General features: G+C 65.3%; 395 protein-coding genes, 3 pseudogenes and 1 riboswitch (1 of these 399 only partly in view). Of the genes and pseudogenes, 240 read left to right on the top strand and 158 right to left on the bottom strand.

Annotated elements, in window-relative coordinates; translation table 11 throughout:
• Both FOS14_RS01950 and FOS14_RS01945 read left to right on the top strand, forming a co-directional pair.
• Positions 1–21,326: the 3' portion of a non-ribosomal peptide synthase/polyketide synthase gene (locus FOS14_RS01950; RefSeq protein WP_143768554.1), read on the top strand. 9,574 nt of this gene lie to the left of the window's left edge; 21,326 of the gene's 30,900 nt are visible here — the last part of the coding sequence; its start codon lies off the left edge, out of view; it ends in the stop codon at positions 21,324–21,326.
• A 102-nt stretch (positions 21,327–21,428) separates the two neighbouring features.
• Positions 21,429–21,620, top strand: coding sequence for a hypothetical protein (locus FOS14_RS01945; protein WP_143768553.1), 192 nt, complete (start codon positions 21,429–21,431; stop codon positions 21,618–21,620).
• Positions 21,621–21,638: 18 nt separating this feature from the next.
• Here the strand turns inward: FOS14_RS01945 and FOS14_RS01940 are convergent, their stop codons facing one another.
• Positions 21,639–40,205, bottom strand: a complete 18,567-nt coding sequence (locus tag FOS14_RS01940; RefSeq protein ID WP_143768552.1) for a non-ribosomal peptide synthase/polyketide synthase — start codon at positions 40,203–40,205, stop codon at positions 21,639–21,641.
• 302 nt (positions 40,206–40,507) lie between these two features.
• On the opposite strand from FOS14_RS01940, the gene FOS14_RS01935 reads away from it, so the two are divergent.
• Positions 40,508–41,587 (top strand): alpha/beta hydrolase family protein, encoded by a 1,080-nt coding sequence (locus tag FOS14_RS01935; protein ID WP_143768551.1) that lies wholly within the window; start codon positions 40,508–40,510, stop codon positions 41,585–41,587.
• Positions 41,588–41,609: 22 nt separating this feature from the next.
• The gene (locus FOS14_RS01930; RefSeq protein ID WP_143768550.1) at positions 41,610–42,689 is read left to right on the top strand and encodes an alpha/beta hydrolase family protein; all 1,080 of its coding nucleotides are present in this window, start codon (positions 41,610–41,612) and stop codon (positions 42,687–42,689) included.
• Positions 42,690–42,698: 9 nt separating this feature from the next.
• Here the strand turns inward: FOS14_RS01930 and FOS14_RS01925 are convergent, their stop codons facing one another.
• From FOS14_RS01925 to FOS14_RS01915, 3 genes are read right to left on the bottom strand one after another with little or no spacing between them, the layout of a single operon-like run.
• Entirely contained in the window at positions 42,699–43,547 is an 849-nt protein-coding gene (locus FOS14_RS01925) for an ABC transporter permease (protein ID WP_143768549.1), read from the bottom strand.
• Positions 43,544–44,386, bottom strand: coding sequence for an ABC transporter permease (locus FOS14_RS01920; protein ID WP_143768548.1), 843 nt, complete (start codon positions 44,384–44,386; stop codon positions 43,544–43,546). Before FOS14_RS01920 ends, FOS14_RS01925 begins: the two co-directional genes overlap by 4 nt.
• Positions 44,383–45,351 carry an ATP-binding cassette domain-containing protein gene (locus tag FOS14_RS01915; RefSeq protein WP_143768547.1) on the bottom strand — a complete coding sequence of 323 codons (969 nt, stop codon included), beginning with the start codon at positions 45,349–45,351 and terminating at the stop codon, positions 44,383–44,385. The genes FOS14_RS01920 and FOS14_RS01915 overlap by 4 nt, the downstream gene beginning before the upstream one ends.
• A gap of 334 nt (positions 45,352–45,685) precedes the next feature.
• Here FOS14_RS01915 and FOS14_RS01910 point away from each other — a divergent pair, with 334 nt between their 5' ends.
• The gene (locus FOS14_RS01910; RefSeq protein ID WP_143768546.1) at positions 45,686–47,224 is read left to right on the top strand and encodes an aldehyde dehydrogenase family protein; all 1,539 of its coding nucleotides are present in this window, start codon (positions 45,686–45,688) and stop codon (positions 47,222–47,224) included.
• On the opposite strand, the gene FOS14_RS01905 is transcribed toward FOS14_RS01910, so the two are convergent.
• Complete coding sequence (locus tag FOS14_RS01905) at positions 47,221–48,438, bottom strand: TetR/AcrR family transcriptional regulator (RefSeq protein WP_143768545.1); 1,218 nt, start codon at positions 48,436–48,438, stop codon at positions 47,221–47,223. The two genes, FOS14_RS01910 and FOS14_RS01905, sit on opposite strands and share 4 nt — an antisense overlap.
• Before the next feature lie 180 nt (positions 48,439–48,618).
• On the opposite strand from FOS14_RS01905, the gene FOS14_RS01900 reads away from it, so the two are divergent.
• The 4 genes from FOS14_RS01900 to FOS14_RS01885 all read left to right on the top strand — a co-directional run bounded on the left by FOS14_RS01900 (position 48,619) and on the right by FOS14_RS01885 (position 53,057).
• Positions 48,619–49,611: a nitronate monooxygenase family protein gene (locus tag FOS14_RS01900; protein ID WP_185981565.1), complete on the top strand. Its 993-nt coding sequence runs from the start codon at positions 48,619–48,621 to the stop codon at positions 49,609–49,611.
• 2 nt (positions 49,612–49,613) lie between these two features.
• Positions 49,614–50,393: an enoyl-CoA hydratase gene (locus FOS14_RS01895; RefSeq protein ID WP_143768544.1), complete on the top strand. Its 780-nt coding sequence runs from the start codon at positions 49,614–49,616 to the stop codon at positions 50,391–50,393.
• Between the two features lie 74 nt (positions 50,394–50,467).
• Entirely contained in the window at positions 50,468–51,979 is a 1,512-nt protein-coding gene (gene fadD5, locus FOS14_RS01890) for a fatty-acid--CoA ligase FadD5 (protein ID WP_370512148.1), read from the top strand.
• A 25-nt stretch (positions 51,980–52,004) separates the two neighbouring features.
• Positions 52,005–53,057 carry an SDR family oxidoreductase gene (locus FOS14_RS01885; protein WP_143768543.1) on the top strand — a complete coding sequence of 351 codons (1,053 nt, stop codon included), beginning with the start codon at positions 52,005–52,007 and terminating at the stop codon, positions 53,055–53,057.
• On the opposite strand, the gene FOS14_RS01880 is transcribed toward FOS14_RS01885, so the two are convergent.
• On the bottom strand, positions 53,039–54,199 hold the full coding sequence (locus tag FOS14_RS01880; RefSeq protein WP_143768542.1) for a lycopene cyclase family protein: 1,161 nt from the start codon (positions 54,197–54,199) through the stop codon (positions 53,039–53,041). The two genes, FOS14_RS01885 and FOS14_RS01880, sit on opposite strands and share 19 nt — an antisense overlap.
• Positions 54,200–54,693: 494 nt before the next feature.
• Between FOS14_RS01880 and rpsJ the strand changes: the two genes are divergently transcribed.
• The 11 genes from rpsJ to rpsQ are packed head-to-tail and all read left to right on the top strand — an operon-like array spanning position 54,694 to position 59,950.
• Positions 54,694–54,999, top strand: coding sequence for a 30S ribosomal protein S10 (gene rpsJ / locus FOS14_RS01875; RefSeq protein WP_003938093.1), 306 nt, complete (start codon positions 54,694–54,696; stop codon positions 54,997–54,999).
• Positions 55,000–55,013: 14 nt separating this feature from the next.
• Positions 55,014–55,685 (top strand): 50S ribosomal protein L3, encoded by a 672-nt coding sequence (rplC, locus tag FOS14_RS01870; RefSeq protein WP_143768541.1) that lies wholly within the window; start codon positions 55,014–55,016, stop codon positions 55,683–55,685.
• Positions 55,682–56,350, top strand: a complete 669-nt coding sequence (rplD, locus tag FOS14_RS01865) for a 50S ribosomal protein L4 (RefSeq protein WP_143768540.1) — start codon at positions 55,682–55,684, stop codon at positions 56,348–56,350. The genes rplC and rplD overlap by 4 nt, the downstream gene beginning before the upstream one ends.
• A 5-nt stretch (positions 56,351–56,355) precedes the next feature.
• Entirely contained in the window at positions 56,356–56,661 is a 306-nt protein-coding gene (gene rplW, locus FOS14_RS01860; protein WP_143768539.1) for a 50S ribosomal protein L23, read from the top strand.
• Positions 56,661–57,497: a 50S ribosomal protein L2 gene (gene rplB, locus FOS14_RS01855; protein ID WP_143768538.1), complete on the top strand. Its 837-nt coding sequence runs from the start codon at positions 56,661–56,663 to the stop codon at positions 57,495–57,497. Before rplW ends, rplB begins: the two co-directional genes overlap by 1 nt.
• 15 nt (positions 57,498–57,512) lie before the next feature.
• Positions 57,513–57,794, top strand: coding sequence for a 30S ribosomal protein S19 (gene rpsS / locus FOS14_RS01850; RefSeq protein WP_143768537.1), 282 nt, complete (start codon positions 57,513–57,515; stop codon positions 57,792–57,794).
• A 6-nt stretch (positions 57,795–57,800) separates the two neighbouring features.
• The gene (gene rplV, locus FOS14_RS01845) at positions 57,801–58,214 is read left to right on the top strand and encodes a 50S ribosomal protein L22 (RefSeq protein WP_143768536.1); all 414 of its coding nucleotides are present in this window, start codon (positions 57,801–57,803) and stop codon (positions 58,212–58,214) included.
• Positions 58,215–59,012 (top strand): 30S ribosomal protein S3, encoded by a 798-nt coding sequence (rpsC, locus tag FOS14_RS01840; protein ID WP_143768535.1) that lies wholly within the window; start codon positions 58,215–58,217, stop codon positions 59,010–59,012.
• Between the two features lie 4 nt (positions 59,013–59,016).
• A complete protein-coding gene (rplP, locus tag FOS14_RS01835) occupies positions 59,017–59,433 on the top strand; it encodes a 50S ribosomal protein L16 (RefSeq protein WP_143768534.1) in 417 nt (138 codons plus the stop codon).
• The gene (rpmC, locus tag FOS14_RS01830) at positions 59,433–59,666 is read left to right on the top strand and encodes a 50S ribosomal protein L29 (RefSeq protein WP_143768533.1); all 234 of its coding nucleotides are present in this window, start codon (positions 59,433–59,435) and stop codon (positions 59,664–59,666) included. Before rplP ends, rpmC begins: the two co-directional genes overlap by 1 nt.
• Positions 59,663–59,950 (top strand): 30S ribosomal protein S17, encoded by a 288-nt coding sequence (gene rpsQ / locus FOS14_RS01825; RefSeq protein WP_143768532.1) that lies wholly within the window; start codon positions 59,663–59,665, stop codon positions 59,948–59,950. Before rpmC ends, rpsQ begins: the two co-directional genes overlap by 4 nt.
• 57 nt (positions 59,951–60,007) lie before the next feature.
• Here the strand turns inward: rpsQ and FOS14_RS01820 are convergent, their stop codons facing one another.
• A complete protein-coding gene (locus tag FOS14_RS01820) occupies positions 60,008–60,433 on the bottom strand; it encodes a hypothetical protein (protein ID WP_143768531.1) in 426 nt (141 codons plus the stop codon).
• A gap of 281 nt (positions 60,434–60,714) precedes the next feature.
• Between FOS14_RS01820 and rplN the strand changes: the two genes are divergently transcribed.
• The 13 genes from rplN to map all read left to right on the top strand — a co-directional run bounded on the left by rplN (position 60,715) and on the right by map (position 67,936).
• Positions 60,715–61,083 carry a 50S ribosomal protein L14 gene (gene rplN, locus FOS14_RS01815; protein WP_143768628.1) on the top strand — a complete coding sequence of 123 codons (369 nt, stop codon included), beginning with the start codon at positions 60,715–60,717 and terminating at the stop codon, positions 61,081–61,083.
• A gap of 1 nt (position 61,084) precedes the next feature.
• Positions 61,085–61,399, top strand: coding sequence for a 50S ribosomal protein L24 (rplX, locus tag FOS14_RS01810; protein ID WP_143768530.1), 315 nt, complete (start codon positions 61,085–61,087; stop codon positions 61,397–61,399).
• A gap of 2 nt (positions 61,400–61,401) precedes the next feature.
• On the top strand, positions 61,402–61,965 hold the full coding sequence (gene rplE, locus FOS14_RS01805; RefSeq protein ID WP_143768529.1) for a 50S ribosomal protein L5: 564 nt from the start codon (positions 61,402–61,404) through the stop codon (positions 61,963–61,965).
• Positions 61,965–62,150, top strand: coding sequence for a type Z 30S ribosomal protein S14 (locus FOS14_RS01800; RefSeq protein WP_143768528.1), 186 nt, complete (start codon positions 61,965–61,967; stop codon positions 62,148–62,150). The genes rplE and FOS14_RS01800 overlap by 1 nt, the downstream gene beginning before the upstream one ends.
• Before the next feature lie 267 nt (positions 62,151–62,417).
• Positions 62,418–62,816 carry a 30S ribosomal protein S8 gene (gene rpsH / locus FOS14_RS01795; RefSeq protein WP_143768527.1) on the top strand — a complete coding sequence of 133 codons (399 nt, stop codon included), beginning with the start codon at positions 62,418–62,420 and terminating at the stop codon, positions 62,814–62,816.
• Between the two features lie 15 nt (positions 62,817–62,831).
• The gene (gene rplF / locus FOS14_RS01790) at positions 62,832–63,371 is read left to right on the top strand and encodes a 50S ribosomal protein L6 (protein WP_143768526.1); all 540 of its coding nucleotides are present in this window, start codon (positions 62,832–62,834) and stop codon (positions 63,369–63,371) included.
• A gap of 1 nt (position 63,372) precedes the next feature.
• Positions 63,373–63,780, top strand: a complete 408-nt coding sequence (gene rplR, locus FOS14_RS01785) for a 50S ribosomal protein L18 (RefSeq protein ID WP_143768525.1) — start codon at positions 63,373–63,375, stop codon at positions 63,778–63,780.
• A 49-nt stretch (positions 63,781–63,829) separates the two neighbouring features.
• Entirely contained in the window at positions 63,830–64,480 is a 651-nt protein-coding gene (gene rpsE / locus FOS14_RS01780; RefSeq protein WP_143768524.1) for a 30S ribosomal protein S5, read from the top strand.
• A gap of 2 nt (positions 64,481–64,482) precedes the next feature.
• Positions 64,483–64,665, top strand: a complete 183-nt coding sequence (rpmD, locus tag FOS14_RS01775) for a 50S ribosomal protein L30 (protein WP_143768523.1) — start codon at positions 64,483–64,485, stop codon at positions 64,663–64,665.
• Positions 64,662–65,105: a 50S ribosomal protein L15 gene (gene rplO, locus FOS14_RS01770; RefSeq protein WP_143768522.1), complete on the top strand. Its 444-nt coding sequence runs from the start codon at positions 64,662–64,664 to the stop codon at positions 65,103–65,105. Before rpmD ends, rplO begins: the two co-directional genes overlap by 4 nt.
• 154 nt (positions 65,106–65,259) lie before the next feature.
• Positions 65,260–66,582, top strand: a complete 1,323-nt coding sequence (secY, locus tag FOS14_RS01765) for a preprotein translocase subunit SecY (RefSeq protein WP_143768521.1) — start codon at positions 65,260–65,262, stop codon at positions 66,580–66,582.
• Complete coding sequence (locus tag FOS14_RS01760) at positions 66,579–67,124, top strand: adenylate kinase (RefSeq protein ID WP_143768520.1); 546 nt, start codon at positions 66,579–66,581, stop codon at positions 67,122–67,124. The genes secY and FOS14_RS01760 overlap by 4 nt, the downstream gene beginning before the upstream one ends.
• Positions 67,125–67,138: 14 nt before the next feature.
• Positions 67,139–67,936, top strand: a complete 798-nt coding sequence (gene map / locus FOS14_RS01755; RefSeq protein WP_143768519.1) for a type I methionyl aminopeptidase — start codon at positions 67,139–67,141, stop codon at positions 67,934–67,936.
• Between the two features lies 1 nt (position 67,937).
• On the opposite strand, the gene dtd is transcribed toward map, so the two are convergent.
• Entirely contained in the window at positions 67,938–68,369 is a 432-nt protein-coding gene (gene dtd / locus FOS14_RS01750) for a D-aminoacyl-tRNA deacylase (RefSeq protein ID WP_143768518.1), read from the bottom strand.
• Positions 68,370–68,513: 144 nt separating this feature from the next.
• On the opposite strand from dtd, the gene infA reads away from it, so the two are divergent.
• From infA to FOS14_RS01700, 10 genes are all read left to right on the top strand, one after another.
• The gene (infA, locus tag FOS14_RS01745) at positions 68,514–68,735 is read left to right on the top strand and encodes a translation initiation factor IF-1 (RefSeq protein WP_003418601.1); all 222 of its coding nucleotides are present in this window, start codon (positions 68,514–68,516) and stop codon (positions 68,733–68,735) included.
• Positions 68,736–68,829: 94 nt separating this feature from the next.
• A complete protein-coding gene (rpmJ, locus tag FOS14_RS01740) occupies positions 68,830–68,943 on the top strand; it encodes a 50S ribosomal protein L36 (RefSeq protein WP_018163500.1) in 114 nt (37 codons plus the stop codon).
• A gap of 198 nt (positions 68,944–69,141) precedes the next feature.
• Positions 69,142–69,519 (top strand): 30S ribosomal protein S13, encoded by a 378-nt coding sequence (gene rpsM, locus FOS14_RS01735; RefSeq protein WP_143768517.1) that lies wholly within the window; start codon positions 69,142–69,144, stop codon positions 69,517–69,519.
• A gap of 3 nt (positions 69,520–69,522) precedes the next feature.
• Entirely contained in the window at positions 69,523–69,936 is a 414-nt protein-coding gene (gene rpsK / locus FOS14_RS01730) for a 30S ribosomal protein S11 (RefSeq protein WP_143768516.1), read from the top strand.
• A 21-nt stretch (positions 69,937–69,957) separates the two neighbouring features.
• On the top strand, positions 69,958–70,563 hold the full coding sequence (gene rpsD, locus FOS14_RS01725; protein WP_143768515.1) for a 30S ribosomal protein S4: 606 nt from the start codon (positions 69,958–69,960) through the stop codon (positions 70,561–70,563).
• Between the two features lie 104 nt (positions 70,564–70,667).
• Positions 70,668–71,720, top strand: a complete 1,053-nt coding sequence (locus FOS14_RS01720) for a DNA-directed RNA polymerase subunit alpha (protein ID WP_143768514.1) — start codon at positions 70,668–70,670, stop codon at positions 71,718–71,720.
• Positions 71,721–71,732: 12 nt separating this feature from the next.
• Complete coding sequence (gene rplQ / locus FOS14_RS01715) at positions 71,733–72,560, top strand: 50S ribosomal protein L17 (RefSeq protein ID WP_143768513.1); 828 nt, start codon at positions 71,733–71,735, stop codon at positions 72,558–72,560.
• On the top strand, positions 72,560–73,423 hold the full coding sequence (truA, locus tag FOS14_RS01710) for a tRNA pseudouridine(38-40) synthase TruA (protein WP_143768512.1): 864 nt from the start codon (positions 72,560–72,562) through the stop codon (positions 73,421–73,423). Before rplQ ends, truA begins: the two co-directional genes overlap by 1 nt.
• 65 nt (positions 73,424–73,488) lie before the next feature.
• Positions 73,489–74,265 carry an S-methyl-5'-thioadenosine phosphorylase gene (locus FOS14_RS01705; RefSeq protein WP_143768627.1) on the top strand — a complete coding sequence of 259 codons (777 nt, stop codon included), beginning with the start codon at positions 73,489–73,491 and terminating at the stop codon, positions 74,263–74,265.
• A complete protein-coding gene (locus tag FOS14_RS01700) occupies positions 74,265–75,317 on the top strand; it encodes an NAD(P)-dependent oxidoreductase (protein ID WP_143768511.1) in 1,053 nt (350 codons plus the stop codon). Before FOS14_RS01705 ends, FOS14_RS01700 begins: the two co-directional genes overlap by 1 nt.
• On the opposite strand, the gene FOS14_RS01695 is transcribed toward FOS14_RS01700, so the two are convergent.
• On the bottom strand, positions 75,318–76,646 hold the full coding sequence (locus FOS14_RS01695; protein WP_143768510.1) for a hypothetical protein: 1,329 nt from the start codon (positions 76,644–76,646) through the stop codon (positions 75,318–75,320).
• 49 nt (positions 76,647–76,695) lie between these two features.
• Between FOS14_RS01695 and FOS14_RS01690 the strand changes: the two genes are divergently transcribed.
• The 3 genes from FOS14_RS01690 to FOS14_RS01680 are packed head-to-tail and all read left to right on the top strand — an operon-like array spanning position 76,696 to position 78,557.
• Entirely contained in the window at positions 76,696–77,346 is a 651-nt protein-coding gene (locus FOS14_RS01690; protein WP_185981563.1) for a glycosyltransferase family 2 protein, read from the top strand.
• The gene (locus FOS14_RS01685) at positions 77,343–78,005 is read left to right on the top strand and encodes a DUF2064 domain-containing protein (RefSeq protein ID WP_143768509.1); all 663 of its coding nucleotides are present in this window, start codon (positions 77,343–77,345) and stop codon (positions 78,003–78,005) included. The genes FOS14_RS01690 and FOS14_RS01685 overlap by 4 nt, the downstream gene beginning before the upstream one ends.
• Positions 78,006–78,065: 60 nt before the next feature.
• On the top strand, positions 78,066–78,557 hold the full coding sequence (locus tag FOS14_RS01680; RefSeq protein ID WP_143768508.1) for a DUF2231 domain-containing protein: 492 nt from the start codon (positions 78,066–78,068) through the stop codon (positions 78,555–78,557).
• On the opposite strand, the gene FOS14_RS01675 is transcribed toward FOS14_RS01680, so the two are convergent.
• Positions 78,532–79,671, bottom strand: coding sequence for an acyl-CoA dehydrogenase family protein (locus FOS14_RS01675; RefSeq protein ID WP_143768507.1), 1,140 nt, complete (start codon positions 79,669–79,671; stop codon positions 78,532–78,534). The two genes, FOS14_RS01680 and FOS14_RS01675, sit on opposite strands and share 26 nt — an antisense overlap.
• A gap of 163 nt (positions 79,672–79,834) precedes the next feature.
• Here FOS14_RS01675 and FOS14_RS25395 point away from each other — a divergent pair, with 163 nt between their 5' ends.
• Entirely contained in the window at positions 79,835–81,622 is a 1,788-nt protein-coding gene (locus FOS14_RS25395) for a serine/threonine-protein kinase (RefSeq protein ID WP_143768506.1), read from the top strand.
• Here the strand turns inward: FOS14_RS25395 and FOS14_RS01665 are convergent.
• Complete coding sequence (locus FOS14_RS01665) at positions 81,615–82,736, bottom strand: BTAD domain-containing putative transcriptional regulator (RefSeq protein ID WP_143768505.1); 1,122 nt, start codon at positions 82,734–82,736, stop codon at positions 81,615–81,617. The genes FOS14_RS25395 and FOS14_RS01665 overlap by 8 nt on opposite strands.
• 108 nt (positions 82,737–82,844) lie before the next feature.
• Here FOS14_RS01665 and FOS14_RS01660 point away from each other — a divergent pair, with 108 nt between their 5' ends.
• From FOS14_RS01660 to FOS14_RS01650, 3 genes are all read left to right on the top strand, one after another.
• The gene (locus FOS14_RS01660; RefSeq protein ID WP_143768504.1) at positions 82,845–83,528 is read left to right on the top strand and encodes a C39 family peptidase; all 684 of its coding nucleotides are present in this window, start codon (positions 82,845–82,847) and stop codon (positions 83,526–83,528) included.
• 114 nt (positions 83,529–83,642) lie between these two features.
• The gene (locus FOS14_RS01655) at positions 83,643–83,996 is read left to right on the top strand and encodes a YciI family protein (RefSeq protein ID WP_143768503.1); all 354 of its coding nucleotides are present in this window, start codon (positions 83,643–83,645) and stop codon (positions 83,994–83,996) included.
• Positions 83,997–84,002: 6 nt separating this feature from the next.
• Positions 84,003–85,220 carry an RNA polymerase sigma factor gene (locus FOS14_RS01650; RefSeq protein ID WP_143768502.1) on the top strand — a complete coding sequence of 406 codons (1,218 nt, stop codon included), beginning with the start codon at positions 84,003–84,005 and terminating at the stop codon, positions 85,218–85,220.
• Here the strand turns inward: FOS14_RS01650 and eccE are convergent.
• Positions 85,191–86,786, bottom strand: a complete 1,596-nt coding sequence (eccE, locus tag FOS14_RS01645) for a type VII secretion protein EccE (RefSeq protein ID WP_185981562.1) — start codon at positions 86,784–86,786, stop codon at positions 85,191–85,193. The genes FOS14_RS01650 and eccE overlap by 30 nt on opposite strands.
• Before the next feature lie 160 nt (positions 86,787–86,946).
• Here eccE and eccB point away from each other — a divergent pair, with 160 nt between their 5' ends.
• Positions 86,947–88,407 (top strand): type VII secretion protein EccB, encoded by a 1,461-nt coding sequence (gene eccB / locus FOS14_RS01640; protein WP_143768500.1) that lies wholly within the window; start codon positions 86,947–86,949, stop codon positions 88,405–88,407.
• On the opposite strand, the gene mycP is transcribed toward eccB, so the two are convergent.
• Positions 88,396–89,751 (bottom strand): type VII secretion-associated serine protease mycosin, encoded by a 1,356-nt coding sequence (mycP, locus tag FOS14_RS01635; protein WP_255450002.1) that lies wholly within the window; start codon positions 89,749–89,751, stop codon positions 88,396–88,398. The genes eccB and mycP overlap by 12 nt on opposite strands.
• Positions 89,748–91,148 carry a type VII secretion integral membrane protein EccD gene (gene eccD, locus FOS14_RS01630; RefSeq protein WP_143768499.1) on the bottom strand — a complete coding sequence of 467 codons (1,401 nt, stop codon included), beginning with the start codon at positions 91,146–91,148 and terminating at the stop codon, positions 89,748–89,750. The genes mycP and eccD overlap by 4 nt, the downstream gene beginning before the upstream one ends.
• A gap of 193 nt (positions 91,149–91,341) precedes the next feature.
• Here eccD and eccCa point away from each other — a divergent pair, with 193 nt between their 5' ends.
• The 4 genes from eccCa to FOS14_RS01610 all read left to right on the top strand — a co-directional run bounded on the left by eccCa (position 91,342) and on the right by FOS14_RS01610 (position 97,511).
• Positions 91,342–95,307 (top strand): type VII secretion protein EccCa, encoded by a 3,966-nt coding sequence (gene eccCa / locus FOS14_RS01625; protein WP_143768498.1) that lies wholly within the window; start codon positions 91,342–91,344, stop codon positions 95,305–95,307.
• Positions 95,304–96,755 (top strand): type VII secretion-associated protein, encoded by a 1,452-nt coding sequence (locus tag FOS14_RS01620; protein ID WP_143768497.1) that lies wholly within the window; start codon positions 95,304–95,306, stop codon positions 96,753–96,755. Before eccCa ends, FOS14_RS01620 begins: the two co-directional genes overlap by 4 nt.
• Positions 96,756–96,848: 93 nt before the next feature.
• Positions 96,849–97,163 carry a WXG100 family type VII secretion target gene (locus tag FOS14_RS01615; RefSeq protein WP_143768496.1) on the top strand — a complete coding sequence of 105 codons (315 nt, stop codon included), beginning with the start codon at positions 96,849–96,851 and terminating at the stop codon, positions 97,161–97,163.
• A gap of 48 nt (positions 97,164–97,211) precedes the next feature.
• Positions 97,212–97,511: a WXG100 family type VII secretion target gene (locus FOS14_RS01610; protein WP_143768495.1), complete on the top strand. Its 300-nt coding sequence runs from the start codon at positions 97,212–97,214 to the stop codon at positions 97,509–97,511.
• 7 nt (positions 97,512–97,518) lie between these two features.
• On the opposite strand, the gene FOS14_RS01605 is transcribed toward FOS14_RS01610, so the two are convergent.
• Entirely contained in the window at positions 97,519–98,976 is a 1,458-nt protein-coding gene (locus FOS14_RS01605) for a metallopeptidase (protein ID WP_143768494.1), read from the bottom strand.
• Positions 98,977–99,098: 122 nt separating this feature from the next.
• On the opposite strand from FOS14_RS01605, the gene FOS14_RS01600 reads away from it, so the two are divergent.
• The 10 genes from FOS14_RS01600 to FOS14_RS01550 all read left to right on the top strand — a co-directional run bounded on the left by FOS14_RS01600 (position 99,099) and on the right by FOS14_RS01550 (position 107,042).
• Positions 99,099–99,350 (top strand): hypothetical protein, encoded by a 252-nt coding sequence (locus FOS14_RS01600; RefSeq protein WP_221936637.1) that lies wholly within the window; start codon positions 99,099–99,101, stop codon positions 99,348–99,350.
• Between the two features lie 159 nt (positions 99,351–99,509).
• Positions 99,510–99,953, top strand: a complete 444-nt coding sequence (rplM, locus tag FOS14_RS01595) for a 50S ribosomal protein L13 (RefSeq protein WP_143768492.1) — start codon at positions 99,510–99,512, stop codon at positions 99,951–99,953.
• A 53-nt stretch (positions 99,954–100,006) separates the two neighbouring features.
• Positions 100,007–100,456, top strand: a complete 450-nt coding sequence (gene rpsI, locus FOS14_RS01590) for a 30S ribosomal protein S9 (protein WP_370512147.1) — start codon at positions 100,007–100,009, stop codon at positions 100,454–100,456.
• A 123-nt stretch (positions 100,457–100,579) separates the two neighbouring features.
• A complete protein-coding gene (glmM, locus tag FOS14_RS01585; protein ID WP_143768490.1) occupies positions 100,580–101,914 on the top strand; it encodes a phosphoglucosamine mutase in 1,335 nt (444 codons plus the stop codon).
• Between the two features lie 82 nt (positions 101,915–101,996).
• Positions 101,997–102,212 (top strand): hypothetical protein, encoded by a 216-nt coding sequence (locus tag FOS14_RS01580; RefSeq protein WP_143768489.1) that lies wholly within the window; start codon positions 101,997–101,999, stop codon positions 102,210–102,212.
• Positions 102,209–103,441 (top strand): hypothetical protein, encoded by a 1,233-nt coding sequence (locus FOS14_RS01575; RefSeq protein ID WP_143768488.1) that lies wholly within the window; start codon positions 102,209–102,211, stop codon positions 103,439–103,441. The genes FOS14_RS01580 and FOS14_RS01575 overlap by 4 nt, the downstream gene beginning before the upstream one ends.
• A 154-nt stretch (positions 103,442–103,595) precedes the next feature.
• A complete protein-coding gene (locus tag FOS14_RS25390) occupies positions 103,596–105,050 on the top strand; it encodes a hypothetical protein (RefSeq protein WP_185981561.1) in 1,455 nt (484 codons plus the stop codon).
• Positions 105,051–105,142: 92 nt separating this feature from the next.
• Positions 105,143–105,439 (top strand): hypothetical protein, encoded by a 297-nt coding sequence (locus FOS14_RS01560; protein WP_143768486.1) that lies wholly within the window; start codon positions 105,143–105,145, stop codon positions 105,437–105,439.
• On the top strand, positions 105,436–106,848 hold the full coding sequence (locus FOS14_RS01555) for a hypothetical protein (protein WP_143768485.1): 1,413 nt from the start codon (positions 105,436–105,438) through the stop codon (positions 106,846–106,848). The genes FOS14_RS01560 and FOS14_RS01555 overlap by 4 nt, the downstream gene beginning before the upstream one ends.
• On the top strand, positions 106,845–107,042 hold the full coding sequence (locus FOS14_RS01550) for a hypothetical protein (protein ID WP_143768484.1): 198 nt from the start codon (positions 106,845–106,847) through the stop codon (positions 107,040–107,042). The genes FOS14_RS01555 and FOS14_RS01550 overlap by 4 nt, the downstream gene beginning before the upstream one ends.
• On the opposite strand, the gene FOS14_RS01545 is transcribed toward FOS14_RS01550, so the two are convergent.
• Positions 107,015–107,869 carry a dienelactone hydrolase family protein gene (locus FOS14_RS01545; protein WP_185981560.1) on the bottom strand — a complete coding sequence of 285 codons (855 nt, stop codon included), beginning with the start codon at positions 107,867–107,869 and terminating at the stop codon, positions 107,015–107,017. The two genes, FOS14_RS01550 and FOS14_RS01545, sit on opposite strands and share 28 nt — an antisense overlap.
• A gap of 83 nt (positions 107,870–107,952) precedes the next feature.
• Here FOS14_RS01545 and glmS point away from each other — a divergent pair, with 83 nt between their 5' ends.
• Positions 107,953–109,821, top strand: a complete 1,869-nt coding sequence (gene glmS, locus FOS14_RS01540; RefSeq protein WP_143768483.1) for a glutamine--fructose-6-phosphate transaminase (isomerizing) — start codon at positions 107,953–107,955, stop codon at positions 109,819–109,821.
• 5 nt (positions 109,822–109,826) lie between these two features.
• Here the strand turns inward: glmS and FOS14_RS01535 are convergent, their stop codons facing one another.
• Positions 109,827–110,258, bottom strand: a complete 432-nt coding sequence (locus FOS14_RS01535) for a cupredoxin family copper-binding protein (RefSeq protein WP_143768482.1) — start codon at positions 110,256–110,258, stop codon at positions 109,827–109,829.
• A 37-nt stretch (positions 110,259–110,295) separates the two neighbouring features.
• Here FOS14_RS01535 and FOS14_RS01530 point away from each other — a divergent pair, with 37 nt between their 5' ends.
• The 6 genes from FOS14_RS01530 to tsaD are packed head-to-tail and all read left to right on the top strand — an operon-like array spanning position 110,296 to position 115,539.
• The gene (locus tag FOS14_RS01530) at positions 110,296–111,777 is read left to right on the top strand and encodes an NAD(P)H-hydrate dehydratase (protein ID WP_143768481.1); all 1,482 of its coding nucleotides are present in this window, start codon (positions 110,296–110,298) and stop codon (positions 111,775–111,777) included.
• Positions 111,756–112,952: an alanine racemase gene (gene alr, locus FOS14_RS01525; protein ID WP_143768480.1), complete on the top strand. Its 1,197-nt coding sequence runs from the start codon at positions 111,756–111,758 to the stop codon at positions 112,950–112,952. Before FOS14_RS01530 ends, alr begins: the two co-directional genes overlap by 22 nt.
• Positions 112,945–113,406 (top strand): tRNA (adenosine(37)-N6)-threonylcarbamoyltransferase complex ATPase subunit type 1 TsaE, encoded by a 462-nt coding sequence (gene tsaE / locus FOS14_RS01520; RefSeq protein WP_143768479.1) that lies wholly within the window; start codon positions 112,945–112,947, stop codon positions 113,404–113,406. The genes alr and tsaE overlap by 8 nt, the downstream gene beginning before the upstream one ends.
• Positions 113,403–114,041, top strand: coding sequence for a tRNA (adenosine(37)-N6)-threonylcarbamoyltransferase complex dimerization subunit type 1 TsaB (gene tsaB, locus FOS14_RS01515; RefSeq protein ID WP_143768623.1), 639 nt, complete (start codon positions 113,403–113,405; stop codon positions 114,039–114,041). The genes tsaE and tsaB overlap by 4 nt, the downstream gene beginning before the upstream one ends.
• On the top strand, positions 114,038–114,511 hold the full coding sequence (rimI, locus tag FOS14_RS01510) for a ribosomal protein S18-alanine N-acetyltransferase (RefSeq protein WP_143768478.1): 474 nt from the start codon (positions 114,038–114,040) through the stop codon (positions 114,509–114,511). Before tsaB ends, rimI begins: the two co-directional genes overlap by 4 nt.
• Positions 114,508–115,539, top strand: coding sequence for a tRNA (adenosine(37)-N6)-threonylcarbamoyltransferase complex transferase subunit TsaD (gene tsaD / locus FOS14_RS01505; RefSeq protein ID WP_143768477.1), 1,032 nt, complete (start codon positions 114,508–114,510; stop codon positions 115,537–115,539). The genes rimI and tsaD overlap by 4 nt, the downstream gene beginning before the upstream one ends.
• Here tsaD and FOS14_RS01500 read toward each other — a convergent pair.
• Positions 115,536–117,068, bottom strand: coding sequence for an Hsp70 family protein (locus FOS14_RS01500; RefSeq protein ID WP_185981559.1), 1,533 nt, complete (start codon positions 117,066–117,068; stop codon positions 115,536–115,538). The two genes, tsaD and FOS14_RS01500, sit on opposite strands and share 4 nt — an antisense overlap.
• Positions 117,069–117,413: 345 nt before the next feature.
• Between FOS14_RS01500 and groES the strand changes: the two genes are divergently transcribed.
• Both groES and groL read left to right on the top strand, forming a co-directional pair.
• Positions 117,414–117,716 carry a co-chaperone GroES gene (gene groES, locus FOS14_RS01495; RefSeq protein WP_143768475.1) on the top strand — a complete coding sequence of 101 codons (303 nt, stop codon included), beginning with the start codon at positions 117,414–117,416 and terminating at the stop codon, positions 117,714–117,716.
• Between the two features lie 116 nt (positions 117,717–117,832).
• On the top strand, positions 117,833–119,452 hold the full coding sequence (gene groL, locus FOS14_RS01490) for a chaperonin GroEL (protein ID WP_143768474.1): 1,620 nt from the start codon (positions 117,833–117,835) through the stop codon (positions 119,450–119,452).
• Between the two features lie 53 nt (positions 119,453–119,505).
• Here groL and FOS14_RS01485 read toward each other — a convergent pair whose 3' ends face one another.
• The 3 genes from FOS14_RS01485 to FOS14_RS01475 form a co-directional block, all read right to left on the bottom strand.
• On the bottom strand, positions 119,506–120,210 hold the full coding sequence (locus FOS14_RS01485) for an anti-sigma factor (protein WP_185981558.1): 705 nt from the start codon (positions 120,208–120,210) through the stop codon (positions 119,506–119,508).
• Positions 120,210–120,833 carry an ECF RNA polymerase sigma factor SigK gene (sigK, locus tag FOS14_RS01480; protein ID WP_143768472.1) on the bottom strand — a complete coding sequence of 208 codons (624 nt, stop codon included), beginning with the start codon at positions 120,831–120,833 and terminating at the stop codon, positions 120,210–120,212. Before sigK ends, FOS14_RS01485 begins: the two co-directional genes overlap by 1 nt.
• Before the next feature lie 176 nt (positions 120,834–121,009).
• A complete protein-coding gene (locus tag FOS14_RS01475) occupies positions 121,010–121,303 on the bottom strand; it encodes a WhiB family transcriptional regulator (RefSeq protein WP_143768471.1) in 294 nt (97 codons plus the stop codon).
• A 426-nt stretch (positions 121,304–121,729) separates the two neighbouring features.
• Between FOS14_RS01475 and FOS14_RS01470 the strand changes: the two genes are divergently transcribed.
• The 3 genes from FOS14_RS01470 (at position 121,730) to FOS14_RS01460 (ending at position 124,411) form a co-directional block, all read left to right on the top strand.
• Complete coding sequence (locus FOS14_RS01470; RefSeq protein ID WP_143768470.1) at positions 121,730–122,560, top strand: hypothetical protein; 831 nt, start codon at positions 121,730–121,732, stop codon at positions 122,558–122,560.
• Between the two features lie 188 nt (positions 122,561–122,748).
• Positions 122,749–123,327 (top strand): sigma-70 family RNA polymerase sigma factor, encoded by a 579-nt coding sequence (locus tag FOS14_RS01465; protein WP_143768469.1) that lies wholly within the window; start codon positions 122,749–122,751, stop codon positions 123,325–123,327.
• A complete protein-coding gene (locus tag FOS14_RS01460) occupies positions 123,320–124,411 on the top strand; it encodes an anti-sigma-D factor RsdA (RefSeq protein ID WP_143768468.1) in 1,092 nt (363 codons plus the stop codon). Before FOS14_RS01465 ends, FOS14_RS01460 begins: the two co-directional genes overlap by 8 nt.
• Positions 124,412–124,484: 73 nt before the next feature.
• Here the strand turns inward: FOS14_RS01460 and FOS14_RS01455 are convergent, their stop codons facing one another.
• The gene (locus FOS14_RS01455; protein WP_143768467.1) at positions 124,485–124,892 is read right to left on the bottom strand and encodes a DUF5319 domain-containing protein; all 408 of its coding nucleotides are present in this window, start codon (positions 124,890–124,892) and stop codon (positions 124,485–124,487) included.
• Between the two features lie 218 nt (positions 124,893–125,110).
• Here FOS14_RS01455 and guaB point away from each other — a divergent pair, with 218 nt between their 5' ends.
• From guaB to guaA, 4 genes are all read left to right on the top strand, one after another.
• Complete coding sequence (gene guaB / locus FOS14_RS01450) at positions 125,111–126,682, top strand: IMP dehydrogenase (RefSeq protein WP_185981557.1); 1,572 nt, start codon at positions 125,111–125,113, stop codon at positions 126,680–126,682.
• Positions 126,683–126,769: 87 nt separating this feature from the next.
• Positions 126,770–127,903, top strand: a complete 1,134-nt coding sequence (locus tag FOS14_RS01445; protein WP_143768466.1) for a GuaB3 family IMP dehydrogenase-related protein — start codon at positions 126,770–126,772, stop codon at positions 127,901–127,903.
• A gap of 84 nt (positions 127,904–127,987) precedes the next feature.
• Complete coding sequence (locus FOS14_RS01440; RefSeq protein ID WP_143768465.1) at positions 127,988–129,721, top strand: GMC oxidoreductase; 1,734 nt, start codon at positions 127,988–127,990, stop codon at positions 129,719–129,721.
• Positions 129,722–129,755: 34 nt separating this feature from the next.
• Positions 129,756–131,321 carry a glutamine-hydrolyzing GMP synthase gene (gene guaA, locus FOS14_RS01435; protein ID WP_143768464.1) on the top strand — a complete coding sequence of 522 codons (1,566 nt, stop codon included), beginning with the start codon at positions 129,756–129,758 and terminating at the stop codon, positions 131,319–131,321.
• 11 nt (positions 131,322–131,332) lie between these two features.
• On the opposite strand, the gene FOS14_RS01430 is transcribed toward guaA, so the two are convergent.
• On the bottom strand, positions 131,333–131,545 hold the full coding sequence (locus tag FOS14_RS01430; RefSeq protein WP_143768463.1) for a hypothetical protein: 213 nt from the start codon (positions 131,543–131,545) through the stop codon (positions 131,333–131,335).
• Positions 131,538–132,752: a PspC domain-containing protein gene (locus FOS14_RS01425; protein WP_143768462.1), complete on the bottom strand. Its 1,215-nt coding sequence runs from the start codon at positions 132,750–132,752 to the stop codon at positions 131,538–131,540. The genes FOS14_RS01430 and FOS14_RS01425 overlap by 8 nt, the downstream gene beginning before the upstream one ends.
• A gap of 176 nt (positions 132,753–132,928) precedes the next feature.
• Here FOS14_RS01425 and FOS14_RS01420 point away from each other — a divergent pair, with 176 nt between their 5' ends.
• Both FOS14_RS01420 and FOS14_RS01415 read left to right on the top strand, forming a co-directional pair.
• On the top strand, positions 132,929–134,110 hold the full coding sequence (locus FOS14_RS01420; protein ID WP_143768621.1) for a PspC domain-containing protein: 1,182 nt from the start codon (positions 132,929–132,931) through the stop codon (positions 134,108–134,110).
• On the top strand, positions 134,107–134,769 hold the full coding sequence (locus tag FOS14_RS01415) for a response regulator transcription factor (protein ID WP_304944893.1): 663 nt from the start codon (positions 134,107–134,109) through the stop codon (positions 134,767–134,769). The genes FOS14_RS01420 and FOS14_RS01415 overlap by 4 nt, the downstream gene beginning before the upstream one ends.
• Here the strand turns inward: FOS14_RS01415 and FOS14_RS01410 are convergent.
• Complete coding sequence (locus tag FOS14_RS01410) at positions 134,766–135,938, bottom strand: serine/threonine-protein kinase (protein ID WP_143768461.1); 1,173 nt, start codon at positions 135,936–135,938, stop codon at positions 134,766–134,768. The genes FOS14_RS01415 and FOS14_RS01410 overlap by 4 nt on opposite strands.
• Before the next feature lie 123 nt (positions 135,939–136,061).
• Between FOS14_RS01410 and FOS14_RS01405 the strand changes: the two genes are divergently transcribed.
• From FOS14_RS01405 to FOS14_RS01395, 3 genes are read left to right on the top strand one after another with little or no spacing between them, the layout of a single operon-like run.
• Entirely contained in the window at positions 136,062–136,808 is a 747-nt protein-coding gene (locus tag FOS14_RS01405; RefSeq protein ID WP_143768460.1) for a hypothetical protein, read from the top strand.
• Positions 136,805–138,379 carry a DNA polymerase Y family protein gene (locus tag FOS14_RS01400; protein ID WP_143768619.1) on the top strand — a complete coding sequence of 525 codons (1,575 nt, stop codon included), beginning with the start codon at positions 136,805–136,807 and terminating at the stop codon, positions 138,377–138,379. Before FOS14_RS01405 ends, FOS14_RS01400 begins: the two co-directional genes overlap by 4 nt.
• Before the next feature lie 27 nt (positions 138,380–138,406).
• Complete coding sequence (locus tag FOS14_RS01395; protein WP_185981556.1) at positions 138,407–139,159, top strand: alpha/beta fold hydrolase; 753 nt, start codon at positions 138,407–138,409, stop codon at positions 139,157–139,159.
• Between the two features lie 65 nt (positions 139,160–139,224).
• Here the strand turns inward: FOS14_RS01395 and FOS14_RS01390 are convergent, their stop codons facing one another.
• Positions 139,225–140,049, bottom strand: coding sequence for an AraC family transcriptional regulator (locus FOS14_RS01390; RefSeq protein WP_143768459.1), 825 nt, complete (start codon positions 140,047–140,049; stop codon positions 139,225–139,227).
• A 24-nt stretch (positions 140,050–140,073) separates the two neighbouring features.
• Here FOS14_RS01390 and FOS14_RS01385 point away from each other — a divergent pair, with 24 nt between their 5' ends.
• On the top strand, positions 140,074–140,652 hold the full coding sequence (locus FOS14_RS01385) for a YdeI family protein (RefSeq protein WP_143768458.1): 579 nt from the start codon (positions 140,074–140,076) through the stop codon (positions 140,650–140,652).
• Positions 140,649–141,533 carry a sucrase ferredoxin gene (locus FOS14_RS01380; protein ID WP_143768457.1) on the top strand — a complete coding sequence of 295 codons (885 nt, stop codon included), beginning with the start codon at positions 140,649–140,651 and terminating at the stop codon, positions 141,531–141,533. Before FOS14_RS01385 ends, FOS14_RS01380 begins: the two co-directional genes overlap by 4 nt.
• Here FOS14_RS01380 and FOS14_RS01375 read toward each other — a convergent pair.
• Positions 141,524–142,456 (bottom strand): SDR family NAD(P)-dependent oxidoreductase, encoded by a 933-nt coding sequence (locus FOS14_RS01375; RefSeq protein WP_143768456.1) that lies wholly within the window; start codon positions 142,454–142,456, stop codon positions 141,524–141,526. The two genes, FOS14_RS01380 and FOS14_RS01375, sit on opposite strands and share 10 nt — an antisense overlap.
• Positions 142,457–142,588: 132 nt before the next feature.
• Between FOS14_RS01375 and FOS14_RS01370 the strand changes: the two genes are divergently transcribed.
• Positions 142,589–145,882 carry an error-prone DNA polymerase gene (locus FOS14_RS01370; protein WP_143768455.1) on the top strand — a complete coding sequence of 1,098 codons (3,294 nt, stop codon included), beginning with the start codon at positions 142,589–142,591 and terminating at the stop codon, positions 145,880–145,882.
• A gap of 83 nt (positions 145,883–145,965) precedes the next feature.
• Here the strand turns inward: FOS14_RS01370 and FOS14_RS01365 are convergent, their stop codons facing one another.
• On the bottom strand, positions 145,966–146,430 hold the full coding sequence (locus FOS14_RS01365; RefSeq protein WP_143768454.1) for a tRNA (cytidine(34)-2'-O)-methyltransferase: 465 nt from the start codon (positions 146,428–146,430) through the stop codon (positions 145,966–145,968).
• A 921-nt stretch (positions 146,431–147,351) separates the two neighbouring features.
• On the opposite strand from FOS14_RS01365, the gene FOS14_RS01360 reads away from it, so the two are divergent.
• From FOS14_RS01360 to FOS14_RS01350, 3 genes are read left to right on the top strand one after another with little or no spacing between them, the layout of a single operon-like run.
• Positions 147,352–147,960, top strand: a complete 609-nt coding sequence (locus FOS14_RS01360; protein WP_143768453.1) for a pentapeptide repeat-containing protein — start codon at positions 147,352–147,354, stop codon at positions 147,958–147,960.
• A 28-nt stretch (positions 147,961–147,988) separates the two neighbouring features.
• Positions 147,989–148,870, top strand: a complete 882-nt coding sequence (locus FOS14_RS01355) for a bifunctional methylenetetrahydrofolate dehydrogenase/methenyltetrahydrofolate cyclohydrolase (protein WP_143768617.1) — start codon at positions 147,989–147,991, stop codon at positions 148,868–148,870.
• 52 nt (positions 148,871–148,922) lie between these two features.
• The gene (locus FOS14_RS01350) at positions 148,923–149,168 is read left to right on the top strand and encodes a DUF3017 domain-containing protein (RefSeq protein WP_255449989.1); all 246 of its coding nucleotides are present in this window, start codon (positions 148,923–148,925) and stop codon (positions 149,166–149,168) included.
• A 9-nt stretch (positions 149,169–149,177) separates the two neighbouring features.
• Here FOS14_RS01350 and FOS14_RS01345 read toward each other — a convergent pair whose 3' ends face one another.
• From FOS14_RS01345 to FOS14_RS01335, 3 genes are all read right to left on the bottom strand, one after another.
• Positions 149,178–149,351, bottom strand: a complete 174-nt coding sequence (locus tag FOS14_RS01345; RefSeq protein WP_255449988.1) for a sigma factor-like helix-turn-helix DNA-binding protein — start codon at positions 149,349–149,351, stop codon at positions 149,178–149,180.
• An 88-nt stretch (positions 149,352–149,439) separates the two neighbouring features.
• Positions 149,440–150,516 (bottom strand): homoserine O-acetyltransferase, encoded by a 1,077-nt coding sequence (locus tag FOS14_RS01340; RefSeq protein ID WP_370512146.1) that lies wholly within the window; start codon positions 150,514–150,516, stop codon positions 149,440–149,442.
• A gap of 95 nt (positions 150,517–150,611) precedes the next feature.
• Positions 150,612–151,964, bottom strand: a complete 1,353-nt coding sequence (locus tag FOS14_RS01335) for a bifunctional o-acetylhomoserine/o-acetylserine sulfhydrylase (RefSeq protein ID WP_143768450.1) — start codon at positions 151,962–151,964, stop codon at positions 150,612–150,614.
• A 96-nt stretch (positions 151,965–152,060) separates the two neighbouring features.
• Positions 152,061–152,177: riboswitch (SAM riboswitch) on the bottom strand.
• A gap of 234 nt (positions 152,178–152,411) precedes the next feature.
• Between FOS14_RS01335 and FOS14_RS01330 the strand changes: the two genes are divergently transcribed.
• Complete coding sequence (locus FOS14_RS01330) at positions 152,412–153,629, top strand: NADP-dependent isocitrate dehydrogenase (protein WP_143768449.1); 1,218 nt, start codon at positions 152,412–152,414, stop codon at positions 153,627–153,629.
• Positions 153,630–153,632: 3 nt separating this feature from the next.
• On the opposite strand, the gene FOS14_RS01325 is transcribed toward FOS14_RS01330, so the two are convergent.
• Positions 153,633–154,493, bottom strand: a complete 861-nt coding sequence (locus tag FOS14_RS01325) for an alpha/beta fold hydrolase (protein ID WP_143768448.1) — start codon at positions 154,491–154,493, stop codon at positions 153,633–153,635.
• A 160-nt stretch (positions 154,494–154,653) separates the two neighbouring features.
• Between FOS14_RS01325 and FOS14_RS01320 the strand changes: the two genes are divergently transcribed.
• The 6 genes from FOS14_RS01320 (at position 154,654) to yhjD (ending at position 159,516) form a co-directional block, all read left to right on the top strand.
• The gene (locus FOS14_RS01320) at positions 154,654–155,082 is read left to right on the top strand and encodes a ribonuclease domain-containing protein (protein WP_143768447.1); all 429 of its coding nucleotides are present in this window, start codon (positions 154,654–154,656) and stop codon (positions 155,080–155,082) included.
• A gap of 1 nt (position 155,083) precedes the next feature.
• Positions 155,084–155,548 (top strand): barstar family protein, encoded by a 465-nt coding sequence (locus FOS14_RS01315; RefSeq protein WP_255449987.1) that lies wholly within the window; start codon positions 155,084–155,086, stop codon positions 155,546–155,548.
• A gap of 63 nt (positions 155,549–155,611) precedes the next feature.
• The gene (locus FOS14_RS01310; RefSeq protein ID WP_143768446.1) at positions 155,612–156,472 is read left to right on the top strand and encodes an oxygenase MpaB family protein; all 861 of its coding nucleotides are present in this window, start codon (positions 155,612–155,614) and stop codon (positions 156,470–156,472) included.
• 12 nt (positions 156,473–156,484) lie between these two features.
• Positions 156,485–157,405 carry an oxygenase MpaB family protein gene (locus tag FOS14_RS01305; protein WP_255449986.1) on the top strand — a complete coding sequence of 307 codons (921 nt, stop codon included), beginning with the start codon at positions 156,485–156,487 and terminating at the stop codon, positions 157,403–157,405.
• Between the two features lie 53 nt (positions 157,406–157,458).
• Complete coding sequence (trpS, locus tag FOS14_RS01300) at positions 157,459–158,496, top strand: tryptophan--tRNA ligase (protein ID WP_143768444.1); 1,038 nt, start codon at positions 157,459–157,461, stop codon at positions 158,494–158,496.
• Positions 158,497–158,502: 6 nt separating this feature from the next.
• A complete protein-coding gene (gene yhjD, locus FOS14_RS01295; protein ID WP_143768443.1) occupies positions 158,503–159,516 on the top strand; it encodes an inner membrane protein YhjD in 1,014 nt (337 codons plus the stop codon).
• Here the strand turns inward: yhjD and FOS14_RS01290 are convergent.
• Positions 159,513–160,832, bottom strand: a complete 1,320-nt coding sequence (locus FOS14_RS01290) for a D-alanyl-D-alanine carboxypeptidase family protein (protein ID WP_143768442.1) — start codon at positions 160,830–160,832, stop codon at positions 159,513–159,515. The two genes, yhjD and FOS14_RS01290, sit on opposite strands and share 4 nt — an antisense overlap.
• 185 nt (positions 160,833–161,017) lie before the next feature.
• On the opposite strand from FOS14_RS01290, the gene FOS14_RS01285 reads away from it, so the two are divergent.
• A complete protein-coding gene (locus FOS14_RS01285; RefSeq protein WP_143768441.1) occupies positions 161,018–162,532 on the top strand; it encodes an MFS transporter in 1,515 nt (504 codons plus the stop codon).
• The gene (locus tag FOS14_RS01280) at positions 162,522–163,166 is read left to right on the top strand and encodes a TetR family transcriptional regulator (RefSeq protein WP_143768440.1); all 645 of its coding nucleotides are present in this window, start codon (positions 162,522–162,524) and stop codon (positions 163,164–163,166) included. The genes FOS14_RS01285 and FOS14_RS01280 overlap by 11 nt, the downstream gene beginning before the upstream one ends.
• Here FOS14_RS01280 and FOS14_RS01275 read toward each other — a convergent pair.
• The 4 genes from FOS14_RS01275 to sdhC all read right to left on the bottom strand — a co-directional run bounded on the left by FOS14_RS01275 (position 163,130) and on the right by sdhC (position 166,593).
• Positions 163,130–163,840: a succinate dehydrogenase iron-sulfur subunit gene (locus FOS14_RS01275; RefSeq protein WP_255450010.1), complete on the bottom strand. Its 711-nt coding sequence runs from the start codon at positions 163,838–163,840 to the stop codon at positions 163,130–163,132. The two genes, FOS14_RS01280 and FOS14_RS01275, sit on opposite strands and share 37 nt — an antisense overlap.
• Positions 163,841–163,929: 89 nt before the next feature.
• On the bottom strand, positions 163,930–165,681 hold the full coding sequence (sdhA, locus tag FOS14_RS01270) for a succinate dehydrogenase flavoprotein subunit (RefSeq protein WP_185981572.1): 1,752 nt from the start codon (positions 165,679–165,681) through the stop codon (positions 163,930–163,932).
• A 44-nt stretch (positions 165,682–165,725) separates the two neighbouring features.
• Complete coding sequence (locus FOS14_RS01265; RefSeq protein WP_143768437.1) at positions 165,726–166,175, bottom strand: succinate dehydrogenase hydrophobic membrane anchor subunit; 450 nt, start codon at positions 166,173–166,175, stop codon at positions 165,726–165,728.
• A 1-nt stretch (position 166,176) separates the two neighbouring features.
• Positions 166,177–166,593, bottom strand: coding sequence for a succinate dehydrogenase, cytochrome b556 subunit (gene sdhC / locus FOS14_RS01260; protein WP_143768436.1), 417 nt, complete (start codon positions 166,591–166,593; stop codon positions 166,177–166,179).
• Positions 166,594–166,887: 294 nt separating this feature from the next.
• Between sdhC and FOS14_RS01255 the strand changes: the two genes are divergently transcribed.
• Genes FOS14_RS01255 through FOS14_RS01245 form a run of 3 tightly spaced genes read left to right on the top strand, consistent with a single transcriptional unit; the run spans position 166,888 to position 169,698 of the window.
• Positions 166,888–167,286 carry a cytidine deaminase gene (locus FOS14_RS01255; RefSeq protein WP_143768435.1) on the top strand — a complete coding sequence of 133 codons (399 nt, stop codon included), beginning with the start codon at positions 166,888–166,890 and terminating at the stop codon, positions 167,284–167,286.
• Positions 167,283–168,578 (top strand): thymidine phosphorylase, encoded by a 1,296-nt coding sequence (locus tag FOS14_RS01250; protein WP_143768434.1) that lies wholly within the window; start codon positions 167,283–167,285, stop codon positions 168,576–168,578. Before FOS14_RS01255 ends, FOS14_RS01250 begins: the two co-directional genes overlap by 4 nt.
• Positions 168,579–168,597: 19 nt before the next feature.
• Positions 168,598–169,698 carry an adenosine deaminase gene (locus FOS14_RS01245; protein WP_143768433.1) on the top strand — a complete coding sequence of 367 codons (1,101 nt, stop codon included), beginning with the start codon at positions 168,598–168,600 and terminating at the stop codon, positions 169,696–169,698.
• Here FOS14_RS01245 and FOS14_RS01240 read toward each other — a convergent pair.
• From FOS14_RS01240 to FOS14_RS01220, 5 genes are read right to left on the bottom strand one after another with little or no spacing between them, the layout of a single operon-like run.
• Positions 169,695–170,966, bottom strand: a complete 1,272-nt coding sequence (locus FOS14_RS01240; protein ID WP_143768432.1) for a primosomal protein — start codon at positions 170,964–170,966, stop codon at positions 169,695–169,697. The genes FOS14_RS01245 and FOS14_RS01240 overlap by 4 nt on opposite strands.
• An 11-nt stretch (positions 170,967–170,977) precedes the next feature.
• Positions 170,978–171,361: a YbaB/EbfC family nucleoid-associated protein gene (locus FOS14_RS01235; protein WP_143768431.1), complete on the bottom strand. Its 384-nt coding sequence runs from the start codon at positions 171,359–171,361 to the stop codon at positions 170,978–170,980.
• Complete coding sequence (locus FOS14_RS01230) at positions 171,358–171,648, bottom strand: hypothetical protein (RefSeq protein ID WP_143768430.1); 291 nt, start codon at positions 171,646–171,648, stop codon at positions 171,358–171,360. The genes FOS14_RS01235 and FOS14_RS01230 overlap by 4 nt, the downstream gene beginning before the upstream one ends.
• A 3-nt stretch (positions 171,649–171,651) precedes the next feature.
• The gene (locus FOS14_RS01225) at positions 171,652–172,803 is read right to left on the bottom strand and encodes a C40 family peptidase (protein ID WP_370512145.1); all 1,152 of its coding nucleotides are present in this window, start codon (positions 172,801–172,803) and stop codon (positions 171,652–171,654) included.
• A complete protein-coding gene (locus tag FOS14_RS01220) occupies positions 172,803–173,114 on the bottom strand; it encodes a type VII secretion target (protein WP_143768428.1) in 312 nt (103 codons plus the stop codon). The genes FOS14_RS01225 and FOS14_RS01220 overlap by 1 nt, the downstream gene beginning before the upstream one ends.
• 93 nt (positions 173,115–173,207) lie before the next feature.
• On the opposite strand from FOS14_RS01220, the gene upp reads away from it, so the two are divergent.
• The 3 genes from upp (at position 173,208) to FOS14_RS01205 (ending at position 175,578) form a co-directional block, all read left to right on the top strand.
• A complete protein-coding gene (upp, locus tag FOS14_RS01215) occupies positions 173,208–173,831 on the top strand; it encodes a uracil phosphoribosyltransferase (RefSeq protein WP_143768427.1) in 624 nt (207 codons plus the stop codon).
• Between the two features lie 13 nt (positions 173,832–173,844).
• Positions 173,845–174,246 carry a VOC family protein gene (locus tag FOS14_RS01210; protein WP_143768426.1) on the top strand — a complete coding sequence of 134 codons (402 nt, stop codon included), beginning with the start codon at positions 173,845–173,847 and terminating at the stop codon, positions 174,244–174,246.
• Positions 174,247–174,312: 66 nt separating this feature from the next.
• The gene (locus FOS14_RS01205; protein ID WP_143768425.1) at positions 174,313–175,578 is read left to right on the top strand and encodes an HNH endonuclease signature motif containing protein; all 1,266 of its coding nucleotides are present in this window, start codon (positions 174,313–174,315) and stop codon (positions 175,576–175,578) included.
• Between the two features lie 5 nt (positions 175,579–175,583).
• Here FOS14_RS01205 and FOS14_RS01200 read toward each other — a convergent pair whose 3' ends face one another.
• Together FOS14_RS01200 and FOS14_RS01195 are read right to left on the bottom strand one after the other, a co-directional pair.
• Positions 175,584–177,173 (bottom strand): phospho-sugar mutase, encoded by a 1,590-nt coding sequence (locus FOS14_RS01200; protein WP_143768424.1) that lies wholly within the window; start codon positions 177,171–177,173, stop codon positions 175,584–175,586.
• Entirely contained in the window at positions 177,170–177,958 is a 789-nt protein-coding gene (locus FOS14_RS01195) for a purine-nucleoside phosphorylase (RefSeq protein ID WP_255449979.1), read from the bottom strand. Before FOS14_RS01195 ends, FOS14_RS01200 begins: the two co-directional genes overlap by 4 nt.
• A gap of 19 nt (positions 177,959–177,977) precedes the next feature.
• On the opposite strand from FOS14_RS01195, the gene FOS14_RS01190 reads away from it, so the two are divergent.
• From FOS14_RS01190 to FOS14_RS01180, 3 genes are read left to right on the top strand one after another with little or no spacing between them, the layout of a single operon-like run.
• Positions 177,978–178,679 carry an enoyl-CoA hydratase/isomerase family protein gene (locus FOS14_RS01190; RefSeq protein WP_143768422.1) on the top strand — a complete coding sequence of 234 codons (702 nt, stop codon included), beginning with the start codon at positions 177,978–177,980 and terminating at the stop codon, positions 178,677–178,679.
• Between the two features lie 27 nt (positions 178,680–178,706).
• Positions 178,707–179,888, top strand: a complete 1,182-nt coding sequence (locus tag FOS14_RS01185; protein WP_143768421.1) for a M20 family metallopeptidase — start codon at positions 178,707–178,709, stop codon at positions 179,886–179,888.
• Positions 179,885–181,069, top strand: a complete 1,185-nt coding sequence (locus FOS14_RS01180; RefSeq protein WP_143768420.1) for a M20 family metallopeptidase — start codon at positions 179,885–179,887, stop codon at positions 181,067–181,069. The genes FOS14_RS01185 and FOS14_RS01180 overlap by 4 nt, the downstream gene beginning before the upstream one ends.
• Here FOS14_RS01180 and FOS14_RS01175 read toward each other — a convergent pair.
• The 3 genes from FOS14_RS01175 to FOS14_RS01165 are packed head-to-tail and all read right to left on the bottom strand — an operon-like array spanning position 181,038 to position 182,451.
• Positions 181,038–181,718, bottom strand: a complete 681-nt coding sequence (locus FOS14_RS01175; protein WP_143768419.1) for an HAD family hydrolase — start codon at positions 181,716–181,718, stop codon at positions 181,038–181,040. The two genes, FOS14_RS01180 and FOS14_RS01175, sit on opposite strands and share 32 nt — an antisense overlap.
• The gene (locus tag FOS14_RS01170; protein ID WP_143768418.1) at positions 181,715–181,921 is read right to left on the bottom strand and encodes a hypothetical protein; all 207 of its coding nucleotides are present in this window, start codon (positions 181,919–181,921) and stop codon (positions 181,715–181,717) included. Before FOS14_RS01170 ends, FOS14_RS01175 begins: the two co-directional genes overlap by 4 nt.
• A gap of 29 nt (positions 181,922–181,950) precedes the next feature.
• Entirely contained in the window at positions 181,951–182,451 is a 501-nt protein-coding gene (locus FOS14_RS01165) for a gamma-glutamylcyclotransferase (RefSeq protein WP_143768417.1), read from the bottom strand.
• A 192-nt stretch (positions 182,452–182,643) separates the two neighbouring features.
• Here FOS14_RS01165 and FOS14_RS01160 point away from each other — a divergent pair, with 192 nt between their 5' ends.
• The gene (locus tag FOS14_RS01160; protein ID WP_143768416.1) at positions 182,644–184,047 is read left to right on the top strand and encodes an NAD(P)H-quinone dehydrogenase; all 1,404 of its coding nucleotides are present in this window, start codon (positions 182,644–182,646) and stop codon (positions 184,045–184,047) included.
• Here the strand turns inward: FOS14_RS01160 and FOS14_RS01155 are convergent.
• Positions 184,001–184,612, bottom strand: coding sequence for a TetR/AcrR family transcriptional regulator (locus tag FOS14_RS01155; RefSeq protein ID WP_143768415.1), 612 nt, complete (start codon positions 184,610–184,612; stop codon positions 184,001–184,003). The two genes, FOS14_RS01160 and FOS14_RS01155, sit on opposite strands and share 47 nt — an antisense overlap.
• A gap of 73 nt (positions 184,613–184,685) precedes the next feature.
• Between FOS14_RS01155 and FOS14_RS01150 the strand changes: the two genes are divergently transcribed.
• The 4 genes from FOS14_RS01150 to FOS14_RS01135 all read left to right on the top strand — a co-directional run bounded on the left by FOS14_RS01150 (position 184,686) and on the right by FOS14_RS01135 (position 188,942).
• The gene (locus tag FOS14_RS01150; protein WP_143768414.1) at positions 184,686–185,534 is read left to right on the top strand and encodes an SDR family oxidoreductase; all 849 of its coding nucleotides are present in this window, start codon (positions 184,686–184,688) and stop codon (positions 185,532–185,534) included.
• Positions 185,531–186,976, top strand: a complete 1,446-nt coding sequence (locus tag FOS14_RS01145) for an NAD(P)/FAD-dependent oxidoreductase (RefSeq protein ID WP_143768413.1) — start codon at positions 185,531–185,533, stop codon at positions 186,974–186,976. Before FOS14_RS01150 ends, FOS14_RS01145 begins: the two co-directional genes overlap by 4 nt.
• A gap of 130 nt (positions 186,977–187,106) precedes the next feature.
• Positions 187,107–188,294 carry a PLP-dependent aminotransferase family protein gene (locus tag FOS14_RS01140; RefSeq protein WP_143768412.1) on the top strand — a complete coding sequence of 396 codons (1,188 nt, stop codon included), beginning with the start codon at positions 187,107–187,109 and terminating at the stop codon, positions 188,292–188,294.
• 39 nt (positions 188,295–188,333) lie between these two features.
• Complete coding sequence (locus tag FOS14_RS01135) at positions 188,334–188,942, top strand: hypothetical protein (RefSeq protein ID WP_143768411.1); 609 nt, start codon at positions 188,334–188,336, stop codon at positions 188,940–188,942.
• On the opposite strand, the gene glpK is transcribed toward FOS14_RS01135, so the two are convergent.
• Positions 188,943–190,442 carry a glycerol kinase GlpK gene (gene glpK / locus FOS14_RS01130; RefSeq protein WP_255449975.1) on the bottom strand — a complete coding sequence of 500 codons (1,500 nt, stop codon included), beginning with the start codon at positions 190,440–190,442 and terminating at the stop codon, positions 188,943–188,945. It lies immediately after the preceding gene.
• A 99-nt stretch (positions 190,443–190,541) separates the two neighbouring features.
• On the opposite strand from glpK, the gene FOS14_RS01125 reads away from it, so the two are divergent.
• Positions 190,542–192,263, top strand: a complete 1,722-nt coding sequence (locus FOS14_RS01125; protein ID WP_143768409.1) for a glycerol-3-phosphate dehydrogenase/oxidase — start codon at positions 190,542–190,544, stop codon at positions 192,261–192,263.
• Here the strand turns inward: FOS14_RS01125 and FOS14_RS01120 are convergent.
• From FOS14_RS01120 to FOS14_RS01110, 3 genes are read right to left on the bottom strand one after another with little or no spacing between them, the layout of a single operon-like run.
• Positions 192,260–193,012, bottom strand: a complete 753-nt coding sequence (locus FOS14_RS01120) for an Fpg/Nei family DNA glycosylase (RefSeq protein ID WP_143768408.1) — start codon at positions 193,010–193,012, stop codon at positions 192,260–192,262. The genes FOS14_RS01125 and FOS14_RS01120 overlap by 4 nt on opposite strands.
• Before the next feature lie 4 nt (positions 193,013–193,016).
• On the bottom strand, positions 193,017–197,459 hold the full coding sequence (locus FOS14_RS01115; RefSeq protein WP_143768407.1) for an ATP-dependent helicase: 4,443 nt from the start codon (positions 197,457–197,459) through the stop codon (positions 193,017–193,019).
• A 12-nt stretch (positions 197,460–197,471) separates the two neighbouring features.
• Entirely contained in the window at positions 197,472–198,230 is a 759-nt protein-coding gene (locus tag FOS14_RS01110) for an ABC transporter permease (protein ID WP_255449974.1), read from the bottom strand.
• 24 nt (positions 198,231–198,254) lie between these two features.
• Here FOS14_RS01110 and FOS14_RS01105 point away from each other — a divergent pair, with 24 nt between their 5' ends.
• Together FOS14_RS01105 and FOS14_RS01100 are read left to right on the top strand one after the other, a co-directional pair.
• Complete coding sequence (locus tag FOS14_RS01105; RefSeq protein ID WP_143768406.1) at positions 198,255–199,181, top strand: LLM class flavin-dependent oxidoreductase; 927 nt, start codon at positions 198,255–198,257, stop codon at positions 199,179–199,181.
• A 49-nt stretch (positions 199,182–199,230) separates the two neighbouring features.
• Positions 199,231–200,118: an NAD(P)-dependent oxidoreductase gene (locus FOS14_RS01100; RefSeq protein ID WP_255449973.1), complete on the top strand. Its 888-nt coding sequence runs from the start codon at positions 199,231–199,233 to the stop codon at positions 200,116–200,118.
• Positions 200,119–200,120: 2 nt separating this feature from the next.
• Here FOS14_RS01100 and rpiA read toward each other — a convergent pair whose 3' ends face one another.
• Complete coding sequence (gene rpiA / locus FOS14_RS01095) at positions 200,121–200,762, bottom strand: ribose-5-phosphate isomerase RpiA (RefSeq protein WP_143768404.1); 642 nt, start codon at positions 200,760–200,762, stop codon at positions 200,121–200,123.
• A 78-nt stretch (positions 200,763–200,840) separates the two neighbouring features.
• Here rpiA and FOS14_RS01090 point away from each other — a divergent pair, with 78 nt between their 5' ends.
• Together FOS14_RS01090 and FOS14_RS01085 are read left to right on the top strand one after the other, a co-directional pair.
• Positions 200,841–201,026: a DUF1918 domain-containing protein gene (locus FOS14_RS01090; RefSeq protein WP_143768403.1), complete on the top strand. Its 186-nt coding sequence runs from the start codon at positions 200,841–200,843 to the stop codon at positions 201,024–201,026.
• Between the two features lie 100 nt (positions 201,027–201,126).
• Positions 201,127–202,260 (top strand): DUF4185 domain-containing protein, encoded by a 1,134-nt coding sequence (locus tag FOS14_RS01085; RefSeq protein ID WP_255449969.1) that lies wholly within the window; start codon positions 201,127–201,129, stop codon positions 202,258–202,260.
• A 3-nt stretch (positions 202,261–202,263) separates the two neighbouring features.
• On the opposite strand, the gene FOS14_RS01080 is transcribed toward FOS14_RS01085, so the two are convergent.
• The 6 genes from FOS14_RS01080 to FOS14_RS01055 all read right to left on the bottom strand — a co-directional run bounded on the left by FOS14_RS01080 (position 202,264) and on the right by FOS14_RS01055 (position 206,934).
• Positions 202,264–202,704 (bottom strand): response regulator, encoded by a 441-nt coding sequence (locus FOS14_RS01080; RefSeq protein ID WP_143768402.1) that lies wholly within the window; start codon positions 202,702–202,704, stop codon positions 202,264–202,266.
• Positions 202,701–204,332, bottom strand: coding sequence for a CHASE3 domain-containing protein (locus FOS14_RS01075; RefSeq protein ID WP_143768401.1), 1,632 nt, complete (start codon positions 204,330–204,332; stop codon positions 202,701–202,703). The genes FOS14_RS01080 and FOS14_RS01075 overlap by 4 nt, the downstream gene beginning before the upstream one ends.
• Positions 204,333–204,344: 12 nt before the next feature.
• The gene (locus FOS14_RS01070) at positions 204,345–205,523 is read right to left on the bottom strand and encodes a PP2C family protein-serine/threonine phosphatase (RefSeq protein WP_143768612.1); all 1,179 of its coding nucleotides are present in this window, start codon (positions 205,521–205,523) and stop codon (positions 204,345–204,347) included.
• A 47-nt stretch (positions 205,524–205,570) separates the two neighbouring features.
• Complete coding sequence (locus FOS14_RS01065; protein ID WP_255449967.1) at positions 205,571–205,954, bottom strand: STAS domain-containing protein; 384 nt, start codon at positions 205,952–205,954, stop codon at positions 205,571–205,573.
• A gap of 174 nt (positions 205,955–206,128) precedes the next feature.
• Complete coding sequence (locus tag FOS14_RS01060) at positions 206,129–206,557, bottom strand: ATP-binding protein (RefSeq protein ID WP_221936636.1); 429 nt, start codon at positions 206,555–206,557, stop codon at positions 206,129–206,131.
• Positions 206,554–206,934 carry an STAS domain-containing protein gene (locus FOS14_RS01055; protein WP_143768398.1) on the bottom strand — a complete coding sequence of 127 codons (381 nt, stop codon included), beginning with the start codon at positions 206,932–206,934 and terminating at the stop codon, positions 206,554–206,556. The genes FOS14_RS01060 and FOS14_RS01055 overlap by 4 nt, the downstream gene beginning before the upstream one ends.
• 793 nt (positions 206,935–207,727) lie before the next feature.
• On the opposite strand from FOS14_RS01055, the gene FOS14_RS01050 reads away from it, so the two are divergent.
• Complete coding sequence (locus FOS14_RS01050) at positions 207,728–208,309, top strand: transglycosylase SLT domain-containing protein (protein WP_143768397.1); 582 nt, start codon at positions 207,728–207,730, stop codon at positions 208,307–208,309.
• Between the two features lie 114 nt (positions 208,310–208,423).
• Here FOS14_RS01050 and FOS14_RS01045 read toward each other — a convergent pair whose 3' ends face one another.
• On the bottom strand, positions 208,424–209,128 hold the full coding sequence (locus tag FOS14_RS01045) for a dienelactone hydrolase family protein (RefSeq protein WP_143768396.1): 705 nt from the start codon (positions 209,126–209,128) through the stop codon (positions 208,424–208,426).
• 109 nt (positions 209,129–209,237) lie between these two features.
• Here FOS14_RS01045 and FOS14_RS25090 point away from each other — a divergent pair, with 109 nt between their 5' ends.
• Complete coding sequence (locus FOS14_RS25090; protein ID WP_255449966.1) at positions 209,238–209,366, top strand: hypothetical protein; 129 nt, start codon at positions 209,238–209,240, stop codon at positions 209,364–209,366.
• 26 nt (positions 209,367–209,392) lie between these two features.
• A complete protein-coding gene (locus tag FOS14_RS01040; protein WP_143768395.1) occupies positions 209,393–210,514 on the top strand; it encodes a class I SAM-dependent methyltransferase in 1,122 nt (373 codons plus the stop codon).
• Here the strand turns inward: FOS14_RS01040 and FOS14_RS01035 are convergent.
• Positions 210,513–210,728 (bottom strand): annotated as a pseudogene (locus FOS14_RS01035) (hypothetical protein); the annotation flags it as partial. The gene FOS14_RS01040 and the pseudogene FOS14_RS01035 overlap by 2 nt on opposite strands.
• Before the next feature lie 167 nt (positions 210,729–210,895).
• Between FOS14_RS01035 and FOS14_RS01030 the strand changes: the two are divergent.
• Positions 210,896–211,747, top strand: a complete 852-nt coding sequence (locus tag FOS14_RS01030; protein ID WP_185981555.1) for a Bax inhibitor-1/YccA family protein — start codon at positions 210,896–210,898, stop codon at positions 211,745–211,747.
• A gap of 126 nt (positions 211,748–211,873) precedes the next feature.
• On the opposite strand, the gene FOS14_RS01025 is transcribed toward FOS14_RS01030, so the two are convergent.
• Positions 211,874–213,091, bottom strand: a complete 1,218-nt coding sequence (locus FOS14_RS01025) for an acetyl-CoA C-acetyltransferase (protein WP_143768393.1) — start codon at positions 213,089–213,091, stop codon at positions 211,874–211,876.
• A 136-nt stretch (positions 213,092–213,227) separates the two neighbouring features.
• Here FOS14_RS01025 and FOS14_RS01020 point away from each other — a divergent pair, with 136 nt between their 5' ends.
• On the top strand, positions 213,228–214,613 hold the full coding sequence (locus FOS14_RS01020; RefSeq protein ID WP_143768392.1) for a cystathionine beta-synthase: 1,386 nt from the start codon (positions 213,228–213,230) through the stop codon (positions 214,611–214,613).
• Between the two features lie 10 nt (positions 214,614–214,623).
• Here the strand turns inward: FOS14_RS01020 and FOS14_RS01015 are convergent, their stop codons facing one another.
• Together FOS14_RS01015 and FOS14_RS01010 are read right to left on the bottom strand one after the other, a co-directional pair.
• Entirely contained in the window at positions 214,624–215,082 is a 459-nt protein-coding gene (locus FOS14_RS01015) for a hypothetical protein (RefSeq protein WP_255449965.1), read from the bottom strand.
• A gap of 121 nt (positions 215,083–215,203) precedes the next feature.
• The gene (locus tag FOS14_RS01010; protein WP_143768391.1) at positions 215,204–216,376 is read right to left on the bottom strand and encodes an acyl-CoA dehydrogenase family protein; all 1,173 of its coding nucleotides are present in this window, start codon (positions 216,374–216,376) and stop codon (positions 215,204–215,206) included.
• A gap of 39 nt (positions 216,377–216,415) precedes the next feature.
• Between FOS14_RS01010 and FOS14_RS01005 the strand changes: the two genes are divergently transcribed.
• Together FOS14_RS01005 and FOS14_RS01000 are read left to right on the top strand one after the other, a co-directional pair.
• The gene (locus FOS14_RS01005; protein WP_143768390.1) at positions 216,416–217,588 is read left to right on the top strand and encodes a cystathionine gamma-synthase; all 1,173 of its coding nucleotides are present in this window, start codon (positions 216,416–216,418) and stop codon (positions 217,586–217,588) included.
• Positions 217,589–217,633: 45 nt separating this feature from the next.
• Positions 217,634–219,094: a carboxylesterase/lipase family protein gene (locus FOS14_RS01000; protein ID WP_143768389.1), complete on the top strand. Its 1,461-nt coding sequence runs from the start codon at positions 217,634–217,636 to the stop codon at positions 219,092–219,094.
• Between the two features lie 11 nt (positions 219,095–219,105).
• Here FOS14_RS01000 and greA read toward each other — a convergent pair whose 3' ends face one another.
• Both greA and FOS14_RS00990 read right to left on the bottom strand, forming a co-directional pair.
• Positions 219,106–219,600 (bottom strand): transcription elongation factor GreA, encoded by a 495-nt coding sequence (greA, locus tag FOS14_RS00995; protein WP_143768388.1) that lies wholly within the window; start codon positions 219,598–219,600, stop codon positions 219,106–219,108.
• Between the two features lie 242 nt (positions 219,601–219,842).
• Positions 219,843–220,277, bottom strand: a complete 435-nt coding sequence (locus FOS14_RS00990; RefSeq protein WP_143768387.1) for a DUF4307 domain-containing protein — start codon at positions 220,275–220,277, stop codon at positions 219,843–219,845.
• A gap of 136 nt (positions 220,278–220,413) precedes the next feature.
• Here FOS14_RS00990 and mca point away from each other — a divergent pair, with 136 nt between their 5' ends.
• Genes mca through FOS14_RS25085 form a run of 3 tightly spaced genes read left to right on the top strand, consistent with a single transcriptional unit; the run spans position 220,414 to position 223,564 of the window.
• Complete coding sequence (gene mca / locus FOS14_RS00985; RefSeq protein WP_143768386.1) at positions 220,414–221,292, top strand: mycothiol conjugate amidase Mca; 879 nt, start codon at positions 220,414–220,416, stop codon at positions 221,290–221,292.
• The gene (locus tag FOS14_RS00980) at positions 221,289–221,540 is read left to right on the top strand and encodes a hypothetical protein (protein WP_143768385.1); all 252 of its coding nucleotides are present in this window, start codon (positions 221,289–221,291) and stop codon (positions 221,538–221,540) included. The genes mca and FOS14_RS00980 overlap by 4 nt, the downstream gene beginning before the upstream one ends.
• The gene (locus tag FOS14_RS25085; protein ID WP_143768384.1) at positions 221,537–223,564 is read left to right on the top strand and encodes a thioredoxin domain-containing protein; all 2,028 of its coding nucleotides are present in this window, start codon (positions 221,537–221,539) and stop codon (positions 223,562–223,564) included. Before FOS14_RS00980 ends, FOS14_RS25085 begins: the two co-directional genes overlap by 4 nt.
• 26 nt (positions 223,565–223,590) lie before the next feature.
• On the opposite strand, the pseudogene FOS14_RS25080 reads toward FOS14_RS25085, so the two are convergent.
• The 3 genes and pseudogenes from FOS14_RS25080 to FOS14_RS00960 all read right to left on the bottom strand — a co-directional run.
• Positions 223,591–224,388, bottom strand: a pseudogene (locus FOS14_RS25080) (adenylate/guanylate cyclase domain-containing protein); the annotation flags it as partial.
• 665 nt (positions 224,389–225,053) lie between these two features.
• Positions 225,054–227,357, bottom strand: a complete 2,304-nt coding sequence (locus FOS14_RS00965) for an MMPL family transporter (protein WP_255449961.1) — start codon at positions 227,355–227,357, stop codon at positions 225,054–225,056.
• Positions 227,358–227,362: 5 nt separating this feature from the next.
• Positions 227,363–228,040, bottom strand: a complete 678-nt coding sequence (locus tag FOS14_RS00960; RefSeq protein WP_143768382.1) for a hemolysin III family protein — start codon at positions 228,038–228,040, stop codon at positions 227,363–227,365.
• A 169-nt stretch (positions 228,041–228,209) separates the two neighbouring features.
• Here FOS14_RS00960 and FOS14_RS00955 point away from each other — a divergent pair, with 169 nt between their 5' ends.
• The 3 genes from FOS14_RS00955 to FOS14_RS00945 are packed head-to-tail and all read left to right on the top strand — an operon-like array spanning position 228,210 to position 231,303.
• Entirely contained in the window at positions 228,210–228,977 is a 768-nt protein-coding gene (locus FOS14_RS00955; protein ID WP_143768381.1) for an isoprenyl transferase, read from the top strand.
• 31 nt (positions 228,978–229,008) lie between these two features.
• Positions 229,009–229,596, top strand: a complete 588-nt coding sequence (locus FOS14_RS00950) for a hypothetical protein (protein ID WP_143768380.1) — start codon at positions 229,009–229,011, stop codon at positions 229,594–229,596.
• A 57-nt stretch (positions 229,597–229,653) separates the two neighbouring features.
• Complete coding sequence (locus FOS14_RS00945) at positions 229,654–231,303, top strand: VWA domain-containing protein (protein WP_143768379.1); 1,650 nt, start codon at positions 229,654–229,656, stop codon at positions 231,301–231,303.
• A 4-nt stretch (positions 231,304–231,307) separates the two neighbouring features.
• Here FOS14_RS00945 and coaA read toward each other — a convergent pair whose 3' ends face one another.
• Positions 231,308–232,240, bottom strand: a complete 933-nt coding sequence (coaA, locus tag FOS14_RS00940; RefSeq protein ID WP_143768378.1) for a type I pantothenate kinase — start codon at positions 232,238–232,240, stop codon at positions 231,308–231,310.
• Between the two features lie 73 nt (positions 232,241–232,313).
• Here coaA and FOS14_RS00935 point away from each other — a divergent pair, with 73 nt between their 5' ends.
• The 5 genes from FOS14_RS00935 to FOS14_RS00915 all read left to right on the top strand — a co-directional run bounded on the left by FOS14_RS00935 (position 232,314) and on the right by FOS14_RS00915 (position 238,353).
• The gene (locus FOS14_RS00935) at positions 232,314–233,534 is read left to right on the top strand and encodes a DUF885 domain-containing protein (RefSeq protein ID WP_143768377.1); all 1,221 of its coding nucleotides are present in this window, start codon (positions 232,314–232,316) and stop codon (positions 233,532–233,534) included.
• Between the two features lie 34 nt (positions 233,535–233,568).
• Entirely contained in the window at positions 233,569–234,603 is a 1,035-nt protein-coding gene (locus FOS14_RS00930) for a hypothetical protein (RefSeq protein WP_143768376.1), read from the top strand.
• A gap of 43 nt (positions 234,604–234,646) precedes the next feature.
• Positions 234,647–235,972, top strand: a complete 1,326-nt coding sequence (gene glyA, locus FOS14_RS00925) for a serine hydroxymethyltransferase (protein WP_370512138.1) — start codon at positions 234,647–234,649, stop codon at positions 235,970–235,972.
• Positions 235,973–236,228: 256 nt separating this feature from the next.
• The gene (locus FOS14_RS00920; protein WP_185981553.1) at positions 236,229–237,584 is read left to right on the top strand and encodes a PhoH family protein; all 1,356 of its coding nucleotides are present in this window, start codon (positions 236,229–236,231) and stop codon (positions 237,582–237,584) included.
• Between the two features lie 127 nt (positions 237,585–237,711).
• Entirely contained in the window at positions 237,712–238,353 is a 642-nt protein-coding gene (locus FOS14_RS00915) for an LGFP repeat-containing protein (RefSeq protein WP_143768607.1), read from the top strand.
• Here FOS14_RS00915 and FOS14_RS00910 read toward each other — a convergent pair.
• The gene (locus tag FOS14_RS00910) at positions 238,350–238,793 is read right to left on the bottom strand and encodes a limonene-1,2-epoxide hydrolase family protein (RefSeq protein ID WP_143768375.1); all 444 of its coding nucleotides are present in this window, start codon (positions 238,791–238,793) and stop codon (positions 238,350–238,352) included. The two genes, FOS14_RS00915 and FOS14_RS00910, sit on opposite strands and share 4 nt — an antisense overlap.
• Positions 238,790–240,397 carry a serine hydrolase gene (locus tag FOS14_RS00905; RefSeq protein WP_143768374.1) on the bottom strand — a complete coding sequence of 536 codons (1,608 nt, stop codon included), beginning with the start codon at positions 240,395–240,397 and terminating at the stop codon, positions 238,790–238,792. The genes FOS14_RS00910 and FOS14_RS00905 overlap by 4 nt, the downstream gene beginning before the upstream one ends.
• Before the next feature lie 201 nt (positions 240,398–240,598).
• Here FOS14_RS00905 and FOS14_RS00900 point away from each other — a divergent pair, with 201 nt between their 5' ends.
• On the top strand, positions 240,599–240,961 hold the full coding sequence (locus FOS14_RS00900) for a hypothetical protein (RefSeq protein ID WP_143768373.1): 363 nt from the start codon (positions 240,599–240,601) through the stop codon (positions 240,959–240,961).
• On the top strand, positions 240,948–241,376 hold the full coding sequence (locus FOS14_RS00895; protein WP_143768372.1) for a hypothetical protein: 429 nt from the start codon (positions 240,948–240,950) through the stop codon (positions 241,374–241,376). The genes FOS14_RS00900 and FOS14_RS00895 overlap by 14 nt, the downstream gene beginning before the upstream one ends.
• Here the strand turns inward: FOS14_RS00895 and FOS14_RS00890 are convergent, their stop codons facing one another.
• Complete coding sequence (locus FOS14_RS00890) at positions 241,377–242,015, bottom strand: TetR/AcrR family transcriptional regulator (protein WP_143768371.1); 639 nt, start codon at positions 242,013–242,015, stop codon at positions 241,377–241,379.
• Between the two features lie 54 nt (positions 242,016–242,069).
• Between FOS14_RS00890 and FOS14_RS00885 the strand changes: the two genes are divergently transcribed.
• Positions 242,070–242,606 (top strand): ester cyclase, encoded by a 537-nt coding sequence (locus tag FOS14_RS00885; protein WP_143768370.1) that lies wholly within the window; start codon positions 242,070–242,072, stop codon positions 242,604–242,606.
• On the opposite strand, the gene FOS14_RS00880 is transcribed toward FOS14_RS00885, so the two are convergent.
• From FOS14_RS00880 to glpX, 3 genes are all read right to left on the bottom strand, one after another.
• Positions 242,596–244,035: a class II fumarate hydratase gene (locus tag FOS14_RS00880; RefSeq protein ID WP_143768369.1), complete on the bottom strand. Its 1,440-nt coding sequence runs from the start codon at positions 244,033–244,035 to the stop codon at positions 242,596–242,598. The two genes, FOS14_RS00885 and FOS14_RS00880, sit on opposite strands and share 11 nt — an antisense overlap.
• Positions 244,036–244,054: 19 nt before the next feature.
• Complete coding sequence (locus tag FOS14_RS00875) at positions 244,055–245,704, bottom strand: fumarate hydratase (protein WP_143768368.1); 1,650 nt, start codon at positions 245,702–245,704, stop codon at positions 244,055–244,057.
• Between the two features lie 63 nt (positions 245,705–245,767).
• Positions 245,768–246,808, bottom strand: coding sequence for a class II fructose-bisphosphatase (gene glpX, locus FOS14_RS00870; RefSeq protein WP_143768367.1), 1,041 nt, complete (start codon positions 246,806–246,808; stop codon positions 245,768–245,770).
• Between the two features lie 97 nt (positions 246,809–246,905).
• Between glpX and FOS14_RS00865 the strand changes: the two genes are divergently transcribed.
• Positions 246,906–247,481 carry a DUF4245 domain-containing protein gene (locus tag FOS14_RS00865; protein ID WP_143768606.1) on the top strand — a complete coding sequence of 192 codons (576 nt, stop codon included), beginning with the start codon at positions 246,906–246,908 and terminating at the stop codon, positions 247,479–247,481.
• Between the two features lie 8 nt (positions 247,482–247,489).
• On the opposite strand, the gene FOS14_RS00860 is transcribed toward FOS14_RS00865, so the two are convergent.
• The 3 genes from FOS14_RS00860 to FOS14_RS00850 are packed head-to-tail and all read right to left on the bottom strand — an operon-like array spanning position 247,490 to position 249,584.
• On the bottom strand, positions 247,490–247,735 hold the full coding sequence (locus FOS14_RS00860; RefSeq protein WP_143768366.1) for an exodeoxyribonuclease VII small subunit: 246 nt from the start codon (positions 247,733–247,735) through the stop codon (positions 247,490–247,492).
• A 2-nt stretch (positions 247,736–247,737) separates the two neighbouring features.
• Entirely contained in the window at positions 247,738–249,018 is a 1,281-nt protein-coding gene (gene xseA / locus FOS14_RS00855; RefSeq protein ID WP_143768365.1) for an exodeoxyribonuclease VII large subunit, read from the bottom strand.
• Positions 249,015–249,584 carry a lipid droplet-associated protein gene (locus tag FOS14_RS00850; protein WP_143768364.1) on the bottom strand — a complete coding sequence of 190 codons (570 nt, stop codon included), beginning with the start codon at positions 249,582–249,584 and terminating at the stop codon, positions 249,015–249,017. Before FOS14_RS00850 ends, xseA begins: the two co-directional genes overlap by 4 nt.
• A gap of 109 nt (positions 249,585–249,693) precedes the next feature.
• Between FOS14_RS00850 and FOS14_RS00845 the strand changes: the two genes are divergently transcribed.
• Positions 249,694–250,725 carry a 4-hydroxy-3-methylbut-2-enyl diphosphate reductase gene (locus tag FOS14_RS00845; RefSeq protein WP_143768363.1) on the top strand — a complete coding sequence of 344 codons (1,032 nt, stop codon included), beginning with the start codon at positions 249,694–249,696 and terminating at the stop codon, positions 250,723–250,725.
• Positions 250,726–250,831: 106 nt separating this feature from the next.
• On the opposite strand, the gene FOS14_RS00840 is transcribed toward FOS14_RS00845, so the two are convergent.
• Both FOS14_RS00840 and FOS14_RS00835 read right to left on the bottom strand, forming a co-directional pair.
• Complete coding sequence (locus tag FOS14_RS00840) at positions 250,832–251,764, bottom strand: DUF6542 domain-containing protein (protein WP_143768362.1); 933 nt, start codon at positions 251,762–251,764, stop codon at positions 250,832–250,834.
• A gap of 105 nt (positions 251,765–251,869) precedes the next feature.
• Positions 251,870–253,012, bottom strand: a complete 1,143-nt coding sequence (locus tag FOS14_RS00835) for a DNA recombination protein RmuC (RefSeq protein ID WP_143768605.1) — start codon at positions 253,010–253,012, stop codon at positions 251,870–251,872.
• Between the two features lie 123 nt (positions 253,013–253,135).
• Between FOS14_RS00835 and FOS14_RS00830 the strand changes: the two genes are divergently transcribed.
• Both FOS14_RS00830 and FOS14_RS00825 read left to right on the top strand, forming a co-directional pair.
• Positions 253,136–254,302: an exonuclease SbcCD subunit D gene (locus FOS14_RS00830; protein ID WP_143768361.1), complete on the top strand. Its 1,167-nt coding sequence runs from the start codon at positions 253,136–253,138 to the stop codon at positions 254,300–254,302.
• Entirely contained in the window at positions 254,299–257,292 is a 2,994-nt protein-coding gene (locus FOS14_RS00825) for an AAA family ATPase (protein ID WP_143768360.1), read from the top strand. The genes FOS14_RS00830 and FOS14_RS00825 overlap by 4 nt, the downstream gene beginning before the upstream one ends.
• Positions 257,293–257,305: 13 nt before the next feature.
• Here FOS14_RS00825 and FOS14_RS00820 read toward each other — a convergent pair whose 3' ends face one another.
• Positions 257,306–258,595, bottom strand: a complete 1,290-nt coding sequence (locus FOS14_RS00820; RefSeq protein ID WP_143768359.1) for an acetyl-CoA C-acyltransferase — start codon at positions 258,593–258,595, stop codon at positions 257,306–257,308.
• A 73-nt stretch (positions 258,596–258,668) separates the two neighbouring features.
• The gene (locus tag FOS14_RS00815; protein ID WP_370512137.1) at positions 258,669–259,448 is read right to left on the bottom strand and encodes a trans-aconitate 2-methyltransferase; all 780 of its coding nucleotides are present in this window, start codon (positions 259,446–259,448) and stop codon (positions 258,669–258,671) included.
• 44 nt (positions 259,449–259,492) lie between these two features.
• On the opposite strand from FOS14_RS00815, the gene ychF reads away from it, so the two are divergent.
• The gene (ychF, locus tag FOS14_RS00810; protein WP_143768357.1) at positions 259,493–260,590 is read left to right on the top strand and encodes a redox-regulated ATPase YchF; all 1,098 of its coding nucleotides are present in this window, start codon (positions 259,493–259,495) and stop codon (positions 260,588–260,590) included.
• A gap of 27 nt (positions 260,591–260,617) precedes the next feature.
• Here the strand turns inward: ychF and FOS14_RS00805 are convergent, their stop codons facing one another.
• From FOS14_RS00805 to FOS14_RS25075, 3 genes are all read right to left on the bottom strand, one after another.
• Positions 260,618–261,325 (bottom strand): recombinase family protein, encoded by a 708-nt coding sequence (locus FOS14_RS00805; protein ID WP_143768356.1) that lies wholly within the window; start codon positions 261,323–261,325, stop codon positions 260,618–260,620.
• Positions 261,326–261,405: 80 nt separating this feature from the next.
• Entirely contained in the window at positions 261,406–261,582 is a 177-nt protein-coding gene (locus FOS14_RS24565) for a hypothetical protein (RefSeq protein WP_185981552.1), read from the bottom strand.
• 637 nt (positions 261,583–262,219) lie between these two features.
• Positions 262,220–262,354, bottom strand: a complete 135-nt coding sequence (locus tag FOS14_RS25075; protein ID WP_255449952.1) for a hypothetical protein — start codon at positions 262,352–262,354, stop codon at positions 262,220–262,222.
• A gap of 143 nt (positions 262,355–262,497) precedes the next feature.
• Here FOS14_RS25075 and FOS14_RS00800 point away from each other — a divergent pair, with 143 nt between their 5' ends.
• The 5 genes from FOS14_RS00800 to FOS14_RS00785 all read left to right on the top strand — a co-directional run bounded on the left by FOS14_RS00800 (position 262,498) and on the right by FOS14_RS00785 (position 265,098).
• A complete protein-coding gene (locus FOS14_RS00800) occupies positions 262,498–262,791 on the top strand; it encodes a hypothetical protein (RefSeq protein ID WP_143768355.1) in 294 nt (97 codons plus the stop codon).
• A gap of 66 nt (positions 262,792–262,857) precedes the next feature.
• A complete protein-coding gene (locus FOS14_RS00795; RefSeq protein ID WP_143768354.1) occupies positions 262,858–264,030 on the top strand; it encodes a helix-turn-helix domain-containing protein in 1,173 nt (390 codons plus the stop codon).
• Positions 264,027–264,203: a hypothetical protein gene (locus FOS14_RS24560; RefSeq protein WP_185981551.1), complete on the top strand. Its 177-nt coding sequence runs from the start codon at positions 264,027–264,029 to the stop codon at positions 264,201–264,203. The genes FOS14_RS00795 and FOS14_RS24560 overlap by 4 nt, the downstream gene beginning before the upstream one ends.
• Positions 264,196–264,609, top strand: a complete 414-nt coding sequence (locus tag FOS14_RS00790) for an endonuclease VII domain-containing protein (RefSeq protein ID WP_143768353.1) — start codon at positions 264,196–264,198, stop codon at positions 264,607–264,609. The genes FOS14_RS24560 and FOS14_RS00790 overlap by 8 nt, the downstream gene beginning before the upstream one ends.
• Positions 264,610–264,624: 15 nt before the next feature.
• Positions 264,625–265,098 (top strand): hypothetical protein, encoded by a 474-nt coding sequence (locus FOS14_RS00785; RefSeq protein ID WP_143768352.1) that lies wholly within the window; start codon positions 264,625–264,627, stop codon positions 265,096–265,098.
• A gap of 487 nt (positions 265,099–265,585) precedes the next feature.
• On the opposite strand, the gene FOS14_RS00780 is transcribed toward FOS14_RS00785, so the two are convergent.
• Positions 265,586–267,046, bottom strand: coding sequence for a recombinase family protein (locus tag FOS14_RS00780; protein ID WP_143768351.1), 1,461 nt, complete (start codon positions 267,044–267,046; stop codon positions 265,586–265,588).
• Between the two features lie 121 nt (positions 267,047–267,167).
• Here FOS14_RS00780 and FOS14_RS00775 point away from each other — a divergent pair, with 121 nt between their 5' ends.
• Positions 267,168–267,512 (top strand): hypothetical protein, encoded by a 345-nt coding sequence (locus tag FOS14_RS00775; RefSeq protein ID WP_143768350.1) that lies wholly within the window; start codon positions 267,168–267,170, stop codon positions 267,510–267,512.
• A 30-nt stretch (positions 267,513–267,542) separates the two neighbouring features.
• On the opposite strand, the gene FOS14_RS00770 is transcribed toward FOS14_RS00775, so the two are convergent.
• The 3 genes from FOS14_RS00770 to FOS14_RS00760 all read right to left on the bottom strand — a co-directional run bounded on the left by FOS14_RS00770 (position 267,543) and on the right by FOS14_RS00760 (position 270,606).
• Positions 267,543–268,271, bottom strand: a complete 729-nt coding sequence (locus FOS14_RS00770) for a neutral zinc metallopeptidase (RefSeq protein ID WP_143768349.1) — start codon at positions 268,269–268,271, stop codon at positions 267,543–267,545.
• 63 nt (positions 268,272–268,334) lie between these two features.
• Entirely contained in the window at positions 268,335–269,018 is a 684-nt protein-coding gene (locus FOS14_RS00765; RefSeq protein WP_143768348.1) for a GAP family protein, read from the bottom strand.
• A complete protein-coding gene (locus FOS14_RS00760; RefSeq protein WP_255449950.1) occupies positions 269,011–270,606 on the bottom strand; it encodes an MFS transporter in 1,596 nt (531 codons plus the stop codon). The genes FOS14_RS00765 and FOS14_RS00760 overlap by 8 nt, the downstream gene beginning before the upstream one ends.
• Before the next feature lie 289 nt (positions 270,607–270,895).
• Between FOS14_RS00760 and FOS14_RS00755 the strand changes: the two genes are divergently transcribed.
• Positions 270,896–271,852, top strand: coding sequence for an alpha/beta hydrolase family protein (locus tag FOS14_RS00755; protein ID WP_143768347.1), 957 nt, complete (start codon positions 270,896–270,898; stop codon positions 271,850–271,852).
• 173 nt (positions 271,853–272,025) lie between these two features.
• On the opposite strand, the gene FOS14_RS00750 is transcribed toward FOS14_RS00755, so the two are convergent.
• Complete coding sequence (locus FOS14_RS00750) at positions 272,026–272,709, bottom strand: enoyl-CoA hydratase/isomerase family protein (RefSeq protein WP_143768346.1); 684 nt, start codon at positions 272,707–272,709, stop codon at positions 272,026–272,028.
• A 127-nt stretch (positions 272,710–272,836) separates the two neighbouring features.
• On the opposite strand from FOS14_RS00750, the gene FOS14_RS24555 reads away from it, so the two are divergent.
• The 4 genes and pseudogenes from FOS14_RS24555 to FOS14_RS25070 all read left to right on the top strand — a co-directional run bounded on the left by FOS14_RS24555 (position 272,837) and on the right by FOS14_RS25070 (position 275,838).
• Positions 272,837–272,983, top strand: coding sequence for a hypothetical protein (locus tag FOS14_RS24555; protein ID WP_185981573.1), 147 nt, complete (start codon positions 272,837–272,839; stop codon positions 272,981–272,983).
• Between the two features lie 25 nt (positions 272,984–273,008).
• A complete protein-coding gene (locus FOS14_RS00745) occupies positions 273,009–273,746 on the top strand; it encodes a sulfite exporter TauE/SafE family protein (protein WP_143768345.1) in 738 nt (245 codons plus the stop codon).
• Between the two features lie 40 nt (positions 273,747–273,786).
• Positions 273,787–275,169 (top strand): annotated as a pseudogene (locus FOS14_RS00740) (chloride channel protein); the annotation flags it as partial.
• Positions 275,170–275,178: 9 nt separating this feature from the next.
• The gene (locus FOS14_RS25070) at positions 275,179–275,838 is read left to right on the top strand and encodes a TrkA C-terminal domain-containing protein (protein WP_370512144.1); all 660 of its coding nucleotides are present in this window, start codon (positions 275,179–275,181) and stop codon (positions 275,836–275,838) included.
• An 8-nt stretch (positions 275,839–275,846) separates the two neighbouring features.
• Here the strand turns inward: FOS14_RS25070 and FOS14_RS00735 are convergent, their stop codons facing one another.
• Positions 275,847–277,091 carry a S9 family peptidase gene (locus FOS14_RS00735; RefSeq protein WP_143768343.1) on the bottom strand — a complete coding sequence of 415 codons (1,245 nt, stop codon included), beginning with the start codon at positions 277,089–277,091 and terminating at the stop codon, positions 275,847–275,849.
• 192 nt (positions 277,092–277,283) lie between these two features.
• Between FOS14_RS00735 and FOS14_RS00730 the strand changes: the two genes are divergently transcribed.
• From FOS14_RS00730 to FOS14_RS00720, 3 genes are all read left to right on the top strand, one after another.
• Positions 277,284–277,505 carry a hypothetical protein gene (locus tag FOS14_RS00730; RefSeq protein ID WP_143768342.1) on the top strand — a complete coding sequence of 74 codons (222 nt, stop codon included), beginning with the start codon at positions 277,284–277,286 and terminating at the stop codon, positions 277,503–277,505.
• A gap of 134 nt (positions 277,506–277,639) precedes the next feature.
• A complete protein-coding gene (locus FOS14_RS00725) occupies positions 277,640–278,779 on the top strand; it encodes a hypothetical protein (RefSeq protein WP_143768341.1) in 1,140 nt (379 codons plus the stop codon).
• A 205-nt stretch (positions 278,780–278,984) separates the two neighbouring features.
• Positions 278,985–279,695: a DUF1906 domain-containing protein gene (locus FOS14_RS00720; protein ID WP_143768340.1), complete on the top strand. Its 711-nt coding sequence runs from the start codon at positions 278,985–278,987 to the stop codon at positions 279,693–279,695.
• A gap of 136 nt (positions 279,696–279,831) precedes the next feature.
• Here the strand turns inward: FOS14_RS00720 and FOS14_RS00715 are convergent, their stop codons facing one another.
• The gene (locus FOS14_RS00715) at positions 279,832–280,167 is read right to left on the bottom strand and encodes a hypothetical protein (protein ID WP_143768339.1); all 336 of its coding nucleotides are present in this window, start codon (positions 280,165–280,167) and stop codon (positions 279,832–279,834) included.
• Between the two features lie 54 nt (positions 280,168–280,221).
• A complete protein-coding gene (locus tag FOS14_RS00710; protein WP_143768338.1) occupies positions 280,222–280,986 on the bottom strand; it encodes a hypothetical protein in 765 nt (254 codons plus the stop codon).
• A 334-nt stretch (positions 280,987–281,320) separates the two neighbouring features.
• On the opposite strand from FOS14_RS00710, the gene FOS14_RS00705 reads away from it, so the two are divergent.
• A complete protein-coding gene (locus tag FOS14_RS00705; RefSeq protein ID WP_143768337.1) occupies positions 281,321–282,559 on the top strand; it encodes a mannosyltransferase in 1,239 nt (412 codons plus the stop codon).
• Here FOS14_RS00705 and FOS14_RS00700 read toward each other — a convergent pair.
• Positions 282,504–282,803, bottom strand: a complete 300-nt coding sequence (locus FOS14_RS00700; RefSeq protein WP_143768336.1) for a 4a-hydroxytetrahydrobiopterin dehydratase — start codon at positions 282,801–282,803, stop codon at positions 282,504–282,506. The genes FOS14_RS00705 and FOS14_RS00700 overlap by 56 nt on opposite strands.
• Positions 282,804–282,825: 22 nt before the next feature.
• On the opposite strand from FOS14_RS00700, the gene FOS14_RS00695 reads away from it, so the two are divergent.
• Positions 282,826–283,245, top strand: a complete 420-nt coding sequence (locus tag FOS14_RS00695) for an NUDIX domain-containing protein (RefSeq protein ID WP_304944892.1) — start codon at positions 282,826–282,828, stop codon at positions 283,243–283,245.
• A 1-nt stretch (position 283,246) separates the two neighbouring features.
• Here the strand turns inward: FOS14_RS00695 and FOS14_RS24550 are convergent, their stop codons facing one another.
• Positions 283,247–283,423 carry a hypothetical protein gene (locus FOS14_RS24550; protein WP_185981550.1) on the bottom strand — a complete coding sequence of 59 codons (177 nt, stop codon included), beginning with the start codon at positions 283,421–283,423 and terminating at the stop codon, positions 283,247–283,249.
• A gap of 293 nt (positions 283,424–283,716) precedes the next feature.
• On the opposite strand from FOS14_RS24550, the gene typA reads away from it, so the two are divergent.
• From typA to FOS14_RS00675, 5 genes are all read left to right on the top strand, one after another.
• On the top strand, positions 283,717–285,612 hold the full coding sequence (typA, locus tag FOS14_RS00690; RefSeq protein WP_185981549.1) for a translational GTPase TypA: 1,896 nt from the start codon (positions 283,717–283,719) through the stop codon (positions 285,610–285,612).
• A gap of 62 nt (positions 285,613–285,674) precedes the next feature.
• Positions 285,675–287,480 (top strand): ABC transporter family substrate-binding protein, encoded by a 1,806-nt coding sequence (locus FOS14_RS00685; protein ID WP_143768334.1) that lies wholly within the window; start codon positions 285,675–285,677, stop codon positions 287,478–287,480.
• Positions 287,477–288,310, top strand: coding sequence for an N-acetyl-1-D-myo-inositol-2-amino-2-deoxy-alpha-D-glucopyranoside deacetylase (gene mshB / locus FOS14_RS00680; protein WP_143768333.1), 834 nt, complete (start codon positions 287,477–287,479; stop codon positions 288,308–288,310). The genes FOS14_RS00685 and mshB overlap by 4 nt, the downstream gene beginning before the upstream one ends.
• Positions 288,311–288,341: 31 nt before the next feature.
• On the top strand, positions 288,342–288,506 hold the full coding sequence (locus tag FOS14_RS24545) for a hypothetical protein (RefSeq protein WP_185981548.1): 165 nt from the start codon (positions 288,342–288,344) through the stop codon (positions 288,504–288,506).
• A 35-nt stretch (positions 288,507–288,541) separates the two neighbouring features.
• The gene (locus FOS14_RS00675; protein ID WP_143768332.1) at positions 288,542–288,871 is read left to right on the top strand and encodes a hypothetical protein; all 330 of its coding nucleotides are present in this window, start codon (positions 288,542–288,544) and stop codon (positions 288,869–288,871) included.
• Here FOS14_RS00675 and FOS14_RS00670 read toward each other — a convergent pair.
• Together FOS14_RS00670 and FOS14_RS00665 are read right to left on the bottom strand one after the other, a co-directional pair.
• Positions 288,868–289,566 (bottom strand): uracil-DNA glycosylase, encoded by a 699-nt coding sequence (locus FOS14_RS00670; protein ID WP_143768331.1) that lies wholly within the window; start codon positions 289,564–289,566, stop codon positions 288,868–288,870. The genes FOS14_RS00675 and FOS14_RS00670 overlap by 4 nt on opposite strands.
• Positions 289,563–290,828, bottom strand: coding sequence for a hypothetical protein (locus FOS14_RS00665; RefSeq protein WP_143768330.1), 1,266 nt, complete (start codon positions 290,826–290,828; stop codon positions 289,563–289,565). Before FOS14_RS00665 ends, FOS14_RS00670 begins: the two co-directional genes overlap by 4 nt.
• Before the next feature lie 188 nt (positions 290,829–291,016).
• On the opposite strand from FOS14_RS00665, the gene FOS14_RS00660 reads away from it, so the two are divergent.
• Both FOS14_RS00660 and FOS14_RS00655 read left to right on the top strand, forming a co-directional pair.
• Entirely contained in the window at positions 291,017–292,795 is a 1,779-nt protein-coding gene (locus FOS14_RS00660) for an acyl-CoA dehydrogenase (RefSeq protein WP_143768329.1), read from the top strand.
• A gap of 3 nt (positions 292,796–292,798) precedes the next feature.
• Complete coding sequence (locus tag FOS14_RS00655; protein ID WP_255449947.1) at positions 292,799–293,488, top strand: vancomycin high temperature exclusion protein; 690 nt, start codon at positions 292,799–292,801, stop codon at positions 293,486–293,488.
• Here the strand turns inward: FOS14_RS00655 and FOS14_RS00650 are convergent.
• Entirely contained in the window at positions 293,475–293,837 is a 363-nt protein-coding gene (locus FOS14_RS00650; RefSeq protein WP_143768328.1) for a WS/DGAT domain-containing protein, read from the bottom strand. The two genes, FOS14_RS00655 and FOS14_RS00650, sit on opposite strands and share 14 nt — an antisense overlap.
• Positions 293,837–294,886, bottom strand: a complete 1,050-nt coding sequence (locus FOS14_RS00645) for a wax ester/triacylglycerol synthase domain-containing protein (protein ID WP_143768327.1) — start codon at positions 294,884–294,886, stop codon at positions 293,837–293,839. The genes FOS14_RS00650 and FOS14_RS00645 overlap by 1 nt, the downstream gene beginning before the upstream one ends.
• Before the next feature lie 135 nt (positions 294,887–295,021).
• Here FOS14_RS00645 and FOS14_RS00640 point away from each other — a divergent pair, with 135 nt between their 5' ends.
• The 5 genes from FOS14_RS00640 to FOS14_RS00620 all read left to right on the top strand — a co-directional run bounded on the left by FOS14_RS00640 (position 295,022) and on the right by FOS14_RS00620 (position 300,652).
• The gene (locus FOS14_RS00640) at positions 295,022–297,595 is read left to right on the top strand and encodes a bifunctional FO biosynthesis protein CofGH (protein ID WP_143768326.1); all 2,574 of its coding nucleotides are present in this window, start codon (positions 295,022–295,024) and stop codon (positions 297,593–297,595) included.
• Positions 297,592–298,335, top strand: coding sequence for a hypothetical protein (locus FOS14_RS00635; protein WP_255449946.1), 744 nt, complete (start codon positions 297,592–297,594; stop codon positions 298,333–298,335). The genes FOS14_RS00640 and FOS14_RS00635 overlap by 4 nt, the downstream gene beginning before the upstream one ends.
• A 116-nt stretch (positions 298,336–298,451) precedes the next feature.
• Positions 298,452–298,775, top strand: coding sequence for a ferredoxin (gene fdxA, locus FOS14_RS00630; RefSeq protein WP_143768325.1), 324 nt, complete (start codon positions 298,452–298,454; stop codon positions 298,773–298,775).
• Positions 298,776–298,814: 39 nt separating this feature from the next.
• On the top strand, positions 298,815–299,921 hold the full coding sequence (gene dapC, locus FOS14_RS00625; RefSeq protein ID WP_185981547.1) for a succinyldiaminopimelate transaminase: 1,107 nt from the start codon (positions 298,815–298,817) through the stop codon (positions 299,919–299,921).
• Positions 299,918–300,652, top strand: a complete 735-nt coding sequence (locus FOS14_RS00620) for an acyl-[acyl-carrier-protein] thioesterase (RefSeq protein ID WP_255449945.1) — start codon at positions 299,918–299,920, stop codon at positions 300,650–300,652. The genes dapC and FOS14_RS00620 overlap by 4 nt, the downstream gene beginning before the upstream one ends.
• Before the next feature lie 5 nt (positions 300,653–300,657).
• Here the strand turns inward: FOS14_RS00620 and FOS14_RS00615 are convergent, their stop codons facing one another.
• Both FOS14_RS00615 and FOS14_RS00610 read right to left on the bottom strand, forming a co-directional pair.
• On the bottom strand, positions 300,658–301,311 hold the full coding sequence (locus tag FOS14_RS00615; protein WP_143768324.1) for a response regulator transcription factor: 654 nt from the start codon (positions 301,309–301,311) through the stop codon (positions 300,658–300,660).
• Complete coding sequence (locus FOS14_RS00610; RefSeq protein WP_143768323.1) at positions 301,308–302,282, bottom strand: histidine kinase; 975 nt, start codon at positions 302,280–302,282, stop codon at positions 301,308–301,310. Before FOS14_RS00610 ends, FOS14_RS00615 begins: the two co-directional genes overlap by 4 nt.
• Before the next feature lie 139 nt (positions 302,283–302,421).
• Here FOS14_RS00610 and FOS14_RS00605 point away from each other — a divergent pair, with 139 nt between their 5' ends.
• The 8 genes from FOS14_RS00605 to FOS14_RS00570 all read left to right on the top strand — a co-directional run bounded on the left by FOS14_RS00605 (position 302,422) and on the right by FOS14_RS00570 (position 309,779).
• Positions 302,422–302,688 carry a hypothetical protein gene (locus FOS14_RS00605; protein WP_143768322.1) on the top strand — a complete coding sequence of 89 codons (267 nt, stop codon included), beginning with the start codon at positions 302,422–302,424 and terminating at the stop codon, positions 302,686–302,688.
• On the top strand, positions 302,685–303,179 hold the full coding sequence (locus FOS14_RS00600; RefSeq protein WP_255449944.1) for a CBS domain-containing protein: 495 nt from the start codon (positions 302,685–302,687) through the stop codon (positions 303,177–303,179). Before FOS14_RS00605 ends, FOS14_RS00600 begins: the two co-directional genes overlap by 4 nt.
• A gap of 28 nt (positions 303,180–303,207) precedes the next feature.
• On the top strand, positions 303,208–304,494 hold the full coding sequence (locus FOS14_RS00595; protein WP_143768321.1) for an SLC13 family permease: 1,287 nt from the start codon (positions 303,208–303,210) through the stop codon (positions 304,492–304,494).
• 182 nt (positions 304,495–304,676) lie between these two features.
• Positions 304,677–306,311 (top strand): L-glutamate gamma-semialdehyde dehydrogenase, encoded by a 1,635-nt coding sequence (gene pruA, locus FOS14_RS00590; RefSeq protein WP_143768320.1) that lies wholly within the window; start codon positions 304,677–304,679, stop codon positions 306,309–306,311.
• A 5-nt stretch (positions 306,312–306,316) separates the two neighbouring features.
• Complete coding sequence (locus FOS14_RS00585; protein ID WP_143768319.1) at positions 306,317–307,285, top strand: proline dehydrogenase family protein; 969 nt, start codon at positions 306,317–306,319, stop codon at positions 307,283–307,285.
• On the top strand, positions 307,282–307,920 hold the full coding sequence (locus FOS14_RS00580; RefSeq protein WP_143768318.1) for a rhomboid family intramembrane serine protease: 639 nt from the start codon (positions 307,282–307,284) through the stop codon (positions 307,918–307,920). Before FOS14_RS00585 ends, FOS14_RS00580 begins: the two co-directional genes overlap by 4 nt.
• A gap of 4 nt (positions 307,921–307,924) precedes the next feature.
• On the top strand, positions 307,925–309,325 hold the full coding sequence (locus FOS14_RS00575) for an acyl-CoA synthetase (RefSeq protein WP_143768317.1): 1,401 nt from the start codon (positions 307,925–307,927) through the stop codon (positions 309,323–309,325).
• A gap of 13 nt (positions 309,326–309,338) precedes the next feature.
• The gene (locus FOS14_RS00570) at positions 309,339–309,779 is read left to right on the top strand and encodes a PPOX class F420-dependent oxidoreductase (RefSeq protein ID WP_370512134.1); all 441 of its coding nucleotides are present in this window, start codon (positions 309,339–309,341) and stop codon (positions 309,777–309,779) included.
• Here the strand turns inward: FOS14_RS00570 and FOS14_RS00565 are convergent.
• Entirely contained in the window at positions 309,776–310,594 is an 819-nt protein-coding gene (locus FOS14_RS00565) for an enoyl-CoA hydratase (RefSeq protein ID WP_143768315.1), read from the bottom strand. The two genes, FOS14_RS00570 and FOS14_RS00565, sit on opposite strands and share 4 nt — an antisense overlap.
• A 40-nt stretch (positions 310,595–310,634) precedes the next feature.
• Between FOS14_RS00565 and FOS14_RS00560 the strand changes: the two genes are divergently transcribed.
• Complete coding sequence (locus FOS14_RS00560) at positions 310,635–311,108, top strand: nuclear transport factor 2 family protein (RefSeq protein ID WP_143768314.1); 474 nt, start codon at positions 310,635–310,637, stop codon at positions 311,106–311,108.
• A 62-nt stretch (positions 311,109–311,170) separates the two neighbouring features.
• On the opposite strand, the gene dapD is transcribed toward FOS14_RS00560, so the two are convergent.
• Positions 311,171–312,115, bottom strand: coding sequence for a 2,3,4,5-tetrahydropyridine-2,6-dicarboxylate N-succinyltransferase (gene dapD, locus FOS14_RS00555; RefSeq protein ID WP_143768313.1), 945 nt, complete (start codon positions 312,113–312,115; stop codon positions 311,171–311,173).
• 108 nt (positions 312,116–312,223) lie between these two features.
• Between dapD and dapE the strand changes: the two genes are divergently transcribed.
• The 10 genes from dapE (at position 312,224) to FOS14_RS00505 (ending at position 320,612) form a co-directional block, all read left to right on the top strand.
• Entirely contained in the window at positions 312,224–313,318 is a 1,095-nt protein-coding gene (gene dapE / locus FOS14_RS00550) for a succinyl-diaminopimelate desuccinylase (protein WP_143768312.1), read from the top strand.
• Positions 313,319–313,458: 140 nt separating this feature from the next.
• A complete protein-coding gene (locus FOS14_RS00545) occupies positions 313,459–314,121 on the top strand; it encodes a TIGR00730 family Rossman fold protein (protein WP_255450007.1) in 663 nt (220 codons plus the stop codon).
• A complete protein-coding gene (locus FOS14_RS00540) occupies positions 314,118–314,681 on the top strand; it encodes a TIGR00730 family Rossman fold protein (protein WP_143768310.1) in 564 nt (187 codons plus the stop codon). The genes FOS14_RS00545 and FOS14_RS00540 overlap by 4 nt, the downstream gene beginning before the upstream one ends.
• A gap of 2 nt (positions 314,682–314,683) precedes the next feature.
• On the top strand, positions 314,684–316,459 hold the full coding sequence (locus FOS14_RS00535; RefSeq protein WP_143768309.1) for a long-chain-acyl-CoA synthetase: 1,776 nt from the start codon (positions 314,684–314,686) through the stop codon (positions 316,457–316,459).
• Positions 316,460–316,487: 28 nt separating this feature from the next.
• Complete coding sequence (gene folP, locus FOS14_RS00530; RefSeq protein WP_143768308.1) at positions 316,488–317,366, top strand: dihydropteroate synthase; 879 nt, start codon at positions 316,488–316,490, stop codon at positions 317,364–317,366.
• The gene (locus tag FOS14_RS00525; RefSeq protein ID WP_143768307.1) at positions 317,363–318,301 is read left to right on the top strand and encodes a glucosyl-3-phosphoglycerate synthase; all 939 of its coding nucleotides are present in this window, start codon (positions 317,363–317,365) and stop codon (positions 318,299–318,301) included. The genes folP and FOS14_RS00525 overlap by 4 nt, the downstream gene beginning before the upstream one ends.
• 187 nt (positions 318,302–318,488) lie before the next feature.
• Positions 318,489–318,797, top strand: a complete 309-nt coding sequence (locus FOS14_RS00520) for a DivIVA domain-containing protein (protein ID WP_143768306.1) — start codon at positions 318,489–318,491, stop codon at positions 318,795–318,797.
• On the top strand, positions 318,794–319,363 hold the full coding sequence (locus tag FOS14_RS00515; RefSeq protein WP_143768305.1) for a DNA-3-methyladenine glycosylase I: 570 nt from the start codon (positions 318,794–318,796) through the stop codon (positions 319,361–319,363). Before FOS14_RS00520 ends, FOS14_RS00515 begins: the two co-directional genes overlap by 4 nt.
• A 168-nt stretch (positions 319,364–319,531) precedes the next feature.
• Entirely contained in the window at positions 319,532–319,699 is a 168-nt protein-coding gene (locus tag FOS14_RS00510) for a DUF3117 domain-containing protein (protein ID WP_143768304.1), read from the top strand.
• A gap of 61 nt (positions 319,700–319,760) precedes the next feature.
• The gene (locus tag FOS14_RS00505; RefSeq protein WP_143768303.1) at positions 319,761–320,612 is read left to right on the top strand and encodes a putative RNA methyltransferase; all 852 of its coding nucleotides are present in this window, start codon (positions 319,761–319,763) and stop codon (positions 320,610–320,612) included.
• Here the strand turns inward: FOS14_RS00505 and glgA are convergent.
• Positions 320,579–321,757, bottom strand: coding sequence for a glycogen synthase (gene glgA / locus FOS14_RS00500; RefSeq protein WP_143768302.1), 1,179 nt, complete (start codon positions 321,755–321,757; stop codon positions 320,579–320,581). The genes FOS14_RS00505 and glgA overlap by 34 nt on opposite strands.
• 128 nt (positions 321,758–321,885) lie before the next feature.
• Here glgA and glgC point away from each other — a divergent pair, with 128 nt between their 5' ends.
• Entirely contained in the window at positions 321,886–323,100 is a 1,215-nt protein-coding gene (glgC, locus tag FOS14_RS00495; RefSeq protein ID WP_143768301.1) for a glucose-1-phosphate adenylyltransferase, read from the top strand.
• Positions 323,101–323,307: 207 nt separating this feature from the next.
• On the opposite strand, the gene FOS14_RS00490 is transcribed toward glgC, so the two are convergent.
• From FOS14_RS00490 to FOS14_RS00475, 4 genes are all read right to left on the bottom strand, one after another.
• A complete protein-coding gene (locus tag FOS14_RS00490; protein ID WP_143768597.1) occupies positions 323,308–324,921 on the bottom strand; it encodes an ABC transporter permease in 1,614 nt (537 codons plus the stop codon).
• 83 nt (positions 324,922–325,004) lie between these two features.
• Positions 325,005–325,913 carry an ABC transporter ATP-binding protein gene (locus tag FOS14_RS00485; RefSeq protein ID WP_143768300.1) on the bottom strand — a complete coding sequence of 303 codons (909 nt, stop codon included), beginning with the start codon at positions 325,911–325,913 and terminating at the stop codon, positions 325,005–325,007.
• A 1-nt stretch (position 325,914) separates the two neighbouring features.
• Positions 325,915–326,586, bottom strand: coding sequence for a TetR/AcrR family transcriptional regulator (locus FOS14_RS00480; protein ID WP_143768299.1), 672 nt, complete (start codon positions 326,584–326,586; stop codon positions 325,915–325,917).
• Positions 326,587–326,715: 129 nt separating this feature from the next.
• The gene (locus tag FOS14_RS00475; RefSeq protein WP_143768298.1) at positions 326,716–327,348 is read right to left on the bottom strand and encodes an O-methyltransferase; all 633 of its coding nucleotides are present in this window, start codon (positions 327,346–327,348) and stop codon (positions 326,716–326,718) included.
• 330 nt (positions 327,349–327,678) lie between these two features.
• Here FOS14_RS00475 and sigE point away from each other — a divergent pair, with 330 nt between their 5' ends.
• The 5 genes from sigE to FOS14_RS00450 all read left to right on the top strand — a co-directional run bounded on the left by sigE (position 327,679) and on the right by FOS14_RS00450 (position 332,184).
• Entirely contained in the window at positions 327,679–328,296 is a 618-nt protein-coding gene (sigE, locus tag FOS14_RS00470) for an RNA polymerase sigma factor SigE (RefSeq protein WP_143768297.1), read from the top strand.
• Positions 328,296–328,664: an anti-sigma factor gene (locus FOS14_RS25385; RefSeq protein ID WP_143768296.1), complete on the top strand. Its 369-nt coding sequence runs from the start codon at positions 328,296–328,298 to the stop codon at positions 328,662–328,664. Before sigE ends, FOS14_RS25385 begins: the two co-directional genes overlap by 1 nt.
• Before the next feature lie 85 nt (positions 328,665–328,749).
• A complete protein-coding gene (locus FOS14_RS00460) occupies positions 328,750–330,231 on the top strand; it encodes a S1C family serine protease (protein WP_143768596.1) in 1,482 nt (493 codons plus the stop codon).
• A gap of 22 nt (positions 330,232–330,253) precedes the next feature.
• Entirely contained in the window at positions 330,254–330,688 is a 435-nt protein-coding gene (gene tatB / locus FOS14_RS00455) for a Sec-independent protein translocase protein TatB (protein ID WP_143768295.1), read from the top strand.
• Between the two features lie 134 nt (positions 330,689–330,822).
• Positions 330,823–332,184 carry a bifunctional lysylphosphatidylglycerol flippase/synthetase MprF gene (locus FOS14_RS00450; RefSeq protein WP_143768294.1) on the top strand — a complete coding sequence of 454 codons (1,362 nt, stop codon included), beginning with the start codon at positions 330,823–330,825 and terminating at the stop codon, positions 332,182–332,184.
• Between the two features lie 125 nt (positions 332,185–332,309).
• On the opposite strand, the gene FOS14_RS00445 is transcribed toward FOS14_RS00450, so the two are convergent.
• The 5 genes from FOS14_RS00445 to FOS14_RS00425 all read right to left on the bottom strand — a co-directional run bounded on the left by FOS14_RS00445 (position 332,310) and on the right by FOS14_RS00425 (position 337,744).
• Entirely contained in the window at positions 332,310–333,446 is a 1,137-nt protein-coding gene (locus tag FOS14_RS00445; RefSeq protein WP_143768293.1) for an Mrp/NBP35 family ATP-binding protein, read from the bottom strand.
• Between the two features lie 31 nt (positions 333,447–333,477).
• On the bottom strand, positions 333,478–334,317 hold the full coding sequence (locus tag FOS14_RS00440; RefSeq protein ID WP_185981546.1) for a lytic transglycosylase domain-containing protein: 840 nt from the start codon (positions 334,315–334,317) through the stop codon (positions 333,478–333,480).
• Positions 334,318–334,441: 124 nt separating this feature from the next.
• Complete coding sequence (locus FOS14_RS00435; protein WP_143768292.1) at positions 334,442–335,680, bottom strand: lytic transglycosylase domain-containing protein; 1,239 nt, start codon at positions 335,678–335,680, stop codon at positions 334,442–334,444.
• 211 nt (positions 335,681–335,891) lie between these two features.
• Positions 335,892–336,458 carry a DUF1003 domain-containing protein gene (locus tag FOS14_RS00430; RefSeq protein ID WP_143768291.1) on the bottom strand — a complete coding sequence of 189 codons (567 nt, stop codon included), beginning with the start codon at positions 336,456–336,458 and terminating at the stop codon, positions 335,892–335,894.
• An 8-nt stretch (positions 336,459–336,466) separates the two neighbouring features.
• Positions 336,467–337,744, bottom strand: a complete 1,278-nt coding sequence (locus FOS14_RS00425) for a magnesium transporter MgtE N-terminal domain-containing protein (protein ID WP_143768290.1) — start codon at positions 337,742–337,744, stop codon at positions 336,467–336,469.
• Positions 337,745–337,799: 55 nt separating this feature from the next.
• On the opposite strand from FOS14_RS00425, the gene FOS14_RS00420 reads away from it, so the two are divergent.
• Both FOS14_RS00420 and FOS14_RS00415 read left to right on the top strand, forming a co-directional pair.
• Entirely contained in the window at positions 337,800–338,783 is a 984-nt protein-coding gene (locus FOS14_RS00420) for a CoA ester lyase (protein WP_255449938.1), read from the top strand.
• A gap of 52 nt (positions 338,784–338,835) precedes the next feature.
• The gene (locus tag FOS14_RS00415; protein ID WP_143768288.1) at positions 338,836–339,321 is read left to right on the top strand and encodes a general stress protein; all 486 of its coding nucleotides are present in this window, start codon (positions 338,836–338,838) and stop codon (positions 339,319–339,321) included.
• On the opposite strand, the gene FOS14_RS00410 is transcribed toward FOS14_RS00415, so the two are convergent.
• Entirely contained in the window at positions 339,318–339,944 is a 627-nt protein-coding gene (locus FOS14_RS00410; protein ID WP_143768287.1) for a phosphatase PAP2 family protein, read from the bottom strand. The genes FOS14_RS00415 and FOS14_RS00410 overlap by 4 nt on opposite strands.
• Before the next feature lie 33 nt (positions 339,945–339,977).
• On the opposite strand from FOS14_RS00410, the gene FOS14_RS00405 reads away from it, so the two are divergent.
• Positions 339,978–340,553, top strand: coding sequence for a suppressor of fused domain protein (locus FOS14_RS00405; RefSeq protein WP_143768286.1), 576 nt, complete (start codon positions 339,978–339,980; stop codon positions 340,551–340,553).
• A gap of 10 nt (positions 340,554–340,563) precedes the next feature.
• Here FOS14_RS00405 and FOS14_RS00400 read toward each other — a convergent pair whose 3' ends face one another.
• Positions 340,564–341,850 carry an acyl-CoA thioester hydrolase/BAAT C-terminal domain-containing protein gene (locus tag FOS14_RS00400; protein ID WP_143768285.1) on the bottom strand — a complete coding sequence of 429 codons (1,287 nt, stop codon included), beginning with the start codon at positions 341,848–341,850 and terminating at the stop codon, positions 340,564–340,566.
• The gene (locus FOS14_RS00395; protein ID WP_143768284.1) at positions 341,847–342,929 is read right to left on the bottom strand and encodes a magnesium and cobalt transport protein CorA; all 1,083 of its coding nucleotides are present in this window, start codon (positions 342,927–342,929) and stop codon (positions 341,847–341,849) included. Before FOS14_RS00395 ends, FOS14_RS00400 begins: the two co-directional genes overlap by 4 nt.
• Positions 342,930–343,000: 71 nt before the next feature.
• On the opposite strand from FOS14_RS00395, the gene FOS14_RS00390 reads away from it, so the two are divergent.
• The 3 genes from FOS14_RS00390 to FOS14_RS00380 all read left to right on the top strand — a co-directional run bounded on the left by FOS14_RS00390 (position 343,001) and on the right by FOS14_RS00380 (position 345,731).
• A complete protein-coding gene (locus tag FOS14_RS00390; RefSeq protein WP_143768283.1) occupies positions 343,001–343,855 on the top strand; it encodes a PHP domain-containing protein in 855 nt (284 codons plus the stop codon).
• Between the two features lie 29 nt (positions 343,856–343,884).
• Entirely contained in the window at positions 343,885–344,151 is a 267-nt protein-coding gene (locus FOS14_RS00385; RefSeq protein ID WP_143768282.1) for a hypothetical protein, read from the top strand.
• Positions 344,152–344,534: 383 nt separating this feature from the next.
• Positions 344,535–345,731: an NADP-dependent malic enzyme gene (locus FOS14_RS00380; RefSeq protein WP_143768281.1), complete on the top strand. Its 1,197-nt coding sequence runs from the start codon at positions 344,535–344,537 to the stop codon at positions 345,729–345,731.
• Here the strand turns inward: FOS14_RS00380 and FOS14_RS00375 are convergent.
• The 4 genes from FOS14_RS00375 to FOS14_RS00360 form a co-directional block, all read right to left on the bottom strand.
• Positions 345,652–346,365, bottom strand: coding sequence for an ABC transporter permease (locus tag FOS14_RS00375; protein ID WP_143768280.1), 714 nt, complete (start codon positions 346,363–346,365; stop codon positions 345,652–345,654). The two genes, FOS14_RS00380 and FOS14_RS00375, sit on opposite strands and share 80 nt — an antisense overlap.
• 199 nt (positions 346,366–346,564) lie before the next feature.
• Positions 346,565–347,197, bottom strand: coding sequence for an ABC transporter permease (locus tag FOS14_RS00370; protein ID WP_143768279.1), 633 nt, complete (start codon positions 347,195–347,197; stop codon positions 346,565–346,567).
• Positions 347,194–348,264, bottom strand: coding sequence for an ABC transporter ATP-binding protein (locus tag FOS14_RS00365; RefSeq protein WP_143768278.1), 1,071 nt, complete (start codon positions 348,262–348,264; stop codon positions 347,194–347,196). Before FOS14_RS00365 ends, FOS14_RS00370 begins: the two co-directional genes overlap by 4 nt.
• Positions 348,261–349,196, bottom strand: coding sequence for an ABC transporter substrate-binding protein (locus tag FOS14_RS00360; RefSeq protein ID WP_143768277.1), 936 nt, complete (start codon positions 349,194–349,196; stop codon positions 348,261–348,263). The genes FOS14_RS00365 and FOS14_RS00360 overlap by 4 nt, the downstream gene beginning before the upstream one ends.
• An 84-nt stretch (positions 349,197–349,280) precedes the next feature.
• Here FOS14_RS00360 and FOS14_RS00355 point away from each other — a divergent pair, with 84 nt between their 5' ends.
• Positions 349,281–350,156 (top strand): glycine betaine ABC transporter substrate-binding protein, encoded by an 876-nt coding sequence (locus FOS14_RS00355; protein WP_143768276.1) that lies wholly within the window; start codon positions 349,281–349,283, stop codon positions 350,154–350,156.
• Here the strand turns inward: FOS14_RS00355 and FOS14_RS00350 are convergent.
• From FOS14_RS00350 to FOS14_RS00340, 3 genes are read right to left on the bottom strand one after another with little or no spacing between them, the layout of a single operon-like run.
• Entirely contained in the window at positions 350,112–351,035 is a 924-nt protein-coding gene (locus FOS14_RS00350; protein WP_143768275.1) for an alpha/beta hydrolase, read from the bottom strand. The two genes, FOS14_RS00355 and FOS14_RS00350, sit on opposite strands and share 45 nt — an antisense overlap.
• 3 nt (positions 351,036–351,038) lie before the next feature.
• Positions 351,039–351,866: an SDR family oxidoreductase gene (locus FOS14_RS00345; protein ID WP_143768274.1), complete on the bottom strand. Its 828-nt coding sequence runs from the start codon at positions 351,864–351,866 to the stop codon at positions 351,039–351,041.
• Positions 351,863–353,404, bottom strand: coding sequence for an NAD(P)/FAD-dependent oxidoreductase (locus FOS14_RS00340; protein WP_143768273.1), 1,542 nt, complete (start codon positions 353,402–353,404; stop codon positions 351,863–351,865). Before FOS14_RS00340 ends, FOS14_RS00345 begins: the two co-directional genes overlap by 4 nt.
• 78 nt (positions 353,405–353,482) lie before the next feature.
• On the opposite strand from FOS14_RS00340, the gene FOS14_RS00335 reads away from it, so the two are divergent.
• Positions 353,483–354,085 (top strand): TetR/AcrR family transcriptional regulator, encoded by a 603-nt coding sequence (locus FOS14_RS00335; protein WP_143768272.1) that lies wholly within the window; start codon positions 353,483–353,485, stop codon positions 354,083–354,085.
• Positions 354,086–354,172: 87 nt separating this feature from the next.
• On the opposite strand, the gene FOS14_RS00330 is transcribed toward FOS14_RS00335, so the two are convergent.
• The 7 genes from FOS14_RS00330 to FOS14_RS00300 form a co-directional block, all read right to left on the bottom strand.
• Positions 354,173–354,886, bottom strand: a complete 714-nt coding sequence (locus tag FOS14_RS00330; RefSeq protein WP_143768594.1) for an AAA family ATPase — start codon at positions 354,884–354,886, stop codon at positions 354,173–354,175.
• Between the two features lie 6 nt (positions 354,887–354,892).
• Positions 354,893–358,636, bottom strand: a complete 3,744-nt coding sequence (locus FOS14_RS00325; protein ID WP_370512142.1) for a multifunctional oxoglutarate decarboxylase/oxoglutarate dehydrogenase thiamine pyrophosphate-binding subunit/dihydrolipoyllysine-residue succinyltransferase subunit — start codon at positions 358,634–358,636, stop codon at positions 354,893–354,895.
• A gap of 281 nt (positions 358,637–358,917) precedes the next feature.
• Entirely contained in the window at positions 358,918–362,697 is a 3,780-nt protein-coding gene (locus FOS14_RS00320) for an ABC transporter ATP-binding protein (protein ID WP_143768270.1), read from the bottom strand.
• A 54-nt stretch (positions 362,698–362,751) separates the two neighbouring features.
• Entirely contained in the window at positions 362,752–363,525 is a 774-nt protein-coding gene (locus FOS14_RS00315) for an ABC transporter permease (RefSeq protein WP_143768269.1), read from the bottom strand.
• On the bottom strand, positions 363,522–364,463 hold the full coding sequence (locus FOS14_RS00310) for an ABC transporter ATP-binding protein (RefSeq protein ID WP_143768268.1): 942 nt from the start codon (positions 364,461–364,463) through the stop codon (positions 363,522–363,524). The genes FOS14_RS00315 and FOS14_RS00310 overlap by 4 nt, the downstream gene beginning before the upstream one ends.
• 36 nt (positions 364,464–364,499) lie before the next feature.
• Positions 364,500–365,207 carry a hypothetical protein gene (locus tag FOS14_RS00305; protein WP_143768267.1) on the bottom strand — a complete coding sequence of 236 codons (708 nt, stop codon included), beginning with the start codon at positions 365,205–365,207 and terminating at the stop codon, positions 364,500–364,502.
• Positions 365,208–365,284: 77 nt separating this feature from the next.
• Positions 365,285–366,310: a glutathione S-transferase family protein gene (locus FOS14_RS00300; RefSeq protein WP_255449936.1), complete on the bottom strand. Its 1,026-nt coding sequence runs from the start codon at positions 366,308–366,310 to the stop codon at positions 365,285–365,287.
• A gap of 137 nt (positions 366,311–366,447) precedes the next feature.
• Between FOS14_RS00300 and FOS14_RS00295 the strand changes: the two genes are divergently transcribed.
• From FOS14_RS00295 to FOS14_RS00280, 4 genes are all read left to right on the top strand, one after another.
• Positions 366,448–367,083 carry a PadR family transcriptional regulator gene (locus FOS14_RS00295; protein WP_143768265.1) on the top strand — a complete coding sequence of 212 codons (636 nt, stop codon included), beginning with the start codon at positions 366,448–366,450 and terminating at the stop codon, positions 367,081–367,083.
• 66 nt (positions 367,084–367,149) lie between these two features.
• Positions 367,150–368,613: a DHA2 family efflux MFS transporter permease subunit gene (locus FOS14_RS00290; RefSeq protein WP_143768264.1), complete on the top strand. Its 1,464-nt coding sequence runs from the start codon at positions 367,150–367,152 to the stop codon at positions 368,611–368,613.
• A gap of 21 nt (positions 368,614–368,634) precedes the next feature.
• Positions 368,635–369,423 (top strand): enoyl-CoA hydratase/isomerase family protein, encoded by a 789-nt coding sequence (locus tag FOS14_RS00285; protein ID WP_143768263.1) that lies wholly within the window; start codon positions 368,635–368,637, stop codon positions 369,421–369,423.
• Positions 369,424–369,512: 89 nt separating this feature from the next.
• Positions 369,513–370,718: a class I adenylate-forming enzyme family protein gene (locus FOS14_RS00280; RefSeq protein ID WP_143768262.1), complete on the top strand. Its 1,206-nt coding sequence runs from the start codon at positions 369,513–369,515 to the stop codon at positions 370,716–370,718.
• A 3-nt stretch (positions 370,719–370,721) separates the two neighbouring features.
• On the opposite strand, the gene FOS14_RS00275 is transcribed toward FOS14_RS00280, so the two are convergent.
• Entirely contained in the window at positions 370,722–371,480 is a 759-nt protein-coding gene (locus FOS14_RS00275; RefSeq protein ID WP_143768261.1) for a tyrosine-protein phosphatase, read from the bottom strand.
• A 157-nt stretch (positions 371,481–371,637) separates the two neighbouring features.
• Here FOS14_RS00275 and FOS14_RS00270 point away from each other — a divergent pair, with 157 nt between their 5' ends.
• The 4 genes from FOS14_RS00270 to FOS14_RS00255 all read left to right on the top strand — a co-directional run bounded on the left by FOS14_RS00270 (position 371,638) and on the right by FOS14_RS00255 (position 375,866).
• Complete coding sequence (locus tag FOS14_RS00270; protein ID WP_143768260.1) at positions 371,638–372,276, top strand: TetR/AcrR family transcriptional regulator; 639 nt, start codon at positions 371,638–371,640, stop codon at positions 372,274–372,276.
• 20 nt (positions 372,277–372,296) lie between these two features.
• Positions 372,297–373,472 carry an amino acid deaminase/aldolase gene (locus FOS14_RS00265; protein ID WP_143768593.1) on the top strand — a complete coding sequence of 392 codons (1,176 nt, stop codon included), beginning with the start codon at positions 372,297–372,299 and terminating at the stop codon, positions 373,470–373,472.
• Positions 373,473–373,932: 460 nt separating this feature from the next.
• On the top strand, positions 373,933–374,544 hold the full coding sequence (locus FOS14_RS00260; protein WP_143768258.1) for a DUF3558 domain-containing protein: 612 nt from the start codon (positions 373,933–373,935) through the stop codon (positions 374,542–374,544).
• 2 nt (positions 374,545–374,546) lie between these two features.
• On the top strand, positions 374,547–375,866 hold the full coding sequence (locus FOS14_RS00255; protein WP_143768257.1) for a hypothetical protein: 1,320 nt from the start codon (positions 374,547–374,549) through the stop codon (positions 375,864–375,866).
• Between the two features lie 146 nt (positions 375,867–376,012).
• Here the strand turns inward: FOS14_RS00255 and FOS14_RS00250 are convergent, their stop codons facing one another.
• The 3 genes from FOS14_RS00250 to FOS14_RS00240 are packed head-to-tail and all read right to left on the bottom strand — an operon-like array spanning position 376,013 to position 379,388.
• Positions 376,013–377,824: a long-chain fatty acid--CoA ligase gene (locus FOS14_RS00250; protein WP_143768255.1), complete on the bottom strand. Its 1,812-nt coding sequence runs from the start codon at positions 377,822–377,824 to the stop codon at positions 376,013–376,015.
• 47 nt (positions 377,825–377,871) lie between these two features.
• On the bottom strand, positions 377,872–378,513 hold the full coding sequence (locus tag FOS14_RS00245) for a phosphoribosyltransferase (protein WP_143768253.1): 642 nt from the start codon (positions 378,511–378,513) through the stop codon (positions 377,872–377,874).
• Between the two features lie 11 nt (positions 378,514–378,524).
• A complete protein-coding gene (locus FOS14_RS00240; protein ID WP_143768592.1) occupies positions 378,525–379,388 on the bottom strand; it encodes a carbon-nitrogen hydrolase family protein in 864 nt (287 codons plus the stop codon).
• Between the two features lie 51 nt (positions 379,389–379,439).
• On the opposite strand from FOS14_RS00240, the gene FOS14_RS00235 reads away from it, so the two are divergent.
• A complete protein-coding gene (locus FOS14_RS00235; RefSeq protein WP_143768251.1) occupies positions 379,440–381,257 on the top strand; it encodes a DEAD/DEAH box helicase in 1,818 nt (605 codons plus the stop codon).
• Positions 381,258–381,444: 187 nt separating this feature from the next.
• Here FOS14_RS00235 and FOS14_RS00230 read toward each other — a convergent pair whose 3' ends face one another.
• Positions 381,445–381,945 (bottom strand): RidA family protein, encoded by a 501-nt coding sequence (locus FOS14_RS00230; RefSeq protein WP_143768249.1) that lies wholly within the window; start codon positions 381,943–381,945, stop codon positions 381,445–381,447.
• Positions 381,945–382,571, bottom strand: a complete 627-nt coding sequence (locus FOS14_RS00225) for a histidine phosphatase family protein (protein ID WP_255449935.1) — start codon at positions 382,569–382,571, stop codon at positions 381,945–381,947. The genes FOS14_RS00230 and FOS14_RS00225 overlap by 1 nt, the downstream gene beginning before the upstream one ends.
• Here FOS14_RS00225 and FOS14_RS00220 point away from each other — a divergent pair.
• Both FOS14_RS00220 and FOS14_RS00215 read left to right on the top strand, forming a co-directional pair.
• Entirely contained in the window at positions 382,570–383,742 is a 1,173-nt protein-coding gene (locus tag FOS14_RS00220; protein ID WP_143768247.1) for an acyl-CoA dehydrogenase family protein, read from the top strand. The genes FOS14_RS00225 and FOS14_RS00220 overlap by 2 nt on opposite strands.
• Positions 383,743–383,758: 16 nt before the next feature.
• A complete protein-coding gene (locus FOS14_RS00215; protein ID WP_143768245.1) occupies positions 383,759–384,883 on the top strand; it encodes an acyl-CoA dehydrogenase family protein in 1,125 nt (374 codons plus the stop codon).
• On the opposite strand, the gene FOS14_RS00210 is transcribed toward FOS14_RS00215, so the two are convergent.
• Positions 384,880–385,236 carry a hypothetical protein gene (locus FOS14_RS00210; RefSeq protein ID WP_143768243.1) on the bottom strand — a complete coding sequence of 119 codons (357 nt, stop codon included), beginning with the start codon at positions 385,234–385,236 and terminating at the stop codon, positions 384,880–384,882. The genes FOS14_RS00215 and FOS14_RS00210 overlap by 4 nt on opposite strands.
• A gap of 214 nt (positions 385,237–385,450) precedes the next feature.
• Between FOS14_RS00210 and FOS14_RS00205 the strand changes: the two genes are divergently transcribed.
• Complete coding sequence (locus FOS14_RS00205) at positions 385,451–385,696, top strand: hypothetical protein (RefSeq protein ID WP_143768242.1); 246 nt, start codon at positions 385,451–385,453, stop codon at positions 385,694–385,696.
• Between the two features lie 84 nt (positions 385,697–385,780).
• Here the strand turns inward: FOS14_RS00205 and FOS14_RS00200 are convergent, their stop codons facing one another.
• The 3 genes from FOS14_RS00200 to FOS14_RS00190 are packed head-to-tail and all read right to left on the bottom strand — an operon-like array spanning position 385,781 to position 388,684.
• Positions 385,781–386,692 (bottom strand): hydroxymethylglutaryl-CoA lyase, encoded by a 912-nt coding sequence (locus FOS14_RS00200; RefSeq protein ID WP_143768240.1) that lies wholly within the window; start codon positions 386,690–386,692, stop codon positions 385,781–385,783.
• The gene (locus FOS14_RS00195; RefSeq protein WP_143768238.1) at positions 386,689–387,900 is read right to left on the bottom strand and encodes a CaiB/BaiF CoA-transferase family protein; all 1,212 of its coding nucleotides are present in this window, start codon (positions 387,898–387,900) and stop codon (positions 386,689–386,691) included. Before FOS14_RS00195 ends, FOS14_RS00200 begins: the two co-directional genes overlap by 4 nt.
• A 13-nt stretch (positions 387,901–387,913) precedes the next feature.
• Positions 387,914–388,684, bottom strand: a complete 771-nt coding sequence (locus FOS14_RS00190) for a deoxyribonuclease IV (RefSeq protein ID WP_143768236.1) — start codon at positions 388,682–388,684, stop codon at positions 387,914–387,916.
• Between the two features lie 476 nt (positions 388,685–389,160).
• Here FOS14_RS00190 and FOS14_RS00185 point away from each other — a divergent pair, with 476 nt between their 5' ends.
• The 3 genes from FOS14_RS00185 (at position 389,161) to FOS14_RS00175 (ending at position 393,380) form a co-directional block, all read left to right on the top strand.
• On the top strand, positions 389,161–389,943 hold the full coding sequence (locus FOS14_RS00185) for an ABC transporter ATP-binding protein (protein WP_143768234.1): 783 nt from the start codon (positions 389,161–389,163) through the stop codon (positions 389,941–389,943).
• Positions 389,940–392,462 carry an ABC transporter permease gene (locus FOS14_RS00180; protein WP_255449934.1) on the top strand — a complete coding sequence of 841 codons (2,523 nt, stop codon included), beginning with the start codon at positions 389,940–389,942 and terminating at the stop codon, positions 392,460–392,462. Before FOS14_RS00185 ends, FOS14_RS00180 begins: the two co-directional genes overlap by 4 nt.
• A 72-nt stretch (positions 392,463–392,534) precedes the next feature.
• Positions 392,535–393,380: a patatin-like phospholipase family protein gene (locus FOS14_RS00175; RefSeq protein WP_143768232.1), complete on the top strand. Its 846-nt coding sequence runs from the start codon at positions 392,535–392,537 to the stop codon at positions 393,378–393,380.
• Between the two features lie 2 nt (positions 393,381–393,382).
• Here the strand turns inward: FOS14_RS00175 and FOS14_RS00170 are convergent, their stop codons facing one another.
• A complete protein-coding gene (locus FOS14_RS00170; RefSeq protein ID WP_143768230.1) occupies positions 393,383–398,857 on the bottom strand; it encodes a carboxyl transferase domain-containing protein in 5,475 nt (1,824 codons plus the stop codon).
• A 458-nt stretch (positions 398,858–399,315) separates the two neighbouring features.
• On the bottom strand, positions 399,316–400,455 hold the full coding sequence (locus tag FOS14_RS00165) for a hypothetical protein (protein WP_143768228.1): 1,140 nt from the start codon (positions 400,453–400,455) through the stop codon (positions 399,316–399,318).
• 125 nt (positions 400,456–400,580) lie between these two features.
• Here FOS14_RS00165 and FOS14_RS00160 point away from each other — a divergent pair, with 125 nt between their 5' ends.
• Positions 400,581–400,862: a hypothetical protein gene (locus FOS14_RS00160; RefSeq protein ID WP_143768225.1), complete on the top strand. Its 282-nt coding sequence runs from the start codon at positions 400,581–400,583 to the stop codon at positions 400,860–400,862.
• Positions 400,863–400,869: 7 nt separating this feature from the next.
• Here the strand turns inward: FOS14_RS00160 and FOS14_RS00155 are convergent, their stop codons facing one another.
• Positions 400,870–402,258: a wax ester/triacylglycerol synthase family O-acyltransferase gene (locus FOS14_RS00155; protein ID WP_143768223.1), complete on the bottom strand. Its 1,389-nt coding sequence runs from the start codon at positions 402,256–402,258 to the stop codon at positions 400,870–400,872.
• A 242-nt stretch (positions 402,259–402,500) separates the two neighbouring features.
• Positions 402,501–403,130, bottom strand: a complete 630-nt coding sequence (locus FOS14_RS00150; protein WP_143768221.1) for a TetR/AcrR family transcriptional regulator — start codon at positions 403,128–403,130, stop codon at positions 402,501–402,503.
• 98 nt (positions 403,131–403,228) lie between these two features.
• Between FOS14_RS00150 and FOS14_RS00145 the strand changes: the two genes are divergently transcribed.
• Genes FOS14_RS00145 through FOS14_RS00135 form a run of 3 tightly spaced genes read left to right on the top strand, consistent with a single transcriptional unit; the run spans position 403,229 to position 406,264 of the window.
• Positions 403,229–404,332, top strand: a complete 1,104-nt coding sequence (locus FOS14_RS00145) for a ferredoxin--NADP reductase (RefSeq protein WP_185981545.1) — start codon at positions 403,229–403,231, stop codon at positions 404,330–404,332.
• 16 nt (positions 404,333–404,348) lie between these two features.
• Positions 404,349–405,584: a ferritin-like domain-containing protein gene (locus FOS14_RS00140; RefSeq protein WP_143768218.1), complete on the top strand. Its 1,236-nt coding sequence runs from the start codon at positions 404,349–404,351 to the stop codon at positions 405,582–405,584.
• Between the two features lie 38 nt (positions 405,585–405,622).
• Complete coding sequence (locus tag FOS14_RS00135) at positions 405,623–406,264, top strand: dihydrofolate reductase family protein (RefSeq protein ID WP_143768216.1); 642 nt, start codon at positions 405,623–405,625, stop codon at positions 406,262–406,264.
• Between the two features lie 4 nt (positions 406,265–406,268).
• On the opposite strand, the gene FOS14_RS00130 is transcribed toward FOS14_RS00135, so the two are convergent.
• Positions 406,269–406,661: a nuclear transport factor 2 family protein gene (locus FOS14_RS00130; protein WP_143768214.1), complete on the bottom strand. Its 393-nt coding sequence runs from the start codon at positions 406,659–406,661 to the stop codon at positions 406,269–406,271.
• Positions 406,662–406,718: 57 nt separating this feature from the next.
• Positions 406,719–412,724, bottom strand: a complete 6,006-nt coding sequence (locus FOS14_RS00125) for a DUF4011 domain-containing protein (protein WP_143768213.1) — start codon at positions 412,722–412,724, stop codon at positions 406,719–406,721.
• 519 nt (positions 412,725–413,243) lie between these two features.
• On the opposite strand from FOS14_RS00125, the gene FOS14_RS00120 reads away from it, so the two are divergent.
• Both FOS14_RS00120 and FOS14_RS24540 read left to right on the top strand, forming a co-directional pair.
• Positions 413,244–414,902, top strand: coding sequence for a hypothetical protein (locus tag FOS14_RS00120; protein WP_143768211.1), 1,659 nt, complete (start codon positions 413,244–413,246; stop codon positions 414,900–414,902).
• 86 nt (positions 414,903–414,988) lie between these two features.
• Positions 414,989–415,276, top strand: coding sequence for a hypothetical protein (locus FOS14_RS24540; protein WP_185981544.1), 288 nt, complete (start codon positions 414,989–414,991; stop codon positions 415,274–415,276).
• 253 nt (positions 415,277–415,529) lie between these two features.
• On the opposite strand, the gene FOS14_RS00115 is transcribed toward FOS14_RS24540, so the two are convergent.
• The 3 genes from FOS14_RS00115 to FOS14_RS24535 all read right to left on the bottom strand — a co-directional run bounded on the left by FOS14_RS00115 (position 415,530) and on the right by FOS14_RS24535 (position 424,716).
• Positions 415,530–417,755, bottom strand: coding sequence for a 3'-5' exonuclease (locus FOS14_RS00115; RefSeq protein ID WP_143768209.1), 2,226 nt, complete (start codon positions 417,753–417,755; stop codon positions 415,530–415,532).
• Positions 417,755–424,087 carry a DEAD/DEAH box helicase gene (locus FOS14_RS00110; RefSeq protein WP_143768207.1) on the bottom strand — a complete coding sequence of 2,111 codons (6,333 nt, stop codon included), beginning with the start codon at positions 424,085–424,087 and terminating at the stop codon, positions 417,755–417,757. The genes FOS14_RS00115 and FOS14_RS00110 overlap by 1 nt, the downstream gene beginning before the upstream one ends.
• 155 nt (positions 424,088–424,242) lie before the next feature.
• Positions 424,243–424,716: a tyrosine-type recombinase/integrase gene (locus FOS14_RS24535; RefSeq protein ID WP_185981543.1), complete on the bottom strand. Its 474-nt coding sequence runs from the start codon at positions 424,714–424,716 to the stop codon at positions 424,243–424,245.
• A 362-nt stretch (positions 424,717–425,078) separates the two neighbouring features.
• Here FOS14_RS24535 and FOS14_RS00100 point away from each other — a divergent pair, with 362 nt between their 5' ends.
• Positions 425,079–426,470: a restriction endonuclease gene (locus FOS14_RS00100; protein ID WP_185981542.1), complete on the top strand. Its 1,392-nt coding sequence runs from the start codon at positions 425,079–425,081 to the stop codon at positions 426,468–426,470.
• 26 nt (positions 426,471–426,496) lie between these two features.
• Here the strand turns inward: FOS14_RS00100 and FOS14_RS00095 are convergent, their stop codons facing one another.
• The 3 genes from FOS14_RS00095 to FOS14_RS00085 all read right to left on the bottom strand — a co-directional run bounded on the left by FOS14_RS00095 (position 426,497) and on the right by FOS14_RS00085 (position 434,730).
• On the bottom strand, positions 426,497–427,141 hold the full coding sequence (locus tag FOS14_RS00095) for a nucleotidyl transferase AbiEii/AbiGii toxin family protein (RefSeq protein ID WP_143768203.1): 645 nt from the start codon (positions 427,139–427,141) through the stop codon (positions 426,497–426,499).
• Between the two features lie 271 nt (positions 427,142–427,412).
• Entirely contained in the window at positions 427,413–431,834 is a 4,422-nt protein-coding gene (locus FOS14_RS00090; RefSeq protein ID WP_143768202.1) for a DNA methyltransferase, read from the bottom strand.
• Position 431,835: 1 nt separating this feature from the next.
• Positions 431,836–434,730 carry a helicase-related protein gene (locus FOS14_RS00085; RefSeq protein WP_143768200.1) on the bottom strand — a complete coding sequence of 965 codons (2,895 nt, stop codon included), beginning with the start codon at positions 434,728–434,730 and terminating at the stop codon, positions 431,836–431,838.
• A gap of 125 nt (positions 434,731–434,855) precedes the next feature.
• Between FOS14_RS00085 and FOS14_RS00080 the strand changes: the two genes are divergently transcribed.
• Together FOS14_RS00080 and FOS14_RS00075 are read left to right on the top strand one after the other, a co-directional pair.
• Positions 434,856–438,269, top strand: a complete 3,414-nt coding sequence (locus FOS14_RS00080; RefSeq protein ID WP_255449933.1) for a hypothetical protein — start codon at positions 434,856–434,858, stop codon at positions 438,267–438,269.
• Positions 438,266–443,182 (top strand): DEAD/DEAH box helicase, encoded by a 4,917-nt coding sequence (locus FOS14_RS00075; RefSeq protein WP_143768198.1) that lies wholly within the window; start codon positions 438,266–438,268, stop codon positions 443,180–443,182. Before FOS14_RS00080 ends, FOS14_RS00075 begins: the two co-directional genes overlap by 4 nt.
• On the opposite strand, the gene FOS14_RS00070 is transcribed toward FOS14_RS00075, so the two are convergent.
• A complete protein-coding gene (locus FOS14_RS00070) occupies positions 443,171–443,503 on the bottom strand; it encodes a hypothetical protein (protein WP_143768196.1) in 333 nt (110 codons plus the stop codon). The genes FOS14_RS00075 and FOS14_RS00070 overlap by 12 nt on opposite strands.
• Positions 443,504–443,760: 257 nt before the next feature.
• Between FOS14_RS00070 and FOS14_RS00065 the strand changes: the two genes are divergently transcribed.
• The 3 genes from FOS14_RS00065 to FOS14_RS00055 all read left to right on the top strand — a co-directional run bounded on the left by FOS14_RS00065 (position 443,761) and on the right by FOS14_RS00055 (position 448,000).
• Positions 443,761–445,047 (top strand): hypothetical protein, encoded by a 1,287-nt coding sequence (locus tag FOS14_RS00065; protein ID WP_143768194.1) that lies wholly within the window; start codon positions 443,761–443,763, stop codon positions 445,045–445,047.
• A 201-nt stretch (positions 445,048–445,248) separates the two neighbouring features.
• Positions 445,249–447,366 carry a DUF262 domain-containing protein gene (locus FOS14_RS00060; RefSeq protein WP_255449932.1) on the top strand — a complete coding sequence of 706 codons (2,118 nt, stop codon included), beginning with the start codon at positions 445,249–445,251 and terminating at the stop codon, positions 447,364–447,366.
• Positions 447,367–447,376: 10 nt separating this feature from the next.
• On the top strand, positions 447,377–448,000 hold the full coding sequence (locus tag FOS14_RS00055; protein WP_143768192.1) for a uracil-DNA glycosylase: 624 nt from the start codon (positions 447,377–447,379) through the stop codon (positions 447,998–448,000).
• A 140-nt stretch (positions 448,001–448,140) separates the two neighbouring features.
• Here FOS14_RS00055 and FOS14_RS00050 read toward each other — a convergent pair whose 3' ends face one another.
• The gene (locus FOS14_RS00050) at positions 448,141–449,109 is read right to left on the bottom strand and encodes a hypothetical protein (RefSeq protein ID WP_143768189.1); all 969 of its coding nucleotides are present in this window, start codon (positions 449,107–449,109) and stop codon (positions 448,141–448,143) included.
• Between the two features lie 304 nt (positions 449,110–449,413).
• Here FOS14_RS00050 and FOS14_RS00045 point away from each other — a divergent pair, with 304 nt between their 5' ends.
• The 5 genes from FOS14_RS00045 to FOS14_RS00025 all read left to right on the top strand — a co-directional run bounded on the left by FOS14_RS00045 (position 449,414) and on the right by FOS14_RS00025 (position 458,604).
• Positions 449,414–450,016 (top strand): DUF6642 family protein, encoded by a 603-nt coding sequence (locus FOS14_RS00045; protein WP_143768187.1) that lies wholly within the window; start codon positions 449,414–449,416, stop codon positions 450,014–450,016.
• 133 nt (positions 450,017–450,149) lie between these two features.
• Complete coding sequence (locus tag FOS14_RS00040; RefSeq protein WP_370512133.1) at positions 450,150–450,824, top strand: DUF6308 family protein; 675 nt, start codon at positions 450,150–450,152, stop codon at positions 450,822–450,824.
• A 187-nt stretch (positions 450,825–451,011) separates the two neighbouring features.
• Positions 451,012–452,685, top strand: coding sequence for a nuclease-related domain-containing DEAD/DEAH box helicase (locus tag FOS14_RS00035; protein WP_143768183.1), 1,674 nt, complete (start codon positions 451,012–451,014; stop codon positions 452,683–452,685).
• On the top strand, positions 452,682–455,465 hold the full coding sequence (locus FOS14_RS00030) for a PD-(D/E)XK nuclease family protein (protein ID WP_143768181.1): 2,784 nt from the start codon (positions 452,682–452,684) through the stop codon (positions 455,463–455,465). The genes FOS14_RS00035 and FOS14_RS00030 overlap by 4 nt, the downstream gene beginning before the upstream one ends.
• A complete protein-coding gene (locus FOS14_RS00025) occupies positions 455,455–458,604 on the top strand; it encodes an exodeoxyribonuclease V subunit beta (RefSeq protein ID WP_143768179.1) in 3,150 nt (1,049 codons plus the stop codon). The genes FOS14_RS00030 and FOS14_RS00025 overlap by 11 nt, the downstream gene beginning before the upstream one ends.
• Here FOS14_RS00025 and FOS14_RS00020 read toward each other — a convergent pair.
• Positions 458,590–459,798: a hypothetical protein gene (locus FOS14_RS00020; RefSeq protein ID WP_143768177.1), complete on the bottom strand. Its 1,209-nt coding sequence runs from the start codon at positions 459,796–459,798 to the stop codon at positions 458,590–458,592. The genes FOS14_RS00025 and FOS14_RS00020 overlap by 15 nt on opposite strands.
• Positions 459,799–459,928: 130 nt before the next feature.
• On the opposite strand from FOS14_RS00020, the gene FOS14_RS00015 reads away from it, so the two are divergent.
• Entirely contained in the window at positions 459,929–460,642 is a 714-nt protein-coding gene (locus FOS14_RS00015) for a maleylpyruvate isomerase family mycothiol-dependent enzyme (RefSeq protein ID WP_143768176.1), read from the top strand.
• Between the two features lie 7 nt (positions 460,643–460,649).
• Here the strand turns inward: FOS14_RS00015 and FOS14_RS00010 are convergent, their stop codons facing one another.
• Both FOS14_RS00010 and FOS14_RS00005 read right to left on the bottom strand, forming a co-directional pair.
• Entirely contained in the window at positions 460,650–461,042 is a 393-nt protein-coding gene (locus FOS14_RS00010; protein WP_143768174.1) for a DUF4234 domain-containing protein, read from the bottom strand.
• Positions 461,043–461,114: 72 nt separating this feature from the next.
• A partial coding sequence (locus FOS14_RS00005; RefSeq protein ID WP_143768172.1) for an integrase core domain-containing protein occupies positions 461,115–461,373 on the bottom strand: 259 nt, incomplete at its 5' end.

The raw sequence follows: 461,373 nt of genomic DNA, 5'->3' as shown, positions 1-461,373 counted from the left end.
GCGAAACAGAGTCGGGCGCACCGGCTTTGACCGCACAGAAGCGACCCGAGCGGCTCCCGCTGTCGCTGGCGCAGCAGCGGATGTGGTTCCTCAACCGGTTCAATCCAGAATCGGCTGCCGAGAACATCCTCATTCCGGTCCGGCTGTCAGGCCTCCTGGACCGGCAGTCGCTGCAGATCGCGGTCGCCGACGTGCTCGATCGCCAGGAGGCGCTGCGCACCCGCTACCCGGACGCCGATGGCCAGCCCTATCAGCTGATCGTTCCGACCTCGCGGGTCATTCCGGATCTGTCACCGGTGCTGGTGACCGAAGCGGAATTGTTCACCGAGATCCGCAACCTGGTGCAGACGCCGTTCGACGTGTCGGCGGCACCCCCGTTCCGCGCGCGGTTGTTCGAGATCAGTCCCACCGAACACGTGTTGTGCCTGGTGGTGCACCACATTTCCGGCGACGGCTTCTCCATGGGCCCGCTGGCCCGGGATGTGATGCTGGCGTATGCGGCTCGCGTCGATGGTGGCGAACCGAGATGGACGCCGCTGTCCGTGCAATACGCCGACTACGCGCTGTGGCAACGGGTGGTGTTGGGATCGGAAGACGATCCGACGTCGCTCATTTCCCGGCAGATCGACTACTGGCGCGGCGCGCTCGCCGGGATCCCGGAACAGCTCGAGCTGCCGACCGACCGCCCGCGCCCGGCACGGCCGTCCAACCGCGGCGCGACAGTGCCGATGAACGTCGACGCGGAACTGCATGCGGCACTGAATTCCCTTGCCCGCGAGCACAACGCCACGCTGTTCATGGTGGTGCACGCGGCGATCGCGGCGCTGTTCGGGCGGCTGTCCAACACCGACGATGTCGCCATCGGCACCCCGTTCGCCGGTCGCGGTGACGCGGCGCTCGAGGATGTCGTCGGCATGTTCGTCAACACCCTCGTGCTGCGCACCGAACTCGATTACGGTGCGTCTTTCGCCGAAACGCTGGATGCCGTGCGCGAGACCGACCTCGGCGCGTTCGCGAATGCGGATGTGCCGTTCGAGCGGCTCGTCGAGGTGCTGAACCCGGTGCGGTCGACGGCGCGTCACCCGCTGTTCCAGGTGGGCCTGTCCTTCCAGAACGTGGGCCAGTCCCGCTTCGAACTGCCGGGCCTGACCGTCTCCACGGTCGACATCGACTCCGGCATGGTGCCCTACGACCTGATGAACATCACGGTCACCGACGCCTACGACGACCACGGGGAACCCGCAGGCATCACCGGCGCCATCACGTACGCGACCGACGTATTCGATGAATCCACGGCAATGCGCTTGTCCGAGCGCATAGTCGGCTTCCTCACCGCGGTCGCGGCGACACCGTCGATGGCCATCGGTGACGTGCCGATCATGACCGACGCCGAGCACATTCAGGTGCTGACGGAATGGAACACCCCGGGCGTCACGGTCGACCCGGCACTGACATTGGTGAGCCTGTTCGACGCTTCGGTGTCGGCCAACCCGGACGCAATTGCGGTGCGGTTCGGCGACTCGCAGTTGACGTACGCCGAGCTGGATGCCTCGTCGAACCGGTTGGCTCGCGCGCTCATTGCGCGCGGCGTGGGACCGGAATCGAAGGTGGTTATCGGGGTCGAGCGGTCGCTCGAACTCGTGGTGGCGATGCTCGGTGTGGCCAAGGCCGGCGGCGTATACGTTCCGGTCGACGTGAACTATCCGGAGCAGCGGTTGAGCTTCGTGCTGACCGATTCGGCGCCGGTGTGTGTCGTGTCGACCACTGCGGATGCCGCAAAGCTGCCCGCGCACGGCGTCGATGTGATTTTGGTCGATGACCGGGATGCGTTGTCGCGGTTCAGCGACCAGCCGATCGGTAACGACGAGCGAGTGTCCGAGCTCAGCTCGGCGAACCTCGCCTACATCATCTATACGTCCGGCTCCACGGGCGTACCCAAGGGTGTCGGGGTGGCGCACCACAACGTGGTGACACTGCTGACCAACACCAACGAGCTGTTCGGCTTCGACAACACCGACGTGTGGACCATGTTCCACTCCTTCGCCTTCGACTTCTCCGTGTGGGAGTTGTGGGGAGCGTTGGCCTTTGGCGGCAGCGTAGTGGTGGTCGACTACTCGACCTCGCGGTCGCCGGCCGATTTCGTCGAGCTCGTCGCGCGCGAAGGCGTGACGGTGCTGAACCAGACGCCGTCGGCGTTCTACCAGTTCGCTGAGGCCGAACGCGTTGGCGGCGTTGCCGTTTCCAGTCTGCGTTGGGTGATCTTCGGCGGCGAGGCGCTGGATCTCGGCCAGCTCGGACGCTGGTTCGAACGCCACGGTGACGTGCAGCCGCGGCTGGTGAACATGTACGGCATCACCGAGACCACGGTGCATGTGTCGTTCCTCGGTGTCGACACCGAATTGGCCGCGCGCGCGACTGGCAGTGTCATTGGCCGGGCTCTGCCCGGACTGACCGTCTACGTGCTCGATTCGCGCTTGCGTCCGGTGCCGGTCGGCGTGGCGGGCGAGGTCTACGTCGCCGGTGAGCAGGTCTCGCGCGGCTATGTGGGCCGCCCGTCACTGGCGGCATCCCGATTCGTGGCGAATCCGTTCGGCGCGGCGGGTGCCCGGATGTACCGATCGGGTGACGTCGCGCGCTGGAACGCCGACGGGCAGCTCGAGTATGCCGGGCGCAGCGACCAGCAGGTGCAGTTGCGCGGCTTCCGCATCGAACTCGGCGAGATCGAGTCGGTGCTGCTGAGGTTTGACGGTGTCGCGCAGGCGGTCGCCATCGTCCGGTCCGACGAACACGCCGGCGACCAGCTCGTCGGATACGTGGTGCCAGAGGCAGGTTCGGTGATCGACACTGCCGAACTGCGGACCTTCGTCGGTGGGTTCTTGACCGCGTACATGGTGCCCGACGCGATCGTCGTGCTCGATGTACTGCCGCTGACGCCGAACGGCAAGCTGGATCGAAAGGCTTTGCCCGCGCCAGTGTTCCAGGCGAAGGCTTTCCGGGCGCCATCGACTCCGATCGAGGAGATCGTGGCGGGTGTGTTCGCGGATGTGCTCGGGGTGGAGCGGGTCGGCGCGGACGACGATTTCTTCGAGCTCGGCGGGAACTCGCTACTGGCAGCGCAGGTTTCGGCACGGGTGGGCGCCGAACTCGACACTCGGGTGCCGGTGCGCGAGGTCTTCGAGGCGTCGACGGTTGCCGGTTTGGCGACGCGCGTCGAGTCGCATTCCGGTGAGGGTCGTATCGCGCTGACACGTCAGGACCGCTCGGGCGCTATCCCGTTGTCGTTGGCGCAGACTCGGATGTGGTTCCTGAACCGCTTCGACCGTGAGTCGGCGGCGTACACGATCTCGTTCGCGCTGCGGATGTCCGGTCGGGTCGATGTCGAGGCCTTGCGGACCGCGATTGCCGACGTGGTTGCCCGGCATGAGGTCTTGCGGACGGTGTATCCCGAGACCGCCGACGGTCCGGTGCAGGTGATCCTGCCCGCTGCCGAGGCACGGGTGGACATGCCGGTCGAATCGGTCGCGGCCGAAGACCTGTTGAGCGTGGTGGCCGGGTTCATGACCATCCCGTTCGATGTGACCAGCGAAGTGCCGGTTCGCGTGCGGCTGTACCAGATCGGCGAGGCGCAGTACGTGCTTGCCGTGGCGGTGCATCACATTTCCGGTGACGGTTCGTCGATGGTGCCGTTGGCGCGGGATGTGATGACCGCGTACGTGGCCCATGTCGACGGGCACGCCCCAGGCTGGGCACCACTGGATGTGCAGTACGCCGATTACGCGATTTGGCAGCGGCGGGTGTTGGGTGAGGAGTCCGACCCGAAGTCGTTGGCGGCGCGCCAGGTGTCGTACTGGAAGTCGCAGTTGGCGGGGTTGCCGGATCAGTTGGATTTGCCGGCGGATCGGCCGCGGCCGGTGCGGCAGTCCTTTGCCGGGGGCCGGGTGCCGGTGGTGATTCCCGCCGAGGTGCATGCGGGACTGGTACGCGTCGCGCAAGCCCATAACGCCACTGTGTTCATGGTGGTGCATACCGGTTTGGCGGTGTTGTTGGGCCGGTTGGCCGGTACCGATGATGTGGCGGTGGGCACCCCGTATGCGGGTCGGGGTGAGGCGGCGCTGGACGATCTGGTGGGCATGTTCGTCAACACGGTGGTGTTCAGGACCCGGTTGGACCCGGGGGAGTCGTTCACGGGGTTGTTGGCACGGCAGCGGGAGACGGATCTGGCGGCGTTCGCGCATGCGGATGTGCCGTTCGAACGGTTGGTGGAGGTGCTGAACCCGGCACGCTCGACCGCCCGGCACCCGCTGTTCCAGGTCGGATTGTCGTTCCAAAACCTCGCCCAGGCGAAGTTTGCTTTGCCGGGCCTCGAGGTCGAACCGCTGGACGCGGACCTGGGTTTGTCGCAGTTCGACCTGCATTGGATCGTGTCGGATTCTTATGACGAGTCCGGTGCTGCGGCCGGGATTTCGGGCATGGTCACCTACGCGACCGATTTGTTCGACCCGGACACCGTGTCGGTGTTCGCGCAGCGGTTGGTGCGGGTGTTGACCGCGGTCGCGACCGATCCGGGCGTGAGTGTGGGTGATATCGACCTGCTCGACAGTGCTGAACGTACTCGGGTGTTGGAGTCGTGGAACGCGACGGCGCATCCGGTGCCGGAGGTGACGCTGGCCGGTCTGTTCGCTGATGCGGTGGCCGGGCATGGGGATGGTCCGGCGGTGGTGGATGTGGACGGCACGGTGGTGTCGTATGCGCAGTTCGCGGGCCGGGTGTATGGGTTGGCGCGGTGGCTGATCGGCCAGGGTGTGGGTCCGGAGGATCGGGTGGTGGTGGCGATGAGCCGGCACCTGGATCAGCTGGTCGCCTTGTACGCGGTCGTGGTCGCGGGTGGGGTGTATGTGCCGGTCGACCCCGACCACCCGGTCGAACGCAGCCGGTATGTGGTCGACACCGCCGCCCCGGTCCTGGTGCTCGATTCGCTGGACGACATCGATGTGTCGGGGTATGCGACGTCGCCGGTAACGGATAGGGAGCGGCGGGCGCCGCTGCGGGCGGGGAACGCGGCGTATGTGATTTTCACTTCGGGGTCGACGGGCCGCCCGAAGGGTGTGGCCGTGTCGCACGCCGCGGTGGCCAATCAGATGCGGTGGGTGCAGGACTTCTACGGGATGTCGGCGGCGGATGTGGTGGCGGTCAAGACCCCGTTCACGTTCGATTTGTCGGTGTGGGAGTACTGGTCGGCGCTGACGTGTGGGGCGCGGGTGGTGCTCGCCCCACAAGGGGTGCCGCAGGACCCGGTGTTGTTGTGGGGGTTGTTGGAGCAGCAGCGGGTGAGTCTGTTGCATGTGGTGCCCTCGATGCTCGAGGCGTTGTTGGGGGTGCACGAGGGCCGACTGCCGGTCTCGTTGCGGGCGGTCCTGGCCATCGGTGAAGCGTTGCCGGTGGGTACGGCGCAGCGCGCGATCAGCGTCAACCCGGACTGCGGGATGTGGAATCTGTACGGGCCGACGGAGGCGGCGGTGTCGGTGACCGCGCATGCGGTCACCGTTGCGGATACGGTGTCGGTGCCGATCGGTGCCCCGGAGTGGAACACCGAGTGTTTCGTGCTGGACGAGCGCCTGCATCCGGTGCCGGTCGGGGTGGCCGGTGAGTTGTATCTGGGCGGTGCCCAGTTGGCGCGGGGCTATCACGACCGGGCGGAGTTGACCGCGGAACGGTTCATCGCCCACCCGTGGGTGGCCGGGGCCCGGTTGTATCGGACCGGGGACGTGGTCGCCTGGACTGCCACCGGTGAACTCGACTACGTCGGGCGCAGCGATTTTCAGGTGAAGGTGCGCGGGTTCCGCATCGAGTTGGGTGAGATCGAAACCGCCCTCCACGCCGTGCCCGGTGTGGCCCAGGCGGTCGTGCTCGCGGTGCACGATGCGCGGTTGGGGGACCGGCTGGTGGCCTACCTCGTCCCCGAACCAGGTACCACCCTGGACATTGCGAGCGTGAAAACGCAGCTGGGACAGCGTCTGCCGTCCTACATGGTGCCGGCGGCGTGGGTCGCCCTGGAGGCGTTGCCGTTGACGGTCAACGGCAAACTCGACCGCAAAGCGCTGCCGGCGCCGGTGTTCGAAGCGAAAACGTTCCGGGCCCCGGCCACCCCGGTGGAAGAGATCGTGGCCGGGGTGTTCGCCGACGTGCTCGGCCTCGACCGGGTCGGGGTCGACGACGACTTCTTCGAACTCGGCGGCAACAGTCTGCTGGCCACCCAGGTCACCGCGCGGGTGGGGGCGGCGCTGGACACCACCATCGCGGTGCGGGTGGTGTTCGAAGCCCCCACCGTGGCCGGGCTCGCCGCCCACGCCGAGTCGCGGGCGGGGCAGGGGCGTACGCCGTTGGTGGCGCAGCCGCGACCTGATCGGGTGCCGTTGTCGTTGGCGCAGAACCGGATGTGGTTCCTCAACCGGTTCGACACCACCTCGATTGCGTACACGATTCCGTTGGCGGTGCGGTTGTCGGGTCGGGTGGATCTGGCGGCGTTGCGGGCGGCGGTTGCTGATGTGATCGCGCGGCACGAGGTGTTGCGCACGGTGTATCCGGAGACCCCTGAGGGTCCGGTGCAGGTGATTTTGCCGGTCGAGCAGGCCCACATCGACGTCGATGTCGAGGACGTCGACCCCGCCGGCGTGTTCGCGGCGGTGGCCGGGTTTGTGGGCGAGCCGTTCGACGTGGCGGTGGCGGTGCCGGTGCGGGTGAAGGTGTTCGAACTCGGCGACAACGAATTCGTGCTCGCCGTCGCGGTGCATCACATCTCCGGCGACGGCTCGAGCATGGGGCCCCTCGCACGGGACGTGATGGTCGCGTACGCGGCCCGCGCCAACGGCGACGCCCCGGCATGGGCGCCGCTGGCCGTGCAGTACGCCGACTACGCCATCTGGCAGCGTCAGGTCCTCGGCGAAGAAGCCGACCCCGAATCCGTACTGTCGCGCCAGATCGACTACTGGCGCACCCAACTGGCCGGACTGCCCGACCAACTCGACCTCCCCACCGACCGACCCCGACCGGCCCGGCAGTCGCTGACCGGCGGCAAGGTGTCGATCGACATCGACGCCGAATTGCATGCTGAGCTAATACGTTTGGGGCAGCAGCACAACGCGACGTTGTTCATGGTGGTGCACACCGCCCTCGCGGTGCTGTTGGCACGACTGGCCAACACCGACGACGTCGCCATCGGCACGCCGTACGCCGGTCGCGGTGACGCCGCGCTCGACGACCTGGTCGGCATGTTCGTCAACACGATCGTGTTCCGGACCCAGCTGCAGGCCGGGGAATCGTTCACCGATCTGCTTGCCCGGCAGCGCGATATCGACCTCGCCGCCTACGCGAACGCGGACGTGCCGTTCGAGCGCCTCGTCGAGGTGCTCAACCCGGCCCGCTCCACCGCCCGGCACCCGCTGTTCCAGGTCATTCTCGGCTTCCAGAACATGGGGCAGGCACGCTTCGAATTGCCGGGGCTCACCGTTGAGACGCTGGACGCGAATTCGCTTGCTACCGAGTTCGATCTGCAACTCATGGTGGCCGACAGCTACACAGATGACGGCGCGCCCAACGGCATCAGTGGTCAGGTCATCTACGCTACCGACCTCTTCGACGAGTCCACGGTGGCATCGATCGTGCAGCGCCTCGTCCGGATGCTCACCGCGCTCGTCGCGGACCCGGAAACCGCTGTCGGCGATATCGATATTCTCGACCCCACCGAACGCGCGGACTTGCTGCAACGGCTTGGCGCACCGGCACTCCCGCCGCGTACGCTCGCCGATCTGCTCACGACGGCGGCAAGTTACGACCCCGACCGGCTCGCGCTGGTCATGGGGGACAACCAGGTCACCTACCGCGAACTCGATGCGCGCTCGAACCAACTGGGTCGCTGGCTGATTGACCAGGGCATGGGGCCGGAGAACCTCGTCGCCACCACCGTTCCCCGCTCCGTCGAGTCGATCCTGACCGTGTGGGGCGTCGCCAAATCCGGTGCGGCGTTTGCCCAGATCGACCCGCGACACCCGCGTGAGCGCATCGCCGACATGCTCTCCGACAGCGGCGCACGAATCGGTCTCACCGTCTCATCGGTGCGCGACGGGCTACCCGACAACATCGACTGGAAGATGCTCGACGACCCGGCGTTCCTGGCCGAAATCGACGCGATGCCAAGGGATCCGGTCACCGACGCGGATCGGGTGCGACCGCTCCGGACGGCTCACCCGGCGTATGTGATCTTCACGTCGGGCTCGACCGGTCGGCCGAAGGGCGTCGTGGTGACCCATACCGGTCTGATCAACTTCATGATCGATCAGCGGGACCGGTACCACATCTCGGCCGAGGCCAGGGTGCTGCATTTCGCGTCGCCAAGCTTCGATCTCTCGGTCATGGAATTCCTGCTCGCGCTCGGGCCGGGCGGAACGATGATCGTGGTGCCGCCCACCGTCTACGGTGGCGACGAGTTGGCCAGGCTCATCAAGGAACAACGAGTCACGCACGCCATCATCACGCCCGTCGCGCTCGAATCGGTCGACCCGAGCGGACTCGACGAGTTTCTCGACGTCGTGGCCGGCGGCGAGGCGGTGCCAGCGACGCTGGTGGCCAAGTGGGCCAACACAGATCCCACCGGCCAGCGGCGGTTCTTCAACGCCTACGGGCCCACCGAATCGACGATCGTCACCAACGTGGCGGGGCCCCTCGCACGTGGCGAGCGCGTGACCATCGGTGGTCCGACCCGCGGCGTGCAATGCGCGGTGCTCGACTCCCGGCTGCAGCCGGTCCCTGTCGGCGTTGCCGGCGAGCTGTATCTCATCGGCGCCCAGTTGGCCCGCGGATACCACAACCGCGCGGCACTGACCGCCGACCGGTTCGTCGCGTCGCCTTACGGCCGTCCTGGTGAGCGCATGTATCGAACCGGCGATGTGGTGCGCTGGACGCCCGAAGGCTTCATCGACTACATGGGCCGCAGCGATTTCCAGGTGAAGATCCGCGGTTACCGCATCGAACTCGGTGACGTGGAAGCCGCGTTGCGGGCGCACGAATCGGTCGACCAGGCCGTCGTCATCGGCTACAAGGCCGCCACCGGCGACATCCTCGCGGCGTATGTCGTGCCCAAGGCCGGGCAGGTTGCCGACGGAGCGCAGATCGAAGAGTGGCTGGCCGACCGGCTGCCGCCCTACATGATTCCGCGCTCCATCATCGCGATGGACACGTTCCCGCGCACGGTCGGCGGCAAGCTCGACCGTAAGGCCTTGCCGGAACCGGTATTCGAGACCAAGGACTTCCGCGCGCCGTCGACGCCGGTGGAAGAGATCGTGGCCGACGTGTTCGCCGACGTGCTCGGCGTGGAACGCGTTGGCGCAGACGACGACTTCTTCGACCTCGGTGGAAACTCGCTGCTCGCTACCCAGGTCACCGCACGGGTCGGCGAGGCGCTGGACACCCGGATCCCAGTGCGGACCCTGTTCGAGGCGTCCACAGTCTCCGCGCTGGCGGCACGCGTCGGTTCGCATGCCGGCGAGGGCCGGGTCGCGCTGACACCGCAGGACCGCAGCGGACCGATTCCGTTGTCGCTCGCACAGAACCGGATGTGGTTCCTCAACCGCTTCGACAACGAGTCCGCCGCGTACACAATCCCGCTGGCGGTTCGGCTGTCGGGCCAGGTGGACATCGCCGCGTTGCGGGCCGCCGTGGGAGACCTGGTGGCCCGACACGAAGTGTTGCGCACCATTTACCCGGAGACGCCGGACGGTCCCGTGCAGGTGATCCTGCCCGCAGCCGAGGCGATGATCGACGTCGACGTTGTGCCCACGTCGGAAGCTGACCTGTTCGCGGTGCTGGCCGAGTTCATCGGTGCGCCTTTCGATGTCACCACCGCGGTACCGCTGCGGGTGCGGGTTTTCGAGCTCGGTGCGGTGGAATTCGTGCTCGCCGTCGCGGTCAACCACATCTCTGGTGACGGCTCGTCGATGGGGCCGCTGGCGCGCGACGTCATGCTGGCGTACGCCGCTCGCGTCAACGGCGACGCTCCGGTCTGGGCACCGCTGCCGGTGCAGTACGCCGATTACGCCATCTGGCAGCGTCGGGTTCTCGGCTCGGAATCCGATCCGGAATCGTTGCTGGCCAAGCAAATCGGGTATTGGCGTGAGCAGTTGGCCGGGCTGCCGGAGCAGTTGGACCTGCCGTCGGACCGGCCGCGGCCACCACAACAGTCCTTCGCGAGTGCGCGGGTCCCCGTGCAGATCGATGCCGAACTGCATGCTCGCCTGGCCGAATTGGGCCACGCCCACAACGCGACGCTGTTCATGGTGGTGCACACGGCACTTGCCGTGGCACTTGGGCGACTGGCCAACACCGACGACCTCGCGATCGGCTCGCCGTACGCGGGCCGTGGCGACAGCGCGCTCGATGACCTCGTCGGCATGTTCGTCAACACGGTGGTGTTCCGCACGCAGCTGGACCTGACGGAGCCGTTCACCGAACTGCTTGCCCGCCAGCGCGATACCGACCTGGCCGCGTACGCGAACGCCGATGTGCCGTTCGAGCGGTTGGTGGAGGTGCTCAACCCGACCCGTTCGACGGCGCGCAATCCTTTGTTCCAGGTACTGCTCGCCTTCCAGAACCTCGGCACCACGCACTTCGAGCTTCCCGGGCTGGCGGTAGCCGGACTCGACGTCGATTTGGCGACGTCGCAGTTCGATCTGCACCTGACAGTTACCGACACCTACGGCGACGACGGCGCCCCGACGGGTATCGAGGGCACGCTGACCTACGCCACCGACCTGTTCGACGAGTCCACGGTCACTGGCTTTGTGAACCGCCTGGTGCGGGTCCTGACGGCGGTCGTCGCGGATCCCGAAGTGACGGTCGGCGACATCGACCTGCTCGACAGTGCCGAGCGCGCACTGGTGCTCGAGCAGTGGAACGACACGGCTGCCGCGTACGAAACCGCTACAGTGCCCACGTTGTTTGCGCAGTCGGCCGCGAGGTATGCGGACTCGCTCGCGGTGGTTGGCCCGAACGGCGAAGAGCTGAGCTACGGTGAATTGTCGGCACACGTCAACCGTTTGGCGCGCTGGCTGATCGAATCGGGCGTCGGACCCGAGGATCGGGTCGCGATCGCGATGCGGCGGTCGGTCGATCAGTTGATCGCGATGCACGCGGTGCTTGCGGCTGGCGGCGCCTACGTGCCGCTGGATCCGGACCATCCCGAAGAGCGCAACCGCTACGTGCTCGATACGGCCGCGCCCGCGGTGGTGTTGACCGAGCTGGATTCTCTTGATCTGTCCGGCTATTCGAACGCACCGCTGGAGGACGCCGATCGTCGCGCACCGCTGCGCCTCGCGAACACGGCCTATGTGATCTTCACGTCCGGCTCGACCGGCCGGCCGAAGGGTGTGGCGGTGCCGCACGGCGCCATGGCCAATCAAGTGCAGTGGTTGACTGCCGAATACGGCCTGAGCACAGCCGATGTGGTGCTGGTCAAGACGCCGTTTACCTTCGACGTGAGTGTCTGGGAGTACTTCGGTCCGTTGCTGACGGGCGGGCGTGCAGTGGTGGCAACACCGGACGGACATCGCGACCCCGCGTACCTCGCCGCGGTCATCGCGCAGCACTCGGTGACGATGACGTCCTTCGTGCCGTCGATGCTGAGTGTGTTCACGACCACTGCAGCGGCGACAGAACTGGAATCGTTGCGCGCGTTGCTGATCGCCGGTGAAGCATTGCCGCTGTCCACAGTGCGCGCGGTCTGGGCCTTGAAGCCCGATCTCGCCGTGCACAACCTGTACGGACCGACCGAGGCGACGGTGCACGCCACCGCGCATCAGGCGGCACCGACCGATCCGGCGAACGTCCCCATGGGTCTCCCGGTAGCCAATACCACTGCACTGGTGCTGGATTCGCGGTTGCGTCCGGTGCCGATCGGGGTGGCCGGCGAGCTGTACCTGGGCGGTGTGCAGGTGGCGCGCGGCTACTTCGAGCGTGCCGACCTGACCGCCGAGCGTTTCGTCGCGGATCCGTTCGCCGAGACGCCGGGTGCGCGGATGTACCGCACCGGTGACCTGGTGCGGTGGCGGTCCGAAGGCGAGCTGGAGTACCTGGGCCGCACCGACTTCCAGGTCAAGTTGCGCGGTCTGCGCATCGAACTCGGCGAGATCGAGGCCGCGCTACGAGACCAGCAGGCCGTTGCTGAAGCAGTTGCCGTGGTGCACCGCGAGTCGGCGCTCGGCGATCAGCTGGTGGCGTACCTCGTGGCCGCGTCCGGGCAGAGTATCGAGATCGACTCGATCCGTACGGCACTCGGCAGCCGCGTGCCGGCGTACATGGTTCCGTCGCAGTTCGTGGTGTTGGATGCGCTGCCGCTCAACGCTTCCGGCAAGCTGGATCGAAAGGCTTTGCCGGAGCCCGTGTTTGCTGCGCGCGAGTTCCGCGCGCCGTCCACGCCGGTGGAAGAGATTGTGGCGGGTGTGTTCGCGGATGTGCTCGGGGTGGAGCGGGTCGGCGCGGACGATGATTTCTTCGAGTTGGGTGGCAACTCGCTGCTCGCGGCACAGGTGACGGCGCGCATCGGTGCCGCATTGGATGCCCGGATTCCCGTGCGGATGCTGTTCGAGGCCTCCAGCGTGAGCGCGTTGGCCGCTCGGGCGGAATCCCAGGCGGGTGAAGGCCACGTTGAACTCACTCCGCAGGAGCGGCCGGATCGGATTCCGTTGTCGTTGGCGCAGACGCGGATGTGGTTTTTGAACCGGTTCGATCGGGAGTCGGCGGCGTACACGATTCCGTTTGCGGTGCGTCTTACCGGTGCGGTGGATGTGGCGGCGTTGACTGCGGCGGTTGCGGATGTGGTGGCGCGGCATGAGGTGTTGCGCACGGTGTATCCGGAAACTCCTGAGGGTCCGGTGCAGGTGGTGTTGGCGGCGAACCAGGCGCGGGTGGATGTCGACGTGGTCGACGCGGTCGAGGACGAGCTGGTGGGGTTGGTGGCCCAGTTCGTGGCGGCGCCGTTCGATGTGACTGCGCAGATTCCGTTGCGGGTGCGGTTGTTCCGGCTCGGTGCGCACGATTATGTGTTGGCTGTGGCGGTGCATCACATTTCCGGTGATGGTTCGTCGATGGGGCCGTTGGCGCGGGATGTGATGAGCGCGTATGCGGCGCGCGCTGACGGTGAGGCGCCGGGGTGGGCGCCGTTGGGGGTGCAGTACGCCGATTACGCGATTTGGCAGCGGCGGGTGTTGGGTGAGGAGTCCGACCCTGCCTCGTTGTTGTCGCGGCAGATCGGGTATTGGAAGTCGCAGTTGGCGGGGTTGCCGGATCAGTTGGATCTGCCGGCGGATCGGCCGCGGCCGGTGCGGCAGTCCTTTGCCGGTGGCCGGGTGCCGGTGGTGATTCCCGCGCAGGTGCACGCGGGGTTGGTGCGGGTGGCCCAGGCCCAGAACGCGACGATGTTCATGGTGGTGCATACCGGTTTGGCGGTGTTGTTGGGCCGGTTGGCCGGTACCGATGATGTGGCGGTGGGCACCCCGTATGCGGGTCGGGGTGAGGCGGCGCTGGACGATCTGGTGGGCATGTTCGTCAACACGGTGGTGTTCCGCACCCGACTCGACCCCGCGGAATCGTTCACCGACCTGCTGGCACGGCAGCGGGAGACCGATCTGGCGGCGTTCGCGCACGCCGATGTGCCGTTCGAACGGTTGGTGGAGGTGCTGAACCCGGCACGCTCGACCGCGCGGCACCCGTTGTTCCAGGTCGGCTTGTCGTTCCAGAACCTGGCCGCCACCCGCTTCGAGCTGCCCGGGCTGACCGTGGCCGGCGTCGATGTCGAGTTGGCGCTGTCGCAGTTCGACCTGCATTGGATCGTGTCGGATTCTTATGACGACACCGGTGCGGCGGCCGGGATTTCGGGCATGGTCACGTATGCGACCGACTTGTTCGACCCGGACACGGTGAGTGTGTTCGCGGAGCGGTTGGTGCGGGTGTTGACCGCGGTCGCGACCGATCCGGGCGTGAGTGTGGGTGATATCGACCTGCTCGACAGTGCTGAACGTACTCGGGTGTTGGAGTCGTGGAACGCGACGGCGCATCCGGTGCCGGAGGTGACGCTGGCCGGTCTGTTCGCTGATGCGGTGGCCGGGCATGGGGATGGTCCGGCGGTGGTGGATGTCGACGGCACGGTGGTGTCGTATGCGCAGTTCGCCGGGCGGGTCAATGGGTTGGCGCGGTGGCTGATCGACCATGGCGTGGGGCCGGAGGATCGGGTGGTGGTGGCGATGAGCCGCTCACTGGATCAGCTGGTCGCCTTGTACGCGGTCGTGGTCGCGGGTGGGGTGTATGTGCCGGTCGACCCCGATCATCCCGCGGAGCGGTCGCGGTATGTGATCGACACCGCCGCCCCGGTCCTGGTGCTCGATTCGCTGGCGGGCATCGATCTCGACAGCCTCGACACGGCGCCGGTAACGGACGCGGAGCGGCGGGCGCCGCTGCGCGCGGGGAACGCGGCGTATGTGATTTTCACTTCCGGGTCGACGGGCCGGCCGAAGGGTGTGGCCGTGTCGCACGCCGCGGTGGCCAATCAGATGCTGTGGGTGCAGGACTTCTACGCCATGTCGGGCACGGATGTGGTGGCGGTCAAGACCCCGTTCACGTTCGATTTGTCGGTGTGGGAGTACTGGTCGGCGCTGACGTGTGGGGCGCGGGTGGTGCTCGCCCCATCGGGGGTGCCGCAGGACCCGGTGTTGTTGTGGACGCTGTTGGAGCAGCAGCGGGTGAGTTTGTTGCATGTGGTGCCCTCGATGCTCGACGCCTTGTTGGGGGTGCACGAGGGTCGGCTGCCGGTGTCGTTGCGGGCGGTCCTGGCGATCGGTGAAGCGTTGCCGGCGGTGACCGCGCAGCGCGCGATCAGCGTCAACCCCGAGTGCGGGGTGTGGAATCTGTACGGGCCGACGGAGGCGGCGGTGTCGGTCACTGCGCATGCGGTCGGCCCCGCCGATACGGTGTCGGTGCCGATCGGTGCCCCGGAGTGGAATGTGCAGTGTTTCGTGCTGGATGAGCGGTTGCATCCGGTGCCGCCCGGGGTGGCCGGTGAGTTGTATCTGGGTGGCGCCCAGTTGGCGCGGGGCTATCACGCCCGCGCGGAGTTGACCGCGGAACGGTTCGTCGCCCACCCGTGGGTGGCCGGGGCTCGGTTGTATCGGACCGGGGACGTGGTCGCCTGGACTCCCGCCGGGGAACTCGACTATGTGGGTCGGTCGGATTTTCAGGTGAAGGTGCGCGGGTTCCGTATCGAGTTGGGTGAGATCGAAACCGCCCTGCACGCCGTGGCTGGTGTGGCCCAGGCGGTGGTGCTCGCGGTGCAGGATGCGCGGTTGGGGGACCGGCTGGTGGCCTACCTCGTCCCCACCGACGGTGAGCTCGACATCGCGGCGGTGAAGACCGAACTCGGACAGCGTCTGCCGTCCTACATGGTGCCCGCGGCGTGGGTGAGCTTGGAGGCGTTGCCGTTGACGGTCAACGGCAAACTCGACCGCAAGGCGCTGCCGGCGCCGGTGTTCGAAGCGAAAACGTTCCGGGCCCCGGCCACCCCGGTGGAAGAGATCGTGGCCGGGGTGTTCGCCGACGTGCTCGGCCTCGACCGCGTCGGGGTCGACGACGACTTCTTCGAACTCGGCGGCAACAGTCTGCTGGCCACCCAGGTCACCGCGCGGGTGGGGGCGGCCCTGGACACCACCATCGCGGTGCGGGTCGTGTTCGAAGCGCCCACCGTCGCCGGGCTGGCGGCGCTGGCGGAGTCGCGGGCGGGGCAGGGGCGTACGCCGTTGGTGGCGCAGCCGCGACCTGATCGGGTGCCGTTGTCGCTGGCGCAGAACCGGATGTGGTTCCTCAACCGGTTCGACACCACCTCCATCGCCTACACGATTCCGTTGGCGGTGCGGTTGTCGGGTCGGGTGGATCTGGCGGCGTTGCGGGCGGCGGTCGCTGATGTGATCGCGCGGCACGAGGTGTTGCGCACGGTGTATCCGGAGACCCCGGAGGGTCCGGTGCAGGTCATCCTGCCGGTCGAGCAGGCCCACATCGACGTCGATGTCGAGGTCGTCGACGAGACGCAGGTGTTCGCGGCGGTGGCCGGGTTTGTGGGCGAGCCGTTCGACGTGGCGGTGTCGGTGCCGGTGCGGGTGAAGGTGTTCGAACTGAGCGAGAGCGAGTTCGTGCTCGCCGTCGCGGTGCATCACATCTCCGGGGACGGCTCGAGCATGGGCCCGTTGGCACGCGACGTGATGGTCGCCTACGCGGCCCGCGCCAACGGCGACGCCCCGGCGTGGGCGCCGCTGGCCGTGCAGTACGCCGACTACGCGATCTGGCAGCGCCACGTCCTCGGCGAGGAAACCGACCCCGAATCCGTACTGTCGCGCCAGATCGACTACTGGCGCACCCAACTGGCCGGACTGCCCGACCAACTCGACCTCCCCACCGACCGACCGCGGCCGGTGGAGGCGTCGCAGCAGGGCCGTGACTACAGCTTCACCCTTGATGCGGAGTTGTTCGACGCGGTGCGCGCGGTCGCGGCCGCGAATGGTGCAACCACGTTCATGGTGGTGCATGCGGCGTTGGCGGTGTTGTTGGCGCGGCTGGCCAACACCGACGACGTGGCGATCGGTGCGCCGATCGCGGGGCGTGGGGAGGCCGAACTCGACGACCTGGTCGGCATGTTCGTCAACACGCTGGTCTTGCGTTCGGATGTCCAGCCGGGACAAGCATTTTCGGAGTTGTTGCGCCGGACCCGGCAGGCCGATCTGGCGGCATTCGCCAACGCGGACGTGCCGTTCGAGCGCCTCGTCGAGGTGCTCAACCCGGCCCGCTCCACCGCACGGCACCCGCTGTTCCAGGTGGCGTTGACGTTCCAGAACATGGGGCAGACCCGCTTCGAGTTGCCTGGGCTCACGGTTGCCGGCGTGGAGATCGAAACCACCTCGGCGAAGTTCGACATCCAGCTCACCGTCGCCGAGTCCGAGCCTGGCGCCGATGTTCCCGCGGTCTTGACGTATGCGACCGACCTGTTCGACGAGGCGTCGATGGCGGCGTTCGCCGACCGGTTCCGGCGGGTGCTGGCCGCGGTGACGGCCGATCCGAAGACCGCGGTCGGTGACATCGAACTGCTCGATGCGGCCGAACGCGAGCAGGTGTTGACCGCCTGGAACACCGCAGGCGCCAGCATCCCGGACCAGACGCTGGTCGACCTGTTCACTGCTGCGGCCGCCGCGCATCCGGAAGCGACGGCCGTGCGCTGCGGTGACGTGTCGTTGACGTATGCGGAATTGGCGTCGCGGTCGAACCGGTTGGCGCGCACCCTGATCGAGGCGGGGGTGGGTCCGGAATCGATGGTCGCGATCGCGGTGGAGCGGTCGGTGGACGTTGTGGTGGCCATGCTGGGCGTGCTCGGCGCCGGCGGGTCGTACGTGCCACTGGATGTGAACTACCCGGCTGCGCGGCTGAGTTTCGTGCTCGAGGACGCGGCGCCGGTGTGTGTGGTGTCGCGACGCGAGGACGCGGGCAAGTTGCCCGACACTGCGGTGCCGGTGGTGTTGGTCGACGAGGTCGATCCGCAACTCAGCGACGCGCCGGTGACCGATGCGCAGCGGCGGGCGCCGTTGACGCCGGACAACGTCGCGTATGCGATCTACACCTCCGGGTCGACCGGCATCCCCAAGGGTGTGGCGGTGTGCCATCGCAATGTCGTTGCGTTGCTGACGAATTCGGCTCCGCTGTTCGGGTTCGACGACACCGATGTGTGGACGATGTTCCACTCGTTCGCGTTCGACTTCTCGGTGTGGGAGTTGTGGGGCGCGTTGGCGTTCGGTGGCTCGGTCGTGGTCGTGGACTACGTGACGTCGCGCTCGCCGAGCGAGTTCGCGGCTCTGGTGGCCCGTGAGGGTGTGACCGTGCTCAACCAGACTCCGTCGGCGTTCTACCAGTTCGCCGAGGCCGAACGGTCCAACGGGGTGCCGTTGGCGTTGCGGCATGTGATCTTCGGTGGTGAGGCGCTGGATCTGGGTCAGCTCTCGCGCTGGTATGACCGCCACGACGACACCAGCCCGCGGTTGGTGAACATGTACGGCATCACCGAAACCACGGTGCACGTGTCGTTCCTGGCGCTCGATGCCGAGCTGGCCGCGGGTGCCTCGGCCAGTGTGATCGGTCGCGGACTGCCGGGATTGACGGTGTATGTGCTGGATTCGCGGTTGCGGCCGACCCCGGTCGGGGTGGCCGGTGAGATCTATGTGGCGGGCCCGCAGGTGTCGCGTGGCTACCTCGGTCGCGCCGAGCTGCGCGCGAGCAGGTTCGTGGCCAACCCGTTCGGTGCGCCCGGGGAGCGGATGTACCGTTCCGGCGACGTTGGGCGCTGGAACGCTCGCGGGGAACTCGAGTACGCCGGGCGCAGCGACCAACAGGTGCAGTTGCGTGGTTTCCGCATCGAACTCGGCGAGATCGAGTCCGCGTTGATGCGCTACGACGGTGTCGCCTCCGCGGTCGCGGTGGTGCGCACCGACGATCGGGTGGGCGAGCAACTGGTGGCCTATCTGGTGCCCGAAACCGGACGCAGCATCGACGCCGGCCACGTCAAGGAATCGGTGGCCGAGTTCCTCACCGGCTACATGGTGCCCGACGCGATCATGGTGCTCGATGCGTTGCCGTTGACCATCAACGGCAAGTTGGACCGTAAGGCGCTGCCGGCGCCGGAGTTCGTCAGCGACAAGGTGTTCCGCGAACCGCAGACCCCGATGGAGCAGGCGGTCGCGGCGGTGTACGCGGATCTGCTCGGAGTCGAGCAGGTCGGCGCCGACGACGACTTCTTCGACCTCGGCGGTAACTCGCTGGCGGCCACCCGGGCGGTGGCGCGGCTGAACGAGACCCTCGACGTCACCGTCGGGGTGCGCGATCTGTTCGAGTGCCCGTCGGTGACCGCATTGGCCGCGCGGATCGCCGCCGCCGAGTCCGGGTCGGTGCGGCCGCGGATCACCCGCGCCGAACGTCCCGAGCGGGTGCCGCTGTCGTTGGCGCAGCAGCCGATGTGGGTGCTCAACCAGCTCGACACCGCCTCGCCGGCCTACAACATCCCGATGGCGATCCGGTTGACCGGTGAGTTGGACACCGCCGCGTTCGCGGCGGCGGTCGCCGACGTGGTGGAGCGGCACGAGCCGCTGCGCACCCGCTACCCGGTGGCCGACGGCGTGCCCTATCAGCAGGTGCTGCCGCTGGCGCAGGTCGCCGCCGACTACGACCTGTCACCCGTGCACGACGCCGACGTGTTCGCCCGGGTGGTGGACATGGTCACCGAGGGCTTCGACGTGACCCTGGCCGCGCCGGTGCGGGCACGGCTGTTCAAAGCCGCCGAATCTTCTGGTCACTCCGCAGGCTCCGCTCCTGTGTCTTCTGGTCGCTCCGCAGGCTCCGCTCCTGCCGACGAGTATGTATTCGCCATCGTCGTGCACCACATTTGTGCCGACGGTGCGAGCCTGGCGCCGCTGGCGCGGGACCTGATCACCGCCTACGTCGCCCGCACCGGTGGTGACGCGCCGTCGTGGTCGCCGCTGAAGGTGGACTACGCCGACTTCGCCATCTGGCAGCGCCGGGTGATCGGCAGCCCGGACGAGCCGGATTCGGTGGCCGCGGCGCAGTTGGCGTTCTGGCGCGAGAGCCTGGCCGGTATCCCCGAACGCATCGACCTGCCGTTCGACCGGCCACGGCCGGCGCAGCAGTCCATGCGCGGGGGCACCGTGCTGTTCGACATCCCCGCCGAGATTCACACCGGATTGTCCACCGTTGCCCGGCAACGCAATTCGACCGTGTTCATGCTCGTGCACGCCGGTCTGGCCGCGTTACTGGCGCGGTTGTCGGGCAGCAGCGACATCGTCATCGGGACCCCGTACGCCGGTCGCGGCGAACGCGTCCTCGACGACCTGGTGGGCATGTTCGTCAACACCCTGCCGCTGCGCACCCGGGTCGAGCCCGACGCCCCGATCGGTGAGTTGCTCGAGGCCAGTCGCCAGGCCGACCTGGCCGCGTTCGCCAACGCCGACATCCCGTTCGAACAGATCGTGGAAGCGTTGCGCCCAGCCCGGTCGGCGTCGTATCACCCGATCTTCCAGGTGAGCCTGGCGTTCCAGAACTTCGAACAGGTGCATCTGGAGCTGCCCGGGCTGACGATCAGCGCGGTGGATGCCGGTGAGGCCACCGCAAAGTTCGACCTGCTGCTGGCCATCGAGGAACGCCATGAAGCGGACGGGGCAGCTGCTGGCATGACCGCCGGCTTCACCTACGCCAAAGACCTCTTCGACGAGGCCACTGTCGAGCGGTTCGGTCGCCGGTTGGTGCGCGTGCTGGCCGCGCTGGTAGCCGACCCGACGACCGCCGTCGGTGACATCGACATCTTCGACGACGACGAACGCGTGCAGCCGCGCCGGCTCGAACCCGTCGAACCGGTTTCGGCGCTTCCCGGAACCGGCCTGCTGCCCGCCCTCACCGCCTCGGTCGAGCAGGCCCCCGACGCGCCGGCCGTCTTCGCCGGCGAGGACGAATACGACTACCAAACCATCGACGGGCGCTCCTCCCAACTGGCCCGGGTGCTCATCAGCCGCGGCGCCGGCCCCGGCACCACCGTCGCGGTCGCGCTGGATCGCTCAGTCGAATCCGTCATCACCACCTGGGCCGTCCTCAAAGCAGGAGCCGCGGCGCTGCCGATCAACTCGGAGGAACCTCCCCATCAGCTCCCGGAGGTCGTGGTGGGCGTCACGACCCGCGACACGCTCCCGAGCGCCGGGAGCATCGAGTGGCTCATCCTCGACGATTCCGTCACAGCCGCAATGATTTCCGGTGAGTCGCCACGGCCGGTGTCGGCTGCACAACGCTCCCGCGACCTCGCCGGCACGGACGCCGCCTTCGTCGCGGTGACCGGCGATGCTGTCAGTTATGACGACCTCGCGGCCGATGTGGACCGGGTGACACGGGAGAGTGCGGTGGATCCGGAGTCCACCACCGCGCTCCTCGGATCTCAGCACTCCTACGGTGCTGTCGTGGAGGTGCTCGTCGCGGCCACCGCGGGTGCGGCACTGACTGTTTCGACGCCGGACACCGACGCGATCGGGGACTGGCTGGCCGAGGAGGAGGTCACCCACCTCGTGGTGGCGTCCGACGCCGACGCGCTGGACCCCGACGAGCTCAACGAACTCGCCGGTGTCATCGTGACCGGTCCGCATGCGGTCGACGTCGCGGCGAGCGACGGTCCGACCGTGGTCGACATCCGCCGCGCGTAGGGAAGATTTCCTGACACGCGCGGCGGGTCGACACGCCGACTGTGCGGAGGCAGAGCACGCCGATTTGTTGACCTTGTATTACCCGAGACTTAATATCCATAAATGTCCGCTAAATTCGCAGCAAAAGCGCTCGTCACCGCGGCAATCGCCGCCTCAGTTGGACTGGTCGCTGCTCCAGCGGCCTCGGCCAGCACGGCAAGCCCCGTAACTCCGACCCCGGCGGCTGGGTCGGTGACCTTCTGCGTCAACATCCCCATGCCAGGGTCGGCGAATCTCGCCTTCTGCCTGCCCTAAACCGCAACCTGCATTCCGTCAGCGGTTGCGGCGGTCCTTCAGCCACGCGTCGAGCGTCGCACCGAACACATCGAGACCCTCCGGGTTGAGCATTTCGGTGTGGTTCACCCGTGAGGGCAGCGTGTCGATCTTTCCGTTGATGTGTGGTTGCCACGCGGCCAGTAGCGCCTGCGGGGTGGCGTGGTCGTTCGAGGTTATGAACAGCACGTCGCCGTCGTAAACGGGCGGTTCGTAGGTCTCGACGAACTTGACCGACCGGACCGACGCTCGGAAGATGCGCTGCACGGCCTCCGGGGTGAGTGAGGTCTGCGCCCCGCCCATGACGGTGAGCAACTCGCTGGCCTTCTCCACCGAGATGTCGTCGAGCGCCTGGCCCGGCTCGTGCACGTACCCGATGGACTCCCAGAGTTCGACAAGTTCGTCCTCGAGGGTCTTCTCTTCCTGGTCCACGCCGGCGATGCCCGAGTCGAGCATGGCCAGCGCGGCAATCGTTTCCCCGCGCTGCTGCAGTTTGGCGGCGACCGTGTGCGCCAACAGCCCACCGAGAGACCAGCCGACCAACGTGTACGGACCCTGCGGCTGCATCCGTCGGATTTCCGCGACGTAGCGGTCGGCGATGTCATCGAGTGATTCAGGAAGGAAATCGGGTTCCGTCATGGCCGGCGTTTGGATGCCGTAGATCGCCCGTTGTGAATCCAGGTAATTCCCGAGCGCAACGTAGGGCCACGCGATGCCGGAGGCCGCGTGGATGACGAAGATCGGGTTCGTCGGATCGCCATCGCGGAGGCGCATGATGACGCCGAGGGTGTCATCGGCGTCGGGTGCCCGCTGGGGAGTAGCGAGGCGAGCCGCGAGGTCGGCGACGGTGCGGTGCAGGAACAGCCACTGCAGTTGCACCTTCACACCGAGCGACTGTCCGAGCATCGATGCCACCCGCGCAGCGATCAGACTGTTGCCGCCCAGTTCGAAGAAGTCGTCGTCGGCGCCGACCCGCTCGACGCCGAGCAACTCGGCGAATACCGCCGCGACCGCCTCTTCTGTCGGGGTCGACGGTGCCCGGAACTCGCGGGCTTCGATTACGGGCACTGGCAAGGCTTTTCGGTCGAGTTTGCCCGAGGCGGTCACCGGCATCTCCGGCAAAACCAGGATGTGGTTGGGCACCATGTAGCCCGGCAAACGCGATGTGAACTCGTCGCGCACCGCATCGACGTCGAGCACGGTGCCGTGTTCTGCGGTGAGGTAGGCAACCAGCTGGTCACCGACGGTCGGGTCGGTGTGCACCACCGCCACCGCGCCGGCGACGCTGGGGGACTGGTGCAGGGCGGCCTCGACCTCGCCCAGTTCGATGCGCAGTCCGCGGAGCTTGACCTGGAAGTCGGTGCGGCCCATGAACTGTAGTTCGCCATCCGGCGTCCAGCGCATGAGATCGCCGGAGCGGTACAGTCGCTCGCCCGCGCCGAATGGGCTGGCGACGAAGCGTTCCGCCGTCAGATCGGGACGCCCGTGGTAGCCGCGGGCGAGCTGGTCGCCACCGATGTACAACTCGCCGGCCACGCCGACCGGAACGGGGTGTAGCCGCGAATCCAGCAGGTAGAAGAGAGTGTTCCAAGCGGGGCCACCGATCGGGACGTTCGTCGGGTCGTCGCGCCGGGTCGGGTGGCCGCACACGTGGATCGTGGTTTCCGTGGGGCCGTAGAGGTTATGCACGACGGTCGACGGGCTCAGGTCGTTCACCGCAATTGCGGTGGCCTGCGGCAACGCCTCACCGGCGACGATCAACGCGCGCAACGAGGTCAGCTCCGCTGATGCTGCCCCGGCCGCGAACACAGCCAACATCGACGGCACGAAAGATGTCAGCGTGACTCCGGTTTCGGCGATTCGCGCAGAAAGATAGGCGGGGTCGCGGTGACCGTCCGCGCTGGCAAGTACCGCGCGGGCGCCGACCTGAAGCGGGGTGAAGTACTCCCAGACGCTGACGTCGAAGGTGGCCGGCGTCTTGATCAGCACCGCATCATCGGGGGTGATGTCGTAATTGCCGATCAGCCATTGCAGTTGGTTGATCACCGCGTGATGGGGCAGCGCGACGCCCTTGGGCTGGCCGGTGGATCCCGACGTGAAGATCACGTACGCGGTGTTCTCGGCCCGCAGCGGCGTCGGCCTGTCGTCGTCCGTCACCGGACTGTCCGGCAGGTTCGACAGGTCGAGTGTGTCGATGCGGATGGATTCAGCGCCGGTGAATTCGTCGCTGCCGGTGGTCAGCACCAGTCGAGGCGTGGTGGTGGCCAGAATGTGGCTGTTGCGTTCAACCGGGTGCTCGGGGTCGATGGGTACGTACGTTCCGCCCGCGGCCAGGACGCCATATATGGCGGTCATCTGCGGCAGTGACCGTTTCATCGCGATGGCGACCGGTACCTCCGGCCCCACGCCGTTGCCGAGGAGCCAATGCGCCAACCTGTTCACCTGCGAAGAGAATTCCGCGTAGGTCAGTTCGGTACCAGTGTCGGCGACCACGGCAACGTTGTCGGGGAATGCGGCGACGGCAGCATCGAACAGCGACGGCAGCGTGCCCTCGGCGACTGCGTGTTGCGTCGAATTCCACTCCGAGACAACGCGGATGCGTTCGGCCGCGTCGAGGAAGTTGATGTCGCCGACCGGAATAGCCGGTGTTGCCGCGACCGACACGAGGACGCGGCGGAGTCGGTCGGCGATGCCGGCGACTGTCGCGTGATCGAAAAGGTCGGTGGCGTAGATGAGCTGTCCGCCGATCCCGGCAGGGCCGCCGTTCTCGTCGTAGGTGTCAGCGAGCATCAGTTGTAGATCGAATTCGGTTGCCGCCGACTCGATCTCGAAGCCTTCGATGGTCAGCCCGGGCAGTTGGAAGCGGGTCTGCCCCATGTTCTGGAAGGCCAGCATGACCTGGAACAGCGGGTGCCGGGCGGTGGAGCGGGCCGGGTTGAGTACCTCGACGAGGCGCTCGAACGGCACGTCCGCGTGCGCGTAGGCGGCGAGGTCGATATCTCGTTGCCGGGCAAGCAGATCGGTGAACGATTCCCCGGCCTGCAGCTGGGTCCGGAACACGATCGTGTTGACGAACATGCCGACCAGGTCGTCGAGCGCGGCGTCACCGCGACCGGCGATGGGTGTGCCGATGGCGACGTCGTCGGTGTTGGCCAGTCGTGCCAACAGCACCGCGAGGGCGGTGTGCACCACCATGAACATTGTCGCGTGCTGGTTCTGGGCGAGCTCGACCAGTCGAGTGTGGGTATCGGCGTCGATGGCGATGTCGACCTTGGCGCCGGCGTAGCTGGCGATGACCGGTCGAGGTCGGTCGGTGGGCAGGTCGAGTTGTTCGGGCAGGCCGGCCAGTTGGGTGCGCCAGTAGCCAACCTGTCGGGACAGCACGGAGTCGGGGTCGGTTTCCTCGCCGAGGACGTGGCGCTGCCAGATGGCGTAGTCGGCGTACTGCACGGCCAGCGGCGCCCAGGACGGGGCGTCGCCGTTGGCGCGGGCCGCGTAGGCGATCATCACGTCCCGTGCGAGGGGGCCCATGCTCGAGCCGTCCCCGGAGATGTGGTGCACGGCGACGGCGAGCACGTAACCGTCTCCGGCGACGTGGTAAATGCGGACGCGTACGGGCACTTGCGTGGTCACGTCAAAGGGAGTGGTGACGAAGCCGGCGAGGGCCTCGAACACGCCGGCGGGGTCGACGTCCTCGACATCGACGTCGATGTGGGCCTGTTCGACGGGCAGGATGACCTGGACGGGACCGTCGGGGGTTTCCGGGTAGACGGTGCGCAGCACCTCGTGCCGGGCGATGACGTCGGCGACGGCTGTGCGTAGGGCGTCGATGTCGACGTCACCGGACAGTCTGACGGCGAACGGGATCGTGTAGGCGATCGAGGTGGTGTCGAACCGGTTGAGGAACCACATCCGGTTCTGCGCCAGCGACAGCGGGACTCGCTCGGGTCGGTCTTGGCGGGTCAGGGCTACCCGTCCGTCGCCGGCGTGGGATTCGGCGTGGGCGGCGAGCCCGGCGACGGTGGGGGCTTCGAACACCACCCGCACCGCGATGGTGGTGTCCAACGCGGCACCGACGCGCGCAGTGACCTGGGTGGCCAACAGCGAGTTGCCGCCCAACTCGAAGAAGTCGTCGTCGACCCCGACCCGGTCGAGGCCGAGCACGTCGGCGAACACCCCGGCCACGATCTCTTCCACCGGCGTGGCCGGGGCCCGGAACGTTTTCGCTTCGAACACCGGCGCGGGCAGCGCTTTGCGGTCGAGTTTGCCGTTGACCGTCAACGGCAACGCCTCCAGGGCGACCCACGCCGCGGGCACCATGTAGGACGGCAGACGCTGCCCCAGCTGCGTTTTCACGGCCGTGATGTCCAGGGTGGTACCTGGTTCGGGCACGAGGTAGGCCACCAGCCGGTCCCCCAACCGCGCATCATGCACCGCCAACACGACCGCCTGGGCGACACCAGGCACAGCGTGCAGGGCGGTTTCGATCTCACCCAACTCGATGCGGAACCCGCGCACCTTCACCTGAAAATCCGACCGGCCCACGTAGTCGAGTTCACCGGTGGCAGTCCAGGCGACCACGTCCCCGGTCCGATACAACCGGGCCCCGGCCACCCACGGGTGGGCGACGAACCGTTCCGCGGTCAACTCCGCCCGGTCGTGATAGCCCCGCGCCAACTGGGCACCGCCCAGATACAACTCACCGGCCACCCCGACCGGCACCGGATGCAACCGCTCATCCAGCACGAAACACTGCACATTCCACTCCGGCGCACCGATCGGCACCGACACCGTATCCGCAACAGTGACCGGGTGGGCGGTCACCGACACCGCCGCCTCCGTCGGCCCGTACAGATTCCACACCCCGATATCGGGGTTGACGCTGATCGCGCGCTGCGCGGTCACCGCCGGCAACGCTTCACCGATCGCCAGGACCGCCCGCAGCGAGGCGGGCAGCCGACCCTCGTGCACCCCCAACAAGGCGTCGAGCATCGAGGGCACCACATGCAACAGACTCACCCGCTGCTGCTCGAGCAGCCCCCACAACAGGGCGGGGTCCTGCGGCACCCCCGATGGGGCGAGCACCACCCGCGCCCCACACGTCAGCGCCGACCAGTACTCCCACACCGACAAATCGAACGTGAACGGGGTCTTGACCGCCACCACATCCGTGCCCGACATGGCGTAGAAGTCCTGCACCCACAGCATCTGATTGGCCACCGCGCCATGGCTGACCGCGACACCCTTCGGCCGGCCCGTCGACCCGGAAGTGAAAATCACATACGCCGCATTCCCCGCGCGCAGCGGCGCCCGCCGATCCGCGTCCGTCACCGGCGCCGTGTCGAGGCCGTCGAGATCGATGCCCGCCAGCGAATCGAGCACCAGGACCGGGGCGGCGGTGTCGATCACATACCGCGACCGCTCCGCGGGATGATCGGGGTCCACCGGCACATACACCCCACCCGCGACCACGACCGCGTACAAGGCGACCAGCTGATCCAGGTGCCGGCTCATCGCCACCACCACCCGATCCTCCGGACCCACACCGTGGTCGATCAGCCACCGCGCCAACCCATAGACCCGCCCCGCGAACTGCGCATACGACACCACCGTGCCGTCGACATCCACCACCGCCGGACCATCCCCATGCGCCACAACAGCATCCGCGAACAAGCTGGCCAGCGTCACCTCCGGCACCGGATGCGCCGTCGCGTTCCACTCCGTCAACACCCGGGTACGTTCACCGGCGTCGAGCAGGTCGATATCCCCGACCCTCACGCCCGGATCGGCCGCGACCGCGGTCAACACCCGCACCAACCGCTGCGCAAACACCGACACGGTGTCCGGGTCGAACAAATCCGTCGCATACGTGACCATGCCCGAAATCCCGGCCGCCGCACCGGACTCGTCATAGGTGTCCGACACGATCCAATGCAGGTCGAACTGCGACAGCGCCAACTCGACATCGACGCCGGCCACGGTCAGCCCGGGCAGCTCGAAGCGGGTGGCGGCCAGGTTCTGGAACGACAATCCGACCTGGAACAGCGGGTGCCGCGCGGTCGAGCGTGCCGGGTTCAGCACCTCCACCAACCGTTCGAACGGCACATCCGCGTGCGCGAACGCCGCCAGATCGGTCTCCCGCTGCCGTGCCAGCAGGTCGGTGAACGATTCCGCGGGGTCCAACCGGGTGCGGAACACCACCGTGTTGACGAACATGCCCACCAGATCGTCCAGCGCCGCCTCACCCCGACCCGCATACGGGGTGCCCACCGCCACATCATCGACACCGGCCAACCGGCCCAACAACACCGCCAAACCGGTATGCACCACCATGAACATCGTCGCGTTCTGGGCCTGGGCCACCCGCACCAACCCCGCATGCACCTCGGCGGGAATCACCACCGGCACCCGGCCACCGGCAAAGGACTGCCGCACCGGCCGCGGCCGATCCGCCGGCAAATCCAACTGATCCGGCAACCCCGCCAACTGCGACTTCCAATACCCGATCTGCCGCGACAACAACGAGGCAGGGTCGGACTCCTCACCCAACACCCGCCGCTGCCAAATCGCGTAATCGGCGTACTGCACCCCCAACGGCACCCAGCCCGGCGCCTCACCCGCAGCCCGCGCCGCATACGCGCTCATCACATCCCGCGCCAACGGCCCCATCGACGAACCATCACCGGAAATGTGATGCACCGCCACAGCCAACACATAATCGTCATCAGCGAGCCGGAACAACCGCACCCGCAACGGAATCTGCGCAGTCACATCGAACGGCGCCGCGACGAACTGGGCCACCAACCCCACCAGCTCGTCCTCGACCGCGTCGACCACGTCGACATCAACCCGAGCCTGGGTCGCCGCCAGCACCACCTGCACCGGGCCCTCAGGAGTTTCCGGATACACCGTGCGCAACACCTCATGCCGCGCAACCACATCCGCAACCGCCGCAGTCAACGCCGCCACATCCACCGCACCGGTAAGACGCACCGCAAACGGAATCGTGTACGCCGCCGACTCCCGATCGAACCGATTCAAAAACCACATCCGCGTCTGCGCCAACGACAACGGAATCCGATCCGGCCGCTCCTGCGGGCCCAACGCGACACGGCCCTCACCGGCGTGCGATTCGACCTGCGCGGCCAACGCCGACACGGTCGATGCCTCGAACACGACGCGTACCGGCACCCGAGTGTCCAGTGCCGCACCGATACGCGCGGTGACCTGCGTGGCCAGCAAGCTGTTGCCACCCAACTCGAAGAAATCGTCGTCCGCGCCGACCCGCTCCACCCCGAGCACATCCGCGAACACACCCGCCACAATCTCTTCCACCGGCGTGGACGGCGCCTTGAACGGCCGACTCTCGAACACGGGCTCCGGCAAAGCCTTTCGGTCGAGCTTGCCGTTGACGGTCAATGGGAACGCATCGAGCACCATGACGGCGCGTGGCACCATGTAACCGGGCAGCCGGTCACCGACCGCGGCGATCAGCGCGGCCGGGTCGACCTGTGCACCAGCGACCGGCACGACATAGGCGACGAGTTGGTCGCCGAGTGTGGGGGAGCGGTGGGCGAACACGGCGGCCTGATCCACCGAATCCTCCGCCCGCAACGCCGATTCGATCTCGCCCAGTTCGATACGGAACCCGCGCATCTTGACCTGAAAGTCCGCCCGCGAGACGTATTCGAGGACGCTGCCGCGCCAGGCCACCACGTCACCGGTGCGGTACATCCGCTCGCCAGGAACGCCGTAGGGATCGGCGACGAAACGGTCGGCGGTGATGTCGGGACGTCCGACGTACCCGCGGCCCAGCTGGATTCCCGACAGGTACAGCTCACCGGCGACGCCCTCGGGCACCGGACGCAGCCGGTCGTCGAGCACCAGGCACGCCATGCCCCGGATCGGGCCGCCGATGTTGATCGGCTCGCCGGGTAGCACCGGGTCGCTGATGTTGGTCATCACCGTCGTCTCGGTGGGCCCGTAGCCGTTGTAGATCTTGCGGACCCCGGCCGCGTCGGTATTCGCCCAGCGGGCGGCCAACTCCGGTGCGAGTGCCTCGCCGCCGGCGGAGACGTAGACCAAATCGTCCAGACCGGCCGGATCGATCGACGCCAACGCGGCCGGGGTGATGAATGCGCGGGTAACCCGCTCGCCGGCCAGCAGCGCCTTGAGTTCCTCACCGCCGTAAATCGTCGGAGCAGCCACGATCATGGTGCTCGATGCGCCGATGGCCAGCAACAACTCCAGAATCGAGGCATCGAAGCTCGGCGAACCGAAATGCAGCGTGCGATCGGCCGGGCTCAGCTCGTAGCGTTCGACCTGTTCGACGGTGAAGTTGGCCAAACCGGTGTGGGTGACCACCACACCCTTCGGCCGCCCGGTCGAGCCGGAGGTGAAGATCGCATACGCCGGGTTGTTCAACCGGACCGGATGCACCCGGTCGGCGTCGGTGATCGTCTCGGCCGGCCAATCCTGCAGTGTCGCGAGGAATTCCGGATCGTCGAGTGCGACCCATTCGATGTCGTCGGGCAGTTGCTCACGCACCGTCGAGACGGTGAACCCGATCCGTGAGCGCGCGGTTTCGAGCATGTACTCGATACGGTCACGCGGGTGCCGCGGGTCGATCTGAGCGAACGCCGCGCCCGACTTGGCGATCGACCACACCGCCCACACCGATTCCACCGACCGCGGAATCGCCGCGGCCACCAGGTCCTCAGGCCCGATGCCCCGCGAAATCAACCAGCGGCCAAGACGATTCGACCGCTCGTCCAACTCGCCGTAACTCCACTGCCGGTCCTCGAACACGAGCGCCGGATGCGCCGGATCCAGGGCGGCCGCCTCCACGAGCATGTCCGCCAGCACCCGCCCGGGCACCGCCGGCGTGCCATGCCGGTGCAGCAGGTCCGCGCGTTCGTCGGCGCCCAGCAACTCGATCTGTCCGACCGCGGTCTGCGGCGCGGCCGCAACCTCACCGAGAACCCGAACCAGACGCCCGACAAACCCCGACACCGTGTCCGGGTCGAACAGGTCGGTGGCATAGGTCACCATGCCGGAAATGCCTGCCGGGGAGCCGTCGTCGGTGTAGCTGTCGGCCACCATGAACTGCAGATCGAAATCGCTGGTGGCCGTGTCCACGTCCAGACCCGACACGCTCAACCCGGGCAGCTCGAAACGCGCCTGCGTCATGTTCTGGAACGCCAGCACCACCTGGAACAGCGGATGCCGCGCGGTGGAGCGTTCCGGATTGAGCACCTCCACCAACCGCTCGAACGGCACATCCGCGTTCGCATACGCGGCCAGGTCCGTATCACGCTGGCGGGCAAGCAAATCCACGAACGACTCACCGGCGTCCAACCGGGTGCGGAACACCACCGTGTTGACGAACATGCCCACCAGCTCGTCCAGCAGCGCCTCACCGCGACCCGCATACGGAGTGCCGACAGCGACGTCGTCGGTGCGGCCCAGCCGCCCCAGCAGCACCGCCAGCGCGGTGTGCACCACCATGAACAACGTCGCGTTGTGTTTCTGGGCGAGCGCCTGCAACTGCGCATGCAGGCCCGCCTCGATCGTGATCGGCACCCGCGCCGCCGCCAGCGACTGACGCGCCGGACGCGGCCGATCCGACGGCAGATCCAACTGCTCCGGCAGATCCGCCAACTGAGTACGCCAGTAACCGATCTGGCGCGACAGCAGCGACTCCGCATCCGACTCGTCACCCAGCACCCGCCGCTGCCACAACGCGTAATCGGCGTACTGCACCGCCAACGGTGACCACCCCGGCGCCTCACCGTTGGCACGCGCCGCATAGGCAACCATCACGTCCCGAGCCAGCGGACCCATCGACGAGCCATCGCCGGAAATATGGTGCACCGCAACGGCCAGCACGTAGTCTTGCCCGTCGAGCTCGAACACCCGCACCCGCAGCGGGACCTCAGACGTCACATCGAACGGCTTCGACAAAAAGCCCGTGACTGCCTCGAATACGTCCGACTCGGCCACCGGCGTCACTGCTACCTCGACCGCCGCCTCCGCCACCGGCAGCACCACCTGAACCGGACCATCCGGCGTCTCCGGATACAGCGTGCGCAGCACCTCGTGACGGGTGACCACATCGCCGATCGCCGCGCGCAGCGCGTCGAGATCGACGCGCCCGGACAGCCGCACAGCCAGTGGAATGATGTAGGCCGCCGATTCACTGTCGAACCGGTTGAGGAACCACATGCGAGTTTGGGCGAGGGACAACGGAATCGGGCCGCTGCGTTCCTGGGCGGTTAGCGGGATCCGACCTTCGCCCGCGTGCGATTCCGCGTTCGCCGCGAGTGCGGTGACCGTCGACGACTCGAACAAGACGCGTACCGGGATGCGGGTGTCGAGTTGCTCGCCGAGTCGTGCAGTCACCTGCGTGGCGAGCAGCGAGTTGCCGCCCAATTCGAAGAAATCGTCATCGGCGCCGACCCGGTCCAGGCCGAGCACATCGGCGAAGATGGTCGCGACGATTTGTTCCACCGGAGTGGTCGGCGCGCGAAATTCCTTGGCGGTGAACACCGGTGCGGGCAGTGCCTTGCGGTCCAGCTTGCCCGACGGGTTGAGCGGAAACGCGTCGAGCACCACCAGCGCCGTCGGGATCATGTATGACGGCAACCACTGCGCCAGTCCCTGCCGGAGCGTATCGAGGTCCAACTCGGCTCCGGGCTCGGGTACCGCGTAGCCCACGAGTTGGTCGCCGCTGTCGGTGGCGAGCACCAATGCCGCCGCTTGATTGACGCCGTCTTGGGCCAGCAGAGCGGTCTCGATCTCACCGAGTTCGATGCGCTGACCATGAAACTTCACCTGGAAGTCGGTGCGGCCCAGGTACTCCAAGTCACCGGCACTGTTCCAGCGCACGAGGTCGCCCGTGCGGTAGAGGCGGTCGCCGGGCGGCCCGAACGGGTCGGCCACAAAGCGGTCGGACGTGATGTCCGGGCGTTTGCGATACCCGCGGGCGAGCTGGATTCCACCGAGATACAACTCGCCGGCGACACCCACGGGCACCGGCCGGAGTCGGCCATCCAGCACGTAGGCCTGGCTGTTCCACACCGGCCCACCGATGGGTGTCACGCGTGCGCCGATCGCGGTGTGCGCGGGGAAGAAGGTGATCGACACCGCCGCTTCGGTGGGTCCGTACAGGTTGTGCAAAGCTGCCGGGGACTTGCGGCTGAAGGCCGCGACGGTTTCCGGCGGTAACGCCTCACCGACCGCGAAAATTGCTCGCAGCGAGGCGATTTGATCGGACTCGACACTCGCCGTGAATACGCTGAGCATCGACGGCACAAAGTCGGTGACCGTCACCGAGCGCTGTTGGATGACATCGGCCAGGTACTGCGGATCCCGGTGGCCGTCGGCGGTGGCCAATACCAGGCACGCGCCGACCGCGAGCGGCCAGAAGTTACCCCACACGCTGACGTCGAACGTGCCGGCGGTCTTTTGCAGGTAGACGTCGCTGGGCGAAAGGTCGTATTCGCCTTGAATCCACAGCAACTGGTTGGTCACCGCACCATGCGGAACGGCTACGCCCTTCGGCCGGCCCGTCGAACCCGAGGTGAAGATGATGTAGGCGGTGTTGGCCGGTCGCAGCACACTCAGCCGATCGGCATCGCTGAGCGGTGCGTCCGAATACCCGGACAGGTCGAGACTGTCGACGTTGGCGAGTTCGACGCCGGTACCGGTGCTGAACTGGTCACGGCTGGTGGTTAGCGCCACCACCGGTGCCGCCGTGGTGAGCACGTACTCGTTGCGTTCGGCCGGATGGTCGGGATCCACCGGAACGTACGCTCCGCCCGCGGTGAGCACGGCATAGATCGCGGTGAGCTGCTCGAGGCTGCGACGCATGGCAATGGCGACCCGCGCCTCCGGCCCGACGCCGACACTGATGAGATGCCGGGCAAGCCGGTTGACCTCCGACGCGAATTCGCGGTAGGTCAGCTCCCGGCCTTCCGGGCTCACCACGGCGAGGCGATCGCCGTGCTCGGCGACGGTTCGCTCGAACTGCGTGAGCATCATCGCCGTCCGGTCGATCGGGTGCTCAGTCGCGTTCCATTCGGTGACGACTCGAGCGCGCTCGTCGGGCCCGATCAGGTCGACATCCCCGACTATCGCCGTCGGATCGGTGACCACCGCGGTCAACACTCGCGACAGCATGTCGGCGTAGCGCGTGACGGTCGGCTCGTCGAACAGGTCGGTCGCGTACGTGATGGTGCCGGTGATGCCGGCGGGTTTACCCGACGCGTCGTAGCTGTCGGACAGCGTGACGTGCAGGTCGAACTGGGTGAGGCGCAGGTCGGCGTCTACTCCGGTGACGGTGAGGCCGGGCAGTTCGAAGCGGGCGGTGCCGAGATTCTGGAACGCGAGCATCACCTGGAACAGGGGATGGCGCGCGGTGGACCGCGCCGGCTTGAGCACCTCGACGAGCCGCTCGAACGGCACATCAGCGTGCGCGAAGGCGGCGAGATCGGTTTCTCGTTGCCGCGCAAGAAGATCGGTGAATCGCTCCGCCGAGTCGAGGTTGGTGCGGAAGACGACAGTGTTGACGAACATGCCGACGAGGTCGTCGAGCGCCGCCTCGCCGCGCCCGGCGTATGGGGTGCCGATGGCCAGGTCGTCGGTATTGCCGAGCCGGCCGAACAGCAGTGCCAGTGCGGCGTGAACGACCATGAACAGCGTCGCGTTGTGCGATTGACCGAGCTGAACCAGGCCCGCATGCAAATCGGCGGGAATGGTCAGTGGGACCTGCGCCCCCGTCTGCGACGCTACGGCCGGGCGTGCCCGGTCGGCGGGCAGATCCAGTTGGTCGGGCAGCCCGGCCAGCTGTTCGCGCCAATAGCTGACCTGCTGCGTGAGCAGTGAGTTCGGGTGACTTTCCTCGCCCAGAACCCGGCGCTGCCAGATCGCATAGTCGGCGTACTGCACCTCGAGCGGCGCCCAACCGGGGGTGTCGCCGTTGGCGCGGGCGGCGTAGGCGGTCATTACATCCCGCGCCAACGGCCCCATCGACGAACCGTCGCCGGAAATGTGGTGGACGGCGACGGCCAGCACGTAGTTGTCGCGAGCGAGTCTGTAGAGCCGGACCCGGATGGGCACTTCGTTCGTCACATCGAACGGCGCCGCGACGAATTCGGCTATCTGAGCGACCAATTCGGCCTCGGTGGTATCCACGATCACAACGTCGATACGCGCTTGGGCGACGGGCAAGACGACCTGGACGGGGCCGTCCGGAGTTTCCGGGTAAATGGTGCGCAGCACTTCATGGCGGGTGATCACGTCACCGACCGCCGCAGTCAACGCCGCGGCATCCACGGAACCGGTGAGGCGAACGGCGAACGGAATCGTGTACGCGGCGGATTCACGGTCGAACCTGTTGAGGAACCACATCCGGGTCTGCGCCAGCGAGAGCGGGACCCGATCCCCGCGCGGTTGCGCGGTCAACGCGATGCGGCCCTGACCCGCCTGCGATTCGGCGCGCGCCGCGAGTGCGGACACGGTGGAGGCCTCGAACAACACCCGAACCGGGATCCGGGCATCCAGCGCCGCGCCGATCCGCGCGGTCACCTGAGCAGCGAGCAGACTGTTGCCGCCGAGTTCGAAGAAGTCGTCATCGGCGCCGACCCGCTCGATCCCGAGTACCTCGGCAAAGACGTTCGCGACGATTTCTTCGACTGGCGTCTGCGGGGCCCGAAACTCCCGTGCGGCGAAGACCGGCTCGGGCAGCGCTCTGCGATCGAGCTTTCCGGAAGCGTTGAGTGGCAACGCCGCCAGCTCGATCAACTGCGACGGAATCATGTATGCCGGCACCCGGGCGGCCAAGGCGTCGCGGACAGCCCCGGTGTCGATGATTTGCCCCGCCGCAGGAACGAGATACGCGATCAGCTGGTCGCCGACGCTGGGATCTCGATGCACGACCGCCACCGCGGCGGTCACCGCCTGTTGTTCACGGAGCGCAGCCTCGATTTCACCGAGTTCGATGCGGAGCCCGCGAAGCTTCACCTGGAAGTCGGTGCGCCCGAGATACTCCAGCTCGCCATTGGCGCGCCAGCGCACGAGGTCGCCGGTGCGGTACATCCGCGCGCCGGCGAGCTCACTGTAGGGGTCGGCGACGAAGCGTTCCGTCGTCAGATCGGGCCGTTCGAAGTAGCCGCGAGCCACCTGGACGCCGGTCAGATAAAGCTCACCCGCGACACCCACGGGAACAGGCTGCAGCCGCGAATCCAGTACCAACGCACCGGTGTTCGCCACGGGGGTGCCCATCGGCACGTTCGCCGGGTCGTCGGGGACGACGCGGTGCGCGGTGGCGTGGACCGTTGCTTCGGTTGGCCCGTAGAGGTTGTGCACCGCCGTCGCAGGGTTGAGTTCCCACACATCGGCAGCCGTGGTCAACGGCAGCGCTTCGCCCGCAACCAGCAGCGCGCGCAGCGATGCCAGGTCTGTGGCGGCGGTTGCCTGGGTGAACACCGCCAGCATCGACGGCACGAAAGAGGTGATCGTCACTGCCTGTTCGGCGATGACCTGGGCAAGATACGCGGGATCCCGGTGCCCGTCCGGCGTGGCCACGACCATTCGCGCGCCCACGAGCGGTGGCGCGAAGTATTCCCACACGCTCACGTCGAAGGTGAAGGGTGTCTTGACCAGCACCACGTCGTCGGTGCCGAGTTGGTATTCACCGCTGAGCCAACGCAACTGATTGACCACCGCATAATGCGGAACGGCCACGCCCTTCGGCCGGCCCGTCGAGCCGGAGGTGAACAACACGTAGGCGGCGTTGTGTGGGCGAAGCGGGGCAAATCTGTCGGCGTCCGTGACGTCGGCGGCGGGAATTGCCGACAGGTCGAGGCCGTCGACCGAGACCGCCTCGGTAGCGGTGAATTCGTCTGCGGTCCTGGTCAACACGAGTGTGGGTGCCGCGGTCTCGAGCACGTACGCGTTGCGTTCGGCGGGATGTGACGGGTCGATCGGCACATACGCGCCGCCCGCGGTGAGTACGGCGTGCATCGTGATGAGCTGCTCGACGGAGCGGCCCATGGCAATGGCCACCCGATCCTCCGGCCCGACTCCTTCGGCAATCAGCCAGCGAGCCAAGCGATTAACCGCAGCCGCAAACTCGCGATAGCTGAGCGTGGCACCGTCGGCGGCCACCACGGCGATCGAATCATCCTGCCCGCCAACCGCTTCGGAAAGAGCTTGTGGGACGGTCGTGGCTGGCCATGGTTTGGCCGTCGCGTTCCACTCGCGCAACACCAACGCGCGCTCGTCCGCGTCGATCAGGCCGATGTCGCCGACCGCGATGTCGGGCGTGGTGGCGATGGCCTCCAGCGCGCGCACGAACCGGTCCGCAATGCGTTCGATGGTGCTCGTATCGAAGAGATCGGTGGCATAGGTGATGGTGCCGTCGATGCCGAGCGGGACGCCGGTGGCGTCGTAGGCATCCGCAAGGCCGATCTGTAAGTCGAACTCGGTCGCGTTCACCTCGGTGTCGAGGGCGTCGACGGTCAAGTCGGGCAATTCGAAACGGGTCTGGCCGAGGTTCTGGAAGGCCAGCAGCACCTGGAACAGCGGGTGGCGGGCGGTGGAGCGAGTGGGGTTGAGCACCTCGACGAGCCGTTCGAACGGGACGTCGGCGTTGGCGAATGCGGCCAGGTCCGTATCGCGTTGGCGAGCAAGAGTTTTGGTGAACGAATCGGACAGTTCGAACTGCGAGCGGAAGACGACGGTATTGACGAACATGCCGACCAGGTCGTCCAGAGCGGCTTCGCCGCGCCCCGCGTAGGGAGCGCCGATCGCCACGTCGGTGCTGTTGGCCAGCCGTCCCAGCACCACTGCGAGCGCGGTGTGGGTGAGCATGAACAGGGTGGCGTTGTTCGCCTGGGCCAACTCGGCCAACCGGGCATGCAGGTCGGCGTCGACGCGCATCGACACCCGCGCGCTGGCAAAGGACTGCTGCGCTGGACGCGGCCGATCCGACGGCAGGTCCAACTGTTCCGGCAACCCGGACAGTTGCTCGCGCCAATACGCAACCTGCTTGGCCAGCAATGACTCCGGATCGGACTCATCGCCGAGCACCCGACGCTGCCAGATAGCGAAGTCGGCGTACTGGACCGCCAGCGGCGACCAGGCAGGAGCCTCGCCCGTGACCCGGGCCGCGTAGGCGAGCATGACGTCGCGGGCCAGCGGCGCCATCGAGGCGCCGTCGCCGGAGATATGGTGCACGGCGACGGCGAGGACATAGTTTGCGGCGTCGAGCTGAAATATCCGCACCCGCAGCGGAACTCGGTTGGCCACATCGAAAGGCTGACCGAGGAAGGTGGCGACGGCGGCGAAGATGTCCGACTCGGTAGCCGGCACGACGTCGACGTCGATGCCCGCGTCCGCGGCCGGCAGGATCACCTGCACCGGACCGTCGGCGGTTTCCGGGTACACCGTGCGCAGCACCTCGTGCCGCTCGACGACGTCGGCGATCGCGGCGCGCAAGGCATCCGGATCGACGCGGCCGCTCAGTCGCACGGCGAGCGGGATGGCGTAGGCGGCAGACGAGGGGTCGAACTGGTTCAGGAACCACATCCGGTTCTGCGCCAGCGACAACGGTATTGGGCCGCTACGGTCCTGCGGCGTAAGTTCGACGCGGCCGCCCTGCCCGCGCAACGGTTCGATGGTGGCGGCCAGTCCCGCGACCGTGGACGTCTCGAACAGCAGTCGCGCCGGCAGCGCGACATCCAGCGCCGCGCCCAGCCGCGCCGCCACCTGGGTTGCGACCAGGCTGTTGCCGCCCAAGTCGAAGAAGTCGTCGTCGAGCCCGATCCGGTCGGTGCCCAGCACATCGGCGAACACGTCGGCCACGATCTTTTCGACGGTGGTCTGTGGCGCCCGAAACTCTCTGGCCTCGAAGACCGGTGGGGGCAACTTGCCCCGATCCAGCTTGCCCACCGGCGTCAACGGCACTTCGTCGAGCGTCATGATGAGGCCCGGCACCATGTGGGCAGGCAAGACTTCCGCTACGTGGTCGCGGACGGCGTGCACATCGGGTGCCGTCCGGGACGCGTAGATGTAGGAGACGAGCACCGGGCCGGCGGGTGTCTGATGGCCGACCGTGACCGCGAAGTCGATGCCCTCGAAGCTGGTGAGGACCGCGTCGATCTCACCCAGTTCGATGCGGTATCCGCGGATCTTGACCTGAAAGTCGCTGCGCCCCAGGTACTCGATGTCGTTGTCGAGTGGCCGCACGACGTCGCCGGTGCGATACATCCGGGCGCCCGGCTCTCCGCCGGGGTGGGCGACGAACCGGGTTGCCGTCAGTCCCGGCCGGTTGTGATAGCCGCGGGCCACCCCGGGTCCGGCGATGTACAGTTCGCCGACAACGCCAAGCGGCACTGCGTGCAGGCGGGCGTCGAGAACTTCGGCGGTGACGCCGCGGATGGCCGGTCCGATGCCGACACGGTCGCCGGCCGCCAGCGGGCCGGTGGCGTTGCTGATGATCGTGGTTTCGGTGGGGCCATAGGCGTTCAGGAACCGCCGCACCGCACCGGTTGCTCCGACCGGTTGTGCCCAGCGGGCAACCAGTTCCGGCGGGCAGGCTTCGCCGGCAACGCCAACCACCTCGAGCGTGTCCAAACCCGACGGCTGCATCGATGACAGTACCGACGGCGTCATGACCGCGTGGGTGACGCCCTGATCGCGGATCAGCGACTCGAGTTCGGTTCCACCGAAAACCGTTGCGGGCGCGACCACAAAGGTGGCGCCGGCGCTGACAGCGAGGAGCAGCTCGAGAACCGAGACGTCGAAGCTGGGGGAGCACACGTGCAGCACGCGCGACTCTGAGGTGACGCCGAACCGCTCCCGCTGGTCTGCGGCGAGACCGGCGATGCCGGTGTGGGTGACCTCGACGCCTTTGGGCCGACCCGTCGAACCGGACGTGTAGATCATCCACGCCACGTGTTCGGCACGCAGCGGGCGTATGCGGTCCGCATAGGACACCGGCTCGGTCGACTGAGCGTCGAGTTGGGTAGCGGTGGTTGCGGTGTCGAGTTCGATCCAGTCGAGCAGATCCGGCAGGTCGGGCCGGGCGGCGGCGACGGTCAATCCCGATTTGGCGCCGGAGTCGCTGATCATGAACTCGATGCGCTCGGCCGGGTAGGCCGGATCGACCGGAACGAACCCCGCTCCGGACTTCGCCACCGCCCACACTGCCGCGACGGACTCGATCGACCGCGGGATCGACACCACGACCAGATCGCCTGGGCCCACACCACGCTCGATGAGCAGCCGGGCAAGCCGAGTCGAGAAGGCATCCAGTTCGGCGTACGTCCACGAGCGGTCACCGCAGACCAGGCCCACACCGTGCGCGCGTGCCTCGACGGCCGCGGACAGTACCTGCGGCAGCAACGTGGTCCGTGTGGTCGGACGAGACCGCCGCCGCGTGGAACGACGACCGGGACCGGACGCCGAGCCCGCAGGCTGGCCCTCGGGTGTCCGATCCATCAAACCGACCTCCATTTCGTGCGAGCGCTGCAGCGCCGCGGCGATTCGTGCAAATCCGCTCATACGAGATTAGCGAGCAGAGTCCGTACCGTGCGGGTCGCGGTGGCGGCAACCGCCGACCTGCAAAAATAACGGGCTGTTACGAAACATCGCGATGGAACGGTTACATATATAGATGACGCGACCGACAAGTTCGTTCTCCCGCGTCGACGGTTAGAGTTCCATCGGCTAACGATCAGGACACGACGCTGGCTGCGCCAGCCGCCGAGTTCGTGCTCGTGGTCGCCAACCGTCGGCGGGACGACGAGCGAAATCCGCCGGCACTGCTTGTGACCAGGGTGCCGCAACCGAGAGGGACCGACTTGATGACGTCAGCACGGCTGCGCAAGGCTGCAGCGAGGCTAGCTTCGGTCGCGACCCTGGCGGTTCTCGCGTTTCCCGTCCTCGCCACGGGCGCTGCGTCGGCGGACCCGGTATTCGACAAGAACGATGTACTGGCGAAGGTCACCGCACCGGATGGTTCCTACATCAGCCAGACCTATACGTTCCAGAATGCGGCCTTCGCGCAAAACCGCGGCCTGGCGATATTCGTGCACTCGACAGCAATGAACCTGGACATTCCCGTCGAGGTGCAGCGTCCCGACGACGTCAGCGCCCCGCGTCCCGTGCTGTATCTCCTCAACGGCGGCGGCGGTGGCGAGGACGGCGCCACGTGGCAGTTGCGCACCGATGTGATGAAGTTCCTCGGCGACAAGAAGGTGAATGTCGTCACCCCCATCGGGGGAAAGTTCAGCTACTACACGGACTGGCAGAGTCCGGACCCGGTCCTTGGCGTCAATAAGTGGAAGACGTTCCTGACCGAAGAGTTGCCGCCGATCATCAACGCGGCGCTGGGCACGAACGGCAAGAACGCGATTGCTGGGCTGTCGACGTCGGGTACGACGGTGTTGCAGCTGCCCGAGCAGGCGCCCGGCCTGTACCAGAGTGCGGCCGCCTACAGCGGGTGTGCGCAGATGAGTGACCCGCTCGGCCAGACCGCGGTCCGCGCGACGATCGACCTGTGGAGCAAGGGCGGCAATTCGGACAACATGTACGGCCCGCCGGGCGACCCCTTGTGGGCCGAGAACGACCCGGTGCTGCATGCGGACAAGTTGCGCGGCGTCGCCCTCTACATCTCCTCCGGCAACGGCGTTCCCGGCAAGTATGACGTGATGAACGGCCCCTACATGCAGCCGGGTGTAGCCGGATATGCCGCCCAAACCGGACTCGGCGGTGGAATCGAATCCGTGACGGACTACTGCTCGCATAACCTGCAACAGCGGCTTAACGCGCTGAACATTCCGGCGACTTTCCACTTCCCGCCGTATGGCACGCACAGCTGGGGCTACTGGCAGGACGAGCTGAAGAACTCCTGGCCGGTCCTCTCCGCGCCACTGGGAATCTAAGGACCTGAGGGGGGATCGACACATGACATCGACCACGAGCAAGGCCATCGCAGCCCGGCTGGGATTCGTCGCGGCCATGACGTTGCTAGCGTTTCCGGCCTTCGGCGGGGGGTCCGCCGCAGCCGCTTCCGATCCGATCTACGACAAGCAAGACGTGCTCGCCAAAGTGACGTCCGCCGATGGATCGCACATCAGCAGGGTCAAGTTCTTCCAGGATCCGACATTCGCCCACGGCCGCGGGATCGCCCTGTACGTGTACTCGGCCGCGATGAACAAGGACATCCCCCTCGAGATTCAGCGGCCGGACGATGTGAGCAAGCCGCGACCGGTGCTGTACCTGCTCAACGGCGGCGGCGGCGGCGAAGACGGTGCAATCTGGCAGAACCAGACGAACGTGATGCCCTGGCTGGCCGACAAAAAAGTCAATGTCGTCACCCCGATCGGCGGCGCCTACAGCTACTACACCGACTGGATTCGGCCCGACCCGGTGCTCGGCGTCAACGAATGGAAGACGTTCCTGACCGAAGAGTTGCCGCCGATCATCAACGCCGCGCTCGGCACCAACGGCAAGAATTCGATCGCCGGGTTGTCCATGTCCGGCACGAGCGTGCTGCAGTTGCCGGAGCAGGCGCCGGGACTGTATGAAAGCGCGGCGGCCTACAGCGGTTGTGCGCAGACCAGCGACCCGCTCGGCCAGGCGGCTGTGCGCTTCCTGGTCGAGGGACGCGGCCGTGGGAACACCGACAACATGTGGGGTCCGCCGACCGATCCGCTCTGGCGGGAGAACGACCCGGTGATTCACGCGGACAAACTGCGGGGCGTCACTTTGTACATCTCGTCGGGCAGTGGTTTGCCCGGCAAGTACGACGTGGGGCCGCAGGCAGACCCAGGGCCGGACGGAATCGTCGCGCAGATCACCGTCGGTGGCGGCATCGAAGCCGTCACGCGCGTCTGCTCGTTGAACCTGCAGAAGCGGCTCAACGAACTCGACATTCCGGCGACCTACAATTTCCCGCCGTCCGGCACGCACAGCTGGAAGTACTGGCAGGACGACTTGAAGGACTCCTGGCCAGTGATCAGCGCGCCGCTCGGGATCGAGTGAGTGGGAGCTCTATTCTCCGCCCTGCTCTGCCGCCGCGCGGTAGCCGCGCACCGCTGGGTAGGTGAACACCACCACCAACCCGACACACCACGCGACGGTCTTCAGCAGCGGTTCTTGGACCGGACCCCCCAGCGATAACCCGCGCATCGCCTCGATGGCGCACGACATCGGCTGGTTGGCCACCGTGCTCTGCAGCCACGTGGGGTAGGCGAGCACCGGCACGAACCCGGAGTTGAAAAACATCAGCAGGGTGATCAGCAAGCCGGTCAATTCCACCAACCGCGCGCCGCCGGAAACGGTTGCCATTGCCGTGATGGGCAACGCGAAGGCGACGCCGAACAGCACCGGCAACAAAACCAACGCCACGCCGGCAAAGAATCCCTGGTGGAACCTGAACCCGAGAATCACGCCGGTGAGCATCACCACGATCGAGGTGGTCAACACCCGCAGCGCCTCGGCGAGTAGCCGTCCCGCCAGCCCGGAGGCGCGGTGGACGGGCATGGTCGCGAAGCGACTGAGCAGTCCCGTCCGTCGCTCCACGTTGAGGTAGATGCCGCTGACTGTGGCACCGGTCATCGCGCCGACCAGCATGATCATCGGCACCTGACCGTAGACGCTGGGCATACCGGTCGCCATGGTGATGGAATCGCCCAGGACGATCTTGAACATCACCAGCGTCAGCGCCGGGAACGCGAGTGCCTGCGCGAGCGTCGGTATGTCGCGCAGCCAGGTGATCACCAGGCGCTTGCATTGCACAACGCTCTGCTCGGCCAGCGCGATGATGGAGTTTTCACTCCGGATCCGCTCCGCCGCGGGCAGCGCGAGGGCGCTAGTCCGGGTCGTATCCACAGCAGTCATCCGCGCCGTCCATTCACCCACACCGCAAACGGCGTGAACACCAAGAATCCGAGTCCCAACCAGATCAGTGACGGCCAGAGCACATGAAAGCTCACGCCATGTTCGGCCATGTCACGCATCGACACCGAAAACTGCGAGATCGGCTGGTTGCGGACGAACGGACGGATCCAGTGCGGAAAGCCCGTTTCCGGCACAAATCCCGTCGACAACATGCCGAAGATGATCACCGGCAACGTCAGCGCTTGGCTGAGTGCCTCGGGGCTCTTCGTATAAGAACCCAGTCCGTCGGCACCGATGGACAGCATGGTGCCGACCGCGAGCGAGAACGCGCAGAACAACACCGCCTGCCCGAACCCGGCCACGAATCGGAAGCCGATGGCGTATCCGTACAGCAACGCAGCGATGAGCGAAATGATCGAGCGGATCACACCGCTGACAATTCGGGCCCCGAACGGGGCCAGCGCGGAGATGGGCATCGTGCGCATGCGGTCCGACAACCCGCTGGCTGCCTCGTACGCCGACCGCAACGCCACCGAATTCATCGTGAACGACATTGTGTTCAGCACGATGATCGGCATGACGAATTGCGCATAATCGATCCCCTGGAACTTCATCACGTACCGCAAGGGCAGATAGAAGCCGAGCGTGAAGATGAGCGGAGTGATGATCGCGACCGGCAGTTCGGTCTTGACCATGACGGCGAGGATTCGCGCAGTCAGCGCCCACCACTGCTGCAGCCCGGAAACCTTCGGCGGCGGCGACTCCGACCAGCCGAGACGCACATCGGACGGCACCTGTCCATCGGTGAGGGGCGCGGTCAGCGCCGGCGGTTCGCTCATACGTGGCTGCCCGCGTGACCGGTGATGGCCAGGAAGACGTCATCGAGGGACGGCCGGCGCAGCGCGATATCGGCGATGCGCACACCCGCTGTGTCGAGCCGGCGCACCGCCACGGCCAGCGTGGCCGCGCCGTCGGGGGCGGGCACCGACACCCGATCGGCGCCGGCAGTCAGCGCTTCATTGCGGACGTCCGCCGGGACGAGGTCGCCGAGCGCGTCGAGGGTGCGACGCAGATCGGCCAGCTGCAGCGGGACCACCTCACAGAAGCTGCCGCCGGTGCGTTCCTTCAGTTCATCGGCGGTGCCTTCGGCGATCACCGACCCCTTGTCGATGACGACGATCTTGTCGCTGAGGACGTCGGCCTCTTCCAGGTACTGGGTGGTGAGCAGGACCGTGATGCCCTGATCCTTGAGTGCGTTGACCAGCGACCACACCGACTGGCGGCTGCGCGGGTCCAGCCCGGTGGACGGCTCGTCGAGATAGACGACCTCCGGGCGAACGACGAGTCCGCAGGCCAGGTCGACGCGGCGCCGCATGCCGCCGGAATAGCCGTTGACCGGGCGGCGACCGGCGCTGACCAAGTCGAATTGTTCGAGCAATTCGTCCGCACGACGCCGTGCGGCGGCCTTCGGAAGGCCCATGAGCCGGCCGAAGAGTTCGAGGTTCTCGCGACCGGACAGGTTCTCGTCCAGCGCGGCGTACTGGCCAGTCATCATGATCGAACGCCGCACCGCCGCGGCGTCGCTGACCACGTCGTGGCCGGCCACGACCGCTCGGCCGCGGTCCGGGCGCAGCAGTGTGGACAGCACCTTCACAGTGGTGGTCTTGCCGGCGCCGTTGGGGCCCAGCACGCCGAGGACTGTGCCGCGTTCGGCAGTGAACGTCACCCCACGCAGGGCGTGGACGTCGCCGAACGACTTTTCGATGCCCTCGACCACTACGGCGGCGTCAGTGGATCCAGCCATCGCTTCCCATCTCCTTGGTGACGCTGCCCGGGGAGTGTCACCACCCCGGGAGAATCGTCGGATTTCCTACAGCGTCGGTCGAGGCGATGCTACCTGGACACCACGTCACGGCTGCCGTATGAGATCCGTCGGCGAGCGGCGCCACGATTCTGAACCGAGTGGCTTGTCTGCGGGCGCGCAATGAAACCACAACGCCCATCACCTAATTGAGGTAATTGGGGCAGATGTGGCCAAGATAACGACTCAGGAGCGATTGCCGTCCTTCACATATATTTGACGCGAGGCCCAAAGCAGCGCCCGGATCACCACCCCACGACGCTCGGAGGGAGACCACATGGCTGAAACGGTGAACGGCACCGAGGCTCCCGATGCTCCCGCGACCGCGACGCCGTCCACTACCGGCACGCGGGTGTTGACGTCCTTCGACCCCCGCACCGGCGAGGTCACCGGCGACTACGCCCAAATGACCGCTAGCGAACTCACCCGCGCGGTTCGGGAGGCGCGATCCGCGCAGCAGTGGTGGGGCAACCTCGGTTTCTCGGGCCGCAAAAGATGGCTGCTCGACTGGAAGCGTTCCATCGCGCGATCGGCCAAGGATTTGGCCGAAGCGGTCGCCCAGGAAACCGGTAAGCCATACGGCGATGCGTATCTCGAGGTCATGCTCGCCGTAGAGCACCTCGACTGGGCGGCGCGTAATGCGCGTGACGTGCTCGGCCGGCACGGCGTGCACCGCGGACTGTTCGCCAAGAACCAGGTGGCCACCGTCGGTTACGAGCCCTATGGAGTGGTGGGGGTCATCGGGTCCTGGAACTATCCCGTCTTCAGCGCGCTGGGATCGATCGCCTACGCCATGGCCGCCGGCAACAGCGTCGTTTTCAAGCCGAGCGAACTCACACCCGGTGTCGGCACACAACTGGCGGAAAGCTGGAGCCGACTGGCGCCCAATCAGCCTGTGCTGCAAGCAGTCACCGGTGACGGGTCGACAGGCGCCGCCCTGTGCCGGTCGCGGGTGGACAAGATCGCGTTCACTGGGTCCACCGCGACAGCGCGCAAAGTCATGGCGGCCTGTGCGGATACCCTTACCCCGGTGACCATCGAGTCCGGCGGCAAGGACGCGATGATCGTGCACGTCGATGCGGACATCGAGCAGGCGGTGGAGGCCGCGCTGTTCGGCGCATTCGGCAACGCTGGGCAGACCTGCGCGGGCATCGAGCGGATCTACGTCGCGGAATCCGTGTACGACCGGTTCCTGCAGCAATTCGTCGCCGGTGCCAAGCGGTTGCGGCCCGGGGCCGACCGCACGGCCTCCTACGGTCCGATCACCAACGACGCGCAGATCGAGGTGATTCGCGAACACATCCGCGACGCCATCGCCCACGGCGCGACCGCTGCGTTGGGCGGACCGGAGTCGATCCGCGAGCCGTACGTCGAACCGGTCATCCTCACCGACGTGAGCGAGGACTCGCTCGCGGTCACCGCCGAAACGTTCGGCCCGGTGGCCGTCGTCAACAAGGTGAAGGACCTGTCCGACGCGGTCGCGCGGGCCAACGCGTCGGCCTATGGCCTCGGTGCCTCGATCTTCACCCGCGATCTGAAGACGGCGCAGCGCACGGCGGAGCGACTGCGGGCCGGTGTGGTCACGATCAACTCCGTACTCGGCTTTGCAGCCGTGCCGGAGTTGCCGTTCGGCGGTGTCGGCGATTCCGGATTCGGTCGGGTGCACGGTGCGGACGGGCTGCGCGAGTTCAGTCGGAGCAAGGCCATCGTGCGGCGCAAGTACAAGGGTCCGTTCGACCTGTTCACCCTCGATCGCAAGCCGCGGCATCTGCGTATCGCGCGCGCGGTCTTCAAGGCTCGTCACGCCCGCGGCTAGTTGCCGAATACCACCGCGTTCACCAGTTGCTGTACCCGGCGCACCGTTGCGGGGCGGCGGTCGAATCGGTTGAGTCGGCCGATGTCGACCACCACGCCCAGCGCGGCATGCACGCGCAGCCGAGCATCGACTGGATCGATACCCGTCTCGATGAGCAGGTGCACCCACTCCGCGACGTTTTGGCGCTGAATCGCGCGTAAATTGGATCGTTCGCTCTCGGGCAGGTTTCCGAACTCGGCGAAGTACACGGCAATGAGCTCCGGGCTGGCGAACGCCAACTCGACGTAGCGCTCGGCGAGTCGCTCGACTGCCTGGCGCGCATCACTGGATTCGGCAAGTGCGTCGGCGATCGATACCGCCAGCCTGTCGCCGGCCCGGTAAAACGCGGCCGCCAGCAGTTCGGCCTTGCTGGGGAAGTGCCGGTACACGCTCGAGGCGTTCATTCCGGCCGCGGCGCCGATTTCTTCGATACTCGTCTCGTGGTAGCCGCGGGCACTGAATATTTTGACGGCCTCGGTCAGCAGCACCTCGCGCTTGGCCGAGACGGTAAGTCCCGGTTCGCGCACGCGTGGCGGCTCGGCTGGGTCCGGTGGCGGCGGCAACTCGGTGGTGAGCACCTGCCAGGCCAGTTCGGCGACGATCGCCTCGAGTCGTTGCGCCGGTGCGGTCACGCGGTGCGCGGTGATGCTGCCGATCACGCTGAGTGCTGCGTTGGTGAGCAGTTGTGCGTCGGCGTCGGTCAGGTCCGGGCGTAGTCCGCGCAACGGCTTTTCCAGAGCGGCGTTGACGGCGTCGTAGATGCCGCGCAGCCGCTTGCGGTCCTCGGGTTCCAGGTAGCGCCGCTCCCAGCGGTACAGCCCGCCGCCGCGCCGGTTGTCGACGGTCGCGCCCACCAACCCGGCGATCACGCCGCGCAGCTGATCCGCCGGTTCGGCGCTCGAACCGTCGACTTGCGTTGTGCTGCTGAGCAATAGCTGCGCGCCAGTCTCGGCGCAGGCAACCAGCAGCGCGTATTTGTTCGGGAAATGGCGGTACATCGCCGGGCCGGAGATGCCGAGTTCGGCGGCGATCTCATCAACGCCGACTGGGTGGTAACCGCGTTCGGAAAAGGCGCGGGAGGCGACCTTGATGATTTGCGACTTTCGATCGCGCGGCCGCCGCCGCACCGGCGGTGATGTCGCGCCGGCGTCGCTGGTCGCCGAGTGCGCCTGCATCGCCCGCTCCTTCCATCGCCGTTTCGTGCTTCTTAGAGCCTGCCATCCGCGCGCGGCTCCCAACGGTGTGCCCCTGCTGATCGCCCGTTGTTGACAGTCGCGAACGTTGCCCATAAGTTAACCACAATTCGCAAGGATGTGTGGTTAGCGGACGACGTGTCGACAGAGAGGTCGGGCAAGATGTTGCGAACGCGGTTCACCGAAGTTTTCGGGGTCGAACATCCGATAGTGCAGGGCGGAATGATGTGGGTCGGCCGTGCCGAGTTGGTGGCGGCTGTCGCCAACGCGGGCGCCCTCGGATTCATCACGGCACTCACCCAACCCACGCCGGACGATCTGCGGCTCGAGATCGAGCGCTGCCGCGAACTGACCGACAAGCCGTTCGGGGTGAACCTGACCATCCTCCCGTCGATCACGCCGCCACCGTACGAGGAATACCGGCAGGCGATCATCGACAGCGGAGTGAAGATCGTCGAGATCGCGGGCGGCAACCCGGCGACGCATCTGCCGCACCTGAAGGACGCCGGCGTCAAGGTGTTGCACAAATGCACGAGTGTCAAGCACGCCATCAAGGCACAACAGGTTGGCGTCGACGGAGTCAGCATCGACGGGTTCGAATGCGCCGGCCACCCCGGTGAGAACGACATACCGGGGCTGATCTTGATTCCGGCCGCGGCCCGGCACCTGACGATTCCCATGATTGCCTCGGGCGGCATCGCCGATGCACAGGGACTGGTTGCCGCGCTCGCGCTCGGCGCCGACGGGGTGAACATGGGAACGCGCTTCATGTGCACCCAGGAATCACCGGTCGCCCAGCAGGTGAAGGAACAGATCGTCGCCAACAGCGAACTCGACACCCAGCTCATCTTCCGCACGCTGCGCAACACCGCCCGGGTTGCCGACAACGCCATCAGCCGCGAGGTCGTTGAAATCGAGAAGTCCGGTGGCGGCTTCGACGACATCCGCGACCTGGTCAGCGGCCAGCGCGGACGAAAGGTGTTCGAGAACGGCGATCTCGACGCCGGCATCTGGTCGGCCGGTCAATCGCAGGGCCTGATTCACGACATCCCAACGGTGGCGGAACTGGTCGAACGGATGGTCACCGAGGCCGAAGACATCATCACGGGCCGGCTTCGGGAAATCGTCGCCGAACCGATCGCCGTCAGGAGCTAGCAATGTCGGGAACCTCTTCTCTCACCGCTGGATTCGAGGTTGTTCGCGACGGTGCGATCGCGCGAGTGACCCTCACCAAACCGCACCGACTCAACGCGATCGATATGGACGCGATGATCGCGCTCGGCGATTGTTTCTCCGGATTCGCCGCCGACCCCACCGTCCGGGCGGTGATTCTGACCGGAGCAGGCAAGGCCTTTTGTGCCGGGGCCGACCTAGCGGGCGACGAGCCGGATCACGAGCAAACCATGAACGCCGCCAACCGGATGGTGCGCTCGATCATCGACTGTCCGGTTCCGGTGATCGCGCGGGTCAACGGTGCGGCCGCGGGGATCGGCGTTGCGCTGGCGCTCGCCTGCGACCTCGTCTATGCCAGTACGGACGCCTATCTGCTGTTGGCCTTCATCAACATCGGGTTGATGCCCGACGGCGGAGCCGCGGCGCTGGTGGCCGCGTCGGCGGGCCGGGCGCGGGCGAAGGAAATGGCGCTGCTGGGGGAGCGGCTGCCCGCAACGCAGGCGGTCGTCGACGGCATGGTCAACGCGGCGCTGCCGGCCGACGAACTGGACGCGCGGGTCGAGGCGGTGGCAGCCAAACTCGCCAACGGGCCCCGACGCGCGCAAGAGCTGACCAAAGCGGCCTTGAACCGGGCAAGCTTGAGTGTGTTCGGCGAGGTTCTTGTCGAGGAGAAGCGCGGACAGATCGAGTTGCTCGGCTCGGCCGATTTCCGGGAGGGCGTCGACGCGCTGTTCGCCAAGCGTAAGGCGGTGTTTGGGCAGTGAATGAACTCGTGCGGAAGAACGCCACCGAGCAACCGCTGCGGGCCCGGCGCAATCACTGGAACAACCAGGTCGAGATGCACGCCGAGATGCGGCCGGACCAGGTGGCGCTTCGCTACCGCGGCGCGAACACGACGTGGCGGCAACTGCACGAGCGGTCGGAATCGCTCGCCGATGCCCTGGCCCGCCGCGGCGTCGGCTTCGGCGACCGGGTGTTGATTGTGCTGCTCAACCATCCCGAATACGTCGAGGCCGTGCTGGCCATCAATGCGCTCGGTGCGATAGCGGTGCCGGTCAACTTTCGGCTGACCCCGCCGGAACTCGGCTACATCGTCGCCGACAGCGGGGCGCGGGCGGTCATCACCGAGGCTGCGCTCGCGCCCCTGGTCGCGGCGGTGCGTGGCGGGGAGACTTCGCTCGAGTTCACGGTGGTGCTCGGCGCCGAACCGATCGGCGATGCCCTCGCCTATGAGTCGCTGGTCGCCGAACTCGGTGACAAGCACTCGCCGCTCGATATTCCCGAGGACACGCCTGCACTGATCATGTACACCTCCGGGACCACCGGCAGCCCCAAGGGCGCGATCCTCTCGCACGGCAACATGCAGGGTCAGGCGTTCACCTGCATCCGGGCTCTGCAGACGGCCCCGGACAGCATCTACTTCTGCGCGGCGCCGCTGTTCCACATCGCCGGGCTGGGCAGCATCGCCCCGAACCTGGTGCTCGGAATCACCACGGTCATTCATCCGTTGGGCGCGTTCAACGCCTCCGAGACGCTGGACGCCTGGGAGCGCGAGCAAGCGACCTCGGTGTTCCTCGTACCGGCCCAATGGCAGGTTATCTGCGCGGATCCGACTGTGCGCCAACGCGATTTGAAGCTGCGCGTCATCAGTTGGGGTGCGGCGCCGGCGTCGGACACGGTGCTGCGCGCGATGTCGGAGACCTTCCCGGACGCGCTGAACGTCGCGGTGTTCGGGCAGACCGAAATGTCGCCGATCACCTGCGTCCTCGACGGGACGGACGCCATCCGGAAGCTCGGTTCGGTCGGCAAGCCGATCCCGACGATCGCCACCCGGATCGTCGACGACGAGATGAACGACGTCGCGCCTGGCGAGGTCGGGGAAATTGTCTACCGCGGGCCTACGCTGATGCAGGGCTACTGGAACAAACCGGAGGCCACCGCCGAGGCGTTCGCCGGCGGGTGGTTCCACTCCGGCGACCTGGTGCGACAGGACGAGGAAGGCTTCATCTACGTCGTCGACCGCAAGAAGGACATGATCATTTCCGGCGGCGAGAACATCTACTGCGCTGAGGTGGAAAACGTGCTGTTCGCGCACCCGAAAATCCGCGAGGCCGCGGTGATCGGGCGTACCGACGAGAAGTGGGGCGAGGTGCCGGTGGCTGTGGTCGCGCTCGCCGACGGCGCGGACCTGACGCTCGCGGAGTTGGAGCCTTTCCTCAACGAAAACCTGGCCCGCTACAAGCACCCCAAAGAGCTCGTCATCGTCGACGAATTGCCGCGCAACGCCAGCGGCAAGGTCGTAAAGGGACAATTACGGATGAGTCAAGGTGCGGCGAGCCTAGGCGGGTGAGCCGGTGCGTTACTAGGGTGAACCAATGGCATACCTGGTAACCGGCGCAACCGGTTTCATCGGTCGATTCCTTGTTCCGGAGCTCTTGCGTCGCGGCGAGGACGTGCACGTTCTCGTCCGCGCGGGGTCGGAGCGAAAGCTTGCGAACCGGGCGGCGCAGTGGGGTTCACCCGAACTGGTCCATCCCGTGGTGGGCGACTTGGCCCAACCGGCGCTGGGAATCGACCGGGAGTGGATCGATGAGCACCGCGGTCGGATCGATCGAATGTTCCACCTGGCGGCCATCTACGACATGACTGCCTCCGACGAGGACAACGAGCGGCTCAACAACGGCGGCACCCGCAACGCGGTCGAGGTCGCCAACAGGCTGGAAGTCGGATCGCTGCACCACACGTCGTCGGTGGCGGCCGCGGGCCTCTACGAGGGCGTGTTTACCGAGGACATGTTCGACGAGGGCCAGGAACTGCCCTCGCCGTATCACCGCACCAAGTTCGAATCGGAGCGGATAGTCCGGCGCGAATGTGCGCGGCCGTGGCGGGTGTACCGGCCCTCCATCGTGGTCGGGCACTCCAAGACGGGCGAGATGGACAAGATCGACGGTCCGTACTACTTCTTCCGGGCGCTGCGGGCGGCGGGTCGCATCCCGAACCGGATACCGCTGCTGGTGCCCGATCTCGGGGAAACCAACGTGGTGCCGGTGGACTATGTCGCCAAGGCCATGGACCAGATCGCGCATGTTCCCGACCTCGACGGTTGCGCCTTTCACCTGGTGAACCCAGAACCGCAGAAAACCATCGACGTGATGAACCTGTTCGCCGACGAGGCGAGCGCCCCGCACCTGCGCGCCGTACTGCCGCATCCCGCGATGACGCTGGCCATGCGGATTCCGGGGGTTCAGCGGATTGTCGCGCCGGCGCTCGGCGTGCCGGCCGAAGTCATCGAGCACACCGAGTTCACGTGCCGGTTCGACTCCACCAGAACGGTCGCTGCGCTCGCCGGAACGGATGTTTCGGTGCCACCGATCGAGAGCTACGCGGGCGAGTTGTGGCGCTACTGGCTCTACAACCTCGCCGACTGATCCCAGCGATGGCGGTTGGTCCAGCCGACCAGGTCGAAGCGCCAGTGGAACGGCCAGGTGTGCGCGACGGTGGAAACAAGCACCGCGGCAAGCCCAATTGCGTCGTCATGTTGGGAGAGCAGCGCTGCTTGACCGCGCGGTGAGGCTGTGAAGAAGGACTCGAACATCGCCCGCGACTGCGGCGTGGTCAGTCGGCCTAATCCGTTGAGCCCGCGCATGCGCATCCAATAGACGAGTCGCGCATTCGTGGTCCAGAGCTTGCGCACGGCATCGTCGCCGGTTTGCAGCGCATCGATCAGGGTGTCGGCCAACGCGAGCGAATCGGCGACGCTGTAGCCGGTACATGGGTGCATCATGCCGCCGCGCGAGCCGAAGGGGATCGGTTGGTTGCGGTGCCGCCGCCTCGGTGGCGCCTGATCTAAGGGATAGTGCGCGGCCTCGCTGGGCTCGTCGCCGGTGAGCGCGATGCCGTGCGCGGCGAGGCGGTTGACGGTGCGGCGCCGCAGCTCCTTCTGTGACATGCCGCCGTGCAGTCCGAGGCTGGTTTCTTCGAAGATCACCGTGCCGTCTCCGATCGGCACCGCATAGAGGAAGGACGGTGGCTCATCGGGACCGGCGCCGTTTTCGTCGCGCCAGTCCAGCAGCAGGCCTTCACCCGCACCGACGAACCCGGCGGCGCGGTCGGCGTCGACGAAGATGCCGTGCGCGCTCGCGGCTGGTCGGTTCTGGGTGGGCGGCAGACCGCGGGCATCGATGACGGCCGCCGCGCGAACGGTCCGACCATCGGCGGTCTCCACGAGGTGGCCCTCGACCCGAGCCGCGCGGCCGGCGATCACGGTCGCGCCGTCGATGGGCATGGCCGCACGCAACAGCGGCTTGGACAGCACGGCGTACGGGCGGTCGATCCGGTGCTCGGCGTTGGCATGCACGGTCGGCTTGTCGATCCGCGAGGCGATGACGCGACGGGGCAGCCAGCCGGGCAGTTCATCGATCCAGCAGGAGTAGGTCGGGCCCCAGAGCCGGTCCGGGCGCGGGTCGATGGCCGTCACGGTCAGCCCGGCCGAAAGCGCCCGGTGTGCGACGGCTTGGCCGGTGGGTCCGAGTCCGACGACGCAGACATCCACCTCGTTGGTGTTGGTCATCCGTCCATTCAACCGTGCCTGCGCAGTGCATGCGCTTGGGCCTCGGCCGCGGGTGTTGAGGCGGATTTGAACTCACCGAGGCGCTGCGGCATACTGTTCGGGTTGCCTTGAGCCGGGCACGCCTTCGTGTGGGCTCACTCAGGTGCGAATTGCAGGACCACGAGCAGTAACCCAGCGTTCTTTCGAGCGCATCCGGGACACGTTTGGATGCCCACCGAGTCGATCGGAGGAGGGCTGAAGAATGTGCGGAAAGGCGACACGCCCGACCGCGTGGACCGGAGAACCATGACAGGTGAACAGCGGCGAGCGGATCGATGACCCCGTGTGGGTGTCGGCCGCCGGGCGTTGCTCTCCGACCAGCCAGGTCATGGGCCGGTAGCTGCACGAGATTGTGCTAGACGAGTAGGCCCGGCGGTACGAGCCGGTGGGCCTATTTCTTCAAGACGGGCTCCCGCGTCAGCGGGACCAACAGCGGCAAGAAAAGGACACTCAGCGTGGCGGGACAAAAGATCCGCATCAGGCTCAAGGCCTACGACCACGAGGCGATCGACGCGTCCGCGCGCAAGATCGTCGAGACGGTGACCCGCACGGGCGCCCGGGTCGTCGGACCGGTGCCGTTGCCCACCGAAAAGAACGTGTACTGCGTCATCCGTTCGCCGCACAAGTACAAGGACTCGCGCGAGCACTTCGAGATGCGCACGCACAAGCGGCTGATCGACATCCTCGACCCGACGCCCAAGACGGTTGACGCCCTCATGCGCATCGACCTGCCGGCCAGCGTCGACGTGAACATTCAGTGAGCCGGGGACCAGGAATGAGCGAGAACAACAACAAGGTGAGGCCTGCGAAGGGCATCGTCGGCACCAAGCTCGGCATGACGCAGGTCTTCGACGCCAACAACCGCGTCGTTCCGGTGACCGTCGTCAAGGCGGGCCCGAACGTCGTCACCCAGGTTCGTACCGAAGAGCGCGACGGTTACAGCGCCGTGCAACTGGCCTTCGGCGCGATCGACCCGCGCAAGGTGAACAAGCCGGTCGGCGGCCACTTCGCCAAGGCCGGCGTCACCCCGCGCCGCCACATCGTGGAGATTCGGCTCGCGGACGCAGGCAGCTACGAGGTGGGCCAGGAAGTCACCGCCGACGTGTTCGAGGACGGCGCGTTCGTCGACGTCACGGGCACCAGCAAGGGCAAGGGCTTCGCTGGAACCATGAAGCGCCACGGCTTCGCCGGTCAGGGCGCCAGCCACGGTGCTCAGGCCGTGCACCGTCGGCCCGGTTCCATCGGCGGCTGCGCCACGCCGGGCCGCGTGTTCAAGGGCACCCGGATGTCGGGACGCATGGGTAACGACCGCGTCACCACGCAGAACCTGTCGGTCTACAAGGTGGACGCCGAAAACGGGATTCTGCTGATCAAGGGTGCGATCCCGGGCCGCAAGGGTGGCCTGGTGGTCGTCAAGAGCGCAGCGAAGGGTGGTGCACGAGCATGACGAGCACCGAGACGAAGCTCAAGCTCGACGTGAAAGCGCCGGGCGGCAAGACCAACGGCACCGTCGAACTGCCGGCCGAGATCTTCGACGTCACCGCGAACATCGCGCTGATGCACCAGGTTGTGGTGGCTCAGCTCGCCGCGGCACGGCAGGGCACGCACTCGACCAAGACCCGCGGCGAGGTCCGCGGTGGTGGTCGCAAGCCGTACCGCCAGAAGGGCACCGGCCGCGCGCGCCAGGGTTCGACCCGCGCACCGCAGTTCACCGGTGGTGGCACCGTGCACGGCCCGCAGCCGCGTGACTACAGCCAGCGCACTCCCAAGAAGATGAAGGCCGCCGCGCTGCGTGGTGCCCTCTCGGACCGGGCGCGCAACGAGCGCATCCACGTGATCACCGAGCTCGTCGCCGGTCAGACGCCGTCCACGAAGAACGCCAAGTCGTTCCTCGGTGAGCTGTCGGACCGTCGCAAGTTCCTGCTCGTGGTGGGCCGCGATGACGTGACCGCGTGGAAGAGTGCGCGCAACCTGCCGGACGTGCACATTCTGGCCCCGGACCAGCTCAACACCTACGACGTGCTCGACAGCGACGACGTGGTGTTCAGCGTGGAGGCGCTCAACGCGTTCATTCACGGGCCGGCTGAGTCTGCCCAGAAAGATGGGGAGTGATCCGAATGCCAACCATCGCTGATCCCCGCGACATCCTGCTCGCGCCGGTCATTTCCGAGAAGTCCTACGGGCTGATCGAGGAGGGCACCTACACCTTCCTGGTGCACCCGGATTCGAACAAGACGCAGATCAAGATCGCCGTGGAGAAGGTCTTCGGCGTGAAGGTCACCAGCGTCAACACCGCCAACCGTCAGGGCAAGCGCAAGCGGACCCGGTTCGGCTACGGCAAGCGCAAGAACACCAAGCGCGCGCTCGTGACCATCTCGGCCGACAGCAAGCCCATCGAGATCTTCGGAGGACCGGTCGCGTAATGGCTATCCGTAAATACAAGCCGACAACACCGGGCCGTCGTGGCGCCAGTGTGTCGGACTTCGCCGAGATCACCCGGTCCACCCCGGAAAAGTCGCTGATCCGTCCGCTGAGCAAGTCCGGCGGCCGCAACGCGCACGGCCGGATCACCACCCGGCACCGCGGTGGCGGTCACAAGCGGGCCTACCGGCTGATCGACTTCCGCCGCAACGACAAGGACGGCATCCCGGCCAAGGTCGCGCACATCGAGTACGACCCCAACCGCACCGCCCGCATCGCGTTGCTGCACTACGCCGACGGCGAGAAGCGCTACATCATCGCGCCGAAGGACCTGGTGCAGGGCGCCCGTGTCGAGTCCGGCCCGACCGCCGACATCAAGCCCGGCAACAACCTGCCGCTGCGCAACATCCCGACCGGTACCACCGTGCACAACGTGGAACTGCGTCCGGGCGGTGGCGCCAAGCTGGCCCGCGCCGCGGGCATGAGCATCCAGCTGCTCGGTAAGGAAGGCCCCTACGCCACGCTGCGTATGCCTTCCGGTGAAATCCGTCGCGTCGACGTGCGCTGCCGCGCCACGGTCGGCGAGGTCGGCAACGCCGAGCAGAGCAACATCAACTGGGGTAAGGCCGGCCGGATGCGCTGGAAGGGCAAGCGCCCGACCGTGCGTGGTGTGGTCATGAACCCGGTCGACCACCCGCACGGTGGTGGTGAGGGCAAGACCTCGGGTGGCCGCCACCCGGTGAGCCCGTGGGGTCAGCCGGAAGGCCGCACCCGCAAGCCGAACCGTCCGAGTGACAAGCTGATCGTCCGCCGCCGTCGTACCGGCAAGAAGCGCTAGAGGAGGAGGTAACAAATGCCACGCAGCCTGAAGAAGGGCCCGTTCGTCGACGACCACCTCCTTGCGAAGGTGGACGCCCAGAACGAGAAGAACACCAAGCAGGTCATCAAGACCTGGTCGCGTCGTTCCACGATCATCCCCGACTTCATCGGTCACACGTTTGCGGTCCACGATGGCCGCAAGCACGTGCCGGTGTTCGTTTCGGAGTCGATGGTGGGCCACAAGCTCGGTGAATTTGCGCCGACCCGCACGTTCAAGGGCCACATCAAGGATGACCGGAAGAGCAAGAGGCGGTAACGGAGAATGACTGCACCAGTTCAGAACCCGACCGCTCGGGCCACTGCCAAGCACGTGCGGGTGACGCCGATGAAGGCTCGCCGCGTCGTGGACATGGTCCGCGGCCGTTCGGTTGCCGACGCGCTCGCGATACTCAAGTTCGCGCCGCAGGCCGCCAGTGAGCCGGTCGCCAAGGTCGTCGCCAGCGCGGCGGCCAACGCCGAGAACAACCTCGGGCTGAACCCGGACACCCTGGTCATCTCGACGGCCTACGTCGACGAGGGCGCCACCCTGAAGCGGTTCCAACCGCGTGCCCAGGGCCGGGCATTCCGGATTCGCAAGCGCACCAGCCACATCACCATCGAGGTCGAGAGCGTGCCGAGCAAGGCCGGCAACGCTCGCAACCGTCGCGGTGGCGCCTCGAGCAAGGGAGCCAAATAAATGGGACAGAAGATCAACCCGCACGGCTTCCGCCTCGGTATCACCACCGACTGGAAGTCGCGCTGGTACGCGGACAAGCAGTACGCGGACTACGTGAAGGAAGACGTCGCGATCCGCAAGCTGTTGGCCAGCGGCATGGAGCGCGCCGGCATCGCCAAGGTGGAGATCGAGCGCACGCGCGACCGCGTCCGGGTGGACATCCACACCGCACGTCCGGGCATCGTCATCGGTCGCCGCGGCGCGGAGGCCGACCGTATTCGCGCCGACCTGGAGAAGCTGACCGGCAAGCAGGTGCAGCTGAACATCCTCGAGGTCAAGAACGCCGAGTCGGAGGCTCAGCTGGTGGCCCAGGGTGTGGCCGAGCAGCTGTCCAACCGTGTCGCGTTCCGTCGCGCCATGCGTAAGGCGATCCAGTCGGCCATGCGTCAGCCCAACGTCAAGGGCATCCGGGTGCAGTGCTCGGGCCGCCTCGGTGGCGCCGAAATGAGCCGCTCGGAGTTCTACCGCGAGGGTCGGGTGCCGCTGCACACGCTGCGCGCCGACATCGACTATGGGCTCTACGAGGCCAAGACCACCTTCGGCCGGATCGGCGTGAAGGTCTGGATCTACAAGGGCGACATCGTCGGTGGCAAGCGCGAGCTCGCCGCCGCTGCCGCTCCGGCCGGTGACCGTCCGCGTCGCGAGCGGCCGAGCCGTCCGCGTCGCTCGGGTGCTTCGGGCACCACTGCGACCAGCACCGAGGCCGGGCGCGCTGCCACTGCGGTGGCCGAGGCTCCGGCAGAAACACAGGAGGGCTGAGACCATGCTGATGCCACGGCGGGTCAAGCACCGCAAGCAGCATCACCCCAGCCGTTCGGGCAACGCCAAGGGCGGTACGTCGGTCGCGTTCGGTGAGTACGGCATTCAGGCGCTCGAGCCGGCCTACATCACCAACCGGCAGATCGAGTCGGCTCGTATCGCCATGACCCGGCACATCAAGCGTGGCGGCAAGATCTGGATCAACATCTACCCGGATCGCCCGCTCACCAAGAAGCCCGCCGAAACCCGAATGGGTTCCGGTAAGGGTTCGCCGGAGTGGTGGATCGCCAACGTCAAGCCGGGTCGGGTCATGTTCGAGATGAGCTACCCGAACGAGGAAATCGCTCGCGAGGCGCTGCGCCGCGCGATGCACAAGCTGCCGTGCAAGTGCCGGATCGTGACCAGGGAGGAGCAGTTCTGATGGCTACCGGAACACCAGCCGCAGAGCTCCGCGAGCTCTCCGACGACGAGTTGGCGGCCAAGCTGCGCGAAAGCAAGGAAGAGCTGTTCAACCTGCGCTTCCAGATGGCGACCGGCCAGCTCGACAACAACCGTCGGTTGCGCGTCGTCCGGCACGAGATCGCGCGCATCTACACGGTCCTGCGCGAGCGCGAGCTAGGTCTTGCCACCGGGCCGGCGGGTGATGTCGCATGACTAGCAATGAGAAGGAAAGTGCAGTGACGCAGGAGCGCGGCAGCCGTAAGGTCCGGGTCGGATACGTGGTCTCGGACAAGATGAACAAGACCATCGTCGTCGAGCTCGAGGACCGGGTTAAGCACCCGCTCTACGGCAAGATCATCCGCACCACCACCAAGGTGAAGGCGCATGACGAGAATGAGATCGCCGGCATCGGTGATCGCGTTCAGCTGATGGAGACCCGTCCGCTGTCGGCCACCAAGCGCTGGCGGCTCGTGGAGATCCTGGAGAAGGCGAAGTAAAGCCCGAAACAAAATGACCCCCGCCCGAGCTGGCGGGGGTCATTTTCGTTTCGACGCTCAGTTGGGGTTCTGCAGCGTCGCCATGCCGACGAGTTCGTCCTGGCTGGCCTGCGACAGCTTCCAGGTGCCGCCGGCGTCGACCCAGGTGAGATTCACCGGGTAGTCGTAGTTCCCCAACCGGCTGTGCAATGTCGCATGCAGGGCGTCGCCGTCAACGGCGACCGGACCGGAAACGCTCCAGTTGTAGCCGGGGATCTGGCTGATCCGGTCACGGACCACGTTGAGCGCGGCGGCGTCGCCCGATTCGAGTTCGTTCGCGTCGCCGTTCAGCGCCGACTGCAACTTAGCCTGCAACTCACCGGGTGATGGTGTGGCCGGTGCGGCGACCGCGGTCGGTGCTACGGCGACCGCGAAGCCGGCTGCGGTGAAGATCGCGGCAGCGGCCATCGGCGCGGCGGCCAGGCGGCGAATTCGGGTGGTCATCGATTACTCCCGTCGATTTTGGATAGGTGACCCTAAGTTAGCATAGCCTTCATTGGCGTTTTGTCGGGTTCGATTGACTCAGTCGATCATCGATTTGGTCTCCACCTGCGGCTTCGCCTACACTTGAGCGGTTGCCTGCGGGTGTATCGCCCGCAATCCGGCGGCGAACCCACTGCAATTGATCAAAGTTGCAGGCAGGCGCTTGTGCGGATGGCGGCACGGCCATGCCCGTCGGGTCGGTAATCCGGCGTGCATTACAGATCCAGGTCAAGGAGAAGGTAGTGATTCAGCAGGAGTCGCGGCTGCGCGTCGCCGACAACACGGGTGCCAAGGAGATTCTGTGCATCCGCGTTCTCGGTGGATCGTCGCGCCGCTACGCCGGAATCGGCGACATTATCGTCGCCACCGTCAAGGATGCGATCCCCGGTGGCAACGTGAAGAAGGGCGACGTGGTCAAGGCCGTCATCGTGCGGACCAAGAAGGAGCGCCGGCGTCCGGACGGTTCCTACATCCGTTTCGACGAGAACGCCGCGGTCATCATCAAGGCCGACCGTGACCCGCGTGGAACCCGCATCTTCGGCCCGGTCGGGCGCGAACTGCGCGACAAGCGCTTCATGAAGATCGTTTCGCTGGCCCCGGAGGTGCTCTGACATGAAGGTGCACAAGGGCGATACCGTGCTCGTCATCTCGGGTAAGGACAAGGGCGCCAAGGGCAAGGTCATTCAGGCCTACCCGAAGGACAACCGGGTGCTCGTCGAGGGCGTGAACCGGATCAAGAAGCACACCTCTGTTTCGGCGAACCAGCGGGGCGCGCAGTCGGGCGGCATCGTCACACAGGAAGCACCCATCGACGCTTCCAACGTGATGGTGATCGACTCCGACGGCAAGCCGACCCGCATCGGTTACCGCACCGACGAGAACGGCAAGCGAGTCCGTATCTCCCGTCGCAACGGGAAGGACATCTGAGCATGACTACCACTGAGAAGGTCCAGCCCCGCCTGAAGCTGCGCTACCGCAACGAAATTCGCGACGCGCTCAACAAAGAGTTCAACTACGCCAACGTGATGCAGATCCCGGGCGTGGTCAAGGTTGTCGTCAACATGGGTGTGGGCGACGCCGCACGCGACGCCAAGCTCATCAACGGCGCCGTCAGTGACCTGGCGCTGATCACCGGCCAGAAGCCGGAGATCCGCAAGGCCCGCAAGTCGATCGCGCAGTTCAAGCTGCGTGAGGGCATGCCGATCGGCGCCCGCGTCACGCTGCGCGGCGACCGGATGTGGGAGTTCCTCGACCGCCTCACGTCGATCGCGTTGCCGCGTATCCGTGACTTCCGCGGCCTTTCGCCGAAGCAGTTCGACGGCAACGGCAACTACACCTTCGGTCTCAACGAACAGTCGATGTTCCACGAGATCGACGTCGACAAGATCGACCGGCCGCGCGGTATGGACATCACCGTCGTGACCACCGCGACCAACGACGACGAAGGTCGTGCCCTGCTCCGTCACCTCGGCTTCCCGTTCAAGGAGAACTGATGGCCAAGAAAGCACTGATCAACAAGGCCGCGAAGAAGCCGAAGTTCGCGGTGCGTGCCTACACCCGCTGCCAGCGTTGCGGCCGGCCGCACGCCGTATACCGCAAGTTCGGCCTGTGCCGCGTGTGCCTGCGCGAAATGGCGCACCGCGGCGAACTGCCGGGCGTGCACAAGAGCTCCTGGTAATTCGTTACCTGTTACCGAACGGGTGGTTAGCGGACCGTCGCCGAGGCGCGGACCGCTAACCACCCGTTCGTCGTCAGGCTTCGATTTGGCCGCGGCCACGACGTTGCCTACACTTGAGCGGTTGCCCGGGCACAGCTATGCCCGGCGACGCGAACTCATTCCGTCCGGCAAGAGCCGGGGCGGACCAGCCGAATTGCTGTAGGCCCACGATCGCGCGTGCGCGGTGTTGCATGGGAACCGCAGCGAGAAAGGTGTCGAGGTCGAACCATGACCATGACCGATCCGATCGCAGACTTTCTGACACGTCTGCGCAACGCCAACTCGGCGTACCACGATCAGGTGAAGCTGCCGCACAGCAAGATCAAGGCGAACATCGCCGAGATCCTCAAGCGTGAGGGCTACATCGCCGACTACCGCACCGAAGACGCCGAAGTGGGCAAGACCCTCATCGTCGACCTGAAGTACGGCCCGAGCCGCGAGCGCAGCCTCGCCGGCGTGCGCCGCGTTTCCAAGCCGGGTCTGCGGGTGTACGCAAAGTCGACCAACCTGCCCAAGGTCCTCGGCGGCCTCGGCGTGGCGATCATCTCCACGTCGTCCGGCCTGCTGACGGATCGCCAGGCGGCCAAGCAAGGTGTAGGCGGGGAAGTCCTCGCCTACGTCTGGTAAGGGAGGTCAGCAGACATGTCGCGTATTGGTAAGCACCCCGTGCCGGTTCCGTCCGGCGTCGACGTCACCATCGACGGCCAGGACGTCAAGGTGAAGGGCCCGAAGGGCGAGCTGAGCCTCACCGTCGCCGAGCCCATCAGCGTCGCCCGCAACGACGACGGCGCCATCGCCGTGACCCGGCCGAACGACGAGCGCCGCAGCCGCGCCCTGCACGGCCTGCACCGCACCCTGGTCGCCAACATGATCACCGGCGTCACCCAGGGCTACACCACCAAGATGGAAATCTTCGGCGTTGGTTACCGCGTCGCCCTCAAGGGCACGACGCTGGAATTCGCGCTCGGTTACAGCCACCCGGTGCCGATCGAGGCGCCCGAGGGCATCACCTTCGCCGTCGAGTCGCCGACCAAGTTCTCGGTCTCGGGCATCGACAAGCAGAAGGTCGGCCAGATTTCCGCGAACATCCGCCGGCTGCGCCGCCCGGACCCGTACAAGGGCAAGGGCATTCGCTACGCGGGCGAGCAGGTCCGCCGCAAGGTCGGAAAGACGGGTAAGTGATATGAGCCAGACGGAAAACCAGAAGGCCAAGCGGATCCCGCTGGGCAAGGACGCTTCCACCACTCGGCGGCTGTCGAAGACCCGTCGGCACCTGCGCCTGCGCAAGAAGATCTCCGGCACCCCGGAGCGGCCGCGGCTGGTGGTCAACCGGTCCTCGCGCCACATCCACGTGCAGCTCGTCGACGACACCAAAGGCCACACGCTGGCCGCCGCGTCGACCATCGAGGCCGACCTGCGCAACGCCGAGGGCGACAAGAAGGCGCTCAGCGCCAAGGTCGGCCAGCTCATTGCCGAGCGGGCCAAGGCTGCCGGTATCGACACTGTGGTCTTCGACCACGGTGGTCACGGCTACCACGGCCGCATCGCCGCGCTCGCCGACGCCGCACGCGAAGGTGGGTTGAAGTTCTAATGCACAAGCACACCGATTGCACTAGCCCGAACAACGGAAGGAACGCCTGATGCCGGGACGTCAAAGGCGTGACGGTGGCAGCGGACCCGCCGGAGCGAACGGACCAAGCAACGAAGGCCGCGGTGACAACCGCGGCGGACGCGATCGGCGCGACGACCGCCGCGGCGGTCGCGACTCGGCCGAGAAGAGCAACCACCTCGAGCGCGTGGTCGCCATCAACCGTGTCTCCAAGGTCGTCAAGGGTGGTCGGCGCTTCAGCTTCACCGCCCTGGTGATCGTCGGTGACGGCAACGGCATGGTCGGTGTCGGCTACGGCAAGGCCAAGGAAGTTCCGGCCGCCATTCAGAAGGGCGTCGAAGAGGCCCGCAAGGGATTCTTCCGGGTCCCGATGATCGGCAGCACCATCACGCACCCGGTGCAGGGCGAGGCGGCCGCCGGCGTCGTCATGCTGCGCCCGGCCAGCCCGGGTACCGGTGTGATCGCCGGTGGCGCGGCGCGCGCCGTGCTCGAGTGCGCGGGCATCCACGACATCTTGTCCAAGTCGCTCGGTAGCGACAATGCGATCAACGTCGTGCACGCGACCGTCGCCGCGCTCAAGCAGCTGCAGCGTCCCGAAGAGGTGGCCGCTCGTCGTGGCCTGCCGATCGAGGACGTGGCTCCGGCCGGCATGCTGCGGGCCCGTGCAGGACAGGGGGCCTAATCATGGCGCAACTGAAAGTCACCCAGATCAAGTCCACGATCGGCACCAAGCAAAATCAGCGCGACAGCCTGCGGACCTTGGGCCTGCGGGGCATCCGCAAGTCGGTGATCCGTGAGGACAACGAGCAGAACCGCGGCCTGATCAACGCCGTGCGCCACCTCGTCACGGTGGAGGAAGTTAAATGACCATCAAGTTGCACCACCTGCGTCCCGCGCCGGGTGCCAAGACCGAGAAGACTCGGGTTGGTCGCGGTGAGGGTTCCAAGGGTAAGACCGCGGGTCGCGGTACCAAGGGCACCAAGGCCCGCAAGAACGTCCCGGCCGCCTTCGAGGGCGGGCAGATGCCGATTCACATGCGGCTGCCCAAGCTCAAGGGCTTCAACAACCCGTTCCGCACCGAGTACCAGGTGGTCAACGTCGGTGACATCGCGCGACTGTTCCCCGAAGGCGGGCAGATCGGCGTTGCCGACCTCGTCGCCAAGGGTGCCGTTCGCAAGAACGAGTTGGTGAAGGTGCTCGGCGAGGGTGAGATCTCGGTGGCCGCGCAGGTCACCGTCAACAAGTTCTCCGGCGCTGCCCGGGACAAGATCGTCGCCGCCGGCGGGACCGCTACCGAACTCGCATAGGACGTCGTTCTGCCGTCGCGCCGGGCATTTGGCGCGACGGCAGAACTGGTTCGGCCCACTGTTAGAGTTCTTTTCAGTTGCCTGCCCGAGAGGTGGCCACGTCAACGCCGCACCGCTGCAATGGGTGCGGCTGTGTTGAATGCCAGGAGGATTAGTGCTTTCCGCCTTCACGTCGGCCTTCAGGACCCCGGACTTGAGGCGGAAGATTCTCTTCACGCTGGGGTTGATCGCCCTGTACCGCTTCGGTGCCGCACTGCCGTCGCCCGGAGTCGACTACGGCAATGTCAAGAAGTGCATCGACCAGATTTCCGGCGGCGAGAATGCTGGCATTTACCAGCTGATCAACCTTTTCTCCGGTGGGGCGCTGCTGCATCTGTCGGTCTTCGCGATCGGGATCATGCCGTACATCACGGCGAGCATCATCATTCAGTTGCTTACCGTCGTCATTCCGCGCTTCGAGGAGTTGCAGAAGGAAGGCCAGTCCGGCCAAGCCAAGATGACGCAGTACACGCGTTATCTCTCCGTCGCGCTGTCGATTCTGCAAGCCACCGGCCTGATCGCCCTCGCCGCGCGCGGTCAGTTGTTGCAGGGCTGTCAGGAAGACATCATCGCTGATCAGAGCATCTTCGGCCTGATCACCATGGTGCTGGTGATGACCGCCGGAGCCGCGCTGGTGATGTGGTTCGGCGAGTTGATCACCGAACGCGGCATCGGCAATGGCATGTCGCTGCTGATCTTCGCCGGTATCGCCTCGCGCATTCCGTCGGAGGGCAAGAACATCCTTGACAGCCGCGGCGGATTGGTCTTCGGTCTCGTCTGTCTCGCGGCATTCCTGATCATCGTGGGCATCGTCTTCGTGGAGCAGGGTCAGCGCCGTATCCCGGTGCAGTACGCCAAGCGCATGGTTGGCCGCCGGATGTACGGCGGATCATCGACGTACCTGCCGCTGAAGGTCAACCAGGCCGGCGTTATTCCGGTGATTTTCGCCTCGTCGCTGCTGTATTTGCCCAATCTTGTCGCACAATTGACTTCGGCATCAACGGCGGCCAATCCGAGTTGGTGGCAGAAGATCATTCAGGAATACCTGGTCAACCCTGGTAATCCGGTTTACATTGCCATCTACTTCGGGCTGATCTTGTTCTTCACGTACTTCTACGTGGCGATCACGTTCAATCCAGAAGAGCGCGCCGACGAGATGAAGAAGTTCGGCGGATTCATTCCGGGCATCCGGCCCGGGCGCCCAACCGCGGATTACCTCAACTTCGTGTTGAGTCGGATCACGCTGCCGGGGTCGATCTACCTCGGCGTGGTCGCGGTACTGCCGAACCTGTTCCTCGACATCGGTGCCAACGGCGGGGTACAGAACCTGCCGTTCGGTGGCACCTCGGTGTTGATTTTGGTCAGCGTCGGCCTCGACACGATCAAGCAGATTGAAAGCCAGCTGATGCAGCGCAACTACGAAGGGTTCCTCAAGTGAGAATCGTTTTGCTCGGCCCACCCGGAGCCGGTAAAGGAACGCAGGCTGTCCTGCTGGCGCAGAAGCTCGGCGTTCCGCACATTTCGACCGGGGACCTGTTCCGGTACAACATCGGGGAACAGACCCCGCTGGGGATCGAGGCAAAGAAGTACCTCGACGCGGGCGACCTGGTGCCGAGCGAAATCACCAACAAGATGGTGAAGGAACGCGTTGCCGAACCCGACGCGGCCACCGGCTTCATCCTGGACGGCTTTCCGCGCACGGTCGGTCAGGCCGACGCGCTCGGTGAGATTCTCGAGGGCCTCGACGTCAAGCTCGACGCGGTGCTCCGTTTTGTCGTGGACGAGGACATCGTCGTGCAGCGGATGCTCTCGCGTGGTCGCGCCGACGACACCGAAGCCGTCATCCGCCACCGCCTCGAGGTCTACCACGCTGAGACCGAGCCGTTGCTCGACTACTACAGCGCCCTGGTCGTCACCGTGGACGGCTTCGGCGAGGTCGACGAAGTGAACGCTCGCGCGTTGCGGGCGCTCGGCCAGTAGGACACGAGACGACCATGGTGTTCGGCCGCAAGCGCAAGGTCGTTCCGTTCCGGACGCCGGGGGAGCTGGACGCGATGGCTGCGGCCGGCGCGGTTGTCGGTGCCGCCTTGGTCGCGGTTCGGGAAGCGGCGAAACCCGGCGTTTCCACGCTCGAACTCGACGCGATCGCCGAGCAGGTTATCCGCGACGCCGGTGCGGTTCCGTCGTTCAAGGGCTACCACGGCTTCACGGGTTCGATCTGCTCCTCGATCAACGAGCGGGTGGTGCACGGCATCCCGTCAGCGGAGGACGTCCTCGCCGACGGCGACCTGATCTCGATCGACTGCGGGGCCATTCTCGACGGTTGGCACGGTGACTCGGCGTGGACGTTCGGTGTCGGCACGGTGATCGAGGCCGACGAGCTGCTCAGCGAGGCGACCCGGCTGTCTATGGAAGCCGGGATCGCGGCCATGCTGCCGGGCAACCGGTTGACCGATGTGTCGTACGCGATCGAGCAGGGCACCCACGCGGCCGAGGAAGCGCACGGCCGCAAGTACGGCATCGTTGATGGCTACGGCGGGCACGGCATCGGCCAGGAAATGCACATGGACCCGTTCCTGCCCAACGAGGGTGCGCCCGGACGGGGTCCGGAATTGGTGGTGGGTTCGACGCTGGCGATCGAGCCGATGCTCACCCTCGGGTCAACGCGAACGAAGGTGCTCGCCGACGACTGGACGGTGGTCACCGTCGACGGCAGTCGGGCGGCGCACTGGGAACACACCGTGGCGGTGACCGAGGACGGCCCGCGAATCCTCACACCGCGGCCCAGCTGAGCTACAGCTCCAGCAGGACGGTCACCGGCCCGTCGTTGACCGACTCCACCTGCATGTGCGCCCCGAATATCCCGGTCTGTACATGTGCCCCCAGGCCGCGCAGCGCGTCGGCAAACGATTCGACGAGTGGTTCGGCGACAGCGGCCGGCGCGGCCGCATTCCAAGACGGTCGCCGTCCCTTCACGGTGTTGGCATAGAGGGTGAACTGGCTGACCACCAGAATCGGCGCGTCGACCTCACTGGCCGAGCGCTCGTCATCGAGAATGCGCAACTGCCACAGTTTGGCCGCCAGTCGCTGCGCGATCTCGCGGGTGTCGGAATGGGTGACGCCGACGAGGACGAGCAGTCCCTGCCCAGTTGGACGGATCTCGCCGGTCACCGTGCCGTCGACTGAAACGCTGGCGGAACTGACGCGTTGTACCAGTGCACGCATGGCCATCGATAGTGCCAGTTGCGGGGGAGCAGGTGGCCAATTGGCCCGATTGGCCAAATGCCGGTAAGCTAGATCGTCGGCGCACGCCACGCTGCAAAGGTTGCAACCACAGTTACCAGGCATCATGCCGGGATCGCGGAGGATATGGCAAAGAAGGACGGGGCCATCGAGGTCGAGGGACGCGTAGTCGAACCGTTGCCCAATGCGATGTTTCGTATTGAGCTCGAGAACGGCCACAAGGTCCTCGCTCACATCAGCGGAAAGATGCGGCAGCACTACATTCGCATCCTTCCCGAGGATCGGGTCGTCGTCGAACTTTCGCCTTACGACCTCTCCCGTGGTCGCATCGTTTACCGCTACAAGTAGCAGCGCCAAAACTTCCCCGGTCGGTTCCGACCGGGGATAGCTGTGTTCACGTGGGTCCACTCTGCGTGGACGTGATGAAAAGGATTGGAACGACGTGAAGGTCAACCCGAGCGTCAAGCCGATCTGCGAGAAGTGCAAGGTGATCCGCCGTAAGGGCCGGGTCATGGTGATCTGCGACAACCTGCGTCACAAGCAGCGTCAGGGCTGATCACCGGCTTTCTGCCTGGCACCGATGCCGATCGGTACGACACAACTGCAAAGAAGATCTCCCAGCGCCAAGCGCGCGGTGACGATCGGGCGACGAGCTCGAGCCGCGCGCACTACCCCCGGACCGGAGGCCGGGGCCCCACCAGAAGAGGGGACGGACTGGGAGCAGACCTCCGCAACGTAAAGGAATGCCTCGACAATGGCTCGTTTAATGGGCGTTGACCTCCCGCGCGAAAAGCGCATGGAGATCGCACTCACCTACATCTACGGCATCGGCCGTACCCGCTCCAAGGAGATCTTGGACGCCACCGGCGTCAGCCCGGACCTGCGCGCCAAGGACCTCGACGACGAGCAGCTGACCAAGCTGCGCGACTACATCGAAGGTTCCGAACTGAAGGTGGAAGGTGACCTGCGCCGCGAGGTGCAGGCCGATATCCGCCGCAAGATCGAGATCGGCTGCTACCAGGGCCTGCGTCACCGTCGTGGTCTGCCCGTCCGCGGCCAGCGCACCAAGACCAACGCGCGCACCCGCAAGGGACCGAAGAAGACCATCGCCGGCAAGAAGAAGGCCAGGTAATCCATGCCTCCCAAGTCACGTACCAGCGGTCCGAAGAAGACCCAGAAAGCTCGCCGGCGCGATAAGAAGAACATCCCGCACGGCCACGCGCACATCAAGAGCACGTTCAACAACACCATCGTTTCCATCACGGACCCCAACGGCAACGTCATCTCGTGGGCGTCGTCCGGGCACGTCGGCTTCAAGGGTTCGCGTAAGTCGACCCCGTTCGCCGCGCAGCTTGCTGCCGAGAACGCTGCCCGCAAGGCGCAGGAGCACGGCGTGAAGAAGGTTGACGTGTTCGTCAAGGGCCCAGGCTCCGGCCGGGAAACCGCGATCCGTTCGCTGCAGGCCGCCGGTCTCGAGGTCGGCACTATCTCCGATGTCACTCCGCAGCCGCACAACGGCTGCCGTCCGCCCAAGCGGCGCCGGGTCTAACGGGAAAGGAAGTAAAGACACATGGCTCGTTACACCGGTCCCGTTACGCGCAAGTCGCGTCGGCTTCGTGTTGACCTCGTCGGAGGCGATCAGGCCTTCGAGCGTCGCCCCTACCCGCCCGGCCAGCACGGTCGCGCGCGGATCAAGGAGAGCGAATACCTGCTGCAGCTGCAGGAGAAGCAGAAGGCTCGCTTCTCCTACGGCGTGATGGAAAAGCAGTTCCGCCGCTACTACGAGGAGGCCAACCGCCTCAAGGGTAAGACCGGCGAGAACCTGCTCCGATTGCTCGAGACCCGTCTCGACAACGTCGTCTACCGTGCCGGCCTGGCCCGCACCCGTCGCCAGGCCCGTCAGCTGGTCAGCCACGGCCACTTCCTGGTCAACGGCGTCAAGGTCGACGTGCCCAGCTACCGCGTCTCGCAGTACGACATCATCGACGTCAACGAGAAGTCGCTGCAAACCCTGCCGTTCCAGATCGCGCGCGAGACCCAGGGCGAGCGCCCGGTTCCCGGCTGGCTGCAGGTGATCCCCGGCCGGCTGCGCATCCTCGTGCACCAGTTGCCGGAACGCGCGCAGATCGATGTGCCGCTGCAGGAACAGCTGATCGTCGAGTACTACTCGAAGTAACTATCGCTTGTGCGTGAATTTTCACCGCCCGCGGTGAAAATTCACGCACAGGCCACCCAACGTGGGCGTCAAATAGCGGGCGCCCGTAGGAGGAAGAGAACACCATGCTGATTTCTCAGCGACCCACCTTGGCCGAAGAGGTTATCGCGGAAAACCGGTCCAGGTTCACCATCGAGCCGCTCGAGCCCGGCTTCGGCTACACGCTCGGCAACTCGCTGCGCCGCACGCTGCTGTCGTCCATCCCGGGCGCGGCGGTCACCAGCATCCGCATCGACGGGGTGCTGCACGAGTTCACCACTGTTGCGGGGGTCAAGGAAGACGTCACCGACATCATCCTGAACCTCAAGGGCCTGGTCGTCAGTTCCGAAGAGGACGAGCCGGTCACCATGTACGTGCGCAAGCAGGGCCCGGGCACCGTCACCGCCGGTGACATCGTGCCGCCTGCCGGGGTGACCGTGCACAACCCGGACATGCACATCGCGACCCTCAACGACCGCGGCAAGCTCGAGATCGAGCTCGTCGTGGAGCGTGGCCGCGGTTACGTGCCGGCCGTGCAGAACAAGGCCTCGGGCGCGGAGATCGGTCGCATTCCGGTCGACTCGATCTACTCGCCGGTGCTGAAGGTGACCTACAAGGTCGAGGCGACCCGCGTCGAGCAGCGCACCGACTTCGACAAGCTGATCCTGGACGTGGAGACCAAGAACTCCATCACCGCCCGCGACGCGCTGGCCTCGGCTGGTAAGACGCTGGTGGAACTGTTCGGGCTCGCGCGCGAACTGAATGTGGACGCCGAGGGCATCGAAATCGGTCCGTCGCCGGCCGAGGCCGACCACATCGCCTCGTTCAGCCTGCCGATCGAGGACCTCGACCTCACCGTGCGCTCGTACAACTGCCTCAAGCGCGAGGGCGTGCACACAGTTGGTGAACTGGTGGCCCGCACCGAATCGGACCTGCTCGACATCCGCAACTTCGGGCAGAAGTCCATCGACGAGGTCAAGGTCAAGCTGCACTCGCTGGGTCTGTCGCTCAAGGACAGCCCGGCCTCGTTCGACCCGACGACCGTCGCCGGATACGACGCCGCCACCGGCAGCTGGAGCGATGACGCCGGGTCGTTCAATGACCACGACCAGGACTACGCCGAGACTGAACAGCTCTAGGAGAAAACAGAAATGCCCAAGCCCACCAAGGGTCCCCGTCTCGGCGGGTCGGCTTCGCACCAGAAAGCGATCCTGGCCAACCTGGCCACGTCGCTGTTCGAGCACGGCCGGATCACCACCACGGAGACCAAGGCCAAGCGGCTGCGTCCGTACGCGGAGAAGCTGGTCACCCACGCCAAGGCCGGCACGTTGGCGCATCGGCGTGAGGTGATGAAGGTGATCCGCAACAAGGACGTCGTCCACACCTTGTTCGCGGAGATCGGTCCGTCCTTCGCTGACCGCGACGGCGGCTACACCCGCATCATCAAGACCGTTCCGCGTAAGGGCGACAACGCCCCGATGGCGATCATCGAGCTGGTTCGGGAGAAGACGGTTTCCTCGGAGGCCAGCCGCGCCACCCGCGCGGCAGCGTCGAAGAAGAAGGCCGCCGAACAGCCGACCAACGTGGTAGCGGAGGTCGAAGCGGAGGCCACCCCGGACGAGATTGCGAACGCTGACGCGGTTGCCGAGGGCGTGACTGAGGAGTCGAGCGCTCTGTCAGCCACCGAGCGCACCGAGTCGCCGAGCAAGGTTGTCGAGGCGACAGCCGAGGGCGTCGACGCGGTTGCCGACGCCGAGGCTACGGCTCCGGAAGGCAGCCACCCGGCGCTCGAGGACGGCTCTGAGCCGGAGGGTTTCCCGGTCAAGGGCAACGCCGACTCGAAGCTGTACCACTTGCCGGGCACCCGTTTCTACAACTCGACGGTTGCCGAGATTTGGTTCAAGGATGCCGAGGCGGCCGAGGCCGCTGGTTACCAGTTGCCGCCGTCGCAGCGTGAGACGGACGACGCCGCCGAGTAGTGAGCGCGCCACTATCGAACAGACCCGCCCCCGGAGTTCCGGACGGCGGGTCTGTTCGCTTACGCCTGGGTGTCGCCTATGACGGCACGGATTTCACGGGTTGGGCCCGCCAGCCGGGCCTGCGCACGGTCCAAGGTGTGCTCGAGGAGGCGTTGTCCACCGTGCTGCGCGAACCGGTGCAGCTGACCGTCGCCGGCCGGACCGACGCGGGCGTGCACGCCGAGGGACAGGTCGCGCATTTCGACGCTACGCAAGCGCCCGAGGACCTCGACAGGCTGTTGCGTCGGATGGCACGGTTCCTGCCCGCGGACGTGCGAATCACCGGGATCGAGCAAGCCCCGAAGGACTTCGACGCGCGGTTTTCCGCCCTGCGCCGGCACTACGTCTACCGGTTGAGCACCGCCCCGTACGGGGTGGACCCGTTGGCGGCCCGCAGCGTGGTGGCGGCGAAGCCGGGATTGGACGTTGCTGCGATGCAGGCGGCGTCGAGCAACCTGCTCGGACTGCATGACTTCGCCGCCTTCTGTCGGCGTCGTGACGGCGCCACCACGGTGCGGGAATTGCAGCGCTTCGAGTGGGAGCAGCGTGGCCACCGCCTGGATGCTTACGTTAGCGCCGATGCGTTCTGCTGGTCGATGGTGCGCAGTCTCGTGGGCGCGGTACTCGCAGTAGGGGAGGGGCGCCGTCCTGTCGCGTGGACCAGCGGTCTGCTCGCGCAACGCGAACGGTCGAGTGCGGTGACCGTAGCTCCGGCCCATGGCTTGAGCCTGATCCGAGTCGACTACCCGGAAGCGGATCAACTCGGGGCCCGAAACGCGCAGACCCGCGAGACCCGCGGGCCGATCGCGGATGGCTGTTGCTAGCGCGGGTGCACTCACCGCAACCTGACAGAATCTTTCCCATGCCCCCATCTCATAAGCGCACTCCGATGATCGGCGTGATCGGCGGCAGCGGCTTCTACGGCTTCTTCGACGATGATGCGCAGGTCATCGAGGTCGATACGCCGTACGGCACGCCGAGCGGGCCGATCACCGTCGGAACGGTTGCCGCACACCCCGTCGCGTTCCTGCCGAGGCACGGTGTGAAGCACCAGTTTTCGCCACACACCGTGCCCTACCGGGCCAACATGTGGGCGCTGCGGTCGATCGGTGTGCAGCGGGTATTCGGACCGTGCGCGGTCGGCAGCCTGACCCCGCAGCTGGGGATGGGCACGGTCGCGGTGCCCGACCAACTGGTGGACCGGACGTCGGGGCGGGCGCACACGTATTTCGACGGCGGCGGCATCCATGTGAGTTTCGCCGATCCGTACTGCAGCCAGATGCGCGACGCCGCAATGCAACCCGGCGTCGTCGAGGGCGGCACGATGGTGGTGGTCGAGGGCCCGCGCTTCTCCACCCGGGCGGAGAGCCAATGGTTCGCCAACCAGGGCTGGCGCTTGGTCAACATGACCGGCCACCCCGAGGCCGTTCTCGCGCGCGAGCTCGAAATGTGCTACGCCGCAATTGCTTTGGTCACGGATCTCGATGCCGGGATCGAGGTGGGTGCGGGGGTGCGGGCCGTCGACGTGTTCGCCGAGTTCCAGCGCAACATCGAACCGTTCAAGGAGCTCGTACGCAAGGCGATTTCGAGCATCGATTCGGCGCAGGCGTGCGCCGAGTGCCGAAGCGTGCACGAGGGCATGCGGCTGCCGATCGAGTTGCCCTGATGCGAGTGTTGCTGACCGGCGCCGCCGGCTTCATCGGCGCACACGTGCGCTCGGCGCTCGCGACTGCCGGACATGACGTCCTCGCGCTGGATGCGCTGTTACCGTCGGCGCACGCCGAACCGCCGGAAGATATGTCATTGCACCGCATCGACGTTCGCGACTCGGAAGCCCTCGACGACGCACTGGCCGGCATCGACGTGGTATGCCATCAGGCTGCCGTCGTCGGTGCGGGAGTGAGCCAGCAGGACGCGCCGGCGTACGCCAGCCACAACGATTTCGGTACGGCCGTACTACTTGCGGCGATGGAGCGCGCGGGATGCCGAAAGCTGGTTCTCGCGTCCTCGATGGTGGTCTACGGGGAAGGACGCTATCGGGCAGGCGACAAGATCGTGGTCCCGGCGCCACGCAACCGCGCAGACCTCGATGCGGGCCGGTTCGACAATCTCGATCCCGACACCGGTGAGCGGCTGAGCTGGGACCTGGTCGACGAAGATGCCCCGCTGCAACCGCGAAGCACCTATGCCGCAAGCAAATTGGCGCAGGAAAACTATGCCTTGGCATGGAGTGCAGCGACGGGGGGCACCGTCGTCGCGCTGCGGTACCACAACGTGTACGGCCCGAACATGCCGCGCAATACGCCCTACTCCGGGGTGGCGGCGATGTTCCGCTCCGCGCTGGAAGCCGGCCGCCCGCCGACGGTTTACGAAGACGGCAAACAGATGCGCGATTTCGTGCATGTGGCCGATGTGGCCGCGGCGAATGTCGCGGCTAGTGACTGGGACGGTAAGGGCTTCACTGCATTCAACGTGTGCTCCGGCACGCCGATCAGCATCGCCGAGGTCGCCAGCATTGTCGCCGAGGCCCGCGGGGGACCCGCGCCGGTGATCACCGGCCAGTACCGCAGCGGCGACGTGCGGCACATCGTGGCCAGCCCGGTCAAGGCGGCCGCGGAATTGAAGTTCACCGCCCAGATCACGCCGCGAGAGGGACTGGCAGAGTTCGCGTTCGCCCCGCTGCGCGAGACCGGCGCGGTGTCGCAGCCGAGCCCATAGCTACCAGTTGGTCAAGATCAGGTGCACGAGCACCAGCGCGCCCAATCCCTGGATTGCCAACCACGCTCGGCGGTGCCGCAGCGGCAGCAGTGCCGGGGCGGCCATGAGCCAGATGGTGAACGGCAGCCAGATGCGCTCAGTCTCGGCCTTGCTCAGCGCGCTCAGGTCCGCCGCCAGGATGCAGCACACCGCCGACCCGACCAGCAGGGTGAGCCCCTCCCACGCGCGGAGAGCGCGCCAGGTGAGCACTCGCGGCAGTGCGGCCGGAACCGCCAAGCCGGTCGCGCACACCACCGCCGCCAGGTTCGCCCACCCCCAGTAGTCGAACGGTCGCTGCGAGGCGATGCCCTGGTAGTAACGCTGCACCACCAGGTGATAGCCGTCGAACCACCAGAACCCGGCCGCGGTGAACGCCGCCGCGACGGCGAACGCGCCGATGACGGCGGGGACGAGCGGTCGCCACGACCGCGCGCCGATCAGCACGGCCAGCGCGAAGACACCCAGCAGCACCAGGCCGTAATTGAGGTAGATCGAGAACCCGAACAGCACGCCCGAGGAAAAGCCGACCACCAGCCCCCGCCGCGCCCGCATGGTCGCAGCGAGCGACAACAGCGCCACTGCCCACGCGGCCACGCCGGCAAAAAAAGCGTCGGCCGACACCGCGATCCAGATCGCCGCTGGCGCCAATGCCAGAAACGGTGCGGCCGCTCGCGCGACACGTTCGGACGAGAGTCGGCGCAGCGCAATCAGGACCGCCACCGTCGCGCTCGTGCCGACCAGCACGCATAGTCCCCCCGCCCAGGCGCCGCCGTGCAAACCGATCCGATCCAGCCAGACGAAGACGAGCAGCGCGCCCGGCGGGTGACCGGAGACGTGGGTGGTCCACGAATGTGGCTGGAAGTCGAGGATGCGGCCGCTGAACCCACGCACCATCGCCGGGATGTCGGTGACACCGGGAACCTCGTGCAGGTATTCGTCGCGCGTGGTGAGTCGGTCGGCGAAGCCGCGTTGCCAGCCATCCACCATGGCCAGTGCCATCGTCCAGGCCACCGACGTCGCCCATGTCACCGCGAGCAGGCCGCGCCAGCGCAGCCGAGCGGCAATGCGTGGACCGGCCAATGCAACGACCGCGGCGATGACTATCGCTGGAACGGTGCCCCACCCCACATGCGGCAGCCACGAACCGAAAATCGGCGCCGTCGCCGCATACAACGACTTGCGCCAGTCCGCTGATGCAAGGTGGGGGACGAGGAAAGCCGCAGCGACGAGCAGCGCCGCAAGCGCCGCGGCAATGAGGTCGCGGCGCACCGCCCATCGGGGTGTAGTCACAAGATCACACGATAGGGGCAACGTCGACCGACTCCGCTAACGTGCGTACGTGCCTTCGACTGTGACCGTGATCATCCCCTGCCTCAATGAGGCGGAGGCGTTGCCGGGCGTGCTTGCCCGTATCCCGGCGGGGTATCAGGCGTTGGTGGTCGACAACGGATCCGACGATGACACCGCCGCCGTGGCCGCTGCCCACGGCGCCCGGGTAGTACGCGAACCCAAACGCGGCTACGGCGCCGCGGTGGCTGCCGGGCTGGATGCGGCCGAAACCGAGGTGGTGGCTTTCCTCGACGGCGACGGGTCGATGGCGCCGGAGGAACTGCCGCCGCTGGTTGCCGAACTATCGAACGCTGATCTGGTCGTCGGTCGCCGACGGCCGGTTAGCAAAGCCGGGTGGCCGCTGCACGCCCGGATCGCGAATATAGTGCTGGCCTACCGTCTGCGGCGCCGCTTCGGACTGCCGGTGCATGACATCGGTCCGGTGCGCGTGGTCCGCCGGGAGGCGCTGTTGCAGTTGGGACCGCTGCACCCCCGATTCGGCTATCCGCTCGAATTACTTTGCCGGGCAGCAGAATCCGGATGGACAGTGGTCGAGCGGGACATCACTTATGCGCCGCGTGCCGGGGGCAAGTCGAAGGTGTCCGGATCGCTGACCGGCACCGTACGCACCGTCCGTGACTTCTGGGCGGTGCGCGGGTGAACGCCGCCATCCTCGTCGTTGCCAAGGCCCCGGTAGCGGGCTTCGCCAAGACCCGGTTGTCTCCGCCTCTGACGCCCGCACAGGCAGCCCAATTGGCCGCCGCGGCGCTGTTGGACACCCTGTCCGCGGCCGCGCAATGTCCGGCCGCTCGCCGGGTGGTGGCGCTGTGCGGCGACCTGGCAGCGGCCGAACGCGCGAACGAGATCACCGCCGCGTTGGAGCATTTCGAGGTGATCGAACAGAACGGTTCCGGGTTTGCCGAACGGTTGGCCAACGCCCATCTCGACACCGCGGCGCTGGTCGGGAAAATGCCGATCCTGCAGGTCGGCATGGACACTCCGCAAGCCGACCCCGCGTTGCTCGCCGAGGCCATGAGTCTGCTCGAGCGTTCGGACACGGTGCTGGGCTTGGCCGCCGACGGCGGTTGGTGGGCGCTCGGCGTACGCGATGCCGCGGCGGCAAAGGTGCTCATCGACGTACCGATGTCCACCGATGCGACCGGTGAACTGACCCGCCAGGCCTTGCTGGCCGCGGGCAATTCGGTGACCCCGTTGCCGGTGCTGGTCGATGTCGATCACCTCGCCGATGTCAGCACCGTCGCGCGGGATCCGCGTTGCGGTGCGAACTTCGCCGCGGCCGCGCGCCGATTTGTCGCCTGACAGTGAGCGCACGGCACGTCTACAGGAGATCATCAGGATGGTCGCCAATACTTGTGGGTCATGTCGACGATCAGTGGTCTGCCCGCGCACGTGCTGTTGGTGCATTTCGTTGTTGTCCTCGTGCCGATGACGGCGCTGCTGTTGGTGATGTGCGCGCTGTGGCCGGCGGCTCGCCGACGGCTGCTGTGGCTGCTCGTCGCGCTTGCCGCGGCCACCGTCGTGTTGACTCCGCTGACCACCGACGCCGGCGAATGGCTCGAACACCGCATCGGTCGCAGCCCGGCGCTGCACACCCACACCCACCTCGGCGACACCATGATCTACTTCGTCGTGCCGATGCTGGTGATCGCCGCACTGATTGTGGCGCTGGATATTTCGGAGCGGCGAGCGGGCCGGGTGCGTCGCGGTCTGGCCGCGGTTGTGGCGATCCTCGCGGTGGCCAGCGCGGCGGCATCGGTGGTGCAGATCTACCGGGTCGGGGAGTCCGGTGCCCGTGCCGTGTGGGGCGACACGGTGGTTTCGGCGCCTACTGCGCCAGCTGACGGGCAATGACCAGTCGCTGAATCTGGTTGGTGCCCTCGAAGATCTGGGTGATTTTCGCTTCCCGCATGTAGCGCTCGACGGGGAAGTCCTGGGTGTAGCCGTAGCCGCCGAACACCTGAACCGCGTCGGTGGTGACCTTCATCGCGGTGTCGGTGGCCGTCAATTTGGCGACGCTGGCCTGGCGGGAGTAGGGCAACCCGCGGTCGCGCCGCCGGGCAGCGTCGAGGTAGGTCGCCCGGGCGGCGTCGACGGCCGCGGCCATGTCCGCGAGCACGAAGCCGAGGCCCTGATGATCGATGATCCGCTTACCGAAGGCCTTGCGCTCCTTGGCGTAGGCCACCGCATCATCGAGCGCCCGCTGGGCGAGCCCGACGGCCACCGCGGCGATGCCCAGTCGGCCCGAGTCCAGCGCGCTGAACGCGATGGCGAGGCCCTGGCCTTCGGCACCGATCAATCGCTCGTCCGCGACGAAGGCGTCGTCGTAGTTGGCGGTCGTGGTGGGCACCGCGCGCAGGCCCATTTTCTCCTCGGGCTTGCCGAAGCTCAGTCCCGCCGTGTCGTTCGGCACGAGGAAGCAGGAGATCCCGCGCGAGCCTTCGCCCGTGCGCGCGAACAGCGAATAGAAATCCGCGCGACCGCCGTTGGTGATCCAGGCCTTGGCACCGTTGATGGTGTAGCCGCCATCGGTCTTGGTGGCCTTGCAGGCGAGGGCGGCCGCATCGGATCCAGCCTGCGGTTCGGACAGCGAATACGCGCCGATCGTGTTGCCGCCCAACATGTCCGGGAGCCAGCGTTGCTTCTGCTCGTCGGAGCCGAACGCAAACAGCGGGTAGCACGCCAGGCTATGCACGCTTACCGCCACCGCGACGGCTGCCCAGCGGGCGGCGAGCTCCTCGAGCACCTGGAGGTAGACCTCGTAGGGCTGATCGCCGCCGCCGAACTCCTCTGGGTAGGGCAGGCTGAGCAGTCCGGCCGCGCCGAGCGCCTCGAAGACACCGTCGGGAAACTTCTCGTGCTTCTCGTAGTCGACGACCTTCGGCTCGAGCACTTTGTCCGCGATGTCGCGGGTCAACTCGATCAGGTCGTGGGCTTCGGAAGTGGGCAGCATCCGGTCGACGGGCATACCGACGATCCTAGGTTCGCGGTCGGAATCGCCTATTCGCAGGCTTCGATAAGCCGTTGATCAAGGCGTGATCATTTGGACTAATCGGAACTACAATTTTTCTGCGCAACAAGCGCCGAAGTGCCGGTCGCCCGTTGGGCCCGACAGCGACGGAGGCAAGACGATGGCTGGCGCGGACTTCCCCTCCCGGGTGGGCACGATGTTCGGGCCGTATCGCTTGCAGCGGTTGCTCGGGCGCGGTGGCATGGGCGAGGTCTACGAGGCCTACGACACCATCAAGGACCGCACCATCGCGCTCAAGCTCCTGCCCGCCGAGGCCACCGACGACGACGAGTTCCGGGAGCGCTTCCGCCGCGAGTCGCACTCCGCGGCGCGGTTGCAGGAACCGCACATCATTCCGATCCATGACTACGGCGAGATCGACGGGCTGCTGTTCCTCGACATGCGACTCGTGCAGGGCTCGGACCTGCGAAAGATACTGCGCCGGTTCGGTCCACTCGCGCCCGCTCGGGCGGTGGCGATCATCCGGCAGGTGGCGGCGGCGTTGGACGCCGCACACGCTGATCAGTTGGTGCACCGCGACATCAAACCGGAGAACATCCTCATCACCCGTGACGACTTCGCCTACCTGGTCGATTTCGGGCTGGCCAGCTCCACCACCGACGATCGGCTCACCACCCGGGGCAGTGCGATCGGCACGTACGCGTACATGGCTCCGGAACGGTTCGACGACACGGAAGTGACCAACCGCTCGGATGTGTACTCGTTGGCGTGTGTGCTGCACGAATGCCTCACGGGTTCGCGACCGTTCCCCACCGACAGCCTGCGCACGGTGATCAAGGCTCATCTGGTTACGCCGCCACCGAAACCGAGCGCCGCACGCCCCGGAATTCCGGCGGCCTTCGACGGCGTCATCGCCCGCGGGATGGCCAAGGATCCGGCCGACCGGTATGCCAGCGCCGGTGACCTGGCCGCGGCCGCGACCGACGCACTGACCGAACGCGACCAGGAGGAGGCCAACACCATCCTCGAACGCTCGGCCGGGACGGTGCTGCCCACCGACCTGCCCACGGAACGGCCTGGCACTCCCGCACAATTCGCAGCGACGGCGCCCGGACCGACCCAGCAGGCCGGCACAACCACGCCGCCACCCTGGCAGCAGGCATGGAGCGGATCGCCACCCGTGCCGCCCTACCAGACGCCCAATACCCAGCAGCTGACGCCACCGCCGAGCGGCCCGCAGTTCACGCCGCCGCCCCCCGGTCAGTTCCCGCAGTACCCACCCTACGAGCCGATGCCGGTCGGGTCGGGCGGTCGAAAGGGTAAAGGCCGAATGTGGCTGGCCCTGGCCGCGGTGGTTGTGCTGCTCGCGTTCGCGGGATTTGCGGTGTGGTTCTGGGGCATCCGGCCGAAGCCGGTGCCGAACGACAATACGCACATGGCGATGGTTCCCGCGACAGCCCCGCAGTCGTCGGGTCCGAGCGAGCCACCAACGACCAGTTCGGGGCCGGGCGACTACACGGCCGCCGACACCACATTGCTCGGCGTGCTGCCGCCCGGATACTCGCAGGCCAATTGTGACCATCAAGACCCGGACTCGGACGAGACCGCCAAGCTGTACTGCTCGGCGAATGCCGGTGCAGGCGTGCCCGCCGCCAACTTCTTCCTGTTCCACACCGTCGCCGACCTCAATTCCCACTACGACGGTGACCAGAAGATCTTTTTGGGAGCCAAGTGCGCCGACGGCACCCTGCCCGGCACTTACAGCGCGCATGGCGAGTCGGCGATCGTGGGCCGGATGATGTGCTTCACGAGCACCGACAAGCCGCCGGTGCCGGCGGTCATGTGGGAGAGCGAGCCGAACAAGGCGCTCGGCATCGCCTTCGCCGCCAATGCCGGCGCGGGCATGGATCTGATCGATTGGTGGAAGAATCAGGGCGCGTTCAAGTAGTCAGATGCACGGTGTATTCGTGGCTGCCGATGCGGATGCAATCGCCGTCGGCGAGTAGGCGGCGTCCGAGCAACCGCTCGCCGTTGAGCCGGATGCCGTTGGCTGAGTGCAGGTCTTCCAGGATCAACCCGGTCTCGGTGTCGATGATCACCGCGTGATGACGGCTGGCTCGGACGTCATTGACCACCACATCGTTGTCGGGGTGCCGGCCGATTCGGGTGGTACCGGCGGACAGGATGTGCTGCTCGCCGTCATGGTCGCGAAGCGTTGCCTGGTGCGCATGGCGCTGCGTCTCGAGAACCGTGCGGGCTTGGGAGTCCGATACCGGCACTGATGGTTCGTTGATCTCGACGTCCAGCGATTCCTGCCGGAGAATCTTGCCTTCGAGGTCCTGAATCTGCGGGCTGGGGTCGATCCCGAGTTCGTCGGAGAGCACCGCGCGCAACTGGCGGCAGGCGTCCAACGCGTCGGACTGTCGACCGGTCACGTACAGCGCGGTGATCAACTGCGCCCAGAGCGGTTCCTGGTAGGGGTGGTCGGTGGTGAGCTGGCGCAGGTCACCCACGACCGCAGCCGCCCGGCCGCAAGCGATCTCCGACTGCGCCCATGCTGTCTGCACGGTCAGTAAATCCTCGTCCAGCGCGGACGCGAACGGGTCGACGAACGAGTAGTCGCGCAGGTCGGCGAGTACCGGGCCGTGCCATTCGGACATCGCCGCGAACAGGTGCCGGCTCGCCTCGGCGAAGCTGCCCTTGGTGATGGCGTCGAGCCCGGCCGCTTTGCGCGTCGCGAACCTACCGACATCGCAGTGCGCGTTGTCGAGGGTGAGCCGGTAGCCCGGTGGTGCGCTGGCGATCACGCGAGCGGCATCGATGCCGCGGTCCTTGAGTAGTTCGCGCAGCTTGGAGATGTACACCTGCAGGCTCGCGCGCGGATCGGCCGGCGGGCTGGCCGCCCACACCGCGGCGATCAAGGAGTCGGCCGACAGGGCGCGATTGCGGCTGACCATCAAACACCCCAGCACCGCGCGCTGCTTGGGCCGGCCCAACGGCACCGTCTCACCGTCGACCGTTACCTGTAACGGTCCGAGCACGCTGATGTCCAGGATCGCCATGTCGACATTCTCCAGTGCGGCAAAGCGCCAAGAAAGTGGCCAGTTTTCGGCAAGCACACGCCCGGATTCTTTCCCTGTCCGGTTCCTCCCACATTCCACGAGGCCCTCATGGTTGCTGCTCCGCTCTCTCGTTTCGTCCGCGCCGCTGCCGGCGCCGCGCTGGTGGGCGCGGTCGCCTCCGCAGCCTTCGCTGGTGCCGCGTCCGCGGAAACCGACCACGCCCCGGTATCGACCGTGTATGGGGATCCGATTTCGGCCGCGCAGCACTGGCGTTTGCAACACCGTGACAGCGACTGCGCCGAGATGGCGGTCGCCGATGTGGTCGGCGAGATCACCGGCCGGCAACCGTCGGAGCGGGAAATACTCAGCGTCGCACAGCGATTGCCGAGCACCGTAGACGGCGGACCGGTGTATCAGGACACCGATACCGCCACTCGCAAGGCGGGAACATCGCCAAAGGATCTGCCGGAACTGCTGTCCTACTACGGCATCGGCGCCACCTACACTGACCGCAATCTTCCCGGCGCGCCCGACTCGGTGGTCGACCTTGCTCGCGACCTCGAGGGCGGCCAGAAGGTGATCGTCGGCGTGAATGCCGAAATGCTCTGGCACCAGCCGGGCAATCGCACACACGCCGACCACGCGGTCGTGGTCACCGGTATCGATCTGACGCGCCGCGTCGTGTACCTCAACGACAGCGGCATCCGGACCGGTCGGGTGGAGGCGATCCCGATGAGTGTGTTCGTCGCGTCCTGGGCAACCAGCGACGACGCAGCGGTCATCACCCAGTAGTGCGGCGTAAAAAACGTTGACGACCGGTGTCGCATGCGGGTCGGCTCATTCGTAGAGGATGTGAGGGCAGAACGAAATCCACTGTCCTGACGAACCGAAACGAAGGAGTACGCCATGACGCAGTACCTGCTTTCCGTGTGGGGCACCGAGGGTGCGGCGGCGCCGAGCAACGAGGAAATGCAGCAGACCTACGCCGCCGTGGACAAGTTCAACGCCAAGCTTCGCGAGATCGGCGCCTGGGTCTTCGCCGGCGGACTGCACGACGTGAGTACCGCGACGGTGGTGGATGGCACCGGCGATGACGTCGTGACCACGGATGGACCGTTCGCCGAGTCGAAGGAATTCCTCGGCGGATTCTGGGTCATCGAAGCACCGAATCTGGACCGGGCGATCGAACTGGCGGCGGAGGGTTCGGCCGCGTGCCGGGGCAAGGTAGAGGTGCGCCCGTTCGCCGACGAGCCGGCCTAGGTTCCAATGGCTGCGGATGCGGGTGTCGCCGCCGCCCTCGACGAGGTCTTTCGCGCCGAGTTCGGCCGGGTGGTGGCGACCCTGATCCGTCGCTTCGGCAACATCGATCTCGCCGAGGACATGGCTGCGGAGGCCTTCGTGGAGGCGAGTCGACGGTGGCCGGTCGAGGGCATGCCGCCCAACCCCGGTGCCTGGCTGACCACCACTGCACGCAACCGGGGGATCGACCGGTTGCGTCGAGAATCGAGCCGGGACGCCCGAGAGGCCGAGGCGCACAGCATGACTGTTAGCGACGACAGCGAACCGCTGTCGACCATCCCGGACGACCGCCTGCGGCTGTTCTTCACGTGCTGCCATCCGGCACTGGCCACCGAGGTCCACACGGCCCTGACGCTACGACTGCTCGGCGGGTTGAGCGTCGCCGAGATCGCCGCAGCCTTCCTCGTGCCGGAACGCACCATGGCGCAACGGATCACCCGGGCCAAACGCAAGATAGCCGCCGCAAAGATTCCCTACGCGGTGCCTCGGGATGCCGAGTTACCGCGCCGTTTGCGAGGTGTGCTCGCCGCGATCTACCTGGTTTTCAACGAGGGCTATTTGCCGTCATCCGGCTCGGATGTACGAACGGACCTGTGCGCGGAGGCGATTCGGCTCGCCCGCGTGTTGCGGTCGTTGATGCCCGATGAACCGGAAGTCATTGGGTTGCTTGCGCTGATGCTGCTGACCGATGCCCGCAGACCCGCGCGGTTTGCCGACGGCGTGCTGGTGCCGCTGGCCGAGCAGGACCGGACGGCGTGGAACCGTGGCCTCATCGCCGAGGGGCATGAACTGGCGCGGTGGTGTTTGCGCCGTGGGCAGCCCGGCCAGTATCAGATCCTCGCGGCGATCAATGCGGTCCACACCGACACCATGCACGCCGAGCACACCGATTGGCGGCAGATCGTCGCGCTGTACGACCAGCTTTGGGCAATCGCGCCGACGCCCGTGGTGGCCCTGAACCGGGCCATCGCCGTTGCCGAGACTGAGGGTGCCACAGCAGGTTTGGCCATCGCCGAGACTCTGTCGCTCGATGGATACCACCCGTACCACGCGGCGCTCGCGGATCTGCAGCGGCGAGCAGGCCGACTCGCCGAGGCTCGCACATCCTACGACCGGGCGATCGAACTGGCGGCGAGCCCGGGCCAGCGTCGCTACCTACGACGCCGCCGCGACGAGTTGTCGTGATAGCTCTCGATCGAGGATGGACGTCTCACTCGCCGTCGAAATGAGCGTCACCTCGACCTTTTTCGCGCCGGCTCGCAGCACGACCGTGTTGGGCGCGCCGTCGAGTTGTTCGATCGAGATGTCCGGCGGCTCCGATGGCCACGTGGCGCGGTCTGCGGACAGGTGAATCATCGTCGCATCCGGTCGCGGGTCCGACCTGACACCGTCGGAGACTACTGCAGTGTATCCGGCATCGGAAAGGGTTGCTGGGCTGTCGATATGGAGGCAGCTGGAATCGGTGACCGCCGCGGTCAATCGTTCCCACGCGTGGGGGCGGTCGGTGCGAATCAGGATTCGCGCTCCCGTCGCCAACGCCCGAAACACCACTTGCTGCGCGAGCAGCATGCCGCCCGCGAGGTACACGTTGGCGACGCCGGTGCCGGTCAGCCTGGCGAGGACGGCGCGTCCCTGCGGGTCTGATCCGATGAGTTGTCCGCATCCGACCGTCGGCAGCTGCCAGTCGTCGACAGTGCACTCCCGCAGGGGAACTACCCGATCACTTCGCGGAGCCGCGAGCGGAAGGTGAGCGAGCAACGCATCGCGATGGTGGCCGTGCACCGCTGCGGAACCCGGCGGCGCATGTGGTGCTGTTGCGCCGGAGAGCCGCCAGGATGCGCCAACCGCCACCGAATGCAGCGCCGATCCGGGCCGCAACCGGATCGCCACGGATGTCGTTTCTGCCGGTACCGACCACGTTGCGGCCAATAACGCGGTGTCGCATCGCTTGCTTACGGCGCCGGTATTGACAGCACTGCCGACGACCGCGTACCGCCAGTGCTGGGTGAGGGTCCGCGGATCGGTGCCACCGCTGATGGTGAGGACGGCGTCTTTGATATGGGTGCCTGTCAATATCCTTGCGGGACAACCTTGTCGCTCCAGCTCTCGGACGATACGGGTCGCGGCGATGGTGACAGCACGAGCGGCTCCCCGGGTGCCTCCACCTCGCCGTCGGACGGCTTCCGCGTTGGCCACTACGTCGAGGGCGACCGCCAGCCACACGGTCTGCGATGTCGGTGCCTGCAGCCGGCCGAGCAGCCGCTCATATTCCCTGGCGGCAATGCTCGGCCCCTGGCTGCGCCGCCCGTGGCTGATAATGTCGATGCCCGCGAGCATGATGTCGTGCTGGGTGAGCAACGATGCGAACACCGCTAACGGTACTGTGTGCGCTGGCTCATTGGATTCTTTTGTCGCATAAGATATTCCGCCGGGCGCAGCGCTGAGCTCGAGCACCGCGACCACTCGGTCACCATCCCAATACAGTCCAGTCGGCCGACCGCCGGGGCCACGGAAATCGGTTATCGTTCCGAGTTCGTACCCGGAGTCCCGCGCGAAAAGCGCGGCGGTGGCCGCCCAGCGCAGCACCGAGCGGCCGCGGACCTGTAGCGCGAGGGTCGCGCCCACGCAGGTGCCCGCGACCACCGCCACCCAGATCGACGCGCCGCCGAAAAGACTCAGCGCCGCGACGCCGATGCCTAACGCTTGGGCACAAACCATTTCGCCCATGATTCCCCCGAACTGATGCCGCACCGCTCCTCCCCCCCGGCGGCGCGTGCACACACGACTGTACGGCATCGTGGCGACACATCGGATCGGTGTGTTCGTGCGATTCGCCCGACATGGCGAGATCTGAGAGCATGGGACGACCCCGTGAATCCGGGGACCAGCACTGTTTCGGGGGGAAGCAGAAATGGGATCCGAGCCCACCACTCGGTCGCAGGTCAGCGGCTATCGATTTCTCGCCCGGCGCATGGAACATGCGCTGGTCCGGCGCGACGTGCGCATGTTGCACGATCCGATTCGTGCGCAGTCGCGCGCCCTTGCGGTAGGCGCGGTCCTCTCCGTGCTCGCTGTCGGTGCGTGCGCGGTGCTCGCAGTGCTGCGGCCCGCCGCGAAGATCGGCGACCATAAGATCGTTGTCGGCCAGGACTCCGGAGCAATGTTCGTCGTTCTCGGCGATACCGTCCACCCAGTGCTCAACCTCGCCTCGGCCCGACTGGCGGCAAACGATCCCGCAAACCCTGTACTGGTCAAGGAATCCGAGCTCGGCACCCACGCGCGCGGGGCGCTCGTCGGCATTCCCGGTGCGCCGTCGGCGCTGCCGTTCGATCGTTCCGGTGCGTCCGGCGCATGGACCGTGTGCGACGCGCTCGACGTGAACGGAGGTGCATCGACGACCTCGGTGATCATCGGTGCGACAGAACTCGGTGATCACGCCGGTCCCTTGGGTCAGCGTCAGGCGTTGCTCGTCCAGACCAGGGACGCAACGTATCTGGTCTATGACGGCAAGCGTGCCAGGATCGACCTGCGCGACCATGCGGTTACCAACGCCTATGCGCTCTCGGGTGTTTCGCCGCGGCCCATCAGCGCCGGTTTGCTCAATTCCATACCCGAGGTGCCGCCGATCACCGCTCCGCACATCGACGGCGCCGGCTCCGCGCCGAGCTATACGTTGTCCGGCAAGAAGATTGGCTCGGTGGTCGCGGTGCAGCGTGGCGAGCAGCGGCAGTACTACGTGTTGCTGCGCGAGGGCGTCCAGGCTGTCAGTCCGGCGACGGCCGATCTGATCCGGTTCGCCGATTCCCAGGGCAACCCCGACATCGAGAAGATCACCCCCGATACGTTGACCCGAGTTCCGCTCGTCTCGGCACTCGATGTCGCGACCTTCCCGGAAACGGCTCCCACCGTGATCGATTCGGCCGAAAAGCCGGTGGCCTGCCTGTCCTGGAAACCGGTCCTCGACGGGCAAACCCGTGGCGCCGAGATCGGGGTGTTGATCGGTCGGAGTCTGCCAGTGGCTGCCGGTGCGGCGCCGGTGCAGTTGGTGCAGTCCGACCACAGCGGAGACCGCGCCGACACCGCCTACATCCGTCCCGGAACCGGGGCATTTGTGCAGACGACTGGGTTGGCGGACAGTTCCCGCGCCGACTCGATCTACTACATCGCTGACACGGGAGTCCGCTTTGGTGTCAGCGACTTCGACGCAGCGAAGGCGCTCGGATTCGATGCGCGGCCACACCAGGCGCCCTGGTCGATGGTTGCGTTGCTTGCCGCCGGTCCGACGCTTGGTCGGGCGCAGGCGCTCCTCGTACACGACGGTGTGGCGCCGGATCCGGCGCCCGGTCCGCTGCCGGACGCCTCAGCGAACTGATCTGCGCGACGCTCGCGCGAGCGGTAGCGATGCCAGCACACCGAGACCGAGCAGCACGGCGACGGCCGCGGAGCCGCCCAGTGCGAGGTACTGCGCCGAGCGATCTGCCGATTCGGCTGGCGGGCTGGGGAGCGTTCGTGGCGAGTCCGACGCCGTCGTGGGTGCCACCTCGGCCGTCAGCGCGGCGTACGGATCGATGACACCGTTGCCCACGTACGGGTTCCAGCCTTCTGCCGGTTTGTGCGCGGTCGCCGCGATCCGGTTTATGACTTCCCGGGCGGTGAGCTGCGGGAACCGCGCACGCACCAGCGCGGCGGTCCCGGCGACAAAGGGCGCGGCGAAACTCGTTCCCGAAAACGCTGCGACGTTTCCTTTGTCGTCGCGCTTGCCGGTTGCGGTACCAGCGCCGCGCGCATCGAGGGAAACGATGTTCTCTCCGGGCGCCGCCACGTCCACCCAAGGGCCGGCAACGGTGAACTTCGAGGCAGCGCCGTGGGCGTCGACGGACCCCACGGTGAGCACGTAGTCGTCGAATCGGGCTGGGCTGACGGCGGTGGTGATGCGGTCCCACGGATCGGCGTTGGGGTGCAGCGGATCCGGCCCTGGATTGGCGGCGCTGCAGCGGTCGGTGTTGCCAGCCGCCGCAATGACGACTGCATTGCGGACCGTCGCGGCGTACTGCACCGCTGCACCGAGGGCGGCGTCGTTGATGTGGGCTGTCGAACAGGCGACCTCGGAAATGTTGATGACGGTCGCGCCCATGTCGGCCGCATGCCGGACCGCGGAAGCCATCGTGGCGACGTTGCCGTAGCCATCGGCGATTTGATCGTCTCGCTGGCCGGGCGAGCGTCCGGCAACGTCGAAGAGTCCGCTCGACTGGCGCAACGAGATGATGCGTGCTTGCGGTGCGACTCCGGCGAATCCGTCGCCGTCGGCCTCGCTGGCCGCGATGATGCCGGCTACCGCGGTGCCGTGTACATCGCAGTCGACGGTGCCGTCTGAGGTGCCGACGTAGTCTCCGCCGGCGATGAGACCGGGCAGCCGCGGGCTACGAGAAACTCCGGTGTCGATCACCGCGACGAGTTGACCGGCACCTTTGGTGAATCGCCACGCCGGTTCCAGGTTCAGCCAGCGCTGAGCTGCGGGCACGACGGGCTCGGGCTCGCGAACTGCCGTATGAAAACAGGTGTTTCGCTGTTCGGTCGGATCGGGTGGCGCCGGTGCCGCGTCCGCGGGAAGCCGACTGGCATCGATCGGCGGTGGTCCACCGCGCGCGGCCGCGGCGCCCGTTGCGGCGCTGAGCAGCACCACCATGCCAGCTATGAGCACCCGAGCGGCGATCACAGCCCGCGCACCACCTCGAAGAGGCCAGCCACCCAGCACACCAACGGTAGAACTATTGCGACACAAACGTATTCGAGAAGTTCGACGCTGCGGCGGGCGGGCGGTGAAAAGTCCTGTGTCGGTGCAATGATTCCGATAGCGAGTGCGCCACCGGCCACGGCGATGGCTACCGCGAAGACGACAAGTGGTTGCGGCGCCGTAATGGCCGAACCGCCGAGCATCGCCAGCCAGATGCACGACCCGCCGAAGATAAGGACGTAAGCGTGCTCTGCGCTCGCATACGTACGTCCACGGAAAACCAGTACCGCCGCACTGGCTGCGGACAACGCAAAACCCGGCCAGTATGGGTGGCCGGTGGAGAATGCCGCTGCAAGGGCGCCCGCGGCCGCGACCGTTGTCGTTGCGCCGATCAATCCCGTGAGACTTGCGCGGGCCACCTCCGCGCGGCGGGTCAAGTCGGTGATGTCGGGAAGCGCGGCGTCGTCGGCATCGCTGAGCGCCGCCTGCGCGGCAGGCACTGCGGGCAGCGGCAATCGTGCGAGCGCAATAGAGATTCGGGGCGCCACTGCAAGCGCGGTCAAAGCCAACCCGGTCGCGACCGCGCCCAGCGCACGCACCGACATGTCGGCGTACATGGCGGTCAAGGCGACGCAAAGGACAAGAACTGACGCGGTGGCGACTCCGGTGCACAATCGTCGTCCGACGACCGCAAGTCGCAGCGCTAGGACCGCAGCAGCCCCGCCGAGTGCTGCGGCGAGAAGAATGTTGGGCCAACCGATCGGGCTGGGCACGAACGCGGCGCCCGCCGTGACGGTCAGGGGCAGCGCGCATGCGCACAACACCACCCCGCTTCGGCCATCGGCATATAGCCGACTTACCACCGCTGAGGCGATGAGCAGCAGTACCGCGACGAATGCGGCCGCCATCGCACCCAGCATCCGGACCACCCCGAGCGGCGACTCGAGCACCGCGATGCAGCTGGTCAGCGTCGCCGCCACGGCAACGGCTGAACCGACCACGCGCGCTCCCTCCGGCGACCACCGACCGGTGTCCGCGCTGGCGACCTGATACATGACGTCGTCGAACAGGGGCGGCGGCGTGGGGGCGTCGGCGAGCTGGAGCATGAGCAGTTCGCCGTCACGAACGCCGTGCTCGTTCAGGCTCAGATGCGAAGGCAGTGCCGGTTCACCAATCCTGGCAAGGGTCCAATCTTGCTGTTGTGCAGGTTCGTTCGGCTGGTCGAGATCGTTGTGGTGGCCACGAATCATGTCCACGATTGATGGCATGACTAGCGCAATGGCCACGTCGGCTGGCACTGCCACGTCGACCTGCGTGTTGCGCGCAAGAACTGTCATCCGGCACAGCTGTGCTGTGCCGACCACTGGCGTGTCGGTCACGACTTCTCCCCCCGAAAAGCGCTGGCGCAATTCCCCCTTGCACGACGAGCGCTGTGCCTGGACTCTACGGCATTGCGGCTGGTAGCTCCAGTTTGTCAGGTTTGTCGGCGCCGTGAGTTAACCTAGGCGCGCGGTTGCTCGGGTGGGGGTCGTCCGAGGTCAGCGACCGCCGCACGGGGGAATCGGGGGATTCATGAGCACTGTTCGCTTTGTTCGACGAGCCAGAAGGGAAGCGCCGCGTGCGCCCGGCGGCGAGTTGACGCTGCAGCCGCCACCGGAGGTTCCGCGCGTGACGCCGGCGAACGTGCTGATGAAGATGCTGCCCGTCGTGATGGTGCTGGCGATGGTCGGCATGATGGCGCTGCTGTTCACCTCGGGCGGGTTCGGCGCAAACCCGATGAGCCTGCTCTTTCCCGCGATGATGGTGCTGTCCATGGTCGGGATGTTCGCCGGACAGGGGCGTGGCGGGGGCGCCAAGACGGCGGAGCTCAACGAAGATCGCAAGGACTATTTGCGCTACCTCGACCAGCTGCGCCGCGATGTCGAAAGCACTTCGGCGCAACAGCGAGCCGCCCTGTTGTGGAGCCATCCGCAGCCGGAGTTGTTGTGGACCTTGGCCGGAACCGACCGGATGTGGGAGCGGCGAACGAGCGACCCGGATCATTGCCACGTACGGGTGGGTCGCGGTAGTCAACGTCTCGCCACCCGGCTGGTGGCTCCGGAAACCGGACCGGTGGAGGAGTTGGACCCGGTCGCCGCGGTGTCACTGCGCCGGTTCGTTCGCACGCACGCGGTGGTCGCGGACCTTCCGACGGCGGTGTCGCTACGGAGTTTCGCCGCCATTTCCATCGATGGTGACCGCGCCGCGGCGCGTGCGCTGGTGCGCGCGATGCTGCTGCGGCTGAGCACGTTTCACGGCCCGGACCAGTTAGTTGCCGCTGTTGTGTGCGGGCCCGACACAGCTTCGCAATGGGAATGGTGCAAATGGCTGCCGCACGTTCAGCATCCGCGCGAGATGGACGGTGCCGGCGCCCGGCGAATGGTCTACGGCTCGATTCGCGAGTTCACCGATGCGCTGGGCGATGAATTACGCTTGCGTGCAAGGTTTTCCCGGAGCGCGCCGGCCCAAGCGGGGGTTGCGCAGTTGATCCTGGTGGTCGACGGCGGTGTGCTCGACACCGGTACCGAACCAGATGGGCTGGTCGAATCCGGGCTCGACAGCGTGACGGTGCTCGACCTGAGCGGCTACTGTCCGCGACTGGCAGCAAACCGGGGCCTCCAATTGGTGGTTAGCGACGGCCGCCTCGGCGCGCGAAGTGCTGCCGGGTTGGAAATATTCGCCACGGCTGACCAGATCAGCGTGGACCAGGCGCAGATGTCGGCGCGTCGGCTCGCTCCCTATCGCACGCATTCGCGGGACGCCGAGACAGCCGACGACTCAGAAAAGCGTGTGCAGTGGCCCCAATTGATCGGAATTGTCGATCCGGGCGCCTTTGATCCCGACGTCGCGTGGCGGCCTCGTCACGGCCGCGCGCGACTGCGGGTGCCGTTCGGGGTGGGAGCGGACGGCTCGCCTGTCGAACTCGACCTCAAGGAAGCGGCCGAGAATGGCATGGGGCCGCACGGTCTGTGTATCGGCGCAACTGGGTCGGGAAAATCCGAGTTCTTGCGAACGCTCGTGCTCGGCTTGCTCGCCACCCACTCACCCCAGCAACTCAACCTCGTACTCGTCGACTTCAAGGGTGGCGCAACGTTTCTCGGCCTAGACGGGCTTCCCCACGTGGCCGCGGTGATCACCAACCTGGAAGAGGAGACGGCGCTCGTCGACCGGATGCGCGACGCGTTGGCTGGTGAGTTGAACCGTCGGCAGGAACTGCTGCGCGCGGCCGGGAACTTCGCCAATGTCTCCGAATACGAGAAGGCGCGAGCCGGTGGGGCAGACCTCGATCCATTGCCCGCGCTGTTCGTCGTAATCGACGAGTTTTCCGAACTGCTCAGCCAACAGCCGGAATTCGCTGACCTGTTTGTCGCGATCGGCCGACTTGGCCGGTCGCTACATATCCACCTGCTGCTGGCGAGTCAGCGATTGGACGAGGGACGGTTGCGCGGGCTCGACAGTCACCTTTCGTACCGAATTGGCCTGAAGACCTTTTCGGCTAACGAATCGCGAGCTGTGATCGGCGTTCCAGACGCGTACCATTTGCCGGCGCAACCAGGGGCGGGCTACTTGAAGTCCGATGCCGCCGAGATCCAGCGATTCCAGGCGCTATACGTATCCGGGCCTTACGAGCCGGTGCGCCGTACTGCTCATGCGGATCGCGACCGGCCGGTCGCGGTCCGGCCCCGTCCGTTCACCGCCGCCGCGGTAGTCCTCGACGAACCGGCCATGTCCGCCCCCGACAGCGCCGACGAGGTGCAAGCCTCGCCCACGGTCGACGCCCCGGCGGTGCTCACCGTCGTCGCCGACCGCATGCGGGGCCACGGCCGTGCGGCGCACAGGATTTGGCTACCGCCGTTGAACGAGTCGCCGACGCTCGACGCACTTGTGGCCGCTCCTGACGGGGGCGAATCGCCACCTCTGCGGGCGGTCGTGGGGCTCATCGATCGCCCATTCGATCAGCGTCGCGATCGGTTGACCGTCGATCTTTCCGGCGGACTCGGAAACGTGGCAGTGGTGGGTGGGCCGCAATCGGGCAAGTCGACCGCGCTGCGCACGCTCGTCGTGTCGATGGCCTTGACGCACTCGCCCAAAGACGTGCAGTTCTATTGCCTTGACTTCGGTGGCGGAACGCTATCTGGACTGGCCGGATTGCCGCATGTGGGATCAGTCGCCGGCCGGATGGACCGCGAGCGAGTGCGTAGGACCGTCGCAGAACTGACCACGATTGTGCGGCAACGGGAGTCGCTGTTTCGAGCCCTCGGTATCGAATCGATAGCGGACTACCGACGGCGGCGCGCAAAAATCGACAGTGCGAGCCAAGACCCGTTCGGCGACGTCTTCTTGGTCATCGACGGTTTCGCCAGCATCCGGCAGGACTTCGAGCAACTCGAGCAGGTAATCACCAACCTTGCCGCACAAGGGCTGTCGTACGGAGTGCATGTGGTTCTTGCGGCATCGCGCTGGGCGGAGGTGCGACCGGCACTCAAGGACCAACTCGGGACGCGAATCGAGCTTCGCCTCGGCGATCCTTCGGATTCCGACCTCGGGCGCAGGCTTGCACTGCTCGTACCCCAGGGGCGACCGGGCCGCGGCATGACGCGCGACGGATTGCACCTGCTCCTGGCCTTGCCCCGGATCGACGGAAAGTCGTCGACTGCCGACCTGCGTGCCGGTGTTGCGGATGCGGTCGCTCGAATCGCGCACAACGCTGCTGGGCGGTCGGCGCCCGCGATCCGAATGCTGCCCGAACAGGTCGACCGCGCGGCGTTGCTGCAGCAGGCGAACTGGCCTGACATGGTTGACGGGCCCTGCCAGCGGATTCCGGTCGGCATCAACGAGTCGGAGTTGGCGCCCGCCTACATTGACTTCGGCGACCAACCGCACCTGTTGATCTTCGGCGACAGCGAATGCGGCAAGACCACGCTGTTGCGCGGAATCTGTGAATCGATTCTGGCGTCGAACACGCCCCAGCAGGCCAAGCTCGTCATCGGCGACTACCGTCGGACCATGCTCGGGGTGGTCGAAACCGAGCACTTGGCCGCCTATGCGCCCACGTCGACCGCGCTGGCGGCGAATATGAACGATCTCGCCGACTACCTGCGGGCCCGGTTGCCGCGACCGGATGCCGACCAGCAGCAGTTGCGCACCCATTCCTGGAGCGGCCCACAGATTTTCGTGATCATCGACGACTACGACCTGGTGGTGACCTCTGCCGGCAATCCCGTTGCCGCGTTGCTGGAGTTTCTCCCGCAAGCCAAGGACATCGGGCTACACCTGATTGTTGCGCGGCGGTCCGGCGGTGCTGCACGCGCGATGTTCGAACCGGTGATCGCTCGGTTGCGTGACGTGGGTGCGGCGGGCGTCGTGATGAGCGGTAGCCGGGAGGAAGGCCCACTTGTCGGTGACGTGCGGGCTAGTGCAATGCCGCCAGGTCGCGGCACGCTCGTCACGCGGGGCGGCGCTGCGCTGGTGCAGTTCGCGTGGAACGAATCGCGATGACGACACCGGTCTTGATTCACCTGACGAGCGAATGGCTGTGGGTTCGGCACGGACAAGCCCAGTGGTCCGGTCCGGCGGTCGTCGCCCACGACGGATCAGGCTTGTTGTTCGCCGACGCGGCGGTCGGCTCGCAGTACGACCTCGTACGGGTATGCGACGGCGTGGACCCCGGAGTGCTCACCGTCGCGGGGGACTCCGTTACCTTTGCTGCGGCGCTGTCCGGATTGGTCAGCTACGCCCTGGATGGCGTTGGGCTTGCGGGGAACAGGCCAGAATCGCTGCGGCTGAGTCATCCGTCGCACTGGGGCACCCCGCGTCGCCGTGCCCTGGAAACACCGTTGCGACAACTCGCCGACGATGTGACGACGATCCCCGTCGCGTCGGCCGTAGCCCGTGCCAACCCGGCTGGGCCCTGGCGAGCTCACCACGCACGAATGGTCGTCGAACTGAACACGTTTGGGCTCACCATGACCGTGGTCGTCGACGATCCGGGCGGGCCGCAGCTTCGCTCGTGCGCCTTCGAACCGACGATCACCGGTGCGGAAATCGACGAGGACGCCGTCCGCGCCGCGACTCAGGGCCTCCTCGACGATGGCCGCGTCCGCGAGATTCTTGTGACCTCCGGCTCGGATCTGTCGTTGAGTGCACTGCGAGCCTCGATTGTGGCATCCGGGATAGTAGGAGACCGGGTCGTTGCGGTCAGCGGCGCAGAAGTCGCAACTGGGCTCGAGCCGCCTGCACAACCGGCAGCGATCCCCGCGGTTTCCCGACTACCGGCGGCTGGATGGCTGGAGCAAGCGGTAACACTGACCTTCACTGACAAGCGCGACTCGCGTCGAAAGGTACTGGCTATTGCGGGGTGCCTATCGGCCGCGCTAGTCGTGGGACTAATAGTGCTCCTTGGCGTTCGGTCGCGTGCTACCGATTCGGCTACCGCGATCGCGGATGCGCAGCCGACGGCCGTCACAACGCGACCACCGGAAGTCAGCGCGCCCCCGACACCGGCGCGTGTTACCGAAACAATAGCTGCGGCAGTTAATTTCGCCCGCGTACGGTTCGACCCGCCGATCGGTTGGTCGGTCCGCGGCGCGGCGACCGACAGCAGACTCGAATTGCGTCCCGACGATGGGAGTCGCCGTCGGATCGTGCTGACGCAGACATCGCTCGCGCCCGATGCCGGTATGGAGGAGGTTTACCGGCTGCTGGCTATGCAAATCACGACTCGAGCACCACGTTTCGACAACCTCGAGAACGGGGTCGTCTTCGCGGAGCGTCCTACCGTCGCCTACCACGAACGGGCCGAAGACGATTCGCAGGTCAATTGGTACGTCCTTGTGGATCATGACCTTCAAGTCAGTGTTGGTTGCCAATTTGTCGAGGATGGCTGGGCGGCGGTGTCCGATGCCTGCGCGCAGGTGACGCGGTCGGTTCGGATCGGTCCGGCCTAGTCAGCGTGAATTATTTCGGCTGCAACGGGAACCGATCCGTCCCCGCAGCGTCCAAGTAGGTGTAAGGGTGCGACCAATGAAAGGTGCCAGCAGATGGCCGGGTATTTGTCCGCGGACGCGGAAGCGATTCATGCTTTTTCGACCAACATGCGCGGGAAACACGATGCGTTGAACGCCAAGATCTCTCAGGTTGACGCCGCCTCGGACGCGACGACCGCGACGTGGCAAGGCAGCGCCCGCCTCGCATTCGACAACGTGATGGATCGCTACTTCCAGCTCGCGCGCGAATTGAACCAGCGACTGGTCGAGACCGCCGAAAATGTTGCGCGCGCCGGTTCGTCGTACGTCACGACCACCGAGGACCACAAGTCGAAGATCGCCTCTGTAGGTAGCAGCCTCAATCTCTAGCTCTGCCAATCCGTCAGCCATCCCACACTGATAATTAAGGAGTTCGTCATGTCGAGCCCAGTGATCGCTGCCAACTTCGGCTCCGTCGAAGAGGGCGCACAATCCATCAAGTCGCTTGCCCAGACCATCATGGATGATCTGGAGTCGTTTCACAGTGAGGTCAAAGGCTTTGTCGACAACGCCTGGCAGGGCGAGGCCAACGAGGCGTTTGCCACTCTGCAGGCCCAATGGCACCAGCGCACAACCGAACTCAACTCGATGCTCAACGCGGCCGCACTCGCGGTCAGCGACGGAAACGCCGCGATGCAAGCGGCGAACAACGCCGCAGCGGCCAGCTTCGGCGGCTGAAACCCACTCACGAGTAGCGGTTGGCGCAGGCGTTTTCGCCGCCGAGGACGCCGGCCCGGAACGCGTCGACGCGCGAGAATCCGCTGGGTACGGTCCGGCCGTCGACGTCACTGGCGGCGAGGCCGTCGCTGAGTAGTGCCGAGACGGCCTCGTCGAGGTCTCCGGGAGACAGCACGAAGTCACCGTGGGTGGGGTCGCGGTCCGGCGAACCGAGTGCGGCGGTGATGACGCCGGACAGGCAGGCCGCGCGCAGGGCGGTCTTGGGATCGGACAGCGCCTGTCCGTGACTCTTTTGCACAGCAAGCGTGTAGCGGGAGGCGACGAGGACGTACGCGGTGTAGTCACCAGTGACGGTGACCGGCAGCCCCGACTCCGGTTCGGTGTTGGGGGTGCCGCGTTTGGCGAGTTCGGCTAGGTCGATGCCGATGGTGTTCGAAGTTGGGCAGTAGGAGACCGGGGGAGTGGGCCGGGCGTCGGCGCACCGCATGCTGCTGCCGGACAGGCTGAGATTCGGCTCGTTCGGCACCGGCAGGATCGAGGTGAGCGCCTTGTCGAACTCTTTCACCGTGTCCGCTGTGATGGGGAGTTCTCCGGTATCGGAGGGATCGTCGAAGGCCTGCGGGAGCCCGCCGCGACGGGCTTCGATTTCGTCGGCATCGATTTTGGCGCACGCCGTTGGCCCGTCGGTGAAGCCGATCTGTACTGCGGTGACGCGCTCGAACGCGGAACCGTGCACCGAGTCGGGGTCGTTCGGATCGGCGTCGCGAATCGAAACCGTAGCGGCGAGAACGGAGTTCAGTCCGGTGCTGGTGTTGAGCGTGAAATGCGGAGCGTGGTCTTCGGCGACGTAGCGCATGAACGCGCCCGCGAAGCAGTCGGCCTGTTGTTCGCGCACGATGCCAGGATCGTCTTCGGTGGCCAGGCCGCTGTGGTGCTGCACCGCGTGGCCATACTCGTGCGCCAGCACCATGACGACCGCCATCGGCCCGAACGAGTCGATCATGCTGGGCAGCATCGTTTTCCGGTCCCACCCGATGGTGTTGTCGCTGACGCAGTAACCGGCGTTGACCAACCCGGCGGTCCGATCGCCGCAGAATTGAAGCGCCGATCGCCGCGGTGCCGTGGAGTCCCAGGAGACCAATTCCCCGACGGGCTCGAACGTCCCGCGGAACACCTTCGGATACTCGGTCTTCCAATAGCCCTCGATGTCGTCGATTGCGTTTGTAGCCAGGGTGTCAACCGGCCCATGGTCGGTGTTGGTCACCGGACGGTTGGCGGCGGCGACGCCGGGTCGCGGGCCCGTCGGACCGTCGGTGGTCGGCAAACCGGCGACCGCGAACGGGTCGTTGTATATCGACACCGCACGACCCTGGGTGTGCGTGGTGCAACCGGTGAGCGCGCCGACGCTCAGAAACGCCACTGCTGCGGTCCACAATGACGCCGAGCGCCGCGCGTTGCGCTTCATGCCGGCCCTTTCTGCGGTGCTGGGACGGGTCGTGGGCAAGGACATGACCGGCCCTTGCTGCTCACAATTGTCGCCGCATCCAGCACGACACGCCTGCCACAATGCGAGCCCGGATTCTCGCCGTGGCTACCATGACCCAGATTTCTCCGCAGATACGGCGAAGGAGTGACGCGGTGGGCATGGGCTCGAGCGACGTCGGGGCACACCTGTTTGCCTTGCAACCCCAGATCGGGGGCAGTGGCTGGGAATGGAATGCATTCACCTATGCCCTCGTGGCATTGCTGGGTATCTGCGTCTTGATTGTGGTCCTGAACAAATTGCTCGACATCCGCGATGCACGTCGGGTGAAGGCCGACCTCGATAGTTCGCTTTGACCTGCGCGTCCAGCGGCCGGTATCGTTGCCCGTTGGCGTTCGGTACGCCGGGTGTTTTCTGCCCTGTGTAAAGCGAGTCCCGCGTCTCCACCGGCCGGCGGGAGCCACTCGACCATGTTCGCCTGGCTGGCACCACCATCGAAGAGACAGGGAAGCTCTGTGCCTACGTACAGCCCGAAGGCGGGTGACGTGACCCGTCAGTGGCACGTCATCGATGCCACTGACGTAGTGCTCGGCCGTCTCGCCGTGCAGGCAGCGAACTTGCTGCGCGGTAAGAACAAGCCGACCTACGCCCCTAACGTCGACGGCGGCGATTACGTCGTCATCATTAACGCCGACAAGGTCGCCATCAGCGCGAACAAGCGCGACTACGTGCGCCTTTACCGTCACTCCGGCCACCCGGGCGGGCTCAAGTCCCGCACGCTGGGCGAGGCCATGGATACCCGTCCCGACCGGGTGGTGCAGAAGGCCGTTACCGGCATGCTGCCGAAGAACAAGCTGGGCCGTTCGATCAGCCGCAAGCTCAAGGTGTACGCGGGCCCGGATCACCCCCACACTGCGCAGCAGCCAGTGCCCTTCGAGATCAAGCAGGTGGCCCAGTGACCGCACCGGACGAACTGAACCTGAACGACGCCGCTGAAGAGACCGCCGTCGAAATTGTCTCGGAGGAGTACCTGGAGCCCGAACCGGCTTCGGTCCCGCAGGCCCCGATCGTGATCGACCGTCCGGTGCAGACCGTCGGCCGCCGCAAGGAAGCTGTGGTTCGGGTCCGGCTGCTGCCGGGCACCGGCCAGTTCGTACTCAACGGACGGACCCTCGAGGACTACTTCCCCAACAAGGTGCACCAGCAGCTGGTCAAGGCCCCGCTGGTGACGGTCGAGCGCACCGAGAGCTTCGATGTGCACGCTCGCCTGCACGGCGGCGGCCCGTCGGGTCAGGCTGGCGCGTTGCGCCTGGCCATCGCCCGTGCGCTCGTCGAGGTCACCGCGGAGGACCGTCCGGCGCTCAAGCGGGCCGGCTTCCTCACGCGTGACCCGCGTGCCACCGAGCGCAAGAAGTACGGTCTGAAGAAGGCGCGCAAGGCGCCGCAGTACTCGAAGCGCTGATTTATCGCTCGAGTTATCGTCCACGGGAGTGGGCGTCCGACACTTCGGGCGCCTGCTCCCGTGTCGTATTTGCGCATCCGGCGCTCGCGCGCGGGGTACCTGTGTGTCTGAGGAGTAGTGCGAGTGGGTCGACTGTTCGGAACCGATGGCGTACGCGGACTGGCCAACGAGTTGCTCAGTCCCGAGTTGGCGCTGAGGATCGCCGGTGCCGCCGCAGAAACGCTGTCGCGACCCGGCACCGAGCATTCGGTCGCGGTCCTCGGGCGTGACCCGCGGGCGAGCGGGGAGATGCTCGAGGCTGCGGTGACCGCGGGCCTCACCGCGGCGGGGATGGACGTGATCAACGTCGGTGTTCTGCCGACCCCGGCCGTCGCCTATCTGACCGGCGTTTACGATGCCTGCCTCGGCATCATGATCTCCGCGTCGCACAACCCGATGCCGGACAACGGAATCAAGATCTTCGCTGCCGGTGGGCACAAACTCGAGGATGACGTCGAGGATCGCATCGAAGCCGCGATGGAGATCGGCAACCCGCCGCGGCCCACGGGCGCGGCGATCGGGCGTGTGCGCAACGTCCACGATGAGGCGGCGGCAAAGTACCTGGCCAGGCTCGCCGAAGCCGTACCTGCGCGCGTCGATGGGTTGACGGTGGTCGTCGACTGTGCACACGGCGCCGCGTCGGAAATCGCGCCGGCTGCGTATCGGGCGGCCGGTGCGCACGTCATCGCGATCAACGCCGAGCCGGATGGTCTCAACATCAACGACGGGTGCGGCTCGACCCACCTCGACCAGATCCGGCGTGCCGTGGTCGAGGCGGGCGCCGATATCGGTATCGCCCATGACGGCGACGCCGACCGTTGCCTCGCGGTCGACGCCTCGGGCGCGATCATCGACGGCGACGCGATCATGGCCGTGCTCGCGATTGCCATGGCCGAAACGGGCGAGCTCGCGCACAACACACTGGTCGCCACGGTGATGAGCAACCTGGGCCTGCATATCGCCATGCGCGCCGCCGGGGTCGCCGTGCGCACCACGGCGGTCGGCGACCGGTATGTGCTGGAAGAACTGCGCAACGGCGAGTACAGCCTCGGTGGCGAGCAGTCCGGGCACGTGGTGCTGCCCAAGTACGGAACCACCGGCGACGGCATCCTCACCGGACTGCGGCTGCTGCACCGGATGGGCCAGACCGGCAAGCCGATCGCCGAATTGGCGGGCGTGGTTCAGACGTTGCCGCAGGTGTTGGTGAACGTCCGGGTCAGCGATAAAGCCGTGGTCGCCGCGCATCCCAGCGTTGCCGAGGCTGTTTCCGCTGCCGAGCTGCGTCTCGGCGACGCCGGCCGAGTGCTGTTGCGGCCCAGCGGAACTGAGCAACTGGTGCGCGTCATGGTCGAGGCGTCGGACACGGAAACGGCCCAGCGGGTCGCCGACGAACTGGCCGGCATAGTCGCCTCCGTTTAGCTGCGAACGCCTCCGGTCGTTGCTGCTTTTGTGATGCAATCGCGGTAGGGGAGTCGGAGTTCGCAGAACACGGGAGGGCTCGGTGAGCGCACGCGAAGACCTCGAACTCGCGATCGGTGACCAGGTGGCCGTGCTGGACAAACTCACCGAGTCGGAATGCGCCGAGCTTTTGGCGATGCTCGAGATTGCCCGTCGCGACGAGCGGCAGGCGCTCGATGAATCCATCGACGGAGTTTTGGCCGCACTGCCCTGGCCGCTGCGCAGGCCCGCGAAGAAGATCATGTTCGGTGACCTATGAGCGAGCTGGTCACCAAGGCGCAGGTGGAACTGGTGGCGCGCACGTTGCATGTCCCAGTGGAAAAGGTGTCGTTTCTGGAGCGGCTCAGCGCCGATGAGGTGCACGACCTGCAAACCAGGATGTCCTACCGGATCTTCGATGACCATGCCGAGAAGTTCCGACGGTTGTGCATGCTGGTGCCGATCGTGCCGCTGAGCATTGCCCTGCCCATCGTGCAGGCGGTGGTGCCGCCGATGATGGGCGGTCGTGCCGGTGGAGCGATCGGATTGGTGCATCCGAAGAAGGCGGTCGCCGCGATCACGATGCTGGATCCGGCCTACGCCGCGGCGGCTGCGCCCTATCTCGACCCGCGCGCCGTGGAGCGACTCGCCCATTTGGCACCGCCGAAACCGATCGTCGACATCGCCAACGAGATCCTGCGGTTGCACGACTACACCACCGCGGGTTTGTTCGTCGACTTCGCGACGCCCGAGTTGATTCGCGCCGTCGAGGAGGGTGTGCAGGACGATGAGGGACTGCTTTTCGCGGGCTCGTATGTGCGCTCTGGTGTGACGGTCAGCTACGTGGTGCGCGAAATACTGCAGTCCTCGCCCGGCCGGATCGGGCGTATGGTCCGATCCGTGGCGGCCGGGTCGACGCAGCTGCGGCTGGCGGCGCTCTCGGTGATATCCCGGTTGGACGCGGATCTGATCGCAGTCGTCGGCAAGACCATGTTCGACGAGATAGAACCTAAGGCCATCGCCGACCTTCTACGGTGCTTCATCGACGAGGGAGCGGCGGTCGAGTTGTTGCGGTTCGCCGAACATCTCGAGCCGCCGACGTTGCACCAGCTTGCCGCTAATCCGCTCTTCGAAAACGAGCGGATGCTCCCGCTCATGATCGACGAGCTGGTCGCCGGTGGTCAGACCGATGCCTGGCGCGGTGCGCTCGTGGTTGCCGAATACAGCGATGACGAACTGCGGCGCCGCATCGGCGAGACGCTCGCCAGGGCCGGTACGCGGGCCGCGGGTGGGCTGCTCGACGCGATCGTCGACGGCGATTTGTGGGAAGCGTTTTTTGACCTGTTGGCCGTGCAGGACGACAACGTGCGCAACGCGATTGCCCGGCAATGCGCCGAGGCGATGAACGACGCACAGCGTCAACATCTCGACGATTATCTGACGACTCGAACGCTCGATCCGCGGAATGAGCCTGCGGTCGAAATCCTGCGACTACGCCCGGTTTGGTAACGGTTCGATTAAAGCGACCACGGGGTATGTGGTGTGGGTAACAAACCGGTCGCATTGCCGATTGTTTAGCAAACCCATGTGCGTCCTTTGTCGGAAGGAACATCTGATGGCCAAGCATCGGCAGCGTGTTGCGCTAGGTCGGTCGAGAAAGGTAATGGTTGCCAGTGCCGCGACGGTTGGCGTTCTCGGTGCGGGTTCGGCCACAGGGATGGCAGACGCGGCACCGACGCCCAGCGCGGCGGACTTCGGCTTCTCCGCCTTCTTCTCCTCGTTGTTCACGGTTACCCCACCGGTAACGACGACTCCGTCGACTCCGGCGCCGATCGCCACCAACCCGCTGCTCTCGCTATTCGGAGTAGGAACCGGCACGCCGGTCTTGGGCCTGGTCGGTCCCGGCGGACTCCTGGTGGGGGACGGTGGTCCGGGCCAGAACGGCGGGTTACTGGTCGGCAACGGGGGCGCCGGTGGTCCGGGCCAGAATGGCGGAAATGCGGGCCTGGTCGGTAACGGAGGCGCCGGTGGTCCTGGGCTGATGCCGGGCCAGGCAGGTGGCAACGGCGGACTCGGCGGACTGCTGGTTGGTAACGGCGGCGCAGGCGGCATGGGTGGTTTGGGCGCGGCCGGCGGTAATGGCGGCAACGCCGGTCTGCTCCTCGGCAATGGCGGCGTCGGCGGGGCCGGGGGCGCCGGTGTGGCCGGGCTCGCGGGCGTCAATCCATCCGCCGGCAGCGCCGCAAACGGGACATCGCTTGGCGACGGCAACGGCGCGACGATCGGGGGTTACGCCGTTGGCGCCAACGCCGGTAATGGTGCAAACGGCACTGCACCAGGGGTTTCCGGTGGAAATGGCGGCAATATCGCTAATGGCAATGGCGCGAATATCGCAGGGATTTCGGTCGGCGGAAACGCCGGCGACGGGGGCAACGGTGGACAAGGCGCGAACGGCGGCAATGGCGGCAGCATCGCCGACAGCAACGGCCTGACGATCGGTGGATACGCCCAGGGTGGCAATGCCGGAAACGGCGGGGCCGGCGGTCAAGGTACCGCCGGCGGCGCCGGCGGAACCGGGGGTGCCGGCGGTAAGGGCGGCAATGGTGCCTCGTTGGTGGGTAGCGGCGGAGCCGGGGGTACCGGCGGCGCCGGAGGTAGCGGCGGGGCCGGTGCTGTCGGCGGAAATGGCGGTAATGGCGGCAACATTGGCAAAGACAACGGTGGTTCCATAGGTGGATTCGCTATTGGCGGCAATGCAGGCAACGGCGGCGCTGGCGGTACTGGTGGCGCCGGCGGTGCGGGCGGCAATGGTGGTGCCGGCGGCGCCGGGGGCACCAGTGGGCTTCTCGGGCTCAGCGGTCCGGGCGGTGCTGGTGGCGCCAACGGCGCCGGTGGAATCGGCGGTGCCGGCGGTAACGGTGGGACCGCCGGCACAATCGGCACCGGCAACGGTGGGTACTGCTGTGGCGGCTTCGCTTTCCCTGGCCAAAACGGCCAAGCCGGGACGCCCGGAACGTCGGGGCCGACCGGCGCCACGGGACTCCCGGGAGCGACGGGTCCGACCGGTGGCGGCGGGTTCTTTGGCGGACCAAGCTTTGGAACCGGATTTCCGTTCTGACGGGCACTCCCACGGAACCACCACGACCACGAGTGCGTCCATCTCGATAGGGGCCAACCTGGCCTGCTGAGGACTCGGGATGGGGGCGGTTCATGAACGTGGATGTGGCGAAGGTACGCGAGATTGCGGACTCCTTGGTTACTTCTGCCGAGGAGTTGCGCGGTGGCCAAACCGCAATGCATCACTGCCGTTTTGGTCCCGCGCACACCGGCGCGCAGTACGCGGACGCGGGCCGGCGAATCGATGACGGCCTCGTGCGAGTTTCCGAATTGCTTACCCACTGGCATGGCGCGACCGAATTCACTGCCGCAACGTTGCGCGCGATGGTGGATCGAATTGTCGCTGAAGACGAGGAGAGCGCGACCACCATCGGACGGGCGGTGCGGTGAGAGCCGGAGGCGGCGACGTCAGATCCAGCAGCGACATTTTGGACACCGGCGTCCACGGACTTCGACACGTCCAGGAACTCGCGGCACGCTACCTCCGCATCGCACCGGACGGATACACACCGGAGCAGTTGCGCGAATCCTATGACGAGCAGCGCGGAGTTAACCTCGGCCAGCTGGCCCACGCGGCAGCCGCGGTGGAACAGGCCAACTTGGCTGCGTGCGAACATTATTCGCGACAGGATGGGCTGGCGGATGAGTTGGCCTCCGCCTGGGTCGACGGCTCGGCGCCCGTGCCGCGTATCGCCCGCGTGGCCGGGGTTACGACAACACTGGACAATGCCGCCGCGGCATTCGGGGCGGCGGCGACCGCTCTGCATTCGGTTGTGCAACGCAAGGCCGACACCGCGGCGTCCTTTGCCTCCGACCACATCGCCGGGGCCACCTTGGCGGATGTCGACGGCGTCATCGCGGCTGCGGACACGGGGCGCGTTACCGATCCAGTCTTACGGCTGTTCCCGCAGCTCACGGCCGACGAGTCCGCAGCAGCGGAACAAGTGGCGCAGTTGTGCAGTGATTGGCTGAGCAATGTCTTCGCGCCGCGAGCTGAGGCGATCCTGACCGGCTTCATGCAGCTGTGCCAGCACACCGACGACGCGGTGCGGACCATCCTCGCAACGCTTGGTGATGCGCTGTCCGAGGTGGACGACAGTTCCGAACAGGAGCGTGATGACACCGGTGCGAGCACGCAACCCTCGGACGGCGACACGACTACCGCCAGCGACTCCGGTGCGGCCACCGGCGGCGCCTTTGACGGCATCGGCGAGACCATCGTGAGCCTCATCGACGAGTTCACCCCGGTGGCGGTCGAGGCGATCAAGGCCGGTGGCCAAGTAGCACAAGCGCTTTCGGAGACCGTCCTCGACACGATCACCGCGATCGGTGACCAGATCGCTGAGCACGCACCAGACGATCCAGAGCAGGTACCCGGTGATGACTCGCCGCCAAGCGGCAACCAACCACCGCCGGAGCAGACCGGTGCCGCCGCCACCGGCCCCGATCCTGCGCCCGCGATCGAATTCGATGTGCCGGGGACGCATGTGCGGATTGCGGAGGCGACCGGCGGAGAAGTGAGTCTTGACGTGACCGGCGCTGATGGTCATGCCGAGACCTACACCTTGCAGTTCGGCCGCGACGGCACGCCGACCATCGCCCCCGAGGTTCCGGCAACCGCACCGCCGGTTGGCGAGGTGCCGCAAGCGCCGCCACCAGCGCCCAATCCGGTGCCGCCGGTATTAGCGGCACAGTCGGCGCGGCGCACCACATCTGAGGAATCCGCTCCGCCCGCGGCACCGGCACCCGCCCCGCCGCCAGACGTCGGCGCCATCCTTGCCGAGGCCGGCCCGCTGTGACGTATGCCGACATCATCGAGCACATCGCCGCAGAACACCGGCAAGCCTGCGCCCGCATCCAGGCCGAGGCAACGGCGGCGGCGCGGTCGATGACCAAAACAGGCGCGGCGGCCGATCGACGCCGTGCGCCGAAGGCGCAGCAGACCGAGGATCCGGACGAGATCTGCTATCGACCCAAGAGTTGGCTGACCTGACCCAGTCGACCGCGATGCTCCTCGTCCTGAGGCGCATGTGGGTCGATGACATGCGTTTTGGGCACCGTGGCGTCGGGGTCGGCGAAGTCGCTGTAGGTCTTGTCCGCGGTCAACGTGTACAGCAAGAAGCCGGTCAACAGCGCTCGCGTCGCCTTTTGCGTCTTCTTGTCGGCTTTGCCGGCACCGAGCGCGGCGAGGACGCGTCGGCCCTCGGCGAGGCCGTTGTGGCTGGCCTTGTCGACCGCGCGCAACACCGCGTCGCCACCCCAGGCGGCCGCGAGTTTGGCCGCGTTCGCATCCGGTCCGTCGATATCGGAGGCCGCGGCAACGATCAGGCCCGGCGCTTTCACCTCCGGCGCCACGGACTCGGCCGCCGGTGAGGTCGGTGCCGGGTACAGCGCGGCCACCGCCGCAACGGGACGCCGCGCCGCGGCCAGTACTGCAGCCCCACCGCCCATGCCGTGGCCGGCGAATGCGAGCCGCTCCCGGTTGACGCTGATGTCACCGGCGCCCAGCCGGACGCCGGTGCAAATGTCCAGGCAGGTTCGCAGGTCCGCGGCCAGTCCGACGTGCGAAGGCATCGGGCCGCGCTCATTGTTCGGCGCCACCGCGACGATTCCCCAGGACGCCAGATGCTCGAGCAACGTCCGATAGTTGTCGGCGCCCGCGAGCCAGCCGTGTGCAAACGCAACCGCGGGCAGTCCGAGCCCGGATCCGGGCGTGTAGACCACTCCCGGCTGGCCGGCAATTGCCAGGTCACCGCGCAATACGCGATGCGGACCGCGATTGGCCAGTTTTGACATCAACGCCTTGACGGAGGATGACACGGACAAGACGTTATCCGACCGAGCGTCGCACCGTGGCCGGACGGTGCGCGAGCGGGCCCGCAATCCCAGTACGCTGGAGCACCATGTGCGGAATCGTGGGTTATGTCGGCCACCGCGCCGCCTTGGACGTAGTGGTCGAGGCATTGCGCCGAATGGAGTACCGCGGTTACGACTCCGCTGGGATCGCGATCCTCGACGGTCACGGTGGATTGGCCGTCGAACGCAAGGCGGGCCGGTTGGCCAACCTCGAGGCAGAACTCGCCGAGGCGGGCCGCGAACGTTTCGCCGGTACCACCGGCATCGGCCACACCCGCTGGGCGACGCACGGCGGTCCAACCGACCGCAACGCGCACCCGCACCGCGACACGGCTGGCAAGATCGCCGTAGTCCACAACGGCATCATCGAAAACTTCGCGCCGCTGCGCGCCGAACTCGAACACGACGGTGTCGAATTCTCCAGCGACACCGACACCGAGGTTGCGGTGCAGATGCTCGCGCGTGCGTATCACGACGGACCGACGGCTGGCGATTTCGTGGGCAGCGCGCTTTCGGTGCTGCGGCGCCTCGAGGGCCACTTCACGCTGGTGTTCGCCCACGCCGACCACCCGGACATGATCGTGGCGGCGCGTCGCTCCACGCCGCTGGTCGTCGGCCTTGGCGACGGCGAAACGTTCGTCGGTTCCGATGTCGCGGCGTTCATCGAGCACACCCGCAATGCCGTGGAGCTCGGCCAGGACCAGGTAGTGGTGATCCGTGCCGACGGTCACACAATCCTCGACTTCGACGGCAACGACGACGAAGTCAACTCCCGGCACTTCAAGATCGACTGGGATCTCGCGGCCGCAGAAAAGGGTGGCCACGACTACTTCATGCTCAAGGAGATCGAAGAACAGCCGGCCGCTGTCGGCGACACGCTGCTCGGGCACTTCGCCGACGGCAAGATCGTGCTCGACGAGCAGCGACTCTCCGATCAAGAACTGCGCGATGTCGACAAGGTGTTCGTCGTCGCCTGTGGCAGTGCCTATCACTCCGGTCTGGTCGCCAAGTACGCGATCGAGCACTGGACACGGCTTCCCGTCGAGGTGGAACTCGCCAGCGAATTCCGTTACCGGGATCCGGTCCTGGACCGCTCCACGCTGGTCGTCGCGATATCGCAGTCCGGTGAAACGGCGGACACCCTCGAGGCGGTCCGCCATGCGAAGACTCAGAAAGCCCGCGTGCTGGCCGTGTGCAACACCAACGGCGCACAGATCCCGCGCGAGTCCGACGCGGTGCTCTACACCCGGGCCGGGCCGGAGATCGGCGTCGCCTCCACCAAGGCGTTCCTTGCGCAGGTGACGGCGAATTACCTGGTCGGCCTTGCGTTGGCGCAGGCACGCGGCACCAAGTACCCCGACGAGGTTGCCCACGAATTCGCCGAGTTGGAGGCGATGCCGAAGCTGATCGATCGGGTGCTCGAAACCGTTGAACCGGTGCGGGCGCTAGCGCGTGAGCTGGCGCATTCCACGACCGTGCTGTTCTTGGGTCGCCACGTCGGCTATCCGGTGGCGCTCGAGGGTGCGCTGAAGCTCAAGGAGCTGGCCTACATGCACGCCGAGGGCTTCGCCGCCGGCGAGCTCAAGCACGGCCCGATCGCACTCATCGAGGAAGGCCTGCCGGTGATGGTGGTGATGCCCTCGCCGAAGGGCCGGGCCGTGCTGCATGCCAAGCTGCTCAGCAACATCCGCGAGATCCAGGCGCGTGGCGCGCGAACGATCGTCATCGCCGAGGAAGGCGATGAGACGGTCCGGCCGTTCGCGGACCACCTCATCGAGATCCCGGCGGCGCCGACGCTGCTGCAACCGCTGCTGTCCACGGTCCCGCTGCAGGTGTTCGCGGCCGAGGTCGCCCAAGCCCGCGGCTACGACGTGGACAAGCCGCGCAACCTGGCGAAGTCGGTCACTGTCGAATAGCTTCGCTACGGCTTGACGACGACCGTGCCCTTCATCTGCGGGTGCAGGCTGCAGATGTAGTCGAAAGTGCCGGCAGTGTCGAAGGTGTGGCTGTAGGTGCCGTCGCGCTGGATCGGACTGTCGATACCCATGCCGACGTCGCGCAGGCCGGAAACTGTGTGCGGGATGCCGTTGTCGTCGAACTTCCAGGTGACGGTCTGTCCGACCTTGATCGTCACCGTCGCCGGTGAGAACTTCATGTCCTTGACTTCGACGGTCGCCGCCGCTGCCGCAGCCTGTGACGTTGCGGTCGGGGCCGAGGTGGCAACGCCCGGCACGGTGGAACTCGGCGCTGACTTCGATTCGTCATTGGGCGAGCAGGCCGACACAACAGCCACCGCTGCGAGGGTTGCTATGGGTAGCGTGAGAAGACGTCGCAGCGAATGGTCGCGGTTCATGGGGAAAGCGTAAACGGCCCGGCGGTTGGTGGAGAGGATGCGCTACTACTACACGGCGGATGAGGTACGAACCGCCGAAGCGGAATTGTTCACCCGCGTGCCCGAGGGCGTGCCCATGCAGCGGGCCTCGACCGGCCTCGCGGTCGCCGTCGCGGCAGAACTGCGCCGGCGCACCGGCGGCATCGTCGGGCGGCGGGTCACGCTGTTGGTCGGCTCGGGCGACAACGGCGGGGACGTGCTGTTCGCTGGTTCAATGCTGCGACGTCGCGGCGCCGCCGTCACCGCGATACTTCTGAAGCCGGACCGCGCCCACGTCAAAGGCCTTGCTGCGCTTCGTAATTCGGGTGGTCGAGTGGGCTCGACGCTGGACGGTCCGGAGCTGGTCATCGACGGAATCGTCGGCATTTCCGGCAAGGGGCCGCTGCGCCCGGACGCCGCCGAACTCGTCGCCAAGATACGCGCCCCGATCGTCGCTGCCGACCTGCCCAGTGGTGTCGACCCGGACACGGGTGCGGTCGCTGGTCCGGCCGTTCGCGCGGACGTCACAGTCACATTCGGCGCCTATAAACGCGTCCACGTGCTCGCGGCACCGCAGTGCGGTCGAGTGGAGCTGGTGCCCATCGGGCTGCGCCTGGACCCGTCGGGGCTGGGCGCGCTGGACGCCGACGAGGTCGGGCGGCTGTGGCCCGTGCCTGGCCCGCACGACGACAAATACTCCCAAGGCGTGGTTGGGATCAGTGCCGGAAGCGAGAAGTATCCGGGTGCGGCGGTGCTGTGCAGCGGCGCCGCGGTGGCCGCGACCTCGGGAATGGTCCGCTATGCCGGGTCGGCCGCGGTCCAGGTCCTCGCGCGCTATCCCGAAGTTGTTGCGGCACCAGACATCGAGTCTGCTGGCCGGGTCCAGGCCTGGGTCATCGGACCCGGCGGTGGCACCGGTGATGAGACGCGCGAGCGGTTGGCACTGGTCCTCGGCTCGGACCTCCCGGTGCTCATCGACGCGGACGGGCTCACCGTCCTGGCCGAACACAGTGAGCTTGTTCGTGGTCGATCGGCGCCCACAGTGTTGACCCCGCACGCCGGCGAGTTCGCCCGTCTCACCGGCGAAGAGGTCGGTGCCGATCGCGTTGCTGCCGTGACCGGACTCGCCGCCGACTGGGGAGTAACCGTGTTGCTGAAGGGCCGCGCCACGGTGATCGCATCGCCAACCGGTCAGGTGCTGGTCAACGAAGCCGGCGGGTCGTGGGCGTCGACCGCCGGGGCCGGCGATGTGCTCTCCGGCATCATCGGGTCGTTACTGGCCGCTGGCCTGGATCCGGCCGTCGCGGCAGCTGCGGGGGCACGGGCACACGCGCTGGCGGCGAACTTGGCCGCCCACGATGGCGGTGCCGTCGGCGCGCCGATCTCCGCGCTGCCGTTGCTCGACCGGGTCCGCGACGCCGTGCGGACCTTGCGCGCGCAAGCTCACGGCAGGCCAGATTCGGAACAAACGCGGCAACAATGGCAAACTCGAAAGCCGTGAGCACCGACAAGCCGACCACCCAGTCCCGGGCCGGCGTGTCGCAAATCGAGGCGGTCATCGACCTCGATGCGATCGCGCATAACACGCGGATCCTCGTCGAGCACGCGGGTCCGGCCCGGGTCATGGCCGTGGTGAAGGCAGACGGCTACAACCACGGCGCGGTCGAGGTCAGTCGTGCCGCTCTTGCCGCCGGAGCCGCCGAGCTCGGTGTGACGACCATCTCCGAGGCGCTCGAATTGCGGTCCGCGGGCATCGACGCCCCGATCCTGTGCTGGCTGAACACCGCGGACGCCGACTACGCCGCTGCCATCGCCGCGGACATCGAAATCGGGGTTTCCTCGGTCAAGCATCTGCAGGCCGTGGCCGACGCGGCACGCGCCATCAGCACGACGGCGACGGTGACCATCAAGGTCGACACCGGTTTGAACCGCAATGGCGCGTCGATGCAGGAATATCCGTTGGTGCTCGCCGAATTGCAGCGGCTCACGGCGGAGGGGACCGCGCGGCTGCGCGCTATCTTCTCCCACCTTGCCCACGCCGACGAACCGCATCACCCGGTGATCGACAAACAGAAGCAGCGGTTCGAGGATGCGATCGCGGCGGCGCGCGCGGCGGGCCTCGACCCCGAGGTGACCCACCTCGCGAATTCGGCGGCCACGCTGACCCGCACAGACCTGCGCTTCGACATGGTTCGGCCGGGCATCGCGATATATGGACTCTCGCCGGTTCCCGAGCTCGGCAATTTCGGGTTGCGGCCCGCGATGACGTTGCGGGCCCGGGTTGCCCTCGTCAAGGAGGTCGCTGCGGGCGAGGGCGTCTCTTACGGGCACGACTGGGTCGCGCCGCACGACACAGTCGTGGCGCTGCTGCCGCTCGGTTACGCCGACGGGCTGCCGAGGGCGCTGAGCGGACGGTTCGAGGTCCTGCTCGGTGGCGCGCGGCGGCCGGGAATCGGGCGGGTGTGCATGGACCAGGTGGTCGTCGATCTCGGCCCAGGCGCTACCGATGTCCAAGAGGGCGACGAGGCCGTCTTCTTCGGCAATGGTGAGGCCGGGGAGCCCGTGGCCCAGGACTGGGCGGACATGCTGCACACGATTCACTACGAGATAGTCACCGCCGTGCGCGGCCGCACGGCTCGGCGTTTCACCGGCGGGGGCGAGCTGGGCGTTGGGTGAGGTGCGGCTGGCAACGACTGCCGACACCGAGGCGTTCGGCCGTGAGCTGGCCGAGCAGCTGCGGGCCGGCGATCTGGTGATTCTCGACGGTCCGCTGGGCGCCGGAAAGACCGCGCTGGCGCGCGGAATTGCTGCCGGGCTCGGCGTCTCAGGCCGGGTGAGCTCGCCGACGTTCACGATCGCGCGCCAGCACCGAGCCGGTAACCGGGGCGGCGACTTGGAGCCGGTCGCAATGGTGCACGTCGACGCTTATCGGTTGCACGACAGCGCAAGCCCACTCGATGAGCTCGACGCTCTGGACCTCGACACCGATCTCGAGCATGCGGTGGTCGTGGTGGAGTGGGGTGCGGGCATGGTGGAACACTTGGCAACGCGGCATCTGTGGGTGCGGCTGCGCCGCGAACCGGACACCGAAGTCCGTGCCGTCGAATGGGAATGGGTCAATCCGTCATGATCGTGCTGGCTATCGACACCTCCACACCGGCCGTGACGGCCGGGCTGGTCGATGTCGGCTCCGCCTCGACCCCGTTGGTCACCCGGGTGAAAGTGGATGCCCGCGCGCATGCCGAACTGCTCACCCCGCAGATCCAGCAGTGTCTGGCCGAAACGTCGCTGCGACCCGCTGACGTGCACGCGGTCGTGGTGGGTTGTGGTCCCGGCCCGTTCACCGGCCTGCGTGTCGGAATGGCTACGGCCGCTGCGTTTGCCGATGCACTGAACATTCCCGTCCACGGCGTGTGCAGTCTGGATGCGATCGCCGCTGACGTTGCCACCGATCGAGAACTCTTGGTAGTGACCGATGCTCGGCGTCGAGAGGTGTATTGGTCCCGCTACCGCAACGGGATTCGCGTTGACGGCCCCGGCGTGTGCAAGCCGCACGACTTGGATGTGGAGTTGGCCGAAATGATCGCCGGTTCACCGCTGTTCGTGGATCTGTTCGATCTGCCGGTGCAGCCGGTGGAGAGTCCCTCGCCCGTCGGTCTGGTCCGGGTGGCTGCCTCGCGCCTCGCGGGCACTGACCCGGAACCACTTGTGCCGTTGTATCTTCGGCGGCCCGACGCCGTGGAGCGAGCGGTGCCGAGTCGATGAGTGTGTGCATTGTGCCGATGGCCGACACCCATGTAGACGAGTGCGCCAAGCTGGAGCTCGAGTTGTTTCCGGGTGACTCACCATGGAGTGCCTCGGCTTTCCGTTCGGAACTGACGCATAGCGGCAACCGCTATTTCGTGGCGCTCGACGACGCGACGGTTGTCGGGTATGCAGGAATTGCGTTGCGCGGCAGCACGTTCTTTCCCGAGTCCGAGGTGCACACGATTGCCGTTGCCGGCAACTACCGGCGATTCGGGCTGGGTTCGCAGCTGCTGCGCCTGCTGCTCGTTGCCGCCGAGAGTCACGGCGGTGCAGTGTTTTTGGAAGTGCGCACGGATAATGATGCGGCCATTGCGCTGTACCGAAAGTTCGGTTTCGACATCGTGGGAACTCGGCCGAACTATTACCAGCCCAGCGGCGCCGACGCTTTCACGATGCGCCGTGAACCAGTCGCGGAGTCAGTGTCATGATCGTCATGGGTATCGAAAGTTCTTGTGATGAAACGGGAGTCGGCATCGTCCGGTGGCGCGGGGACGGCACGTGCGAACTGCTCGCCGACGAAGTGGCCTCCAGCGTCGACCAGCATGCCCGTTTCGGTGGGGTGGTCCCGGAGGTAGCATCGCGTGCCCATCTCGAGGCGATAGTGCCGACGATGCGTCGCGCGCTCGCCGCGGCGGGCGTCGAAAAGCCCGACGCACTCGCGGTCACCATCGGGCCCGGACTCGCCGGCGCATTGCTGGTCGGTGTCGCCGCGGCGAAAGCCTATGCGCTGGCGTGGGACGTGCCGTTCTACGCGGTCAACCATCTCGGCGGGCATGTCGCGGTGGACACGCTCGAGCACGGTCCGATGCCGCCGTGTGTGGCCCTGCTGGTCTCCGGCGGGCACACCCACCTGCTCCACGTGCGGGATTTGGGGCAGCCGATCGCCGAACTCGGCAGCACCGTCGATGACGCGGCCGGTGAAGCCTTCGACAAGGTGGCCCGGCTGCTCGGGCTCGGATTTCCGGGTGGTCCAGCGCTCGACAGGGCGGCGCAGCACGGTGATCCGCGCGCCATAGGTTTCCCGCGCGGCATGACCGGCCCGCGCGATGCCCCCTACGACTTCTCCTTCTCCGGCCTCAAAACGGCGGTCGCCCGATACGTCGAAGGCAAACAGCGCGCCGACGAACCCTTGCCCATTGCCGACATCGCGGCCAGCTTTCAAGAGGCGGTCGCCGATGTACTGACCCGCAAGGCGCTTCGCGCCGTCGAGGACACCGGAGTGAATACCCTCGTGCTCGGCGGTGGCGCCACCGCGAATTCGCGGATCCGGTCGTTGGCCGAGGAACGCTGCGCCGCTGCCGGCATTACCCTGCGCGTGCCGAAACCGCGGCTGTGCACGGACAACGGCGTGATGATCGCCTCGCTGGGGGCGCACATCATTGCCGGTGGTGCCGCACCGTCCGAACTGGGCGTCGCTTCGGATCCTGGCCTGTCTGTAGGCGTCAGCCAGCTTTAGCCGGTCGATCCGGTGTTCGGCCAGCCCATCCGCGGCGCTGGCGCGTTCGGCGCCACCTGTGGCCGTTGTTGCTGCGGCTCGACTGGCGCGGGGGAGACCACGGGTGCGGGGGTGTTCGTCGCGGAACCGGAGAAGCCGTTCGGTGCTGCGGGTGCCGCGCTGGTCGGCGGTGCCGCCGTGGTGCTCGTTGTCTCTGGCGAGGTCGACTGCCCCGGGAACCACTGCTGAATCTGCGGCCACGGAACTTCGGGCAGGCCCGGACCGGGGCGCAGGGTGGGTGTGGACGTCTTCGGCGACGTGGTCGTCGTGGTGGTAACGCCGGCCGTTGTCGTCGGTAGCGGGGCGGATTCGGTCGTGTGACCGGTCTGTCCCGGGTCGCCGTCCCAGCCCGGATAGTCGCTGGTTGGCGGTGTGGGGGTGTGCCGGCTCTGCACCGGCATGGCCGGCGGCGGCGCTGCCGTCGTTGTCGCGACCGCACTGGTCGGCCGCGCCACCGTCGTGGCCGCCGGCGCCAAATCGGGCGTGGTGCCTGCCGCGGACAGCGCTTGCACCCCGTAGCCGACGAGCAGTCCGATGACCACGACAGCGCCGAGTAAAGCGCCCGCCACCTTGGCGAAGGTGCCCACCGGGTGATCGGCTGGCATGCTCACCACCGGGTATCGCACTGGGCCGACGGAATCAGCCATCAGCGCGGCGCCCTTGGCGATCACCGCCTCCGGCTCGTCAACGAGCAGCACCGGCAAGCCGAGTCGGTCCACGAGCGCGTGGTGGAGGCCGGGCGTGTACGCGCCGCCGCCGATGACCACAATCAGCTGCGGGCGTTGTGGCGCCGCCTCGCTGACGCGTTGGGTGAACTCCGCTGCCCCCTGCAGCATCGGCGCGATCAGTTCTTCGAACTCGTCGCGGCGCAACCGGATCTGCCCGGAATCGACGGTGTCGATGGTGGCGGCATCGCTGTTGGACAGCGCTTCCTTGGCGGCACGTGCCCGCGCCGCCAGATACTCCCGGTCCGCTCGACGGCCGCGGTGTTCGGCCAGCGCGGTCAGCCGGGCCGTGACCAGATCGTCGATCGCTGCGCCACTGATGTTGTCGGTGCGTTCGGTTGTCGTGGTGGTTCCGTCGACCTGGTTGAGGACGGTGACTGTGCACCCGGTCGCGCCGACATCCATGATGGCGATCGTCTCGTGCTGTGCGACCTCGCCGGTGCTGCGCAGATACGTCAGCGCGGCCGCGGTCTCCGGCACCAGTTGCAGGTCCCGCCGGCGTCCGCCGGCGGCAGCGCGGACCGCCTGTTCCTGTTCGGCGCTGCGGTAAGCCACCGCTATGCCGCCCGGCTGCACGGCCCGGCTGGGGAGCTGGGTGGTCATCAGATCGATCGAGGAGGCAACCAGATCGCCGGTGTCGGTGTTGGCTTGATCGTCCGCGGCGATCATCCGGTATTCGAAGGTGCGCACGCCGTTGGGTGTGGTGGTGACGAGGGCCGAGCAGACAACGTCGTTGCCTACGGACACGCCCAGAGCCGTTCTCATCATCCACCTCCCGTCGTTTGGGTGATGTTGGCCTTGCCGCGGTGCGGCGTTGCCGTCGCGTCCTTCCTTGCCTATCGCGGCCACCCCTTCGGCCGTTATCCGAACGTTACACAACGCATCGAAGCAAAGAAAACCGTCCGCGCGTCCGAGACGCACCAATTAAGCAGACTCGGACCTTGAGCGCTGGCACTCGCATGTATAGAGTGCTAGGTGACGCTGCGCAGGTCCGGCACCCGCGACGACGGGTCTGCACTGGGTCAACATCGTGAAGGACAACACTGTTGATTACTCGTAAGTTCGGGATTTCCGGACTTACGGAAACCCCATGAAAGTGGAGGGCTCATCGTGGCGAGCGTGAACATCAAGCCGCTCGAGGACAAGATCCTCGTCCAGGCCAACGAGGCCGAGACGACGACCGCCTCCGGCCTGGTTATTCCCGACACGGCGAAGGAGAAGCCCCAGGAGGGCACCGTCGTCGCAGTCGGACCGGGCCGGTGGGACGAAGACGGTGACAAGCGCATCCCGCTGGACGTGCAGGAAGGCGACACCGTCATCTACAGCAAGTACGGCGGCACCGAGATCAAGTACGCCGGTCAGGAGTACCTGATCCTGTCGGCGCGTGACGTGCTCGCCGTCGTTACCAAGTAACTGGCCGACGAAATCGCCCAGCACATCCGCCCTGGAGTCCGTCATCCGGACCCGGGGCGGAGTGCGTTAGGGCCAACGACATTCGCAATCGTCTTACACAGGAGCAACTGGAAAGAATGGCAAAGATCATCGAGTTCGACGAGCAAGCTCGCCGGGCTCTCGAACGCGGCGTGGACCGGCTTGCCGACGCGGTTCGGGTGACGCTCGGTCCGCGGGGACGCCACGTGGTGCTCGCAAAGTCCTTCGGTGGGCCGACCGTCACCAACGACGGGGTCACGATCGCTCGCGAAATCGAGCTGGCGGACCCGTTCGAGAACCTCGGCGCGCAGCTGGTCAAGAGCGTCGCCACCAAGACCAACGATGTGGCCGGAGACGGCACGACCACCGCGACCGTGCTTGCCCAGGCACTGGTTCGCGCAGGGCTGAAGAACATCGCCGCCGGTGCCAACCCGATCGCTTTGGGTCAGGGCATCAGCCAGGGGGCGGACAAGGTCGCCGAAATCCTGCTCGCGGCCGCGAAGCCGGTCGCGGGTGAGGAGGCCATCGCGCAGGTAGCCACCGTTTCCTCGCGTGACGAGGAGATCGGCGCGATGGTCGGCAAGGCGCTCACCACCGTCGGTAAAGACGGTGTCGTCACGGTCGAAGAGTCCTCGACGCTGCACACCGAACTCGTCATCACCGAGGGCGTGCAGTTCGACAAGGGTTTCCTCTCGCCGTACTTCGTCACCGATCTCGACGCACAGGAAGCGGTCCTCGAGGACGCGCTGGTGCTGCTGTACCGGGAGAAGATCAGCGCGCTGCACGATTTCCTGCCGATCCTGGAGAAGATCGCCGAGTCCGGCAAGCCCGTGCTGATCATCGCCGAGGACATCGAGGGTGAGGCGCTGTCCACCCTCGTCGTCAACGCGATCCGCAAGACGGTCAAGGCCGTCGCGGTGAAGGCGCCCTTCTTCGGCGATCGTCGCAAGGCGTTCCTGGAAGATCTCGCTGTCGTCACCGGCGGGACGGTGATCAACAGCGACATCGGCATCAGCCTGCGCGAGGCCGGCCTCGATCTGCTCGGCCACGCTCGGCGTGTGGTGGTCACCAAGGACGAGACCACCATCGTCGAGGGCGGCGGTTCGGCGGAGGCCATCGACGCCCGGATCAAGCAGTTGCGCCAGGAGATCGAGAATTCCGATTCCGATTGGGACCGCGAGAAGCTCTCCGAGCGGCTGGCCAAGCTGGCCGGCGGTGTCGCGGTGATCAAGGTGGGCGCCGCCACCGAGACCGCGCTCAAGGAGCGCAAGTACCGGGTCGAGGACGCGGTCAGCGCGGCCAAGGCGGCGGTCGAGGAAGGCATCGTCCCCGGTGGCGGTTCGGCCCTCGTCCATGCAGTGCGCGAGCTGAACGCGCTGGCCGACACTCTGTCCGGCGACGTCAAGCTCGGGGTGCAGGTGCTGGCCAAGGCGCTCGAGGCGCCGTTGTACTGGATTGCCACCAATGCGGGCAGTGACGGATCCGTCGTGGTGAGCAAGGTCGCCGATTCCGAGGGTGCCGCCGGTTTCAACGCGGCGACGCTGCAGTTCGGCGACCTCCTGGCCGACGGCATCGTCGATCCCGTCAAGGTCACCCGGTCCGCCGTACAGAACGCCGCGTCGGTGGCCCGGATGGTCCTCACGACCGAGAGTGCGGTCGTCGATAAACCGGCCGAGGCCGACGAGACCGCTGGTCACGGGCACAGCCACGGTCACTGACCGGGTTTCGAGCGGCCGCTCACGCCTTTGCGGGTGAGCGGCCGCTTGCTATCTCAACCCAGTTTGATCGCGGCGAATGGCTGTGTGGTGGGTTGCGGCGAACCGCCCGGTGGCTCGACGCTGAACGCGAGCGCGGTGGCCCCGTCGAGGTCGGGCACGACTGTTGTGGCCGCGCTGACCTGCTGCCCCGTCATGATCCCGGCGGAAACGGGTTGTGGTGCCTTGCCCACGAGCCACATCTGGTAGACCCGGCCGGTCGGCGGCGCCTGCACTCCGCTCAGGAGCAGGATCGCAGCATTGGCGGACTTCGAGTAGACGACCGTCGCTGCTCCGCCGCGCGGGAACAGTGCAGTTGTCGTCCGCGCGTCGGCCGCGGTGATGACCTGCTCGGCGGTCGAGGTGGTCGGTGTTCCCACGGTCTGGTGTCCGACGATCACCCCGATCCCCACGAGCACCACCGCCGCAGCGGCCGCTGCGACACCGATAAGCCATCGCCGCGGTCGGGATCGTCGTGGCGACGCCGCGCCAGCCTGGCCGATTGCGGTCAGCACTCGGACGCGCAGGGTCGGCGGTGGCGCAATCGCGGTGACGAATGCAAGCGCCGCGAGTGTTTGAGAGGTGGCCGCAACGGTGTCGTCGAACTCGTGCCGCAGGGCCGGCCCAGCGGTGGCGCGCAGTTGTGCGGCCGCCCGGCGCTCCTCCAGGGTGGCATTGCCGAGCGCTTCGGCAAGCGCCAGGTCGGTGTAGTCGTCGTCCATCAACTCACCCCCAAACATCCGCGTAGTCGTGCCAATCCGTCCCGTATCCGGGACTTCACTGTGGGCAGGGCTGCGTTGAGGTCATCAGCTACTTCCCGATACGTCCGGCCGCCGTAGTAGGCCATCTCGATCGCCTGCCGCTGGGTTTCTGTCAGCGTCTCCAGGCAGTCGAGAACTGCCTGGCGCTCGAACCGGCGGTCGACTTCGTCGCTGACTTGGTCGAATTCGCCGCGATAGTTGCTCGCCTCGTACACCACCTCGCGAACGCTGTTGGATTGCTCTGCCCGCACCCGATCGACTGCCCGGCGGTGCGCGAAGGTCAGCAGCCACGACAGGGCTGAGCCCTTCGATTGGTCGAACGCCTCGGCGTTGCGCCACACCTGGAGATAAACCTCCTGGGTTGTCTCCTCGGCGAAGCCGCCGTCGCGAACGATGCGCAGAACCAGTCCGTAAATCCGGGCGCTGGTTCGGTCATAGAGTTCCGCGAACGCGTGTTGGTCGCCGGCCGCCGACCGCACCAGCAGATCGGCTAGCGCAGCCGCTTCCGAGGCGCGAGCTGATTGGAGTCGGCCCAGCTCGCTACCGCACGCGTCGTTGGCATCGGGCCCTTGCGGCCCGCTCATGAAGGCCCTGAACGTCTCATGACGTGCCACCGTAGCCTGCTGTGGTCGCGTCCAGCCATCCGTTCGGTGTTGTGTTGTCGGTGCTCGTTCGGTTGCTCGCTACCTCCATGCCCGTGAGAGGGAACTGTCGCAGGGCATTCGTGGCCGACAGGGCCACGGATGGGGTGGCCGCCAGCTCACACGGCCAGGCGGCCGCGCGCATGCCGACTGTGCATTTCCCGCTCGGTCTCGGACATACCGCCCCACACGCCGTAGGGCTCACAAACCTCCAGCGCGTGCCGACGGCACTGGGCAATGACCGGACACTGTCGGCAGATCTCTTTGGCGCGGGCCTCACGCTGCAGGCGTGCACGGCCGCGTTCGCCTTCCGGATGGAAGAACACCGACGAGTCCGCGCCACGGCAGCGCCCGTGCAGTTGCCAGTCCCACTGGTCGGCGTTGGGGCCGGGGAGTCGAATCGGCTGTCGCATGCGCACTCCTTGATCTGGTGCCCGAACTCGGCAACGCTATGGGCTGGGCAAGAAAATCGTCAATAGTTCATCGGCGGCTGCGCGCTGGCGTCATCTCACCCAGAATTAACCATCTGGCCGTTTACTTTTCGGTGGCGTTGTGCCTGCATATCGGAGTGAGGTCGATGGCGGAAACCCCGTGAGCGCCCGCTGCCTGGCTATTTGTCATCGACTAGCCGAATAACTCGCGAAATCACCCGACTGGTGCTGAACTGCGGGCGAATAAAGGCCATCCGAGAGGTGAATGGTTGGCTCGCTAGTCGAGACATTGATTTACCTGACTGAAACGATCGGCACTGTCGGTGAAATCCATTGTTTTCGTTCAGTTCGCTACGGTCGGGTCCTCGCAATAGCGCACGGCGACTCGCACTGCATATGGTTTCGGACGTGCGCGACGTCGATTCAGCCATCCTGCTCGAGGCGGCCGCGTTCGGCGCGCGCCCGGGTTTATCGATGCTGCCGCAACCGGTGACTGCGGACCAATCGTGGCTTCGGGCGGTGGCGCTCGGCGGACAGGGACGCTATGCCCGGGCCCGGGCCGAACTGGCCCGCGCGGAGGCGCTCGCGCGCCAACTCTTGCCCGCGCCGAGGGCGGTTTCCCAGTCGCTGATCCTGAGTACCCGCGCGTCGTTTCTGCGCCAACTCGGCTGGCACCGTAAGGCCAGCGCCTTCGACGGTGCGGCACTTGCTGCGCTCGCCGACTCGGCGGCGGACGGTGTTGCCGCGTGCGACGCGCTGACCGGACTTGCCGCGGATGCGCTGGGAGTGGGCAGATTGCCGCTGGCGACCCGCCTGCTCGATCGGTGCGGTGAAGAGCTGGAACAGGCCTCACTGGGGTGGCGGCAGCGAATCCGGCTGCACTGGGTTCGTGCCGAGGTCGCCCTGGCGTCCGGCTGCGCACATGCCGGTCTCGACCATGCGCTTGCGGCCGCGGAATTCGCAGCGATGGCGCCCTCGCTACGTCATCGGATCAAATCGCAGCTGCTCGTGGCTGGTGCCTATTGTGCTGTGGGCGAACAACACTCGGCGCGCGAGCAGGCGCTGGCCGTGGCCGCTGCGTGTGACGAACACGACTTGCTGCCGCTGCGGTGGGCGGCGGCCATGCTGCTCGACGGTCTCGCGGCCGCGACGGTGTCGCCGGGCGAGCGCGACACTCCTCGCACCGCACCGCACTATGAGATGTCGATCACTCAGCGCGGTGGGATATTTCGCCAATAATTCGGATCATTTTCCCGACGCACGCCCGAGCGGGTTCGTTGGAGGCGGCGCAACGGTGGCTATTGTTAGGTACGTTCCACGGTTCGTGGAAGCACGCCCGATCGGGGAGGGTGCCCGCAAAGTGACCACGTTGCCCAGCACGCGCGGTGCGGGTGAGCGCCACTGTAACGCCAGGAAATTCTCTAACGATGACTAATACGGGTGAGGAGTTGGACTCCGCCGTCGCTGCCGCAGCGCAGGGCGACAGATCCTCTTTAGCCCAGGTTTTAGAGATTATCCGGCCATTGGTTGTGCGCTATTGCAGAGCCAGGGTCGGGTCTGCAGAGCGTGGGCAACTCTCTGCAGATGACGTGGCGCAGGAGGTATGCCTCGCCGTGATGACCGCATTGCCTCGGTATCAAGACCAGGGCAGGCCATTCATGGCGTTTGTATACGGAATTGCTTCACACAAGGTCGCGGACGCGCATCGCAACGCCGGGCGTAACAAGGCGGACTCGATGGCCGAAGTACCAGATGTCATATCCATGGAGAACGGGCCGGAGCAACAGGCTCTCGACTCGGAGGCGAGCAGACAGATGAAATCACTGTTGGCGACACTTCCGGACAAGCATCGAGAGATTCTGATTCTTCGAGTCCTCATGGGTCTGTCAGCCGAGGAAACGGCAACCGCCGTTGGAAGTACCGCAGGAGCTGTTCGGGTGGCCCAGCACAGGGCCATGGCGAAGCTCAGGGCCCAGGTTGCGAAGGCAGGTGAGATGTATGGCTAGGGACAACAAGCGCGGCAACAACGGATCGCGGCGCGTAGATCCCTACGCCGGCATGAGCGGCGACAGCGGCCCAGTAGACATCGCGGCCGTTCGGCGCGATGACGAGCTGATCGACGCGATCGCTGGCGATGGTCCGGTTGCCACCGGTAGCTCCGAGGAGTTCCAGGTCGCCGCACTGCTGGCGAACTGGCGCGCAGAGATCGTCACGCCACCGATGCCAGCCGGTCCGGATCTCGATGAAATCGTCGCACTCGTCAACCAGGAGATCGGCGCGCGGCAGGCCCGGACCGTCGGTGGTCCCCGGCTGCGCCTCGTCCGTCCCATCCTCGGCGCCGCGGCCGCAATAGCGGTCGTCGTCGGTGGCATGACGGCCTTCTCCTACAACGCAAGCCCCGGCGACCCGCTGTGGAAGGTCAAGCAGGTCGTCTTCTCCGAGCAGGCCGATTCCACTATGGCCAACCTCGATGCGACCAACGATCTCGACCAGGCCCGGCAATTGATCAGCCAGGGCGACCCGATTCAGGCCAAGCAGCACCTCGACAGCGTCCAGACCCGCATTCCGGACGTCAAGGACCCATCGCAGCACGATGACCTGGTGAAGCGCTTCAACGACTTGATGGATCAGCTCAAGAAGCAACTGCCAGTGCTGCCGGGAGCTCCCGCGGCCTCGACGGCGCCGTCGTCGGCAACCAGCGGGACCTCAGCATCGGCCACCAGTGGCCAGTCGAACGGCGCCTCGGCGACAACGCCGGCAAGCGCGCCGACGAGTGCCGGTCCGGTGCTGCCGCTGCCACCTGGACTGCCGACCCTGCCGTCGCTGCCCACGATTCCCGGACTGCCGACCAGTATCGTCACTGAGAGCACTGGTCAGTCCGCGCCGGCGCAGACCGCGCCGTCGACTGCGACCGAGGGGTCTACCGCACCGGCGACGGGCACCAAGTCGGACTCCGCGAGCGAGCAGACCGCACCGACCACGCCGGCATCGGTGCCGGTGTCAACGACGCAAGAACAGACGAAACAACAGCAGACGAAACAACAGCAGACCCAGCAGCAGTCCGCGGCGACGTCGTCCGTCGTCCCCTGATAGCGCTCACTAGCTTTTATCACGACAAAGGCCCGCCGATGGCGGGCCTTTGCGCTGTTTGGGCTATAACTTCTCAGCCGTCCAAGCCGCTGTCGCCGTAGAGTGCCTCGTTCATCGAGGCGTCGGCGTAGCCGCGGCAGTAGTCCCAGGTGACATAGGCCTCCGGAACTGGGTCGAAGGCGGGCTCGTGCGGGCGCACCGTGCCGTCCACCAGGAGCTGCAGCAGGTTGGCGCGCAGCATGTCCCAGTCGTGGTAGTGATCGGAGTTGCAGTCCTCGCACGACACCACCAGACCGCGAATGCCGCGGTGGCTCAGCAGCGCCTCGTACACAGCGAGGTCGGCCAGATCTTCTTCCACGGCAAGGCGCTCCTGCGGGTCTAACGGCTGGCCGGGCTCGATCGCGTCGAGCGCAGCCGCGGGGTCCGCGGGGTCGCCGGCAAACGGATCCGGTGGCAGGCCGGGTGGCAGTTGGTCTCGCACAACAACAACGGTACGCAGTCCTACGGCCTCTTCGCCAGCCACACCCGACAGCGAGTCACACCGGACTCCGGCCGACAACAGCACTGCACGGAGCCGATACCATGGATCAGCGTGCGGGAATAGTCCTTCTCGCCGGAGCATTCACTGGTCAACTGCAGTGTGAATCATCGAGTACGCGACGTCGAGCGTCGCACGCATGTCCGAGGAGGGCGATCCGGATGACAACTTTCGCCGGACCAGAGGCCAGAAGGCAGCTGTATGCCGTTCCTGGGCAGGTTCGCACCGGCGGTGACGACCCGAACAAGATCGCGATGCTCGGTCTGACCTTCGATGACGTTTTGCTGTTGCCGGCCGCTTCCAACCTCATCCCGAGTGCCGTGGACACATCGAGTCGGCTTACCCGGGAGATCACGCTGCGGGTTCCGCTGGTCAGTTCTGCGATGGACACCGTCACCGAGGCCCGGATGGCCATCGCCATGGCCCGTGCGGGCAGCATGGGTGTCCTGCACCGCAACCTTGCCCCCTCGGACCAGGCCGCGCAGGTCGAGACCGTCAAGCGGTCCGAGGCCGGCATGGTGACCGACCCCGTCACCTGCAAACCGACCAATACCCTGGCCGAGGTCGATGCGCTGTGCGCGCGGTTCCGCATCTCCGGGCTGCCCGTGACCGACGAAACGGGCGCGCTCGTGGGCATCATCACCAACCGCGACATGCGCTTCGAGGTGGACCAGAGCCGCCGAGTGGCGGACGTGATGACCAAGGCGCCGCTGATCACCGCGCGCGAGGGCGTCACCGCCGAGGCAGCGCTCGGCCTGCTACGCCGGCACAAGATCGAAAAACTGCCCATCGTCGATGGTGACGGCCGGCTGACCGGGCTTATCACGGTCAAGGACTTCGTCAAGACCGAACAGCACCCGGACGCCACCAAGGACCGCGATGGACGGTTGCTGGTCGGCGCGGCGGTCGGCGTCGGTGCGGACTCCTGGTCGCGGTCGATGTCGCTAGTCGACGCCGGGGTCGATGTGCTCGTGGTCGACACGGCACACGGACACCAGGTGCAGGTCCTGGAGATGGTGAACCGGGTAAAGCGCGAGGTCGGCGACCGCGTTCAGGTGGTGGGCGGCAATATCGCCACCCGCGCGGGCGCGGCCGCGCTCGTGGAAGCCGGTGCTGACGCGGTAAAGGTGGGCGTCGGTCCGGGCTCCATCTGCACCACGCGGGTTGTCGCTGGCGTCGGCGCCCCGCAGATCACCGCCATCCTCGAGGCGGTGGCCGTGTGTAAGCCGGCCGGCGTGCCGGTGATCGCCGACGGCGGTCTGCAATTCTCCGGTGACATCGCCAAGGCGTTGGCGGCCGGTGCATCGACCGCGATGCTCGGTTCGTTGCTCGCGGGTACGGCCGAATCGCCGGGTGAACTGATCTTGGTCAACGGCAAGCAGTTCAAGAGCTACCGCGGAATGGGTTCGCTGGGCGCCATGCAGGGCCGGTCGAGTCAGTCGGGTGCTTCGCAGTCCTACTCCAAGGACCGCTACTTCCAGGACGACGTGCTTGCGGAGGACAAGCTGGTGCCCGAAGGCATCGAGGGGCGGGTGCCCTTCCGCGGACCGCTGTCGCAGGTGATCCACCAGTTGGTCGGTGGCCTGCGCGCGGCAATGGGCTACACCGGCTCCAACACGATCCCCGAGCTGCAAGAGGCGCAGTTCGTGCAGATCACCGCGGCTGGATTGAAGGAGAGTCACCCGCACGACATCACCATGACGGTCGAGGCCCCGAACTACACGGCGCGCTAGCGCGAACTGCCACCACGGCAGCGCTCCTTCGAACGGCAGCGCTCATTCAAACCGCAGCGCTCATTCAAAACGGCAGAGAGGATACGCGTGCGCGACCTCGTTGAGATCGGCATGGGCCGCACAGCCCGACGCACTTACGAGTTGGACGACGTGGACATCGTGCCGTCACGGCGCACCCGTTCGTCGCAGTTGGTCTCCACCGCCTGGCAGCTCGACGCCTACCGGTTCGAGATTCCGATCCTGGCCCATCCCACCGACGCGATCATGTCGCCGGCGTCCGCGATCGAGCTGGGCCGGGCCGGCGGACTGGGCGTCCTCAACGGCGAAGGGCTGTGGGCCCGGCATGCTGACGTCGAGGCCAAGATCGACAAGCTGATCGAGGTGGCCGAGTCCGACGCTGATGTCGACGCGACGATCACGCTGTTGCAGGAGTTACATGCGGCGCCGTTGCAGCCGGATCTCCTCGCCGCCGCGGTCGCGCAGGTCCGCGATTCCGGCGTCACCACTGCGGTCCGGGTTTCGCCACAGAATGCGCGCGTGCTCACTCCGGCTCTCGTACAGGCCGGTATCGACCTGCTCGTCATTCACGGCACCATCATTTCCGCTGAACATGTGGGTGGTGATGAGCCGCTGAATCTCAAGACGTTCATCGCCGAGCTCGACGTTCCGGTCGTGGCCGGCGGCGTCAGCGACCATCGGACCGCCCTGCACCTCATGCGTACCGGAGCGGCGGGCGTGATCGTCGGTTACGGCTCACTGGCCGGTGCGACGACCTCCGGCGAGGTACTCGGCATGGGAGTGCCGATGGCCACCGCCATCGCCGACGCGGCCGCCGCCCGGCGCGACTACTTGGACGAGACCGGCGGGCGGTACGTGCACGTCATCGCCGACGGCGACATCGCGTCTTCGGGCCAGTTGGCCAAGGCGATCGCGTGCGGTGCCGACGCCGCCGTCCTGGGTGCGCCGCTCGCGTTGGCGGCCGAATCGCCGGGCCGTGGCTGGTACTGGCCGTCGGCTGCCGCCCACCCGTCGCTGCCGCGCGGTGCCCTTCTGCCGGTCGCATTCGACGAGACACACAGCTTGCAGCAGGTGCTGAACGGGCCGTCGAACGATCCCTTCGGCTCGCTCAACCTCGTCGGCGGGCTGCGCCGATCCATGGCGAAGGCCGGTTACTCCGACCTCAAGGAGTTCCAAAAGGTCGGGCTTGCCGTCCGCGCCTGATTGAGGTTGGCCTTATTCGCCCATTCGTGTGACGTGCGGTACATACTCGCTGTGAACGGTTGGTCGACAACGGAAAGGCCGGTCATGGGTGAGACGGATGCGGCAACGCCTGACAAGCGGGCGACCGACTTCGATGTGCTGATCGTCGGGTCAGGATTCGGCGGCAGCGTGACCGCACTGCGTTTGGTGGAGAAGGGCTACCGCGTCGGCGTGCTCGAGGCGGGTCGTCGTTTCGCCGACAACGAGTTCGCCAAGAACAGCTGGCACCTGCGCCAGTTCATCTGGGCGCCGAAGCTCGGCTGCTACGGCATCCAGCGCATTCATCTGTTACGCGACTGCCTCATCCTGGCCGGAGCAGGTGTGGGCGGCGGCTCGCTCAACTACGCGAACACGCTCTACAAGCCGCCGGCACCGTTCTTCAACGACCAGCAGTGGGCACACATCACCGACTGGCACGACGAGCTCAGCCCGTACTACGAGCAGGCACAGCGCATGCTCGGGGTGGTCCGCAACCCGCACATGACGCCAGCCGACGAGATCATCAAGTCCGTCGCCGATGACATGGGTGTCGGCGACACCTTCGTGCAAACGCCGGTGGGTGTGTTCTTCGGCGAGCCCGGCAAGACGGTGCCGGACCCGTACTTCGGCGGGGTGGGCCCCGACCGCACCGGCTGCATCGAATGCGGCGAATGCATGACGGGCTGCCGGCACGGCGCCAAGAACACCTTGCTGAAGAACTACCTTGGCCTCGCGGAAAAGGCCGGCGCACAGATCATTCCGCTCACTACCGTCACGGCCATCCACCCCATGCCGGACGGCACCTGGGACGTGGCCACCGAACGCACCGGCGCCTGGGTGCGCAAGAAGCCGCACACCTACACCGCGGCCCATGTGGTGCTGGCGGCCGGAACCTGGGGCACCCAGAATCTACTGTTCAAGATGCGTGATCAGGGCGTGCTGCCCAATATGTCCGACCGTCTCGGCGTGCTGACCCGCACCAACTCGGAGTCGATCCTGGGCGCGGCCAAACGCAAGGTCGACCCAAACCTGGACCTCACCAAGGGCGTCGCGATCACCTCGTCGTTCCATCCCACCTCTGATACTCATATCGAGCCGGTTCGGTACGGCAAGGGTTCCAACTCGATGGGTCTGCTGCAGACCTTGATGACGGATGGCGGCGGGCGAATTCCGCGCTGGCTGAAGCTGCTGTTCCTGTTCATCGTGCATCCGCTGAACGCTGCCCGGTTTCTGACCGTGAAGAACTGGAGTGAGCGCACCATCATCGCGCTGGTGATGCAGCACCTCGACAACTCGATCACGACATTCACGAAACGGGGCGTGTTCGGGCGAAAGCTGTCAAGCAAGCAAGGACATGGTCAGCCGAACCCGACCTGGATTCCGGTCGGCAACGAGGCCACCCGTCGCATCGCGAAGAAGATCGACGGTCTCGCCGGCGGAACGTGGGGCGAGGCGTTCAACATTCCGTTGACGGCGCACTTCCTCGGCGGTGCTGCGATCGGCGCGGATCCCGAACATGGCGTCATCGACCCGTACCACCGCGTATATGGCTATCCGACGTTGAGCGTGCACGACGGCGCCTCGGTGTCGGCGAACCTGGGCGTCAATCCATCACTGACCATCGTGTCGCAGGCCGAGCGCGCGTCGGCGCTGTGGCCGAACAAGGGCGAAAAGGATCTGCGTCCAGATCCGGGCGAACCGTACCGACGGATCAACCCGGTCGCGCCGAACCATCCCGTGGTGCCCGCCGATGCGCCCGGCGCGTTGAAACTGCCCATTGTGGAGATCAAGTCGGCCTGATCGGCGCCGGTTTAGCGGCCACTAGACTGTGCCGGTGCCAGCAACCCAGGTAACCGGCCCAGTCCTCGTCATCGACTTCGGCGCCCAGTACGCACAGCTGATCGCCCGTCGTGTGCGTGAGGCGAGCGTGTACTCGGAGGTCGTGCCGCACAACGCCACGATCGAGGAACTGGCCGCCAAAAAGCCCTCGGCGATCGTGCTGTCCGGCGGACCGTCCAGCGTCTACGCCGAGGGCGCGCCGCAACTCGACCCGCGAGTGTTCGACCTCGACGTGCCGGTCTTCGGCATCTGCTACGGGTTCCAGGCGATGGCGCAGGCGCTCGGCGGCAGCGTCGCGCAGACGGGCACCCGCGAATACGGCCGCACGGAGATGAGCGTCGACGGCGGACTGCTGCACGGTGGCCTGCCCGAGCGGCAGCCGGTGTGGATGAGCCACGGTGACGCCGTCGTCGAGGCCCCGGCCGGGTTCGACGTCACGGCAACTACGCCGGGAGCACCGGTGGCGGCCTTCGAGGACCGCAGGCGCCGACTCGCCGGCGTCCAGTACCACCCGGAGGTCTTGCATTCACCCCACGGCCAGCACGTCCTCACCCGTTTCTTGCGGGAGGTCGCCGGAATCCGGCCGACGTGGACGGCGGCAAACATCGCCGAGCAACTTGTCGCGCAGGTTCGCGAGCAGATCGGTGACGGCCACGCGATTTGCGGCCTGTCGGGCGGTGTGGATTCGGCGGTCGCCGCTGCGCTGGTGCAGCGAGCCATCGGCGACCGGCTGACCTGTGTCTTCGTCGACCACGGGCTGCTGCGCGCGGGTGAACGCGAGCAGGTCGAGCAGGACTTCGTCGCGGCCACCGGGGCACAGCTCGTCACCGTGGATGCGGTGGACACCTTTCTCGGCGAACTCGACGGCATCACCGACCCGGAAACCAAGCGAAAGATCATCGGCCGCGAGTTCATTCGCAGCTTCGAGGGCGCGGTGGCCGAGATCGTGCGTGAGACCGGCGGTTCGGGTGCCGAGTACCTGGTGCAGGGCACGCTGTACCCGGACGTGGTCGAATCCGGCGGCGGCACGGGGACCGCAAACATCAAGAGCCACCACAACGTTGGCGGGCTCCCCGAGGACCTCAAGTTCGAGTTGGTCGAGCCGCTGCGGCTGCTGTTCAAGGACGAGGTGCGCGCCGTCGGCCGGCAGCTGGGGTTGCCGGAGGAGATCGTCAACCGCCAGCCGTTCCCAGGACCGGGGCTGGCCATCCGGATCGTCGGTGCGGTGGACCGCGATCGACTCGCCACGCTGCGTCAAGCCGACGCGATAGCCCGTGAGGAGCTCACCGCCGCGGGCCTGGACCGCCAGATCTGGCAGTGCCCTGTGGTGCTGCTCGCCGACGTGCGCAGCGTCGGTGTGCAAGGCGACGGCCGCACCTACGGGCACCCGATCGTGCTGCGGCCAGTGTCCAGTGAAGACGCCATGACCGCGGACTGGACACGGCTGCCTTATGAAGTGCTGGAACGGATTTCGACCCGGATCACCAACGAGGTCGCGGAGGTGAACCGGGTCGTGCTCGACGTGACCAGCAAGCCGCCGGGCACCATCGAGTGGGAGTAATGCCTTCTGGCCTACTTTTTTGGGCGCCAGCAGACCAGCAGGACGCCCACTAACAGGGCCGCCCCGAGGACAACCCAGCCGAGCGGAAATACATGCAGTCCGTGGATTCTTGGCGCGCCAAGCATCGTCCAGGCGCTGACTACGAGCGCGACCAGGCCGGAGATCAGCAGCATCGCCGACGGGCGGTTGCGCTGGGTTGTCTGGGTGTTGTCGGTGTTATCCACGTTTGATCTCCACTCCTGCGAATCCGCCGTCGATGTTGAGCGTGAGCACTGGGCCGTTGGTGCCGTCGGTGCCGCCGTCGAGCCCCTCCGGCGGGCAGCCGCCGAAATCCAGATCGCAGTGTGTGCGGACATTCATCCCCGACGGCACTCGAACCTCGACTCCAGCCGCCCGTGCGTGCAGGCCCACAGTGGTGTCCTTCGTTAGCTGAATGGACCGCAAGTCGAGCACGGCGCCCCCGCCCTCGATCGAATACGTCGGGCGCAGTTCCGCAACGTTGGCAGGTCGCCATTGCCGCCCACCATCGACCGAGATCGGTCCTACGGCCGATGCCAACACGCAGAACCCGATCAAGGGCCAGACCAGCACCAGCAGGCCATGGCCGCGGCGGGCGAATGCGCCCGCGATGAGGCCGAAGCCGATGACAGCCAACGCAGCCGCACCGACCCGCGGAGCGGTGACCCAGCCCGCGCCCATGGCACCGACTGCGGCGGTGGCCGCGGCCGCGATGATCGCCAGGCCGATGACGACGGTGGTCAACCGCGACTTGGGGCGACGGGGTGCCGGAGGCGGCGCCGCGGGGCCAGGTTCGGGCAGGTCCCAGGCGAAAGGTGCCGCACCCAATGGGTCCCAGTCCGGCGGCGTGGGGCTCGGGCCAAACGGTTCAGGCTGGCTGTCCGTGACCGTGGTGTCTTCCCGAACAGACTGCGTCGGCGTCGAATAACCGATTGGGCCGGTGGCCATGGCCGGCGCGGGCGGTGGCAGCGGTTGTCGTTGATGGAGCAGCCACCAGCCGCCGAGCATCAGCACCAGGCTGATCAGTCCCGATCCACCCATGCCGATGCCCAGCGGTCCCATCGTGGACACGGCGATGGCCAGCGCGACGATGAGCACGATGGTGGTGGTCTGCGACTGCGAGCTGTGGCCTTTGCCGAACAGCGCCTCGGCGGCGGAGTTTCCATCGTTGGCTTTGGTGAACGTCAGCCAGGCGAACAGATACAGCACGACCCCGGCGCCGCCGAAGATCGTCGAGACCACGAAGGCGACCCGGACCAGGATCGGGTCGACGCCGTACCGGTGACCGATGCCAGCGGCGACGCCGGCGAAGGGGCCTTGATCGGGCAGCCGCATCGGTCGTGTCCGCCAAATCTCGTGCAGCTGATCGGAAAAGCTCGGTTTCGTCGAAGGAAGCGGCGAGTTTGTGGGCATGAGCCAATCCTGTCGGCGCGGGCGGCGCTGCACATCGGGGGTAACCCTGATCTTTGCGCGCTGTTCAGCGCCGATATCGGGGCAAACCCGGATGCCGGTGTCAGGGCGAATCGGGCAGTATCGAGGGCGTGCTACCGCTGCTTGTTGCGCCGAATCAACCGGTCGACGGACGACTCATGCGTCGGTCCGGCGGACGGATCATCGGCGGCGTCGCGGGTGGCCTCGCCGACCACCTCGGCGTCGACGTGTTCAAGGTGCGAGTCGCGTTCGTCTTCCTGAACGCACTCGCGGGCGCGGGAATCGTCGCATACGGCCTGCTGTGGATATTCACCCCGAGCGGGCCGGACGGCCCGCGTCCAACGCGCGCGGAGCGGCGCCAAGCCTACGGGGTGATGTTCATCGGTCTGGCTGTGTCCGCGGGGCTTTCCTGGCTGGTCAGCGGCACCGCAGCGCAGATCATCGTGCCGTTCGGCGTGGTCGGTGTCGGGGCCGCGCTGGTCTGGCGTGAGTTCGATTCGGGGGGCCCACGTTCGGTGCTGGGCTTGCCGCAGCGGCCGTCGGTGCTGACCTGGTCGCGAATTCTCGGCGGTATGACGCTCGTGGTCGTCGGTCTCGGCGTGGTGGTGCTTGCCCGTATCGACCTCAACGACCTCGGGGCCGCATTGCTGGCGGTGGCCGTCACGCTGCTCGGTGTGGCGCTGCTGACGGTTCCGCTGTGGCTGCGCACGGTTCGAGCGCTCAATTCCGAACGCGCGGCGCGGATTCGCAACGCCGAACGCGAGGAAATCGCCTCGCATCTGCATGATTCGGTGCTGCAGACGCTTGCGCTGATTCAGCGGCAGTCGGAGTGCCCGCAAGAGGTGGTGCGCTTGGCGCGCAGTCAGGAGCGGGAGTTGCGTGCCTGGCTGTTCGACGGCGGGGAGAACGCGCACGCCAGTTTGGCCGCGGCGCTGCGGGCGATCGCCGGTGAGGTCGAGGATCAGTACGGGGTGAAGGTCACCGCCGTCACCGTCGGTGACGAGGCGCTCGGTGGGGAGCAGGCACGACCCGCGCTCACCGCGTTGCTCGGTGCTACCCGAGAGGCATTGGTGAATGCGGCCAAGCACTCCGGCGTGCCCGACATCGATCTGTATGCCGAGGCCGATGCCGAGAATGTGAATGTCTTTGTCCGCGACCGGGGCTGCGGCTTCGATCTCGACAGCGTCGGTTTGGACCGGCACGGTCTGGCCCGATCGATTCGCGGGCGCATCTGTCGGCGCGGCGGCGATGTGGCAATCCGCACGAGCCCAGGAAAGGGCACCGAGATTCGAATGACCATGCCGGTCGCACAGTTCACGTCGAGCGGAGGTAGCGAGTGACCGAATCGGCAGTGGCACAACGTCGGCGGGTCTTTCTGGTCGATGACCACGCGGTGTTCCGGGCTGGGGTTCGTGCGGAGCTCGGTCGGGAGCGTGACATGGACGTGGTCGGTGAGGCCGGCGGCGTTGCCGAGGCGGTGGCCGGGATCAACGCGACCCGTCCCGACGTGGTGCTTCTCGACGTGCACATGCCCGACGGCGGGGGCCTCGCAGTGCTTTCCGGAATCGACAGCGGTCCGGTGTGTTTGGCGCTGAGTGTTTCCGACGCAGCCGAAGACGTCATTGCCGTGATCCGGGCCGGAGCCCGCGGTTACGTGACAAAGACGATCTCGGGCGGGGAACTTGCGGCGGCGATCCGTCGCGTAGCCGATGGCGATGCGGTGTTTAGCCCGCGGCTGGCGGGATTCGTGCTGGATTCGTTCACCGGCCGCTCCGCGACACCCGAGCCGCCCCTGGATCCGGAGCTGGATTCACTGACGCCGCGTGAACTGGAGGTCCTGCGGCTGTTGGCGCGCGGATACACTTATCGCGAGATTGCCGAGGACCTGTTCATCTCGGTGAAGACGGTCGAGACGCACGCGTCGAACGTTTTGCGAAAGACCCAGCAGTCCAATCGGAATGCGTTGACCCGGTGGGCGCACCGGCGCCGGCTTGATTAGGACAGCGCCAGTACCACTGCGACGATCGCCACGATCACGGCCACCAGCACGCCCGCGACGAGCGTCATGTGCAGCAGATTCGTTTGAGTGTCGCGGGTACGGCCGGGCGCCGAGATGCGTTGGGGCATGGCCCTCGGCGGTGTTGCGGTCCAGTTCCGATCGAATCCGACATGCGTTGCTGGTCGGGTGTCGGCAACCAGTGTCGGCGCCGGGCGCGGTCGGCTGCGTCCGATTGCCGATCGCAGGGCCCAATGCGGCACATTGCCTGTTGCTTCATGGATCGGCGCGCCCAGAAGGTAGTCGGCGTTGGTGGCGGCCGCGGCGGCCAGTTCATCACGAGCCTGAGCCATGGTGGGCCGACGGGCGGGGTCTGGTTCAAGCATGTGCAGGAGTGGCTCGGTAAGAAAGTCCGCGCGTTGGGGTGCAATGATTTCCGCTCGGGCCACCCGCTCGAGCAGGGCATGGGAGTCCGTGTCGATGCCGAACGGCGGCTGGCCTTCTACCGCGGTGTAGAGGGTGGCGCCCAGCGAAAAGACGTCGCTGGCCTCTGTCGGGTCGTCGCCCCGGGCCACCTCGGGAGCGAGATAGGCCGGGGTGCCGGTGATCACTCCGTCCGGCTCGTCGTTTTCACCCTTGGCGCGGGCGATGCCGAAGTCGCTGATCTTGACGGTGCCGACGTGACGGCCACGATCAGCGATGAGGATGTTTCCGGGCTTGATGTCACGGTGCAGGATGCCGACGGCGTGGGCCTCGGAGAGCGCGTCGGCTACTTGAGTGCCGATTTGAGCGACCTCGAACGGCGGGATCGCATCGACGACCGTCAGTGCCTGCGCCAGGCTGCGCGAGGGCAGGTGCTCCATCACCAGCCACGGTTCGCCGCCGTCCAGTGCTACGTCATACATGGCAATCGCGTGATGGTGGGACAGCTTGGCAGCTGTTCGACCCTCATGCAGAACCCGGTTACGTAGCCGGGTTGCGGCCTCGGTGCCGAGCCCGGTTGTCGAGGTGATCTGTTTGATCGCCACATCCCGGTCGAGCAGTTTGTCGTGGGCGAGCCACACTGTGCCCATGCCGCCGCCACCCAGTTTTGCCTGTAAGCGATAGCGGCCAGCCACGAGATAGTCCGGTCCCACCGCTGGGTGGTGCCCGGTCTGCTGGCGCTCGCTCACACAGTGAGATTACTTGACGCGCGAGTGGCTCCGATGAGCTCTCGGACGGGCTTGACGGGTCCGGAAGAGGCGGCATACCCTCGGTGTATTCGAATACATGTTCGAGTACATATTCATTTCCATATGGGGGTTGCAGTGACCGTTCCAGTCGAATTCGGCGAGCTTACCGGGCTGTCCAGGCAGGAACGGCTCGACCATCTTCGCCGGCGCATGGCGGCGGTTCCGGCCCGCGGTGAAGCCGCAAACACCTACCTCCGCAAGGAGGTGCTGCCCGTTCCAGAGGCCCTGGCCGCCATCCTGCCCAACGGCGGATTGGCCAAAGGTTCGGTGGTCTCGTTCTCGGGCGCAACTTCGCTGCTGCTCGGCTTGCTGGCCACGGTTACCGGCAATGGTGGCAATGCCGGCGTGATCGGTCGTCCTGGCCTGAGTTTGTTGGCCGCCACGGAGATGGGTGCCCAGTTGCGGCGGATAGCGCTGATTCCGGAGCCGGGACCGGATCCGGTGGAGGTCGCCGCGGTGCTGTTGGACGGTCTGGATCTGGTTGTCCTTGATCTCGGCGGTGGACAGGTGGCGCCGTCCCGCTCAAGGGCGGTGGTTGCCCGTGCGCGCAGCAGGGGGTCGACCTTGTTGGTTTCGCATGGACAGTTCAGCGGTGTGGAACTGCGACTCGACGCCCGCGTGGTCGGTTACCGGGGTCTGGGTCGCGGAACGGGCAGATTGCGGTCGATGCAGGTGGCGGTGCGGGCCCAGGGCCGCGCCTGCGGGCTGCGGACTACCCGGCTGGATTTGCAACCCGGCGCTGGCGCCATGGAATGGGTGCCCGCTGCTGAACAATCCGATGTGGAGTTCCCGCAGGCGGTGTCGTGGTGAGGTCTCGGGTGCTGGCGCTGTGGTGTCCGGACTGGCCCGCGATCGCGGCGGCGGCCAGCGTCGACCTGATCCCCACCCATCCCGTCGCCGTTCTCCAGTCCAACAGGGTGATCGCCTGTTCGACAGCGGCGCGGGCCGACGGTGTCCGGCGCGGGCTACGTAAGCGTGAGGCGCAGGCTCGATGTCCGACTCTGCATGTGGCGCTTGCTGACCCGGATCGTGATGCTCGATTGTTCGAACCGACCGCGGCGGCCATCGATGCCGTGGCTCCCGGAATCGAGGTGCTACGACCGGGACTTGTCGTGGTCGCTGCGCGTGGGATCAGCCGATATTTCGGATCCGAGTACGCTGCCGCCGAGCGACTGGTCGACGAGGCGGCGGCCACCGGAGTGGAGTGCCAGATTGGCATTGCCGACGAGTTGAGCACCGCCGTCGTTGCCGCCCGGCATGCGGCGATCGTGCCGCGTGGTGGTGGCGCGCAGTTCCTTGCGCCCTTGCCCATCGCCGAACTCGCCGCCGAACCGAGCTTGGCTGCGCCGGAGCGTACGGAGCTGGTGGACCTGTTGCAGCGCTTGGGTTTACGCACAATCGGGGACTTTGCGGCGATCTCGCCGGTGGACGTGGCATCCCGGTTCGGCACGGATGCTGTGCTCGCCCACCGCAGCGCCCGCGGCGAGCCGGAACGCCCGCCCTCCGCACGGCCACTACCGCCGGATCTGGACGTCGAAATGCACTGCGATCCGCCGATCGACCGCGTCGATGCCGCCGCGTTCGCCGGTCGAGCACTGGCCGAACGGTTGCACACCAAACTGGCCGCCGCGTCGGTGGCCTGCACCCGGCTGCTGGTGCAGGCCCGCACCGGTAACGCTGAACATTTGTCCCGGACCTGGAGATGCGCCGAGCCGCTCACACCCGAGGGCACCGCAGACCGGGTTCGCTGGCAGCTCGACGGGTGGCTCACCGGACGCAGCGAGTCCAGGCCGACGGCGGGAATCGTCCTGCTGCGCCTCGAGCCGGTCGAAGTGGTCGCCGCCGGGGCATTGCAGCTGGGACTGTGGGGTGGCGTCGGCGAAGAGGATGAACGGGCGCGGCGGGCCCTGGTGCGGGTGCAAGGCCTGCTCGGTGGTGATGCCGTTCAGGTCGGAGTCCTCAGCGGCGGTCGTGGCCCCGCCGAGCGGATCACTCTGGTGCCGCTGGGCGACGAGCTGGCGCCGGAAACAGATCCTGCCCTGCCGTGGCCAGGTCAGCTGCCTTCTCCGGCGCCGACGGCCATTCTGGACAGCCGGCCAGAGGTGATGCTCGAGAACAGCGAAGGCAATCGGGTCCTCATTACCGAGCGCGGGGTATTCAGCTCCGCCCCAGCACGCCTGCGCTGGGGTACCCGCATCTGGCAGTTGCAGGGCTGGGCGGGACCGTGGCTGGTCGACGAGCGTTGGTGGGATTCAGCCGGCGCGCTCTCGGCGGCGCGGGCGCAGGTCATGTTCGAAACAGCGGCCGAAATCGACCAGCCGAAAGCGCTCTTGCTGATGTGTCGCAACCAGAGCTGGTGCGTGGAGGGAATCTACGAATGAGTAGCCTGCCCGCTACGCTCAGCGATCGTGGAGATGACAGCGACGAAGGTCTCGCTTGCCGGCGTGACGATTTCCTATCGCGATTCCGGTGGCGAGGACCCGCACCCGGTGTTGCTGGTGCACGGCATGGGCGGCGACGGCCACACCTGGGACCGCTTCGCCGCCGATTTGGTTCACCAGGGACGCCGCGTCATCATCGCCGACCTGCGTGGCCATGGGCGCAGCGCGCACACTTCCTCCTACATCTTCGCCGAGTTCGCCGACGATCTGCACCGCCTCTGCGATGGCCTGGAACTGCGCGAACTCGACATGGTCGGGCACTCGTTGGGTGGCTATGCGGTTTCCTTGCTCGCCCAGCAGCGGCCCGACCTGGTTCGTCGCGTTGTCATCGAGGAGTGTCCGTTGCCGCGGCGGACCGGCGATCCGATCCCGATGCTCTCGCGCCGGCTACCTACGTGGACCGAGCTCTGGCACGCGGTGACCAGCGCAGTCCGGCATCCGCGCGCGCTGATCGCGTTCGATCGGTCGATGACCACGAGCGCGCTGCAGCAGTTTCGCCAGCCCAATCAGCAGTGGTGGGACCAACTCGCCGACATCGAGGCCGACACCCTGATCCTGGTCGGTGGCCCGGGCGGCATGGTCGACCCTGTCAAGCTCGAGATCATGCACGCGGCCATCCCGAGTTGCGAGGTGATCCGCTTCAAGACCGGGCACAGCATCCACCGCGACAGGTACCGCGACTTTGCGGCCGCGGTGATGCCGTTCCTCATGCGCGACTGAGAAGGCCTGTCCGGATGTGCCGGCCTCGCCGGCCTGCACGCACCGAATCTCCCCGCGCCGTGCGGTTAGTGTCCGCGGGTCTGTTTTGCGTACGTCGCCGGCGGCGTCCCGACCGCGGCCGTGAAGGCCCGAACCAGATGAGCCTGGTCGCTGAACCCGAGTTGATCGGCCAGCGCCGCCCAGTCGACCGGATCGTCGCTGTGCGCCTGTTCGGCAGCATCAAGCAATCGGCGGCGCTGGATGACCCACTTGGGTGCGATGCCGACGTACTCGGTGAACATCCGCTGCAGCGTCCGGGCGCTGACACCCGCCATGGTCGCGACCTGCTCGACCCGGTGAATGCCGGTGTCCTGTTCGATCCGTTTCATGATGTGGGCTACTTCGTCGATCATCGGATCTGCTTGGGGCGCTGCGGCTTCCAGGTAGTCCTGCAACCCAGTGACGAGTGCCGAGAGGTCGGGCTCGGTGAGCAGGCGGCGCGCAATCGGTGCGTCATCGGCGGTGAAGTGGCCGGTCGGCAGCGCGGCCGCGGCGATGACTTTGCCTTCCAATGTGCCCACTGCTGCGTCGAGGAACGGGCGGAAGCCGCCCGCACGAAATGCGGCACCGACCACTTGGCCGGATTCGGTGAAGGTGCGCTCGAACGGTTTGCGGTTCACGCCGTGCACGAGGAGGTGGTCGTGTTCGGCGGCGACGTGTATCCGCGGCTGGGGTAGTACCTGTTGTCGGTACGGCCCGGTCAACGTCCACCGCGCCACCCACACATAGTCGACGAATGGCCGCAACGACTCACGGGGATGATGCCGCGACAGATCCAGGACGGGCTCGGCGAGATCCGGCCGCAACAACGCACTGGGCTCACCGGCGGGTGGTCGTCGGCTGTTATCCACTTCGGTGATCTTAAAGTGGAGGTTATGCCTGCCGAGCGTGCGACCGAGTACTTCGTCGATTCCGCGGCCTTTCGGCACTGGCTCGAGCAGCACCACGACAGCACACCGCAAGGCGTGTGGGTCAAGTTCGCGAAGAAGGGGTCCGGTGTGACCTCACTCGACTATGCGGGGGCCTTGAACGAGGCGCTGTGCTTCGGCTGGATCGACGGCCAGGTCAAGCGGTTGGATGAGAACTTCTATCTGCAAGGCTTCACCCCGCGTCGGCCGCGCAGCCCGTGGTCCAAGCGGAACTGCGAGAAGGCGGAACAGCTGCTCGCGCAGGGCTTGATGGCTGCCGCGGGGGCAGCCGAGATGGAGCGGGCCAAGGCCGACGGGCGGTGGGAGCGCGCCTACGACAGCCCCCGCAATGCCGAACCACCGGCGGATTTCCTCGCTGAATTGGCCAAGAACCCGGCCGCAGAAGCGTTCTTCGCCACCCTGAACAGCCAGAACCGGTATGCGGTGTGTTACCGGCTGCAGACCGCGAAACGGCCGGAGACCCGCGCCCGGCGGATCGCCGCGTTCGTCGCATCGTTCGCCGAAGGAAAGAAGCTGGTCGAGTGACGACCGCGAGCGGATTACGTTGTTCGGCGCTGTCAGCTATCGACGAGCCGCTGCCCGGAAGCGCAGCGCACGTGCGGGGGTGGCTGTGCGTCGAGCATCCCGGGCCCTGGGGTCGCGACGTGCTCGACGATCAGGTGCTCGGCTCGGACATCTCTGCCGAATTGGGTAGGCGGACAGCCGCTGCCGACGTTCGGTTGATGGTTATCCGGCGGCCTGGGCGCGCAACCGGTGGACACACCGTCTTGCTGGCGAACTCGCGACCGGACACGACGTGGTGTGAACGACTCGAGATCGATGACTACCCGGAACTGCTCGACCTCGATCTGACGGCCATTTCGGGTGCGGCGCCGGGCATCGGAACGACTGTCGAGGATCCGGTGGTACTGGTCTGCGCACATGGCAAGCGTGATCAATGCTGCGCGCTGTACGGTCGGCCGGTCGCCGCCCAGTTGGCGGCGAAATTCCCTGCGGCGGTGTGGGAGTGCTCGCACACGGGGGGACATCGGTTCGCGCCGTCGGTCATTGTGTTGCCGACCGGATACTCCTACGGACGACTCGACGCAACGGCCAGTGCGCATGTAGTTGAAGCGGCGATGCGCGGAAAGGTCGCGCTGCCCGGATTGCGGGGCCGCAGTTGCTACCGGCCGGCCGCCCAGGCGGCCGAGGTGGCTGTACGGGACCTGACCGGTGACACCGACATCTCGGCTCTTGCGGTGGGAGAGCAGGATTCGGGTGTGTTGGTGGCGCACCGCGACGGCCGCAGCTGGTGGGTCGAAGTCGGCATCGAGAAGCTCGTGCCGCGAGCGGTGAGTTGCGGGGCCAAGCCGAAGCCTGTGGAAGTGGTGCGCGTACGCGAGATTCGCGAACTGCCTCACCAGTGAGTGCCGGGAACCAGCCGGGCGATTCGCCGCACCGCCCGCTTTGCTTGGCGTTCCAGCGGCGAAGGCGGTTGTGATGGACGGGCTTTCGGCTCAGTCAGGGTGGTTGCAGCCGCCTCGCCCTTGGCTGCCGGTGAATCCGGGTACATCCGGTAGTACCGGTGCAGCGCCCTATCCTTGAGTCCGGGCACAAACAGAGCTCCGTACTCCGCCAGGGTTCCGGCGGGCGTGTCGATGCGTTTGGGCCGTTCGATGAGCGCGCGCACGACCGTCGCAGCAGCCCACTCCGGTGACGCCGGTGGTACCACGTTGCGACTACCGGTGGGCGCGATCATCGGCGTATCGATGAGCGGCATGTGAATCGTGGTGAACGTGATTCCGTCGGCGAGCGTCTCCGCCGCGGCGACGTCGGCGAACTTGTCCAGTGCCGCCTTGCTGGCCAGATATGCGGCGAATCGTGGTGTGCTCAGTTGCACGCCTGCGCTGCTGATGTTCACGATGTGTCCGAACTTGCGTTCCCGCATATGCGGCAGCAGGGCGAGCGTCATCCGGACCGCGCCGAAGTAATTGACTGCCATGGTGCGCTCGAAGTCGTGCAGGCGGTCGGTGGAGCGGTAGATGGAACGGCGAATCGATCGGCCGGCGTTGTTGACCAGCATGTCGACGTGGGAGTGTTCGACGCAGATCTGGTCGACCGTGCGCTGCACGGAGTCGGTATCGGTGAGGTCACAGGGATAGGCGTACGCGACACCGCCCTCATCCCGGATGTCGGCGACGACGCGGTCCAGCTCGTCGGCGCGGCGCGCTAGCAGCAGCGCTGTGCCACCCTTTCGTGCCACGGCGAGCGCGGCCGCCCGTCCGATTCCGGACGACGCCCCGGTGATGATGACGTTTCGTCCGGCCAACGGCCCATTATCCCTGGTCATCGTGGCTCCTCGGTGATGGCGACAGCTCACAACTTACTCCAAAGTAAGGTCATTGGCCCAGTGTGATCGCTCGCACAGTTTTTGTCGGACGCCAGCGCTACTGTTAGTACATACGTTCGATTAGGAGGAGCGATGGGCTGGAGTAACGGACCACCGACCTGGGCAGAGTTGGAGCGTGTCCTGTCGGGCCGACCGGGTCGCACCAACCCGGACGCCATGTACCCCGGGGATGGCGGTGACAGTCCTGCCTGGTCGCGCAAAAGGAGCGCCTACCGCGCGGGGCACATTGACCCAGCTCGCCAGGCGCGAGTGCCATACGCAGAACTGCATACGCATTCGGCGTACAGCTTTCTCGACGGCGCGTGCCATCCCGAGGAACTCGTGGAGGAGGCTGTCCGGCTTGGGTTGGAGGCCATTGCGCTCACCGATCATGACGGTTTCTACGGCGTGGTTCGGTTCGCCGAGGCGGCCAAGGAACTCGGCATCCCGACCGTGTACGGGGCGGAGCTGTCGTTGGATGCGACCGAGCCACGTGCCGGAGCCAGCGACCCGGACGGTCGCCATCTGCTCGTGCTCGCGCGTGGGCAGGAAGGCTATCGCCGGTTGTCGCGTCAGCTCGCGGTAGCGCACCTGCGTGGCGGTGAGAAGGGCAGGCCGCGCTACGACTTCGACGAGCTCACCGAAGCCGCCGGTGGGCACTGGCAGATCCTCACTGGCTGCCGCAAAGGCCATGTCCGGTATGCGCTGGAAACAGCTGGAATCGATGCTGCCGCACAGGCCTTGGATGACTTGATCGATCGCTTCGGCACAGATCGGGTCGCAGTGGAGCTCACCTATCACGGGGTGGCCGAAGACGGCGAGCGCAATGCCCAGTTGTCTGCATTGGCGGGTCGTTTCGGATTGCCTGTGGTCGCCACCACGGGTGCTCATTTCGCTACGCCCGAACAGCGTCGGCTGGCTATGGTCATGGCGGCCATCCGGGCCCGGAAGAGTCTGGACGAGGCTGCTGGCTGGCTCGCGCCTTGTGGGGGAGCGCACCTGCGTTCCGGTGCCGAGATGGCCGATTTGTTCGCGCAGTATCCGGAGGCGGTGTCCAATGCGGCCGAACTTGCTCGTGAATGTGCGTTCGACCTCAAGCTGATAGCGCCGCAATTGCCGCCGTTCGACGTCCCTGAAGGTCACACCGAGGACAGTTGGTTGCGGGAGTTGACCTACACAAGCGCTCACGAGCGGTATGGACCGCCCGAGTCCAATCCGCAGGCGTATCAGCAACTCGAGCATGAACTGAAAATCATTGCGCAGATGAAATTTCCGGGGTACTTCCTGGTGGTGCACGACATCGTGTCGTTCTGCAAGCGAAGCAATATTCTTGCCCAAGGGCGCGGTTCGGCGGCCAACTCGGCGGTCTGCTACGCCATCGGCATCACCAATGTCGACCCGGTACGCAATGGCTTGCTGTTCGAGCGGTTCCTCGCACCAGAACGCGACGGACCACCCGACATCGACGTCGATATCGAATCCGATCGACGCGAGGAAGCGATCCAGTTTGTGTACAACAAATATGGACGTGAATATGCGGCGCAGGTAGCCAACGTGATCACCTATCGCGGTAAGTCCGCGGTCCGCGATGTAGCTCGGGCGCTGGGCTTTTCGCAAGGCCAGCAGGACGCTTGGAGCAAGCAGGTCAGCCGCTGGACCGGAGTGGCAAGGGAGACCGGAACCGATATCCCGCAAGCTGTTCTCGATCTTGCTCAACAGATCGAGAACTTTCCCCGGCACTTGGGCATCCACTCCGGTGGCATGGTGATTTGCGACCGCCCGATCGCCGATGTGTGCCCGGTCGAGTGGGCTCGAATGGCCAATCGGACGGTCCTGCAATGGGACAAGGATGACTGTGCAGCAACCGGTTTGGTCAAGTTCGATCTGCTCGGACTCGGCATGCTCTCCGCGCTGCACTACATGATCGACCTGGTCGCCGAACACAAGGGCATCGAGGTCGATTTGGCGAAGTTGGATCTGGCCGAACCGGCGGTGTACGAGATGCTCCAGCGCGCGGATTCGGTGGGTGTTTTCCAAGTGGAGTCGCGCGCTCAGATGGCTACGTTGCCGAGGCTGAAACCACGTACGTTCTACGACCTCGTGGTCGAAGTCGCGCTCATTCGTCCCGGTCCTATTCAGGGTGGCTCGGTACATCCCTACATTCGGCGGCGAAATGAGCAGGAGGAGGCCACTTTCGAGCACCCGTCACTGAAGAATTCGCTGGGCCGCACCCTCGGGGTTCCGCTGTTTCAGGAGCAGCTCATGCAGATGGCCATCGATGTTGCCGGTTTCACCGCGGCAGAGGCCGATCAGTTGCGACGCGCGATGGGCTCCAAGCGGTCTCCAGAACGGATGGAGCGACTCAAGGACCGCCTCTACGCGGGCATGGAACGGCTGCACGGCATTACCGGCGAGGTGGCCGACCACATCTACGAGAAGATCTATGCATTTGCGAATTTCGGTTTCCCGGAGAGTCATTCACAAAGCTTTGCCTCGCTGGTCTTCTACTCGTCCTGGTTCAAGCTGCATCATCCGGCGGCGTTTTGCGCCGGTCTACTGCGTGCGCAACCGATGGGCTTCTATTCGCCCCAGTCGCTGGTCGCCGATGCCCGACGTCATGGCGTCGCCGTGCATGGTCCGGACATCAATGCCAGTCTCGCGCACGCGACACTCGAACGGCAGGGCACCGAGGTTCGACTCGGGCTTGCCGCGATCCGCCATATTGGAACCGAGTTGGCGGAGCGGATCGTGGCTGCACGGGCAGAGTATGGGCCGTATTCCTCGTTTCTCGACCTCACCGGTCGAGTCGAACTCAGTGTGTCGCAGGCAGAGTCGCTGGCGACAGCGGGTGCGCTCAGCAGCCTCGGGATCAATCGGCGCGAGGCGCTGTGGGCGGCCGGTGCGGCCGCGGGGGAGCGGCCCAACAAATTGCCCGGTCTTGGTGCAGCCACGAGGGCCCCTGCGCTACCAGGCATGAGCGATATCGAACTCGCGGTGGCTGATGTGTGGTCGACAGGAATTTCGCCGGGCAGCTATCCGACGCAGTTCCTACGCCCACAACTCGACGCGTTGGGTGTGGTGCCCGCATCTCGACTGCTGAGCTTGCCGGATGGCAGCAGAGTGCTTGTGGGGGGAGCGGTGACCCATCGGCAGCGGCCGGCGACCGCGGCGGGGGTCACGTTCATCAACCTCGAAGACGAGACCGGCATGGTCAACGTGGTGTGTTCGGTCGGGTTGTGGACGCGTTATCGCAAGTTGGCGCAGACCGCCCCCGCGCTATTGATCCGCGGCAAGGTGCAGAATGCCGAAGGCGCGGTGACGGTGGTAGCAGACCGATTGCAGCGCATGGATTTACGAGTAAATCACAAGTCTCGGGACTTCCGTTGACGGTGCACCCCGTGTCCATTCTGTGCCGGTGGATGCGGAATTCCGCTCGAATGCACCAAGATTGGTCACGCGGTGCGATCGGTTCAGACCGCGCCGCGAAAGTTGTGTTGCCGCCACGCCTCGTACACCGCGATCGATGCCGCGTTGGCAAGATTGAGTGAGCGCCGGCCGGCGAGCATCGGAATGCGTAATTGCGCAGTGACGTGGGGGTCGGCGAGCACCTCCGCGGACAGTCCGGTCGGTTCGGGACCGAACAGCAGCACATCGCCCGGTTCGTAGTCGATCGCCGCATACGACTTGGTGGTGTGCGCCGTGAATGCGAAAACTCGTGCAGGAGTTAGTGCCTGCCACGCCGCGTCCAAGTCGTCGTGCACAGTCACCGATGCCAGGTCGTGGTAATCCAAACCCGCCCGCCGCAGCTTGGGCTCCGACAAGTCGAATCCGAGAGGCCGAACGAGGTGCAGCTCGGCGCCGGTCGCCGCGGACAGCCGGATCGCGTTGCCAGTGTTCGGCGGGATGCAGGGTTGGTGGAACAGAATGCGAAACACGGGTCAAGTCAACCAGGCTGAAATCGTGAACGTCACGGCAGTCGCTATACGTCTGCGACCGGGTGAAAAACTGGTGTTCGCCGGATGCGAGCGTCGTAAGCGTGGCGACCCGTTCTGTCGGATAATCCAATCAACTACATGCTTAGGTACAGACAGTTGTCCAAGTCGGCTTGCTATCGATCAAGCTAAATTCTGGCCGAGTGCAGTTTGGTGCACCGATGCCCGAGTCGCCCGGCTGGAATGTCGTCAGGTCGGTCACATAAGTACCAGGCTTCGCGTAACCCCACGCATCGGTTGCCTGCAACGCGATAAGCCTTCCAGTCGCACCAGAATCGAACTTGTACGTTCCGACTACGCCACCGGGCTCGGTCGGGGAATTATTGATCACCACGCTCCCAAGCTGTGCTGCATTCGGCGACGCATCAGCGAGCATAGGGTAAGTGCGCGCTCCCGTACCGAGTCCTAAGAATGGAAACGGAGGGGGAACGACCCCAAGCTTGCTCATTAAGTTGTCGACAAAAGGCGACGAGTACGCGAACGGCACTCCGGGGCCGAAGGGAGCGGGTCCGCCGAATGGGAAACTAGTTCCAACCGTCGGCGGGAACAGTGCCGTCATGGGTGTCGTAGCGGTCGGAAACGGGAATCCGCTTGTGAACGGCGAGGTCCCGCCGAACGGAAATCCCGCTGGAACATCCGCCGAGGCCACTCCACCGCCCGCGACGCCGGCCGCCGCAATCCCCGCAGCGATGAACCCGGCTCGCCGAATCGACTTTCGCGCACGGCGCACTTGTGCCCCCCATGAGATAACTGGTTACCGTCACTATCGACGGAATCGGACATTAACCGACAAGATCGTCTTTGGGAAGACATTACCAACGGATTGGTTAGTGGCCCCACGAGCAAGCAAGGACAGACCAGCCCATGAGCGAAGAGTCGGCAGAAGAGATCACCGGCGAAGACTTCTCCGACACGGTCTATGCCCGCGACCACTGGACCGCCCGCTCCTACACCGACTGCACCTTCCGCGACGCCGACCTCAGCGGCCTGCGCACCGACCGAGTGATCTTCACCCGCTGCGACTTCACTGGCACGGACCTCAGCGAATCCAACCACAATGCCACGGCGTTTCGTTCATGCACGTTCGTCAGAACAACACTCTGGCACAGCACTTTTCGAGCGTCGTCCTTACTTGGCTCGACGTTCGAGAATTGCCGGCTGCGCCCAATAACTTTCGATGACGTCGATTTCACTTTGACCACCCTCGGCAAGGCGGACTTGCGTAACGTCGACCTCTCCGGCTGTCGTCTTCGTGAAGCCAACCTCGTGCACGCCGATCTCACCGGCGCCCAACTCAACGGCGCGGATCTCCGCGGTGCCCGCACATCTCAGCTAAACCTCACCGGCGCGGACTTGCGCGGCGCACTCATCGATCCGGAATTGTGGAGCAGCGCCAAAGTCCGTAAAGCGCGTATCGAAATCAGTCAAGCCGTCGAGTTTGCCCGTGCGACGGGGCTGGTTGTCGAGCCGTAGCAAACCCGTCTGGAACAATGGCGTGGTGATCGATTCGAGCACGACGCAGACAGCAACCGTTCTCGACGGCAAGGCCACCCGCGACGAGATCTTCGCCGACCTGACCACTCGAGTGCAGGCGTTGCGCGAGCGCGGTATCGTCCCGGGACTGGGCACCGTGCTCGTCGGTGAGGACCCGGGTTCGGCAACGTACGTCCGCCTGAAGCACAGCGACTGCGCCAAGGTTGGCATCAATTCCATCCGCCGCGACCTCCCGGCCGATGTCAGCCAAGCTGAACTCGATGCAGTCATCGACGAGTTGAACGCCGACCCGGCCTGCACCGGTTACATCGTGCAACTTCCGTTGCCGAAGCACCTCGATGAGAACGCCGTGCTGGAACGCGTCGACCCGACGAAGGACGCCGACGGTCTACACCCGATCAACCTCGGCCGCCTTGTCCTCGGCCAGCCGGGCGCGCTGCCGTGCACGCCGCGCGGCGTGATTCATCTCTTGCGCAAATACGATGTGCCGATCGCAGGGGCCAACGTTGTCATCGTCGGCCGTGGCGTCACCGTGGGCCGCCCGCTCGGTCTCATGCTCACTCGGCGCAGTGAGAATGCCACAGTGACGTTGTGCCACACCGGAACTCGTGACCTTGCAGGTCATCTCCGGGAAGCCGACATCGTCATTGCCGCCGCTGGTGCGCCGGGTTTGATCACCGCGGACATGATCCGGCCTGGCGCCGCCGTCGTCGATGTCGGCGCTGCTCGTGGACCGGACGGGCGAGTGGGAGATCTAGCCCCTGATGTCGGTTCGGTCGCCGGCTACCTCTCACCCAACCCGGGCGGGGTCGGTCCACTCACCCGTGCGTTCTTGTTGGCCAATGTCGTCGAACGCGCTGAGCAGTTGTCGGCTCGTGGCGGTGCGTAATCGGGCGCCGAGGACCGGTGGCCTGATCCGCTCCATCCGGTGCCATCTGCCGATGGCGACGGTGCTCGCGATCATCCTCGTGGCACTGATATTCGTCCTGTCCGACCGTTGGCGGCGAGGGGCGATCGTCTTCGGCAGTGCCGCGCTTGTCGGTGGTTTCTTCCGGCTACTGCTCCCGACAGCTCAGGTTGGTCTGCTCGCAGTGCGCGGTAAGCGGTTCGATGTGGCCGCGATGTTTGCGGTCGGCGCGGCAATCGTGTGGCTGGCCGCCTCTATCGACCCATTAGGCACCGGTTAAGGCCGGAGGCTATCGCTCCTTGAGCCGCGCCAATGCGCGATGTTGCCGTACTCGCACCGCACCGTGACTGACCCCGAGCGCGCCGGCTGCATCCTCTACAGAGAACCCGACGACCAGGCGAAGTAGCAGGACCTCGCGAAGCTCGCGGGGCAAGGTCAGGATGACACCGGCCGATCGTTCCACGGGCTGATTGTTCCACCGACTGCACCGCTTTTTGCCGCTACGTGGAAAAGCGCAAATCGGTGGCGCACGTGTGTCTCAGTTTTTCGCCTCAGTCGCGCGCGAGCCGAGCGAGATCCATGGTTTCCTTCAGCAACCGCGCTACCGCGTCTGCCTCGGTCAGGAAACCGTCGTGGCCGTCCTTGGAGTGCACTACTTCTAGCCCCGCGCATCCGGGCAGGCCGTCAGCCAGTTCTTGCTGCGTGCGCAGTGGATACAACCGATCCGAGTCGACTCCGCCGACGACACAGCGCACCGGGGTGGAGGCGAGCGCCGCCGCCACACCGCCACGGCCGCGTCCCACGTCGTGGCGGTTCATCGCCTCGCTGAGCAGCACGTAGGTACCCGGATCGAACCGCGAGCAGAGTTTGTCGGCTTGATGCTCGAGGTAACTCTGCACGGCATACCGACCGCCATCCCACGGTTCTTCACCGTCTTGAGCGGAATTGGCAAAGCGATGGTCGAGTTCAAATTCGGTGCGGTAGGTCAGGTGTGCTATCCGCCGGGCGATGCCCATTCCTGTCAGCGGCGCGCGACCAGTGCCGTAATAGTCGCCACCCTGCCAATCGGGATCTGCGGCAATGGCGGCAATCTGCGTTGTTTGGGTGCCGATCTGGTCTGCGGTCGCGCGTGCGCCCACGGCCAGGATCAATGCTGACGCCACCTGATCTGGATAGCTGACCATCCATTCGAGCGCGCGCATTCCGCCCATCGAGCCGCCGGTGACCGACGCGATCCGATGGATGCCGAACCGATCGAGGAGTTGTCGTTCGGCGGTGACCTGGTCGCGGATGGAAATCTCCGGGAACCGCGAGCCCCACGCCCTGCCGTCGGCTGCCAACGATGCTGGGCCCGTCGAGCCCATGCATCCGCCCAGAACATTGGTCGCGATGACGCACCATTCGCCGGTGTCCACGGGTGCCCCCGGACCGACCATGCCCGACCACCAGCCGGGGAGTGGATGAATGTGATCCGCCGGTCCGATGACGTGCGAATCGCCGGTCAGCGCATGCTCAACGAGCACCACGTTGTCGGCGTTCGGCGACAGCTGGCCCCACCGCTGTACGGCGAGTTCGACATCCGGAATTACTGCGCCGCTCTCGAGCAGTACGTCACCGATCGGCACGATGACGAGAGTGCCGTCAGCAGGCGGTAATTCGGCAAGCGGACGGGCCTTCGTCGCATTCAGCGCCGACGAAGGCCCGTCCAACTTTGCTCGCAGAGTCAAGACGCCGCCGCTTCGAAACCGCGTCGCAGGTCGGCGATGATGTCCTCAATCCCTTCGATACCAACCGCGAGCCGGACCAGACCGGGGGTGACGCCCGCGGCCAGTTGCTCCTCGGGAGTCAGCTGCGAATGCGTGGTCGACGCAGGGTGGATAACCAGGGATCGCACATCACCGATGTTAGCGACGTGACTATGCAGGCTCAGCGCATCGACGAAGCGCTTGCCCGCGTCCACGCCGCCCTGCAGTTCGAACGTCACCAACGCACCGGCGCCCTTGGGGGCAAGTTGACGCGCGCGCTCGTACCAGGGCGAGGACGGCAGGCCCGGGTAGGCGACGGACGTCACCTGGGGCTGCGATTGCACAAACTCGGCGACGGCTTGTGCGTTCTGCACGTGCCGTTCCACACGCAGGCTCAAGGTCTCGAGCCCCTGGCTGATGAGGAACGCGTTGAACGGCGAGATCGCCGAACCCAGGTCGCGCAGCAACTGCACGCGGGCCTTCAGCGCGTATGCCGGGGCGCCGAGGTCTGCGTAGACCACGCCGTGATAGCTCGGATCAGGTTCGGTGAAGCCCGGGAACCGAGGCTTGCCGTCGGCGTCGGTGACGGTCCAGTCGAACGTGCCGCCGTCGACTATCACTCCGGCGATGGCCGTGCCGTGGCCGCCGAGGTATTTGGTCGCCGAATGCACAACGATGTCCGCCCCGTGCGCGAGCGGCTGCACGAGGTATGGCGTCGCGACCGTGTTGTCGATGATCAGCGGAATACCCGCGGCATGCGCGATCTCCGAGACGCCGGGGATGTCGAAGATGTCGAGCTTCGGGTTGGAGATCGTCTCCCCGTAGAGCGCCTTGGTGTTCGGCCGAATCGCCGCTCGCCACTGTTCCAGGTCATCAGGGTCGTCGACGAAGCTGACCTCGATGCCCAGCTTCGGCAGCGTGTAGTGAAAGAGGTTGTAAGTGCCGCCGTACAGGCGCGGGCTGGCGACGATCTGGTCACCCGCACCCGCGATGTTGAGGATCGCATAGGTTTCCGCCGCTTGCCCGGATGCCAGGAACAGCGCAGCCACGCCGTTTTCCAATGCGGCGACGCGTTGTTCGACCGCATCCTGCGTGGGGTTCATGATGCGGGTGTAGATGTTGCCCGGCTCGGCCAGCCCGAACAGTGCGGCCGCGTGGGCGGTGTCGCGGAAGGTGAACGACGTGGTCTGGTAGATCGGCAGGGCGCGAGCGTTGGTGGTGGTGTCGGGAACCTGCCCGACATGAACCTGTTTGGTCTCGAAAGACCAGTTCTCCCAAGGGTTTTCGCCGGGGAGTTCGGCGTTGGTTTCAGGCGCAGCGGAATCGGCCATGAGAAGTCTCCTGTGGGCAGTTGGATTTCGGACAGCGAAGTGTCGGGACGGGGGCGGGGCCTATCCGGTACAACAACACATTGGGCGAGCCTCCTGCTAACGCGCTTGTACCCCCACGCCCGTCGCGGGGGACCTGGTCATCACCCGGGGCACCCCACCGCGTGGGAGGGTTGCCGACCAGCAAGCCGGGGCTTGGTGCTGGCACTCATGACCTCGGGCCATGATATCGGCCGTTTCGCGTTAGGTAAAAGGAGGGTCTACTCGTCCTCGAGCCGATAACCACCGTGTAGCAGTACGCTCGTTATGTTGAGTCTGATGGCCGTGTCGGACCGCGCTGCCGTATACGTTTGTCTGTGAACACGTCGCGGTGTTCTCACAAGGGGTGCCGCAGCCGTAAAACCGAGGAGAACTTCCTCTGCATATGGATCAGGAGGACGCGGAGCGCCTATGTCCAAGATCAAGGTCGAGGGCACCGTCGTCGAACTCGACGGCGACGAAATGACCCGGATCATCTGGCAGTTCATCAAAGACAAGCTGATCCATCCGTACCTGGATGTGAACCTCGAGTACTACGACCTTGGCATCGAGCACCGCGACGCGACCGACGATCAGGTGACCGTGGACGCGGCCAATGCCATCAAGAAGTACGGCGTCGGCGTCAAATGCGCGACCATCACGCCGGACGAGGCGCGCGTCGAAGAATTCGGCCTCAAACACATGTGGCGCTCGCCGAATGGCACCATTCGAAACATCCTCGGCGGCACGATTTTCCGCGCGCCGATCATCATTTCCAACGTGCCGCGGCTGGTGCCCGGCTGGACCAAGCCGATCATCATCGGCCGCCATGCTTTTGGCGACCAGTACCGCGCGACCGACTTCAAGGTCTTCGAAGGCGGCACCGTCACGCTCACCTTCACGCCGGAGAACGGCGGTGAGCCCATCCAGCACGAGGTCGTCAAAATGCCCGAAGAGGGCGGCGTGGTGCTGGGTATGTACAACTTCAAGATGTCGATTGTCGACTTCGCCCGCGCGTCGTTCAATTACGGTCTGCAGCAGAACTATCCGGTGTATCTGTCCACCAAGAACACCATCCTGAAGGCCTACGACGGCATGTTCAAGGACACCTTCCAGGAGGTCTTCGACAGCGAGTTCAAGAGCGAGTACGAGGCCGCCGGACTCACCTACGAACACCGGCTCATCGACGACATGGTCGCCTCCTCCATGAAGTGGGAGGGTGGTTATGTGTGGGCGTGCAAGAACTACGACGGGGACGTGCAGTCCGACACCGTCGCCCAGGGCTTCGGTTCGTTAGGCCTCATGACCTCGGTCTTGCTGACTCCGGACGGCAAGACCTGTGAGGCGGAGGCCGCGCACGGCACGGTCACCCGCCACTTCCGTCAGCACCAGCAGGGCAAGCCGACCTCGACCAACCCGATCGCGTCCATCTTCGCCTGGACCCGTGGACTCGAGCACCGCGGCAAACTCGACGACACGCCCGCGGTCATCGAGTTCTGCCAGACCCTCGAAGACGTGGTCATCAAGACCGTCGAGGGCGGGCAGATGACCAAGGACCTCGCGTTGCTCGTGGGCGGCGACCAGGGCTACCTCACCACCGAAGAGTTCCTCGGTGCCCTCGACGAGAACCTGCAAAAAGCACTGCAGTAGCTGCTATACCGCGCGCAGTTGAGGGCGGGTCGACTCGATGTGCTCGGTGATCAGGGCCGCGATTCTGGCCGGATCTTCGATCATCGGCACGTGGCCGACACCGCGCAAGGTGATGCGGTCGGCCGAGGCGGGCAGGTCTTCGACGAACATTCGGCCGTAGGTCTTGGCCGGGATGATGCGATCGTGGTCGCACAGCAGCAGTCGCACGGGCGCTTGGGTTCGGTCGAGATTGGTGAGCCCGGGGGCCCGCAGACCCGTCCACAGCAATCGCAGATACGCCGGGCAGTTCGACGCCGCCACGACTACCGCTTGGGCATCCGCGGTAGCGACCGCGTTGGTGTTCTGCACGATCAACGGCAGGATGATGCGCTGGACCAACCGGTTGCGCGCGGCGAAATCGCCCAGCATCTTGCCGACGCCGACCAACGGCGCCAAGGACAGAAACGTCAGGCCGACGCGCAGTTGCGCCGGGGTGAACCGGCGCCAGCCACCGGCCGGCGCGATGGCCGTGATCGACTGGGCGCGGCCGCGTTGGTCGAGTTCGAAGGCGATCCACCCGCCCAGCGAGTTGCCAGCGATATGGCAAGTGCGCCAGCCTAATTCGTCGAGCTTGGCTTCGACGGCATCAGCCAGGGTGCCGGGCGTGATATTCCAGCCGGTCAATGGCAGTCCACCCCAGTGGCCGGGCAGGGCGGGCGCGTAGACCTCATACGAGCGCGCCAGGATGTGTGCGACCCGCTCCCACACGTGCGGGGACAGCATGAACGGCTGCAGCAGCAGAACGGGCTCTCCACTGCCCAGATGCAGTGCCGCAACCGGTTGCGGGACGGTACTGGCCTTGCGGGCGCTGCGAGCTGACTCCATGGCGGACATCTCCTGCCGACGTCGTTGTCGTGTGGTTGCCGACCGCCTCTGACCCCATTTCGGCAGTTGGTGCCGAATGTGATTGTCACCGAGTGTGTCGGTACGCACAAGGTCGCATTAGCATCCCCGGGGTGATTCGACGTTGCAGGCAGGTTCGGCGATGAGGCGGCGCGGGCTAGCGGCCCTTCGGGCGGCGGCGACTGCGGTGGTCGCCCTGATCGTGGTGTTGCTTGTCGCGTTCCACGGCGGCAGTCATTCGGCACCGGCGGCATCCGCGTTGGCGCCGCGAGCCGCGACGACGGCCCCTGGGGTGCCGGCCCAGGCGTACACGACACTGCGGCTCATCGACGCGGGCGATTGGCCGGCGGCAGCGCACGCGCCCGGGACCAAGGGTGGTGACACCTGGCGCAACAGCGGCGGCGACCTGCCGCGCAAAACTTCGGCGGGCGTGGCCATTTCCTATCGTGAGTGGGATGTGAATGCCAAGCAGCGCGGCCGGACCCGAGACGCCGAGCGCATCGTCACCGGCAGCGACGGGTCAGCCTGGTACACCGGCGACCACTACCGCACGTTCACAAGGATGCGGTGACGTGAGCTCGATCGAGAAGTTCCTCCGCGATGGACCCGTTATCGCCGCAAGTGCCGACCCGCACATGGAGGACGACGTCCGTGTGCAGCTGCCCGCCGACTACGTGATGCGTGCAGTGCGCGGAACCAAGATGAACTCGATCGCCGGTGTCTTCGACGAATTTGCCGCCGCGCTGCAGTTTCCGTACTACTTCGGCGAGAACAAGGATGCCTTCGAGGAATGTCTGCGCGACCTCGAAGAGTTTCTCGGCGCGGCGTCCGGCTACGTGATCGTGGTGCGTGACGCCGAATGCGTGCTCGCCTCGCAGCGCGACGAATTCGGTTGGCTTACCGACGCATTGCGCTATGTCGGCGGTTGGTGGTCCGCGCGACAGTCGCCCGTGGCGTTCCGCGTCCTCGCGCTGAGTTCCTATCCCGACGGGCGGCACCGGTGGTCGACGGTGGAGGTGCAATCGCCGGGCCGGTGATTCTTGACGGCAGTCTGAAGCGGTGAGAGAGTTAGGGTCTAACTATCTCAACGAGGAGATTGCATGAGTGCTTCAGCTGCAGAATCGTGGTCCGACATTGCGACGCAGGAAGACGGCAATTTCGACATCAACGACTGCGTAATCGGCATTTCGGCATTCCTGGCCGGCAATGCGAACGTGATCATGCAGCTGAGCCAGCCGCCGGTCGGCTACGGCGTCGTCGAAAGCAAGGTGCACAGCGGAAGCGCGCTCCTGCATCCCTTCAAGCGGCTGCGCACCACCCTGACCTATCTGGCGGTCGCGCTGATCGGGACCGACGATGACCGGCGGGTGTATCGGGAAGCGGTCAATCGTCAGCATCGGCAGGTCCGGTCGTCGGCGGACAGCCCGGTGTCCTACAACGCGTTCGACCCGCGATTGCAGTTGTGGGTGGCGGCCTGCCTGTTCGTGGGCTTCGAGGACATCCTCACCAAGATGTACGGACCGCTCGATCGAGCCACCGCCGACGCGCTCTACCGGGAATGCGAACGGCTCGGCACCACGCTGCAGGTACGCGCCGACATGTGGCCGGCGGATCGGCAGGCCTTCCAGCGGTACTGGCACGAAACGTTTGCGACCGCGTCCATCGACGACACAGTCCGCGACTACCTGATGAAGATTGTCGATTTGCGACTGCTGCCGTGGCCGCTGCGGCTGTCGTTCGCCCGTATGCATCGGTTCGTCACCACCGGATTTCTGCCGCCGGAGTTGCGCGACCAGATGCGGCTGAGCTGGTCGACAGGTCAGCAGCGGCGATTCGACGCGATGCTGCGGGTGATCGGTGCGGTCAGTGCCCGCTCGCCCAGGGCCGTACGGCAGTTCCCCTTCAACTTTTATCTGTGGGACATGCGTCGCCGGGTCGCTCGCGGCCGGGCGCTGGTCTGAGGAGGAGTGGTCATGGCCGGTTACTTTGCGGATGACTCGATGGCCGTGCGGGTAATGAGCAAGCGCGCCGTCGGATTCACCTATGGCCTTCGTGCATTGGTGGTGGGCGCAGCAAACCCACGCCTGTATGTGGGCACGTCCAACCACACCGAACACCGGGCGACGCCCTACAACCGCCTGGCCATTACGGGCCGACTGTTCGAGGCGGTGTTTTTGGGCACCAAGGACGAGGCCGATCGGGCGCTCGAATTCACTCGGCGTAAGCATGCGAAGGTCGTGGGCGTGCTCGACGAGCCGGCTGGTACGCACTGTCCGGCGGGCACGCCCTACAGCGCACTGGACCCGCACCTGATGTACATGACGATGGCCTTCACCTTCGACTCCGTCGAAGCGATGCACGACCTGTTGGTTCGTCCGTTGCGTCCGGCGGAGCGGGAAGCGCTGTGGCAGGACTTCGTCAGCTGGGGTGAGCTGTTCGGCATGCCGCGTTCCGCGGCACCGGCCAGTTACCGGCAGTTCCGATCGAGCTTCGATGCCTATCTCGACTCCGACGAGCTGTTTCTGACCGACGAGGCGAAGCTGGTCGGCGCCTACCTGTCCGGCAGCAAGCGGCCGGGGCTACCGGTGCAGCCGTGGCCGGCTCAACAGGTGCTGTCGCTAGTGGTGCAGGGCAGCCTCCCGCCGCGAATACGGCACATGTACGGGTTGCGCTGGACCCCCGTGCACGAGGCCGCGTTCCGCAGTGCCGTGCGGGCAGTTCGTTCGGCACATGCACGGCCGCTGCACGGCCTTCCGGCGCCGTTGCGGCCGCTGCTGCACGGAACGAGCAGCGTTGGGTATCAGCAGGCTGCGCGGCTCGAGCGCAATCACTTGCGACACGGCCGGCCGAGCATGCCGGGGGTCTCGCCGGTATCGCCGTTGGTGCGGAGGTAGCGCCCGGGGGCGTGCCGCTGGTCTCATCGGTTGGCGTGGAAAGATCGGAAACCATGCCCGCCCCTTCTTCGCCTGTCGCTGCCGCAACCAAGCAGCGCGTGCTCTCCGGAATCCAGCCGACCGCCGACTCCTTCCATCTCGGCAATCTGCTCGGTGCGATCAGGTCCTGGGTGGCGCTGCAAGATGACTTCGACGCCTTCTACTTCATTCCGGATCTGCACGCGATCACGGTCGCTTATGACCCGAAGGTGCTGGCCAAGCGCACCAAAATTGCTGTGGCGCAGCTGCTGGCGCTCGGCATCGATCCCGACCGGGCCACCATCTTCGTACAGAGCCACGTGCCCGAACACGCCGAACTCACCTGGGTGCTGAGCTGCTTGACCGGGTTCGGTGAAGCCAGCCGGATGACGCAATTCAAGGACAAGGCGCAAAAGCAGGGCAGTGAGAACGCGAGCGTCGGGCTGTTCACCTACCCGGTTCTGATGGCCGCCGACATCCTGCTCTACCGTCCGCATCTCGTGCCGGTTGGCGAGGACCAGCGTCAGCACCTCGAACTCACCCGCGACCTGGCCCAGCGGTTCAACAGCCGGTACAAGAAGACCTTCCTCATCCCGGAGGCTTACATCCCCAAGGACACGGCCAAGATTTACGACCTGCAGGATCCGACGTCGAAGATGAGCAAGTCGGCGGCCACCGAGTCGGGTTTGATCAGCCTGCTCGACGACCCGAAGATTTCGGCCAAAAAAATACGCTCGGCAGTTACAGATACCGGACGTGAAATTCGCTTCGATCCCGAAAACAAACCCGGAGTCAGCAATCTTCTGGTGATATTGGGTGCGTTGACCAACCAGCCGGTCGCGGATTTGGAGCAAAACTACGTAGGAAAGGGTTACGGCGATCTGAAGTCGGACGTCGCCGACGCGCTCACCGAGTTCGTCACTCCGCTGCAGGGCCGCGTCGCCGAGTACATGGACGATCAGGGGGAGCTCGAACGGATTCTCGCGATCGGCGCGCAAAAGGCGCGCGAAGTCGCCTCCGGAACCCTCGCCGCCGTATACGACAGGGTCGGGTTCCTCGCTCCGAAAGGATGATGAACCATTCCCGACATCAAGGGCATTCTGCAGCAGCAACGGCAGGAGCGACCCTGGCTCGATCATCTCTTGCGGGCCGGGTCGCGCTACCAGAACCGCCGCGGTGATTATTTCGCTGCGGGCATCACGTACTTCACGGTGCTGTCGTTGTTTCCGCTGCTCATGGTCGGATTCGCGGTGGCCGGTTTCGTGCTGGCCCGGGACCAGAGCTTGCTGCACACCGCGCAGCACAAGATCAGCGACAGCGTGCCCGGATCGATGGGCAAGCAGCTCAACGACCTGGTCGACCAGGCCATTTCGTCGCGGACCGGCGTCGGTGTCATCGGCTTGGTCGGTGGGCTCTATTCCGGCCTGGGCTGGATGGCGAACCTGCGCGCCGCGCTGACCGAGCAGTGGGAGCAAAAGCACAAGCAGGGCAACTTCATCGTCACAAAGCTGTCCGACCTCGGCGCCTTGATCGGCCTCTTGTTGGCGCTGGTGGTCTCGATCGGGCTCTCGGCGATCAGTGCGGGGGCAATCACCAAGCGATTGCTCGCGATCGTGCACCTCGACAACGCTCCGGGAATTTCGGTGCTACTCAAGGCGATCTCCATTGCGCTGGCGATCGCCGCCTCCTGGGCGCTGTTCGTGTGGGTGATCGCCAGGCTGCCTCGCGAGCCGGTCACTCTCGCGAGTGCCGCCCGCGCAGCCCTGCTCGCGGCAGTAGTGTTCGAGGTGTTCAAGCAGGTCGCCAAGGTTTATCTGCAGTCGGTGCTGACCAGTCCGGCTGGAGCGGTATTCGGCCCGATCGTCGGCATCATGGTGTTCAGCTTCTTCACCTCGCGGATCATTCTCTTCGCGACGGCATGGGCGGCCACGTCACCAGACAATCTCGCTCTCGCCTACACCCCGCCACCGGATGCGGCGATCATCGCGCCACGGGTCGATGCGCGCGGTTCGGTTGCCGGGGCGGTGGCGGTTTTTGCGGCCGGGATGCTGGCCGCGCTCGGTCTTGCGGGTGTGCTGAACAGGCGCCGCTAGCTACGTCGGCTGGCCGAGCGCCAGGCCCAGCCGATTAACAGTGCCACGACGATGATCCCGCCGATCACGACCAGTGCCTTGACCCCGCCTACCTTGTCCAGATCGCTTTCGGCATGCGACGTGCTGCCCGGCGCCGAATTCTGGGCCGGGGCAGCCAACGTCACATCGCCGCTGGCTTCCGGGGTCGGAACTCCCGCTGTCTCGGCGCTGTCGCTGGAATTCGGGTCGACCAGTTGGCCGACTGAATCCTTGGACGGCAGCGAGAATCCCCAGTCCAGCAACCGGGCGGCCTGTTCCCACGGTCGGATGGGCAGCACATCGGCTTTGAGCAGGACTATGCCGAGTCGGCGGCCATTTCGTTCCGCGCCCGCCACAAAGGTCTGCCTTGCGTCGTCGGTGTAACCGGTTTTGCCGCCGAGTGCGCCGTCGTAGTTGTACAGCAGGTGATTGTCGTTGCCGATCGGGAAGCCGGGATGCGGTTTGTCTCCGGGAATCCGCGGATCCGGCGGATAGCCCGGAAACTGAATCTGCTCGGTGTGAATGATCTCGGCGAATTTCGGGATCTTCATGGCGGCGCGGAAGAACAGCGCCATGTCGTACGCGGACACCGACATGCCCGGTCCGTCGAGGCCCGATGGGGTCGCCGCACGCGTGTCGAGCGCGCCGAGTTGCTTTGCCTCGGCGTTCATCTTCGCCACCGTGGCCGCGTCCCCACCGAGTTGTGCGGCGATGGCATGCGCCGCGTCGTTGCCGGAAGCCATCAGGAGCGCGTGCATCAACTGGTCGTTGGTGTACTTGCCGCCCGGCCCGATACCGACGCGGGTGCCGTCCATGTCGGCGTCGGCCGTGGTTCCGGTGACGACTGTGTTCATGTCTAGCTCGCGAAGCGCAACGAGCGACAGCAAAATCTTGATGCAGCTGGCTGGCCGATACCGCCCGTGCGGATCCTTGGTGCCGAGAATCTGGCCGCTGTCGAGATCGAACAACGCCCACGCGGTGGCAGAGATGTCAGCGGGTAACGGCGGCGCGCCAGCCGGCGTGATGACGCCACAACCGCCCAGTTCTTCGCCGCCGACCGGCTTGTCCGGAACCGGCACCGGCGACGGGCTGGTCTGGCCGGGCGAGGGCACTTCGGAGGAGTCGATGGGCTTCGGCGGCACCATCCGATTGGGACAACTGTCGGTGTTCGGCGTGCTGAACGGCGTGCTGGTGGCCGCGGTCGGTTCCGCCGCCGCTGGCGCGCCAGTGAGCGCGAGCATTCCGGCCACGAGGGCAGCTGCAACGAATGCGGGAGCAGCACCGCGGAAGATTTTCATCGGATTCGCAGCGTATTCCACCGCGAATCGATCAGCCAAAGAAACGCCGAAAGCTCGGTTCGCCGTTACGGTTTCGTCCGATTCGGCCCGTTTCTGTCGACGATTGTGGAGGCGGGATGCTCTTGACATCGAGACTAAACTGATAGTGACTATCAAATAGAGCTTACTGCCGTAAGGATCCCTCGATGTCGATCGCAAGTAGGGACCGCCGCCGCTGGTTTGCGCTCGGTGCGCTGGCTTTGGCGATGCTGACCATCGGACTCGACGTCACAGTCCTGACAGTGGCGTTGCCTACTCTCGCCGCCGATCTCGGCGCGAATAATTCACAACTGCAATGGTTCAGCAGTGCGTACACCCTGGTGCTGGCGGCGGCGATGCTGCCAGCGGGCGCCTTGGGGGATAGGTACGGCCGCAAGAAGCTACTGCTCGGCGCACTGGCGCTGTTCGGAGCCGCTTCGCTTGCCTGCAGTTACGCCGGCGACTCCGGTCAGTTGATTCTCGCCCGAGCGGTGCTCGGACTTGCGGCCGCGACGATGATCCCGCTCTCGATGGCGGTTCTGCCGGTGCTCTTCGGCGACCCAGACGAGCGCTCACGCGCGCTGACGATCTGGGTGACCTCGACTGCTATCGGCCTCCCGTTAGGGCCGATCCTGGGTGGCTGGCTGCTGGACAACTTTTGGTGGGGTTCGGTCTTTCTCATCAATGTGCCGTTGGTTGTCGTCGGGGCGGTCGCGGTTGCGGTACTGGTCCCGGAATCGCGAACGGTCGATCCGCATCGACCGGACTACTGCGGCGCGGTTGCGTCCTCGATCGGGTTGCTCGGCCTCACTTACGGCTTCATCGAGGCTGGCCAGCGCGGGTGGGGGAGCGGGATATCCTGGCTCGCAATCGTTTCCGGGACTGCGATGCTCGCTGCGTTTGCGGTATGGGAGCGTAGGGCGAAGTATCCGCTGATCGATGTAAACCTGTTCCGCGCGCGGGGGTTTCGGTGGGGTACCGCGTTTACCACGTTGGTCAACTTCGGCATGTTCGGGCTGTTTTTCACGGTGCCGCAATACTTTCAGGCGGTTCTCGGCGTCGACGCACTTGGCAGTGGATTGCGGTTACTGCCGCTTATCGGCGGGTTGATCATCGGTATCCGGATCGTGGACGTGCTACTCCGCAGCGCGGGCCCCCGCCCAGCGCTCGTCGTGGGTTTTGCGCTGTTGGCCGCGGCTTTGGCGCTTGGCGCGACGACTTCTGTGGGTCCGCCCTATTGGTTTGTCGCCGGATGGATCGCGTTGGTCGGCGCCGGAATGGGCATGGTGATGCCGGCCGTGATGGGGGTGGCGATCGACGAGTTGTCAGTACAGCGCGCTGGCTCGGGCTCGGCGCTGATTCAAGCGTTGCGACAGGCCGGGGGCACGATCGGTGTGGCCATCCTCGGCACTGTCCTGGCCACGCGCTATCGTTCGCAACTGGGCGGATTGAACTCGGAACCCATCAGCGATGGCGTCAACGCGGGCGTAGCGGTAGCCAAGGCGGCACACGATCCGGCGATGCTCGAACACGTTCAGGCGTCGTTCATGTCCGGGATGAGCCTGATGCTGTGGGTGTGCACCGGAAGCTGCGCATTAGCGGCGGTGCTGGCCATCCGCGCCGCACCGCGCGCCCGCGATCGGCAGGACAGTGATGCGTCACAATCGGTGCATGTCGGTTGACGAGCCAAAAGCGGTCCGGCCCGGACTGCGCGAGCGAAAAAAGGCGCGTACCCGGGCGACCATCCGCAGCGTTGCGTTTCGACTCTTCGGGGAGCAGGGCTACGCCGAAACCACGATCGAGCAGATCGCCGACGAGTCCGAAGTCTCGCCCAGCACCTTCTTTCGGTACTTCCCGACCAAAGAGGCGCTGGTTCTCACCGACGACCTGGACCTGCTGATTCTCGAAGCCTTCGAGCGGCAACCCGAGGATGTGCCCGTGCTCACCGCGTTCCGCCAGGCGGTCGAGCAGGTCTACGAGCATCTTCCCGCCGCTGATCGCGAGTTCGAGCGTGAGCGGCAGCAGTTGCTGTATGCGGTGCCCGAACTGAAGCGCGCCGTAATGCAACAGGTAGCGGCAAGCGTCGACATGATGGCGGACATGGTCGCGCGGCGCTGCGACCGCGAACCGGACGACCTGGAAGTCCGCGCGCTCGCCGGAGCCATGATCGGCGCCGTGCTCGGTGTCATGGATACCGCACCCGGCGACATGCAGCGGGCGATGCGCGCGATGCGCTACGTCGAGGAGGGCCTGCCGCTGGGACAGGCCGTCCCTGCGACTCAGCGGGTGAACAGCAGCGCGCGCTTGACTTCCTGAATCGCCTGCGTCACCTCGATGCCGCGCGGGCAAGCGTCCGTGCAGTTGAAAGTCGTGCGGCAGCGCCACACGCCTTCGGCGTCGTTGAGGATATTCAGACGCTCGGCCGCGCCCTCGTCCCGGCTGTCGAAGATGAACCGGTGGGCGTTGACGATCGCCGCCGGCCCGAAGTAGCTGCCGTCGTTCCAGAAGACCGGACACGATGTCGTGCAGCAGGCACACAGGATGCACTTGGTGGTGTCATCGAAGCGGTGCCGGTCCTGGGCGGACTGGATCCGCTCGCGGGTGGGCTCATTGCCGGTGGTGATCAGGAACGGCTTGACCGCGCGATAGGCGTCGAAGAACGGCTCCATGTCGACGACCAGGTCCTTTTCCACGGGCAAGCCGCGGATCGGTTCGACCGTCATGGTCAGCGGCTTATTGTCCTTCGGCAGCATGTCGCGCATAAGCACCTTGCAGGCCAACCGGTTGACGCCGTTGATTCGCATGGCGTCGGAGCCGCAAACACCGTGCGCGCAAGACCGCCGGAACGTCAGCGTGCCGTCGAGGTAGGACTTGATGTAGATGAGCACGTTCAAGAAGCGGTCCGTGGGCAGGCACGGAACCTGGAAGCTGTCCCAGTGCGCGCCGAGGTCGTTGTCCGGGTTGAACCGCGCGACCTTGACCGTGATCATCACGGAGCCTTCCGGAACCGGAAGCGGCTTGGTCGGCTTGCTTCCGGCCGATGCTTCAGTATTTGCAGAAGTGGCGGCAGTCGTCGACATCAGTACTTACGCTCCATCGGCTCGTAGCGGGTCTGCACCACCGGCTTGAAGTCGAGGCGGATGTCCGACACCAGGTCGGTCCCCTCCTTGTACGCCATGGTGTGACGCATGAAGTTGACATCGTCGCGGTTCGGGTAGTCCTCGCGCGCGTGGCCGCCGCGGGTTTCCTTGCGGTTGAGCGCGCCCACCACGGTCACTTCGGCCAGTTCCAGCAGGAAGCCCAGCTCGACGGCCTCGAGCAGGTCGCTGTTGAATCGCTTCCCCTTGTCCTGCACCGTGATTCGGCTGTAACGCTCCTTCAGCGCGTGAATGTCCTTGAGCGCCTGCTTGAGCGTGTCCTCGGTGCGGAACACCGAAGCGTTGTTGTCCATGCTGCGCTGCAGCGCCGTGCGAATATCGGCCGGTCGCTCGTCGCCGTGTTCGGACAGGATGAGCTTGAGCCAATCCTGAACCATGGCGGCAGGCTTGTCCGGCATGTCGACGAAGTCGTGCCGTTCGGCGTATTCGGCGGCCGCTATGCCGGCACGCCGGCCAAACACGTTGATGTCCAGCAGCGAGTTGGTGCCCAACCGGTTGGCGCCGTGCACGGACACGCACGCGCATTCGCCGGCGGCATAGAGGCCGTAGACGATGTCCTTGTTGTTGCGCAGCACTTCGCCGTGAATGCGGGTGGGGATGCCGCCCATCACGTAGTGGCAGGTGGGGAAGACCGGCACGAGTTCGGTGACCGGGTCCACGCCGAGGTAGGTGCGGGCGAACTCGGTGATGTCGGGCAGCTTCTCCTCGAGGACGTCCTCACCGAGGTGGGTGACATCGATGTAGACGTAGTCCTTGTCCGGCCCGGCCCCGCGGCCCTCCAACACCTCGAGGACCATCGAACGCGCGACGATGTCTCGTGGTGCGAGGTCCTTGATGGTGGGGGCGTAGCGCTCCATGAACCGTTCGCCGTCGGCATTGCGCAGGATGCCGCCCTCGCCGCGCACGGCCTCGGAAATGAGAATGCCCAATCCCGCCAGCCCTGTCGGGTGGAACTGGTGGAACTCCATGTCTTCCAGCGGCAGGCCCTTGCGGAACACGATCGCCATGCCGTCGCCGGTCAGCGTGTGTGCGTTGGAGGTCGTCTTGTACATCCGGCCCGAGCCGCCCGTGGCGAACACGATCGACTTGGCATGGAAGACATGCAGATCACCGGTGGCCAGTTCGTAGGCGACCACACCGGTGGCGACCGGCCCGCGGTCGGTCTGTGTGATGGCGATGTCGAGAACGTAGTACTCGTTGAAGAACTGCACGTCGTGCTTGACGCAGTTCTGATACAGCGTCTGCAGAATCATGTGGCCGGTGCGGTCAGCCGCGTAACAGGCCCGGCGGACCGGCGCCTTGCCATGGTCACGGGTGTGGCCACCGAAGCGGCGCTGGTCGATCCGGCCCTCCGGTGTGCGGTTGAACGGCAGACCCATCTTTTCCAGGTCCAGCACCGCGTCGATGGCCTCCTTGGCCATGATCTCCGCCGCATCCTGGTCGACCAGGTAGTCGCCGCCCTTGACGGTGTCGAAGGTGTGCCACTCCCAGTTGTCTTCCTCGACGTTGGCCAGCGCGGCGCACATACCGCCCTGGGCGGCGCCGGTGTGGCTACGCGTGGGATAGAGCTTGGTCAGCACCGCGGTACGCACCCGGGGCGCGGACTCGAGGGCGGCGCGCATGCCGGCACCGCCCGCGCCGACGATCACGACGTCGTAGCGATGCTCGTGCACGGGCCGTCCGGCAACACTGCTGTCAGACATGAAGTTTTGCTCCCCTAATTCGAGATGTTGGGGTCGAACGTGAAGATCACGTAGGTGCCCAGACCCATGATGAGAATCATCGAGATGGCCAACAGCGTGTTGAGCCAGAAGCGGGTGGAATCTTTGCGCGAGTAGTCCGCGATCACCGTGCGCAGGCCGTTACCGCCGTGCAGCTGTGCCAGCCACAGCATCAACAGGTCCCAGCACTGCCAGAAGGGGCTCGACCAGCGGCCGGCGACGAAGGCGAAGTTCACGCGGTGCACGCCGTTGTCGAGGATCAACATGATGAACATGTGGCCGAGGACAAGCACGATGAGTGCGAGTCCCGAGAACCGCATGAATATCCAGGCATACAGTTCGAAGTTGGTTTTCGCGGGCCGGCGCGGCGAACGGGGGTTGTCCAGGCTGGCCGGGCGGTCGTAGGAGCGAGCCATGACCTTTGCCGGGGTCTTCACCTCGGTCATGTCAGTTCCCCCTTGCGAAGATCTGGTAGAGGATGCGGCCCGCGCCAGGAATCATGACGACAACCCAAATAGCGAGGATGATCCACAGCATCAGGCGCTGGTACCGGGGACCCTTCGACCAGAAGTCGACCAGCATCACCCGCACGCCGTTGAGGCCGTGGTAGAGCACGCACGCCACGAGTGCGAGTTCCATCAGACCGACGACCGGGTTCTTGTAGGTGGCGACGACGTCGTTGTAGGTCTCCGGACTGACCCGCACCAGCGCGGTGTCGAGAACGTGGACGAAAAGGAAGAAGAACACCGTGACGCCGGTGATCCGGTGCAGAACCCAGGACCACATTCCTGGATCGCCGCGATAGATCGACCGCGTCGTGTCTCTCGTGGGCGCCGCGGTCGCCGCTTCCGTCGTGGAACTCATCGAGTGCTGTGCCTCCAACATCGTTGATGGACGCGGTTTCGTGTTTGCGCCGGGCCGGGACGGAGCGCTGGTGAGTGGCCTGGCGATGTCCAGACCGCATGCCTTTGCGCCGACGCGACGAAAACCTCAACCGAGTTGTGGTGAACTCTAAACCCCCGATAATCAGGGAAGTAGGTGGAGTTGCCGGTTTTTGTGCCGCATCCTGTTTTCTTAGGATTGCCTTGCCAAACTATTTAGGTCTGGCAGCGAACAATGCAGTGCCGGTTTCTACGGTGTCGAACAAAGGATCCGCAGATGGCGGAAATTGACTGGAAAGCGTTGCGAGACAGCGCATACGACGTCATGCAGCGAGCTTATGCGCCGTATTCGTCGTTCCCTGTCGGCGCCGCTGCGCTCGTCGACGACGGCCGAATTGTCGTGGGCTGCAATGTGGAAAATGTCTCATACGGTTTGACGCTGTGCGCGGAATGCGTACTTGTCGGTAACTTGCACGCCGGCGGTGGCGGGCGGCTCGTCGCGCTGAGTTGTTGCAACGTCGACGGCGAGACTCTGATGCCGTGCGGGAGGTGTCGACAACTCCTGCTCGAACACGGGGGTGCCGACATGCTGATCGACACGACCGGCGACGCGCGCCGGTTGGCCGACCTACTTCCCGACGCCTTCGGTCCCGACGATCTGGGCCACATTCGATGAGTGGTCTCGACGCCGTCTCGATCATCACCGCCAAGCGCGATGGGCGCGCCCTCACGGATGCCCAGATCGACTGGATCGTTGCGGGATTCACGGCGGGTCGCGTGCCGGACGAACAGATGGCCGCGCTGTTGATGGCGATCGTGTTTCGAGGCCTCGATCGAGCCGAGACTTCCCGGTGGACGGCGGCGATGATCGATTCCGGCTCGCGACTTGATTTCTCCGATCTGCCGCGGCCGACCGTGGACAAGCATTCGACGGGCGGGGTGGGCGACAAGATCACCCTGCCGCTCACGCCGCTGGTGGCTGCATGTGGTGCGGCCGTACCACAATTGTCCGGACGTGCGCTCGGCCACACCGGTGGCACGCTCGACAAGCTCGAAGCCATTCCCGGCTGGCGAGCTCAGCTTTCGTCCGCGCGGATGCGCGAAATCCTCGCGGACCCGGACGTGTCTGCGGTGATCTGCGCGGCCGGCGATGACCTCGCTCCCGCAGACAAGCGCATCTACGCGCTGCGGGATGTCACCGGGACGGTCGAATCGATTCCACTGCTGGCCAGTTCGATCATGAGCAAGAAGATCGCCGAGGGCACTGCCGCCTTGGTTCTCGACGTAAAGGTCGGCAGCGGCGCCTTCCTGAAGGAGCTGTCGCAGTCGCGGGAGCTCGCGCGGGTCATGGTGGAACTTGGCGCCGATGCGGGAGTGCACACGGTCGCGTTGCTCACCGACATGCAGACCCCACTCGGCCGCACGGCGGGCAACGCACTGGAAGTCGCGGAGGCCGTGGAGGTGCTGGCCGGCGGCGGACCGGCCGACGTTGTCGAGCTCACGCTGGCGCTTGCGCGGGAGATGCTCGCCCTTGCCGGCATCGATGCGATTGACCCGGCTGACGCGCTCGCTGACGGCCGGGCCATGGACCGTTGGCGCTCGATGATTCGCGCCCAGGGCGGGGATCCGGACGCCGCGCTACCGATTGCCCGCCACGTCGAGCAACTTTGCGCGCAAGACAGCGGCGTGCTGAGGCGGCTCGACGCCATGGCGGTGGGCGTGGCCGCGCGGCACCTCGGGGCTGGGCGCGCGCGCCAGGGTGACCCGGTGCAACCCGCGGCCGGCATCGACATTCACGTCAAGCCCGGTGAACGGGTGGTGGCCGGCCAACCGGTGCTGAGCCTGCATACCGATACACCGGCCGCCCTTTCCGCGGCCTGCGCGGCGCTGGAGGACGCATGGGACATCGCCAGCCCCGGGACCGCCGTGCCCGCATCGTCTCTGGTTATCGACCGGGTCGAGGCCTGAGGCGGCTACCGTCGAGAACATGGAGTATGTCGGCCCGGCCCCGCTCGATCTCGCTTCGATACGGCAAGCGCCGAAGGCATTGCTGCACGATCATCTCGACGGCGGCCTGCGTCCTGCCACGGTCATCGAACTCGCCGACACAGTCGGCTACAACCGGCTGCCAGTAACTGAGGAGGCGGGTCTCGCGGACTGGTTTCACATCTCCGCGGACAGTGGATCGTTGGAGCGCTATCTGGAAACCTTCGCGCACACGGTTGCCGTCATGCAGACCGGCGATGCGTTGGAGCGGGTCGCTCGCGAATGCGCGGAAGACCTGGCTGCGGACGGCGTGGTCTACGCAGAGGTGCGATTTGCGCCCGAACTTCATTTGGAGAAGGGTCTTTCACTCGACGAAGTCGTCGAGCATGTGCTGGCCGGATTTCGGGACGGCGCGGCCGACGCCGCGGCCGGGGGACGACCGATCCGGCTGGTGTGCCTGCTCACTGCTATGCGGCACGCCGCACGCTCGCGCGAGATCGCCGAGCTGGCGGTGCGATTTCGGGACCGTGGGGTGGTGGGTTTCGACATTGCCGGCGCCGAGGCCGGCTATCCGCCCAGCCGGCACCTCGACGCATTCGAGTACATGCGAGCCAGCAACGCGCGGTTCACGATTCATGCGGGCGAGGCGTTCGGCCTACCCTCGATCCACGAAGCCATCGCATTTTGCGGGGCTGACCGACTCGGCCACGGCGTGCGAATCATGGACGACATCAGCGTATTCGACGATGGCTCGGCAGACTTGGGCTTGGTCGCCAATTATGTTCGCGACAAACGAATTCCACTCGAGTTGTGCCCGAGTTCCAACGTCCAGACCGGTGCGGCGCCGAGCATTGCCGAGCATCCGTTCGACAAGCTGGCGAGTCTGCGCTTTCGCGTGACGGTGAACACCGATAACCGGCTCATGAGCAATACCAGCATGAGCAACGAGATGCTCGAACTCATAAAGGCTTTCAGCTACGGCTGGAGCGATCTGGAACGCTTCACCATCAATGCGATGAAGTCGGCGTTCATTCCGTTTCCCGAGCGACTGCAGATCATCGACGATGTCATCAAGCCCGGGTTTGCCGTCCTGCTCGGCTAGCGCTTGCGCATGCGGGCCTCGAATTGAGCTTCGAGGTCGCGCCACGCCTGTGCCTCGTCATTGTAGGGCGGGCTCGGCGCCAGGCGACTTGCGTCGGGGCTGAGCACATAGGAGACGTACCAGCCGAGCGGTGTGGACTTTGCCAGTGCCCGTTCGGTTGTCGGATCATCGGCGAAATCTGCAGCATCGGTGAACAATTCGACGGCGAGGTCGAGTTGCTCGGCATCGACCGAGTCCGGTCCCGCAGCCAAATCGTCGGCAATTCCGGTAAGCACGTAGACGTTTTCATCGGTGACGTCGATCTCGAGCGAACCGTCGGTGGCTGCGGTCTGCACGTCTTCGTAGGTGCTGACGCTGGCGAGTTCGTGATCGTGGTGGTCGACGAGGTAGCGCGCGAGCGCCCGGTCGGAGCTGAAGATCGAAATAGATCCGTTGGCACCCAAAAAGATCGGGTCGTCGTCGAGGTAGCAGCGCAGGGTGAAGTAAGTGCCCTCGTCGGTGATGATCTTGATCGGGTCGATGCCGACCTCATGCCAGAAGGATTCTTCTTCCTCGTCGGCTTCCGCCTCTTCGGTGTCGTCCTCATCCGCTTCGAGATCGACCGGCTCGAAGTCCGACTCCTCCTCGGCCGCGTCGGCGGCATCGTCGGCCTCGACCGTATTTTCATCCGCGGCAAGCAGTTCCGCCTCGGCGATTTCGACCGCTGCGGAATCGACGTCAGGCGTTTCCACGATCGCGTCGATCGCGTCGAGGACGGTGTCCCAGCCCTTGGCCACCGCGGCCCCGATCTGGTCCCACAACGCTTCTCCGTCCCGTCCGGCGAATGCTCGCAGGCCGCTGGCCAGCGCACCGAGAATCGGGTGGGCGCCGAAGAACTTGATCACGGCCTCGAGTTCGCAGACTTCGCCGATGTTGCGGACCATCGCCAGGGTTTCTTCGAGTTCTGCGATGGTGTCCGCATCGGGGTCGCCGGCGGCCAGTTCGGGCACTCCGACCAGGTCGAAACAGTGGTCTTCGGACGGTTCGAGCTCGCTGGCCGACAGGGCGACGACCACGGCCCATGCCGGGTGGTCGACGAGGTCATTGTCGTCGTTGGTGCGGATGAAAGCCGCCAGCTCGGCAACGGATTCGAAGCCGTACAGCGAGTCCTCATGGCCTAGAAAGGCCTCCCACTCGTCGTCGCCCTCCCGCCAGCGTGGTGCCCACAGTGTCACCAGATCGCCGTCGGTGAGGCCGAGCTCGATGGGGACGATGTCGCCGGATGCCATGGTCGCCAAGCCTAACGAGACGCAGTTTCGATCTCTATTCCTCCCTCGACCCGTACAGCGACCGATGCTGTGACCTTGCCCACCGGTGTGGCGAACGACTGAATGTTCGCCATGCAGTTCGCGACGATCGCGGAACGCTGACCGTTTGCCGCCGCGGCCGCGCGGTGGGCGGCCTCGATGATGAGCGCGCCAACGCCGTCCGGGTCCGACTCGGTGATCGACTCGTCGAGCCAGAGGCCGCACAGCGCACCGTGCGAATCGACCTCCGCGGTAACTGCGCCATTTCCAGTGGTGCACCGGGTGCGCACTGCGCGAAGCTGCTCCTGGGCTGCCGCCAGCGACTCCCGTGCCGATTCGGCGCTGTCGATGAGGGTCTGCATAGAGGCGGTCGTCATGCTCGCTGCATCCAGGTCGCGGGCGCGATGTCGTGGCTGCAGGCCTCGTTCGGGAGGCCGAGGCGATCCAGCACGTCAGCTGGCACGCCCGCGCGTGCGAGCAGCACGCGTTTGCGGGCCGCGGCCGCCGCCGCTGCGTGTTCGCAAAGGCGCGTCACCTCCGCCGCAAGGGACTCCGCGCCGTACCGCAGCTCGCGCCTGTCGATTCGCACCGCTACGGGTAGGCCAGCTTCGGTGGCCTCGACGGTGATCGTGTTCGCCCGGTTGCGGGCAGTGGCACTCAGCATCGCTCACTCCGTTGGTCTGAAGAATCCATAGAAGTCCATCCCCAGGTTTTCGGTTCGGATCGGGCCGACCTGGACCGGATCGCCAGCCTCGACAAGCTGGCCGTTTCCGATGACCATGGCCACGTGGCCGTCCCATACCGCCAGGTCACCGGGCATGACGTCGCGGGGGTCGATCTGCGTATGCCCGGCTCCCTGTTCCTGCGCCAGCCTGGGCAGATCCACGCCGGCCTCGTGGTAGGCGTATTGCGTCAACCCGCTGCAATCGAGGCCCTGTCCGGGCGTGGTTCCACCCCACACATAGGGAACGCCTTGCTGACTCAGAGCCGCACGGACGGCGGCTGCGGCTCGTTCGTTGGGGGCGGTCGCGGTGCTCCCATCCGGGAGCGTGACTTGTATCCCCTCTCCGTTCAGTCGGTGCTCGCCAGGGCCAGCGCCGCGAGGCGTCCTGTCCGGCGGCGCAGCGATGCGGCCGCGAGGACTGCTGTAGAGCGACGATCGGCCGCCCGACGCGAAGGCCCCAACCGGCTGCGCCGCCGACTCGGCGAACGCGTGCCCGAATCGGGTCGCGGCGTCGGCGACAGCGCGAAATGGCTGAGCCGAGGCCGGCGCGGTGGCAGCCGGTGCAGTTGCCTCGGCGGGTGCAGGTGTGTCGATCTGGGGCAGGGCCGTGATCTCGGAGGTATGGGTGGCAAGCTGGCCGCGCACCCGGGCCACCACCGCCAACGCCCGATTCAGGTGTTCGATCGCTGCACTCAGGATCATCAGTTCGCCCGGTGGCGTGAGCAGCGCCGGACCGGCGGCAGCCGCGATGGCGAGGAACGACTGCAGGATGCCTTCGAGCTCGGCATTCCCTGCTTGCACGTCCGCCGCCGCACGCTGCATCACGGCTGCGAGCGCGTTGCCTCGGTCTGCGATCTGTGCGGCAGTCTGCTGGGCGGCAGCGGCTTTCGCTATAGCCGCGTCCGCCGCCGCACCAGACCAGCTGGTGCCGAGCGCGGCAACCGCGGACTGGCCGAGTCCGTGCACGGCATCCACCGCAACGGACGACGCCCGCAGGCCGGCCGCGGGATCGATTTCTGCGCCGCCGGCAAGAAGTCCGGTGCCGAAGCCTTGTAGAAGATCAACCATCGGTTGCGCTAGGAGAGCTGGATCCATCACGCCCACACCCCGCCAACGTGGTCAGCGTTGCTGGCGTCGGTGTGCAGATACTCTGCCGTGGCCGCGTCCGCAGCGGCAGAAAGACTTTCCTGCACGACGGCGAGGCGCTGAAGAGACTGGATGTGCGCCGCGTGAGCACTCGCGAATGCAGCGACGAAATCCTGGCCAATCAGGCCGAAAACCGGTCCGAGTAGCCCCACGTCGGCCGCCGCTGCACTGTTACCGGCAGCAGTGAGTTCGACACCCAGCCTGCTGGCGGCGGCGCTGTATTCGGCTAGGCCTGGCGTGTGCACCCACAGCTCGCTCATCGGCGCCTTTCGCCTCGATATTGCGCTTTCAAACACTTCGACGCGGCCGCCGCGTGATCGGTTCCACGGCTTTGTCCGGGCTATTGTTCGACCATGCAGACGCAGGTGGTTTCCCATCCGCTCGTTGCGGCGCTGCTCACCCTGTTGCGCGACGAGCGGTCTGACAACGCAACGTTTCGTGCCGCGTTGCGTGAGTTGACTCGCATGCTCATTTACGAAGCCATCAGGGATGCACCGGTGGCCGAATTCCCGATCACGACGCCCGTCGGTGGCACCATCGGCTTCCGAATCGCGCAGCCACCGCTATTGGTGCCGGTCCTGCGCGCTGGGCTCGGGATGGTCGAAATGGCGAGCGCGCTGATCCCGCAATCGCGCGTCGGGTTCGTCGGGATGGCGCGCGACGAGGAAACGCACCTTCCGGTGCCCTACATGGAGTCATTGCCGCCGGACCTGTCGGAGGTTCCGGTGTACGTGCTGGATCCGATGCTGGCCACGGGTGGCTCGATGAAGCACACCGTCGATCTGATCGCCTCTCGCGGGGCCACGGACGTCACTGCAGTCTGCGTGGTTGCCGCGCCGGAAGGGCTTGCAGCAGTGTCGGAATGCCCTGCTTTGCAGCGGGTCGTCGTTGCCAGCATCGACGAGGGACTCAACGAAAACGCCTTTATTGTGCCCGGTTTGGGGGATGCCGGGGATCGGCAGTTCGGGCCGCGCTGAGGGAATTGGACGCATGCCGCTCGGTCACATCGGTCTGAATGTGCCGGACCTGCAGTTGGCGAAGAGATACTACGACGCCCTGCTGCCGTTGCTGAAGTACGAGCAATTCCTCAGCGCAGCAGATCAATTCGCGTATCGTCCCGCGGACGGCAAGCGCGGCACGTATCTGTTCTTCTATCCGTCGGCTAGCGCGTCGACGTACTCGCGCGTCGATGCCGGACTGCAGCACCTGGCTTTCATTGTCGATACTCGGTCAGAGGTTGACCGGGTATACCGACATGTCACCGCGTGCGACGGTCAGGTGCTCCATCCGCCACAGCATTTTCCGCAGTATCCGCCGCCGTACTACGCAACGTTCTGGCTGGACCCGTTCGGGTTCATGCTCGAAGCCGTGTGCCACCACGATCGCGCCTGAGCAAATTCGCGCGCGGTGGTGCGAGTGGGGGGTGAATGTGTCGGTGGTCGAAGGTATGTTCGAAGAATGATGATCATCGACCCCGAACAGCTGCAGCAGTGGTCGCTGCTAGCGGTCGATGAGCTGACCGATCAGCAGGTTCTTAATTCGATCGCGCAGGTGACGCAGGCCCAGAACGTGTTAGCCGGGGTGCAGGCTCGCCTACTGGCGCGGGTCGAGGCCGCCGAGTTGACTGCGCAGCTAGGGGCGACGTCGACGGCGGCGTGGCTGGCCGATTCCGGGCGGGTGGATCCCGCGATTGCGAAACGACAGGTCGCGGTGGCCCGCTCACTGCAGACGCTGCCGGTCATGGCCGCGGCGCTACAGCGCGGGGAGATTTCCGAGGCGCACGCCGAGGCGATCGTTGCAGCGATCAGCGCCCTGCAACGGGCTTGCCCGGCCGCTGATCTGGGTGCGGCCGAACAACAATTGGTCGACGTGGCTTTGGCCGGGACTCCGGCGGCGGTGTGCGAAACCGGCCGCGAGCTGGTGTTGAGTCACGCGCCGGAGCGGGAGCCGGTCGCCGAGGACCCCGAACTCAACCGCCTCGACTACGGCACCGGTCGTGACGGGCGCGGCAAACTGCGCGCCGACCTGGACAAACTCACCTTCGAGAAGCTGCGGTCGGTCCTCGAACCGCTGGCCGCGCCGCGCCCGGGCCCCGACGCCGAACCCGACCCACGCTGCGCCGCCCAGCGCCGCGCCGACGCCCTCGCCGACATCGTGGATGCGCAGTTGAGTGGCCGCAATGGTGGGGTGGGGCGGGCGCAGGTGACGCTGGTCGCCGAAGCCAACGACCTGGTCGGCAAGGCCACGTTCGTCGACGAGGCCGGGCGCGTGAAAGACACGCGGTGGCCGTTTCACCTGTCCTGGACCGGGTCGGTGTCACGCCAGGTCGCCCAGATGCTGGCCTGTGACTGCGAGGTCACCGTGGTCGTGGTCGACGGCAACCGGGTGCCGTTGGATGTCGGGCGCAGCGAACGCCTGGTCACCCCTGCCATCCGCAAGGCGTTGATCGTGCGCGAAGGCGGCTGCGCGGTACCCGGCTGCGGGCGCCCACCGCACTGGACCGATGCCCACCACATCACACACTGGGCCGAAGGCGGCCACACGACATTGGACAACATGGTGCTCCTGTGCCGAGCACATCACCGCATGATTCACCGCGGCACCTGGCAGGTTTTCCTCGGTGACGACGGCCACCCCTGGTTCATCCCACCGAAAACCCTCGACCCCGACCGAAAACCCATGCCCGCCCACAACCGAAGACGAATCCCCGGGGAGGCGGCGTGAAAGCGCTACGCAAGCGCGCCTGCGAATTCGCGAAGTTCGCTCAAGCGTGCCTCGGCGGCCGTTCGGGCGCGCGCAAGGTCGGCCCGATCGGCAACTGGCTCAATCACTTCGAGGTAGCACTTGACCTTTGGCTCGGTTCCCGACGGTCGCACCACCATTCGGATGTTGCCGCCGTTGAATACAAGCGCATCGGTGTGCATCGGTCCGCGCCGCTCCAGGTAGTCGTCACACGAGACAGATGCGCCGGCAAGAACTTTCGGTGGGTCGGCGCGCAATCGGGCCATCACGGTCGAAATCTCGTCGGCGCGGCTCAGGTGGCGCGAGAACTGCCCAGTGGCATACACGCCGAATCGAACCGCGAGATCGTCGAGCAGATCATGCACATGCTTACCACCGGCGAGAGTGGTTGCCGCAAGATCGGCCATCAGCACCGATGCAGAAATGCCGTCCTTGTCGCGCACGAACGCGGGGTCGACGCAGTGCCCAATCGCTTCCTCGTAGGCGTACACAAGGCCGGGTCCCGCGCGCACCAACCACTTGAATCCGGTGAGGGTTTCCGCGTACCGGGCACCGTGCGACTCCGCGATGGCAGCAAGCAAACGGGACGACACGATGGTGGTCGCGACAAGGGGATCGGCAGGAGCAGCGCCCAGAATGTAATCGGCGAGCAGCGCGCCGGTTTCATCGCCGGTAAGCATCCGCCAGCCGGACGGTCCGGAGATTCCGAAGGCGCATCTGTCGGCATCCGGATCGAGGGCAATTGCGATGTCGGCGTTCACTTCTGCCGCCATACCAAGGAGCCTGTCCGTCGCACCCAACTCTTCCGGATTGGGGTAGGCGACAGTCGGAAAGTCAGGATTGGGAGCAAATTGTTCTTCCACAACATGGACGTCCGTGAAGCCGGCACGGCGCAATGCGGACACCAGAACCTCGCCGCCGACACCGTGCATGGCCGTCACGGCGATGCGCAAACGGCGGACGGACCCACGCGGCAACTCTGTAACGCGCGAAAGATACTGGCCGACAAGGTCTTGCCCAGAGCGAGTGACACTCGAGCGGGGGACCGCATTCGCTGGGCCGACGAGTCGCGTCAGCTGTTCGATCTCACGATCGGCCGGCGAAACGAGTTGCGCACCGCCGGTGACATAGAGCTTGTAACCGTTGTCGGTGGCAGGATTGTGCGAAGCCGTAATCTGCACCCCAGCTACGGCATCCAGCCTCTTGACGGCGAACGAAGTGATTGGCGTGGGCAGGGCGGCGGGCAAGAATGTCACCGGAAAGCCCGCCGCTGCAAACACTTCTGCCGCAGCCGAAGCGAACTCCGCGGACTTGTGCCGGGCGTCGTGGCCGACAACCACCCGGCCGCCTCCGAGGCAGCGACCGCGCAGCCACTCGACGACGGCGGCAGTCGTGCGGATGACCACGGCGAGGTTCATGCCGCTCGGTCCGGCGCACATCTGTCCGCGCAGTCCCGCGGTCCCGAAGGCCAGCGGGTGCTCGAAGCGCGTCGCGAGGTCGTCGTCGGGCAGAGCCAACAACTCGGCACGATCACGTGGATCGGGATCGCCAGCTATCCATTCCTGAGGCGTTGTCACAGTCGCGAAATCACCTCGCGAAGGAGCTTGCCGAGTCGCGGAGCTGCTGCTTGGCCCGCGGCAAGAACCTCGGTGTGGCTGAGTTTTTCACCCGTCACCCCGGCAGCCAGGTTGGTAACTAGCGAAATGCCGAGGACATGCGCCCCGAGCGCTCGCGCGGCAATCGTCTCTTGCACGGTCGACATGCCGACCAGATCGGCGCCAAGCGTGCGGAGCATGCGAATTTCGGCGGGTGTTTCGTAATGCGGTCCTGGCATGCCGGCGTATACGCCCTCGGTAAGCGTTGGATCGACCTCGCGCGCGAGCTCTCGAAGTTCGCGCGCATATGCATCGACAAGGTCGACGAACTGTGCACCCGTCAGTGGCGATCGACCGGTCAAGTTGAGGTGGTCGCTGATCAGCACCGGCTCACCGACGCGAAGATCAGCGCGGATACCGCCGGCGGCGTTGGTGAGGATGACCGTCTCGGCGCCAAGGGCGCACGCGGTTCGCACGGGATGGACCACTCGTGCCGGTTCGAAACCCTCATACAGGTGCGACCGGCCGAGAATGACCAGCACGAAGGTGCCATCGACGGGTATCGAAAGGACCTTGCCCACGTGGCCGGCCGCGGTGGGCGGCGAGAAACCGGGAAGCTCGCGCATCGACAGCTCAGCGGCGGGCTCACCGAGCTCTGCGGCTGCGGCTTGCCAGCCCGAGCCCAGCACCACAGCGACCCGGTGGTGTGCGGCGCCGGTATGGTCGGCGATCACCGCGGCTGCCCGTGTTCCGTCGTATCGCGTCACGCTCGTTATTGTGCCGGGTATGCCATACCTGCAACGCGACGGCGACGTCTATGTGCTTTACCTCGGTCTCGAGGGCCAGACGGACAGCGACAACCGGTTTCACCCCGACTGGATGGACCAGGTGCATGCCTTGCTCGACCAGGTCGAGGCGTCCCAGGGTCCCGCCGCACTTGTCACCACGGCAACGGGCAAGATCTTCAGCAACGGCCTGGACACCGATTGGTTGGCGGGCAACTTCGACAAGACCCACTCTTACCTGGATCGGGTGCACAGTGTGTTCGCCCGTGTGCTGGCGTTGCCGATGACGACGGTCGCAGCAATGAACGGGCACGCCTTCGGAGCCGGCGCGATGCTCGCGTCCGCGCACGACTTTCGCGTGATGCGGTCCGACCGCGGCTTCTATTGCTTGCCCGAGGCAAGCCTCAACATGCCGTTTCCGGTGGGTATGAACGCGCTGGTCACTACCCGGCTTGTCAACCAGGTCGCGGTGGAAGCGATGACCACCTCACGGCGGTACGGCGCCGACGACGCGCTGGCCGCCGGAATCGTCGACGAAGTGGCTGGTGCCGAAGAGGTGCTGGCCCGCGCGGTCGCTCGTGCCGCGGCGAACGCGGGCCGGCGCGGCGGAAACCTGGGACTCATCAAGGCCGGGCTCCACCGCGATCTGCTGGCCGCGCTGGCGGTGCCTACAGATGCGTCGAACCTGATCTTTGCTAACTGACCGCGGTCGAGTGAGAGACTTGACGCCATGAGGTCGGCAGCGGCGACGGTGACGAAAGCGAAGGACGAACTAATCGCCCTGTCGCATTCGATTCACAGTGAGCCGGAGTTGGCGTTCCACGAAACGCGCAGCGCGGCCAAGATCACCGAGCTGGCGGCGAATCATGGCTTCCAGGTCGAGCGCGGCGTCGGTGGGCTGCCGACGGCGTTCACCGCTAGCTACGGATCCGGCGATCTGGTGATCGGCATCTGCGCTGAGTATGACGCACTGCCGGAAATCGGCCACGCCTGCGGACACAACATCATTGCGGCCGCCGGTCTGGGCGCAGCGATCGGCTTGGCCGACGTCGCGGACGACCTGGGTATCACGGTCCGGCTGATCGGCACGCCCGCGGAAGAGAGCGGCGGGGGCAAGGTGCTGCTGCTCGAACGCGGCATCTTCGATGACGTAGCCGCGGCGCTGATGGTTCACCCAGGGCCGTTCGACATCGTCGGCGCTAGCTCTCTCGCGCTCGCTGACATCGCCATCGAATTCACAGGAAGGGAGGCCCACGCCTCGGCAGCGCCCGAGTTCGGACGTAATGCCGCCGACGCGGTAACAGTTGCGCAGGTAGCACTTGGCCTGCTGCGTCAGCACCTGGCGCCGGGCCAGCAGCTGCACGGGATCGTCACCGACGGTGGTGTCGCGCCGAACATCATTCCCGGCCGATCAGAACTGCACTACTACCTGCGCGCGAACACCGCGGGCTCGCTCAACGAATTGTTCGAGCGAGCGAGCGCGTGCTTCGCAGCGGGAGCGCTCGCCACCGGTTGCACACACGACGTCCGGACGGTCTCGCCGACCTACACAGAACTCACCCCGGATCCGACGCTCGTTCGGCTGTATCGGGACGAGGTTGTCGCACTCGGCAGGGCCCCGGATGCCCCGCGGCTCGAACAGTCACGTCCGCTCGGCAGTACCGATATGGGGAATGTGACCAACGTTGTGCCGGGCATTCATCCGGTGATCGGGATCGACTCCGAGGGCTCGGTGGCACACAATCCGGGGTTTGCCAAGGCAAGCGTGAACGCCTCGGCGGACAAAGCGGTTCTCGACGGCGCGATAGCGCTCGCCAATACCGCGATCCGCGTCGCCAGCGATGACACGGAACGCGCGCGCCTGCTCGAACTGCATGCCCGCAGGCTACGACGAGACGGCAGGCCACAATGAGGGCGCACGTCGAATCCTGGCTCGCCTCGCACGCGGACGACCTCGTCACCTGGCGTCGTCACATCCACGCCAACCCGGAACTCGCGCGCTGCGAATATGCGACCACCGACTTCGTCGCGAGCATGCTGACCGACGCGGGGATGTCGCCGAAGGTGTTGCCGGGTGGCACTGGCGTGATCTGCGATATCGGCCCCGACGGCCCGCGGGTCGGCCTGCGCGCGGACATGGACGCGCTGCCGCTGCAAGAGTTCACCGGCGCGACGTATGCGTCCACGGTGCCCGGCGTCTCACACGCGTGCGGTCACGATGCGCACACCACCGCGCTGCTCGGCGCTGCGCTCGCGCTCGGGGAGTTGCCCGAGTTGCCGGTCGGCGTCCGGTTCGTCTTTCAGCCGGCTGAGGAGGTCATGCCCGGTGGCGCGATTGACGTTGTCGCCACCGGCGCGATGAGCGGCGTGTCGAGCATCTACGCGCTGCACTGCGACCCGCGGTTGGAGGTGGGCCGAGTCGGGATTCGTGTCGGCGCCATCACGTCGGCGGCAGACACCGTCGAGTTGGTGCTCGACTCGCCCGGCGGTCATACGTCCCGTCCGCACCTGACGACCGACCTGGTGTACGCGATCGGCACGGTCATCACGGGACTGCCGGGCATGTTGAGCCGACGGATCGATCCCCGGACGTCGACCGTGATGGTGTGGGGCGCGGTCAGCGCAGGTCGAGCGCCGAATGCGATTCCGCAAACGGGCATGCTCAGCGGCACCGTACGCACCGGCGACCACGACACCTGGATCACGCTGGAGCCGATGGTCCGCGAGATCGTCCACGGACTACTCGCGCCGACGGGCGTGCGGTACGAGCTGAACTACCGCCGAGGCGTCCCGCCCGTCGTGAACGACGAGCACTGCACCCGCGTATTCGAAGACGCGATTCGCCAATTGGGGCCGGACGCGTTGGCGGACACGCCGCAGTCGGGCGGTGGCGAAGACTTCTCCTGGTATCTCGAACAGGTGCCGGGCGCGATGGCCCGGTTAGGCGTGTGGTCCGGCCAAGGCCCCCAGCTCGACATTCATCAACCGACCTTCGACATCGACGAACGAGCACTCGCCGTGGGCGTCCGCGTGCTTACCAACATCGTGTTCGAAAGCGCACTCAGTCCAGCAGATCGCCAATCGGACCGGTAATCCGCTCCTGTTGCAGGCTCTCGCACAGCTCGGCAACATTCTCGAAGACCGCCGCGGCACCGGCTGATTCGAGCTCATCTCGCGAAATACCGCCGGTCAGCACACCGATGCTCGGCACCCCTGCACGCACGCAGGCTTTCGTGTCCCACACGGTGTCCCCGATGAACACCGCTTGTTCCGGTCCGACCCCGGCCCGCTGCAGCGCAATCTCGACGATCGTCGGATCGGGTTTAGCCTCGTCCACATCCTTCGACGAGGTCACAGCGGATATCACATCGTCGCGGTCAAGAACCTTGCACAGCACGGCCAGCTCGTCTTCTGGCGCCGAGGTAGCCAACACCACCTGGAGACCGAGCTTCTCGACGCGTTCGAGCAGCTCGCGAGCGCCGGGAAAGGTATCCAGGAGCGGCCACATCTGCTTGTAGTAACTCGAATGCAGTTCTTTGGCATGCTCCTGAACCGAATCCGGGGCACCATCGGTGAGCGTGTCGACAAGCGTCGATCCGTCCATTCCGATGCTGCGGTGGATGCGCCAAGCCGGCACTGGCGTCCCAACATCCCGCAGGGCCCGAAACCACGTCTGCACGTGGAGGTAATTCGAGTCGACGAGGGTGCCGTCGATATCAAACAGAACAGCGCAGGACGTCATTGCGATGATCCACGGTTGCCTTCGGTGTCATCGAAGAACGACCAACCGCCGGCGTCGTCGGGATCCTTGACCTCCATGCGCCAACCCAACTCAGAGTTGTCGGCACGCACGTCAACGAACCATGCGTGCGCGTCCTCAGCACTGTCGATGTCTTTGGTGTCCACCACGTCGCCGTGGGGATCGAGCACTCGATACGTAGCCATGCAGGCAGAGTTTCCCGCAATCCGCGACGTTAATCCTGTTCGTGGGTTCCGGGGCCGACGTTGCGGCTGTTGCGGGTTCGCAGGTCTCGCACGTATTCCTCTGGGGCGCCGGCCTTTTCGGCGGCATCGGCCATCACGCCGAGGTAGCGGGCCGATGGCAGCCCACCCTCGTAAGCGTCGAGCACGTACAGCCACGCAAGCACCGAGCCCGTTTTGGCGTCGGCCACATTGGGATCGGCGTCCTGCACGTCGATGCGGAGCCGAATCTTGCGGTGAATGCCGAGCTCGGAGCCTTCCCATCGGTCAAGGCTTTGTTCGTCCTCGGGCGAGACGTCATAAAGCACGACGAAGACCTTGGACCCAGGCTCTTCTACGACGGTGGCGAGCGCGCCCTCCCAGCCGATGTCTCCGCCGCTGAAGGTCAGCCGCCAGTCGTGCAACCACCCCGTGCCGGCCATCGGGGAGTGCGGGCAACGCTCCAGCATCTGCTCGGGATCCATGTTGGACCCGTAGGCGGCATAGATCGGCACGGCGGTCAGCCTATCGCGACTTGACGTAGTCGACTGTATGCACCGTCACGCAGGGTCGATACGGTATGTGCGTGGCCCGCAGGTGGGTGCGGGTGCGGGTGTCCCGCGAGGTACAGGAGGGGCGATGAACGAGAATTGTGCGTTCATCGCGCCCGACCGGGTGCGGGTGTCCCGCAGATGACAGGAGGGTCCATGGCGCGGATTGTGATCATCGGTGGTGGCCCGGCCGGCTACGAAGCGGCGCTGGTTGCCGCTCAACACGGTGGCACCGTCACGCTCGTGGACTCCGACGGGGTCGGCGGCGCGTGTGTGCTGTGGGATTGCGTGCCGTCGAAAACCTTCATCGCCTCCACTGGACTGCGCACCGATCTGCGGCGTGCCAACGACCTCGGCATCATGCTCAGTCCCGACCACGCGACGGTGTCGATGCCGCAGGTCCATGCCCGCGTAAAAAGCCTCGCCCGCGCCCAATCCTCCGACATTAGGGCGAGGCTGCAATCGGTTGGGGTGGAATTGCTTTCCGGCCGAGGGGAGTTCGCCGATCAAGCGCGGGGGATGGCGGCCCACCAGATCCGTGCCGTACTCGCCGACGGTTCGGAGCGGACGCTCGATGCCGATGTCGTCCTCATCGCGACCGGCGCGAGCCCCCGGGTGTTGCCGAGCGCGCAACCCGACGGCGAGCGGATCCTCAATTGGCGCCAGCTCTATGACCTCGAGCGACTGCCCGAGCACTTGGTTGTGGTTGGCTCCGGCGTCACAGGTGCCGAGTTCGTTTCCGCTTACACCGAAATGGGCGTCCCGGTGACACTGGTGTCGAGCCGGGACCGGGTGTTGCCGCACGAGGACGCCGACGCCGCCATGGTGCTTGAGGACGTGTTTGCCGAGCGGGGCGTCACCCTGGTCAAGCACGCGCGTGCGGACGCCGTGGAGCGGGTGGGCGACGGCATCGTGGTCACCCTGTCGGATGGCAAGAAGGTCTCCGGCTCGCACGCTCTCATGACGGTCGGATCCGTGCCGAACACCTCTGGGCTGGGACTCGACAAGGTCGGCATCGACACCGATCGCGGTGGCTACCTGCAGGTGGACCGCGTTTCCCGGACGTCGGTTGCCGGCGTCTATGCGGCCGGCGACTGTACCGGGCTGTTGCCGCTCGCGTCGGTCGCGGCAATGCAGGGCCGCATCGCCATGTACCACGCGCTCGGCGAGGGGGTCAGCCCCATTCGGCTCAAAACTGTTGCGGCTGCGGTGTTCACCCGGCCGGAGATCGCCACGGTCGGAGTGAGCCAGGCGGCGATCGACAATGGCGAAGTGCCCGCGCGCACAGTCATGTTGCCGCTGAACACGAACCCGCGGGCCAAGATGTCGGGGCTGCGCCGTGGTTTCGTCAAGATCTTCTGCCGGCCTGCCACCGGAGTGGTCATCGGCGGCGTGGTGGTGGCGCCGATCGCCTCGGAACTGATTTTGCCGATTGCCATTGCGGTGCAAAACAACCTGACCGTCAACGACCTCGCGCAAACGTTCTCGGTCTACCCGTCGTTGTCGGGCTCGGTCACCGAGGCGGCGCGGCAGTTGATGCGCCACGACGATCTGGACTAGTCAGGATCCGCAGTGTGTCGATGAGCCCGTCGATTGGGATTGACGGATCGATCGCTCGGAACAGCCCCAAGCCGACGCCGAGAGCGAGCAGGATCGTCGCAACCTCGCGGGCCGGCAACATCAATTCGACGTCGCCGACGACGTTGGGCGCAGAGGCGATCAGGCCGAGAATGCCGTCGAGACGGCCGGCGAGATCGCTGCGGAGCTGGTCGTCGGGACGGGCGTGGATTGCGAATTCGACCTCCAACGTGGTCCACCCCGGATCGCCGATCACGCGTTGCGCCCACTCCCGCAGTCGCTCGAGCCGGGTCTCCATGTCCGGTTGCCCGACTATGGCGAGGACCTCGCCGATCTGCTCGCGCCGCACCTCATCGAGCACGGCCGTGCACAACTCGTCCTTATTGCGGAAGTTCGAATACACGGCGCCCTTCGAGTAACCGGCGGCCTCGGCGACCTTCTCGAGCGAGGTCTGCTGGTAGCCGTCCGCGAAGAACGTCTGCTTGGCGGTCTCGATCAACTGGGCCCGGGTCTGGGCCTGGCTTTCGGCGCGGGTCAATCGGGCCATACGCGTCAGTCTATGTCGTTGACATACCGAACGCCTCCAGATACCGTCGGTATCCCAACGGAGGAGGTTGCGGATGGCGTATCCGAAGATCGACATCGACGGCGCCGTGGTCGCCATCACGGGCGGGGCCCGGGGGATCGGCAAGGCGACCGCAGAACTGTTCGCAACCAAGGGGGCGACGGTATGCATCGGCGACCTGGACGCAGATGCGGCCGCCGAGAGCGCCGCCGTCATCGGCGGGACCGGCTATGGACTCGACGTGACATCGAAGGAATCGTTCGCCGAGTTCATCGGCGCGGTCCTCGCCCGCCACGGTCGGATCGACATCCTCGTCAACAATGCCGGGATCATGCCGCTGGGTGACTTCATCGCCGAAAACGACGCAACCAGTCGCGCGACCCTGGACGTCAATGTCTGGGGCCCGATCCAGGGCATGCGACTTGCGTTGCCGCACATGATCGATCGCGGCAGCGGTCACATCGTGAACGTGGCGTCGATGGCCGGCAAGCTGGTCGTTCCCGGCATGGCCGTGTACAACGCCAGCAAATTCGCTGCGGTCGGCCTGTCAGCGGCGGTGCGCGAGGAGTATCGCGACACCGGCGTGAGCGTCAGCGCGATTCTGCCGAGCGCGGTGCGCACCCGGCTGTCCTCGGGCGTGCCGCTCGGACACGGGATGCCCACGGTGGATCCCGAGGATGTCGCCCGCGCCATCGTGGACAGCGTGCGCAACCGCAGCGCCGAAATCACCGTGCCGGGCTACCTGGCCGGCTGGGATCTGGTCAACGCGGCAGTGCCCGAACGGTTGATGCGGTTGGGCCGCAAGCTGATCGGTGATCGTCGGGCTCTCACGTCGATCGACCACAGCGTGCGCGGCGCGTACGAACGGGCGATCGAGGCGCAGGCCCGCAAGGCGGACAAGTGAGCAAGCGGGAGCCGCGCGTCGTCATCATCGGCGCGGGGGTGGCTGGCATTGCCACCGCGGTGACGCTACAGAAGGCCGGATTTTCCGACGTCACGATCCTGGAAAAGGGATCCGACGTCGGCGGGGTCTGGCACTGGAACCGCTATCCCGGCCTGACGTGCGACGTGCCCTCACAGCTGTACCAGTTCTCCTTCGCGCCCAAGCCCGACTGGTCGCACGTGTTCGCCTCGGGTGCGGAGATCCAGCGCTACCTGCACGGGGTCGTCGACAAGTTCCGTTTGGACGTGCGATTGAACGCCGAGGTGACGGCCGCCGAGTTCACCGGATCCGGCTGGCACGTCACCACCGCCGCCGGCGGGGAACTGGACGCGGATTTCGTCATCGCCGCCACCGGTGTCCTGCACCACCCGTTCATCCCGGATATCCCCGGACTGGACACGTTCGAAGGCGAGGTCGTCCACACTGCCCGTTGGCGCGATGACATCACGACGGCCGGTCGGCGTATCGCGGTGCTCGGCAGCGGGTCCACCGGCGTACAGGTGGTGTCCGCACTGCAGCGCGACGCCGCGCACCTGACGCATTATGTGCGCACGCCGCAGTGGGTGATGTGGGCGCCGATGGGGCTGCCGCAGCCGGCGTTGGCGGGTGCGATCCTGAAGCGAGTGCCGCTGGCCAACCGCGCACTGTATGAGGCATTGCTGCAGGGCTCGGGCATCCTGGCCGACATCGTGACCCGGCCGAGTTGGCGGCGGCGGGTGGTGCAGGAATATGCCCGGCTGAGTTTGCGCGCGCAAGTGCCGGACGGTGTAGCGCGTCGCCGGCTCACCCCCGACTATCAGCCGCTGTGCAAGCGGCAGGTGCTTTCTGGCTCCTACTACCGCGCGATCCGTGCCCGTAACGCCGAACTGGTCGGGGAGAGGATCGAGCAGATCACGCCACGCGGTATCCGCACCGCTGACGGTCAGGAGCGCGAGGTCGATCTGATCGTGCTCGCCACGGGCTTTCAGACGCACAATTACATGCGGCCGATGAATCTGCGCGGCCGCGACGGACTCTCCATCGACGACGCGTGGGCCAAAGGTCCGCGGGCGTACCGGATGACCGCCATCCCCGGCTTCCCCAACTTCTTCACCGTGCTCGGCCCGAATTCGCCGACCGGTTCGATCTCGCTGCAGTACTCCGCCGAACTGACCGCCCGCTATATCGTCGCGTGGCTGAAACGCTTCCGGGACCACGAGTTCGACACGGTCGAGGTCACCGAGGACGCCACCGCGCGCTTCAACGACGACGTGGCCGCCGCGCTCGGGCCCACGGTATGGAACACCGGCTGCAACTCCTGGTACCTCACCGACGAGGGAAACATCGACCTGTGGCCGTTCGACCGGCGGACCATGACAAAGCTTCTCGCCAAGCCGGAGCTGACCGACTTCTATCTCAAATAATGAGATATGGGTTTCATATCATGAACATTCCTATGGGATAGTGGCAGTGGTCGCCCACCTCATCGCGACCGCTTGACTGGCCCCGCGGATCCGGGGACGAACCGTTGTCTACGTCGTCCGAAGGATCGCCATGCCCGCCTATCCTCGCCTCGCCGCCCGACTCGACGAGATGCGCAGTTCGGCCATTCGTGACCTGTTGACGGTGACCGCGCGCCCGGAGATCGTGAGCCTGGCCGGCGGCTTGCCGGATCCCGAACTTGTCCCGCGCGACCGCATCACCGAGGCGGCGCAGCGGGCCCTGCAGAACCTCGATTCCATTCAGTACACCGAGACACCCGGCTGGGCCGGCCTGCGTGAGGTGGTCGCAGCGCGGGAATCGGCGCTGCTGGATCGAACCGTCGACAGCAACGAGGTGCTGATCACCCACGGCTCGCAACAGGCGTTGAGCCTGCTGGCGCAGGTGTTGCTCGACCCGGGGGACACGGTTGTCGTCGAGGATCCCGGCTACACCGGTGCGCTGCAGGTCTTTCGCTCGGCGCAGGCCCGGTTGGTCGGCATTCCGGTCACGGCGGAAGGCATGGACATCGACGCGCTCGAGTCCGAGCTCGTGGCCGGTGCCCGACCGGCGCTCGTGCATACCGTCAGCAACTTCCACAACCCGGCCAGCGCCACGCTGAGTATGCTGCGTCGCGCCCGCCTCGCCGAACTGGCGCAGCGATACGGCTTCTGGGTGATCGAAGACGATCCCTACGGCGAGATCTGGTTCGACAATCCGCCACCGAAACCGGTTGCGTCGTTGTCGGATCGGGTGATCAGGCTGTCGAGTGCGTCGAAGATCCTGGCGCCGGCCCTGCGCACCGGTTGGCTGGTGGCGCCGGAGCACGTGTGCAAGGCAATCGAACTGGTCAAGCAAGGTACCGATTTGTGCGGGTCGGCCCTGAACCACCGAATGGCGGCGGAGTTGTTGACCGACGAGGACTGGCTGGCAGCGCATCTCGACACCGTGCGCAGCTCGTACGGGCGACGCGCCACGACGCTTCGTGCCGCCTTGCTCGACAGGTTCGGCGATGTGCTGGCCATGCATCCGGTCGACGGCGGGATGTTCTGCTGGGCGAGCTTCACCGACGGCACCGACACCGAGTCGCTCTTACGCGCCGCCCTCGACATCGGTGTGGCATTCGTTCCGGGGTCGGCATTTGCCGTCGATGTCAACGGCTACGGCGACAGCTTGCGGATGTGCTTCACCACCGCCTCCGACGAGGTGCTGATGGAGGCCGTCGACCGGCTTGGCAGGGCGCACGATTCGTTGCGAGACTGAGCAGTCTGGAACAATGGCCGTGGGGGAGGGGATAGCCACATGGCTGAAGAACCTGACGAACGGCTGTTTTCGGCGCCGGTGAGCTGGGGGGACGACGGCCCGACGGGGCCGCGGCGCACCGGTCGCAAGAGAACGTGGATCCCGGTGGTGGCCGCGCTGATCGCGGTCGTGGCCGCCGCTGCCGGGGTCGGTGTGGTGGTATGGCGGTCGAGCCCAGCAGATCCGGTCGCGGCGCCGATCACTTCGGCGGTGTCGACGCCGACGACGAGCGCCGTTGTGCTACAACCGGACTGTCCGGTGGCGAACGGAAACGTCGTGCGCGGCAACGGTATCGGCGGTACCGAGACCGGGCCCGGCGCGATTCTCGGGTTCCAGCACGCATATTACGTCGCGCGCAACGGCGAGCTGGCGCGAACGTTCGTCGCACCCGAAGCCAATGTGCAAGCGGCCGAACAAATCCAGGCGGGGATCGACTCACTCGCACGTGACACCAAGCACTGCGTGTCGATCATTCCGGCGGGCGTCGACACCTACTCGGTCGAGGTCACCGAGGACCATCGCGACGGCTCGTCGACGCTGTACAAGCAGAAGGTGACGACCACGGTCCGTGACGGCCGCAACCTGATAGCCCACATCGCGGTGGAGTGATCAGGTCCAGTTGTAAGTGCGCTCGACGGCCTTGTTCCATTCCGCGTAGCGGCGCGCGCGATCGTCGGCGTCCATCTGCGGTTCCCACCGCTTGTCCTGGGCCCAGTTGTTGCGGATGTCGTCCTCGCCGGCCCAGAAGTCCACGGCGAGGCCCGCGGCGTAGGCGGCGCCCAGCGCGGTGGTCTCGTTCACGACGGGCCGCACCACCGGCACGTCGAGGATGTCTGCCTGGAACTGCATGAGCAGTTCGTTGACCACCATGCCGCCGTCGACCTTGAGGGTGGTGAGCTCGACGCCGGAGTCGGCGTGCATGGCATCGATGACCTCACGGGTCTGGAAGGCAGTGGCTTCCAGGACGGCTCGGGCCAGATGTCCCCGATTCACGTAGCGGGTCAGCCCGGCGATTACGCCGCGCGCATCCGGTCGCCAGCGCGGCGCGAACAGGCCCGAAAATGCGGGCACGATGTAGGCGCCACCGTTGTCTTCCACCGTCGAAGCCAGTTGCTCCACTTCCGCCGCGCTGGAGATCATCCCGAGGTTGTCGCGTAACCACTGCACCAGCGAGCCGGTCACCGCGACCGAGCCCTCGAGCGCGTACACCGGCTTGTCCTCGCCCACCTGATAACAGACGGTGGTCAGCAGGCCGTGCTCGCTCTCGACCGGGGTCGTCCCGGTGTTGAGCAGCAGAAAGTTCCCGGTGCCGTAGGTGTTCTTGGCCTCGCCGGGCCGCAGGCAGGCCTGGCCGAACGTGGCCGCCTGCTGGTCACCGAGGATGCCCGCGATGGGCACGCCGGCGAGCGCGCCGTGGCTCACCTCGGCGTACACCTGCGACGAGCTGCGAATTTCCGGCAGCATCGCCGTCGGCACGCCGATGGCAGAGCAGATTTCGGGGTCCCATGCCAGCGTGCGCAGGTCCATCAGCAGCGTGCGGGACGCGTTGGTGACGTCGGTGAGGTGCTTGTCGCCGCCGGTCAGGTGCCACATGACCCAGCTATCGATTGTGCCGAAGCACAGCTCGCCCGCCTCTGCCCGCTCGCGCGCGCCCTCGACGTTGTCCAGGATCCAGCGCGCCTTCGGGCCGGCGAAGTAGGTGGACAACGGTAGGCCGGTGGTGTGCTGGAACCGGGTGGGGCCGGCGTCGCCGCCGAGTTCGGTGACCAGGCGATCCGTGCGCGTGTCCTGCCAGACGATGGCGTTGTAGATCGGCTTTCCGGTCTCCCGTTCCCAGACCACCGTTGTTTCGCGCTGGTTGGTGATCCCGACCCCGGCGATGTCGCGGGCGGTCAACGAGCACTGTTCGAGCACGTCGGCGATGACGGCATCGGTGTTGCGCCACAACGTCTCCGGGTCATGCTCCACCCAGCCGGCCCGCGGAAAGATCTGTTCGTGCTCGCGCTGGCTGATGCCGACCACGTGGCCGCCGTGGTCGATGATCACGCAGCGGCTGGAGGTGGTGCCCTGGTCGATGGCGGCTACGTATTGCGCCGGGTGTCGCGTCACGCACGTCATTATTCCCAAAAGACACTAGCCTGGAGTCGATCACGCTGAGTCGATCACAAACAGGGCAGTCGGAGGATTTCGCGTCGAGGGGAGTTCGCGGTGAGCACGGAATTTCTCGGACCAGCCCAACGCGAGCACGCCTGGGAAGAACTTCAGAAGGGGCAGTTCGACGTTCTGGTCATCGGCGGCGGCGTGGTGGGTTCGGGGATCGCGCTGGACGCCGCGACCCGGGGACTGCGGGTGGCCCTCGTCGAGGCGCGGGATTTTGCCTCCGGGACGTCGAGCCGGTCGTCGAAGATGTTCCACGGCGGCCTGCGCTACCTCGAGCAGTTGGAGTTCGGCCTGGTACGTGAGGCTTTGGCCGAGCGGGAGCTGACGCTGAACACGCTGGCGCCGCATCTGGTCAAACCGTTGCCGTTCCTGTTCCCATTGACCCATCGCGGCTGGGAGCGACCCTACGTTGCCGCCGGCATGTTCCTCTACGATCGGCTCGGCGGTGCCAAATCCGTTCCAGCACAAAAGCACCTGACTCGTTCCGGTGCGCTGCGGCTTGCGCCCGGCATGCGGCGCGACGCGCTGATCGGTGGAATCCGCTACTACGACACCGTCGTCGACGACGCCCGGCACACGATGACGGTCGCGCGCACGGCCGCGTTCTACGGCGCGGTGGTGCGGACATCCACTCAGGTGGTCGGCTTCTTGCGCGAGGCGGACCGGGTTTCCGGTGTGCGCGTGCATGATTCGGAGGACGGTCGGTCCGCCGAAATCCGCAGTCACGTGGTCATCAACGCGACCGGTGTCTGGACCGACGAGATTCAGGCGTTGTCGCGGCAGCGCGGACGGTTCCGGGTGCGCGCGTCCAAGGGCGTGCACATTGTGGTGCCGCGCGATCGGATCGTCAGCGAGGCGGCCATTATCTTGCGGACCGCGACGTCGGTCCTGTTCGTCATTCCGTGGGGCACCCACTGGATTATCGGCACCACCGACACCGACTGGAACCTCGACCTTGCCCACCCCGCGGCCACCAAGGCCGACATCGATTACATCCTGGATCGGGTGAACCGGGTGCTGGTCACCCCGTTGACGCACAGCGATATCGACGGCGTTTACGCAGGGCTGCGGCCGCTGTTGGCCGGGGAGAGCGACGACACCTCGAAGCTGTCCCGGGAGCACGCAGTTGCGCGGGTGGCGCCGGGTCTGGTCGCGATCGCGGGCGGCAAGTACACCACCTACCGGGTTATGGCTAAAGACGCCGTCGACGCCGCGGCAGAGGACATTCCGGCGCGGGTCTCCGACTCGATCACCGAGAAGGTGCCGCTGCTCGGCGCGGACGGCTACTTCGCGCTGGTGAACCAAACGCTGCACCTGGCCGAGGTGTACGGCCTTCATCCATACCGGATCAAGCACCTGCTCGACCGGTACGGCTCGTTGATCGACGAGGTGCTCGAGCCGTCGAAGGCGCAGCCCGAGCTGCTGTCTCCGCTCACCGACGCGCCGAGCTACCTTCAGGTCGAAATCGTCTATGCGGCAAGCGCGGAGGGTGCGCTGCACCTCGAGGACATCCTTGCCCGGCGCACCCGAATCGCCATCGAGTATTCGCATCGCGGCGCGAACTGCGCCGAGCAGGTGGCGAATCTGGTTGCGCCGATCCTGGGTTGGGACACCGAGGACGTCGACCGCGAAGTCCGGACCTACGCGGCCCGGGTGCTTGCCGAAGTACGGTCACAGGCCCAGCCCGACGACGCATCGGCCGACGCGTTGCGCGCGGCCGCACCCGAGGCGCGCGAACATATTCTCGAGCCCGTGCCGATCGGACGTTAGGGCGGGGGCTGGCACCTCGGACAGTAGTAGACGCTCCGGTCGCCGTACCCGTCGCCGAGATTTTCCCGCGCAATGTTGGCGCCGCAGCGCGGGCAAGGCATTCGGTAGCGGCCGTACACGTGGGCTCGCCAGGGTGGATGGTGCGCGGCTTGGGTGAGCACGCGGTGTGCCCGGTCGGTGAGAGCTTCCAGTTCGGGGACTGCTCCTATCGGAGTCGCCGGGTGGACACGGCTGAGGAAGCACACCTCGCTGCGGTAGATGTTGCCGATGCCGGCCAGGTTGGTCTGGTCCAGCAGCGCAATGCCGATGGGAGAGTGCGGTTCTCGGCACAGTCGGCGCGTGGCCTCGGCGGCGTCCCAGTCGGCGCCGAGTAGGTCAGGGCCCAAATGGCCGACCGCCGTGACCTCTTCGTCCCGGCGGAGGACTTCGGTGATTCCCAGCGAGAAGCCCACGGCGGCAACATCTTCGGTCCGCAGGATGATGCGTGCCTGATGCGCCGGACGACGCCAGCGCTCGTCTGCGCCGTAAACGTGCCAGACGCCTTCCATTTTCAGATGGGTGTGGATGGTGAGCTCGCCGATCCGCGCGAGCAGGTGCTTGCCCCGAGGAACCACCTCGTCGACCCGGTGACCGCTGAGATCTACCGTGGCGTATCTCGGCACGCGGATGTCGCAGCCGGTGAGCGTCTTTCCGGCCAGGGCGCGGTGCAGGCGCTTGGCGGCGAGGAAGACCACATCACCCTCGGGCATGTCGTCACCGTCGCAGTCGCAGGCCGCGCGGCGTGTGCGCGAATCCGGCCGCAGTTAATTGCGTCGCAAAAGGATTGCCGTGCACTGCCTCCCCGTCGACGCGTTCGATCAACAGTTTGTCGACGTGGCGGTGCTTGACCAGCGCGGCCAGAGCTTCGGCTGCGGCCGATCGTCGCTCATGTTCCTCGGTGAACGTCAGTAGCGTCTTGCCGCCGCGTTCCAGATAGAGCGTGAGTTCGCCATCCACGAGCACCACCATGGCGCCCGCCTTCCGGCCGGGCCGGTGACCGCCGTCTTCGGTGTGTGGCCAAGCCAGCGCCGCGCCGTACGGATTAGCCGGATCGGTGGCCGCCAGCGCGATCGCAGTGCTGGCCCGGGTATCCGCATCGCGCAGCCGGTCCACCACCGCGGACGTCGAAAACTGAGCCCCGCCAAGACCGTTGACGAAGTAACCGCGCCGACACCGGCCAGACTCCTCGAATTCGTTGAGCACCTTGTACATCAGCGCAAAACCACCGGGCACCGACTCGTTCACCACCGACCCCTTGGTGACCACACCGTAGCGCTCGAGCAGCAGATCGGCGGTCGCGTGGGCGCGCACCGTCGAATCGGGTTCCGGCTCCGGCAACAGCGACCACCGGCCCGCTACCGTCGGCGGCCCAGTTCGCGTCGGTAAGGCAGCGCGCGGCAGACGGGAGTAGCTGCGGCCCCGAGGGGTTCGCCGCGGCGTGCGATGACTCGTGGTGGTTCGCGTGCTGCCGCCGGACATCAGGGCCCGCACCGGCGCAAAAGTATCGTTGCCGACCAGGCCGGCCCAGACGAGTTCCCAGAGCGCCGTGATCATTTCGGCATCGTCCGTCGACTCCACGGCGTCGGACAACTGGCGGAAGAAGTATGCGCCGCCGCCGGTGAGGGTCGCGAGGATCCGCTGTTGCACCGCGGTCAACTCGATCGCCGTCGCGGGGCTGATGGTGAGCGGCGCCTGATCGGCCAGGTGCAGCGCCACCCAGCCGTCCTTGGCGGTGATGGCGCCGTGGCCGGACCAGATCACCTCGCCGGTCGAGGTCAACTCATCCAGCATCGCCGGAGAGTAGTCGCTCACCCGTGCGCTGAGCACGAGCGGTTCCCACGCCGAAGCCGGAATGGGCACACCCGCAAGCTGCTCGACTACCGTGGCAACCCCGTCGACGCCCCGCAGCGAGCTGCCGATGTGCTGCCAGCCCGGCAGAAATCGGCCCAGCGCGCTTTGCGGCACCGGCTCCACGTCGGCCCGCGCGGCAGCGAGCGAGCGGCGCCGCAGCCTGCGCAACACCTCGGCGTCGCACCACTCGCTGCCCGCGGCGGCCGGCCGGAATTCGCCCTCCACCACCCGCTTTTCGCTGGCCAAGCGGCGTAGTACGGCCAATGCCACGGCCTGCCCGATGCCGAACCTTGCCGCAGCGTCGGCGACAGTGAACGGGCCATGGGTGCGCGCAAAGCGGGCGATGAGGTCGCCCAGCGGGTCCGCGACCGGCTCGACAAAGGCCGTCGGCGTGCCGATCGGCAGTGGCACGCCGAGCGCATCGCGCATGCGGCTGGCGTCCTCGACCGCGATCCACCACGTCTGGCCTGCGAAACTCACCTGCAACGCCCGCCTCGACGCGACGAGTTCGGTCAACCACTCCTGTGCCGGGCCATCGCAGCGTTGCTGCGCTTCGACGGTTGTCAGCGGACCGAGCAGGCGCAACAGGTCTGCCACGCCCTCCAGGTCGCGAGCATGCCGTTCCGGCACCATCCGTTGCAGCTCGAGCTCAGTGTCCGCAATAACCTTGGCGTCCAAGAGCTCCCGAAGTTCCACTCGGCCGAGTAACTCGGCGAGCAGCGCGGAATCCAACGACAGTGCCGCCGCGCGCCGTTCGGCAAGCGGGTTGTCGCCCTCGTACATGAACGTGCCGACGTAGTTGAACAGCAGGGCGTTGGCGAACGGCGAGGGATTCGGCGTTTCCACTTCGACGATGCGCAGCTGACGACGGGCCAAGCGGCCGAACAAGTCACGCAGCGCGGGCAGGTCGTAGACGTCCTGCAGACATTCGCGCACGGTTTCCAACAGGATGGGGAACGTCGGATATTTGCGCGCCACGTCGAGCAGTTGTGCGGCGCGCTGGCGCTGCTGCCACAGCGGCGCACGTCGGCCGGGATCACGCCGCGGCAACAACAGTGCACGCGCGGCACATTCGCGGAACCGTGATGCGAAAAGTGCTGAGCCACCCACCTGTTCGGTGACAATGTCATCGATTTCGTCTGGGTGGAAGACAAACAGTTCGGCGCCCGGTGGCTGATCCTCGGTGTCGGGCAGTCGCGCGATAATGCCGTCGTCGGAGGCGGTGGGCGCCGCGTCGACACCGTACCGTTCCAGCAGGCGCGCACCGACCGCCAAGGCCCACGGCGCATGCACGGGCTGGCCGAAGGGCGAGTGCAGCACGAGCCGCCAATCGCCCAGCTCGTCCCGGAAGCGTTCCACGAGCAGCGTTTTGTCGGTGGGGAGATGCCCGGTCGCGGCCTGTTGCTCATCGAGGAGCGCGAGCAAGTTGCCCACCGCGAAATCATCGAGTCCCGCGTCCCGGCTAGCGATTTCGATTTCGGCTCGGTCCTGTCGAATGAATTCGCCCAGCGCGGCTCCGAGTTCGGCGGGCCGGCCCAAGCCGTCGCCGTGCCAGAACGGCAGTCGGCCCGGCAATCCGTAGGCGGGGCTGACCATAACCCGGTCATGGGTGATCTCCTCGATGCGCCAACTGGTTGCGCCCAGTGCGAAGACGTCACCGACCCGCGACTCGTAGACCATCTCCTCGTCGAGTTCGCCGACGCGGGCGTTGCGCTCGCCCACCATGTACACAGCGAAAAGGCCGCGATCGGGGATCGCGCCGCCGGAGGTGACGGCGAGGCGCTGCGCGCCGGGCCGACCCGTCAGGGTTCCGGCGTCCCGGTCCCACACCAATCGCGGTCGCAGCTCGGCGAATTCGTCGGAGGGATACCGCCCGGAGAGCAGATCAAGCGTGGACTCGTACGCGCTGCGCGGCAAGGTGGCGAAGTTGCCGGTGCGTCGCACCGCCTCGAACCAGTCGGCGGCGTCGATCGGTTCGAGCGCGCAGGCGGCCACTGTGTGTTGCGCCAAGATGTCGAGCGGATTGGCCGGGATCTTCAGGGCCTCGATCTGGCCCGACGTCATCCGTTGTGCCGTGACCGCGCAATGGATCACGTCGGTGCGGTGTTTGGGGAACAGCACGCCGCGGGAAATCTCGCCGACCTGATGGCCGGCCCGTCCGACCCGTTGCAGACCGCTGGATACCGACGGCGGCGCCTCGACCTGAACTACCAGATCCACAGCGCCCATGTCGATTCCGAGCTCCAAGCTGCTCGTCGCGACGACGCAGCGGAGCCGGCCGGTTTTGAGATCGTCCTCGATGATGGCGCGCTGGTCCTTGCTGACCGAGCCGTGGTGGGCGCGGGCGAGCAGCGGCTCGGCGCCGTGGATCACCTCGGTGCTGGGACCCAGCAGTGCCGGTAGCTTGTGGTCGGTCGCGACTGGGTTGCCCAACCGTTCGCTGTAGATCTCGTTGAGCCGGGCCGTGAGCCGTTCGGCCAGGCGGCGAGAGTTGGCGAACACGATCGAGGAGCGGTGCGCCAGAATCAGCTCGACGATGTTCTCTTCGACGTGCGGCCAGATGGATCCGGGTGTCTCGCTGTCGCCCAGTTCGGTCATGTCCTCGACCGGCACCCGCACCGACAACTCGAACGTCTTGGGCGCGGGCGGGGCGACGATGGTGATCGGCGCCGTGCCGGTGAGGAACCGGCCGATCTCCTCGTGCGGGCGCACCGTTGCCGACAGTCCTATCCGCTGTGCGGGCCGCTCCAGCAGCATGTCCAGCCGTTCCAGCGACAAGGCCAAATGCGCGCCGCGTTTGGTACCCGCGACAGCGTGTACCTCGTCGACGATCACGGTGTCCACCTCGGACAGCGATTCCCGCGCCGCGGAGGTCAGCATCAGAAACAGCGACTCCGGAGTGGTGATGAGAATGTCCGGCGGCGTCCTGATCAACGTGCGGCGGTCGGCGGCGGAGGTGTCACCGGAGCGGACACCGACGGTGATGTCCGGGGGTTGCAGTCCGAGGCGCTTAGCGGTCTGGGTTATTCCGACCAGCGGCGAGCGCAGGTTGCGCTCCACGTCCACGGCCAGGGCCTTCAACGGGGAAACGTAGAGAACCTTCGTTTTGCCGGTGTGCTCGCTGCGGGTGGCCAACTGGTCGATGGCCCACAGGAACGCGGACAGGGTCTTGCCGGAACCGGTGGGCGCCACGACCAGCGTGTGCTGACCTGCCGCGATCGACTTCCAGGCACCGAGCTGCGCGGCCGTCGGCGCGGGAAATGCGCCGTCGAACCACTGCTGGGTTGCCTCGGAAAATTGCACCACCTCATCTTGCCCTCACCCACCGACAGGTTCGGCGACGAGCGTGGGGCTGCGACCGAGGATGCGGACCAACAAGACCGCGGTGATCGTCTGGCCGGCGATGATGGTCGCGAGCACCACCAACTGGAACCGCCCGGCGTCCAGCGGTGAGGCGCCGCCCATGAGCGCGCCGACAAAGGCGCCCGGCAGCGTCACCAAGCCGGTGGTGCGGGTCTGATCGGTCACCGGCAGCACCGCCTCGTGCGCAGCGGAACGGCCCACATCGAGAACGGACTGACTCGGGGTGGCGCCGAGCGCCAACCACCCTTCGATCTCGTCGCGGCGGGCGAGGACGCCACTGCGAAAGTGCCTGCCGGCCAACGTTGATGCCGTCATGGTATTGCCGATCACGATGCCGCCCAGCGCGATGACATAACGGGCGTCGAACGCCAACGTGCGCGCGGCGAAAGCAATGACCAGCGCGATACCCGCTCCGGCACCGCACGCGATGACGACGCCGTAGGCGGACCCCGGTAGGTCGCGCAACCGGTGTCCCGTGGTCCAGGTCGCCACTGCGAACATTGCCAACAATGCTGCCGCCACCCACGCCGCATGGGTGAATACTCCACGCAGCGCAATGCTGATCAGCGCGAGTTGCGTCGTGGCGCGGGCGATTGCCCACCACGGGGTGCGGATGGGCCGGATTCCCGCCCACGCCATGACCGCCGAGGTAACCGCAAGCAAGACGGCCACGCCGATGGCGAGGTTGACGTAGAGCATGACCAAGGGTCGCATGGACCGCCCGAGTAGGGTCGGTTCGTGCGCTTGTCGATCTCCATTCCGCAGCAGGTTCCCGACGGCTTCGATGCGGCTGGAGTCCGGTCCTATCTGGCTCGCGCCGAAGAATTGGGGTTCGAGGGCGGCTGGGTGATGGAGCAAGTGATCGGTCCGACCCCGACGATTGCGCCGCTGGAACTGCTCGCCTACGCGGCCGCCTGTACCCAGCGGTTACGACTGGGCGTTGCGGTGTTGGTCACCTCCCAACATGATCCGTTGCAGCTCGCCTCGGCCATCACGGCCGTCGATCAGCTCAGCCACGGCCGGCTCGACATCGGCGTCTCGGCGGGTGGCGGGTTCCGTAAGTTCGCGGCATTCGGCGTGGACCGCGCCACGTTTGTTTCCAGGTTCACAGAGGGACTGGAACTGATGAAGGCGGCGTGGTCCGACGAACCGCTGATCAGCTTCGACGGCAGGTTCCGGCAACTCGACGACCTGCCGATTCAGCCTAAGCCCGTGCAGCGCCCGCACCCGCCTATTTGGTTCGGCGCCAACGCACCTCGATCATTGGCGCGCGCGGTGCGCCTTGGCGACGCATTCCTCGGCGCCGGTTCTTCGAGCACCGCGGCGTTCGCCGAGCAGGTGGCAATTGTCCGGCGGGAGTTGGAAGAGCAGGGGCGCGACCCCGCGACGTTCACCATCGGAAAACGGGTCTATCTCGCCGTCGACGACGATCCGCAGCGGGCGCGGGATCAGGTGATGTCCGGGCTGCGGCGAATATACGGCGGGATGCCGGGTATCGAAGATGTGCCGATTTTCGGCACGCCCGCACAGATCATCGATGGGTTGCGCGCGGTGCGCGATGCCGGTGCCGAGATGATTTTGCTCAATCCCACTGGAGCCAGCGTTGCCGAGGATCGGGAGCAGATGGAACGCCTCGCCGCAGATGTCGTGCCCCGCGTGGATTGATCACCCATGCGGTGAGCGTCGGAGTTGTGAGTCGAGGCAAGGAGGCGCCGTGGCGACATTGGGGTGGTTGGGCACCGGTCGGATGGGTGCGGCCATGGCAGGTCGCCTCATCGATGCGGGCAACGAGGTCCTCGTCTGGAATCGGACAAAGGCGAAGACAGATCCCTTGGTGGACAAGGGTGCCCGCGTCGTCGACGCCATTGCCGACCTCGGCGCTGCCGACATCGTCTTCATCATGGTGTCGGCGTCCGCGGACCTCGAACAGGTCGTCACAGGTCCGGAAGGATTGCTCGCCGCAGCGCAGCGGCCGAACATCATCGTCGACTGCTCGACCGTATCGGCCGATACCTCCGCGCACGTGCGCGCGGCCGCCCGCGATGCCGGCGTGCAGTTTCTCGCGGCCCCCGTCAGTGGCAATCCGCACGTGGTGGCCGAAGGGGAGGCCGTGATTGTCGCGTCCGGTCCAACCGAGACATACGACGCCGTAGAGCCGTACCTGGAGCAAGTGGCCAAGCACGCGGTCCACGCGGGCACCGAAGAACAGAGCCGCCTGGTCAAGCTGTGCCACAACCTCTACCTGGGCATGATGGTGCAGGCGCTGGTCGAGGTCACCACCCTGGCCGAGAAGGGCGGCACCGATCGGCGCGCATTCCTGGAATTCCTCAATGCGACTGTGCTGGGGTCGGATTGGGTCCGCAAGCGGACGCCCGACCTGGTGAACCTCGACTGGACGCCGACCTTCACAACCGAGTTGCTACGCAAGGACTTCGATCTCGGCCTCGGAGCCGCACGCGAACTGGAAGTGCCGATGGCCGTCGGTGCGACGGTGCAGCAGCTCATCTGGTCCGCTATCGGCATCGGCCTTCGCGAGGAGGACTTTCTATCGCTGTACGTGCAGCAAGCACGCGGCGCAGATATGACGCCGGAACCGCGCTGAAGTCACCACACCTGAATCGGTTCGGAGCCTTCGATCACGATGTCGGCGGGGCGGCGGGCAAATAATCCCACCGTGACGACCCCGGGGATCGCATTGATTTCGCGCTCCAAGCCGACCGGGTCGGAGATCTGCAGGCCGTGCACATCGAGAATGATGTTGCCGTTGTCGGTGGTGAAGTCGCGCAGGATCGGTTCGCCGCCGAGCTTGGTCAACTCCCGCGTGACCAGCGAGCGGGCCATCGGAATCACCTCGATGGGCAAGGGAAACTTGCCGAGCACGTCGACTCGCTTGCTCGGATCGATGATGCAGACGTAGGTTTCGCTCGCCTCGGCGATGATCTTCTCGCGGGTCAGTGCGCCGCCACCACCTTTGATCAGGCACTTGTTGGGGTCGCATTCGTCGGCACCGTCCACATACAACGACAGCGGGCCGGTTTCGTTGAGGTCCAGAACGTCGATACCGTGGGCGCGAAGTTTCGCGGTGCTGTTCTCCGAACTCGAGACGGTCCCGGCGATCTTGTCCTTGATCTGCGCGAGCGCGTCGATGAAGTACGCGACGGTCGAGCCGGTGCCCACCCCGACGATCATCCCGTCCTGCACGTACTCGATGGCCTTCTCGGCGGCGATGCGCTTGGCTTCGGTCACGGCTGCGATCATCGCACATGGCGAAGAGTGCTCATTGCGCTCTTGCTCCCACACCGCCGTCGGGCGCAAACTCGGGTCATGAAGGCAGTAGTCGGCGACAAGCTTCATGTACACAGTGCGACGACCGGCCGGCCTGACCAGGTTGCGGAGGTCACGGAAGTGCGTGGCGCAGATGGTGCGCCGCCGTATCAGGTGCGGTTTGACGACGGCCATCAGGCGCTGATCTTCCCCGGTTCCGATTGCAGCGTCGAGCACGTCACGTAACTACCGCCGACGCCCACAACGGCGGCGAGCCAGGCATTGGCCGACCAATTGTTATCAAAGTGACTGCTGATGCAGTTGGGAAAGCTGTTAACTTGCCGTTGTGGCTCGCAAGCGCGGTGTGATGACGCTGGCGGTGATCGCAGCGATCGCCGCCAGCACCCTGGCGGCTGGTCCGCGCGCGTCGGCGGTTTCCGCCTGCGGTGGAGCGCAGGGCGCCAACCCGCTGCCCTTCTTCAACGGCCACAACGGCCAACTGCCGATGTTGAACGGCCCGACGCGCGCTGTTGCGCGGTTGACCGGACCCCTCGCGCCGAACCAGAGCGCCCAGCAATTCGACGTGCTCGGCACCGACCTCGGCATCATGTGGGACAACGGCCAGGGGCAGATTCTGGCCGCGTTCGGCGACACGTTCGGCTTCGTCAACAATCTGGCGTGTGGCTTCGTCGGTGACTGGCGGAGCAATGTACTGCTGCGCAGCCACGACCGCGACCTGTCCCACGGCATCGTGTTCGACAGTGCGGCCGTTGATGCGCCCGGCCACGCGACGGAAATCATTCCTAGCCAGCACATTCCGGGCCTGGAGATCACGACCATTCCGACGGCCGGTGTTGCCGTGGGCAATACGCAGTACATCGACTTCATGTCGGTGCGCTCATGGGGCAAGCCGGGAGAGTGGGTGACTAACTACTCGGCGTTGGCCATGTCGACCGACAACGGACAAACGTGGCGCGTAGACCCACTTACCGTCCGGCCGAACCTGCCCGGCGGATACGACAACTTCCAGATGGGCGCGTACCTGCGCGATGGTGACTGGCTGTACGAATTCGGCACTCCACCAGGACGATCCGGCGACGCGCGACTGGCACGAATGAAACCGGAGGCGATTCGCGATATCGCTAACTATCAGTACTGGAACGGCGCTGACTGGGTGACCGGCAACCCAGCGGCCGCCACGCCGGTCATGGCCGGTCCGGTCAGCGAACTGTCGGTCCAGTGGAATGCCGAACTCGGCGAGTTCATCGCATTAGCCACCGATGCAACCAATTCGATAGTGATGCGCACAGCGAAGACCCCGACCGGCCCCTGGAGCGAGCCCAAGACCTTGGTTTCGAGCAAAGACGTGCCGGAACTCTATGGCGCGTTCATTCATCCGTGGTCGTCCGGCCGCGACCTCTACTACCTGGCCACCACCTGGTCGGACTACAACGTCATGTTGCTGCACACCCAACTGTGAGGCCTACTGCTTCGGGAGCCGGACCACCTGCACGAAAAACTCGTCGATCTGGCGCACGGCGGCGATGAACTGGTCGAGGTCGACAGGCTTGGTGACGTACGCGTTGGCGTGCAACTTGTAGCTGCGCAGGATGTCCTCTTCGGCAGCTGATGTGGTGAGGACGACTACCGGGATATGGCACAGATCCGCATCCGACTTGATCTGTTCGAGGATCTGGCGACCGTCGTACTTCGGCAGATTGAGATCGAGCAGGATCAAGTCCGGTCGCGGCGCATCCTTGTGCGCTCCGCGCCGGTAGAGGAAGTCGAGGCCCTCCTCGCCATCTCGCGCGACAAAGAGCTGGTTCTTGATCTTGTTGTCTTCGAACGCTTCCCGAGTCATCAACTCGTCGCCGGGGTCATCCTCGATGAGCAGGACGTCGATCGGTCGACCGGAATCCGTCATACCGCAGTTCCTTCCAGGATCGGGGCGGGTAATTCATTAGGCGTCCGCGCGGGCAGGGTGAAGCAGAACCGGGTGCCGTCGGTATAGGCGGGGTCGATCCAGATCCGGCCGCCGTGGTGCTCGACGATCTTCTTGCACAACGCAAGTCCGATGCCGGTGCCGCTGTAGGCATCGCGACCGTGCAGTCGTTGGAAGATGACGAACACCTTGTCGGCGAATTCCGTCGGGATCCCGATGCCGTTGTCCGAGACGGTGAGCAGCCAGCCGCCTTGGTCGTCGGCACCGCTGCGCTCGCAGGTGATAACAATGCGCGGGGCTCGGCCGGGCTGGCGGAACTTGATTGCGTTGCCGAGCAGGTTCTGCCACAACATCACCAGCAGGGTGGAATCACCGAAGATCTTTGGCAAGCCGTCATCGGGTCGAACTATCTGCGCCCCCGATTCATCGATCGCGGCGGTCAGGTTATGCAGTGCCTTATCGACGGATCCGTCCAGGCTGACCATCGCGTGCGCAGCAGTCAGGCGACCGACCCGCGAGAAGGTGAGCAGATCGTTGATGAGCACCTGCATGCGCTTGGCCCCGTCGACTGCAAACGAAATGTACTGGGCGCCACGCTCGTCGAGCTTGTCGCTGTAGCGTTTTTCCAACAGTTGACAGAAGGACGCGACCTTGCGCAACGGCTCCTGCAGGTCATGGGAGGCGACGTAAGCGAACTGCTCGAGTTCGGCGTTCGAGCGCCGCAGTTCCTCGGTCTGCTCACGCAGCGTGGCCGCCTGCCGGCTGAGTTGGCCGCGGGCCCGTTGCGAAACGTCGAGTGCTTCCACAATGCGCTGGCGCATCTGCTCGACGTCGTCGCCTATCGCACGAATGTCCTTGGGGCCTTCGGCGCCGATGGGTTCGCTGAATCGGCCCTCGGTGTTTCGCCGGCACGCCGCGGCCAGGCTCTCCAGCGGGCGGGTGACCGCCCAGCGCACCAGAATCCCGAGCAGGATCGCGGTCACCACGAACGCGGCCACCAAAGCCGCTAGCACCGTGTTGCGCCAGGTCTGCACACCGTTCAGTTCATTGGCGGCCGCATCTCGTGCGGCAGTCAGGTCGGCATTCTGCTTGTCGAAGAGCTTGCGGATGTTGTCGAAGTCGTTTTTGCCGCGCATCGCCGCCGCCTGGTCGACCAGCTTCGGGGCACCAGGGGTGACATTGGCGATCAACGGCTCGGCGAAAGCGGCGCGCCACTGGCTACCGGCCCGTTCGATCGCGTCGAGATCGGCCAACAGATCGGTCCGATTGGCCAGGTGCTGCCGAATGCGGGCGGCGGCCTGCTGTTCGTCGGCCTTACCGCTCGTGTACGGCGCGAGAAACTGCGGATCGGCCGCAATGGCATACCCGCGCACGGCGGTTTCCTGATTCAACAAGTCCGATTGCAGGACGTACGCGTCGACGCGCGCCGGCTGAATTCCATTGGTCAACTCGTCGGTCACCTCGTCGGTGCGGTGCAGCAACAACGCGCCCACCAGGGTGCCGGCGAGTACCACGACACCCATGATCGACAGCACGACCAGCAGCCATCCCTGCACGGTCAGCGCCGATCGACGCCGACCATCCACCGAAGCACCGTCTGTTTCGGGCATGAGTTTGCGCGTTCACTTTCTCGTTTGAATCCGCACGACAGCAACGTCATCGGCGAGGCCGCCGTGCGCGCCAGCTAGTCGCTCGGCACTGTCGATCAGGGTGTCGATGAACTGCTCGGCCGGCAGCGATGCGAGTGACTGAGCCAGGCGCAGGAGCCCCGCCTCGCCGAGGCGCGCCTCGTTCGCCGCGCAGTGGCCCTCGAAGAGTCCGTCCGTCAGCAGAATCAGTCCGCAGCCCGACGGCAGGTCAAACGTATGTGTCGGCCAATCACCGCCGTCGCGGCGGATACCGAGCGCCGGCCCACCCGGCGCCTCGAGCCAATCCACCTGCCCGCGATGCTGCAGCAGCATGCCGGGATGGCCGGCCCGGGTCACCGTGGCAGTCATGCCGTCCGGCGAGATGGCCAGACTGGTCATCGTCGCGAAGACCAGCTTCGCCGGGCTCTCGGCGCGCAGAATGCGTTCGAGTTGGGGCATCAGATCTTGGCCCGCGACGCCGGCCAGGACCAGGGTGCGCCATGCAATGCGTAATGCCACTCCGACGGCGGCCTCGTCCGGACCGTGTCCGGAGACGTCGCCGATGACCGCGTGCAGCACCCCGTCGGCGGTCTGCACGACGTCGTAGAAATCACCGCCGAGCAGCGCGTTCGACCGCCCTGGCCGGTAGCGGGCCACGATTTCCACGGCGGCATCCGGAAGGAGTATCGGCGACGGCAGTAGGCCGCGTTCGAGGCGGGCATTCTCTGCCGCAAGCAGCCGCGACGCCTGGAGTTCGGCCGCGGTTCGTTCGGCCCGTTTTCGCTCGATGGCGTAGTGCACGGCCCGGCGCAGGCCGTCTGGCTGGACGCGGCCCTTGACCAGGTAGTCCTGTGCTCCCGATGCCACCGCCGACGCACCGAAATGCTCGTCGCTGAGGCCGGTTAACACGACCACCGGGACCGACTCCGCCAACCGCTGCATCTGCGTCAGCGCGTCGATTCCTTGCGCGTCGGACAGGTGCAAATCCAGCAGGATGCAATCGGGGAGTTCGGCGGCGAGCTCTTCGTTTGCGTGCGCTATCGAAGCGGCCCACCGCAACCGGATGTCTGTCGACGCATCGGCTATCAGTTCCTCGACCAAGAGCGCGTCAGCCGGATCGTCCTCGACAAGGAGGACGGAGACGCTTTCCGAGGCGACGTTGGCCGTCGACAGCTCGCGCTGGCCGGCCGGCGACCAGTCGAAGTTGTGTGGCGCGAGCGTCACCGATCCGCTGCTCCGATATCGGCCAGGGCGTCATCGAGTGTCGCAAAAAGGGCGAGTTGCTCATCGAGGCCGATCAACCGCATCGGCCGGCTCGTGGCCGGACCGTCCGCGACGACACAAAAACGGACCTCGTCGCCAAACTCCTGCTGCGCCGCGACCAGTGCACTCATACCTGAGGACGACAAAAAATCGACTTGGGACATATCGATGATCAAACCGCTTGGGCGCTGATATTGCGCGGCTTCGATGGCTTTGCTCAGTTCCGGAGCGGTCACCATGTCGAGCGCGCCCACCAGCGACAAAACGGTGATGCCGTTGACGTTGGCAGCTTCGATACGAAAGTCCGGGGTTTCCTCTACACCCGCATCGAACCGAGTCACTCCACGTGCCTCCTCCGCGTGCATTTCCTGGGGGCGCTGAATCTGCGGATCGCAGTGCGCGCTAAACGCGGCTGTGAGCTCAACCGGCGGGACGTCGTCACAGTACCCGACGTCGCGGATACCGTGTCACACATCCGCGGCGTCGTCACAGTACCCGACGTCGCGGATACCGTGTCACACATCCGCGGTAGACCAGCGCAGTTCGATCTCTGTTCCAGTCTCCGCCCCCCGAACGTCGATCTGCTGTGCGAGCGCCTTCATGAGCTCGATACCCCGCCCGCGTAGCCCGTTCGTCGCCCGCTTCGGGGTGGTCCAACACCCGGAGTCTTGCACCCGAACGATGAGTTGGTCCCGGTGTGCCAGCGCGCGGACCAGGAACACGCCGGTTCTGCCACCGTAGGCGTGCTCTACGACGTTGGCCAGGGCCTCGTAGGTGGCCAACACCATGTCGTTGACTGTCTGGGCGTCAACCTTGTTTTCTATCGCCCAGTCGCGCAGGCGGTTTCGGGTTTCCGCGACCTTCGCGGGGGTCGCCTCTGCACGGACGGCAAAGCTGGACCCCGATGCTTGCGCCATGTCGTCGGATACCAAACCGGCGGTCACGCCGAGCGCAGGGCTTCGATGGCCGCTTTTCGGCTGTGATAAATCGGGATCGTGTAGTCGAGCTGAACCAGCTTCATGACCCGGACCGCGGGTGAGCCGCTCGCCGTCACCGCGAAACGACCCGGTTCACCCATGCGCTGATGACCGTCGAGCAGCACCGTCATTCCGGCCGACGCCAGAAAATCCACCGCGGCCAGATCGACGACCACACCCCTGGGGCGCAGTCCGATCGCCTTGGTGATTGCGGCCTCGAGGATGCTCGCGGTGCCGAGGTCGACAGCCCCACTGACCTCGACGATCGCCAAGTTTCCGAGCTTCTCGACATGTGCCCGGCACTGTTTCGACTCCACCGTGAATCCAGCATGCGTGTGCGTCACGGACGTCGCTCCGGGCCCGAGTAATCAAACATCTGGGCGAGTCGGTCCTTCAGCTCGGCGGTACTGAGACTCCAGGGTTCGGTTGTGCCGGACTGGCCGCTGTCAATAGCGGCGCCGTCGATGACTGCACTCCCAGCGATTGAAGCGTTCTGAACCTGCTGCATCCCATCCATCCCTTCTTGCCCCGCCGCCTCATACCCCTGTGGCCGGATTTTCAAACAGCGCCAGGGGAGTGTCGGCAGTTACCTTTCGGCGGCGAAGCTATGCGCTAGCAAACTGCGGTCACGCGTGAATCGTTTCCTTTCGCCCGCGTTCTGACTCCTCGGAAAAAGCGAAATTCATCGGGCTCGCGCGCAATACCACATATCGGTTCTGTGAACTGCATCATGGCAAGAGCGAGCGCGTTTCTGCTGGTAGATGCGCTGTTTACTCGTTGGCGGCAAGATCAACTAGAGGCTCCGTCACCGGCCGTTCGGGTTTCGTTCACCTGCTGTTAACCGAGCGCAATCATTCTGTGATCAACCGAAAAACGTACAAGCGTCTGGCAAACACAAGGAGTTGTTGCTGATTATGCGGATCAATTCCGCATGCGCAACGCCCGGAGGAGAATTACCAGCCGATTGCTAAGTCGGCTGCCGCCCGAGCTGCGCATGCCGACGGGGCACCTGCCCCTTCTCAAACAGTCCATTCATAACTGCACGCGGCGTCGGCGAGTGCCGATCGCATCCGCCGTGGATCTTCGCTGCCTGCAACCGGTGACGCCGGTCGAAATCCCGATAAGGAAATCCCTGTCATGTCTGCTTCTGCGCTGTCCCTGCTGGGCGCCTCCATGCGTATGTCTGCCCGAACCGCCGCCGGTACCGCCGGCGCCGCGGTGCTCGGTGTCGTCGCCGTCTCGACGATGGCGCCAACCAGCCACGCCGCCTCGGAGAACGTCGCGCCGATGGCCGTCGTCCAGCACGTGGCTCCCGCGCCTGCGCCGGCTCCCGTTCCGGCCGTCGCGCCGGCGCCCGCGCCGCTGCCCGCCCCGGTTCCGCCGCCCGCGCCGGTCTACCCGGACAACCTCGACGGCTGGATCCGCCAGGCGCTGGACATCCTGCACGCCCACAACATCCCGGCCAGCTACGACGGAATCATGCGCAACGTGATGCGCGAGTCGACCGGCAACCCGCAGGCCATCAACCTCTACGACTCCAACGCCGCCGCCGGCATCCCGTCCAAGGGCCTGCTGCAGGTCATCGACCCCACCTTCGCCGCCTTCCACATCGACGGCACCTCGTGGAACATCTACGACCCGGTCGCCAACATCGTCGCCGCCTGCAACTACGCGGCGAGCATGTACGGGTCCATCGACAATGTCGATTCGGCCTACTGACGTAGGCCTGGGCGTGGATATCGGCCTACTGACGTAGGCCTGGGCGTGAATATCGGCCTACTGACGTAGGCCTGGGCGTCGATTCGGCCTACTGACGTAGGCGCGGGGCCCCGCTCATGCCGACTTGCGCAGGTGCCGGTCGAAGAACGCGAACACCCGCCGCCACGCGTCCTCGGTTGCTTCCTCGTTGTAGGCGAAGCCTGCGATGCGCAGCAGCGGTTGAGCGGGCAGCTTGTTCGCGAAGCTGTGGCCCGCACCGGCATACGTCTTGATGTCGTGCTCAATGCCCTTGTCTGTCAACACTTTCTGCAGCCGTTGCGGCGCGCCGATGCCGGCCGGGTCGCGCCCGCCGAAGCTCGCGACGATCGGGCAGGCGCCGTCGAGCGTCTCGCTGAGCGAGCGGGGTAGCGGCACCCCGTAAAACGGCGCGGACGCGCCAAAGCCCTTGGGGGACATGACCAAAGCGAACTGTCCGCCCATGCAGAAGCCGACTATGCCCACGGTGCCGTTGCATTCGGCCAGGCCGAGTAGGTGTTCACGCGTCGCCATGATGTCGTCGAGCGCGCGACCGCGTTTGGTCAGCAGATCGCGCATGACCCCCGGGATACAGCGCGCCGGACCGCCGCGGGAGTACAGATTCGGAGTGATGACGACGTAGCCCTGCGCTGCGATCCGTTCGGAGATGGCCTTGATGTCGCTGTTGTAGCCGAGCATGTCGTGAATGACGACGACCCCCGGCCACGGTCCGCTGCCGCTCGATGGCTGCGTGAGCAGGCCCTCGATAGTGCCGTCTGGAGTGTCGATGTCGATGGTTGTCACGGGCGTCCCTTCGGATGTGATCGAGCGCACGGTTTACCCAACAACTTACGCGGTACCCTCGGTTCTGTATACCAGCGGTACTGGGAGCCTTTCAGGGAGGGGATGAGTCATGAACGTACTCATTATTGCCGCCGTCGTTGCTGGCGTCGCTGGCTTGGCATTGCTGCATGACAAGTCGGACCTCGACTTTCGGGCACGTGAACGCAACGCCGTCCTGAACCGGCAGGGCAGCCACTAACCCCGGCTCACCGCGCGCACGCGAGAATGGGCGCGGTGAGCACCGAGGAGTTGTTGGCCGATCTGCGGCGTCATCCCGACATCGAGGCGCCGAATCTGTTCGCGGTCGACGCCGCGGACCGGCTTATCCTCGATTCAGCGGCCGAAGCGATAGCGCCCGGCGCCGCAGATGTCGCCGTACTCAATGACAACTATGGCGCTCTGACGCTGGGGGCCGCGTATCGCTTCGGCCTACCGAGCCTTCGGGTTTACCAAGATTTGGCGACCAGCGAGCAGGCGTTGGACGCTAACGCCGCCCGGTTGGGACTTGGCGAGCGCTATCGGCGGTGTCGGCTGGACGCCGATCTGCTCGACGGCGCATCGGTGGTACTCGTTCGGCTGCCACGCAGCCTGGCCCAATTGGCAGAGATTGCCGAAACTGTGGCGCGCTACGCCCCTGAGGCCGTTATTTATGCCGGCGGTCGCGACAAGCACATGTCGCCCGCAATGAATGCGGTGCTAGCGGAGTGCTTCGCGGACGTCCAGGCGGGCCGGGGCCGGCAGAAATCGCGGGTGATCGTCGCGCGTGGGGCAAAGCCGGTCGGGAAATCGAGTTTTCCCGAGGTCGCCGAGCTCACAGACCTCGGCATTGTCGTTGCCGCCCACGGGGGCGCATTCCGTGGCGCTGGCCTCGATATCGGTACTCGGTTCCTGCTCGGGTTCCTCTCGCGCATGCATCCGGAGGCGCGCGATGTGATCGACTTAGGCTGCGGTACCGGCATTCTCGCAACGAAGCTGGCGCTTTCTCGACCGCACGCTTCGATCGCCGCCTACGACAATTCCCGCGCCGCCGTCGTGTCGACCAGTGCGACCGCAGCCCGCAACGACGCCGAGATCGACGCCGTTCACGCGAACCTGCTCGACGGACGGCCAGACGCGTCGGTTGACCTCATCGTCTGCAACCCACCATTTCATGTGGGCGCAACCGTGCACACCGGTGCGGCGCTGGCAATGTTCTCGGCGGCGCGACGGGTTCTGCGAACCGGTGGCGAACTGTGGACCGTCTTCAACAGGCATTTGAACTACCGTCGCGTGCTTGCCGAGACGGTGGGTCCCACGACGGTGATCGGGCGGAACGGCAAATTCACTGTGACCCGGTCAGTCAGATGACGTCAGGCTCCTCGCTCGCCAGCTTGCGGTCGAGGCTTTCGCCAAGTTCGGCTTCCCGCTCCGTGGTGCCGTAGCGGTTCGCCTCACTCCACCCCTCGGGTGGGTCGACGGTGTCATCGCCGTCGTCGCTGGAGGGAATCTCGTCGGAATCCAGCCCCTCGCTCTGCTCGAGCAGCTCCGAAGTGATGTCGTCGGTCGGTTCTGGTGTGCTCACCTAAGGGTGGTTCCCGGCGCGCGGCGTCGGTACACCTGCCGGAGTGGCAGAGCGCACGGTAGAGTCCGAATTGTCCGAACTTGCGACGGGAACTTGTCTTGCCTTCCGGTCGTTGAATTGGACGAGACGCCTCCTCGGGGTGGCCTACCACAGAAGGGATGTGCACGGTGCGCACCACCAGCAACCCGGTGTTCCGCAATCTGCCCGCGCAGAGCGGCGGATACGCCACGTTCGGCACGAATACCGCCGGTGCCGGGCAGTTCACTCACGCCTACGGCCAGCAGCAGTACCCGGAGCAGCAGTACCAGGCTCGGCCGACCGGCCGGGCGATGACCATCGATGATGTCGTCACCAAGACCGGCATCACGTTGGGCGTGCTGTCTGTCTCCGCGATCATCTCGTACGTGCTGGTGCACGGAAACAACGCGCTGGCTGCGCCGCTGGTCATCGGCGGTGCGCTCGTGGGCTTCGTGCTTGTGCTGATTGCGACGTTCGGTCGCAAGATGGACAACCCGGCGATCGTTCTTGCCTACGCCGTTGCCGAGGGTTTGTTCCTGGGCGCTGTGTCGTACCTGTTCGCCAACGTCAGCTTCGGCGGAAGTCACGCGGCCGGTAGTTCGCTGATCATCCAGGCGGTATTGGGCACCTTCGGTGTGTTCGCCGGCATGCTCGTGGTCTACAAGACGGGAGCGATCCGGGTGACGCCGCGGTTGACCCGCATGGTGATCGGTGCGCTCATCGGCGTGGTCGTGCTGGCGCTGGGCAACATTATCGCGAGCTTCTTCACGCCGGGCGGGCTGGGCCTGCGCGACGGCGGCACCGTCGCCATCATCTTCAGCCTGGTCTGCATCGCTATCGCAGCGTTCAGCTTCCTGCTCGACTTCGACGCCGCGGACAAGATGATCCGCGCGGGCGTTCCGGAGAAGCAAGCGTGGGGTGTGGCGCTGGGCCTGACGGTGACGCTCGTCTGGCTGTACCTCGAGATCCTGCGCCTGCTGAGCTACTTCCAGAACGATTAGCGTAGAAACACACAATGGGCGGTCACCGATGGTGACCGCCCATTTGTGTGTTTCCGCCGAGATCATGGATAAGTAGTCGAATTGCGGGTGCACGCCTACATAGCCATGATCTCGTCGCAGCGAAAGCTAGCTGAGCCGCTCCAGCACCATCGCCATACCCTGCCCACCGCCGACGCACATGGTCTCGAGGCCGAACTGCTTGTCGTGGCTTTGCAGGTTGTTGAGCAGTGTCGCGGTGATTCGCGCGCCGGTCATGCCGAACGGGTGGCCGAGCGCGATCGCGCCGCCGGAGACGTTCAGCTTGTCCTCGTCGATCTTCAGTTCCCGCGCCGAGCCGATGACCTGCACGGCGAACGCCTCGTTGATCTCGACCAGGTCGATGTCGTCGATCGTCATGCCGGCGATCTTCAGTGCCTTGCGGGACGCCTCGATCGGACCGAGGCCCATGATCTCCGGCGACAGGCCCGTCACCGCGGTGGACACAATCCGCGCCAGCGGCGTGAGGCCCAACTCGCGAGCCTTGGTGTCGCTCATGATCACCAGCGCCGCCGCGCCGTCGTTGAGCGGGCAGGCATTGCCCGCGGTCACGGTGCCGTCGGGGCGGAAGACCGGCTTGAGCTGCGACACCGCCTCGTAGGTGGTGCCAAAACGGGGACCGTCATCCTTGGCGACAACCGTGCCGTCGGCCAGCGTCACCGGCGTGATCTCTCGCTCGAAGTGGCCGCTCTTGATGGCCTCCTCCGCGCGGTTCTGCGAGCGGACACCCCAGCGGTCCTGATCCTCGCGGGAAATGCCGGTGAGCTTCACGACATTCTCGGCGGTCTGACCCATCGCGATGTAGGCGTCGGGCAGTTGGCCGTCTTCCCGCGGATCGTGCCAGTCAACACCGCCCTGTGCCATCTTGGCCGTACGCTCCTCGGCGTCGGCGAAAATCGGGTTCTTGGTGTCCGGCAGGCCGTCGGAGTTGCCCTTCACGAACCGGGAGACCGTCTCGACCCCGGCGGAGATGAACACGTCGCCCTCGCCGGCCTTGATGGCGTGGAACGCCATGCGCGTGGTCTGCAACGACGACGAACAGTAGCGGGTGATGGTGGTGCCGGGCAGGAAGTCGTAACCGAGGGCGACTGCGACGATGCGGCCCATGTTGTAGCCCTGCTCGCCGCCGGGCAAGCCGCAGCCGAGGATCAGGTCGTCGATGTCGTGCGGATCCAGAGCGGGGACCTTGTCCAGCGCGGCCCGGACCATCTGAACGGTGAGGTCGTCGGGGCGCATGCTCACCAGCGAGCCCTTGCCGGCGCGACCGATCGGCGAGCGGGCGGCGGAAACGATTACTGCTTCGGGCATTGGGACTCCTCACAGCCTTGTGACGTTCGTTGCCTCGAATCTACGTGGTCGCGCCGACAACGGTCGACGCCGGTTCGACTCAGTGGGAGCCAACCAGCCCGCGAAGGAACTGACCCGGACATGGAACGATAGGTGCATGCGCATCGCGGATCACGTCAGCGAACTCATCGGGAACACGCCGCTGGTGCGGCTTCGCTCGGTCGCCGGGCCGAACGCTGGTCTCGTTGCCGCGAAGGTGGAGTACCTCAACCCGGGCGGCAGCGTGAAGGACCGCATCGCGATCAAGATGATCGACGCGGCCGAGGAGTCGGGAGAGCTCCGGCCGGGCGGCACGATCGTCGAGCCGACGTCGGGAAACACCGGTGTCGGCCTGGCCATTGTCGCCCAGCAGCGCGGCTACAAATGCGTATTTGTCTGCCCGGACAAGGTCTCCGAGGACAAGCGAAACGTGTTGCGCGCCTACGGCGCCGAGGTCGTGGTCTGCCCGACCGCAGTGCCGCCGGACCACCCCGACAGCTACTACAGCGTCTCCGACCGCCTGGTCCGTGAGATCGATGGCGCATGGAAACCGGACCAGTACTCGAACCCGGGCGGACCGGCGAGTCACTACGAAACCACCGGACCGGAGATCTGGCGCGACACCGATGGCCGCGTCACGCACTTCGTCTGCGGTGTCGGCACCGGCGGCACCATCACCGGAACCGGCCGCTACTTGAAGGAAGTCTCCGGCGGCAAGGTCAAGGTGGTCGGCGCGGACCCGGAGGGCTCGGTGTATTCCGGGGGCAGCGGTCGTCCGTACCTTGTGGAAGGCGTCGGCGAGGATTTCTGGCCGTCGGCCTACGACCCGTCCGTCCCGGACGAAATCATCGCCGTCTCGGACGCGGATTCGTTCGAGATGACCCGCCGCCTCGCTCGTGAGGAAGGCTTGTTGGTCGGGGGTTCGTGCGGCATGGCCGTCGTGGCGGCGCTCGAGGTCGCCGAGCGCGAAGGCCCCGACGCACTCGTGGTGGTGCTCCTTCCCGACGGCGGGCGAGGCTACCTGTCGAAGATCTTCAACGACGACTGGATGCGCTCCTACGGCTTCCTGCGCACTCCGCTCGACGGCAAGCGCAGCGAACCGACAGTCGGCGACGTGCTGCGCGGTAAGTCTGGTGCCTTGCCGGATCTGGTGCACACCCACCCGTCCGAAACCCTGCGCGACGCCATCGAGATCTTGCGCGAGTACGGCGTTTCGCAGATGCCGGTGGTCGGCGCCGAGCCGCCCGTGATGGCCGGTGAGGTGCAGGGCAGCGTCACCGAACGCGACCTGTTGAGTGCGGTCTTCGAAGGCCGCGCGCACCTGACCGACTCGGTGGCCAAGCACATGAGCCCGCCGTTCCCGCTGATCGGTGCGGGTGAACCGGTTTCCGCGGCGACCAAGTCACTGGAGGAGACCGACGCGCTGATGGTGGTCGACGACGGCAAGCCGGTGGGTGTGATCACCCGCCACGACCTGCTGGCCTGGTTGAGCGCGAGCTTGTAACCCCACCTGCTCAGGGCACGGTGAAGTCGCCGTGGCCGGGGATGTTCAGTGAGCCCGTGGTGACGGTCGCGGTGATGTGACCGGTCCCGGTGGGCTGGTAGAGCGCGTACTGGATGCTGCCGTACATGCCGGCCACCACGTTGACGGACCAGCGACCGGTCGCTCCGGTGTCGAGATTGCGCCAGTCAACGTTGACCGGGACGTTGCACACCGGCGCGAACGGGTAGGGGCCACCGAAGCCGATCAGCGGTCCGGACTGCATGTTCAAGATTGCCTTGTCCGGCCAGTCCGGGCTGGTGGTGGCCCACACGCGAATGTTGCCGCCGCAGATCAGCGCGCCGTTGGCGAGAGTCTGGGTCTGCGTGAAATCAGTGGTGGTCGCGCCCGCGCCGGGTGCTGCCGCAAGTGGAATCAGCGCCGCACTGCCGATCGCGGCCGCGCGCGCGAACAAGGACATCCATCTACCCATGTGTCAGCTCCATCGGTGGAAGTGGTTGCGCACCGAGGGTAACCACCGTCTCGACGCGCGCGATCTTGTGCCCCGGCACCGGGTTCGCGTGCGGCAGCACCGCAAAGAGGCGAGCGGTGGGTCAGCGGAACGCGTTGGAACCGGTGAGCGCTTGGCCGATCACGAGTTGATGCACCTCGGCGGTGCCCTCGTAGGTCAGCACGGACTCGAGGTTGTTGGCGTGCCGCAGCACCGGATACTCCAAGGTAATTCCGTTGGCACCCAATATGGTTCGGCAGGTGCGGGCAATCTCCAGCGCAGCGCGGGTGTTGTTCAGCTTGCCGACGCTGACCTGTTCGCTGCGCAGCGCACCGGAGTCCTTGAGCCGACCGAGGTGCAGGGCAAGTAGCTGACCCTTGCCCAACTCGACCGCCATGTCGGCGATCTTGCCCTGCGTCAGTTGGTAAGCCGCCAGCGGCTTGTCGAAGACTTCGCGCGATTGCGCGTAGGCGATGGCGGCTTCGAGGCAGTCGCGGGCCGCGCCCATCGAACCAAAAATGATCCCGAACCGTGCCTCGTTGAGACAACCGAGCGGCCCGGCCAAACCGCGAGCGTCGGGGAGTGCGGCGTCGGCGGGCAGGCGGAGGTCGTCGAAGCTCAATTCGGCAGTGATGGACGCCCGCAGCGAAAGCTTCTTGTGCATCTCGCGCGCGCTGAACCCGGGGGTGTCGGTGGGGACGATGAAGCCCTTGATGCGCTCGTCGGTTTGCGCCCACACGATGGCGACGTCGGCCACCGTGCCGTTGGTGATCCACATCTTGGAGCCATTGAGAATCCAGTCCGAGCCGTCCTTGACGGCCCGGGTGCGCATGCCGCCGGGGTTGGAGCCGAAGTCTGGCTCGGTGAGCCCGAAACAACCCAGCACATCGCCGGCGGCCATGCCGGACAGCCACTGCTGTTTTTGCTTCTCCGAGCCGTATTTGTGAATCGCGGTCATCGCCAGCGAGCCCTGGACCGACACCATGCTGCGCAGCCCGGAATCGGCTGCCTCGAGTTCCTGACATGCCAGGCCGTATGCGGTGGCCGACGTTCCGGCGCAGCCGTAGCCGTGCAGATGCATGCCGAGCAGTCCGAGTTTTCCGAACTCGGCGGCGAGTTCGCGCGCCGGTACCGTGCCCGCCTCGAACCAGTCGGCAAGGTTCGGCCGAATTCGTTCCGCGACGAAAGCGCGGACCGTCGCGGCAATGTCGCGTTCCTCGGGCTGCAGGAGCCCGTCGAGCGCGAACAATTCATCGAGGGTCACGGTGTCGGCCATGAGTTTCAACCTACAACCGCTCCACTAGTCTTGGGCCCCATGAGCGAGCAGCGCAGCAAGGCCGACCACGACCGCTGGCAGGGTTTCTCCACCAAGGCCGTGCACGCCGGGTTCGATCCCGACCCGCAGACCGGGGTGGTCAACGTTCCGATCTACGCGAGCTCGACGTTCGCCCAGGACGGCGTCGGCGGTTTACGCGGCGGGTTCGAGTACGCGCGGACGGGCAACCCGACGCGCTCCGCGTTGGAGGCATCGCTGGCGGCCATCGAGTCGGGAACGTACGGACGGGCATTCAGTTCCGGGATGGCGGCCACTGACTGCATGCTGCGAGCGGCGCTGCGTCCCGGGGACCACCTGGTGATCCCCAACGACGCCTACGGTGGCACGTTTCGGCTGATCGACAAGGTCTTCACCCAGTGGGGCATCGAGTACTCGGTTGCGCCGATCGCGGATCCCGCCGCCGTGCGGGAGGCGATGCGGCCCAGCACCAAGTTGATATGGGTCGAGACGCCGACCAATCCACTGCTCAATGTCGGTGACATCGCCGCGATCGCCGAATTGGCACATGCCGGGGGCGCGAAGCTGGTCGTGGATAACACTTTTGCCTCTCCGTACCTGCAGCAGCCGCTGACGCTGGGCGCCGATGTGGTCCTGCACTCGACGACGAAATATCTCGGCGGGCACTCCGATGTGGTCGGCGGTGCGCTCGTCACCAACGACGAGGAGCTCGACGTCGCGTTCGCGTTCCTGCAGAACGGTGCCGGTGCGGTGCCGGGGCCGTTCGACGCGTACCTGACCATGCGCGGGATCAAGACGCTGGCCTTGCGAATGGAGCGACACAGTGACAACGCCGAAGCGGTCGCGGAGTTCTTGAGCGGGCACTCGGCTGTCTCGCACGTGATCTACCCCGGACTCGCCGAGCACCCAGGGCATGCGGTGGCGGCCAAGCAGATGCGCAGGTTCGGTGGCATGGTGTCGGTGCGACTGGCCGGGGGCATCGAGGCCGCGCGCGATTTGTGCTCGCGCACCGAAGTGTTCACGCTCGCCGAATCGCTCGGCGGGGTGGAGTCGCTGATCGAGCACCCGGCCGCGATGACGCACGCCTCCACCGAAGGGTCGGAGTTGGAGGTCCCGGCGGACCTGGTGCGGCTGTCCGTAGGTATCGAGGACGCCGCGGATTTGGTGGGCGATCTGGAGCAGGCGCTGGCCTGAGTCATCCACGCGACGAGGCGGTCCGTTCGTGGCAGCATGGCGCCTATGGACACCGTCGTTGCGCTGCCGTCCGGTTCTGTGCGTGGCACGACCACCGGGGAGGTGAGCAGGTTCCTCGGCGTCCCGTACGCGGCCTCGCCGGCCAGAACCGGTTGGTTGCAACCGTCGGTGCCGGTCGAGCCGTGGGTTGGGGTGCGCGATGCCGTTTCTTACGGGCCGACGGTGCCCAAGAACCCGTACCCGTGGCCGTCGTCGGAACTGCTCGCGGAACCGGAAATCTCGGGCGAGGAGTGCCTGAACCTCAACGTGTGGACGCCGAACGTGAACGGTTCAGCGCCGGTGTTCGTTTGGATCCACGGTGGCGCCTTCCGCAACGGCAGCGGGGCGGTCCCGCAGTACGACGGCACGGCGTTCGCACGCGACGGCGTCGTGTGCGTGACCATCAACTATCGGCTGGGTGTCTTCGGCTTCGCCGATTTCGGCGACGAACACACGAACATCGGCCTGCGCGATCAACTCGCCGCGCTGCGCTGGGTTCAGGACAACATCGCGCATTTCGGCGGCGATCCCGCGCGCGTCACCATTGGCGGTGAGTCCGCCGGCGGGATGAGCGTCGGTTGTCTGCTCAGCTCGCCACTGTCGACGGGCCTGTTCCGCGCCGCGATTCTGCAGAGCGGTGCCGGTCACCACGCGCTGCCGCGTGCATCTGCACAAGTCGTTGCAACCGAACTCGCGCAACGACTCGGGGTCCCGCCGACGCGCGATGCGCTGGCCGAAGTGCCGCCGGCGCTGGTGCTGGCCGAGCAGGACACGCTCTGCCAAGAGATTCAGCTGAGCGGCGATGTGGCCCGGTGGGGCAAGGCGGCCGTCGACCTCATGGCATTCGAGCCGGTTGTCGATGGCGACGTTTTGCCGGCGTTGCCTATCGATTCAGTGAGCACGGGTGCCGGTCGTGATGTGCCCGTCCTCATCGGTTCGACCGCCGACGAATTCCGTTTCTTCTCGGTGCCCTCCGGTGTCGCCGCGCAGGTTACCGAGGAGGCGCTCGCCGGCGCGGCGGCGGCATACGGGGTCCGCGACGCGCCGACGGCATATCCGGATGGCACGCCCGGCGAGCGACTTTCGGCGCTGATGACGGATTGGTTCTTCCGCATTCCCGCGGTCCGCCTGGCGGAGGCGAGGGCCGGCGCGGCGCCGACGCACATGTACGAGTTCGCGTGGCCGTCCCGCGCCATCGAGGGCCTCGGGTCCTGCCATGCCCTGGAAATCGCGTTCGTGTTCGACACGCTCGGCGCGCAGGGCACCGAACGGCTCACCGGACCGAACCCGCCGCAGCACATTGCCGATGAGATGCATGCGGCGTGGGTCCGCTTCATCGTCGACGGCGACCCGGGCTGGCCGGCCTACACGCCGGACGACCGGGTGGTGCGGGTGTTCGACACCGACTCATCGACGGTCACTGACCCGCGACCGATCCAACGCAAGCTCTGGGACGGTGTCCGCTAGGCCGCGCGCGCTCAGCCTCGGTACGGCTCGGCGCTGACCAGCGTCACTTTCATGGTGTTGCCGTTGGGCAGTTGGTATTCGCGCGTCTCGCCGACCTTGGCGTCGATCAGTGCGTGGCCCAGCGGGGAGTTCGGCGAGTAGATCTCGATCTCGGAACTGCGCACACCCTCTTCGCGGGTGGCGATCAGGAAGGTTTCCTTGTCCGACTCGTCGCCGTCGTAGTACACGGTGACGACGGACCCGGGCAGGGCCACGCCGGATTGGGTGGGCGCCTCGCCGACCTTGGCGTTGTTGAGCAGTTCCTGCAGTTGGCGAATGCGGGCCTCCTGCTGGCCCTGCTCCTCGCGGGCAGCGTGGTAACCGCCGTTCTCCTTGAGGTCGCCCTCTTCGCGTCTCTCGTTGATTTCGGCGGCGATGACCGGACGGTTGGCAATGAGCTGGTCGAGTTCGTGCTTGAGCCGGTCGTGCGACTCTTGGGTCAACCAGGTCACCTGGGTCTCGGTCATCTCGATCACTCCTTGTTGTCGGTCCCCGCTCGGGATCCCCGTGTCACGTGCGTGGTCTTCGGCCAAGCGATCCCGGGAAATCTCGAACCCCCGACTGGCCCTTCCAGGCCTGTATCGCCCCGCCGTAATGCAGCAAACACGGCTCCAGTGGACCCGGAACCGTGTATCCGAGCAGTCTAGCACGAGCGCCGCTACCAAGGCTGGTGTCGAAAAAAGACGGTAGCGACGCGCGTGCGTTTGTTTTACGTCCTCGTGAGATACCCAGGAACGTCGAAACTACACCCGTACACGTCCCCGGCGGCCGGTGGTTTTGACGTGCGGATCGGGGTTTCGACGACGACGGTGCCGCTCGACGACGGCGCGATGTAGACCTCGCGACGGCCCGCCTCGTCGCCGTCTTTCGATTTCGCCACCACGATGCAATCGGCGGCGCGCGATGGGTCCTTGCGGGTCACCGTGAACTTGATCGTCATCGTGGAGTCGTTGACCGCGTCGTAGGAGACCTGCTGGCCGTTGATGTCTTGCGGGCCGAACCGGAGGTAGCCCAGATAGGCGACACCGACTCCGGCCAGCACGACACCCACCCCGATCAGCGCCGGCACCCATCTGGGCCAGCGTCGGCGGCGCGCGCCGTAGCGGTCCGCGAGCCGGGTCGGCTGTTGGGTGGCGGGTGCCATGGCATCTCCGGAAGGGGTAAGGCGCGGGGGTGTCGGGGACAAGTGGAACTATAGAGAGTGGCCCGTGTTGGCTGCTCGAGCCCATCAGGCCGAGCGTCGACGGCAGGCCCAGGCGAAACCGAGGTGAAGGAACAAGGTGAGCGGATTCCGGCTCATGGCCGTGCACGCCCATCCCGACGATGAGTCGAGTAAGGGCGCGGCGACAACCGCGCGGTACGCGGACGAAGGCAACGATGTGCTCGTTGTGACGCTGACCGGTGGCGAGCGTGGCGACATCCTCAATCCGGCCATGGACGTACCGGGCGTGATCGACCGGATGAACGAAATCCGGCGTGAGGAGATGGCTGAAGCGGCCCGCATCCTGGGCGTTCGCCAACTCTGGCTCGGCTTCATGGACTCCGGCCTGCCCGAAGGCGACCCGCCGCCACCGTTGCCTGAGGGGTGCTTCGCCTTGGTGCCGCTCGAAGAAGCGACCGAAGCGCTGGTCCGTGTCGTGCGCGAGTTCAAGCCGCACGTCATGACGACCTATGACGAAAACGGCGGCTACCCGCATCCGGATCACATCAGATGCCACGAGGTCACGGTTGCCGCCTTCGACGCCGCCGGTGACCCCAACCGCTTCCCGGATGCGGGTGAGCCGTGGACGCCGCTGAAGCTCTACTACAACCACGGCTTTGTGCGTCGGCGCCTCGAGTTGTTCAAAGAGGAGTACGAGCGGATCGGCGAGCCGTTCCCCATGCAGGAGTGGCTGGACCGCTGGCGGCCCGAACACGGCGACATCATGGCCCGGGTCACCACGCAAATCGAATGCGGCAAATACTTTCCCGCCCGCGACGACGCCTTGCGCGCGCACGCCACTCAGATCGATCCGAACGGCATGTTCTTCGCCATTCCCACCGAGATGCAGCAGCGCATCTGGCCCACCGAAGAGTTCGAACTCGCCAAGACCCGGGTGCGTACGGCCATACCGGAAAATGACCTGTTCGCGGGCATCGAGCCAGGAGGGCTGCGATGAACTCGCTCGCGTTGGTCGTGCTTGCGGACAACCCCACCGGACCCGAGTTCGGCAAAGCCTCGCCGATCGGCCTGGTGATCGTGCTGCTGTTGTTGGTGGGCACGGCACTGCTGATCCGCTCTATGAACAAGCACATCCGTGGCCTGCCGAAGACCTTCGAGCCGGAGCACCCGGAGCCGGACCAGGCCGCCGACGAGGGCACCGAACCCACGGCCACGGATAACAAACCGGCCGACAGGCACGAGTGAGCGGCAGGGACCACAACACTCTCGGTACGGCCACCAGCCCGTACCTACGCCAACACGCGGACAACCCGGTGCACTGGCAGCAGTGGTCGCCGGAGGCGCTTTCCTGGGCGCGTGAACGCGACGTGCCGGTGCTGCTGAGCATCGGCTACGCCGCCTGCCACTGGTGTCACGTGATGGCCCACGAGTCGTTCGAGGATCCGGCCACCGCGCAGGTGATGAACGAGAACTTCGTCTGCATCAAGGTCGATCGCGAGGAACGTCCGGACCTCGACGCCATCTACATGAACGCCACCGTCGCCATGACCGGCCAGGGTGGGTGGCCGATGACGTGCTTCCTCACCCCCGACGGGGAGCCCTTCTACTGCGGCACCTATTACCCGAAGATGCCCCATGGCGGCATGCCGTCGTTTGGTCAACTTCTCGAGGCGATCACGCAAACCTGGCTCAATCGCCGCGACGAGGTGGGGCAGGCAGCGGCGTCGGTAACCGCCGAACTTCGCCGCGGCTCGCAACTACCAACGGTCGCCATCGAGGTCGGACCAGCTTTGCTCGACCACGCCATCAATGCGGTGCTGCGCGACGAGGACCGTGACCACGGCGGATTTGGCACCGCACCGAAGTTTCCACCCTCGGCGCTGCTCGAGGGCCTGCTGCGCGGATACGAGCGAACCGGGGACGTCCGCGTGCTCGAGACCGTCACCCGGACTGCTGCGGCGATGGGCCGCGGGGGCATCTACGACCAGTTGCGCGGCGGCTTCGCGCGGTACTCGGTGGACGCCGGCTGGGTGGTGCCGCACTTCGAAAAAATGCTCTACGACAATGCCTTGCTGCTGCGGTGCTATGCCCATCTGGCGCGTCGGACCGGATCGGCGTTCGCCCGGCGTATCGCCGAGGAGACAGCGGGTTTCATCCTCGCCGACCTCGGCACCGCCGAGGGCGGATTCGCCTCGGCGCTCGACGCGGACACCGATGGCGTGGAGGGCAAGACCTACGTCTGGACCCCGGCGCAGCTCGCCGACGTGCTCGGCGCTGCGGATGGTGCTTGGGCGGCAAGTCTTTTCGGTGTCACCGAGGGCGGCACTTTCGAGCACGGCACGTCAGTGCTGCAGTTGCGGCGCGATCCCGATGATGGCGAGCGGTATTCGTCAGTGCGGGCGCGCTTGCGTGCGGCCCGCGATCAGCGCAGCCAGCCGCACCGCGACGACAAGGTCGTCACCGCCTGGAACGGGATGGCCATCGCGGCCTTGACCGAAGCCGGAATTGCCTGCGGGAACAGCGCGTTCATCGATGCGGCGATTCGCTGCGCAAGGTTCGTCTTGGCCGCTCACGTCGAGCAGAGCCGGGTTCGGCGCTCCTCACTCGGCGGCGTCGTCGGGGCGGCCGCGGGCATCCTCGAGGATTACGCCTGGCTCGCGACCGGCTTGCTCGCCCTGCACCAGGCCACCGGCGAGACCGCATGGCTGACGCAGGCGCAGGGCCTTCTTGACGCTGCGGTACAGCATTTCATCGATGTCGAGAATCCAGGCGAATGGTTCGACACGGCCGACGACGCCGAGGCACTGCTCACCCGGCCGAAGGATCCGATCGACGGCGCCACCCCGGCCGGTGCCTCCGCGCTCGCGGAAGCGCTACTGACGGCGTCGGTGCTGAGCGAGCCGGAAGCGGCCGCCCGCTACGGAGAACATGCTCGGGGAACCATCGACCGGGCCGCCGTGATTCTGGCGCGGGCGCCGCGTTCGGCGGGGCAGTGGTTGTCGGTCGCCGAAGCCGCTACCCACGGCCCGATTCAAGTTGCCGTGGTCGCTGAATCCGGCGGCGGCGAATTATCTGATGTCGCCAGGGAATTGGTTCCTGGTGGGGCTGTCGTGGTGGCCGGTCCCGCAGATGGCGCGCCGCTGCTGGCGGACCGATCTACCTGTGACGGCGCGGCGGCCGCGTATGTCTGCCGCGGGTTCGTTTGCGACAGGCCAGTTTCCGATCCGGACGTGTTGCGCGATCTCCTGGCGCGTCGTCCGGGCGGATAGCCGCTGTTATCGGTCCAGCTCTTCGTTTCTTCCGCGCGGCCGCGCAGTCGCAGCACCCCGTGCGGCGTCCACAGATCCCGTTCCGCGGAGCTGGCGGCCTCGACGACAGCTTGCGTCACCAGAATCCGTTGCGGCACTTTCTTGGCCGCTTCGGTCAGCCTCGCGGCCTCGTTGACCGGATCGCCGATCACGGTGTATTCCAAGCGTTTGTCGGAGCCGATGTCGCCGGCGAACACCGTTCCGCGTGCGACACCGATGCCGATGTCGAGTTCGTCGTCGGCGACCACCGCGTTGCGGATGCGCCGCGCCGTCCGCAGCGCCGCGCTGGCGTCGTCGTCGAGTTCGATTGGCGCGCCGAAGATGCACAGCGCCGCATCACCTTCGAACTTGTTGACCAGGCCCTGATTTGCGTCCGTCGCCTCGACCACCACGGTCAGCAGGCGATTGAGTTTGTCGACGAAGACGTGCGGTTCGAGTTGGTGCGCAAGCTCGGTGGAGCCGACGATGTCGACGAACAGCGCGGTCACTTCGCGCAGGTCGCCCGCGAGGTCCACCTCGTCGCGCAGCGCACGTTCGGCCACGTTGACGCCGACGTGGCGGTCGAACACCCGACGCAGCCGTTCCCGTTCGCGCAGCCCCTCGGTCATGTCGTTGATGGCACCCTGGAGCTGGCCGATCTCACTGGTGCTGTCGATGGGTACATGGACGTTGAGATCACCGCCCGCCACCCGGTTCAACGCGGCCCGCAGGTTTCGCAGTGGGATGGCGACTGCCCGCGCGAGTGCGCCGGTGGCGAGAATCCCGCAGGCCACCGCGACGATCATCACGACGAGGCCGCCCCGGACGCGATCTTGCAGCGGTGTCGCGGGGTCGGTCAGAATCAGAGCCAGGCTGGCCCACGGTATTCCGCTGGCCAGCAGCCAGGTGATACCCACCCGCGCCAGCGCGCTGGTGCTGGGATGTTCGGCCGGGCCGATCACCGCTGCGCACAGCGGAATCAGCGGTCGCATCAACTGGTCGAAGACCAGGTAGGCGAATCCGGACGAGGTGACCGCGCCGAAGGTGACCAACAGGACAGACGTCACCAGGTCGCGGTTACCGACCAGGATCGCCACCAGCACGCCGTCGAGTGCGATACCGGGCAGCCACAGCGCCACATTCAGCATCCCCATGTCCCGGGGCAGCCCGATCACGCGGCGCGCCTCACGCGGCGAAGGTTGGCGGGCGTCGAGATACCAGTCGAGGTACTTGCGCCACATCCGATTGGTGGCGTAGGCGCCGACAGAGGATGAGATCATCAGGTAGCCGAGTGTGGCAATCACGATGGCCGTCGTCGCCGTGCCCAGTCGCCCGATGATCCCCGTCAACCAGAGTTGGATGATGACGACGGCGAAACCACCGAAGCCGCACAACTCACCGGCCACCGTGAATCCGAACCGCGACTGCAGCGCGCTGTCGACAACGCGTTCCTTCAACACGGCGGGCCGAATCACGGCAGCCACCAGTTCCACTTACCGAACAGTCGCATCAGGGCTGGTACCAGGATCAACCGCACGATGAGCGCGTCGATCGCCACCGCCACGGCCAGCGCCAGGCCAATCTGTTTGAGCTCCAACACGTTTGCGGTGACGAAGCTACCGAACACCACCACCATGATCGCCGCGGCGGCGGTGATGGGCCGGGCGGTGTGGGCGAGTCCGGTGGCGACCGCGGCGCGGTTGTCGCCGGTGGCATCCCAGGTTTCCTTCATCCGGCTGATGAGAAACACCTCGTAGTCCATCGACAGTCCGAACAGGACTGCGAAGACGAGGGTCGGCAGGAACACCTGAAGAAAGCCGGGACTTCGGAAATCCAAGACCGTTTCGCCCACGCCCCACTGGAAGATGGCCACAGTGATGCCCAGCGCCGCACCGGTGGCCAGCAGATTCATCACGATCGCCTTGATGGGCAGCACCACGCTGCGGAAGACGATCGTCAGGAAGACGATCGAGCACGCCAGCACCAATGCGATGACCAGCGGCAGCTTTCCGGTGATCTCGTTGGAGATGTCGACGAATTCCGCGGAGATGCCGCCGACCATGACCTGTGGACCGCCATTGGCCTGCAGCGTTTCACCTTCAGTGCGGATCTCGCGGACCAGATTGGCCGCCGGGGTCGAGTCGAAGGCGACGGCCGGGATGGCGTTGACGATCATTCGCCCGTCGAGGCTCAGCGGCACCACCGTGGACACCCGCGGGTCGTGGCGGAGTCGGTCGACAAACTGATTCGCCGCCGCCATCCCGGTCGCATCCATCGGGGTGTCGTCGGGGCCGGTGATGAGGACCTCGACGGGGGCGAGCAGGCCGGAGGAGAAGTTGTGCGAAATGACGGCGGAGGCTCGGCCCGACGGTTCGTTCGCGATCGCCGCCGAACTCATGTCGATGCCGTAGCGGATGCCGGTGATCGGCCACGCCGCCACCACCAGGACCGCTATCGCCAACCCGCCGAACAGCACGGGATGCGCCATCATCGCGTGCGCCCAGCGGGCCCAGCCGCTGCGCTGGGGGTCATGGACTTCGGCCGGTTGCAGCCGCTCGGGCAAGCCGCCCCGGTTGATCGTCGGACCGAGTGTGGCGAGCAGCGCCGGCAACAGGGTCAACGCGACCGCCAGCGTGCACAGCACGGCGGTGGCGACACCGATTGCGATCCCGCGGAACACCGGTGAGCGCATCACCACCAGTGAGCACAGCGAGATCATCACGATCAGTCCGGACGCGACGATTGTGCGACCTGCGGTCCCCAGTGCGATGCCGACCGCGTGTGCGATGCGCTCGTGGTCGGCGCGGGATTCCACGTTGGCGCGGGTCAATTCCTCGCGGAATCGGCTGACGACGAACATCGCGTAGTCGATGCCGACGCCGGTGCCGATCATCGTGGCCATCGAGACGACCAGCGAATCGAACCCTATCGCCGACGAGAGCAGAAACATCACGCCGAACGCCAGCAGAATTCCGGCCAGCGCGACCCCGACGGGGACCATCGCGGCGGCGACTGCACCTAGCGCGAGCACCAGCAGCACAAGCGCGACCGGGATGCCGATCGCCTCCGCCTTCTCGACATCGTGGCGTTCGACATCGACGAGGTCGTTCTGCACGGCGGAGTAACCAGTGACTCCGACGCGGACGGTGTTGGTCGCGGTGTGCTGCATGGCCGTCTGCAACTCGGCGGCAATGTCGGCGCGCTGCGCGGCGCTGCCGTCGATGCTGACCACGGCGAAAGCGGCGTGCCGGTTCGCAGAGATCTGCTCGGCGGGGTTGCCGTCGAAGGGGCCGACCACCGTGCGTACCCCGGAGATGGCCTGCGCCTTGTGCACGGCCGCGTCGATCGCCGCGCGGTAGTCCGCGGCGTCGACCGTGGTCGTGGGCGAGTCGAAGGTGATGACGTCCTGTTCGACCCCGAGTTGTGGGAAGTGCTGGGCGGCGAGCTGGTCCACCCGTGCCGACTCGGAGTTGTCCATGCCGAAATCGGGAGCCTGCAGCCGCGCGTTGAGCGTCGGGTAGGACAGCGCGCAGCCAAGCAAGACGACTATCCACACCGACAGCACCAGCCGGCGACGGCGAGCCATGAGCAAGCCCCAGCGCATGCCCAGCCGCGGACCGCGCGACGGCGGTGTCGCGTCGGGTCGGGCGATCGTGATCGGCTCGGCCATCTCGCTCTTCTTCGTCTCGCGGGACACCCGCACGGCCCGCCACGGCGCTGTCGGTAGGCCAGGTACCTGTGACTTTACTGGCAGTACCGTCGCGTGTGGCGACATCGCGGTCAGGCTGTGCCGAACACCACCAGCCAGACCGCGATGTAATGACACAGCGCCGCGACGACGGTTGCGGCGTGGAAGAACTCGTGGTGACCGAAGGTGCCCGGCCACGGATTAGGCCAGCGGGTCGCATACAGAATTGCGCCGCCGCTGTAGAGCACGCCGCCGACGACCAACAACACAACGGGCGCGACACCGACAGCGTGCGTCAGCGTGCCGGCCACCGGGACGATCGCCCAGCCGAGCAGGAGATAGAGCGGCACGCCGACCCAGCGCGGCGCGGTCGGCCACAGCATCTTCAGCGCGACGCCGGCGAGGGCTCCCGCCCACACCACCGACAACAGCGTGGTTCCGGTCTGCTGCGGCAAACCGAGCAAGGCGAACGGCGTGTAACTGCCCGCAATGAACAGAAAGATCATCGAGTGGTCGGCGCGCTTCATCCACCGCCTGGACTGCTCGTCGTGCCAGTGGATGCGGTGGTAGGTGGCGCTGACGCCGAAGACGCCGCACACGGTGAGGCTGTAGACCGCGGTGGCAAAGCCGGCCTTGGCCGAGACCAGCGATGCGGACAGCGCCACCAGGCAAATGCCGGTGATCACCGAGACGCCAAAGGCATAGAGGTGAATCCAGCCGCGCATGCGCGGTTTGACCACCGGCAATTCGTCCAGTCCAAATGCCGTCACGTGGGCACCCCTTCTCTCCTGAGAGCTAACCTACGGTACCGTAGGTTACTTCGTGGTAGTGGTGCGGACCCGTCCCGTCACGCAGGTGCTGCGCCGTTGACGGCGTAATCTAAAACATCGTGCAGCCCCCGCGAATCGTCGACCGTTCTTGGTGTCTCATGGTGTGTCGATGAAGCCGTCGGACGTGCTGTACCGGGTCTATGAAGACCGGTTGTTGCGCCAGCTCGCCGGTAAGGAGCACCCCCGTCATGTCGCGGTGATGTGCGACGGCAACCGGCGCTGGGCGCGCGAAAACGGCTTCACCGACGTCAGTCACGGCCACCGCATGGGTGCGAAAAAGATTGCCGAGCTGCTCAGTTGGTGCGATGCCGCGGGCATCGAGATGGCGACCATCTATTTGCTGTCCACCGAAAATCTGGGCCGCGACGCCGACGAACTCGACGCGCTGATCGAGATCATCATCGATGTGGTCGAAGAGATCAGCGGACCCGAGCAGAACTGGAGCGTCCGGATCGTCGGTTCGCTCGACCTGCTGCCGGAATCGGCGGCCGAGCGGCTGCGGACCGCCGCCCAGCGCACCGCCGACCGGACGGGGACGCACGTCAACGTCGCCGTCGGATATGGCGGACGCCAAGAGGTTGCCGACGCGGTGCGTGCGCTCGTGCGCAGCAACCTCGACGCCGGATTGGACGGCGACAAACTTGTCGAGGCAATTACCGTCGAAGGGATCGGCGAGCATCTCTACACCTCGGGGCAGCCGGACCCCGACCTGGTGATTCGTACGTCCGGGGAGCAGCGGCTGTCGGGCTTCTTGCTGTGGCAGAGCGCGTATTCGGAAATCTGGTTCACCGAGGCGTACTGGCCGGAATTCCGGCGGGTGGACTTTCTGCGTGCCTTGCGCGACTATGCGGCCCGCCATCGGCGGTTCGGCGTGTAGGTGCCGATGCCCTGGGCCATACTCGGACACTGTGAAGCCCGCTAAACAACGCAGCGACATCCGCTACACCAGCTACGAGGATTTCGGTCGCCGGTTCTTCGAGCACGCGGTGACCGTGGAGCGCGTGAGCAGTTCCTTCGACCAGATCGCGGGCAGCAAGTTCGATTTCGGGCCGATCGGTGTCGGACCCGGCAAGCTCGCGAAGGTATCGGCCAAGGTCGAGTTGGGTGAGCCGCGGCTCGAGCGCGAGGAGAAGGAATGCATCACCTTCGAACTCGTCGTGCCGCTCACCATCGACCTCACCATCGATCTGCAATTGGACAAGCACCGCTTCGATGTGAGCGGCGAGATCTATCTGCACCTCACTGCGCGGGCCGCCGAGCCGCTGAAGCTGATCATCGATGTGGACGAGCCGTCGACTCGGGACGTCAAGATCGACGTGTCGCCGGAGACATTCCGCGGTGCGCTGGTTCGGATCATCGCCAGTGTGGATCTTGAAATCAAGCGGTTCATCGCCAAATATGTGGCCAAGGAGATTCGTAAGCCCGAGATCGAAAAGGCCCGGGAAATCGACCTCGCGGCGCGCATCGACGCCGCCTGGGAGCATCAGCACGTCTAATGTTTCATCCGTTCGGCTGACAAGACCCCAGCCGTGCGAATCGCTAGCGTTTTGCGGATGCGCGGTGCACACAAGATCGCCTGCTACTTTTCGGTCATCATTGTCCTGATCCTGGTTGGCGGATGTGGTGGCGCGCCGAGGTTTGCGCGCAGCGGAGGTGTGGCACCAACGACTTCTGGCGTAATTGCAGTCGGGGCTGTGCCTACCATCCTGGTCATTGATGCATCTGGGTCGATGGCAACGCCGGACGCGCCCGGGCCGCGAATCGATGCTGCAAAGGCGGCTGCGCGCGGACTGGTGGACCAATTACCTGATAGCGCGAAGTTTGGGTTACTCACCTACGGCACCGGAACAGGCAGCAGTGACGCGGAACAAGCCGCCGGTTGTCAGGATGTTCGCACATTGGTGCCGTTCGGGACCTTAGATCGCGGGAGGGTCAATACCCAGCTCTCCGGTTTGCGACCTTCCGGATACACCCCAATTAGCCTGGCTTTGCAGCGCGCCGCTGCCGTATTGCCAGCAGCGGAGCACAGCGCGATTGTGCTCGTATCGGACGGCGAGGACACCTGCGGTCACCCGCCGTGCGACGTGGCACGGCAGCTGAAGGCTCAGCATCCAGGCTTGACGATCTCTACGGTGGGATTTCGAACTGATGATCCGGCGAGCGCAGCGTTGAGTTGCGTTGCCGCCGCCACCGGCGGCCTGTTCGTGGTAGCGGGCAATGCCGCGCAGCTGTCGGCGAGGTTGCTCGCCACGCAAGATATCGACACTGCGAATAGCTCGCTGTCCGCAACCGGCTTCGGAGGGCTCACTATCGGAACCAGAGCGGTCGTGATTCGCAACACGTACTCGGACTTTCCGCTGGTCGCTCCTTCCGGCACGGTGACGGTGACGTGGCGCGACTGCGATTACACCTTTGTCGACGGCGTGCTGGAAGGTATCGCCCCTCGCGACGGTGGACGGACGATCGACGGTCTGACTCGGGGCACCGAAGTTGGCAAAGCCACCGAACTGTATGGACCGCCGATGGCGGCGGCGTCCGGCTCGAACGGATCGGGAACAGTCACGTTCCTGGCGGATGCAGCACATTCGACGGCCTACCGTATGTCGGTTTCGGACTTCTCGAATGCAGGGAACAACGTGGTCGGGACGATCCAATCGATCGAGCTGTGCCGTTGTGTTCCGGTGGTCCGGCCGCAGCCAGGTTACGGTGCGTGGACCGACGAGATGCTGGTGATCACCCCGCAGTCCTTAGGCGCAGTCAAACGTGGAATGAGCCCAGCACAGGCCCAGGAAGCGGCCGGAGTATCAGTCGTGGTCGAGGACGGTTCCATCGAACCACAAACTGCCGGTTCGACACCCAATCTTGCGCTGCTCGGCAATGTCGAAATCCATGTTGCGCCGCAGCGTATCTCGGTCTCGATGCACCAGGCGCTGCCTATCTCGAAACCGGAGATCCGAACGGCACAGGGTTTTGCGCTCGGTGCTTCGCTGATCGAACTTCGTCGGATTTACGGGTCGCGGCTGCGGCCCATCGCATCGACCGCGAACAGCTCAGCGAACTTTTATACGGTCGACGCCGACGGCGGCGCCATTATCTTCGGCGAGATGACGAACGTCTACATCGAAGGGAAAGGCGATGTGTCTTCGGTTGTCAGCCAGATCTGTTCCGGTGATGCGGGCCTGACTGCCAGTCAGTGCTGGTGACCGTCTACAGCTTGCGCAACCGCAACCGGTTGATCGCGTGGTCGGCGTCCTTGCGTAGGACTAGTGTCGCCCGCGGTCTGGTGGGCAGAATGTTCTCCACCAGGTTCGGCCGGTTGATCGAGTTCCAGATCTCCTGCGCCGCAAGGGTGGCCTGACGATCGTTGAGCTGGGAATAGTGGTGGAAGTGGGAGCGCGGGTCGGCGAACGACGTCGCTCGTAGTGCGAGAAAGCGCTTCACATACCACTTTTCGATGTCTTCGATGCGGGCGTCCACATAAATGGAGAAGTCGAACAGGTCTGAGACCATCAGCCTGGGCCCGGTCTGTAAGACGTTGAGGCCCTCCAGAATCAGGATGTCGGGCTGGCGTACCAGGTGGAACTCGCCGGGCACGATGTCGTAGGACTGGTGTGAATAGACGGGCGCCGCAACCTCTTCGACACCGGATTTCACCTCGGTGACGAACCGTAGCAGCTTGCGCCGGTCATAGCTCTCTGGAAACCCCTTGCGATGCATGATATTACGGCGCATCAACTCGGCGCTGGAATACAGGAATCCGTCGGTCGTCACGAGGTCGACCCGCGGGTGATGTTCCCACCGCGCGAGCAGCGCTTGCAGCACACGGGCGGTGGTCGACTTGCCGACGGCCACGCTGCCGGCCACGCCGATCACGAAGGGCACCTGCCGATCCGGGTGGGTATCACCGAGGAAGGTCGCTGTCGCGGCGAACAGTCTCTGCCGGGCAGCTACTTGGAGGTGGATGAGCCGCGACAGCGGCAGATAGACCTCGGCGACTTCTTCGAGGTCTATCTGCTCACCGAGGCCACGCAGCCCGAAAAGCTCTTCCTCGGTGAGCACCAGTGGCGTCGAGCGCCGCAGCTTTCGCCATTGCCGCCGGTCGAACTCCACATAGGGGCTGGGCTCGTTCACCCGTGCCATGCGGAACCCCCGAGCTTGCAATGCCCTCTGTTGGCCGCCATAGCCGAATTCTGCTCGGCTACCCTCGGCGGCTATGACGGCGGGGTTGATCAAGACCACATCAGACGGGTTCGTCCGCGAGTATCTGCTGCTCGGACTCTCCTTCGACCGACTCGAAGAAGGATTTGTCGACGCGTTCACCGGCGACCCGGACATGCGGCGCTCGGTCGCCAATTCACCCGCGCCGCAGCCGCGAGAACTGGCGCGACGGGCGGCGGCGTTGCGCAACGACCTCGGTTCTGCGGGCCTGACGCGCAGGCGCGAGGTGTTTCTCGACGCGCATCTGCGCGCCCTGGAATGCTCGGCGCGCAAGTTCGCCGGTGACGAGATCGGATTTGTCGACGAGGTCGCCGCCTATTTCGACGTGCACATCGAACTGGGCGATCCACAGCACTACCAGCAGGCGCACCGGTTGATGGCGCAGGTGCTGCCGGGGTCGGGCTCGCTAGCCGAGCGTGTGCAGGCGCACCGCAAGGCCGATGAAATCCCGCCAGAGCGGCTACCCGAGTGCGTGGCCGCCTTCGCGAGTGCGCTGCGGGAGGAGGTGCGTCGCAGGTATCCGCTGCCGCCGGAGGAACGGGTCGACTACGAGGTGGTCTCCGACAAGCCGTGGTCCGGCTTCAATTACTACCGCGGCGGCTACCGGTCCACGGTGGCCATCAATTCTGATCTGCCGCAATACATGTCTGCGCTGCCGCACCTCGTCGCCCACGAGGCCTACCCGGGCCATCACACCGAACACTGCCGCAAGGAGGCCGGGCTGGTCGCCGCGGGTGAGCTGGAACAGACGATCTTTCTGGTGAACACCCCGCAATGCCTGATGGCCGAGGGGTTGGCCGACCATGCGTTGCGCGCGGTGGTGCCCGACTGGGGTCGGTGGGCCGAGGAGATTTACGCCGATCTAGGTCTGCGCTTCGATGGTGAGCGCGCGCAACGGCTGTCCGAGGCGTCGGCGCAGTTACTGGGCGTGCGCCAGGACGCAGCGCTGCTGTTGCACGATCGCCGCCGCAGCGCCGATGAGGTGGCTGAGTTCTTGCAGCGCTGGTCGCTGGTGACGCCGCAACGGGCGAGGCAGTCCCTTCGGTTTCTGACGTCAGGACTGTGGCGGGCCTACATCAGCACTTATGTCGAGGGCTATCGATTGCTCGGTACGTGGCTCGACCGGGCTCGCGACGCCGACGAACGGGCACAGCGCTTCGGGCGCCTGCTCGACGAGCCGCTCACGCCCGAAGGGCTGCGCCGCGAGCTGGACTGAGTGTGAGCTCCGGGTTGTCGGGTACATCGCAGCCATGGCTAGCAAGTGGGACGTCCTGACATCAGCCGCGGGACCGTTTGCGTCGGTGTATGTCGATGATTCACACGACACCGCCGACGCCCGCAAACGCCGGGAACTCGCCTGCCGCGCGGCGCGCGACAGCCTTGCAAACGCGGGTGCCGACGAGGTCTTGGTCGGCGAAGTAGAACGGGAATTACTGGACTCGGCGCCGCCGGTCGGCCGGCGCGGACGAGCGGTGATCGCCACCGATTCGGCGATCCTGCTGAACGAAGAGCTGATCCAGCCCCCGGCGCGTGACCTGGCCCGCTTCGGATCGCTGCCGTACCTCGTTCCGCTGATTGACCAGGGCCCGCTCGAGCTGACCGTCCTCGTTGCCGCAGTCGATCACACAGGAGTGCGTCTCGAGGTGGTCGACGAGTTGGAGCACACGCTGGACACGCGGGACTACGAACCGGGCCGTCACCCCGTGCACAAGGCCCACACAGGCGGTCTGGAGCGCTACAAGGACACCCAGCGTCACACCGAGGACATTGTGCGGCGAAACCTGCATGACTGCGCGCACGAAATCGCAGCGGCAGCCGACCAGCGTGGCGTCGACTGCATCGTCCTGGCCGGCGAGGTGCAATCGAGCTCTGCGACTTATGACCTGCTGCCCGAGGCAGCGCAACGCGTGACGGTTCGCGTCGAGGCCGGATCCCGCTCCACCGGATTCCGGAATCCGGAGTTGCGGGAACAGGTGCGCGAACTTTTCGCCCGCCGTCGCCTCGAACTCATGGCCGATGCGGCCGAGCGATTCATGGCAGCGTCCGGTCGCGATGAGTTGGCGGCCGCGGGCATCGCGGCCGTTTCCAATGCGCTCGAGGCCGCCAACGTCGACACACTGCTGCTCACCGAACCGGCGAACAAGACAGTGACCGTCGCCGGGCGCACCGGACCCGCCGACGAAGTTTTGCCGTACCACGCGCTGGCCACCGGCGCGCGGATCGTTCGCATCGATGAAAGGCTGACGCTGACCGACGGATTCGGCGCGTTGCTGCGTCACGACTGAACCGAATTTCGGCCGCGGACGAGTCGGCGGATAGGCTTGGCGGGTGACGAACGCTGCCGTGACCTCCGTGAACGCCGCCTCGCCCGGCGGGGCTTCCGTGAACACCGCCCCGCTCGGCGAGCTCGACCCCGAAGTCGCCGCCGCGCTGGCCGGAGAGCTGGCCCGCGAGCGCGACACCCTCGAGATGATCGCGTCGGAGAACTTTGTGCCGCGTGCGGTGCTGCAGGCGCAAGGCAGCGTACTGACCAACAAGTACGCCGAGGGCTACCCCGGCCGGCGCTACTACGGCGGCTGTGAGCACGTCGACATCGTCGAGACGCTGGCCCGTGACCGAGCGAAAGAGCTCTTCAGCGCGGAGTTCGCCAACGTCCAGCCGCACTCCGGCGCGCAGGCGAATGCCGCCGTCCTCATGGCGCTGATGAGTCCCGGTGAGCGTCTGCTCGGCCTGGACCTGGCCCATGGCGGCCATCTGACGCACGGCATGCGGCTGAACTTCTCGGGCAAGTTGTACGAGGTGCACTCCTACGGCGTCAGCAAGGAGGACCACCGCGTCGACATGGATGAAGTGCGTAAGATCGCGCTCGAAGCCAAGCCGAAGGTGATTGTTGCCGGCTGGTCGGCGTATCCGCGTCACCAGGACTTTGCGGCGTTTCGCTCGATCGCGGACGAGGTCGGCGCCTACCTGTGGGTCGACATGGCGCACTTCGCCGGACTCGTCGCCGCCGGCCTGCACCCCTCGCCGGTGCCGTATGCGGACGTGGTGTCCTCCACAGTGCACAAGACCCTCGGCGGACCGCGTTCGGGGATCATCCTGGCCAAGCAAGAGTTCGCAAAGAAGCTGAACTCCTCGGTGTTTCCGGGTCAGCAGGGCGGCCCGCTGATGCACGCGATCGCCGCCAAGGCCGTGGCTCTCAAAATCGCCGGCACCGAAGAATTCCGTGAGCGCCAGCAGCGCACGCTGGACGGCGCCCGGATTCTCGCAGAGCGCCTGACCGGCGCAGACGTTGCCGGCAAGGGCATCACCGTGCTCACCGGTGGCACCGACGTCCACCTGGTCTTGGTGGACCTGCGTAACTCCGACCTCGACGGCCAGCAGGGCGAAGACCTGCTGCACGAAGTAGGTATCACGGTCAACCGCAACGCCGTTCCGTTCGACCCCCGTCCACCGATGGTCACCTCCGGCCTGCGTATCGGCACGGCCGCGCTCGCCACCCGCGGCTTCGACACTGCCGCGTTCACCGAGGTCGCCGACATCGTGGCCAGCACCCTCGCCGGCGGCGACATCGAGGCGCTGCGTGGACGCGTCTCCGCGCTTGCCGCGGACTTCCCGCTCTACGACGGTCTCGAGGACTGGCGGCTGCTCGGCTGAGGGCGCGGCGCGAGAAGAGTTCACCGACACGCCCGTGCGGCGTACCGGAACCGGCGGTCAACCTCCTCTAGCGTCTTCAAGTACAGGCGGCGGGGAAGCAGCCTGTACGGGAGGTCCGCGATCGTGACTGGAAGCTTCAGTACGAGAGGGGCCGGCACCCGGCCCTTGGGTGATCCGCCAGTCGGATAGCCCGCAGGACCGACCGGCCCAGCGAGTGGAGTTTGTGCGGGTGCCGCGCGAACCGAGGAGCCCCACAGTGACCGCAGCACGCTCCCTTTCCGCCGGCCAGTCTCGGACGCGGAAGTCTCCGTCAGCAGCCGTTCGCACATACGTCTTGGACACGTCGGTCTTGTTGTCCGACCCGTGGGCGGTGACCCGATTCGCCGAGCACAACGTGGTCCTGCCGCTGGTGGTGATCAGTGAACTCGAAGGCAAGCGTCATCACCACGAACTGGGGTGGTTCGCACGAGAGTCGCTGCGCATGCTCGACGATTTGCGGCTCGAGCACGCTCGCCTCGACCGTCCGGTACCGATCGGATCCGCAGGCGGCACGTTGCAGGTCGAGCTCAATCACACCGATCCCACGGTGCTGCCAGTCGGGTTCCGAACCGACAGCAACGATTCCCGCATCCTGGCGTGTGCGCTCAACCTTGCCGCCGAAGGCCGCAACGTGACACTGGTGAGCAAGGACATTCCGCTGCGCGTGAAGGCGGGAGCGGTGGGCTTGCCGGCCGACGAATACCACGCGCATGATGTCGTCTCGTCGGGTTGGACTGGAATGTCCGAAATAGATGTCAGTTCAAGCGAAATCGACGGTCTGTTCGCGGAGGGCGTCATCGACCTCGAAGAGGCGCGAGAATTGCCCTGCCACACCGGTCTTCGGTTGCTGGGCGGACGGTCGTCGGCACTCGGCCGGGTCACGGCCGACAAACGGGTGCAGCTGGTTCGCGGCGAACGCGAGGCGTTCGGTCTGCACGGTCGCTCGGCGGAGCAGCGCATCGCGCTGGACCTCTTGCTCGACGAGTCGGTCGGCATTGTGTCGCTTGGCGGTAAAGCCGGGACCGGAAAGTCCGCTTTGGCGCTTACCGCCGGATTGGAAGCTGTCCTCGAGCGGCGCAGCCAGCGAAAGGTTGTGGTATTTCGTCCGTTATATGCCGTTGGCGGCCAGGAGCTCGGTTATCTGCCGGGCAGTGAAAGCGAGAAAATGGGCCCCTGGGCCCAAGCGGTGTTCGACACCCTGGACGGACTCGCAAGCCCAGAGGTGATGGATGAGGTGATTAGCCGCGGGATGCTGGAAGTGTTGCCGCTCACCCACATTCGCGGCCGTTCGCTGCACGACTCGTTCGTCATTGTCGATGAGGCGCAATCGCTGGAACGCAACGTGTTGCTTACCGTCTTGAGCCGCCTGGGCAGTGGATCGCGCGTGGTGCTGACCCATGATGTGGCGCAACGCGACAATTTGCGCGTCGGCCGCCACGACGGCGTTGCTGCTGTAATCGAAAAGCTAAAGGGGCACCCACTTTTCGCGCATATCACGCTCACGCGCAGCGAGCGCTCACCGATCGCGGCATTGGTCACGGAAATGTTGGAAGAATTTGCGCCGAATTCCTAAGGCGGCCAATTTCCCTCGCTAGCCGTTATTCGGACGGTATACAGAAACACCGAACCTAACGGTTTGCAAATTGTGCAGATGGGGTAGTGAGCAAAAGCACGCTCCAAAAGCGAGAGGAGATTTTCACATGTCCGTCACTCGGCGTTGGGCGGGGTTTGCCGCCACTGCAGCGGCAATCGCCCTTATTACCGCGGGCTGCGGGGGCAACAACAACAACAGCACTGGCGCACAGAGCAGTGCCGCGCAGCCGACGGTCTCGACGTCCGCGTCCAGCGGTGAGTCCGGCTCGGCGACCCCAACCGAATCCGGCTCGGCGAGCGCAACCGAATCCGGTTCCGCGAGCGCAACCGAATCCGGCACGGCCGGCGCAAGCGGCACGGCGACGCCGGGTGCGGCAGCGGGCTCCACCAAGATTGCGACACCGGCCGGCGACATCGAGGTTTCCGGCGACATCTTGTCCAAGTACAACGAGCTCGGTGGCCCCACCGGCACGCTCGGATTGCCGACCGGTGCGGCCAAGACGATCGGCGGTGACGGTCACTACCAGGAGTTCGCCGGTGGTGCGATCTTCTACAGCCAGGGCACCGGCGCGCATGTGGTGTGGGGTGACATTCGCACTGCTTACGATCAGAACGGCGGACCGGGCGGTGAACTCGGCTTCCCGACCAGCGACGAGACCGACATCCCGGGCGGCAAGCAGAGCACATTCCAGCACGGCAAGATCACCTGGAATGCCAGCGACCGCAAGACCGAGGTCGTGAAGAGCTAAGTAGCGGTGGCGTATCGGGGCCGGCCGGGCAGCATCGCCTGGACGGCCCCGATTGCTGTGCCGCGCAGGAAGTTTGCCCAACTGAAGTGGTCGTGCCAGATCGCGATCCGGCCATCGGCAAGTTCGAACGTGCCGCATACCCAGAACGCGATGCGAACGGGCCCGACGGTGATGACGTCGGTCCGGTCGGTGAGCACGACGTTGCCGTGCGCGGCGACATGATGGAACTCGACGGCGAAACCGAACGGCGGTCGGCTCAACGGGGCGAGCAGGCGGCCGATACGCTTGCGCCCGCGAATCGTCGGCAGTGACGTGTTGCGCCAGAGCGCGTCGTCGGTCAGCAATTCCAGCGCTTCATCCAGTTCGCCCATTTCGAGGGCATGCAGAAATTCCCGCACGGTGGTGGCGGCGGCTTGTTCGAGGTCTGACGAAGATGTCATTTCGTGAACCTTCCCAATCCTTCGGTGTCGTAGTATTCGAGCGTCAATGAATCGCCCGCGAAGCTGGCCTTGGAAATCGTGCCTTCGGGAGCGTTCTCGTTGTTCAAGCGGAACGTGAAAGTGTCGCCGTCCCAGTGCGATAGTTCGAACGTTTGACGCTGCGGACCGAGTGCAAGCATGAGCTTTCCGCCTTGCTCGGTCACTGTTGCTGGGCCCCAATAGTCGTTCTGGTAGACCCCGGTATATGACGAAAGTGGCTGGGCGGGTGCCGGATTAGCGGGCGGTTGCTTACCGACTAAACTGCCGACCGGCTTGTCCATTGCATCGAACGCATTGCGGTACAGGTTTTTCCAGTCTTGGCGGATTTGACCGTATTGAACCAAGTCCATGAACTCGGCGGTCAGAGTTTCCGGTAGACCAATAGGCGCGGCATTGGTCAACGCGATAATCGCCAGGTTCGCCGACGGCATCACCACGAAGTTGGTCGCTGCGCCGAGCGCGAATGCGCCCGAGTGGCTGTAGATTTGGCGGCCACCGGAGGTGGTCGACACGTTGAACCCGTAGCCGTAGAGGCCCGCTCGTGCGGCCGGTGTCTTCGATGGACCGGACACAATTTGAGGTGTGATCGCGGGAAGCAGTGCCTTGGAGTCGACGATCTGCTTGCCGTCGAACGAGCCATTGGCGATCAGCATGGCCAGCCATTTCGCCATGTCGTTGACGGACGAGCTAACCCCGCCAGCCGGCGCTTGCGCGTCCGGATCACGAACCCGTTGCGCGACATACTTTCCATCCACGAGCATGTGGCCGACGGCGTGGTCGGGTCGGGCCTGGAAATCGGCGAAGCGCGCGCTGGTCGAATTCATGCCCAGGGGCGCAAAGATAGCCTGCGCAGCCAGTGATGCATAGTCTGTTCCGGCGGCCGCAGCGACCGCGTCGGCTCCGGCGGTGAGACCGAAGTTGGTGTAGTCGTAAGTGATTCGGAACGGCCCGAGCGGTTGGAAACGCAACCGTTCGAGCACCTGCCGCCGGTCGTAACCGAGGTCTTCGAGCTTGTCGCCGGCGTGGTCCGGCAAGCCCGACCGGTGCGCAAACATGTCGGCAACTGTCACGTTCTGGGTGACGTACGGGTCACGCAGCGTGAACCACGGCAGCTTCGACACCACTGGCGTATCCCAGGTGACCGCGCCGCGGCCCACTTCGTGCGCGACGACGGTCGCCGATACCGATTTGGAGACCGACGCCAGTTGAAACACGGTATCGGGATCTACCTTGTCGGGACGGGCAATATCGCGTACTCCGAACCCCTTGGCGTACATGGTCTTCCCGCCGTGTACCACGGCAACTGCCATGCCGGGGATGTGTGAGGACTGCATCAGATCGTTCACCAAGCCGTCGAGTTTGCCGACCGCGTCGTCGATCCGCTGGTCGGTGACCGTCACGCTCGAGTATTCGCCGGGTGGGAGGTTGGTCTCCGAGGACGGTGCCACCGATGTTTCGGCGTTGTCGTTGGTGGCGGTCGTGCACGACACGGAACCTGCTGCGGCGCACGCCAGCAGAATGAGCACGGCCGTGAGTCGAACGGCCCGACGCGGACAGTTGGCCATAAAGGGACCGTAGACCTCGAGTAGTTGATCTCGGAAGGGCTCGAGCGCCGCCCATGGAACGAAACGACCCCTGTGCGTGAATTTTCACCGCGGGCGGTGAAAATTCACGCACAGCTGGGTAATTTGCGTCAGCTTTGCGCGTAGCTGGCTAACCTGGGGATATTCACGACGCGTGGTCGAAGTCCGGCGAAGGTGGCAGTCATGGTCATTGCGTTGATAGTTCTGCAGGTGCTCACCTTGGCCGCCTTGGTTGCGCTGATGCTGTACGTGCGGCAGATCCGAGCCCACACGCACGATGCGGCGGCCACCCTGATTCTCGAGCCGCCGCCACCACCGGAGATCGCGGAATCGTTCCGCGCTGGTCACGGTCGGTTGTTGAGCGTCGAGATCCTCAATCCCATCGAATTGGCCACGAGCCAAGCCAAGTTCGCCGGAGCGGTCGCTGGCAGCCTGGTGCCGGGACTGGTGCGCCAGATCGTTTACGAACAGGCCGCCAAGATCCTCAACGAGGAGTTGCCCAAGCAGGGGGTCAAAGCGGAGGTCCGCATTCATGCTCCCATTTAGCTTGGCACTGGCCACCTCGGCGACGATTGTGTTGACGCTCCTCGTCGGCCTATATGCGCGTCGCAGCGCAACCGCCGCTGTCGAGATGCGCGCCAAGTGCCGGCGCCACGACGCGTACGTGGGGGAGTTGTCGCGCTATATCGACAGTCGTCGAACACTGGCCGACGTTGCCGATACCGCCGGGGCGGCGGTCAACCTCGGCAACACAGTTACACGGTCCTCGCATGAGGTGATTGCTGCGATTCCCTTCGAGGTCCTCGAAAACATCCCGGCGACGAGTGAGACCGCGAAAGCGGTCCGCGAGGTGCACGACGCGACTGCGGCCGTCGTCTATGACGCGATCGGCACCGTCAACCAGGCGTTGGGTGCGGCGTTGCGGCGCCGGTTGACCGGTAAGGACCAACCGGAGAAGTAGCTAGTCGAACAGGTAGCCGATCATCGCCCGGGAAATCCAGTCGGCGTATTCGCCCAGCGTCCAACGCTGTTGGAGGACCAGGCGCTCGTAGTGGTCCACCGCAATGCAGTTCCAGAGTGCGTCACGCACTGTCGGTAGTTCGATGCCGGTGCGCAGCTGCCCGGTCTCGAGCAGATGCCGCCCGAACATCGTCATCCCGGCGAGCCCTTCGTCGATCAGCTTCTCCCACACGGCTGCGAGTGTGGGGTCGGCATGCCGGCCGTCGCGGATGACAATCTGCACCTTGGCCGAACGCTGGATCCGGCCGGCAAGCCCCTGCACGTAGATCTCGATCTTGCGCCGGGCGTCTGGCTCCGCGAAGATGCTGCGGACCTCGGGTCGCTCGGCGACCGGCACCGGCTCATCATCACCTGCGATCACCATGTCGAAGACCGCCTTGGCCAGAGCCGCCTTGCTGCCGAATCCCTTGTAGATGCTCTCCGCCGAAACCCCGGCGCGCTTGGCGATGTCGGTCATTGTGGTGGCTTGGAAGCCGTCTCGCTCGAAAAGTTCCTGCGCTGCCAGCACGGTTGCGCGCCGCCGAGCGCGTGCCTGTTCGCGTCGCCGGGATGCGTCGTAGCGCCTCTTGACTTCGCTCATTCACCCGTCCGATACTTTTAATTACAGTGCAACTGTATCTAATTGGAGACGATCATGAGCACCACTTCCATGCCCGTGTCCGCCGATCTGAAGTCGGTCGCGGTTCGCAGCATCCACCTCATGGCATCGGGGAGCCGTGACGAGTTCGATGAGGTCATTAGCGCCGAGGGCTTCACGCGCGAGCGCCGGGCCGCACCGCCGCCCGCCCGCGGCAGCGGTCCCGATGGCTTCTACCAACTCGCGCTGTGGCTGCGCGCCGCCTTTGCCGATCTGCACTACGACATCCACCACGTCATCGCGGACGGCGACCTGGTAACCGTGAACTCGACAATGAACGGACGGCATACCGGGCCGATGATCTTTTACACCGAGGACGTGCAGGTCGACGCCGCATTCGCGCCAACCGGCCGCCCGTTCGCGATGACTCAGTCGCATTGGTTCCGGATGAAAGACGGCAAAATCGTCGAACATTGGGCCAATCGCGACGATCTCGGTGTGGCCCGCCAACTTGACTGGGTCCCGCCCACCCCGCGCTACCTGCTGCGGTGCGCGCGGCTGAAGCGGCAGGCGCGCAAGTCGCTTACTTCTTGAAGGAGTCGTCGGACACTTTGGCCATCGCAAGCACGTCGAGTCGGCGGTCCAGTTCCTCCTCGGACAACTTGTCGCCCAGCAGTCCGCGGTCGATGACCACCTGCCGAATCGTCTTTTTCTCCTTCAGCGCCTGCTTCGCCACGGCGGCGGCCTCCTCATAGCCGATGGCGGAGTTCAGCGGTGTCACGATCGACGGCGACGATTCCGCGAGCTCACGAAGGTGATCCTCGTGCGCTACGAGTCCGCTGATGCAGCGGTCGGCAAACAAGCGCGACACGTTCGCGAGCAGCTTGAACGATTCGAGCAGGTTGCGGGCCATCATCGGGATGTACACGTTCAGCTCGAACGCGCCGTTCGCGCCGCCCCAGGCCACCGCTGCGTCGTTGCCGATCACCTGGGCCGCCACTTGAGTAACCGCTTCCGGCAGAACGGGATTCACCTTGCCGGGCATGATCGAGCTACCTGGCTGCAGGTCCGGCAAAGCAATCTCGGCCAGACCGGTCAGCGGCCCGGAACCCATCCAGCGAATGTCGTTGGCGATCTTGGTCAGCGACACCGCGATGGTGCGGAGCACGCCGGACGCCTCGACCAGCCCGTCGCGCGCGGCCTGAGCCTCGAAGTGGTTTTCGGCCTCGCGCAGCGCGTCGACACCGGTCATCTCGACCAACTCGGCGACGACCCGGGCGCCGAAGCCGTCCGGGGCGTTGAGTCCGGTGCCGACAGCGGTGCCGCCAATCGGGAGTTCGCCGAGGCGGGGCAGGCACGCGTGGATGCGCTCGATTCCCGCCTCGATCTGGCGGGTGTAGCCGCTGAATTCCTGACCCAAGGTCACGGGCACCGCGTCCATGAGGTGAGTGCGGCCGGACTTGACCACGTTCTTCCATTCGACCGACTTGTCCAGCAGCGCAAGGCGCAGGTGGTCCAGTGCCGGCATCAGGTCGGTGACCGCGGCTTCGGTTGCGGCAACATGCGTCGCCGTCGGGAACGTGTCGTTGGACGACTGCGACATATTGACGTCGTCGTTGGGATGAACCGTCACACCGTTTTTGGCCGCGATGCTAGCGATCACCTCGTTGGTGTTCATGTTCGAGCTGGTGCCCGAGCCGGTCTGGAACACGTCGATCGGAAATTGGTCGTCGTGCTGACCAGCCGCAATCTCGCTCGCGGCCGCGATGATGGCATCAGCCTTTTCCGCGTCGAGCAGGCCGAGGTCCTTGTTCACCTTCGCGCAGGCGGCCTTCAGCAGACCCATGGCCCGAATCTGGGTGCGTTCCAACGGTCTTCCGCTGATCGGGAAATTTTCGACGGCGCGCTGGGTTTGCGCGCGCCAGAGGGCGTCGACGGGGACGCGTACCTCGCCCATGGTGTCGTGTTCGATACGAAATTCGTCCTCGCGCTGTGTCGATGGCTCGCTCGCGCGTTCACTCATGAGCTGTGCGCCCCTTCCGTTAGCTGCGTACTGGAATACTCCTGAACACGGGCTGATCGTTGGGAACGGCGAAGAAGTCGTTGCCCTTGTCGTCGACGACGATGAACGCGGGGAAGTCCTCCACCTCGATGCGCCATACCGCTTCCATACCCAGTTCCGGGTATTCGAGCACCTCGACCTTCTTGATGCAGTCGAGCGCCAGGCGCGCGGCGGGGCCGCCGATCGAACCGAGGTAGAACCCGCCGTATTGCGCGCACGCATCGGTGACCTGCTGGGACCGGTTGCCCTTGGCCAGCATGATCAAAGAACCCCCGGCGGCCTGGAACTGCTCGACGTAGGAATCCATGCGGCCGGCCGTGGTGGGCCCGAAGGAGCCGGACGCGTAGCCCTCGGGCGTCTTGGCCGGGCCGGCGTAGTAGACGGGGTGGTTACGCAGGTACTCGGGCATGGCCTCGCCGGCGTCGAGGCGTTCCTTGATCTTCGCGTGCGCGATGTCGCGCGCGACCACGAGCGTTCCGGTCAGTGAAAGTCGGGTCTTCACCGGATGTTTGGTCAGTTCGGCGCGGATTTCGTCCATCGGCCGGTTCAGGTCGATGCGGACCACATCGTCATCCAGATGCTCATCGGTGGTTTCCGGCAGGAACTGTGCCGGATCCTTCTCGAGCTGCTCGAGGAAAACCCCCTCGGCGGTGATCTTGGCGAGGGCCTGCCGGTCCGCCGAGCAGGACACGGCGATCGCGACTGGGCAGGAGGCGCCGTGGCGGGGGAGCCGGATCACGCGGACGTCGTGACAGAAGTATTTGCCGCCGAATTGCGCGCCGATGCCGATCTTCTGCGTCAGCTCGAACACCTTCTGCTCGAGTTCGAGGTCGCGGAAACCGTGTCCGGTGGGCGAGCCCTCGGTGGGCATGGTGTCGAGGTAGTGGGCGGAGGCGTATTTGGCCGTCTTGAGCGCGAATTCGGCGCTGGTGCCGCCGACCACGATGGCCAGGTGATACGGGGGGCAGGCCGAGGTGCCCAGCCCGCGGATCTCGGTTTCCAGGAACCGCAGCATCGACTTCTCGTTCAACACGGCCTTGGTCTTTTGGTACAGGAACGACTTGTTGGCCGAGCCGCCGCCCTTGGCCATGAACAGGAACTTGTAGGCGTCACCGTCGGTGGCATACAGCTCGATCTGCGCCGGCAGGTTGGAGCCGGTGTTGCGCTCCTCCCACATGGTCAGCGGCGCCATTTGGGAGTAGCGCAGGTTCAGCTTGGTGTAGGCGTCGTAAACGCCCTGGCTCAAAGCGATTTCGTCGCCGCCCTCGGTGAGCACGTTCTGGCCGCGCTTGCCCATGACGATTGCTGTGCCGGTGTCCTGGCACATCGGCAGCACACCGGCCGCGGCGATGTTGGCGTTCTTCAGCAGATCCAGCGCGACGAACTTGTCGTTCGACGACGCTTCGGGATCATCGAGAATGCGGCGCAGCTGTGCCAGGTGGGCCGTGCGCAGGTAGTGCGAGATGTCGTGAATCGCCTCGGCAGCCAGCGTGCGCAGCGCCTCCGGCTCGACCTTCAGGAAGCGCCTGCCGCCGGCTTCGAAGGTGCTGACGCCCTCGGTGGTGACCAACCGATAGGTCGTGTTGTCCGGGCCGGTCGGCAGCAGGTCGGCATAGGCGAATTCGGGCATCATCGGATCCTGTCGCTCTTTAGGAAGTACAGATTGAAGCTACGCCGTTGCCGGCTGCCCCGCTCAGGGCATCGGCGGCACCGCGTTGTCGTCGCCGTCGAAGTCGACCGCCGAGTATTCGCGCAGCTTGGTTAGCCGGTGATAGGCGTCGATCATGCGAACCGTGCCCGACTTGGAGCGCATCACGATGGAGTGGGTCGACGCGCCGCCACCGTAGTAGCGGACGCCGCGAAGCAGATCACCGTCGGTGACGCCGGTTGCGCAGAAGAACACGTTGTCGCCGGAGACGAGGTCCTCGGTGAAAAGGACCCGGTCGAGGTCGTGCCCGGCGTCGATGGCCTTCTGCCGTTCCGCGTCGTCCTTCGGGGCGAGCTTGCCCTGCAGCGCACCGCCCATGCAGCGCATCGCGGCGGCGGCGATGATTCCCTCGGGTGTCCCGCCGATACCGACGAGCATGTCGGTGCCGGAGTCGGGGCGGGCGGCCGCGATGGCGCCGGCCACGTCACCGTCGCCGATCAACCGGATCCGGGCGCCGGTGTGGCGGACGTCGGAGATCAACTGCGCGTGTCGCGGACGATCGAGAATGCAGACGGTGATGTCGGACATCGATGACTTGCGTGCTTTGGCCACCCGCCGGATGTTCTCGGCGACCGGCGCCGTGATGTCGATGACGTCCGCGGATTCCGGGCCCACGGCGATTTTCTCCATGTAGAACACCGCGGAGGGGTCGAACATCGACCCGCGCTCGGAAACGGCGAGCACCGAAATTGCGTTCGGCATGCCCTTCGACATCAGCGTGGTGCCGTCGATCGGGTCGACGGCGAAGTCGCAGTCCGGTCCGTCGCCGTTGCCGACGAGCTCGCCGTTGTAGAGCATCGGCGCCTCGTCCTTCTCGCCCTCGCCGATCACGACGACCCCGCGCATCGACACGGAACTGACCAGTTGGCGCATGGCATCGACGGCAGCGCCGTCGCCGCCCTCCTTGTCGCCGCGACCAACCCAGCGTCCGGCAGCCATCGCGCCCGCCTCGGTAACCCGGACGAGCTCCAACGCGAGGTTGCGATCGGGGGCCTCACGTCGCCTCGGTGTGCTGCTGGCCGTCATCGGCAAGTCTCCTCTGGTTTACGGGCGGTATCTTCCGGTGATTCTCGCAGAGCGCTGCGGCTACCGCGGGGGCAACCCAGCGTCGTGGCCTGGGATACTGAAGCTCGTGGCCGAAAAGAACCGCCTGTTCCAATCCAACCGCGACATGGCGCTGTCGTTGATCCCGCTCGTACTGATCTGCATCGTTTTTGCGGGCTTGGCCAGTCAATGTTCGTTCCGGCCGGGTGGCCCGAGCCAGGGCCCGATTCCCAGTTTCGATGCGTCGGCTGCGCTCAAGCAGGATGCGAAGACGATGAGTTTCCCCGTCCGTCAGCCGCAGCTCCCCGCCGATTGGACGCCCAACTCAGGGAGCAACGGCCTCATATCCGGCAGCAGCGGCGGCCAGTACACCACGGTCGGGTACATCACTCCGGCCGGTGCATACCTGCAGCTGACCCAAACCAGCGCCACCGAGGAAACGCTGGTGCCCTTCGTCGCGCAGGAACCCCGGACTGCGACTGGCGTCGAGAACGTGGCCGGGCGGCAGTGGGTCGTTTACGACGCCCCACCGGCCGAATCGATCTGGGTCGCCAACTTCGGTAGTGCCCGGGTGCTGCTGCGCGGCGCAGGCACTCCTGATGAATACCGAACCCTCGCCGAAGCCGTCGACAAGGCTGCGCCGATCGCCGGTTGAGGAACGGTCTAGTTCTCCCGTTCGGCCTCGGCTAGGCGTTGTTCGATTCGTTTCCGGGCGCCTGCGAGGTGTGCCTCGCAGCGGTTGGCCAGGGCCTCACCCCGTTCCCACAACGCCAGCGAGGCGTCGAGGTCGAGGCCGCCCTGTTCGAGCACTCGGACCACTTCGACGAGTTGTTCGCGGGCATCCTCGTAACCGAGTTCGGCAATGTCGGGAAATTCGTTGACCGGGCTTTCCGCAGCGTTGTTAGCCATGCTTAGGGGGCGTCCTTTCCTTGTGGGCGGCCCAACGAGGCGGCGCTGATCGCCCCGTCTGAGACTCGAATGCGCAACTGTGCGCCTGGCGGTGCATCGGCGACACAGCGAACGACATGCGCTTGCGCTGGGCCGGCAACCCGCTGCACAACAGCGTAGCCGCGGGCCAGCGTCGCCGCGGGACCGAGGGTGTTGAGCCGCTCGCGCAGGTGCTGCGTTGCTGTCGATTCGGTAGTGACCGTGCGCTCCGCATCACGGCGGATGCATTGGCGCATTCGGTCGATGTCGGCTTCTTGCTGGGCGAGCGCGGCAAGCGGGGCGGCGAGCACCGGGCGGCTGCGCAGTTGGTCGAGTCCATGCTGCTCGCGGGTGACCCAATTGCGCAGCGCCGCGCGGGCCCGTGACCGCAGCTCGGTGACCAGCGCGAGTTCCGCCGCGGCATCGGGCACCACCCGCTTTGCCGCGTCCGTGGGAGTGGCGGCCCGCAGGTCGGCAACGTGGTCGCTCAGCGGACTGTCTGGCTCATGCCCAACGGCGCTGACCACCGGAGTCGTGCACGCGACTATCGCCCGACACAGCGCCTCGTCGGAAAACGGCAATAGGTCTTCGACGCTGCCGCCGCCGCGGGCCAGGATGATGACATCGACGGTCGCGTCGCGGTCCAGGTCACTTAGGGCCTCGATGATCTGAGAGACCGCGGTGGGGCCCTGGACGGCAACATTGCGGACCGCGAAATTCACTGCTGGCCAGCGCTTTTGCGCGACAGATAAAACGTCGTGCTCAGCCGCGCTGGCGCGGCCCGTGATCAGGCCGATGGTGCCCGGCAGAAAGGGCAACCGGCGTTTGAGGCGAGCGTCGAACAGGCCTTCGGCCGCGAGCAGTTGACGCAGCCGCTCGATTCGGGCGAGGAGTTCGCCGATGCCGACCGCCCGGATCTCGGTCACCCGCAGCGAGATCGTGCCCCGGGCGGGGAAGTAGCTGAGCTTGCCGAACATGATCACGCGACTGCCCTCGCGCAGCGGGACGGGGCTGTCGCGCACCAGTTCCGGTGCACACGTCACCGACAAAGACATGTCGGCGACCGGATCGCGCAGGGTGACGAAGGCGGTTCGCGTGCCGGGTCGCAAATTGATCTGCGTGATCTGTCCTTCAACCCAGATGCTTCCGAGCCGGTCGATCCATTGCGCGACCTTCGTGGCCACGGACCGAACAGGCCACGGGTTCTCTGCTGAGTTGGAGGTACGGGCGGCGGGACGCCCATCGGCTACATTGCCGCCGGTCACTTGGCCTTCGCGGCGGCGATCCGGTTCTCCAGCATGGTTTTGAAGGGCGGCCGAGCAAGTGTTCGGTCTTCGTAGTCCAGCAGTTCGTTGAGCTCGTCCACCGACAGGGCTCGTAGTCGCGCGCGCAGCTGGGCGAGCGTGAGCGATCCGTAGTCGAGGTACTGCGCGATCTCGGGCTCCGCAACCCGCTTGAGCGAGCGTGTCTCCAGCGGGTCGGGCAACGGCTGGGTCTGCGTCGGCTCGTCGAGCCCCGGCATGGAGTACAGCGCGAATCGACCCGACGAGGCCGGACGCTCCGGCAAGGGTGGCAGCTCCGTGAGCGTCTCGTCCTCGTCGAACGTGGCCCACTCGGGCAGTTCCTGAGCTCCCTCGAGTCGGCTGAAGAGCTGATCGCCCTTGATGGCCAGACTGGTCATGAACTGCTGGAAGTGCATGGTCGTCTGCAGCAGTTGGCTGAACGCGGTCATGGGCCAGGTGATTGCCGCATTGGGCAACTTGCGGGTCTCTTCCACCACGTACACCGCGGCACCGACCGCGACACGGGCCAGATAGGGAGGTCGGAACATAACAACAGAGTGCCTGATGGTCGTTGGATTTGGTAGTTGAGCGGGGGATCAGCGGTGTACGCGGAGCCGGAGCGAGTAACGAAAGTGCCGTGCCCCGTATCCTGGTGCCATGACTTCGGCAGTTCCGCTCAATGTGGGTATCGCCGGATCGGCGCGGACCGGATCGGACTCCGCGACCGGCGCCGGTAACGCGCAGGCTGGCCGCAAGCGGGTGTTGCTCGCCGAGCCGCGCGGCTACTGCGCCGGTGTCGACCGGGCGGTGGAAACGGTCGAGAAGGCGCTGGAGAAGCACGGTGCGCCGATCTACGTGCGCAAAGAGATCGTGCACAACCGCCATGTCGTCGAGACTCTCACCGAACGCGGCGTGATCTTCGTCGACGAGACGGACGAGGTGCCGGAGGGATCGCTGCTCGTTTTTTCCGCGCACGGCGTCTCGCCGGCCGTGCACCAGGCGGCCTCCGATAGGAACCTGCGGACGATCGATGCGACCTGCCCGCTGGTCACCAAGGTCCATCAAGAAGCCAAACGGTTCGCCCGCGACGACTTCGACATCTTGCTCATCGGCCACGCCGGTCATGAAGAGGTTGAAGGCACAGCGGGTGAGGCACCCGAACACGTTCAACTCGTCGATGGCCCCGATTCGGTCGAATCCGTCCGGGTCCGCGACGAATCGAAAGTTATTTGGCTCTCGCAAACAACGCTGAGCGTCGACGAGACCATGCAAACCGTGTCGCGGCTGCGGGAGCGATTCCCGATGTTGCAGGATCCGCCCAGCGACGACATCTGTTACGCCACCCAAAACCGGCAGGTCGCCGTCAAGGCCATGGCGCCCGAGTGCGATCTGGTGATTGTGGTGGGTTCGCGTAACTCGTCGAACTCTGTCCGCCTCGTCGAGGTGGCCCTCGGCGCCGGGGCCAAGGCCGCGCACCTGGTCGACTACGCCCGCGAGGTCGAGCCGGAGTGGCTGGCTGGCGTGCATACGGTAGGCATCACGTCGGGAGCTTCCGTGCCCGAAATCTTGGTGCGCGGCGTGATCGACCTGCTGGCTGAGCACGGGTTTTCCGATGTCCAGCCGGTCACCACCGCCAATGAGACGCTGGTGTTTGCCCTGCCCCGTGAATTGCGGGCATCTCGGAAGTAGATGCTGCGGAAGTAGATGCTGGAGAGTCCGTTGGCCTAGTCGGTGGCGGCCGAAGTGAGCATCGCAGGCGCCGAGGAGCGGAGCGACGCCAGAACCGACCTGTGACCTAGTCGCGGTAGCGGCGCGGGTTGTCCCGGTACCCGGGCTCGCGGTAGCTCCTCGATTCGCTGGCCGGATCTCCAGTCGGAACGTCCCGGTAGCGGACCGTAGGCACGGGATGCGCGGGCATATCCGATGATCCGCGGCGGTAGGGCCTTCCCGAAGCGGTCGGGTAGCCGCTGGAGTAACCGGTGCCTGGGTAGCCGCTCGCCGCCGAGGATGCGGCAGGTTCGCGACGGTACGACGGAAAGTCGTCGCGGCGGGGCTGGCGTGCAGCCGGTCCGGGCGGCGGCGTGATGTCGCGTCGGCGACGTTGCGGACTGGGCTGATCGGGATTGCTCCGCGCCCGGCGTGCACTGCGCGCTGCCGCAGCCTCCTTGCGGATTTGCTCCTTGCGACTCTGCCGGTCGCGGCGACGAGCTTGCGCGGTATCTGCGGGTTCGGCGGCCTTGCCGGTCACGGGTGCGGCGGGCGTGGGTCGGCGACTTGGCGCGGGCCGCGAATGCCGGTTTCGGGCGCGGACCGGAGCAGCCGAGTCCTGCCGGGCCGCGATGAACCGGATGACTCCCACCCCGAACACCACCAACGTGGTGACCAGCATCAGCGGAAAGCGGTTGACCAATGGGATGGCGAGGTTGAGCAGCAGGTCCTTTACGGTCGTCCCGCTGCCCCTCGTGAAGAACTGATATGCGGCCGGCACCGCGACGAACAAGATCAGCGGCGGCTGTACCACTGCGGCGAACAATCCGCGGTAGCGCACGGCAAGCACGGCAGCCAGGCAGCCGAGGAAGTAGCACACGGAAAAGGCTCGAGTCAGATCGGTGCCCCGGCTCGCATCGAGTCCGAACCCGATAAGGGTTCCGACGACCGCGATCAGAACTGCAACGCCGGCATTGACCCCTTGTGCGCTGGCGATGGCCGAACGCTGGGGCAATGGCACTGCAGGACGCGCGCGTTGTGAAGCAAGCACACGACGACATTAACCTGTAAAGCGTAAAAAGCCTCGCTGGCATGACCGATATCGCGTTGTTAACTATGGTGGCGCTCACTCCTGGACCGCCGTTGGAGCCAAGCGCACGCCGCGGGGCCACGAATCGACGTGCCGAATGTCGGAAACGCCGGACTCATGGTCCTGCAGCTCGGCCAGCTTTCGCGCGGTGACCATGACCCGTGACTCGATCGACGATGCCGTCATGTTGAACGAGTCGACCGCCTTGCCGAGTTGCGACCCGAGCCGGTCGAGGTGCTGACCGGCGGTGTTGAGGCGGTTGTAGAGCTCACGGCCGAGTTGCTGGATCGTCGCGACGTCGCGCGAGATCGATTCCTGCCGCCAGGAGTAGGCGACAGTTCGTAGCAAGGCGACCAGGGTGGTCGGCGTCGCCATGATCACGTTCTTGGCGAACGCGTACTCGAGAAGATGGGCATCGCTTGTGAGGGCGGCGTCGAGGAATGGGTCACCGGGCAGAAAGAGCACGACAAACTCCGGGCTCTGCTCGAACGACTCCCAATACGACTTGGCGGCCAGCTGGTCGACATGGTGGCGTAGCTGGCGCGCGTGCCGCGCGAGCAGCATGTCCTGGCTGCCTCGATCCTCTTCCGCGGTGGCGTCTAGATATGCCTCCAACGGCACCTTCGCATCGACGATGATGTGGCGCCCGCCGGCGAGGTGCACAACCAGGTCCGGGCGCACACTCCCACGAGTCACCTGGGTGGCGAAGTCACAGTGCTTGGCCATGCCGGCGAGTTCGACGACTCGCTCCAACTGCACCTCGCCCCATCGACCGCGCACGGCTGGGGCGCGCAGCGCGGAGACGAGTTGCGCCGTCTGCGTCGACAGTTGATGCGAGGTGCGTTGCATCCCGGCCACTTGCTCGCGCAGTCCCGCGTACGCGTGCAGCCGGTTGGCTTCGAGTTGTGACACATGCTGGCCGAGCGCGCCGATGGCGTCGCGCAGGGGATCAACCAGCGCAGCCACCTGGGAACCGATCGCGCCGGAGTGGCGGCGCGCGGAATCTTCGTTCGCCATGCTGAGCGATCGCTGCAGCAGCCGTTCGTTGTCCTGCAGCGCCGCGAGCGCTGCCTCGGCGCGAGCCAGGCGCTCCCCGCCGCGAATGCCACGTACCAGCCACCCGAGCAAGCCACCCACCAGCAGCGCGCCGAGCAACCCGAAGGCCGTCAATGCGTTCATGGCCGCGATGATGCCCTGGCGCACCGACAAGTTTCTCCTCTGCCCAGGTCGGCGCCTGCTTGACGCAAAACGCCGTTGCTGCTGCGGCGAAATTGTCGGTGGCCTCGCCTAGCGTCGCTTGCCATGAGGATCTTGCACACCTCCGACTGGCACATCGGCCGGACGTTTCACGGCGTCGACCTGTTGGCTGACCAAGCCGCCGCACTGCAGTCCATTGCGGATGTCGTTGCCGAGCGCGCGATTGACGTAGTCCTCGTTGCTGGAGACATCTACGACCGCGCCATTCCCAGCGCGGATGCGATCGTGGTGTGCAACAAGGGATTCGAGGCCATCCGGCAGGCCGGGGCCACGATCGTGGCCACCTCTGGAAACCACGACTCACCCGCGCGCCTCGGCGCTGCCTCTGCGTTTGCGGCGGCAGGCGGGCTGCACCTGATCACCCGGATCGGCCAGGTCGACGCGCCGGTTGTGCTCGATGACGAGCACGGTCCGGTGGCGTTCTACGGCATTCCCTATCTGGAACCGGAGACCACCCGAGTAGAACTGGATGTGCCGCAGGCGCGTTCGCATGCCGAGGTGCTCGACGCCGCGATGGATCGAATACGGATGGATCTGGCCCGCCGCGACGGGCACCGGTCGGTGGTGCTCGCGCACGCGTTTGTTGTCGGCGGGGACGCCAGCGGCTCCGAACGGTCGATCGCGGTGGGCGGTGTCGAAACGGTTGGCGGCGCAGCGTTTCACGGCGTCGACTACGTAGCCCTTGGTCATTTGCATTCGCCGCAGGTGCTTTCGGATGAATTGCGCTACAGCGGATCGCTGCTGCCGTATTCCTTTGCAGAGCGCTCACATCGAAAGGCCGTGTGGATCATCGAGCTCGACGCTGCGGGACTCGGTTCGGTGCGGCGGTGCGACCTGCCGACTATTCGGGGGCTCAGTCAGTTGACCGGGACGTTGGAGGAGTTGCGTACGCACGCAGAATTTGACACGGCCAGCGATCATTACGTCTCCGCGGTGCTCACCGACCCCGTCCGTCCCAAGGACGCGCTGCGACTGCTGCAGGAACGTTTCCCGCACACCGTGCACGTGGAATGGAAGCGTCCGCAGTGCGCGGAAGTGACCAGCTACGCGTCGAGAGTCCGCGGCCGGGCTGACGTCGATATCGCGCGCAGTTTCCTCGCCGATGTCCGCAGCGCACCGACTGAGGTCGAAACCCATTGGCTGCAGGCCGCCTTGGCGGCGGCGACTAATGACGCGGAGCCTCTTGACGCGCGCTGGGCGGAATCGGCATGAGGCTGCACCGCCTCGAGGTTCATGCTTTCGGTCCTTTTGCTGGCAACGTCGAGGTGGACTTCGATGCGCTCGGCGCCGACGGCCTGTTCCTGCTGCACGGAGATACCGGTGCGGGAAAGACGACGGTCCTCGACGCAATCGCTTTCGCCCTCTACGGAACGGTGCCGGGGTCGCGGCGGGAATGCAAACGTCTGCATTCGGACTTGGCCGCCGCCGACGCGGTGCCGCACGTGGTCCTCGAAGCGACAATTGCCGGACGACGATTGCGTATCTCGCGACATCCAGAATTTCAGCGGCCGAAGCGTCGCGGCACCGGGATGCGAACCGAGAACGCCAAGGCGACGTTGACCTGGTTGGACGGTCGTGGCCAGAACTTGACCCGGCTCAACGAGATCGGTGACGAGGTCAATCGCCTGCTCGGCATGAGCGCCGATCAGTTCTTCCAGGTGGTGCTCCTGCCCCAAGGCGAGTTCGCCCGCTTTCTGCGATCCGATAACGACGATCGTGAGCGGTTGCTCGAGCGGCTCTTCGACACCGAACGATTCGGCTCAGCCGAGCAGTGGCTCGCCCAGCGCCGCCGAGAAAGCGCGGCGCAGCTGGAAGGATCGCGGCAGGCCGTGCAACGCCTTGCGGCACAAGCGAGTACGGCAGCAGGCGTGGAGCATCCCCCGGAGGATTCGGCCGATCAGGTCCTGGTGTGGGCGCAAGACGTGCTAGCCGGCAGTCGGTCGGCTTACGCCACCGCCGAGACCGGGCTCGATGAGGCGACGAGCCGTGCCGCGACGGCGAGCGAGGCGTTGTCGGAGGGCAGGCGGATTGCTGACCTGCACCGTCGAGCGGCACACGCACGGGCAGAGCTCGCCGAGTACCGCGCAACATCGGCCGAAAGGCAGCGGCTCGCCGATGAACTCGACACCGCGCAACGGGCCGCGCCCATCGTCGCGATCCTTGCGGAACGCGACGATGTTCTGGCTCGCACCGGCGAGTTGCGCGCCGCCGCACAGCGATACGCCGCAGAGCTGACACAACTCGGTGCCGAACCAGATGTGCTCAGCTGCGGGTCGGCCGACGAACTCGGCCGACGCATCGATGCCGCCATCGAGCGGTGGATCAATGAGGCGGGCCGGCTCGACGAGCTCATCGCGGCAGCCGCGCGAGCGCAGCAACTCGGCGGTGACCTCGACTCCCTGAGTGCACAACTGGCGCAGCTCGACACCCAAGTCGGCACGGCACGGATCCGGCGCGCCCAACTGCCGGCCGATCGGCGTGCGGTGACCGACGAACTGCAGTCGGCGGTGCAGGCCGCCGCGCGCGTTGCGGCCCTGCGCATGGAGAGGGATCGTGCCGCAGACATCCTGACCGCCGCCGACGAGCACGCCGCCGTGCGGCCCGCGTTAGCGCGGGCTCTCGACGAGCTTGCCGAGCGCCGTGCTGCACACCTCGACGCACGGGAACTGGTGCTGGAGCTGCGGGCCCGACGACTCGCCGGGATGGCCGCGGAACTCGCCGGTGAACTCAACGACGGTGAGCCATGCCGAGTGTGCGGGTCTGTCTCACATCCGGCACCCGCCGAGCAGCGCGAGACTGTCGTTTCTGCGGAAGCGGAGGAACTGGCCGCATCAGCCGAGCAGCGCGCAGCGGCCGCCGTCGATGTGGCGGTTGGCCAGGTGACCGAACTCCAGCGGCAGGTTGACGTTCTCGAGAACCGTTGCGGTGGAATGGATCCGGTACCTGCAGCGGCGCGACTCGCCAACGTTGCCGCGGAACTCTCCGTTACCGAGGGCGCCGCCGCACGAATGACGGACCTCGAGGCGCGGATCAGCGAACTCGACGCCGAGGACGCCGCGCTCGCCGCGTCGTTGCTCGACAGCGAAGCGCGCCGCTCGGCTGTCAGCGAAAAAATCCAGCTCACCCAGGCTCGACTAGCGGATGCGCAAGCCCAACTGGCGCAGGCTCGGGGCGCGGACGGATCGGCATCGCAGCGCCGAGAGCGATTGCGTCGGTTGGCCCGCTGCGCGGCACAATGGCGGGACGCGCTCGCCGAGGCACGGGCCGCGGAGGCGGCCGCGAACTCGATCGAGGCGAAATTGATGGCCGCTCTCGCCGAGCAGGGATTCACAGACGCTGACACGGCCCGTGCCGCGATTCGTTCGGCGGAATTCACCAAGAATGGTCGGTCTCGGCTACAGATCGCCGAAGAGCAACGAATACGGGCAGCGGCCACCCTCGCCGAGCCAGACATCATTGAGGCACTTACCGTTCCTGAGCCGAACGTCGACGGACTCGAGCGCGTTCATGCGGAGGCTGCCGAACGGCTCAGGTCGGCCATCGCAACTCGCGCCGAAGCAGCGCGGCGGCTGCGCGAAACCGACGACATCGTGACGCAATTGTGGGCGGCGGTGGATCGGCTACTGCCGCAACAGAAACGCCACGAAGAGCTGGCGGATCTGGCGGACACTGTCGCCGGCCGCGGTCAGAACTCACGCCGAATGTCGTTGCGCTCCTATGTGTTGGCAGCACGGCTGGAGGAGGTCGCGATAGCCGCCTCGGCACGGTTGGAACGGATGTCGGCCGGACGATACGAGTTCGTGCACTCGGATGCGGCGGGACCGCGCGGCAAACGTGGCGGACTAGGGCTGGATATTCGCGACGACTACACCGGGGCGGTGCGACCGGCGAAGACGCTTTCGGGAGGGGAGACCTTTCTCGCGTCGTTGGCGTTGGCGCTCGGTCTCGCGGACGTCGTGTCGGCGGAGTCCGGGGGACTGGTGCTCGACACCATGTTCATCGATGAAGGCTTCGGCAGTCTCGACAGCGACACCCTCGATGCGGTGATGGGAGTGCTCGATGAGCTTCGCGCTGGGGGGCGCGTGGTCGGAATCGTCAGCCACGTCGATGAACTGCGCCAACGGATACCCAGTCGCCTGCATGTGATCCGGGATCGCGCTGGATCGCGGCTGCACGCCGATGTCGGCGTGCTAGCCGGATAAGACCGCCCTGCGTTTACCCGATTCGCTCGAGCACTGCTGACGCACCGATGCCGCCCGCGGCACAGATGCCCAGCAACGCCGTCTCCTTGCCGGTCAGCGCCAGTTCGTTGGCCATGGTGGTGACCATTCGCGCGCCCGTGGCGCCGAACGGATGGCCGATCGAGACCGAACCGCCGTGCACGTTGAGCTTGTCCACATCGATCTGACCAACGGCCTCATCGCGATCGAGCCGGTTCTTCGCCCACTCGTGGCTGGCGAGCGCCGAAACCACGGACAGCGTCTGCGCGGCGAAGGCCTCGTGGATGTCGACCAGGTCGATGTCGGCCAAGCTCAGGCCCGCCTTGTCCATCGCCCGCGGCATCGAAATTGCCGGGCCGATCAACACCTGGTCCTTGGGGTCGACGCTGACGTAGCTCCACGACCGGAAGGCAGCCAGTGGCTGGTAGCCGAGCGCGCGGGCCTTGTCTTCGCTCATCAGCAGCACCGCGGAGGCGCCGTCGGTCAGCGGGCTGGAGTTGCCAGCGGTGACCGTCCCGTCCTCGGCGAAGACGGGTGCGAGTCGCGCCAACTTTTCGACGCTGGTGTCCGGTCGGACCAGGCCGTCTCGCTCGACACGCTTGCCGCTCGGGGTCAGCACCGATAGCACCTCCCGGTCGAAGCGTCCGCAAGCGATTGCCGCGGCCGCGCGGTGATGTGAACGGGCGGCGAACTCGTCCTGGTCGGCTCGGCTGATCCCGTTGATGCGGGCCATCTTTTCGGCCGATTCGCCCATCACTTCGCCGGTCGTCCGCTCGGCGATGCGCGGGCGCGTGGGAATGATGTCGGTGAACGGTGCAAGTTGCCGGGCGGCGGTCAGGTAATCCTTGATTTTCGGCTTACCCAGCGCGATTGGTGCCATGGAGTGCACCACCTTCTGCGGCAGCTTGATCTCGGCATTGCTCGTCGAGTCGCTGCCACCGGCGATCATGACGTCGTACTCGCCACGCTCGATCGCGGCCGCAGCAGCGGTGACGGCCTGCAGTCCGGACGCGCACGCACGAGTGACTGTGTAGCCCTCGCAGCCATAGTCGAGGCCGAGATCGAGTGCGACTTCACGGGCGATGTTCGGCGCTGCGCTCGGCAGCACCACGCCACCCCACACGATGGCCTGGACCTCATTCTTGGGAAGGTCGGTGCGATCGAGCAGGCCCTGTACCGCGGCGTCGGCGAGCGCGATCGAGTCCATCCGAGTGTAGTCGGTGAAGGCGCGGACGAACGGGGTGCGGGCGCCGGAAACGATGACGGCGCGGCGGGTCGTACTCATCGACGATTCCTCAGCGGTTGTAGGAGTGACGCTCGGTTACATGCAATTGTGCATGTTAATTGCCGGACTTGCATTACCGGGGTGCCGGTCGCAGCTCCGCACGCAACTGCAGGAACCGGAACTCGGTTTCCGATCCGGTGATTTCTGAATACTGATCCAGGACCGCGGCCGCGAAAGCATCGACATCTGCGGCGGGCAGTCGCGCGGTCCAGTCCGAGGAACCAACCGTGCACCAATACTGAAAGGCCTTGCGAGAGCCGAAGTCCCAATGGATATCGGTTACCGACTTGCTGGCAACGATCAAACCGGCACCCGTCACGATCTTTTCGAACTCGTCGGGCATCACGTGCACAAACGGCGCCTCGAACCCGTCGAACGCCGCAGCCCAGCGCGGATCCTGGGTGACGGCCATCGAGACCTGTTCGATGCTGCGTCGCGGTCCGCCGCAAACGAATCGGACGATGGCGCGTCCGGTTGGACGCAGCGCGGCGGCAATACGTCGATACGCGGCGGCCTGGTCGTGAACCCAGTGCAGCGCATTGAACGAGACCACGAGGTCGAATTCGTCGAGGAACCGCAGTGTCGTCACGTCGCCGAGTTCGAAGCTCAGATTCTGCGTCGCCCGTCCGAGTGCCGCATCAACCATCCGCGGCGAGGGATCGACGCCGATTACCGAACCGCGCGGCAGCCGGTCGGCGATGCGGCGGGTGACGAAGCCGTCGCCGCAACCAATGTCGAGCACCCGTTCGTCGCCGCGCAGGTCGACCGACTCCAGCGACTCGGCCGCCATTGCCCGTTGCAGGTCGCTGATGTCGCCGTAGCTGGCACCGTCCCAATCGGCCACAACTGACATCGTCGTCCACGGCGGGGCCCTGACGCACGTAGAATCCGAACACCGTGAGCCTTACTCTCGGGATCGTCGGCCTGCCGAACGTCGGAAAATCCACACTTTTCAATGCGCTGACACGAAATGACGTGCTGGCCGCGAACTACCCGTTCGCCACGATCGAGCCCAATGTGGGAGTGGTCCCGCTGCCGGACCCGCGCCTGAACAAACTGGCCGAGATCTTTTCCTCCGAGCGGATCGTGCCCGCGACTGTGTCGTTCGTCGACATCGCCGGGATCGTCAAGGGTGCGTCCGAGGGTGCCGGACTCGGCAACAAGTTTCTCGCCAACATTCGGGAGGCCGATGCGATTTGCCAGGTCGTGCGGGTGTTCGCCGACGACGATGTCGTCCATGTCGATGGCCGGGTCGATCCAGCGGCTGACATCGAGGTGATCGAGACCGAACTGATCATCGCCGACCTGCAAACGCTGGAAAAGGCGATCCCACGCCTCGAAAAGGAGGCCAAGGTCAAGAAGGACCGCAAGCCGTTCCTCGATGCTGCGCAGGCCGCGCAAGCGGTACTCGACGCAGGTAAGACGCTGTACTCGGCACGCGGTGACCTCGACGCTGCTTTACTCCGCGAACTGTCGTTGCTGACCACCAAGCCCTTCCTGTACGTGTTCAACGCCGACGAGTCGGTGCTGACCGATGAACAGCGCATCGCCGAACTGCGAGCCGCTGTGGCGCCCGCCGACGCGGTGTTTCTCGACGCCAAGGTCGAGTCCGAGTTACTCGAACTCGACGATGAATCGGCCGCTGAATTGCTCGAGTCGATCGGCCAACTCGAGCCCGGACTGCACGCGCTGGCCCGTGCCGGCTTCCACACCCTGGGCCTGCAGACGTATCTGACCGCGGGGCCCAAGGAGTCCCGCGCGTGGACGATCCATCAGGGCGACACCGCCCCGAAGGCTGCCGGTGTTATCCATACCGACTTCGAGCGCGGGTTCATCAAAGCGGAGGTCGTGTCCTTCGACGACCTGGTCGCCGCGGGATCGATGGCCGCAGCCAAGGCGGCGGGCAAGGTTCGGATGGAGGGCAAGGACTACGTCATGGCCGATGGCGATGTGGTCGAGTTCCGTACCGGAATACCCTCAGGTGGCAAGAAGTAACAACCGCGCGAACTCCGCCTGATCTTCTCAGACCGAAGTGCGAAGGTCGGCGGCGTTGTCGGAGTTGTAAATCGCCGCCACGCTCGCCGGGTACCACATCGCCTTGCCGCGCGGTGTCAGGATGCGGTCCGCCATGAGGCGGTTGGCGATGGCCTGCCACGACTCGCCGCTTTCTCGCTCAGCGACGATCCGCCTGGTTATCGCCCGGTCCAGCTTCGGCCTCGCGCCAAGCGGCTCATTGCGCGCCTTCTTGGCCTGCAGGGCGGCGCTGATCCGGTCACCGATGATGCGTCTCTCGTACTGTGCGGCGGCCACCATCACGTTCGCCGCCATCTCGCCCGCCGGGGTCGCGGTGTCGATATCCAGATCGCAGAACTTCAATTCGATGCCTTCGCTGCGAAATTGCTCGATCAACCGGCCTGCGTCCGGCACCGACCGGCTGAGCCGGTCCAGGCGCGCCACGATCAACCCGCGGGCCTTCCCGCTTCGCACCGCCTCGATGGCGGCGAGGGCACCTGGGCGGTTCTCCAGTGACTTGCCTGATATTCCGGGGTCGGCGAACTCCTCCACTATCGTCAACCCCTTACGTTCGGCGTACGCCTGGATGGTGGCGCGTTGCGCCTCCAGTCCCAATCCGCTCACAACCTGCTCGGCGGTCGAGCACCGAACGTAGGCGACGACGGTGCCCGCGGGGGCGGCAGTGTCGGACTTCTTGCTCTTGGGGCGGCGGCTCATACGGCTACCTTAAAACTTTTAGTAGTCAATTTTAAGCGTTTGCCGAAACCCGGCCCGGATCAAACTGGGTTGGGGCAGTTCTAGCGAGCGGCGCGGCAGTGTTCGGAAGCCACACGCAACCCTGCCTCGGCGCCGATCAGGTAATCGAGCACCCCAGCTTCGTCAGCGGTGAGCTCCTTGCTTCGAACGCGTGCGACGACTGCGGCGATGCTGTCGGCAGCGGCCGCGGTGACGGTGTCCGGGGTGGCCTGCTCCATGCCGCCCAAGTCTAATCGCCAGCGCAAAACCTCGAGACGGGGTTTCACCCTGCTACTTACGGAGGTTACTACCGTTATGCATACGCGGTATGTGTTGCGCGGCAATAGGTGTCATCAGGTATAGTTCAACGGCGGCGGCCGTTGGTTGCGCACGGAGAAACCCGCCAACTGCTAGACAGTGCGCAACCTCAGATGGCCGCCACGCCGAACAACCACCGCGAAAAGGAACCCACCTGGTGAGGTCGCTGGCCCGATGCCCGCGGCCACGCACGCGTCACCGTGGCGCTTGCGCACAGGCATGAAGGGTTCACGTTGTCCCGCAACAAGTCCGACTTTGAGCTGAGGCGTGACGCTGCGGCCGGGGTGTTGTCGTCTCGGCTGCGTAACAGCGCACCAGCCGGCGAAATCAACCAGGCCAAAGTATTACTGGCAGAAGCGAGAATTCTCGCCCACGTCGAGAAAGTACTGGCGTCTGCACCCCCACTGTCACCCGAACAGATTGATCGGGTAGTGGGCCTGCTGGCGTCACCGGCACGGCCCGTCGCAGCTTCTACACCAAGCGCCGCGTGAACGCCGAAACCTGCGCGCGCTCAACCAATCACACCACCCCAGCCACGAAACCGACCAGCGGAGGCAATCAGCCAGCCTTCTTACCGGCCGTATGCGGTTGTGGCTGCGGGCGAAGGGTCTCCAACTGGACGCAGGCCTGTTTCCCCGTCGCACCGTGGGATTCGCCGGGACTGCCGCCGAGGTCGATGGGGGAGCGCTGCATACAGCACCTCGCACCAACGAGCCGCGGAACGGCGCGGACGGTGTTGTGCGCGTTTCGTGATGACGACCCAAGTCGCTGCCCGACATGCCACCGCAACCAGCCCTGCCCAGCCCACTAGACCCATCTGACCGAGGGAACCCGCCATGCAACTCCTAGCCCGCGCCGCCACCGACCGTGAGCACAACGCCCGCATCGAACAGTTCGAGGCAGCGGTGGACGCCGACACCCGACTTACCCCGGAACAATCCGGAGTTCTCTGGCAGGCCGGACTGGGGGTGCTTGATACCGGCAGTTTCCCCGACTTTGACGAATTGGAGGCAATGACCGGCTACGACCGACAGCAGTTATGGCGGCTGGTGGACGAGTTGATCGCTGCGGGATGGGTTTTGCCGCTGCCCACAGAAGACCGCGTGGAGTACCGCGTGGTGCGTCCCTAGACCAAAAAACGATGGCCGGCTGCGCCACATGCACCCGGCCACCCACAACCCTGGAAAGGTACCCAGATGGTATCCGAAACCGGCACGGCCGGAAAGTCAGACGCGCCCCACACCAGGATCGACAACCGACTACTGGAACAACTCAAACGGGTCGGAAACAAGGAGGCAGAGCAGGCGGAGCTCCGCCTCAGCCATGGCGCGTTCCGGCTGTTCGTAGTGCTCTCTCGCCACATCGACAACGAAACGCGGCAGTGCTTTCCGTCGTGGGACACCCTCCGCCGGGGGATGGGCCTCAAATCCGACACTTCCATCGGCACCTACCTCGATGAGCTGATCGAAGCGGGGTTGTTGGTGAAGCAGCAGAGGTGGGAGACCGCCGAAGGCAAGCGGCACGGCCTCGACGTGTCCGACGTCGAAACCAGCCAGCACCGAATCCGGTACCAAAACCTGTACACCGTCCACAGGTACGCGGCAGTCAATGGAGGTACCCCCGATGTTGCGGGTACGGGTACCCCCGATATCGCGGGGACGGGTACCCCGCCGGATGGGGGTGTAACTAGACCCACCGAACTTGACCCACAAGAACCAAACCCAGATTCCGAACTTCATTCGGCTGCTCCGCCGCGGCCTCGCCCTTCGGCCGATGATGCGACGAAGACGCCGAAGCTCAAGATTCCCGACGACCTCGACACCAACGACGAGTCCCGTGTGTACGAGTTCCTGTACCGGGTTCTCGGGGTCCTCGACTACGACGAGGACGCAATGTACGACAACTTTATTTTCGGTGATGACGGTGAGATCAGCCGCGCCGGGATTCATCGCTTCTACAACGCCGTGATGAAAATGCGGAGGGGTGAACCCCTCAACACCGCTAGGAAGCCCCGTTCCTCCAAGCGTGCGAAACAGTCGGGCACGGCGCAAGTCCAGGCGATCCTCGACTCCGAGCGCCACTACGTGTATACGCGCACCTTCAAGGCGTTGCAGCCAACCGAGCCTACGGTTTCATTAGACGAAATGATCGTGCTCGTCGACGAGTTCCGCAACGCGCTCCGCGCCGAGTCGCCGGAATGGGTCGCCACGCACGCCGCCACGTTCCGCACTCTGATAACGCAGCGTTTTGGCCAGGCACACCTCGGAAAATGGAGGTTCGGAGAAGGGGACAACAGCCAGTCGCTCACCGAACACTTCCTCGAAGTGCTGGATGACCTGAGCAAGTCGACCGAGGTAGCCGCGGCGTGAGCGACCAGCGCACCCGCATCAAGTTCGATGTCCGCGCTCACCCCGAGGTTCGTCGCACCGGGGCAGGTGTTCTGATCATCGTGCGCGACGCCCGGATTGTGCTTACCGACGCCGCCGCGGTGAAGCTGGCCAACGCCCTCATCGACGCAATCGAAGCAGGCACCGATGCGTGAACGCACCTGCCGGGATTGCGAACCGGCGCTGATCCCGCTGCCGGCACCACATCCCGGTCCGCGCTGCGGCGAACACCACCACCAGCGGCAGATGGCCATCTCGGCCCAGAAACACGCGAATCATGTTCTCCGCGTATACAACCTCGCCCCAGCCGACTTTGTCGCTCTATGGCGCATACAGGGCGGCTCTTGCGCAATCTGCCGCCGCGCCAACGGAACTACCCGCCGGCTCTCGGTCGACCACTGCCACCGAACCGGGCAGGTGCGCGGCCTGTTGTGCAGGCCATGCAATTCCGCGCTTGCGCAATGGGTGCGCGAAAACCGACCAGCAGCAATCCTGTACGTGACCAACCCGCCGGCACGGCGGCTACACCACAACCCGCACGCGAAACCGCTTGCGGCATAACAGATAGGACGATCAATGAACAGCAACAAGATGAGCGAATGGTTCGAGGCCGAGCAGGCCAGGCTCCAAGCCGAGGAACAGGCCGCCGAGCAACAACGTGCCCAGCGGGCGGAAGCCGTCGCCGAAATCAACGCCCTCCGCGAACGCCGGCAGGCGGGGAGCGTCCTCGGTCGCCGTGCCGAGGCCCAACGCATCGCCGCCGAAGCCGCGAACGACAGGGAGCGCATCAACGGGTTGACCGTCGATCAATTGCGTGAGCTCCGCCGGATCGACCATGCACCCAACGCCGAGGCGATCGCAGCCGTCAGCGCCGCCCGGAACCAGCACGCTGCCGAACACCACGCGGCGATGGAGGCCAGCGGGCCATACTCGTCTTGGTGGCGGGCAGGGGTTGCCGAGTCCGCCCGCCGCGACGCCGAGCGGAAGAAGCGCCTGGACCAGAAGAACGCGATGCGCCTGGGGAGGATCAAGCCCGACGCCGCGGCGTGACGCACACGCCGCTCCCCGAGTCGGCCTCGAACGCATGAACCCCCGAACACGTCACCCCCAACCCGGAGTGAGGGCTGCAAGAAACTCATCGCCTTCCTCGCCCGGAAACGTAGTAACTACGCGAAAAGCTAAGCTGCGCAAATGGATTGGTAGCCGAGCCTCGGAACGTAGGTTATGGTTGCGCGGTACCGTCGCCTACTGAGGGAGCGAAATGCACGCCGCAGCAAACGAATCCACCCACATCACCCAGATCCTTGACGCCAATGAAGACGGCGGCCCAGCCGTGTGGGAGCTCCTCACCACCGGTGGCGGAGCAGTGCTCGCCCACCTGGACGACGAGGGGAACGTCGTTGTTGAGGTCGAGACCGTCGCCCGAAGCGGCGGCGAGGTGATCACCGCGTCGGCGGACGACCTACGCGCACTCCTCGACGCGGTGACCGCGCACGATTTGGAAGCGTTGGTTCGGCTTTGCGCGGCGACGCGCCTACTACGCCCGCCAGTTGAAGATCACCGTCTCTGGGTCCAACGCTTTCCGGCCTCGCGGAGCTGGCATCAACCGGACCTGCGCCAACGCGTCGATAACCGCGCGCTGTACCGCTAGTCCCGCCGACTCGAACGCCTCAGCGGGTGACTCTGCGCCCAGCACCACCACAGCCACCGATCCCGCTGTCAACGCCAGGCGCTCACTCTGAAGCGCCGCAATTGCAGCCTCAGCCCGGTCACGAATCCCGCGATAAAGGTCTGCCTCGATCAACTCGTCTTCATAGTCGGCGCGGGCGCGCGCTATTCGGTCGCGGTGCTTCTGCTCGTGCTGGCGCAACTCTTCGACGCGGCCATCGGCCTGTCCCGGTAGGTGTTCCGGGAAATCTTGCTTCGAAAGCCGCCCGTGAACCATTCGCAGCACCAGGCCGTCGATCTGGTCACGGGCACGCATGACATGCCCAGCACACCGATAGCGGGTGTTGTGCGACCGAACCCGCTCATCGCAGACGTCGCAGACGAAGAGCCCGGACCCAAGGTGTTTCCGTTCTGTCCCGACGCGGTTCGACTTTCGCGTGGGATCGTCCAACCTCCGCTGCACCTCCAGCCACAGGGCGTCGTCCACAAGGGGTTCCCACTGTCCGCGCACAGGCTCTCCCGAACCGTCGCGGACGATCTTGCCCGAAAGCATCGACCACCCCGCATAGCGCGGGTTCCGTAGCAAACTGTGCACCGATGTTGCATTCCACGGCCGTCCCGAGCGGGTCGGCAGGACCGGAACCGACTTTGGCACGTCTTGCTGCTGCATAGGGACACCGCCGACCGTACGCAGAACTGGCTCGACACCCGACAAAGCGGACGCGATCGCCTTCAGCGACGAACCAGACGTAAACGCCGCGTACACCGCGCGTACCGCCTCGGCTTCCTCGGCGATTACCTCGCCGTCGAGCGTGTACCCGGTCGCGCGAATACCTCGGGGTGGTCGGCCCATCGCCGCCCGCTGTTGCTGCGCCCGAGACTGCCGCGCGCCCTTACGCTCGCCCTCGGCCCGCGCCACCGCCGCCTTGATCCGGGCATACATCCGCCCGCCATCGGTGCCCAGATCGGCCTCGCCATTCGCAGTCACCAACCGCAGCCCGCGCTCCTCGGCGTAGTCAATCCAATCCTCGAGTTGGCGCGGTTGGCGGGTCAATCGGTCCAGGTCCCAGCAAACAAGAGCATCGAACCGGCCGGAGAGATAGTCGGCCGTCATCCGCTCGTACGCGGGCCGCGCGGTCGTTTTCGAGAACGCGCTGACACTGTTGTCGACGTATGTTTCGGTGATGGTCCAACCGCGTTCGCGGACGATGCGCTCGCAGTCCTCGCGTTGCCGCTCGACAGCCAGTCCTTCACCGGTTTGGTCGAGGCTGACGCGCAGATAGATTGCAGAACGAACGGCCGTCGGGTGTTTTGTTCGCTGGGCAGGCACAACGTTAATTTACTACGCGATACGGTGGAGTTCCGGTTCAACGTGAGCAAGTAGCGCCCAGCGCGGTAGCGCCGTTCGCGGGTTTGCGGATACCGTTTCGGGCAAGCAGCCGAGGAGAGCCATGGGGTCAGAGAATGCAGCCGGCCCACCGGTCGACCCCCAACGCCGGGAGGCCGACCTGTCGCACCGCGAGGCCCAACTGAAGCGACGGGAGTACGACGCCGACGAGCGTGATCGCGTCGCCGACGAGCGTGATCGAATCGCGGACGAGCGGGAGCGGGTCGCAGACTCCCGCGAGCAGCGCGCGGATGAACGAGAGGGTACGGCTGCGGCGCGCGAACGCGAGCGCCTGCGCCGCGAAGCCGACCGAGTAGAGCGCGCGGCCGCCGGAGAACGCCGTGAGGAAGCAGACGTTGCCCGTGAGGTTGCCGCGACAGAACGAAGCATCGATGAGGTCGACGAGTGAGGCGAATCGAGCTCCATTCGACGTGAGCCCCTACCGCGCAATGGGATTGCGCGGATAGAAGCTGTTGCACGCCGTCAGCGTGCCTTTGAAGCCCTTGTTGAACGCAGCTTGCCGCTCTGCGGCGGTGCCGTGATCGCGGCCAGGGCCTTCTTGGGAGCCAACGAATTTCAGCAATGCACCGATATTGCTGACGTCACCGACCTCCAAGCTGCCCTGTCGCCGTAAAAAATTCGTGAATGCACCGGCGAAACAGTCGGCCTGATTCTCGTGGGTCACGCTCTCGCCGAAGGAGGTCGGTTCGGGAACGCCGGCCACGTCCTGGGCGAAATGACCGAACTCATGAGCAAGCCCGACCACCGGACTCACTGCGCCGAACTCGTGATAGAACTGCCAAATCTGGTCTTGGCCGACGTAGATGGCGCTGTCGAGCGGGCAGTAGAAGTAGGCGGTCGAATCGGCGCTCTGCCTACCGATTTCGTCGGCGCACGGCGCAGTGACGTGCTTACCAGTCGGGACGAACGTCACTGCGGGCGGCCGGACCGGCTGGTTCGGCGTGATGGCGCTGAGGTAGTGCTCGACCATGTCCGCAGCCACGCGGGCGAATTCGCGCATTTCTTTTCGGTCGTAGCAGTTGTCGAGGACGTTGTTCGGGCACGGTTTGAAAGCGGGCTTACTGTGCGCGGTCGCCGCGGTCACGGACGAGGCCAGCGCCAATGTGATGAGCGTGGCCAGTAGATGCAAGATTCGCGAGAGTCTCATGCTGATTTGGATGTAATCCACTGGCAACCGGTTCCTTACAACCACAAGCCGCGCGCGAAGTTGCTACTTGGCAATAGTCTCTATCGCGCGACCGATCATCATCGTGCCGATGACGACGAGTAGCACGATCATGACCGTGTTGTCGTTGGCAACCAGCCACACATTCAGCCGTTCCAGATGTCGGGCCGCCTTCGCGCCGCCGATCACGTACGCGAGCACCGGAACGATCGTGGTGATCGTAGCCACGACCACGAAAATTGCACCGGCACCAATGGATTGGCCTACGGACAAGTCGACTTCGGCAATGCTGAGCCCGGCGATAACCGCGAGTGAGGAGGTCTCCAGATCGGGCACGGCGAAGAGGAATCCGAGCAGCACCGACCGTGGGATCGAGATGTCCGTCAGGTGTCGCAGGATGGGGTTCGGTTCGGGCGGCGTGCCGGATTCCGGACGGGTGAACCACTTCCGCACCGCCCAGGCAAGCAGCAGGCATCCGAAGCCGATGCGCAGTCCGATCGCAACGCCCGACGGGTGCTCGTGGCGTTCCATGATGGCTTCGTTGGACCCGAGCGCCACCACCACGATGGCGACGATCCCCGAGACGCACACCAACCGGGTGAGGAGATACAGCAAGCCTTTCACGCTGGCGTGCTCGGAAACGAGAATGAGCACGACCACGATGATCGGCAGCGGACTGATGGCGACCGCGATCGCCAACGGCAAGATTTTCCCGATCGCTTCACCCATCTGGCGTACCCACCTTCTGTGTTCGGACCTGAACCTCCGGGTCGGTGTGCGCGCCGCTCGGCCGACCGTCTAGCAGGAACAACGCGAGCACGATCGCCACGACCGGCACGATCGCCATCACGACCGCAGTGAAGTGAATCGCCGTCACCATGCTGTGGGTAGCGCCCTGCACCACCGCGCGGGCACGGTCTGGATCGAGAACGTTCGGTCCGCCGGGACTCGGCGGTGTGCCGCCGTGCGCCACGCGCAACGCATCACGAGCCTGGTCGACGGAGATTCCGGCTCGCGAAAGCTTGGCTTCGCCGTTGTGCAGGAAGACCGTCGTCCCCACGAGCGCGAACAGCGCTGGCCCGAGCGAGTACGCCGCTTGACCCACTCCTGATTTGACTGCCGAAACGGCGCCGCCGAGGCCCTCTGGAGCCGAAGCCATCATGATCGTCGACTGCGGCGTCTGCACGATGGCGCCCCCGATCGCGTTGAGTGCCACCGCGGTAAACAACACCGGCACCGGAGATGTCTCGGTCAGCGCGACCATCAGGATCAGCCCAGCGAGTAGTACCGCAAGCCCGCTGACCAGGACCGAACGCTCGCCGAATCGTGTCGCCGCTGGCCCCGCTGCCGTTCCCGCGACGGCCTGCAGCAGTGTTGCGGGAATCAGCAGGAACCCGAGCAGCGCGGGCGAACCGTGCTGAATGGTCACGATGTAGAACGCGAAGAGGATCGTGGATCCGCCGGTCAGGAAGTTGAAGGTAGCTCCGGCCAGGACGGCCGCATTGAACGGCGCCGAGCGGAAGATTCGCAGGTCCAGGGCGGGGTTAGCCGTGTGTAATTCGCGCAGACAGAACCCGAGGATCCCAAGCAGACCGACCACGATCGGCCCCGCCGAGGAAACCAGCGAACCGGACTCGAGCCTGGAAATACCGAAAACAACACCGAGTAGTCCGATCGCGATCAGGCCCATACCAGGGGTGTCGAGGCTGCGGTGTGCGCGCTCCGATTCGGGCACATACCGCCAGGTGATGAGCAACGTCATAACGGCAACCGCCGGCCCGACCAGGAAGCCGGTGCGCCAACCGAAATGCTCCACCAGCAAGCTGCCGATTGCAGGCTGTGGCGCGGTAGCGGCAAATGCGGTGCCCAGATAGACGGCGATGGTGCGTGGTCGCGCCTTCGGCGGGAACGCGTCGTTGACGATCGCCAGCGACAATCCGAGCAGCAGCGCGAATCCGACACCGACACCGGCTCGGGCGACGAACAACACTGCCGCGTTGGGCGCCGCTGCGGCGAGCACATCGAACGCGATCGCGGCGAACAGACCGATGATGAACAGCCGTCGCTTTCCGTGAATGTCACCGAGCGCGCCGGCGCCGAGAACCGCGGCGGCCAGGGCCAGCGTCGCCAGACTTGCCAGGAAACTCGCGCCCGCTCCGGATAGCCCGACGCCTTCGCGCACCGCAGAAATATTCGCGGAAAGAATCGTCGGGTCACCCGACGTGATGCTGTTGCCGAGTCCCATCGCGACCACAGTCATGATCGCGGCTCGACCGGATACCTCGTTGCTGACGTCGCTGGACGCGGCGGAAGTCATGGCGCCTTTACTCGTCCCATCACCGGTTGGAGTTCAAGATCGCAACAAGATCGCGAGGTCAGTATGCGCCTGGACCTGCCGTCGCGGAACTCATAGGACTAATTCGCCACAGGTGAATTCGATCCACCCGGTTTGGGCCCATACGTCCGATCAATACACGCTGGCCGGTCGGTATCTGCTCTGCATCGAGCTGCGAGCGGCGTGATCAATCTGTTACCCTCCTGAAGGCTCGTTTTGCCGATCAAGTTTTCGCTGTTTGGGACAGTCAAACCAGGAACGAAGGACATCGATGTCGGTACACCGCATCCGAACTCTGAGCGCCTTGTTGGTTGCCATGTTGGCCGCCGTTTCGGCGGCGTTCATCACTGGCTCGAGCGTCGCGCAGGCCGACACCGCGTTGGTGTACGTGCACTCCAACGCAATGAACAAGAACATTCCGGTCGAGGTACTTAAGGCGGCTGGGGGCGGACCTGCCCCGACGCTGTACCTGCTGGATGGCTTGCGGGCCCCGGACGACAACAACGGCTGGCTCATCAACACCGATGTCGTGAGCTTCTTCGCGGGCAAGCACGTCAACGTCGCTATCCCGTTCGGTGGCGGCGGCACGTTCTACTCGGACTGGATCTCCGACGACCCCAAGCTCGGTCACGTGCGCTGGGAGACGTTCCTCACCGACGAGCTGCCCGCCTACATGAAGGCCAACTTCGGCAGTGACGGCGTCAACAACGCCATCGCGGGTCTGTCCATGAGCGGCACGTCGGCGCTGAACCTCGCCGAGCACCGTCCCGACCTGTACAAGGCTGTCGCCTCCTTCAGCGGTTACCCGACCGCGAGCGAGCCGGGCTTCGCCCAGGGCATCCAGGTCGCCGTCATGCAGATGGGCGGCAACCCGATGAACATGTGGGGCTTCTGGCCGAACCCCGTGTGGTGGCACAACGACCCGTTGCTGAACGTCGGCGCGCTGCGCGGCAAGTCGGTGTACATCTCCGCGGGTGAGGGTGCGCCGTCGAGCGACCCGACCGTCAACCCGGCCAGCGCCAGCTTCAACGCGGTGAAGTTCACCCAGATGGTTCCCCTGGAGACCGCCGCGGGCCTGAGCACCTCGACGTTCCTGCCGGCCGTGCAGGCTGCCGGCGCCAAGGTGCAGGTGCACATCACGCCGCAGGGCATCCACTGGTGGAACTACTGGCAGGACCGCCTGCACGAGGCCTGGTTCGGCACCCTCGGCCCGGCCCTCGGGGCGTAACCTCCTCGTACAGTTCGCAAACGGCGCGTCGGATTCCGGCGCGCCGTTTGCCGTTGGCGGTCGGTTGCTGTTGGCCGTCGGCTGCTGTCGCGCGCGGATTTGCGGTAGCGCGCGGGCTTCTTGCCGCGCGGCAGCGCAAGGTCCCGCGCGGCGAACCGGGACCGGGGAGGAACTCAGTAACTGCCGACCGGTGCGCGCAAGGCGTCGAGCGTGCGCGCATAGAGCTGACGCTTGATCTTGCCCAGCACCTCGCCCCGGGTGTGCGCGACGGACTCGGCGTGCGCCACCGCCCGGCTCAACAGCTCATCGGCGGGAGCCACGTCCTCGACGATGCCGAGTTCCAGGGCCGCTTGTCCGCCGTAGCGGCGGCCGGTGAGCAGCGCCTCGTGCGCCGCCCGCACTGGCAGCCGCGCAGCAGCGAGCTCGAGCACCCCGGGGGTGTAGTGCACGCCGATATTGATGCCAGGCAGGCAAAAGAAGCCGCGGTCGGATCGCATGATCTTGTGGTCGTGCGCCAACGCCAGGAACGCGCCCGCCCCGAACGTGTGCCCCTGCAGGGCGGCGACCGTCGGCACCGGTAGAGCCAGCAATCGGGCGAACAACACCTGGACCTCGTCGAGGTAGGCATTCACCTGGTCCGGGTTGGCCGCACACCAGTCGAGGTCGGCGCCGGTCGAGTAGAACTTGCCTGCAGCGGTCGTGACCAGCGCGCTGGGGCCGCTTCGCGCCTCGAGATCGTCGAGGTGGCTGTGAATGCTGGCCAGCCAGTCGGGGTGGAAGCGGTTCTCCGATGTCTGCTCACCCTCCTCGCCGAGGTAGAGGATCGAGACATTGCCCTGCTGGTGCACGTACGGCATTCGCCGAACGCTACACCATCTCCGCAGGTGAACGAGCCCTCAGCAACTTCACACCGTTCACTCACCGTTGGCCAAGCTCGGGTGGGCAGGATCGAATCAAGAAGATAACGAAACGAGGAGGTCGACAATGATGATTCTGCTCGCGATCTCGATGATGACGCTGCTGGTGATGGCCGTTTCCGGTGCGGTAGCCACGCGTGCGCCGTCATCTCTGGTGAGCGTCCCGGTCACGCATTTCCCGACGCGTCGCGGACGGACCGGCTACGGCAGGTAACTGCGGCCCGTGACACAGTGATCGGGTGAGCCCGGTCGACTTCCTGCTACTGGTGGTCGCCGGATTCGTCACCGGCATCGTCGGTTTCGTCACCGGACTCGCCTCGCTCGTGTCCTATCCCGCGCTGTTGGCTGCAGGGTTGCCGCCGGTCACCGCAAACGTCACGAATACCGTCGCCCTGGTGGCGGTCGGGGTCGGCGCCACCGCTAACTCGACCCGGGAGCTCGCCGGGCGGGGTCCGAGGTTGGCGTGGTGGGCAGCAATTGCCGCGCTGGGCGGCGTGGTCGGTGCATTGATCTTGCTTGTCGCGTCGGCGAAGACGTTCGAGTTGGTCGTGCCGGTGCTGGTTGCCGGCGCGTCGATCGCGTTGCTCGCCCAGCCCACCCTGCGAAAGCGTGTTTCCGGTACGGGGTCTTCCCGGTTGCTGCCGGTCGCGATTTTTCTCGTCGCCGTTTATGGCGGGTACTTCGGTGCCGGAGCCGGGGTGGTGTTCGTGGCCACTATTCTGCTGTGTACCGGCGAGACGATCTGGCAGGCAACGATTCTCAAGAGCTTCCTGCTTGGTATCGCCAATCTCGTTGCCGCGGTGTACTTTGCGATCTTCGCGCACGTGCACTGGTTGGCCGCGCTCGCTCTCGCGCTCGGTGCCTTGGTGGGCGGCTGGTGTGGACCGCCGGTCGTCCGGATGGTGCCGCCGACCGTCCTGCGCATCGTCGTGGGCATCGGCGGTCTGGGACTGGCCGCCTGGCTTGCGATTGCCTGACTTGTCCGCCTCGGACGGCCGATAGCGTTACAGTGCGGTCATGCCCGGCGCTGTCATAGGAGCCACGCAACGGACGCTGCGGCGGGCGGGCGATGGCGCCGGCGAGTGGGTCCGGCGGTCGAGCTACCTGCGCAAGTGGCTCGTTCTGGGCGTGACCATTGGTGTCATTGCCGGTCTCGGCGCCGTCGTGTTCTATCTGAGCCTCAGCGAGGCGACCGCGCTTCTTCTCGACAAACTGGGTGGCTACCTGCCGCCGAACGCCTACGGCGACGGGGGATCGACGGGAGATGCCGGGTTCACCCGGTGGTGGGCCATCCCGTTGGTTGTCGGCGGGGGCGGGTTGTTGGCTGGCCTCATCGTGTTCACTCTCGCGCCAGAAGCGGAGGGGCACGGAACCGACGCGGCTATCGAAGCCGTGAACACCAATCCTCGCATGATCAGAATGCGCGCGGTCCTTGTCAAACTTGTCGCCTCGGCGATCACCATCGGGTCCGGCGGGTCGGCCGGGCGAGAAGGCCCGACCGCGCAGATTTCGGCGGGATTCGGCTCGCTGCTCACCCGGTGGCTCGACCTGCCCTTGCGGGATGGCCGCATCGCGGTGGCCGTGGGCATCGGATCGGGGATCGGAGCGATCTTCGGGGCGCCGCTCGGCGGTGCATTGTTGTGCGGCGCAATCGTTTACAAGGACGACTTCGAGTTCTCGGCGATCATCCCAGGTGTTTTCACCGCGATTGTCAGCTACGGCGTCTACGGTTCGATTCTCGGTTTCCAACCGTTATTCGGTTATGTGGCAACAGATTACCGCTTCACCGACCCCGTCCAGCTGGTGTGGTTCGCGGTGATCGGCATCCTGGGCGGGTTCATCGGCTGGCTCTACGCCAAGACGTTCTACTTCACCGTCGGCCTGACACATCGGTTACCCGGTAGTCGAATCATCAAGCCGGCCATCGGTGGTCTGCTGGTCGGCGTGCTGGCGTTGGCGGTTCCACAAATCTTGGGCAGCGGCTACGGCTGGGTGCAGCACGCGCTGAACCGCGCGACACTGCTGGATCTGCCGTTGTGGCTGGTGCTGGTCTTACCGGTCGCGAAGATTGTGGCCACGTCGCTCACGGTGGGGTCCGGTGGTTCGGGCGGGATCTTCGGGCCCGGCATGGTCATTGGGGCCTTCACCGGTGCGGCCGTGTGGCGCCTGCTCGAACCGATCGCGCCGGCGGTTCCGCACAGCCCGGCACCGTTCGTTGTGGTCGGCATGATGTCCTGCTTCGGCAGCATTGCGCGAGTGCCCCTCGCCGTCATGCTCATGGTTGCCGAAATGACAGGCAGCATCACGTTGCTCGCGCCGGCGATGGTCGCGGTCGGTCTGTCGTACATGATTGTGCGCGCATCCGGGGAAACCATTTACCGGTCGCAGTTGGAGAATCGTGATGTCGCGATGGCCAACCGGCTCAACCGTGCGATGCCGCTGCTTCAGGGTGTGGCAGTGGCCGATGCGATGGTGCCGCCGAGACTGGTGCTGGCTGCGGACCTGCCGTTGACCGAAGCGATGCACCGCCTCGAGTCGGAATCGGTGCCCGGCGCGCCCGTCGTGGATGCCGATGGTCGATTCGTCGGCACAGTTGCGCGGATTGGACGATCTGATCCCGACGGGCACTACTGCGTGTTGGATTTTGTCGACCGGGCGGCGGTCACCGTGCCACCCGACGCCAGCGTCGACCTCGCCATCGAAGCCCTTGTGCCCGAGCGACATTGGTTGCCCGTCGTCGACGCGCAACGGCACGTTCGGGGCGTCATCGGTTTGCGCGAAGTGGTCGCCGCCTATCGCAGGGCGGTGCAACAGGAGATCGGGCGATTCGCGACGGTGGCGGCCGACGTCGAGATCGCTGACGTCGTCGTGGCGGCCGAGTCGCCGCTTGTCGGTTCGGCTCTCGGTGACGGTCAGTTGCCAGACGGCGTAATTGTGGCGGGTGTGCTGCGGGAGGACACCTCGCTGCCACCGTCGGCGGCGACCACCCTAGCGGCCGACGATGTGCTCACTCTGCTCGGTCGTCGGGCGGAACTCGACGCCGTCGCGGCGCTGCTCACGGCGCCGTAACAAATCTCTCAGGCCACTGCCGGACGCCACTGCGGCGGCATGAAGTCGTTGTCGCGCATGAAGTGTGTCATCCGGCGCAGATAGTCGGGCTGACTGACGTGCAGGATGTGATTGCCCGGGAACCAGTGCAGCGCACACCGATCCCAGTGCAGCCAGAGCTTCTCCGACTGCTGTGGGGGAGCCAGCCGATCTCCGAGACCGGTGATGATCAACCGGCGTTCCTTGGCGACGAGCGGCGCGTAGTTCAGCGGCGAGTGGTATGCGACGCCCGCGCGGTATTCGTCTGCGCTCACCCCGGCGGTTCGGATGCCGTGGTCGAGCAACACCGAAGCCGGGAACCAACTTTCGATCAGGTCCGCGACGTCGACCACGGGGACGTTGGGCATGACCACCCGAAGGCGGTCCTCGACGGCGGCCAGCAGCGCGGTGGTGTAGCCGCCCAGTGAGATACCGGTCAGCCCGACGTCAGTGACTCCCTCGGCTTGGAGGTAGTCGAGGAACACCCGGAAGTCGTGCACGGCTTGTCCCATGGCTTCGCCGAATCCGGACAGTCCGTGCGAGAAGTAGCCGTAACCGCTGAACGGAGACAGCCGGTGCGCCCGTGCGCCGTGGAAGGGCAGGGTGTAGAGCAGCACGTCGAACCCGGACTTGTAGAACCACGGCAGCTGAAAGAACATGCTGTTCAACAGATATGGCGACGCCAGGAAGCCGTGGATGACGCACAGCGTCGGGCGTGGGCCGTCCGGGTGCCGCCAGTACTGAGCGCAAGCGACATTGTTGCGGGTCATCGACTTCCACTGCCGACGCAGCCGCGGATTGATCGGCTGGAACGGGCTCTCGAAACTCAGCGTGTGGACCGGACCGTGGGTCATCGCCCGGGCGACCAGGTTCGCGGGCCGCGACCGGATCTTCGGCTGCGCGGTCGGCCGTGGAAACGACAGCTCCGGGTTCTGCTCGCGCGCGAGCTCGGCGTAAAACGCGAGGTCGGCGCGTTCACGTCGGGCGGTCCGCGGATTCAGGGCGTGTGGAGCGATCGCGCCGGCGATCAGCGAAGCTGCTCCGGTGCGCAGCCCCACATCGGCCAGCGCGGACGAACTGACGATCGCCCGGTCACGCAGGGACAGTTCGCGAAGGGACGGAAGGCCGTTGGCGGTCGCGTCATGGCCGGAAACGTTGGGTACGACGGTCGGGATGGGATCCGCGTCGGTTTCGCTGCCGGTCCGCTTCTCGCCGTTGAGATCTGCAGACGTCATCCACGCACATTAGCAAGCAGCTAACAGACCCGGCGGGTACCGAACCGAAATGGATTTAGCAGAATGGGGTAACAGCGCACAGAGAACATCCACTCTGCCGAGGTGAAAAGTGACAGGATCGGTGAACATGACCGATGAGCAGACAGTTCCGACTGCCGCGCGCCCCGTGGACGACCCCACAGGTCAGCGGCGATGACTGAGAGTGTGCAATCGTCGGCCGGAGAGATCGTCAGCCTGAAGCGAATGGTCGTCGGCTCGGTAATCCATGAGGCCATCGAGCGCTGGATCACCGATCGGGAAAATGCGGGTCGCACTATCGACCTGTACGACCACGAGGCGGTCAAGGAACTCGCCCGGTTCGTCCGCGACAAGTTGCTCTCCGACGGTCCCGAGATCCAGGAGCCCCAGGGCTGAGCTGCCGTCGGCAATCGCTGCGGGTCATTTTCCGCCGCGCACGACGGGCTCCCGGCGTATTGTTGACCCGCCCGTAACGCGGCGTAACGCCAACCCGTGTGACCAGCACCGACAGTAAGGACCGGCAGCCCAGAATGACCGATTCCGAAGTTCGGGAGGCCGCGGCGCCGGCCGCGCCCATCACCTGGATCAGCTACGAAGAGTTCGGCGCGGAATTCTTCCGGCGGGCCGTCACGATCGACCGGATCTCCAACGCTGTCAACGGCATTGCGGGGCGCGGTATCAAGATCGGGCCGATCCAAATCGGTCTGTTGGCGGGCTTCCGGGCGGACGGTGACATCGGACAGCCCAAGGTTCGTCAACACGAGGGCGACCAGGTGGCGTTCGACGTGGAAGTTCCTGCCGCACTGGTGGTGACGATCAATGCCCTCGGCCAGGAGGTGCGCATCGAGGTCGGTGTTGAGATCGATCTCGAAATGCACGCTCGGGCCGCCGATCCACTGCTGATCGTCATCGACATCCCGTCCATTACCGACGACGATGTCCGACTGGTGATCAAGGCGGAGGCGCTCGGCGCGGCCTGGCAGCGAATCCTCGCGCCGATGGGGGAGAGCATTCGACGGGAGGTGGCGACCCGGATCAACGCCATGCTGCGCGATCCCGGGTCGGTCAACGGGCGCGTGTTCGATATCGCCCAGCGCATCAATGACACCCCACCGGTAACCCGCACCAGCGCGGACTTCACCTGGATCGACTATGGCGAGTTCGGTCGCCGGTTCTTCCGGGAGGCGGTGACTCGTGAGCGTATTCAGAACGCGGTCGCGGACATGGACGGCCGGGAAATCTCCTTCGGACCGCTGAAGACGGGTCCGAAGGAGATGGTCACCGTGCGCGCAGACGGCGCCATGCGGTTGCCGAAGGTGAGCGACCGGCCCGGCGGCGAGTACGTCAGTTTCGATCTGCTGATCCCCATCGGCTTGGACATGGTCATCTCGGCTCCGCGCGACAACCATTACGAAGCCCGCATCGACATTCCGCTTGTCCTCAACGCGCGGGCCGCGGCGCCGCTGTCCATCGTCATCGATGTGGTGCCAGTGCAGGCCGACGACATCTCGATCGACTTGACGGCCAAGGGTTTCGGCGCCCACGTACTCGGCGCGGTCGGAGGCGTGAAGAAACAACTGCGTGAACAGGTCGCGGCGACCGTTCGCGACGAAACGGCCGACCCGAGCGGTCGGATCGTCGACGTGGCTGAGCGCGTCGACAACGCCTAACGGCGTCCGTGCGTGATTTTCCCCCGCGGAGGGTGAAGATTCACGCACGGCTTCTTTGTTACTGAAGGGGCAAGAGCTTCAGAAGTTTCTGGCGAAGCTGAAGTGATTGTGGTGAAATATGTAAACGATCAACGCTATCGGCGCGCTGATTGTTAATGGGGAAGGCGCGCCGACAGCTCCCACCAACTCGCAAGACGAGGGCGTAATGCAGGTTTCCCGGCGCAATCTGTTTCGGTACGCGGCAGTAGGCTCCGCGGTGGTCGGTTTCGGCGCACTCGGCAACATGGCACGGGCGCGCGCAGACGACCTCGGCACACTCATCGACTATGCGGCCGGCGTGCCATCTGCCCAGGCCATCAAGGATGCCGGCTACGCCGGCGCCATCCGCTACGTGTCGGATCGTCGGAAGGGAGCCGAGTGGATGCTCGGCAAACCGTTGGAGGCCGACGAGGTGCAGTCGCTGCGCGCTATTGGCCTGAAGATCGTGTCCTGCTACCAATACGGCAAGGGCCCGACGGCGGACTGGCGCGGCGGACTCGAGGCGGGCAAGCAGCACGCCGCGCGGGGCCTGGAACTGCACAAGGCCGCCGGTGGGCCCACCGACAAGCCGATCTACGCCTCGATCGATGACAACCCGACCGACGACGAGTTCGACTCCATGATCGCGCCCTATTTACAGGGCTGGGAGTCGGTGGTCGGCAAGCAGAACACCGGGGTATACGCGAACTCGCCGACCATCGACCGGGCAATCAAGGCCGGGCTCGGATCATGGTTCTGGCAACACAATTGGGGCACGCCGGCCGGCTATGTGCATCCGGCAGCGCACCTGCACCAGTTCGAAATAGATCAGCATTCGGTCGACGGCATCGGCGTCGACCTCAACACGATCCTGAAGCCCGACTACGGGCAGTGGTGATCGTTCGGCTGACCGACCATCGCAGAAAGGGAACAGCTCACCGTGGACATGCTCGTGAATCTCTTTTACGCCGTCGCAGGCTGGGCCTACCAGGCGTTCAACACGAGCGCGAACAGTTGATCGTTGCGCGCAGCCCTCACGTCTGTACGTGGTAGACGGAACCGCTTTCCATGTCTTCACTGTCCTGCACCACGTAGAGACGCGGGCGCGGTTCGGGCAGCGCCCGGTTGCCTTTCCAGCTGAGCAGCGACCACTGGGAGAGTCCCGAAAACGCCGATCCCAGACTGGCGAACGATGCCGAGGACAGCGCCGACCCGAACGATCCCACGGAACCCACCGACAGCACTGAGCCGACGCTGCCAATGGAGAGCACCGAATAGGCCGAGCCGATCGACAGAATCGAGCCTTCCGACCCGATCGACAGGATCGAGTTTCGTGACCGCAACGATCGCTTTTGTGATGTGCCGACCATTGTGACGGTCTACCACATCGGCTGAGTCAACGGAATGCGCGCGCCGAGATCACCTCAGGGGACGGTGACCATGCCGATCGTGGGCAGGAAACTGCAGGTCCGTTCCTGTCCGGCGGCGCCCGTGGTCAGCGAACCCGACACCACGGCTAACACCCGACCCGAGCCGGTGTCCGCAATGGCCGACAGCGTCGACGGTCCGTTGGGGTGGTTGATGTTTGCCGCATCGGTCAGGTTTTGCGTGGCGGTCTTGCGGTTGTCCAGGTTGAGCCAGGTGACCGTCATCGGTTGCGGCTGGACGGCGCTGGGCACCTTGGTGCCGAGAGCGGTGAAGACGAAGCCGACCTGACCGGCTGCCGGTCCGGGCGGGGGCAGCTTGGCCGGTCCAGGTACTGCTAGTGCGGTGCCGACCGAGTCTGCGGTGTCCGAAATGCACTGCCTACCGATGGTGGGGTAGAGGAACTGCGAGATGGCCGGGCCATTCTTCGGAATGTTCGGGCCACCGCCGCCGCTGCCATCGAGGAAGGTGATGACGGCGCCGAGGGTGTTCTTGATCTCGGGCGGCAGATTCGACGAATCGAGCAGTTGTTTGGCCTGGGCGAGGATCGCCGTCTGCGGTGCAGACCCTTGGTCGACGTCGGCCGGACCAGCGGCGGCACCGATGATCGCTGGTGCGAGCGACGCGATGGCATCGATCGGGACGCCCTTGGGAATCGGCGGGATCGCGGGGGCGGCGGCAGGCGCCGGATCGGCGACGGCGACCGGACCGGCGAGCAGCATCCCCGCTGCAACAGCAACCGCCACAAGCGATTTGCGCCCCATGTGCGTTCTTCCCAGACCTCGCACGTTCCTCATCCTTACTCGCGTGATCCTTCTCGTGTGACCCACCGAGTGCGCGATCGTCGCCTGCTCGGACTTGCTGCCAGATACGCCGACCCACTCTAGGGAAAGCGTCACTGGCGTGTACAGCCGGACCGCCAAGGTGACTGTAGCGTGTGACCGATGTGACTAATGAGAATATTGATGCAACTGTTATGCCGCTTCCCGTAACGCCCAGCTTCGCACTCCACAAGAGCGCGTCTTGACTCGCCGCCGAGACCGATAGGCTCTTGCTCGACCATCTCGGGTCCACCCCGACTAGAGACGAGGACCGGTGATGACGGGAGCTCGGGCCGCTTCGGCGCGGCTGCGGCGCGCGGCGCCCGCGTTGCTCGTCGTCTCCGTCGCTGCCCGGCTGCTCTGGGTGTTCTTCCTCCCGAATGGGCGCAACTTCGTTGACCTGCGCGTCTACGTCGATGGTTCGGCGGCGTTGGTGCGTGGCGGACTCTATGAGTTCACGTATTCGGCGCTGACCCCGGACTTTCCGCTGCCGTTCACCTATCCGCCGTTCGCCGCGCTGGTCTTCTTTCCACTGCACTACCTGCCGTTCGGGTTCGTCGGCGTCGTGTGGCAACTGCTCACCATGGCGGCGCTCTACGCGATCGTCCGGATCACCTTCGACCTGCTGCTCGGTGAGCGGGCGGCCGAGCCGGGCTGGCGGCACATGGCGATGGTCTGGACTGCCGTCGGACTGTGGACCGAGCCGGTGCGCACCACGCTCGACTACGGCCAAGTCAACGTTTTTCTGGTACTGGCCGTGCTGGTCGCTGCGCGCAGCAGTAAATGGTGGTGGTCCGGTCTGCTCGTCGGCTTCGTCGCGGGAATCAAACTCACTCCGGCCGTGGCCGGCCTGTATTTCGTTGCGCGTCGGCGGTGGGCGGCGACGGCGATGTCCGCGGTGGCCTTCGGTGCCACGGTGGCGCTGAGCTACCTCGTGATCGGCGATCAGGCCCGCCAGTACTTCGGACATCTGCTTGGTGACGCCAGCCGGATCGGTCCGGTCGGCTCGGTGTGGAACCAATCGCTGCGCGGCGCCCTGAGTCGAATCGCCGGACATGACGTCGGTTCCGGAGCTCTGTGGGTCGGCGCAGTCGCGGTCACGGCGGCGTTGGCTTTTGTGGCCTGGCGCTCACTTGCCCCCGACGATCGGCTTGGCACGTTGCTCGTCGTCTCGTTGTTCGGGCTGATGGCCTCGCCGATCTCGTGGTCGCACCACTGGGTGTGGGTGGTGCCGATGCTGATCTGGCTGGTGCACGGCCCATACCGGCAGCTCGCCGGCACCAAGCTCGTCACCGCGTACTGGGCAATCGACACCCTGGTCGGCGTGCCCTGGATCTTGGCGTTCTTCCAACAGGATCAATGGCCAATCTCACGCCCGGGCGTCCTCGCGTGGCTCGGCGCGGTCGATATGGTGGGCGTGGTGTTGTTCTTCGTCTGGGTCAGCTATGCCGGGCGAGCGGTCACTGCTGAGCCAGCCGATCAATCGCCCGCGCTAGCGATAGATCCAGTTCGGTAAGGCCGCCTTCGGAATGCGTGGACAGCCGGAACGTCACATTGCGCCACCGAATGTCGATGTCCGGGTGGTGATTGGCGGCCTCGGCCTCCGCGGCCACCTTGGTCACCAGGTCGATCCCGGACGGAAACGATTGCGCTTTGACAGTCCGGACGATCGTCGACTGCCCGTCGACCTCTTCCTGCTGCCAGTCGGGCAATTGCTTCAGCGCCTCGTCAATGCGGTCTTGGGACAGCAACTCAGCCATACCAACCGATGGTGCCACTTTTATGGCGTCGCGTCGGCGGTTGCCGATGCGTGAAGTGGTCGCGGCCGCGCTCGTGCAGCACGGCCGGTTGCTGCTCGCGCAACGTCGTCGGCCGGCGCACCTAGCGGGCTTGTGGGAACTGCCGGGCGGCAAGGTGGAGGACGGCGAATCGCCGGCCGCCGCGTTGGAGCGGGAACTGCGCGAGGAATTGTTGATCGACACCGAGGCAGGCTCGCGCATTGGAGTGGACATCGTGCTCTCCGGCGCGCTGGTGCTGCGGGCGTATCAGGCGCGCTTGGTCGCGGGAACTCCGACGCCGGTCGAGCATGCGGCCCTGCGGTGGGTGGACGCCGCGGAGCTGCAGGAGATCGAGCTGGTCCCGAACGACCGGGCGTGGCTGCCGGAGTTGACTGCGCTGCTGACGCTCGAGCGGCCGTGCTGAGCTACGCCGCACGCGCCTTTTTCAACGCCTTCTTGAGGTCCTTGCCAGTGAGGCCCTCGCGCTCGCACTTTTTCATCCGCATGATGACGACCGGGCATTTCAGGCACCGCTTCTTGCTGCGGCAGCACTTCTTCTTCGGCTTCAGGCGTGCGACCTTCTTGGCCTTGACCTTGCCCACCCGTGCGCTCCTATCGACCTCAGCAGACGTCAACGTACCCGCATTTGCGTCAGCGGAAAATCAGTCGCTGGTGAAGACGATCAACAAGCCGCAACGGCTGGCCAGCTCACAACTGCAGCGGCGGTATGCTCTCGGAGTCGAACACCACGCATTCCGGATGGCTGCGTGGTTTCAGCTGTGCCGCTACACGCCCTGCGCGCAGCGATATGCCACTGCTGCGCGCCTCGGCGCGCGGCAACACGCCACTGCGTCGCGCTTGCGCGCCCCGATCCGCACAGCCAGGAGTAAAGATCTTGTCGGACAACACATTTCGCAACGTCGCCATCGTCGCGCACGTCGACCACGGCAAGACGACGCTGGTCGACGCCATGCTGCGCCAGTCCGGTGCCTTCGCTGAGCGGGCGGAGCCGGTGGACCGGGTAATGGATTCCGGTGACCTCGAACGCGAGAAGGGCATCACAATTCTCGCGAAAAACACCGCGGTGCACCGGCATCACGCGGATGGATCGGTGACTGTGATCAATGTCATCGACACTCCGGGCCACGCCGACTTCGGCGGCGAGGTCGAGCGCGGACTGTCGATGGTGGACGGCGTGGTGTTGCTCGTCGATGCCTCGGAAGGCCCGCTCCCGCAGACCCGGTTCGTGTTGCGCAAGGCGCTGGCCTCGTCGCTGCCGGTGATTCTGGTGGTGAACAAGACCGACCGGCCGGACGCCCGGATCGCCGAAGTGGTTGAGGAAAGCCACGACCTGCTGCTGGACCTGGCCTCCGACTTGGACGACGAGGCCGCCGAGGCGGCTGAACTCGCGCTCGACCTGCCGGTGCTCTACGCCTCCGGTCGCGAGGGCAAGGCGTCGCGGACGCAGCCGGAAAACGGCCAGGCACCGGACGCCGACAACTTGGACGCCCTGTTCGAGGTGCTGCTCGAGAACGTCCCGCCGCCCAAGGGAGATCCGACCGCGCCGCTGCAGGCGCACGTCACCAACCTCGACGCGTCGGCGTTCCTCGGTCGCCTCGCACTGGTGCGGATCCACAACGGCACGTTGCGTAAGGGCCAGAACGTCGCCTGGATGCACGGCGACGGCATCAAGCAGGTGAAGATCACCGAGTTGCTCAAGACGGTCGGCGTCGAGCGCAGCGCCGCGGAGGAGGCGACTGCCGGTGACATCGTGGCGGTGGCCGGGATTCCTGACATCATGATCGGTGACACTCTCGCCGACCAGGAAAATCCGGTCGCGCTGCCGCGCATCACCGTCGACGAGCCGGCGATCTCGGTCACCATCGGTATCAACACCTCGCCACTGGCGGGGCGCAACGGCGGCACCAAACTCACCGCACGGCTAGTCAAGGCACGTCTCGACCAGGAACTGGTCGGCAACGTCTCGATCCGCGTCCTCGACACCGAGCGTCCGGACACGTGGGAGGTGCAGGGGCGCGGCGAGCTGGCCCTGGCGATCCTGGTCGAGACCATGCGCCGGGAGGGCTTCGAGCTGACCGTCGGCAAGCCGCAGGTGGTCACCCGCACGGTCAACGGCAAGCTGCACGAGCCCTTCGAGGAGCTCACCATCGACGTGCCCGAGGAACACCTCGGTGCGGTCACCCAGTTGCTGGCCGCTCGCAAGGGCAAGATGGTGCAGATGACCAACCACGGATCCGGTTGGGTCCGTATGGAATTCATCGTTCCATCGCGCGGCCTGATCGGTTTCCGCACCGACTTCCTCACCGACACCCGCGGCACCGGTATCTCCAACGCCGTCTTCCACGCCTACGAGCCATGGGCGGGGGAGATCCGAGCGCGGCACACGGGCTCGTTGGTCTCCGACCGCGCCGGCAAGGTGACGCCCTACGCGATGATCCAGCTCGCCGACCGCGGCACCTTCTTTGTCGAGCCCGGCGCGGACACCTACGAGGGCATGGTGGTGGGCATCAACCCGCGCGCCGAAGATCTCGACATCAACGTCACCCGGGAGAAGAAGCTGACCAACATGCGCAGCTCCACTGGTGATGTACTCGAGACGCTGGCCAGGCCCATGGTGCTCGACCTCGAGGGCGCACTGGAATTCTGCGCCGCCGACGAGTGCGTCGAGGTCGGCCCGGATGTGGTGCGCGTCCGCAAGGTCGCCCTCAACGCGACGGAACGCGCTCGCGAGCGTTCCCGGTCCAAGGCGCGTGACCGCGCGGCGCAGTAGGTGTGCGAGCGTGGCGCGCTAGAGTGCGCGTGACGAAACGCCGGGTACAACAGGAGGTCTGTGTGCGGACGCAGCGCGGCCTCGGTCCCGCCTTAGGCGCGGGTCTTACCGCGATCGCGCTGTTGCTTTCGGCGTGCGCCGCGAACCCGCCGCCGCCGATCGAGAGCACGAACAGTCCCAAAACCACGCCGGCGCAGCCGACCCGCAACACCGTCGTGGTGGCCATCGACAACATCGGGGTGGGTTTCAACCCGCATTTGCTTTCCGATCAGTCCCCGACCAACGCCGCCGTCAGCGCATTGGTGCTGCCCAGCCCGTTTCGGCCGGTTCCGAGTCCGACGCGCGCCGGCGGCACGGATTGGGTGCCGGATCCGTCTGTGCTCGTCTCGGCGAACGTGACGTCACAGGATCCGTTCACCATCACCTACCAGCTGCGCGACGACGCCCAGTGGTCCGACGGCGCGCCGATCGCCGCCGAGGACTTCGTCTACCTGTGGCAGCAGATGATCAGTCAGCCGGGCGTGGTCGATGCGGCCGGGTACCAGCAGATCACAAACGTGACCTCCGCTGGTGGCGGCAAGACTGTGGTCGTGACAATGAACGGTCCCTATCCGGCGTGGCGCGAGTTGTTCACCGACCTGCTGCCGTCACACCTGATCAAGGATTCGCCGGGTGGGTTCGAGCGCGGACTTGCACAGAACATTCCGGTGTCCGGCGCGCAATTCCATATCAAGACGGTCGACCGTGATCGGGACGAGATTCTGCTCGAACGTAATGACCGGTTCTGGGGCGTTGCTGCCAAGCCGGATCAGATTCGGATGCAGCGCGGCGGGTCGCCGGCGCAACTGGCGGACTCGATGCGGTCCGATGATGCTCAAGTCGCGACCGTGCACGGCGGCGACTCCACGAAGGCCCAGTTGGCCGCGATCCCCGGCGTGCGCGTCGGGACGGCGGCTCAGCCGAGGCTGCTGGAGCTGACGCTGAACGGCCGCGGCGGCGTCTTCACCGACCAGAAGGTGCGCACCGGCGTGTTGGGCCTGCTCGACCCGGATCTGCTGGCAATCATCGCTGCTGGCAATTCCACCAATGTCGCTCCGGCCCGGGCGCAGGTTTTGTCGCCGTCGGATCCCGGCTATGTCGCAACAGCGCCAGCGCGCCCAACCAGACAACAGGCACTGGCGACGCTCGCCGACGCTGGCTACGAAGCGGCACCCGAACCGCCGACGCCGCCGGGCAGCACAACGACAGCGCACCCGGTGGCGCAGATCGCGAAGAACGGCAAGCCGCTCTCCCTGCGGATCGGCGTGGTGCAGGACGACGACGAGGCGTTGGCCGTCGCCGACACCGTCGCCGACCAGTGGCGCGGTGCTGGCATCGATGCCTCCGTGGTGCCCCGCCCGCCCGAAGACCTCTATGGTGATGACCTGCTCAAAGGCGACGTGGATGCGATTGTCGGTTGGGTGCGCGCTGGTACCGACCCCGCGACCGCGCTGGCCTCGCGTTTCGGATGTCCCGCGCCGGCCGCTCCACCTTCCACACCGGTGACCTCGGTGACGCCGACAGCGAGCGCCACCCCGGCCTCGAGCGCCGCCGCCCAACCGGCCAGGCAGCCGGACAGCAACTTGTCGGGTCTCTGTGACCCGTCGCTGCAGCCGTCGATCGACGCCGCGCTGCACGGGACGGCAGACGTGTCTTCGGTGATCGCGGAGGCGGAGCCGAGGCTGTGGCAGCTTGCCGCGACGCTCCCGATCGCGCAGGACACAACGGTGGTCGCTGCGGGTCCGGGAGTGTCTGGAGTGTCGTTGGACGGCCCGATTCAGGTCGGTGTCTTCAGCGGTGCCAGCGACTGGAGCCGGGTCCAGCAATGAGGCCCGAGCGGAGCCTGCGGAGCGACCAGGGGGCACAGCAGCGGAGACTGCTGTTCGTCCACGCGCACCCCGATGACGAGTCGATCCTCACCGGCGGCACCATTGCCCGCTACGTCCGCGCCGGTGCTGACGTTGCCGTCGTGACCTGCACGCTGGGCGAAGAAGGCGAGGTGATCGGTGAGCAATGGGCGCTGCTGGCGGCCGATCAGGCCGACCAGCTCGGTGGATACCGCATCGGCGAACTCACTTCGGCGCTGTCGGCGCTCGGCGTGGATGGTCCACGTTTTCTCGGCGGCGCCGGCCGGTGGCGCGATTCCGGCATGGTCGATACCCCCTCACTCGCCAATCCGCGGGCGTTCGTGAATGCCGATATCGACGTGCTCGTCGAGACATTGGTAGCGGCGATTCGGCAACTGCGCCCGCATGTGGTGGTCGGCTATGACCCGACTGGCGGGTATGGCCATCCCGACCACATTCGGGTCCACCGCATCACCGAGACGGCGGTCGTTGCCGCCGCCACCGATCGATTCCCCGACGCCGGTTCACCGTGGAATGTGCCGAAGTACTACTGGGCGGTGTGGCCCGGAGCAGACGGCGAACCTGCCACGACAGCAATCGATATCACCGACACCCTCGACGTCAAACGTGCTGCGCTCCGCGCCCATGCCACTCAAGTTGTGGTCTCGTCCAAAGGTGACTCATTTGCGTTGTCCAATGGAATCGACCAGCCTATTCTGGCGTCCGAGCACTACGTTTTGGTGCGCGGCACGGTGGGCGCTGTCGACTACGTAGACCTGGAAACAGACCTGTGCGCCGGACTGGACGGCTAGACGGTAGCGACCATGCAACGGAGGAAACACGATGGACTATTACAACTGGGATCTACAGAACGCGATCGCGGCGTTCGTGGACAGCCTCCGGCCGAGCGCCCAGTACCAGCACGACCTCTACATCTCGGTGCTGCACGGATTCGTTCAACTGAACAGTCAGTTGTTGACGATGCTGGGCTACCCGCCGGTCGGCTGACCGGACGCACGGTCGACGGGGTCCTGCTGGCCCTGTTGACCCTCAGCGGGTTCGTAAGCTTCATCCTCGAGGTGCTGTTTCTGCCGCTCTACCTCGGGCCGGTCCCGTTTCCGATCACTGCATTGGCGGCGGGTTTGTGGAACGTCGTTCTGATTCTCACGGCACTCAATGTCACCCGGCAGCTGCGTCTGCTTGCACTACCCGTGGTCGGATGGCTGGTCGGATTCGTCATCGCAATCATGCGGGGCCCGGGCGGCGATGTGGTGCTGCCGGCGCAGTGGCAGACGCTGCTCATGTTGGTCGTCGGAGTCGCGCCGGCCGGGCTCGTGCTGTACTGGCTGGCGGTGCGGCACACTCCGCACTAACCGAGGCCCGCGGCCGACTTCGCTGCCCGAAGCACATCCTCGATCATCGCCGGGGTCAGTTTGCCGGTGAACGTGTTCTGTTGGCTCACGTGGTAGCAGCCGAACAGGTACAGCGGAGATGGCCCTTCGAGTTCGACGCGTACCCCGTGGCCGAATCGCGGTCGTGGTCGCGGAACCTGCCATCCGGCCTCGGTCAGCGCCGGCATCAGCGCTTGCCAGCCGAAGGCACCCAACACCACGATCGCCCGCAGCGTCGGCTGTATCAGCCTCAGTTCGTCGACGAGCCAGTGGCGACAGTTATCCCGTTCACCGGTGGTCGGCTTGTTGGCCGGGGGCGCGCAATGGACCGGAGCAGTGATTCGGGTGTCGAAAAGCTGCAATCCGTCGTTGATGTCGGTTGCCGTCGGCTGGTTCACCAAGCCCACGGCGTACAGGGCTGCATAGAGTACGTCGCCACTGCGGTCGCCGGTAAACATTCGGCCCGTGCGATTTCCGCCGTGGGCGGCGGGCGCCAGGCCGACGATGAGGATGCGCGCATCGTCGGGGCCGAAGCCGGGAACCGGCCGTCCCCAATAGGTTTCGTCTCGAAACGCGGCCCGCTTCTCCTGGGCGACCTGCTCGCGCCAGGCAACCAGTCGAGGGCAGGCCCGGCATTCGGAGACTGCGCAGTCGAGTTCGGTAATGGAGGTGATCATGGTGTCGGCTCCGGTATTTTTCGCCGCGATTCGAGCACATAGTTGCCGACCGCGCAGGCCAGTATCGCCAGCGCGGTAGTCACCGCGGTGGTTTCGGGTTCGAGAAGTCCAGGGGGCAGCGACCTGTCGGTGAGCGGCGTGTAGGCCGTCCAGCCGAAGTCGCGACCAAGTCCTACCGCGCCAGCAAATACGGGCAGCGCAAACACCACGGGCCAACTCATCGCGGCCGGTGCATCGATGGTGCGCACCGACGAGGCGAGCGCAAACCCGGCTGCCGGACCGAGCCACAGGACGCTAACCGATGACCAGTCCGGGTGGCCGCTGAACGAGGTGGCGATGGGAACGACGGCCAGCAACAGCGTGGCGAAGGCAGGCTGCGGCCACTTCGTGCCGATTGCAATTCCCACCGCGGTCAATACCGCGGCGAGAACCAGCGCACCGGCCGCCATTTCCCAACGTTGCGCACACACCGACGCGGCCGCGATCGCGGTACTTGCAAGCACCGCGCAACCGGTGCGACCCGGCAGCAGCCACGCGGCGAACAGCACAACCACCACTGTGACGCCAACCGTGATTCGCCACAGTTCGATCGTCCAACCGAGTTGGGTGAGCGCAAACAACGTCGCCAAGCCGGCGGCCGTCAGTAGCGCCCCAGCCCCGATCGTGCGACCAGGGGCGGAGTCGGGGGCCGGATGCGGCTGCTCCACCCGGGTCGCGATCACACACCCGATCGCCCCAGCCACCAGGACCGCGGCAGCGACGATGCCCCACGATATCGACGGCTCGTCGGGCACGTAGTCCGCGTACCGCCGCGGGCGGCTGTTGAGTGTGCGGCGCAGGTTGTCGCCGAAAAGGTAGATAAAAACGATTCCAGCAGTGATCAGCGCGACGAGTAAGAGTCGATGGTGCTCGCCGCGCAGGAGCGCGACCACGCCGCCGAGCACCAGGCCGCAACCGAGTCCGTTGAGATAGACCTCGGCGAGTCCAAACTCCGCTGCGGCCATCACCGCGATCAGTGCCAGACCCGCTCCGGCGGTCATCAGCACCGCGACCAACGAGGTCGTTCGTCCCAGCAACACTGCCGTCAGAGCCGCGACCAGCAGCGCGACACAGCCACCGGCATGAAAGCCGAAGTAGGTGACGTGCCAGCCGGATTCCAGCAAAATTTTCGATGAGTCGTCCGGTAACGCGATGTTGAGGACGTAGCCGACTAACAAACCGGTCAACAGCGCGGTGACGGCTGCGGAGGTGCGCTCGATCATTGATCTTGACTCTAGAGGGGTAGGTCGGGTGAGCATCGCAGCGTGGCGAGGAGCGGAGCGCGACCGGAGCCGACGATGGGTACAGAGGTGTAGGTCGGGTGAGCATCGCAGCGTAGCGAGGAGCGGAGCCCGACCGGAGCCGACGATTGGCCTGAGAGGTGTAGGTCGCGTGAGCGTATGTTGCTGGCATGCGCTCGACACTGCTGTCTCGCCGGGACCTGGACTTCCTGCTCTATGAATGGCTTGACGTGTTGGCTTTGACAGAGCGCAAGCGATTCGCCGAGCACTCCCGCGAGACGTTCGACGGCGTGCTCGACCTCTCCGAGCAGGTCGCAACCCGATATTTCGCCACCCACAACAAGCTGAACGACACCCATGAGCCGACGTTCGACGGCGAAACCGTCACCATCATCCCCGAAGTGTCCGCGGCGCTCGATGCGTTCGCCAAGGCCGAACTGCTGGGCATGACCGTCGATGAGCGGTTCGGCGGCGCGCAGCTTCCGGCCACGGTCGGCAACGCCTGCTTCGCCTGGTTCCAGGCCGCCAACGTCGGCACCTCCGCCTATCCGTTCCTCACGCTGGCCAACCTGAACCTGCTCATCGCGCACGGCTCGGAAGAACAAGCGGCTACCTATGTTCGCCCGATGCTCGAGGGCCGGTTCTTCGGCACCATGTGCCTGTCGGAGACGCAGGCCGGGTCCTCGCTGGCGGACATCACCACCCGCGCCGAACCGCAGGCCGATGGCACCTATCGGTTGTTCGGCAACAAGATGTGGATCTCCGGCGGCGATCATGAGTTGAGCGAGAACATCATTCACCTCGTGCTCGCCAAGATCCCGGGCGGTCCGGCCGGCACCAAAGGTATATCGCTGTTCATCGTGCCCAAATATGTGGTGCCCACCGGTGAACGCAACGATGTGGTCCTTGCCGGGCTGAATCACAAGATGGGTTACCGCGGCGCGACCAACACCGTGTTGAACTTCGGCGAGGGCAAATACACGCCCGCTGGGGCACCCGGCGCGGTCGGCTACCTGATCGGCGAGGCCAATCGTGGCCTGTCCTACATGTTCCACATGATGAACGAGGCACGGCTCGGGGTTGGCCTCGGCGCAACGGCGCTCGGCTACACCGGCTACCTCAAGTCGCTCGACTACGCGCGCACCCGCGCTCAGGGCCGCCCACCGACCGCAAAAGACCCTGCCGCGCCGCAGGTGCCGATCATCAGCCACCCAGACGTCAAACGCATGCTGCTGGCTCAAAAGTCCTATGTCGAAGGCGCGTTGGCGTTGGCGCTGTACTGCTCGCGGCTGCTGGACATTCAGCACTCGGCGCAGTCCGAGGAGGAAGCGCGTTCGACCACGCTGCTGCTCGACATCCTCACGCCCGTCGCAAAGAGCTGGCCGTCGCAGTGGTGTCTCGAGGCCAACAATCTCGCCATTCAGGTGCACGGAGGTTACGGCTACACCCGCGAATACGACGTCGAACAGCACTACCGCGACAATCGGCTCAATCCCATCCACGAGGGCACGCACGGCATCCAGGGGCTGGACCTGCTGGGCCGCAAAGTGGTTCAGCAGGGTGGGGCAAGCCTGGTCGAGCTCGCGGCAAAGATTGCCGAAACCGTGCGAGCGGGACGTGACAGCGAATTCGCGGACCTTGCTGCACAACTGGATGCGACGTGGCAGCGGCTGGTGTCGGTGACCGCGGACATGTTCGGCGCGGGCGACCTCGAGGCCGCGCTCGCCAACAGTTCGGTGTATCTGGAGACGTTCGGACATATCGTGATTGCTTGGATGTGGCTCGAGCAGGCGATCACGACCATCGGACGCTCCGGCGACTTCTACGACGGCAAACGCCAAGCCGCCCGGTACTTTTTCGCCTATGAGCTACCCAAGACGGCACCCACGCTGGAACTGCTGGCCAGCTTGGACCGCACCACCCTCACCATGCGGGACGAGTGGTTCTGAACGGTGGTCAAGTCTCTCGCCGGACTGGCGGTAATCGGCCTGGCCGCCTTCATCACCGCGTCCACGATGTGGTTGCGCAAACTCTCCGCCGGGCGGATCTTCAGCGTCGATGACGTCGACCCGGTGCCGGTCGTCATTGTCTTCGGCGCCCAGGTCAAGCAAGGGGGCCCGGGGTCGTTTCTCACCGGGCGGCTGGCTGCCACCGCGGACCTGGTGCGCTCCGGCAAGGCCGATGTGGTGCTGGCCTCCGGCGACCGCAACGGCGAGTCCGGCGACGAGATTGCCGCGATGACAACCTATTTGGTTAACAAAGGCGTGCCGCGCGCCCAGATAGTCGGCGACGGGCTAGGACTGCGCACGCTCGACACCGGGTTGCGTGCGTCGCGCACCTACGGCGTGCGGCGCGCGCTCGTCGTTTCCCAGGCCTTCCACCTGCCCCGGGTGGTGGCGCTGTGCACGCACGCCGGCTTGGACGTGAGCGGCGTCATTGCCGAATGCGACTGCCGGCGAAGGATACTGCAGAAGAACCTGGCTCGGGAGGTGCTGCTCGCACGCCCGAAAGCCGTGTTGGACATGGTGGTTGGCAAGCGGGTCACCGTTTCCTCGCCGCCCGACCCGGCGGTGCGCGATGCGCTGCGGAACCGTTCAGCTGTGCACGCACAGGCAGGGGGCGGCGACGTCAGTGCACCATGAGAACGCCGACCGCACTGGCTAGTTCACTCAGCGCGGCGTCGAACGCGCCGCGGACCTCCTCGACCGGCGGGTCGAGCTCCCGGTCGGCATCGAAGCCGAAATACACGATGCCGTCATAGGAAAAGGCGCCGACATTAAAACCCTGGTCCGAAGGGTTCAGCGGCACAATCGGATACATCTCCAACACCCGGGACCCGTTGAGGTACAACGGGGCGGTGGGACCGGGAATGTTCGACACCACAAGGTTGTGTGACGGAAAGTCGATGCCCGTGCTCAGCAGCGTGGTCAACGCGGGGGAGAGCAGCGGGGGCGCGAGACCGCCGACGACGACGAACAGCGCACCGGCCATCACACCGCGGCGCTCTTGAGTTCGTCCATGCGACTACCGACGATTTCCACCCGGCGGGCCGGATCCGGCTCGCGCACCGGCAGTTCCACGACCACCACCGAGATCCGGTTGCCGCCCGTCTCGCCTTCGCGGCGGATGCTCACCGGCACCAGCGTGGTCGGTTCCCGTTCGAGGTCGGTCGGTTCCACACCGGCGGCACGGAGGTAGTTCACCAGCGCGCCGGTGACCACTCCCAGCAGCACATCGTTGACCGTGCGAGACGTTGCCGCGCTGATTTCCCTGATGGTGTCCAACGGCGTGCTCGTGCAGTCGTAGGCGCGGTTGGCCGAGATGGTCTTGTTGAACGGCGTCGCCACCGCCGGCGGGCGGTCGCGCAGCAGATCGCGCAGCACGTCGGCGGCCTCGCGGAGGTCTGCAGCGGCCGTCGCCGGGGAGGTTTCGAGCACCTTCGAGGTGGTGTCCACCACCAGGTCTTGAGCCTTGGTCAGCGGCTTGATGGCGAATCGGCGGACCTGGCGAAGCAGCAGTCCGGGACGTTCCTCTTCGGTGTCCGGCGGCGGTTCGACCGGATCCGCTTCCGGTTCGATGTCGAGGACGGCCATGCCGATACCCAGCGCCGATGCGCCGTCTACCAGCGCGTGATGCATCTTGATGAGCAGCGCGATTCGGCCATCGTCGAGGCCGTCGATCACGTGGATTTCCCACAGCGGCCGACTGCGATCGAGTTTGCGCGACATTTCGTTGCCCACCTGGCGCATCAGTTGGGCGCGGCCGCCGGGCGAGGGCAGCGTTGCCAGCCGCACATGCCATTCGACTTCGAAATTGTCGTCGTCCACCCACACCGCATTGGACAGCCCGGTCCGGCTCTCGTCGAGGCGCTGTCGGCAGCGGGGCACCAGATGAATTCGATCCTGCAGGCGCTGGCAGATCGCGTCATAGGTGACGCCCGGGCCTGGCTCGACGAAAATCAGGCTGCCGATGGTCATGTTGACGGGTCCGGACTCGGCGTTCAGCGACGCGCGGTCCAGCGGTGACAGCTTGTCGCTCATGCGGCGGACTCCCGAATTCCCAACGGCGATCTTGAACCGTATCTTTGCACGTCGCGGGCTGGTTTTGGCCCGATTCGCACGGTCGTGGCCGCCGCTAAGGGGCCGCCGGGTGGCAGGTTGTCGGACCGGTGGCGCATGATCGGAGCCGTGACTGAATTGCCAACCCCGAGCGTCCCGCCTCGGCCCGGCCTCGACCGGGTTCCGGGGGAATCGGCGATGCGGCGGGCGTTGCGCCGCGCTCGGGACGGCGCGACGCTCAACGTGGACGAGGCGACGGTATTGCTGCATGCCCGCGGCGAACACCTCGTGGACCTGTGCGCGTCGGCCGCCCGGGTGCGTGACGCCGGGCTCGCCGCTGCGGGACAATCGGGCCTAATCACCTATTCGCGCAAGGTATTTATCCCGCTGACCCGGCTGTGCCGGGACAAGTGCCACTACTGCACGTTCGTCACCGTGCCACCCAAGCTCCGCGCCGCCGGAGAGGGCATGTACCTCGAACCCGACGAAGTGCTCGAGATCGCCCGCCGCGGAGCCGAACTCGGGTGCAAGGAGGCGCTGTTCACCCTCGGCGATCGACCGGAGGCGCGCTGGCCCGAGGCCCGTCAATGGCTCGACGAGCGCGGATACGACTCGACGCTGGCCTACCTACGTGCCATGGCGATTCGGGTGCTCGAGGAAGCAGGGCTGTTGCCCCATCTGAATCCAGGTGTGCTGAGTTGGGAAGAACTATCGCGGCTCAAGCCGGTCGCGCCCTCGATGGGCATGATGCTGGAGACCACGGCCACCCGCCTTTTCACCGACAAGGGTGGCTGCCATCACGGCTCGCCGGACAAAGACCCGGCCGTGCGGTTGCGCACGCTGACCGACGCGGGCCGATTGAGTGTGCCCTTCACGACGGGCATCCTCGTGGGCATCGGTGAAACGTTGGTTGAGCGCGCCGACTCCATCTTTGCAATCCGTAAGTCGCACAAGGCGTTCGGCCACATCCAGGAAGTGATCGTGCAGAACTTCCTGGCCAAGCCCGACACTGCCATGCGCGACGTACCCGACGCCGGACTCGAAGAGTTCGCGGCCACCATCGCGGTGACGCGACTGGTACTGGGACCGGACATGCGGATTCAAGCACCGCCAAACCTGGTGTCGCTGACGGAATGTCAGCAGCTCATAAATGCGGGCATCGACGACTGGGGTGGGGTCTCGCCGCTCACACCGGACCATGTGAACCCGGAACGGCCCTGGCCGAATCTCGACACCCTAACCTCGCTGACCGGATCCGCTGGTTTTCAGCTCACCGAGCGGCTCACGGCGCATCCGCGGTACGTGCTTGCCGGCTCGCCGTGGATCGATCCCCGGGTAACCAATCACGTTCGTGCGCTGGCAGATCCGGCGTCCGGACTGGCCCGCGCGGGGGCGATCCCGACCGGCCTGCCCTGGCAAGAGCCAGATGAGTCCTGGGAGTCGGCCGGACGTACGGATTTACACCGGTCGATCGACGATGAGGGCCGAAACACCCGCACACGCAGCGACATCGGCAATGCGTTCGGCGATTGGGACACGGTGCGTGAGCAGGTGCTGAGTCTGGCTGCGCCGCAACGGCTGGACACGGATGTGGTTTCGGCCCTACGTGCGGCCGAGCGCGACCCAGCCGGATGTACCGACGCCGAGTACCTCGCCCTGGCAACCGCCGACGGCGCCGAACTCGACGCGGTGGCGGCGCTGGCCGATGACCTGCGCCGGCAAGCGGTGGGCGACGACGTCACGTACGTGGTCAACCGCAACATCAACTTCACCAACATTTGCTATACGGGCTGCCGGTTCTGCGCGTTCGCGCAGCGCAAGGGCGATGCGGATGCCTACACGCTGTCCACCCACGAGGTGGCCGACCGGGCTTGGGAAGCGCATGTGGCTGGCGCCACCGAGGTCTGCATGCAGGGCGGCATCGACCCAGACCTGCCAGTGACGGGCTATGCGGATCTGGTCCGCGCGGTCAAGCAGCGGGTGCCGTCGATGCATGTGCACGCCTTCAGTCCCATGGAGATCGTCAACGGCGCCTCCCGCGGTGGCCAGAGCGTTCGGGACTGGCTGGTGGAGCTGCGGGCGGCCGGGTTGGACACGATCCCGGGTACCGCGGCGGAAATCCTCGACGACGAGGTGCGTTGGGTGCTCACCAAGGGCAAGTTGCCCACGGCAACCTGGATCGATGTGGTCACCACCGCCCATCAGGTGGGGCTGCGGTCGAGTTCGACGATGATGTACGGGCACGTGGACAACCCGAAGCACTGGGTCGGGCACTTGCGGGTGCTGTGCGGGATCCAGGACGAAACCGGCGGTTTCACCGAATTCGTTCCGCTGCCGTTCGTGCACCAGAGTGCACCCCTGTACCTGGCCGGCGCCGCCCGCCCGGGCCCGAGCAACCGTGACAACCGGGCGGTGCATGCCCTGGCCCGCATCATGCTGCACGGCCGCATCGACAACATTCAGACCAGCTGGGTCAAACTCGGGGTCCTCGGCACGCAGACGATGCTTCGCGGCGGCGCCAACGACCTCGGCGGAACGTTGATGGAGGAGACCATTTCCCGGATGGCCGGTTCCCAGCACGGTTCGGCGAAGTCGGTCGCGGAACTGCGTGCCATCGCCGAAGATATAGGCCGGCCCGCGCGCGAACGCACCACCGTCTACGGCCGTCGGAAAGGATTCACCGCCGCATGACCACCTCCTCGATAACCGACCAGCACGTCGCAACTGTTCTCGGCCGAGTCGTGTGGGTGGTCGACCCGGTGCTCGACGTGGTTGAACTGGCCGATCCGCTCGGGCTGAAAGCACGCACCAAGGTGGCGCGTCCGCCGACTTCCGTCGTCGATCGGGGCCTGGACGGCGTCGCCTGGGTCCTCAACGTCCTCGACTTTCCCGGCACCAAGGGCTGGGCGGAACTCAACGTCGACCAGCGCGCGCGGTGGTGGGTCCGCCGCGCCGGGGCACTGAATACAGTGCTCGTCGCCGCGCCCGGCGTGTTCGGCGTGCTGGCGAGTCGGCTACCGATTCAGAACGTGCTCGGCTTCGCCAATCAGGCGATCGTGCTGTGCGCGGTGGCGCGAGAGCGCGGTGTAGACGACCAGGACCGGCAGGTGCAACTGCTCGGTTACATCTTGTGCGGCCGACACCTCTCACCGGGCGGCATTTCGCACCTGCCTGACGATCCGCAGGCGCCGACCGGCGGTAGCGCGTCCTGGACTCCATTCGCCATGGTCAAGGGGCTGTGGCGAACCGCCAAGATCATCCGAGGCATCAACGACGAACTCGACAAACGCCAACACCCCAACCGGTTCTTCCAGCTCATCGGGATGCTGCCGGGGGTGGGCGTGATCGGCGGGTACTTCGGTGAGTACGGCGCACTATCGCGCGCCGCCAAGGCCGGCGAAGCCTGGCTCGCCGACATGGAACTCGTCTAGCCGGAGGCTGCCCGAGAAACGGGGGAGCCGTTCCGGGATAATGTTGCCTCGAGTGTGACGCGAGATGTGCGACCCGGCACGGCAGTGCCATGGGCGCGGAAAGAGGGAGAGCTGCGGTGACCTACATCATTGCCGAACCATGCGTCGATGTGCTGGACAAGGCCTGCATCGAGGAATGCCCTGTCGACTGCATCTACGAGGGCGGCAGGATGCTCTACATCCACCCCGACGAGTGCGTTGACTGCGGTGCGTGCGAGCCGGTGTGTCCGGTGGAGGCGATCTTCTACGAAGACGACACCCCGGATCAGTGGATTGGTTACGTCAGCGCCAACGTCGACTTCTTCGACGACCTCGGTTCGCCCGGCGGCGCCGCGAAGCTCGGTAAGGTCGACTACGACCCGCCGTTCATCAAGGCCCTGCCGCCCATGGGTGAAGAATGATCCCCCAGATGGCACCGTGTGAGGAATGAGGGTTCCGACTTGCCGTTGAGCCGGGTCTCCACCAGGCTGCCCGATTTTCCTTGGGACACAATCGGAGCCGCCAAAGCGCGCGCAGCGCAGCATCCGGGCGGGATCGTCGATCTCTCCGTCGGGACGCCGGTCGATCCGGTGGCAACGGTAATCCGCGACGCCCTGGCCTCGGTGTCGGAGCTCTCGGGTTACCCGACCACGCATGGCACCGTCGAGCTGCGTGAGGCGGCGGTCAAGGCGCTCGAACGTCGCTACGGCGTCGCCGGTATCGACCCCGCGGCGGTCCTGCCTGCGATCGGGACCAAGGAGATGATCGCGTGGCTGCCGCGTTTGCTGGGTCTGGGCTCGTCGGATCTGGTGGTCATTCCCGAACTGGCTTACCCGACGTATGAGGTCGGCGCCCTGCTGGCCGGCGGACGGGTGGTTCGGGCCGACGGGCTGACCCAGCTCGGCCCGCAGTCGCCGGCGCTGATCTACGTCAACTCGCCGTCGAATCCGACCGGGCGGGTGCTCGGCGTCGACCATCTGCGTAAGGTCGTCGCGTTTGCTCGCGAGCGAGGCGCAGTGGTGGTCTCCGACGAGTGCTACCTGGGATTGACCTGGGATGCGGAAGCCTCCTCGATCCTCGATCCCCGGGTGGCCGAGGGCGATCACACGGGATTGCTTGCGGTGCATTCGTTGTCGAAATCGTCGAATCTGGCCAGTTACCGGGCCGGGTTTGTGACCGGTGATCCCGAGTTGGTGGCCGAGTTGCTCGAGGTTCGCAAGCATGCGGGCATGATGCTGCCGCTGCCGGTCCAGGCGGCGATGACGGCGGCGCTGCGCGACGACGAGCACGAGCGCGAGCAGCGCGAGCGTTACCGCAGCCGGCGGGTAACTCTGCTGGCGGCGCTGCGCGGTGCTGGTTTCACCGTCGACCACTCCGAGGCCGGACTCTACGTGTGGGCCAGCCGCGGAGAGCCGTGCCGGGACACCGTCGACTGGCTCGCCGAGCACGGCATCCTGGTGGCTCCGGGAGACTTTTACGGCCCACGCGGCGGCCAGCATGTCCGCGTCGCGCTCACCGCCCCGGACGAGCGAATCGCTGCGGCCGCACAGCGTTTGGGTGCGTCGTGAGCACGCTTGCGCCGGTGCCCGAATCCGGACACATCTTCGACACGTCGTGGCCGCTGGCGACCACCGACATGGACGACCAGTACCAGCTAGGCCTCGACGGCATCGCCCGGTACGTGCAGGAGGCCGGCGTACGCCACCTCGACCACACCGGAATGATGGACTCACACCCGCACTGGATCGTGCGGCGTTCGGTCATCGACGTCCTGCGCCCGATCGAGTGGCCCGACCGGATTCGCTTGCGCCGCTGGTGTTCCGGTGTTTCCTCGCGCTGGTGCTCGATGCGCGTGCGGCTCGACGGTGACAAGGGCGGGTTGGTCGAGACCGAGGGCTTCTGGATCAACATGAGCAAGGAAACGATGGGTCCGGCCCGGCTTTCCGACGAGTTCTTCGCGACGATGGCCAGTACCACCGACGATCTCCGGCTGCGCTGGAAGCCGTGGCTCACGGACGCCTTGTCGGACGCGCCGGGGGTGCCGTTCCCGTTGCGGCGCACTGACATCGACCACTTCAATCACGTCAACAACACCGCGTACTGGCATGGCGTCATCGAGGCATTGGCCGACGAGCGCGACCTCCTGACGGCCCCGCACCGAGCCGTGATCGAGTACGTCAAACCGATCACCTACGGCGAACCGGTGCACATCCACAAGCGGCGGCGCGACGACGCCGTGGACCTGTGGTTCGCCGTTGACGGTGATGTGCGCACGCTGGGGAGCGTCAGCCGGATCTGAAAGCGCTACGGTTCCACCAGCCCTGCCCGGATTGCATAACGCGTCAGTTCGAGCCGGTCACGTAGGCCGAGTTTCTGCAGGATGTTCGCGCGATGCCGGTCCACGGTTTTCACGCTGATCACCAACGTTTTTGCGATGTCGCGGCTCGAATTGCCCTCCGCGATGAGCTTGACCACCTCCTCTTCGCGGGTCGTCAGTATCGCGTCGGGTATCGAGTCGCCGCGGCGCATCCGCAGCAGGTAGTCGCTGACCAACGCAGTGACGGCTCCTGGATACAGGAATGACTCACCACGCATCGTTGCTCGGCAGGCCTCGATCAGGTCGCGATCGGCGACCGACTTCAACACGTACCCGGACGCACCGGCTTTCAGCGCTTCGAAGAAGTACTGCTCGTTGTCGTACATGGACAGCATGAGCATTCGCACGTTCGGTGCCTGCCGGGCGATCTCGCGCGCCGCCTGGATACCGGTCATCCTGGGCATGGCAATGTCGAGAATTGCTATGTCGACGGGCGTTTCGCTGACGGCGGCGATTGCCTCCGCACCGTTGGCCGCCTCCACAACCACCTGCAGATCGGATTCGGCATCGATAATCAGGCGAAGGCCGCTGCGCACCAACGCGTGGTCGTCGGCGAGCAAAATCTTTATTGGCGTGGTCATTTCAGTTCCGTCACGGCAGGGATGGCCAACCGGATCTCCGTGCCGGCCCGAGGCGGCGAACTAATCCGCAATGCACCGCCTACCAACAAAGCGCGTTCGCGCATACCCCGGATTCCGGCGCCCTCCTCGTCGGCGCCGCCCCGGCCGTTGTCCTTGATCCGCAAAAGTATTCGATCTTGCGACGCACTGAGTGAAAAGCCGACGGTTGTCGCGTCGGCATGGCGGGCAATGTTGGTCAGACCTTCCTGGGCGATCCGGTAGCAGACCAGTTCGGCGTCCGAACCTAGTCGCGGAAGGCCAGGATCGATGTTTCGATCCACAGCCACCCCGCTGGCCCGGGCGAAGTCGGAACACAGCGCGTTCAGTGCACTCTCCAAGCCGAGATCGTCGAGCACATCCGGCCGTAGTCGTTGCGCGATGCCACGAACCTCGTCCAGGCTCGCGCGCACCGTTTCCTGAGCGCTACGCAGATCATCGCGCGCGGCCGGCGGGGACCGGTCGACCGCGCGCTTCATTGTCAGCAAAGCGACGGTGAGGCTCTGGCCGACTTCATCGTGCAGTTCGCGTGCGATGCGTTGTCGTTCGCCCTCCTGCGCGGTGAGGGCGTATGCGCTCGCCGCCGCACGTTCGGACTCCAGGCGGTCCAGCATCGAGTTGAAACTCGCGATCAGCTCGGACAGGTCTCCATTGCCCGCTACGGTGAGTCGGTCGCCGCGGCGCAGCGGATCGACGCGCTCCATCAGCGTCGCCAACGAATCCAGGGGCGAAAGGCTGGCCCGCAACAGCAGACCGTTCGCAGTGAGAATCACGGCGAGGCCGATGATCAACACTGGAATTTCGGTGAGCAGAATCGGCGAGGACACGGTCGCCGGTGACACTGCCAAGGCGAGCGTGCCCACAGCAAAGACGAGTCCGTTGATGGCGATGAGTCGTCGAAACAGGGCTCGCGCGGGAGACCGGTGTACTGCCATCGCCCCAGCGTTACCCGGTGCGTGACGGTTGTCCATGGGGTTCGTCGCCCATTTTCGTCCCTGTCCACGTTCCCGAGCCGGGCAAACATGGGTGTTGGCGCCGATGGTCGTCGGCGACGGCCGCTGCGAGAGTCGGAGCATGGAGATCACCCGGAGCACGGTTCCAGGCGCGGGCGTCCTGCACCAGCTGATCACCCGCGACGGGCAGCGCTTCGCTGTGCTTGTCACTCGTGATCGGCAACTTTTCGTGTATGACGGTGCCGACGAGCCTTACCAGGTGATCGCTTTGGAACCCGATGAGGCTGATCAGGTCGCCCAACTTCTGCAGAGCCGTTCGATTCCCGATCGGCTTGCCACCGTGGAGCGACTCGTCGACCAACTGATTCGTGAGGATCGATGCCGATGATCACCGACTACTGCGCACAACGGGACGGTGCCATGCAAGCACGCGACATCGCCGCGAAACTTCCGACGGTCACCCCGTCGGATCCGGTGGCCCGGGCGGTACGGCTGATGGTGGTCAACCGCATGCCGGGACTCGTTGTCGTGGACGAGAAGTCGCGGCCCATTGCCGTTCTTCCCGGAACACAGGTGTTGCGCTTGACTATTCCCGGCTCCTACCAGAATGACCCTGCACTGGCGCGCACCATCGACGAGGTCCATGCCGATTTGTTCTGGCTGGAGCCGGGCACCCTGACCGTCGGTGACTGTCTGCCGCAGCAGCCGGCCAAGCCGGTCACTGTTTTGCCCACCGCTACCGTGCTCGAGGTGGCGACCCTGATGGCACGCCAGCACAGCCCTTTGGTGGCGGTCGTGGACCGAACCGGTGTCCTGATCGGCGCCGTGACGTTGGAGCGCCTCCTCACCAGCCTCGCGGTCTCGGGCCCCGGCGACTGATCTTGCATGAGAGCAGGGGTGTGACCGCATGATTGCACCCCTGCTCGCCCTTCTCATCTTCATCGTCGCGTTCGGGTGTATTGCCACCGAACGGGTGGACAAGGTGAAGACGGTGCTGGTGGCGGCCGGTGCCATGGCGCTGCTCGGCCTCATTCCCGGCGACGAGGTCTTCTTTTCCGAGCACGAGGGTATCGACTGGAACGTCATCTTCCTCTTGCTCGGCATGATGGTGATCGTCGGAATCGTCAAGCAGACCGGAATTTTCGACTACCTGGCCATTTGGGCGGCGAAGCGCTCCCGTGGCAAGCCCTATCGGCTGATGGTGATGTTGATGTTCATCACCGCTGTCGCATCTCCATTTCTGGATAACGTCACCACGATCATGCTTGTGGCGCCGGTGACCGTGGTGGTGTGCAATCGATTGCGTATTCCGGCCCAGCCCTATCTCATCGCAGAAGTGCTGGCGTCCAACATCGGTGGTGCCGCCACGCTTATTGGTGATCCTCCGAACATCATCATCGGCAGTCGAGCAGGCTTGTCGTTCAACGACTTTCTCGTCCACATGGCACCCGTTGTCGTGGGCATTTTCGCGTTGTTCGTGGTGTTCACCCGGCTGCTGTTTCGAAAGTCGTTGCGCTGCAAGCCGCAAAATATCGCCGAGGTGATGGCGCTGCAAGAACGCCGCGCCATCACTGATCGGAAGTTGCTGCTTCGCTGCATGATCGTGCTGGCATTGGTCATCACCGGCTTTGCGCTGCACGGGGTGCTGCATCTACCGCCATCGCTGGTTGCGCTTATCGGGGCAGGGTTGATGCTGCTGGTTGCAGATTACGACGTCAACGACGTCCTCGGCGAGGTCGAATGGCCGACGCTTGCGTTCTTTGTTGGCCTCTTCGTCATGGTGGCCGGCCTCGTACACACCGGGGTGATCGAAGCTATCGGCAGTTGGACCCTTGAGGTGGTCGGGGACAACTTCTTCACTGCTGCCACTGCGCTGCTGTTCGGGTCGGCGGTGATTGGGGCGTTCATCGACAATATTCCCTACACGACAACAATGGCGCCGGTAGTGGAAGGAGTTGCGGCGCAAGCACCAGACGCGGCGACGGGGCGCGCGCTGTGGTGGGCCTTCGCGCTCGGCGCGTGCTTCGGTGGCAACGGCACCGCGGTCGCTGCCAGCGCCAACGTCGTTGCGATAGGTATTGCGCAGCGGACCGGGCATCCCATCGGTTTCTGGCAGTTCACCCGCTACGGGATCATCGTCACGGCATTGAGCACCGTATTGGCGTGGATTTATATCGGGCTGCGGTACTTCTAACCGGCCGAGTTCGCGTCGTCTCTGGGCAGTTCGCGTCGGTTGTGTAAGGGCCGTGAAGTGCGCAGTCGGGGAGCGAAATCACTGTGGGCGCGTCCGCCGCGTCGCTTCCTGGCCGCCCCGCCAGACCGGCGATAAGCTGGGATTGCACCAGCGGGGCCACCAGCAAACAAGCAGGAGGCATCATGGACGCCGTCACCTCGGTTCCGACGCCGGTCAATGAGCCGGTATACACCTACGCGCCGGGTACCCCGGAGCGCGAACGTCTCGAAGACAAGCTGGCTGAGCTTGCCAAAAATCCGCTGGACGTGCCGATGGTCATCGGCGGAAAGCGCCACCAGGGGCCGGACCGCGCGGAGATCGTCGCCCCCCATCGCACCGAGTTGGTGCTCGGCACCTACGCCACGGCCACCCACGACGACGCGCACGCCGCCATCGAAGCGGCCATGGCGGCCGCGCCGGACTGGCGTGCACTGTCCTACGACGACCGAGCCGCGGTCATCCTGCGAGCCGCCGACCTGGCGTCCGGACCATGGCGAGCGACGCTCAGCGCGGCCACCATGCTCGGCCAGTCCAAGAGCGTGGCCCAAGCCGAGATCGACGCCCCCTGCGAGCTTGTCGACTTCTGGCGGTTCAACGTCGCGTTCGGTCGGCAAATCCTTGCTCTGCAACCCAATTCGTCGCCCGGCACCTGGAACCGGCTCGAATACCGTCCGCTCGAGGGCTTCGTCTACGCCATCACCCCGTTCAACTTCACGGCGATTGCCGGCAACATCCCAACGGCCCCAGCGCTTATGGGCAACACCGTGGTGTGGAAGCCCTCGCCCACCCAGACCCTCGCGGCGTACTACACCCTGCAGGTGTTGGAAGCAGCCGGTCTACCGCCGGGTGTCATCAACCTGGTCACCGGCGACGGCAAGGCGCTATCCGAGGTGGCGCTGGCCGATCCACGGCTGGCGGGCATCCATTTCACCGGCTCTACCAAGACGTTTCAGTATCTGTGGGGACAGGTCGGCGCGAACATCGCCAACTACCACAGCTATCCACGAATGGTGGGCGAGACCGGCGGCAAGGACTTCATCCTCGCGCACCCGTCCGCCGATCCGGCGGCGCTGCAAACCGCGCTCATCCGCGGGGCTTTCGAGTACCAGGGGCAAAAGTGTTCGGCGGCGTCGCGCGCCTACATTCCGCGCTCGCTGTGGAACCGGATGGGTGACGAATTCCTCGCCCAGACCGCCGAGCTCACCTACGGTGACGTCGCCGACCTGCGCAACTTCGGCGGCGCGCTCATCGACCGCCGCGCCTACGACAAGGCAGTAGCCGCCATCGAACGAGCGCGCTCGGCGCCCGGCGTGGAGATTGCCGTCGGTGGCAGCTACGACGACAGCGAGGGCTATTTCGTCCGTCCCACCGTCCTGCTCATCGGCGACCCGCGCGACGAGGCTTTCAGCACCGAGTATTTCAGCCCGATTCTCAGCGTGCATATCTACGACGACTCGGTCTTCGGCTCCTTCGAGGACATCCTCGGCGAGGTGGAAGCGGGTGCGCCGTACGCGTTGACCGGATCCGTGTTCGCACGCGACCCGGCGGCCATCGAAGAGGCAATGTCCGCACTGCGCTTTGCGGCCGGCAACTTCTACATCAACGACAAACCCACCGGCGCGGTGGTCGGCCAACAACCGTTCGGCGGCGCCCGTGCATCGGGGACCAACGACAAAGCTGGTTCGCCACTCAATCTGCTGCGCTGGGTTTCTCCGCGGACCATCAAGGAAACGCTCTCGCCACCAACCGATTACCGTTACCCACACATGAGCGGCTGAGTGCGATGGGAGAATTCGCGCCGCCCAATCCGCTGCGCCCGGTGATCCTCGCGGCGGCAAAATCGGCGCGTCTGCAGCACGCGATCGTTCGCGCTCCGGTGACCCGAAACGTTGTGCAGCGCTTCGTGTCCGGAACTCAGCGCAGCGACGTCCTGGAGGTGGCGACGGCGCTACTCGCCAGCGGACGGATGGTGAGCGTTGACTACCTCGGCGAACAGGTCACCGACCGCCGCACAGCCGATCAGAGCGTGGACGAATATGTTGCGCTCATCAACGATCTGGGCAATCTCGACGCAGCCGCGGCGAACCGGGTGAGAACGCTGGAGGTGTCGCTGAAACTATCGGCGCTCGGTCAAGCGCTGCGGGGCGACGGCGTCAAAGTGGCCACCGAGAATGCGTGGAAAATCTGCGCGGCTGCCGAATCGAGCGGCGTCTGGGTGACCGTGGATGCCGAGGACCACACGACCACCGACGCCACGCTGGCGACAGTTGGCGAACTGCGTGCCGACTACCCGTGGCTCGGCGTAGTCGTTCAGGCCTACCTACGTCGCACCGAGTCCGACCTCGCTGACCTGACCGGCGCGGGATCACGGATCAGGCTGTGCAAGGGAGCTTATCGGGAACCGAAGTCGGTGGCCTTCCAGCGCCGGGCCGAGGTCGACGAATCGTACAAACGGTGTCTTTCGGTTTTGATGCGCGGCGACGGCTATCCGATGGTCGCCTCACACGATCCGCAGATGATCGTCGCCGCGGGCGAGTTGATCACCGCCACCGGCCGTGCCGCTGATAGTTTCGAACATCAAATGCTTTACGGGATTCGGGATCTGGAACAGCAGCGACTCGCGGCCGACGGCAAGGGGATGCGAGTGTACGTGCCCTACGGCACCGAGTGGTATGGCTATTTCATGCGACGACTCGCCGAGCGGCCCGCCAACCTGCGGTTCTTCCTGCGCTCACTGGCCACGCGGCATTGAGCACGTCGGGCGGGGGCGTCATCAACGGCGTCCTCTACGTCTTGGTCATCGTCGCGTCCGTCCGGCTCGTGCACACGCCCAAACGGTCGTCTGCGCTCCCGGTGGCCGTCGCGTTGTGGGTTGTCGTCGCGGTGCCGTCGATCCTGCAAGGCTTTTTCCCGGCGCTGTTGACCGACCTGCGGCGAGATCCGCCGTTGATCAACGTGGACGGTCAGTGGTGGCGGGTGATCACCTCGGTGCTGGTGCAGGACGGCGGGTTCTGGGGAACGTTGTTCAACCTGGTCACGCTGGCCATCGTGGGCACTGCCGCAGTGGCGATTTGGGGCGGTACGCGGACGCTCATCGTCTTTGCGGTCGGCCAGGTGCTGTGGGGGTTGTTCACCACCTTCGTCTCGCCGACGGTGGGAGCGGGCAATTCGGGAGCTACTTTGGCGCTGGCCGCGTCCGTCGCCGGATTGGTGGCGCTGTCCGCCCCGCCGCGCCGGGATGCAGTGGTGTCTTTCGGCGTTGCCATCATCGGGGCCGTGCTGGTTGCGCTTCGGGACGCCCACGGCATCGCGGTGCTGTTGGGCATGGTGATCGGTGCCGTGCTGAGCGTGCTCTGGCCACCGAAATCTGTGCTGCAGGTACGGTAACTGCGTGTTGCTGGCCTCGCTGAATCCGTTGTCGGTGGCGCGCGGCACCGACATTCCGAACGCCGCCACGATCGATGGGGTGACGCTGTCCCGCAGCGACGTTCTCGGTGCCGCGACGGCCGTGGCGGAACGAATCGCCCGCGCCGATCGCCTCGCGGTGCTGGCCCGACCGACCGCCGCGACCGTCATCGCGGTCACCGGCTGCCTGATCGCGGGCGTCACGGTCGTCCCGGTGCCGCCCGATTCAGGACCGGCGGAACTCGCGCACATTCTCGGCGATTCCGGTGCCCAGGCGTGGCTTGGTGAGGCTCCGCCCGGCTCGGAGCTGCCGGCGATCCCGGTGCGGCTGCACGCCCGGTCGTGGCACAGCTACCCGGAACCGGCCGACGACGCGACGGCTTTCATCCTTTACACCTCCGGCACTACCGGCCCGCCCAAGGGCGTGTTGTTGAGTCGTCGGGCCATCGCGGCCGGCCTTGATTCGCTGGCTCAGGCGTGGCAGTGGACTGCCGATGACGTACTGGTGCACGGACTGCCGCTCTTTCACGTGCACGGACTGATCCTCGGTGTGCTCGGCGCACTGCGGGTGGGTAGTCCGTTAATTCACACCGGTAAGCCGACGCCGCAGGTCTACGCCGCCGCGGGCGGCAGCCTCTACTTCGGCGTGCCGACGGTGTGGTCGCGGGTAGTGGAGGACCCGGCGTCGGCGCAGGCCCTGCGGTCGGCGCGGCTGCTGGTTTCGGGCAGTGCGCCGCTGCCCGTGCCCGTGTTCGAGCGGTTGGCCGAGCTCACCGGGCAGCCGCCGGTCGAGCGCTACGGCATGAGCGAAACCTTGATCACGCTGTCCACTCGTTTCGACGGCGAACGGCGTCCGGGCTGGGTAGGCCTGCCGCTGGCGGGCGTGCAGACCCGGCTTCGCGACGAGCGCGGCGGCCAAGTGGCGCATGACGGTGAGGCGGTGGGCGGCTTGGAAGTTCGTGCGCCGACGCTGTTCGACGGCTACCTCAACCGGCCGGACGCGACCGCGCAATCGCAGACACCCGACGGCTGGTTCATCACCGGCGATGTGGCGGTGATTGACCGTGATGGCTTCCACCGGATCGTCGGCCGGGCGTCGACCGACCTGATCAAGTCCGGTGGATACCGGATCGGCGCGGGCGAGGTGGAAACGGCCTTGCTGGGCCACCCCGCGGTGGCCGAGGTGGCGGTGGTTGGCATTGCCGACGACGACCTCGGGCAGCGAATCGTGGGATATGTGGTTGCCCGCGAAACGGTTTCCGAGACCGACCTCATCGAGCACGTGGCCACTCAGTTGTCGGCGCACAAGCGTCCACGCGAGATCCGGTTCGTCGATTCGCTGCCGCGGAATGCGATGGGCAAGGTGCAAAAACGTCAGCTCGGGTAGCCGCCGGCGTACGGTGGGCCGCATGGCAGCTGACAGCACCGATCCACTTGCCCAGGTGTTTGCCGAGCACCGCATCGCGGCGCTGGTAACTCTGAAACGTGATGGGCGACCGCAGATTTCCAACATCATGTACCTGTATCGCCCGGACGAGCGGGTGTTCGAGATTTCGGTGACCGACAGCCGGGCCAAGACCCGCAACGCCCGCCGCGACCCGCGAGTGAGTTTGCATGTCAACGCCAATGACGGCTGGGGATACGCGGTGGCCGAGGGGCTTGCGGAGCTTTCGCCGGTTGCACAATCACCTGATGACGCCACCGTCGATGCGCTCGTCGAGCAATACCGGGCGCTGAACGGGGAACATCCCAACTGGGACGAGTTCCGCGCCGCCATGGTGGCAGATGGCCGGTTGCTGATGAAGGTCGTGGTCGAGCGGTTCTACGGACTGGCGCGCTAATCCCGAAACATCGGCGGCCGCTTTTCTTTTCGCGCCGCCACCGCTTCTTCGAAGTTCTCGGTGAGCAGGCGAATGAGCAATTGGCCCAGGCCCTCGGCGTGCATGTGCGCCTCGAGCGAACCCGCGTCTAGGCCCGCCCACAGCGTCCGTTTGGTCAACTCGATGCCCGGGCGGGAGAACGTCGCCATCTGCGCGGCCAACTCCACGCACTCGTCGAGCAGCGCATCATCGGGCACGCAGCGCGATACCAGTCCGATTCGCTCCGCCTCGGCGGCGGAGACGTCGCGTCCGGTCAGCATGATTTCGAACGCGCGCGACGTGCCGATGGCACGCGGGAGCAGGTAGCTCAGTCCCAACTCGCTCGCGGTCAGCCCGTTGTTGATGCCGGCTGCGCGGAAGTAGGCGCTTTCGCCAGCGATGCGCACGTCGGTGGCCAGCGCCAGGCACAGCCCGCCGCCGATTGCCGCGCCATTGATGGCGCTGATCACCGGTTGATGCATTCGCCGCAGCGTCAGGATCACGGTGTCGAGCATCTCCATGGCGCGCAATGCCACGGTCGGCCGGGTGAGGCCGTCCACGCGACCCGGACTGCCCGCCGAAACCTGGTCCGCACCCGAGGAGAACCCGCGGCCCGCTCCAGTGAGCACCACGGCCCGAACGTCGTTGTCGTCGCTGATTTCGGTGAGTGCGTCGCGCAGTGGCCGCATGACGTCGAACGCCATGGCGTTCATGCGTTCTGGGCGGTTGAGCGTCACCAGCGCGACGTGCGGCCGTGGACGATCAACGAGGATGAACTCTCCCCGGCGGTGTACCATCCAGTCATCTTAGAACACGTTCTAGTTTGGAGGTCGGGCAATGGGGCGGTTCGACCGCGCTGAGGTATTCGAAGCGTTACGTGACTACGAGGCCAACGTGGCGCGCTGTTCGACGACCGGAGACTGGACCGGCTTTCCGGACCGGCTCACCGAGGATGTCGAATACATCGAGCATGCCTATGGCACCTTTGTCGGCCGAGATGCGGTGCGGGAGTGGATTGTCGAGGTCATGGCGCCTTTTCCGCACATGCGTATCGAGCAGAACTGGGTGGCCTACGACGAGGCGAACGACGCGGTGGTGTTCGAGGTCGACAACATCCTCGATGACCCAGGTGCGGGCGGCGCCGAGTTCGCCTTTCCCAACATCACCCGCCTGGTCTACGGCGGCGACGGACTGTTCAAGTCGCAGGAAGACATCTACAACCCGGCCCGCGACGCCGGCCGGGTGATCGGTGCATGGGTGCGAGCGGGTGGGAAACTGGCGGCCCGCCCGGCCGTCATGAAGTGGGCGTAGATATCTGGCTTGTGCGTGAATTTTCACCGCCCGCGGTGAAAATTCACGCACAAGCCAGGTGATCAGTTTTTGTGCAGGTCGGCGTTCAACTCGATGCCGGTGCCGTCGCGGGAGACCACCTCGACCGCGCCACTGACCGAGTTGCGCCGGTAGAGCAGGTTGTTGACGCCGCTGAGGTCGGCGGCCTTGATTACCTCGCCGTCCGGACCGGTGACCTTGGTGCCGGCGGTCACGTACAACCCGGCCTCCACCACGCAGTCGTCGCCCAGCGAGATGCCGATGCCGGCGTTCGCACCGAGCAGGCAGCCTTTACCGATCGAGATGATCTGCTTGCCACCGCCGGACAGCGTGCCCATGATCGAGGCACCACCGCCGATGTCGCTGCCGTCGCCGACCACCACGCCAGCCGAGATGCGGCCCTCGACCATGGAGTGGCCGAGCGTGCCCGCGTTGTAGTTGACAAAACCTTCGTGCATCACCGTCGTGCCCTCGGCGAGGTGGGCGCCGAGGCGCACGCGGTCCGCGTCGGCAATCCGAACACCCGACGGCAGCACGTAGTCGACCATCCGCGGGAACTTGTCGACACCGTAAACGGTCACCGGCCCGCGCGCCTTCAGCCGGGCCCGCGCCTGCTCGAACCCGGCCACCGCAGCCGGGCCGTGATTGGTCCAGACGACGTTGGTGAGCAACCCGAAAATGCCGTCGAGGTTGCACCCGTGCGGGCGCACGAGTCGATGCGAGAGCAAATGCAGGCGCAGGTATACGTCGTGGGCATCGATCGGCGGCTTGGCCAGGTCACCGATGGTGGTGCGCACCGCGACCACCTCCACGCCGCGGGCCTTGTCCGGACCGACGAGCTCGGCGAATTCGGCGGGCACCTCGGCCACCCGATCGGTACCGCTCTCGGTGAAATCGCCCAGCTCAGGGGCCGGATACCAGGTGTCCAAAACGGTTCCGTCCGAGGTGACGTTTGCGATGCCTACCGCTGCTGCGCCGAGTGTGCTCACGTCTGCCGAGCCTACTGGGTGCGATGCTGAGGCTGTGACACCACTTCTCGCCTCGGTCCTTCGCTCCGCTCCTCGCTGCGCTGCGATGCTCACGAAGGGCCTCGGCTCATGCAGCTAGACCTCACCGCCGACCCCGTCGACCTCACCGCCGCATTAGTCGACATCCCGAGCGTCTCCCGCGACGAGCAGGTGATCGCCGACGCAGTGGAGTCGGCGCTGCGCGAGCAGACTGGTCTCGAGGTGATCCGCAACGGCAATGCGGTGTTGGCCCGGACCAACCTGGGCCGCGGCAGCCGCGTCATGTTGGCCGGGCATTTGGATACGGTCCCGATCGCCGACAACGTGCCTTCGCGTCGCGACGGCGACGTGCTGCACGGTTGCGGCACCGTCGACATGAAGTCCGGCGACGCGGTGTTTTTGCACCTTGCCGCCAGCATCGCCGAGCCGGTTCACGACCTGACGTTGATCTTCTACGACTGCGAGGAAATCGCCTCGGAATTCAACGGTCTCGGCCGGATCGAACGGGAACTGCCCGAGTGGCTGACGGCCGACCTCGCGGTGCTTGGTGAACCCACGGGCGGCTACATCGAAGCCGGTTGTCAGGGCACGCTGCGCGCGCGATTGACCGCGACCGGCGTCCGCGCCCATTCGGCACGGTCGTGGCTGGGCGACAACGCGATTCACAAGCTCGGCGCCGTGTTGGACCGGCTCGCCAGCTACTCGCCGCGATCGGTCGACATCGACGGGTGCGGTTACCGCGAGGGATTGTCGGCCGTGCGGATCGAGGGCGGGGTCGCGGGCAACGTGGTGCCCGATGCCGCTGCGGTGGACGTCAACTTCCGTTTCGCCCCGGACAGAGCCGTCGACCAGGCGATCGCACATGTCCGGGAGGTGTTCGACGGGCTCGACGTGGGATTCGAGATCACCGACTCCGCCGCTGGCGCCTTGCCGGGATTGTCGGCCCCGGCCGCGCAAAGCCTGATTACCGCAGCGGGCGGTCAGGTGCGGGCCAAGTACGGATGGACCGACGTCTCCCGATTCGCCGCACTCGGCGTTCCCGCCGTCAACTACGGACCCGGCGACCCGAACTTGGCGCACAAGCGCGACGAACGGGTGCCGGTCGCGCAGATCACCGAGGTCGCCGCGGTGCTGGGCGGATACCTGCGAGGTGCGCCGCTGCACACCGCTGAGTCGATAACCTAACCGCCATGTCAGCCGAAGACTCCGCCAGACGGGCCGCCGAGCAGGCCACTGGCGAGGACACCTCCGCGCGGCCGGTGCGCAATTCGACCTACTACCGCGGGTCGCTCCTGCTTCGCCGCGACCGTGACCGCGAGTCGACCATGGCCGATCAGCGCCTGCTCGACGAGCGCGGTCGCGGGGACTGGGTGCACACCGATCCCTGGCGGGTGTTGCGGATCCAGAGCGAGTTCGTGGAGGGTTTCAACGCGCTGGCCGAAATACCTTCGGCAGTCACGGTTTTCGGCTCGGCGCGGACGCCGGTGGACAGCGCCGACTACCGCGCGGGCCGTGCCATAGGTGCCGCGTTGGCCAAGGCGGGGTTCGCGGTGATCACCGGCGGCGGGCCGGGCGCGATGGAGGCGGCCAATCGCGGCGCCTGCGAGTCCGGTGGCTTCTCGGTGGGGCTGAACATCGAGTTGCCGTTCGAGCAGGGGCTCAACGAGTGGGTGGACCTCGGCATCAACTTCCGCTACTTCTTCGCGCGAAAGACCATGTTCGTCAAGTATTCCCAGGCGTTCGTGTGCCTGCCGGGAGGCTTCGGCACCCTCGATGAGCTCTTCGAGGCGCTCACCCTCGTGCAGACCGGCAAGATCACCCGATTCCCGATCATCCTGTTCGGCACCGAGTACTGGAAGGGCCTGCTCGACTGGATCAAGGGTTCGTTGCTGCCCACGGGCAAGATCTCCCCGCCGGACGTCGAATTGCTCAATGTCACCGACAGCGTCGACGAAGTCGTTCGCATCATTACGGAGTCGCGCCAGTGAAGCCGAACCGTGCGCTGGCGGTATGCGTGTATTGCGCGTCGGGCACCCAACGCCAGGAATACCTTGACCTTGCCGCCGAGGTGGGAACCGAAATCGGCCGTCGCGGCTGGCACTTGGTGTCCGGCGGCGGCAATGTCTCGATGATGGGGGTGGTCGCGCGTTCGGCGCGGGACGCCGGTGCGCACACTGTCGGCGTCATCCCGAAGATGCTGGTCCATCGCGAAGTTGCCGACGTCGATGCCGACGAGCTCATCGTCACCGACACCATGCGGCAGCGCAAACAGATCATGGAAGACCGGGCGGACGCGTTCATCACGCTGCCGGGCGGAATCGGCACGCTCGAAGAGTTTTTCGAAGCGTGGACCGGGGGATACCTCGGTATGCACCGTAAACCGATGGTCATCCTGGACCCATTCGGACACTATCGAGGGCTGCTCGAGTGGATCGATGACCTCGCCGCCAACGGGTTCGTGCGCCCCGAGGCCATGGATATGTTGACGCGGACCAGTACTGTCGCGGCGGCGTTGGATGCCTGCGTTGTGACCGGAAAAGAGGAGTAGTGATGGCGACAAGCGCCCGCCAGAAAATCAGCATCTTCGACCTCGCGCGCCAGCTTCCGTCGATGATCGGCGACCTGCCCGGGATGGCTACCAGCGCGACGGGCCTGCTCACCGGCCCGGACACCAAGAACTCGGTCGGCCTGGTGTTCCAGAAGGCCGCGCACCGCCATCCGAAGCGCCCATTCCTGCGGTTCGAGGGCGAAGCCGTCAGCTACGGCGACGCGAACAAGCTGGTCAACCGCTACGCCGCCGTGCTGACCGAGAAGGGCGTCAAGCGCGGAGACGTCGTCGGCATCCTGATGAAGAACCGGCCCGAGACCATGTTTGTGGTGCTCGCGGCGGTCAAACTGGGCGCCACCGCCGGGCTGCTGAACCACAATCAGCGCGGCAAGGTGCTCGACCACAGCCTCGGCTTGCTCGATAGCCGAGTGCTGGTCACCGGGGCGGAATGTCAGGAGGCCTTGGACTCGCTCGACGGCGAACCACAGGCCGAGGTGGTGCTCGACAGCAAGGACCTGCACAAGGCGGCCGGAAGCGCCGACGACGCCGACCCGCAGGTATGCGAGCAGATCGTCGGCAAGGAGAAGGCGTTCCTGATCTTCACCTCGGGCACCACCGGTTTGCCGAAGGCCAGCGTGATGAGCCATTTGCGCTGGGTCAAGGGCATGTACGGGCTCGGCGGTCTCGGGGTGCGGCTGCACGGGGACGACACCATGTACTGCTGCCTACCGCTCTATCACAACAATGCGCTCACGGTCGCGCTGTCGGCGACCCTGAACGCCGGTGCCACGCTGGGGCTCGGGCGCTCGTTCTCGGCGTCGAAATTCTGGGAAGATGCCGACCGCAACAAGGCCACCGCCGCGGTCTACATCGGCGAGGTCTGCCGGTACCTGCTCAACCAGCCGAAAAAGCCCGATGACGCCAAGCACGGGATTCGGTTGGTGGTGGGCAATGGTCTCCGGCCGGAGATCTGGGACGAGTTCAAGCAGCGTTTCGGCATCGAGCGGATCGTCGAGTTCTACGGAGCCAGCGAGGGCAATATCGCGTTCGTCAACGCGCTCAACGTCGACCGGACGGCGGGCATGTGCCCGCTGCCGTACTCGGTCGTTGAATACGACGACGATTCGGGCGAGCCAAAGCGCAACGACAAGGGCAAGCTGACGCGGGTGGGCAAGGGTGAATCGGGCCTGCTACTGGCGAAGGTCACCGACCGAGCGCCGTTCGACGGGTACACCGACCCGGAAGCCACCGAATCCAAGCTCGTCCGCGACGGCTTCAAGTCCGGCGACGTCTGGTTCAACACCGGAGACTTGGTGCGCAACCAGGGCTGGATGCACATCGCGTTCGTCGACCGGTTGGGCGACACCTTCCGCTGGAAGGGCGAGAACGTGGCGACCACCGAGGTAGAAGGTGTCGTCGGGGCCGACCCGGCGGTCGAGGAGGCGGTCGTTTTCGGTGTCGACGTACCGGGCGCGGACGGCAAGGCAGGCATGGCCGCGATCAAGCTGCGCGAGGGTAAGTCCTTCGACGGGAAGGCGCTGGCGCAGCGGCTTTACGATCAGCTCCCGTCGTATGCGGTACCCCTGTTCATCCGGGTAGTCGACGAACTGGAGCAGACCTCGACCTTCAAGAGCCGCAAGGTCGAGCTGCGCAAGCAGGGCTTCGACGCCGACGCCGAGGGGCAGCTGTACGTGCTCAAGGGCCGCGGCGAGGGCTACCTCGAGGCCTACGACGGATACGTCGACGAGGTGTCGGCCGGGAAGGTGCCGAAGGGTTGACTCGGCGATTCATGCCACCATTGACAACATGACGGTCCCGCTGCCCTTGCCGACGCTGTGCGGCAAACCGGTGGCGACCGATCGCGCGTTGGTCATGGCGATCGTCAACCGAACGCCGGATTCCTTCTACGACCGCGGTGCCACCTTCGCCGACGCGGATGCCATGTCAGCGGTGCATCGGGCGGTCGCCGAAGGTGCCGACATTGTCGACATCGGCGGAGTGAAGGCCGGTCCCGGCCAAACGGTCGACGCCGAGGAGGAAACGCGTCGGGTGGTGCCGTTTGTCGCGGCGATTCGCTCCGCGTACCCGCAGCTGATCATCAGTATCGACACCTGGCGCAGTGAAGTTGCCCGGCGGGCGTGCGCGGCAGGCGCCGACCTGATCAACGACACCTGGGCGGGCGCCGATCCGGAGCTGGTCGAGGTGGCGGCCGAGTTGGGCGTGGGAATCGTGTGCAGCCATACCGGTGGAGCCCAACCGCGGACACGGCCGCATCGGGTGCGTTACGCGGATGTGGTGGCCGAGGTCGTGGCCGAGGTGGTGGCTGCGGCCGAGCGTGCGCATTCGCTGGGTGTGAAGGCCGACGCGATTCTGATCGACCCGACGCACGACTTCGGCAAGAACACCTACCACGGGTTGGCGCTGTTACGGCAGGTCGACGTTCTGGTGAATACCGGCTGGCCCGTGCTGATGGCGCTCAGCAACAAGGACTTCATCGGGGAGACTCTTGGCGTGGAACTGACCGAGCGATTGGAGGGCACGTTGGCGGCAACAGCTTTGGCTGCCGCGGCCGGCGCTCGGGTCTTCCGGGTGCATGAGGTTGCCCATACCCGTCGGGTGGTCGACATGGTCGCTGCCATCCGGGGTACCCGGCAACCCCGACGCACGGTTCGAGGTCTGGCATGACGATCACCGAGATTTGGTCTGAGCTCGACCAACAGGACTGGGTGGCGGCGAATACCTGGGAGCAGCCGGCCTGGACAATTCCGGAGTTGGTGGCCGCCAAGGCGGGCCGTACGGTCTCGGTCGTGTTGCCGGCGCTCAACGAGCAGCTGACGGTGAGTGGGGTGGTGGATTCGATCCATCCGCTGCTCGGCGGCTTGGTGGATGAGCTGGTCGTGCTCGACTCGGGATCGGTGGACGACACCGCTGCCCGCGCCCGTGCCGCCGGCGCAACCGTGATTTCGCGCGAGCAGGCCTTACCGGAGCTTGAACCAGCACCAGGCAAGGGCGAGGTGCTGTGGCGGTCGTTGGCGGCGACAACCGGTGACGTGATCGCATTCATCGATTCCGACCTGATAGATCCTGACCCGTCGTTCGTGCCTCGACTGCTCGGTCCGCTGTTGACGGTCGACGGTATCGAGTTGGTGAAAGGCTATTACCGGCGGCCGCTGCAGAACCGCGGCACGGTGGACCCGGATGGCGGTGGCCGGGTGACGGAGTTGGTGGCCCGGCCGTTGCTCGCCGCGATGCGCCCCGAACTGTCGGGAGTATTGCAACCGCTCGGCGGGGAGTACGCCGGCACGCGCGAATTGCTGTCATCGGTGCCGTTCGCGCCGGGGTACGGCGTCGAGATCGGGCTGCTGCTCGATACTTACGACCGGCTCGGACTCTCTGCAATTGCGCAGGTCAACCTCGGCGTCCGCAAACACCGCAACCGTCCGTTGGCGGATCTTGGCGTGATGAGCCGGCAGATCGTCGGGACGGTGCTAGGCCGCTGCGGGGTCAAGGATTCGGGTGCTGCATTGCTGCAGTTCCCGTTGCGCGGGGATTCGATCGAGCCGGTGCGTACCGATGTGTCGCTCGAGGACCGGCCGCCCATGCGGACACTGCGGCCGTAGGGCCGCGAATTTAGTACTGCGGCCGTAGGGCCGTAGGGCCATTTTTGACCGCCACGTGCGCAACTCGTGTAACAAAACTGGACCCTAGCGACGGGATCCCGTCCCAAGGCGCGAGTTTTGTTCGCACAGTTGCGCCCCGGCCCAGCTCAGACCCGAACTTGTCGGCAGGCCGTGCCAGTATCGAACCATGCTCACGATACTGATGTATGTGGTGATCGTCGGCCTTGTCGCCACGGTCCTGTTCCTGGTCGCCTCAGCGGTGTTCGGTAGGTCGGAGGAGCTGCCGCCGCTGCCGCCGGGCACCACACCCACTGTCCTACCCGCTGCCGATGTCACGGGTGACGACGTCCGTGCCTTGCGCTTTCAGCAAGTCGTGCGCGGCTACAAGGCCAGCGAGGTGGATTGGGCGCTCGCTCGGCTCGCGGCCGAGATAGACACGTTGCGTGGGCAGGTGAGTGAGGCACAGTCGGCCGACCACGGACAGGAATCGCGATGACCGATCCGGATCAGCGGTCGCGCTGTCCGTGGGTGGACGAGTCGACCCTCTACCGCGACTATCACGACTTCGAATGGGGCCGGCCGCTGCATGGCCGCGATGCCCTATATGAGCGGCTATGCCTCGAGGCGTTTCAGTCCGGCCTGTCGTGGCTGACCATCTTGCGCAAGCGGGAGGCGCTGCGTGCAGCATTCGACGGCTTCGATGTCGATCGCGTCGCGGCGTACGGCGCGTCGGATGTGGACCGACTGCTCAATAACCCAGCGATCGTGCGGAATAGCGCCAAGATCAACGCGTGTGTACACAACGCGCGAATTATCGCCGAGTCCGTCGCCGACTTCGACGAGTTGCTGTGGTCGTTCGCGCCGCGATCGGTCACCCGGCCCCGCACCGTCGCCGAGGTACCGGCCATCACTGCGGAGTCGACGGCGATGGCCTCCGAACTCAAGCGCCGCGGATTCAAGTTCATCGGCCCCACCACGGCCTACGCGTTGATGCAGGCAGTCGGCATGGTCGATGATCACCTTGCGGACTGCTGGGTGGCCGTGCCGGCAACGTCCCGGTAAGTCGATTTGCCGGGCGATCTGCACGGCCAACTACCCGCTAGTTCCGGCAATAGGGAAGAATGATGGATCGAGGCTCGTCGCATCGTCGGCGAGTCCCGCAAATTTTGGGTGTGACAACGAAGACGAGCGCTGGCAACGCGGCGGCGCAGAATCTGGAGGGAGCAGAGCATGGCGGCCATGAAACCCCGCACCGGGGACGGTCCCCTCGAGGCAACCAAGGAGGGACGAGGAATCGTCATGCGCGTTCCGCTCGAGGGCGGGGGCCGCTTGGTAGTCGAGCTCACCCCAGAGGAAGCTGCTGCGCTCGGCGACGAGCTCAAGGGCGTCACCGGATAGTTCTTCCATTCCGGCCCCGTGTGCCGCAGCGGCGCACGGGGTCTTTCAACGTGATTTTCCAATGATCGACTCGCCACTGGCCGCGGTAGCAGCACTGCTCGAGTGTCCGGTGTGCCGCAGTTCGATCGATCTTGATTCGGGTGCGTTGCTGTGCGTGCGCGGCCACAGCTTCGACGTGGCCCGGCAGGGCTACGTCAGCCTCTCCGTCGGTGCCCCCAAATTCAGCGGTGACACCGCAGACATGCTCGCGGCCCGCGGCCGATTTCTCGACAGCGGCCACTTCGCTCCGATCACCGCAGCGATTCTCGACGCGACCGGCTCGCCCAGCACGGTGCTCGAAGTGGGAGCGGGGACCGGGCACTACGTCGCGGCGGTACTCGATGCGCGACCTGATGCGGTAGGCATCGGCATCGACGTCGCCAAACCCGCCGGGCGACGCCTGGCCCGTATGCATCCCCGGCTGGCCGCGGTGGTCGCCGACGGGTGGCAACGGTTACCGCTGCGCGACAACAGCATCGACGTGGCGCTGTCGATCTTTGCCCCGCGAAACACCGCGGAGATTCGGCGGGTGCTCACGTCCGAGGGCACTTTCGTCGTCGTCACACCGACTCCACGCCACCTCGCCGAGCTGATTGACCCGCTCGGCATGGTCGCCGTCGACACGAACAAGGCGGCGCGATTGAGCGAGACGATGTCGGCCACGTTCGAGCGGTGCGAGCGGCGCCTCATCGAACACGCAGTGCAACTCGACCACGGCGCCGTCGATGACGTGGTCGCGATGGGACCGTCCGCGTTTCATATGAGTCCGGGCGAGCGTGCCGAACGGATAGCGCGGCTGCCGAATCCCGTGACGGTGACCGTATCGGTGGTGCTGCAGACCTATCGACCGCGCATGGCGATCACGTCCGCATAGACGGCGAGGGTTTGTTGCGCGATTTCGGGCCAGCCGAATTCGGCGATCACCCGCTCGCGACCCGCGCGACCCATCGTCGTGGCGACCGAAGCGTCGCAGGCAATCTCGTTGACCGCCTCGGCCAGCTGCTTCTCGAACGCGCGTGGTTCGCGGCTGTTGTAGTGCACGAGGCGTCCGGTGACGCCGTCGGCGACGACTTCCGGAATCCCTCCGACATCCGAGGCAACCACCGCGGTTTCGCAGGCCATCGCTTCGAGGTTCACGATTCCGAGCGGCTCGTACACCGAGGGGCAGACGAAAACGGTTGCTGCGGAGAGGATCTGTCGGACCTGTTCGATCGGCAGCATGTCCCGGATCCAGTGCACGCCGGCGCGGGTCCGGGCGAGCTCGGCGACCGCCTCGGCAACCTCCGCTTCGAGTTCGGCGGTGTCGGGCGCGCCGGCGCACAGCACCAGTTGGATGGCCGGGTCGAAGTCGCGGGCCGCGGCCAGCAGATGGCGCACGCCCTTCTGGCGGGTGATCCGCCCCACGAACGCGACGATCGGGGCGTCGAGGTCGATGCCGAAATGCTCGACCGCACTTGCTCGTCCGGCGGCGGGCGGACCAGGGTGCCAGACGTCAGTGTCGATACCGTTGTGCACCACCCGCACCCGAGCAGGATCGATCGCCGGGTAGGCGTCGAGGACGTCGAGGCGCATGCCTTCGCTGACTGCGATGACGGCGTCGGCGAACTCCATCGCGTTGCGCTCCGACCATGACGAGATGCGGTATCCGCCGCCGAGTTGCTCGGCCTTCCACGGTCGGCGCGGCTCGAGCGAGTGGGCGGTGACCACGTGCGGCACGCCATACAAGGCCGCCGCGACGTGTCCGGCGAGTCCGGCGTACCAGGTGTGCGAATGCACCACATCGACACCGCCGGCCGCAGCCGCCATCCGCAATTCGGTGGACAAGGTGCGCAGCGCCGGGTTGGCGTTCATTAACGCCGGGTCCGGCTCGTGTACGTGCACCCCCGGGCGCGGTGCGCCCATGCAATGGACGTCCACCATGCACAACGGCTGCAGATTCGCGACCAATTCGGTGACGTGTACACCGGCGCCGCCGTACACCTCTGGCGGATACTCCCGAGTCATCATCGCCACGCGCACCGGCTAAACGTATCTCCTCCGAGACAATTCGAGCGAGCCGCCTCCTGACCGGACGCCCCGCGCACACGCGCAACTTCGAAAGCGCCCCTTATGGCGGCGGCGCGGGTCGGGCGGATAGGTTGGATTCTGTGAGGAGTCAGCCGCACGTTCTCGGGATCGTGCTCGCCGGAGGAGAGGGAAAGCGGCTGTATCCGCTGACCGCGGACCGGGCGAAGCCAGCAGTTCCATTCGGCGGGGCCTACCGCCTCATCGACTTTGTACTGAGCAATCTGGTGAACGCCGGCTATCTGCGCATTTGCGTACTCACGCAGTACAAATCGCACTCGCTCGACCGCCACATTTCGCAGACCTGGCGGCTGTCCGGATTTTCCGGCGAATACATCACCCCGGTTCCCGCCCAGCAGCGGCTCGGGCCGCGCTGGTACACGGGCAGCGCCGACGCGATCCTGCAGTCGATGAACCTCATCTACGACGAGGACCCCGAGTACATAGTGGTATTCGGCGCGGACCATGTCTACCGCATGGACCCGGAACAGATGGTCGCGCACCACATCGATTCCGGGGCCGGAGTCACGGTCGCCGGCATCCGGGTGCCGCGCAGTTCCGCGTCGGCGTTCGGCTGCATCGACTCCGACGAGTCGGGCCGGATCACGCAATTCCTGGAAAAGCCGATCCATCCGCCGGGCACACCGGACGACCCGAACGTGACGTTCGCCTCGATGGGCAACTATGTGTTCACGACGAAGGTGCTCGTCGACGCTATCCGGGCCGATTCGGAGAACTCCGATTCCGATCACGACATGGGCGGGGACATCATTCCGGCGCTGGTCGCCGCGGGCGAGGCGGGCGTGTACGACTTCAAGGACAACGTCGTTCCCGGCGCTACCGATCGCGATCGCGGCTACTGGCGCGACGTGGGAACAATCGACGCGTTCTACGACGCGCACATGGACCTGGTGTCCGTGCACCCGGTGTTCAACCTGTACAACAAACGCTGGCCGATCCGCGGGGCGTCGGAGAACCACCCGCCGGCCAAGTTCGTCCAGGGTGGGCTGGCTCAGGAGTCGGTGGTCGGCGCCGGCAGCATCCTGTCGGCGGCGACGGTGCGCAACTCGGTATTGAGCTCGAATGTGATCGTCGACGACGGCGCGACGGTTGAGGGCAGCGTCCTCATGCCCGGCGTGCGAATCGGTCGTGGCGCAGTGGTGCGCCGCGCCATCCTCGACAAGAACGTCGTGGTCGGTGAGGGCGAGATCATCGGTGTCGACCTCGAACGCGACCGCGAACGATTCGCCGTCAGCGCCGGCGGTGTGGTCACTATCGGCAAAGGCGTGTGGATCTAACGCCTAGCCCGGGAAGGGCCCGAATCCGGTTCCCATCCACGTCAGCAGGTTGCCAACCCAGTGAACTATGTTTCCCGCCCCGACCAGCGCCCAACCAATCATGACGACCTCCGTTGACTTGCTGCCCAAAAGATGACGGTATGCCGGTTTCGATTCCAGAACAAGGCGGTCTCGGCGCGTCACAGTTCGGCCGCTTCGTGGGCAAACTCAGCGCAAATCGCGTTGCCGAAAGGCGGTAAGCCCCAACGCGAAGACAACCGCGTCGAGCGCGACCAGCCAGGCCAACGGCGCCGCGCTGAAAGCTCCGCCCGGAATCGGTGGAGTATGCGCGAAGGGCACCAGGTCGAGCATCCAATGCGGGAAACCAGAGATCGAACCGAGCAGGAACAGCGCGACAAAGGCCGTCAACACGCCCCACGCCAGCGGCGTCCAACGCGGCGCGAGACCGAACAACGCGACCGTGATCGCCGGCAGCAGCCAGATCGCGGGTAGGCCGACCAGGGCGGCACCGAGCACGTCGGTGATCTTCCCGGCCAGGTCGTGGGCGGCGAGCCCGTAGGCCACCCCGCCCACCAAACCGGCCGTCACCATCATGAGCACCGGTCCGAGCACAGCGAACGCGATGTGGCTTGCGGCCCATCGATTTCGCGCCACCGCAGCGGCGAGAATCGTCTCACCGTGCTGCATCGACTCCTCGCTGTGTAGGCGAAGCGCGGCGGAGATGGCATAGGCCGACGCAGCGACGGCAAGCATCAGATAGCCCAGTCGGACAAAGGAATTCTCCAACGACTGGGTTCCGCCGATGCGGGTGACGAGGTCGCTGATTGTCGACGAGCCGCCGATTTCGTCGGCGATTCCATGCACGACGCTGCCGATCAGCAGGCCGTAGATGCCCAGCCCGACGGTCCAGGCCGCGAGCGTCCCGCGCTGCAATCGCCAAGGCAGTCCCATGGTGCCGCCGAGCGTCGGTCCAGCAGCCGCAGCGCCGGGCCGTTCCGCGATCAAACCGGCGCCGAGGTCGCGTCGGCGCAGGAGCGCGAATGCGACGGTGGTGAGCGCGGTGGTGGTGACCAGATGCAGTACCAGCACCCACCAACGGTCACCCGCGTAGGGCCGCACCTGCAGCGACCAGCCCTGCGGCGACAGCCATGACAGCGACATGCCGTCGGTGGCACCGGAACTGGCGTCACCGATCGCGCGTAACGCATACGTGGCGCCGAGCACCGCGAACGCGATGCCGCGTGCGACCCGGGCGCTGGGGCTCAGTTGCGCCGAGACGGCGGCTACGGCCGTGAACACCAATCCAGCACCGGTGAGCGCGAGTCCGAATGCGAGTGATCCGGCCGGTGGTACGGAGGTGGTGAGCAATCCGGCTGTGCCGATCAGCCCGGTGGCGAGTGATGCGCCGAAACCCAGCATGAGTGCAGCCGTGAGATTCGCGTAGCGTCCGATGGCCGTCGAGTCGACGAGCTCGGCCCGACCGGTTTCCTCTTCGGCCCGGGTATGCCGAATGACGGTGAGGATCACCGCGACACCGATGATCGTGTAGAACATCCCGGCTTTCCAGATGCCGACGGCGCCGAGGCTCGTGTTGTACACCGGCCCATACATGGCCAGTTGGGCCGGGCTGGACATGATCGACGCGGCAAACTGTGCCCGATCCGCCGCTGCTGGATAGATCTTTTCGATGCTGCCGACATAGACGGTGGACAGCGGCACTGAAAGCAGCAGGATCCACAGCGGTGCGATGAAGCGGTCGCGGCGCAGGAACAGCCGGAGCAGTTGGCCGGTGCCGGCGAAATCGTTGCGGCCCCGTACAATTCGGCCACCGACCGGGCGGCGGGTGCCTCGGCTGACACTCGCTTCGCTGCGACGCTGGCTCGCGATCGCCTTCGGGCCGGTGGTCACGCCGTCACCTTCTCCGATGCGTTCGGGTCGATTTGGTAGTGGCGCAGGAACAGTTCCTCCAAGGTCGGCGGTTGGCTGACCAGGCTGCGGACGCCTGCGTCACCAAGCACACGGATGAGCGTGCCGAGGTGCTCACTGTCGACCTGGCAGTGCAGCGTGTGGCCGTCGATCTGGACGTCTGCGACGCCGGGGATTCGGCTGAGATCGCCTGCGTTGCCAAGGAGTTCGGCGGTGATCGACGTGCGGCTGAGATGGCGCATCGAGGCAAGCGAGCCGGTCTCCACGGTCTTACCCGCGCGGATAATGGTGACCCGCTCGCACAGGGCTTCCACCTCGGACAAGATGTGGCTGGACAGCAACACGGTGGCGCCCTGCTCGCGCGCTTCGATGACGCATTCGCGAAAAACCTGCTCCATCAGCGGATCCAGGCCAGATGTCGGTTCATCGAGCAAAAGGAGCCTGGCGTTGGAGGAGAACGCGGACACGAGCGCGACCTTCTGGCGGTTGCCTTTCGAGTAGCTGCGCGCTTTCTTGCGCGGGTCGAGGTCGAAACGCTCGATCAACTCGGCGCGGCGGCGTTGGTCCAGCCCGCCGCGCATCCGGGCCAGCAGGTCGATGGTTTCACCACCCGACAGCGACGGCCACAGCGTGACATCGCCAGGAACATAAGCTATTTCGCGGTGCAGTGGGACAGCATCCGACCACGGATCGCAGCCGAACAAGCGGGCCGTGCCCGACGTGGCACGTAGCGCGCCGAGCAGAATTCGGATCGTGGTGGACTTGCCGGCGCCGTTGGGTCCGAGGAACCCGTGCACCTCATTCTCGGACACCGCAAGATCGAGACCGTCGAGCGCGCGGACATGCCCGAAATTCTTGTGCAGATCTGCCACGTCGATAACGCTCATCTCAATCTCCTTGGCCGGGGCGAGGTGTGGGCTTGTCGAGCAATGTGTCGAGCATCATCGAATCGGTGAGCAACCCCTCGGTGTGAATTTCGAGGGCGGGCAACATCATTTGGTCGGCATACTCCCGCAGTGCTTTTCGGTAGTCGATCCGGCCGCCGGAATCGGCGCGCAGTTGCAGGAAGAGCAGCAGGCCGCCGCCACCGGTCGTGGCGAGGTAACGGGCCCGGGCCGTAGCGTCGCGGCTCGGCCGCAACGTGCCCGCCTCGACCCCTTCGGCCAGGTACTGTTCGGCGTTGGCCACCATCTGCTCGAACAGTGATACCGCCAGTGCGCCACCGGTTTGCAGGCTGCGGACCACATACGCGACCACCGGCGCGAAGCCCTCGATGTCGGCGAGCGCGGCAAGCAGACCGGCCGGCGTCGGATTGCGCAGGGACTCCGACTTGGCTGCGCGGATTGACTCCAGCACGTAAGCGTCGCACTCGGCACGCAGGCCGTCCTTGGAACCGAAGTGGTGGTTGACCAAGCCGGGGGACACACCGGCGGCGGTGGCGATGGCGCGCACGCCGGTGGCGAAACCGCGTTCCCCGAACACCTCGATGGCCGCGTCGCGAATCCGCGCCCGGGTGGTCAGGTCGCCGTCGGCCGCTCGGCCGAGCGTCGTTGAACGCATGTTTAAGATACTAAACACTTGTTCAAAGTGGGCGCAAGAGTGTGCCGCGCGCTGAATTGCGGTGCTGCGGCACTTCGCGGGCGTGCGTGAGCGCAAAAGACCGCGCGGCCCGAGGTGACTACAGCGGGCTCAGTTACGCGACGCGCACAACAACCCGTCGCCCACGGGCACCAAGACCTTGGTCAGCCGATCGTCCTCGGCGATGGCTCGCGCAGCCGAACGGACGGCGAGCGTGACGGGGTCGCGCTGGGCGGCGTCGGTCACTCGGCCGTCGAGCAGCGCATTGTGGAACACGATTAGCCCGCCTTGCCGCAGCAGCCGCACCCCCTGCTCGACGTACATGGGGTGATCGACCGGTGAGCTGTCGATAAACACGAGGTCGTACGCGGAATCAGCGAGCCGGGGCAGTACCTCGAGCGCGCGGCCGTTGATCAGCCGCGTCCGCGAAGACGCGATGTCGGCGGCACGGAAGGCCTCGCGTGCGGCGCGCTGGTGCTCGGGTTCGGGGTCGATGGTGGTCAGCGTGCCGTCCTCGCGCATGCCGTCTAGCAGCCACAAGCCGCTGACACCGGCGCCGGTACCGACCTCTACCACGGCTTTCGCGCCCAGCATCTGCGCAAAGATGCTGAGCATGGCGCCGACCGAGGGTGCCACCGGCTCGGCGCGTAGATCGACCGCGCGTTCGCGCGCGGCAACCAGCACCTCGTCCTCGACGACAGATTCTTCGACGTAGGCAAGCGTTCGCTGTGCATCGATAGCCACGAAACCAAAGGCTATCCTCCGCGGCTGCGGTTATCGGCGAGGCGCGCACTCGACGTGCAGGCGAAACCGCGCGAGACAAAGTTCTCAGGCGACATTCAGGTTCTTCACACGCCGTCCATATCGCGGTAGTCGAAGGTATTCGGCAAGCGGTTTGAATCCGGAATATTCCGGCAACCCGCCGGGTTGAACCAAGCGCGATGCGCCAGATAACGGAATTTCGCCGCGACTGGCCGTCCCGAACAGGAGGTTGCTCCCATCCACCAGGTCCCGACTGCTGCCGACGGTACGACGCGCGACTTTTCGAACCTGCCCGACGACTTCCCCCACGACATCGACGTGGCCAACCTCGAACCGGGGATCAACACCGACGGCGAGCACCTCACGGGTACGGCCGCGTTCGACGCCACCGGCGACAAGGCGGCTATGCCGTCGTGGGATGAGCTGGTTCGCGAGCACGCCGACCGGGTGTACCGGCTGGCCTACCGGCTCTCCGGTAATGCGCAGGACGCCGAAGACCTCACGCAGGAAACCTTCATCCGCGTGTTCCGCTCGCTGTCGAGCTACCAACCAGGCACTTTCGAGGGCTGGTTGCACCGCATCACCACGAACCTGTTCCTCGACATGGTGCGTCGCCGCAGTCGCATCCGCATGGAGTCGCTGCCCGAGGACTACGACCGGGTGCCGGCCGATGGCCCGAGCCCGGAGCAGGCGTATCACGACGCGCGCCTGGACCCACAACTGCAGGCTGCGCTGGATTCCTTGGCCCCGGAGTTTCGTGCCGCGGTCGTGTTGTGCGACATCGAAGGCCTGTCGTATGAGGAAATCGGTGCCACACTGGGTGTGAAGCTCGGCACTGTCCGCAGCCGTATCCACCGTGGTCGGCAGGCATTGCGGGAATACTTGGCACTCGACGTTGACGAGAGGGTCGCAAGCGCAGGGAGGAATTGATGACGCAGGCGGGCAAAGATCGCCGCACTACCTCTTCGTCGCCTGGCTCAGCGGCAGGTCATCATCGCTTCGGGTCTACTCAGCACCTTGCCACCGAGGCGATCGCCGCCTACGTCGACGGTGAGTTGCGCCTGAACGCCTATCTGCGCGCGGCCCAGCATTTGGCGGTGTGTCCCGAGTGTGCGGCGGAGGTCGAGGCACAACAGCAGGCGCGGTGTGCGCTGCGCCGGGCGCCCGAGGTGTCGATGCCGATGTCGCTGCTGGGAACGCTGCGTCAGATACCGCTCGGGGAGTTCGGCATGTGCCATAACCAGGGCAGCGACCTGCCAGCGCAGAGCAAGCGCTGGACGCTGCCTTGGCGCAAGTAGAGTTTGCTCCGTGACATCCGATACTCCGAAGCCGCAGCCGCCCGCGGAGGCTGAGCAAGGGTCCGGCAGCGCCTCGGGTAAGAACATTGCGGTAGCGGACAGCCGCACACCGCAGTCACCGTTACGGCCCAGCGACGCGCCCGTACTTGCGCCGCGTCCGGTGTACCGGCCGGAAATCGATGAGTCTTTCACGCGGGCCTTCGGCCGGCCCAAGGACGTCGACGGTTCCTTTCTGCCCATAGGTCGCCGCGCGGATAATCCGCCGGAGTTCAGCGTGCGACCGCCGGACCCGGTGCTGGCCGAGGCATTCGGCCGCCCGCCGGGGGAGACGGAATCGATTCAGCGCGATCCCGATGCCGAGAGCCCAGGGCCGGAGTCTGGGGCTCCGCAGGATCCGTGGCGTGACCCGGAGTCCGGGGCGCGGCTCGGCCCGCCGGCACTGGCCACGCCGCAGAGTCCGGAATTGCCGCCCTCGCCCAAGTTGGGTGTGCGTGAGGTGTTGTTCGGTAGCCGGGTGGCGCCGAAGGCGCTGGCCGTCCTCGCCGCCGTCGCGTTGGCGATCGGCGTGGTCGGTGGACTCGTCGGCCGCCTCACGGCGGAGGCCGGCACGAACCTGACCAGCAAGAAGGTCGAACTCGCTCAGGAAAGCGCCGGAGCCACCCCGAAGAGCTGGGTGGGCAAGGTCGCCGACGCCGTGCTGCCCTCGGTGGTGTCGATACAGGCTTCGGTCGGTGACGTCGGGGCCACCGGATCGGGCGTGGTCATCGATGGTGCGGGCTACATCGTCACCAACAACCACGTCATCTCGCTGGTCGCCAACGACGAGAAGAACGGCCATCTGCAGGTGATCTTCTCCGACGGCACCAAGGTGCCCGGCAAGATCGTCGGCCGTGACACCAAGACGGACCTCGCGGTGCTCAAGGTGGATGCCAACAACCTGACCGTCGCCAAGCTCGGTGAATCCAAGGATGTGACAGTCGGCGAAGACGTCATCGCGGTCGGCTCGCCCCTCGGGTTGAGCAAGACCGTCACCTCCGGCATCGTGAGCGCCCTGCACCGCCCAGTCCGGCTCAGTGGCGAAGGTACCGACACCGACGCCGTCATCGACGCCGTGCAGACAGACGCGTCGATCAACCCCGGTAACTCGGGTGGTCCGCTGATCGACGCCGGTGGCCGGGTCATCGGAATCAACAGCGCGATTCGCAGCCAGAGCGGTGGATCGGTGGGTCTGGGCTTTGCCATCCCTATCGACCAGGTCACCAGGGTCGCCCAAGCGCTCATCCACACCGGGACCATGCATCACCCGCAAATGGGGGTGAACGCGCGCTCGGTGGTCAACGAGGCCACCAGCGGCGCGCAGGTGGCAAACGTGAAGGCCGGTAGCCCGGCGCAGCAGGCCGGCATCGTCGAAGGTGACGTGATCACCAAGGTCGGTGACCGCCAGGTCACCAGCGCGGACGAGCTGGTTGTTGCGGTGCAGTCGCAGACCATCGGCGCGACCGTGCCGGTACAGCTCGTTCGTGACGGGCGTACTGTCGACGTCCAGGTCACAATGGCCTCAGACTAGGCAAGAGGCAGGGCGAGTTCGGGTGTTCGGCAACATCGGTTGGGGCGAGATGTTGGTGCTGCTGATTGCGGCGCTGGTGATTCTCGGCCCGGAGCGATTGCCCGGCGCAATCCGCTGGGTTACCCAAGCGCTACGTCAGGTTCGCGACTATGCCAGCGGTGCGACGCAGCAACTCAAGGACGAACTCGGCCCCGAGTTCGAAGACCTGCGCCAGCCGATCTCGGAGATCAGCAAGCTGCGTGGCATGAATCCGCGCACGGTCATCACCAAGCACCTGTTCGACGGCGACGATTCATTCCTGACCAGCGCGTTCGACGGGCTCACCGGAGAACACCCAGCCACCAACGGCCATAACGGTCAGCCCGTGACGCCTCCGCCAGCGCCTACGGCGCAGCCGTATCGCAACAAGCCGCTGAAGTCGGGAGAAGTGCCGCCGATCGACCCGGACGCCACCTGACACTCGTCACTGAAGCGATTGTCGGATCGTGACCTCGGCGTCGTAGGCTGTGAGTGTTGAGCTTTGCAAACCATGTGCAACCTCTTTTGGCATGCCCGCTTCACGGCTCGCCATGACGAAGGGGAGGGAAAGGTATGCATGCCCGCGTTAGCGCGCGCATCATGGCGCAGCATGAACGTTCCCGTTCGGCGCCAGCGGCGCTGCGGCCCATTCTGGTTGTTGCGTTCCTGCTGATCAGCGGCGTATTTGCGTATACGGCGCTGCGCAGCGGTCATCACGGCGACCCGCGGCCGTGGCTGTACGCGATCGCGATCGCCGGGTTGTTCGTCGCGCGCGGACTCCACCTGAATCGGCCGGTCACCCTCGCGCACTCCACCATTGCGTTGCTGCTGGTGGCGCTTGCGGAGTTCGGGTACCGCGCCGAGCACCCGCACGCGGGTTTCGCGATGTTGAGCGCGTCAGGAGCGGTATTGATGCTGCCCGTGCGGAGCCGGCCGGAGCCGCAATCGATGTACCGGGTTTCCGCGCTGGTCGATCGGACGGTGTTGGACCCGCTGGCGCCCTTCGCGCTGCATTCGATGAAGAGCTACTACTTCAACGATGCTGGAACGGCTGCCATCGCTTACCACGCCCGCGCGGGGATGGCGGTGGTGTCCGGCGATCCGATCGGCGACGAAGCGGCCTTCGAAAACGTGATCGCCGAATTCTGTGCGTTCGCGCGGTCGCGGGGATGGCGGGTGACCGTTTTGGGCGCAGGGGAGCGTTGCCTCAAGACCTGGCAGGTGTCGGCAACACCGCCGCTGCGGCAGGTGCCCATCGGCCGCGACGTGGTGATCGATGTCGCCAACTTCAACCTCGATGGCCGGAAGTTCCGTAACCTGCGCCAGGCGGTCAGCCGCACGCACAATTTCGGCGTCACCACGGAAATCCTTTCCGAGCACGCACTTTCCGAGGAGACCCGCGACGAACTGCTCGCCGTGGTGGATCAATGGAAGTCCGGCCGGCAGACTCGCGGCTTCTCGATGATTCTGGATCACCTACTCGACGGCCGGAATCCCGGCATGCTCGTGGTCATTGCGCGCGACATCGAGGGTCGCGTGGTGGGATTCCAGCGCTACGGCAGTTCCGCGCGCGGTCGCGAGTTGACCATCGACGTTCCGTGGCGAGCTAAACATGCCCCCAACGGGATCGACGAGCGGATGATCGTCGACCTTGTCGAGTATGGCAAGTCGCAAGGCGTGCAGCGTATTTCGCTTGCGTTTGCGGCCTTCCCGGAGCTGTTCACCGACACCGACCGGAGTTTCGGCTCGCGGGTCTGCTACCGGTTGGTGCATTTCGGCGACCCGTTGCTGAATCTGGAGTCGCTGTACCGCTTTCTGCGCAAGTTCCACGCGCTTGGCGAACAGCGGTTCGTGCTGGTCCGGTTGCGGGAGCTGGTCCCGGCGGCGTTCGCGTTGCTGACGCTGGAATTCGTGCCGCACCGTCGGCAGCACTGAAAGTGGCTGCCGACAAGTCAACACCGTCGGCAGCACTGAAAGTGGCTGCCGACAATCGAGCACCGTCGGCAGCACTGAAAGTGGCTGCCGACGATCGAGCACCGTCGGCAGCACTGAAAGTCCGTTTACCCGCGCCGCGTCGTGTCGATCCCCAGTGACATCCCGGCCAGTCCGCGCTGCCGGACGGCGAGCTTGTCGGCGACGCTCTTCAGTGCCTGGGCAACCGGCGAATCGGGGGCCGAAAGCACGATCGGCGTGCCGCTGTCACCGGTGTCCACGACGGCAGGGTCCTGCGGAATCTGGCCCAGCAGTGGAACCGGCGCGCCGACGGCTTTGCTGAGCCGGTCGGCCACGGCCTGCCCGCCGCCGGAACTGAACAGTTCCATCCGGGTGCCGTCCGCCAACTCCAGCCACGACATGTTTTCCACTACGCCGACAATGCGCTGGCGTGTCTGCAGGGCGATCGCACCGGCACGCTCGGCAACCTCCGCCGCGGCGGCCTGCGGGGTGGTGACCACGAGGATCTCCGCGCTCGGTAAGAGCTGAGCGATCGAGATAGCCACGTCGCCGGTGCCCGGCGGCAGGTCGAGCAGCAACACGTCCAAGTCGCCCCAGAAAACGTCGGCGAGGAACTGCTGCAGCGCGCGGTGCAGCATGGGTCCGCGCCACACCACCGGCGTGTTGCCCTGAGTGAACATGGCGATCGAGATGACCTTCACGTCGTGGGCCACGGGCGGCATGATCATCCGCTCCACCTGGGTGGGGCGGGCGTCGGTGCCGAGCATCCGCGGTACGGAGTGGCCGTAAATATCGGCGTCGAGCACCCCCACGGACAGCCCGCGCGCGGCCATGGCGGCCGCCAGGTTCACGGTGACGCTTGACTTACCCACGCCGCCCTTGCCGGAGGCGACTGCGTAGACGCGGGTCATCGATCCTGGCTGGGCGAAGGGGATGACCGGTTCGGCGGAATCGCCGCGCAGCGATTTGCGAAGCTCGGTGCGCTGCTCGTCGCTCATGACGTCGAGGTCGACGGTGACCTGCCCCGCACCTGGCACGTCGGCGACGGCCGTGGCCACCCGGTTGCTGATCTCGGTGCGCATCGGGCATCCAGCGGTGGTCAGGTAGACCTCGACATGCACGCTGGCGTCGTCGCGGACCGCGACGCTCTTGACCATGCCCAGCTCGGTGATCGGCTTGCGGATCTCCGGGTCGATGACCTTGGTCAGTGCGGCACGAACTGCGGATTCGGTGACAACGGGCATGGCTCAATCGTAGGAGATGGCCGGGCGAGGCTTAGATCCGCGGAAGCTGCTGCGGAGTTGGCACAATTCCGGTGGCGTATCCGAGCGACCAGGCCATGACGTTCGCGACGTAGGCCATCGAGTTGTTGTAGCGCAGGATCGCGGTGGTCCGCTGGGCCAAATCACCCATGTTCAGCCCGCCGTCGCACAGATATTTCCCGGTGGTGAGCGCGGCGTCGAAGATATTCTGCGGATCGGCCTTGCCGTCACCGTTGCCGTCGGAGCCGTAGCGCTTCCAGGTCTCGGGCAGGAACTGCATCGGCCCGACCGCGCGGTCGTAGGTGGCGTTGCCGTCGAGCGCGCCACCGTCGGTGTCGGCGACCACATTGTTGCCGGCGAGGCTGCCGTCGAGGATCGGCCCGTAGATCGGGGTGATCATGGTGCCGTTGGCGTCGACATTGCCGTTGTTGGCCTGGGTGGATTCGACGCGGCCGATCCCGGCCAGCAGGCTCCACGGCATGCCGCAGGCGGGGTCCTGCTGGGCCAACATCCGTTCCGCGTTCTTGTAGGCCGCGAAGTTGATGGGCGGAATGCCGAGCGGGCCGGGGACCAGGGCCGCTGGAGGCTCGGGTGGTGCCGGGGCGGCGGCCTGTTTCACAGCAGCCGGTTGCGGAGCCGCTGCGATGGCGTGCGCTTGCACCGCCGGCGGGGGCGCCGTCTTGGCCGCGGCAACAGTCGCGATCTCGTGCGCTGGTCGGGCCACCGGCGCTACGTCTCCCGACGCATTTGCGGTTGATGCCGCGGCGACGATTCCGGCTGGAAGTAAGCCCGACATCGCCAAGAACGACTGCCGACGAAGCGTGAAGTTGGACTTGGCGCGATGGCGTCCCACGCGGTTGAAACCTCCCGATGGGCCGTGGTCAGGCCCCTCCGATACAAGACCGGAGTCGAGGGTACTCGATTCGAGATGCTTCTGTTATCTTGCTGTGATCTAAGTCTCCCCAAATCGTTATCTATTAACCGGGTTGGCCGGGAATGACCAGCTTGAAGCCGCCGATCTGTATCGACGGCGGAGCCGGTGCCGGTGCGGTGGTGGTGGCCGCTGGTTGCACGGGCGCCGGCGCCTTGTGTTCGGGATCTGCTGCCGGTGCCTTTTGCTCGGCCCCGCCCGTCGGGGTGGTCTTGGCCGGCTCCGCTGGAGCTGCTGGCGTGGGCGGCGGAGGCGGCGGTGGCGGGCAGAAGATTCCGCACGGAATCGGCGGCAACCCCGGAATGGTGATCATCTGCTGGGTGGTGGTTGGCGGCGCGGTGGTCGTCGTTGTTGTGGTGGTTGTGGTCGAACTCGCGGCTCCGCTGGCGGCCAGTGCGGCAGCGGCGGCGGCTGGGTCGGCCGGACCGGCGGCGAGCGCGACAGAATCGCTGGGCGGGATCAGGTTTGGCGAAACCGGCACCGTAGTGGGCGTACCGCCGGCTTGGTAGGCCGCCGCCCACGTCAACACGTTCGCCGCGTACGACATCGAGTTGTTGTAGCGCAGCACCGCCCGCAGCTCCTGGGCTGGGTCGCGCAGGTTGAGGCCGCCGGAACACAGGTACTTGGCGGCGGCCAGTGATGCGTCGAAGACGTTGTTCGGGTCGGCTATGCCGTCACCATTGCCGTCGGAGGCGTAATGAGCCCAGGTGCTCGGCAAGAACTGCATCGGTCCGATGGCGCGGACGTACTCACCGCCCGCGGTGCGGATCACCTCGTTGCCCGGGAGGTGGCCGTCGAGCGACGGGCCGAGGATTGGGGTGATGGTGGTCCCGGCGGCGTCGGTGCGGCCGTCGCCGGCGTGACCCGACTCGATCCGGCCGATGCCAGCCAAGAGGCTCCAGCTCAATCCGCAGCCCGGATCTGACTGGGCCATCGCCAATTCCGCATTGCGGTAAGCGGCCAATGCGATTTCGGGAATGCCCAAGGCGCCGAGCACACCCGGGATGGCGACCTCCTTGATCGGCGTGCCCGCGGCAAAAGCGGCCGACGGCATCATCGGATCTGCGGCGCGCATCTTGTAGGCCTGGCGAGGTGCGGCCGGGACGATGCCGACGTGCGTAGCCAACTGCACAGTGGCGCTCTGCTGTTGCTCGAGCGCGGCGGCGCTGAGCAACGGAGCGGGTGTGCGTGGGTCCGGTCCCTTGAGGGTGATCGCTGAAGACCCCGCCGTAACCAGGCCTGCAAGCACGATCGCCGACATCGTGATTGGCGCTCTCAACCGCATTCGTCAACACCACCTGCGGAGTTCGTCTTGTATAGGTCTGGTCAGTAACTGGGCAGCTTCGTCGCAACCGCACACCAACCGATTTGTAATCGGTCAGTGAGTACAACGTGACCAAGACTACATATTGCGGACACCGTCGCGGGCGCCTTTCGGCGGATTCTCGAGGTTTGGAATCTTCTCCAAAGCCGCGCCAATTTCGGTGGAACTACTCCTACTTTCGTGAACTGCGCGACTTCGCCGACCCGTGACCCGGGCCGCCTTCTCCCCGGTATCCGCCGTCGCCCCGGTCGCCGCCGTCAAGGCGCTGCAGGGCAGCGAGTTCCGTGCGCAGATCATCGAGTTCGCGGCGCAGGTAGTCGCGGGTGGCCACTTCGCCGATCGCGATCCGCAGTGCGGCCAGTTCGCGGGCCAGAAACTCGGTGTCCGCCTTGGTTTGTGCCGCCCGGGAGCGGTCCTCCTCCAGCGATACCCGGTCGCGGTTTTCCTGCCGGTTCTGCGCCAACAGAATCAGCGGCGCCGCATACGCGGCCTGGGTGGAGAACGCAAGGTTTAGCAGGATGAACGGGTATGGATCCCATTGCAGGCGAACGGCAAAGACGTTCAACAGGATCCAGACCACAACGATGACCGTCTGAATAAGAAGGTAGCGGCCGGTGCCGAGGAAGCGGGCGATGCTTTCACTGGCCCGGCCGGCTGCCTCGACATCGAACTGCCACCGCAGCCCACGGGAACCACGCGGGGTGTCGAGGCGCGAGCGCGGCTGGTTCTTTTCAGTCATCGGCCCACTCACTCATCGCCGACGTCCTCCTGCTCGCGCCAGTCCTCGGGGAGCAGATGGTCGAGGACGTCATCAACCGTTACCGCACCCAGGAGATGATCCTGTTCATCCACCACCGGCCCGCACACGAGGTTGTACGTCGCAAAGTAGCGGGTGACCGCGGCGAGCGATGCCTCGGGACGCAACCGCGGCAGGTCGGTGTCCAGCACGCCACCGACCAGACTCGCCGGCGGCTCGCGGAGCAGCTGCTGCAGGTGCACACAGCCGAGATAGCGGCCGGTCGGGGTGGCGGTCGGCGGCCGGACGACGAACACCAGACTGGCCGTGGCCGGGGTCAGGTCGGGGTTACGCACCCGGGCGAGCGCCTCGGCCACGGTGGTGGCCGGTCCGAGGATCACCGGTTCCGGCGTCATCAGGCCACCCGCGGTGTCGGGCAGATGCTCGAGCAGTCGGCGCACCGGTTCCGACTCGACCGGGTCCATCAACCGCAGCAGCGACTCGGCCTCGGTCTCAGGCAATTCGCCGAGCAGGTCCGCCGCGTCGTCGGGGTCCATCGCCTCGAGCACGTCGGCGGCGCGCTCGACTTCGAGTTGGCCGAGCAGGTCGACCTGGTCGTCGTCTGGCAGTTCCTGCACCACGTCGGCGAGGCGCTCGTCATCGAGTGCCAACGCGACCTCGAGTCGGCGTTTTTCCGGCAGTTCCCGCAGCGCGTTGGCGACATCCGCGGGGCGCAAGCCGTCGAACTGCATAAGCAGTTGCGAGACGGCCTGGTTCGGCATGGCCAGGTCGCTCGGCGTCAGCCCAGCGACGTTCGGCGAATCCACGACGTGGACGGCGCTGCGTCGGCCGAGCCGGCCACGGTGGGCCCGCACCGCCACTTTCGATACCACCCAGTCGCGGGTGCGGGCCTGCTCGATGCCGAGATCTACCACGATCAGGTCGGTGTCGGCGAGGTCGGGAAGTTCGGGATCGTCCACTCGCACTTTGGAATCGACCATCTGCGCCAGCGCGAGCACCTCGCCCGGGCGCTGTGAGAACCGGCGCAGACTGACATTTCCCGTGTTGAGGGTCACCGCGCCGGGTTCGATTGCGGTGACCCGCAGCATGGGCACGAAAATCCGCCGCCGCGTTGCCAATTCGACGACCAGACCCAACACCCGCGGTTGCTGGCGGCCCACCCGCACGGTGATGACGACATCACGCACGCGCCCGACGGACTCCCCGTCGGGCCCGAGCACCACCAGGCCGGCCAGCCTGGCGGCGAACACTTTGTTCACCGCAGCCATGGGTGTCAGGCTAGAGCGTCAACAACAGGTAACGGTCGACAGGGAGGCAAACGCCGTGCAACCGGATTCCCAACGAGCATCGAACGACCGCACACGGGTGCGCCGCTCAGTGCTCGCCGTCCCCGGCAGCAGCGTCAAGATGATCGAGAAGGCAAAGGGTTTGCCCGCCGACGAGGTCTTTCTGGACCTCGAGGACGCCGTCGCGCCGCTCGCCAAAGCCGACGCCCGGGCAAACATTGTCGCGGCGTTGAACTCGGACGGGTGGGGCGATCAGATTCGCGTGGTCCGGGTCAACGACTGGACCACCCAGTGGACCTATGCCGACGTGATCGAGGTAGTAACGGGCGCGGGCGCGAACCTCGACGCGATCCTGTTGCCGAAGGTGGTCGATGCCGGTCAGGTGGTGGCGCTGGAGCTGTTGCTGACCCAACTCGAGCAGGCCAACGGGCTCGAGGTCGGGGCAATAGGCATCGAACCGCAGATCGAAAATGCGGTGGGGCTCAAAAACATCGACGCAATCGCCACGGCGAGCCCGCGGGTGCAGACGCTGGTGTTCGGGCCCGCGGATTTCATGGCGAGCATCAACATGCGCACCCTCGTTGTCGGTGAACAGCCGGAGGGTTACGACACCGGCGATGCCTACCATCACATTTTGATGTCGATCTTGTTGTCTGCCCGTGCCCACGGCTTACAGGCAATCGATGGGCCATACCTGCAGATTCGCGACCTCGATGGCTTCCGGCGAGCGGCCGGGAGATCCGCCGCGCTGGGCTTCGACGGCAAGTGGGTGCTGCATCCGACCCAGATCGAGGCGGCCAACGAAATCTTCAGCCCGCGCCAATCCGATTACGACCGTGCGGAACTCATCCTCGACGCCTACGCCTACCACACATCCACCGCCGGTGGTTCGCGTGGCGCGGTGATGCTGGGCGAAGAGATGATCGACGAGGCAAGCGCCAAGATGGCGCAGGTGATCGCCGAGAAAGGGCGAGCGGCCGGGATGCGTCGAACCAGCGAGTTCACCCCACCTGCCGGGTAGTCGGCAGCGCAACCCAAGCGGCGCCGCGGCGTCGGGATGGGAGAATATGGACATGACCAATCCATTAGGCGGGGCCGGTCGGGCTCGCGGCTTACCAACGCCGCCATCGGGCTGGCCGATCGGCTCCTATCCCACCTATGCCGAGGCGCAGCGGGCGGTCGACTACCTGGCCGACAATCATTTCGCCGTCGAGGACGTCACTATCGTCGGGGTGGATCTGATGCAGGTCGAGCGCGTGCTGGGCCGGCTCACCTGGACGAAAGTCATTGGCGGGGGCGTCGTTTCCGGGGCCTGGCTCGGCGTCTTCCTGGGTCTGCTGCTCGGTATCTTCACGGGTGGATTGCTGGGACCGTTGCTCGTCGGCATTGTCGGCGGCGTGGTGTTCGGCGTCATTTCGACCACCATCCCGTATGCCGCGACCCGCGGTCAGCGCGACTTTGCCTCGACGATGCAACTCGTCGCCGGCCGCTACGACGTCACCTGTGACCCGCGCTCGGCCGAAGCCGCCCGCGACCTGCTGGCCAAGCTGGCCATCTAGCCGCTGACTCCCGCACCGACCTGCTGATCTGGCTGTCGACCTACGGGTCGACGCCGGACCAGCCATCCAAGCAGCAGCCACCACGCGATCACCAGTGCTGCCCCCGCGCCGATTCCCCCGACGATGTCGGTCAGGTGGTGATAGCCCAGGCCGATCATGCCGATGGCCGCACACAGCATGGCAAGCGCGCCGATGACGAGCACTGCCATGCGCAGCACGCCCGCGGTAACCAGGGCAAGCGCGGTGACGACCGCGATCAGGCTGACGGTGTGCCCGCTCGGGTAGGCCAGGTAGTAGCTGAGGTGCCGGTCGAAGATCGGTTTGAGCACCCAACTGTTCACCGCCACCGCCAGCAGCGGTCCGATCAGCACGACCGCGGCGCCATACCAGCGCCGCCGGAACGCGAGAATCACGAATGCCACGCCGATGATCGGCAGCAAAACGGTGGACACCGACGGCTCGGCCAGCGCCGACAGCAACGAATGCTGACCGCCGAACGAGTCGGTGACCTCCTCTGATGCCCAGTCGTCCGGGCCGGTCGCGCCGCCGTTGGCTGGAAACGACAACGGCAGCAGGACGGTCAGCAAACAACCCAGAACCGCGATAGCAACCGGCGTGCGCACCCTCCCATGGTGGCCCAATGCGAGGATGGACGCGTGACTGAGCCCGTCCTGGCGCGTGTTCGCGACCACCTCGTCGAGAACCTGGATGGTCAGCCGCAGGTGGCGTCGGTGACCTTTCTGGGTGTCGAGCCGATCGATGTCTTGCGCTTCAGCGCTGGCGAACTGATTCACTATGCGACGCTCGGTTGCTCGCGCCGCCCGATGACCGACCCCGCGGACCTGAACGCCGACCCGGTCAAAGGTCCGCGCGCGGAACTGGTGATGACGTTGCGCGACAAGATGACCACTGCGGGGCTGCATCGAACCCTGGCCGTACTCGCGGCTACCCCCGCGGTCGAGGGTCTGGTCCTTGCCCCCGATGCGCTGCTCGATGTCGGTGAACCACTTTGGGCCGCAGCGCCGTTCACGGCTGTGCTGCTCGCCGAGTCGACGATTGCTCAGTTGCCGCTATCCCCACCGGCCGACCCGGTGGTGTTCCTCGACGCGGTGCCGATCACCGCGACCGAGGCGGCCTGGGTTCGACTGCGCGGCGCGGCGGCTTTGCGTGAGGCGTGGCAGGAGGCGGGCATCGATGTCCGCGATCCGAAGCGCACGGCGGCACAGCTGTAGTCGCGACTTCTCATCGCAGGTTGGATTCGAGAAAGTCCACAATCGTGGCCCACGCTCGTCGCTGGCCGCGTGCGACGCCGACGGGCGTGCCGCCCGAAACTAGGGCATCGTTGCGGTCCACCGTCGTCGGGATCACCGGTGGTCGCACGAAGTGACCGACGTCGTCGAGGACAAGGAGTTCATCGTGCTCGCCGGTGCCATGTTGGCGGCGTCGATCGATCACCGCCGCTGCCATCAATTTTGCCGGCCACATCTTGTCGGCCGATCCGGCCACCGCAAGGATTGGAGCATCGATGCGCTCCACCGGAATTCGTGCCCGCGCCGACTGCGGCGAATCGACCGCGCCGCGAGCGAAGGCGTCGAGCATTGTCAGCGCGCTTGACCGCGGCTTTCGGCTCACCTTGCCCAGCAACGCGTTTCGCACTATCTGGCCGAGGAGCTTCTCGCCTCGAATCGGCAGATACGGCAGCGGCGCGCCGGCATGCGTCAACGATGATGCCTTGGGCGGAGGACCGGCGGATCCCAACGCTTGCCACACCACGTCTGTGGGCGAAATGGCCACGACGCACCGCACCGGCATTGCGTCACTCAACGCCAATGCGGACAGGACTGCTCCGGTCCCCACCGACGCAGCAACCACCCCAACGCGATTTCGATCCAGTCCGGACCAGGCGGCGAAGGCGCGCATGCCCGAATCGATGGCTTCGAGCGGGATCTCGCGAAACGACTCCGGTAGCCCCGGTTCGCCCATGTAGGCCAACACCGCCGCCGCGTATCCACGAGCGGCGAGCAATGCGGCCATCGGCGCCATGGCGGCCAGCCCTGTCGAACCCGGAACGACCACGACCCCAGCCGCCGGTTCTGTCAGTCCGGTTTTGAGGTAGGTCCGCAACATCCAGCCGTCACCGCGAACGTTGTCGCGTACGACATTCGCCGACCAGCGGCGCGTCGCCGTGGCTGTTGCCGTCTCGCCCAGCGCTGACAGCTCAACCTGGTACTCCAGGCCGTCGTCGGGCGCGCTGAAGGTGACCGGTACTGCTGAGCGATCGGTGAATTCCATGTCCCACCATGGGCGGTCAGGATCGGGAAGCTGCACGGTGCCGTCCTGCTCGACCGTGTAGGCGCCGGTAGAGCGCCACTCGTGACCGGCCGCATCGACGGTGCTGACCCGCAACTCGACTCGAGCGTCAGCAGGCAACCCTGACGTCCGGAAGCTCGGACAGGAGTCGACAGGACAATCCGCTGGATCGACCACGATGTCCACGCCAACCACCTTCGCGAAGGTTCCGTCGCTCACAACCAGTCATTGCGGTGAAACGTGGCGTACAGCCCGAGGCAGATGAGCGCGATGACGCCCAGCACCGTCGGATACCCGAAGGTCCATTGCAGCTCCGGCATGTGCTCGAAATTCATGCCGTAAATGCCGGCCACCATTGTGGGCACGGCCGCGATGGCCACCCACGCGGAAATTTTGCGCATATCGGTGTTCTGCTGCAGTGTCACCTTGGCGAGCGCGGCGTCGACCAACGAGCTGAGCGTCTCGTCGAATTCGGCGATGCGGTCGGCCACCAGGGTGTGGTGATCGGCCACGTCGCGCAGATACCGCCGCACTTCCTTGGGAATGGCCACCAGTTGTTCCTGGGTGAGCGTCTGCAACGGTCCGGACAGCGGATTCACCGAGCGCCGCAGTTCCACGATTTCCCGCTTGAGCTGGTAGATCGGCTCGACGCCCACGCGCGATCCGGGGGTGAAGACGGCTTCCTCCATCTCATCGACATCATCTTCGAGTTCATTCGTCACTGCGAGATAGGTGTCGACAACATGGTCGGCGATGGCGTGCAACACCGCGGCCGGGCCGAGCGCCAGCCGATGCGGGTTCTTCTCCAAGGCCAACCGGACGCCGTGCAACCCGGTGTGATCGCCGTGGCGCACGGTGACCACGAAGTCGGTGCCGACGAACACCATGATCTCGCCGGTCTCCACGATCTCGCTGACCGTGTTCAACTCGTGCTCGACGTAGTTGACCGTGCGCAGCACCAGAAACAGCAGGTCGTCGTAGCGCTCCAGCTTCGGTCGCTGGTGCGCGTGCACCGCGTCCTCGGCGGCGAGTTCGTGTAAGCCGAACGTCTGCGCCACCGCGGCCATCTGCGACTCGTTGGGCGCCCGCAAACCAACCCAGGCGAACGCGCCCGGGTGTTCGCGGGCGACCGACAACGCATCGGTATGGCTGCACTGGCCGGGCAACCGCTCACCGTCGACGTAGACCGCGCAGTCGACGATGGCGTCCGCCGCCGGGGCCAGGCTGTTGCCGCCGATCGTTGCCGCGTGTTGACGCTGGTTGAAGCGCCGCGGCGGCAGTGACGGAATTGACGGCATTTGTCGAATGCTACGCCGGAGCCGCCACGCCGAGCGGAGCGTTGACGGGTGCGCCTGCGAGACTGTCGGGCGTGCGTATTGATCTTCACACCCATTCCACGGCCTCGGACGGCACCGACTCCCCGGCTGAATTGATGGGTAAGGCGGCGGCCGCTGGGCTCGACGTCGTGGCGATCACCGATCACGACACCACCGCCGGTTGGGACAGCGCGGCCGCCGCCCTGCCGCCGGGATTGCGGCTGGTCCGGGGCATGGAGATGTCCTGCGTTGGCGACGGTGAAGACGGTGCGCCCGTGCCGGTGCACCTGTTGGCTTACCTCTTCGACCCGAACAGTGCCGCGTTCGCTGCCGAGCGGGAGCGACTGCGCGCTGAACGGGTGACTCGGCTGCGGACGATGACCGAGCGGATGGCGGCCGACGGATACGCCGTGGACGCCGACGCGGTGCTGGCCAGCGCCGGTGGTTCGGCCGGGCGGCCGCACCTGGCGCGCGCGCTGGTCGCGGCGGGCGTGGTGGACAGCGTCGACGAGGCCTTCACCCGATTGCTGGCGCACAACGGGCCGTATTACGTGGACAAGCAGGACACACCGCTCGACGATGCGGTGCGGATGGTGAGTGCCGCCGGGGGAGTGAGCGTCATCGCGCATGCGCGCGCCCGCACCCGCGGGCGGCTGTTGGCGATCGAGCACATTCGCCGGCTGGCGGCAATCGGCCTCAACGGATTGGAAATCGATCACCCGGATCACAGCGCCCCTGACCGGGAGTTGCTGGCCGAACTCGCCGACTCGCTCGGGCTGATCCGCACCGGTTCCTCCGACTACCACGGCCGCAACAAGAGGGTGGGATTGGGTGAATACCACACCGCTGCTGGAGAATTCGAACGAATTACCGACTGTGCGAGCGGCGCGGCCGTCGTTGGCAAGTGAGCGCGCTGAGTGTTGGAGAGGTTTGTGGGTTGAGGTTTTTTCGCGCCCTCAGCGGGTTGGTCGCCGGTGGTGTCACGGCCTTGACGGCGGTGGTGGTGGGCGCCGCGATCCTCGGTCGGCTGCATGACTTTCCGGGGCCGGGAACGGTCTCGGTCACCGCCCACGTCGTCGCCACCGTCGTTGTGCTGGGCGCCCAAGTCCTTGCGGATCGGCGTCGGGGGCTTACCGCATTCCTGGCTTCGATGGTGGTGTTCGGCGTAACTGCAGCGTTGCTGTGGACGCAGTGGTGGAATTGACCTGGCGGTCGGTGGCGGAATTGATCGGTCGGTGGCGGAATTGACCTGGCGGTCGGCGGTGGAATTGACCTCACCTCACCGGCTGCGCACCGCACCGGCGAGACGGTTCTAACGTCGAGGAAATCCCGCTGCCCTACGGTGAGGCGCAACGATCACCGGGCCCAATTGCACCCAATCGCGCCGTGGTGGCAGACTTGAGTTTCCTGCGCCGGTGCCACCGCCCCGCGCGGGGCTAGCGTGGCTTATCTGATGCCGGGCTCACCAGCCCGCCCGCCCACTCCCGAAGTCGTTGCGACGGCCACATTGCGGTGGTCGCGCACTCCAGCCCATCTACCCAGCGGTAATCCGACCCGAATGCGTCGGCCGCTAGCAGGAGTGTCATCGTGTCAGCTGTGACTGAAGCGCCGAGTACCCCGAACAGCCTGTCTGAGATCACCGACGAGCAGATCTTCGCCAGCCACGTCGGCGGCAAGCTTTCGGTGGAACTCACCGCGCCGCTGGAGACCCAGCGTGATCTGTCCATCGCGTACACGCCCGGGGTTGCGCAGGTCAGCCGTGCGATTGCCACCGACGAGACGCTGGCCAAGCGCTACACCTGGACCGACCGGTTGGTAGTCGTGGTCAGCGACGGCTCGGCGGTACTGGGCCTCGGCGACATCGGCCCGCGCGCGTCGCTGCCCGTCATGGAGGGCAAGTCGGCGCTGTTCAAGAAGTTCGCCGACCTGAACTCCATCCCGATCGTGCTCGACACCAAGGACCCCGACGAGATCGTCGAAACCCTCGTGCGCCTGCGCCCGAGCTTCGGTGCCGTCAATCTCGAAGACATTTCCGCGCCGCGCTGCTTCGAGATAGAGAAGAGGGTCATCGAGGCGCTCGACTGTCCGGTGATGCATGACGACCAGCACGGCACCGCCATCGTGGTCTTGGCCGCCCTGCAGGGTGCGGTCAAGGTCCAGCAGCGCGACATCAGTCGGTTGCGGGTCGTGATATCCGGGGCCGGTGCCGCGGGCGTCGCGTGCGCGAACATTCTGCTGGCGGTCGGCATCGAGGATGTGATCGTGCTCGACTCCAAGGGCATCGTGTGCGGCGAGCGCGCCGATCTCAACTCGGTCAAGGTCGACTTGGCGCAGCGCACCAACCCGCGCAAGCTCACCGGCGGAGCGGCCGAGGCGCTCGACGGTGCCGACGTCTTCCTGGGGGTGTCGGCCGGCAAGATTCCCGAAGAGCTAATCGCGTCCATGGCGCCGGAATCGATCGTGTTCGCGCTGTCCAATCCGGACCCGGAAATTCACCCTGATAACGCACGCAAGTACGCGGCCATTGTGGCGACCGGGCGTAGCGACTTCCCGAACCAGATCAACAACGTGCTCGCGTTCCCGGGCGTGTTCAAGGGCGCGCTGGATGCCGGCGCGCGCCGGATCACCGAGGGCATGAAGATCGCCGCCGCCAACGCCATCCTGTCGGTGGTCGCCGACGAACTGAGCGTCGACAAGATCGTGCCTAGCCCGCTCGACCCGCGGGTCGCAGAAGCGGTCGCCGCCGCCGTCGCTGACGCTGCGCGCGCTGAGGGCGTGGCCTGACACTCGCCCGTACGGCCAGCGCGAGGATGCCGTCCAGGATCAGCGCAAGCACGGCGACCAGAATCGCACCGACCAGGACGCGGTCGTACTGGTAGAGCGCGAGGCCGTCGAAGATGTAGCGGCCCAGGCCGCCCAGGTTGACGTAGGCGGCCACCGTCGCGGTGGCGATGACCTGCAGCGTCGCGTTGCGGATGCCGCCGATGATGAGCGGCAAGGCGTTGGGAATCTCGGCGCGCATCAGCACCTGCGGTTCGGTCATGCCCATCGCGCGCGCCGCGTCGACGACGGTCGGGTCCACGTTGGCAATTCCGGCGTAGGCGCCGGCCAGTAGCGGCGGGATGGCCAGCAGCACCAACGCCAGAATCGGCGGCAACAGACCCAATCCGAGCAGTAGCACGAGAAAGGTCAGTAGGCCCAGCGTCGGCAACGACCGCATCGCGTTGACGGCGCCGACCAGCACCACCTCGCCGCGGCGCAGATGCCCGATCGCCAGCCCGAGCGGGATCGCGATCACGGCGGCCAGCGACACCGCCAGGAAGCTGTACCACAGGTGTTCGGCGATACGGTGGCCGATTCCGGTGTCGGTCGACCAGTTGCTCGGGTCGACGATGAAGGCAAAAGCGTCGGCGAACACTAGGCGCGTCCCGTCGTGAGCATCGCAGCGAGTACCGCAGCGCAGCGAGGAACGCAGCGAGGAGCGGAGGGGCGGGGCGTGCCGACAGTAAGCCCTACGCCTCCCTGACCCCGTGCGTGAATTTTCACCGCGGGCGGTGAAAATTCACGCACAGCAACGCAGCGCTGACCGGACGAGCGGGGGCTGCTGGGATGTGGAGTCATGCACGCGTCCAGGGGGTAAGCAGTCGGCCGGTGAGATACAGCAATGCGTCGAAAAACAGCGCCAACACGACGATGGCGATGATCCCAGCGAGGATCTCACCGGGATAGTCCCGCTGATAGCCCTGCGTGAACAATTGCCCGAGGCCGCCGATGCCGATCACCGATCCCACCGACACCAGTGAAATGTTGGTCACGGCGACCACCCGGATGCCGGCGACCAGCACCGGAATGGCCAGGGGCAATTCGACGCCGATGGTGCGCCGGATGGTGGTGAATCCCATGGCATTTGCCGAGTCGACGACAGTCGGCGGCACCGAATCCAGCGCCTCGGGCATCGCCCGCACCAGCAAGGCGGCCGAAAACATGCTCAACGCGATTACCACGTTGAGCGGATCCAGGATGCGCAGGCCGAGGATGCCCGGAATCGTCACGAACAACGCCAGCGACGGGATCGTATAGGCGATGCTGGCGACGGTGATAGTAGTGCGCCGCAGCCACGAAACCCGGTGCATCACAACGCCGATCGGCACCGCGAGCGCAAATCCGACGAGCAACGGCAGCAGCGCCAGGTAGAGATGGGTCTTGGTGAGGCCGGACACCACATCGAAGTTGTCGATGAGATAGTTCATCGCTGATCGCGCCGCCGCAGGTCGGTGAGGAGCGCGATCACGTCGCCCGCGTCGAATCCGCCGATGACCGTGCCGTTTTCATCGACCGCAATGCCCAACCCGGACGGGGACGAGATCGCCGAGTCGAGTGCCTGGCGCAGATCACCACCGCGGCGAAACACCGAACCGCCGGCGAATCGGTTACCCGCCCAGTCGACCCAACCGTGAGGCGCTCCAGCGGAATCCACGACGAGCGCCCACTCACCGTGGGCGAGGCGCACATCGGCCAGTCCATCCTGTTTCGCGATGATCAACGGACGCAACGTGAGTCCCTCAGCGCTGCGGAAGGACAGCCCGCGGTAGCCGCGGTCCCGGCCGACAAAATCCGCGACGAAAGCGGTTGCGGGGCTGGTCAATACCTGCTGTGGCGAATCGTATTGCTGCAAGACGCCGCCAGGACCGAACACCGCCAGCTTGTCACCGAGCTTGACCGCCTCGTCGATATCGTGGGTGACGAAGACGATGGTCTTGTGCAGTTGCGCTTGCAGTCGTTGCATCTCGGCCTGCAGTTCTTCGCGCACCACCGGATCAACCGCGCTGAACGGCTCGTCGAGGAGCAGGATCGGCGGGTCGGCCGCCAGCGCACGCGCCACACCGACGCGTTGTTGCTGGCCGCCGGACAACTGCGCGGGGTAACGCTTGGCCAACGCGGTATCGAGGCCGACCCGCTCCAGCACGTCGAGTGCGGCATGACGCGCGGCCTTGCGCGACATCCCGTTCAGCACCGGAACGGTCGCCACGTTGTCCACGACCGTCCGGTGCGGCAGCAACCCGCCGCTTTGGATCACGTACCCGATGCCCCGGCGCAGCCGAACCGGGTCGGCGTCGGCGACGTCACGGCCGTCGACTTTCACGGCGCCGCTGGTCGGTTCGATCATCCGGTTGATCATCCGCATGGATGTCGTCTTCCCGCAGCCCGACGGGCCGACGAAGACCGTGAACTGCCCGGACTCGATGCGAAGATCGAGGTTGTCGACGGCGACGGTGCCATCGGGATATCGCTTGCCAACCCCGACGAATTCGATCATCCGATCGGCTTGTCGAGTTGCACGAGGCCGACCCACCCTTGCGCGGCCTTGTCGGGTTCCATCTTCTGGTCGCCGGAAACCATGTCGTTCAGTGCGAGCAAGCCATCGGTGCCGAGCCGCGATGAGACGACGTTGAGCACCTTCACCAGCTTGTCCGACGAGGCGGCCTTGTTCAGCAACGGCACCACGTTCTGCGCGGGAAAGTTGTCCTTCGGGTCCGCCAGGACCACGAAGTTGTTTTTCTTGATTGCCGGTGAGGTGGTGAAGATATCGGCCGCGGTGATCTGGCCGCTGGCCAGCGCCTGAACCGTCGCAGGACCACCACCATCGGAAATGGGAACGAAGTTGTCCGCAGCGATATCGAGGCCGTAGTTCTTCTTCAGCCCCGGCAGGCCGACGGGACGCTCCCGAAATTCTGCCGGCGCACCGAACTTCACTTCGGCCGAGTGCGCAGCCAGGTCGCCGATGGAATGCAGGTGCCAGCGTTGCGCGGTTTCCCTGGTCACCACGACGGCATCCTTGTCCTCGCCGGGGGCCGGGTTGGCAATCGTAAGTTGGTCGGGGAGGGCGGACTGGAGGGCATGGACCACGTCGGTCGCCGATGTGGCCGTCGCATTTTTGTCCAGGTACCGCAGCAGGTTGCCGGTGTAATCCGGGATCACGTCGATGGACCCGTCCTTCACGGCCGGCACGTAGGCCTCCCGACTGCCGATATCGAACTTGGTGGTCACCTGGAAACCGTTGATGCGCAGCACCGTTGCGTAAATATTGGCGACCGTTTCGGATTCGGGGAAGTTTGCCGAACCGACAGTGACGGTCATCGGGTTGTTGTCGCCGCCGGTGCCGCCGGTCAAGGGATTGCTGTTGCTGCAGGCAGCCAGGGAAACGGCGACTGCAACGGCGGTCACCCACCGCATCGCGCGACTGCGCATGGACGTCCTTCCGTCGACCGGTGCCGGACGTGGTCAGTCTAACGACGGGGCGTGACAGGCCCGGCTACTACTATCGGCAAGATCATGGCATCGACCACCTCCCGCCGCCGATTGCTGACGATCGTCGCCTGCTGCCTGGCCCTCGCCGGCTGCGCCGACGATCCCGTCCTGGACCGGCCCGCACAACCGGCCGTCACTGTGGGTTCGGGCAACACCACGGAAAGCCGGATAGTCGCGCAGATCTACGCTGGCGCGCTCGCGCGTTCCGGTACTGCGGTTAAGGCGGACCTGAGTCTCGGTGACCGCGCGACATATTTGCGCGACCTCGACGCGACACAAGTGACGCTGGTGCCGGAAATTTCCGGTGCGCTGCTGGACTACCTCGAGCCGCAGGCGTCGCAGCGCAAACCTGACGATGTCTATGCCGCATTGAATCGAGCTCTCCCGCAGGGCCTTTCGGTGTCCGACTACGCAATGGCCGAGTGGGGGCCCGAATTGGTGATGCGCCACGAGGCGGCGCAACGCATTGGCTCCATCGCACATTTGGCTCCGAAATGCGCTGATACCACGGTCGGCACGACCGCGGAAAAAACTGGACTGCAGGAACTTTCCATCGTCTACGGATGCACCTTCGGGAGCGTGCGGATCTACGCCGCTGAAGATTTGCCGGACGCGTTGCGGCGCGGCGAAGTTCAGGCGGTGATCCTGCCGCCGGATTCGCCGGCATTGTCGGACAGCGGCTTTGGTGCGCTGTCGGACGACAAGTACGCGCTCGGCGCCAACTACGTGTTGCCGTTGTTCCGCACCGGCTCGCTCGACGATGCGCAGATCCGCATCCTGAATCGGGTGGCGGGCGAACTCACCACCGCTGACCTGCGGGACCTGGTCGAGCAGGCGCAGCGCGCTGATGTCCGCTCAGCCGACGTCACGCGTGGGTGGCTCGACGGACATGGCTTCTAGCCGCTGCTTGATGAAGGTGCCGAGATCGTCCACGGCCTCGCGCGCTTCGCGAACGAGCGCAGCCTGTAGGTGGGCTACGTGCCAGAGCCGCGGTTGCTCCACCAACCGCGCGTCGACACCCGCTGCGTGCAGCTTGTCGGCGAGCGCAACGGCCTGATCGCGCAGTAGTTCGTCGCTGGCCACGTGGATCAAGGTCGGCGGCAGGCCCTCGAGCGGGCCGAGCAGCGGCGCATAGCCGGGGTCGTTCGGGTCGCCAGCGCCAAGGTAGGCCAGCGCGCAGGCCTTGGACCAGTAAGTGTTGAGCACCAGGTCGTACTGGCCGACCTCGGTGTCGTTCGGGTCAACCCACGGCGCCATGACGGCGAGGGCGGCCGGCACGGTCCCGGCATCGACCAGCCGGCGCGTCGTCGCCACGGCCAACCCACCGCCCGCGGAATCCCCGGCGATGGCGATCTGGCCGGGTGGGTAGCCGTGGACGGAAATCAATTCGTCGAAGGCGGCAACTGCGTCATCGACCGCGGCCGGATACGGGTGTTCCGGCGCGAGTCGGTAGTCGAGCAAGTAGACCGGCGCACCGGCCGCGCGGCTGAGATATGCCGCCACCGACCGGTGTGTCCGGAACGACCCGACGGTGTAGCCGCCGCCGTGCAGGTAGAGCACCGCACCGCGCGTGGCTGTGGAGCCCGTCCACCGTTCGACCGGTCGGCCGCCCAGCGTCAGGCGCGCCCGCCGGGCACCCGGAGGCAGCGTCTGCACGGGCGCGATCGCGTCGAGAAGTTGACGCTGCACCGTGAACGGGAGGCGGTGGTTGAGCGCCAGCCGGTAGCAGGGGCGCAGCAGCGCTCCTACTACCGGCGACGGCAGCGCGATCGGTCGCATCGGCTACAGCGGCGGCATCAGGCGGCTGGCAGTCAGCGCGACCAGGCGCTGGTAGCCCGAGCCGGTGACGCGGACCAGCAGGTCCAGCGCCTTGGCCTCGAAACCGATCAGCACGCGACCGTGGCCCTTACGCACCCCGTCAACGATTGTTTGCGCCGCCATCTCGGGGGAGTGCAGTGCCATCTTCTTGTCGAAGAACTCCGCGAGCGACTTCTGGTCGGCGCCCTCGGTCACCGTGGCGTTGCGCGCGACGGCGGTCTTGATGCCGCCCGGGTGCACACAGGTCACCTTGACCGGCTTGCGCTCGATCAGCATCTCCTGGCGCAGCGCCTCGGTGAAGCCGCGCACCGCGAACTTTGCGGCGTTGTATGCGCTTTGGCCGGGAATGGCGATGAGGCCGAACAGGCTGGACACGTTGATGACGTGCCCGTCGCCGGACTCGATCAGGTACGGCAGGAAGGCCTTGGTGCCGTTGACGACACCCCAGAAGTCGACGTCGATGACGCGCTCGATGTCCTTGAACTCCGTACGCTCCACGTCACCGTGGTGGGCGATGCCGGCGTTGTTGTAGACCTGGTTGACCTTGCCGAAATGCGCCTTGACGGCTGCGGCGTAGGAGAGCACCGCTTCGCGCTCGGCGACGTTGAGAATGTCGGCCTTCACCTCGGCGCCGGTCTCGCGAACCAGTCGTTCGGTCTCGGCCAGACCGGCCGGGTCAACGTCGGAGATGGCGAGCTTGGCGCCGCGCCGAGCGAGGTTGAGCGCGAGCGCCCGGCCGATGCCGGAGCCGGCGCCAGTGACTACGCAGACCTTGTCTTGAAAATCGCTCACTTGGCCGCCACCTTCTCCTTGTTGTCGACCGCGACGCTCACGTCGTATTTGTCGATGTCGAACTTACGCAGTTGCTGGCGGAATTCGAAGGTGAAACCGGGCCACAGCGTGGTGTTGTTGCCATGCTTGTCCAGGTACCAACTGGCGCAGCCGCCGTTGTTCCAGACGCTCTTGGCGAGCTTTTCCTGGAGCTCGTCGTTGTAGGCGTCCTGGGCGTCCTTGCGGACCTCCACGGTGCGCAGACCCTGGCGATCGGCGGTGTCCAACGCGTCGGCCACGTAGTTGATCTGGGATTCGATCATGAAGACCATCGAGGTGTGGCCCAGGCCGGTGTTCGGGCCGACCAGGAAGAACATGTTGGGGAAGTTGTTGATGGCCGAGCCCTTGTAGCCCTGCTGACCGCCTTCCTCGAAGACGTCGGCGAGGCTGCGGCCGTCCTTGCCAAAGATGGTCTGGAAGGTCGGGGAGTCGGTGACGTGGAAACCGGTGGCCACCACGATCGCGTCGACCTCGCGGACGGTGCCGTCCTTGGTGACGATGGCATCCTTGCGGACTTCCTTGATGCCGTCGGTGACCAGCTCGACGTTGTCGCGACCCAGAGCCGGGTAGTACTCGTTCGAGATGAGCATGCGCTTGCAGCCGATCTGGAAGTTCGGCGTGACCTTCTCGCGCAGCTCGCTGTCGCGCACCTCGTACATCAGCTTGGCGCGGGCCATGAGTTCGAGCGGCTTCATCATGATCGGGGCCTTGGCCAGGCCGAAGACCTGGGTTTCGCGGGCCCAGTAAATACCCGCGCGGGAGAGCCGCTGGAAGCCGGGAATGTGCTTGAACGCGAACTTTTCGACCTCGGTATACGGCCGGTCGAAGCGGGGGAGCAGCCACGGCGCGGTGCGTTGGTACACGTCCATGTGCGCGACCTGGCCGGCGATGGCCGGGATGATCTGGATGGCCGAAGCGCCCGTGCCGATGACAGCGACGCGCTTGCCGGTGAGGTCGGCGTCGTGGTTCCACTGCGCGGAGTGGAAGATCTCGCCGGCGAACTCGGTGATGCCCTTGATGTCGGGCAGTGACGGCTCACACAGTGCGCCGACCGCGGAGACGATGAAGTTGGCGGTGAACTTGCCCTGCGAGGTCTGCACCTCCCATTGAGCAGCCTTGCCGTTCCAGTGCGCCGACTGCACGTCGCAGTCGAAGACGTGCTTGTCGAGCACGTCGTATTTGTCGGCGACCTTCTTGATGTACGCCTGGATCTCGCCCTGCCGCGAGAACGAGCGCGACCAGTCCGGGTTCAGCGCGAACGAGTACGAGTAGAGGTGCGACGGAACGTCGCAGGCCGCGCCCGGGTAGGTGTTGTCGCGCCAGGTGCCGCCGACCTCGCTGCCGCGCTCGAGCACCAGGAAGTCGTCTCGACCGTCCTGGGCGAAGCGGATGGCGGCGCCGAGACCGGCGAAGCCGCTACCGATGATGAGAGTGTGCACGTGGCGAGGAGCGGCGCTCTTGCGGGGTTCGACGCCGTTGTCTGTAACCTGAGGACTCATGTACCGCACTCTAGGGCACCTATTGAGCATCAGTCAATAGTCTATTGATTAGTGTTCAATAGTGGTTATGCTGATCACATGGTACGAGTGCGACTGAATCCAACCGAACGGCGTGACCAGCTCATCGAGCTGGGCGTCAAGCTACTCACCAGTCGCGCGCTCGAGCAGATCTCGGTCGGTGAAATTGCCAAGCTCGCCGGTATTTCCCGAGGCCTGCTCTTCCACTACTTTCCGTCGAAGCGCGACTTTCACATCGAGATCGTTCGGCACGGCAACGAGCAGCTGTACGACCGCATCACGCCGGACGACGAGCTCACCGATCCCATAGCCCGCCTGCGCGACGGGATGAGCCGATACGTCGACTTCGTCACCGAGAACCGCAACTTCTACATCGCGCTGCTGCGCGGCCCGGCCAGCGCCGACCCCGAGATGATCGAAATCTTCGAAGGCAACCGTGCCAAAATCGCGAACACCCTGGTGCTCGGCAGCCCGATTTTCGAGCCGTATCTGGATGACCCGAAGATTCGTCTCGCGGTTCGCGGCTGGATCGCTTTCGTGGAGGAAACGACCATCAGTTGGCTACGCGAGCCCACTATCACCCGTGACGAGTTGATCGAACTCAACGTACGCGCACTGCCGGGCGTCGCAGGGATTCCCGGGCTCGAGCCGTTGCCGAGCTGAGCACTTTTCGCGCTGATCACGACGATTTGGTCGGAAAAACTGCCTGTCCAGCGACCATTTGTTCGTGCTCGCGAAGAAGTGGGGCAGTTAAAGGTGGCGCAGATACCGGTCGGGGGCGTCGAGGAACGTGCGCCAGTTGCGGACCAACTCGAGCTCGTCCCATTGCCGGTACTCGATGCCGTGGTCGGTCAGTTCCCAAATCTCTGCGCCTCGCACGGCCGCGAGCAGGGGTGAGTGGGTGGCCATGATCACCTGCGATCCCTCGGCCGCCAGGTCGTTGACCACGCCCAACAACGCCAGGCACGACTGAAAGCTCAACGCCGCTTCGGGCTCGTCGAGCAACCACAGTCCGGCGCCGATCGGTCGCTCGGCGACGTAGCGCAGAAACGATTGCCCGTGCGAGAGCTCGTTGAATGCTTGGTCGGTATTTCGTGCGCGGTGTGCGTCGGTGCGGCTGAAAAGTTGGTGCATCGACTCGGCGCGCAGGAAGCAGCCGCCGATCGGCTTCGGCCGTGCGCCGAGGCAGGCCAGGTGCCAGCCCAGATCGCTGTCCTCGGCGCCGCCCGGCGCGGACCACATTTGGTCGGCGCCGTACAAATCCCACGACCACGCGTGCGCGACGGCCTCGATGAGCGTGGACTTGCCGGCGCCGTTCTCGCCGACGATGACGGTTACCGGTGCTTCGAAATCGATACCGTCATCACGTAGTTCGGCGATGACGGGCACGTCGAAATACCAAGCGCCCGGGTCGAAGTGCGCGCGTGGACGCAACTCGACCCGGGCGAGGGGCAGATCAGGCAGCACCTTTCAGTCTGAGAAGGCCTCGTCGATGATCTCCTGCTGCTCGACGCCGTGCACCTTGCTCGAACCCGACGACGGCGCCGACATCGGGCGACGCGAGATCCGCCGGATGTTCGACAGGTACTCGGGGCAGTACTCGGGCAGGTAAAGCCCGAAGAACGGCCAGGCGCCCTGGTTTGCCGGCTCCTCCTGCACCCAGCGGAAATCGGTCGCGTTCGGATAGCCGTCGAGCGCTTCGTTCAGCCGGTACCGCGGGATCGGGTACAGCTGCTCGATGCGGACGATCGCCACATCGTCGCGGTTGTCCTTGTGCTTACGTGCGAGCAGCTCGTAGTAGAGCTTGCCGCTGGTCAGCAGGATCCGCTTGACCTTGCTGCGGTCACCGTCGCCGGTTTCATAGGTGGGCTCGTCGAAGACCGAGTGGAACTTGCCGTCGGTGAAGTCTTCGAGATTGCTCACCGCCTGCTTGTTGCGCAGCATCGACTTGGGCGTGAACACCACCAGCGGCCGGCGGATGCCGTCCTTGGCGTGCCGGCGCAGCAGGTGGAAGTAGTTGGCTGGCGTCGATGGCAGGGCCACCGTCATCGACCCTTCTGCACACAACTGCAACCAGCGTTCGATGCGGCCGGAGGTGTGGTCGGGGCCCTGGCCCTCGTGGCCGTGCGGCAGCAGCATCACGACCTCTGACAGCTGGCCCCACTTGGCCTCGCCGGAGGAGATGAACTCGTCGATGATGGACTGCGCACCATTGACGAAGTCACCGAACTGCGCCTCCCACAACACCAACGCGTCCGGGTTGCCCAGTGAATAGCCGTACTCGAAGCCGACCGCAGCGAACTCGCTCAACGCCGAATCATGAACCGCGAAGCGGCCTTTGGCGCCGATGTTGTGCAGCGGGGTGTACTCGGCCGCGGTCTTGCGGTCGATGATCACCGAGTGCCGCTGGCTGAAGGTGCCGCGGCGGCTGTCCTGGCCAGTGAGCCGGACCGCCTTGCCCTCGTCGAGCAGCGTGCCGAAGGCCAGCAACTCGGCGAAGGCCCAGTCGATCTTGCCCTCGTACGCCATCTCGCGGCGGCGCTCGAGCACCGGCTTGACGCGCGGGTGCACCGTGAACCCGTCAGGCACGTTGACGAAGGCGTCACCGATTCGGTGCAGGACCGACTTGTCGACGGCGGTGACGAGTTTCGTGGGAATGGGCTGATCCATCTCCACCGATTCGCTCGGCTCCGGCCGGTACTTCTCGAGCTCGCGAACCTCGTTGAAGACGCGTTCGAGTTGGCCCTGATAGTCGCGTAGCGCGTCTTCGGCTTCCTTCAGCGAGATGTCACCACGACCGATCAGGCTTTCGGTGTAGCTCTTGCGGACGCTGCGCTTGGTGTCGATGACGTCGTACATGTACGGCTGGGTCATCGACGGATCGTCGCCCTCGTTGTGGCCGCGGCGGCGGTAGCAGATGAAGTCGATCACCACGTCCTTGTGGAAGCGCTGGCGGAAGTCGACCGCCAGCCGCGCCACCCACTCGCAGGCCTCCGGGTCGTCGCCGTTGACGTGGAAGATCGGCGCACCGATCATCTTGGCCACGTCGGTGCAGTACTCGCTGGACCGCGAGTTCTCCGGCGACGTGGTGAAGCCCACCTGGTTGTTCACGACGATGTGGATGGTGCCGCCCACGCGGTAGCCGCGCAGCTCGGACATGTTCAGCGTTTCCGCCACCACGCCCTGGCCGGCGAATGCGGCGTCACCGTGCAGCATCAACGGCAGCACCGAGAACCCGCTCGGGCCATCGCCCTTGTCCAGCAGGTCTTGCTTGGCGCGGACCAGTCCCTCGAGCACCGGGTCGACAGCCTCGAGGTGGGAGGGGTTCGCGGTCAGCGAGACGGTGATGTCGTTGTCGCCGAACATCTGGATGTAGTTGCCGCTGGCGCCGAGGTGGTATTTCACGTCGCCCGAGCCGTGCGTGGCGGCCGGGTTCATGTTGCCCTCGAACTCGGTGAAGATCTTCGAGTACGGCTTGCCGACGATGTTGGCCAGCACGTTGAGCCGGCCGCGGTGCGGCATGCCGATGACGACCTCGTCGAGCGCGTGCTCGGCGGACTGGTCGATCACCGAGTCCATCATCGGGATAACGGCTTCGGCGCCCTCGAGCGAGAAGCGCTTCTGACCGACGTACTTGGTCTGCAGGAACGTCTCGAATGCCTCCGCGGCATTCAACTTGCTGAGGATGTACTTCTGTTGCGCGACAGTCGGTTTGACGTGCTTCTGCTCGACCCGGTCCTGAATCCAGCGCAGCTGCTCCGGCTCCAGGATGTGCATGTACTCGACACCGACGTGGCGGCAGTACGAGTCGCGCAGGATGGACAGCACCTCGCGCAGCTTCATCCGCTCTTCGCCGTGGAAGCCGCCCACGTTGAATTCGCGGTCGAGGTCCCACAGGGTGAGGCCGTGCGTGGTGACGTCGAGGTCCGGGTGGCTGCGGAACTTGTCCTTGACCAGCCGTAGCGGGTCCGAGTCAGCCATCAGGTGGCCGCGGTTACGGTATGCCGCAATCAGTTCCAGCACCCGGGTGCTCTTGTCGACGCCGCGTTCGCGGACATCCTTACGCCAGCGGACCGGCTCGTAGGGGATGTTGAGGGCGTGGAAAATCTCGTCGAAAAATTCGTCGGAGATCAGCAGCGTGTGAATGGTGCGCAGGAAGTCGCCGGACTCCGCGCCCTGGATGATGCGGTGGTCGTAGGTGGAGGTGAGCGTCATCAATTTGCCGACGGCCATCTCGGCGATCCGCTCATCGCTGGCGCCCTGGAACTCGGCGGGGTACTCCATCGCGCCGGCGCCGATGATCGCGCCCTGGCCGGGCATGAGGCGCGGCACCGAATGCACCGTGCCGATGGTGCCCGGGTTAGTCAGCGAGATGGTGACGCCGGTGAAGTCCTCGGTGGTGAGCTTGCCGTCGCGCGCGCGGCGGACGACGTCCTCGTAGGCGGTGTGGAACTGCGAGAAGCTCATGTCCTCGCATTCCTTGATCGCCGCGACGACCAGCGAGCGGTTACCGTCCTTGCCGGGCAGGTCGATGGCCAAACCCAAGTTGGTGTGCGCCGGCGTGACGGCGTTGGGCTTACCGTCGATCTCGGCGAAGTGGCGGTTCATGTTCGGGAACTTCTTGACCGCCTGCACGATCGCGTAACCGAGCATGTGGGTGAAGCTGACCTTGCCGCCGCGGGTGCGGGCGAGGTGGTTGTTGATGACGACGCGGTTGTCGATCATCAGCTTCGCTGGGATGGCCCGCACGCTTGTGGCGGTGGGGATGGTCAGCGACGCCGACATGTTCTTGGCGACTGCCGCGGCCGCACCGCGCAGCACCTTGGTCTCGTCGGTCTGCTGGGCGGACTTGCCGTTGCCGGACTTGGCCTCCGCCGCGTTGGAGGTCCGGGCCGGGGTGGTCTGCGGGCTCTTGTCGCTCGACGACCGTTGCGGCGCGGACTGTTTCGCGGACTCTTCCTTCGTGGCCGTCGCGGCCTCAGGCTTCTTCGCGTCAGGCTTCTTCGCCGCGGGCTTCTCGGCCGCCGGCTTCTCGGCCGCCGGCTTCGACTCGGCTGCAGGCTTGCGGTCCGTCGATTCCGCTGACTTTGCCGGCGCCGATTCACGGGCGGGCCGTCCGTTGGCCTCCGTCCCAGCCTCGGGGTGGTAATCGGTGAGGAACTCGTGCCAGCTCTCATCGACGGAGGAGGGATCTTCCTTGAACCGCTGGTACATCTCGTCGACCAGCCATTGGTTCTGCCCGAACTGGGAAGTGGAGCTGCTCACGGCAGGTGCTCGCCTCTTTCTTTCTGGAACCGGCGGTCTCGGCGGTCTCCGGCGTCTTGTCGGTAGGCCGTCGTCCGTGTCGAGACCTGGTGCGGCATTTTGTGCTGTTGGAGAAGGTGTACCACTGAGGCTAGCCCCCTCGTCTTGGCGGCGCGCATGTTCTCCTCACTCCTGCCCTGGCTAGCCCGGCTGACGCTGTGCGGCGTCGTTTGCAGATCATTTACCACGACCTATTCGGAGTCGAGAATATTCCCGCCACGGCCCTGTGCAGATCGCCACAGCGACGCATAGGCGCCGTCGGCGGCGAGCAGCGTTGCATGCGGGCCGGTTTCCACGATGCGCCCCTGCGAAACCACGACGATGAGGTCCGCTTGGGCCGCCGTGCCGAGCCGGTGCGCAACGACTATCGCGGTGCGGCGCCGAGTCAGTGCGCGGCTGGCCTCGAGCACGGTCCGCTCGGTACCCGGGTCCAGGGTGGCCGTCGCTTCGTCCAGCAGCAGCAGGTCCGGATCGACCAGTTCGGCGCGGGCGAGCGCGATCAGCTGGCGTTGGCCGGCAGAAAGGCCCTGCCCTCGCTCACCGACCGGTTGGCGCATACCGGCAGGGAGTGCGGCGATCGCTCCCAATGCACCGACCGCGCGCGCGGCCGCCTCGATTTCGGCCTGCGTCGCGCCCGGCTTGCCGTAGGCGATGTTGCTGGCCACGTCGCCGGTGAACAGGTGCGCCTCCTGTGGCACCACACCGAGCCGGCGACGATAGTCCCGCAGCCGGTACTGGCGCAGGTCCACACCGTCCACGCGGACCGCGCCGGAGGTCGGGTCGTAGAAGCGAGCCAGCAGCTTGACGACCGTCGACTTACCGGCCCCCGTCCGGCCGACCAGCGCGACAGTCGAGCCGGCCGGAATGCTCAGGGTGACATCGCCGAGCGCGTCGGTCGGCGCCCCTTGATAACGGAACGTCAACCGGTCCAGACAGACGTCGCCACGCAGGTGGCCGACGATCGGATCGGCGTCGTCGTCGGGCCGTGTTTCGATGGAACTCGGCGTCCGCAGCAGGTCACGGATCCGGCGCAGACCCACCGCAGCCTGCTGGTAGCCGTCGAAAACCTGCGACAGTTGCTGAATCGGGCCGAACAACAGTCCGAGGTAGAGCACGAACGCGACCAGGGTGCCCGCGGTTGTCGCACCCGACGCCACCTCACGGGCGCCGAAGAACACGACAGCTGCCAGCGCGATCTCCGACAGTGCGGCAACGAACGGGAAGTAGATGGAGATCGCGGTCTGGGCGCGCATCCGGCTGCGTCGATAACTCTCCGCCCGCTCGGCAAACCGTTGCGCGGCGAACTCCTCGCGCCGGTATGCCTGCGCTGCCCGCAGTCCCGAGATGTTCTCCTGAAAGTCGGCGTTCACTATCGAAATGCGTTCGCGGGACTGGGCATACGCCGCCGAGGAGTATCCGCGGAAGATGAATGTCGCCACGATCAATGGCGGCAGCACCGCGAGCGCAACCAGGCCCAGCCCGGCGTCGGTGACCAGCAACGCGACGGAGATGCCGACGAGGGTCGCAACGCTGACGACGGCCGTGGACATGCCTGTTTGCAGGAACGTCGACAACGCGTCGACGTCGGTGGTCATCCTGGTCATGATGCGACCGGACAATTCGCGCTCGTAGTAGTCCAGTCCGAGTCGCTGGAGGTGCGCGTAGCTGCGGACGCGCAAACCGTAGAGCACCCGCTCACCGGCTCGCGCGGTGATCACGGTGAGTTGCGCGACGATCAGCCAGTCGACCACTACCAGCGCGACCGCGAGCCCGGTAGACGCCCACAGTGCCGACGGGTGGTGGGGTACGACGCCACTGTCGAGCGCGTGGCGCACGATCGACGGGAACGCGATCCCGATCAACGAGTCGGCGGCGAGGAAAACGATGACCGCGGCGAGCAGCCAGCGGACCGGGCGCAGCAGCCGGGCCAGGCGGAAGTCGGGGTCGGGTTCACGAAGCCGCTTGGAGTCGAGCCCGGGCTCTTCGGTGGCTGGTCGAAGACGCTGCACAGCGGCACGCAGTTCCGGGGTTGCCGCCATGCCGCCGAGTGCGCTGGCCATCTGTGCACCGCCGCGGCCGGCGCCCGCGCTACCCGAATCGACTGCCGCGCCGTCTCGCTCGACCGCGACCGGAGGTGGCCAGAGCTGTCGTTCAGTCGGTTCGGCGGTGGCTAGTTCTGCACTGGTCGGCGCGGTGTCCGGAGTTGCGCCCGCGAGCAGTCGGCGGAACAAGCCATTGCGGGCGTCAAGTTCCGCGACCGATCCGATGTCGACGATCCGGCCGCCATCGAGAACGGCCACCCGATCGGCCAACGCGAGGGTTGATCGCCGGTGAGCGAGGATCAGCGTGGTGCGAGCGTCCGCGGCCGGGAGCGCATCGAAAATGGACGCCTCGGTTTCCGCGTCCACCGCTGAGGTCGCGTCGTCGAGAATGAGCAGTCGCGGCTGCACGAGCAACGCTCGGGCTAGCGCGATCCGCTGGCGCTGGCCGCCGGACAGCGTGAGGCCGCGTTCGCCCACCACCGTGTCGTAGCCGTCGGGCAACGCGTCGATGAAGTCGTCGGCAGCCGCCATCTTGGCCGCCCGGCGAATCTCCTCGGCGCTGGCATCCGGTTGGCCGAGCGCGATGTTGGCCGCGATGGTGTCGGAGAACAGAAACGGCTCGTCGAACACCAAGCCCACCGCCGCGCGCAGATCGTTCGCCCGGACGGCCGCGATGTCGACGGCTTCGCCGTGGGGCGTGACGAGCTCGATCTTGCCAGCGTCGGGCGCGTAGAACCGCGCGAGCAGCAGCGACAGGGCGGTCTTGCCCGCGCCGGCCGGGCCGACGATCGCCACGGTTTCGCCAGGGGAGACCGTGAGATCGAGCCCGCTCAGCACGTCGCGATCCGCGGCGAACCCGAACTGGACCTGGCTGATCCGGACCCCGAGTGGACCATCCGGAAGCTCGAGCGGATCGGCCGGATCCGCAACGGATGGTTCGACATCGATGACGTCGTAGACGCGTTCGACCGCCGCGCGCGACAACTGGGCCATGATCACCACCGACGACAGCGTTCTGGTGGTTGCCGTCATGGTCGTCACATACGTGGCGAACGCGAGGAACGTGCCGATGCTGATCGAGCCGTGCATCGCCAGATCGCCACCGAGCGCAATTACCCCGACCAGCCCCAGCTGCGGCAGAGCGGCCATGCTGGGCGTGAATCGCGCATTGATCCGGGCGGCTCGCAGTCGCTCGGCGTACAGCCTGCGGCCGTGGCGTTCCAGTTGGGCAACGGCGCGCGCTTCCTGACCGAAGCCCTTGACCACGCGCACACCGGTGACGGTCTCTTCGACATGCTGAGCGAGATCCGCAGCGCGCTGCTGAGCCGACCAGGTCGCGGCAAACAACCGCGGACGGATCCCGTACACCACCAGCGCGACCAGCGGCACGATCAGCACTGAGACCAGCGTCAGCAGTGGCGACAGGTACGTCATGACGGCTATCGCGAGCACGAACTGCAGTAGGGCACCGGCCGACATCGGCACCATTGCCAGCAACCCCTGCACCAACTGCAGGTCGGTGATCGAGCGGGAGACGACTTGCCCGGTACGTATCTCGTCCTGGCCGCGGCCGTCGAGGCGCTGCAGCGAGCCGAGCAGGCACAGCCGCAGATCGTGCTGCACGCCCAGCGACAATCTTCCAGCCAGAAATCGGCGCGAGAACTGCGCCCCGAACCGCACGACCGCGAGCACGAGCAGCAGCACTGCGATCGGTGCGATGCGGCCGACAGCGCCCGCGCCCGCCGCGTCGACCGCTGACTTGGTCAGCAGCGGGCCGGCGATCTCGATCGTCGCGCCGACTGCTGTCGCACTCAATGCGCCGACCGTCGTGGTGCGTTGCGTCCAGCACTGCTGCCACAACCGGCGTATCCAGCCGGTTGCGTCCGCGGAGTTGTGCACCTGAGAGGTGTCGTTTACAAGGCTCACCATCGACAGCCACGGTAGTCGTGCGGTCCGACATGTTCTCGCCGCGCGATAGCTGCCTCAGATGTCTCGCTGCCTCGTCAGCCACCACCCCGCGCCGACCACGGCGGCGGTCCACACAGCGAGCACTACCGCGCCGCCGGCCCACGGCAGAAACCCGTCGACGTCGTCGAGACCGCCGGCGCCGACGGCGGCGACCGTCGAGAGTCCGGGTAGCCAATAGGCGACCTGACGAGCACCCATCGCTGATGCCAGCAGTGCCAATGCGGGCTCACCGATGGCATACCACGCGACCAGCGCAAACGCCGCGACCGTCGCCGAGCCGAACAACAGCCCGAGCGCCGCGCCGATCAGCGTCCAGCAGATCACCGCAAACAGGCCGCAGAGCACCACCCCGATCAGGCGGGACCACGCGGTCACGTGCGCGCCGAAGGCGAAAAGGCAGACCAGGCTGACTATTTCGACAATGACACCGGCGATCAAGGAAAGCGCGGCGAGAACACCGAGCTTCGCGCCGAGCACGATATCTCGGCGGGGCTGTAGCACAAACGACGACGCCAACGTGCGATAGCGGACGTCGCTTCCAGTGGTGGCCGCGCCGAACAACCCGCCGAGGACGACCACGGCGCCGACGGCCACGTACAGGCCGAGCGATGCCGCCCCGAGTGGCACAGCCGTGCCAGAACCGTTGTCGGCATTGCGGTCGGTGAATCCATAAACCAGCGACGCCGCCGCGCCGACGAGCAGCGCGACAATCGGCGTCAGCCACCACAGCCGCACGGTGATCACCTTGCGGAACTCGGTTCGCGCCGCGGCGGTGACGAGAGTTGTCATGACGGTCTCCCCGCTTGCGCGCCGGCCGCGAGCGTCAGATAGGCGTGTTCGAGGTCTGTGCGTTCGCCCGCGATGTCGAAGATCTGCACACCAGCGCGGCCCGCAATCGCCACGATTGATTGGGTGTCTGCGCCGGCGATGCCGAGGCGCCCATCAGGCCTGATCTGCGCGTCGGTGACCCCGGCGGCCGCCAGCGCGAGTGCCAGCGACGCCGCGTTCGAGGAGGCGACAACCAGCCGGTCACGATGTGCCGCGCGCAGGGCGGCGGTCGAGGCGCTGTAGACAAGCCGACCGCGGCTGAGGATGACCATCCGGTCCAGCATCGATCCGACCGGCTGCAAGCTTCGACTGGCGATCAGAACCGATCCGCCGCGGCGGGCGAAACCGGGGAGAAAGCCGGCCAGCCACGCCGATGTGTCGGGTGCCCAACCCTGTGCCGGCTCGTCGATCACCAGCGATTGCGGGTGTCCAACGAGCGCACCCGCGATCGCCGCTCGTTGCTGCTCGCCGACCGACAGGGTGCCGACCAACCGGTCGGCCTGTGCGGTCAGTCCGACCAGAGCGAGCGCTTCCTGCGCGCGGTCATCGGAAAGGCTCTGGGCAGTGACGTAGAGGTCGACGTGATTGCGCACGGTCCGCTTCGGATGTAGAGCCGCCGGTGAGGTGACCGCTCCGACAGCGCCGCCCGGGTTCGGCGCCTCGCGCAACGGCGCGCCGTCCACCAACGCACTGCCCGAGCTCGGCCGGACGAGACCGAGCAACATTCCGATGAGGGTGCTCTTGCCCGCGCCGTGCGGGCCGAGCAACCCGGTGACCGAGCCGACCGGAACATCGAAAGACACGTCGTCGACCGCCGGGAACGTCCCGTACAGCTTGCTCAATTCCCTGGCCTCGAGCCGCGGACGTCGTTGGCGAGGCGGCCGAGAGCGCGGTGGCATAGGAGACAGTGTGCCTCGAGCCGCTGAGAAGTCAGCTCAGCGCTGGAGTTCGCCTTGGATGACCGTGAAGTCATCGGTGTCGATGACGATGTCGCGAGCCGGCCAGTGGGTGGGCGCCGGGCCGAAGGCCTTGCGGGCGTTGTCGATCACGCCACGGCCGAGCGCGCGGTTGCCGACGCCGCCGATGACCGCGCCGATACCGGCCGGCAGCACCTTGCCGAACACCAACGCACCGCGCTTGGCGGCGTATTTCGTGATGAACTTCTTCAACAGTTTGTGGTTCATGCCCTGGTAGCCGGGAATCTGGGTCATCACGAGCCCGCCCCAGTTCTTCGCCGACCGGCCGGCGGCGCGCTGGACGATCTCCATGCCGGTATCCCCGAGGGCGACCGCGAGCACGAGCGCTCGACGCTGCTCGTTGTCGTGTGGCGAAATGCCGTGGACTGCGGCCACGGCGAGCGTCAGCAGTGCGGAGGCCTCCAGGAAGAAAGCAGTCTCGGCGCCGGCCGCGGCGAGCGAGGTCACGGTCCCGATGGTTGGCACGGCGGCTGCGGCGCCGACCGCGCTGCCACTGCCCGTCACCGCAGTGAGATAGGTCTTTTCGAGTCGTTCGATGATCTGCGCGGGCGTCTCATCAGGGTGCGCCCGACGAATCCGGTCGACGTATCGCGCGACCGCTGGGCCTTGCAGTTTGCTGCCGTTGTCCAACAGGGACACCACGGTGTATTCGAGCCGACCGGCCATGACTGCCGCCTTTCGAAAGGTCGTGCGCTGAACATCAGTCCAACGAACGGTGTGCACCGATTTGTTCCGGTCACTCCTCACGCCGCCGCTGTGTGGCTGGCCTCGACCTGTTCGTCGACGGGAGGCGCCGCGGGTGGCGTGCCGTCGCCGAAGGGCCTGCCGCCGAGGTCTTCGCGGCCGTGCGGAGTGAGCCAACCCGACAGGTCAGGACCCTTGGGGACGATGCCGTTCGGGTTGATGTCGGTGTGCACCAGGTAGTAGTGCTGCTTGATTTGTACGAAGTCGATCGTGTCGCCGAATCCGGGTGTCTGGAAGAGATCACGCGCATATGCCCACAGCACCGGCATCTCGGTGAGCTTGTTGCGGTTGCACTTGAAGTGGCCGTGGTAGACGGCGTCGAAGCGCGCCAGGGTTGTGAACAGTCGGACGTCGGCTTCGGTGATTGTGTCGCCAACCAGGTAGCGCTGGCTGGCGAGCCGCTCCGACAACCAGTCCAGGCGGGCGAACAGGGCGTCGTAGGCGCGCTCGTACGCGCGTTGCGAGCCTGCGAACCCGCATTTGTACACGCCGTTGTTGACGTCGGTGAAGACGAGTTGGGCGACCTCGTCGATCTCGTCGCGGAGTTTCTCCGGGTACAGGTCGGGCGCGCCGCCGCGGTGATACGCGCTCCACTCGGTGGAGAAGTCGAGGGTGATTTGAGGGTAGTCGTTGGTGACCACCGCTCCGCTGGGAATGTCGACGATCGCTGGAACCGTGATGCCGCGCGAATAGTCAGGGAAGCGGGCGAGGTAGGACTCGCGCAACCGATGGATCTTCAGGACCGGATCGACGCCGCCGGGGTCAAGGTCGAAATTCCAGCTCAGCTTGTCGTGAGTGGGTGCGCACAGCCCCATGGAGAGCGCGCTTTCGAGTCCCAACAGTCGGCGGACGATGATCGCCCGGTTGGCCCACGGACACGCGCGAGCCGCGACCAGGCGGTAGCGTCCGGACTCCACCGGATACCCGTCGCGCCCCTCGGCGGTGATTCGGGTCGCGATGTAGTTGGTATCGCGTTTGAAGCTGCCCGGCTGGACGTAATCTTCCGAACCTTCGTTGTCCGTCACGCCAGTGGAGGTACCCATCCACGGGATGTCGAAATCCGTCTGGCGCGTCAGTTAGCCGGTGCGGTATATTCCGCATGGAGTAATTGCCGAACTTGTCGGTGGGCAGTCGTAGCGTCATCCGGCAGGAGGTGAGTTGTATGGCGGCAGCGGAGGGCCCTCGTCGGACGAGCGCGGGCAACACGCTGACCCCACTTGGCCTCGCCATCATCGGATTACTCCTGGAGCGAGCTATGCATCCATACGAGATGTACCAGTGGCTCATCACGCGCCGGGAAGACCGGCTGGTCAAGGTGCGCCCGGGCTCGCTGTATCACACAGTGGACCGGCTCGCCGAGCGCGATCTTGTCCGCGCAGTCGGCACCGATCGGGCCGGCAACCGCCCGGAACGCACCGTCTACGAGGTCACTTCGACTGGCCGCAAGGCATTCAACGACCGAATCATCGACATATTGCGGGCGCCGGCGGCGGAGTTCCCGATTTTCCCCGTCGGCATCGCTGAGGCGCACAACCTCGAAGCCGACTTGGTCGTCAAACTGCTCGCCGAGCGTTCGGAGGCTTTGGATCGCCAACTCATCGAACTGCAGGTGATGAAGAAGTACGCGGAAGAGCATGAAGTTCCGCGCATGTACTGGCTCACGGTCGGCTATCAGACCGAGATGCTGCGCACCGAGTTGCGCTGGATCACCGAATTGTCCGCGCAGATAAGCAGCGGCGCCCTGCGCTGGACCGCCTTCCCGCCGGCCGACACTCCGGCGTCAGTGCCCAAACGGTGACCCTCGGTCACGGTGCCCAAACAGTGACCCTCGGTCACGGTGCCCAAACAGTAAGGAAAGACTTCCGTGGAAACTCAACGCAGTCCGTGGGTAGCGCTGTGGACGCTATGTCTGGGCTTCTTCATGATCTTGCTGGACATGACCATCGTGGCGGTGGCCAACCCGGCGATCATGGATGACCTGCACACCGACATCTCCAACGTCATCTGGGTGACCAGCGCTTACCTGCTGGCCTACGCCGTGCCGTTGCTCATCACTGGCCGCCTGGGCGACCGCTACGGGCCCAAGATCCTCTATCTCACCGGCCTTGCGCTGTTCACGGTTTCTTCGCTGTGGTGCGGCCTGTCGACGAGCATCGAGATGCTGATCGGCGCGCGGGTCGTGCAGGGGCTCGGCGCCGCGATGCTGACGCCGCAAACGATGTCGGTGATCACCCGCATCTTCCCGCCGGAGCGGCGTGGCGCGGCCATGGGCGCCTGGGGGTCCGTCGCCGGCGTTGCCTCCCTGGTCGGCCCGATCGCCGGTGGCCTCCTTGTCGACGGGCTCGGCTGGCAGTGGATTTTCTTCATCAACGTTCCGATCGGCGTGGTGGCGTTCGCGCTCGCGCTGCGGTTCGTGCCGGACCTGCCGACGCACGAGCACAAGTTCGACCTGGTCGGTGTCGGCCTGAGCGCCGTGGGCATGTTCCTGCTCGTCTTCGGTCTGCAGGAGGGCAACGACCACAACTGGGACGCCTGGATCTGGGCGATGATCATCGCCGGCTTGCTGGTCCTTGCCGGCTTCATCTACTACCAGTCCCGGGACATTGGGGAGCCGCTGGTTCCGTTGGCGTTGTTCAAGATTCGCAACTTCGCGCTCTCCAACGTCGGCATCACTGCGATGGGCGCAGCGATGACGTCACTGATGCTGCCCGCGTTCTTCTATCTCGAGGCGGTTCGTGATCTGAGCCCGACCAAGTCGGCTTTGGTCTTCGCGCCGACCGCGGTTTTCAGCGGCGTGCTCGCTCCTATTGTCGGGCGCTGGGTCGACAAGGCGCATCCGCGCGTCATCCCGACCATCGGTTTCGCGATGGCGGCCATTGCAATCGCCTGGCTGGCCGAACGGATGCACCCGGACGCGCCGATCTGGACGATGATGTTCCCCATCATTCTGCTAGGCATCTCAATGGCCTGCATCTGGGCTCCGTTGTCGGCGACGGCGACCCATGATCTGCCGCTGGACCAGGCCGGTGCCGGTTCGGGCATCTACAACACAACCCGTCAGGTCGGCTCGGTTCTCGGCAGCGCAGCGATCAGTGCGCTCATTACCGCGCGGATGTCAGCCAACGGATTGCACTCGTCCACAAACCAGAACTCGGGCGCGCTACCGGCCTTCGTCGTGCATCCATTCAGCAGCGCACTGGCGGAGTCGATGCTGCTCCCGGCAGCCATCCTGGTCGTTGGGTGTTGCGCGTCCGCGCTCTTTGCCCGCCACGCCAAAGACAAGGCGGCACGACAGGCCGCCGCGGCTCCTGCCGAGGTCGTCGCTTGACGGGGTAATAGTGTGCTCGGAATGAGCAGCCCAACCCGCCTGGAACGACTCAGCACCGACGCCGGCGCCGCCATTGGCGTCCTGACCTTCGACAACCCGCCGCTCAACCTCTTCGATCAGCCGTTGCTGGATTCGCTGATCGAGAACGTTGCGGCGCTCGCCGCGGACCCGCCCAGGGCGGTTTTGCTGCGCGCGGAGGGCAAGATGAACTCGGGTGGCGTCGACGTGCACCTATTCGACGGGCTCACCCCCGAGCAAGGCGCCGACCTGTGGCGGCGACTGTTCGACGCGATCGTCCATCCGATCGAGCAGTTGCCGTGTCCGGTTGTGTACGCGGCACACGGGTTGACGCTCACCGCGGCGTTCGAAATCGCCTTGGCGTGCGACATCATCGTGGCCGGGCCGAAAGCGAAGTTCGGGCTGGTCGAGACTGTGGTCGGTCTGACGCCCTCGATGGGTGGCCCACAGCGCCTCGCCGAACGAGCGGGGTCCGGCCGGGCCCGCGAACTGGTCATGACCGCAGGCCTCTACGACGCGGCGACCATGGCCGAGTGGGGAGTGGTCAACGCCGTTCACGACGATGTCGACGCGGCGGCGCGGTCGTTGACCGCAACGCTGGCTGACGGACCTACCCGCGCGCATCACGCGACCAAGCAGATCGTCGCGGCGTGGCGTTCGGGCGGCATAGCGCACGCCGACTCGGTGACACCGGACGTGTCCGGCGCGCTCTTCGGCACGGCCGACCTGCAGGGCGCGGTGCGCAGCTTCCTCGACGTCGGACCTGGAAAGGCCGCGTATCAAGGCAGGTGACGCGGCGCGCGGGGACGACACCCGAGCATCTGTGTGACGAAGGTCATATAGTCGATTCGGACAGTGAGTGCCCGTCGGTCGGAGGTTCGATGCCGAGAACGCTTGTCGAGTTCCCTGGTGTCACGTCTGGGGGAGCTGAACCTGCTCGTCAACCCGATGGTTTGCTGCACTACGGCGATCTGACGCCGTGTCTGACTGAACTGCTCGACCTGCGCGTGCACCGCTATGCGCAACGCGATGCGGTCGTCGAAGTCGGTGCCGCTGGGCGGCCGACGCAACGGATCAGCTACCGCGAGTTGTGGACGAGCGCGTCGCGAGTCGCGGGCGGCTTGGGAAATCGCGGCATCGGCTACGGCGATCGGGTCGGGATTGCGCTGCCGAACGGCATCCGCTGGGCTCAGGCGTTCCTCGGCGCCCTGCTGAGTGGCGCAGTGCCGGTACCGATCAACTGTGCGGCCGGGCCTGCGGAGGTCGCGCACATGCTTGCCGACAGCGCCATCGACTTCCTGCTCGACGGCGAACTGCCCATCGGCCCGGCGTTCATAGATGACGGCGCAAGCCTCGGTGAGGTCGCCCTGCTGTGCTACACCCGCGGTCTCGGCGCCAAACCGAAGGGCGTGGAGCTGAGCAACGAAAACCTGCTCTCCGCAATCGAATCCGTGATCGCCGCCGAACGCCTACCAACCGACGGCGTCAAGAACCTCGTATTGCTGCCACTGGCCCACGCGACCGGCTGCGTCGATCAGTTTCTGCCCACCTTGGCCGTCGGTGGAACGGTCTTTGTCGGGTCCGGTATCGAGGCCGGCGATGTGCGCGCGATCGTCGAGGATGAAGAGATCGATGTCCTCACCGCGGGTCCCGCCACCTACGGCCTGCTCGCGGCGGGCCGGGTGCTTTCCGGCCTCGTGCACGACGGAATGCGGCGAATTTGCTGTGCCGGTGGAGCACTGACAGATCAGGTTTCGGCGGCGCTGCGGTCTGCCTTCCCAGCTGCCGCGCAGTGGTCCTGGTGGGGCGCAACCGAGACGAGCGGCGTCGCGTTGACGATGCCCGAAGACGCCGCCTCCACCCACCCCGGCTGTGTCGGCGCAGCCTTCGGCGCGACGGAAGTCGCTCTCTGGGGCCCGGAGGCGGACGCCGGTGTCGGGGAGCTGCTGTGCCGGGGCCCGAACGTCATGCGCGGGTACTGGCGTGACCCGGTCGCCACAGCCGCGCAGTTCACAGGCCAGTGGTTTCACACCGGAGACCAGGTGCGGATCGATTCGGATGGTTTCGTCCGGTTACTCGCCCAGTAAGGCTTAGGCCAGCAGGCGGTCGCGTAATCTGGCCAGCACCGTTTCGTTGATGCCGATAGCGGTCAGGTAGTCGCCGAACGAGCCGTACAACTCGTCGACGGCCTTCATCGCGGATTCCAGATACTCCGCGCGAACACCCAACATTTCATCGAAGCCATGCACCGGCTCGCCGAACTTCGCCGCGAGCATCGCTTTGAGCGGTTCAATGGCGTCGTTGCTCCGGAGGAAGTCGGCAACGATGTCGTCGTCCGTCACGCCAATCGCGCGCAGCAGCGTGGCGATCAACCAGCCGGTTCGGTCTTTTCCGGCGGCGCAGTGGACCAGTGCGACGCCGTCGTACTCGGTTATGGCCCTTGTCGTTTCGATGATCGCCGTGCGGGCACCGTCGGACGCGACGAAGCGAGGATATTCCGCGAGCATGTAGGACCGGGCGCGTTCTGCGGTGAGTTCGTGCGCCTCATGCGGGGCCGTTTCGGTGTCGGTCCGGGGCGGAAAGAATGGCGTGGCGTGCAGCCGGACGCCGGGTGGAAGCTGGTCGGCGCCGGCCCGTTCAGCTTCGCCATAACTGCGCAGGTCGAACACATCGGTGACGCCTAGCTCGAGCAGGCGCTCACGACCCGCGTCGTCGAGGCCGGCCAGCTGCGACGACCGGAGCAGGATTCGCGGACGTACCGCGCGACCGTCTGCAGTACGCAACCCACCGACATCGCGGAAGTTCCATGCACCGCTGAGCTGGAACTGATCCTCATCCACTCCAGTCACGCATCCAGACTACGGAGGACGGATCTCGCGGCCGCGCGCAACGTCGCGATAACTACGCCAGCAATCTTGTCGCAATTTCCTCACGATTTATCCATGTACCCAACTATCGGTGGGGACTCGTACAACTGAACCCGCCGGCCGACTTACCATCGAGATCGTGTTAGGAAGTGCCATTGCCACCGAGCGCCGCGCGCAGCTCGCTGAATGCGCAGTGGCCGTTGCGGGCCGGGACGGCGTCGAGGCGGCCACCGCTGATGCCGTCGCCCATGAAGCCGGCCTGCCGACGGAGGCGGTTCGGGACTGCTTCGAGACCGAGGACTCGCTGCTCGAGGCGATGAGCGAAGCGCTGATTCGCGAGATCGGCGAATCGGTGCAAGCAGCTTTTGCCGATGTCGACCTAGTTGGTGATGAAAGCGGATCACGCGGTCTGCGCATCCTGTTGCACAACGCGTTGTCCCGGATCTGGTCCGTCATCGAGTCGGCGCCCGAGCGCAACGTCCTGCTGCGCGAAATCACTGCGTACTCCCTACGGCGGCAACTCACGCGCGACGCGCAGGACTGCGCCGCCGTTCGGCAGTACCGGCTCATGGACACCCTCGCCACGGCGTTTCTCGAAGAGGCCGCCCGCCGGACCGGCACGATCTGGCTCGAACCGGTGTCGGCGATCGCACAATTCGGCGAGGCACTGCTCGACGGTCTCGTTGGCCGGTGGCTGGTTGATCGCAGCAGCGAGACGATGATCATTCAGCTCGACGATCTGGCCGGAATCATCGCGGCCAAGGCTGTGCCCGCCTAGTGCGCCAAGGCACTGGCGATATCCGCGAGGTTGTCGCGCGGTTGGATGCCGCGACCCGTTCTCTCGATCCGCCGTTCGCCGCGGTCGATATGACGACTGTCGAGGCAAACGCGGCCGATCTGGTTCGCCGCGCATCCGGTTTGCCGATCCGAGTGGCCAGCAAGTCCGTTCGTTGTCGAGCGGTGCTCCAACGCGTCCTGGGCCCGGAGCTGAGCGGGCGCGACGGCTTCCGGGGGCTGATGACCTTCTCCCTGCGCGAGGCCATCTGGCTCGTCCGTCAGGGTGCCGACGACGTGTTGATGGGCTACCCGACGGTGGACCGTGTCGCGCTTGCGGAGTACGCCGCTGATTCCCGGCTGGTCGAGCGCATCACCTTGATGCTCGATGACCCGGCCCAGCTCGATGTCGTTCGATCGGTGGGCGGCGCAGCCGTGGTTCCGCGCGTGTGCCTCGATGTGGACGCCTCGCTGCGGATCGGCCGGCTCCATCTCGGGGCCCGGCGGTCTCCGGTTCGCACCCCGGAGCAGGCTGCCGACCTGGCGCGGCAGGTTGTTGCGCGTGGTGGCTCGGTCGCCGGGGTGATGACGTACGAAGCACAAATCGCGGGCCTACCCGATTCGAATCCGGCGGTGGTGTTGGTGAAGAAGGCGTCGGCGCGGGAGATCGGTGGCCGTCGACGCGCGGTCGTGGCCGCGGTGCGCGATGTTGTCGGCGACCTCGCGATCGTCAACAGCGGCGGCAGCGGATCGATCGAGGTGAGCGTCGAGGGCAGCGACGTGACTGAGGTGACCGCCGGATCGGGTTTGTTCGTGCCCGCGTTGTTCGACGATTACCGCAGCTTCGCGCCGCGGCCGGCGCTGTTGTTCGCCACGAGTGTGGTGCGGCGTCCCGCGGCTGGAATTGCGACGGTTTTCGGCGGCGGTTACGTGGCCTCCGGCGCTGCCGGCAAATCGCGGTTGCCGGTGCCCGCATGGCCGCAGCGTTTACGGCTCCTCGGCGCCGAGGGCGCCGGTGAGGTACAGACCCCAGTCGCCGGGTCTGCCGCCGAGGACCTTTCGGTCGGCGACCGGGTGTGGTTCCGGCACGCCAAGGCGGGCGAAGTATGCGAGCGCTTCACGCACCTGCACCTCGTGGAGGCCGACGGATCGGTCACTGCCGCGCCGACGTATCGGGGCGAAGGCATGTGCTTCGGCTAGTCGTCGATCTCGCATAGGCGCTTCGTCGCGCAGCGCCGGTTTCGATCAGGTGGAACCGATCGAGGCGTGGTGCCGTCTAACCCATCGAGAACAGAGTTCATGGCGTTCGGGGGTTCGGGGTGAGAGACCAGGTTGAAGCGGGCGACCTGCGGGTCGACCCCGAGTCGGCCGAGGCGTGCGCGCGGCATTGCGACGAGTTCGCACGAGGGGTGCGCGCGCACGCCAGCCAGGCTCTGAATCTCTCACAGGTGTCCGGATTCGGAACGCTTCAATCGGGCAGAGACTTGCAACGGGGGTTCGAACGTAAGGCCGTTGCAGCTGCCCGTCATCTCGAGGCTTATGCAGATGTGATCGATAATCTTGGTGCTGCTTTTCGCGATGCTGCCGAGATGTATCGAATGCGAGACGCGAATACGGCACAGAGCGTTTCCACCGCGGCTGCTGCGGAGACGAGGACGCCATGAGGGCGATCGGCGTCGTCATTGGTGCAATCATCGCAGGCTTGTGCGTGTCTGGTTGTTCTGCGGGTGAGTCGAGCCCTCCGCCAGTCACATCGGCTACCGCGAGTTCATCCCAGCCAGTTCCGGCTGGTCTCGCACCGCCTCGTCAGGCTCCCGAAATCAACGGCCCGTTGATCGAATTCGATCCTTGCACCAATATCAATAAAGCCCTGCTGGTCTCGGTGGGCTTGGCTGGAGCCAAGATTCAGCGAAGCGATCGGATGGGGAGTCCGACTTCGAGCCTGGGCTGCATCTTTACCGGGGGAGACAAGCTAATCAGCGTGTTCTCCGGAAATGAGGCGTTCGTTGATCAGTTGGATCGCGATCGCGCCCTCCGCACCGGCCCGCCTGCTCAACTCATCACCATCAACGGCCGAGAGGCTTTCACGGGCCCGAACCGCATCGGCGACCAAAACTGCACTGTCGTCATGCGTACGGACTTCGGGCACGTGTACGTCGACGGTGGCTACATCGTGAACCGAGCGGAATTCCAACGCCGCCAACTCAATACCTGTGCTGAAATCCTGCGCATCGCAACACTGCTCGAGCCACTGCTGCCGAAGGGGCATTGACTGTGACCAATCCACTGCTGCCGCTCCTTCCGGACGATGTCCGTCGCAGCGTTGCGGCCGATGAGGTCGCGGCTCGCGCGTCACGAGTAGCCGCGTCGCGCGCCGGCTTCGAAGAACAACTGGGCGTCGGTGTCGACCCGGATTACGTTCAACTTGTCGAAGCGTTCGAGTCACTGACACATGAGCAGATTTTCGAGCACGTGCACGGGATGAACGCCGCAGCCCTCAATGCCGTCGGGAGAGAATGGTTTTCGCTGCTATCCAGTCTATCCGGTCTGACGACGTCGCGAACCATCGCGATGCTGCGCGAGATCGGCGACAACTGGATGGGTACTGCGGCCGATGCGGCAACCAGCGCGGTCAATGCATTAGCTCGATCTGGCCACGACACCATCGAAGTGATGTCGTCGGTGTCGTCGCGACTCAGCCAGGCTGGCTTCGCCGTCGAGGCACTGAAAACAGCGGTGCCGCCGCCGGAATCGTCACACGCCGTCGCTCAGTTGCCGGGTGTGTTAGCTGCGCCCGAAGCGGCGGTGGCCGTGGCGGAGCGAGCCGAAGCCGCCCGGCAAGAGGCGATCCGCGCGATGACCGACATCTACCTGCCGACGCTCAAACCGGTTGGCGATTCGGTACCGGCCTTCACGCAACCGCAAGATATACCCGGCGTGTCACCGTCATTCGGCGGCGGAATAACAAGCTCCGCAACAACTTCACATCACTCAGCACCGCCGGTCAGCGGTCCGGCCGCGGATACCGCAAGCCCACAGACCACGCCCGATTCACAGCACAACACCGACACGAGCGCGTCCGGCCGTGAAACCGGCACCGACGACCCCGCATCGACCTCCGATCCAGCCTCGGAAGCAAACACTGAAACCACGCCAGCCACAATCGATCCGACGGATCGCACTGCACCGGCGTCGAACCCGTCGATCGACGCAGAACGCCCGCGTATCGGTAGCTCAACGATCACGCCCGGGGAGTCCGGTGGCATTGGCGGCATTGGGGGCGTCGGCACACCGCGCGGTGATCAGCGTCGGCGCGAGGGCCTCGGGCCTGCAACGAATCTCGGAGTCGGGGCGATCGGGGGCCTTGGCGGAGCGATGGCCGGAGCGAGCGATCCGGTGCGGTCACCAGCGAGCCTCGCCGCGACGAAAGCCGTGCCGCCGATCGGCATGGTGCCGCCCGGTCGCGGAAGCGACGGCGAGGGCGACCACGAACACCGAACGCCGTCCTATCTCGTCACCGTCGACAACGGAACCGAGCTGATCGGTGGCATCGCGCCTGCGGCTCCGGCGGTTCTCGGCGTGTGGGACGACTAGGCCCAGGGGGGATGAAGACGAAGGTCCCGCCACCCGATTCGTTCGGGCGGCGGGACATTCGGACAAGAACCTACGAGCAGATCGCGGCTGGTGCCGTCGGACGCGACCCTACGAGTAGATCGCGGCCGGTGCCGTCCGACGCGACCCTACGAGTAGATCGCGTCTACATCGCCCTCGTACTGCTTGAGCACCACATTGCGCTTGAGGGACATCTTCGGGGTGAGCTCTCCGCCCTCTTGCGTCCAGTCCGCCTCAAGGACCCGAATCTTCTTGATGCTCTCGGCCTTCGACACCTTCTTGTTGGTGTCGGCGACGGCAGCCTCGAGTTCGGCGATGAGATCCTTGTTCGTGGTCAGCTCCGAGATCGGGGTGTCGGCCGGAATGTTGTTGCGCTCCTTCCAGCCCGGCAACGCCTCCCGGTCCAGCGTGATGAGGCAGCCGATGAACGGACGATTGTCGCCGACCACCATGCACTGGCTGACCAGCGGATGCGCCCGCAGCGAGTCCTCGAGCACAGCGGGGGAGACGTTCTTGCCCGCAGCCGTGACGATGATTTCCTTCTTGCGGCCCGTGATGGAAACAAAGCCGCGGTCATCGATGGCGCCGAGGTCTCCGGTCTTGAACCAGCCGTCGACAAATGCGTCCTTGGTCGCATCGTCGTTGTGCCAGTAACCGCTGAACACCACTGGGCCCTTGACCAGCAGTTCGCCGTCCTCGGCGACCTTTGCAGCATGGCCGGCGAGCGGCCGCCCGACGCTGCCGACCTTGATGTGCGTCTGGGTGTTGACGGTGACCGCCGCGGTGGTCTCGGTGAGGCCGTAGCCCTCGTAGATCGGCACGCCCACGCCCCGGAAGAAGTGGCCGAGCCGGGTGCCCAGCGGACCGCCGCCGGAGACCGCTCGGTCGCAGTTGCCGCCGAGAGCCGCCTTCAACTTGCCGTACACCAGCTTGTCGAACAGTGCGTGCTTCGCCTTGAGGACCAGACCGGGACCACCAGAATCCAGCGACTCGCTGTAGGCGATTGCGGTGTCGGCAGCGGCGTCGAAGATCTTGCCCTTGCCGCCGTCGTGCGCCTTCTGCTTGGCGCTGTTGTACACCTTCTCGAAAACGCGCGGCACCGACAGGATGAAGTCCGGCTGGAACTTGCCGAACTGCTCCACCAACGTTCCCCAGTCCGAGGTGTGCGCGACGGACACCTTCGCATCGAACGCCCCGACGCTGATCGCGCGGGCGAATACGTGCGCCAGCGGCAGGAACATCAGGGTCTTCTTGCCCTCGGTCAGTGCCTCGTGCAGCGCATCGCGTGCGGCCGCGGACTCGGCGTAGAGATTGGAGTGCGTCAGTTGCACACCCTTGGGTCGTCCCGTGGTTCCGGAGGTGTAGATCAGGGTGGCCGGCGACTGGGCGTTGACCTGCTTGCGGCGCGCATGCACCTCGTCATCGCTGATGTCGGTGCCGCGGCTGATCAGCGTGTCGATGGCGTTGCCGACCAGTCCGGGCTGGTCACCCGCCTCGATTTGCAGCGATTCCCGCACGTCAGGAGCAGCCTGGGCGACCTCGTGGATCTCTTTCCAGTGCTTGGGGGCCTCGACGATCACCAGCTTGGTGCCGGAGTCTTCCAGGATCCACTTCGCCTGCTCGGCCGAGGAGGACTCGTAGATCGCCACGGTGCAGCCGCCGGCGGTCCAGATCGCATAGTCGAGCAGCACCCACTCGTACCGTGTGGCGGCCATGATTGCCACCCGATCGCCGAGTTCGATTCCGGAAGCCATCAGGCCCTTCGCAACGGCCATCACCTGCTTGCCGAACTCCGCTGCCGTCACGTCGCGCCAACCGTCTCCCGACGGCACCTTGAACGGCACGAAATTTGGCGACTTAGCGGCGTGCTCGAACACCGTGCTTGCCATGGAGGCATCCTCCGGCACGGAGAATGTCGCCGGTACTTCGAACTCACGCATGATCCAGTGATCCCTTCGAATACTCCCCAGTGATTAGCTGCATTGCATCACATGTGCTGCTTCTGCGAGTGCAACTGTCGAACAACTTCGTCATCAGTCAACTGATGAAAGTCCCGGTAGGCGGCGCCGACGCCGCCCAAATCCGTTGGGGTGTGCGGACAAACCACAAGATCGGCAATGCATCCGAGCCGGCTGACCGCATCCGGGGGCGCAACCGGGGTGGCCATGACGAGCCACTTCGGGTGCTCGGCGCGCACCACCGCGCATGCGGCCGCCGCGGTCGCCCCGGTGGCCATCCCATCGTCGACGATCACGACAGTGCGCCCGCGCGGAGAAATTCGCGGCCGGTCGCTGCGCCACAGCCGGGCCCGGCGCTCCAACTCGAGACGTTCGTGCGCCTCGGTTCGCGCCAACTCCGTGTCGGAGACTCGGGTGTGCCGCACGATGTCGTTGTTCAGCACGCGCGCACCCCCCTCTCCGATGGCGCCCATCGCCAACTCCGGCTGCCACGGCACGCCCAGCTTCCGCACCAGCACGATGTCGAGATCGCCGCCGAGCGCCGAATGCACCTCGGCCGCGACCGGCAACCCCCCACGCGGCAGGGCGAGCACCAACGGGTTCGTCGCGCGCAGGTGGTCCAGCGACTTCGCCAGCGCGCGGCCGGCCTCAGCGCGGTCCGCGTACAGCATCGATTTCGACGCTACTCCGCTGGTGAGGGCTGCGTCACAGCTTCGTCCGACCCGGCAGGCGACGGCGTCACAGCTTCGCGTGACCGCGGGACCACTGCGTACCGCCGCAGCTCCAGCGCCGGATTGCGCTTGCGCACCTCGGCCACGCGGTCGGCCTCGACGCTGGCTTGCGTCGTTCCGGTGCGCTCGCCCAGATTGGCGACGACTATCCCCATCGGATCGACGATCATGCTGTGCCCGGAACCACATGGTGCACATTGGTCAGCGGCCACCACGTAGACGGTGTTCTCGATGGCGCGGGCGCGTAGCAGCGTCGTCCAGTGGTCTTCCTTCAGCGGTCCCGGCACCCACTGCGCCGGCAGCAGCACCACCTGCGCTCCGACGTCTACGAGCGTCCGCGTCACCTCGGGGAAGCGCAGGTCATAGCACGTTTGCATACCGAAAACCAGGTCGTCGACGGTGAAGGTTTGCGGAGCCACCAGCTCGCCCGCGGCGATGACATCGGACTCACGGAAGCCGAACGCGTCGTAGAGGTGCAGCTTGCGATAAAGCGCCACGATCTCGCCGTCCGATGCAATCGCCACGAGCGTGTTGTGCGCCCGTTCGCCCGCCTCGGTCCGCTCCAGCACGCCCGCCACCACATGGATGTCGAGTTCTCGGGCAAGGTCGCGCAGACCGGTCACGAACGGGCCGTCGAGAGGTTCTGCCGCGTCGACCATCCGGTGGTCAAGTTTGGCGGCGGTGAACATCGAGAACTCGGGGGCGACGACCATTCGCGCACCACGCTCGCGAGCCACTTCGGCTAGCGACCGGATCCGGGAGAGGTTCTCGGTCTTCTCGGTGGATGCTGCGAACTGCGTGACCGCGATGTCCATTTGTTCCTCCTCGTCGAAGCACGCTACCTCGGCCTGTAAACTGCTGGTCACATGAGCGAAAATCGCGGCTCCGGAGCCGACGTAGGCGAGCGGGGCGACGCGGGCGAGGAGTCCGCTGGCGCCGCGATCGCCGATACCCCCGAAATCTCGTTCCAGGATCTCGGCGTAGACGATCGGGTGCTCGCCGCCATCCGCGACGTGGGCTATGAGTCGCCGTCGCCCATCCAGGCCGCCACAATTCCACCGTTGTTGGCCGGTAGCGACGTCGTCGGCCTGGCCCAAACCGGTACCGGTAAGACGGCGGCTTTCGCCATCCCGATCCTGATGCGCCTGGATACCGCCGCCCGCGAGCCGCGCGCGCTGGTCCTTGCGCCCACGCGCGAACTCGCGATACAGGTGGCCGAGGCATTCGGCCGCTACTCCGCGCACATCCCGGACCTGCACGTTCTGCCGATCTATGGCGGCCAGAACTACGGCGTGCAGCTGCACGGTCTCCGCCGCGGCGCGCACGTGGTGGTCGGTACTCCGGGCCGCGTCATCGACCACTTGGAAAAGGGCAGCCTCGATCTGTCCAAGCTCGAGTATCTCGTTCTCGACGAGGCCGACGAGATGCTCAAGATGGGCTTCCAGGAAGACGTCGAGCGGATCCTCGCCGACACCCCGGACGACAAACAGGTCGCGCTGTTCTCGGCCACCATGCCGCCGGCGATCCGCAAGATCTCCAAGCAGTACCTGCACAATCCGGTCGAGATCACCGTCAAGTCCAAGACCACGACGGCCACCAACATTTCCCAGCGCTGGGTGCAGGTGTCGCATCAGCGCAAGCTGGACGCGCTGACCCGGATCCTCGAGGTAGAGCCCTTCGAGGCGATGATCATCTTCGTCCGGACCAAGCAGGCGACGGAGGAACTCGCGGAAAAGCTACGCTCGCGCGGCTTTTCGGCGGCGGCGATCAACGGCGACATTGTGCAGGCGCAGCGGGAGCGGACCATCGGCCAGCTCAAGTCGGGGGCACTCGACATCCTGGTGGCCACCGATGTCGCCGCCCGTGGCCTCGACGTCGATCGCATTTCCCACGTGCTCAACTACGACATCCCGCACGACACCGAGTCCTACGTGCACCGCATTGGCCGCACGGGACGGGCCGGCCGCACCGGCGAGGCGTTGCTGTTCGTCGCCCCGCGCGAACGGCACCTGCTCAAGGCCATCGAGCGGGCCACACGACAGCCACTGGCCGAGATCCAGCTGCCCACCGTTGAGGACGTCAACGCCCAACGGGTGCAGAAGTTCGCCGATTCGATCACCGAAAGTCTTGGCTCGGACAACCTTTCGCTGTTCCGCCGGTTGATCGAGGACTACGAGCGCGAGCACGACATTCCGCTGGCCGACATTGCCGCCGCCCTGGCGGTGCAATCGCGCGACGGCGAGAACTTCCTCATGCAACCCGAACCGCCCGAGCGGGAACGGCCCGCGCGCGAGCGGCCCTCCCGCGACAGGCCGGCGCGCAAGTTCGATGACGACGACAGTCGGCACCGTAAGACCGGCGCGGAGCTGGCGACCTACCGGATCAGCGTCGGCAAGCGCCACAACGTTGTACCCGGGGCGATCGTGGGTGCGATCGCCAACGAAGGTGGACTGCGCCGCAGCGATTTCGGGCACATCAGCATCCGCCCGGACTTCAGCCTCGTCGAGTTGCCCGCGAAGCTATCCCGGGAAACATTGGAAGCCTTGCGTAGCACCAGGATTGGTGGCCAACTCATTCAGCTGCGACTCGACGACGGCCCGCCGGGGCGGCGCGGACACAGCGACCGGCACGGCGACAAGCGGGGTAAGCCCGACAAGTTCGCCAAGCGCAAGCCTCGCGGTTGATACCTACCGCGTATCCGCGTGCCCCGCAGATCCGCTTAGGCTTTTTCGGCGCCCCTAGGTCAAATCCCCGTCGAATATGCCTAATTCGATGCCCGAGGTTGGGCAATGACAACGCACCCCGCCCACCGCATTGATCAAGAGCAAATGGTCCATCCCGGAGGGCGTGTCGTAGACCCTTCGGTCGTGATCACCGCAGCGGCTGCGGACCCTCCAAGGCCAACTCTGCCGACACGATCACGCAGTTGTCCATCGGCAGCCCGGTCACCCCGACGGCCGTGCGCGCGTGCGCGCCCACGCGCGCCCCGAACACCGACAGAATGCAGTCGGAAAACCCGTTGATCACCACCGTCGATTGCGGAAAGTCGTTGTCCGCATTGACGTATCCGCGCACCATGAGCCACGCGGCTATCCGGTCCAGATCACCGAGTGCCCGCTGCAGGCTGCCCAGCATCGAAAGCGCAGTCAGCCGCGCGGCGTCGGTGGCGTGGTCGACACTGACCCGCGACGGCACCGGCCCGAACGGCCCGCACAGCGACCCGTCGTCGGCCTGTGGGCCGTGACCCGAGACGTACACCCGGTCGCCGTGGAGCCGCACCCAGTCGAAGGAGAACTGAAACCCGGGCGGCGGTTCGGGCTCGGGCGGCAGCACAAAGCCGAGTTCGGCGATCTTGGCTTCGATATGAACCATCAGACGTCCACCCCGTTGATGCTGTGCACTTGCCAGCCCTGGTCATCGACGGTCAGCGTGCTCACCCCGGCATTGAGGATGCGCGGTGACCGCCGGGTGTGCACAACGTCGAGTATCGCCCGGATCACCCCACCGTGCGAGACCACCAGCACCGCGTCATCCGGATACTGCTTGGCCAACTCGTCGAGCACCGCCAGTCCCCGCTCGGCAACTGACCTGCGCGGCTCCAGCCCGGGGTACCAGCCGTGCGGCCACTGGTGGTAAGCCTCCCAGTCGGTCAGGCCCTCGGCGGCACCGTAGTGGCGTTCGGCAAGTTCTGGATACGTTTCCCGCACGGTCAGCCCCAATGCTGTGCCGATGATCGTGGCGGTTTCGTACGCCCGCGACAGCGGCGAGCTCACCAGTTGATCCCAGTCTCGGGTCGCGAGGCGATGTGCGGCCTCGCGGGCCTGCCCACGGCCGGTGACGTTGAGCGGGATGTCGGAGGAACCTTGCAGGCGCCCGTGCAGGTTCCAATCCGTCTCGCCGTGGCGCACCAGCCCGAAGTACGTCACCCACCAAACGGTAATGGACAGGCCGGGGTAGCGTCTGACCTGACCGGCCACATCGATTTCAGGGGACACCATGAAGTTGGCGCTAACGGAAGACGAGTTGGCCTTCCGTGACAAGCTGCGAAAGTTCTATGCCACCGAGATTCCCGAGGACATTCGTCAGCGGGTCCGCCACGGCCAGGAACTCAGCCGCGAGGATTGGGTCACCAGCCATCGCACCCTCAACGCCAACGGACTCGCTGTCCCGCACTGGCCCGTCGAGTGGGGCGGCCAGGACTGGACTCCCACCCAGCGCCACATCTGGCTCGATGAAATGCAACTGGCCTCGGTGCCCGAGCCGTTGACCTTCAACGCGAACATGGTGGGCCCGGTCATCGCCCAGTTCGGCTCGCAAGAGATCAAGCAGCGTTTCCTGCCGCCCACGGCAAACCTGGATATCTGGTGGTGCCAGGGCTTTTCGGAGCCCGACGCGGGATCCGACCTGGCGTCGCTGCGGACCACGGCCGTGCGCGACGGCGACAGCTACATCGTGAACGGGCAGAAGATCTGGACCACGCTCGCCCAGTACGCGGAGTGGATCTTCTGCCTGGTCCGCACCGACCCGAACGCGCCGAAGAAGCAGGCCGGCATCTCGTTCCTGCTGTTCGACCTGAACTCGCCGGGGGTGACCGTCCGCCCGATCAAGCTCATCGACGGCAGCTATGAGGTCAACGAGGTCTTCTTCGAAGACGTTCGCGTCCCGGCGGATCAGCTTGTGGGGCAAGAGAACCAGGGTTGGACCTACGCAAAGTTCCTGCTCGGTAATGAGCGCACCGGCATCACCGGCGTCGGCCGGACCAAGGTGAAGCTGACGCTGGCCAAGCAGCATGCGGGCCGCACCAAACTCGGCAACGGAACCTTGCTGGACGATCCGATGTTCGCCGCGCGCCTCGCCCAGCTCGAAAACGAGCTCCTGGCACTGGAATTGACACAGCTGCGGGTGGTGTCCGATTCTGCCGAAGGTAAACCGAATCCCGCGTCGTCGGTGTTGAAGCTGCGCGGCAGCGAACTGCAGCAGGCGGCGACGGAGCTGCTCATGGACATCGCCGGCCCGGATTCGCTGCCGTACAAGGCCGACGACATCGCCAGCGAAGGCTGGGCGCAGCGCAGCACCTCCACCTACCTCAACTACCGCAAGACGTCCATCTACGGAGGATCGAACGAGGTGCAGCGCAGCATCATTGCCTCGACGATCCTGGGTCTGTGAAAGCGAGCCTGGTCCAATGGATTTCGAACTGAACGACGAACAGCAGCTGCTGCGTGACACCACCCGCGACCTGCTGGCCCGCGCCTACGATCCGGAGAAGCGCAACAAGGTGATCGCGACCGACCTCGGGTGGAGCAAGGACGTCTGGTCGCAGCTGGCCGAGGTCGGCCTGCTCGGTCTGCCATTCGCCGAAGACGACGGCGGCATGGGCGCTGGACCGGTCGAGACCATGGCGGTGCTGGTCGAGGTCGGTCGGCGCCTCGCGCCGGAGCCGATTCTCGACAGCGCGCTGCTGCCGGGCTCGATCATCGCCGATGCCGGCACCGAGGCTCAGCGGCGCGAGCTGTTGCCGCGGGTTGCCGACGGGTCATTACTGCTGGCCTTTGCCCACGCCGAGCCGGGGGTGCGCTGGCCGTCTAGCGAGCTTCAGACGACCGCATCGATGAACGGCGCGGGGTGGACGTTGAACGGGCGTAAGAACCCGGTCCTACGTGGGGATTGCGCCGGCAAGTTCATCGTGAGCGCCGCAGCCGACGGCGGTACCGGACTGTTTTTGGTCGAGGCAGATGCGACCGGAGTGAGTCGGCGCAGCTACGAAACCCACGACGGCGGTCGGGCCGCGCAGCTCGACTTTGCCGACGTACCCGCCGAACAGCTCGGTGACGTGGCCGATGCCAGCGCGCATCTCGCCGCCGCGATCGTGCGCGGCCAGGTCGCCCTCTGCGCCGAGGCGCTGGGCGCGATGGAGGAGTCGTTGCGGCTGACCACCGAATACCTGAAGACACGCAAGCAGTTCGGTGTTCCGTTGGCCAAGTTCCAGACGCTCACCCAACGTGCGGCGGACATGTATGTGTCGCTCGAGCTGGCCCGCAGCATGATGCTGTACGCGACCATGATGCTGGCGGAGGGGCAGGCCGATGCGACCGTCGCTTCGCGGGCAAAGCTGCAGGTCGGTCGCTCGGCGCGGCACATCGGGCAGGAGTCCATCCAGATGCACGGCGGTATCGGCATGACCGCGGAGTACCCGGTGGGTCATTACGTCAGCCGACTGACGGCGATCGAGCACACGTTCGGCGACTCGGCGGATCACCTGCGCCAACTCGCCGCGAACGTGGCCGACTACGAAATGGTCGAGCTCTAATACGTCTTCCACGGCGGCGTGGGGCCTGCGGGCCTTTCCGCCGTGGTGTCGGGCGTCGTCGACGTCGGGGGCACGAACGAGAACGGCGCGCGCGTGGTGTACTCGGGGGCGTTCGACGCGGTGTCGGGCGTGTCGTTATCGGGCGCCATCTGCCACGACGGCGATGGCGGCACGGTGACCTTCGAAAATGTCGTCTCGGTGGTCGATGAGCTGGCGTTGACCGAGCCCTCGGGCAAGGGCGGTGGCGGGGTGTAGTCGGGCGTATCCGAACCGCAGCCGCTCGCCGCGGCAAGTACGCCGACCGTGATGGCTCCGATCGCTACGGCCGCACCGAGCCGTTGTGCTGTGATCATGGCTGTATTGCGCCTGTCCCCGGGGTGGTCGAGTCCTCAAAACGATAAACCCGCCGTCGCGCGGCGGTCGGTGGAGGTCTCCAAACGATATCGGCCGATTTTGCTACGCCGTGTCGCCACAGCATTGTCCCTGCATAGTCGTAACTTGTGTGGTGGAAGTTAACCATGAGACGGCGCGGTCTACGGACCGCAGGCGAGCGAAGGAGCATCGACCATGGCTTCCACCGTGTCCAAGTCCCTCTGGTGGGTCGCATTCCTGGCAGGTTTGGTCAACGCCGGACTCGGCATCGCCGACCTGCACGTCGGGCTGACCGTGTTCGGGCTGATCGTGGCCTCGACGGCCGGCCTGGTGCTGCTCAAGATCCGAGCCGAAGCGCTCGGCCGACTCGATGGTCTCGACGGGCTCGAATCCGTTCGGCGTCCGCGGGCCATGGCCGGCTCGATTTCGATGTCTCGCTAACCGACGCGGGCAAGTTTGCGCTGGCGAGTGCGCGCTAGCGCGTGCTGCCAAGCCAATTCCCGCGCGGTGGCTACAAGTACCTGATCACCCAGCCCTGATCACCCATTCGAACGCGCTCGCCGCGGATCGCGCTCCTTCCGCGGTTCGCGACCGGTTGGGTTCGCCCAACTCCGACAACAATTCTTCGCCCAATCGCACCAGGTCAGCCAGCTTCGCCGGGGTCAGCCACGCCGGCCGCGCAGCGAAGACCAGGTCCTCGGTAGCCGTGTTGCCACTGGCTCCAGGCGCGAACGGACAGCCGCCCAATCCACCGAGTGATCCATCGACCACCGTCGCGCCCGCGCCGAGCGCCGCAAGACTGTTCGCGACCCCGAGCCCCCACGTGTCGTGGCCGTGAAAAACGATGCGCCGCGGCGGCGTGCTGCGGCGAATGGCCGACACCAGTCCCGCGACCTGAGCGGGAATCGCCTGGCCGAGCGTGTCGGCGACAACGACGTCGCCGGCACCATCGGTCCGCCGATCCGAGACGATGTCGAGCACCCGCTGCGGCGCCACCGCGCCCTCGAACGGACACGTGAACGCGGTCGCGACGCACAATTGGATCTCGCCGCCGGCCTCGCGGGCGATCCGCACGGCGTCGGGCATGGCGGCGACACTGTCTTCGGTGCTGCGGCCGATGTTGGCCTTGTTGTGCGAGTCCGACGCCGAGAAGCAGTACTGAAAGTTTCGAACGCCGGCCTTCGCAGCGCGTTCGACGTGGCGCGGCGTCGCCACCCAGACCCAGCAGCGCTCGAGTTCCTCGGCCGTCAGCGCGTCGATCAGTTCCATGGTGTTGGCCATCGGCGGAACCAGGTCCGGGCGGGCCGTCGAGCCGATTTCGAGCATCGGCACGCCAAGGCCGAGCAACCTGCGCACCACATCCACCTTGCGTTCGGTCGACAGCACCTTGCCGGTGAGTTGCAGTCCGTCGCGCAGAGTCACATCGCGCAAGATCATGACCCGGTCACCTCGGCGATGTCGGCAGCGGACATGCCGAGCAGTCCCGAGAGCACCTCGTGCGTGTGCTCACCTAGGTCCGGGCCGACGTTGCGAATCGGCAGCGACTCCCCGCCGATCACCGGCACTATCCCCGGAAAGCCGACCTCGCGCGGTTCGGGTTCGCCGACGTCGACTCTGAACTTCTGAATCATGTTGCGTGCCGCGTATTGCTCGTCGGCGCAAATGTCTGCGGCCGTGTAGATCGGACCGGACGGAATCCCTGCCTCGTCCAGAATCCGTAACGCCTCGTCCCGCGAGTGTTGTTGCGTCCATTCGCCGATGGCGGCATCGAGGCGCTCCCGGTTGGCCCAGCGTCCGGCATTGGTCTGCAGTTCCGGGTCGGTGGCAAGATCGGGGCGACCGATCACCTGCATGTACCGCTGAAAAATGGCGTCGCCGTTGCCGCCGATGATGATGCTGGTGCCGTCGTTGCACGGGTAGGCATTGCTCGGAGCGATGCCCTCCATGCGTCCGCCCACCCGCTCGCGGTTGATGCCGTACGCCTGATAGTCGGGGACCAGCGACTCCATCACGGACAGGATTGCCTCGTTCAGTGCCACGTCGATGATCCGCTGGCTCAGTTCCACCGGCTGCTTTGCCCGTTCGCGCTGGAATAGCGCCATCACGGAGCCGAACGCGGCGTAGATCCCGGCGATGGAATCACCGATCGACACCCCGACCCGCACCGGCGGCCGGTCCGGGTCGCCGACGAGTTCGCGCAATCCGCCGACTGCCTCGGCGACCGCCGCGAATCCCGGTCGTGCGGCCAGCGGACCGGTCTGGCCGAATGCCGAGATCCGGGTGATGATGAGATCCGGATTGACCGCGCTGAGCTGATCCGGGCCTAAGCCCCACTTCTCCAGCATGCCCGGCCGGAAGTTCTCCAGCACAATGTCGCAGTGGCGGACCAGGTCGAGCACCACCTTGCGACCGGCGTCGCTGCGCAGATCCAGCACTATCGATTTCTTGTTGCGGTTGATCGTTCGGTACAGCATCGACGTGTCGCCGCCGTAGAGACGCCAATTGCGTAGCTCGTCGCCGGTGCCCGGACGCTCGACCTTGATCACCTCGGCTCCGAAGTCACCGAGAATCCGCGCCGCGGTAGGCGCCGCAATGTAATTGCCGAGTTCGAGTACCCGGACGCCGTCCAACGGGCGAATGTCCATCCCGAAGCCTCCCTCAGCCGACGTTTTCGCGCAGGTAAGCCAGATCCTCCGCCACTCCTTCGACGGGTGTTTCCAGAATGACCGGCGCGTTCGCACTGCGGCACACCTCGGCGAGGAGTTCCGGGTCGATAGTGCCGTCGGCGAAGTTGGCGTGCCGGTCACGGGCCGAGTTGAATTCGTCGCGCGAACTGTTCAGATGCACGAGGTCGATGCGGCCGGTGATCGCCTTGATCCGGTCCACCACGCCCACCAGGTCCTCACCACCGGCCCACGCGTGGCAGGTGTCCAGGCAGAATCCGGCGCCGAACTCGCCGACCGCGTCCCACAGTCGGGCGATCGCGTCGAAATAGCGCGCCATCGCATGGTCGCCGCCGGCAGTGTTTTCGATGAGGATCGGCACGGGGAAGCCGCCCTTTTCCGCCTGTCGCTCGAACAGCTTGCGCCAGTTGTCGATTCCGGCCTCGATCTCGCCCTGATTGCGCACGTGGCCGCCGTGCACCACCAGTCCGAACGCACCCAGATCGGCGGCGGCCTGAGCCTGCAGCGCAACGGCTTGCCGCGACGGCATCCGCAGCCGGTTGTTCGTGCTGGCCACATTGATCTGGTACGAGGAGTGCACCACCACGTCGATGGGGCTCGCCAGGATCTGCTCGGTTTTGGGATGCGGCTTGGGTTTCTCCCATCCCTGCGGGTCGATGACGAACATCTGAATCAGATCGGCACCCAAGCTTTCGCCGAAGCCGATGGGGTCGTCGTCCGAGCGGGCGTGGGCACCTATGCGCATAGCGCAAAGGGTAGCGAGGCGAACCGACAAACCGAGCCGGTGGCGTCGGCCGGTTTCCCGTCGGACTGGAACGTGTTCTTGTAGTCGTAACACTGAAGCGGTTGTGGAACGATCTAATACACGGCCGTTCGCGATTCAATCGAGGTGGTTTCGATGAGCCTGGGCCTGATCTGCTTCTCGATCTGTGTTCCCTTTGCGGCACCATTGCCGCCCCTTCCGCCGCTGCCACACATCCCGCCGCCGCCGGGATGGCCGTTCCCGTGGCCGCTCTGACGAGCGATCATGGTCGCGGGGTAGCAGCGCACTTGTGCTGACTGACAACTGAATACGCGTCTTCTCCGCCCGGCTGGAGCAACGGCGGGAACTCGTGGAGGATCGGCGGCCGCAAACATCGGGGATATCCCCGATGGCGGTAGTGGCCGGTTATCGACAGGATGGATGGCACCGCACCTCTCGCCTGATGACGAAAGGCCCACATGTCCTCCCATTCACAGCCGAGCCTCGACGTGGCTTCGGCGCCGAGCGCGTCCGCCCCGGTGGCCGCACGGGCAGTCGATCTCTTGAAGACCTACGGCTCCGGCGACACCCAAGTTCGGGCACTCGACGGGGTCTCGGTCGATTTCGCCCGCGGCGAGTTCACGGCGATCATGGGTCCGTCCGGTTCGGGCAAGTCGACGCTGATGCATTGCCTGGCCGGTCTCGACACCGCATCGTCGGGATCCGTGGCGATCGGTGACACCGAGCTGACGTCGCTCGCTGACAAGCAGATGACGGCGCTGCGACGTGATCGCATCGGCTTCGTCTTCCAGGCGTTCAATCTGGTGCCGACGCTGACGGCGCTGGAGAACATTACGCTGCCGCTCGACATCGCCGGGCGCCGGCCCGATCAGGACTGGCTCGACACGGTGATCCGGCGACTGGGGTTGGCCGACCGACTCACACACCGGCCAACGGAACTCTCCGGCGGTCAGCAGCAGCGCGTTGCCTGCGCTCGGGCGCTGGCCGGTCGTCCCGAGATCATCTTCGGGGACGAGCCGACGGGCAACCTCGATTCGACCTCGTCGGCCGAAGTGCTCAACATCCTGCGGGCCGCTGTCGACGAGTTCGGCCAGACGGTCGTGATCGTCACCCACGATCCCCGCGCGGCTGCCTACGCCGATCGGGTGGTGTTTCTGGCTGATGGCCGGATCGTCGACGAGTTGCGCGGGCCGACGGCGGAGTCGGTGCTGGACCGGATGAAAGCGCTCGAAGGTTTATGAGCGCCTCGCCGATGCGCAAGGTCTCCCTGCGCAACCTGGCCGCCCACAAGGTCCGTCTCGTCCTCACGCTGCTGTCGGTGGTGCTCGGCACGGCATTCATTGCTGGCTCGTTCGTCTTCACCGACACCCTGCAGCACACCTTCGACGGCATTTTCGCCGACCAAGCCAAGGGTGTCGACGTGCGGGTGAGCGGCAAGGACGCCCGGTCGAGCGGGGTGCCGCTCGCGGACGTCCAAACGATCGAGAAGGTGCCCGGTGTGCGCGCGGCCGTGCCGGATGTCGCCGGCCCGATCGTGCTGATCGACTCGTCGGGCAAGGCCGTGCAGACCGGTGGCGCGCCTACCGCAGGTCAGTCGTACGTGCCGCCGAACCAGGCGATCGGCGAGCCGCAAACTTTCGTCGCGGGCACGCCGCCGAGCAAGCCCAGCGAGATAGCCCTGAACGAAAGTGGGGCCAAGCGCGCCAATCTCGAGGTCGGCGATCATGCGCAGGTATTGGTGCCGACGCGCGGGTTGTTCCCGGTGACGGTCAGCGGCATCTACAGCATGCCGACGGACACCGGCGGGTTCATCGCCGCGCTCTTCGACGCCAGCCAGGCTCGCGAACTTTTCACCGACGGCCAGCACGCCTCCTGGATCGATGTCGCCGGAAACGGGATTTCGCAACAGGATCTGCGCGACCGCATCGCCAAGGTGCTGCCAACCATGAAGGTGCAGACCGGCGACGAAGTCCGCGACGACATGAAGTCGACCGTCGAGAAGGCGCTGAGCTTCATCAACTACTTCCTGCTGGCGTTCGGCGCGATCGCCCTGGTGGTCGGAACGTTCATCATCTACAACACCTTCTCGATGATCGTGGCGCAGCGGCTGCGGGAACTCGCCTTGCTGCGTGCAGTCGGCGCGAGCCGCCAACAGGTCGCGCGCTCGGTGCTACTGGAGGCGTCGATCGTCGGCCTGGTCGGCAGCGCGGTCGGCGTGGCCGCCGGTGTCGGGTTGGCTTACGGACTGCGCGGCCTGCTCAACGCGTTCAATGTCGGATTGCCGTCCGGCGCGCTGCAAGTGGAGCCGCGCACGATCATCGTCGGACTGGTGGTCGGCGTCGTGGTCACGATGCTCAGCGCGTATGCGCCGGCCCGTCGCGCGGCAAAGATTCCGCCGGTCGAGGCGATGCGGGCGGAGTTCGCGACCGCCGGAGACTCGTTGCGGCTGCGCACCCTGGTGGGCGCGGTACTTGCAGTGATCGGCGTGGTGGTCGTCATTGTCGGTTCGATGTCCACCGGCGGTGGGGCCGCGGCGACAGTCGGCGTCGGGGCGGGTGCGCTGATTTTCGCCGTGCTGTTTGCGGCTCCGGCGTTGGCGCGTCCGCTGATCGGCGCGCTCGGAGCGGTGGTTACGCGACCGTTCGGTCCGATCGGCCAGCTGGCCCGCAACAACGCCGTGCGGAATCCGAAACGCACGGCAGCGACGGCGTTCGCGCTGACGCTGGGGTTGATGCTGGTCTCGGTGATCGCGATGTTCGGGTCCTCGGCCAAGGCCAGCGTGGACACCCTTGTGAACAACGGCGTGGAGGCCGACTTTGTGTTGACCGGCCCGCCGTTGCTCGGGGTGCCGATCCCGGCGGCCCAGGCTGCGGCGCAAGTCTCGGGAGTGCAGACCAGCGCAGCGCTGCATCCGGCTGCGGCGAGACTGGGTGATGAGAATGTGACCGGCACGGCGTTGAGCGGTTCCCTCGACGGCCTGCTGCGGGTGAACATGAATTCGGGCACGGCGACGCTTTCCGGGAACAGCATGCTGGTGTCGCAAACGCAAGCGACGCAACGTAACTGGCACGTCGGCGAGGACGTCACCTTCACGAGCTTCGACAACAAGCCAGTGATCGCGCGCGTCACCGGGATCTACGCCGACAATCAGTTGCTGGGCAACTGGATGGTCGGTGACGGCGTCTACCCCCAGATCACCCCGTCGAACCTGATGACGGACGCGATGGTCTTTCTGAAAGCGAATCCGGGCACCAATCTCGACGGCTTGCGATCGCGGCTGGAGCAGGCCACCGACCCGTTTGCCATCGTCTCGGTGCAGGACCGGGAGCAGTTCAAGGGCGAGCAAGCAAAACAGATCGACACCCTGTTGGCGGTGCTGTACGGGTTGCTGGCGCTGGCCATCGTGATCGCCGTGCTCGGCATCATCAACACGTTGGCGCTGTCGGTGGTCGAGCGGCGTCGCGAGATCGGCATGCTGCGCGCGGTGGGGATGCAGCGCGCGCAGGTGCGTCGGTCGATTTATTTGGAATCGATGCTCATCGCGGTGTTTGGCGCCGCGATCGGGGTGGTGCTCGGGCTGAGTCTCGGGACGGGGTTCATCCGGACCCTGCACGATCGAGGACTGACCGAGATCTCGGTGCCGTGGCTGCAGGTGGTCGCGTTGGTTGTGGGTTCGGCCGTTGTCGGTGTGTTGGCCGCGTTGTGGCCGGCGGTCGGCGCCGCCCGGACCCGGCCGCTCGAGGCGATCGCCGACGTTTAGTTACGGCGGCGGTCGGGGAGAAGCACCAAGCGATCGCCGACGTTCGGCTTGCCGCACCGATAATCTCTGGATATGACAACGGCGTTCGTTCTGTCCGGAGGCGCCAGTCTTGGCGCCGTTGAGGTGGGGATGCTGCAGGCGCTGGCCAGGCGCGACATTCGTCCCGACGTGATCATCGGCACTTCGGCCGGAGCCCTGAACGGCGCCTGGTTGGCCGCGGGCTCGTCGCCTGAGGACCTCGACGAGTTGGCGCAGGTCTGGATCAAGCTGAAGCGGTCGACCGTGTTTCCGGTGGATCCGCTGAACTTGACCGCCGTATTGCTCGGGCGCAGCGACCATTTGGTCTCCGACAGCGGCATCCGCAAACTGCTCAAAGACAATTTGCGGTTCGAGCGGATGGAGGATGCGCCGATACCGCTGCACGTGGTTGTCACCGATGTGCTGACCGGCAAGGACGTGTTGGTGTCGAAAGGCGATGCAATCGATGCGATTTCAGCGAGTGCGGCGATCCCGGGTGTGTTGCCCACGGTGACCATCGACGGCCGGATCTTCATGGACGGCGGTGCGGTGAACAACACCCCGATCACGCACGCGGTCCAGCTCGGCGCCGATCCCATTTGGGTGTTGCCGACGGGGGCACCCTGCGCGCTGACCCGCCAGCCCCGCACCGCGCTCGGGATGGCGTTGCACGGCTTGACGCTGGCCATCAACCATCGGATGGCCAGCGATGTGTCTCGCTTCGAGTCGGTGGTGGATCTGCGCGTCGCCCCACCGCTGTGCCCACTGGAAGTCAACCCGGCCGACTTCAGCCACGCCGAGGAAATGATCGACCGCGCCCGGGTCCAGACCGCCGAGTGGCTGGACGCCGGGCCGGTCCGCGCGGGACAGGCGAATCTGCTTATCCCGCACGGGCACTGACCTCAGTTCTGCAACGCGCGCGCCATTCCCCGTTCCACTGCCGCCACGATCTGCGGGCGCAACTCGGCCGCCGGAATAATCGCGTGCACCGAGCCGACTTCCCGGGCTCGCTCCACGTTGTGCACGGCCTCGAACTCCGCCGCGACCTCACCGAGCTTGTCCGAGCGCACCGCCGACCGCTTGGCCGCCAGTTCGACCCGCAGCCGGGCGCGTTCCGCGCTGTCGACGGTGGCCGCGATCCGCTGCTCGAGGTCACGCACGCCCGGGTCGTCATTGGTGCGCTTGTTGACCTCACGGGAGAACACCACCGCCGCGGCGGGCGCGCCGCCAATCACCGAGGCGAAGGAGCCTTCGACGGCCAGCACTTCCATGTTGTCGTTGAGCGCGCCGGAGAACACCACGAAGGCGCCGCCGTGGTAGCGCGATATCACGCAGAACACGATAGGACCGTCGAAATTGACGATGGCGCGGCCGATTTCGGCGCCGTACTCGAGCTGAATGTTGCGCAGCGATTCCGGTGAGCCGTCGAACCCGGACAGGTTGGCCAGCACCACGACCGGGCGGTTGCCGCTAGCGGCATTGATCGCGCGCGCCGTCTTCTTCGACGACTGCGGGAACAGCGTGCCCGACGTCCAGGTGTCCGGTCCGTCGGCGGGGAACCAGCCCTTGCGCGGGATCGCCCGGGACTCGATGCCGATGACGGTGACCGGCTGACCGGCCAGGTGGGCATCGAAGACCACCGATGTCTCGCCGCCGGCCATGTCGGCCCAGCGTTCCAGCACGCTGTAATCCTGGTCGACCACCGAACGCATGACCGTGCGAATGTCGAACGGCTTCTTGCGTTCCGGGTTCTTCTCGGCGGAGAAGATGTCACCGACGGTGGTGAAGTCGCTCGACGGATGCACGTGCGGGTAGCTGCGCACGTCACGGTCCGCCGGGTCGGTGGTGCGGGCGCGGCGCGGGAACCGCTCGCCCGGTGCCCGGTAGGCGTGGTCGTAGTGCGCGAACAGGATGTCGCAGGCCGCACTCAGATTCGGCGCCCAGTACTGCGCTTCACCGTTGGGGCCCATGACGCGGTCGTAACCACCGATGCCGAAGTTGTCTTCGGCCGAGACGCCGCCGGAGTAGTCCAGCGACTGCTTACCGGTGAGCACCATGGCGCTGTCCGGGGTCATCACGAGGATGCCCTTGTTGTGCATGAGCATGGTGGCTTCGGCGTTCCAATACGGTTGGGCGCCAACGTTGATGCCGGCCACGATGATGTTGATCTCGCCGCCGCCCTGGGTGAAGGTGATGATGCGGCGCAGCGCCCGCGACACCCAGTCCATGTTCTCGGTGCCGCTCTCCATCGAAATGGTGGCGCCGGAGGACAGGGTGAACCACTCGACGGGCAGCCCTTCCGATTCGGCCAGGTCAATCGCCTTGACCACCCGCGAGCACTCGGCTTCGGCCACGGTGCCGAGCGCCTTGATCGGGTCGCCGAACAGCGCGATGCGGGTCATACCTTCGGGGTGGCGCTCAGTCGGGGTGGTCACCTTGCCCACGATCACGCCCGCGGTGTTGCGGCCGTAGGGCCGGTCGACCGGTGCCAGTTCGCCGGATTCGTCGATGTCGAGTTCGGTGAAGCTGCCGCCCTCTCGGGTGAGCAGCGGGATCAACTCGTACGGGTAGACGTTGCCGCGCGACTTCGAGCGCTGCACCTTCTGGGTGTACTCGTCGAGCGGGCGCAGCGGCTCGGTCGGCGGATCGGTGACGGCGAAGCTGATGCCGTCGCTCGAATGGTAGGAGAAGCGCAGCGCCACATCGCGGATCGGTTGGCCCGGTCCGTGGGTGAGCCGGCCGATGAGCGTGATTTCTTCGAGGCCCGCGCCGAGAGTGAGCGGCGCGATGTTGCGGGCGATGATCTCGATGCGGTCGGCCGGCACCTCCATCAGCGGCCAGACGTAGAGCGCAATTCTGTTGTTGTCCAACCGCTTTGCGCCGCGCTGGGTCTGCGCACGGCGGATACCGTCGAGGCAGGCTGCGATCTTGCGCTCGATCGCGGGGACCGTGACGATGTTGTCGTGCTCGTCGCGTTGGGTGGCGACGTCGCGGACCTCCGACAGGGCGATGAACCGCTCGTCGGCCGGATTGTTCTTGGCCACCGAGTGATAGAGGTAGATGTCGCTCGGCGCGGGCAGGCGGGTGCCGTCGAAGTTCTTCAACCGCCACAGGTCGAGACGTTGCCCGGTGAGCGGGTGCATGTTGCGGATGATCAGGTCCTCGCTCAGGCCCTCGTCCGTGCGCCGGAAGGTGACCTGGCGAATATCGCCACCGTGCTCGGCGAGGATGGCTACGGAAATCCGTCGCCAGGTTTCCGATTGCGGGTGGGCGGACAATTCGCTGCGCAACCGCTCGGACAGTTCGTCGTCGTCGGTGGGGGCGTCGGGCCAGGTGATGTAGACGTCGACGAGCAGGTCGGGCACGTCGGGCCCGGTGACGTCGGCGACCGTGTCCAGCGTCGCCGTGAGGTCGGCGTAGTCGGACACCGTGGAGACGAGGTTCACGCGCTCACCGGCGAGCTGGAAGGTGGCGGTCACCAGATGGGTGCCGTCGCGGTCGAACGCCTTGACGTCTTCGAGCTTGTGAATCCGGTAGTACTGCCGGGTGATCACTTCCAGTAACGGATGCGGTTCGCCGACCCGCTGCGCGAGCATCGCGGTCAACGGCTCCGGTGCGTCGACGAGCGCTTCGATCCGGCTGGCGTAGTCCGGTGCGTCCGGCTGCTGCGCGAGGTAGACGAGGCTGCCGCGGACCCGGTCGTACACGTCCTCGCGGGCCTTGCGGATGGTCGGCTCATCGAAGACCCGGAATCGCAGGTTGCGGGCCACGTCGCCGATCAGCGGGTAGCGCAGCTGGGTGGCCAGGATCAGCCGGTCGAGCACCTCGGGTAATTCTGCGACGGAGGCCATGTTGGCGTTCGCGTTGGCCAGCCAGCGTTCGAGCTGACCCGCGATGACGGGCACCTGGTTGTCCATCCGGGCCAGGGCCAGGTACAGGCGGTAGACCGCTTCTTCGAGTTCCGGCGTGCGGTCCAGGGAGGTGACGTCATAGTGCCGCAGCGCTCGGGCCAACCGGGCGCGGAACGGTTCGGGCAGCCCCTGCACGTCGACGTCGAGGGACTGCAGGAACGAGTGGAAGTGTTCCCGGGGGCTATGCACCGGGTCCGCTTCCTCGCCTTCACCCACGGCGGGACGGTTGCGGGACAGTTCGCAGATGTCGGCGAACGTGGTCAGCACCGCGAGTTCGGCCTGGATGACCTCGTCGTCGTCCTCGGCCAGTTGCCGACGCAGCTCGTCGTACTCCTCGAGCAGGCTCCGCGCGCGGGCGCCACTGACGTCGAAGCCGGTGATGAGGGCGCTCATGTCGTCGAGACGGTCGAACGCGTCGCTGCGCGGGTCTGCGTGGCTCGTTTCCGCGGGCGGGAAGACGACGCGCGGCGTCGCGACGGCGGTTTTCGTTGCGGCCTCGGCGTCGGTCTTGTCGACGCGCAGCAGCGGAGCGCCGGCGTCGACTTGAGAGTTGACGACCGCCGAAATCTCGCGAACCCGCCCCGCGTAGGGCGCGCGAACCGCGGTCTCCATCTTCATCGATTCCAGCACCACCAGCGTGGCGCCGGCCTCCACCTCATCGCCCACCGCGACCGGGACAGCGACCACCACGGCAGGCGCGGGCGCGCGAACCATGCCGGCCTCGTCCTGGCTGACCTGGTGGCTGATTCCGTCGACCTCGACGAGGAACCCGGTCGGACCCGCGACACACACGACCTGGTGCGTCCGGTTGCCGATCGCGTACCGGCTTTCGAACTCACCCAAGCGGTCCACGCTGACTTCGAGTTCGCCGCAGTCGCCGCTGACCTGGTAGCGGTGCGGGCCGACCTGCCCGACCATCAACTTGTACGACTGATTCTGGTACGAGAGTTCTACTTTTCGGCCGATCGCGTGGTTGGCGCGAGGACGGCCGCCACGCGCCGACGACAAGAACGCCGTGCGCTCGTGCGCCTCCTCGGTGTCGTAGCTGTCGACCGCGGCCGCCAGTAGGGCGACATCGGCGACCTTGCTCGGTCCCGAGGCGGTGCCGGCGCCGGTGCGGTCTAGCCATCCGGTGTCGGCCTCACCGGAGATCAACTCCGGGCGGTCGAGCAGGTTCAACAGGAAGGACTTGGTGGTGGTGCCCCCATCGAGGACCACGGTGGTTTCCCTCAGCGCGGTCCGCAACCGGGCAAGGGCCTCGTTGCGGTCGCGTCCCCAGGCGATGATCTTGGCGACCATCGAGTCGTAGTCGGGTGGAATGACGTCGCCCTGGGCGATGCCGCTGTCCACGCGCAGGCCGGAGCCGAGCGGGAACTTCAGGTACTGCACGGTGCCGGGCGCCGGCGCGAATCCGTTGTCGGCATCCTCGGCGTTGAGTCGCGCCTCGATCGCGTGGCCGAACTCGCCGGGGCAGTCACCCTCGAGCTTGCCCCCGTTGGCCACGTGGATCTGCAGCTTGACCAGGTCCAGGCCGGTGGTCGCCTCGGTGATCGGGTGCTCGACCTGCAGGCGGGTGTTCACTTCGAGGAAGGTGAAGAGCTGCTGGTCGGGCTGGTAGAGGTATTCGACCGTGGCGGCGCCGCAGTAGCCCGCGGCTCGGACGAGGTCGGCGGAGACCTGCCGAAGGTGATCGGCTTGGTCCTTGCGCATCACCGGAGACGACGATTCCTCGATCACCTTCTGGTTCTTGCGCTGGATCGAACAGTCACGAACACCGGGTGCCCATACGTTGCCGTAGCCGTCGGCGATGACCTGAACTTCGACGTGCCGGGCGTCGGTGACCAGTCGTTCGATGAAGACCACCGGGTCACCGAAGGAGCGTTCGGCCTCGCCCTGAGTGCGTTCGAGCGCGAGTTCCAGCTCGTCCTCGGCGTAGACCTTGCGGATGCCGCGGCCGCCGCCGCCACTGCGCGCCTTGATGATCAGCGGGTAGCCGATTGCCTGTGCGTGCCGGCGCGCGTCCGCGCGCGTTTCCACCGGGCCGCCCGACCACGGCGCGACCGGGACGCCGACCTTTTCGGCGAGCAACTTGGCTTCGACCTTGTCGCCGAGCAGCCGCATAGCCTTCGATGACGGGCCGATGAAGGTGATGTCGAGAGACGCGCACAAGTCGGCGAAGGCGGGATCTTCGGCAACGAATCCCCAGCCGACCCAGACGGCGTCGGCCTGGGCTTCGATCAGCGCGCGTCGCAGCTCGGCGTGGTTGAGGTACGGGTTGACCGATCCGACGCGCCGGAGGATGACGCCCTCGTCGGCTTGGCGGACGAACATGGCCCGGCGCTCAGCGTCGGTATGTAGCGCGATGATGCGGATTCCGTAGTCATGCTCGGCGTTAAGTTCTCGTACCGCGCGAATGAGGCGCACTGCCGCCTCACCGCGGTTCACTACTGCAATCCGCTTGAACATCGTCTCGCTGCCCGTCCTTACATACGCGATATCGCGATCTGCGGCGGTGTGGTTACCGCCCTGCGTGCGCCTGTTTGGTCAAGCGCGAGGGGGTCGCCTGTCGATCAACAGACGTGGCCCGTATTCGAGTGTGTCATCCGCCACTTGCTCTCGGAACCTCACTTGGGTGTTGTGTCGCGTCACCCATCGCTGTCAGCGAGGAGTTTCCGGTGCGGCTGACCTCGCCCGGCGCAGGCCGGGAGAGTGCGTTGGCTCACAGAGTGCAGCATCGCGAGGCTCCGTGTCATATCGAAGTATGTGTGAACTCGGTTCCTACTCTTGGGTATTGGTAATTGCGGCCTTGAATATCTGCTCTGACCAGCTTTTTTTCGGCGACCAGGCAAGTTTGTGATTTCCTGCACTTTCACTTCCTACCCGCCAGTAGTGTTGCGGCGGAAGACTTTTCGATCATGGTTCGCTCAGGCGGACCTTCGTTTGCCGAGCACAACTAGGCGCAGCGCCGCCTTCAGCTGGTTTGTGGTTTCCGCCCAAACGCGTGCTTCGCCTTCGCAGGCAGATGCTTCCTCGTGATCACCGCGGTCGAACGCTTCCGTCGCCAGCTGTTGCCAGGCGGCTTCCTGCTGGGCACAGATCCGCAGGCATCGCAGGATGGCGCGCCGATCGTCGTTGCAGATTGCGGCGACTTGGGCAGGGTCCAGCGGGCAGTCGCTCGACTGGAGCTGCAGCAGGCAAGTCAGTTCGGTCGGCAATTCCTCGGAGTCGGTTTCACCGCCGAGGCGTTGAACGAGTTCGTCTGCCTCCTCACTCATGAACTGTGCCCATTTGGTCATCGCCGCAGCGAGGTTGCACGCGGCAAACGCGGTCGCCTCCATCCGTAGCGACGCGATCACCGAGTCCTCGAACCGGACCAGCGTGACGTCGCGTGAGCGCGGCCGGTCCTCAGCGATGATTGCCGCGGTGCGCGCGGCGTCGACGATGTGCTCGGCCAGCGTCGTGCAGAATTCGACCGTAGGCGCGTGCTCGAGCACCTTGAGCCAGCAATCCCTTCCACCCAGCTCGAAGTGAATGCAGCCACATTCGGCCTTGACGAGCGGCGCGCGGACCAGCTCTCCCAGCGCCGCGTCGACGAGCGACTGCAGGTGCGCGCGGTCGATGGGTTCGATAGCCAGATGCGTCACCGGCTCGATCGGGCTATCCGCCGGTTCGAGAAAGCTCGGATGCGGAACCTGCCAGACCTCCCGGAGCGCCCGAACCACGAGCGCCGCGAGCTTGTCCGGTTCGCGCCGGCTCACCTCCAGCACGAGGTTGCCGGACGCCCGCTGACGCCAGCCGAGCGCATGCAACGCCTCCCGTCGCGCTTGATTGCGCTCGGGCACGGTGAAGTGGAAGTCCCATGGCACCTCGCAGCGCAGCCGCCCGTTCTTTGCCACTCGAAGCTGCGGCGGATTCGAGGCCTCCCATTCCGCGGCCGGATCATCCCACGGTCCGAGTGGGACCGACTCACCGCGCGGAATCTGAAGCAACCGGTCGGCAAGCGCCGAACGAAACTTCGCCCAAGCCCTATCGATCGCCGCATCGAAATCGAACGCTTCCGACATCGTCCACCCCTGTCTGCTCCAGTCCGCCACACCGGGAGATCGCCCCCACTGCGAGACGTTAGAGGAGACCTCCGACAGGTTTCGCAGCCGCGATTTTGTCGGGACTGATCGGTAGGCTGCCTTGCATGGCCGCAACGCTTGCTGAACTCGAGGCTCGAGTCGCCGCTCTGGAAGCGGAGCGAGCTGACTACAAAGCCGTACTGGCATCGATCAATGTGCTGAGTCAGCAAACGCGCGAGCGGTTCGACATCATGGACCAGCGCACGGACAACATGTCGAATCGGCTCGACGGCCGTGTCGACAGTCTCGGGTCAAAGCTCGACGAGACGAACGCCCGCGTCCGCTCGATCGAGGAGAGCGTCGCCGAAGTCAAGGACCTTCTGATCCGAGCCCTCGACAAAAAGTAACCGGCCCTCACATTCCGGCCGCCGCCTCCAACAGCCGCAGTTCGACATCGAGCTTGTCGAGAATCCGCTGCGGATCCGGCACCGCCTTGCGGCAGGCGGTCAGGCCGAAGCTGATCTGGTAGTGATTGCTCGTGCAGGTGATGTTCAACGCCTGACCGGGCAGCGGAATCGACAGCGGGTGCACTTCCTCGAGCAGCGCGCCGTTCCAGTAGAGCGGCCGGTCGGGCCCCGGCACGTTCGAGATCACCACATTGAACGGCGGTCGCGGCAGGATGTCGCGTCCCAGCAGCACACCGGGTGCCAAGGCAGCGATGCCAAGCGCGCTGGTCACCAGCAACTGGACTGGCCCACGACCAGCGATCACCTCCTTGCCTTGGTTCATGCAGCCGTGCACCTTGGCCAGCCGCGCCCGCGGGTTGTCAAGGTTGGTGCCGAGATTGCACATGACGACGCCAAGCTTGTTGCCACCCGCCTCCTGATCGGTGCGTTCCCGCAGCGACACCGGCACCATCGCGACTAGGGAGGCGTCGGGCAGTTCGCCCGAATCTTCCAGGTACCCGCGCAACGCGCCCGAGCACATGGCCAGCACCACGTCGTTCACCGTGCAATCGGTGGCTTTGGCGACCAGGCGCAGTCGCTCCAGCGGCCAGGAGTGGGCGGCAAACGCGCGCTCGGTTGAAATGTCCTGATTGAACGGGGTTTTCGGCGCTGAGATCGACAGCGGTCCGCCGCGCCCGAACGCCGCTCGGGTTACGGTGTCGGCGACTGCCGGCAAGATCTTGGCGCTGTCGACCAGCGTGTTGGCCATGGCTCCCAGGCCCGGTAGCGCCGCCTTCGCGCGCTTGGCGGCTGTGGCTATCGGCTCCCACGGCGCCGGCATGTCGTGGCGATCGGGGTTTTCGCACAACGCGCGCCGCAACAGCGCGATCGCAGAGGTGCCGTCGGCGAGCGAGTGATGGATCTTCGCGTAAATGGCGAATCGGTCATGCGCGAGGCCATCGATGAAATGCATTTCCCACAGCGGGCGCTCACGGTCGAGTGGCGCCGCATGCAGTTGCGAGCAGAGTTCGAAGAGTTCGGTGCTGCCAGCTCCCGGCGCGAGCGTGTGGCGCTGGACGTGCTCCGTGACGTCGGCGGTCGCGTGGTCGTGCCACGCGAGGAGTCCGGCGGTTGCTGCTGATCGTCGCGCGGTGCGCCGCAGGAAATCGCCGATCTGATTGCGACACACGGCCGCATCGAGTGCGCGGTGGACTTCCGCGAAGGTCCCGGAATCGGGTGGACTGAAGATCAATAGTCCACCGACATGCATTGGGTGGGTGGGTGATTCGGCGAGTTGAAACAACAGATCGGTCGGTGAGAGCAGTGGCGCCACGGTGAGAACCTCCAGGGTCTCCATCAAAGACACGCAATTGCTTTGTAAAGGTCACTGCGTGCCTTCTGTTTTCGTTTAGCCCACGGCGTCTTTGCCGCAACCTCGCGCTCGTCAGCGCTCCAGGCGGGCGGGCCGGAATACTCGGTGCGCTTCCCCGATGAGGCGCATCCGATACCCATCTTGTCTAGCACTGGTCTACTGACGAGGCAACCGCTCAGGACCGATCTGATTGGCGCAGAACCACTTCGATTGAATGCACAACTAGCTCATATGTCGCTGCGCACGGTGTGTACCGCGGCGACTGACATCTGTGCGATTTCCTCGATCAGGTCCTCCCGCGAGACCGGGAGCTTGCCGTCGAGCCAGCTGGTGACGGCCTGCGCCGTGCCGGAAACGATCACAAGCGCGGCCAGTTGCAGCCGGTCGCGCTGCGCCTGGGTGCTGTCGCTGTCGGCCAGCAGCAGGTCGGTGAGCAGTCGGGCAAGGGTGTGCTCGGCGCCGCCGACGGTCTCCTTGAGCAGTTCGCTGCCGATCAGTTCCGTAAAGAAGCGCGCCTTGCGCGGGTCGTCGGTGAGCACCGTGATGACCCAGCCGACGCCGTTGCGCGCGCGATCGACGAGTTCCGATGCGGAGTCCGATAGTGAGTCGAGGACCCCGCTGTTGATCTCCGTAATCAGCCGTTCGGCCAACGCTTCGAAGAGGGCGTCGCGGGTGCGGAAGCTTTCGTAAAAGTACCGCTTGGTCAGCCCGGCCTGTCGGCTCACCGCCTCGATGGTCGTTGTCGCCATTCCGGCGCTGCTGACGATGTCCAGGCAAGCATCGAGCAACTGATTGCGGCGGAGCTCTCGCCGTTCCTCGGCGCTGACGCCGCGAAAGGGGCGCACGACGTGGGGCACCCATATATCTTGACACGCCGCCGTGCCAACTTTAGATTATTGGCACGATCGAGTTCCTACTACGTGGGTCAGGGGCTGCGATGCCAAGCCTTGTCACCATGCCGCGATCACTCGCAGCGCGTATCGCCACGTTCAATCTGAGCAAGCCGTATCCGATCACGATTCCCCGACCCAACGGACCGTCCAAGCGTTGGGGCCAGTCACCAACCGCATTGGTGCAGCGTCACGTTCGCGTGGTGGACGTCATCCGCGAGACCGACGATGCGGTCACGCTGGAACTCGAAACGACAGACGGGCGGCCTGTCGAGTTCCGGGCAGGGCAGTACCTTACGCACTGCTTCGACATCGGTGGCGTCACCATCAAACGGGCGTATTCGATCTGCGATGCCGAGGGGGACCGTCTGGCGTGCACGGTCAAGTCGATCGACGGCGGCGAGGTCTCCGGCTTCGTGCACCGCGGTGTGGCCGTCGGGTACGAGTACACCGTGTTGGGGCCGTCTGGGGATTTTGCTCTGCCGCAGGATGATTCGGTTCCGCTGGCGTTCCTGGCGGCCGGTAGTGGAATCACCCCGGTGATCAGCATGATCGAGACGGCGCTTCGACGGTCACCGTCTCGGGACATCTCGTTGGTGTATGCCTCGCGGCGGCAAACCGAAATCATCTTCGCTCGCCGCCTGCAGGCGTTGGTTGCCAAGCACCCGCAGTTGCGCGTTGTGCACGTGCTGTCTCAGCCGGAGCCGGGCTGGTCGGGGGAGCGGGGCCGACTCACCGGCCAGCGCGCCGCGGCGCTGCTGGCGCCAGAACGAAGCACGGAGGTATTCCTCTGCGGGCCAATGGAATTGATGGACGCAACCGCGGCGGCGCTACCCATCGAGCCGGACCGCATTCATCGCGAACGGTTTTACGCCGCCCCGCAGCACACCTGCACCGTGCCCACTGAACCGCAGGCACTGGAGTTCCGAGCGTCGGGCCGAAAGGTCACCCAGCGGCCGGGCGAAACGATTCTCGACGCCGGCCTGCGCAGCGGACTGCGACTCGACTTCAGTTGCACGGTCGGCGGTTGCGCCGCCTGCAAGATCCGGGTGATCCGTGGCGCGGTGACGATCGATGAACCGAACTGCCTGAGTGATCAAGAACGCGCCGACGGCTACATCCTCAGCTGTTCGGCCTACGCCCAAGAGAGCGCCGTCCTCGACGCCTGAGTGAAGGAGGCGCGTCATGCGCAATCCGGTGAAAGCCCCGGTCGACACCATGCTGCGTGGACTGCCGATCAAGGCGCAGAACGAGATTCACAAGACCCTCGACAACGTCGGCACGATGCTGTCGGTGCAGAACCCGAAAGTTGCGGCCTCCATGGCGCCTTCGGCGATGCGGGGAATGGTGCTCGGCGAAGGCAAGCATGGCGATCACGTGGACATGAAGGCCCACCACAGCGCGCACTACACGCTGAGCTACCAGGGCGACTTCGTCGAGATGTACGAGCTGTACCGGCGAGCGGTGTCGAAGCAGTGGGATGGTGACGGCGATCTGCCGTGGGGGCTCGATGTTTCGCCCGACAATCCGGATGCGCAAATCTTGCCGCGCAGCTTCGTGCCGTTCGATGCCGTCGAGGGGTTCGGGGTCAAGCTGACTGCGTTGGAGGAGCGTCGGCTGACCTGGGACGTGGCCGCATGGATGCTCAGCCAGTTCATGCACGGCGAGCAGGGTGCGTTGTACGCGGCCGCGCAGGTCACCGAGTGTGTGCAGTGGATGGACGGAAAGCTGTATGGCGCAACACAGGTGATGGACGAAGGTCGTCACCTCGAGGTTTTCCTGCGTTACCTCGATACCAAGCTGGAGAAGATCTACACGGTCAACGACAACTTGTTCATCATCATCGACGACCTGATGACCGATGGTCGCTGGGACATCAAATTCCTTGGCATGCAGATTATGATCGAAGGGCTCGCGCTCGGTGCGTTCACGACGATGTTCCAGCAGACCCGCGAGCCGCTGCTGAAACAGTTGCTCAAGATGGTGATTCAGGACGAGGCTCGGCACGTGCATTACGGCGTGCTGGCGTTGCGAGAGCACATCACCAAGAACATTTCGGAGCGGGAACGGCGCGAGCGCGAGGACTGGGCTTACGAGGTCGCGCTGCTCATGCGCAACCGATTCAAGATGCGGGAAGTATATGAAGAATGGTTCTCGCACAAGGTGTCTCTGAAGACGTGGGATGAAGAGATGATGCGCTCGCCGAGCATGCTGAAGTTCCGCAGCATCATGTTCGAGCGACTGATTCCGAATCTCGAATACATCGGCTTGATGAGCGACCGGATCAAGGATCATTACGAAAAGTCCGGGCTGACCCAGTATTTGGGCGGCAAGAATGCCACTCAGCTCACCGAGGACGATTTGACGGTCGAGTCCGACGATGACGAGTTGCCCGCAGAGGTGCGGGAGTTGGCGGGGTAGCCTGCGAGGTGCAAACGATTCGTGGGTCGGAGGCTCCTATGTCGCAGGTTCGGGTGCACAACTTTGCCGTGTCGCTGGACGGTTTCAGCACGGGGGAGGGCCAATCACTCGACGCGCCCTTCGGCCACGCTGGTGGGCGGCTGATGGAGTGGTTCTTTCACACACGCACGTTTCGCGACATGCACGAAGAAGGGGGTGGCGGCACTGGCGTCGACAATGCGCTGGCCTCGAACTGGGGTCCCGGAATCGGTGCGGAGATTATGGGCCGCAACAAGTTCGGCCCGCAGCGTGGGCCGTGGGAGGATCACGACTGGGCCGGCTGGTGGGGTGATAATCCGCCGTTCCACACGCCGGTGTTCGTGTTGACTCATCACCCGCGGTCCTCAGTCGAGATGAAGGGCGGCACCACGTTTCACTTCATCGACGCCTCGCCGCAGGAGGCGCTGGAGCAGGCGCGGGAGGCGGCCGGCGGGTTGGACGTGCGCATCGGCGGGGGTCCGAGCACTGTCCGGGAGTTCCTTGCGGCCGACCTGATCGATCATCTGCACGTCGTCGTTGTGCCGATCGTGCTGGGGCGCGGGGTGCGGTTGTGGGATGGCCTCGAGGGGCTGGAGCAGCGGTTTTCCGTCGAGTCGGTGACCACGCCGAGCGGGGTTACGCACGTGACGTTCACGCGCTGAGTGGTCAGCTGCGTGACCAGAACGCTGCGCTTTCCGCAGGCAGTGCCTCAACCATCCATATTCGCGTGATGCGTCCGTCGACGACGTCGATCAAGTGCGCCGCGTGGTTGTGCAACTTTCGCTCGCCGCGCTCGGCGTGTACCTCGACCATCGCCATCACCCGCCCCGGCTCGATCGGCGTCAGTTGAGTGATATCGAGACGGAGATTGGCAGACGGCACGTCCATCGCCGCGACGCGGCTGATGTATTCCGTACCGAGTACGACGTCCACGCCGCCTTCAGGGTTCGTGATGGCACACTGAGCCACCGGGTCCAGCAGTTCCCGCATCGTGTCGAGATCGGGTGTGGCGAATGCTTCGATGAAGCGGCGGGCTACCAGCTCGGCTGGAGTTGGCATGGCGCTTCCTTTCATGAACCAAACGCGTCCGCAGAGGCGAGGACTTCAGAACTCCCGCTAACCATGCCCGCCGACGTATACACCCTGTGACCACACGAGGCGGCCAGTCTGTAGCGCGCGGTCTATACATCGGTCGAGTCGATCTTTCGTTGGCGCTGTGAGGCGCTTTTGGTTGAATACCGCCAAGGTTTCACGCATCACGGCCTCGCGATCCTCCAGTCCGCGACGACAAACATGGGACATCGCGTTGATGATCTCTTCCGGGGCGATCTCGTGGAGCGGTCGGACGATTCCTTCTGGCGTCGTCCGAAAGCCTCTCCAGTCAGCTGGATCCAGTTCTGACGGCCACACGAAATCGCCGAACTCTCCGCGCCGAATCAACTCACTTGGAATGAGTGTGCGTACAAACGCCTGCCGGCTATCGCTCGCGCGGTTCCAACCGAAACGGCGAACGACAGATCTGGCCAGCCGATCTACTGCAATCGGACCTTCGGCCTCGATCGCCTGCCGTATGCCCTCCTCGATCTGGCGACGCACGAGGCGCGAATTGATACGGTCCAGATCGTCGCGTGCACCGAGGAGATCCGAGGGCGCTTCCTGGAATGGCGTGCCTCGACCATGCCAGTCTCGTTGCGGCTGCACCGCAGTACCTTCGAGTCGTTCGACGCTTGCTGTCGCGACATCGCGAACGAGCACGTGTTCAGGTTCCGGCGTCAGGAGCTGTGAATAGTCATCAGCCTGTGCATCGGGGACCGCCTCGCTGATGGTCAGCGCCGGTGTGCGAGGGTCAGCGTCGTTGGTGTCAGGGGTTTCGTATTCTTGTTCTTTCTGCGTCTCAGCAGCACTCGCTGCACGCTCTGCGGCGAGCTGGTGTTCCCTTGCCTCAGCTTGTTGCACAGCTTCGTCGATTCGGTCAAGTACCCGATCAGAATGGTCGAGCCAGCCCGGCAGCCAAACTCGAACAACGCTGGCCCACTTCATAAGTGGTTCCAGTAAGTGTGGCGTCAGATCGCGGTCGGCGACGGTCGGACGCTCGCCCCAGCGCGGGCCATCCGTCATGACGGCGACCTGCCAGCGGGACGATTCCGGCCTCTTGACGGCGATGTCGACGACGAAGTCGGAAAGTCCATAGTCCCTTGCTACTTCATATCCGCGCCGCTGGAGAGCTCGTGCGATCGCCTCGTGAATACCGTCGGGCTCCGGCTGTTTACTCGACGCCTCATGTGTGAGGCCACCTCGCTGTGCCGCCTCTAGATATGTTCGCAAGTGCGCCATACCGATCGACCGGGTGCGGGTGAGATCGATGTCCGCAGGGTCGAACGACGAGTAAACGACAACCTTGCGCCGAGCCCGTGTGACAGCGACGTTGAGACGCTTTTCGCCGCCGGTTCGGGTGAGTGGCCCGAAGTTAAGTGGCAACTTGGGATCAGCTGGCCGCTTCGAGAAGGCGGTGCTGAACAAGGCAACATCGCGTTCATCGCCTTGTACGTTCTCAAGGTTCTTTACGAAGATGCCGTTCTCGGCATCCGGACGGAGCAGATCGGAAACTTTTGTGTTGCCGGCACTTTCGAGGAGATTGAGAATCAGTTCTTGCTGCGGTTGATTGAAAGTCACCACTCCGATGCTCTCCGACCGCAATACCGGATCCGCAACTCGACGTTCAATTTCGGCAACGATGGCTTCTGCCTCGACGCGGTTCGTGCGGTAGTCGCGCCGGCGGTCTTCACGATTGAAATGCCCGTTGACTCGATGCCACTCGATCCCAACGTTGGGGTCACCGCCGGGTGAAGGTAGACTGGCTAGCCGGTTTTCGTAGTAGTGATGGTTGGAGAAAGCGATCAACGCCTCATCCTGGCTGCGGTAATGCCAGGAGAGCCAGATCCTCGGAACCTGCGACTCGACACATTCAGTGAGGATGCTATCGAGGTCCTCAGGAACGACTTCGGTCGATTCATCGTCGTCACTGTCGTCGGATAGAGACACCTGGCCGATAGCCGTCGGCGGCATTTGCTGGGAATCGCCGACGATAACGGTCGATCGGCCCCGTCCAATGGCACCGATCGCCTGCGCAACAGTGATCTGTGAGGCCTCGTCAAACACGACAAGATCGAACTGCGCGGATCCTGGCGGCACGAACTGAGCCAGCGACGATGGGCTGACAAAGAAGCACGGTGTGGCTTCGAGAATCTCGTCGGCATATTGCTCCATGAGATTGCGAAAGGTCAGACCACCGCGCTTAGCCTCCAGCAGTCGACGTAGCGTGCCGGACTTGCCTTTGAACGCGCCAGGACGGAAGGTTCGGCGCGCCAAGAGCTGTGCCGGAAGAGCGGCGTGTTGCTCGGTCCGCAATGTCTCCGCAGCGGAGACAAAGTCGTCGATCTCTCCGATCCGGAGTTCGGCATCGAACGAGTCCAGGGCGTTAGCTCTTCGGCGCTCCTCGACGGAGGCGGCCGCGATGCCGCGAAGAAACGCGGTCTCCCCATCGGCGGCGGAAATACTTCCGGACATGAGCCCGTACGCAAATTCGGTCAATCCGGCTGAGCGGAGAGTGCTCAGGTAGTTCATTGCGCTCGACCAGCGCAATGCTGTCTCCATCCCCGTCCGATCGGCATCGTCTGTCCACGCCGGCAGGTCGCGGAGGCAGGCATCGAACCAATGCGCACCGCGCTGCCAGTGTGGAAGCTGATCCTCATCGGTTTGTAGAGCTCCAAGCCACGCACGCCACGCGGTGGTCAGACCCGCAAGGGCGTTGCCTGCAGGTGCCGTAATGGGGCCATGCCTACGAAGCGTCGCCCACTCGGACACGTGCGTTATTGTGAATTTTGCCGTCGCATTTATGTAGTCAAGTGCCGGCTCGAGTAACTGCATGGAATTAGGCGCCAGCGGATCCCACATGGGCGACGCGAACGGGCCGAACAGTTGCGCCATTCGGTGCTTGACATGGATGGCCTGAGCTCTCGCTCCGGGTATCGAGCGTAAGAGCGGTAGAGCTTCCTCGGGAGTGAGACTTACTCCCGGAAGCAAGGCAGGCGCCAACTGGCTCGAAAATCGTTCACTGCGCTTCTTTTTGCCGATCAGTCCGTGCGAGGCTGCGATCGCCTCCTGCACCAGCGCGTCACTATTGCCGTAAGTTATGAAGTGGGAATTGAATACGGAATAGAGCGACCGGCAGTGATCACGTAGCTGTCGTACTTCTGCGCCGAGAGTCTCGAAATCGGTTTGCCAGCGCGCTGATTCGAAGTGGCGCAACGTCCCTGCTTCAATAACTGGCCAGTTGGCTTCCCGCTTGGCTTGAACAAGCATCGCATCGACTTGCTCTGGCGTCCTCAACTCATGGACGATTGCGATCGCCTGTCGGTCCGATGATACGGCGGCGACCGCGTTGCTCAGCGCCCTGCATGCCGTGACCAGGCCTGGCGCATCGGTTACGTTCACGCGTCCGACGATCAGCCACGGGCTGTCTGGTCGCAGGTCTAAAGATTTTGCGACACGGCCGAATTGGCGTAGCGATTCGCGGATTTGATCAGGCGGAATCGCGGGCGCCTTTACGTAGGACGGCGGTACAGGTGCTTGCAAGCGGTCATCGTCCGTGAGCGCTGCCGCGGCCGCCCACAACGAAAATCCAAGTGGGTTCTTCGAATGGATCTTTTCGGGATATGTTTCCAGCGCAGCGTACCGAGATTTATAGTCCGCAAGCTTCGTCTCCCAGGCATAGGCCGCATAGCGGGCCTGGTGGTCCATGGCCTCTTTGAGCTGCGCCCGAATCTCGCTTGGGGTCTGATTCTTACCGTGCAAATCGAGCGTGAAGTTGGCAAGCCCGATCTTTGAGAGGCGACGTTTGACCACTTCGAGTGCGGCCTGCTTTTCCGCCACAAAGAGCACTGTTTTGCGTTGCTTGAGCGCGTAGGCGATCAGATTTGTGATCGTCTGTGATTTACCGGTTCCTGGAGGTCCTTCGAGGACAAAGGTGTGCCCGGCCGCAGCAAGTGCCACCGCGCGCAACTGCGAACCGTCCGCACTGATTGGTACAACCACTTCAGATTCTTGAACTTCGATTTCGTCGAGGCTCTCGGCCGCCTGCATCTGCGGGTCGATAAAGCTCTCGCCCGGGCGGAATGTCAGGTGCTCAACGAGTGGATTCTGGCTCAGCACATCCCAATGCTGGTGCAGGTCCTGCCACATTCCAAAGGTGCTGAACTGGCAGATAGCAATAGTTGCGATCTCGTCGATCCGAAAATCGAGAGAACTGGCCAGCAACGCCTTTCGGATCCCGCGCAGTGCGCTCTCGATGTCGATACCCGACTCATCGAGTGGCGGTGACTCCAACTCAGGGACGGACACGTTGTGCTTGACGCGTAGCCACTCCACTAGGCAGTAGTTCGGCGTCGCAACGGTCGCCGTGTCTACCAAGATTTGAAACCTGCTCCGGCCAGTACCACCGACAATTCGTATCGGTAAGAGAAACAGCGGTGCCCGGGCGTCACGACCTGTAGACGTGCGGTGAATCAACGCGCCCAGCGTCAGATACAAGTTGGAGCTGCCGGTCTCTTCAAATAGTGTCCGTGCTGTGCGCTGCAGGCCTTTTAGTCGCGTTGGGTACCGCTCTTCGCTGACCGAGGCGAACATCGTGTGGTCTTTGATGAGGTAGTTGAGCAGGGAGACACCATCGATATCGCGCGCTGACCTTGCTCCTTGCAGCGCGTGTAAGGACCCGACATCGTCGACAGCAGCGATGCTGATCGACTTCTCTGCGTGGATCAAGTTGTCGAGATGGCTCAAGCCATCCGGAGGCACTAGCAGTTCAATGACCTGGGCGGATTCCCGGAGATTCAGAAGCCGGTTGCGGGTGCTCAGGTCGAGGAGTGCACGCTTCCACTTGCGAACTCGGAGCGGTGCGTTGTCGCTGTTGTCGAGTACGGCATCGTCGGACGCGGCAGCTGTCAGAAACGTGGGCACCGCAAGTCGGTCAGCGGTGATTTGAGCGGGCACGCCTTCACTACCACTGCTTGCTATTTCGGCGTCGTCCGTAGTGGGAAGCGGGCGAACGCCGTCGCGTCGCGCGGCGGATATATCGATCACCGCGCGAAGGTTCTCGGGTTCGAGCATATGGCGAGCACCTGTCGCTACGGCCGCGGAAAATGTGCCGGCGCTGTCTGTTTCGTAGTAGATCGCCTCGACCGGTATTGCGCTCTTGGACTCGACAAGGTTGATCAATGAATTCGGCTCGGTCATCGATGTGTGCAGCAGGGCTGCATCTTCACGCATGAATCCCGCGAACGCGTGAGTCTTGGTGAGCCAGACCAACGGACGTAAACCGGCCGCCTCCAGGCACGCTGCGTAGGTGACTGATAGGTCGATGCAGGTTCCGAGGCGGCTGTCGAGGACCTCAGCGGTGGTGCGAACCTTCTGACCGGTGTCTTCGAACGACGGTGGAGGGGAAACGTATCGGATGTCGTGCGTGCGGAGCGACTCATATATTGCTGCGGCGATGTAGGCGGCGCGCTCCGGACCGGACTGATAACCGCCAATCGACGAGTCGCCAGTTTGTGTGCGTAGTAAGTCTGATGCGGTCGCCAGAACTCCCTGTACCGCGCGGGTATTGGGCTGGACAAAGGCCGCCAACGAGTCATAGAAAACAGGAGCGTTGAACCATTCGTTATGGGCGAGGATTTCTATCGGAACGACTAGGCGGACCGCCTGTCCCCAGAGGCGCGTAACGGTGACGACGATGTTCGCCGGCCTGCTTTCGTTAAGCGCGCTCAGCAAACTCAGGTCGGGAAGAACGGTCTGCAGATTGGACCAGCTCGCCGATTCGCCGGCTGCAAGCTCGCCGTCGTAGGTTTCTCGCCAGCATGGCGCCAATTCCTCGGTCCCGGCCCGCAGTTCGACAGACACCGTCGTGTCGACCGCAGATCTGTCCGAGGTGTTGGTGACGGTCAGGCGCTCGATCAACGGGACTCTGTTGTGCGCCAGGGCCAGGTTGACGGCGCGCTGCGCGAGGAGCTCGATCCGGATGCCGTCTTCCGCAGCAGTGAAGAGCTGCCACGCGGTGTTGCTTGCCACGAATCCCCCCGCCGATGAGAAAGCCTTCCAACAATAAATTGCACGATGTTCCGGCGGTGTTACTGACCGGACGCCTAAGCCGGATGTAAGTCGCCGCTGCGGCGCCAGCCAGCGTCGGTGGTCTCAGCCGGGCTGTCGTGTCCTCGGCTAAACACATTAGGCGTGTCCTCGGCTAAACACATTAGGGGAGCACGCAGACACGTGGCGTATTTCGGCAGACTGTAGCCAAACCGAAGCATGTGGCGTGAGTATGCAACTCTGCGCGCGGGACGGTGGTCCGGCGCGCACGCGTTTCGCCGACACGTTTTGGGAGTCTCGTCATAGCCTTCCCAGTCAGGAGCCGTGCCGGTATCGTGCGGATAGTTCTGGTCAGTCGACCAGGTGGTAGTTGCTCGATGGACTGCCGGTCGCCTGGACATGGGGGTCGCCAGGTTGTGGTGCTACAGCGCAGTCGGCCACTCTCCAACTGGTATTTGACAGTTAGGGCTGATCCCAGCTCGCGACGAGTATGGAGCAAGAGTGAGTCTTGACACCGACACTGACGTTCGAGTTTCGCACGAGGTATTGCGAAATGGTGAACCCGAAAGCTTGTCAAGCTTCAGTCAATTTCGCGACGTACTGTTGCCGCTGCCCACGCGCGACGACGGATACCAAACAGTGTTGCTCCTCGGGACGACGGGTGCCGGCAAGACGACGGTAGTGCGTCAACTTCTCGGCACCAAGCCGAAAACGGAAAGGTTTCCTTCTACATCCACCGCGAAAACAACAGTCGCGGACACCGAGATTATCACGACAGATAACGACGCATTCTCCTCCGTGGTGACATTTATTCCACGCGACGAAGTCGCAGAGTTGCTGCGTGAGAATGCGTGTGCCGCCGCGCTCGCTGCTGTAAGTGGCAGGGATGACAACGACCTTACGCGCCGACTTCTGGACCATGTAAATCAGCGCTTCCGGTTCTCGTATGTCTTAGGGCGTCCGCCCGCGACAGACGACGACGACTTGCTCGATGATGACATCGAAGATGAGGAAGAAATAGATCCCGATGACTACGGGTTTGTAGATATCCGCGAGTCAATGAATGTCGTATCTAGCGCAGTTCGATCATTGCGATCTATTTCGGCTGACTGCGAAAAGGAAATGCGGGCTCACTTCGTAGGATTCAGCGATGATCCAGCAGAGCTGGACGACTATATCGAAGAAAATCTTGATAGTTACGTTCGCGAGCATAATGACTTCGAAAACATCATCGAGATCTTGATCGCTCAGCTAGAGAAGCGATTCGATTCAATTCCGGTCGGCTACATTCGTCGCGGTGACGATGGATGGCCTATCACCTGGTTCTGGGAGACCAAGGATCGGGCCGATTTCTTACAGAAGGTTACTCGCTTCTCCAGCAACCACGCTCTACTCTTTGGCAGGCTGTTGACCCCGCTCGTGAACGGCATCCGGGTGGGCGGCCCCTTTAAATCGGACTGGTATCCGGAGTCGTTGCGCCTCGTACTAATCGACGGTGAAGGACTGGGACACACGCCGTCCTCGATCGGAAGTCTTTCGACGTCAACTGCTCGGCTGCTCGATGAGGTCGACAGGGTCCTACTGGTCGACAATGCGAAGCAACCGATGCAGGCGGCACCTGTGGCGGCACTCAAAGAAATGGCAATTTCTGGAAATGTCAGTAAATTACATGTTGTATTCACCCATTTCGACCAGGTTAGGGGTGCTAACTTACGTACGGTTCGTGACAGCGAGAATCATGTATGGGCATCGGTAGAAAATGTACTGGATTCAATCGGCGCTGAACTCGGTAATTCGGCAAGGCGTGCATTGGATGACCAGATGCGAGAACATCGGTATTTTGTCGGGGGTATCGACAAAGTGCTGCGATCCAATGGTCGAAAGTTAGATATTCGCACGATCGGTCAGTTTAGTTCGCTGCTTGATGAGTTGAGCAGATGGGGTGAAAGCTGCGAGGGATTGGATGGTGTCCCAACGTACAAGCGCTCCAATCTTGAAGTCGCTATTAAACTCGCCGCCGAAGAATTCCATAGAAAATGGAAAAGCTGTTTCGGTCTGGAGCCGCTTCCACAATATCCACCGGTGCGCTGGACGCGGATCAAGGCGTTAAGCCGAACGCTGAAGGTTGGCAGGACGAATACGGCGATCTCAAGCCGGTAAGCAGTCTTAGAAATGAACTACAAACACAATTGTACCTAGTTCTTCAAAACCCTGAGTCATGGAAGGGCGGCGAACCCTCCTACGAGGTGGCTGCCGCGCGGATCGATGAGATACTCAATGCTGTCACGCGACGCCTTCACCCGGTCGTTGAACGACGAATAAGGGACGAAGGTCGCAACGGGTGGGGTGAAGCATACGAAAAGCGCGGCCCCGGATCAACGGCGGAGAGAGCGCGCACGATCGTCGCCAAGGTCTATCGCCGCGGCGCGCCAATCCCCGAGCCCACATCGATCAGCGGTGACAATCGACTGTTGAACGAGATTTCTACCATTATTTCCGAGGTATCAATTGAGTGCAATTTTGTTTTGGTGTGAAATCGGTGAATTTGCGAATTAACGATGCAGAGTAATCAACAACATGGGTAGATTGTAGGCCCCAAAATGCGGTGACCGTCCAACAAGACGGCACTAACTGCTGTCAGGAGGGCACTCGCGCTTCTAGTTTCGCGAGGGTTCAGCCGTGGAATGAGAGCGTATCGGCAATTGCGATCCCGGGAGAGCGCCCGATGCTACGGCCGTGGGTAACCTGCGGTGCTATCCATCGCCGGGAATTGACCCGTCCGGCAGGTCACCCTCCCAACAACGCCGACCGCTTGCCACTCCATGTCACCACCAGTTCATCGCGTGCTCGGCTAGCCGCGACATAGAGCAGCGATCGCTCTCGCAGCATTGCTTCAGCCCTCTCTTCCTCTGGTACCGCTCGCAGCGTCGGCACGGAAGGCAGATGCGCGTCGTCGATGCCGGCGAGAATCACGCGGGAGAACTCCATGCCTTTTGAGCGGTGCATCGTGAGCACCTGGACGTGGCCCGGGGAAGCTGCATTGTTGCTGTCGAGGGCGCGCGCCTCGATGCCTCGCTCGCCCAGTGCTCGCACGAACCGGCTGCGGTCGTCCTGGCCGCGGGTGAGTACGGCGACGGTCGAAGGATCGATGCCGTCATCGAGCCAACCTCTCACTTGGTCCGCTACACGGTCGAGTTCATCTGCAGCCGCGGAGCATTCGACCAGCCGGGGGTTCGGGCCAAGCCGCGCTGAACGATACTCGGCTGTTGATTCCGGCTCTTGCTGCAAGTCCTGGTATTCGGCGCCGGACAGTATGCTCACCGCGAAATGCAGGTTCTGGGCGGTCGTTCGGTAATTCAACGTCAGCCGTCGCGACCGACCGACAATTTTGATTCCCAAGCGGGACAGCACCACGGGTTGCCCATAGATTCGTTGGTGAGAATCTTCTGCGATGAACAAGTCATCGCGGCCCTCCGCGACAAGTGCGCGCAGCAACGCCCAGTGCGTTGCATGCAGGTCCTGTGATTCGTCGACGATCACGTGATCGGCGAGGTGGCTTTTGCCTGCCTCATTGCGTAGCCGGAGGTGTTCGGCGGCTAGCGCTAACACTTCTGGAAAGCTGAGGGTTCCGTCCATCCGGCTTTGCCGTCGGAAAGCCTCGACCAGCTTCCAGACGGCAATCCGCTGCGGACGAGTGAGGCGCACGCCGCGTCCTGCCCTGGGTACCTTGGCGTATTGTTCGAGCGTCGTGATCCGATTTGCGAGAACTACGGCGACGTATTCGTTCTCGAGAAATCCCGGGGTGGCGAGCCGGTAATCAAGGCCGCTGGCAGTTGATTGCGCGACATCGCGCCACACCTTATCGGTCTGTGTACGTCGTGGCCCTACTTCGACCGCGGAGGTACCCAGCACTGATCGGCAGGCCTCATCCAAGTCACCAGCCTGAGCGATGACTGCATTGGCTAGCGCGTCGATACCCTTCACGTACACGCCGGGCGCGCCAAGTCTCTGCGCGATTGTGATCGAAGGGTCCAGCGACCGCAGTGCATTCTCCAGGTCGGCGGCAAGTGTTTTGTTGTAGGTGGTCAACACAATTCGTGCGTCCGGGTTCTGCTTTGACAGGTGGTGCGCACGGTGGATGGCGACCACTGTCTTGCCCGTGCCCGCACCGCCGGAAAGGCGGAATGGACCATTCCAGCTACCGTCGGCATACTTGCGTTGTTCCGGATGCAGGAACGTGCGCCACGCGGCAAAGTCGCCACCTTCGATGACTCGCCTAAGTTCCTCGTTGTCCTCGATAAAGGCGAACTGCATTTTGGACGCGGGCCGATCGAGCGCCTGGAGAATCCGCTCGTTCTCGTCGAGTGTGGGATCGACCGGCCCATCTGTGAGGCCGTGCTTCTCCCTGATGCTGTCGATGCTCAGTCCAGTCGCCAGGTCGAGGAGCGCAGTTCCTTGCCATCCCACGCCATCGGCGGCGACCTCGATGATCCCGTCTTCGTCGACGGCAGCCAGTGCCCGCTCGGCGAGCTGCGGATCGAGTCCAAGCCGCTCGGTGAGTTCTTCGAACGTGAAGCCGAGAGCGATGAGGTATGGCGTCTTTTCTTCCTCAGGCCTTCTGCCGTGCTCGGGAACCACGACTCGCTTCCGGCGGTCGCCGTCGCCCTCGAGTTCACCGACGATCCCTTCGAGGACGCCGTTGACGGGATTCACACGCAGCACCGACTTTTCGGCGAGTTTGATCGCCTCGTCGTGATTCCACGTTCCCATGTAGATGAAGGTCGGCTCCCCGCCGTCTTTGTCGTCGATCTGAAAGAGAATGGCGCGGTAATGCAGATCGACGCGGGCGGTGCGCACTCGTCCGTCGATGGCAGCGTGCAGCGGCTCGATATGTAGTCCGGGGGCGGTGTGGTCGGTGCTCAACTTCTCGATGAAGTCGTACACCTTGTTCTTCACGGAGCCTTCGAGCTTCTTCATCGCTTTGTGGTTGGACGCGATGACCAAATTCGCCACTACTGCACTCCGTTCTTCTTCAACGCTTCCACGATGGCTTCCGCGTCGGGCGGGCACAGGCTCCACCCTGCTTCGGTCAGTGTGCGGGCGGTGTCCGACTCCACGTCAACAATGACGCCCACTCGCGAGTCGGCCCACGCGAGGTCGATCACTTCACCGTCGTCAGTTTCATAACCGAGGGTAGGTACATGAACGCCCTCGCGGGCCAGGGCAAGGACGAGCGCCTTTTCGCCATCGGAAACAGTCTCGTCAAAGATCGCCTGCCACTCGGGCGATAGAGCAACGCTGGGCTGTCCTTCAGGCGTGAAGACGCCGTCCGACAGCAGGCTGTGGGTAGTGACCATATGGCTCCCGCAAATGCCGAACCAGTTCGACAGTCGCAGCCATTCCTTCCAGGCTTTGCCGTCGTGAGCTTCGACGTGCTCGTCGCGATCGTCAACTGCAAGAACTGCGCTGATCTCGTGAGTACCGGGCCGCATCGCAGCGGTGACGACCAGGCACGCGTCGGTGTAGGACCAACACATATCGGACCCGTTGGTAGTGAAAGGCTTCTCACCGTCGAATACAGCATAGGCAGCAACGGGAAGGCTGTCTGCGTCGCTTCGGAAGCGATTGCCGTTGCGTACGAACATCATCGGAATGTGGCGGCTGACGGCTTGCCAGGCCTCAATGTCGGGATCGCTGATGAGGTCGATCAGTTGCGTGATCGGGTCGGCGTCGAGTAGGCGCACTAACGCTGGCCGGAGCTTCGCGAGCTCAACGGTTTTGGTGATCGCAGGATCGTCGTGCCACGGCGGACGGTGACGTTCGTTCGATTTGAAACGTTGCAGATCTTCGAATCCGAATGACCATACGAGTCGGCCGCTGGCGCGAAGATCTGCGCGTTTGCGCGCGTCATCGGCGATCCGGTTGCAGCCGGCAACTGCGTGATATCGGCGGCCATCGGCGTAAATGGCTATCGAAGGAATCTCCGGGTCGTCCGTGGTCAGCTCGAAGTCCGGTTTGGTGTCACCCATCAGTACCTGGGGTGTCAGCTTCCAACGTCGAATTCGCTTACCAGGCACAACGATTGTTGCCGACGGCCCGTACGTGCCTGGTTTCTCCGTCACGCTGGCGCCCATGGCCTTCAACCGCGCGACGAACGCCTGATAGAACTCCTTCTCCAGCATGGACTCGGGATCGATCTGTGGTTTGGCGACGACGTTCTCGATGACCCGCCCGAGCCAAATCCCTGGTGTCGGTTCTGCGTCTGGTTTCACGCCGAGTAGGGTGTCTAGCGCTTTACCGGCGGTCCTGCGCGATACCTTGTCCAATTCCCACGGCGGCGCGAACGGCAGTAGGCAGCGGTGGCAGGCTAGGCGTTCTTCCTCGGCGCACGGGCACTCGTGCACGATCTTTCGGGCCGCCGCAAGCAAACTCCAGACTTTTGTCGGGTCGGCGAACTCGGCGAGGTAGCCGGTGCCACCCGGCACGGTGTCGTGAATGAGTAAGGCCCGCTGGTTGGGCGCGTGTAGCGCATCAGGGATGGTGACGACATCCAGGTGTTCCGGGGAGCCGCCGATTACCTCGCGTAATCCAAGCAGGATCGCTGCGCTGAGGCTCGGGTGTGCAAACGGGTCATATTCCAGAGCTGCCGGGAGGTGCAGCAGTACTCCTTGAGTGCGCAGTGTGCGTGCCAAGGCGATTTCGCGGACGATCTCCTTGCTGGAATTGCGGTTTCGGCACCAGCTGCGATGCTCATGTCGAATGTTGCGCCCCGCGGCTCGGTCGAGTTGCCCGCACGATGCACAAATCCGGAAGAGTGCCGTGGCGCTTTGGTGGCCGGCGATGATGCGCTGGCTGCCTTGGGAGGTGCGTCGACCGAGATTGAGCCAGCGAATATCCATGCGGCGGAGGTAATCTGCGCCGAACTCGGAACCGTCGACGATCCAGGACCGACCAAGATTGGCGCGGTCGAGGTCGGCCGCCGTCACGACCGTGAACGCTTCCCTGTGCCGGTCATCGCGGGAGTCGTTGATGGAGGCTTCGTCTCGGCGTATCTCGGCGGATACCCGCGACATCTCCACCACGTTTAGTTGTTGGCTGACGTCAGCGATTGATCCGTTTTGGCAGCGTGGACAGGCGGATATCGACGGTGGTTCCTCACCGGCTGCCGTGATGGCGGTCCATCCGCACTGTGGGCACAGACGCCAGGTCTGGATATTGGATTCACCGGCACCGAGGTCTATCGCATCGATCTTGGCCGCGAGTCCTTGCGCGTAGAACGTTGCCCCCGGCGCGAGTTCGGTGAGCGCCACGCGGGAACCGCGCCGGTAGCTTGTGGCTTCCCCCATGTACTGGTTGGTGTCCGGGTCGATCCACGTGATGCCGACATCGAGGGTTACGGAGTCGTCGAGCAGGGTGTAGTTGGGTAGTACGCCATATCGTTCCAGCACGCTGATCCAGTAGTCGTTGGTGAGGTCGTGTATCTGGCCGCCGAGCAGCCGCAGCGAGCCCTGAGCCAAGCGCAGATCGCGCTTGTCGTCGTCAGTGGCGGCGGGAGACTGGGCGCGCTTTTCGAACTCCGGCATTTCAGCCTCGACAGTGCTGCGCCGCGCCGTGAGCTCGTTCAGGTCATGATTCCAGCGATGGACCGACTCCCGCAGATGGTTCGCCAGCCCACTCTCCGACTCGTCGGTCGGTGTCGCCCACGCGCGTAGGTTGTTCCGCGTTGTCTCATCAAGCACGCCGTCGAATTGAGCGAGAAACTCATCGACGAACTCGGTGGTGTGGCTTTCGGCGAGTTCCAGCAGCTCTGCCATCCAACTGCCTTCGTCAAGACTGCCGAGCACGGCGCGGGCATTGCGGGGTGCTGGAACGTTCGGGTCGCGGGCCAGCCGGTCGACGATGTGCGCGATGTACTGGCGCTGCAGGATTTCCTCGGCGGTGAGGAAGGTTGCCGGCGGCCGGACATCGCCCTGGATCACCGAGGTCGGATCGAACAGTTTCGGTAGGTGCTCACCGCGCCCGCGTACGTAGGCCAGCACCAGCGAGTTCCCGGTGCGGCGCCCGGCCCGGCCGACCCGCTGCAGATACGACGCAACCGTGCGCGGCAGGGAACCGAGCATCACGGCGGACAGGTCGCCGATGTCGATTCCCATCTCGAGGGTGGGGGTAGCGACCAGGACATTAGGTGCCTGGGGATCGGCGCCGCCGCGTTTGAACGCAGTTTCGTACTGTAGGCGGGTTTCCGTCGGCAGCAGCGAGGTGTGTTCGCGCGCGACTAATCGCTTCATTTCCGATGAGTCGTAGAGCTTGCGATAGAAGTTCTGGCGTTTCGCCGCTCGATGGATGGTGCCAGGGCAGCGCACCAGCAGGCAAGGCGCGCCATCGAGTTCGTCTGTCACCGTTGCGCTGCCTGGCGTCGGAGTTTGACACACCTCACACACCAGCAGATGCTTCCCGTCGTCGAGATCGGTGTCGGTGGGCGCGCAGATTTGTATTGCGGTCTCGGGTAGGCCGTAGACAGTAAGGCCACCTTCTGTGGTGACCGTGGTGAGCACTCGATTGTCGGCCAGCATCGTGAACAGTGAGCGGGCGAGGAAGCTGCCTTCGAATGGGGAAACGTTCAGGCATCGCGACGCCCATTGCGCATACCAGGACGATGGCGCCGTGATCGTGTCGAATCCTTCTGGAACAGTCCTAGATCCGACTACTGGAAAGGCCGGCGCGGGTCGGCCCTTCGGAAACGCGGGCATGCCTTCACCTTTGGGTCGGGCACCCCAGATCCATCGACGGTTGGCGTCCTTCTCGAGGTAGCGGCGCAGCCATTCATGGTGAATCGCGCCTCGGATGCGTACTCGTTCGACGGTGCCGCGCACCCAACGCTTTATGGCTTTCGGGTCGGTTCCAGTGAGACTGATCTGATGCTCGGTGGCGTCGAGCGCGGCGGTGCCGAGCAGCTCCGCGCGTTTGGATGCGCCGAGATAGACCTCTGCGACGACGCTGCCGGTGAGTTCGAGGGTGCGGCCGACACGGGACTGCAATCCGAATTCGAGATCGATGTCGAACTGCAGCCGCCGCTTTGCGCGTTGCTCGGCGGCGCGTCGGGTGCTGGGGTGGGCGCCGGGCTTCCAGAAGCTGACGAATTCGTCGCGGTCGGCCAGGTCTGGTGGCAGCAGGTGGTAGCGGCGTACCGGGTCGTCGCCAGCGCGAGTGATGACGGTCTGGCACAGCTCAGGCAGCGTCAGTTCACCAGGACCGAGCGCGCTGCGCAGTGTCGAGCGCAGGCTGAGGCTGTGCGAGCGGGCTTGTACGAAGCCTGCACGGTGGGCGGCGTCTTGCACGCTATCGGTGAACATCAACGCCTTCTTTTCGTCGGCATCGAGGCGAGCGTCTCCGAACAGGTTCGACAGAGTGACCGAAAGTTGGGTGGCGACAGCACTGCCGAGGAAGCGGATTCCGTCGCCAACTCGGCATGACGGGCATACGTCATTCTTCGAATCCGCTTCTGCGGCTGGGCCGGTGAGCATGAGGACGGGCAGTGCACGACCTTCGAGGATCTCGATGCTCTCGGGACCCGGTGCGACATCGGATATCTCGCGGTCTTCGATTCGGAACCAGCACAGTCCCTCCACCTCATGGTCTGGGTGGTCAGCGACTGTTTGTGCCTCGGCGGGTGCGGAGATCAGTGCCCGGAACCGGGACGCACCTGAGGCATGATCGGCACGGATGGCTTCGTCAGTCACGTCGAGTGTGTGCCCGGTCGGCGCCAGACGTGCGCCCCAACCTGAACGGCCACAGTGCCGGCAGTAGACTGCGGGCAGATAGTTGGACTCGTCGTCTTCGAGGGTGCCGTCGTCTGCCCAGCGGTAGGTGGTAGCTGTGGTGACAGCCCGATCGACGCGCGAGAGCTCCCTAATCCACAGGTGCACATCGACATTCAGCGCCGTGTTCCCAACCTGTGTGCGTACGTGCGAGAGCAGTACGAAGAGATAGTCAAGGAAGCGTTGTTGCGCGGCACGTACAACTCGGGGATCGCGATCTAGCGCGGGCGGGGGAAAGAGGTTGTCGGCTAGGTCGGCGAGCGAGATGGCAGTGCCTGCGTGCTCGAGAAGACTGCTGACGAGCGGATGCGCCTTGATCAGGTTAAGTAACTCGGTGGGCTCGAGGCCGCGGATGTCAGCTGTGCCCAGACGTCGATCGGTGTCGAGACCACCTGAGCGCTCGAATATTTCGGCTGTGATGGCAGCAGCGAGCGTGGCGTTGTCGGCCGATTGGGCGATGCGGTCCAGTCTTTCGACCGCTTCGCTAGTCGTCGGGGTGAGGGGTCGATAGACGTGGTCGAGCGTGGTGGCTCGAGCGGTGAGCCATTCCTCTGCGGTGAGCCGGGTTTCACCAATCACTGCGTCGGCGTCGAAGGCCTCACCAAAGACGGTGCGGGCGAAGTCTAGCATCGCGGCGGGGTCGGCTTTCGAGCCGAGCGTGGCCGAGGTCGCAACGGGAGTGATTCTGCCCAGCGGCCGGGAGCGCTCTTCTACGGTGACCGGCGACGCCGATGTCCAGTTGGCCTTGAGTGTCAAACCGAGGCGGCGCAGCAGCATCGCTACGTCGGTGCCTTGTGCTCCGTCATAGGTATGGAATTCATCGAGGACCACGTACTGCAGCGAATCGGCGGAGCGGCACCACATCGACGCGCGCGCCGGATGCAGCAGCATATGGTCGAGCATCTTGTAGTTGGTAAGCAAGATGTCCGGCGGGTCGTCGTGCATCAGCGTGCGGTCGGTGATCAAGCCGTCGGCGCTGACCCGCGTGCGGCCACCGGACGATTGCTCGCCGGTGTAGAGGCCAGCGGAAACCCCACCGAGCTCAGGGTGTTTGGTGATGAGTTCGGCAAGGCGTTCGGCTTGGTCGTTGGCGAGTGCGTTCATCGGGTAGAGGATCAGCGCCTTCATCCCGGTGACGCCGCGCTTCTTCGCGCGCAGCACGTGGTCGAGGATCGGGATGAGAAATGCCTCAGTCTTACCGGAGCCGGTGCCGGTAGTGACGAGAGTGGGTTGCGGCCGGTCTTGATGTTTGGTCGAAAGACGCTCGAAGGCACATGCTTGATGGCCGTAAGGTGTGAAACCTGTTGGCCACCAATCGAGATACACACTCCAGTTCGCGCGGGCCGGAGCGAAAGGCAGACGCAAGCGTACGTAGGGGCCCTTGAACATGCCGTTGTCCAGGTCACCGATGAAGTCGGTCAGTGCGCCCTGGGCGTCTGGGTCGGTCAGCGCGAACGTGGTGGCGAGGTAGTCGGTGAGGCCCTCGCGCAGGCTGTTGGCCTGGAGGGTTGGGAGTAGCGCACTCATGCTCTCGCCTCCTACCGCTTCGATGCACACGACAGTTAGCTAGCGTATCGAGGCTTACTGGGCGAGCCGTCATTCACGGTCGATTGGGCGTTGCGCGGCCTCAATTCATCGCCACCGCACAGGAAGTTAATCGGGTCAGCCATGGGACTCGGATATCAGGAAGTCCGCCATCGTCGTGAGCGGACCCGAATCGCCTCACGCATCTTGGTGTCATCGCTAGCCACATAGCGTTGAGTCGTTGCTATCGATGCGTGGCCGAGCAATGTCTGGACGAGACGCAGGTCTCTGGTCTCCTCGTGCACCTCCGTCGCGCACAGGTGTCGGAGTTGATGCATTGTCGTGCCGTCGGCCAGCGCTCGGGCTACGAGCGTCCCGACCCAATGCGCTGAAAGGTGTCCACCTGCCGGACTCGGAAAGAGATAACCCGCAGGCGCGGCGCTCAGCGCCTCGGCAAGATCGTCGGGAAGCGGAAGGACGCGGTTGCGTGCCCCTTTGCCGTGGACCAGCAGCGACGGCCCAGCGATGTCATGCACAAGATCATTCTTGGTGTGGATCTGTGCGACTTCGCCCCGCCTCAGTCCGAGGTCGTTTGCGAATCGCAGCATCAGCGCTACTCGCAGGTCCGCCATACGGATCGCTCGTTGGACGCTTTCGGGGTCTGCTGGTCGCGCGCAAGGTTGGTCGGGCCGAATGCGCGGTAGCACATCGGCAACATTCCGTTTTGTTCGCTCAGTATCAACACCCCAGGCCCAGAACCGGCGCAACGAGGAACGGAAGGCGCGAGCTGTTTCACGCCGCCACGCCTGGCGTCCGATCCAATCGAGCAAGTCGGACGGTTGGAGGCTCCACGGTGAGGCAGACAAGTGTTCCCTTGCGACCCGGCGAAGATGGTAAACGCGCAGGTCGATTGTCTGAGGAGACAGGCGCATGCCGTTCATGGCGATGCGCCAGGAGTCGATCTCTGTTGACCAGGAAGTGCTAATCAGTTGTTTTGTCATTCCGTACTGTTCACCGCAATCCCGTTGCGGAATCAACAGGTTCGGTCGGTCTAATCCATCCGGAGACGCATTTCACCGATGAGAAGGCAGGGCTGCTGCGGGCGGCAACGTACCGCCGGTTAAGGCGTCACTGGCAGTTCATCAACGAGCTCAGCCTCTTTGACGAAATCCACCACCTGGTTTCGTACGGCGTTCACGTTTACGGCAGCGAGCGGGCTCCGAGTTTCCGGCACGCGACGTCGCTGTACCACCCGGACACGGTTCTCCGGTCGCTCGAACACGATGGTTCCGGCGTTGAGCCCGGTTTGAAAGATGCCGACGGCAAATGGGACCTGCGACCACACGCCGGGCGCATCATCACCGTCGACAAACACGTGCTCCAGTCCTGGAACGACATTCTCGAAGAAGGCCGCGTGCCCGTCGAACAGTCCCGCATGGTCTACACCGTCAACCGATCCGTCGCCAGCGTGCTCGAAAAGCTCGCCGAAGCCCCTCGAATCGGGTCGCTCGATCTCAACTTCTCGCGTGGCTGGGACGAGTCGATCGACCGAAAGAAGGGCTACTTCGAGTCGAGATGGGGTGTTCCTGAATCGTGGGATCAGGTCATTCTGCAGGGTCCGCACCTGCACGTCGCGACCCCGCTCTACAAGTCACCGAACCCGACCATGCTGCACAACCAGGACTGGACCGCCACCGACTTCGAAACACTGGCCGAAGACGCCATCCCGGCAACGTCGTACAAACCCGCCGGCAGCCAAGCTTGTTACGACGCCGACTACACAACCTGGCGGATCAACGGCGAAGAAGTCCGTGCTAGAGATTGCTATCGAGTCTCCTGGCGAGCGATGGCGGCCAATACCGGCGAACGCACCCTGATTCCCGCAATCATCCCCCCAGGCACGGCGCATGTGAACGTCGTATTCTCGGCAGCAACGACGGAGGTCGTAGATCTCGCAGTCATGGCAGGCAACGTTTCATCGCTTATCGCCGACTTCGCAGTGCGAGTGGCGCCTACAAGCAACATCTACCTCCGCGCCTTCGCACGGCTACCGCTGGTAATCAGCCCAGTCCTCCGACCGCTTCTGATCGAGCGCGCCCTGCGTCTCAACTGCATCACCAACGCCTACGCCGACCTCTGGCACGACGTCATGGGCACCCCCTGGACCTGGCACACCCCGCTCCGCAAACCCGAAGACCGCCGCCAAGCACTCGTCGAGATCGACGCACTCGTCGCACTCGGGTTGAGCCTCACCGCCGACGAACTCTGCACCATCTACCGCACCCAGTTCCCCGTGCTCTACGGCTACGACCGCAAAGCCGGATTCGATCGCGAAGCAGCCCTGCGCACCGCATACGCGCGATTCAATGTCACCCAAGGAAACTGACGAGTATGCCTTCTGCTCGGGATCCGCTACGGCCAGTTCCGGGCGATATCTGGCTGACGGCGTTGCCAATATGCCTCGATCTGCTCGCGTTTCGCCGGCAAGGTCGGATCGTCGGCAACATCGTCCATGAAGCCCAATCCCAGGACGATTCTCGCCACGGCCTGTTGCGGCACACGAGGGCGGTACCGCTCGAGAAAGAACTCCAGCCCCTGCTCGGCGCGGAGGTCTGTTTTCTGTTCGACGATCATTAGATCGAAATAGTCGCGAAGTTCTCCCCGGTCGGCAATGACCTTCAGTTTGGTGGCAAATACGTCTTGAAGACTCGCAACCTGAATGCCTCCGATTTCCTGCACCGGGGCAAGCAGGTGTTGCGTGGTCGCATCCAGGAATTGAACCTTCGTCTCGTCGAGAATGCCATTCAGTGTTCCCTCGTCGAGGAAAGTCGGGGTGAAGGATCCTGCTCCGGACAAGGTGTCTAGGAGACTCTCCGGATCAAAGGGTTCCGGGATGAAGAAATCGAGGTCGCGACTGACTCGGTGCAGCAAGTGCACGGTTAACGCCGTGCCACCAACGAGGTACCCGTTCGCGGGCACCAGCGGCGCGACCTTGACCCAGGTCGACATAGTCGATTCGGGAAGCAGCGTACGCAGCTCAGCCGGCAGCTGGCTCACGCCGCCGCCGATCGGTATGCCGCGAGGTTACGGGCAAGCGCCATTCGTTCTGGCGTTGCGTGACGGAGTGCCGCGACCGACAACAAGGCCTCAGCTGGCAGATTTTCAGCCGCCCAACCCCACGCTGCGACATCGTTCGACATCAAGAGCCGTGAAGCCAGATATCGAGCATCCCGCTCGGGATCGAGACACTCGACGTCGGCATTCCAGAAAAGATATGCAAAACGCTGCGGGATTCTGGCATCCGGCACAACTCCACCTCCAAACGTCATTATCTCGCATTTTGCGTAATGCCATCCCGGAAGAGTGACGTGAATCGCGCGTACGCAGTGCGCAGGGCTGCTTCGCGATCGAATCCGGCTTTGCGGTCGTAGCCGTAGAGCACGGGGAACTGGGTGCGGTAGATGGTGCAGAGTTCATCGGCGGTCAGGTTGAGTCCGAGTGCGACGAGGGCGTCGATTTCGACGAGCGCTTGGCGGCGGTCTTCGGGTTTGCGGTGTGGGGTGTGCCAGGTCCAGGGGGTGTCCATGACGTCGTGCCAGAGGTCGGCGTAGGCGTTGGTGATGCAGTTGAGGCGCAGGGCTCGCTCGACGAGAAGCGGACGAACGACCTCAGAGGTGACCTGTGGCAGTCGGTTGACGGTCACCGACGTGATCACGGCTTTTGGGGCGGAGCGTACTGCGAAGTCAACCACGAGCGCTGATGCCACCGCTGACATGAGTGCTAGGTCGCGGCTCTCCGAGAGGCCTGCCGAATTGATCCCATTGATGTGCGCGGCGCCCGGCGGAATGATCGCAGCAATCAGGGTCCGCTCGCCGGTGTTCGCAGCCATGAATCGCCATGCCAGGCGATAGTGATCCCGTGCGTGGATTTCGTTGCCGTTGATTCGCCAGGTTGTGTAGTCGGCGTCGTAACGGGCTTGGCTGCCGGCGGGTTTGTACGACGTTGCCGGGATGGCGTCTTCGGCCAGTGTTTCGAAGTCGGTGGCGGTCCAGTCTTGGTTGTGCAGCATAGTCGGGTTCGGTGACTTGTAGAGCGGGGTCGCGACGTGCAGGTGCGGACCCTGCAGAATGACCTGATCCCACGATTCAGGAACACCCCACTCTGATTCGAAATAGCCCTTGGTCCGGTCGTTCTTCTCGTGCCAGCCAGAACTGAATTGCAGGCCGAGAGATCCGATTCTGGGTGCTTCGGCGAGCTTTTCGAGCACGCTGGCGACGGATCGGTTGACGGTGTAGACCATGCGGGACTGTTCGACGGGCACGCGGCCTTCTTCGAGGATGTCGTTCCAGGACTGGAGCACGTGTTTGTCGACGGTGATGATGCGTCCGGCGTGTGGTCGCAGGTCCCATTTGCCGTCGGCATCTTTCAAACCGGGCTCAACGCCGGAACCATCGTGTTCGAGCGACCGGAGAACCGTGTCCGGGTGGTACAGCGACGTCGCATGCCGGAAACTCGCACCCCGCTCGCTGCCGTAAACGTGAACGCCGTAACCGACATGGTGGTCAATTTCGGAGAACAGCTGAAGCTCATTGATGAACTGCCAGTGCCGCCTCAACGTCCGAAAAGTCGCTCTCCGCAGGACTCCCGCCTTCTCATCGGTGAAATGCGTCTCCGGATGGATCAGACCAACCGAACCTGTTGGTCTGGCGTGCCGCCATGTCTGCAGCATGAAGCATCGATAAAGGTCTGGCTGAAGTCCGGCCAGGAGTGGATACACACTCGGGGAACCGGTAAAGGCTGAGGTCGATGTAACGTCGACGGCTCCCTGGAGTACCAGCTCGCGGATGCCGGGTATTGCGAGTGTTGCTTCACGCTTAGTTGCGATTTGCCCTTGAGTTGGCTTGACCGCCAGTTCCCACCACGGGTCGCCTTCTGCGAGGAGCGCACTAACATCCGAGCGAGGCCGCACCCACGGCGGATTACCGACCTGTAGATCGAACCCGCCGCGAGCGAATACCGGCGCGAAGTCGAGTTCCCAATGAAAGAAGCCCTGAGACTCAGCAATTTCAGCCGCAACCGACAACCATGGGAAGGCGTCGACAGCCAAGTCGATCGACTTCGCTTGCGAGAACGTCCGATCCATATCCTCGGCGACGTCGAGCTCCTGCCAGTTCATGTCGGCGGCGAGGCTTGTCTGGCCGTACTTCTCGAACTTGCCCGCCTTAGGCGGCACTCCGAGAACGGCCTCGAGACCACCGATCCATTGGTCCCAGTCCGGTGGAGGCACATCAACCGTCAAGGGCCAGAACCACATCGCGCACCACGCATCCATCACGCGCCGCAACCGACGGTATGCCCCGTCTTTGTCATGCAGCACCTGCTCGATCTGCTCGCGTGTCACAGCGACCGGCGGCTGCTGTTCGCGCTGCAATCCCCACAGATCGATATCACGTCGGATCTCCGACTCCGCGATCGTCAACCGGCGCAGCGTGAACTCCCACAAGATTTCGACCCGTTGAGCCATCGCTTCGAGCCGTTTCACGATCGATTTGCTGGGGGCCTTACGAATCTCATTGCGCCACAGGCGCAACTGCTCGCGCTTCTCTGGCGCGTATGTCTTCGCCTCGGCGGTATCGATCGCTGCGCCCCAACCCTGCGACGGCAGCAGGAAGTGGTGGACTCCAGCGCCGATCTCCTCGCCAAGTGGGACGTCCGTCGGAACTTCCGTCAGCCACTGCTTCCTCGCCAGCGATGTCGGCGTATACGCCGCTCGCCGCGCACCGATCAACGAGTTACCTCGACGTAAATGCAATCCGAACCACGGGGCCTGCAGCCCGGCGACCATCGTGTCCAACCACAGTGAAATCTCCGCGAGTTCGACTGCAGTGGCATTGAGGTCCACCCCATACACCTGGTGCAAGGCTATGTGCGCCTTCACCTTTTGCAGCTCCATTGGATACTGGTCGGCGTCGATCAGCTCTCCGAGATCATCTTGCTGGCGCTTTAAGTACTCGGCGGCGAGTTGGCGCACCGCCTCGATGGCGAAGGCGCCCGACCCGAGCGCGGGCTCACAGATCGTCAACTCCAGAATCTGCTCCGGTGCCGTCCACGTCCCGTCCTGATCCAGCAGTTCCTCGAGCGCCTGCGACACAACGAACTTGGTCAACACCTCAGGCGTGTAATAGGACGCCGATTGCTGGCGCTGCCGGCCAGCAAGCCGGAACACGAACGTGCCCTTGTGATGAATCACCGGCTTTTCCTCACCGGTCACCTCATCGACGTGCCGGACGAAGTCCTTGTCGGAAAGGTGATCGGCGCGGTCGACCGGTACCACCCAGGAGCCTTTCTCCGGGTCGCCGTTTTTTGCAACCTCGTACAGGTCCTCCTCGGCAAAGAAGCCGGTGTAGGACATCAGGCCCTCATAGACGGCTCCAAGTTGATTGATACCAAGCTCGGCGTAGGAGATAAAGCCGCGATCAGATCCCTTGCGGCTCTTCGATTCCTTCGACAGCAGCAGGTGTTCCAGCACTCGCTGCACAGCCTCATTACCGAGGCGCACTTCGTCGATCAATGCAGTTGCTTTGGGGGAGAACAGGTCCGCGCGCAGCGGGTTGAACTCCAGGCCGGGCGCCGGATTATCGACTGTGTCTTCGGCCGGAGCCGGCGTGTGGCCGCGATCGACCAACCGGAATAGCGTCGCCAGCGATTCGTACAGGTGGGTGCCGCTCTTGGCCTGTGGCGACACGAGTTCGGTGAGCACGAGCTCGCGTAACCGATCCAAGCCATAGCCTTCGCCGTACTCCGGCGCGCCAACCGGTAGCACCCGCATCTCCGGGGAGGCCTCTGCGTACAACAGAAACAGAATCCGGTACAGGAACCGCAGTGCGTGCTTCGCCAGATCTTGACCGTCGACGCCGTCCATCGTCAGGCCGCGATTCGCCCGCCGGCGTACGACCTCGTTCGCGATGATCTCGATCGACAGCCGGATGCCCTCGCGCAAATCCTTGGACACCCCAACGGTGTGCTTGACAGATTCCTCCAGCACACGTGACCACCAGATGTTGCCATCGGCGTCCGGCAAAAGGGCTTGCTTACCGAAGATAGCTGCCACTCTGTCGATCTCGCCGCCGCGCGACTCGTCTCGTCGTTCCAGCGCCAGCAACAGGTCGACGGCCAGGTATCGCCCCTCGGCCCACCGCTCCGCCTCCGCCAACAGCAGCCACTGGCCTGCCTGCACCACCGCAAAGGCGGGTGGCGTGTCCGACCGAAAGGCCGCCGACACCACCTTCGAAACCGACTCGATCGGGTTGGCCTCCTCGGTGGCTGGCTTGATCAGCCTGCCGGTGTAGGAATCGAGCAGAGCCTCAATCGACTCGACCGGAACCGCCTGCAAGAACAGCACACTCGTCATGCCGACCAGTTGCGCGTTCGGGATCTCCAGCTCAGCGCCGGCCCGCTCGGCGGTGAACGTCGTCAGCTCACCCGGGTAGCCGAAAGCGGCACGAACGCTGGCGTGTACGTCTGCGGCGATGTCCGGGTACTCCGCCAAGCCGGCCAGTGCGGCCTGCAGCTCGCGGCCCGCGCTCAGTAGCTCCGACCGGACGGTGCCACGGCCCTCCTTGGCTTCGCCGTCCCACTGCTTCCGTAGCTCAATCACCTTGCCTTGGAATGACTCTTTGGCCGAATCGGTGGTGAAGTAGTGCTCGCTGATCCAGTCCTCGCCGATGACGATCGAGTCGAATGACGGCACGTCACTGCTCCTTCCGGTATTCGACGGGCGTATCCGAAGGCACGATTACCAGCAGTGGTCGGGTCAACTGCTGGGTGGGCGCGAGCGACTCCGCCAATCGTTGCTCCTCGGCAATTCGGCGAGAAAGCTTGCGTACCCTCGATTTCTGGCTACCAATCGTTGTCATGCGTTCAGCGTCGGCGTGCCACTGGTCTGCCCTGCGCCGCCATCGCACCAATCGCTCCTCGGCGGCTTGCTCTTGGCTGTTCAAAACCATGCGCATGGTTTGGCGGCCGTGTTCCACCGCCACCGGAACGAGCGCGCGGTACTTAGCCACGTCGGTCACCGGGCCAGGATTGGCTGACCCCGGTCGCAGAGCGGTGTCGGTAATCAGAAATTCGAGATCTTCCAGCGGTTCCACGAGACAGAAGGTCGGTTTCTCACTATTTGGAAATTCGGCGGTGGAGAACACCCGCGAGATCAATTGGCCGCGTTTGTTCATCAACGTTCCCATCAGCAGCACCAGCGGTGCCTCGACATCGCCACGGATAACGAAGATTTGGTTGCGCCCGAGCGCGCTGAGTGCACGGTCACTGGCCCAATCGAGCACGGGGTGCAACGGACCCAGGAAGTGGGCCTCTGGCCACGTAGTCTTGTTGATACCTTTGCCTTCTCGTGCTGCACGCAGCTGGGCATTGCCAACGGCAGTTGACGTGGCGAGTACGAGTCGCTCGCGAACGCGACCATACTGCAGGTAATTCTGCGGCAGTTGCGCGAATCGCTGTTGCAGGTCCTTGGGTGGAGTGAGCTCGGCGATGGCATGGTTGGCGTGCACGGTCCATCCGACGCCACCGTCCTCCAGCGGTGCGTGTGGGACGTCGTTGAACGCGGCCCGCAACGCTTCGTCGAGGAACGTGATGTCGTCTGGGTAAAGGCTCTCGCGTGGTGATTCCTGTAACGGTTCCGGCTCATTCTCCATCTGGTCGAACTGAGCGAATATCGCGTCCAGATCGTCGCCGGCCGCGATGTCTTCGATACCACGAACCTGTTCGTCGAGCGTGGTCTTACGTGCGAGCACCTCGCGGATCGCTGACTCTTCCTCGCTGACACTGTGTTTGCCCATTAGCGAGGACACGTCGCCCAGAGTCTCGTGTGCCTTATTCTCACGTTCCAGCAGCCGTGACAGCACGCGCAGGTCGCCGGAGAAGTCCGGATCGGACGGCTCCAGAATCAGCGAGGAGATCACCGGTGGATGCTTCTGCCCGTACCGATCGATGCGACCGTTGCGCTGCTCGATCCGGATCAGGCTCCACGGAATGTCGTAGTGGATGAGGTGATGACATTGCGCGTGCAGGTTGACGCCTTCGGAGGCGACGTCGCCGGTCACCACTACCCGGATCGGAGAAGTTTCCAGCTTGAAGCTGTCCACGATCTCCTGCTGTTCGACGTCCGAAAGCCCGCCGTGCAGCATCGCCACGTTTTCCTGCTTGAGTTTAAGAGCGGGCGGCAGATGCTGCCGCAACCAGTTGAGAGTGGCGACGCGCTCTGCGAACACCACTGCGCGCATGCCTGTCTTCGGTCCGACGCCAATCTCGGTCAGTCGCTCGACAAGCGCAGCAAACTTGCCAGCCTGGTCGTCGAGTGCTTTGGCGTTGAGCTCATCCAGGGTGGCTAGTGCCAGCAGTTCCTGGTGTTCGGCAGGGTCGTTGTCGGCGAGTTTGGCGCGTCGTTGCTTGATCGATTCGGCCAGCGCGGCGGGGGAGGAGAGAAAGGCCTTCGCAAGCGTCCACGGAAACAGCCGGTCGGCCTTGCCCGAGTACGGTGACCGACCCGATTCCGGGTGCAGCCATGTCTGTGAAAGCTCCTGTGCTACCGCATCTTCTGCGGGTGAAGGCAATACCAGCTTGTGTACGGGCTGGGCGCGTTCCGCCCAGTCACTTCCTACCTCAGCTGCGACTTCGGGGTGGTGGCGGTGCCGTCGGATCAGCAGCGAAGCAACATCGTCCTTGGTAAAGGTCCCATCGGGCCTCACCACGGTGGGATCGAGCAGTCGCAGCAGCTCGGCGAACGATTCCTCTCGTCCGTTGTGTGGCGTCGCGGAGGCAAGGATCAGCGCTTCGGTGTTCGGCGCCAGCAGCCGAGCTAGTTCATTGTTTTGGGTACCCACGTTGGTGAGGTTGTGCGACTCGTCGATCACCACGGCATCCCAGTGATGGCGCGCGAGGTGTGCCTTGTAACGAGGGCTCTTCAAGGTGTCGATCGAGATGATCGCGCGTTTGAAGTACGTGAATGGGTTGCGTGTGGCCGGCAGCTTCTGGCGGACCTTTTGAATGCCGGCCGAATCGAGACGCACGAATGGCAGTGCGAACCTGCACCACAGCTCGTGCTGCATCTGCTCAAGCACGTGCTTGGGTGTGACGATCAGGATCCGCTCGCCCCGGCCCCGGCGAACCAGCTCCGAGAGGATCATGCCAATCTCTAGGGTCTTGCCCAAGCCAACCGCATCGGCGATCAATATGCGGGGCCTGATGTGCTGGGGGTCAAGAGCTTTCGCAACGGCTACACGCTGATAACCGAGTGAATCGGCAAGCATTCGGGTGGAAACTGTCACCGCCTGATCGCCATACGGGTACGGAGTCTTGCGCAGCAACGCCTCCAACCACAGCCGCGACTTGCGATAGCCGGGCGAATCATCACTGACGACGTCGGCCTGTGCGGGATCGAGTACCTCGATGTGATCGAGGGTGGAGTAGAACGCCGCCGTGGTGTCGGCGACCAGTTCCGACAGGCCGCGAGCCCGAATCAGCCAGCCGTCGGTTCCCTGCTCAGCAGCCGTGACCAGCCATTCCTCGTCGCGGACCACGATGATCGAGCCGGGCGCGACATTCAGATCGGCCCCCGAACAGACTGCGGTCATCCCCCCACCCTTTCGCAGTGGTAATGGTGAGGGAAGGTTATCCGACAAAACGCGCAGCGCGTTCTTGTCGGTGGGGTGTGCGAGTCTGACCGGCTCGATTCAGATCGCACAGAGAGGGGACTTCAATGTCGGGCGTTAGTGGTGGATCGTTCTTGGCGACCTGGCTCGGCGACGAGGAGTTCCGCGTTGCGCAACTGCTGGAGCGCTCGTCGTTGGTCGTGGAAGCCAATCTGAGTGAGGACGAGATCAGGCGTGCGCAGGGCTTTTATGGCCGCCGGGCTGACCAGCTGCTGCGCATCGGCTACACCCCTGCGGAGGTAATCAAGAAATACCCGGCGTTGACGCTTGCCATCTTGGTAGGTCACGCAGGTCTTGCGTACGACCAGGGCCGGTACTGGGATGATTTCTGGGACGAGCTTGGAATACCGCGGGACCAGCAGTTCGAGAACGCATTGCGGATGCAGCTGACCCCGCTACTGCGGCGATTCAAGCTGGCCCAGTTTCCGAATCTTGACAAGGACTACGTCCGGCTGATGGCGATGCACGCCGGTATCCCCGGCCATTGCCTGCCCGACCTGGTCAAGGTGATCGAGCAGCACTTCGTCGAGGGTCGCGAGCACTCGGCGGCAGCAATCGTCGAATGGCTGACCGAGCCCGGCAAGGAATATCGCTTGAACGCCGTCGACGTTCCCGTCCGAAATTTCATCCATTTCGGTGGCGAGTTCGCCTTGGACGTGCTCGACCGGATTGTCGAGTTTATCGATCACGTCGTCGAAAATCCTGGTTCGTGGGACGAGATCGAGCTGGAAACATCGACGACCGGACTGCCCACACTTCTGCTCGGCGCGCTGATCGATGAACTGCGTGACAATCCGATTGGCAGTGATCGCGCCGGCGGACACCGCATGCGACGCGCCCGCAGACCGCGCTTGGCGTATTCGATTACCGATGACCAGATTCAGGTCGAACTGCCGTACCCGGCGACGGGTGCGGGCGAGCCGTGGCGCGTCACGTTCGATGGCGACACCCGCGAAGTCTGGGCAGAACGAGGCTGGGGAGTCGACGGCGACGCGCATCCACCCACGGTCGTGCCGGTGGCGGCGCCGGTTCGCGAGGTGTTGGTCGAGCATCGTGCAAGCGGCACGGTCGTCACTCTGCCGGTGGTGGACAAGAACGATCCTTTGCTGCTGTTCGTGGAAGACGGACGACAGATTCCTCGTACCGCGGCTCTGCCGCAGGGCACCATTCTGGCGGTCTATCCCTACGACGGGGAATTGTTGGACCCCATCAACCAGCAGCCAATCGCTCCTCTCGTCGAACCGTCAACTCCGGTGGGCTGGCGCGGATGGTTGGCCGCCCACATCGACTTGAGTTCTCAGCAATCGATCCAGTTTGCGCGTGGAGAGAATCGGACTGGTGCAGCACGCGGTGTCCGAACCACCGCCAGCCCAACGTTCGAACCGAGCGAGCCGGTAGTCGGGCTACGGACGGTGCGCGGAATGAAGGTGTACGCGAAGCGGCCAACGGTGTCGTTACCCGCGCACCCGGCAGGCCATCCAATGGATTGGCGGGTACGCGTTCGACGCAGCGGAGATCGCGAATGGTTCATCGACCGGATTCAGACCGCTACCAACGACCCGACGGTGATCGACCCGTTCGACGGGGCAAGTCGGGGGTTGATCGGCCTCTACGAGATCGTCATTGCAGGTCCACTTGGCGGTGATCTACGCCAGCAGATCTATCTTGCTGAAGGTCTATCGGTCGCTTTCGACCGCGATTTCCGGTTCCCGGTGGCAGCAGGGTTATTGCCGGTCACAGCGCAAATCCGGTCCGACGGTCTGCTGCAGGTCGATCGCTCGTTGCTGACGTTCGCCGCGACCGACAGGGAGTTGCCGGTCGAGGTCAGCTCCGGTAGTAGGCGCTTCAAACTCGTCGTAACGCCTCCACACATCGAGATGCGAGTGGACGCGCCAGGCAAGCCGGCCAGGTGGCGGACCAAGCCGCAGGTCCTGAGCCCATTCGAGCTCGACGACCATCTGGTCATCGCCGCGCGGGTCCCGGCGGCGCAGCGCGTCGATTTTGCGTTGGTCGAGGCGGGCGGCCGGACACTCCAGGTGATCGAGCCAGAAGTGCTCGCTGAGAACACCTTTCAGTCCACGACACGCAAGTTTGCCGATGCTGCACAAAGGAAGGGCGAAGGCCGAATCGTCGCGCGCCTCACCGATACCCACGGCAAACTCACCACCGTTGCCCTTGTGCACGTGCAGAAGGCCCGTCTGTGTCGATCCATTGCAATTGAAGCCGAACAACTCGTCTTCGACGGACTTGCGCCCGGACAGGACATCGCAGCATGGGTCTGGCCGACTACTGCGCCGTGGCGGACTCCAGCGACCATTGCCATCACCGGGTCGAAGGTTGCATTGCCTGATGACCTCATAAATGCCGGACCACTACTCATAGAGGTATTTGTCGACGACCCGTGGACCACGATCACCCCTCCGGGTTGGCCTGACTCATCGGCGTGGCGAGTTGATCAACCCGGTTGGGTCCCTGATCCCAACTATGCTAGGCAATCCCTGTCGCGATTTCTCGCCGGAGAAGGGGCAGCGCCCGCCGCGGACGTCACGGTTCCGGAGGTATGGGCCGCGCTGGCGCGTCTGCCGTTCGATTCCGAAGACGTCGACACGCAACAACTGCGCGGTGCCCTCACCGGGAGCCTGCAAGCCAATCCAAGGTCGGCCTTGGAGTTGTTGGGCGACAGCACCATTCCCATGAACCAGATGGCGACACTGCTGATCCGATGCGGTCTTGTCAACCAAAGCTTCGCCGCCGATTTCACCGACAACGAACTGCACACCAATCCCTGGGTTGGATGCATGGTGGAAATCGCCGACCTCCCATCGCTTTACAAGCGCAGGTCACAGGTCGCGGAGGAGCGCCGCGAGTCGATCACTTATCTCGCCGATAAAGGGGGTGACTTGCTCATAGACGTTCTGCGAGTAGGAAAAGCGCGGGACCTGAACTACGGGCTCTTCGATAAGAATGTCGAAAGGCTACACGCGCTCCCACCTGCGCAGGTAGAGAGGATCTTTGAGAGTTTTCGCCTTGTTCCCGCGGGTTACCTTGACCTCGACACACGGGTCAGCGGAAACGTCGACGCCTTCCACAGTCGCAGCGAGTGGATGCGACGTGGGTGGTCCGCGGAGTTCACCGCAGCTACGCTGAGATCTCTCGAAAAGGTCAAGCGGGCCGGTCGGGACTTACACAATGTCATTGCTGCGAGAAACGAGGCCCTCACGGGAGTCGATACTGTCACAAACCCGTGGATGCTGATGTCGCTGCAGTCGCTCACGTTGGCGGTGCTAGCGAGACTCGACGCGCATGGAATGGTGCGGCACGCGGGACTGACCACCGACGTCATGGAGGCCTGGGCCCGGATGGCGGAGTTGGCGCCGAAGCTCGTCTTCACTGACTTGTTGATTGCCGAAGCGCTCGTGACCCATGCCGTATACGGCGACCTGATCGGAGAAATCTCGTGATCAACATCCTTGATCCGCTAGCGGCCGGCCAAAAGGTCGAAGAAACCTATAAGCGCTACCTGAAAACACTTGTGGCACCCCGCGAACCGACGATGGCGGCGGCTTTCGAGGCGGTTGTCGACCAAACGACTGCACTCACAAAAGGGCCGTTACTCGAGCTCACGCCACCGTATGCACCTGGGCTCAGCGTGCGGAAGCTCGTGGACGAAGGTGTGTTGCATCGAGGGTTTCTCCGCATCGGGACCGATGTCGACCGCCCGCTGTATCAGCACCAGGAAGCGGCGATCAGAAAGATCTTGGCCGGGCGCAATCTCGTGGTCAGTACGGGAACCGGTTCGGGGAAGACCGAGAGCTTCCTATATCCGATTTTGAATTCCCTTGTAGCCGAAGATGCCAACGGCACATTGGGGCCAGGCGTGCGGGCGCTGCTGCTGTATCCGATGAACGCCCTGGCAAATGATCAGCTCGGGAGGCTGCGGGAAGTACTTGAAACCATGCCGGAGATCACCTTCGGTCGTTACACAGGTGAGACAAGGGAGCAGATTCGGGATGCGGAAGCGCAGTTCCGCGAGACGAATCCGGGACAGTCGCGTCTGCCAAACGAACTGATCAGCCGCGAGGAGATGCGAAGCACGCCGCCGCACATCCTCCTCACTAATTACGCGATGCTCGAGTATCTCCTGCTGCGTCCCAAGGACATAGACCTTTTCGATGGACCATGCGGGAAAACGTGGAGATTCATTGCCCTGGATGAAGCCCACGTGTACGACGGGGCACAAGGCTCAGAGGTCTCCATGCTGCTGCGGCGGCTACGTCAACGGGTTGCCTCCGGTTCGCGGCTCCAGTGCATTGCAACGTCGGCGTCTCTCGATGGTGATCCGGAAGATGCAATGACCTTTGCCCGCAACCTGTTCGACGTACCCTTCGAGTACAGCGACAACTCAGATCAACAGGACCTCGTGCGAGCAACTCGGGTCGCTCAATGTACCAAATCGACCTGGCAGATGACCGATGACCAGCTACTTATCTGGGCCAGTCCCGGAGCCTGCCTCGACGATCTGGCGACATACTCCCCGCTGGGCGATGCTGCTGATGCCCTGTTGGCCGAGCGACACGTGGTGCAGCTTCGGCAGCTGCTCTTTCAAGAAACAGCAGCAGGCGCTGAACGACGCCCGATGGAGGTCACCCAGCTCGAAAAGATCTTGTATGCCAACGATCCCGATGCCGGCGCGAAGCTGGAAGCGCTGGTGTACTTAGGTAGCAAGGTTTACGACAGCTCGGGCAACCCGGTGCTCTCGGCGAGGTACCACATGTTCGTCCGTGCCACAGAAGGAGCGTTCGTCAGTTTCAGCGACAACGGACCGACGATCATGCTGGCGCGACATGAGGTCGACCCGACAACAGGGCGGGCGGTATTCGAGTTCGGAACCTGCACTCGTTGCGGCGCGGTGCATCTCGCCGGGGATGTGCAGACGATCAAGGGAACCCAGTACTTTCGGCCGTCGATCAAGAACGATGCGTCCGTGAAGTGGTTGGTTCTCACTGACTCCGAGGCAGACATCCTCCTGGATGAGGACGAAGACACGCTATCTGAAGAGAAGGCGAAAGACGATCCGCTGGTTCGTCACCTGTGCACCGGATGCGGATGTCTGGGCGGCCCTGATTTGCAGACTTGTCCGAATCCCAACTGCCCGGGCGGTCAGATTCGACGCGTACGAGAGCACAAGTCGCCCAACCGAGTCATGAGCACCTGCACCGAATGTGGGGCCCGGTCGCGCCAAGTCATTCGTCGGTTGCGGACAGATGTGAACGCGGCGCCGGCGGTAATTACCACTGCGCTCTATCAACAACTTCCCAAGGCGGGCGGCGAGGCTGGACTGGAAGTGGGTGAAGGGCGGAAACTGCTGATGTTTTCGGACTCGCGGCAGGCGGCCGCATTCGCCGCCCCATACCTCGATCGAACCTACCGGCGAGTTCTCGAACGACGTTACCTGATGATGGCGCTGCAGGACCGGAAGTACACAGACGAGGAACTGACGGTCGAGGACTTGGCGCTCGTAGCGCGCCGGAAGGCAAAGGATGCACAGCACTTTCCCGTTGACGCGGGAATCGTCGCAATGGAGAAGGAGTCCAACGAGTGGGTCATGAGTGAGCTGATGACCATGGAACAGCGCCAGTCGCTGGAAGGGTTGGGCCTCATGCGGGTTTCGCTCGATCGGTCACGGGCTCAGCCGATTCCGCGAGGTTTCGAGCAGATTGGATTGAGCTCGGCCGAAGTGTGGGATCTGCTGGACGAACTTGCCAAGTCGGTACGACTGCAAGGTGCAGTCAACCTTCTTGACGAAGTCGATATCAAGGGTGAGCGTTTCGAACCGCGGAATGCACGTATCCGAATCCGCCGACTCGAATCCGACAGAGCGAAGAAGATCATTAGTTGGTGCCCAAGCGGGCGCCCGGGCACCACAAACAACAGAATGAGGTTCCTCGAGAAGGTGCTACGGGCGGTGGACGGTTCCGTGCCGGCAGAGAAGGTGCTGGACACCTGCTGGCGGTTCCTATCCGAATGTGGTTTCTTCGCCCTGGAATCCGACAAGTTCGCGTCCGACGTATACCAGCTCGATCACAAGCGCCTCGTCGTCACCAACGGCCGGAATTCCGACTGGTACCGCTGCGATACCTGCCGGCAGATAAGCGCATTCAACGTCCGCGGTGTCTGCCCCAACATCGTATGTTCGGGCACCCTCGTGGCCTTCTTGGTGCCGGATCTCGCGGCCGACACGAATCACTACCGAAGCATGTATAGAACGTTCCATCCGGCACCACTAAGCGCGAAAGAGCACACAGCGCAGTGGGATTCGCAAGAAGCCGCACGGATTCAGCGCGAGTTCGTCGCCGGCAAGATCAATGTCTTGTCGTGTTCGACGACATTCGAATTAGGTGTTGATGTGGGTGCGCTCCAATCCGTGGTGCTTCGGAATATGCCACCGAAAACTGCGAACTACGTGCAGCGAGCCGGCCGCGCTGGTCGTCGTGCGGATTCCGCTGCATTGGTTTTGACCTATGCGAAGCGCAGTTCTCACGATTTGGCAAAGTTCCAGAACCCTGAATCGATGATCGCCGGCCACATGCGGATACCGTGGGTGCCGGTGGACAACGAGAGAATTGGCCGCAGACACGCACACTCGATCGCGCTAGCTGCCTTCTTTCGTCATTCTTACGAGACATTCGGACAGCAATGGAGCAACGCAGGCGAATTTTTCAGTCCGGGACCGAACGGTGCATCGCCAGCCTCGGCGGTGCGGTCATTCCTGACTCCCGTTCCGCCGGTGGTCGACGCCGCACTACGAGCGGTGCTACCGCAACCGGTACAGCGTGAGATCGGTGTCGAGACTGGCGCATGGGTCGCAGAACTCGACCGCTTACTGCGCAGAGCCGAGCAAGACGTTCAGGAGGATGTCTCGATCTTCGCCGGGCTCATGGACGAAGCGGTGAAGGAGAAGAAGTTTGGCCTCGCCGGCCGCCTGCAGCGAACGCTACGCACCATCGAGGAGCGGCAGTTGATCGGCTATTTGGCTAACCAGAATGTCTTGCCTAAGTATGGGTTTCCGGTCGATGTGGTGGAACTCAGAACCATGCATAGTGGAGAGCCGTTAGGAGCCAAACTGGATCTATCGCGAGATCTCAGTCAGGCGATTTACGACTATGCGCCAGGTAACCAGATCGTTGCCGGTGGCAAGCTGTGGACATCGACGGGATTGCACAAGCTCCCGAAGCGCGAGCTGCCGAACTTCAAGTACCGCGTCTGCAGCAATTGCACGAGATTCGAATGCGGACACGAGCTCGATGCGCTTGCGGTTTGCCCCACTTGCAATGAACAGTTCGGAGCGATTCGGACGATGGTCGTCCCCGAGTTCGGGTTCATCGCAGATCGCGAGCCCAAGGATGTAGGCATTGCCCTGCCGGAGCGAAAATGGCACGGGGCCAGCTACGTTGAGGACGTCGGCGATGAGATTGACACGTTCACGTGGCAATCGGCAGGTGGGATCGAAGTTTCCGCCCGAGCAGGTACGCGAGCAAAGCTGGTAGTGATTTCTGATGGCGATGGGCGTGGCTTCCGCATCTGTGACTGGTGTGGATGGGCAGAGCGGGCCAGCAGTGCCGTTCGTCGTGCGCACAGCCACCCGCAGACCGGGCACCAGTGTGAGGGCCCGCAGCGCGCGGTATCACTTGCGCACAGGTACCAAACGGATGTGGCCGAGTTCACCTTCAGTGACATCCGCTACGACAAAGCTGTGGAGTCGAAATGGCTTTCAGTGTTGTACGCCTTGCTGGAAGGTGCCTCCGAGAGCCTGGAGATCAGTCGCGACGATATTGACGGAGCATTGTCGTGGAGTGCGAACGGCAGACGCAGCATCGTCCTGTTCGACACCGTCCCGGCCGGGGCGGGCGCTGCCAAGCGAATCGCGGAGGAACTCAAGGTCGTGCTTCAGGCCGCTGAGACGCGTGTGCGTAGCTGCGAATGTGGTTTGGAGACATCGTGCTACGGCTGTCTTCGTACGTATCGAAACGCGCGATTCCACGATCAACTCTCGCGCGGGGGAGCGTTGAGCATCTTCCAAGAGTTGCAGGTCGTCGACGCGGGCAGAGACCACGCTGTGGATGCGACTGAAGCACCGCCTATCGTGCGCGAGCTATTGCATGCCGTTGTGAATCAAGGCTTTCCGGAGCCCGAGATTGGGATTGACGTTGGCAGCTCGAACTGGCCAATCGATGCAGTCTGGCCTGACCAGCGAGTGATTCTTGTCGAGTACCTGGGCGCCGGAGATCAAGTTGAACTGGAGAACGAGGGCTACACCGTGGTGATTGCCCACGAGGCGAACGCTTTGGAACGGCTGCGAGAGCTACTCGGATGACTTTTCATTTGACAGTTCTGCGCGAATCGATTCATAAATGGGCGCCGGTTGAGAAGAGATGTCGACATGGGTTGGTGTCCGCGTTCCTGTAACGTCCGGAAATGTTTGCCGGAGAAGGTCGATTAGTTGATGCGCCAGCTCTGCGTCGATCTGAATGGACTGGCTGCTCTTCGGCACGGATTTGCGGAGGTCGGATCCGAATGTCGACAGGTGGAGGAGGCGCTTACCACCTTCATCAATCACGTTGTAAAAACAGTCGACTTCACTCGCATGGGGCCGAATCGACTGGGTTCCGGGCTGGAGAGAACGGACACGTGCCATGAGTGGACTGTAGCGATGCAAACGATCGACGCTGAAGGGTGCGCGGTTCCAGGTACGCCGATTGGCTCAACGCCGACGGATAGTGTCGTGAACAATCGTCGGGGACGACCCGCCGCGTTTTCTGCCACCCGGGGCCACGCGCGCCCTGGTCGAACCTGTGCCGACGCTCGGCTGCCAACGATGGTGGTTCAAGGCGCGTCCTTCAGATCGACGTATGGTGATCGTGGCGAGCGTCGCGCTGCAGAGGGAGGACCGTGATGCGTTCACAAGACATTTCGGAGCCGTCAGAATCCATAACTCAAGAGCGTGAGTTAGCGGTGGTGGCTGATGAATTCGGTGCGCTCTTAATCGGCGACGAGACTGTCATAGAGGAGTTCGAGAAGAAGTGGGCGATAATTCAACCGGGCGCCGCTCTCGTTGTACCTGATCAGCGAATCGGAATTGCGGCACAGGGGATTGGCTCGTCCGCGCTTCGCCGGGCGCGGCCGATTTCGCGATACCTCGCAGGGGACGGGCTATGGAGTGAAAATAGTCCACGGCCAGCGCCAGGTACGGTCGTCACGTACCACGCAACGACACGCAGCGCTTCGAGTGGGCGAATACTGTCGAATCCGCAAATTCTCCCGCAGTCGGTGGCAGGCGGCCCATTCGCGGTGGCGATGCTGGCGGTCGAGGCAGCTTTGGCCCAGCAGACGCAGCTGATCGAGGCCCGGCTTGACCAAATCGAAGACAAAGTCGACGACGTCCTACGACTCGCGTCTGCCCAACGTCTCGGCGACGTCTATGGTCACCGACGAATTCTGCAGCGGAGGTTGAAGGACGTTTCGGACGGCAACGTTCTGACTGACACAGATTGGTCGAGTATTGCTTCGCTCGGTGCCGATCTTGAAGTCGGTGTGGAGAGACTTCGTTTTCACGCAATGCAAGTCGTTACGCAGCTCAACCCACAAGACACCGCGGACGAGCGCGCGGAGCAACTCAAGGCGGCTGTAAAGAAGGGCAGGCTCAGAGAGACGCTCAGTCTGCTGCTCATTGCACAGCAGTCGCTCTACATTTGGCAACGACTTCGTCTGGAGCGTATCCGATCTACTGAACCGCAGTACCTTCACCAGGCCGTCGACAGCGCGCGCTCAACGCTGAAGGAGCACGCTGAGGCTGACCGAGAGCTCGCGGAGACTCTCAGGCGGTTACTTGACCGACATGCAGCTCTTCGGATTTCTGAAGTACACCGCGTGTTCTCCGGAAGGGCGTTCGATAGGTACCGTGTGCCCTTGACCGAGGCCCTCGACCATTTTGTGGAAGCCCGAGCGCTCCAGATTGAGTCATGGAGCAACACAGAGAATGCGCGCCTCAAGGACGCTTATGCGGTCGCGCGGGAACGCACACGCGCGATCACGAAATCAAGTCGGCAACAGGCGGCGCGAGGCATCGCCGGCCTGGCTCGATTTGTTGAGCCAAACTCGGACACTGACGGCAGTTCTCACGAGGAGCCGTCGGCGGAACAGAATCCCGATCCATCAGTTCGCGGCGAGACTGCGGGCTGATCGGCCTAGTCCTGTCAGCGGACCCGCCTCCAACCAGAATGCTCACTTCGAAATGCACGGTTCTGTGCGGTGGTTCGAACGGAACTAACTGGCCCCTACTTCCGGCAAAACTCCGGTCGCATCAGGCCGGCAGGCGACACCGCCCGATTCTGTCGGTCGGATACGCAAGGATCGGGGCGTGAAACCTTCAAGCGGACACCTTTGCAGCTGTTCAACCTCCCGCAGCACTTCGTGATCCCACTGTTCCAGCGCCCTTATGTTTGGAAGGAAGTTGAACAGTGGGAACCGCTCTGGAAGGACATTCGCGGCATCACTGAGTTGCGAATCGCCGAACCGCGCTTGAACGCTACGCACTTCCTCGGCGCAGTGGTTCTTCAGTCTCATGAGGCGCAGAGCAAGCGGCTCACGACCTGGAACGTGATTGACGGCCAGCAGCGTCTGACGACTTTGCAAATCCTGGCCGACGCAACGTGTGCTCTCCTCACGGAGTCGGGCCATGCGCGACTGTCCGGTCGGCTCGAACGCCTTACGCACAACGACGAAATCTATGTCGAAGTTGGTGAGAGCCGACTGAAGGTTCGCCATCTCAACCAGGACCGGGATGCGTTCGACGAGGTGATGTCTGCCGAGCCGCCGGTCGACCACGCCGACTTGACTCACTCCGACTCGCAGATCGCCGCAGCGCACGCCTACTTCTCTATGGTGGTCGAGCAGTGGCTGGGTGCGCCGGAGTCGCAGGAGTACGCCATCAAGGCGGACCACCTCACTAGCGTCCTTCTCGACGGGCTTCAGCTGATCACCATCGAGTTGGATGCAGCGGAGAATTCCCAGGAGATCTTCGAGACCCTCAACGCACGCGGCACACCGCTCACCGCTGCTGACCTGGTGCGCAACTTCGTGTTTCAACGCCTCGAGGCAGAGGGCGGCGACACGGCGAAGGCCTACCGTGAGGACTGGCCGTTCGAAACCAAGTTCTGGAACCATCAAGTGAGCGTGGGACGCAACTACGTCAGTCGAAGCTCGCTGTTCCTGAACCAGTGGCTGATAGCGCGTACGGGAGAGGAAGTCAGCCCGCAGGCAACGTTCAACCGCTTCAAGTCCTACGTCGTGCTGGAGTCCGGTCGCAAGATGACCGACCTGCTGCCCATCATCAAACAGCAGGCTCGACTCTACGAAGCTTGGACCGAGGCCGCTGCCCGGCGCGGCGGAAGTCTCGATGCAGCTGAGATGTGCGTGTACCGGATGCAGGCAAGCGGGGTTGAAGTCCTCAAACCCATGCTCATCTGGCTGCATGAGCCAGGCAGGAACCTTCCACAGGAGTCCAATGCAAGGATCATTCGAGCGGCCGAGAGCTGGGTGGTACGCCGCCAGCTTCTCCGCCTGTCCGGCAGCGACCTCGGCCGAATCGTTGCCGACCTCATCGCTGCTAACTCCGCCGCACCTGCCGGTGAGTTGGTGGAACGAGTCACCCGTCACCTTGCGCGGTTGAATGTCACCAGCACCTACTGGCCAGGAGACGAGGAGATTCGGCTTACGTTGGCCACCGAGGCCGCCTACTCACGGTTCCCGCGTGGGCGGCTGCGGATGTTCTTGGAAGCGATCGAGGATCACTATCGCGCCGAGACAAGGCAACCGCAGATCGAGCGCAACGGCTACCCGATCGAACACCTGCTGCCACGGAATTGGAAGGACACCTGGCCCGTGGAGACTCCCGATGAGGCTGAAGCCCGGCAGGCGCGCGTCCACCGTCTCGGTAACTTGACGCTGCTGACGAAGTCGCTCAACGCCAAGGTTTCCAACGGGCCGTGGTCGGCAAAACGCGCTGCGTTGTTGGACCACAACACGATCACCGTCACTGGGCGGGTCATCAAGCGCACCGAGCAACGCGCGTGGAATGAGGAGCTGATCGACGAGCGGACAACCGAGCTGATCGATAAGCTCCTCGAGATTTGGCCAGTCCCCGAGGGACATTACGGAAAGGTCGTTGACCCGCAGACCAAGGCAGGCGACTGGGTTGAGTTGAAACACCTGATCGAAGCTGGACTTCTCGCCGCAGGCGACAAACTCGTGGCCACCCACCGAGACTTCAAGGGCAAGGAGGCCACCTTGACCGCCGACGGTGCCATCGAGTTCGACGGCAAGCGTTATACGTCTCCGTCCGCAGCCGGCTGCGCCTTGCGCAAGAACGCCACGAACGGTTGGTATTTCTGGGCAGTGACCGATGGTCGACGACTGCGGGATGTCCGCACGGAGTTCCAGAACTCGGTACCGGCCGACGGCGAGATAGGCCCTCTACCCTCCATCGAACGACGAAAGTAAAGGAAGGGCGATGCCGATTCTTGGTCAGAACGCAATACCGACGGTCTTGACGGCCCGCATGGCGCGGATCCGTGAGCCACATGTGTCTCCGCTCAACGACCTTGCCGACGAAATCGCGGATACCTACGGACTGCCGCGCGGACATGTACCGTACGTCGATCCTGATGTTGGAGGAATTCACGCCCGAGCACTTGTCTTGCTAGACAACCCAAGTTCGCAGGCTGAGGCGGGTACGGGCTCAGGTCTATTGAGTCTCGAGAACAACGACTGGACAGCAAAGAATTGCCGGGAGGCCTACGCCAAGTACCAAATCGATTGGTCCGATGTGGTCCATTGGAATGTCTGCCCGTTCCCGATTGCCGGCACGAAGAACGGCGGCTCGTCCGCTGCCGAGCGGGCCGAAGGTGCTCGATGGACACGTCGGGTTGTCGAGATGTTGCCGAACCTGATCGTGGTACTGCCCCTCGGAAATGCAGCGCGCGACGGCTGGCGTCGTGCGTCGATTCAGCGCGCGAATTTGTTTGACTTCGGGGGCCAGAAGATTCCGCATTGCGGCAACCGAGGCCTCAACCAGCCTGGAGGTCGAGATCGATTTGAAGGTGCTATCCGTGAGATGAAGCGGCGGTTCGGATGACCTGCAGGAAGGCGCTTTGACATCGGAATATGGATGTTCGAATACAAAAGTGGGGAAACTCAGGAACAAAAACTCATCCCGCGGGTCAACGGTGCTGACTCCGACTAAGACTCGGGGGCGTTAGGCGCCATATGCTTGTGTCAAATGTCGAACAGCGTCGGCTCCGCTGGCGGCGCGAACAGCTGCATCTGCATAGCTCGTAACGGTCTCGAGGTTCTGTTCTGCGCTTTCCGCACGGGTCGCTTCGTAATCGGATCCGGCAACCCGAGATCGAGTGTCCCCAGCACGTCCGCCATTTCATGCACCGCACTAACAAGATGCCGCGGCACAAACGGATCCGCGTCCACCCGCAGCGTCGTATAGATGCCCTCGGCTTCCACATCCACGGCTATGTTCTCGAGGTTCCATTCTGCAAGTTCCACGATCGCCGCATCGCGATCCAGCACGCGACGCGCTATAAAGCCCCAGACTTCGACAACGGGTTCGTGGAGAACGACGGAAACGTCGATCCATTCGTCGCCAAGTTCGACTGTCACATCGCCATGTGAATCGCGCTCTGCCGCATCGGCGAAAGCCGACGCCAGCGTTGCCTCGACGAGCAGCCGCAGATGCGCCGCGCTGATCGGCCGCACCGCCGTACTCATCTCCAATTCTGGAAACGAGACGGCCGGACGGATCGTAAAAGGCGCAGTCTCGGGCCTCCCATGCACCACGCTCTCCAGCAGTGCCGGGTGCGGTATTCCCCACAGCTCCTGTAGTAACGCAACGGCTTTCGATGCCAGCTCATCGCAATGCCCACGGCCGCGGTCGAGGTAGAACGATGCCGATCCGTTCCGGCCTGTATTAGGGGCGTTCCAGCCGCGGGATACCAGTTCGCTTGCGTCGGTATGAAACCCCTTACTCAAGAACCGGTTCGAGGGCACCTCGCATCGGATCAGCCCATCGCCCCACGCGTAGAACTGAATACAGGCGGAATCGCCGCCTGGCGACCGGGTTCGGCGGTATTCGATCAGCAGCACATCACCGTCGCGCATGCCGTCGATGTAGTCGGCGAGGTTGCGCCGCATTTCGATCCACGCGACCGCGGAATCTTCGAATGGATTCGGCATCTTCGTCCTCCTGTCGATGTCCGCGTACGGTCGATCCCCAAGCTGTTCGATGACGTTAGCTGAACGGACCGACAAACTTTCCCTGCAAGGTTCCTCCGAGCACGCGACAACGAATGATCGCGTCTGCGGCACTGTGTGACTTCGCGTGCATCCCGAGCCCTGTCGTTTTCCCGGGCGCACTCTTGGGTAGGTCGTACTCAACGACGGGGGTTCTAGACGGTGGCTCGACGTTGAAGTTGGTTGGGGGGCAGTCGGAGCTCAACGCTCTACGCCAAGTCCATCTTCAAATGGAAAGGGGATACTGATGAAAGGTCCCGGCGTTCTGTGTTTGGAGGGAGATTGGGACCAATCTCTAGAGAGTCGTCTCAGTATCGAGACGGCGCTGCGATTGTTGGAAAACAACCACACGATTCGTCTCGTGCACCGGGACGTCGGGACCCGCGCTGAGCTCGACCACTATGTGGATAGGTGGCTAGGCGGGAAGGAGCTGAAGGGCTTTGACCTAATTTATTTGGGTTTTCATGGCTCGGCTGAGTCCTTCTACATTGGCGATGTTGGAGTGAGTCTTGACGAGTTCGCAGACCTTGTTGATGGACGCGGGACGGGCAAAGTCTTCTACTTTGCCTCTTGCGAAGTGCTAGCCGCTGAGGATGACGTCCTCACCGGCTTCTGTCGCCGCACCGGCGCCAGAGCGATTGCTGGCTACACCCGAATGGTGGGATGGGTGGAAGCGGCTGCTTTCGAACTGCTCCTTGTTTCCGCACTTGTGTCCTACAGGAACATGAAGGCCGCGTACACGGGGTTACGGAAGGAATATCCCGAGTTGACAACGAAACTCGGCTTTCGTATGGCGCACGCCAATTGGGCTTCCGAGCGTTCCATCGCTGTCGCTGCGGCGGCTAGCTGACCTTCGACTCCCTAGTCGTGCAGTTCTTTCGCGATAGGACGACGGCAATTGCGGGTCGCGATTTTGCGGTCCACGCGCGCGAATACCAGGTATCACTTCGCTGTCCGAAGATAAACGAATGAGATGAGGCAGTATGACATTTGGTCGGGTGCCTAAGTCGCGAGCTATGCCCCCAATGATCGCTAACCGCCGTACTGACGAAGCATGTTCTCTTTTCGAAAGCTACTTCAGCAAAGACTCGCAAGGCGCTCCGCTCTTTACCGGGTCCGTCTTCGAGCGCCTAGAAGATGACCGCAAGTGTCCGAACGAGTTCACGACCTCCGATTTCGTCGCGGTAAGCATGCTCAGCGTGAACGTTCCTGCTCAGGCAGCAATCCGACTGCTGGGTCGTGACCGGGACGAGTGCTCACAACTGTTTGCCGAGATTCCGATGGGCGTCGAACTTGCCGACGCCGACGACGCGCTCATCGGTCCCGACTCAGCGGCAGCGCAGCTTTGGAAGCTCCTGCGTTTCCGCGGCCGCTCCGCACGGAAAGGCGCCGGGTTGGGACAGACAACTACAAGCAAGCTCCTCGCTCGCAAGCGACCCCACCTGCTACCGGTGTGGGACTCGGTCGTTATCGGGGTGACGGGCCAACCGCACAAGGGCAGCTGGCATTGGCTCCGCGACCAGCTGCGTGCAGACGATCGCGCATTGGCTCACTGGGTACGCAACGCGGCGCCACCGGAACTCAACGATATTTCGACTCTCCGGCTGTTGGACATCTTGTTATGGATGACGGGCAAGCAGAAAGGCGCGAACGTCTGACTCGCCCGCTCTCTGCGTTGTCGCCCGACGGAATTCCCGTAAACCTCCGAGACAGCTACCTGCGCAACTGAAGAGACGCGTCTACCTGCGGAAATCGCCACCAGCAGATACACATAAGCGCAACGCAACAGGCGCACCGAACCCGACTTCCCGGACACCACCCCCTTCCCCCTGCTAAACACTTTGTATGCCTCCCCGTCCCACCCCCACCCTGCACCCACCGAACGCCCGATTCGGTAGCGCGGCGGAGAAGCAGGTGTGGCAGGCGCTGTCCACCCAACTGACCGCCCATGACTTCGTCGTCGCCGGCCAACGCGTGACCGATCATCTCAAGGACCACGAGGCCGATTTCGTCGTCGCCATCGAGGGCGCGGGCATCGTCTGCGTCGAGGTCAAGGGTGGCGAGGTTTGGCATGACGGCAACACCTGGTGCCAAACCCGCCGGGGGAGACAGGTCGTCATCGACCCGGTTCGCCAGGCCCGCGAATGCTGCTATGCGCTAAGGAGCTTCGTCGAGGCCGACCCGCGCTGGACAAAGGGCCGCATCCGTTGGGACCACGTGGTGGTACTGCCCAACACCGAAATCTCGGACGATTTTGCGCTTCCCGAATGCCCCCGCTGGAAGGTCATCGACCGCACCCAGCTCCCGCACATCGCCAAACTGCTGCGCTCGGTCCTCACTGATCAGCAGCTGAACCGGCCACTTCTCGACGCAACAGGAATCGACCAGCTGCGAACCGTCCTCGGCGGTCGGGGTCTGCCGCAGCGCGACGTCGTGGCCCGCGCGCTGGAAAACGAGAACGCCGCCGATGCGCTCACCCAACAGCAGGCGGTCATTCTCGACGCGATCAAACTTCTGCAGCGCGTCGAGGTCCGCGGTGGCGCCGGCAGCGGCAAGACTTTCCTCGCCACGGAGCAGGCCCGCCGGCTCGCCAAAGCCGGGCAACGCGTCGCGCTCATCTGCTACTCGCACGGCCTCGCGTCCTACCTGTCTCGCCTCACCGCAGGCTGGCCGCGCAAGGAACGACCGGCCTACGTCGGCGAATTCCACACCCTCGGCGTCAAGTGGGGCGCCGACAAGAGCCCCGACGAAGCGCTGCGCACCGCCGACACCATCAAGTTCTGGGAGCACGATCTGCCGCACCAAATGGCCGAGCTGGCGGCCGCACTGCCTACCGGTCAGCGTTTCGATTCGATCGTCGTGGACGAGGCACAGGACTTCGCCGACGACTGGTGGGAGCCGGTACTGACCGCGCTCGTCGACGAGAACACGGGCGGCATCTACGTTTTCAGCGACGAGGGTCAGCGCGTATTCGACCGCCACGGAACGCCGCCCATCCCGCTGGTACCACTCGCGCTCGATACCAATCTGCGCAACACTCGCCAGATCGCCAACGCATTCACTCCGCTCGTCGGCCAGCGCATGCGTCTGCTCGGCGGCGACGGACCGGAGGTCACCTTCGTTGCCACATCCGACGCGCTGAACGCCGCCGATGACCAGGTCGAGGCACTCCTCGAAGAAGGCTGGCGCCCTGAGGATGTCGCACTCTTGACCACCGGTAGTCGACATCCCGAGCAGGTCGCTCGCCAGCAAGACGGCCACCAGGCGTACTGGTCCAGTTTTTGGGATACCGACCAGGTCTTCTACGGGCATGTGCTCGGCTTCAAGGGATTGGAGCGCCGAGCGGTGGTCGTCGCCGTCAACGAGACTGCGCCGCACGAGCGTTCCCGCGAACGGCTCTACGTCGGTCTGTCCCGCGCGCGCGACCGACTGGTCGTCTGCGGCGACCCAGACTTCATCCGTGCGGTTGGGGGACCGGAACTATCCCGCCGGCTTGGTCTTTCGGAGACCGACGCATGACGGCCTACGAACGTTTGGCCGACGCCGTCGTCCGCGCCAAGGACGGCAAACCGCTGTCGTTGGTCACCGTCATCGTGCCCAGCTTCGGCGCCGCCCGGGACGTGCTGCGCTACCTCGCGCGCCGCGACGGCGTCGCCAACACCCGAGTACTCACCGTCGCGCAAGCCGTCGACTATCTGGCCGCACCGGCATTGGCGCCGCGAACCGCGCTGCCGTACCCACTGCTCGAGGCCGCCGTCCAACGCATTCTGGCCGACGAGCCAGGAGAGTTTGTCGACGTCGCCGACCAGTCGATCACCTCGCGAGCACTGGCCGGTGCCTCGCTCGCCTTGTGTTCACTTGCTCATCCCGCGATGTCCGACCCGACGCCGTTGGTTGCCGACATGCTGCGAGTTCACCAGGCAGTCGTCGACTCCCAGCGTTCGCGCTACTTCCTCGCCCATGAGGCGTACGCGGCCGCGACGAGCCGCATCGGAAAACTGGGCTCAGTCATCGTTTTCCAGCCCGTCCCGGCCAATGACGCCGAATCACAATTCCTTTCAGCGCTGCAGCGCGCCGGTGAAACCGTCGACGTCACAGATGATGCCACCGGCACCATAGTTGTGCACGCCTCGGACGCCGACGACGAGGTCCGTGCCATTGTTCGCCTCATCCGTTCCCACCTGGCCAGTGGTGTCCCCGGACATCGCATCGGGGTTTTCTACGGCGGCGAAGACCCCTACCTGCACCTCATCCACGAGCACTTTGCCAACGCCGGGTTCGAAATTGCGGGTCCCCAAACTCATTCACTCATCGACCGGCCCGCGGCCAGGTCATTGCTGCGTCTGCTGGCGCTCGACCCAGAGCAGATGCCGCGACGGGAATTGTTGGCGATTCTCGCGGAACGGTCGGTCCGGTGCGCCGACAGCAGCGGTAACAAGCTGTCTCAGCACAAGATCGAGCGTCTCACCCGCCGAGAATGTCCCATCGTCGGCGGCTCGGATTGGCTTCTGCTCGACGAGATCCCAACCGAGCACGCCTCTTACCCGACGGCGCAGGGTCTGCATGACTTCGTGCGAACACTCGCGAAGGACCTCCGTGGACTCGGTGCCGTTTCGGACTGGGCCGAAGCATCCGAGCGCCTCGTTGCGATCATTGACCGGTATTTCGTTGAGCGACCTGATGTCACGACCTTGCGCCGAATGGCATCCGAGCTAACGCACATGGACGGAGTGGCACCCGACCCGACCATCCGCGCGATCAGCGAGGCCATGACCGTGCGAATCGAAGCGAGCAGTGGGTCGGTGGGAACCTTCGGCGCCGGAATATCGTTCGGGCCCATCAGTGCTGGAGTCGGACGCGACCTCGACGTCAGCATCATCCTCGGTGCAGCGGAAGGCATTGTTCCCGCGCCGCACCGCGAAGACCCCTTACTTCCCGGTCGATTGACAGGGTGGGCATTGGCCGACGACATTCGACTTCAGCACCGTCGGCTCCAGCTCACCCTGGGTAGCGGCCGTGAACGAGTGCTGGCCTTCCCGCGCGGCAGTCTGCGTGGCGGCGCCGAGAAGGTTCCGTCGCGCTGGGTGATGCCAACGCTGGAACGCTTGGCGGGACGACCGGTCGGCATCACGTCCTGGCACCAGGACACCCAAGCGGCCGACACGATCGTGGCTGTCGAATCATTCGATGCGGCAGTGCAAAAGCCGGATCTCCGGCTCGGAATAACGCCGGCCACCGGAACCGAATGGCGTATGCGGGCCCTCGCGCAGCTATCGGCCGACAAGCGTCAGGGACGTCTTGATGACGCAATCATTCGCCTTGGAATGCGCCTGCGCAGCGACCGGCTCAACGGCAGGTTCACCCGATTCAACGGCAACGTTTCCGACGCAGAAGATTTGATCACCTTCTTCACCAGCCCGGTGTCGCCCACCAGGCTCGAAGAGTGGCTGACCTGTCCCTACCTGTTCTTCGTTCGTCGCATCCTGCGTGCCGACTGTCTGCCCGATCCGGACACCGCGACCGCGGTCGATGCGCTCACCCGCGGAAACTTGGTCCACAAAATCCTCGAGTTGTTCGTGATCGAATGCATTGGCGGGCAGCGTCGCTCGCTAAGCCGACTGCTCGAACACGCCGACGACGTCCTGCGCAGCGCACGACTCGCCGCGCCCGGTTGGCTGCCCCAGTTGTGGGAGAAGGACAGCGAGATAATCAGGCGCGACCTCGTCGAATGGTTCGCGTGTGACAACGATGATCACGACGACGGCTGGAGTCCCGATAGCGCCGAGCGAGGATTCGACGACGTCGAAATCGACCTCGGAGACACGGCTGTGCGGTTCACCGGCAAGGTCGACCGAATCGACCGCCACCATGACGGCAGAATCCGCGTCACCGATTACAAGACCGGAAAAGCCAACTCTTACAAGGATCAAACCTTGGCGAACCCCACCGGGAGCGGCCGCAAACTGCAATTGCCCGTCTATGGGCTCTTCGCGCGATCCCTCGGCGGCGCCCAGGTCGAGGCGCGCTACTGGTTCATCAGCTCGAAAGCGAAGTGGGAAATCGTCGGTTACACCGTCACCGACGCGGTGATCGATGTGCTGCGCAAGGACGTCACCATCGTGCACCGGATGATCAACGCCGGCTACTTCCCGCCGATGCCGCCGGACAACGAGTGGCCTGACGACCTGCTCGGCCTGATCGGCCGCCCAGGACTCGAGCGGGCCTGGGGCGCGCTGGAGCATGTGCCCGAGCTTGCCGACCTCGTCGCCACCCGGAACGGGGGTGCCCATGCTGACTGATGCCGAGAGTCGTGACCGGATCAGAACCGACTCGGCGACCTCGCTTTTCGTCGAAGCGGGTGCAGGCAGCGGGAAGACCCATTCGCTGGTCGAGCGCATTCGCCACCTCGTTCTGCACGACGGTGTCGAGCTCGACCAGATTGCGGCAATCACGTTCACCGAGAAGGCCGCCGCGGAATTGCGGGAACGCGTCCGTGCAGCCCTGGCTGATGCCGGTCCGGCGGTGCTGGCGCAGGTCGACACTGCGGCGATCGGCACGCTGCATGCCTTCGCGGCACGGATAATCAGCGAGCATCCACTGGAAGCGGGTGTGCCGCCGCGTATTTCGGTGGTCGATGCGATGGGGTCGCAACTGTCGTTCGAGCGGCGGTGGCGGCGGATCCGCACCGAGCTTTTCTCCGATGCGGCGACCGCGCCGACCGGACTGGGCGAGGCCATGCGGATCGTGGTGGCTGCGGGTGCATCGCTGGAGCAGGTGCGCGGCCTTGCCGATGCGCTGGACCGGCATTGGGACCGCCTCGACGTGGGTTGTGAACCGCCGACGCTGGTGCGCGCACGCTTCAATGAGGTTAGCGCCGCGGCCGCAGCGATCGCGCAGGCGCGTGAGGACTGCCTGGATCACGCGGACAAGCTCGTGGACCAGCTCGACAAGGTTCGGGACTGGCATCGGAACTTCGTCGACGCCACCGCGTCGGACGTGTGGTTGAGCCTCGTCGAGGAGTGCCCTGGACCTGGTAGCGGCGGCAAGGCAGCGTCCTGGACGGGCGGCTCCGGGCGGGTCCAAGAAATCAAGGAGTCGATCAAGAAGCTGAAGCTGCTGGCGTGCGAGGTTCGCGACGAATACGTCGCCTCGGCGCTGATGATCGTGGTGCACCACATGTCTCGCGTAATCGTGGCCGAAGCGCGGGAGCGACGCCACAGCGGCGAGCTCGAATTTCACGATCTGTTGGTGTGCGCTCGCGACGCACTGCAAGATCCACATGTCGCTGCGGCCGTGCATGATTCGTATCAGCGGATCATGCTCGATGAATTTCAGGACACCGATCCGCTGCAACTCGAGATCGCCCGGATGATCGTGGCGGATGTTGCGGGCCGATTGTTCACGGTCGGTGATCCGAAGCAGTCGATATACCGCTTCCGTCGCGCGGACATCGCGTCGTACATGGCAGCGCGGGAACGCGCCGACGCCGCCGATATCGTCAACCTGACCACGAACTTTCGCTCTACCCGTCCGGTCATCGACTGGGTGAACGAAGTTTTCGGTGCTCTAGTGCAGCCGCAGCGGCACATTCAGCCGGAATACACCCCGCTCGATCCAGACCCGGGCAGGCCTGATTGGGACGGACAAGACTGGGGTCCTGGACCGTTCGTGTTCTGCGACGACGAGCCCGTTGCGGACGAGGATTCGTTGACGCCCGCGGAAGCGCTGCGGGCCCGCGAGGCGCGCGATGTCGCAAAGGTCATCGCGACGGCGCTGAAGCGTGGTTGGCGCAAGGAGACGCCCTCGTTCGACCACGTACCGATGAAGCTGAGTGACATTTGCATTCTGATTCCGTCCCGTGCGGTCCTGCCGTTTCTGGAGAAGGCGTTGGACGCCGCCCGGATCGAATTTCGTTCCGAGGCTTCATCGCTGGTGTATTCGACCCAGGAGGTCCACGACCTGCTGGTTACCTGTCGGGCACTGGCCAATACGGCTGACGAGGGCGTGCTCGTTGCCAGCCTGCGGACGCCGCTGTTCGGATGCGGCGACGATGACCTACTGCGCTGGAAGTCGGGTGGCGGTCAGTGGTCCATCTTCGCCGAACCGCCCGCCGGGCTGGGTGACTCTGCGGTCGCCGCGGCGCTGGCATATCTGCGGTCGCTCTGGTTGGAACTGGGGGAGATGAACCCGGGTGCGCTGCTGAGTCGATTGGCGACCGATCGTCGCGTCTTCGAAGTGTCGATGGACTCGCCGCGGCACCGCGATGTGTGGCGGCGGTTGCGGTTTGTCATCGACCAGGCGCACGCGTGGTACCAGGAGGATCGCGGCGACCTGCGCGACTACCTCGACTGGGCGTCCGCGCAGGAGGACGAGAACGCGCGCGTCGCCGAGGCGGTGCTGCCGGAAATTGGCGTCAACGCCGTGCGAATCATGACCATTCACGCCGCGAAGGGTCTGCAGTTCCCTATGGTGATTCTCGCTGGAATGAGCGGTGGGTTCCGCAATACCGCTGACCCGGTGCTCTGGGATGAGACGGGTGCCATGCACGTAAACCTGTGTCGGACAGTGAAGTCGATGGCGTACCGAGACGTTTTCGATGTGGAGAAGCAGCACATCGAAGCCGAACGGATCCGACTGCTGTACGTGGCGTGTACCCGCGCAGAGTCGTTCCTCGCTGTGTCGGGGTATCAGGCGTCCCGCGATTGCTGGGGAAAGTTGTTGGCTGATGGGCTCGTTGGCGTGGTGAACCAGCCGCCGGAGTTGATCGATCCGGTGCCGGTCGAAGATCCGGCTGCGAGCGGTGTCGAGTTGCTGCCTTGGGAGGCATGGCAGGCCGAGACGGCTCTGGTGTCCTCGGCGTCGTCGGTGGCGGCGACAGTTTCGGCGACGCGGATTGCGCACGGCGGTGGCGGGGAGTACGAGGTGGCGGTCGGCGATGAGGTGGTTCCAGCCGGTGTCGGTGGGATTGACAGCGGAACCGATCTAGGGACGGCATTGCACGCGGTCTTGGAAGAGGGCTTGAAGCGTGCGGATTTCGAAGCCGTCGCGCGGCATGCGGCGATGTCTGCGGGGCTGTCCGATGTCGACCGGTTTGTGGCGCTCGCTCGGTCTGCTTTCGAGTCCGAACCGGTCAAACGTGCTGCAGCGCGGGAGCATTGGCAGGAGATACCGTTGGCCGGCATGTCGCCCGACGGTACTCAGGTCGTGGAGGGGATCGCCGACCTGGTGTATCGCGAGGACGACGGATCGCTCGTGATCATCGACTACAAGACCGACGTCGGAGTGTCGGCTGGGACTCTCGCGGAGTACTGGACCCAGTTGTCTGTCTACGCCGACCTGCTCCGCCAAGTTGCGGGGGAGACGGTGAGTCGGTTGGTGCTGGTGTTCTGTCGCGTCGACGGTGCGGTAGTGCGGGAGAGGACCTTACCGGCCGTTTGACGCCCGCCTCGACTCGTTCGTGTTCGCACCGCGATGTTTCTTTTCAGGTAGGACGACCACCCGCAGCGCCGCACGCAAGCTCGCCGTGGTTCGCTTCCACGCCCGTGCCTCGTGCTGGCATGCCGCGGCCTCCTCGTGGTCGCCGAGTCCCTCAGCTTCATCGGCCGATCGGAGCCACGACAGCTCTTGCTCGGAGCAGATCCGGATGTATTCCAGAATGCCGTCGCGGCTGTGCTCACAAATAGTGGCGACCTCGCGCGCGCTGAGACTGCCGCCTTCCAGGTCGAGCTGCAACAGACAGCTCAACGCGGGCGGAAGTGAGGTCTGCTTTTCCGGGTTTTCGTCGTGGTCGTCGAGCTCGGCGATGGTTGGGCGCTCGGCGAGGTCCTTGACGATGGCCGGAGCGCCGCCGCCCATAAACGACAGCCAATCTTCGAGTGCCAGTTGCAGATTCTTCGCGGCGAACACGGCGGACGCCAGGCGAAGGACGGCGTACACGCTTTCGCCTATTTGTAATAGCTTGACGTCCGGCCACTGCCGACTGTGCTCCATGATGACCGGGCACACGCATGCCGGATCGGTGGCGTCGTTCGAAAGCATGGCGAAGAACTCGATGGTCGGCTCGTCGCCGCGTACCCGAAGCCACGACGGTATGCCGCCGATGTCGAACCGAATGTCGCCATCCTCGTCGATGTTGAGTGGGTCGCACACCAACTCCTGAAGAGCGCTGTGCACCAACGACATCAGGTGGTCGCGGTTCTCGGCAACGGTCGTCACCTGCAGCGACGGCTCTGCCGGCGGCTCGATTTTCCCGTCGTCGATAAACGTGGGGTGCGGAACATTCCAGAGCTCGCGCATCAAGATGACGGCGGCAGCTGCCATCTTGTCGACCCACCGTCGGCCGACTTCCAAGACGTAGAGTCCCGACCGGCGAGGGCGCCAACCGAGCTCGATGAGCCTGTCGAGTGCCGCGCCGTCGAGCGGGCGCTGCGACAGCGGATGGGCGGGCCAGACTTCGCACCGCAGCCGGTTGGCGCCGGTGACCTTGAAGCGGACGGCGCCTGACTGATCGCCTGGCAGTTCGAGGACCAGATCACCGCCCTTTTGCAACTCGGCCAGGTCATCGGCGAGTCGACCGCGGAAGGCGACCCAGGCCTGCTCGACGGAAGCGTCGAAATCGAACGCGTTGGTCATCGGGGCTCCTCACTGTTGATGGAAGCTGATCGGGGAGCCGTCCCCCTGGCTCTACCCGCAACCATCACGGTATCTGGGGGGTATGACAAAAACGGTCGACGCTGAAATCGGCGGGATAGCATGGCCTGCCATGGACCCGGATGGCCACATCGCCGCTGTGCGTCGCGACGGTCACCGGATCATCAACGTTGCCGTCGATAGCCTCGACCGCGTTGTGCCATCCTGCCCCGGTTGGAACGTCTCTGACCTGGTGTGGCACGTCGGGATCGTGCATCTGTTCTGGCGGATGGTGGCGCGTGGAGAGTTGGACGGTCCGGACGCCTGGACTGAGCCCGACCGCCCGTCTGACGGTGACCTGGTTGCGTGGTTTGGTCATGGTGTGGATGTCACGGCCGAGGTCCTGGAGGGTCTCGCTCCCGACGCTCCCGCGTGGACGTGGGGGCGCCGTAAGGATGTGGGTTTCATACGCCGCAGAGTGGCGCAGGAAACCGCGGTGCATGGCTGGGATGCCGCGAACGCTGTGGCGCGCAACGATCCTATCGACCGGATGCTTGCTGTCGACGGGATCGACGAGTTCATCGACGACGTGCTACCCGCACTGTCACATGACCTGGGCGGTACGGCGCAAAGGGTTTGCCTGCGTGCGAGCGATGGTCGCGACGAATGGACCGTGCGCGCGGGTGAGGGTGCGGTGACGCGGATTTCGGGTCGGGTCGACGCCGTGGTCACCGCCACCGCGTCTGATCTGCTGCTGTTTCTATGGGGTCGCCGGATGCCCGACGAGGTCGCCGTCGACGGCGATGTGGCTGCGCTGCAACGGTTCTTGGCCCGCGCGAAGTTCTGACTTGCTCTCAGTGCGGGGCGGCGATCTTGTTCAGCTCGATTTGGTAGTAGAGAACACTCAGGCCGAATACGAAGAACAGCAGGAGGCCGATGATGGGACTGCAAGTCGGCTGGACGCCTACCTGGGCTTGCGTGGTCTTGATTCGGTTCCCGGTCCGGTAATAGCTGATCAGCGGCGCGATGAACGTCCAGCCGAGAAAGAGCATGACCAACATCGGACCGGCAACCGGAGCGTTCGGGTCACCGGTCCTGTCGCGCATCTCCCGGTGGATCTTGTAATACCAAACGAGGTGGTAAATGCCGAGCGTGATCAACGGCCAAACGAACCAGGTGAGTATGGGATTGCGGTACTTGATCGGATTGGCGAACTGCGGTTGAGCAAACTGCGTTTGATACGTCATCTCTCCGCCTCTCTTCCTCAGCGGTAATAGTTGGGACTGCCCCGAGTTCAGTTGGCTCGCGGGGTGTGAATTTCAGGCCGCGGTTGCGACTGCTGTGTGGAGCAGTTCGAACTCTATCGGGGTGAGCCTGCCCAGCGCGCGTTGCCTACGGCGTCGGTGGTAGGTCCGCTCGATCCAGGACACGATCGCCAGGCGAAGTTCGGCTCGAGTTGACCAGCGCTGCCGGTCGAGCACGTTGCGTTGCAGAAGGGCGAAAAACGATTCCATGGCGGCGTTGTCGCCGCACGCACCGACACGTCCCATCGATCCGTGTAAACCGTTGTGCGACAGT

The sequence above is a fragment of the Skermania sp. ID1734 genome (assembly GCF_007489285.1).
Taxonomy (GTDB): Bacteria; Actinomycetota; Actinomycetes; order Mycobacteriales; family Mycobacteriaceae; genus ID1734.
This window is presented reverse-complemented; position numbering and strand designations above follow the sequence as displayed.

What these genes read in the sequence shown, in the direction of transcription:
- FOS14_RS00735 (WP_143768343.1), bottom strand. Translation starts at nt 277,091, where the DNA reads ATGACGTCTGCAGATCTCAACGGCGAGAAGCGGACCGGCAGCGAAACC.
- FOS14_RS01280 (WP_143768440.1), top strand. Translation starts at nt 162,522, where the DNA reads ATGTCGGTTGACGAGCCAAAAGCGGTCCGGCCCGGACTGCGCGAGCGA.
- rpsC (WP_143768535.1), top strand. Translation starts at nt 58,215, where the DNA reads ATGGGACAGAAGATCAACCCGCACGGCTTCCGCCTCGGTATCACCACC.
- FOS14_RS00350 (WP_143768275.1), bottom strand. Translation starts at nt 351,035, where the DNA reads ATGCGACCGATCGCGCTGCCGTCGCCGGTAGTAGGAGCGCTGCTGCGC.
- eccCa (WP_143768498.1), top strand. Translation starts at nt 91,342, where the DNA reads ATGAGCACTGTTCGCTTTGTTCGACGAGCCAGAAGGGAAGCGCCGCGT.
- rpsD (WP_143768515.1), top strand. Translation starts at nt 69,958, where the DNA reads ATGGCTCGTTACACCGGTCCCGTTACGCGCAAGTCGCGTCGGCTTCGT.
- coaA (WP_143768378.1), bottom strand. Translation starts at nt 232,240, where the DNA reads ATGGCACGGGTGAACGAGCCCAGCCCCTATGTGGAGTTCGACCGGCGG.
- guaB (WP_185981557.1), top strand. Translation starts at nt 125,111, where the DNA reads ATGACAACTTTCGCCGGACCAGAGGCCAGAAGGCAGCTGTATGCCGTT.
- FOS14_RS00235 (WP_143768251.1), top strand. Translation starts at nt 379,440, where the DNA reads ATGAGCGAAAATCGCGGCTCCGGAGCCGACGTAGGCGAGCGGGGCGAC.
- rplW (WP_143768539.1), top strand. Translation starts at nt 56,356, where the DNA reads ATGCCAACCATCGCTGATCCCCGCGACATCCTGCTCGCGCCGGTCATT.
- FOS14_RS00800 (WP_143768355.1), top strand. Translation starts at nt 262,498, where the DNA reads ATGCAACTCCTAGCCCGCGCCGCCACCGACCGTGAGCACAACGCCCGC.
- FOS14_RS00650 (WP_143768328.1), bottom strand. Translation starts at nt 293,837, where the DNA reads ATGGCCGGTGCGCTGTTCGTCGTCGTCGGCGGTCTCGCGCCCCCGCTG.
- FOS14_RS01705 (WP_143768627.1), top strand. Translation starts at nt 73,489, where the DNA reads ATGATCGGCGTGATCGGCGGCAGCGGCTTCTACGGCTTCTTCGACGAT.
- folP (WP_143768308.1), top strand. Translation starts at nt 316,488, where the DNA reads ATGACGGTCCCGCTGCCCTTGCCGACGCTGTGCGGCAAACCGGTGGCG.
- FOS14_RS00825 (WP_143768360.1), top strand. Translation starts at nt 254,299, where the DNA reads ATGAGGCTGCACCGCCTCGAGGTTCATGCTTTCGGTCCTTTTGCTGGC.
- FOS14_RS01650 (WP_143768502.1), top strand. Translation starts at nt 84,003, where the DNA reads ATGGCTGCGGATGCGGGTGTCGCCGCCGCCCTCGACGAGGTCTTTCGC.
- FOS14_RS00755 (WP_143768347.1), top strand. Translation starts at nt 270,896, where the DNA reads ATGTCGGTACACCGCATCCGAACTCTGAGCGCCTTGTTGGTTGCCATG.
- FOS14_RS00595 (WP_143768321.1), top strand. Translation starts at nt 303,208, where the DNA reads ATGATTGCACCCCTGCTCGCCCTTCTCATCTTCATCGTCGCGTTCGGG.
- FOS14_RS00320 (WP_143768270.1), bottom strand. Translation starts at nt 362,697, where the DNA reads ATGGTGAGCCTTGTAAACGACACCTCTCAGGTGCACAACTCCGCGGAC.
- FOS14_RS01720 (WP_143768514.1), top strand. Translation starts at nt 70,668, where the DNA reads ATGCTGATTTCTCAGCGACCCACCTTGGCCGAAGAGGTTATCGCGGAA.
- FOS14_RS25070 (WP_370512144.1), top strand. Translation starts at nt 275,179, where the DNA reads ATGGCCAACCGGCTCAACCGTGCGATGCCGCTGCTTCAGGGTGTGGCA.
- FOS14_RS00605 (WP_143768322.1), top strand. Translation starts at nt 302,422, where the DNA reads ATGGAGATCACCCGGAGCACGGTTCCAGGCGCGGGCGTCCTGCACCAG.
- rplQ (WP_143768513.1), top strand. Translation starts at nt 71,733, where the DNA reads ATGCCCAAGCCCACCAAGGGTCCCCGTCTCGGCGGGTCGGCTTCGCAC.
- rplV (WP_143768536.1), top strand. Translation starts at nt 57,801, where the DNA reads ATGACTGCACCAGTTCAGAACCCGACCGCTCGGGCCACTGCCAAGCAC.
- FOS14_RS01605 (WP_143768494.1), bottom strand. Translation starts at nt 98,976, where the DNA reads ATGAAGCGCAACGCGCGGCGCTCGGCGTCATTGTGGACCGCAGCAGTG.
- dtd (WP_143768518.1), bottom strand. Translation starts at nt 68,369, where the DNA reads ATGCGTGCACTGGTACAACGCGTCAGTTCCGCCAGCGTTTCAGTCGAC.
- FOS14_RS01000 (WP_143768389.1), top strand. Translation starts at nt 217,634, where the DNA reads ATGGACACCGTCGTTGCGCTGCCGTCCGGTTCTGTGCGTGGCACGACC.
- FOS14_RS00885 (WP_143768370.1), top strand. Translation starts at nt 242,070, where the DNA reads ATGAGCACCACTTCCATGCCCGTGTCCGCCGATCTGAAGTCGGTCGCG.
- FOS14_RS00900 (WP_143768373.1), top strand. Translation starts at nt 240,599, where the DNA reads ATGGTCATTGCGTTGATAGTTCTGCAGGTGCTCACCTTGGCCGCCTTG.
- FOS14_RS00820 (WP_143768359.1), bottom strand. Translation starts at nt 258,595, where the DNA reads ATGAGTACGACCCGCCGCGCCGTCATCGTTTCCGGCGCCCGCACCCCG.
- FOS14_RS01225 (WP_370512145.1), bottom strand. Translation starts at nt 172,803, where the DNA reads ATGGATCCAGCTCTCCTAGCGCAACCGATGGTTGATCTTCTACAAGGC.
- alr (WP_143768480.1), top strand. Translation starts at nt 111,756, where the DNA reads ATGGCAAACTCGAAAGCCGTGAGCACCGACAAGCCGACCACCCAGTCC.
- FOS14_RS00930 (WP_143768376.1), top strand. Translation starts at nt 233,569, where the DNA reads ATGGCTAGCAAGTGGGACGTCCTGACATCAGCCGCGGGACCGTTTGCG.
- FOS14_RS00560 (WP_143768314.1), top strand. Translation starts at nt 310,635, where the DNA reads ATGGGGCGGTTCGACCGCGCTGAGGTATTCGAAGCGTTACGTGACTAC.
- FOS14_RS00325 (WP_370512142.1), bottom strand. Translation starts at nt 358,636, where the DNA reads ATGTACCAGCGGTTCAAGGAAGATCCCTCCTCCGTCGATGAGAGCTGG.
- FOS14_RS00315 (WP_143768269.1), bottom strand. Translation starts at nt 363,525, where the DNA reads ATGACAACTCTCGTCACCGCCGCGGCGCGAACCGAGTTCCGCAAGGTG.
- FOS14_RS00770 (WP_143768349.1), bottom strand. Translation starts at nt 268,271, where the DNA reads ATGAGACTCTCGCGAATCTTGCATCTACTGGCCACGCTCATCACATTG.
- FOS14_RS01330 (WP_143768449.1), top strand. Translation starts at nt 152,412, where the DNA reads ATGTCCAAGATCAAGGTCGAGGGCACCGTCGTCGAACTCGACGGCGAC.
- FOS14_RS00545 (WP_255450007.1), top strand. Translation starts at nt 313,459, where the DNA reads ATGGCCGATCAGCGCCTGCTCGACGAGCGCGGTCGCGGGGACTGGGTG.
- FOS14_RS01155 (WP_143768415.1), bottom strand. Translation starts at nt 184,612, where the DNA reads ATGGCCCGATTGACCCGCGCCGAAAGCCAGGCCCAGACCCGGGCCCAG.
- FOS14_RS01080 (WP_143768402.1), bottom strand. Translation starts at nt 202,704, where the DNA reads ATGACGGATTCCGGTCGACCGATCGACGTCCTGCTCATCGAGGATGAC.
- FOS14_RS01820 (WP_143768531.1), bottom strand. Translation starts at nt 60,433, where the DNA reads ATGACCACCCGAATTCGCCGCCTGGCCGCCGCGCCGATGGCCGCTGCC.
- eccB (WP_143768500.1), top strand. Translation starts at nt 86,947, where the DNA reads ATGGGATCCGAGCCCACCACTCGGTCGCAGGTCAGCGGCTATCGATTT.
- FOS14_RS00730 (WP_143768342.1), top strand. Translation starts at nt 277,284, where the DNA reads ATGACTGAGAGTGTGCAATCGTCGGCCGGAGAGATCGTCAGCCTGAAG.
- FOS14_RS01185 (WP_143768421.1), top strand. Translation starts at nt 178,707, where the DNA reads ATGAGGTCGGCAGCGGCGACGGTGACGAAAGCGAAGGACGAACTAATC.
- FOS14_RS00760 (WP_255449950.1), bottom strand. Translation starts at nt 270,606, where the DNA reads ATGACTTCCGCCGCGTCCAGCGACGTCAGCAACGAGGTATCCGGTCGA.
- rplB (WP_143768538.1), top strand. Translation starts at nt 56,661, where the DNA reads ATGGCTATCCGTAAATACAAGCCGACAACACCGGGCCGTCGTGGCGCC.
- FOS14_RS00660 (WP_143768329.1), top strand. Translation starts at nt 291,017, where the DNA reads ATGCGCTCGACACTGCTGTCTCGCCGGGACCTGGACTTCCTGCTCTAT.
- FOS14_RS00890 (WP_143768371.1), bottom strand. Translation starts at nt 242,015, where the DNA reads ATGAGCGAAGTCAAGAGGCGCTACGACGCATCCCGGCGACGCGAACAG.
- sdhC (WP_143768436.1), bottom strand. Translation starts at nt 166,593, where the DNA reads ATGAGTTCCACGACGGAAGCGGCGACCGCGGCGCCCACGAGAGACACG.
- FOS14_RS01320 (WP_143768447.1), top strand. Translation starts at nt 154,654, where the DNA reads ATGAGGCGGCGCGGGCTAGCGGCCCTTCGGGCGGCGGCGACTGCGGTG.
- FOS14_RS01700 (WP_143768511.1), top strand. Translation starts at nt 74,265, where the DNA reads ATGCGAGTGTTGCTGACCGGCGCCGCCGGCTTCATCGGCGCACACGTG.
- FOS14_RS00765 (WP_143768348.1), bottom strand. Translation starts at nt 269,018, where the DNA reads ATGGGTGAAGCGATCGGGAAAATCTTGCCGTTGGCGATCGCGGTCGCC.
- FOS14_RS01350 (WP_255449989.1), top strand. Translation starts at nt 148,923, where the DNA reads ATGGCGACGGTGCTCGCGATCATCCTCGTGGCACTGATATTCGTCCTG.
- FOS14_RS01020 (WP_143768392.1), top strand. Translation starts at nt 213,228, where the DNA reads ATGCGCATCGCGGATCACGTCAGCGAACTCATCGGGAACACGCCGCTG.
- FOS14_RS01475 (WP_143768471.1), bottom strand. Translation starts at nt 121,303, where the DNA reads ATGCGACAGCCGATTCGACTCCCCGGCCCCAACGCCGACCAGTGGGAC.
- FOS14_RS01425 (WP_143768462.1), bottom strand. Translation starts at nt 132,752, where the DNA reads ATGCCCACAAACTCGCCGCTTCCTTCGACGAAACCGAGCTTTTCCGAT.
- FOS14_RS24565 (WP_185981552.1), bottom strand. Translation starts at nt 261,582, where the DNA reads ATGGAGCAGGCCACCCCGGACACCGTCACCGCGGCCGCTGCCGACAGC.
- tsaB (WP_143768623.1), top strand. Translation starts at nt 113,403, where the DNA reads ATGATCGTGCTGGCTATCGACACCTCCACACCGGCCGTGACGGCCGGG.
- FOS14_RS01005 (WP_143768390.1), top strand. Translation starts at nt 216,416, where the DNA reads ATGAGCGAGCAGCGCAGCAAGGCCGACCACGACCGCTGGCAGGGTTTC.
- FOS14_RS00600 (WP_255449944.1), top strand. Translation starts at nt 302,685, where the DNA reads ATGATCACCGACTACTGCGCACAACGGGACGGTGCCATGCAAGCACGC.
- FOS14_RS00980 (WP_143768385.1), top strand. Translation starts at nt 221,289, where the DNA reads ATGAACTCGCTCGCGTTGGTCGTGCTTGCGGACAACCCCACCGGACCC.
- FOS14_RS01305 (WP_255449986.1), top strand. Translation starts at nt 156,485, where the DNA reads ATGGCCGGTTACTTTGCGGATGACTCGATGGCCGTGCGGGTAATGAGC.
- FOS14_RS01050 (WP_143768397.1), top strand. Translation starts at nt 207,728, where the DNA reads ATGTCTGCTTCTGCGCTGTCCCTGCTGGGCGCCTCCATGCGTATGTCT.
- FOS14_RS00280 (WP_143768262.1), top strand. Translation starts at nt 369,513, where the DNA reads ATGCCGAGAACGCTTGTCGAGTTCCCTGGTGTCACGTCTGGGGGAGCT.
- FOS14_RS00135 (WP_143768216.1), top strand. Translation starts at nt 405,623, where the DNA reads ATGTCGCAGGTTCGGGTGCACAACTTTGCCGTGTCGCTGGACGGTTTC.
- FOS14_RS25390 (WP_185981561.1), top strand. Translation starts at nt 103,596, where the DNA reads ATGGTTGCCAGTGCCGCGACGGTTGGCGTTCTCGGTGCGGGTTCGGCC.
- FOS14_RS00200 (WP_143768240.1), bottom strand. Translation starts at nt 386,692, where the DNA reads ATGATCTTGCGCGATGTGACTCTGCGCGACGGACTGCAACTCACCGGC.
- FOS14_RS01205 (WP_143768425.1), top strand. Translation starts at nt 174,313, where the DNA reads ATGATGATCATCGACCCCGAACAGCTGCAGCAGTGGTCGCTGCTAGCG.
- FOS14_RS01250 (WP_143768434.1), top strand. Translation starts at nt 167,283, where the DNA reads ATGAGTGGTCTCGACGCCGTCTCGATCATCACCGCCAAGCGCGATGGG.
- FOS14_RS01310 (WP_143768446.1), top strand. Translation starts at nt 155,612, where the DNA reads ATGAGTGCTTCAGCTGCAGAATCGTGGTCCGACATTGCGACGCAGGAA.
- FOS14_RS00165 (WP_143768228.1), bottom strand. Translation starts at nt 400,455, where the DNA reads ATGTCGGAAGCGTTCGATTTCGATGCGGCGATCGATAGGGCTTGGGCG.
- FOS14_RS01440 (WP_143768465.1), top strand. Translation starts at nt 127,988, where the DNA reads ATGGGTGAGACGGATGCGGCAACGCCTGACAAGCGGGCGACCGACTTC.
- rplD (WP_143768540.1), top strand. Translation starts at nt 55,682, where the DNA reads ATGACGAGCACCGAGACGAAGCTCAAGCTCGACGTGAAAGCGCCGGGC.
- upp (WP_143768427.1), top strand. Translation starts at nt 173,208, where the DNA reads ATGCAGACGCAGGTGGTTTCCCATCCGCTCGTTGCGGCGCTGCTCACC.
- FOS14_RS01275 (WP_255450010.1), bottom strand. Translation starts at nt 163,840, where the DNA reads ATGATCACGGTCAAGGTCGCGCGGTTCAACCCGGACAACGACCTCGGC.
- FOS14_RS00665 (WP_143768330.1), bottom strand. Translation starts at nt 290,828, where the DNA reads ATGATCGAGCGCACCTCCGCAGCCGTCACCGCGCTGTTGACCGGTTTG.
- FOS14_RS00415 (WP_143768288.1), top strand. Translation starts at nt 338,836, where the DNA reads ATGACCAATCCATTAGGCGGGGCCGGTCGGGCTCGCGGCTTACCAACG.
- FOS14_RS00310 (WP_143768268.1), bottom strand. Translation starts at nt 364,463, where the DNA reads ATGCCACCGCGCTCTCGGCCGCCTCGCCAACGACGTCCGCGGCTCGAG.
- FOS14_RS01460 (WP_143768468.1), top strand. Translation starts at nt 123,320, where the DNA reads ATGGCTAGGGACAACAAGCGCGGCAACAACGGATCGCGGCGCGTAGAT.
- FOS14_RS00815 (WP_370512137.1), bottom strand. Translation starts at nt 259,448, where the DNA reads ATGTCAGTTGTGGCCGATTGGGACGGTGCCAGCTACGGCGACATCAGC.
- FOS14_RS00130 (WP_143768214.1), bottom strand. Translation starts at nt 406,661, where the DNA reads ATGCCAACTCCAGCCGAGCTGGTAGCCCGCCGCTTCATCGAAGCATTC.
- FOS14_RS00250 (WP_143768255.1), bottom strand. Translation starts at nt 377,824, where the DNA reads ATGCGTGAGTTCGAAGTACCGGCGACATTCTCCGTGCCGGAGGATGCC.
- FOS14_RS01190 (WP_143768422.1), top strand. Translation starts at nt 177,978, where the DNA reads ATGCCATACCTGCAACGCGACGGCGACGTCTATGTGCTTTACCTCGGT.
- FOS14_RS01800 (WP_143768528.1), top strand. Translation starts at nt 61,965, where the DNA reads ATGGCCAAGAAAGCACTGATCAACAAGGCCGCGAAGAAGCCGAAGTTC.
- FOS14_RS00775 (WP_143768350.1), top strand. Translation starts at nt 267,168, where the DNA reads ATGGGGTCAGAGAATGCAGCCGGCCCACCGGTCGACCCCCAACGCCGG.
- FOS14_RS01905 (WP_143768545.1), bottom strand. Translation starts at nt 48,438, where the DNA reads ATGCAGGCGCACTCGGCGACCAGCGACGCCGGCGCGACATCACCGCCG.
- FOS14_RS01675 (WP_143768507.1), bottom strand. Translation starts at nt 79,671, where the DNA reads ATGCCCGTCGACCGGATGCTGCCCACTTCCGAAGCCCACGACCTGATC.
- rpmD (WP_143768523.1), top strand. Translation starts at nt 64,483, where the DNA reads ATGGCGCAACTGAAAGTCACCCAGATCAAGTCCACGATCGGCACCAAG.
- FOS14_RS01665 (WP_143768505.1), bottom strand. Translation starts at nt 82,736, where the DNA reads ATGGCGATCCTGGACATCAGCGTGCTCGGACCGTTACAGGTAACGGTC.
- FOS14_RS00880 (WP_143768369.1), bottom strand. Translation starts at nt 244,035, where the DNA reads ATGAGTGAACGCGCGAGCGAGCCATCGACACAGCGCGAGGACGAATTT.
- FOS14_RS00305 (WP_143768267.1), bottom strand. Translation starts at nt 365,207, where the DNA reads ATGGCCGGTCGGCTCGAATACACCGTGGTGTCCCTGTTGGACAACGGC.
- FOS14_RS00340 (WP_143768273.1), bottom strand. Translation starts at nt 353,404, where the DNA reads ATGAGTCCTCAGGTTACAGACAACGGCGTCGAACCCCGCAAGAGCGCC.
- FOS14_RS00955 (WP_143768381.1), top strand. Translation starts at nt 228,210, where the DNA reads ATGAAGCCGTCGGACGTGCTGTACCGGGTCTATGAAGACCGGTTGTTG.
- FOS14_RS00195 (WP_143768238.1), bottom strand. Translation starts at nt 387,900, where the DNA reads ATGGACATTCGCCCGTTGGACGGCGTCCGGGTACTCGAACTCGGCAAT.
- FOS14_RS00795 (WP_143768354.1), top strand. Translation starts at nt 262,858, where the DNA reads ATGGTATCCGAAACCGGCACGGCCGGAAAGTCAGACGCGCCCCACACC.
- FOS14_RS00845 (WP_143768363.1), top strand. Translation starts at nt 249,694, where the DNA reads ATGACTTCGGCAGTTCCGCTCAATGTGGGTATCGCCGGATCGGCGCGG.
- FOS14_RS01110 (WP_255449974.1), bottom strand. Translation starts at nt 198,230, where the DNA reads ATGCGACCCTTGGTCATGCTCTACGTCAACCTCGCCATCGGCGTGGCC.
- rpsM (WP_143768517.1), top strand. Translation starts at nt 69,142, where the DNA reads ATGGCTCGTTTAATGGGCGTTGACCTCCCGCGCGAAAAGCGCATGGAG.
- FOS14_RS25385 (WP_143768296.1), top strand. Translation starts at nt 328,296, where the DNA reads ATGACGCAGGCGGGCAAAGATCGCCGCACTACCTCTTCGTCGCCTGGC.
- FOS14_RS00875 (WP_143768368.1), bottom strand. Translation starts at nt 245,704, where the DNA reads ATGCCCGAATTCGCCTATGCCGACCTGCTGCCGACCGGCCCGGACAAC.
- FOS14_RS00910 (WP_143768375.1), bottom strand. Translation starts at nt 238,793, where the DNA reads ATGACATCTTCGTCAGACCTCGAACAAGCCGCCGCCACCACCGTGCGG.
- fadD5 (WP_370512148.1), top strand. Translation starts at nt 50,468, where the DNA reads ATGCACGCCGAGATGCGGCCGGACCAGGTGGCGCTTCGCTACCGCGGC.
- rpsE (WP_143768524.1), top strand. Translation starts at nt 63,830, where the DNA reads ATGCCGGGACGTCAAAGGCGTGACGGTGGCAGCGGACCCGCCGGAGCG.
- FOS14_RS00335 (WP_143768272.1), top strand. Translation starts at nt 353,483, where the DNA reads ATGGTACGAGTGCGACTGAATCCAACCGAACGGCGTGACCAGCTCATC.
- sigK (WP_143768472.1), bottom strand. Translation starts at nt 120,833, where the DNA reads ATGAGCGGGCCGCAAGGGCCCGATGCCAACGACGCGTGCGGTAGCGAG.
- FOS14_RS24535 (WP_185981543.1), bottom strand. Translation starts at nt 424,716, where the DNA reads ATGGCGGACCTGCGAGTAGCGCTGATGCTGCGATTCGCAAACGACCTC.
- FOS14_RS00510 (WP_143768304.1), top strand. Translation starts at nt 319,532, where the DNA reads ATGGCGGCCATGAAACCCCGCACCGGGGACGGTCCCCTCGAGGCAACC.
- FOS14_RS00170 (WP_143768230.1), bottom strand. Translation starts at nt 398,857, where the DNA reads ATGTTCAAGCGGATTGCAGTAGTGAACCGCGGTGAGGCGGCAGTGCGC.
- rpsQ (WP_143768532.1), top strand. Translation starts at nt 59,663, where the DNA reads ATGACTAGCAATGAGAAGGAAAGTGCAGTGACGCAGGAGCGCGGCAGC.
- dapE (WP_143768312.1), top strand. Translation starts at nt 312,224, where the DNA reads ATGCAGCTAGACCTCACCGCCGACCCCGTCGACCTCACCGCCGCATTA.
- FOS14_RS00080 (WP_255449933.1), top strand. Translation starts at nt 434,856, where the DNA reads ATGTCGGGCGTTAGTGGTGGATCGTTCTTGGCGACCTGGCTCGGCGAC.
- FOS14_RS01925 (WP_143768549.1), bottom strand. Translation starts at nt 43,547, where the DNA reads ATGACTGCTGTGGATACGACCCGGACTAGCGCCCTCGCGCTGCCCGCG.
- FOS14_RS00640 (WP_143768326.1), top strand. Translation starts at nt 295,022, where the DNA reads ATGATCGGAGCCGTGACTGAATTGCCAACCCCGAGCGTCCCGCCTCGG.
- infA (WP_003418601.1), top strand. Translation starts at nt 68,514, where the DNA reads ATGGCAAAGAAGGACGGGGCCATCGAGGTCGAGGGACGCGTAGTCGAA.
- FOS14_RS00835 (WP_143768605.1), bottom strand. Translation starts at nt 253,012, where the DNA reads ATGAACGCATTGACGGCCTTCGGGTTGCTCGGCGCGCTGCTGGTGGGT.
- FOS14_RS00010 (WP_143768174.1), bottom strand. Translation starts at nt 461,042, where the DNA reads ATGACGTATCAAACGCAGTTTGCTCAACCGCAGTTCGCCAATCCGATC.
- FOS14_RS01245 (WP_143768433.1), top strand. Translation starts at nt 168,598, where the DNA reads ATGGAGTATGTCGGCCCGGCCCCGCTCGATCTCGCTTCGATACGGCAA.
- rpsK (WP_143768516.1), top strand. Translation starts at nt 69,523, where the DNA reads ATGCCTCCCAAGTCACGTACCAGCGGTCCGAAGAAGACCCAGAAAGCT.
- FOS14_RS01615 (WP_143768496.1), top strand. Translation starts at nt 96,849, where the DNA reads ATGGCCGGGTATTTGTCCGCGGACGCGGAAGCGATTCATGCTTTTTCG.
- FOS14_RS01010 (WP_143768391.1), bottom strand. Translation starts at nt 216,376, where the DNA reads ATGGCCGACACCGTGACCCTCGATGAATTGTTCGCGCTCGACGGGCTC.
- FOS14_RS01405 (WP_143768460.1), top strand. Translation starts at nt 136,062, where the DNA reads ATGGGGGTTGCAGTGACCGTTCCAGTCGAATTCGGCGAGCTTACCGGG.
- rplX (WP_143768530.1), top strand. Translation starts at nt 61,085, where the DNA reads ATGAAGGTGCACAAGGGCGATACCGTGCTCGTCATCTCGGGTAAGGAC.
- FOS14_RS00175 (WP_143768232.1), top strand. Translation starts at nt 392,535, where the DNA reads ATGACAACGGCGTTCGTTCTGTCCGGAGGCGCCAGTCTTGGCGCCGTT.
- rplR (WP_143768525.1), top strand. Translation starts at nt 63,373, where the DNA reads ATGAGCCAGACGGAAAACCAGAAGGCCAAGCGGATCCCGCTGGGCAAG.
- rpsH (WP_143768527.1), top strand. Translation starts at nt 62,418, where the DNA reads ATGACCATGACCGATCCGATCGCAGACTTTCTGACACGTCTGCGCAAC.
- FOS14_RS00230 (WP_143768249.1), bottom strand. Translation starts at nt 381,945, where the DNA reads ATGGTTCATATCGAAGCCAAGATCGCCGAACTCGGCTTTGTGCTGCCG.
- FOS14_RS00635 (WP_255449946.1), top strand. Translation starts at nt 297,592, where the DNA reads ATGACCACCTCCTCGATAACCGACCAGCACGTCGCAACTGTTCTCGGC.
- FOS14_RS01935 (WP_143768551.1), top strand. Translation starts at nt 40,508, where the DNA reads ATGACGTCAGCACGGCTGCGCAAGGCTGCAGCGAGGCTAGCTTCGGTC.
- rplE (WP_143768529.1), top strand. Translation starts at nt 61,402, where the DNA reads ATGACTACCACTGAGAAGGTCCAGCCCCGCCTGAAGCTGCGCTACCGC.
- FOS14_RS01560 (WP_143768486.1), top strand. Translation starts at nt 105,143, where the DNA reads ATGAACGTGGATGTGGCGAAGGTACGCGAGATTGCGGACTCCTTGGTT.
- FOS14_RS00425 (WP_143768290.1), bottom strand. Translation starts at nt 337,744, where the DNA reads ATGGCTGCGGTGAACAAAGTGTTCGCCGCCAGGCTGGCCGGCCTGGTG.
- FOS14_RS00085 (WP_143768200.1), bottom strand. Translation starts at nt 434,730, where the DNA reads ATGACCGCAGTCTGTTCGGGGGCCGATCTGAATGTCGCGCCCGGCTCG.
- FOS14_RS00295 (WP_143768265.1), top strand. Translation starts at nt 366,448, where the DNA reads ATGGCGGCAGCGGAGGGCCCTCGTCGGACGAGCGCGGGCAACACGCTG.
- FOS14_RS00535 (WP_143768309.1), top strand. Translation starts at nt 314,684, where the DNA reads ATGGCGACAAGCGCCCGCCAGAAAATCAGCATCTTCGACCTCGCGCGC.
- rplC (WP_143768541.1), top strand. Translation starts at nt 55,014, where the DNA reads ATGAGCGAGAACAACAACAAGGTGAGGCCTGCGAAGGGCATCGTCGGC.
- FOS14_RS00205 (WP_143768242.1), top strand. Translation starts at nt 385,451, where the DNA reads ATGGCTTCCACCGTGTCCAAGTCCCTCTGGTGGGTCGCATTCCTGGCA.
- FOS14_RS01170 (WP_143768418.1), bottom strand. Translation starts at nt 181,921, where the DNA reads ATGGCTACGTATCGAGTGCTCGATCCCCACGGCGACGTGGTGGACACC.
- FOS14_RS01360 (WP_143768453.1), top strand. Translation starts at nt 147,352, where the DNA reads ATGAGCGAAGAGTCGGCAGAAGAGATCACCGGCGAAGACTTCTCCGAC.
- FOS14_RS00450 (WP_143768294.1), top strand. Translation starts at nt 330,823, where the DNA reads ATGCATGCCCGCGTTAGCGCGCGCATCATGGCGCAGCATGAACGTTCC.
- FOS14_RS00110 (WP_143768207.1), bottom strand. Translation starts at nt 424,087, where the DNA reads ATGAGTGCGCTACTCCCAACCCTCCAGGCCAACAGCCTGCGCGAGGGC.
- FOS14_RS01385 (WP_143768458.1), top strand. Translation starts at nt 140,074, where the DNA reads ATGCCTGCCGAGCGTGCGACCGAGTACTTCGTCGATTCCGCGGCCTTT.
- FOS14_RS01135 (WP_143768411.1), top strand. Translation starts at nt 188,334, where the DNA reads ATGGCTGAAGAACCTGACGAACGGCTGTTTTCGGCGCCGGTGAGCTGG.
- FOS14_RS00395 (WP_143768284.1), bottom strand. Translation starts at nt 342,929, where the DNA reads ATGCCGTCAATTCCGTCACTGCCGCCGCGGCGCTTCAACCAGCGTCAA.
- FOS14_RS25075 (WP_255449952.1), bottom strand. Translation starts at nt 262,354, where the DNA reads ATGCAGCGCTCCCCCATCGACCTCGGCGGCAGTCCCGGCGAATCCCAC.
- FOS14_RS00245 (WP_143768253.1), bottom strand. Translation starts at nt 378,513, where the DNA reads ATGCTGTACGCGGACCGCGCTGAGGCCGGCCGCGCGCTGGCGAAGTCG.
- FOS14_RS00435 (WP_143768292.1), bottom strand. Translation starts at nt 335,680, where the DNA reads ATGCGGTTGAGAGCGCCAATCACGATGTCGGCGATCGTGCTTGCAGGC.
- FOS14_RS00020 (WP_143768177.1), bottom strand. Translation starts at nt 459,798, where the DNA reads ATGACCAACGCGTTCGATTTCGACGCTTCCGTCGAGCAGGCCTGGGTC.
- FOS14_RS01040 (WP_143768395.1), top strand. Translation starts at nt 209,393, where the DNA reads ATGGGCGCGGTGAGCACCGAGGAGTTGTTGGCCGATCTGCGGCGTCAT.
- FOS14_RS00360 (WP_143768277.1), bottom strand. Translation starts at nt 349,196, where the DNA reads ATGCGCAGTCGCGCGATGCGGTGGGTGACCGCCGTTGCAGTCGCCGTT.
- FOS14_RS01945 (WP_143768553.1), top strand. Translation starts at nt 21,429, where the DNA reads ATGTCCGCTAAATTCGCAGCAAAAGCGCTCGTCACCGCGGCAATCGCC.
- FOS14_RS01255 (WP_143768435.1), top strand. Translation starts at nt 166,888, where the DNA reads ATGGCGGAAATTGACTGGAAAGCGTTGCGAGACAGCGCATACGACGTC.
- FOS14_RS01160 (WP_143768416.1), top strand. Translation starts at nt 182,644, where the DNA reads ATGGCGCGGATTGTGATCATCGGTGGTGGCCCGGCCGGCTACGAAGCG.
- FOS14_RS00185 (WP_143768234.1), top strand. Translation starts at nt 389,161, where the DNA reads ATGTCCTCCCATTCACAGCCGAGCCTCGACGTGGCTTCGGCGCCGAGC.
- tsaD (WP_143768477.1), top strand. Translation starts at nt 114,508, where the DNA reads ATGATCGTCATGGGTATCGAAAGTTCTTGTGATGAAACGGGAGTCGGC.
- FOS14_RS01335 (WP_143768450.1), bottom strand. Translation starts at nt 151,964, where the DNA reads ATGGCCGATTCCGCTGCGCCTGAAACCAACGCCGAACTCCCCGGCGAA.
- FOS14_RS01900 (WP_185981565.1), top strand. Translation starts at nt 48,619, where the DNA reads ATGTTGCGAACGCGGTTCACCGAAGTTTTCGGGGTCGAACATCCGATA.
- FOS14_RS00945 (WP_143768379.1), top strand. Translation starts at nt 229,654, where the DNA reads ATGCGCGGTGCACACAAGATCGCCTGCTACTTTTCGGTCATCATTGTC.
- rimI (WP_143768478.1), top strand. Translation starts at nt 114,038, where the DNA reads ATGAGTGTGTGCATTGTGCCGATGGCCGACACCCATGTAGACGAGTGC.
- glpX (WP_143768367.1), bottom strand. Translation starts at nt 246,808, where the DNA reads ATGACGGCCAGCAGCACACCGAGGCGACGTGAGGCCCCCGATCGCAAC.
- FOS14_RS00850 (WP_143768364.1), bottom strand. Translation starts at nt 249,584, where the DNA reads ATGTTCCGACCTCCCTATCTGGCCCGTGTCGCGGTCGGTGCCGCGGTG.
- groL (WP_143768474.1), top strand. Translation starts at nt 117,833, where the DNA reads ATGGCAAAGATCATCGAGTTCGACGAGCAAGCTCGCCGGGCTCTCGAA.
- FOS14_RS01575 (WP_143768488.1), top strand. Translation starts at nt 102,209, where the DNA reads ATGAGCGAGCTGGTCACCAAGGCGCAGGTGGAACTGGTGGCGCGCACG.
- FOS14_RS00190 (WP_143768236.1), bottom strand. Translation starts at nt 388,684, where the DNA reads ATGCGCATAGGTGCCCACGCCCGCTCGGACGACGACCCCATCGGCTTC.
- FOS14_RS01150 (WP_143768414.1), top strand. Translation starts at nt 184,686, where the DNA reads ATGGCGTATCCGAAGATCGACATCGACGGCGCCGTGGTCGCCATCACG.
- FOS14_RS01120 (WP_143768408.1), bottom strand. Translation starts at nt 193,012, where the DNA reads ATGCCCGAGGGTGATGTGGTCTTCCTCGCCGCCAAGCGCCTGCACCGC.
- FOS14_RS00140 (WP_143768218.1), top strand. Translation starts at nt 404,349, where the DNA reads ATGCGCAATCCGGTGAAAGCCCCGGTCGACACCATGCTGCGTGGACTG.
- FOS14_RS00225 (WP_255449935.1), bottom strand. Translation starts at nt 382,571, where the DNA reads ATGGTGTCCCCTGAAATCGATGTGGCCGGTCAGGTCAGACGCTACCCC.
- FOS14_RS00935 (WP_143768377.1), top strand. Translation starts at nt 232,314, where the DNA reads ATGACGGCGGGGTTGATCAAGACCACATCAGACGGGTTCGTCCGCGAG.
- FOS14_RS00050 (WP_143768189.1), bottom strand. Translation starts at nt 449,109, where the DNA reads ATGCCGAATCCATTCGAAGATTCCGCGGTCGCGTGGATCGAAATGCGG.
- FOS14_RS00700 (WP_143768336.1), bottom strand. Translation starts at nt 282,803, where the DNA reads ATGGCTGAGTTGCTGTCCCAAGACCGCATTGACGAGGCGCTGAAGCAA.
- FOS14_RS01220 (WP_143768428.1), bottom strand. Translation starts at nt 173,114, where the DNA reads ATGAGCGAGCTGTGGGTGCACACGCCAGGCCTAGCCGAATACAGCGCC.
- FOS14_RS00355 (WP_143768276.1), top strand. Translation starts at nt 349,281, where the DNA reads ATGGCATCGACCACCTCCCGCCGCCGATTGCTGACGATCGTCGCCTGC.
- FOS14_RS01920 (WP_143768548.1), bottom strand. Translation starts at nt 44,386, where the DNA reads ATGAGCGAACCGCCGGCGCTGACCGCGCCCCTCACCGATGGACAGGTG.
- FOS14_RS00710 (WP_143768338.1), bottom strand. Translation starts at nt 280,986, where the DNA reads ATGGGGCGCAAATCGCTTGTGGCGGTTGCTGTTGCAGCGGGGATGCTG.
- FOS14_RS01915 (WP_143768547.1), bottom strand. Translation starts at nt 45,351, where the DNA reads ATGGCTGGATCCACTGACGCCGCCGTAGTGGTCGAGGGCATCGAAAAG.
- FOS14_RS00645 (WP_143768327.1), bottom strand. Translation starts at nt 294,886, where the DNA reads ATGAGCGACAAGCTGTCACCGCTGGACCGCGCGTCGCTGAACGCCGAG.
- FOS14_RS00895 (WP_143768372.1), top strand. Translation starts at nt 240,948, where the DNA reads ATGCTCCCATTTAGCTTGGCACTGGCCACCTCGGCGACGATTGTGTTG.
- FOS14_RS01660 (WP_143768504.1), top strand. Translation starts at nt 82,845, where the DNA reads ATGGTTGCTGCTCCGCTCTCTCGTTTCGTCCGCGCCGCTGCCGGCGCC.
- FOS14_RS00430 (WP_143768291.1), bottom strand. Translation starts at nt 336,458, where the DNA reads ATGACTGAAAAGAACCAGCCGCGCTCGCGCCTCGACACCCCGCGTGGT.
- FOS14_RS01940 (WP_143768552.1), bottom strand. Translation starts at nt 40,205, where the DNA reads ATGAGCGGATTTGCACGAATCGCCGCGGCGCTGCAGCGCTCGCACGAA.
- FOS14_RS00445 (WP_143768293.1), bottom strand. Translation starts at nt 333,446, where the DNA reads ATGCCCGTTGTCACCGAATCCGCAGTTCGTGCCGCACTGACCAAGGTC.
- FOS14_RS01140 (WP_143768412.1), top strand. Translation starts at nt 187,107, where the DNA reads ATGCCCGCCTATCCTCGCCTCGCCGCCCGACTCGACGAGATGCGCAGT.
- trpS (WP_143768444.1), top strand. Translation starts at nt 157,459, where the DNA reads ATGCCCGCCCCTTCTTCGCCTGTCGCTGCCGCAACCAAGCAGCGCGTG.
- FOS14_RS00565 (WP_143768315.1), bottom strand. Translation starts at nt 310,594, where the DNA reads ATGGTACACCGCCGGGGAGAGTTCATCCTCGTTGATCGTCCACGGCCG.
- FOS14_RS01290 (WP_143768442.1), bottom strand. Translation starts at nt 160,832, where the DNA reads ATGAAAATCTTCCGCGGTGCTGCTCCCGCATTCGTTGCAGCTGCCCTC.
- FOS14_RS01375 (WP_143768456.1), bottom strand. Translation starts at nt 142,456, where the DNA reads ATGACCAGGGATAATGGGCCGTTGGCCGGACGAAACGTCATCATCACC.
- FOS14_RS01535 (WP_143768482.1), bottom strand. Translation starts at nt 110,258, where the DNA reads ATGAACCGCGACCATTCGCTGCGACGTCTTCTCACGCTACCCATAGCA.
- rpsS (WP_143768537.1), top strand. Translation starts at nt 57,513, where the DNA reads ATGCCACGCAGCCTGAAGAAGGGCCCGTTCGTCGACGACCACCTCCTT.
- FOS14_RS00505 (WP_143768303.1), top strand. Translation starts at nt 319,761, where the DNA reads ATGATCGACTCGCCACTGGCCGCGGTAGCAGCACTGCTCGAGTGTCCG.
- FOS14_RS01895 (WP_143768544.1), top strand. Translation starts at nt 49,614, where the DNA reads ATGTCGGGAACCTCTTCTCTCACCGCTGGATTCGAGGTTGTTCGCGAC.
- rplP (WP_143768534.1), top strand. Translation starts at nt 59,017, where the DNA reads ATGCTGATGCCACGGCGGGTCAAGCACCGCAAGCAGCATCACCCCAGC.
- FOS14_RS25090 (WP_255449966.1), top strand. Translation starts at nt 209,238, where the DNA reads ATGAACGTACTCATTATTGCCGCCGTCGTTGCTGGCGTCGCTGGCTTG.
- greA (WP_143768388.1), bottom strand. Translation starts at nt 219,600, where the DNA reads ATGACCGAGACCCAGGTGACCTGGTTGACCCAAGAGTCGCACGACCGG.
- FOS14_RS00045 (WP_143768187.1), top strand. Translation starts at nt 449,414, where the DNA reads ATGAAAGGTCCCGGCGTTCTGTGTTTGGAGGGAGATTGGGACCAATCT.
- FOS14_RS00030 (WP_143768181.1), top strand. Translation starts at nt 452,682, where the DNA reads ATGACGGCCTACGAACGTTTGGCCGACGCCGTCGTCCGCGCCAAGGAC.
- FOS14_RS00695 (WP_304944892.1), top strand. Translation starts at nt 282,826, where the DNA reads ATGGCGTCGCGTCGGCGGTTGCCGATGCGTGAAGTGGTCGCGGCCGCG.
- FOS14_RS00790 (WP_143768353.1), top strand. Translation starts at nt 264,196, where the DNA reads ATGCGTGAACGCACCTGCCGGGATTGCGAACCGGCGCTGATCCCGCTG.
- FOS14_RS00480 (WP_143768299.1), bottom strand. Translation starts at nt 326,586, where the DNA reads ATGCGTTCAACGACGCTCGGCCGAGCGGCCGACGGCGACCTGACCACC.
- FOS14_RS01910 (WP_143768546.1), top strand. Translation starts at nt 45,686, where the DNA reads ATGGCTGAAACGGTGAACGGCACCGAGGCTCCCGATGCTCCCGCGACC.
- mshB (WP_143768333.1), top strand. Translation starts at nt 287,477, where the DNA reads ATGAGGCCCGAGCGGAGCCTGCGGAGCGACCAGGGGGCACAGCAGCGG.
- FOS14_RS00180 (WP_255449934.1), top strand. Translation starts at nt 389,940, where the DNA reads ATGAGCGCCTCGCCGATGCGCAAGGTCTCCCTGCGCAACCTGGCCGCC.
- FOS14_RS00220 (WP_143768247.1), top strand. Translation starts at nt 382,570, where the DNA reads ATGAAGTTGGCGCTAACGGAAGACGAGTTGGCCTTCCGTGACAAGCTG.
- FOS14_RS01210 (WP_143768426.1), top strand. Translation starts at nt 173,845, where the DNA reads ATGCCGCTCGGTCACATCGGTCTGAATGTGCCGGACCTGCAGTTGGCG.
- FOS14_RS01285 (WP_143768441.1), top strand. Translation starts at nt 161,018, where the DNA reads ATGTCGATCGCAAGTAGGGACCGCCGCCGCTGGTTTGCGCTCGGTGCG.
- FOS14_RS01015 (WP_255449965.1), bottom strand. Translation starts at nt 215,082, where the DNA reads ATGGGTAGATGGATGTCCTTGTTCGCGCGCGCGGCCGCGATCGGCAGT.
- FOS14_RS00035 (WP_143768183.1), top strand. Translation starts at nt 451,012, where the DNA reads ATGCCTCCCCGTCCCACCCCCACCCTGCACCCACCGAACGCCCGATTC.
- FOS14_RS00725 (WP_143768341.1), top strand. Translation starts at nt 277,640, where the DNA reads ATGACCGATTCCGAAGTTCGGGAGGCCGCGGCGCCGGCCGCGCCCATC.
- rplO (WP_143768522.1), top strand. Translation starts at nt 64,662, where the DNA reads ATGACCATCAAGTTGCACCACCTGCGTCCCGCGCCGGGTGCCAAGACC.
- FOS14_RS01175 (WP_143768419.1), bottom strand. Translation starts at nt 181,718, where the DNA reads ATGACGTCCTGCGCTGTTCTGTTTGATATCGACGGCACCCTCGTCGAC.
- rplF (WP_143768526.1), top strand. Translation starts at nt 62,832, where the DNA reads ATGTCGCGTATTGGTAAGCACCCCGTGCCGGTTCCGTCCGGCGTCGAC.
- FOS14_RS00015 (WP_143768176.1), top strand. Translation starts at nt 459,929, where the DNA reads ATGGACCCGGATGGCCACATCGCCGCTGTGCGTCGCGACGGTCACCGG.
- FOS14_RS00210 (WP_143768243.1), bottom strand. Translation starts at nt 385,236, where the DNA reads ATGATCACAGCACAACGGCTCGGTGCGGCCGTAGCGATCGGAGCCATC.
- FOS14_RS00070 (WP_143768196.1), bottom strand. Translation starts at nt 443,503, where the DNA reads ATGGCACGTGTCCGTTCTCTCCAGCCCGGAACCCAGTCGATTCGGCCC.
- FOS14_RS01930 (WP_143768550.1), top strand. Translation starts at nt 41,610, where the DNA reads ATGACATCGACCACGAGCAAGGCCATCGCAGCCCGGCTGGGATTCGTC.
- FOS14_RS01885 (WP_143768543.1), top strand. Translation starts at nt 52,005, where the DNA reads ATGGCATACCTGGTAACCGGCGCAACCGGTTTCATCGGTCGATTCCTT.
- FOS14_RS00990 (WP_143768387.1), bottom strand. Translation starts at nt 220,277, where the DNA reads ATGGCACCCGCCACCCAACAGCCGACCCGGCTCGCGGACCGCTACGGC.
- FOS14_RS00040 (WP_370512133.1), top strand. Translation starts at nt 450,150, where the DNA reads ATGACATTTGGTCGGGTGCCTAAGTCGCGAGCTATGCCCCCAATGATC.
- FOS14_RS00715 (WP_143768339.1), bottom strand. Translation starts at nt 280,167, where the DNA reads ATGGTCGGCACATCACAAAAGCGATCGTTGCGGTCACGAAACTCGATC.
- FOS14_RS00240 (WP_143768592.1), bottom strand. Translation starts at nt 379,388, where the DNA reads ATGGACATCGCGGTCACGCAGTTCGCAGCATCCACCGAGAAGACCGAG.
- FOS14_RS00260 (WP_143768258.1), top strand. Translation starts at nt 373,933, where the DNA reads ATGAGGGCGATCGGCGTCGTCATTGGTGCAATCATCGCAGGCTTGTGC.
- FOS14_RS24555 (WP_185981573.1), top strand. Translation starts at nt 272,837, where the DNA reads ATGATGATTCTGCTCGCGATCTCGATGATGACGCTGCTGGTGATGGCC.
- FOS14_RS00065 (WP_143768194.1), top strand. Translation starts at nt 443,761, where the DNA reads ATGCGTTCACAAGACATTTCGGAGCCGTCAGAATCCATAACTCAAGAG.
- FOS14_RS00485 (WP_143768300.1), bottom strand. Translation starts at nt 325,913, where the DNA reads ATGAGCGTTATCGACGTGGCAGATCTGCACAAGAATTTCGGGCATGTC.
- FOS14_RS01090 (WP_143768403.1), top strand. Translation starts at nt 200,841, where the DNA reads ATGAAGGCAGTAGTCGGCGACAAGCTTCATGTACACAGTGCGACGACC.
- FOS14_RS01620 (WP_143768497.1), top strand. Translation starts at nt 95,304, where the DNA reads ATGACGACACCGGTCTTGATTCACCTGACGAGCGAATGGCTGTGGGTT.
- FOS14_RS00215 (WP_143768245.1), top strand. Translation starts at nt 383,759, where the DNA reads ATGGATTTCGAACTGAACGACGAACAGCAGCTGCTGCGTGACACCACC.
- FOS14_RS01265 (WP_143768437.1), bottom strand. Translation starts at nt 166,175, where the DNA reads ATGACCGAGGTGAAGACCCCGGCAAAGGTCATGGCTCGCTCCTACGAC.
- FOS14_RS01180 (WP_143768420.1), top strand. Translation starts at nt 179,885, where the DNA reads ATGAGGGCGCACGTCGAATCCTGGCTCGCCTCGCACGCGGACGACCTC.
- rpmC (WP_143768533.1), top strand. Translation starts at nt 59,433, where the DNA reads ATGGCTACCGGAACACCAGCCGCAGAGCTCCGCGAGCTCTCCGACGAC.
- FOS14_RS24545 (WP_185981548.1), top strand. Translation starts at nt 288,342, where the DNA reads ATGGACTATTACAACTGGGATCTACAGAACGCGATCGCGGCGTTCGTG.
- FOS14_RS01880 (WP_143768542.1), bottom strand. Translation starts at nt 54,199, where the DNA reads ATGACCAACACCAACGAGGTGGATGTCTGCGTCGTCGGACTCGGACCC.
- FOS14_RS00365 (WP_143768278.1), bottom strand. Translation starts at nt 348,264, where the DNA reads ATGATCGAATTCGTCGGGGTTGGCAAGCGATATCCCGATGGCACCGTC.
- glmS (WP_143768483.1), top strand. Translation starts at nt 107,953, where the DNA reads ATGTGCGGAATCGTGGGTTATGTCGGCCACCGCGCCGCCTTGGACGTA.
- FOS14_RS01485 (WP_185981558.1), bottom strand. Translation starts at nt 120,210, where the DNA reads ATGGACGACGACTACACCGACCTGGCGCTTGCCGAAGCGCTCGGCAAT.
- FOS14_RS01680 (WP_143768508.1), top strand. Translation starts at nt 78,066, where the DNA reads ATGTCGACGATCAGTGGTCTGCCCGCGCACGTGCTGTTGGTGCATTTC.
- FOS14_RS00785 (WP_143768352.1), top strand. Translation starts at nt 264,625, where the DNA reads ATGAACAGCAACAAGATGAGCGAATGGTTCGAGGCCGAGCAGGCCAGG.
- map (WP_143768519.1), top strand. Translation starts at nt 67,139, where the DNA reads ATGGTGTTCGGCCGCAAGCGCAAGGTCGTTCCGTTCCGGACGCCGGGG.
- FOS14_RS00055 (WP_143768192.1), top strand. Translation starts at nt 447,377, where the DNA reads ATGCCGATTCTTGGTCAGAACGCAATACCGACGGTCTTGACGGCCCGC.
- FOS14_RS00670 (WP_143768331.1), bottom strand. Translation starts at nt 289,566, where the DNA reads ATGATCACCTCCATTACCGAACTCGACTGCGCAGTCTCCGAATGCCGG.
- FOS14_RS01370 (WP_143768455.1), top strand. Translation starts at nt 142,589, where the DNA reads ATGGGCTGGAGTAACGGACCACCGACCTGGGCAGAGTTGGAGCGTGTC.
- FOS14_RS01230 (WP_143768430.1), bottom strand. Translation starts at nt 171,648, where the DNA reads ATGCTGAGTGCCACTGCCCGCAACCGGGCGAACACGATCACCGTCGAG.
- FOS14_RS00520 (WP_143768306.1), top strand. Translation starts at nt 318,489, where the DNA reads ATGCTCACGATACTGATGTATGTGGTGATCGTCGGCCTTGTCGCCACG.
- FOS14_RS00720 (WP_143768340.1), top strand. Translation starts at nt 278,985, where the DNA reads ATGCAGGTTTCCCGGCGCAATCTGTTTCGGTACGCGGCAGTAGGCTCC.
- FOS14_RS01240 (WP_143768432.1), bottom strand. Translation starts at nt 170,966, where the DNA reads ATGGCATCCGGCGACATCGTCCCCATCGAGCTCGGCCTCACCGACGGC.
- FOS14_RS00370 (WP_143768279.1), bottom strand. Translation starts at nt 347,197, where the DNA reads ATGAACTATCTCATCGACAACTTCGATGTGGTGTCCGGCCTCACCAAG.
- FOS14_RS00585 (WP_143768319.1), top strand. Translation starts at nt 306,317, where the DNA reads ATGGGAGAATTCGCGCCGCCCAATCCGCTGCGCCCGGTGATCCTCGCG.
- FOS14_RS01325 (WP_143768448.1), bottom strand. Translation starts at nt 154,493, where the DNA reads ATGGAGTCAGCTCGCAGCGCCCGCAAGGCCAGTACCGTCCCGCAACCG.
- FOS14_RS00905 (WP_143768374.1), bottom strand. Translation starts at nt 240,397, where the DNA reads ATGGCCAACTGTCCGCGTCGGGCCGTTCGACTCACGGCCGTGCTCATT.
- FOS14_RS00160 (WP_143768225.1), top strand. Translation starts at nt 400,581, where the DNA reads ATGGCCGCAACGCTTGCTGAACTCGAGGCTCGAGTCGCCGCTCTGGAA.
- FOS14_RS00525 (WP_143768307.1), top strand. Translation starts at nt 317,363, where the DNA reads ATGACGATCACCGAGATTTGGTCTGAGCTCGACCAACAGGACTGGGTG.
- FOS14_RS01500 (WP_185981559.1), bottom strand. Translation starts at nt 117,068, where the DNA reads ATGAGAACGGCTCTGGGCGTGTCCGTAGGCAACGACGTTGTCTGCTCG.
- FOS14_RS25395 (WP_143768506.1), top strand. Translation starts at nt 79,835, where the DNA reads ATGGCTGGCGCGGACTTCCCCTCCCGGGTGGGCACGATGTTCGGGCCG.
- FOS14_RS00155 (WP_143768223.1), bottom strand. Translation starts at nt 402,258, where the DNA reads ATGGAGACCCTGGAGGTTCTCACCGTGGCGCCACTGCTCTCACCGACC.
- FOS14_RS00860 (WP_143768366.1), bottom strand. Translation starts at nt 247,735, where the DNA reads ATGGCTAACAACGCTGCGGAAAGCCCGGTCAACGAATTTCCCGACATT.
- FOS14_RS01655 (WP_143768503.1), top strand. Translation starts at nt 83,643, where the DNA reads ATGACGCAGTACCTGCTTTCCGTGTGGGGCACCGAGGGTGCGGCGGCG.
- FOS14_RS01025 (WP_143768393.1), bottom strand. Translation starts at nt 213,091, where the DNA reads ATGCCCGAAGCAGTAATCGTTTCCGCCGCCCGCTCGCCGATCGGTCGC.
- FOS14_RS00750 (WP_143768346.1), bottom strand. Translation starts at nt 272,709, where the DNA reads ATGCCGTACGTGCACCAGCAGGGCAATGTCTCGATCCTCTACCTCGGC.
- FOS14_RS00025 (WP_143768179.1), top strand. Translation starts at nt 455,455, where the DNA reads ATGCTGACTGATGCCGAGAGTCGTGACCGGATCAGAACCGACTCGGCG.
- FOS14_RS00705 (WP_143768337.1), top strand. Translation starts at nt 281,321, where the DNA reads ATGACGGGAGCTCGGGCCGCTTCGGCGCGGCTGCGGCGCGCGGCGCCC.
- pruA (WP_143768320.1), top strand. Translation starts at nt 304,677, where the DNA reads ATGGACGCCGTCACCTCGGTTCCGACGCCGGTCAATGAGCCGGTATAC.
- FOS14_RS00965 (WP_255449961.1), bottom strand. Translation starts at nt 227,357, where the DNA reads ATGTCGCCACACGCGACGGTACTGCCAGTAAAGTCACAGGTACCTGGC.
- FOS14_RS00610 (WP_143768323.1), bottom strand. Translation starts at nt 302,282, where the DNA reads ATGGCAGTACACCGGTCTCCCGCGCGAGCCCTGTTTCGACGACTCATC.
- FOS14_RS01420 (WP_143768621.1), top strand. Translation starts at nt 132,929, where the DNA reads ATGCGTCGGTCCGGCGGACGGATCATCGGCGGCGTCGCGGGTGGCCTC.
- FOS14_RS00805 (WP_143768356.1), bottom strand. Translation starts at nt 261,325, where the DNA reads ATGAGCCGCCGCCCCAAGAGCAAGAAGTCCGACACTGCCGCCCCCGCG.
- FOS14_RS00145 (WP_185981545.1), top strand. Translation starts at nt 403,229, where the DNA reads ATGCCGCGATCACTCGCAGCGCGTATCGCCACGTTCAATCTGAGCAAG.
- FOS14_RS00615 (WP_143768324.1), bottom strand. Translation starts at nt 301,311, where the DNA reads ATGACCACGCCAATAAAGATTTTGCTCGCCGACGACCACGCGTTGGTG.
- FOS14_RS01235 (WP_143768431.1), bottom strand. Translation starts at nt 171,361, where the DNA reads ATGACGACCGCCTCTATGCAGACCCTCATCGACAGCGCCGAATCGGCA.
- FOS14_RS01075 (WP_143768401.1), bottom strand. Translation starts at nt 204,332, where the DNA reads ATGCCCGAAACAGACGGTGCTTCGGTGGATGGTCGGCGTCGATCGGCG.
- FOS14_RS01465 (WP_143768469.1), top strand. Translation starts at nt 122,749, where the DNA reads ATGACTAATACGGGTGAGGAGTTGGACTCCGCCGTCGCTGCCGCAGCG.
- FOS14_RS01610 (WP_143768495.1), top strand. Translation starts at nt 97,212, where the DNA reads ATGTCGAGCCCAGTGATCGCTGCCAACTTCGGCTCCGTCGAAGAGGGC.
- FOS14_RS00915 (WP_143768607.1), top strand. Translation starts at nt 237,712, where the DNA reads ATGTCCGTCACTCGGCGTTGGGCGGGGTTTGCCGCCACTGCAGCGGCA.
- FOS14_RS01530 (WP_143768481.1), top strand. Translation starts at nt 110,296, where the DNA reads ATGCGCTACTACTACACGGCGGATGAGGTACGAACCGCCGAAGCGGAA.
- FOS14_RS00285 (WP_143768263.1), top strand. Translation starts at nt 368,635, where the DNA reads ATGAGCAGCCCAACCCGCCTGGAACGACTCAGCACCGACGCCGGCGCC.
- FOS14_RS00515 (WP_143768305.1), top strand. Translation starts at nt 318,794, where the DNA reads ATGACCGATCCGGATCAGCGGTCGCGCTGTCCGTGGGTGGACGAGTCG.
- FOS14_RS00830 (WP_143768361.1), top strand. Translation starts at nt 253,136, where the DNA reads ATGAGGATCTTGCACACCTCCGACTGGCACATCGGCCGGACGTTTCAC.